The organism is Vampirovibrionales bacterium (assembly GCA_016712355.1).
GTDB lineage: Bacteria > Cyanobacteriota > Vampirovibrionia > Vampirovibrionales > Vampirovibrionaceae > JADJRF01.
The window spans coordinates 57,672-516,747 of record JADJRF010000005.1 but is presented as its reverse complement, the minus strand read 5'-3'; the positions used below and the strand labels follow the sequence as shown (position 1 = coordinate 516,747).

The following is a 459,076-nucleotide window of genomic DNA, read 5'->3' as shown; positions in this document are numbered from 1 at the left end:
CAGGAGGCGCGCTCGGCGAAAGCATTCAGGCGCGTAAGCCTTTGTGCGGTTAATTCCACGGCCCAGTCATGCTCGTCCGCCGCCAGCGACAAGCGGCGCAGCGACGCCAGCCCGCGGGCGACCCGTTTACGCGAGACGCGAAACTCGCCTTCGCCATCCATGATAAACAGCGTTGGGGCCGCTAACGCGTCCCAGAAGCGCAGATAATCGGGTTGCAGGAACGGATTCAAGGCCGGACTTTTTCTGGCAGACGGGGAGATGGCGTTGCGGCGTCGACCCGCCCAGATGTCGGCGGCGTCGAGTGAAGAGGCGTTGTTGTTGTCGTTGTTATCGGCGCGGACTCGGCTTGACTCGGCGGAGCCAGCAAGCGATCCGCGATAACGCGGGCGACGCGCTGATTATGCGCCGGACTGACGTGGCACCAGTCGATGTAGACGGGTCCTGTCTCGTCGAACATATCGCCGACGTAATAAACGCCTTCGGCTTCACGACCCGAGAAACGCTGCCGCGCAGCGGTATAAAGCGCGCGCATCGAGCGCACCCAGGTCGGCGAGGCGCCTTCAAACAACTGCGGCTCATACCCGCGCAATTGGCGGCGGTCCGAAAACAGATTCGGCTGCCAGAAGAAATAAACCTTGAAGCCATATTCGCGAGCCAGGGCCTTGGTTTGACGGATAAAGGCCTCGTAGTCGTCCAGCGTCATCTGGACGTTGCGCGCAATATGCGGAGCGATCTTCTGATCCCATGCGCCATCTGCCGAGTGAGACGACTGGGGCAGCAGCTTCATCAGCTTTTGAAGCTTGGCGTAGTTCGATTGCTCATACAAATCGCGCGCCGCGCTCGATAAGGTGACGCGTTGCGGCCGCACGCCCAACAGTTTATCGATGGCGTGGATATCGCGCGGAACCCCCGGCGAGTAAATCGAGACAAAGCCGTCATTGACGCCGTCATAAAAAACCACCACGTCTGGAATATCGCCGCGCGTCAGGCGCTCCTGAAGATACGCCAGCTCCTGAACGCTGGTGTAAGCGATATCGCCAAAGTTGTAGACGTCATAGCCGGGGCCCAGAATCTTCTGAAGTTGAGAGGGCATGGTGTCGGCATCCGGCACGCCTTCACCCCATGTGGTCGAGCCGCCCATCATAAAGACTTTTTGAGCGCTCGGCGCAGGGGATTTAATCGTACGGCGCACGCCGTGTTCATCTACGTTGACGTAATCACCTTTAAACGGCGTGACGCGCCACTCGTAATGCGGGCGGAATGCGTGAGTATTGGCCGCCGTGACGTTCTCGCGCGCAAAGGCGTATTTATTGGGCAGATGCTCGTAACCGGGAAATTCCACGCGTGGATCCCATTGACGATCGCCGAGGCGCGCCTGCTTGAGATCCCAGGCCCAGCCAATCAGAAAATGCCCCAGCACCAGCAACAACAGCGCCGCGCCGAGATTCGACGTGACGACCAGAAGCAGACTGCCGATTTTGTGCAGAAAGGCGCGTAATCCGGCCCGTTTGGGCGGTGGCGGGGGTGAGAGCGGCTGCGTCATAAGACACGGGATCCTTCTGTTTCATTATTATTGTCGTAGGGAGACGATAGCGAAAACAAGCGGCGGCGCCTAGTTTCTGGCGCCGAATGTCTCAGCGGATTTAAAACGCCGTCGTCTGATGCTCGTCAGCGCCTCGTTGCGTGGCGTCTGGGCCGAATGACGCGATAAGACGGGGACCAAAAAGATTGCAAGTGTAAAAACGAGTGGGAACAAAAAAAATGTTTCGCGTCTTGCCCAACAACAGGCGCTGATAGCGACCCTGTTTTTTATTTTGTGTTGAGAGGAGTTTTGATAATGATGGTACAAGGATTTTCTCGCTCCTTATTGAGCGCGGGTTGTTGCGTATTGTTATCGGCTGCGATTGCGGCCCCTGCCCTGGCATTTACCGATACGGCGTCTCACTGGGCGTCGCGCCCGATTGACCGCTTGAGTTCGCAAGGCGTTCTGGGCGGTTACCCGGATGGTTCTTTCCGTCCCCATGGCGGCATTACGCGCGCCGAATTCGCGGCTACCCTGGTAAAAGCCATGGGCCTGCCCGCCGGTTCGATGAACGGCGATGCGCCTTCTTTCCGCGATGTGCCGGCTTCCCACTGGGCGTATGGTTCTATTGAAGCCGTTCGCGCCAACGGACTCGTCAACGGCTATCCGGGCGGTGTGTTTATGCCTAACCGTAACATTAGCCGCGCCGAGTCGCTGGCCATTCTCGCGAACGCCGCGCGCCTGCCGATGACCCCCGCCGACGAAGCCGAGCGCGTGCTGCGCGCGTTCTCCGATAATAATCAGGTGCCCAACTGGGCGCGTCCGGCTGTGGCGTCTGCCATTAAGGCGGGTTTCCTCAGCCAGTTCCCCTACTCCAATCGCCTTTACCCGGAACAGGCGGCTTCTCGCGCCGAAGTGGCTGCGATGACCGACAGTTTCCGCGGTTCGCAACTGGCCCGTCAGAATCCGCAAGCCAGCCCTGCTAATTCGTCTGCGCCGCAGCAATCGGCCAATAATGGGACGAATGCGTCAAATGGCGCAAACGGCGCGACGTCGACCGCCTCGGGCGCAACGCTTCAGGGCCATATCGTCGTGGTTCCGCAAGGCAGCGAATTCACCGGCTCGGTTCAAACCCGTCTGACCTCTGAAACCGCGCGTGTCGGCGATCCCGTTACGCTGCGGCTCGATGGCCCGCTGATGGGACAAAACGGCGAAGTCGCCATTCCGCCCGGCAGCCAGATTAAAGGCACGGTGCGTCAGGTAGAAGCCGCCGGTCGCGCCGGTAAAAACGGCGCGCTGGATCTGGTCTTCGATCAGGCCGTGTTGCCGACCGGTCAAATGATTCCCCTGTATGCCCGCGTGTCGACGGAAGACGGCATGTTGCGCGGCGGCTCGACCAAAGGTCGCGTACTCAAAGCGGTCGGCAAGACGGCGGTTGGCGCCGGTCTGGGCGCGGCCCTCGGTACGGCGATGGGCCCCTTGTCCGGCGGTAAGGTCGGCAAAGGCGCCATCTACGGCACGGCCATTGGCGGCGGCTTGGGCGCAGCGACCGCTGTGGCTCAAAAAGGCGCAGAAGCGATTGTGGAGCCCGGCGAACAGCTGAAAATCAAGCTCCAGCAATCCGCAACGTTTACTCCCTAGTGATGGTCTAGGGTGTGAGAGCTTTTCTTTCAACCCGTTCGTACCATCTCTCCTAACCCTAACCCTTTTTAGGCCGGGCGCTAACTCCCCCGGCCTTTTTTTGTCTTGAATTCGGGGGCCATCGCCTGTGCGGGATCAGGCCGATTTGTCGGCGATCATGCCCGCATAGCGGACCATGCGCTGAGACAACCGCAGGAGTTCATCAATCGTCAGGCTGAGCATGACGCGCTGATTGCGGTCGTCTACCAGATCGGCCCGTCCGCTCTCGGGGTTATAGACGAAGCGATAAAGCACGCTGTTGTCCAACGAAAAATTCATGAGGCCGCGCAGCCTGGCGAAAAGCAGGACCTGCTCGCGCTCTTCTTCACTCAGGCCTTCTCCTTGCTCGTCCTCGTCCACGGAATACCGCGCCAGATCTTTGTGCGAGCCGATGGTTTCGTAGGCGCCGCGCTTTTTTTCAACGCGCGGCTTGTTGCGCGTCTCTCGGGCGGCTTCATGTGCGCCCAGCGAGGCGCTGAGCGGATCCGCATACGGATTGAGCATGGAAGGGCGGGCGACGCCATCAAAACTCATGAGCGATGAACCCCATTGCGGGCAAGGCTTGCAAAGGCGGCCAAACCCGTCGTATAAAAAATGCATTCACTGGTTTTACTATCGACAGGTTCCCGAAATTCTTGGATATTTCGGCGACCTTTTTCCCTTCTCTCTGGAGAACTTGATGCTTTCAGTGGATACGCCGCACGCCCTTCAGCTTTACCGCCTCGTGATTTCCCACCTCAGCGACGAGCCCGATGTGGCCATCGTCCAGAGCCGCCAGCCTGTTCCCGAAGAATGGCCGTTGATTCTGCAGGAAACCGCGACCTTGCGCGGACAGTTCCAGCATTTTCTGGTCAGCGACGGCAAGCGCGCCGTTCAGTGCGTCACGGCGGTCCCGGACCTGCAACGCAAGGTCATGAACATGGAAGCTGGCGCCATTATCCACCTGATCGGCGCGGAAGTGCGCTTCGATGACGCCACGCGCACCTATATTCTCGATGTTCAGGACACCTGCACGCTCAAGGAATTCGACACCCGCCTCAAGCAGCGCGAGCGCGAACAGGCCGAACGTCTGGCCTGGATGAAGGCTCAGGGCTATCTCGATGACGCCGCCGAACTGGGCGCGTCGTCCGCTTCTGCGCCTTCCTCCGTGAGTCTCTCGTCCTAAGCCGCGCCGGCATGACGTCTTCGCAGATGACTCCCGCCACTCAGGCGTTTTACTTCGGCACGTTCAACCCCGTTCATTGGGGGCATTTGCTGATTGCGCAAGCGGCGCTCAATCAGTTTGCGCTGGCGCGCGTCGTGTTTGTTCCCGCCGCCTGCTCGCCGTTTCGTCAGCAAGAGACCGATATGGCCAGCGGCGCTGACCGTCTTGCAATTCTGCGGCGCGCCATTGCGGATAATCCGGGCTTTGCGGTTGATTCGATCGAGATTGATCGTGACGGCGACGGGCCGTCGTATACCATCGACACGATTCGCGCGCTGCGCGCGCGCGATGCCTCTATTTTGACCTCAGATGGCCGACTGGCAGTCATCATTGGCAGCGATGCCCTTTCCCAGACGCCGCGCTGGCGGGATCCGCGCGCCTTAATGGCTGCTACGCTGTGGCTTCAGGCCCCTCGCCCCGAAACCCCGCCGGTTGAGGCTCTCGCATTCGAGGGGGAGCCTTTGCCGCTCGCCACGCGCCTGATTGACGCGCCCGCCAACGCATTGAGCGCCTCGCGCGTTCGCGCCGCGTTGCGCGCAGGCCAAAGCGCCCGCTACCTCACGCCTGACGCGGCCCTCGACCTCATCCACGAGCGTCGGCTATGGCAAAACCCTGAAAAACGCGCCTGAATTTATAAGGGGAAATCCTGTTCTAAGCTCGCGCTGGTCGCCACAGGTCATCTTGAGCAACCTCCCCAGAGGTTAGGAGAAACGGATTTTGTAATTCATAAACAGGCGGTGGTAAAAAGCGCCGAATCATGGGCCCAAAGAGATCGAGACGCGCTTGTCGACCCATTGATGGGGGAGTCGCTTTGGTAAATCTAATAAACTCCTTCGCTTCCTCGTGTGTTAAGACCAGCTGATGTGTGCCCCCTACTGAAGGAAGGCCCATTATTTTTATTCGTTCTGCGCCTATTTTTAGATCGACGCGGGGGCTTCTTTCTCTTGCGAGCATTCCCTGAACTTGGGCTGTATCCCCTTGCCAAGGCCTATCTTCTGCCGTCTGTAGAACTCTGACCCATGGCCCGTTAGGTTTTTGCTGAAAATACACCCCGCCAAACCGAGGCTGAACCGAAAGCGTCATACTCGCATCCTCCTGACTCGTCGCTGATGGCGAGCTTGCACGCCGCCAACACGCTTGCGCAACGCACGCCCCTGCGCTATCTCCGGCGCGCCATTGGCCGGAGCTCATCTCAAAGAGCGCGAATCACCCACCTACAATGCGAGGTAGCATATCACTGATCCATGCCAAATGGATAGGATTTCCCGGATTTGTTTACATGGGATATCGTCTGATATCGAAACGCCCGGCTATTCTTCCAGATTGATGCGCATCCAGCGCACCAGCGGCGCGATGTCGTTGGGGTTGTCGAAACCAAGTTGGGCGGCGAGCCAGGCGGGCGTGGGGCTTCCTTCGCGCCATAGACGCTGCAGGAACGCGCCGGCTTGCGGGTTCTGGTACCAGTCTTCGCCGCGAACATCGGGCGAGCCGAAGCGTCGGCAGAGCGTTTCGCGCAATTGCGCTTCGAGCGTCCAGGCGGTAAAGTAGTCGGCGACATAGAATCCCGCGTCCACATCGCGCGTCCAGCCTTCTGGCTCATAGCGAAATCCGGTTCCGCGCGTCAGGAGATCGGCATAGAGCGCATCGCGGCCGGCCAGCGGTAAATCGTTGGACGCATCGCCCGCAAACAGGACGAGTTCAAATTGAATCTTGCTGCTATAACGCCGCAGCATATACAAATCGTTCAGGGCTTGCCGTCGCACGGCTGTCAATGCCTGTTCGGGCGAGAGTCCGGCGGCATGATGCAGCCAGTGCCGGTTTAAAAACAGATTCTGAAACGCGTAGGCGTAGGTCTCGGTCACCGTGTTATTGCCCAGCAGCGCCATGGCGTAGCCCAGCGCGGGATTGGCGTAAGCAAAATGCAGCGCATGACCGGATTCGTGGAAAAACGCCGAATAATCGTCGAGACCGCCTTCCGGCTTGACGGACAGGTAAATTTCGCGCGCTACCCGCGCCGGATACACGTACGCCCGCGAGCGCTTGCCTTCGCGCTTGGCGATATCCAGCAGAATGACGCCTTCGGGCGTTTCGCCGCCGTCGCTTGCGCCGCCACGCTCCACGACGTCGGCCTCGTAGTGAGCGCGATCGGCAAAATCGACCGTCCGTGAGACGCGTGAAAAGGCCAGCCCCAGGCCGTCGAAGGTCGCAATCGCCAGCGGCGTCAAACGCGATTCAGGGAATTGGGCGTCAATGGCCTGAGTCTGCTCGGACTGTCCATGGAACACATACGCGATATCAGCGCGAACGGCCTGCGAAAACGGCTCGCCCACGCGGCTTTCGTAGAGCGCAGCGATGCGCGGGGCGTAAAGGTCCTCGGTCTGCGCAATGAGGTCTGCGCCCAAGGCCCCCAGCGCGGCCAGTTTGTGGCCGCTGGTGCGCGTGTAGAAGGCGATGAGATCGCCGTAGCCCAATGTGGCCAGTAGGCGATTGCCCGCATGAAACAACGCGACAAAGCGAGGCGCCAGCGTCTGACGGTGCGCGGCGCTCATGCGATCGTAAAGCGCGCGCCGTCTCGGGGCGTCCTCTATCTTCTTGAGCCACTCGCTGACGTCCTCATAGCGAAGCGATTCAATTTTTTCGTCGTTTTCGCGGGTGAGGTCGAGGTCTGCCACTTCGATGGACAGCGCGTTCTTGGCGTTTTCGTATGCGTCGCTCTGCTCGCTGAGCTGATTGCCGATGTAAAAATCCAGCGTGGCGAGAAACAACCGCTTGGCGCGTTCGTTGTCGGGGTCGGCGTCGTAGATGGCCTTGGCTTTGCGAAACGTCTCCTCGCGCGTGAGTTGCGGGTAACGTTCATAGATTTCCTTGGATTGATAGGTCTCGCTGAGCTTGGCGGTGGCGAACAGGTAATACGCGCGGGCGAATTCCAGGGTTGAGCGCTCAAAGTCCCCTTCGAGCGAATCGAGAAAAGCGGCGGAGTCAGCGGCTACAGGCATTGGATACGGCTCTCCTTGGCAACGAAAAAAGGCAACTTCAGGCGCGGGAATCCTCAGGTCACAAGTCGGCGCAGCGCCGACAGGCCCAGCTCGTAGCCCAGGGCCCCGAAGCCGAAAACAACGCCGCTGGCGTGCGGGCTGACGTAAGAATGGTGTCGAAAGGCCTCGCGCCGCGCGATATTCGATAAATGGACTTCCACAATCGGATGCGGGAAGGCTTCGAGCGCATCGCCCAGCGCGACGCTGGTATGGGTCAGGCCGCCCGGATTAATCAATAACCCGCGCCCCTCGTCCATCGCGGCGTGAATTGCGTCAATCAGCGCGCCTTCGTGGTTGCTTTGGACGATGCGCAGTTCCAGCCCCAGCGCGTCGGCCTCGCGCCTCAGCGACGCATTGATATCGTCCAGCGTCGTGGCGCCGTACACAGCGCGATCGCGTCGTCCCAACAGGTTAAGGTTGGGGCCGTGCAGGACGAGAATCAGCGGGCGGGCGGCGTCGGTCATGGGCGGGGCTCCGGGGGCGTGAATCTGACACAAAATCAAGCGGTATTGGCAGCGTATCGACCAGAAGAGGCGTTACCGGCGCCATGTCGCGCAGATGGCGGAGAGCGCGCCTGTGGCGGAGGTTTATTCGGGATTCATGCTCAAGAGAGCCTCGTCGGCTCTGGCGGCTTGGCTTTGACGCATCATTGCCTCGATAAAGCCATCCAGATCGCCGTCCATCACCCGTTGGGCGTCGCCTACTTCGTACTGGGTGCGGTGATCTTTGACCATTGTATACGGATGCAGCACATAAGAGCGGATCTGACTGCCGAAATCGATGCCCATGGCATGCCCGCGCAGGCGGGCCAGCTTGTCCTCATGCTCGGCGATGCGCAGGGCCAGGAGCTTGGAGAGCAACAGTTCCATGGCGATGTCGCGATTCTGAAGCTGGCTGCGCTCCTGCTGGCAGCGCACGACGATGCCGCTGGGCTTGTGCAGCAGTCTCACAGCGCTTTCCACCTTATTGACGTTCTGGCCGCCCGCGCCGCCGCTGCGCATGGTGTCCCACTCGACGTCTTCGGGCCGAACGACGATATCGGCCCTGGTCACGTCATTCAGGACGGGGCTGACTTCCACCGAGGCGAAACTGGTCTGACGCTTACCTGAGGCGTTAAATGGCGACATCCGCACGAGTCGATGCACGCCGCGCTCGGCGCTGGCGTAGCCGTAAGCGTATTTACCGCTCAGGCGAACCGTTGCGCCTTTAATGCCCGCCTCTTCGCCTTCTGAGGTATCAACGATCGTCGCGCGAAAGCCTTTGCTTTCCGCCCAGCGCAAGTACATGCGCAGTAGCATCTGGGCCCAGTCCTGGGCATCGGTCCCCCCTGCGCCAGCGCTGACGGTCAGGATCGCGTCGCAGGCGTCGTAATCGCCGCTGAGCAGATGCTGTAACTCCCATTGCGACACGGATTTCTCCAATGTCGTCAGGCCCGTTTCGATTTCGGGCAGCACGCTGGGGTCGTCGGCCTCTTCGCCCATCTCCAGCAGGACGGACAAATCGCTGTGTTGAGCATCCCAGTCCGCCAGACGCGAGACATTGGCCTTGAGGTCGGTTAGTTCCTGCATAACGGCTTGCGCCGCTTGCGGATCGTTCCAGAAGCCGTCTTCGAGGGTTTGACGCTCAAGGGCGTCAATGCGATCGCGTTGCGCCGGGCGGTCAAAGAAACCCCCTGGCCGCGTCCAATCGCGGCGCGAGCGATTCCAAACGTTTGGCGGCGTCGCCGAACACGGCGGGCCCTCCTGACAACAGTCTCAACAGATACCGATATTCTATCGCGAAAGGCTCGCGAACGCCGCGTCCAACTCCTGCGCTGACCTTGAAACATGTATATCCGTCTTATTTTACGACCTTAAGCGGGCTGAGTCTGTCCTGCATGAAAGCTTTAATTGCTCGTATTATGCTTTTAAATTCACGGAGAGAGAGCGCTTCTTCGCATGTACCTGAGTCGAAAGTGAGGCGACGATCCGGCACGCGGCTCTGGAACATCTGGCGACTTAAGTCAAACACATCGGCGATGACTACCATGGGGCTTTGACTGGTCGGCTTATCGAGTCGTATTTGGACCTGCCAGCGCCTATTTCTTAGGAGCGCCCCGCCTTCTGTTTCTACGGCTTCAGCCAATCGGGGATAAGTCACGGGATACTTGGATTTATCCGTGTCGCGCAGTTCAATTATGCCAAATCGAGGGGTGAGGGCTGGTGAGGGGATCATCTTTAAAGTGTCTCCAATTTTTAGAAATGAATATAGGGGAGAACTTTCGCGATTGACGAGACCGAAATTAGAAAGCTTAAGCCGCTTAGATAGATTTGGTCGCGAAAGGCGGTCCCTGTAGGGTCTGCGCGTCAGGCTGGTTCTGACGTCGGATTTCGATTTCCATGGGCGGGGCGCTTTTCAGCAGGGGCGAGAGCTTCTGTAAAACAGCGTCGGGCGTAATGCTGGAAAGCGTTCCACATTGCTGGAGAATCGCTGCGATAAGCGTCTTCCACCCAGGAGACGGATCGTGGGCCGGCCCGGCATGATTGCTTTTCAATATCAGGCTAAACGCCGGCTGGCGTTTTTCCCCTGCAAACGCCATAGTCTGCGTCAGGCGAAACCAGGGATCCTGCTCAGAGGGCTCGCTTACTTGTACGTGGTTGGCTGAAAACCGGATGCGCATGACCTGTACTCCAGAAATTTGGCAGGAAGAAAACTGCCGCAGCGGCGGACGCCATCAACAAGTCGCCTCAAGCGCGAAAATTGTCCCCCGATCCCTGCGATGCCCCTGCAACCATGAACCCCCTGTTTGTGCGCCGCGCTGGAAGCGCTATACTGGGGGGCGGCGCTACCCGCTTGCCATGATTCCGCGCAATCAGGATCCGATCCAATGGAGATTACTGCTGAAATTGTCGCCCATGTGGCCAATCTCGCCCGCCTTGAACTGACCGAGGCTGAAGCTCAGAAAATGCAGGCCGAGCTGTCGGGCATTATCCATTTCATCGAGCAGCTCGACGAGATGGACGTCAGCGGCGTCAATGCCGAGCTGGATTTCGGCTACGCGCCGACGCTGCGAGACGATACGGCGCAAAAGCGCTTTGAGCGCGAGACGCTGCTTGCCAACGCGCCCGAGGCCGAAGACGGCGCCTTTCGCGTGCCGCAAATTCTGGATGCGAGCGCAACAGGGGAATAACGATCGATGTCATCCACCAAGTACATTTTTATCACCGGCGGCGTTGTCAGCTCCCTGGGTAAAGGCATTGTCGGCGCCTCGCTGGGGCGGCTGCTGCGCGCACGGGGCTACAGCGTTTCCATTCAGAAATTTGATCCTTACATCAACGTCGATCCCGGCACGATGAGCCCTTTTCAGCACGGCGAAGTCTACGTCACCGACGACGGCGCCGAAACCGATCTCGATCTGGGACACTACGAGCGCTTTATCGACACCAGTCTGAGCCGTATTAACAACGTCACCTCGGGCAGCATCTATCTCAACGTCATCAACAAGGAACGGCGCGGCGATTACCTCGGCGCGACGGTGCAAACCATTCCCCATATTACCGATGAGATTAAAAACCGCATTCGCGAGGCGGCCACCTCGCTGAGCCCGGACTTTTTGATTTGTGAAATCGGCGGTACGGTCGGCGATATCGAGGGCCTGCCCTTTCTGGAAGCCATCCGCCAGTTTCGCTACGACGTGGGCTTTCGCAACACCGTCTGCATCCACGTCACGCTGATTCCTTATCTCAAAACCTCAGGCGAAATTAAGACCAAGCCGTCCCAGCACAGCGTCAACACCCTGCGCAGCATCGGGATTCAGCCTGATGTGCTGGTGTGCCGCACAGAACAGCCTCTGGGCAAGGGCGAACGGCTTAAGCTGGCGCAGTTTACCAACGTCGATCCGGAAGCCGTCATCGAAAATCGCGACCTGCAAACCATCTACGAAGTGCCGCTGGTGCTGGAGGCCGAAGGCCTGGCCCGTCAGGTGCTGACGCATCTGGGCATGGACGTGCGCGAGCCGGCGCTGGATGAATGGCGCGCCATGGTGGACGCGATCAAGCATCCCGAGCGGGTGGTGCGGGTGGCCCTGGCCGGCAAGTATACTGGCCTGAGCGACGCCTATCTCTCCGTTCTGGAAGCCTTGCGTCACGCTGCTGCCAGCGAACGCGCAGCGGTAGAAATCAAGTGGGTCAATAGCGAAGACTGCGAAACCGACGACGCGACCCGTCGCCTGCTACAGGATGTTGACGCCGTGGTGGTCCCCGGCGGATTCGGTTCGCGCGGTATTGAGGGCAAGATCAACGTCATTCGCTATGCGCGCGAGAATAATATCCCATTTTTGGGTCTATGTCTTGGCATGCAATGCGCGGTAATTGAATTCTCTCGAAACGTCGCCAATCTCAGCCATGCCCATAGTTCGGAATTCTCGCCCGATGAGCAGGAAATCGTCATCGATATCATGGATGACCAGCAGGGCTTGAAAGATAAGGGCGGCACGATGCGTCTGGGCCAGTATCCGTGCCATCTGCTGAAAAACTCCAAGGTCGCCCAGGCCTATCAGGCAGATGTGGCCATGGAGCGGCACCGCCATCGTTACGAGGTGAACAACGGCTATCGCGATATTCTGGCGCAGGCGGGTATGGTGTTCTGCGGCACGTCGCCGGATCGCACGCTGGTGGAAATGATTGAGCTGCCCTCGCATCCGTGGTTTGTGGCGTCTCAGTTCCATCCCGAGTTTAAGTCGCGTCCTAACCGCCCGCACCCGCTGTTTAAAGGCCTGATTGAAACGGCGCTGCGCCTGCGAAGCGAAGCGATTGGGCAAGCGCCAGCATCAGACACAACGCCCCCAAAGCCTTCGTCCCAGTCGCCGTCGGCTGATACGCTCGCTGCGCTGGGCTAATGCGCTTGCTGCGTCGTCACGCGCGTCGGCGTCTGCTGGGTTCTGCGGCGGCCATGCTGCTGATAGGGGCCGGGTTTTGCGCGTCTGCTCGCGCCGCAGGCGTCATTCAAATGGAAAACAACCTGCTGTTGCACGCCGATCGCGGCAAGCAGATGCTGACGTTCGAGCGTTGGGAAGAAGCCGCCGCTGAATTCAGGCTGGCCTTGCAACTCAACCCGTATTCGCCGATGGCGCCGGCGCTTTATCATAACCTGAGCGTTGCCTACCGCCGGATGCGTTCATTTTCGCTGGCGATTGCTTCCGCGCAGCGCGCGATCCTGTTGACGCCGATGTTTGAGCAGTATTATCGCGGTCTGATCGACGCGTATCAGGCCGCCGGCTTTCTGACGCTGGCGCAGGAGAAGCTGCGGCGGATTGTCGCCGTCAATGACCGCGACGCCGAGGCGTGGTATTTACTGGGTCTGGCCTGTCAGCGCAACGGCCGCCCCGATCAGGCCAAAGAAGCCTTTTCGCGCTTTGTCGCCCTGGCCCCCCACAGCCGACTGGCGGAAGCGCTGCGTGCAGGCGCTATCACGCCGCCCGGACGCTAGGCGTCTTTTCCAGAGCTTAGGATACCTTAAACCCTGCCTTTTGGCGGCGGGCTTGTTCGTTTTGAAGCTCGTCGTAGACGTAAGAGGGCGTCACCAGACGGCTGAGCGCGCTCTGGTAATGCACGGCTTCGCCGTGGAAATCGGTGCCGCCGGTGACGATCAGGCCGTATTGCTCGGCCAGCGAGCAGAGATACTCAATCGTCGCCGGTCGATGGCTGCGATGATACGCCTCCAGCCCCGCCAGACCGCAATCCATGAGTTCGACGGTCAGCGCATCCAGCCCCTGCAAGTCGCCGGGGTGCGCCACCACGGCAATGCCGCCCGCCTCGCTGATGGCCTCGACGGCTTCGTGCGGCGACGCCGTTTGCCGCGGGACGTAGGTCGGGCTGCGGCGATTGAGATAGCGCTGAAAAGCCTCGCTAATGGTCGGCGCAATACCTGCCGCCGTCAGCGCCTTGGCCAAATGCGGGCGCCCCAGGCAGCCTTGCGGGGAGGCCATTCCCAAGACATCCTCAAACGCCAGCGCAGATCCGGTTTGCGCGCGGATTCGATCCGTCATCCGCTCGATTTGCGTCAGTCGCGCCAGCCGGTGCCGCTCCAGCAGGGCCAGCAAGGGCGCGTGCGTCGGGTCCAGATAATAGCCCAGCACGTGGACTTCGCAATCGCCCTCTTGCCAGACGGTGTTAATTTCAATGCCCGGAATCAGTGTCAGGGACGCGCCTTCGGCCGCCGCGCGCGCCGGGGCCAGCGACGCCATGGTGTCGTGATCCGTAATGGCCATCGCCTCCAGTCCAAAGGCGATCGCTTCGCGGATAATCTCTTCCGCCGAAGAGGTTCCGTCGGAAAGGGTGGTATGCAGGTGAAGATCAATCATGCATGGCAAACGCGCGCATTCAGGGGGGACGAACACTCCCCATTGTAGCATTGGCGCGCCCCAGTCGCTAGCGACGGTTACCCACAAACGCGCAGAAAAAAAGACGACAACGGGTCGTGTCGTCCTGAGAAGAGAAGTAAGAGAAGATGTGAATTAGTCTGGTTTTCTATACCACAAACCTGCTCGCTCCGCAAGAAAAACCGGCTCGCCACAAGGGCGACGTCTGGCCCTATCGCAGGCGGCGACCGTCGCGCGGGTCGAACAGAAGCAAGCGATCGGTTTCTACCCAGAGGGTCAGCGGTTGATCGGCCGTCACGCAGGCGTCCGCCTCCAGACTGGCAACGCCCAGCGCCTCGGGCCGGTCAGCGAGCCGAAAATGAACTTGCTGACGAGCGCCCAGACGTTCAATAAGCTCAGGAATAACGCTCAGCGCCTGCCGCGCGCCATCTGACGAGGGGCGATCCTCGCACTGTTCTGGCCGAAAGCCTATTGTGACAGGGCCGTTTGGCAGCGTCATAAGACGGTCTGGCACGCGCAGTCGGGCCCCTGGCGATAGCGCGACCTCGCCTTCGGTGAGCTCGCCGTCAAAAAAGTTCATTTGCCCGATAAAACCCGCCACAAAGCGATTGGCAGGATCCTGATAGACCGCCATCGGCGCGCCTTCCTGCTGAATCACGCCTTCATTGAGGACCACGACGCGATCGCCCATGGTCATTGCTTCCACCTGATCGTGGGTAACGTACAGGGTAGTGGCTTCGAGCCGGCGGTGCAGGCGGATAATCTCGCTGCGCATGGACGCGCGCAGCTTGGCGTCGAGATTCGACAGCGGCTCATCCATTAAAAACACTTTTGGATCGCGCACAATAGCCCGGCCCAAAGCCACGCGTTGCCGTTGCCCGCCTGAAAGCGCGCGGGGCTTGCGTTGCAGCAGGCTTTCGAGATCCAGAATCCGGGCGGCTTCGCGAACCCGGCGATCGCGTTCAGCGCGCGGCGTTTTGCGCATTTTGAGGCCGAAAGCCATGTTGTCGTAAACGCTCATGTGCGGATAGAGGGCGTAATTCTGGAAGACCATGGCGATATCGCGGTCTTTGGGGGCCACGTCGTTGACGATGCGCTCGCCAATGCGGATGGTTCCGGCGGTGAGCTCTTCAAGCCCGGCGATTAACCGCAGGGCGGTGGTTTTGCCGCATCCGCTGGGTCCGACGAGCGCCACGAATTCGCGATCGCCCACCTGCAAGTCGATATCGCGCACGATAACGGCGTCATCAAACGCCTTGCGCACTTTCTCCAGAATCACTTGAGCCATGGCCGCTATTATCCCACAGCCGCGCGCGGGGGGAAGAGAAAGCCATTCGGGTCAGATCGCCAACGCGATTTGCTGGCCGTCCTCTTCTGTTGATAATCCTAATTTCGGAATCTTGAGTTTCTTTGAGATCGCGCTCACGTCTGCGGGGGCGCATTTTTTTAAAAGCCCTTGGGCTTCGGCTATGGTTCTAATCTCTATAAATTCTTTTAAGGGGGCAAAATAAACCCGTGTGGGTTTGCTTTGCCTGGCGAGTTCGAAAATATTGCCAATCGAGCCGGCGCTTTTACCATCCCATAGTACGAGCCCGTAATCGGCTATTCCTGCCATCGCTATATCTTTTTGAACGTAGAAATCCCGCCCCTTCAAATGGGAGGCGACCTCAACTCGCACGATTTCCCATCCGCCCAAATTATTCCGACAATGAGGGCCTGCGCAATAAACGGTCACGAGTTTGTAGCCCTCTTCCTTGAAGAAGGCTTGAAACGCTTTATCAGCACCGTTTGCGTCTCCTACAACGATACGGAGACGCTGCGCCGTTATGTTCTGAAGCCGTTGGCGTATCAACGGGTTAAGACGCGTAATGTGTCGGGATCCTGAGACAAAGACGGTTGTCATGGGCCCTATCTCCGCGTTTTTGTCATCGTGAGGGCAAAAACCCGATGAACGTTTGTATGTGCCTTTAAAAGGCTTGTCGCTACCGATAAAGTGCTCCCGGTTTGATACAAATCGTCCAGTAATAACGCTTTTTGTCCAGAAAAATCAAAGTCTCCCGCTAATTGTATGCTCTCCAGCAGGCATTTCTGTCTTTCGGCCGGGTCTTCAATGTCCTTTATTTGGGAATGCCCGCTATTGATTAACGCCTTCGTTACGGGTCGTTGACAGCGTCTTCCCAATTCTTGCGCGATTTCTTCGACCGCTTGGAAAGGCCGGGTTCTGGTGGCAGGACACGGAATAATCACGTTGACCGTATCCAGTCCGCCAATTCCGCGGATGAGCAGCTCCACAATTTCTCGCGCCACTTCGCGTCTGCCCTTATATTTTAACTGGTAAACCAGTTCCCCCATCGGCGTTCTTTGGGTTTCAAACATGTCGTGGCCATATTCATTTAGCCCTAAGTGAGCGCTGTTCACTGTATGAACATCGTAAGCGAAGCCTTTGTCCCATAAGCCTTCTAACGTAACGACCACATGATGCCTCCCACGGCTTACAAACCTGTATCATACTGCGCAAAGATGCCTCAATTGTAATGGCGGGCGATTTTGCGCAGGGCGCGGCGGGCGCGATCGGCGATGGCGCGTTCGGGGCGTTCGCGAGCTGCTTGCAACGCGACCATCGCCGCCGGATCGTTGACGCCGATTTCGCCCAACGCCCACGCGCAAAGCGCCACGACTTCCAGATTCGTCTCGCGTTGCACGGCGCTGGCCAATGCCGTAATCGCAGGCTCGTAAGAAATTTCGCCTAACTTCCAGGCTGCAATACAGCGCGCGTCATCTGCCGCGTCGCTTTCCAGCAGGGCGAGCAGCGCAGGACCCGCCTGAGCGCCAAATCGCCCCAAGGCTTCCGCCGCCGTGTGAAAGACCAGATGATCCGCATCGCCCAACGCCCGAATCAACGCGGGCGCGGTTTCCACCCGGCCCAGCGCCCCGAGCGCCCGCGCCGCGTAATGCCGCACCGTCGGATGCGGATCACCGAGCGCTTCGCCCAGCAATCGCCCGAATTCTTCGCCCAGCGCGCTGTCGCGCCCCAGCGTGCCCAGCGTCAGCGCCGCGCCGCTACGAACATCGGGATGATCGTCCGCGTCTTGCAAAATTGCTGTCAAGGTGTCGGCCGTAGGGCGCGAAAAGCCGTCTGACAGCAATTGCCACAGGGCGTCCAGTCGGGTTTGGGGCGTGGCGGATTTTTCCTTTAGAATATCAAGAGCGTGAGCATGCATCGGGCGTTGGCCTTGTGTTGCGCAACCTGTTTTCAGTTTAACGGATTAAACAATGAAAAAACAGCCCATGGCCGCTTTTGGCGACCTCTGGCGCGCGGCGATCGCCCTGACGCTCGTTTTTACCGCCCTGTTGCTTTGCATCCAGGGCGCACGCGCGCAGGACTTGCCGGTGCTGCGCCTGCGTGAATTCGATGCGGCGCAGTTTTCTCAGATAGAAGCCTCTCTCAAGGCCATGGGAAAGCCGTATTTTGTCATCGATGAAGATCAAATCGAAGGCCTTGGCGGCGGCGAGCCCGCGCCTTTGCTCGCCCCGCTGACCCCGGCTCTGTATCCACGCACGCTGGAAGCGCTGCTTAAGCGCGTGGCCGACGGCGGATCGCTGATTCTCATTGCCCCAACCTCGTATCCCGCGAAAAACGCCTTGTCGTTTCTGGCGCAACTAGGTTTTGCGCTCGACGGCGCCGCGATGGCCCCAGAACCCCTGTCTTTCCGCTGGATAATGCCGGTGAGCGAGCTGTCTGCTCAGACGCCTACGCTCAGCGAGTGGGGCCAAATCCCGGCCGGGACTTCGTTGCTGCAACTGGCCCCGCAAAGCGGCGAGCTGCGGATTGCCGCGCGCTGGAGCAATGGTCTGCCCGCGATTGCCACTCATGGGCGGGTGACTCTGCTCAACTGGCCGTGGGCCAAGTCGCTTGCGCCGCGCCAAAACGCTGCGATTCTGGCGCATCAGTTGGCGTTGCCCGCTACGCGCGCGCCTCAGGACAAATTGGCGTCCTCTGCGCCCGCCCCGCCACTGGCGATTGAAGTCGCATCAGCCCCGACCGTTGCTCCTCAGGCCTCGACGACCGTTTACGACGCCTCGCCGGTGTTGCTCGCCGCGAATCGTCCGCCCGCGTCCAAGTCCCCGGCCCCTAAAGCCGCTGTGAAAATTGCTCCGAAGTCTTCGCGAGCGCCCGCCTCCGGCAAGCATTCTTCCACGAAAGCCGGCGCAGCTAAAAAAGCCAGCGCAGCGGTTAAATCTCCTGCTTCTTCTCATGTAAAGCTTGTGCCAACGTCTTTGGCGCGTCCCGCTTCTTCCTCTTCTTCTGTGGCGTCGCCTGCTTCCTCTCCTGCGACGTCTTCTCCCGCATCTGCGGGGGGCGCGTCCGGGTCGCCTGCCGCTGTGTCAGCTCCGGCGGCGCAGGTTCCTTCCGCGCCAGCGCCTGCTGTAGGGAAAGCGGCCATGAAGTCTGCCAGCGACGACATGTTGCTGAATGATCAGGCAATGCTGGGCGCTCCAGGCGCGACGGGAGCCGAGGGCGCGCCTTCATCGGCTGTGCCGGCGTCCGCGCCGCCTCTGGAAAACGTTCGTAACGCGCGGTTGGCGCGTAAATGGGCGGACGTCGCCAATAGCCGAAAATGGCTCGATGATGCGCTGGAATCGTCGCTGGCAATGGATTTGGACTTGCCCGTGCGCCAGATTCAGGCGCAGATGGTCCAGGCGCGTTATCACGAGACGGCAGCCGCCTGGGCGGCGCGGCGCCAAGACCTGCCGCGTCAGGAATCCGAACTGGATCAGGCGCGTCGGCTGAACGCCCTGTCCCGCGTTATGGCCATGCCTTCTGCCCGCGTTGAGGCCCGCGCTATCTGGCTCGATCGCGGCATGATTGTGGAGACCCGTGGCCCGCAAGGCTTGCGGAAACTCATTGGCAAGCTGGCCGATGCGGGCATTAACGTGGTGTATCTGGAAACCTTTAACGCTGGTTACCCGCTGTATCCCAGCCAGATCCTGCCTCAGAATCCGCTGATCGAGAACTGGGATCCCCTCGCCGTGGCGCTGGAAGAAGCCCATAAACGCGGGATGGAGCTGCATGCGTGGGTCTGGTGCTTTGCGGTCGGCAATACGCGGCACAACGCGCTCATCGGCAAATCGCCCCAATATGCCGGCCCTGTGCTGGAAGAATCCGGCTTGATGGGTGAAACCCTTCGCATGGCCAACGGCTCGAATCTCCCGCCGCGCCAGACCGAATACTGGCTGAGTCCGGCCAGTCGCCGGGGCCGGGATTTCCTGCTGTCGGTCTATAAAGAGATTGTCACGCGCTACGCCGTCGACGGCGTGCAGTTGGATTACGTGCGCTATCCTTTTCAGCGCGTCTGGGAGCAGGCGGGCTACGAAGACGCCAGCCGCGTGCGCTTTGCCCAGGAGTCGGGCGTGTCGATTGATCGCCTCAATGACGCCTCGCTCAAGGCCTTCATCGCGTGGAAAACCCATCAGGTCAGCGCCTTTGTGGAAGAAGTCTCCCAGACGCTGCGCGCCATCCGTCCGGCTGTGAAACTTTCGGCGGCGGTCTTCCCGATGACTCGCCCCGAGCGGATTCTGGCGATTCAACAAGATTGGGAAACCTGGATCAACAACGGCTGGATCGACGCGCTGAATCCCATGATTTACACGTCTTCGCGCCGCCTGTTTGAGGACGCCGCAGCGCGCATCCTCAACGACGCGCGGCAAAAAGCCTTTGTGTATCCGGGCGTGGCCATTTTTCGGCTGGACGCCGACGAAATGCTGGGACATCTGGAGGCCATCCGCGAGCAGGGCGGCATGGGCAGCACGCTGTTTGCCTGTGCCCAACTGGACGCCGCCAAGCAGGAAGCCCTGCGTTTGGGGCCCTATAAGAGCCGCGACGCGATTCCCCCGCACCGAAACGCCTTGGGCGCCCTCAATGCCGAGATTTCTGGATTCTCGCGCTATTTCTCGCGCCTGCAAAACCCCTTGGTGGCCGCCTCGCTGTCGCCTGCGCAGGCCGATGGTCTGAATCAGACGCTGGCGACCCTCAGCGCTCTGGGCGAGCGGTTCGCCGGGACCGCGCCCGCGACGGGAGATCCCAGCCGCGCCGCTTACGCCCGCTCGCTGGAAACCCTTAACGAAGGCGTGCGTCGCTGGCAAACGCTGGAAGGGGCTAAACGACCCTATCGACTCGCGCTGTTTGAGGATATTCTCACGCGCATTAACGCGCTGAGCGCGCATCTGTCGCTGAATATTTCTCAAGCGGCGTCTCAGCCTGCCTCTCAGGACAGGGCGCAGGACGCTGCGCTGGCGCCGATTCAGCTTGCCCGGCCTTAGGACGGCGCTTGCGCGGCCACGGCTTTTAAAGCCATGAGCTGATCGCGAAAGGCGGCTGCCCGCTCGAATTCCAGCATCCGGGCGGCTTCTCGCATCTGATGCGTCAACTGCTCGATCAGATCCGGCAGGCGATCGCGGGCGACGGCTTGAGCTTCCTGCTTCAGCCGCTCGGCGGAGCGGGCTTCTTCGCGCTCGGCGGCCCCGGCCCCCATCAACGTCAGCAGATCGTTGGTGATGTCTTTCTGGATGGTGGTCGGCGTGATGCCGTGCGTCTCGTTATGGGCGATCTGGCGATCGCGCCGCCGCTGGGTCTCATCCAGCGCGCGTTGCATGCTGTCGGTGATGCGATCGGCGAACAACAGCACCTCGCCGCCGACGTTGCGCGCGGCGCGGCCAATGGTCTGAATCAGGCTGGATTCCGAGCGCAGGAAGCCTTCTTTGTCAGCGTCCATAATGGCGACCAGCGAGACTTCTGGCAGATCGAGGCCTTCGCGCAGCAGGTTAACGCCGATCAGGGCGTCGAAATTCCCCAGCCGCAGGTCCCGCAGGATTTCAATGCGCTCAATCGGCTTGATATCGCTGTGCAGGTAGCGTACGCGCACGTTCAGGGCCTCGAAATACTCGCAGAGGTCTTCCGCCATCCGCTTGGTGAGCGTGGTAATCAGCGCCCGCTCGTCACGCGCGGCCCGCGCCAGAATCTCCTCATGCAAGGCGTCGACCTGATGAGCCGTGGGCAGGATGCGCACCTGCGGATCGACCAGCCCCGTGGGGCGGATAATCTGCTCGGCGACTTGCGTAGAAGCTCCCAGCTCATAAGGCGACGGCGTCGCGGAGACAAAAACCCGCTGACCGATGCGCTCGCCGAACTCGTCGAAGGTCAGGGGCCGATTGTCACGGGCGCAGGGCAGGCGAAAGCCGTAATCGATAAGAGTATCCTTGCGCGAGCGGTCGCCGTGGGCCATACCGCGCAGTTGCGGCAGCGTCACGTGCGACTCGTCGATAAACAGCAGGAAGTCGTCAGGGAAATAATCCACCAGCGTGCGCGGCGGGCTGCCGGGCGGGCGGCGTTCAAAGATGCGGCTGTAATTCTCGATGCCAGGGCAATAGCCCAACTGACGGATGCTTTCGAGATCGCGCCGGGTGCGCTGCATCAGGCGTTGGGCTTCGACGAGTTTGCCCAGCTCGTGCAGCGCCCGCAGACGGTCGTCGAGTTCGCGTTCGATGGCGGCGCAGGCGTCCTGCACGTCTTCGCTGTTGGCGACGTAGTGCATGGCAGGATAAATCACGACTTCCGACGGCTCTTCGAGCGTCTGGCCGCTCACCACGTCCACCACCCGCAGGCGTTCGACCTCATCGCCGAACAGTTCGACGCGAATCAGGCGCTCTTCGTAAACGGGTTGGACCTCAATCACATCGCCGCGTACGCGGAACCGCGCCCGGCCGATTTCCAGATCGTTGCGCTCGTACTGGTTGCGCACCAGCGTCTTGAGAATCTCCTCGCGCTCGATGGTCTGCCCGACCGCCAGACGTAAGGCGGCGTTAAAATAGTTTTCTGGCAAGCCCAGGCCGTAGATACAACTGACGCTCGCCACCACAATCGTGTCACGGCGCTCAAAAAGGCTGCGCGTAGCCGAGTGGCGAAGACGGTCAATTTCGTCGTTGATGCTCGCGCTCTTCTCAATATACGTGTCGGTGCGCGGGATGTAGGCTTCCGGCTGGTAGTAATCGTAGTAGCTGATGAAGTATTCCACCGCATTACGGGGAAAGAACTGCTTCATCTCGTTATAGAGCTGGGCGGCGAGCGTCTTGTTATGAGACATAATCAGCGCCGGGCGATTCAGTTGGGCGATGACGCTTGCCATGGTGAACGTCTTGCCGGATCCCGTGACGCCTAGGAGCGTCTGGGCTTCGTGACCCAGCTCAATGCCTTCGATCAGCCGCGCAATCGCCTGAGGCTGATCGCCCGCTGGCGGAAATTCACTGACCAGTTGAAACGGCGCGTCTCGCATCTGCCTATCATGCCCTGAATGCGCCTGCGGTTTCAATCGAATGCCTGTATAATAAAGACCGGACGGCCTGCCTTGCGCGCTCGACCTGACGCGACCGCGCCGCGCCCGAATCCCCTTAGACACGCCAAGAGAGAGAGCCCCGCCGATGACCGCAACCGTGCTGCTGGTGGAAGACCACCAGATGACCCTGATGGGGCTGAAACTGCTGCTAGAGCGCGATGCGCATGTTCGCGTGGTGGGAGAGGCCTCTAATGGCGCTGATGCCGTTCGTCTGGCCAAGCAAACCCGCCCCGACGTGATTCTCATGGATATTGGCCTGCCGGAGATGGACGGCATCGAGGCCACCCAGCGCATTAAGGCGGATCAGCCCGCCACGCGCGTGATTATGCTGACCTCCAAGGACAACGAGCGCGACGTCTTTGCGGCGCTGGCCGCCGGGGCTGACGCCTACTGCATGAAGGGCATCTCGCCCGAGGCGCTGTCGATCGCCATTGGCGCCGTCCATGAAGGAACCGCCTGGCTTGATCCCGCAGTGGCGCGCATGGTATTGAGCCGCTTTAGCGGCGAATCGCCCGCTGCGCCGGGACAAACGCCGGTCGTCCCCATGTCCGGCGCCGCCCTGAACCCTGACTGCCCCCTCACCCCGCGTGAGATGGAAGTCCTCAAGCTGATTGTCGATGGCCTGTCCAACCCGGAAATCGCCGACGCGCTGGTGATCACCAAGGCGACGGCCAAGGCGCATGTGCATAGCATCTTACAGAAGCTGTGCGTCGATGATCGCACCCAGGCCGCCGTGCTGGCCATGCGCCAGGGGTTTGTGTGACGGTTTTAATGGGTAAACGCGCTGGGGCTTTCAGGAGAGGTTAGACCTGAATAGGCGGCAGCGAGTCCTCGAACTTCCTGGCCGTCTCGGCATCCTGATTGGCCCAGCGGTTGCGCTTGATCCAGCTCACATCGCCGATGCTGGCGCTTGCGTCTTTTGACTCTCTCATAGAGGCCGCCGCGGGCAACGCCGAGGACGCCTCGCTGGGCGCTTGCGAGAAGGCGTCAAATCCGCCGGGACGCGCAAGGCCGCCCGAAGACGCTTTGGGCGGCGGGCTTTGGGCGGCGCGCTCTTCCTCAATCAGAAGTTTCGGCTTGCCAAAGATCTTGTGCGAGAGCCATTCAAAGCCCGATTGGATGATGGATCCGAAAATCAAGGCAGCCCCCAGCTCAGTGACGGTCCCAACCAGTGACAGTCGCGCGAACTGGGTGAAGGGCAGGCGCAGGGTCGTTTTATTGGCCCAGGATCCCAGAATTTTGGCGGGCGCCATCGTCTTGTCGATGAGCATCCGTCCGATTTCCCATCCGAGGAAGTTGCCGACGATACCGCCCATAAAGTCGTGAGCGAAGGTTTTGACGCCTTCCCAGAGGCTTTCGGCCTTGCTGGCGTGAACCAACGCCGGACCAAAGCTCGTTAATCCCAGAAAAAGCGCTGCGATCGGATTAAAGCCTGCTCGCGCAAGACCCATGGTACTGCCGCTTGCCACGCGACGCAGGGTGTCGACCGAGCGAAGCATCGTGCGCCCCACCGGACCGAGTCCTTTTTTCAGGGCAGTCTGCTGCAGGTGATACTGCTTGGCGTAATTGGGCAGATGGGTGCTCTTGAGGTAGTCGAATCGCTTGAAAAAGGCGCCCAATTGCTTTCGCAGCGGCTCCTTCTTGGGAATGCCTTCCAGAAAGCTTTCGAGTTGATTGGCGCGCGTCATCGCGCTCATTTTGGCGAATGTCGCCGGGTCGACGCGTTTTTCCAGCGTGTTGACGATGGATTTGAGGATGCGGGCTTCTTCCTGCTCTGGCGGGAGTTGGTACAGGAGGCTTTGCACGGTCTGACACCACCCGGGAGAAGCGATCTGGTCGCTATGCTGAGTCAGCGGCGCAATCACCCGGTGTTGCAGCAGGTCGCTGAGGTGGCGAATCCCCCAGAAACGGTCGACTTTGCCGGCGACGCGCATCATTCTTTCATAGCCCAGGTTGGCGCCCGGATCCATGAGGTACTCCAGCCCTAGAGCCGCGCCTATTCCCATCGCCGGTGCGGCGGCGAAGTGCCATGGGGTCATGCCTTTCATCGGATTGATCGTATCCAGAAAATTCTCTTCCCCTGCCTTCAGAGGGCCTTCTGCTTCAGGTGTGGCGCCTGCGGCGGAGGGGCTCCAGGCGTCTTGCGGCGTGCTTTGGCTTGCGGCGCGCTGCATCTGGCTGATCAAGGCGGGATCAACAGCGGTGGGCGCGCTGGGGGGCTTTATCGAAGCAGGCGTCATCGCCGCGCTGGCCATGGCGGTCGGGAGCCGTCCGGGTGGCGGCGCGAGCGGCGGCGCCAGCGTCGGGGCGGCGGGCCAGCTCATCGGCCATCCCCCGGGGGCAGGCGCAAAGCCCCCCGGTATAAAGGCGTTTTGAGCGCCCTGACGATAATAGGATTCCATAGCTCCCACAAAAGACTCCCCGCCCAAAGACTTCTCGCCCCGAAAGGCCTCTGCCCATGGAAGGCTTGCTGGCGCGTCTTAACGGGTGCGCCAGCCTCTCAATCACAGCTCACTTGCATAAAACCCGCCTCGGGCGGTTTTGTGCGCGCATGCGTCTCGACGCGCCTGACGACGCCCAAAAAGCCCAAACGGGGTATACTGATCATCATATTGTCGTACAAGAGAGAGACGGGCGCTATGGCCATCACGCGAATCAGGACTGTCGCTGGATTGGCTGCGAAGTCGTCGCTGGCGTCGATCGCGGCATGCTTGAGCCTTTGCCTGAGCGGACTGGCGCTGCTTGGGCTCGCCGAGGCCGCTTCTGGCCAAGGGCCTCAGCAGGCTTCTCAACAATGGACGCAACTTCAGGCCGCCGACGCCCAGCAAGGCGCACTCTACGTCGATAGCGCCTCGGTGACGACCCGCCCCGACGGCTGGCGTCAATTCTGGCTCAAAAGCCTGCCCGCGCCGCCTCAGAAGAAGGGCAAAAAACGCGCCAGCGCGCCTCAAATGGGCGAAATCCGCCTGCGCCACGCTCTCGATTGCCAGACGCGCGAGATTATTCCGCCGCTGGAGATTCTCCAGTATCGCCCGGGCAGCCGCTCGCCCCAGCGCATTACGCAGGACGCCAGCAAGCTGATGATGACCCGGCGCGACGTGCTGGCCATGCCGTCGGGCGACAAGGTGTTTCAGGCCGTCTGTGGCGCGGGCTCGTCCGCCTCGCCCCCTGCTGCTGCGCCCAACGCTGACGCTGTTGCGCCGTAATGAATCGTGCGCGCGCGCAACGCGCAGAGACCTCCTTCACTTAAAGGGTTTTGCCTTGGCATTCGCCCCGCCCGGATTATAATTGGGGTAGACTGGCCACGTACGGGAGAGGCGGATGCACTGGCGCCGAACTGCAGCTGGGACGGACGAGGGTTTATGGCGACATCGAAGGAACGCAGGCCAAAAGGGGCGCGCTCATTGGGCGGCGACGAGTTTGACGCGCTGGAAGACGTGATGGAGCCCGGAGGGTATGGTCCGGCCATCGCCGAGGCCGATCCCGGCGATCCGGATGACGAAACCCCGCCCCCGCCGCCAGAGCCCAACGATGGCGACGATCGCGTGGAAATCGCCGAAGAGGAGGACGCCACCGCCGATGCCGGGCCTTCCGCCGCTGACGATTCCGTCAAGATGTACCTCCAGCAGATTGGCCGGGTCAAGCTGCTAAGCCCGGACGCTGAGCGCGATCTCGCCCGGCGCATCTCAGAAGGCGACGAAGAGGCCAAGGCTGCGCTGGTGCAGGCCAATTTGCGCCTGGTTGTCAGCATCGCCAAGAAGTATATCGGGCGCGGGCTGTCCTTTCTGGATCTGATTCAAGAGGGCAATCTGGGTCTGATTCGCGCCGCCGAGAAGTTTGACTACCGGCGCGGCTTCAAGTTTTCGACCTATGCCACCTGGTGGATTCAACAGGCCATTACGCGCGGCATTGCGGATAAGTCCCGAACGATTCGCCTGCCGGTGCACATGATTGAGACCATCGGCAAGCTCAAGAAGGTTACCCGCGAACTCACCCATGAGTTGGGCCGCACGCCGACCAAGGAAGAACTGGCTCAGCGTATGGATATCTCGCTGGGCAAGCTGCGTCTGGCTCTCAAGGCGACGCAATCGACCATCAGCCTCGAAGCGCCGCTTTATGCCAAGGACGATCATTCTAAAATCGGCGACCTGCTGGTTGATGACTCCAGCGAGTCGCCCGATCTGCGCGTCTCGCAAGAGAGCCTCATGCACGAGATCGAAAAAGTCCTGACTACGCTGCGTCCGCGGGAGAAAGACGTGCTGGAGCTTCGCTTTGGCCTGAAAGACGGCAACAAGCGCACGCTGGAAGAAATTGGCCAGTTGTTCGGCGTCTCGCGCGAACGCGTGCGCCAGATCGAGACCCGCGCCCTCAATAAGCTGCGCAAGATGTGCCGCAACAGCCGCGCCGTCAAAAGCCTCAAGAATTACCTGAATCAGTAGGCGCCAGGCGATCTCTCCTGAAAGCTGTCTTGTGGGGGCTGTCTTTTGTAGACGCGCGCCGCTTGCGCGTGTTTCCCCTACAATGACGGAACATCGCCCTTGTCTTGCGAGCGTTCCGATGACTGACGCCCTGATTCGTAATTTCTGCATTATCGCCCATATCGACCATGGCAAGTCCACGCTGGCCGATCGCCTGCTGGAAGCCACCGCCACGGTGGATAAACGCGTCATGAAGGCGCAATTTCTCGATACGCTGGAACTGGAGCAGGAGCGCGGCATCACCATCAAGCTGCAAGCCGCGCGCATGACGGCGACCTATCAAGGCCAGACCTACGCTCTGAATCTCATTGACACGCCCGGGCACGTGGATTTCAGCTATGAAGTCTCGCGCAGCCTTCAGGCCTGCGAAGGCGCGCTGCTGGTTGTCGATGCGTCGCAGGGCGTCGAAGCCCAGACGCTGGCCAACGTCTACATGGCGCTGGAGAATAACCTGGAAATTATCCCGGTTATTAACAAAATTGACCTGCCCGCCGCTGACCCTGAACGCGTGCGGCGCGAAATCGAGGAAGTCGTTGGCATTGACGCCTCTCAGGCCATTCTCGCCAGCGCCAAGACCGGCGAAGGCATTCAGGAAATTCTCGCCGCACTCATTGAACGCGTGCCGCCTCCCCTGATTCAGACCCAAAAACCCCTTCGAGCGCTGGTTTTTGACAGTTACTTCGATTCGTATCTGGGCGTCATCACCTATCTTCGGGTCGTGGATGGCGCATTACGCAAAGGCGACCGTATTCGCTTTATGGAAAACGGCCGCGTCTTCGACGTGACCGAGGTTGGCGTGATGAGCCCCTTTCGATCGGCCCGCCCAGAACTGCTCTCCGGCGAAGTGGGCTATATGGCGGCTTCTATTAAAGAGATGGGCTATTTTGTCGGCGATACGGTCACGACGGTGGAAGGCGGCTCGCATGACGCCCTGCCTGGCTACAAAAAAGCCGTCCCGATGGTGTTTTGCGGCATGTATCCCGTCGATAACGACGACTACGCCGATCTCAAGGAATCGCTCGAAAAGCTCAAGCTCAATGACGCCAGCATCGCCTTTGAGCCGGAAAGCTCTGAGGCGCTCGGCCATGGCTTTCGCTGCGGGTTTCTGGGCCTGCTCCACATGGAGATCGTCCAGGAGCGCCTGGAGCGTGAGTTTGGGATGTCGCTCATTACCACGGCGCCCAGCGTGGTCTATCACGTCCATACCACGCGCGGCGAGATGATTGAGGTGGACAATCCGGCCAAGCTCCCCGACCCGCAAAAGCGCGATTTTATTGAGGAGCCCTACGTCAAGCTGGATATTTTTGCGCCCCGCGAGTACGTCGGCAACCTGATGGATCTGGCTCAGGAGCGCCGAGGCGAGTTCATGGGCATGAACTACCTCGACGAGAAGCGCGTGACGCTGCATTATGAGCTGCCCCTCAACGAAATGATCACCGACTTCTATGATCAGCTCAAATCGCGCTCGAAGGGCTATGCTTCCATGGACTATCATTTTTCGGGCTACCGGCGCTCAAATCTGGTCAAACTCGATATTCTGGTGAGTGGCGAGCCTGTGGACGCCCTCAGCACCATCGTCCACCACGATAAGGCGCGCAACGTCGGGCATGCGCTGGCCGTTAAGCTCAAGGACATCATCCCGCGCCAATTGTTCGAGGTGCCGATTCAGGCGGCCATTGGGGGCAAGATTATCGCCCGCACGACGGTCAGCGCCATGCGCAAGAACGTGCTGGACAAGTGCTATGGCGGCGATATCAGCCGCAAGCGCAAGCTACTGGAGAAGCAGAAGGCCGGCAAGAAGCGCATGAAGTCCGTCGGTCGGGTGGAGATCCCGCAGGAGGCCTTTATGGCAGTGCTGAAGTTGTCGGACGGCCCAGGCGGCAACTAGTCGCGCGTCAGGGCTTGCCAACGTCGGCGACGGACGGTCATAATCGACGCATGAAGTCTGCTTGCCCTCATGACGCCGCAGCGCCAAATGCTCTGCCCGATGGTCGGACAGAAGCAGGCCTGTTACGGCGCGTGGGCGTGCTGATTGACAGCGAGGCCCGCGCCCTCGACGGCCGCTCGTTTACTTACTATGCGCCGCCGCATCTGGCGCAAGCGGCGCAAGTGGGCATGGCCGTGCTGGCGCCGTTCGGGCGTCAGGCCGCGCTGAATGGGCTGGTAATTGAGGTAGATCCGCCTCAAGAAAACGGACCGCCGCGCGCCTTGCGCGAGATTGAGGACGTCCTGTGTGACGAGCCCCTGTTTGATGCGGCGGATTTGGACTTCTGGCGCTGGATTGCCGCTTATTACGCCTCGCCGCTGGCCAGCGTCATCGCCTGCGCTCTGCCCGCCGGTCTGCTGCGCAAGATTCGCCGTGAGATTGCCCTGGTCCCGGACGCGGTTATCCCGGAGATGGCCCTGAGCGCCTTGAGCGCCCTCGATCCCGATGCGGCCGCTCTGCTGCGCTTTCTGCAAGCCCGCGACAAGGGCTTTACGCCGCGATATCTGGCTTCTTCGCTCAAATACTCGCCGACGCGACTGGCGCGCGCGCTTCATACGCTTGCCGGCCGCGGCTGGGCGTGCGCCCAAACCCGTATGACATCGGGTGTTGCGTCCTCGCGGCCCATTCAGCGGGTAACGCTTTACGAGCCGTCCGACCCCGGCGCGACGCTGGCGCCGGAGGCGGATTCTGCCCTGAAGGCTTTACAGGCGGCGGGCGGCGCGATGTGGAAGCGCGAGCTGCAAGCCGTCAGCGGCGTAAACGCTCGCGCGCTGGCGCTTCTGGTAAAGGCCGGGCGCGCCCGTATCGACGCCTTGCCGCCGATGGCCGCCCTCTGGCCGCCTGAGCCCGTCGATAGGGAGGATCGCAAAGAGACGCCGCTTACGTTGAATCGGGATCAGCGCGCTGCCGTGGAAACCGTGATGAGTTGCCCGCCGGACGCCCTTCCATGGCTTCTGTATGGGGTGACGGGTTCTGGCAAAACCGAGGTCTATCTGGAGTTGTGCGCCCGCACGCTGGCCGAAGGCCGCAGCGTGATGATTCTGGTTCCTGAGATTGCGCTGACGTCCCAGATTGCGCGGCGCTTCGTGCGGCGTTTTGGCTGGGATACCGTCACGCTGTGGCATAGCGATCTCGCTGAAGGCGAGCGCCTGCAAGCGTGGAATCAACTGCGGCGCGGCGAGCGGCGGGTGGTGATTGGCGCGCGCTCGGCGGCCTTTTTGCCGATGGCGTCGCTGGGGCTGGTGATTCTCGACGAGGCGCACGACGGCAGTTTCAAGCAGGAATCCCCCGCGCCGCGCTATCATGCGCTGACGCTGGCGCAGGAGCGCGCCCGCCGATGCGGCGCCCGGCTCATTCTGGGGAGCGCCACGCCTGATGTCGCTCATTACTGGCGAGCGTACAACGACGATCGCCTGTTGACGCTGCCTTCTCGGGCCGCCGGACGCGCCATGGCCCGCGCCACGCTGGTGGATATGCGCGTAGAGCCCTTGGCCCGAAAAGGCGGCGTCATCTCCCTGACCCTGCGCAACGCGCTGGAAGAGACGCTGGGGCGCGGCGAACAGGCGTTGGTGCTGATGAACCGGCGCGGCTTCCATACGCTGATCCAGTGCGGCGGCTGCGGGCACGTGTTTCAGTGCCCGTCATGCGCGGTGTCGCTGACGGCGCATGAGAATGGGCGCGTCACGCGTTGTCATCACTGCGGGTATCAGGGGCTTGCGCCGCAGTATTGCCCGCACTGCGCCAGCATGGCGGTGATTCAGCGTGGGGCCGGAACCCAGCGCGTGGCAGCCGAACTGGCGACGCTGTTACCGCAAGCCCGTATTTTGCGTCTCGATAGCGATGTCATGAGTCGGCGTCGCGAAGCCCAGTCGATTCTGGACGGTTTTGCCGCCGGTCAGGCCGACGTGCTGGTTGGCACGCAGATGGTCGCCAAAGGGCTGGATATCCCCAATGTCACGCTGGTGGGCGTGATTCAGGCCGACAGCGCTTTTTCCTTGCCCGATTATCGCGCCTCGGAGCGGGGATTTCAGCTCTTGACCCAAGTTGCCGGGCGGGCCGGACGCGGTGAGAAGCCCGGGATGGCTCTCTTGCAGACGCTGAACCCGGAGCATCCGGTCGTGCAACTGGCGCAGGCGCAAGACTACGACGCGTTTTTTGAGCATGAGCGCGTCATGCGGCAAGCCTATGGCTTTCCGCCTTTTTCCCAGCTGTTTCGGCTGATTGTCAGCGGCGAAGACGAAGCCGCAGTACAGCGCTTTGGCGTGGCGCTGGCGGCGAATCTTCAGGCGCGCGGATTGGCTGAGGCATCGCCCGAAGCCCCGGCCTCGTTACTGGGTCCTGCGCCCTGCGTCATTGCGCGGCTACAGGATCGCGCGCGTTATCACCTGCTGATCAAAAGTCGCGGCGGGCCAGCGTTTCACGAGCGACTCACGGCGTTTATCGCCGCCTGTCGTCCGCCCGCAGAGCTTCGCCTGTTGCTGGATGTGGACGCGCAATCGCTGCTCTAGCCGATCGGCTTCGGGCGTTTGGCAGACGCCCTCGCCGGACTGTTTGAAGCGTCTAGGGCGGGCTGCGGTCATGCAAATAGCGCGCAGGCGCGGCGTTGTCAGGGCCGCTTGCAGAAGACGCAGGCTTACCAGCGGTGCGATAGCGCCCGCTTTCGGGGTGCTCGCCGGGTTCGCTCACGAGCCATTCGGCCCATTCGAGCGCTTTGCGCGGGCGTAAAATTCGCCGGGCGTAACGCTGGCGCTGACGTCTGCTCATCTGCACAAACGTCTTCCAGCAGACGGCCTCCAGCGGCCAGAGGGACAGATCGCGCTCAATCATGGCCTGATGCCTGAGTAAAAAGGCCTTGCGCTTGATCCAGCGCCGTAAAACTCGTGTGGGGAACGCGGGCGAGCGCGGTTTGCCAAGAGCGGCCGCCCGGCGACGGGGGGCCGGAGGCGTAGCGGATGACCGAACGGGCGCGGCGCCGCGCGACGTTCTGGAACGCGCGGGCGTCTTGACTGCCTCTAGTAAGTCTTCAATCACGTCCGGTTTCGCGGGCGGGGCCTCGGTTGCCTGGCTGCGCAATAGCGCTTTCAGGCCGGGCAGACGCGCGGCGTAAGAGCAGCGGGCCCAGGTAGAGACGGCTTTCTGTTTCGCGTGAAACACGGCGCGGGTGAGATCTCGCATTAAGTCGCCGTCCTTCATGAACGTCATGAAAAACAGGGCGGGCCGAGAACGCACGAGCGGCAGCGTCACGAGAAATCGTCCTCCGAAAGTTAAATCTGTAAACAACCCCAACTGGACGTCGAGTACCACTATTAAAAATATACTATATATATCTGTGTTTGTCTAGCTTTTTAAATCTTGTAATTATTAAGATTTTCGTTGTCAGCGCGCGCGTTCTCGCCGGTCATGTGATGAGGCGCGCGCGATGGCGCCTTGAAATTCCGTCGCGTTCTGGGTAGAGTGGTTCCTCTTGACGTCCCCGGTGGAAGGAATGGTGGAACGCGTGAAAACTTACGACGCCCTGATAGTCTTACGCCCGTTTGTCGACGCCGATGGCGGCGATAACGTGCAAAAAATCGTGGATCGCCTGTTTAAAGGCATCGAACACAAGATGATTCGCCTGGAGCGACTGGGCCGCAAGCGGCTGGCGTATGAAATCAACCGGGTGAAAGACGGCTTTATCGTCACGTGCCTGGTCGAGATGGATCCGGCGTCGGTGGAAGTCTTCCGCCGTACGGCCACCCTGAGCGAAGACGTGCTGCGTCTGACGATCGTCAGCCTCGACGCCCTCGCCTTTAAAACCCTCACCACCCCGCGCCCTCCGCGGGATCACGAAGGACGCGATCGCGATCGCGGCCCTCGTGGCGATTCGCGCGGTCCTCGCGGAGAATTTCGCGGCCCCGGCGGCCCGATGGCCGGACGTCGCCCGCCCTTCTCGCAGCCTCAGGGACAGCAACAGCCGCAACCACAGCAGCCTCAGCAGGGCGATGCGCGCTAGTGAGCGCGTCTTGCTCGTTAGACGCAAGGAGTTGAACGCCGGTGTCGCTCGCTAAAATCCTCTTGTCGGGAATCGTTCTCAATGCGCCGGAAAAGCGCTATACCCCCAACGGCAACGCGGTGGTGACGTTTGACGTGTCCGTCAGCGCCCCAGCGCGCGGATCGTTTGCCCCGGAAGCGCCCTTTACGGTCAAAATCACCTGCTGGAACCGTCTGGCTGACGCCGCCGCCGAATCGCTCGCCCCGCAGCAAACGGTGCTGGTGGAAGGCAAGCTGCAAATGGACGCCGTGCAAGGTTCAGACGGCGCGCCCAAGAAGAATTTCGCCATTGAGGCCTCTGCGCTTAGCGTGGTCCATGGCGCCATTGAGGCATTGGCCCCGGCCTCGTCTTCTGACGCCAGCTCGGCCGCCTCGTCGTCGCGCCCGCGCCCCGCTACTGCCCCTGCCGCCGCCCCGGCTCCGCAGGCGTCGCGTGCGCCAGCCCCTGCTATTGCGGGCGCTGCTTCGCATCATCCGGCGTCGTCGGCTTCGTCGGGCTCCGCCTTCCCGCTGGAAGACGCTTTCAGCGAGGACGATATCCCGTTTTAACCCGTTCGTGTCGCACTGCACTCCCCCCAACTGCCGGAAACGAGGACCATGGCCAGAGACTTTAAATCCAAAAAGAAATCCTGCTTTTTCTCCGCGAACAATATCGAGTACATCGATTTCAAAGATGTCGGCATGTTGCGCCGCTTTCTGACCGATCGCGGCAAAATCCTGCCTCGGCGCATTACCGGGGTGAGCGCCTTCTATCAGCGCCGCCTGGCCAAAGCCGTCAAGCGCGCCCGGACCTCCGGTCTGCTGGCCGCTATTATTGAAGGCGCCTGACGCGCCGCGTTCGCGCATGCGCGCCTCGCTTCTAGACAATCCGCGCCGGTGGTGAGACGATAACGCCAACGGCGCGGTTGCCGTTTGTGTTTCAACATGCCGCGCGCCTGACGCGCGTCCCCACTGTGGATGTCTATGTCTGTGTCTGACCACCCGCCCGCGCCTTTGCCGCCGCTGCTTGCGGCGGTCGCTGAGTCCAATCCTGAGCGCGCCGCCGATTCGCTGATTCTGCTGGATACCGAGACCACGGGACTCGACCATAAGGTTGAGCGCCTGATTGAAGTCGCCGCCGTGCGCCTCGAAGCGGGCGAGGTGGTGGCTAGCTTCAGCGAGCTGATTAATCCCGGCGTACCAATTCGCCATTCCAGTTTCCAGATCCATGGCATCAGCGAAGAGATGATCGCCGATGCGCCCGGCGAAGACGTGGTGATTCCGCGTCTACTGGAATTTATGGGCGAGACGCCGTTTGCGGCCCACAACGCGATTTTTGACTACAGTTTTATCAACGCCGCGCATAAGCGTCTGTACAGCAAGTCGTGGAAAATTCGTCGCATCGACACGCTGGAACTCTATCGCTGCGTCTTCCCCGATGAACCCTCTCACGGGCTGTCGTCGCTGCTGGCGCGGTTTGGCTACAATCCTGAAGTCAAACACCGCGCGCTCGATGACGCCATGTGTCTGGCGCAAGTCTATCCGCGCCTGCGTCAATTGTATATTCAGCGCTATCAGTGGCAGTTTGCGCAATTGCCGCATGTGGAGTACCTGCTTGAGCGCTACTTGCGCATGCAGCGCGCTATCCAGATGATGCACTCTGAAATGAGCGACCTGAAGGAAATCTTCAAGCTGCACTTTACCGAAGGCGGCAAGCCGCTGACGGCGACCACCGGCGAAATGATGGTCTCCAACACGCGCCGCAGCTATGAGTATGATGACGCAGCCGTCTGGCCCTTGCTGTTTTCATCCGGCCTGGTGGAGCGCGGCTCGCGCCTGAATTCGCGCGCGCTCGACAAGCTGGTGGACAGCCAGTCGCTCGATGCCGACATCCGGGATCAGCTGCGCAGCGCGCGCTCGACAATTACCGAGACGCGCACCATTACGTTCATCAAGCCTTCGCCCAAGGCCGAAGAGCCGGTCGTCGACAAGGTTGAGGACGCCAGCGCTGAGGCTGAAGACGGCTCATCCGCAGGCGTTAGCGAGAACCCTGAATCCCCTTAAGCAGGCGCGCTCGTACGGCATCCGTCTGCCCGTAGCCGACCGAGGCCCCGTCCAGCGCCAGGCGCGAGACGCCGCCTTGCACGACGTACACCTGCGGCAGATCGCGCCCCGGAATCGTCAGGCCGAATGATTTGGCGCGCTTGGGCGCGGCCGGATCGTCGACGTCAATAATCGTGACGTTCATGCCGTTTTGCTGACCGATTTCCGAGACCAGCGGCGTGACGTCGCGGCAGGCGGCGCACCAGTTGGCCGTAAAGGCGACCAGTGATCCCCGCGCTTCCTGGGCTTCAGCCGTCATCAGGCCAGTGAACGCAATCAACGCGCCGACGACGAAGAATCCGGGCAGCAGCCATCCGCCCGCGCGTTTGGTTTCGACGGGATCTGAGGTGAGCGAGTCTGTCATGGCAGGTGAATCCTGTGGTTGAGGGAACACGGGGCGTGCGTGAAGACCGTAAGCCTGAGGACGAGCGGTCTTGCGCAAGGTTCCGAAGGGCCCAGGCCATGCCGCGCATGACGCCAAAGGGCGATGCATTGCGAGGCGCGCGCGCCTGAATGTCTGTCGAGGCATTTTATGCGGCGGCGTCTTTCGCGTCAATGAACGTCGGCGCATCAAATTTCGTAAAATTTTTTTGTCATATACTATTTCCCTCGTACAACTCGCTTGTTAGAATCTCCATCATTCCCGCAAAACCTGTATCCAAATCTAAATGCGAGCTTGAATCACACGGGTTTCAACGCAGCCCCCTCAGACGCCGCCGCTTCATCCGCAGGGCATTTGAAAAAAAGCATTTAGACTCAGCCGCCAGAGGCCCGGTTTGCGGGAAACGAGAGAAATCCTGTTCCTTCCCTCTTTTTCTCAGTCATAATTCTCCCAAAACACTACCAGATAACAGATAGAGAGCGTTTTCAAGAGATTAGAGTCATTCTATTGCCGGGCGCGCCAAGCCTTAGAAAACAGGCCGCGTGGTTGCCCATGAGTTAGAGTTGCTGCCACAAAGGGATTGCCACGTGATGTTTCCGCAGGTACAGTTACGCCGGCCCGCCGCGTCGTCTTCAAACGCGGCGCTGAAGCCCAAAAAAGCCGCTTCGCTGTTTGGCCTTGAAGCGCTGGTCGGCCCGGTCGACGAGGCTGAAAGCGCTGATTTGCTGGCCTCTTCGTCGCTGGAGCGCCAGACGACAGCCGCCGCGCAAGCGCTGGAAGACCTTGAAGAGAAATATAACGCGCTGGTTGAATCCATCGACGTCGAGAAGTTTAACCCGGCCTATATTAGCCGCTATATTAAGCGCGCAGAGACCCGTCGCGGCGCGCCGTACGCGGATCACGAGAAAAAACGCTTCCGCGAGATGGCCAAAAGCGGCAATCCGAACCTGATTCGCCTGCTGGCGCTGGAGTTGCGCATCGGGATCCCGAAAAAAATCGAGCGCGACGCCCTGGCCGCCATGGGCCGCCTGATGCTGCATCGCGATCAGGCCGCCGATTTGCGTGGCTTCCTCGATCAGCCCGATAAAGACCCCAACCTGCGCAACTGGGTGCAGACCATGCTGACGATGAACACTGTCGAGCAATGGATGGGCGCGCTGCAACGCTGGCGCGAATCGTGGGCGGGCCTGTGGCGTCGTCATCCGCGCGAAAAGGGCCGCGATAAGCGCCGTGACTTGCAAGCGACCTCGCAGGACGACGCGTCTCCAAACGCGTTGCCGAAAGCCGAAGGCGAGCCCGCGTCCTCGGACGCCAAAACGTCCGCGTCTGAGGTGACAACGCCTTAACGGCTGCGACGCTCGCAAAGACTGTCTGCCAGATTTGACATGTATGAAATGCCCGGATCGCGCCATCACGGTGGATTCGGGCATTTTTGCATGTTTTTGAAATTTCGGTGGCACAAAAATCCTCGCGACGGGTTTTATACCAGCAGGGAGTGATCCAGACGCCGTGACAAACAGGTCTGGATCGGGAAAAGAGCCGTTATCGAGGTTTTAAGTCTGCGCGAGCGCGCCGGACGCCGTTTTCTGAAGGGAAGCGCGCGTGACGCGTCCGCGGGTGAGGGAGTGAGACTACTCATGACGAATCAAGCCGTTCCGGGAATGCCGGTCTATAATGCTGCCGGTCAGGCCCTTTTTTCGCCCAGTGACCTGAGCCAATGGTATATGGGCGGCGCAATGGCGTACCTCTATTCGCCGATGTTTCAGCAGGCCTGGGCCTCCAGCGGTGGAGTCAATGCCGGTTATGGGGCCGCTGCGGGCGCTGGCGGCGCTGCGACAGGCGGCGTTACAGGCGGGATGGATCCGCTGTTTGGCGCGCTGGGTCTTGGCGGTATCGGCGCGATGGGCGGCTTTGGCGCGATGGGCGACCCGTACTACGCCATGACCGCTCCCGGCGGCGTGTCGCAACGTCCGGGCAGCTATATCGAGATGATGAGCCGCGATGCGCGCGGCGAGCTGTACGGCCCGTTCTCCAACCCGGATTTCCTGAAATTCGCCGCAGAGAAATACGACGGCGTCTTAAAAAATACCTTTGACTTCACGATGCCAAAGGACCGCCTGATTGGCCTGCTGGAGCGCTTCTACGGGGCGCAGGGACTCAGCCCGATGGCGCTGTACGCCCAATATCCCAAAGACAAAATCAGTCAGATGGCCGATCGCTTTATCGGCGATAACCAGAACAACTACCACGACGCCAACTGGGCGCCTGGCCTGAAGAGAACCTTTGCCGGGCTTGGGCTTGGTCTGGGCGCCGGCGCGGTTGTCGGCGCAATTGTGGGCCTGTCTACCCTGCCGGTGTCCCTTGTCCTGGGCGCCGTCGGCGGGGTTGCGCTCGGTCTGGCGAGCTACTACTTCGGCGGCACAGTCGGCTCTCGCAACGAATATACCGATGTGCGCGGCCTGAGTAAAGACGACTTCCAGATCGCGCTGGAGCGCTCGTCTGCTCGTCAGAAAGGCGCGCCGACGGATCTGTCGATTCGTGATCCGCGCTTCCTGAATTTCCTGGTGGATCATATTGAGCGCTATAACGACAGCTACGTGAGCTGGATGGATGGCGAAGCCATCAGCGCCAGCCAGATGAAAGAAGCCGCTGCCGCCTTTAATGCGCTTCACGGCCGCTCTGTCGGTAAAATCGACGTCAATAATCCGCGCTTTGACGAAGACTACAACATGTTGACGGTCGCTAATAACCGCCCGGGCTGGTATGACGCCACTGTGGAAAAAGCCGACATTCTCGCCGCGTTGAGAGCCAATAGTGGGGCGCAAGGCAATTACACGCCGGGCAATGGCGTGCGCTACTAGGCCAAATCGAACGGAATCAAGATTAAGAGAGAAGCAAGAGCGGACGCCCGCCCAAACGGCGAAAGGCCAGCGGCGCGTTCATCCTACCGGACCCATCACCACAACCTCCATTCCAACACCACCAACCTAACCACAACCCTCTTCCTGAGCGGAAGGGGGCTTTTTCTTTAGAGCGCGGCGCTCGGCGGCGGCGCGTCGGGGGCGATGCCCATCAACACGCGGTCCAGATCCGGTTCTTCGAGAATCCGCTGGGGATCGATGGGGGGCAGGCGATGTTCCTGCAACTGTGCGTCTGTCGTGAAGCGGTCCACAACGTGATCGACAAAGAGCACGCCTTCCAGATGATCATATTCATGCTGAATGGCGCGGCACAGCAGGCCGCCGCCTTCGACGGTCAGTTCGCGGCGGCGACCGTCCAGATCCATAAAGCGTACTGTGACGTTGGCATAGCGCTTCACATCGGTATACACGCCGGGAAAACTGAGACAGCCTTCCTTGCTGTAAATCGCGCCGCTGCGCCGCGCAAGGACAGGATTGATCATCACCATTTGCGGCAAAGGCGCATCATCGGTCGAGCAGTCCAGCACAAAGAGCTTCTTCAGCTCGCCGACTTGGGGGGCCGCTAGCCCCACGCCATTATTGGCGTACATCGTGTCGAACATGTCGGCGACCAGCCGCTTGATTTTGGCTGAAATCTTCTGCACGCGCTCAGTCGGCTGACGCAGGCGCGGGTCGCCATATTCCACAATTTTGAGAATCGCCACGGGTCCAGACCCTTTCCAGAGCGGCTACGCCCCATCCTCCGCGCGCCGGGCGCTGATATGGGCGGGGCTGGGGTATACTGACTACTAGGTATTATAGTCGATTCTACGGGCGGCGTGGACTTCCAGGCCGTAACGGGGCCGTCATGCCGTTTTCCGCGTTTTCTGTTCTGGCTGTGGCGTCTGTCCCGCCGCCGCCCGCGCACCCGGTCGATTTGCATCCGGCGCTGGCGGGGGTTCGCCAGATGCGGGAATTTCAGCCAAATCCATCGCTTCCTCACTTTCTGGATCGCTGGTTTCCGCAGTGGAAGGGCTGGATTGATGACGCTCTGGCGCGTCTGGGCGATGCGCTGACCTCCATGCTGAGTGAAATTGCGCGATGGTTCGGTAAAACGCTTACGTCGCCAGACACGCAAGCCCTCCATGCCGGGATTCTCACGGCGCTGAAAGGGATTTTTCTGACCATCGCTCTGACGGCCCTACTGATGGGGCTTGTTGTCGGGTTTTCGTGGGCGCGGCGTCGCTATCGCCGCTGGATGGCTGCGCGCGCGCCGCGATTGGCCTCAGGCAGCGAGACGGCTTACACAAGCGCGGCTGCGCACCGGCGAGAGGCTGCGCGTCTGGCCTCTCTGGGACAATTCGAGGCGGGCGTGCGCGAGCTGTATCTGGCCGCTGTGCGTCGACTCGATGAAGTCGGCTGGGCGCCGTACGATGCGAGCCGCACGCGTCTGGAGATTCTGCGCCGTCTGGCGGGCTGTGGCGGCGAGGCGCGCGGGGCGTCGGCGTCTTTTGCCGCTCTGAGCCGGACCTTTGAAGCGGCGCGTTTTGGCGCCCGGGTTCTCAACGCCGAGCGCTTTGACGAATGCCTTGCCCAGAGCGATGCGCTGGAGAAATCGCTCGAAAATACGCTGAAAACCGCCGCGCCCGTCGTCTTGACGCAAGGAGGCGCCTGATGCGTCACCCGCGCTTCTGGCTGTCGTTGACGCTGGTGATCGCAGCGCTGGCGCTGCTGTCGGGTCTTGCGCAACTCGCCAAGGGGCCGCCGCCGGGAGAAGGCGCGAAACAGGATGATCCTTCCGTCTTTAGCGCCCGTCCGCAAGGGGCTTTGGGCTGGCGCGAGGCCATGGCGCGAAGCGGGATGCCTGTGGGCGTGTGGCGTGACGATTTTCAGACGCTCCTGCGACAATCCGCAGAAGCCGGCAGCGATTTGTCTCGCATCGCCTTGGTGATTGTCGCCCCGTCCGGCAGCGCGTTTAGCGCTCCTCACGAACGGGACGCGTCTCGACAAGCGGTGCGCGAGGCGTCTTTTCGCCATCGCCTGATTCGCTGGATCGCCGAAGGGCACACGCTCATCTGGCTGGACAACTTCGCCTCGCTGGCGGATCGCCGCCTGCTGAAGGAAATGACCGGGCTGATCCCGCAACCTGTTGCGCTGGCGCGCGCGTCGCAGGGTACGTCTGACAAAACCGGCCACCAGATGAAACCGGATGCGGCGACGTTTCGACGCGAATTCACGCTATCGACGCCTGCCGATGCGCCTGCGGCCTTAACCCGTTTTGTCGCCGCGCCGGTCCGAACGCGCAGTGCGGCCCGCCTGCAACCGTCGCGTCAGAGCCGTATTCTGTTACGCGATGACGTAGGGCGCGCCGTCATGATGGAGACGCCGCTTGGCAAAGGGCGCGTGATTGTCGCCAGCGCCCCCGATCTGGTCAGCAACCGGTACCTGATGGACACGGGCGCCGATAACTTGCAGTTTATGGCCAATGTCCTGACCCGCGAGGGCAAGCCTGTCTGGATAAACGAGTATGTGCACGGCTATCAGCAAGCGCCCAACCTGCTGAGTTATTACATGCGCACGCCCCTTGCCGGTAGCGCGCGCCTCTTGCTCCTGCTCGCGCTCCTGGGCCTGTGGGCCGCTGCGCGTCCGTGGCGTCCCGTGCGAATGCCGGATGCGCGCGCGTCAGCCGCCGAACGGGCGTTCGCCGATTCGCTGGCCTGGCATTACCGTAAGACGCAATCGCCTGAGCTGGCGCTGGGACCTCAGATCCGCGCGCTTGCTCAGGTTCTGCGCGCGCGTTATCGTCTGGACATGCGCGCGCTCGAGGACGAGAATGCCATTATGGCGGTTTTCGATGCGTTAGCGCGTCCCGCCGCGCCGCGCCTGCTCGCGACGTTGCGCGCCATCGGGCCCGACTCGCCGCCCATGCCGGGCAAGACGCTGCTCGGATTGTCCCAGCAAATCAGCCGCCTACAGGAGACCCTTGACCATGGACCCCGCTTCCGCCGCGACGTCGCTTGAATCGCTGGGCCGTCGCCTGATAGAGGGCCTCTGCGGGCAGGTTTACGGCCAGCGCGAGGTGATTGAATCACTGGCTGTGGGGCTGATCTGCGGCGGGCACTTGTTGCTGGAAGGCCCGCCCGGCACCGCGAAAACCACGCTGGTCAAGCGCCTGTCAGAGTTGTCCGGCGCGGGGTTCCGTCGTATTCAGTTAACGCCGGACATGCTGCCTGCCGAAATCGTCGGCGCGAGCGTGTATGACCTCAATAGCCGCGCGTTTCGCTTTAGTCCCGGGCCCGTGTTCACCGATCTGCTGCTGGCCGACGAAATCAATCGCACGCCGCCTAAAACGCAATCCGCTCTGCTCGAAGCGATGGAAGAGCGTCAGGTCACCGTCGATGGCGAACGCCATGCGCTTTCTCCCCTGTTTACGGTGATGGCGACGCTCAATCCCATTGAATTTGAGGGGACGTATCCGCTGCCCGAGGCCCAGCTCGATCGCTTCATGATGAAGATCCGCATCGACTACCCGCCGATGGAAGCCGAGCGTCGCATGCTGGAATCCGCAGCAGGCCTTAACGAAGACGCCGCCGGGCGCTCCGCGTCAGGCGAGCCGCTCGCCGCGCAGACATCGCCCGAGGAGATCATGGCCTGTCGGCGCGCTCTAAGCGCGATTCGCGTCGATGGCCAGATCATGGACTATCTCTTGCAGATCTTACATGATACGCGTCGCAATCCGGCGCTGGATCTCGGATGCAGTCCGCGCGCCGCGCTGGCCCTGATGAGCGCCGCCCGCGCCTTTGCCGCCTTGTCCGGCGACGACTTTGTGACTCCCGATCACGTCAAGGTCGCCGCTCCTGCGGTGATGCGCCATCGCCTGATTTTAAGCGCGCAGGCCGAGCTTGACGGCCTTACCGCAGACGACATTGTGCGTCAAACCCTGGGGAAAATCCCTGCGCCCAAGTGAGCGCGCGGCGGCGTTAGGCTGTGAAAAAGCGGCCTGGACGAGAGTCTGTGATGGTGAAGGGAATGCCCTTAGGGCCTAAAGCGTCGACGCGTCTCATCGTGGAGCCGAGTTTTGTACTATAAGGTTTATTAGCGATTATTGTCACAGAGCCGCCTGATTGAAGAGCATCCGTTCTGGTCACGATATTGGTACCTTGTCTTATGACTTCTTCGATTACCTTTGGGTCAATTTTCAATTGGCGGCCTGCGACAACGGCGTCATCGCGAACAGCGCCGAAGCGGGCGGGGGGTATCATCATGGTCCATGGCTCCTGAAGGGTGGGGGCTAAAAAGACACGCGCTTTTTTTGAATAAACGCCCTGATACTGAAAAAATGCGCCTTGCGCAAGGACATCACTTCAGACGCGCATGGCTTGCGGTACAATAGACGCACGCCAGACTCACCCCATTGCAACCGCAGGAAACGCCCGCATGTACCGCAAGCTGCTGCCCCTGTTGAATCGCTTTGTGATGTTGCGCCAGGGCCCGCTGGGCCAGTGCTACGTCGGACGCCTGCTGAGCGTCGAGCCCGAGTCCGTTGAGATCGAGACCTATCATCCCGATGGGTCGCGCGCGGCCTGCTGGGTGATTCTGCTGGCCACGGTGACGGAATTTCTAAGCGACTCCAAACAACTGGATACGCTGGCCCTTCGCGTCAAATGGGCGAATTCTCCCGAACTGGCCGAACCGGCGGCGGATGCGCCCGTCGAACCCATGGCCTCAACGCCGCTTCCAGAATAAGCCCCTGCGCGGCGCAGGTTTTTATTGAGAATTATTCTCCATTGTTCCCTCAAAATACCGCGCCTAGAGGATTTTTAAAACGCCCTTCGGCTCTGCTGCACGGCCTGAGAGCGTTTTTTTGCAAATAAGCCGGGAGGAGGGCTTTCAAATCCGGGGGGGCTGATGTAGAATACCTCAAACTTGCACTCCCCTAGATGCTGAATCCCACCCGCGCATGCGGACGGACGCTGTGGCAGTGTTTTTGGGAAATCTCATAGAAACGCTTACATTGAGCCGGAGAAAGGAACGTCACGGATGGGTTTCGGATCGTTTGTCCTGATGCTGCACAGCCATCTGCCCTACTACCGCAAGGCAGGTATGTGGCCCTTCGGCGAAGAAAACCTCTACGAATGCATGGCGGAAACCTATCTGCCCCTGCTCAATATGCTGCAAGACCTGCTTGAAGAGGGCGTGAAGGCCAATATCACCGTGGGTATTACGCCCATTCTCGCTGAGCAGTTGGCGGATCCGCATCTGCAGGAAGGCTTTGTCCAGTATCTGTCCGTACGGCTGAAGGCGGCGCAAGAAGACTGCGCGCGCTATCCCAACCATTACACGCCGCATTCGCAGCATCTGGCGTTTCTCGCGAATTTCTACGTCGATTGGTATCAACAGAGTCTGGACGCCTTCGAAAAACGCTACGGCCGCGACGTCATCGGCGCGTTCCGCAAGCTGCAGGACGCGGGCGCCATTGACATCACTACCTCCGGCGCAACCCACGGCTTTACGCCTTTGCTGGGCGAAAAGGCCAGCGCCAATGCCCAGTTTAAAGTGGGCTCTGAAGCCTATAAGCGCCTGTTCGGGCGCGCCCCGCGCGGCTGCTGGCTGCCGGAATGCGCCTACATGCCTGCGCAACGCTATCTGGATCCCGTCACAGGCGAGCCCGTTGTGCGCCCTTCCACCGACGCCTACCTGTACGAGAACAACCTCAAGTACTTCTTTACCGAGTATCACGCCATTGAAGGCGCGAAAACCTCGGTCGAGCGGCGCGTCTTCGGGATTTACGGCAACATTGAGTATATTCCCGTCTCGCATATCAAGCCGACCGGGCTGAGTACCTATGACGCCTACTGGATGAAGGATTATCCGGTGGCGGTGATGGGGCGTAACGATCGCGCGAGTTTTCAGGTGTGGTCGGCGGCGCACGGCTATCCCGGCGACGGCCTCTACCGCGAGTTTCACAAGAAAGATGACATCTCCGGCCTGCACTATTGGCGTCTGACCGGCAAAGACTGCGATCTGGGCAACAAGATGCTCTATGATCCGGTGCTGGCCTTCCGTCAGGTGGAATCTCAGGCCGAGCACTTCGTCAATCTGTGCTATCACCTGCTCAAAGACAATTACGAGGCCACCCAAGAGCAAGGCCTGCTGATGGTGTCGTTTGATACCGAGTTGTTTGGTCACTGGTGGTTTGAAGGCGTGGCCTGGCTGAAAGCCGTCATCCGGCGTATGAACAAAGTCGAGGGCGTCGCCGTTCAGTCGGCGGGCGACTACATCGAGACGAATCCGCCGAAACAGGCCATCGTGCTGCCTGAAAGCACCTGGGGACAAGGCGGACACTACTGGGTGTGGCGTAACCCCAATACAGACTGGATGTGGCCGATTATTCACGATGCCGAAGCCCGCTATAAAGGCGTGGTGGATCGCTATCGCGACGGCGCCAACCCGTTGGAAACGCGCGTGCTGAATCAGGCCTTCCGTGAGCTGCTGTTGCTGGAAAGCAGCGACTGGCCATTTCTGGTCACGACGTTCCAGGCCAAGGACTACGCCGAAGAGCGCTTTCAGGAGCATGTCTCCAACTTCAACCGCCTCTGTTCCATGCTCAGCGAAGGGCAGGTGGACGAAGCCGAACTGCAACGGCAGGAAGAGAAAGACAATCCCTTTGCCGATATCGACTACCGCTGGTATGCCGAGCCGGTCAAGAGCTGTCAAATCACCGCCGATGCGATTAGCGCCAACGGATAACGCTTGCGGGCGCGGCCTTAGCGGCGCTTGACGCGGATGGCGACGCTTTCAAAGTCGGGCAAACCCTCAAAACTGCCGGACCTGCTGGCGTTTGACGCGGATGTGCTGGCCGAACGACCGGCAATCGCGTGGCTGGCCGGGATCGACGAAGTGGGGCGCGGCAGTTGCATGGGCCCTGTGGTGGCGGCTGCGGTGCTGGTCCCGCGCGCCATGGCGACTGCCGGGGACAAGCGCTGGGCGAGCGCGTCGGAACTGGCGGCGTTGGATGACTCCAAAAAACTTGCGCCGGACTGCCGCGAGCGTCTGAGCGGTATTCTGCGCGCGCAGACTATTTGGGGGGTGGGCGAAGCCAGCGTCGAAGAGATTGCGCGCCTGAACATTGCGCAAGCCTCCCTGCTGGCGGGCGCGCGCGCGCTGGCGGCGGCCATGGCGGCGATTACGCCTTCTCCACTGGCGGAGGAGGTGTGGGTGTTGATAGACGGGCGCATGCGTTTGCCCGACTGGCCGAAAGAGCGCCAGCAACCGGTGATTCAGGGCGACGGGCGCTCGTTTGCCATTGCGGCCGCCTCGGTCATCGCCAAGCAGGCGCGCGACGCATGGGCGATTCAGGCGGCTTGCGACTACCCGGTTTATGGCTGGGAGCGCAATATGGGCTATCCGACCCCGGCGCACAAGGCGGCATTACTGCGATACGGCCCGACGCCCCTGCACCGCCCGACGTACGAACCTGTCCGGCGCGCCATGGCCGTTTTACCATGTCGGCTTGATTGATTTGACCGGCCGTTGGCACGTGTCGGTCACGGTGGCCTCAGACGGTAACACGATGAATCCGGGGCCATCATTGGGTTGCAGGTGATGGCCGCCGCTGCTCGCGCTGCGAATGCTCCAATAATCGCCGCAATAGCGGATTTCTGCCTTGTTGAAAGGGCTTTTCTCAGCGCTAACCTCACCTAAGGCAAAACTGGAACGCGCGCGCTGAGCCGGCTTTTGGATAAAAACGCACTGCCCAGCTTCCAGGTGCGCGATGCTCTGTCGCGGATCGGCTCGACCGGTGTCGGGGGCGGTCGTGTTGGGAATGAGTATGTGGCATTGCCGGGCTGTTTCCATTAGCGGCGATCTCCTGCGGTTGGGGAGGACGTCGGTTTTGAGGCGCAGTACGCTGCATCGCGGGTGATGTCGAGCTGACCCAGCTCGGGCGCGCGAAGCGTTAGCGAGGACTCGGTGTCAGCGTGACGATACTGCACCGAGGCTAAATCCTTCTGATGGGCGTTGGTATTGGGATCCCATCTCGTCGCGGGCGAGGCGTTGCGGCTTTCTTCCTGCCATTGATCACACAGACGAATGGGCGTGGAGGACCCGCCAGGGTTTTTGATTTCGACTGTATAGATTGCCGGAAACGCGATTGCGTCGCTTGGACCAATCGGAGGTTTGATCGACTCTAATGTGATTTCAGGCCCATTGGGGTGCGCCTCTTTTAGCTTCTGGAGTATTTCTTCGCGGGCTTGCGATTGAATGGCGGCCTGTAGCGCCAGACGCTCTGTTTTTGCTTCAGAGGACAGGTGAACAGGCGCCGTGATCTGGATGGCGCGGACGTCCGATGGCGGGCCGCCTTCTTCTTGCAGCGCGCCGTTGCGTCCTGACAAGAAGACGTAAGACTTAATAGCGCCGCCTTGCGGCGTGATGATCCTTTCGGTTCCCATTCCCATAATCCCCCGATTTTTGAAACGGCTCTTGTGGTGGCGATGGTTTGTGAGGTCTCTGCGTGACAGGCCTCGCATTTTCAGGGCTTGCGGCCCGATTCGAATGAGACGCGTACCCGGCGGCCTCCCGCGCGCCCGTGAACCCCCGACGGCCCCTTGAGCGCCTCAGGCGCGCTATCAGCATGAAAACACTGACGTTGTTTTTTAAACGCTAGGATCTTAATTTTGAAACAAATCGTTACCGCAGCGCGCCGGCGGGTTGGCGGGCGCTGGATTCGGACTCGGCGAGGGCGGCGACTTCCTCAGGGCTCAAGGCGTCGGCCAGCGAGGCGTCGCCCTGATAGGCCTTTAACAGCTCGCGCTCAAAGAACGCCAGCGCCTGATCCTCGGTTTCCAGCCGCGCAACCTTGGTCTCACCTTTAAAGACGAAGTAATTGCCGCGCCCGCCCGCAATACCGATATCCGCATGGCCGCATTCGCCGGGGCCGTTGACGAAACATCCCATAACAGCGACAGTCAGCGCGCGCTCGCCGTATTGGCGGTCGTAACGGGCGATCATACCTTCTACGCGGCGCGTGAGGCCGTGTAAATCAATCTCGCAGCGGCCGCACGACGGGCAGCTGACCAGATTAGAGCCTTCCTGACGCAGGCCCAGACCGCGCAGCAGCTCGTGACCGGCGAAGACTTCTTCGATGGAATCGGCTGTTAATGAGATGCGCAGCGTGTCGCCAATACCATCCGCCAGCAGCATACCCAGCGCCAGAGCGCTTTTAACCAGTCCGCGCGCCGGCGTCCCTGCTTCGGTGACGCCCAGATGCAGCGCGTAAGGCGTTTGATGCGCCAGTCGGCGATACGCTTCTACGGTCTGCATCGGATCGCTGGATTTGACGGAGATCTTGATGGCGTCAAAATCCTCGTCTTCCAGCAAGCGGACGTTATAGAGGGCGCTTTCCACCAGTTGGGTGGTCACGTCGTCGGGATACTTGGCCTTGATGGGCTTTTCAACCGAGCCGCTGTTGACGCCAATGCGAATGGGCAACCCCCGTTCGCGCGCCTTGCAGACGACCTGGCGGATGAAATCGCGCCCGCCGATGTTGCCCGGATTGATACGCAGCCCATGAACCCCATGATCGGCGGCCAGCAAGGCCAGACGGTAATCGAAGTGAATATCGGCGATCACCGGGATCGGCGAGGCGGGGACAATGCGCGTGAGGGCGTCGGCGGCCTCGCGGTCGGGAACCGCCAGGCGAATGACATCGCAACCCGCATCCGCCAGCCGGCGAATCTGCGAGATGCTTTCGGCCACGTCACGGGTGTCATTGACCAGCATCGACTGGACTGAAATCGGCGCGTCGCCGCCAATGGCCAGAGGGCCGACGTAAATTTTGCGCGAAACGCGGCGCGCGCGCACCGGCGTCGGGGAGCTCATGACGAAACTCCTGAACCGCCTGCGCCTGCGGCGTCCCACTCGGTCGGCGAGTAGGTGGTGAGCGACAGGGCATGAATGGCGTGCGCCATTTCGTCGGCCAGCGCGCGATGCGTCAACCGGTGGCGATCCAGCGCGCCGACGCCCTCAAAACGCGACGAAACGATCGTCACGCCCAGATGGGCGCGACCGGCCGAGGCGGGGTGTCCGGCGTGTTCGGGGGTGTGGTCGATAATCTCAACCCGCGACGCGTCCAGGGCGTCGATGAGCTTGCGTTGCAGGGCGGTCAGATCCATCAGAAACGGCTCTCGCGTTAGGGATTGTGACGGGGCGGCAACCGAATGGGCCCGGAGGGGGCCGATTTAGGGGTCAGCGTGTCTACTATGCGTTAATTTGCGAGCTATTGTACCAACAAGCCGCCGGTCGCGCCATAAAAACGCCCAACGGGATGTCTTCCCGCTGGGCGCGTGTGATAGTCGGCAGAGTTTCAGTTTGTGAGTGAGGTTGATGGGTTAAAAGCGGCTGACGGGGCCTTTCGCCTTACCTTACATATTGAGATGCTCGTGCGAGCGGGTGGGTGAGAACAGGTCCATCATGAATTCCCAGGCGCGCTCGATAGGCGAGGCCGCCATGCGATAAAGCCGCCCGAGAAATCCGCCGCGATTATCCACCGGCTGAGTGTCGGCCGGTGGCATGGTGTGAACGAATTGATCAGATTCAAGCGGCGCAAACGGATTATGAGCCATGACCACAGGCGCGACTGCCCCCGCCCATGGCGGCGGGTTCGCATCCAGCCGGATGCCGCCCAAGTCCTGGGTATAAGGCGCAGCTGCGCTATGGCCGAAGCGAATCTCGCCCAAGCCATTGGAGCCAAACACAGGTCGCATGGCCAATCACCTCGCGATTGCCCGGCAGATCCCGTCTTCTCTTACGTAGGCGGTTCCGTCGTCTTCTGCCCCGACGCTGGGCCGGTTGCCGCGCAGGACGGGCAACAGGTGGCGTGGGGAATCTCTTTTCCCGATATTGTGATGTAAAAACTGGATTTAAATGCGGACAAACGCCTTGACGAGTCGCCTGAAATGGCGCTGGCGTCAGGGAACTACCGGGTCTTTACCCTAGCCTCATTGTAGCGTATCGCGCCGGATTTGTCTGCATTGCGTCGAAGGACGCCGGTGGCGAATCAATATCGCGGCCTCCTGCCCGCGCGCTTGTCTGCGCTTCTGTGATCGTCTCTGTACAATAGCAAAACGTCACATTTGTAACATTACGCCTCCTGACTACGCCCAACGGCTAGTCGTCTCTCCGCGCAATGGGGAGCATCTCGCGCAGATGCAGCAGGCGAGAGATTGAAAAGCCGCTACAATAAACAACAGGAGGGATCTCATGAGCCTGACGCCTGCCCCCAATGAGCCCATTCTGCCGCTGGCGGCCATTCAGCAAACCAAGAGCCGCATTCGCGAAATCCTGTATGGGGCCGATTTATATCGCTATAAAGGACGCGTCACCAAGCTGATGGGCCTGACGGTCGAGGCCAGCCTGCCCAAGCTTAAGATTGGCGACTTGTGCTTTATCGAAACCATCGACGGCGAACCAAAAGCCGCCGAAGTTGTCGCCTTTAAGGGCGATGTGGCGCAGATGTTGCTGCTCTACGACGGTAAAGGCATCTCACAAGGCAGTTGGGTGACCACTACCGGGCGGCCGATTCATGTGCCGGTGGGTAATTTTTTGCTGGGGCGGCTGGTCTCGCCGCTGTGCGAACCGCTTGACGGGCGTCCGCTGGATGCTTCGCTGGCCAATATCATTACTGTCGATGCGGAACCGCCTAACCCGATGGATCGTCCGGTCATCAAGCATAAATTTTCGACCGGGGTGCGGGCGATCGATTCGTTGCTGACCATGGGGGCAGGCCAGCGCATGGGTCTGTTCGCCGGGTCCGGGGTCGGCAAGTCCACGCTGATGGGCATGATTGCCCGTAACTCGGAATCCGACGTTAACGTGGTGGCGCTGATTGGCGAGCGGGGCCGTGAGGTGAAGGAATTTATCGAAAACAGCCTGGGCGAAGAAGGCCTCAAGCGCTCGGTGCTGGTGTGCGCCACCGGCGATCAGCCGCCCCTGATGCGGATGAAATGTCTGCAAACGGCCACCGCCATCGCCGAGTATTTTCGGGATCAGGGCAACAAGGTGTTCATGATGGCCGATACCGTTACCCGCGCCGCCATGTCAGGGCGTGAAGTGGGGCTGGCCATCGGCGAGCCGCCCACGATGAAAGGCTATCCGCCATCGATTTTCTCGTGGCTGCAAAAGGTGCTGGAGCGATCCGGGACGACTGAGCACGGCTCGATCACGGCGCTTTACACGGTTCTGGTGGAAGGCGATGATATTAACGACCCGGTGTGCGACACGGTGCGCGGCATTATCGACGGCCACATCATGCTGTCGCGTAAAATCGCTGGGATGAAACACTTTCCTGCTATCGATATTCTTAACAGCGTCAGCCGTCTGGCCAGCGAGATTTCAGATCCCGAGCACAAGGAAGCTGCGCGTAAAATGCAGACGCTGCTGTCGATTTATATGGACGCCAAAGACTTGATCGACGTCGGCGCCTACGAGCGCGGCCACAATACCAAGATCGATCTGGCGCTGGACCATATGGACGCCATCAATGGCTTTTTGCGGCAGTCGACCGATGAGCTGGTGGCCATTGACCAGACCATTGGCGAACTCAAGCGCCTGATGGCGGGCGTGGCGATCTGACGCTGGGCTTACGGCCTCCTACGGATTTTTGAGCGCCGCTTGCAGAGCGGGAGCGATGGCGAACAGGTCGCCGACAACGCCAAAATCCGCGATTTTGAAAATAGGCGCCTGTGGGTCGCGGTTAATAGCGACAATCACGCGACTGTCGCGCATCCCGGCCAGATGCTGTAAGGCCCCTGACACGCCCAGCGCCAGATACAGGCGCGGCCGCACGTTGACGCCGGTTTGACCGACCTGCTCGCGGTGCGGGCGCCAGCCCGCATCCACTACGGCGCGGGAAGCCCCGATAGCTGCGCCCAGCGCATCTGCCAGCGGTTCAACTACTTGGGCGAACTGCTCGGCCGATTGCAATCCCCGGCCTCCGCTGACGATTCGTTCGGCGCTCTGAAGGCTGGGACGCGCGCCGCTGACGCTTTCGCGCGCCAGCAATCGGGCGCTGGGCGCGGGGATGTCGTCGATCTCAAGCGCACAGGCGCGATGCCCGGCGGCGGCTGAAGCGTCCTGTGCCGAAGCAGGCTCAACTGAAGAAGAGGGCTCAAATGCGCCTGTGCGCGCCAAGACGAGCGTTGGCGCGACGTCTTGCGAGGAGAAGGCGTACTCTTGCCGATACGATTCGCCAAGACATGGCGTGGCTAAAATGGCCCCGCCGTCTGCCGTCGCCGTGACGTCGCTGACGTTGGCCAGCAGCCGGATGTTGGCAAGAATCGCCGCGCGCGTCAGAGCTTGCGCCCATAAGCCCTCATGCGCCGCCAGCGTCCAGCGCGGGGCGTGCTGGGCCAACAGGGGGGCAAGAGCTTTCGCCAGGCCCGCTGTGTGGAAAATCGCGTCCGGCGTTTGGCTTTGGGCGTCTCTTTCGGATGGGTCGGGGGAGACGCTGGGGGGCAGGGCAATGGTCAGGATGGCGCTGGCGCCCGCCTCGCCCAATTGCGTTGCAAGCGACTCAACGTCGGCGTCCGACGCTTGCGGCGGTCTCATGACGACTGCGACAATACTCTGAGAAGTCCCTGAGGCAAGCGTGCGCGCAGGCGTCATCAGGGTCAGCGCGGCGCGCGGGTCAAAGACATCGGCCATTACCCAGATTTTGTGGCGCGCAACGTCATCAGTGCCGGAAATCAACGGCTGTTTCCTCCCTGAAAAATTAGGCTACAGGATTTTTTCCGCCTTGAGAAACGCTTTAATGCGGGCGGCGGCCTCGTGCGGGTCCTCGCCAATAATTGTCACGCCGGGGGCTTTGGCTGCGCGCGCGCGCAGGGTCGCCTGAGGCAGTTGTGATGCCAAATCGGCGGGGTTCAGGCCCGCCTCTGAAGCGTTGATCAGGCGAATCGGCGTCTTGTTAGCGCGCATCACGCCCTTGATATTGGCTGTGCGCAGATCATGATCACCCTTGATGAAGGCCACGACCGCAGGCAGCGCTTGCTCCCAGGTTTCCAGCGCCCCGCGCGTCTGGCGCGTCAGGTGTGCGGAATTTTCCTGAGGGTTCAACGTCAGGGCTTTGCAGGCGTCCATAAAGCCAAAGTTGAGCGTCTGGGCGACCATCGCGGCGGTCACGCCCTGGGCGGCGTCCAACGACAGATTCCCGCACAGAATGAGCATGGTTTCGGGAGCGATGGCGGTGACGACAGCCGCCAGCGCGCGCGCGATGCCTGCGCTATCCGCTTGCGTCAAAGCGGGATCGCACAACAGGGTTACGTCATCAGCGCCGACTGCCAGGGTTTTTTTGAGCGTTTCGCGCGCGTTCTCAGCCCCGGCGGCAATCACTGACACGCGGGCTTTTGAGACGCCTTCGCCGTTTAATCCCAGCGAGTCTTTCATGCGCAAGGCCGCTTCCAGCGCGTACTCGTCATAAGGATTCAGCGCCCAGTCGACGCCGTCGACCGGCATACGTCCCGACGTCAGGCTCTCGGCGCGGAGCCGGGCCGGATCGACGACCGGCTTGACGAAAACGACGATGTGCATAGCGTGCTTCGCCTCGAGCTCTCTCGCTTACGCCCTTTACTTTAAGGGATTTTTACATCCCGCGCAAGACGGGCGTTTTGGGCATAATAGCGCCATGTTCTGCTATCTGCACGCGCCATTCTGTCGTTCGCGGTGTATTTACTGCGATTTCTACGTCACGCTGGATAAATACGCGGGCGAGTCAGGTCATACGGCCTTTATGGACGCTGCCTTGCATGAGCTGGCCTTGCGCGTTGCGTCCCTGTCGTCGCCGCTGACTTGCTGGGAGAGCTTGTATGCCGGAGGCGGTACGCCTTCTCTTTTAAAAGCCAGTCATTTCGACCGGCTGCTGGGGGCCATGCGCGCCTATGCGTCTTTTTCGGCGCGAGCCGAACTCACGCTGGAAATTAACCCGGATGCCCTGGGCGATGAGCCGCGTCGCTATCGCGAAGTGGGGTTTAATCGCGTCAGCGTGGGGGTTCAGAGCTTTGATGATGATTTGCTTCGGCGTTTGAGCCGTATCCATAGTGCCCAGCAGGCAAAAGACGTTATCGAGGCCTTGGCAGAATCAGGCTTTGACAATATTTCGCTGGACCTGATGTACGCCTTGCCGGGCCAAAGCCTGGATCAGTGGGCGCAGACGCTGGAGACGGCGACGACGCTGCCCGTCACGCACCTGTCTGCTTATGGGCTGAAGATAGAAGATGGGACGCCTCTGGCGCGATTGGCGCAGACGCCGCGTTACGCCGCGCCGGATGACGATCTCAGCGCTGAGATGTATGCCATTGCGGTCGATTTTTTACAGGCGCGTGGGTTTGCGCGTTATGAAATCAGCAATTTCGCGCGTCCCGGCTTTGAATCCGCCCATAACCGCAATTACTGGCGTCAAGGCGACTGGCTGGCGCTGGGCCCTGGCGCCTGCGGGTCGCTCGGCGAGACGCGTTACGAGACGGCGCGCGATCTGGCCCGTTGGCAAGCCGCGCCGCTAACAGGAGCGCTTCAGGCGATTACGCCTTCAGAAGCGCTGGAAAATGCCTTGATTTTTGGTTTGCGTATGGGTGAAGGCGTCTCATTGCCTGCGCTGGCCGAAAAATTTGGCGCGACTGCGCTTAAAACCGTGCTGGCGCGACTGGAGCCGCATCGCGCGCGCGGTTGGCTGCAAGAGTCAGACGGTCGCTTGACGCTGGCCCCGCAGGCCTTTGCGTTGAGCAATGCGATTCTGGCGGATATTTTGCCGAGCGATGATTGATTGCGCAATCACTGATAAACCGACTATCGGTCGGGATTGCGCGGACGATCGCTGAGTTTGATGCGCGCCTGAAGGGGTTTTCCGTTACGCAGGGTGTTCAGCGTAATGGTGTCGCCGGGATGGCAAGCCTCGATCGCTTCCATGAACCGTGAGGCGTTGTCGACCGGGCGCCCGTTCAGCGAGACAATTACGTCACCGCCCGTTAAAATACGTCGATCGCCGATTTTCACCGTGTCTCGCCCGCCCTTCAGCCCGGCTAAATCGGCGGGACTTCCGCGCCGGACGCTTTTAATCAGCAACCCTTTGCTGACTGTCAGATGCAATCGTCTGGCCAGCGTGGGCGTGAGCGCATCGGCTATCTTGACGCCCAGAAACGGCGGCTTGAATCGCCCGTAACGGCGTAAATCGCTGGCCACCCGCAGGGCGACGTTAATTGGAATCGCAAAATTCACGCCGTCGTTGCCGCCTGAGGCGCTGACGCCGGCGGTATTGACGCCAATCAGCCGCGCCTGCCCGTCGACGAGCGCGCCGCCTGAGTTGCCCGGATTAATGGCGACGTCGGTCTGAATAAAATTATTGAGCAATCTGCGATCAGACGGCGAGTTGGCCAGCCGGCGGTAGACGCTGCTGACGACGCCGGACGTAAAACTGTTGCGCAGGCCGTAGGGACTGCCCAGCGCGTAGACGGATTCGCCTTCTCGCACGCTGGCCGAATCGCGGATGGAAATGGGCGTGAGCCGTCTGTCGCCTTTGGTTGCCGCAATACTGAGCAGCGCGACGTCGTGGCTGAGGCTCTTGCCAATGAGTTTGGCGCCATAACGGGATCCGTCGTTCAGGGTGACCCAAAACTTCTGGCAGTATTTGCCCACCACGTGCGCGTTGGTCAGGATATCGCCGTTGGCGCTGAGGGTGATGCCCGATCCTTCGCCTTCGTACGGCAGGCCGAGCGCCGTATCGCATTTGACCTGAATATTGACCACCGAAGGGCTGACTTTGGCGAAAATCTGGGGAGGGCTCAGCGGACGGGGCGCTTCGCCGTCGCCGGGCGTTGCGCCTGGCGCGCTGGTCAGCGTCAGCGCGAGGAGCGCTCCCGCTGCGCAGAACGCGCGCTGGTTTCGTAAACCTTTTGACACGAGGGCTGACGCTTTCCGACGCTTTGGCGACAATAAGGGGGCGTCGCATGGTGACGGATCCATTCAGGTGTATTATGACGCTCGACTCTCCCTCGCCGATACCCTCCGCTCAGAGGATTCCGCCGCCCACAGGCGGGATTTTCAGGCGTGCCGCCGAGCGCGCGCGCGAATACGCCGAGCTGGTGAAATTTGAGCATACGGTATTCGCCCTGCCCTTTGCGCTGGCGGCGATGTTGCTGGCGGCTGCGCCGGGACGCTGGCCGTCTGCGTTGACGCTGACTTGGGTGTTGCTGGCGATGGCGGGCGGCCGCACGTTTGCGATGGCGGCCAACCGGCTGATTGATGCGCAATTCGACGCGCAGAATCCGAGAACGAGCGATCGCGCTATTCCCGCCGGGCGGGTGGCGCGCTGGGAGGCTTTTGCCTTAATTGGCGCCAGTCTGCTGGCATTTTTGATAGCCGTCTGGCAACTGCCTGAAATCTGCCAGCGTCTGGCGCCGCTCGCCTTGCTGATTCTGGCGGGATATTCGTACATGAAGCGCATTTCCAGCGCTGCGCATCTGGTGCTGGGGCTGGCGTTGGGCGCATCCGCTATCGGTGGCTGGCTGGCGGTGAGCGGCGAATGGTCATGGCTTGCGCTGACGTTTGGCGCTGCGGTGACTTTTTGGGTGGCGGGATTTGATATCATTTATGCCTGCCTCGATGAAGCCTTCGATCGTCGGGTCGGTCTTCATAGTCTGCCCGCCTGGCTGGGCGCCGCAACGGCGCTCAAACTGAGCGCGACTTTTCACGGACTATCACTCGCCTTAATGGCCGCGTTTGCCGCGCTGTATCCCCATACCGGCGCCGCTTTCTGGGCGGCGATTGCGTTGATGGGCGCGTTACTGGCGTATCAACATCGGCTGGTAGGTCCCGGACGTCTGGAACGCGTCAATGAAGCCTTTTTTGTCGTGAACGGGCGCATCAGCGCAGCCATTTTTCTGGCTGTTCTGCTCGATAAGCTGGGATTGGCCCGATAAGCGCCGGCTTGTCCGTAAGTAAGAAGGAAACGTCATGGCTGCCCCTCCTAACACGGTTCGACTGGTTTCGTGGAACGTCAACGGGTTTCGCGCTGTCGTCAAAAAAGGCTTCTGGGACTGGCTGGAGGCGGAACAGCCCGATATTGTGGGTCTTCAGGAAACCAAAATCAGCAGCGACCAGCTCACGTTGGATCTGGCGCAGCGCGAAGGCTATCATCTTTACTGGAGCCATGCGGAAAAGCGCGGCTACAGCGGCGTCGCCATCCTCAGTAAGCAGGAACCCCTGTCGGTGCGCGAAGGCCTGGGGATTCCGCAGTTTGACAGCGAAGGGCGCGTATTAATTGCGGAATATCCTGACTTTGTTTTCTACAACATTTACTATCCAAACGGTCAACGCGGCGAAGAGCGTCTGCGCTATAAACTGGCGTTCTACGACGCCTTTCTGGCCCATGCCGACGCTATGAGAGCGCAAGGCAAATCGCTGGTCATTGGCGGCGATTACAATACGGCGCATAAAGAAATCGATCTGGCCCGGCCCAAGGCCAACGAAACTGTCTCGGGCTTTTTGCCCATTGAACGCGCGTGGCTCGACAGGCTCGTGGCTCATGGCTACGTCGATACCTTTCGCGAACGCTGCGACGCGCCGCATCGCTACTCGTGGTGGAATATGCGCACCCGCGCGCGCGAGCGCAACGTGGGCTGGCGCATTGATTATTTCTTCGTCTCTGACGATGCGCGCGCGCGTATTGTCGAGGCGGAGATTCACGACCAGATTGAGGGCTCCGACCATTGTCCCATTTCCCTGACGCTGGCCTTGGCGGGCGATTCGCGATGAGCGCCTCGCTCCCCATTGACGACGCTGGCGCCGCGCGTTACGCTCGCTCGCAGAGTAATTCCTGAGACAATTGGCCCATGGCTGCCGCCCGCGTAAAACCCGCTCCGCCCTATGCCATTTCGCGCCTGAATCGGTGGGCGTTTCCGGCGTTTGGCGCCGCAATGCTCTTCGCCTTGGCTTTTATCAGCGCGGCCATTTTGCTGAATCACCTGCGCATCGCCGAAGAGGTTAATACGGCACCGACCCGGCGCATTCAGGATCTGGTCGCCTTGCTCACCCAGGCCGAAGCGCGTCAGGAAAGCCTCACGCGAGAGATTCAGCAACTGCGTGACCGCCTGGCGGCCCTCAATGAGCCGGCCAACGCTGACGCCTTGTCCATTCATTCGTCAGCGGCGCGTCCGCGCGACCGTGAATACCAGCAACTCCTGCGTCAGGCCGGTTTTACCGAGATGGAAGGTCCCGGCATCGTCGTCACCCTGAAGGAAGCCGCCCCCAGTTCGGACGCACTGGGTCGCGCTGTGGCGCAGAATCGTATTCAGAGCGATGACCTGCTCAAGCTCCTCAATGATCTGCGCGCGGCAGGGGCCCAAGCCATTTCGGTCAACGGCCAGCGGCTGGTGACGACATCGGCGGTGGTGAACGCCGGGCCTGCCATTTTGATCAATCAGACGCGAATCAGCAGTCCGATTGAGATTCACGCGCTGGGTAACCGTGAAGCCTTGCGCGGGGCGCTGGAAATTCGCGGCGGGACGTTGGAATATCTCAAATTTTTTGGGATTCAAGCCACGCTGCGTACGGAGCGGCGCCTGAAAACGCCGCCTTACGCGGCGGATGTCAGCGGGGTCTGATCTGTGGAATCGGGCGCGCGCATGCGCGCGGGAAATTAAAAATTATTAATATTTGCGGGCGGATGCGCAATTCCCTCCTTAAAAATGTTTTTATTTTTTAAGAAGTCGTTAACCCCTGCGTTAAGAGAGCGCCCCAAGAAGTCCGCGTCCCCCGCCAGAAAGCGAGAGTACGATTATGGGTTTTGCAGCAAGTCAAGCGCGATATCTGATCCTTACCGCCCGCAAGAGCGACCTGGAGTTGCAAGGCCAGTTTATCAACCAGGCCCGGATGCAGTTGGCGAACATCACCGGTTCGCTGTTCTCCATCAGCGCCAACCTGGAGCCCGAATCGCCGCAAGCGATGGCCCTGCAGGCCCGCATCGCGTCTATTCAGGCCATGGATAAGGCTTTGGAATTGCAGTTGCGTCGCGTCGACACCCAGCGCGATGCGGTGCAGACTGAAATCGACGCCGTTCGTAAGGTCATCGGGAAGAACATCGCCTCGACGTTTAAAACTTTCTCGTAATTCTGATACGCTGAAGCGTGTGAGAAAGCCTTTATCGTCGACGAAAGCGATGCGTTAACGTGCCCCGCCCCGTGACGACGTCTCCTACCGCGCGCGCGCTCGGCCAGCAGGGCGAGGACGCGGCCGCGCATTATCTGGAAAGCTGCGGTTATGAATTAATCGCCCGGAATTGGCGTTATGGCCGTTTGGGCGAGATTGATGCGGTTGCGCTCCTGTCGAGCGCCGCCGTGCTGGCGTTTGTAGAAGTGAAGACCCGCCGTGCAGCCTCTGCTGAAACGCCTTTTGACGCGGTGACGCCGCAAAAGCGCCGCACGTTGACGCGTCTGGCTCTGGCTTTTTTGGCGGAACATCCGCAATATCAGGCGTATTCGCTTCGTTTTGACGTGATTGCCGCGCTGGCCGAACGCGGCGGCCTCCGGCTGTATCATCTGCCCAACGCGTTTGAGGCGTTTGAGTTCGACTTGTAAGCGGTATGCCCCCCTAAAAGGGCTGAATCCGACGAGAAGGGGTCACCAGTGGGGTCGATTGCACGGGCTTTTCGGGTCGCTCGATTGCGCGCGACTGGCTTTCTTGCGCGATATGGCGCTTACGACGCGAGGCGCGACGCAGCCGTCGCATCATCCGAAGCGGCCACGAGGAGGGATCGGCCGGGGGCGCGGCGCGCTCTGGCTGCGGGCGACTGACAAAGGACGCCAGAGCAGCTTCTTCTGCAAAGAAAAACAGGGGCGGCGGCAACGCTGTTCGCCCGGGCTGGAACTGGTCGGCGCGCAGAATCGGAAGCGGAGGGGCCGCGGCAGCCGATTGCGAGGTGTCTGGCGATTGGGGCGGGGCGGCTATTCTTGCGATGACCCTGCCAACGGCCAAAACCCCCGGCTTGAGACGTCGCCAGAAGGGCAGGACGGTTTTACGATAGGCGCGCCGTAAGGCCAGCACCGGCAACAACAACAATAGCTGAGTGCTGTGCGCCCAGACGGTCGCCGTGCGATTAAAGGCACGCCAAAACTTGCCAAAGCCTTTCGCTGACACTGAAACCCGACTCCTTGCGCCCGATTGAACAGGCGTTTCAAGCGCCACACGTTTGCGCTAATGGAATTAAAAGCCTGTCAAGCGGATTATAACAAAACGCATGGAAAAGGGAATGCCTTTACGTCTATTTTATCCAACTGTTAAGAGCTGAAAACCCTTTTATAGAAAGGATATCCGCCGGATGTCTCAACGAAATCCCGGCCTTTGAGGTAAAATAAGCCCGGAGCGTCTGGGTATTACGGGCGCGCAACCAGACCCGCGCGTGCCATGCTCAATTGCCCAGTCCCCTGACCGTTCCCTTTGACCGCCTCCCCGCAAAGGATTCTTCCTGTGACGCCGCTAGACGCCGTTTCTCCCGCTGATTCTCAGGCCCCTTTGCTGCTGCGGGCTTTGGCGCGAGAACCTTTGGCGCGTCCGCCTGTGTGGTTGATGCGACAGGCCGGGCGTTATATGGATGAGTATCAGGCTATTCGCAGCCGGGTAGATTTTCTGACGCTTTGTAAGACGCCGGAACTGGCGGCAGAAGTATCGCTTCAGCCCCTGCGCGCCTTTGACGTCGATGCCGTGATTATGTTTTGCGACATCTTAATCCCGTGTGAAGCCATGGGCATGACCCTGCATTTTGGCGATGGCGGTCCGCGTTTTGAGACGCCTGTGCGCTCGGCGGCAGACGTAGCGCGATTAGCCATTCCCGATCCGCACGCCCGTATGGGATTTGTGGGCGATCTGCTGCGACTGCTGCGTCACGAACTGCGCCAGCAGCCCCAGACGGCGCTCATCGGTTTTGCAGGCGCGCCCTGGACACTGGCCGCCTACATGATTGAAGGCGGCGGCTCGCGGCATTTTATGCATCTGAAACAGATGCTCTATAACGAGCCGGCCGTGTTACGGCAACTGCTCGACAAGCTTAGCGAGACAATTATCGCCTATCTTGGCGCCCAAATCGAGGCGGGCGCCCAAGCCGTTCAGTTATTCGACACCTGGGCCGGGATTGTCGATGCGCCGACGTATCGCGCATTTATTCAACCGTCTGTCGCGCGTATTGTCGAGGCCATTGGCGACAAAGCGCCGGTGACGCTGTACGTCAACGGCTCGCCGCATCTGCTGGAAGCTATGGCGCAAACCGGGGTCGATTGCGTCAGCGTCGACTGGTTGACGCCGTTGAGCGACGCGCGGGCCCGGCTGGGACCGAATCTGGCGCTACAGGGGAATCTGGACCCTGTCGCCCTGCTGGCAGGTCCTGACGTGGTGCGCGGCCTGGCGCTGGAGTTATTGTCAGAAGGCGGCGCACGCGGCTTTATTGCCAATGTGGGCCATGGGCTGTTACCGCAAACGCCCCGAGAGAACGTCCGCCTGCTGGTCGACACCATTCGTGACAGCGCGCGGTTATTGGCCACAGGCGCAAGCCATGGCGTTTAATTCGCCGTCGGCTGCGCTGCTGCGCCGCTACGACGCCAGCGGGCCGCGTTATACGAGTTATCCGACTGCGCCGATGTGGACAGAGTCTTTTGACGCGGCGGACTTTGAGGCGCATATCCGCCAGAGCAACGCGCCGGATTCGCCGGATTATACCGGAACGCTGTCGCTATATACGCATTTGCCGTTTTGCGAGCATCGTTGCCTTTTTTGCAGTTGTAATGTCATCGTCACGCGCCAGCGCGATCAGGCTGAGCGCTATCTGGGTTACTTGTTTCGCGAGATCGACCAGCTGGCGGCGTTGATAGCGCCGGATCGACCGGTAGTTCAATTGCATTGGGGCGGCGGGACGCCGACGTATCTGTCGAGCGATCAAATGCGGCGCTTGTTTCAGCGAATCGCCAGCCGTTTTTCGCTGGCGCCTGAGGCGGAAATCAGTCTCGAAATCGATCCGTGCGTTACGACCTGTGAACAGCTCGATACGCTGCGCGAACTGGGCTTTAATCGCGTCAGTCTGGGCGTGCAGGATTTCAATCCGCAGACGCAGCAAGCCGTCGAGCGGATACAGACCGTCGACGAAACCGGCGCCCTGATATCGCATGCGCGCGCGCTGGGTTTTGGCGGGGTGAATATTGATTTAATCTACGGCTTGCCTCATCAGAGCGTGGACACCATGGATCGTACGCTCAGCGAAGTGCTGGCGTTGGCCCCTGATCGGCTGGCGCTGTATAACTTCGCGTATGTGCCCTGGATCAGCCCGCATCAGAACAAAATCCCGGTTGAAAGCCTGCCGTCGGGCGACGTGAAATTTGAGATTCTGGCGCACGCGGTCGCCCGGCTGACAGAGGCGGGCTATGAATCTATTGGCATGGATCATTTCGCCCGCCCGCAAGACGAACTTGCGGTGGCGCGGCGCGAAGGAACCCTGTCGCGCAATTTTATGGGCTATACCACCAAAGCTGGAGACGGCTGCGATCTCTACGGCATGGGCGTCAGTGCCATTAGCGGGTTGAGCGGGGCGTATGCGCAAAACGTTAAAAAACTGTCAGCATATTATGAGGCGGTCGACGCCGGGCGCCTGCCTGCGCATCGCGGGTGTCGACTCAGCGACGAAGACCGGCTGAGGCGTTGGACAATTAATCGGATTCTGTGTCTGGGGCGGCTGGATTTTGCTGAGATGGCCCGTCGCTTCAATGTTTCGGCGTCGATGCATTTCGCCGACGCGCTGGCCGCCTTGGCCCCGATGGCTGAGGACGGCCTGCTGCTGCTGGACTCGGATGGACTGACCCTGACGCCTTTGGGTCGCTTGTTCAGCCGCAATGTCGCCATGCCGTTTGACGCCTATTTGCGCGAACAGACCCTGAACGCGCAACGACCGACGTTCTCGAGGACGCTTTAGGCGATGGGCGCGCACGCTTCTCACGTCAACGTCCCGACGTCGCCGGCGCGACTAGGCGTGGTGTTGATGAATATGGGCGGGCCCGATGATCGCGCCAGCGTGCGGCCGTTTTTGCGTAATTTATTCAGCGACCCCGACATTATTCGGCTGCCGCTGAGCCGACTGCTGCAACCGGCCTTGGCCCGCTGGATTGTATGGCGACGCGGCGCGCTGGCCGAAGCCGCCTATGCGCGAATGGGGGGCGGATCGCCGCAGTTGCCGTTGACGCGCCTTCAGGCTGAGGCGCTGCAACAGGCGTTAGCGGCCAGCGGGCTGGATGCGCGCGTCTATGTCGCGATGCGCTACTGGCGCCCCTTCTCTGAGGAAGTCGTCCGGTTGATGGCGCAAGACGGCGTGACGCATCTGGCGGCGCTGTCGCTGTACCCGCATTTTTCTTACACGACGACGGGCTCCAGCGTTAAAGCCCTGCGCGCGGCGCTCGCTCAAAGTCCGTTAGCGCAGACCCCGCTTTCCATCATTGCCGGATACTGCCGACGTCCTGCTTATCTGGCGGCGCTGGCGGCGCGCATTCAGGAAGGATTACAGGCGTACGACTGGACGTGTCCGGCGGAAGCGGTCACGATTCTGTTTAGCGCGCACAGTCTGCCGGTTTCTCACGTTCGGCGCACGCGCGATCCGTACGCGACGCATCTCGATCGCTGTGCGCATCGGGTCATGAGAGATTATTTCCCGCGAAATCCCTGGACGATGGCCTATCAAAGCAAAGTCGGGCGCATGCCCTGGCTGGCCCCGTCCACGCTGGAGACGCTGAGTCAGGCGGCGGCGCGCGGAGCTGACAATATCCTGACAGTCCCAATCAGTTTTGTTTCGGATCACATCGAAACGCTGGTGGAGCTAGACGAAGAAGCGTTGCCGATGGCGCGCCGTCTGGGAGTGTCGCGCTGCGCCCGCGCGCCGGTGATGAATGCCCATGCCGATTTTATCGAACTGCTGGCCGCTCTGACGCGCGAGCGCGTGATGAACCGTTGGCGCGATGCGTTTTCCATGCCGGTTGTATCGACGCAAGGGCAATCGTGATGATGAGCCATTCTCCTGAGCCTCTTTCTGAGACGTTTTATGACGCGATCATTGTCGGCGGCGGCATTAGTGGGCTGACTGTCGCCTTCGGTCTGTCACAGACGGGCGCCCGGATTCGTCTGCTGGAGAGCGCTGCGCGCGTAGGCGGCGTAATCCAGTCGGCTCGGGAACAGGGGTTTCAAACCGAGGCCGGGCCCAATACGTTTTTGAAATCTGCCGATGCCATTCGAGGCCTTGCGCAAACGCTGGGATTGACGCCCTGCGGCGCATCGTCGCAAGCGAAAAACCGCTATATTTATCGGCATCAGCGCTTGCTCGCCCTCCCAACGTCGCTGGGCGCGTTTATTAAATCGCCTTTGCTGAGCCTGCAAGGCAAGGCGCGCCTGCTCTGCGAACCGGCTCAACCTGCGCGGCGAACGGGCGATGACGAAAGCGTGGCCAGCCTGATGCGCCGACGTCTGGGACCCGAAGCGCTGGCGGCGGTGATTAATCCTTTTTTGGCTGGCGTGTATGCGGGGGATCCCGAAACGCTGAGCGCGCAAGCGGTTTTCCCCAAGCTGGCGGCGTGGGAGCGTCAGTACGGCGGTTTTGTCAGCGGGGCGCTCGCTGCGAGATTTTCTCAGAAGAAACCGGCCTCGCCTTCTGCCGGACGCAAAGGCCAGGATCCTTCGGAATCTGCTCTCTATAGCTTTGAGGGCGGCATGGAGGCGCTTCCTAACGCGCTGGCCGCCGCGTTGCCCGCGCACGCCGTGCTAAGCGGGGCCGCCGTGATTGCGCTGGAATCGCTGCGACAGCCCCAGGCCGGTTATCGGCTCACGCTGGCGGATGGACGCTCGTTCGACGCGCGTTCGGTGATTCTGGCCACGCCCGCTGATACGGCGGGGCGTCTCTTGGGCGGGCTGTTACCGGCTGCGCCGAGAGATTTCCTCGCGTCGATTCCGTATGCGTCGGTCAGCGTGGCGCATCTGGGAGTGGAACGCGCGGCCATTCCGCATGCGCTCGACGGATTCGGATGTCTGATTCCGCGCGGGGAAGGCGTTCGCACGTTGGGCGCTATTTGGGCCAGCGCCCTGTTTCCCAACCGCGCCCCGCAAGATTACGCGCTTCTTAGCGCCTTTATCGGCGGGATGTGCGACCCTGAGCTGGCCGACTGGGACGATGCCATGCTGGCCAATGCCGCCTTGGCCGATATCTCAGGTGTTTTTCACTGTCCTCAGCCGCTTCGGCCTGTTTTTCAAACTATGACGCGCTGGCGGCGCGCTATTCCGCAAGCGGTGGTGGGTCATCCGGCGCGGGTGGAATCGCTGCGTCATTCGCTGGCAGCGCTTCCAGGCGTTTTTCTGGCGGGGAATTACCTGAACGGCGTCTCGGTCAACGATTGCGTCCGCGAAGCCCATCGCGTCGCCGCTCAGGCCCAAGCGTTTCTGCAATCTCACCCCGCAGCGAGCGCCGTTTTATGAGCCAATCGCGCGCCGGGTCTGAACCGTTCGCCCTGTCAATGGGCGGAGAACCCCTGTGGAGGCGAGCGGACTCGAACCGCCGACCCTCTGCATGCAAAGCAGATGCTCTACCAGCTGAGCTACGCCCCCACAACCGGGTGAACGCTCCCACTATACCCGCAACCGACGCCCGGCGCCAGAGGCTCTTCAGGTCGCAAAGCGTCTTTGTTCGGACAGGCGGCGCGCGATGACCCTTCTGGATATTTCGGCTCCCATCGACGGGCGTCTGGTTGTCTGGCCCGGCGATCCCCCCATTGAGGCGTATCGCGCGCTTGATATCGCCCGCGGCGACCCGGCTACCGTCAGCCGCTTGTCGTTGGGCTCGCATACGGGGACGCATGTAGACGCTCCTTGCCATTTTCTGCCTGACGGTCAGACGCTGGATGAGATGCCACTGTCGATTTTCGTTGGTCCGGCGCGCGTTTTCGAGATTGCGGATCCCTGCGCCATCACCGTTGAGGAGCTGGAGGCCTTCGACTGGGCGGGCGTGTCGCGCGCGCTCTTTAAAACGAAAAACAGCGCGCGTCCCTGGTTCCATGAACCTTTTCATGAAAATTTTGTCTATGTGTCTCTGGCGGCGGCAGATTTTCTCATCGCTCGCGGCGTTCGCCTGATTGGCGTTGACTATTTGTCAGTAGAAGCCTTCGACAGCGTGGGCGCGCCGTGTCATAAACGCTTGCTCGGCGCTGGCGTGGCGCTGCTGGAGGGTTTATACTTGGCGCAGGCCACAGCGGGCGACTACGACCTGACGTGCCTGCCGCTGGCGCTTGTCGGCGCCGACGGCGCACCGGCTCGGGCCATTCTGCGGCCCCTGTCTTCAATGGCGTAAGCGCGAGGAGGGATGTTGACCATGCTGGAATTACCGGGATTGCTCGAAATGCGGGAAACGGCTGCCGCGCGCCATGCGGCGCTTCTGGAGGCGTTGCGGCAAGAACAGGCGATCGCTGTTATTCGCGCCTATACGCCCGATGGCGCGCAATGGGCTGCGGAAATTCTCTTGGAGTGTGGGGTCAACGCCATTGAAATCACCTGCACCGTGCCCGACGCCGCGCTCGTGACGCAGAATCTGGCGGCGCAGTATCCTCAGGCGCTGTTCGGCGCCGGGACGTTACTGTCCATCGATCAGGCGCAGGCGATGCGAGAGGCGGGCGCGCGATTTTTCGTCTCGCCTGTTCTCGACGAGGCTCTGATTCGCTGGGCGCACGAGGCGGGCGTTGCGTACTTTCCGGCGGCCTTCACGCCGACCGAGATCATGCGCGCGTTTTCGCTGGGCGCGCCTGCGGTGAAGGTGTTCCCGGCGGCGCAAGCGGGCGGGGCGGCGTTTTTGAAGGCCCTGCATGAGCCCTTGGGCGAATTGCCCTTGATTCCGACCGGCGGCGTCACGCTGGAGGATTTTACTGAATATCTGGATCAAGGCGCGCTGACCGTCGGCCTGGGCGGCTGTCTGGCTCCTGTCCAGGCGATCGGCGAGCGTAATGAAGGGGAGTTACGAAAACGCGCTCAAACGTTGATTAGACGTCGAGATCGCTATCGTCAGCAATTGGCGCTCCCCAAACGATGACGCGTCGTAGCGCCGCTCGCCGCGCCATCGCTCCCGAGGCGGATGCTCTGCGGGTCGGTTGCGGCTGGAGTGAAGACGATACGAATCAGCCGTGGGTCTTAATTGAAGCGACGGCAGGCGATTCGCATCCCTGCTCGTCGCATCTGGAGGCGCTTTCAAAAGATGTCGAGCGCGGCGTGGTGACGACGGGCGGCTCGCCTGCGCATTACCGCTGTACGGATATCTGCGACGGCATTGCGCAGGGCTCTCCCGGCATGGATTATTCCCTGGCTTCTCGCGAAGTGATTGCCATGGCGTGCGAAATGCATGCTCAGGCGGGGCATTTTGACGGCGTGGCGTTTCTGCCAGGCGGTGATAAAGCGGTTCCGGCTCATTTAATCGCCGCCGTTCGTCTGGATCTGCCCGCCATTGTGGTTCCCGGCGGGGTGATGGATTCGGGCCCAGACGGCATGACGCTGGAAGGCGTGGGCGCGGCGGCAGCGCAACTGGCCCGTGGCGAGTTGGATGCGCCCGCGTTTCGCCGTCTTCAGATGTCTGTCTGTCCTTCTGCGGGCACATGCGCCTTTTTCGGGACGGGGGCGACCATGCAGTTGCTCTGCGAAGGCTTAGGCCTGGCACTGCCTGGCGCTGCGCTGATTCCTGCCCATCTCAACGCGCTGCGCCAGAACGCGCGTGAGGCGGGACGCCAGTTGATGGCCCTGATCGACGCGGGTCTGACGCCTCGGCGGATCGTCACCGATGCGGCGATTCATAATGCGTTGGCCTTACATGCGGCCTGCGGCGGCTCGACCAACGCCCTGTTGCATCTGGCGGCGCTGGCGCGTGAAGCGGGGCTGGCGTTCTCGTATGAGGCGGTCAATGCAATCAATCGCGAAGTGCCGTTTCTGCTCAACGTGAAGCCCTCAGGTCGTTTTAACGCGAATGTGCTGTGGAAGGCGGGCGGGGCTTACCGCGTGTTTCAGGAAATCCGCCCATGGCTGCGACTCGACGCGATGACGGTAACCGGCCGGACGCTGGGCGATAATCTGGACGCCTTGCAGGCGGCGGGATATTTCCAGGCGCAGGCGGCTTTGCTCGCCAATCATGGCTTGCGACCCGAAGAGGTGATTGCTTGTCGCGATGCGCCGCTGCGTCCGTGCGGCGGCTTGCTGGCCTTATTCGGTACGCTCGCGCCGGAGGGCGCGGTGATGAAAACCTCAGCGCTGCCGGAATCCATGCGACGCTTTGCCGGACGCGCGCGGGTTTTCGACGCTTCCGCCGATGCGTTGGCGGCCATTCACAGTGGCGCGATTCAGCCGGGCGACGCCGTGATTATCCGCTATGAGGGCCCGGCGGCCAGCGGTATGCCTGAACAATTCTACGTGACCGAGGCCATTGCGTCGCATCCGCGCCTGTGCGAAAGCGTGGCGCTGATGACCGACGGTCGCTTTTCGGGCGCGTCGCGCGGGCCGGTGATTGGTCATGTCGCGCCAGAAGCCATGCGCGGCGGACCGATCGCCCTGATTGAAGACGGCGACGGCGTGGCGTTTGATCGGGACGCCGGATCTTTGCATATAATAGGGGTAGGCAGTCTGGAGAGTTCGCATGAACGCGTCGCCCAAGCTCTGGCGCAACGACGCGCGCGATGGACGCCCCCGCCTGCGAGGCATCGCGGCGGCTTATTAGGCGCATACGCCCGGTGGGCGCTTTCGGCCCCGGAAGGAGGCGGATTATCGACATTCTGAGCATTGGCGAGGCCATGGTGGAATTTTCAAGCCGCGGAGAAATCCGCTACGCCGAGGAATTCTCCAAAGCTTACGCGGGCGACGCCCTGAATACGGCGGTGATGGCCAAGCGCCTCGGCTCCCATGTTGGTTTCCTGACCGGGCTGGCCGACGATCCGTTTGCTTTTGGCTTGCAGCAGCTGTTTTTGATGGAAGGGCTGGACACGCGCCCCTCGCGCAAGATTACAGGCGGTTTTACCGGGATGTATTTCATCGCCCAGGAAGAGAACGGGAATCGCGAGTTTCTTTACTACCGCAAGGGCAGCGCCGCCTCGATGATTGGCGAGCGCGATATCACCCCGCGTTTGTTCGAATCGCTCAAAATGGTCTACGCGACGGGGGTCACGCTGGGCTTATCGCCTTCGATGCGCCAGGCCGTCTACAAGGCATTTGCCATGGCCCGTGAGCGCAAGATCATGACAGTCTTCGACCCGAATTTCCGCAATCGCCTGTGGAAGAATCGCGCCGAGGCGTTTGACGCTATGGAAGGCCTGTTGCCTTACGTCGATGTCATCATGCCGACGGTGCCGGATGATACGCAGCCGACGATTGGCCTGCACCGGCTTGATCAGGTCGTGGAATACTTCTGGTACAAGGGCGTGCCGTTGGTGGTTGCCAAGGCGGGTGAGCAGGGCTGTTATCTGGGGTTTCGGCGTCAGATTGAGCACGTCCCCGCGCTTAAGATCGATCGCGTTGTAGACCCGACCGGCGCGGGCGACGCGTTTAATGGGGGGTTTCTGCACGGATTGGCCACGGGCCGCAGCTTGCTGGATTGCGCGCGACTGGGCATCACCGCCGCCGGTCTGAAGGTTCAGCGCGACGGAGCGTTAAAGTCGCTGCCCAACCGCGAGTCAGTGTATTCGCGGGCCTTTTCGATGAGCGCCAGTTAGGGCTTACCAGCGAGTGTCAGTTTAGGGCTTACCAGCCCATTTGCTGAAGCTTTTTCTGCACCTGTTGGCGCGTCTGCGCCAAAGCGCCGCTGTTGTCGATAACGAAATCTGCCTGTACGACCTTGCTGGGCAGCGGCAGTTGAATATTGATGCGCGCTTCGGCCTCTTCCCGGTTGAAGCCGCGATGGGTCATCAGCCGCACGATTTGCTGATCGCGCGTGGCCTTCACCACCCAGATCTCGTCGTACTCGTCTTCCAGGCCATATTCAAATAAGACAGGAATCACGGCGACGGCCAGTTTTTGATCGTTGTGTGACTCGAAAAAGCTTTGAATCTGCGGGGCGACCTTGGGATGAATCCATCCGGCCAGGCGTTGCAGCGAGGCGGTATCGGAGAAGACGCGGTTACCCAGTTTTTTGCGATCCACTTGCCCGTCGTCGCCAAAAACGTCTGCGCCGAAGGCGTCGCGGATATTGGCCTTGAGCTCTTCGTCGCGCTGGTAGACTTCGGCCGTCAGTTCGTCGGCGTCAATGACGGGAACGTTGTACGAATCCAGAATCTCGCGAACGACCGACTTGCCGCACGCGATGCCGCCGGTGAGCGAAATGCGTTTGACGGTGAGCGGCGCGGTCGCGGAAGCGGCGGGCTGGACGACGGGTTGGGTCATGGCGAAGGGAACTCCTTACAAGCGGCGCGTGTACCAGATGTACCACAACAAGGCCGTGACGCGCAAAACGCAAAACGTGCGCGCGTCGACCCGCCTTGCATTTCTTTTCGCTACAATAGCCCGCATGGACGATACGGCCTTTTGTTCGATTAGGCGCGCCCGCTGGACGTCGGCGCTGCGTGAGGCGTGCGCGTGGTGTCTGCCGCCGGATATGCCCGCCAATCAGACCGTTTTTCTGTGGATGACGGCTATTTTCGTAGCGTGTCTCATTATTGCCAATCTCATCGGCTCGCTGCTGTTTCGCGTGGCGACGCCGTGGGGGCCGACGGCGCTGTTGTCGGCGGGGATCATTCCGTTTCCGGTGACGTTTTTGTTAACCGACCTGCTCAACGAGTTTTTCGGGCGGCAGGCCGCGCGGCTGGTGACGATTATCGGCTTTGCGGTTTCGGTGCTGGTTTATGGCTGTCTTACGCTGGCGCGCGCGCTGCCTGTTGATCCGCGATCACCGCTGAGCGGGGCGGAATTCACCCATTTCTCCGGTCTGTACACCAGTATGATTGTCGCTTCGCTGGCGGCCTATCTGGTGGGGCAACTGCTCGATATCCAGATTTTCCATGTGTTTCGCGCCTGGACGCGGCATCGCTTTCTATGGCTGCGCGCGCAAGGCTCGACCGTAATTTCCCAGTTGTTTGATTCACTGATCGTCACCGCTGTCGCCTTCTGGGGGCAGCTTTCGATAGAGGCAATGGGCCAATTGGCCTTAAGCAACTACGTGTGGAAATTCGCCCTTGTCGCGCTGATTACGCCATTTCTCTATTTGGGCCACGCCTGGCTCAAGCGCCTCATTGGCTGGCAGGAAGTCTTGCTGGCGCGTCGAGAACCCGGGTATGGCGATCCGCACGAATAGAAGCGCTGCAAATAAATCGGTCTAGCGAACGTAAGGCTTTGACGCGCGCCCGTCCGGGAAGATGGTAATGCGGGTGCCATCGGGCAGGTCCACAAACGTAGAGAGATTGGGAAAAAACCGGAACACGATGCGGCGTCCGTCTTCCAGCTGATGCACCTGATAGCCGTGACGATCGTCATATATTTTGGCGCCCGACTGAATGCCGCCGGTCATGGCGAGGACGCGATTGAGACTTTTTCGCACGTCGGCATTCATGGCGACGTCCTGTTCGACGCTGGCGTAACTCATGATGATATCTCCCACGCTGGACTCTGATTGAAAACTGCCCCGTTTTGACGCATCTACTGATATAAAAACGAAACAGCCAGATTTGTTGCGTTATGAGCCGCTATTTGCCTACCTTTGTGACAAAAGCGCAGAAATAAAAGCCGTCTCGATGCAGAGGGACTGAAGAGCGAATAGGCGCTCGCGCGTATATTTCGTCAGAAGCGTTTTTCTACTGTAGCGGTTTTTCGGTCTGTTGATAAGGAGGATTTTTTCACTGCCCGTTTGGACAGTCCGGGGGTGCTCTCCTCACCCGGCGGGCGACGCCGTTTGGCGGATTGAAATGCGCAGGGTGTCGGCGTCACTTTTGCAAATGGCGGCAATCTCGCGGCCTTCTTGGCGAAAGCTCGCTGGCAGGCGTTGCGCCGATTCGGAGTCGGCCAAGACCCAGACTTCCAGAATTTCGCCTGCGTTGAGTTTCTCCAGTGCGAGCGAGGCTTTGACAAAATTGAGCGGGCATTTCTCTTGCCGGAGATCCAGCACGCGGGCGGGTATTTCAGGTGGCTGGGTCATGGCAGGGGTGTCTCGTTGCCGGGCGTCGCCTCGCGATCGCAGGGGCAGTCGGCGTTTAATCCTTCTCGGCGAGGACATGGGGACGGATCAAACGCTTGCCATGGCGTCAAAAAGCACTCGCGCTGCTGAATATAGCGCCAGCAGTAAGCCGCCATGGCGGCTTCTGAACGCTGAAATTCCTTGCCAAGGCAGCTTAAACACGTGGGGTCGTCGATGACGCCCACGGCGAAGTTCATCAGTTGGACGCGCTCACAAAATGGCGCGCCGCATAGCGGGCACGCGTAATCAAAAAAAGCGGCGTCTGCATTCAACGGCGAAACAGGCTTCTTTTAGCTGCAAAAGCCAGTTAATCGCGCGCGTGAGCGACGGCCTGACTTTCGCTTTCCCAGATATCCAACACGCGATCCATGCGCGTCAGTTCCATCAGGTGCGTGACCTGCGTATTCAGGCCAAACAGCGTGAGGTTGCCCCCATTCTTTTTGCAGGCCTTTAAAATAGAGATGAACACCGCAATGCCAAAACTGTCGAGCATTTGAACATTGGTTAAATTGAGGGTGACGTGCTGAACGCCTTCTTCCAGCAAACGCAGGACGTAGTTTTTGAGCACTTGGGTTTTGGGATATTCAAAGCGATCTTCTTTGATTTCGACGACGGCGCAACCATCGACGAGGCGATGTTCCAACTCCATGGGCGGCAGCCTGACCTTTCACACGACTTGCAATGCCCCGAAAAGGGGCGCTCTCACGACTCATCTTATCATAATCATCGCGCAGGAATGCGTCGTCCCTCATCCAGATGATTGCGTGGGGACGCGCGGCGATTACAGCGACAGCGTCAGGGTCATGAATTCAAAGTCGTCAAAATCAATCGGGTCGCTCAGCGGCAGCTGGTAGCCGGAGCGAATCTCCAGCAGGTTCATTCCGTTTGGGATGATCAGACCCGGCGGCGTCTGGAACGATTGCCCAGAGCCGTTGAGCGCCAGCTCGCCAATGACGCGGCCATTCAGTAAAATTTGCGCGGGACTGCTAGAGATACGTAAGCGGCTTTGTCCTGCCGCATGGGCGGCTTCGGTATCCAGCCCTAATACCGCGCCAATGCGCAGAATCGGCGCGCGCGACAGCGTGACGCCTGCGGTCGAGAAAGGCAGGCGGATGGCGGGTCCGCCCGCATCGAGGCGAAAGGCGCTGGCCCCCGCTGAACGCGTCGAATAACGATTATCGCCCAGATGGCGCCAGACGTTGTCGAGCGCCAGAACGCCCGAACTGGCGCTGAGCGTGGCTCTCAACGGCCCTTTTGCATTAATGCCGCTCTGCAGGGTCAAGCTTTCAGGAGAAAACCCGGTTTTGGCGATATTCAGAATAAAGCGTTGGCCTTGTGGGAGGCCGCTCAGAGAAAATCGCCCGTCGGCGCCGCTAACAGTCGAACGATTGAGGGCGGGAACGCTGACCACTGCCCCGCGAACCGGCGCGCCGGACTCGCGAGCCACGACGATCCCGCTGATGGTATCTGAGGCGTTGGCGTTGCGCGTTGGCGCCTCCAGAACGGCGTTTTGCTGAATGCCGCCGGAATAAACCCGAGAGGCAGCGCTGAACGCTAAAAGCGATAACGTGACCCCGAAGGCCGTGAGGCTGGCGAGTATCCGTAAGGTAAGTCGCAAGCGCATGACGCGAGTCTCCCGAAAAGTCGTTTTCCTGTTGGCAGGCATGCTTCCAATCGAAAGTATAGGGCGTTTCTTCGCCGATGCATTTCCTGATACAATAAAGACCATTGCGACGCTGTTGAATGCGTCCGTTTCGTTCGGGATAGCGATATTTGCGCGCTTGCCACAGCCGCCTGAGAGAGAGACCACCGCCGGATGGAAGACGTTGGAAAACGCGCAGGATCCCTGAGACATTCGCTTTTGCAGCCCGCTGAAACGTCGCGCCGCGTCGCGCCGCCTTTAATCAGTCCGGCGGGGGCGACCCCGCAAGCCGCCGCGCAATTGCTGGAAGAACGCGTCGGGGCGTTGGCTGGTCATATGGCCAAACAATGGCAAGAGCACGAACAGGCGCAGCGCAACGCAAACCGTATGTTCGATTCGCTGCTGGGCGAGCTGGAAATTCTGTGCGCGTGCTTTCGAAAATCGCTTGCGCCCGAGCAAATTCCGCATCAACGCGTCGAATCCCGGATCGACGCTGATCGCTCAGTCGGGATTTTGAATCTGCTGTGGCACACGGTCAGTTTTACGGCGCGCGGAAACGCCAAGCCTTTGGCGATGTACCGCCATGGACGGGACCCGGTATTTACCGGCCGCATAGTTGCCCTGCTCGGCGACTTTCATGAATTAACCCGACATGATCCGTTCCACGATTTTTCGGACTTACTGACGCATGAGATCGCCTCGCTGTATATTCCAGCGGACCCGCAAACGCCGACGGTCATGAGCATTCGACATCTCGGTGATGAGGAGCATTATTTTGCGCAACCAGAGGCCCCGCGTCTCTTTGTGTTGAAAATTGTGGAAATGCTGTGCGTGGGCGGTTATTTTCACGAAAAAGAATATTACTAATAAATAACATTGCTTAAAGCGCGTTTGTTGCTCAACCCGCGTGTTCTGCGAATCTTGGACAGTCTTCGGCGGGGATGCTACGATAGGGCGCGTTTCCACAACCATGCGGACGGGTGCTGTCGAATGCGAATTGCCGTAAAAAGAGCCGTCGCTGCGTACTGCGCGCTGCTGTGGCTTTGCGCCGTTGGCGGGTTTTCTGCCATGGCCCAGACCGAGCCCGTCTCGTCTAAACCGATCGTCCCGGAAATTCCGCTGGTCGTTCAGGCTCCTGTCCTCGTGGCCGACGCGCCAAAAGTCCTGATGGCGCCTGCGCGTCTGCGTGCGCAGATGCCGCTGGTGCAGTGGCGTCGACGCGAGTCGTTGAATCATCTGTATCAATTCGATGAAACAGCGCTCGTGGGGCGTACGCCCCTGATTCTGTTGCCGGGGCGCGCGGAAGAATTTCAACAGAATTCGTGGTGGAAGAAGTTCCGGCGCATGACGCGTGATAATAAGCCGTTTAACGCCCGCTACAAGCTTTACGCCTTTATCTATAATTCCAGCGACGAGTTGGCCGTGCAGGCGGCAGATTTTACGCGGGAAGCCAACGCCTATTTCTCGGATTTCCCGGTTCAGGGACGCGCAATGACCCTGATTTGCTACAGTTTGGGCGGGATGATTACGAGCGAAGCCATGCGCGATCCCTCCCTGCTTGCGCGCGTCGATCGCGTGTTTGCCATTGCCGTGCCGTTTCATGGGTCGCCCATGTTTGACCCTGAGTGGTTTACCAAATATCTGCGTCCGGGGAACCATTCGCCCATCCGTCGATTTTGGGATCGCAGCGCCTATCGGCTTTATCTTTTTGGCAAAAGTAACCTGAAAGACGGGCTTCGCTGGCAGAACTTTGACGGTTCCAAGCCCTTATACGGCAAGCCGGAGGTGTATGGGCACATGCTGGTCGGCGCCGCCGAGCCGTATCACCCACATCCCGTTACGGACGCTTTTAAACGCAAGCTGATTGTCTACGCCAGTTATCTGGAAAACCCCTATACAAATCCCGAAAAATACAAGAAAAAGGGCGTGACCCAAATCATTAAAATGCCCCTATATTTGCCGCGCGCGGTGGTAGGGTCGTTGCTGCCGATTTATGGCGTGTCGGTCCATTCGATTTTTTCATACATGAATATTCAGTTGGCGAATCTGCCGACTTATGACCCGGAGAATCCGCTGGGCAAAAACGAACGCTTGTATCGCTATAACGACGGCGTTTTTCCTTTAACGAGCATGTTATTTCTGCCGGCGCGCGCGCGGCCTTATCGAGAGAATTTTGAAGACATGCTTCCTTTGATGGATATTCGCTCGGCGCGCGTATTTGTGGGCATTGATCACGTTGAAATCGGCGAATACGCCCGCACGCGCCGACGCCTTATTACGTCCGATGCGCTCGATCCCAAGGCGGGCGCGCGTACGCCGCATCAATGGTTGATTCTGGACTTAATGCGCCCGGCGCTGTTTCCCGAGCAAAAAATGTCTTTGACCTCTCACCTGACGGCCGGAAAAGGTCCGTCAAAACGCGACTAGGGCGAGGCGGGAGACGGTGAGGCGGGCGGCGAAACCTCAGCGTCTTTTGCTGTCTCGGGCGCGCTGAGCGTCGGCGCCAGTTGCGCGATTGCGTCTTGCGCGTCTTGAATTGCCTGAGTGAGACGCGCTTGCTCGTCCGAAGACAAGTCTTTCTGCGTCAGGCGCGCGCGCGCTTCTTGTAGATAGACGCCATAGAGCCTGATGGCCTCTTGCTTGAAGCCCGCATCTGCGCACGATTGCGCCAGATAGCGGCGCATGTCGTCGCCGACTGGAATCAGGACGTCGGCCGCTCGGTACAACAGCGCTGTTTTGGCCAACGCGCTTTGCCTGACTTCGGGCGATGCGCCTTCTGCCTCAAGAAGTGACAAGCCAGCGTAATTAATGAGCGCGTCCGGCTTGAGGGCCTGACGATCCAGAGCGAGCGCGTCCTGAGCGCGACCCGAGATTTGATACGCATAGGCCAGCGCCTTTTGTGCGGCGAGATTCTCCGGGTTCAGTCGCAGCGTGCGCGTCAACGCGATAATCGCCTGAGGCGTCCGGTTCAGCTTCAGCAGACACACGGCGAGACGATACGCGGCGCGGTCATGCCCGGGCGCTAGCGTCTGGGCTCGCTCAAAGGCGTTGGCCGCCGCCTGCATTTCGCCGCCGAGTTCGCAACGCAGGCCATCCAGATAAACGAGTTCGGCTTGATCGGGCCAATATTCCAACGCTTGCTTTAAGAGCGCGTCGGCTTGCGCGCGCGAGGGGGCTCCGCCTGTGGAGAGGGTTTCTCGGATGAGCGTCTCCCAGGCTGCGTAAAATGCAGGCGATTGCGTGATCAGCGTTTGAAGGGCGGCCACGGCGTCTTCACGCTGCCCGGCGTCCAGTTGTAATTCGGCGTAAAGCAGGGCAGCAACAGGATCGCGCGGATTCTGCCTTCGAAAGGCCTGAATGGCCTCCAGCGCCGCGACGGTCTCGCCTTTTGCGCGCTGTCGCCAAACGGCTTTCAATGGGTCAGGCGCACCCCCAGTTGCGTTGGAGGCGAAATAACCGTCCAGCGAGAATAGGGGAGAGTGCCAAGCGGGCGCGGCAGAAGTTGAAGATGCGGCGGCGGGTGCGGGCTGATCAGACGCGCCAGGAACGCTCTGAGTGTTTTGCGCCTGCGGGGCGGCGGTATCGACTCCGATAGAAATCGTCCGCCCTGCATTGACGCGGATTTGCGGCATTCGCGCCAAGCGCGTTTCCAGCGCAATACGTACGTGCGGGCGGCCTTGTGGGCCGGGCCCCGGCAGCGATTCTTCCAGCGTGACGCGCTCCACGTCAGCGAACGTCTTGATAATAGCGGCGCGAATGGCGTCAAACCGCTCGCGTAGCGCAGGATCAAAGCGAGCGTCGTCGCCTTCCAGCACCAGTCGAAAGCGCCGATCGGGCAAACGATCCAGTGATAGGACAGGATCAAAGGCGCCGTCTTCAACGGTTAGTTCCAGGCGTTGCGTGGCGCTGTTGGCCAATATATCCACAATCCGGGCGGGCGCGTCGGCATAAGCGCTGGTTGAGAGCGCCCAAAATCCCAGCGCTGTAACCCACACGGCGGTGGTTGCCGTGGCTCGTCCCTCGCTTCCGCGCGCGCGCCTTAAGAGAGCACGCATCACCCTAGCTTCTCAGCTTGACGATATATTTGCGCACCACGTCCGCGTTTTGCGCCGTGGGCGACAAGCCCAGATACTGCTCCAAGTGCGTAATGGCTTTTTCTTTATCGCCCATTCGCGAATAGAGCAAGCCCAGATTATAATGCGCCGCTGCGAAGTCTGGTTTGAGCGTCAGCGCCTGCTCATAAGAAACCTGCGCCTTCGGAAGATTATTGGTGGCGTTATATAAATTCCCCAAATTAAACAACAAGTCCGTGTCATTGGGGTTGAGCGCCAAGGCGAGCATATAAACGCGTTCGGCCTGCTCCAGACGTCCGAGCTTTTTAAGCGTGGTGGCATAATTGTTCAGCACGCTGACGGGAATGGCCAGCGAGAAGGCCTGTTCAGCTTCTTGGAGTTTGTTCGCCATCAAATACGTTTTGCCTAGAAGATTATAAGCTTCCAGCTCATACGGATTAGCGCTGACGAAGGTTTCCAGTAGTCGAGTGGCTTCCATCGCGTTGCCGGCGGCCAATAAGCCGTTGGCGTATGCGCTGACGTAGCGCGCGTTATTCTTCTCCAGCGCGAAGGCCTCACGATACAGCACGGTCGCGTCCACGATCTGTCCGGCTTTCTCTTTTGAGAGCCCTTGTTGATAGAGCGACTCTGCGCGGGGCGAGCCAGGACTGGAAGCGGCCGCGATTGCAGGCGCAGGAGTCGAGGTCCCGGGTTTGGCGGCCATCGAAAGCCGCAGTGACTTGAGCGAGGCTTCAAGCGCTGTTTTTTCCTGCTGAACCTGCGTTAACTGTCGCGTCAGCGATGCGAGTTGTTCTGTTGCTGCCGGAGAAGGCGTCTGCGTTTGTTGCGCTTGCGAAAGGGCCTGTTGTGCGCTGGTTAATTCTGCTTTTAAAGCGGTTAAATCGCTGGCGAGTTGCGCCTCTCGTTCTGCCGCAGAAGCTTTCAGGGATTGATAGGCTTCAGAGGATTCAACCGGCGTCGGCGTCTGGGCATTGGCGGCTTTGAGTTGCGCTTGTAAATCCGCGATCGTGTTTTCCGCAGAAGCTTTCAGGGACTGATAGGCTTCGGATGTTTCAACCGGCGGCGGCGTTTGTGCGTTGGCGGCTTTGAGTTGCGCTTGTAAATCCGCGATCATGCGGTCCGCAGAAGCTTTCAGGGACTGATAGGCTTCAGAGGATTCAGCCGGGGGCGGCGTCTGGGCATTGGCGGCTTTGAGTTGCGCTTGTAAATCCGCGATCGTGTTTTCCGCAGAAGCTTTCAGGGACTGATAGGCTTCGGATGTTTCAACCGGGGGGGGCGTCTGGGCGTTGGCGGCCTTCAGTTGCGCTTGTAAATCCGCGATCGTGTTTTCCGCAGAAGCTTTCAGGGACTGATAGGCTTCAGAGGATTCAACCGGGGGGGGCGTCTGGGCGTTAGCGGCTTTGAGTTGGGCTTGTAGATCCGCGATCGTGCGGTCCGCAAAGGCTTTCAGGGACTGATAGGCTTCGGATGTTTCAACCGGGGGGGGCGTCTGGGCGTTAGCGGCTTTGAGTTGGGCTTGTAGATCCGCGATCGTGCGGTCCGCAGAAGCTTTCAGGGATTGATAGGCTTCAGAGGACTCAACCGGGGGCGGCGTCTGGGCGTTGGCGGCCTTGAGTTGGGCTTGTAGATCCGCGATCGTGCGGTCCGCAGAAGCTTTCAGGGACTGATAGGCTTCAGAGGATTCAACCGGGGGCGGCGTCTGGGCGTTAGCGGCTTTGAGTTGGGCTTGTAGATCCGCGATCGCGCGGTCCGCAGAGGCTTTCAGGGATTGATAGGCTTCAGAGGATTCAACCGGGGGCGGGGTTTGTGCGTTGGCGGCTTTGAGTTGCGCTTGTAAATCCGCGATCGTACGGTCCGCAGAAGCTTTCAGGGACTGATAGGCTTCAGAGGATTCAACCGGGGGCGGGGTTTGTGCGTTGGCGGCTTTGAGTTGCGCTTGTAAATCCGCGATCGTATTTTCCGCAGAAGCTTTCAGGGATTGATAGGCTTCAGAGGATTCAACCGGGGGCGGGGTTTGTGCGTTGGCGGCTTTCAGTTGGGCTTGTAGATCCGCGATCGTGCGGTCCGCAGAAGCTTTCAGGGACTGATAGGCTTCAGAGGATTCAGCTGGCGGCGGCGTCTGGGCGTTGGCGGCTTTGAGTTGGGCTTGTAAGGAGCTAATGGCCTGCTTTAAAACCTGACTTTCTGCTTGGGCGGCTTGCGTCTGCTCGCGAAGGGTGGTTAGTTGCTGCTGAGAGGCCGTAGTGAGGTCCCTTTTGGAGGACTTGGCGGCTGTATTCGCCAATTGAGATTCAAGTCTCTGGATCGCGCTTTGCTGCTGGGTGGTGTGTACCTGCGCAGCGTCGAGCTGTGATTTCAGTGCGTCTCGCTCGGCGTTAAGCGCGGCGATCTGGCTTTGCAGGGCTTGTGTTTGCTGCGAGAGTCTCTCGCCTTGAGTCGAGCGTGCGGCTTGCGCAGCGTCGAGCTGTGATTTCAGTGCGTCTCGCTCGGCGTTAAGCGCGGCGATCTGGCTTTGCAGGGCTTGTGTTTGTTGCGAGAGTCTCTCGCCTTGAGTCGAGCGTGCGGCTTGCGCAGCGTCGAGCTGTGATTTCAGCGTGTTGCGCTCGGCGTTAAGCGCGGCGATCTGGCTTTGCAGGGCTTGTGTTTGCTGCGAGAGCTTCTCGCCTTGAGTCGAGCGTGCGGCCTGCGCAGCGTCGAGCTGTGATTTCAGCGTGTCTCGCTCGGCGTTAAGCGCGGTGATCTGGCTTTGCAGGGCTTGTGTTTGCTGCGAGAGCTTCTCGCCTTGAGTCGAGCGTGCGGCTTGCGCAGCGTCGAGCTGTGATTTCAGCGTGTTGCGCTCGGCGTTAAGCGCGGCGATCTGGCTTTGCAGGGCTTGTGTTTGTTGCGAGAGTCTCTCGCCTTGAGTCGAGCGTGCGGCTTGCGCAGCGTCGAGCTGTGATTTCAGCGTGTTGCGCTCGGCGTTAAGCGCGGCGATCTGGCTTTGCAGGGCTTGTGTTTGCTGCGAGAGCTTCTCGCCTTGAGTCGAGCGTGCGGCCTGCGCAGCGTCGAGCTGTGATTTCAGCGTGTCTCGCTCGGCGTTAAGCGCGGTGATCTGGCTTTGCAGGGCTTGTGTTTGCTGCGAGAGCTTCTCGCCTTGAGTCGAGCGTGCGGCTTGCGCAGCGTCGAGCTGTGATTTCAGCGTGTTGCGCTCGGCGTTAAGCGCGGCGATCTGGCTTTGCAGGGCTTGTGTTTGCTGCGAGAGTCTCTCGCCTTGAGTCGAGCGTGCGGCCTGCGCAGCGTCGAGCTGTGATTTCAGTGCGTCTCGCTCGGCGTTAAGCGCGGCGATCTGGCTTTGCAGGGCTTGTGTTTGCTGCGAGAGCTTCTCGCCTTGAGTCGAGCGTGCGGCCTGCGCAGCGTCGAGCTGTGATTTCAGCGTGTCTCGCTCGGCGTTAAGCGCGGTGATCTGGCTTTGCAGGGCTTGTGTTTGCTGCGAGAGCTTCTCGCCTTGAGTCGAGCGTGCGGCTTGCGCAGCGTCGAGCTGTGATTTCAGCGTGTTGCGCTCGGCGTTAAGCGCGGCGATCTGGCTTTGCAGGGCTTGTGTTTGCTGCGAGAGCTTCTCGCCTTGAGTCGAGCGTGCGGCTTGCGCAGCGCCGAGCTGTGATTTCAGTGCGTCGCGCTCTTGTTGGGCGTCCGTCAGTCGGCGATCGAGTACGGCCAAGGTTTTTTTCATCTCTTCCGCGTCGAATGAAGACGCAGGAGCCGCCACCGGCTTGGCTTGAGCCCGCAAGGTCTGATTCTCAGCCTGCAGCCGCTGTACAGAGAGCGTCAGTTCGTTAATCCGACCCGTCAATGCCTCAACGTTGGCCTGACGAGCGCTTTCGCGGGCTTGGGCAAGCTGCCCCTGCAATTGTTGATAGCGGTAACTAATCGCCTGGAGCTGGCGGATCAATTCCTCGCTAGATGGCGCAACCGTCTCTGAGGACGCAAGGGGTTGGGGTGGGGCCTGAGCGTTGGCCAAAGGCATGACGCCCCCGAGACTGACGGACGCTGCCAGCGCAAGGGCGAAGGAACAGACCTGAGACGCTTGTAAAATACGCGCCCCCAGCCGCTTATGCCCGATAAAAAACAAAGCTCTCTCGTTTGGCGCCATGCCGAAAACGCCCATTCACCAACTAGATAAGGCTGTAAGCCTAATGTCTTGCGCGCAGGTGTTTGAAGGCCTTGACGCTCAGACTGAAAATCACTATACCACGATTCACGGCCTTGTTGCCCAGCGCATTTGCGACGTGAGAGATTAGCAGGGCGCCATCTGGGCAAGCTGATCCGGCGTCAAGGGGCGGGGGGCGCCAAGTTGACGGGCGTAAATCAGTGTTTTGGCCTGCGCCTCAATGAGCGTCATCCGCATAAAGGCCTCTTGTAAGGATGTCCCTACGGAAAACACCCCATGATTCGCCAGTAAAGCGCCGTGATGATCCTGTAGGCAATGCCCCAGCGCATCCGCCAAGGCTTGAGAGCCGGGCGGCTCAAAAGGCAGAAGGGGAATCGGCCCTAAGAGGGCGATCATCTCACTCAGAAAGGGCGTCTCCATCGATTCTCCCGCCACTGAGAAGGCAGTGGCGTACGTGGGATGCGCATGGACGATCGCGGAGATACGAGGGTTTGCCAGATATATCGCCCGATGGACTCGCCACTCAGAGGAAGGGCGCGGCGTGGCGACTTGGCCTTGTTCAGGCGCAGTCAGTGAGACCACGGTCACATCGCTTTCCTGTAGCGATTCAAAGCTGGCCCCGCTGGCGGTAATCCGCATGTCTGAGCCGCTTCGTTCGCTCACGTTGCCCGCGCAGCCATGCACCAAGCCTTGGGCATACAGCCTGCGACACGCCTCAGGGAGCGAAAAAAACGACGGCTCCGTCATTCGGGTGAAAAATCCTTCCTCGCGCTTACTGTAGCATTAAGAGCGCCTCAGCGTCACGCGGGGTCTTGCTGTTCTTGCGCCAATAAGGGCTTGAGGCGTTCCCAGATGGCCTCCATCCGCGTCGGGTTCGTGCGGCTCCAGTGTCCAATGAGGGCTTCAAAGGCGGTTGCTTGTCGATAGCTGGCTTGCTGCGAGCGACGTCCCACCGGAATGCTCAGGTTGCGAGCGCGTCGCGCAAATGCTAGCTCGGCGTCATCAAGGTGGGGCATGATCGATTCCAGGGCGCGGGCCTGGAATTCGCACCGGGCCAGGCGTGTCGTGCGGCGATGCAGGTCATCTGATAAGAGGGCATTGTCTGGAAATAATGTCTCCAGGAGCCATTGTCGAATCCTCAATTCGTAGACCGCGTCTCCCAGATAGGCCATCAGGCGGGGAGACGATTCGAGCCGCGGGTCAGCGGGTTCGGGGGTGGAGAGCGGGTGGTGTTCGGTCATGAGCGGGCCATCGAAAGAAGTCAGCAAACCCTCTATTCAGAGGTCATCGCGCAGGCGTCGATAGGCTACGCTGTGGAATGGAAGCGCGTCCCCCTGCGGGCGCCATCATACGACGTAAATCGGATGAAAAGAATGAGCGCCGCCTCTTTGACGCCTTTTGAAAAGCTGACTCAGCAGTTGGAACAACTGCCGTTATGGGTTAAGCAGGTAATTTACGCAGTTTTGAGGCAAGAGCTGGAGCGCGCCCTGTCGAGCGCCACGCTTACCGCCTATTCGCCTGCCGACACGCTGCAAATCTGGCGGCCAGAGCTGACTTCCCAATCACAGCAGCCCTCGGGGCAAGCCCCCGCAGCGCTGGTGAAAGTATTGCACTTTGCCCGCTACAAAAAAACGGTCATGGACATGGCCATTATGAATGGCTGGAGCCTGGAGCAGACGGCGATTCTGCTGCTGGACGCGCTGGACCGAAATCTTCTGCTGCCGCCAAAATCCGGGGTGATTATGGCGACGTTGACGTATCTGGGCGGTAAAATCCGCTTGGGGGAATATCTCGTTAAAATTGGTCGGCTCACCATCGAACAACTGGATCAGGCCCTGCGCACGCAGATGTATATTGATGAATCTCTGGGCGAACGCACGGGTATCGCCAATGTGCTGATTAATCTGGGCTATATCAATCGCCAGGACAGTGAAGGCATCCTGCTCTTGAAAGAAGAGAGCAAAAAAGTCATCCGGGCCGAAACGCTTCTGAATATGGGTGGCCAGGACGCCAATGAAGGCGCCTCGGTGGAAATGGATCGCCTGCGGACGCAGTTGAACCAAGCCTCTCAGCGCATTCAGCAATTGGAACTGCGTTGTCAGGAACTTCAGCAGGCGCAGGGCAGAAGATAAGCTCCGCTACCAGCGAATACGGACGCGAGTCGCGCTTGAGGCGATCGCCAGCGCGCCAAACATCACGACAATGACGCCGACGCTTGCGGCGTCGGACAGATCCAGATTGTCGCTGAACGATTGCAGCCACGAGGCGTCGCCCCATCCGGCGCCGAGAATCAGGCCAAGGCTCAGGCATCCGGCTGCGGTCAATATCCAGAGAATCAACAGGGGCATCCAGGGGCCTCTTTCGTCAAATATATAAAATATATAAAAATAAAACCAAAAAGGGCCTTGAAATTGCCTGCGCCCGGCCTTATCGCACCAGACGTCGTCCGGTCGATTCCGGCAGAATAAAATGATCCGGGATGAGCTCGATTTGGGCGCTCTGACCGCCTCCAGACCCGGCCGGGCGCAGGATTCGCGCCTGAACGCGCATCGCTCGCGGCCACTGGTTGGGATAGTCCTGTAGAAATCCGAAAACAGAAAAGGGCTGACTGGTCGCCAGCGCATCTTCTTGCGGGGCGAGCGCGGCCAGTGTCACGGTTTCTGTTCGGATGACGCGCCATCGCGCGGTGGCGGCCAGATAGTCGTAATCTGTCAGCAAGAGATCGGGATCCGCTAATAAATCGCCGATTTGTCCGCTCCAGCGAAATTCTACCCGGACGTTAAGCCAGGCGCGTTCGCTGGCGTTAACCAGATGGGCCTGCGCGCGAAAGCGCCATGGATGCGGGCCGCCTTGCGCGCGCCAGATGCTCAACGGGACATCAACGCTGCTTTGCGCATCCGCCGCCGCCGCTAACTCCTCCTGAATGGCCAGAGGTGCGGGGGCTCTGGCGTGTAAACGCCAGGTTTGCAGCTTGTCCAGAAACGCCGTTTCCGCGTCTTCTTTCATGACAAAGCCTACCGTGGCAATCGAAACGCTTGCGGCGGCGGGCGCGGCCTGGCGCGCCGTTTGCGGTGAGTTGCCAGAAGCTGCGCTTGTCGCCCCGCTGACAGCGGACGGCGGCAAGGCAGGGTCGCCGTCCGCCAGCGACAAGCCTGTGGTAATCGCCATCGCGATCAGAACAAAGCCTGGACAGCAGAGACGTAAGCCATTACGCAGACAGACGTTCATTTAGAATCCTCAGTCGCAAGGCGCGCCGCGATACGGACGACGCTGGCATGTCCAACTGTTATACCCGAATTGTAGGCGCAATTGCTTCTGGCGAAAAGGTCGCGGTCCATGCGCGATTGACTCTCACGACGCGCGTGGTAAATTATTGCCCACTGGCGGTTTTTATGAAACTGAATCGCCCATTAACCGGCAAAATTTCCTGCACTGAGAAACCCGACGACCCAATGCCTCGCTTGACGACCTCTCTGACGCCTGCGCCCATCGTCATTATGATGATGGAAAGCATGCGTATGGTCACTTGCGAGGATGCCGCCCCCACACCCGCGCGTTAAGATTCTTTTCCGTCCTATACGCGTCGCGACCGGCCTCCCGCAATTTCTGCAGGGCCGGTTTTTTAGTGGAATCAATGCACATGAACGACTTCGTAATTCCAAACCTCGCAGGCCGCCGCCAGCCCCTGGCGCCAGTCAACGCCGAGCGTGCGCGCTTTGGATCGGGCGTTTTTACCAAAACCGCGATGACGCAGTTCTGGGGAGATACGGCTGGCGTATGGGCGCCTAAAATGCCGACGGTGCGGAGTTGGCCGCAAGCCTTTGAAGAAACCTTTCTGGAATTCGTTGAAGATCTCGCGTTTTATTTTGGCCTGCCGGCGATGGGACATTATGGTCTGGGCAAGCTTTTTGCGCGGCGTGGCGGCGTGTCGTCAGAGGCTTGGCAGGAGGTCGGCGCGCATACGCGCGAACTCGAAGCCAAACTGGGGCGCGCGATTCCAAAAAGCCTGGTGGCGGCCAAGGCCGGGGCGCTGGCCGGGATGCTGGCCCTTGCGGGCGGCTTTGAATACCTGATTCAGCCGGTGCGTAATATGATCACCGCCAGAGTCTTCGGGGTCAAGAATTTCACGGCGGTGGCGGGTCTGGAGTCGGCGCGGAATTTTACCGCCCAAGACGAACAGGACCCGATTGAAAAAGGCCATCGTCGCTTGCGGCAAGTCGGCCTGACGACGGCCGGGCTCTTTGTGGCGGCGCTGGCGCTGCCGACGCTGGTCAAGCGCTCCGGCGCAATTGAGGCGGGCGTGCGAAAGCTATTGCGTTACGTCGACTTTGGGGGGCATTTCCATCCCGATTCCGGCAAGCTGGAGAACGTTTTTGATATTACCAAACCTTTGCTGGCGGCTTTGGTTACCACCGGCGTTATAAGCTATCTCGACGCCGCGCGCGATTCGCTGGAACGCAAAGAAACCGCCCTGCGTCTGGGAATCGTCGCCCCCTATCTTGTATTTGGGCAAGAGCTGATCGCCAACGCCGCCGCGTGGTTCGCGCAACGCCGCCCTCTGCCCGGCTCAGCCGATGGCGCCCGTATTGGCGATCGCGTGGCGTATCTCAATAAATCGTGGTCTCAGATGCTTCGGGATGCTGTAACGCCGACGCATTTTCTGAACCTGAATATGGTGCGTTCGGGCGAAGAAATCGCGCAGCAGTTGGAGCGATTGCAGGCATCTCCCAAAACAGCCCTGACGCCGACCCAAGTAGACGCGGTCCAACGCGGCTTTCAGCGTATCGCTCCCAACAAGTACATGTTCTCGGCTCTGGTGATGAGCATCGGCCTGAACCTCAGCGCTTACGCCGTCACGCGCATGCGTTTTAACCGGCGTCAGCAACAAAACGCATCTGTCAGCCGGACTTTTCCCCCAGCCTGGAGCCTCGGCGCTTCCGCGACAGTCCCCTATTATGGCCTTCGCCGCGCCAATACCTTTTCGCAGGCATTTGGGGCCGCCTCCGGCTGATGTCGCCTCAAAAGCAGGCCCGTCTCCCCACTGCTGGAGCGAGGCGCTGTCCCCTCTATTGTAACAATTTGTGTGCGAAGCCACTCGTCAATGACACAAAAACCCCTTGAGTGATCTTTATCCGCACACAGTCAACCAACTCGGACAGGGTTCTTAGAACGAAGAGGGTTATAGACGATGTCGATTTCTAGAATATTGGTCGCTGCTGGCGGTGAAGACGCCCTGAAAAACGGGATTAAAGGCTTTCGTAAAACGAAAACGCTGACCACGCTGCTCGAACCGGGAAAACATCCCAAAAGAGCCGCGAAAAAGCTGCTTGGGAAACAGCTCAAAAAAGGCGCGCACGCCTCTATCGAGATCGGCGATAAAACCATTTACGTGCGTCGTACCCAAAAAGGCAAAATCAAAGAAGCTACCGCCGATCAATTCAACCGCGCGCTGGAAGACGCCAATGGCTCGAAGCCTATTGTGACCGCTGATCTGGTTCGCGATAAGTTGGCCAAAAAGCTTGACGGCGTTAACGGCAAAGATTCCAACAGCGCCTTCAAGTCGTTTATCGACGCGGTCAATAGTAAGACTGCCTCATTGGGCGATTTGTTCAGACAGGCGAGCGCTGCTAAAGCCGGCGGCATTAAAGATAAATCCAAAAAAGAATTTGACAAGGCCTTCGGTCTGCTTGAAAAAGCATACGAAAATCAAAGCCCGCTGCAGTCGGCTACCGATAAGCTGCGCGCCATGGTGCAGTCAGAGCATGACCGCGCGGCGAAAAACGTCAAACCCGGCCAGAAAGCCCGCGCTCAAGCTGCTCTTGACGCTTTCGATCGCGGTGACTCTGCCACGATCAAGAGCACGACTAAGACGATATTTGAAAAGGGTCCCAAGACAGTAAAAGGCAAGGAGTTTGACAAGGCCCGCAAAGCCTATAAAGCGGCTGCTGAAGGCCATCCGGCTCCGGCTCCTGCAGCTTCTTCTTCTTCTTCTTCTTCTTCTTCGGCTAAAACGTCTTCCCAATCAGTCGTCGCAGATGAGATGCATGGCGGGTACGTCACAAGCAACCCGTATGCTGCGGCATCTCAAACATCCCAATCGAACGTTGCGGCTTCCAAAAATCCCTCTGTCTATGATGCTTACCTGCTGAGAAATCCCGGGTCAACGAAAGTAGCAACTGAACCTAATGGCTCATTAAATGCAGCGGTTAATGCGAGTCCTCCACAAAAATCTTTAAATCAAGAGATTACTGAAGAATTCGCAAAGCTTAGAAAAGGTAATGCGCAGGTGGGCGCTAGCTCATTAGACTAATTCTCTGTAAATGCTTTGACTCTTCCAAATAACCCTCTCCGGGCCGGGGATGCGTACGACAGCGCATCCCCGGATTTTTATTTAGAGGGCGGGGCGCAAGGGGGCCAGCGTTAATTCGCTGATGTGCGCCGACGCGGGTTGACGAAGGATATAACGCACGGCGTCGGCAATCGTGTCCGCGCAGAGCATGCCGTTGGGGTCCGGGGCATGATCCAGCTCCAGTGCGTCCCAGATGGGCGTATCCACCGCGCCGGGATAAATTCCGCAGACGCGAATGCCGTTGCGGCGCTGCTCGTCGGCGACGGCTTCGGTGACCGCCCGCAGGCCAAACTTGGACGCGTCATACACGGCCCAATACGGGAAGGCGGTCTTCCCGGCGATAGAATTAATATTGAGAATCACGCCGCTTTGCTGGGCGACCATCGCATGAGTCAGCGCCGCCTGCATCATGAAAATCGCGCCCTTCAAATTAATATCGAGCAGACGATGCACGTCCTCGGCGCTCACTTCTTGCAGCAGGCCGATTTTGCAGGCCACGCCCGCATTGTTGACCAGCACGTCCAGCCGCCCGAAGGCCTCAAGGGTTTCGCGTACCAGACGTTGGGCCTCGTCGGCGCGTGACACGTCGGCGACAAGGGCGCGCAAGGACGCGTCAGGATAACGGGCTCCCAGGGCGTGCGTCAGCGCCGAAAGCTTATCGGGCGAACGGCCGTTTAGCGCCAGATGAAAGCCATCTTCGGCGAGCGCGTGGGCGATGGCGCGCCCGATGCCGCTGCTTGCGCCGGTAATCAGCGCAACGGGAGCGGAGGTAGGAGATGAGGAGGAAGACATCGGAGGTTCCTTATGGGTGGGGGGTGCTGGGGGCGTGGCGAGGCCTTATTCTATCACTGCAACTGACGCAATTTAGGATGCAGCGCGTTGTTCTACATGACAGCGAAGACCGTTGCGGTCTTTGAACATATCTTTCTCGACCCCGCCTCCACCCTCTATTAAGGACATCACCTTCAGATGGCGCTTATATCGGACGCTAATCGCGCTCAGCCCTCTTTTCTCGGGCCGTCAACTCTTGCCAAACGACTGGAGTCAGCCACGGGAGGCTTTACGCTGGTTTATGAGCCCAGTACAACCAACTGTACCTTGAATGGGGTTGTGCTGAATCGTGAGAAGCGTCCTCACGTTTATGAACGGGATGTTTATCCGTCGCCGTTTGCGCTGTTCCTGTTTATACATGCGTTACTTCAGCAATGGCAGACGGAAGAGCCCTGGGTTGGGGCGCGTTCTCTTTATGAGCGGGCGCGTGGCGATGATAAAATGTCGTATCAGCAGATGACGCGGGTACATCAGTCGTTAAAGGAATTGAACACCCGTCTTGAAAGATGCTTGCTTCGCGTCGATTGTCGAGAGTCTCCCCAAAATCCCGACATTCGGGAATACCGTTTGGAAAAGATTAACACCGCCCGTTGAGAGGGGCTTCTAACGCGATCGCGATTGGCTGCGCGGATCGAGCGCGTCGCGTACGGCGTCGCCCAGCACGTTGAAGGCCAGCACGGCGATAAAAATCAGCAGGGCGGGCGCCAGCATCCAGGGGCTGTATAGCACGTTGGAGATGGTTTGCGCGTCTTTAAGCATATTGCCCCAACTCGCGTCGGGCTGCTGGATGCCCAGCCCCAGAAAACTCAGGCCCGATTCCATCAGAATGCTGTCCGGGACGGCAAGCGTGAGCGCTACAATCACAAAACTGGCTGTCTGCGGCAGGATATGGCGCAGAATAATCCGGCCGTGGCCTGCGCCCATCGCGCGGGCGGCTTCGACGAATTCCTGTTTACGTAAGCCCAGCGTCATCCCGCGAATAATGCGGCTGAATCCGGCCCAGCCAATGGCCGCCAGACAGGCCGCCACCATGGTAAAACGCTGCGTGCTTGATAAGCCGGACGGGATAATTGAAGCCAACGTAATCAGCAAATAAAGGGAGGGAATGCTCATAATCACTTCGGCCACGCGCATCATGGCCATATCGAGCCATCCGCCGAAATAACCCGACGCGCCGCCGTATAACAGGCCGATGGGAATCGAAATCAGCAGGCTGATAAAGCCGATGGTCAGCGAGATTTGCCCGCCATAGAGCAGCCGCGAGAAGTTATCGCGTCCGTTGACGTCGAGCCCTAACAGCGACAGTCGGGCCGGCGCATCAACGCCCATCAGCCGGTGTCCAATGGGGATGATCCCCCACAAGCGCGCAGAATCGCTTTTGGGAAGCAGTCGAATCGGATAACGTTCGCCCAGAACCGGCGCAAAGCGGTATTCCAGGGACTTGGCGTCAAAACGACGCTCCACCCGTAGGACGTAGGGCCACGTGATCGCGCCTGTGGCGTCCATGCAATACACGGGCGTCGGCGGCGCATTGGCCAGCGCGCGATCGCTCCATTGCTCGCCATAGGGCGCGATAAAATCGGCGAATGCTACGGCGGCGTAAAGCGCAATTAATACCAATAAGGCCCAAAATGCGGCGCGATCGCGAAAAACTGCTGGTAATCGTCTGCCGGGGGGGGCGGGTTTTGGAAACTTCATCATACGCTGGCCTCAATGCGTGGATCGGCCAGCTTGAGCAGAATATCCGCCAGCAGGTTGCCCAGCGCCAGCATTGCCGCCGACAGGATGAGAGAGGCCATCACCATATTGGCGTCGGTTTCCAGCGCCGCTTTGTACGTCAATTGGCCCAATCCGGGATAATTCAACACCATTTCGACGAGCAACGCGCCGCTTAGCAGCGAGGAGAATTCATAACCCAGCATCGTAATCATCGGGTTGATGGCCGTTCGCACGGCGTGACGATACACGACCCGCCCTTCCGGCAGGCCTTTGGCGCGGGCCAGGCGGACGTATTCGCTTTGCAGTACGTCCAGCAGATTGCCGCGCATCTGCCGTTGCAGGCCTGCAATGCCTCCAAACGTGAGAACGGCGACCGGCGCAATTAGGTGCGCGGCCAGATCGCCCAGCTTGTCCCAGAATCCCAGACGCGTGAAATTATCGCTGGTAATGCCGCCCAACGGCAGCCAGCCGGTCTTGACGATCCACACGCCCACAAGCAGGGCGACGACAAAGCGCGGGGCCGCCATGCCAACGGCTGAAATCAGCGTCAGGGCGCGATCGGCGAGGCTGCGCCAGCGCAAGGCCGCAAATACGCCCAAGGGCAATGCGATAAGCCAGGTCAGGAGAATTACCAGCGCATTAAGCAGCAGGGTGTTGCCTGCTCGCTGAGCCAGCAGCGTAGCGACATCTTCATTGTTAAAATTCTTGCCTAGATCTGGCTTGAAGAAGTCCAGCCAGCGGCCTTGCGCCAGCGCCAACGGCTCGAAGTGCAACAGACGTCCCAACCAGAGGCCGTACTGAATATGCAGGGGCTGGTCCAGCCCCAGGCGGCGGCGCTCGCGTTCGTAATCTTCTATTGTGAGCGCCGGGTTGCGTTTGAGCGAGGCGAGCGGATCAATAGGGTTCTTCAGCGCGATGACGTGGCGCTGACCGTCGATCCATGGGATCTCAACCACGCCGAAGTCAAAGCGCATTAAGGCGAAACCCAGAATCGAGACGGCCAGCAAGGTGGGAATCGCTGCCAGCAGGCGTTTCAAGATCACCAAAAAAAGCGGCATAAAACTCGCATCACTACAAAGCAGCCTGGATAAACGGCGGCGTTACCATAAGGCTCAGTCCGATGGCCGTTGTCTCCATTCTACCCGAAGCTGATGACGATGCCGGTTGTTATGCGGCAGGGGACGAAGCGACAGATTGTGATAAAGTAATGCCATTCAGCGCGCCAACGCTGGGCGCCATGCGCACGGAGACGCCCCCGCGTCTCTCGCGAGAGATTGTTTGAACAGGGAGCGTGCGCCAGCATTCCGGTTGTTCTGTCATCGCGCGCAACGCGTAAGGAGAAAGCCTGTGTTATGACGCCCGCCGCTACTTTACCGGATCGTTATGAGCGCATCCTGAAAAAGACGCTCAAAGATTTACAGGACGTCAAGTTTGCGCTGGACGCCTCGGCCATTGTGGCGATTTCCAACGTGCGCGGCGATATTATTTACGCCAATCCCAAGTTTTGCGAGATTTCAAAATACCCGCGCGAAGAACTTATCGGGCGTAATCATCGCATTCTCAAGTCCGGCTCGCATTCGGATGCTTTCTACGCCGACATGTGGCGCACCATTACCGCCGGTCGCGTCTGGCGCGGCGAGATCCAGAATCGCGCAAAAGATGGCGCACTGTATTGGGTGGACACCACGATTGTGCCGCTGCTTAAAGACAACGGCAAGCCGTATCGTTACGTCTCCATTCGCTACGAAATTACCAGCCGTAAGGCGATGGAAGCGGAAATTCATCAAATGAACGAAGCGCTGGAGCAGCGCGTTGCGCAACGAACCGCCGAGTTAAACCGCGCCAATCGCGAGTTGCGCGAAACCATCGAAAAGCTTCAGGAGAGCGAGCGCCTGCGTGAGACGTTCATTTCTGCGCTGACGCACGATTTGCGCACGCCGCTGGTGGCCCAGCAACGGGCCTTTGAGATTATGGATACCCACAAGTCACAACTTCCCGAACGATTGGCGGGTTTGTTCGAACGCCTGGAAAAGAGCAATGCGGGCTTGCTCGAGATGGTCGGCAAGCTGCTGGAGATTAATCAGTACGAAGCCGGCAAGATTCACTTGCGGATGGAGCCTGTGAATCTCGCCGAGCTGGCGGGCGAAAGTCTCAACGATGTGTCGTTACTGGCCGAGAGCAAAGGCATTACGCTGATTAATCGCCTTAAAAAATCGCTGCCGGATATTCCCGGCGATCGGCATCAGCTTAAGCGCGTCTTTATCAATTTAATTGGCAATGCGGTGGATCACGTACCGCCGGACAGTCGCGTGGAGCTGCGCGACGTCATTCATGACCATTACGTCGAGATCGAGTGTCGTGACAACGGACCGGGTATTGCGCCCGACGTGCTGCCGCATCTGTTCGACCGCTTTTTTGTCGTGCATCGCACGCGTAAAAAAATCGGCTCAGGCCTGGGGCTTTACATCTGCAAGATGATCATGGGCCTGCATAATGGTAAGATCCGGGTGGAGAGCGTAGTGGGCAAAGGAACGTCTTTCTTCTTGACGCTGCCTCGCTACCCCTCGCAACCTAAATACCCATCGCCTCACGCCATGAGGCACAAGGAGCCGCCTGCTAAAGGCGTCTAGCCTGCCCGATTCGCCCTGTAACCGGAAGGAAACGTCATGGCCGCTGATTCGCCCCGCCGCCTGAAGGCGCTTATCGCTGAAGACCACGAACTGGTGCGTTATGGTCTGGTGATGGCGCTGGAAGAGAGCCCCGGCGTCGAAATTGTCGGCGAGGCGGAAAATGGCCGCGACGCGCTGCGTCTGACCGACGATCTGCAACCCGATATTATCCTGATGGATATCGGCATGCCGGTGATGGATGGAATCACAGCCACCCACCTGATTAAACGCAAATATCCCAATATTAAGATCGTGATGCTCACCTCGCATAAAGACGAAGAGGAAGTCTTCGCCTCGCTGGCCGCCGGGGCGGACGCGTATTGCATGAAAGACATCAAAGTCGAGCGTCTCTGCCAGATTCTGGCCATGGTGCAGGAAGGCGCCGTGTGGCTGGATCCGGCTATTGCGAGTCTGGTGTTGGCTGCCATTCCTTCCGGGCGTCAAGCGGTGGCTGCGGCTGATGTCGCCCGTCCTTCCGCGCCTGCTTCCGGCGCGATGGGAGCCGGCGCTCCGCGTAAGCGTTATAACGCCGATCTTACCGAGCGCGAAATCGAAGTGCTGCAACTGATTGTGGAAGGCAAGAGCAACAAGGAGATCGCCCAGGCGCTGGAAGTGACCACGCACACCGCCAAGGCGCATGTGGGCAACATCATTCAGAAGCTTGCCGTGGACGACCGTACACAGGCCGCTGTGAAGGCCATCAAAGAAGGCTACTGCTAGCGCGGGACAATTTCTGGGCTTGAGCGCATTTATCATGCGAGTCGTCAGTGAACGTCCCGTGGGGATAGTGCATCATGACTCCTTTATCGATTCTGCCCACTCGATTCGGGACGGACGTTCTGTGCCAGCCGCTGCGTAGCGGAGTCACTTATCAGCCCGTGGCTCGGCGGCTTTGCGATTGCACGTACCTCTCTAAGATAATCGGCCTTGATGAGGCGCGCGCTCGCAAATCCCTCAACGAGAGTCAAATTGTTCTTGGAAAAGAAATTTCTCCTAATCTGTTTATAGCTTTGCGAATAGCGTTGGATTTTTCCAGAATTCTAGAACACGGCTATCTTTACAGGAACGATTGCAATGAGATGCGATTCGTCTCTGGCGATGATGCAGATAAATTATTGCTTACGCTAAATCTCTCTTACCAACAAAAATTGCATATTTTGTGGTATTCGTTCAGAATGCGTTTTCTTTAGGGCGTTATACGCGCTCGTCTGGAAGGTTGCTCATCGCGGCGAAATAATTGCGGCAAGCCCCGTCTAACGATTGAGGGGTCATTAAGGGCTCTGTTCTGGCGTAAGCGGCGGCATTAACGATCTGCTCCAGCAGATCGCGCGCCTGACACGCGCGATAAGGCCGTCGACCGCGATAATGCGCGGCCACCAGATGCTCAAAGGCGTCTTCGTTAAAAATAATGCCATAACGCGGCGCCATAAAACGCATGAGCGCTTTAAACGCGCTTTCTTCTGGATCCGCGACATGAATTTTATACGGAATCCGCCTTAAAAAGGCGTCGTCTACCAGTTGGGCGGGATCCAGATTGGTCGAAAAGATAATAAGTTCGTCAAAGGGGACCTCAATTTTTTTGCCATTGGGCAACGAAAGATAATCGACGCGTTTTTCAAGAGGTACAATCCAGCGGTTGAGTAATTCTTCGTGGGAAATGCGCTGTCGGCCAAAGTCATCAATTAAAAATACGCCACAGTTGGCTTTGAGCTGAAGCGGCGCTTCTGAAATTTTGAGAATGGGATTAAACTTTATTTCAAGCGATTCCATCGTTAATTCGCCGCCTACCATTACCACCGGCCGTTGCACCAGAACCCATCGTTGATCGTATGAAGGCAATAGCGATTCCGTTTGCGTTTCAATGGCCTGATGACATTGCGGATCGTAGAGTTTGATTAATTGTCCGTCGGTTAGAAGCGCTTTCGGGAGATAAATAACGTCCCCAAAACATCGACAAATCCGCTCAGCGATCGAGGTTTTTCCGTTGCCGGGAGCTCCGTATAAAAACAATCCGCGCCCCGAGTTGACGGCAGGGCCCAGGATCTCAAATACGCTGGAGGGCAACAATAAATCAGAGAAAGCTTGAAGCAGTTCGGCTTCTCCCGGCTGCTCATTTCGAATCGACTGCGCCTCAACGCTGGTCAGATAGGCGTCCATGGGAACAGGCGCGGGGCCTACGTAAGCTGAGTATTCCATGGCGACAAGGCCTTTTTCGCGACCCAGATCGGTCAGCGCATAGAGAAAATCCCCAACCCCGGTGGTGGATTTGTGTTCAACCAGAATCCTGTTTTTGAGATCTGCCAGAATTGGCTTTAATAAGCTGAAGGGCAGACATAGCGTAGACGCAACTGCGCGTCCGGACATTACGCCATTGGAGAAAAGCCATTTTAAAATTAAATCTTCGATCAGGATCTCATTGAGTCCGGTTTCCTGAAGCGTTTGAGGCGGGACCGGCTTGAAATCCCGCAGATGCGCTTCTTCACAGACCATGCTATCGGAGTCCTCGTTTGAAAAAGGCATTATCGTTAAGCTCCCCTCTGGGTTCTCAAGAACAAATTCTCAGGAAGTAGCGTTTGGCGTTGTTGTGTTGGCAGCGCGTTTGTCTTCCAGTATTTTCTGGATCCGTTCAGAAAGGGTTTCCATGCTAAGGGGTTTTCGTAAAACGTCTGTAAACCCGGCCTGTTCTGCGCTGGTAAGCGTTTTAAAATCGCTGGACGCCGTAATTAAAACAAATGATGGATTCGTGTCCGGGTTATAAAGCGGATTCCGGCGTCGAAACAACTCCTGAGACTTTTTGAACAGCTCAATCCCATCCATTTCGGGCATGTACAGGTCGGTTACGATGACGGCGATGGATTCATCTCGCTTAATCATGTCATAGGCCTCTTCGCCAGACGAGGCGGTTAAGACCGAAAGACCCTGCTGATTAAGCGTAGAGCTGATTAAAGATCGCATAAATCCAATGTCATCCACCACGAGAACTTTTTGAGAGCTACTTTCTGTTTGCGACCGCCCTTTCTGCTTTAGATAAATTTCCGTGAGTCGGCTTCTGAGGCGATCTGTATTAATAGGCTTAATCAGTAAGTCGTCAATTCCAAGCTTCTGCGCATCTTGTAATGTGGCGGCATCAATACTTTCCGCCAAAAGGATAAACGGCGGCAATGGCACGGCTCCTTCGTCGTTATAGCGTTCGATGGCCAGCCCTTGCCGAAAAAATTCCAACCCGTCCATATCGGAGAGGGCAATATTGGAAATAATCACCGAAATCGTAAAATCCTGTTTAAGATGATTGATTGCTTCTTGCGCCGAGCCTACGCGAAACAGGATATGGCCTGTGGAAGAGAGCACTTCTTCAATGGTTTTTCGAAAGCAATCGGCGCTTTCCACCAGCATAATCTTGAGGAATTTTTCTTCTTTGTTAACCAACGCTTTTCCGCTTTGAATATCATTCATGATATCGAGGAGCTCTTGCGGATCGAGAGGTTTTTGTAGCACGCTCAAAAAGCCCAGACGTTCCGCTTCTTCATAGACGCGTGCGTCGCTGACAGCCGTAAGCAATAAAAAAGGCGGCATTAAGACGACATTAAGCCCGCTATAACGTTTTAATTTCTGGCACTCTCGATAGACCTCAACGCCATTCATGTCCGGCATGAGGTAGTCGATGAGGACGGCCCCTAAATTACTTTCTCGATGAAGAATCTCCATTGCTTCTTCGCCGCATGAGGCGCACAGGACCTCATAACCCGCCTTTTGCAGAATTATTTTTGCTACATTGAGGCTGTAGCTGACGTCATCGGCAATCAGAACTTTCACGACGATAGCTTCCTTTTTTCAAGAAGTTCGCTTTGAAGCAATCTGTCCATCTGGATGCGGATCCACTTCACCGAGTCGGCGTCGATGCGCTCAGGGTCGTTTTGTGCGAGGCGCTGAATGTCTTCGATTCTTTTCAGAATGTCGCTTAAAGAATGGGCCTGCGCGATTGCATATAATTGCGTCAGCGTCTCTTGTAAAGTCTCCTTGTCGGGAGTCGCGGTGTCTGTTTCTGTCTTGATTATAGGAGGCATAGGCTGTGTGGGGGCGCGGTCAGGGAGACAAGAGCTTTGTCTGAAATGAGAGGTTAATCGGTGAAGCGCTTCTTGGAGGTCTGCTTTTTTAATAGGCTTTGCGATATAACCATCCATTCCGACCTGTAGGCATTTTTCTTGATCGCCTGTCATGGCATGGGCTGTCATGGCGACAATGGGCGTGTGTTTGCCGAGCGGTTTCTCCCATTCGCGAATGACGCGGGTCGCTTCGTATCCATCCATGTGCGGCATTTGGCAGTCCATTAAGATAATATCGTAGGTGAAATTTCGGGCCATTTCTACTGCTTCGAGCCCGTTTGCGGCGATCTCAACGGAATGTTCCAGTTTTCGCAACATGTATAAACTTACATTTTGGTTGATAAGATTATCTTCAACCAGTAGAATTTTTAAATTCCGAACGGCAGGTGTTTTATTTTCGGTGTTATGTTGATATTTTTGCGTGGGGAGATCGTACTGGGCATAATATGTCCCTGCGATTTCCGACGAGGCTGGGTACTGTTGGAAAACAATCATGGGTAATGATACCCAGAAGGTAGACCCCTGGTTGAGAACGCTTTCAACGCCAATCTCTCCGCCGATCAGGCTGACCAGCTGTTGACAGATGGCAAGCCCTAAGCCGCTTCCCGTCTTGCCTCGCGCAGATCCGGAATCCGCTTGAGTAAATTTGTCGAAAATACTTGCTTGTTCGTAAGGGCTGATGCCAATGCCGGTGTCTTGTACCCGAATATGCACCTGCGACTCAGGGTTGTGGCAAGAGTCACAATTGACGCTAATTACAACAGATCCTTCATCACTATATTTAATAGCATTATTAACCAGATTGTAAATCACTTGCCGGATACGGTTCATATCACTGACAAAATGATGTGGAACTGATTCTGGATAAAGCAGAGACAGAGAAAGGCCCTTTTTCTCAGAAAAAGGCGTCATCATCTCAATGACAGTTTCTAAGAGTTCTTTTAGGTTGAAGGGAACAAAATCCAGATAAACTTTACCGGCTTCTATCTTCGAAAAATCAAGAATATCATTAATCAGGTCGAGTAGAACTTCTCCAGACTTTCTTATGGAATCGGCATATTCGCGTTGTTCGTCTTCCAATGTCGTTTCACTCAACAATTCACTCATGCCAATAATGCCGTTAATCGGCGTTCGGATCTCATGGCTCATATTGGCGACGAACTCTGACTTTAGTCGGGACGCCTTTAACGCCTCATCTTTTGCGTTCTGTAAAGCTTCTTCAGCGGCTCTGCGCTCTGAGATATCTTTTAGAAAAACGCATGAGAGTTCTTTGGTGTCCAGATAAACCACGCTAATTTCTACGGTAATGCCTGTCTCGCAATCCCCTCTGAAAAGCGTTTTTTCAATTTTTGAGGATGTGAAACGTCTAAAATATCGTATAAAAGCTTTCCACTGACCCTGATTCATGTCCGGGAATAGGTCATATACGGATAACGCGCTCATCTCGTCGTGATTGCGTTTAAAAATCTGGCTTGCCTGAGTATTGGCGAAGCGAATATTGCCTGCGCGATTAATCCATAATACGGCGTCGTGGCTCTTCTCAATAGAGGTTTTCGCGATTCGGAGCTCTTCTTCGGTTCTTAAGCGGAGCTCGATATCGCGGAAACTGATGACAGCGCCAATAACCTCCTCTGTATCCATCACCGGCGTGACTTCGAATTCAATATGAAATTCGGATCCGTCTTTCCGGAAAAAAACTTCTTCACAGGTCTTTTGAGGCAATTTTTGGTGGAAGCAGGCCATGTATTTGCAAGTGTCGCCTGAAAAACTACATAAATCTGAAGGGCGTTTGTAATGTACAATATGATGAATAGGCTGCCCTACTGCCTCTTCAGGATCGCGAGCCAGCATGCGCGCCGCCGCGCGGTTCATGAAGAAAATATTGCCTTTTTTGTCGAGCCCAATAATTCCGTCCGACGCGGATTCCAGGATTTGACTCTTGCTTTTGAGCCTTTCGCTGAGACGGTTTTTTGAAAAATTAACAGCCAAGGAGTATAAGGTGATAAGATTCGTCGTTGTCAACGATGCAATCACGATAAAAAAATGGTCACTGTCGACCTGAAAAAGCTCGGATAATTGATCCGAATGGATTCCGTAGGGCCAAAAAATGATGCCGCATGTCAGTAAAAATACGCTAATAGCAGGTAAATAAATGATCCACTCGGCTTTCGCCGCCGAAAATGTCGCCCAAGGATGTATTGCTGAAGGCTCCTTCGCTCGTTGTCGAGCCCATCGCCCAGAGACGAAAGAGGAGTTGCTCAGTTTGTTTAATAGCTTTCTGGCGTACATTCGGACAGCGCCCTGCCTCCTTATGAATTGGATGCGTGTGGCAGGAAAGCGCCGCTACAGCCTTGTTGAGATGAGTTTAAGCGGCGCCGATAATGCGATCGACGGCTTCCAGCACCCGTTCTGGCTGAAACGGCTTTACAACGAAATCCTTTGCGCCGGTTTTAATGGCCTGAAGCACCATCGCTTGCTGGCCCATCGCAGAGCACATAATCACCTTCGCATTGGCGTCGAAGTTGAGAATTTCGCTAAGCGCTTCCAGGCCGTTTTTAACCGGCATGGTAATGTCCAGCGTCACGAGATCCGGGTTGAGATTTTTGTAGAAATCGACGGCTTCCTGGCCGTTGGTGGCCTCTCCTGCAACTTCATAGGCGCCCTGGCTGAGAATGTCCTTCAGCAGAGACCGCATAAAGGTTGCGTCATCAACAATTAAAATACGTTTCTTGCTCATTGTGATTCCAACTCCGTTCGTTATCGCATGATACGCGCTCTTGTTTATACGCCCAATCGCGTTAATAACGCTTGCTGAGACTCTTTGGTGAGGACAAAGCTAATGAAGCAATCGATGGTTTTTCCCATAATAATTAATTTATTTTTGATGAAAATGATACCGTTTACATCGATGCCATGATCTTTGCTGTCATGGAGATAGTCGTCTATTGCAATGGCGTTGGGCGGCTCCAGTTCGATGGCCAGGCCCAGCATATCTGCCAGCGCGCGAATGTAGTTTCCGCCGAGGATATTGGATACTTCGAATACGATGGAGGGGTCATGGGCGAATTTCTCGCCCCCCACGAGCGTGCAGATTTCCACTTGGCCGTCGCGCTTGATGCCCAGCCAGAAGAGGCCGTTCAGATCGCCGTGAATTTCGTGAATAACTGAAAAAATATCGTCCTTATCTACGCCCATACTTTTCAGGCAGTCTTTCACCGGACAAAGCGTGATTTCGGAAACTTCCATATCCACAGCTGAGTTGAGCATAATAGAGAGCGTGGTGGCGGCGTTTCCGCTTCCAATGTTGCCCATTTCCGCAAGGGCGTCCAGTTGTAGGGCGGTGTAGGACATGATTGCGTGATCCTCTGTTTGGGGCGAGATAAAGCATCGCTGTCGGGTCGGGCAAAGCGCTTCTTTTACTCTAGGGGTTGGCGCGCATAACGTGATCGTCTTAATTGATGATTTTAAGGTTTCAGTTGATAATAAGGACACTTCTCGATTTCGAATCGATCGAAGTCGTTACTGTATCCCATCAAGGTTTCAGAAGCGCCAATAATCAGAATCCCGTTGGGAGCCATGATCTTTGCGATTCGTTTGAATAGATCGATTTTAGCCGCCTGCGAAAAGTAGATTGCGACATTTCGCAGTAATACGATATCGACCTGATTCAGGTGGGTGAAAGGGTTCATGAGATTGAATTGCTCAAACCGCGCCATTTTCCGGACTTCGTCGGACAGGACGCACTTGGCGCCTGCATCGCGAAAATACCGGCTTTTGAGATCGGGCGCTAGCCCCCGAGACATGGCTAATGAATCGTATTCCCCGAGACGGGCGGTATCGAGCACGGTTGAGGAAATATCTGTTCCGTAAATTTGAAGTGCGTTGAGCAATGCCCGTCCTTTGCCCTGCCGTGCGCACTCGTGTGCCATCATGGCGACGGAGTAAGCCTCTTGGCCGGTCGAAGCCGCTGCGGACCAGACAAATACTCGCGTCCGTTTTCCGCTTTGTATTTCCTGGTCATACAGAGGAAAAAAATGATTTTTAAGCAGGTCAAAAGGTCGGCTATCTCGTAGCCACAAGGTTTCGTTGGTGGTCATTGCGTCGACAATTCTATTGCGAAGATCGCGCGCTCCCGGCGAAGACGCCTTGACGTACAGGTCACTGAAGCCCGTACAGTTGGCGTCTACCAGAATTTTAAGCAGGCGGCCTTCAATCAGGTACATCTTATTGTCTTCTACCGCAATGCCGGATTCCTTCTGGATGAGATCCCGAAGGAGAACGAATTCCGGATAATTTAATGAAAAGGCCATGAGATCGTCGTTCTTTCCGCTAGCGCTTCAGTATCAATGAGGTGATGCGATCGGCCATTGTGCCCAGCTCCACGTTTTCATCGCTCAAATGGGCTTCGTCTACGGCGCGCGGCATTCCATATACAACGCATGACGATTCGGTTTGGGAAAGGCAGTAACAGCCGGTTTTCTTGAGTTCCGCGACGCCCAGTTTTCCGTCGTAGCCCATTCCCGTCATAATAATGGCTAGGACCCGGGGCCCGTAAACAGGGCCAATCGATCGGAATAAAACGTCGACAGCCGGGCGACAGCTGTTCTCGGGAGGTTCCATCGAATAAGCGATATGAGGCGTTGGTTTGTTTGCCCGGTCCATATGATTAAAAATATGCATGTGTTTTCCGCCCGGCGCGATATAAACCGTGTTAGGCAAAGCGGGTTCTCCTTCTTCCGCTTCCTTTACGGTTAAAGAAGAAATTTTGTTGAGGCTGTCAGCCAGAGACGCCGTGAAGACTGGTGGCATATGCTGCACGACGAGAATCGGAACCCCTAAATTGCCGGGTAATTTGGGGATAACCTCATGTAACGCTTTGGGGCCGCCGGTCGAAACCCCGATGGCGACTACATCAATTCGCGTCGGCGGGTTGGAGCGTCTGGGTTGTTGTAATAGAGAGGGCGGCGTTAAAGCGGGCGGGCGTGTATTGGGCGAATAGCTGCTGCGTTGCTGGTTGGCGACAAAACACTTGAAAATGGGCGATAATTTATCTCTGAGTTTGGTGGTGTTGACGCTGATGTCGCTCGAATCCGGTTTTCGGACAAAATCAAGCGCGCCGGCTTCCAGGGCTTTAATAGTAACTTCGACGCTGGAGAGGTTAATGCCGCTGACCATGACGACGCCGATTCGGGGATAAAGGCGACGAATTTCCCGTAAGGTTGCAATGCCATCCATTCGCGGCATTTCGACGTCGAGCAACACCAGATCGATGGCGTTGGTTTTAAGCTTTTCCAAGGCTTCTACCCCGTCGTTTGCCGTGGTGACGACGACTGTCGCGGGAATATCGGCAATGACGTTTTTCAGGATCATGCGATACGTCAGGGTATCGTCCACAATCATGAGTTTGAGAGGTGAGCTCATGAAAACCTCTGGAAAACCTGTGGCGAAGTCGTAAAAAGAGTCTGGAATTATACGGTGACGAGAGGGCGTTGGTTACTCGGCGCGTCTTGTCCCTGCTGCGTGACTTCCCGAATCGTGAGTCGGGTGGAGTCATTCAGGTCTCGAATATCAGAGGTAATATGGTTGGCCCGCACCGCAGAATCGTTTGCGGATCGCGCCATTTCTGTGGACGCGAGATTCAACTCTTCCATATTGCGGGTTATCTGTAACATGCCTTGTGAGGAGTCAACGGCTCGGTCTGCTACCGATACGGCCAGAGACGCCGCTTCGACCACGTTTTGAGAAACGTCATTCGAGGCGCGAACCAGGCCCCCGACGTTGCGCGTAATTTCGTTAGTGGTGGCGGTTTGCTCTTCTACGGCGTTTGCAATGGTGTGATTAATCTGATTAATCTGGCTGATAATTTCGGTGATGTCCCCAATGGCGCTAATGGCTGAATTGGTATTTTTCTGCATCTGCTCGACCTGCGCGCGGATTTCCTCAGTGGCGCTAGAGGCCTGTTTGGCGAGTTCTTTTACCTCGTTGGCGACCACAGCGAAGCCTTTGCCCGCGTCTCCGGCGCTGGCGGCTTCAATTGTCGCGTTTAAGGCAAGCAAATTGGTCTGCGCTGAAATTCCTTTAATCAAATCCACGACGTTTACAATTTGCTTGGCGGATGCGCCTAATTCGTTCACTGTCGCTTTGGTTGCATCGGCGCGCTCAGAAGCCTGCGTTGTGATTTGAGACCCATGGGCCGCGCTTTTGGCGACTTCTGAAAGCGAGGCGGCCATTTCTTCCATGGCGGCGGCCACAGTGTTAATGTTGCTCGTCATTTCTTCGGTTGCGCCTACCACAGATTGCATATTTTTGGACATATGCCGCGCAGATTCGCCAACGACGTCGATATTCTGGGCGACTTTTTCGCTGGATGAAAACACTTCGCGAATATTGGAAGTCGATTCTTCGACAGCAGCCGCGACTGTGTTGACGTTGCCATTCAGGTCCGCAACTTCGCTGAGTGTGTTTTCCAGTGAGTCAATTACCCCATTCAACTTATTGGCGGACGTTTGCCGCACTGTATCGTTGTAAACGGTAATGGCGATTGCCATATCAAGGAAGGAGGCCTGTAAAATGGCGCGAATGGTTTTCGCGGCCTGAGCTGGCGTTTTGCTATATTCTTGCAGCGCTGCTTCGCAAAGACGATTGACGGCATAGCAATACGCCCCTACGTAATAACGCGGTTCAATGGCGCGCCGTTCGTGGACTTGACCGATTTGCGTGACGCGTTGAAAGTAATGGTCGTCAAAACGACCGGAGAATAACTGAAGCCAATGCTCTCCTTGCAGGCGTTTGGCCTGTTGAATACCGGCCTCGCCCCCGAATTTATGGCGCAGAACATCCCATTGGGTAATATGACCATAAAAGCCTTCCAACACGTCGCGAAGGTTTCTCTCCACGACGGGTAAAAAGCTCGCAAGCGCTGAGCGTGATTCCTGGTCGATGCCCAAAAATCGCAGTTGATCGTCGCTATTATAATTATGGGCCATGGGTGTAATCGCCTTTCTGTGGGGACTATGAGCGAGGGAAGACTATTTTTGTGAACGCTGTTTATCGTTGCATTTCCAGTACTTTGTCTACCGCCAGAATGCCCAGCAAACGCCCTTCGAGGGTCGTGACCCCGCTGAGATATTTTTTTTCAACATCGCCGACGTTCACGGGCGGCTCTGCAATGTCGTCTTCATTGATGCAGATAATTTCATCAATGCTGTCAACAAGAAGGCCGACATGATCACTGGTGGTTTTCAGGTCAGGCCGTTTCTCACGGGTGCGAATGGGCGCTAACTCGTTTTCTGTTTTAAGAATGAGGTTGCACGATTGCTCGGTGATTTCTGCGTTATGCTCGCTCAAGCGTTTCTGCAGATCGAGAATGGTGACAATCTGTCCGCGCAGGTTTAGCAGACCCCGAACAAAACAGGGCGCGTGCGGAACGGGCGTGGTGTCTAATTGACGGTTAATTTCCCGGACATAAAGCACTTCGACGCCAAATAACTGGTCTTTGAGTTTAAAGGTCGTAAAAGTTTTGGTCGCCATGACATGAATCCTTCCGCTAATTGTCGGTAATCAGGCTTAGACGCAGGCCAGTTCGGACTCCAGCACGATACCGGACCCCAATACCAGACTTTCAGGCTCAATAAAGACCGTCAGATGGCCGTTCACCAATGCGGCCCCAATCACGCCTTCGCATCGTCCGTCAAAGGCCTTTTGCATAGTTACTTCGACGGTCAGCGTATCCACAATTTCTGACGCGAGCAGGCCTACCATGCCTTGGCTCATTTTGGGAATGATCATGTAAACGTCTTCCCGATCGCGAGAGTCGATGGGCGCGACGGGTAGACAGCATTCCATCCGTAACAGGGGTAATCCCTTGCCTCGGTACGATAAGTATTCGCGGTTGCCAATATGCTCGATTTCCGCCAGGGTTACCTTCTCCAGGCGTAACACCGAGGCCAGCGGTACGGCGAAGATTTCGTCAGACGCATTTTTGAACAAAATAATTTCCATGCGCGTGACGTTGCCGCGATCCTGGCGCCGCCGCTCGTCGTTGGTGAGGAGTTCTTCCGATTTGGCGTCAGTAAACGAGAGTTTTCGATAGGCGGCGGTCCCGCCCACGTCCAGAATCATGGCTACTTTGCCGTCGCCCATGATCGTTGCGCCGCTAAAGCACTGGCAGTCCTTGAGATAGCCCGACAATGGTTTGACAACGATTTCTTCCAAATCGTGAATCGCATCGACGATCAAGCCGTACTGGCTGATGCCGACCTTCACCACGACGACATAGAAGTCCTGACCTTCTTGTGCTCGTCGCGATTCGCCCCGGTGAGAAAACTCACGTCCTGCGCTCAGGGCGGTTTCGACTGCTTCTGCCATGGGGTGTTGTTCCGGGTCGCGCTGACGGCGATCCAGAAGCGTTTCGCGACGATCGGGTTGCGCCGCTCCGGTTTGCGGGTCAGGATAGACGCGCTGGACGTTCAGCACATCCGATAAATAAACCAATGGTAGCAACTTGCCTCGTAAGCGCAGCACGGTGGCCCCGCCAATCCGCTCGATTTTTTGTGCGCGTTCATGAGACTTGATGAAAATTAATTCCACCAGATTGACCTGCGGCAAGGCCAGACGCTGATCGCCCACGGCAATAATCAGTGACGGGATAATGGCGAGCGTCAGCGGTAAGCGTAGCAATACGGAGGAGCCGGCCCCCAGTTCGGAATCCAGCGTAATGCTGCCGCCGAGCTTTTCAATATTGGTGCGCACGACGTCCATGCCGACGCCTCTGCCCGACAGATCCGTTACTTTCTCAGCCGTTGAGAGTCCGGGCAGGAAAATCAGATTGGTTTTCTCCTTGTCGGACATCCGATCAACATCGGCTTTGGCGATGGCGCCGCTGTCTACCGCTTTTTTCGCAATGCGCTCTGGATCGATGCCGCGCCCGTCATCTGAAACGCGGATATTGATCTGGCCGCCTTCATGAAACGCCTGTAAATAAATGCGTCCTGTCGCCTGCTTGCCTGCGCGCTCGCGCTCTTCGGGCGTCTCGACGCCATGATCGCAACAATTGCGGATCAAGTGCGTCAGTGGATCGGATAATGCCTCAATTAACGATTTGTCCAATTCAACATCTTCGCCGCTCATTTGCAGCGTAATGTCTTTATTGAGTTGTCGGGAAATATCGCGCACCACGCGGGGGAATTTCCCGAAAATGCTGCCCAGCGGCTGCATCCGCGTTTGCATAATATGCTCCTGCATATTGGTCGTCGTCAGATCCAGATTCTGAAGAATCATCTGAAGCCCCGCAATGCGGCTGGTCTCACTCTCCAGTCGGCGCATGAGCTGGTTGCGTAATAGCACCATTTCGCCAGCCTGATTCATCAGGTTGTTAAGCAGTTCGACTTTCACCCGGACCGTGTCCGTATTCACGGCCGATTTAAGGCTGGCGTCCAGCGCTGAAGACTCTGCTCGCGCGGCTTCGTCCTGCTCGCTTTCTGACTTGGGCGTGACGGCGGGACGCTTTTCTGGCGCGATTGGTTTCTGAGACGCTTCTTGAACGGGCGCCTCCTCCGTTTTTGGCGCCGATTTTTTAGAGGCGCTGCGCGCTTTGACCGGCTTTTCGGGCGCGGCTGGCGCCGATTCTTCCTCTCCGCGATTCAGCTCCGCTGTCCCTTCCAGCACTTCCATAAAGTCGAGCGTCTGAATCCGCGCTTGCGGGATGCTGATCTTCGTCGAGATCTCATCGGCGTCGAGTTCGCAGGCGTACAAGAAGTACAACGGTAAGGGGGCGTCCAGACAAGCGCTTTCCAGATCGGGGAAGGCGTTGATATCGAGCGCCGTATCCAGTACCAGGCCGATATCATCAAGTTGATCCATTAAGGAGAGAGGCGTCCGGTTCTGGGCGACGACGTCTTCATCCATCAAGGCGCGAACGCCGTAGAGGTTTTTGTTTTGCGCCAGCGCGTTTAAAATGGCCTGCCGATCAGGCGAGAACGGGAACGCGCTCATGGTTTTCAGCGGTTCGCCGGCTGCTGATTTCTTCGCGCTGCTTGTTTTTCGAAATTCTGTGCCTTGCAGCAGATTTTCAAGCGTTTCAATTTCTTCTTCGCAGTCGACGCTGTCACTGCTTTCAACATCCCCCATCATCTGATTCAGTTTATCGACGCCTGCCAGCAGCGCGTCTACCACGTCCGGTTCCGGGCTGACCTTCCCGTCGCGAATCAACATCAGGAGACTTTCCATCACATGCGACAGACTCTTGAGCGACTCAAAGCCAAAAAACCCGGCCCCCCCTTTGACGCTGTGAATGGCGCGAAAAATCCGATTAATCACTTCCGCGTCGGCGTGTTGGCCGTCTTTTTCCAGCGCCAGTAAATCCGGCTCGATTTCCGCCAGGTGCTCTTTCGTTTCGACGACAAAGCTTTGCAGAAAACTTTCGTCACTAAGCTTAACCATGAGCGACGACCTCCTGAATCTCGATGTATTGATTGAGTCCGCACAGGCGCGTCAAGCGCAAAATTTTGGAAGAAGACGCTTCTACGCGCAGTTTCAAGCCTTTTTTGACGCAGGTTTTATACAGGCCAACCAATAACTTGAGGCCCATCGAGTCCATCTGGTCGATTTGCGTCAGATCCAGTAAAACTTCTCCAGAGGTCTTGCTCTGCAAGGCTTTTTCAATTGCTTTCTGCTCGGCGTCTACAGTGGAAACGTGCCAATCCTGTTCCGGCGTCAGACGTAAGGTATCCTTGTTTTTACTTGTTTTCACCGCGGCGTCTCCTTTTTTCGCAATAGACTCAGCGAACATCCTCTTGGCCGGTTAGGGGGAGGGTGTCTTCATATTAAGAAATATTTCTGCGCCCCAGATCCTCCAGCTATAGGAAGTTCGCGCTGCGTCCGCCTAAAAGACGCCTCGTTGATGCTGCAAGCAAGCCGCTCTCACGCAGAACGTCACTTTTGACACGTGTCGCACGAAACAATACGTGAAGATGCCAGAGGGAATTTTAACGGCCAGCCGCATTTCAGGCGTCAATTCCCCTCTGGCGCAGGACCATGCCTCCCCATCTGGCTAATGGTCCTCTTCCTCATCGATTTCGTATAATAACACTTCTGCGGATTATACGTATTTGTTGCGTAATCTGCGCAGCGTCTTTGGATGGACGTTGCTTCGACGATAGAGAGCCTCTTGTGGCCCAGCGCCCGGAGAGAGTCCCCCAACAGCAAATTTTAATGCCAGGATCGCTTAAGAGAGAGTTATTGGCCCGTTCAGTCGCCGCATATAGAGAAAGGGAGTTAGCCTGATGGTCGTTGTCACTTTATTAACGCGCGTCAAGAAACGCAATGGCGATGTTGTCGCCTTTGATCCCAGGAAAATCACCGCCGCTTTGACCAAGGCGGGTCAGGCGAGCGGCGAAATGGATGCGGCCGCGGCAGAAAAGCTTGCGATTCGCGCGATGTCGATTCTTCAGACCATGTTTGAGCGCGAATTGCCCAGCGTCGAAGATATTCAGGATGTTGTAGAAGAAGTCTTGCTGGGCTCCCCGTATAAAAAAACCGCCAAAGCCTACATTCTGTATCGTGAGCAGCATACGCGGATGCGTGAGCTGATTTCGTCGGCCAACGTCGATTTAATGGATAATTATCTCGCCTGTCTGGATTGGCAGGTCAACGAAAACAGCAACATGGCCTACTCGCTTCAGGGGCTCAACAACTATATTGCCTCTGAGGTGAGTAAAACTTACTGGCTGAGTAAAATCTACCCGGCAGAGGTGCGGCAGGCCCATGAGGGCGGCGATCTCCACCTGCACGATTTAAACCAGCTCTCGGTGTATTGCGTTGGTTGGGATTTGAAAGACTTGCTGACGCAAGGCTTCACCGGGGTTTCTGGCAAAATGGAAAGCCGGCCGGCGCGCCATTTCAGAACGGCTTTAGGGCAAATCGTCAACTTCTTTTACACCTTACAGGGCGAGGCTGCCGGCGCGCAGGCTTTTGCTAACTTTGATACGTTTCTGGCCCCCTATATCCGCTATGACGGGCTCAGCTATGACGAGGTCAAGCAGGCCTTGCAGGAGTTCGTCTTTAACGTCAACGTGCCGACGCGCGTGGGCTTTCAGACGCCTTTTACCAATATCACGATGGACGTCAAATGCCCTTCCATGTACGCCAACGAGCCCGTGATTCGCGGGGGCGCGCCGCAGGAAGAGACATACGGCGAGTTTCAGGTTGAGATGGACATGCTCAATCAGGCGTTCATGGAAGTCATGATGGAAGGCGACGCCAAGGGCCGCGTCTTCACATTCCCGATTCCGACCTATAATATCGGTCGCGACTTCGATTGGGGCAATCCGCAACTGGAGCGCTTATGGGAGGTGACGGCCCGCTACGGGATTGCGTACTTCGCCAACTTCGTCAATTCCGAAATGTCGCCGGAAGACGCGCGATCCATGTGCTGTCGGCTGCGGCTCGATACCCGAACGCTGGATCGCCGCGGCGGCGGGCTTTTTGGAGCCAATCCGCTGACCGGCTCCATCGGGGTGGTAACGATTAATCTGCCGCGCATCGGCTACGTCAGTAAATCGCGTCAGGAGTTTTTCCAGCGGCTGGACGGATTGATGGAAATCGCCAAAAACAGCCTTGAAATTAAACGTAAAATGCTGGAGACCCTCACGGATAAAAATCTTTACCCATATACCAAGTTCTATCTGCGCGCTATTTCTCAACGCTTTGGTAAGTATTGGAACAATCACTTCTCCACGATCGGTCTGGTTGGCATGAACGAAGCGTGCCTGAACCTGCTGGGCGTGGGCATTGACGATGAATCCGGCAAGCGCTTTGCCGAAGACGTGCTGGATTATATGCGTGAGCGCATGCAGGCCTTCCAGGAAGAAACAGGTAATCTCTACAATCTGGAAGCGACGCCGGCGGAAGGCACGTCGTACCGCTTGGCGCGACTGGATCGCAAAAAATTCCCCAAGATTCGCTTTGCCAATACGGCGGCTGTGGCGCGCGGGGCGGAGCCCTTCTACACCAATTCGTCTCATGTGCCGGTGAATTACACCGAGGACATCTTCGAATTGCTGGACCATCAGGATGATTTGCAGGCCAAATATACTGGCGGCACTGTCGTCCATGTATTTGTCGGCGAAGAAATCCGTGAGACAGGCTCAGTTAAGGCCTTTGTCAAAAAGGTCTGCGAAAATTACCGCCTGCCTTACTTTACGATTTCGCCGACCTTCAGCGTTTGCCCTTCGCATGGATACCGTGCCGGGCAACATGCGCTGTGTCCGCAATGCGGGGCGACCTCAGAGGTCTACTCACGGGTCGTTGGCTATCTGCGGCCTGTCGAGCAATGGAATGTCGGCAAGCAAGCCGAATTCGAAATGCGAAAAACGTTTATGGTCGATGGGGCATCTTTTACGCCCGGCACGCTGTCAGACTTCGAAATCCCAAGCGAGCTGGACTGGGAACGCCGCGCCGTTGTGGCCTGAGGCGTGAGCGACTTCTCTCATCACCCCCCTCCCCCCGACGGGGGAGGGGCGGATATAATAATCGGGGGGCTCATTCGCGCCTCCCTCGTTGATTTTCCGGGTCGCGTCAGCGCCGTAGTGTTCACGCAGGGATGCAATTTTCGCTGTCCGTTCTGTCACAATCCGGCCTTGGCGCTGAGTCGTCAGAGCATAGACCCCGCCTTAACGTTGCAAAGCGTGTTGGCATTTTTGGAAAAGCGTCGCGGCAAGCTCGACGGCGTGGTGATTTGCGGCGGGGAACCCACCCTCCAACCGGGTCTGGGGCGTTTTATGGAAACCGTGCGCGCGATGGGCTATGCCCTCAAACTGGATACCAATGGCGCGCGTCCCGATGTTTTGGCCGATCTGCTGGGACGGGGACTGCTGGATTTTGTGGCGATGGACGTTAAAGCGCCCTTAGAAAATTACGCCGCAGCCGCAGGTCTGGCTCACGTGGACACGGAGGCGATCGCGCGCAGCATCGAGCTGATTCGCGCCAGTGGCGTGGCGCATGAGTTTCGCACCACGGTCGTTCAACCCTTGCATACGCCTGAAGATTTATACGCCATGGGACGCCTGACCCAGGGCGCCCAACGCTATGTCTTGCAACGCTTTAAGCCGGGCGACCTGGTGGATCCCGATTTTGCCCGCATCGCGCAGGGATTCCCCGAGCAAGCGCTCGCCGACGCCGCTGAAGCCATTACCGCAGCCGGAACGCCCTGCATGATACGTTAGCGCGCTGCGCCTCGCCGCCGTAAGCGTCTTGGGCTACAATAGAAAGATAACAGAGGAGATGTTGCGATGCGTTTGAAGGCTTGGTTCCTGCTTCTTTTGCCGATGATCGCGGCTGCTGTTTCGCCGCTGGCCCCCGCTCTCGCTCAGACGGCGCCCGCGTACACCGATGCCGGTCGCGTGCTGCAATCCGAGCAGCAAAACTGGCTGTGGCGTCAGCGGGCGCCGTGGGCGCAAGACCCGTTCTGGAGTCACAAAAATCCACCCTCGCAAGAGCCGTTGATTGAGTTTCATAATATGGATGTTGAGGGGCATGTGGTCACGCCTCAGCCCGCGGGCGCACGCGGAACGTCCCCCTAGACGGACTCAGGTTTGGGGCTGAGCCACTCCCAATCGATGCCGCCGTCTTTGCGGTCCATCAGACGGATACCGACGTCTTGCAGGTGTTGGCGAATGGCGTCGGACTGCGCCCAGTTTTTGGTAGCGCGCGCCTCTTGTCGATACGCGATGATCTGGGCCAGCGCTTGCGAAGCCGAGGGGTCGGGCGCAAGCCAGTCACCGCCCAATTCGCGAGCTATCAGCCGCAATGCATCGCGCGTCTCGGCGGAAAAACCACCCTCTGACGTCTCAGACCCCGCTTCTGACGTCAATGCCTGTTGCGCGTCAAAGCCCAAATGCGTCCAGATGGTCAGCGCCTCCAGAAATCGAGCGCGAATCGTCGGCAAATCGAATTGAAGTCCCTCAGGTTGGGCGGCGTCTGGCTGATTGGCCCGGTTTAGCGCAGTAATAGCCTCATCCAGCGTCGCAAGCGCTTGCGGCGTATTGAGATCGTCGCATAAGGCCGCGCCGAAGGCGTCTAGTAGCGAGGAACGCTCACGTTCAAAGCGCTCGCCAATAGGTTGTTCGGCAAGCGTTTGCGAACACAGGCCCAGCGTCTGGCAGGCAGAGCGCAAGGCGCGATGTATCTTAATCATCCGGTTGCGCGCCCCGTTCAGCGCCGTATCCGTGAAATCCACCGGCATGCGGTAATGGTTCGTCAGCAAAAAGTAGCGGATAGTATTGGTGTCATACTGGGTGAGCAACGTACGTACGGTCGCAAAATTGCCCAGGCTTTTTGACATCTTCTCGCCGCTGACGTTGACAAAGCCGTTGTGGAGCCACAGCCCCGCAAAAGGGGCGCAACCCGTCCAGGCTTCCGATTGGGCGATTTCATTTTCGTGATGGGGGAAAGTCAGATCGGCGCCGCCCGCGTGAATATCAATTTGAGCGCCAAATAATCGATGATTCATGGCCGAGCATTCCAGGTGCCATCCGGGGCGTCCGCGTCCCCATGGAGAGGGCCAGCCGTCGGGGTCATCGGCCGCAATGCCTTTCCAGAGCGCAAAATCCAGCGGCGATTCTTTATGGGGATTAAGTTCCACTCGCGCGCCCTGACGTAAATCGTCCAGCGGCTGCTTGCACAGCTTGCCGTAATCCGCTTTGGCCGCTGTCCGAAAATACACGGTTCCGTCTGGGGCGCAATACGCATATCCGGCGGCCAGTAAGGCCTCAACCCCCGCGATCATCTCTTCGATAAAGGCGGTTGCGCGCGGCTCTTCTGTTGGCGGCAAGACGTTGAGGGCGGCCATGTCCTCATGAAATCGCGCAATATAACGCTCGGCGAGCGCCTCAAACGGTTCTCCATTCTGGCGCGCGCGGGCGAGAATCTTGTCGTCCACATCGGTGACGTTGCGCGCGTAGCGAACGTCATATCCCAAAAACCGTAACGCCCTGAGCAAGACGTCCCATGTGACGTAGCAGCGCGCATGCCCCAGATGCGCATCATCATAAACCGTCGGCCCGCAAACGTAGAGGCGTACCTTGCCGGGCTCCAGCGGTTGTAGCGGGTCTTTCTGGCCGCTGAGCGTATTGGTAAAGCGGGGCGTCGCTACCGCCATGGGGATCTCCTGTTTCATGAGTCCGTCTATTGTAACAAGCGCATGACGCGCAAGGGCCATGTGGGGAGCAAAAACGCAACAATTGGTCTTGCGAGGTTTTCTGCCAAGAAGGTCGATTCGGCTTCCAGTTACGTTTGAAATCGCTCAATTAGCCTGCCAAAACGGCGCGCGCGCTTCCTCTTTTGGTCTCTTCTTGTCTCTTCCTATCTCTTTTATAAAAGGCTTCTATGCTCAATTCGCCTTATACTTTTCCACTGCCCGCCCCGCCGTCTGCGCCGTTTGCTTCTGGCAACGCCTACGGCTGGGCGCCCATGACGCCGCGCAGCGCGGCGCCGTCATGGGAAGGATGGTCGTATGGCGGCGGCATTTTGCCCGCGACTCAGAGCCTGGACGCTTTTTCTCCGGGAAGCGCCGCCAATCGTCAGCGCGCGGTTATTGTCAAAGAGCAGGGCAACGCCTATCGACGTGCGGGACAGCCTCGCGATGCGATTCGCGCTTACCTTCAGGCCATTGAGACGGATCCCGCTTATACCGACGCGTATTTCAACCTGGGTCAGACGTATCTTTCCGTGGGCGAACGCGCGCAGGCGATTGACGCTTTCCAGCGGCTGCTGGGCGTCGATCCGCGCGATTACGACGCCCGCGTCGTGATGGCCAATCAGTTGATGGCGACCGGTCGCCAGGAAGACGCGCAAGCCCAATACGAAAAGACCTTGGCGATGGCCCCGACCTTTGATCCGGCGGCGAGGCAACTGGCTTATCTCAAGCTGTTAAAAGGGGCTTCCTCTCAGCTCGACCCGCCCACGGCCATTAATGACGCTTTGCGCCGCATGGGCTTTGAGAGACTCGCCAAGGCGCGCGCGTTACTGACAGACTATTACGTTCGCAATAATCAGACGGCGCAACTGGAGGCGCTGGATCGGGCGCGGTTCGAGTTTGCCAGCACCCAGCAGATCCACAACGTGAATAACGTCGCCGAATACGACCATTTCGCCGGCCGCGTCATTCGTTTTTCGCCGGAAATGGCGTTTGCTCAACCCAACGTGCTGGCGGCATATCTGGCGCATGAACTTACCCATGCCGCCGATGACGACGCCCTGAGCTCGGTTTGCGAAGAGCAGGACGGGTACCGCGAACTGGCGGGCGTGTGGCGCGATTATAAGGGCGCGACCGTCGATCCGAATCTGGATCTGGCTTTGAAATACCTCAACGAGAGCCCGGAAACGCTCAATCAGAAGGTAAGCGCTTTGTATCTGTTACGCGACCCGTCCCTGAAAGCGACCTCTCCCGGCCACGGACAAGCGGTGTCAAAACCAGCTTCACCGGCTCCTGTGTCGATTCCCTCGTCGGCAGGCAGACGCGCCGTCTTGGCTTAAGGCGCGCGTCAAAGACAAAAAATCAATGTGGGAGAGCGTTTTTTTAGATTCGTTAAAAAAATGACCGCTACCCTCTTGAACTTTATGTGGATATATTCTATATTTAAACTATAAATCAATCTGCTGGGGGGCTCTTCTCTCAAGCTCATACGGTTCAAGTGGTTTTTTAACTTCTGAACGCGATCTTTGTCTGTGATTCTCTCGTTTTGAGAAGCCTGTAAAGCGCAATCGATAGGGTTGGTGATGTTGTAAGGACGTCGATGCGGGTTGCCGCGTCGCTTTCATTCTGACGGACGTGGTCATTTTCGAGTAAGGGAATGGCGCAATTGAGCGATCTTGAACGGTCTGTGATGCTCACAGGCCTTCGGCGTGATGCGTCGTTCGGTGTTGTGATAACGGCGAAACGTCAGCAGGATGTTATTCGCTCAGTGAGACTCAAAATAAAAAGGAGGCTGTTACCGTGTTGCGACGACTCCGGGTGGCCGAGGCCGCCCGTCAATACAAAGGCTGGACCATGCGACAACTGGCGGAACATCTATTTGTGGCGCATCAAACGGTTATGTACTGGAATCAGGGGCGCGTGTTTCCGCGGCTGACCAAAGCGGTCGAAATCTGTGAGACGCTGGGCTGCTCGCTGGATGACCTCACAGAATCCAGGCCGAGCGAGGGGCTTGAGGATGACGATTTTTTTAATGACGATTAGGAGCCGCTTAGCGTCATAATTTGTGTCACGTCTTCATCCTGAAGATACGTCGTTCCTGTGTTCAGGCTGTTTTGCGCGCGCGCCAGTTCGCGCCCTAAATAAGCGGCGTGATCCATGCGTGACAGCAGTTGACGGGCGACGGCTTCGAGATAAAGTCGTCGCGCGGTTTTGGCGCGCAGAATCAGGGTTTGACGTCCAGCGGGGTCGTAATGCCGCATTTGAATCCGATCGCCTGTCTGTTCAATGACGAAATAACCCGCTGGATCGCATCGCCAGGGCAGGGCGTCCTCTGCATCGTCCAGATCGATCGAAAGCGGGGCCGCGTCGGCGTCACTCGTTGCGTCAAATGGTTCGCAAGGCGGGTAAGAGGTCTTCAGGCATTTCAGGACGTCTTCTACAATGAGCGCATCGTCTGCGCAGTCCACGCGATCGATGACAGTTACGGCGTTTCGGAAATGGGCAATCGCGGGGGCGGAAAGATTCTTCAGCACGGGACGTTTGCCGGGCGCATTGCGAATGCGTCCGGCGTCATCGACGCCATGATCGCGCAATGCCACAAATGAGGCCCCGGGCAAATGTCCCACGCACTGACGGGCGTCCTCGCCGCACAGAATCAGCGCTCGCAGGGTGGGGCGCTCGACGCAGAATTGAATAATCTGCTCAATGCCGATATTTTCAGTTCGCAGCGGGGCGATCAACAGGTCCTGGAGTTCGTCGCGCGCGCGCAGGCGCTCGGCAAGCGCATCATCGGCCAGCGTACAAATGGCGACCGGATGCGGGTAATAAAAGGGCTCATCTGAAGAACAGGCGGACACGGCGAAGACTCCCAGAAAAACGAGTACCTATTATAACCTGCTTGAACTTCCAGAATTGCGTTGAAGCCCTGATTGCGCGCTGCCGTTATTGTTGGGAGCGATTTCAAAGCCACGCGCTTGCGCGCATTATTCTTGAAACCGTCGACCGTTCGGCGTAGACTAAAAGGTCATTGAGCCCATAGCGTCATGAGCGGAACGTTTCCCTGTAACGTTCCATAGAACCGATGTTCGACGATATTCGAGGTCTTTGCGAGGTCTGAAGGTCTTCATGAACCATCTGTTTCATCGCCTGAAGCGGCCCGTCCGCGTATCGCTCGTCTTGTTTACCCTGATAGCCGCTGTCATGACGGCCTCAGCAGAGCCCGCCGCGTGGCAGGCGATGCCTGTCAATGCGCGCGTCCAGACAGATGCCTCGACCACTCCTGCTCAAAGCGCAGCTTCAGACGACGCGCTTTCGTCTCCTGCAATCTCGCCGGTGACGCTCAGCGCCGCGCTTCTCAAGACGGAAACCATCGCAGTTTCGCTGGAATCAACGCTTAAGGCGGTGGAAGGGCAAAATCTCGCCATTCAGATTCAGCGCGAGGGCCAGCGAATTGATCAGGCGCGTTTCTATCAATCCCTGACCCAGTTTCTGCCCGATATTGACGGATTTTATAACTACCGTCGCTTTAAAGGCGTGATTCAGTTGTTTGGCAATCAGACGCTTAATATCTCCCAAACCACGCTTGAGCCTGGTTTGTCCGCCAGCGTCCGCGTCTGGCCCGGCGGCAAGACGCTTTTTGATGCGATGGCCGCCAGAAGACGCGTCAATGCCAGCGGTTCACTGGTGAAAGAGACGCATCAACAGCAATTGGCGCGCGCCGCTTCAGACTATTACACGCTGTTAGAGGCCCAGCTCAAACGGGATTTTGCGCAGAAAAGCCTTGAAGAATCCAAAGAGCAAACTGCTATCAGCCAGGCCCGTTTTGAGGCGGGACTCGGGACCCGATTGGAAGTGATGCAGGCGCAAACGGCGCAATCTCAGCGCTTACGTCAGCTCATTGAAGCCAATAACGCGATTGCGCTAGCCGAGCAGGCGTTGCTCAACCGTCTCAATATGGATATGGATGCGCATCTGGTCCCCACGATGACGGACGCCATAGCCCATCGTCTCGTCCCGGAATCCATCTCTCCAGAACGCCTTATTGAAAATGCTTTAAAGTCGCATCCCGCCTTGGCGCGTCTGCGTCAACAGCGTCTTGCCGTTAAGTGGCAAGGTCGAAGCGTTCTCTCAGAAGCAATTCCCTCGGTTGATTTATACGCCAACCTCAGCTATCGCGGTCCTTCCGCCGATGTCTTGGGTTTGACCCGTTTTGCGGGCTTTGGCGTGCAAACGGCGTTGGGCGACAAGTTGGGGCTGTCGATCCCCACGCGCTGGCTGGAGGCTCACCGCATCGTGAACCAGTTGGAGCTTCAGTCACAGCAAGCAGTTCGCGACATTGAAGCGCAAGTGGCGTCGGCTTTTCTGGATAGTCAAAGCGCGGCCAGCGCCATTGAGGCGGTACGCGAAGAAAAACGCGCCGCCGAAGAGAGCTATCGTCTTGCCGTAGGACGCTACAAGGCGGGCGTTGGCATTAACCTCGATGTCATTTCAGCGGAATCGGCGCTGAGCGATGCGCGGGCGCAATTGGTACAGGCCGTTTCCAATTTCAATCGCGCGCAAACGCGTCTGGTGGAAGCTGCCGGGCTCGCCTCACGGCAATCGCTCTTGGAAGGCCTCGCGGCGGACGCCCTGACGCCCGCCACTCACTAGCCCAGGAAGGAAATCAATACATGTCTCGCGGCGTTTTCTGGTTCTGGTTGATACTTGTCGTAATCACCGTAGCGGTGCTGGCGACCATCGCCTTTCGATTTCTCGGCGGCGGCGGCGGATTTGATCCGTCCAAGGTCCCTCAGCCCGTGCAAACGGCCCGCGTCTCGCCCCGTGCGTGGGATATTACCTATACGGCGCAAGGAAGCATTGAAGCCGACAACCGCGTGGATCTGAACGCCGAAACGCCGGGAACGGTCGCGCGCATTGCCTTTGTAGAGGGTCAGCCCATCGTCAAGGGTCAGCCCCTGATTTATCTGCGGGCGGACAAGCAGGCCGCGCAAAGCGCCGAGGCGCTGGCGGGCGCTCAGGCCGCGCAAACCGCAATTATAAGTCGCGATGCGGATTTGCGCGCATCGCGGGCGAATCTGGAGGCGGCGCGCGCCGCGTTCGCCTTATCGGAGTCAGAATTCAAGCGCTATGACGCGTTGCGCCGACAGGACTTTATATCGGATCTGGAGCTGGAACAGAAGCGCGCCGCTTACGACAGCCAGCGCGCGCGTTTTCAGGCGGCGCAAGACGATGTGTCCCGCGCACAGGCGCAAGTCTCCGAAACCCGTTCGCAGCAGGCTCAAGCGCGCGCGCGACTGGGCTATAACCGCGTATTGTCCTCTGAGACCATCGTGCGGGCTCCTTTTAGCGGGGTGGTGGGGCAAAAATACGTCGATTTGGGCGATTACGTCATGCTCACCGAAAAGCTCGCCACCGTGGTCGACAATCGCCGTATGAAAATTGCTTTTGACGCGCCGGAGCGCTTCTTGCCCTGGCTGAAAGAAGGCCGTCCCGTGGCTGTTACGGTCGGCGAGTCTTCTCAATCGCCTGCGCTCAGCGCGCGCGTGGCCTTCGTTTCGCCCACAGTCAACCCTGCCACCCACACAGTACTGATTAAAGCCGTTATTGAAGATGCCGGGGCCGCTGCGCTCCGCGACGGACAGTTCGCCCGCGCCCTGCTCACGCTCTATAACGAGCCCCAGGCGTTGGTGATTCCCGAACAGGCCGCCGTGCCGCAGGGCGAGAAATTTTTTGTCTATGTCGCCAAAGGCGATCGCGCCCAGTTTCGGGAAATCGCTCTGGGTGAGCGAAAGCCCGGCTGGGTCGAGGTGAAATCCGGTTTGCAGGCGGGCGAAGAGATTATTACCGAGGGCGTCGGCAAGCTGTTTGACGGCGCGTTGATTCGACGCATGGCCCCTGAGAATGCTGGCGCAGCGGCCTCTGCCTCGACTTCAGGAAGCGTGCGCTAATGTGGCTCTCTGAGATTTCGATTCGACGGCCGGTTCTGGCCATTGTGCTTTCAACGGTGCTGGTGCTGTTCGGGATTGTCGGTTTTTCGCGGCTTTCTGTTCGTGAGTACCCGGACATTGATCCGCCCGTGGTGTCCGTCAACACGTTTTACGCGGGCGCAAGCCCGGAAGTCATTGAAAACAGCGTCACCGAGCCGCTCGAAGAAGAAATCATCAGCATTGAGGGGATCAAGACGCTGGCCTCGCGCAGTGGCGAGGGCTTTAGCAATATCATCGTGGAATTTGAGCTTAACCGCGATATCAATGTGGCGGCTCAGGACGTGCGCGATCGCGTGTTCCGTGCGCGCGGACGCCTGCCCGATGGCATCGAAGAGCCGGTGATTTATAAACAGGATTCCGACGCGCAACCCATTGTGTGGCTGGTTCTCAGCGGCGATCGTTATAGCCAGCTGCAGCTCAGCGACTACGGTCGGCGCTTTATCCTCGATCAGCTTCAGACCTTGCCCGGCGTGGGCCGCGTGATTATCGGCGGCGAGCGCGAATATGCCATGCGCCTGTGGCTGGAACCCGCGGCCATGGCTTCTCGCGGCGTGACTGTAAGCGATATCCAAAAGGCCCTGAATGAACAAAGCGTCGAACTGCCGTCCGGGCGCATTGAAGGCCAGTATCGCGAATTTACGATTCGCACGATGGGCGAACTCAAGACGCCGGAAGCCTTTAACCGCCTGGTGCTGAAAACTATCGACGGCCAGCCGGTGTATCTGCGCGACATTGGCCGTGCGGAAATCGGCGCGCGTGACGACCGCTCGCTGTTGCGGATGAATGGCAAAACCGCCGTGGGCTTCGGCATCGTCAAGCAATCCAAGGCCAATACGCTGGACGTGGCCGACGCCGCCAAGGCGAAAATGGCGCTTATCTCCAAAACCCTGCCGTCTGGAATGACCATGGGCGTAGCGTACGATTCGTCGCGCTTTATTGCGCAATCGCTCAATGAGGTGAAAGAATCGCTGCTGTTATCGATCGTGCTGGTGGTTCTGGTTATTTACCTCTTTCTGGGCAGCTTTCGCTCGACGCTGATTCCGGCCATCGCGATTCCGGTGTCGTTGATGGCGACGTTCTTTGTCATGTACGCGCTGGGCTATTCGATCAATACGCTGACGCTGTTGGCGCTCACGCTAGCGATTGGCCTCGTGGTCGATGACGCTATCGTCGTCCTGGAAAACATCGTGCGCCATATCGAGGCGGGCGAGCCGCCGATGCTGGCCGCCGTGCGCGGCATTCGCGAGATTGCTTTCGCCGTCATCGCTACGACGCTGGTACTGGTGGCTATTTTCGTGCCGATTGCCTTTATGACAGGGGCGGTCGGTCGCCTGTTTTCCGAATTCGCGATTGCGCTGGCCGGATCGGTGCTGATCTCCGGCTTCGTTTCGCTGAGTCTGTCACCGATGATGTGCGCGCGCCTGTTAAAAAACAAGCACAGCGACACCGCCGCGCATCGCCTGACCCAAGGCTTTCGACGCGGAGTCGACCGCGCGCGCAGCGTGTATGCATCGGCCTTGTCGTGGGGGATGGATCGAAAAGGCCTGATTCTAGCTGGCGCGGGGGTGGCCATTGCGCTCACGGCCATTTGCTACCTGTTTATCCCAAAAGAATTCCTTCCAAAAGAAGACCGGGGTTTCATTCTCACGTTTATTAAAGCCCCCGAAGGCGCGACGCTGGCCTATACGGATCGCGCGGCGCGACAGGCCGAAGCCGTGTATCGCCGCACGCCGGAAGTCCTGCGCGCCACGACCGTTCTGGCTTTCGGTCGCGACACCATTGGCGCGGTCAACGAGGGTATTATGTTCATCACCCTCAAAGACAAGGAGCGCGGCGAGCGGCAGCGATCCAGCGATGCGATATTGCAGGAAATCATGCCGCAGATGATGAGCATTCCCGAAGCGTTCGTGTTCCCTATCACGCCGCCGTCCGGTCCTACCAGCGTGGGCGCGGACCCGATTCAACTGGTGATGCAGGGCTACGACTTGCAGGAACTGGCGCAAGCGTCGGCGAAAATGGAAGCGGCGGCCAAAAAAATCTTTGGGCTGTATAAGGTCGAAAGCAATCTCAAACTGAACAAGCCCGAACTGCGACTGGAAGTCGACCGCGAACGCGCCTCCTCTCTGGGCGTTTCGGTTCGTGATCTGTCGCAGACGCTTCAGGTCTTGATGGGCGGCCTGGATCTGTCTACTTTTGAGATCAATAAAAAGCGTTATAAAGTGATGGTTCAGGCCCCGAAAGACGCCAGAAGCCTGCCGCAACAGCTGGAAACCATCTATGTCAAAGGCCGTAACGACCAGCTCGTGCCGCTCATGAATGCTGTTACCGCGCAAGAAACCGTCGCGCCCAAAGATATTAACCATTACGGACGCCTGCGCGCCGCCACGCTGAGCGCGGGGCTGTTGCCGATTCCCGGCGTGTCGATGGGCGCCGTGATGGATAAGCTCGAAGCCGAAGCCCAGCGCATTTTGCCGCCCGGCATGAGCATTGCCTGGGCAGGCGAGAGCCGCGAAATGCGTCTGGCCAGCTCGGCCACCACGTTTGCCTTCGTACTGGCCATGCTGGTGGTGTTTCTGGTGCTGGCGGCGCAGTTTGAGAGCTTCCTCGACCCGCTGATCGTGATGCTGACAGTGCCGCTGGCCGTTAGCGGGGCGTTCATCACGTTATATTTATTCGGCGCCAGTTTTAACACCTACAGCCAGATTGGCATGATTTTGCTGGTCGGGCTCGTGACGAAAAACGGGATTCTGATTGTGGAATACGCCAATACGCTGCGCAAAACCAACCCGACTTACTCGGCGGCGCAAGCGGCGGCCGAAGCCTGCGCCATTCGGTTCCGGCCTATCGTCATGACGGCTGTCGCCACGATTTTCGGGGCTGCGCCTTTGGCGCTGGGCTTGGGCGCGGGCGCGCAAAGCCGACAATCGCTCGGACTGTCGGTGATCGGCGGGATGGCGCTGGCCACGTTCCTGACCCTGTTTGTGATCCCCGTCGCCTATGCCCTGCTTAAGCGTAAACCCCCTCTTCCAGAGGCGGCGTCGTTTGAGTAGGCGGCTGTTCGGCTTTCACGGGGGCTATTTGAGGTCGCCCGTATCCGCCTAACGTGCCGCACGCTTGCTGTACCCGCTGCGTTAAAGCGATTGCGGCCAGAGCGAGATCATCGAGAAAATCTGTGCGGGCCCCGCTAATAGTCTTCTGGGGGATATGGCCGGGTTTGGGTTCTATATAGTGAGGATCTTGCCCTGTAGCAATACCTAACGCAGCCGCGCGAAAAGGGGCCTCCTCTCGTCGAAGGCGGGCGGCTTGCACTTGAAAAGAGGTGCTATCAATCGTCCCTTGATGCCTCATGCGAATGGTCGCTAGAGGCGGTTGGCCCGGATCTCGAGAGAAATTCCACTCATAAGTAGGCTTTTCAAAGATCTGGGAAAGCTTCTTCCTCGGAATGGCATGCCCTCTCATCACCAGCGATTCCCGGTTCCCTTGGGCATCCTCGATTACAAGGGCGGCTTTGGTTGTCCCTCTTACGGGATCGATGTCTGTCAATTGCGCTTCCAGAAGCTTCCCGAAGCGGGACTGCGCCCCAAAAGATGGACCGGACACGGACATGGCTGTTCCTTCTTTCCTGCCTTGCTTCTTGCCTGATGATGAATCAATACGACGCGCCCGCGTCTGCTCGCGCATGCGAAGAGGCCGCGTTGTCGCTCCCTTAAGCCGCCACTCGATACCCGCCGTCCGCCGCTAAACCCCTATCAATGCTTAGCGCCCAAGACCGCACGAAAACGATTGACCTCTTCACGCTAGCACAAATCCCCCACAGCGCAAGAATGCTCTTTGAGTCAAGCGTTCTTTACAGCAGAAACGGCGGCTTCTTGTCTGAGGGCTCGCCAGACGGCGATGCGGGTATCTGGCCATCCAGCGACGCAAATAAGCCGCTCTTCTTGCGTTTCTTTTTTTCAGGTTTGAAGGCATCAGACTTGAGGCTCCCCGGCTTCATGCCACCCATTCCGGGCAGTTTGAAGCCGCCGGCGGGCGCTTTGCCAGATTTAACGGCGTCGCCCATTTGCGTCATCGCCTTCATGACTTGTTTCATTTGTTCAAATTGTTTGAGGAACTGACGAACCTCAGGTTCAGGCATCCCGCAGCCTTTGGCGATGCGTCGTACGCGGCCCTGGGCTGACAGTAGATCCGGGGTTTGGCGTTCGGCGGGCGTCATGCTGGCGATCATCGCGTCAATGCGCTTCATTTGTTGTTCGCCGCCTTGCGCCAATTGCTGGCGCATCGATTTATCCAGCCCGGGAATGGGCAGCATCCCCAGAATCTGATCAAACGACCCGAGCAGCTTCATCTGCTTCTGCAGATTGCGAAAATCCTCAAACGAGAAGGTCTGCTTGCGGAATTGCTTTTCAAGGCGCTTGGCGTCTTCGGCGTTGACGGCCTGCTGAGCCTTTTCCACCAGCGTGAGCACGTCGCCCATCCCCAGAATGCGGGTCGCCAGTCGATCCGGGTGGAAATCTTCCAGACCATCCGGCTTTTCGCTGACGCCAATCAGCTTGATGGGTTTGCCCGTGACGCTGGCAACCGATAGGGCTGCGCCGCCCCGCGCGTCGCCGTCCATTTTGGTCATGGCCAGACCGGTCAACGCCAGTTGGGCATTGAAGGTCTCTGCTACGGCGACGGCTTCCTGACCGGTCATCGCATCGACGACCAGTAGTTTTTCCGCCGGCTTGAAAACGCGCTCCAGCAGCAGCAGTTCCGCCATCATCGAAGCGTCCGCCTGTAGGCGACCGGCGGTGTCGATGATCACCGGCCGTAAGTCTTCGGCGCGCGCGCGGTCGATGCCGCTGCGTACGATCGCTTGTACATCCGTCGAGTCGTTCAGACTATGCGTCGGAATCCCAATCTGGGCGCCCAGCGTGACCAACTGATCGATTGCGGCCGGACGATACACGTCGGCGGCAATCAGCAAGGGGCGATGCCCTTCCCGGCGCAGCTTGAGCGCCAGCTTGGCTGCCGTCGTGGTTTTGCCTGAGCCTTGCAGGCCAAACAACATCATCAGCGGCGGATCGCCGGTCTGTATATCCAGCGGCTGACGTTCGCCGCCCAGCAGCGCCACCAGTTCGTCGTGGACAATCTTCACCAGTTGTTGCGACGGATTCAGGGTTTTTAGAACGGCCTCGCCTTCGGCGCGGTCTTTCACGCGCGACAGAAAGCTCTTGACCACGCGCAGGTTGACGTCAGCTTCCAACAGCGCGCGGCGGATTTCGCGCAGGGCGCTTTCCATATTTTCAGGCGTCAGGGTCTTCTCGCCGCGAAACGAATCGAAAACGCCCTGTAATCGTTCCGACAGCGCGTCAAACATGGGTTTTCCCCGCGGCTGGTTCGCGTCCTGCGCGCGCATCGCTGAACAGGGCTTCCACAAAGGCTTCCGCGTTAAAGGGCTGTAAATCGTCGATTTTTTCGCCCACGCCCACCCATTGCACCGGCAAGCCAAATTCGCGCGCCACGCTCAGGGCGACGCCGCCTTTGGAAGAGCCGTCGAGTTTGGTTAACACCACGCCGGTGAGCGTTACCGCTTCTTTAAAGGCTTCAGCCTGCCGTAGGGCGTTTTGCCCGGTCGTGGCGTCCAGAACCAGCAGGGCGCGCAAATCGCTGTCGGCAGGCCGCGCTTTTTCGATGACCGCTGCGATTTTGCGTAATTCTTCCATCAGATTGTATTTGTTTTGAAGCCGCCCCGCCGTGTCCAGAATCACGGCGTCGGCGCCGAGGCGCGTCGCCTCCTCAATTGCTTCAAAGACGACCGAGGCGGGGTCCGCTCCGTCGCGGCGCACCAGCTGGGCATGAGCGCGCTCGGCCCAGATGGCGAGCTGATTTTCTGCGGCGGCGCGAAACGTATCGCCTGCGCCAATCACCACGCGTTGCCCCGATTGCGTCAGACGATGCGCCAGCTTGCCGATAAACGTTGTTTTTCCGGCTCCATTGACGCCGGTGACCAGATAAATCGTCAGCGCAGCGGGGCGTAAAGCGCGATCAGCGCCCGATTCAAACGGCCGTAAAAGCGTGAGAAACGCTGTTTTAAGGTAATCGCGCAATTCGTCGTCATTTCGGGGCGATACTTCTTGACGGCGCAACGGCTCTAACAGCGCCAGCGTCGTTTCCAGGCCCACGTCGGCGCGCAGCAGGGTTTCTTCAATGGCGTCCAGCGCATCCTCGTCCAGCCCGCGGTCGGCGTCGATAAGCGTTTGGGCCCCGCCCCAGAGCGAGCGGCCTGTGGCGGCCAGCGCTTGTTTTAGGCGCGCAAAGGGCGATAACGCGGGGCTCGCCTCCTGCGGCGGCGCATCCAGAATCGGCGCTGTCACCTGTTCAGGCGACGACGCCTTGGGTTTCAGCCAGTTAAACATCCCCGCCGACGTCTCCGCCAAGAGGCGCCTCGGGCTCAGGCGTTTGTTGGGCCGCGGCCGGATCTTGCGCCAACTGGCCCAGCACGCCGTTAATAAAGCGATAACTGTCTGGCGTCGAAAATTCGCGCGCGAACTGCACGGCTTCGTCAATCGAAACGCCCGCGTCTACCCCGTCGATATAGCGCATTTCGGCCAGCGCCAGACGTAAAATATTACGGTCCATACGGGCCATGCGCGACACTTTCCATTCTTCGCTCGCCGCTTCCAGCGCAGCGTCGATTTCGTCGCGATGCGCGCAGGCGACGTCGATCAGTTGCGAGGCGTACGATCGGACCGATTCCGAGGCCGCATGGGCGGACAATTCCGGGATTCGCAGGGCTTCGCCCAGCATCCGCGCCGCCTGTAAGACGGATGTCAGATGATCGTACACAACACGCGTTGTGGGCAGCGCCACAGGCTCTGCTGGCGTCTCCAGCGACGTTTGCAGGTTATCGGGATGCTCCTGCTCCAGGCGCGCGATTTCATCGGCGGCGATGGCCAGAGCTTCAACCGCTTCGCGAATTTGGCCTTGCGCCTGATCGCTGAGCGCGCGGACAGCGTCCTGAATCAGATCCTGAATCGTCTCGCCCTCAGCGCAGTCCGCCGAGTCAGTCGCAGGCGCGGGCAGCGCGCCATGGCGCTCCCTCTGAAACAGGGCTAACAGAGCGAGTTCGCGGGCAACGTGACGGGCTTTCATGGGCGTATCGTAGCATAAACGACGCCTGTCGACAGCGCGCGTCGATGGACTTGCCCCTGTCTCCTCGCGTACGATAGAACAGAGTCGATTCTCAAGCCGTTATTGCATTGTCAAACTGGAGATAACGCCATGCGCCGCTCGCCGATTCAACGCCGTTCTTTCTGGCTTTTCGCGGGGGCCCTCCTGCTTCTGATTGCAGGGGGATGGGGCTTGGGAACGTTTGGCGCCTACTCCGCCGCCAAAAAAACCGTGACCAGCGCGCCGCCGCCCGTTGCGTCCTTTATCGCTTTTGGCGACTCAGGCTCCGGATTGTCGCCTCAGCGCCAGCTGGCCGCTCAGATGCTGGCTCAATACGTCCGCGCGCCCTTTACGACGGCGCTGGTTCTGGGCGATATCATTTATGAGACGGGCGATATCCGAAAATACGGCGCGGCGCGCTATCGAGACGTGTATGCGCCTCTCATGGACAAAGGCGTCCAGTTCCGGCCTGTCTTGGGCAATCACGACGTTTTGCTGGGCTTTAAGCCTGCGATGCTCACGTTTTACGGGATGCCAGGGCGTTATTATCAGTTTCGCCAAGGGCCGGTCGCCTTCTTTGCGATCGACACGAATATCACCCATGACGCGCTTCAGCGACAATGGCTCGACAAGGCGCTGGCCGCCAGCGATGCGCCATGGAAAGTCGTTTACGGCCATCATCCCCTGTACTCGTCGGGAGAGCATGGCGCCAGCGCCGATCTTCAGCGGTGGTTGCAGCCGGTGTTTCGTCAACATGGCGTTGCGCTGTACTTGTGCGGACACGATCACGATTACGAGCGTATGGGACCCATTGAAGGCGTGACGTATATTGTTTCAGGCGGCGGCGGCGCCTCGCTCCGAAAATTTTCCAATCGCCTTGCGCCTCAGTCGCAGGCGCGCGCGCGCGCCTACCACTTTTTGCGGGGAGAGGCGACGCCTCAGGCCTTAAGCGTCAGCGCGATCGGTCTGGATGGACAGGTCCTGGACGCGTTCACCTTGCGCGCCGCGCCTGTCGCCCTGCCAAAGCCAACTCACAAGCCGGCTGCGCCTAAAAAAGCAGTTGGCTCAGGCGCGAAATAAAGCCCAGCGCCCAGCATAACGCCACGCCCGCAAACGCGAACGGTGCCGCCAGCACGACGAGCGTTCGCTCCAGCGATAAACGAAAGGCGACGCCCACGGCCAGACAGAATAACAGGGCGCTCCACAGCCAGATGAACAGCCCTGCCAGTACGCCTACGCTGTCGCCGACGGCGCCGAGACCGTTTTTCAGTAAAACCAGCGGTCCCATCAACCACCAAGGCAGCGTCGACAGAGCCGACAGAATCAGAAATGCCCGAAGCCGGCTTTCTCCCGTAAAGGCATAGGCCAGCATCGACAAAATGCCGCCCATCGCGAGCCAAATCAACGCGCCAATCACTGTGTTCAACGGCACTTCCCACAGCAGGGCGCGCGGATTGCCGCCTTCCCATAAGGCGCCCACCACCGGCGCCATGGCCGACGTGAGCAGGATAAACGCGCCGCCTTCCAGTAAGAGCGCGTTGGTAGGGCGCTCGCTAATGCGCCGGTATTCTCGCACCGGATGAAACAGCCCGTTATAAAACGCGTCAAGCAGGGGGGCGTTAGAAGACGAGGACGCCGAAGATTCGCTCATCGCGCTTACTCCGCAATCCACAGCGGCTGGCCTGGATACCGCAAGCTCAGGGGGAGAGCCGCGCTCAGCGCGCCGAGGGCGTCGCCTCCCTGCGCCGCGCCTTCACGCTTGAGGCCGATCCAGTCGGCCAGCGTCCCGCGCCGGGAATATTCTTTGATGGGAAGCTTTTCGCTGTCCGGCAGATGAAAACGCGTCTGCGCCAAACGCGTTAACAGCGCCTGTGCGTCGCTGACGTCGCCGAGCGCGTCTACAAGGCCTGCTTTTTGGGCCTGGGCGCCAATCAAAACGCGACCATCGGCCACCGCGCGAATCGACGCTGCGCGCGCGCGCTTGACGGCATCATCGGACAGCGCCGCCGTGCGGCCTTCAATCACGGCGGTTAAAAACTGCTGATAGCTGGCGTCAATCAACGCTTGAATCAGGGCCCGCTCGTCGTCGGTCATCTCGCGGTAAGGGTTCAACAGATCTTTGTAGCGTCCGCTCTTGATGGTGTACGCCCTTACGCCCAGCTTATCCTGCATCAGGGTTTTGAAATTCAGCGTCGAGAGAATCACGCCGATCGAGCCGGTAAGGGTGCCGGGATTGGCCATGATCTTCGTGGCTCCGCAGGCGGCGTAATACCCGCCGCTGGCCGCCATATCGCCCATATACGCCACCACGGGCTTGCGTTCTGCCAGACGCCGTACGGCGCGATTCAGCTCCTGGCTCATGCCCACCGTGCCGCCGGGAGAATTAATGGCCAGCAAGACGCCTTTGACCGAATCATCTTCAAGCGCTTCCTCAAGCCCCTTGCGCGCGGTGACGGCGTTGGAATCGCCCTTGCTGAACAGGCCGTTATCTTCGGTCGACATGATAATCGGCCCGGACAGGTCAATCGCCATCAGCGAGGGCCCCTTGAGAGGAGAGAGCAATTGAGCGCCTTTATGGGCGTTCTTATCGCTGTTCAGGCCGCCTTGAGTGGCCAGACCGCCCTGAAGCGCTGTCAACAAGCCGATTAAAAGGGCCAGCAGGCACACACCCAGCAGTCCAAGCGAAATCCAGCGGGGAGAAGCGGTCATGGCGAGCGTCGATTCCTTTCAACGAGCGATTAATTGGACTCATTATAGCGCGGGCAAGCGTGCGTCATCCGGCAGGCGCACGAGAGGGGCTTTGCGCGGGCAATGTAACAAACGCGCTCATCCGCTTGCCTGGCGCCGTCTGCGCCTCTTATAGTCAGACAAGGCTTTTGGACAGGGAGACGTTCATGGTATCGAAAATCCTGACCGCGTCGCTCAATGGGATGGACGCCTTGCCCGTCACGGTCGAAGTCGATATGGCCGCCGGATTGCCGGGCCTGACGATTGTCGGGCTGCCGGATGCTGCTGTCAGCGAGTCGCGTGAGCGGATTAAGGCCGCGATTAAAAATAGCGGCTTCCCTTTTCCGCTTAAAAAAGTCGTGATGAATCTGGCGCCGGCGGACGTGCGCAAGGAAGGCGCGAGCTTCGATTTGCCGCTTGCCTTGGGGCTTCTGGCCGCCAGCGACGCCATTCAGGAAACCGATTTTCTGCGGCAGGCCTGTTTTGTGGGAGAGGTATCGCTGACAGGCGAGCTGCGCCGGATCAATGGGGCGCTGTCCATCGCGCTGATGGCGCGTCAACAGGGGTATCAAGCCCTCGTTTTGCCGGAAGACAATGTCCTGGAAGCCTCGCTGGTCGACGGTCTGGAGGTCTTCGGGCTGAGTCGGCTCAGCGAACTGCCGGTGTTTCTGACGCATCCGTATAGCTTTCTCAAACCTGTGGATCGCGATGCGTTGCGACGCCAGGCCTTAGAGGCCTCTCCGGCTGTGGCGATCGATATGGCTGATATCAAGGGACAGGAAAGCGCCAAGCGCGCGCTCGAAATTGCGGCGGCTGGCGGGCATAACATGCTGATGGTCGGCCCGCCGGGAAGCGGCAAGTCGATGATGGCCAAGGCATTCGCCGGAATTCTGCCGCCGCTGACGTTTGAAGAGATGCTGGAAGTCAGTCGCATTTACAGCGTCGCCGGGCAATTGACCCGCGATCGCGGCCTGATGCTCGAGCGCCCGTTTCGCAGTCCGCACCACACGGCCTCCATGGCCGGGATCACCGGCGGGGGCAGCCACCCCAAACCGGGGGAAATTACGCTGGCGCATCGCGGAGTGCTGTTTCTCGATGAATTTGTGGAGTTTCCGCGCAATGTGCTCGAAGTGCTGCGCCAGCCGCTGGAAGACGGCGTCATCACCATCAGCCGCGCGCAGCAGAACATGACGTTCCCGGCCCGGTTTTTATTGCTGGCTGCCATGAACCCCTGCCCTTGCGGATTCCTGGGTGATCCGGCGCGCGCCTGCGTCGATAGCGCCCAGCAGGTCCAGCGCTATTTCGGCAAGTTGTCGGGACCGCTTCTGGACCGGATCGATATTCATCTCGAAGCGCCGCGCCTCAGCGAGGCCGACCTGTTGCAATCCTCCGGCGCCCATGTTCGCGGCGAGACCTCCGCCGCCATTCGCGAACGGGTCAATCGCGCGCGCGCGATTCAGGCCCGGCGCTTTGAACACGCGGGGATTTTCTGCAATGCCGAGATGACGCCGGCTCATATCCAGTCGTATTGCCCGCTGGATGACGCCAGCGCTTCGCTGATGAAGCGCGCGCTCCAGCGCATGAATCTCAGCGCCCGCGCCTTCGACCGGATTCTGCGCCTGGCGCGAACGATCGCCGATTTGGCCGAAGCGCCAGACGTCTCATCGGGCCATATCGCCGAAGCGCTGCAATTTCGCGCGCTCGATCGTCTGTATCAGGCGCCGAAGCTGACCCCGCCGCCCGTCACGGCCTCGTCTTAGGCAGAGGCCTCTGCTGGAAGGCTGTTCCCGATCGTCAAGAATCCATTGTGATGAATACCCCACGCTTTCAGGCCTGCTTACAGGCCGCCCCCCCTCGACAAGCCGCCCTGTTTGAAGACTTACGGGCGCTGTGGCGCGCGCTGGAATCCTGCCTGCGCCGTGACTTTAACCGCACCTTGCCTTTTGCCGACTATCTGGTCGACCGCTGGGAGAAGGCGCAAACGCTGGGCTTTGGCGAAGGCAGCTCGATTTATGACAGCGCGCTGGTCCTGGGCGACGTTCGCGTGGGAGCCCATAGCTGGATCGGGCCCGGCGCGCTTCTCGATGGGTCCGGCGGCTTGAGTATCGGCTCGTATTGCTCCATTTCCGCTGGCGCGCAGATTTATTCCCACGATTCCGTCGCCTGGAGTCTGAGCGGCGGAGAATCTCCCATGGCGTATGCGCCCACGCGTATCGGCGATCGCTGCTATCTGGGCCCTAACGTCATTGTCGCCAAAGGCGTGACGATTGGCGACGGTTGCGTGATTGGAGCCAATAGTCTGGTGCTGCGCGATATTCCGCCCAACAGCAAGGCCTTCGGTTCGCCATGCCGCGTGGTGGGTCCTGCCGACGGCGAGAGGCCTTCTGGCTCCCCGGCCCCGTCAGACAATTAAATCGTCTTCCACTTTGAGAGAAACGGCGCCGGCTTCACGCACCACGACCGACACCTGAATCTCATGACGTCCCGGCGTCAGCGTCGCGCCCGGAATCTCGCAGCGCGCGACTGCGCCCATTCCGACCGCCAGCGGCGTTTCTTCGGTAATATCCACGGCCGCAATGACGCGATCGCCCAGACGAATCTGAAATTGCGACGGCTCAAATACGACGTCGTTCAGGCGAATTTGCGAGAAACGCGTCATATGGCCCGGCCCCAGCGCGTTTTTGAGATCAAACGATACGCCATCCGCCGTGGCGCGCAGGCTGCCGTTGACATACATGCGCTTCAGAATGAATTGCGGGACCAGAGTCATAATCAAAAACCCATCGCGTTTGCGCGAAAAACTGCGCGCTGCGCGCCATTACCGCCTAACCCGGATTCAACGCCCTTAGTCTACCCTAGACGCGGCATTTGGTAAACGCGCCCAGAGAGGTCAGGCGAACGGCGTTTAACGCCTCCCACGCCGGATTCAGCGGCAAAAAGGGGTCGGGGCGAATGACGTCCAGCGTGAGCGTATTGCCGCCCGTGGCCTTGAGGATGCCTTCCGGCAGAACAAACGGCGTGGTGCGGCGATACGGCGACCAGTCGCGGGCGATGAGCAGGCCATTGAGCGTAACGTTCACGCGCTCTGCGGGGAAATCGCCTAACGACAGGCCCAGCGGCTGATAAAGACTTTGGGGCCGGTCTAAGGCGAATTCGCAGCGAAAGCGCGCCGCAGGGCTGGCTTCGGGCGGCGCGACGCTGGCTGCCGCAGGCGACAGGCCCGGGCTGACGGCCACATCGTCGGTGATGTCGCGTCCGTTGACGTACAGCGACAGAAGCCCTTGAGCCGCGCTGGCGTCGTCGTGGTACCCCTTGGGCCGTCCCAGGCTGTCAATCCACAGCCAGAGCGTTTCTGGCGAGCCGGCGTCCGGGCGGTGATCGGCGGGGGCGACCTGGATGGTTTTCAAGGCGGGCGTTTCTTCTTCCAGCATGGGATCGCGCCAGAAATTCCCGCTGCCGACGCAGCGGCCATCGACAAACGCCGCCCACAGGTGACGCGCACTTAAAGCGATCGTGTGAATGCTCTCGCCCGGCGGCGCTTCGTATCGATACCACGCGCTTAGCGCGTCAAAGAGCCCATTGGCGTCAAAGTCGGCCCCGACCGATGAAACCGGCATCACGTAGTGCCCACTGTGACGCGATGGAGCCAAATTCTCCACCGTCCATGGCCCCAGCGTCGGCAGCGGGGCTAACGGCTGCGGCGCAGGCGGCGTCAAGCGGCTTAAGGCGGCGTTGGGCGCCAGCACGGTGATGGCCGCCGCCTGCCGCTCGGCCAAAATCCCGTAGCCGCCCTCGCAAAACCCTTCGTCCGGCCCAATGACCAGTCGCCCGGACGGCTCAGCCCATAGCCGATCGAGACGATCGCGGCCCAGCAGGCCCACGGTGAGAGTGTCCAATTGAATCCATGCCTCGCCGTCGGGGGCAAGCGCGTCATGTGTCAGCGTCAGGCGCGTAGACGCAGCGTCTGATTCTACTTTCACCGAGAATCCCGCAACATCTGGCGGCGTAAACGCGCGCGGCGCCGTCAAAATTACCTGAACAGGCCGATCCCCTCGCAGAATCAATGCCTGCGGCGATTGCCAGATCGCTTCGACCGACGCGCGTTGCAGCGTCCAGCCGCAAGCCAGCGTGACATCCATCGGCAGGATGACGCACTCATAGGGCAGCAGCGTTGCGCTCAACGCCTGTTCGATAGTGGCGCAGACGCTGTCCGCCGAAAAATTCCGCAGAAACAGCCAGCGCGCAGGCGGCTTTGCTGTCGTTGGGGCTGGGCTATCGTTCTGCTCTATGCTGCGCCGAATCGCCAGAACCAGTGAGGCGGGCGCGACTGCTACCGCGTCCGGGGTCTCGCGCTCTGTGGCGCTGAGATCGAAGCGTGACAAAAACACGTTCAGCGCCTTGGCTTCGTATAAACGCTCCGTGCTCAGACCCGCTTCTGCGATGGGCGCGGCGAAATCATACGTGGTTTCAACATGCGTACTGCCGAGCCCGTCCCAATTGCTTCCGCCGACTGCCAGATAATGGTTGAAAAGCGTTGCCCCCTGTGCTAACAAGCTTTTAACGCTCAGCGCCAGATGATCCCGTCCCAGTCTGGCGCGAATCGTGTCGGTCGAGGGCCCGCCGCGACCGCTGAACCAGCCCGCCTGTAATTCGGCGGCGAACAGGGGACGATGCGCGCAAAACGGCCGAAACGCCTCTTCGGCGCCGTCAATGACGCCAAACGTCTGCGGATTCAGGCGCCAGTCCGTCTCAAACGAGGTGACTGAGTAGTTATCAAAGGCGTAGATGTCGACCACGTCCTCGTAAAGGCCTGCGGCGTAAAGATCATTATGAAATAACGGGACCTGCGCGCCCAGGTCGCGCGACATGCGCGCGAGCGCCAGCAGATAGTCGGGTTCCATCTCTTCGGTGGCGTACTCGTTTTCAATCTGCATGAGAATCAGATTCTCACAGCGGGCGATCTTCGGCGTGATTTGGCCCCACCATTCGGCGACAGCATCCATATAAGGCTGTGACCATTTAAATTTCCCATCCGGCAGGCGATTTCTGGGAATCACATTGCGATCGGCCAGCAGCCAAGCCGGGAGCCCGCCGCCGCTCAGTTCGGCGTTAATATAGGGCCCCGGTCGGGCGATGACGTATAGACCCGCTTCGCAAGCCAGTTCCAACAGGCGATCTACGTCTCGAATGCCTGTAAAATCGTATGAGCCAGGGCGTTGGCTATGAAAAGCCCAGTTAAAATAAAGATCAACGGCGTTATACCCGCCCATCCGAAGGCGCGCCAGGCGATCCCGCCACAGGTCGACTGAAGGCAGCCGAAAATAGTGCATCGCGCCGCTGCGAATAAACGCGCGGCGGCCGTCAATCAGGAGGGAATAACGATCGAAAGCAATGGGCATACGAAAAACCGGCGGCGACGAATCGGCCCTGATGGGCCATGAAAAAGAAAAGAGCGCGGCCTTGCGCCCCGAGCGGAGCTTCCCCTATGATACCGCCAATATGGGATCCCGCGCGTACGCTGCGATAAGGGCGCGCGCCGTTTTTCCCGATCGCTGACCCTACAAGGATTTCTGTCGATGCGTCTGTTTCGCGTTTCTTTTACCCCTGTGGTCGCCGTCATGCTTGCGCTTGGCGCTGCGACGTCCGGGTATGCAACGTTGACGGCGGGCGTGCGCGCAGAGCCGACCCCTCCGGTAACGCTCACGGCGCCGATGACAGCGCCTGCCTCTCCTGTGACGCCGCAAGATCCGCCTGCGGCGACGCAAGATCCCATGGATCAGGCGCTGGCGCAAACCCTGACGCAGGATTTTCGCGAGCAGTTCGCTGCGGTCATCGCGTATGCGCGTCAGACGGCGCGCGCGCAGGGTCGCACCCGAAATGCCGTCGTGGTGCTGGATCTCGACGAAACGCTAATGGACATGCGCGCGTATTACCTGACGTATAAGCGTTACGACCCGGCGCTGTTCAACGCATGGGCGTTACGCGCCGACGCCCCCGCCATTGCCGAAACGCTGGCGTTTGTCCGCTGGTTAAACGCGCGCGGCATCCCGGTATATTTTGTCACTGGCCGCCGGGAGCATCTGCGCGCCGTGACGGTGAAAAATCTTGCGCGTTACGGCGGTCTTCGCTACGCGGGTTTGTTCATGAAGCCCGAAGCCTACGCCGATCCCTCTGCGGTGGCGTTCAAGTCAGGCGTTCGCCGCCGACTGGAGGCCGCCGGCAAGCGGGTGATTCTGTCCCTGGGCGATCAGGCCTCTGATCTGCGCGGCGGCCATGCGGGCGTCGGCATCAAGCTACCGAATCCGTTATATAGCATTCCGTAGGGCGATGACGCCTCACCCCACCCGGAGCTGATTCCCGAAGTGGGAACGCAGCGCGGCTTCCAGTGCGGCGCGATCGTCGGGGGCCCAGAAACGCTTGCCCGCGCGGAATTGAAACCCATCCGGGAAGCGGATGACCACGGGATTGGGCCCGGCGTTGGCCGTCAGCTGCCGGCGCAGGAAATCCACGTCTTCATAGCGCGGCGCGCTCATAAAGCTCAACTGCAGCGGGCGCACCGCCGCGATGGGCGAAGCGCTGTCCACCATCACGCTATAGCGATCGCCTTCATCGCCGCGAAACGACAACTTGCCGTGAATCATCACGCGCGCGCCGTCGCTCAGCCATTCGCCCACCTTGTCGAGCGTCTTTTGAAACGCGACAATCTCCACCGCGCCGGAAACATCTTCCAGCGTGGCGATGAGCATGGTTGTGCCTTTGCGGGTCAGCTTTTTCTGCGTCTTGGACAACAGGCCGCCGATGGACACTTCGCTTTGATCCGGCGCGTCTTTCAGCTCGATGATATCGTGAGAAACCAGTAGCGGCAGCAACTCCGCCAGAGAATCCAGTGGATGACTGGTGACGTAAAACCCGAGTAGCTCTTTTTCCGCCTGTTGAATCTCTTCCTGCGAAAACTCCTCGTCGCGCCCGCACAGGATCAAACCGCCCATGGCAGGCGACGCGGCGTCGCCCGTTGCGGGCGCGGCGGCCGCCATCAGGTCAAACAGGCTCGCCTGGCCGGTTTCCTGTTGCGACTGGATGCGCGCGGCAAATGCGGTCATGGTCTCGACGTTTTCCAGCAATTGCTTGCGCGAAAAGCCAAAGCAGGCCAGCGCTCCGCCGCGAATCAGCGATTCCAGCGTCTTGCGGTTGAGGGCCTTGGGATCCACGCGTCGCAAAAAGTCTTCCAACCCCGCAAACGGCGCGCGCGCGCGTTCGGCCAGAATCAAATCAACGACGCCCGCGCCGACGTTTTTCACCGTCGCCAGCCCAAAGCGGATGGATTCCCCGTCCGGCGTAAAATCAGCGCCGGAGCGCGTCACGTCCGGCGGCAGGACGCGAATGCCCATCCGTCGCGCCGTCAGCATATAATGCTGAACCTTGTCGAGGTCGCCGCTGACGCTCGATAGCAAGGCGGAGAGATATTCTACCGGGTAATGCGCCTTCAAAAAGGCGGTCTGATAGGCCACAAAGGCGTAGGCCGCCGAGTGCGAACGGTTAAAGCAGTAGGCGGCGAACTCGGTCATGGCGTCAAAGAGTTCGTTGGCGAGCGCTTTGGAGACGTTGCGCGCCACGCAGCCCTCGACAAAGCCGTCTCGCTCCTTGGCCATGACTTCGGCTTTTTTCTTCCCCATCGCCCGCCGCAGCAGGTCAGCGCGCCCCAGCGAGTAACCCGCCAGCGTCTGGGCGATCTGCATGATTTGTTCCTGATAGACGATCGTCCCGTAGGTGCTGTTGAGAATGGGTTCAAGATCCGGGTGCGGAAAGACAATCTCCTCGCGGCCGTGCTTGCGATCGACAAAGTGCTTGACCATGCCCGAATTCAGCGGGCCGGGCCGGAACAGGGCGACCAGCGCGTTGATGTCCTCAAACGTAGAGGGCTTTAAATCCCGCTCCAGCGCTTTCATCCCGGACGATTCGAGCTGAAACACGCCGTCCGTATCCCCGGCGCTGAGCATCGCATACACCTTCGGGTCGTCCAGCGGGATGCCGTCAATATCAATGCGGCGCCCATGAGCGGCTTCGACCAGCCGCAGCGTGTTGGCGATGATCGTCAGGTTGCGCAGGCCCAGAAAATCCATCTTCAGCAGGCCGAGCTTTTCCAGATCCCCCATGGTGTACTGGCAAATCACCTGACCGTCTTTGGATTTCTGCAGCGGCGCGATATCCGTCAGCGGATCCTTGGCGATGACGACGCCCGCAGCGTGCGTGCCTACGTTGCAGGCCGTGCCTTCAATCTTGAGCGCGAGATCCACCAGCGCTTTGACGTCCGCATTGGCGTCGACTTCCTTGCGAAGTTCCATGCCGTCTGCCAGCGCGTCTTTGAGCTTGGTCCCCGGCGTCGGCGGAATCATCTTGGCGAGGCGATCGCTTTCGGCAAAGGGGATGTCCGAGACGCGGGCGACGGCCTTCAGCGCGGCGCGCGCGGCCAGCGTGCCAAACGTCGCGATTTGACACACCCGCTCATCGCCGTAGAGCTGGCGGACGTATTGAATTACTTCTTCGCGGCGCTCAATGCAAAAATCGATGTCGATATCAGGCATCGAAACCCGCTCAGGGTTCAAAAATCGCTCAAAGAGCAGATTATGGGCCAGCGGATCCAGATTGGTAATGCCTAGGACGTAGGCAACAAGGCTTCCTGCCGCCGAACCCCGGCCCGGCCCTACCGGAATCCCGTTTTTACGCGCGAAGGCGATAAAATCCCACACAATCAAAAAATAAGCCGGAAATCCCATCTGGGCGATGACGCCCAACTCGTAGCGCAGGCGCTTGTCAACGGCGTCTCCCGCCTCCACGGCGCCGTATCGCTGGCGGGCGCACTCATAGGCAATGCGCTCCAGTTCGGCGTCGGCGGTTACGCCCTCAGGCAGCGGATAAGCGGGCAAAAGAGATTGCCCTTGCGGAATCTCCAGATCGCACTTGGCCGCGACCGCCAGCGTCGCATCCAGCGAACGTTCCACCCGCTCGCGATCCAGACGCTGAAACAAGGCGCCGAGTTCGTCCGCGTCCTTAATCGCGTACTCCGGGCCGTATACTTCCGTGCGATTGGAGTCGTGCAGCGTCTTGCCTTCCTGCATGCACAACAAGATGTTATGCACCTCGTGATCGCCTGCGCGCGAGAAGCGACTGTTATTGCTGATGACCGTTTCGACCCCCAGCTCGTCTGCGATTTGCAGGAGTTCCTGCGTCAGTCGCATTTCAGCTTCTTTGCCGTGGTCATGAAGTTCGATATAGAAATCGTCGCCAAAGAGGGCTTTCAGGCGACGGGCGGCTTCCAGCCCTTCGGCGGTTGCGCCTCGCAGCAGATGGCGCGCAATAGGCCCCGCCATATCCCCGCTCAAGGCGATGAGCCCTTCGCGATGGGCCTCGATCAGCTCCCAGTTCACGCGCGGCTTGTAATAAAAGCCTTCAAGCTGGCCGATGCTGACCAGTTTGACCAGATTGCGATACCCCGTGAAGTTTTTGCACAACAGCGGCAAGTGCGCCCACGGCTTGCGGCTGCTGCGATCGGTGATATCGCCCTCTACCACAAATAATTCGCAGCCAATCAGGGGCTTGACGCCAGCGTTCTTGGCCGCATTGTAGAACTCCAGCGCCCCGTACATCACGCCGCTATCGGTCAGCCCCATCGCGGGGAAGCCTTTTTCCTGGGCGATGGCGATGAGATCCGGGATTTTGCTGGCCCCTTCCAGCATACTGTAGTGGCTGTGGCTGGTCAGCGGCGCAAAGGGACGCGTCTGAGCCTGCCCCGGCGCGGCGGCATGGGGGGCGGATGATGAGACATCCTCAGGCGGCTGGTCCTCGTCGGGCGAATCCAGCGCGACGTCCGTCTCGAAAGCGACATCGAACGCGTCTGGCGGGCCGTCAAAAAACGGGTCTTGCGTCAGCGGAGGGGGGGGCGGGGTCGCGGACAATCGAAGATGTCCTTTCTCTATCGGCTCAATATCCGTCTCGATATCGTCTCAATGTGCGCTGATAAGTCGACTCCTTGATTGTGCCACGCGCGCCGACGCCCGGTAAAGCGACGGCGACGATTCTGTTAAGACAGCCTGCAGGAAAACGCCATCGCCCTGCAAACAGGGGATTTGCGCGCGAAAAGCCTCAAGCGCGCCGCGCGATGGTCGACAGCAAGCCATCGCCGCGCGCCGGTTTTATATCAGTAAGACGCGTAACTCCCCAATGGATTCTTCAGGATGACTTCTGCATGACGCAATCTCAGACGGATTCTCACGCGCTGGCTGCCTGCGTGCGCGAACTAGACGCCTTGTTGATGGCGCGCATCGATTTCGCCGCTGACGAAAGCGCGTCGCGCCGCGCCATGAGCGTGATGGAGCGTTTTCACGTCCTGACCGCAACCTGCAATGATGCCGCGCTGGTTGCCGCAGGTTGTCGTCTGTGCGCCGATCTGGCCGACAAGCTGGCGCAACGCCTGATGGATGCTCATCTGGCCGATGACGCCGCGATTGAAACGCTCGCCAGCGCCTTGCGTCGTCAACTGCAAAGCCGCTCTCAGCGGCATCGCCTGCTCGGTCGCCTCCAACGCGTGCGACAAGCAACCCAGGTTCAGGGAGAAGCGTCTGGACTGGGGGTTATCGCGTAATCGCTTCGGGGCGAGCCGCATCCGACGCCACGTCAACGCGCTGAACCGCGTCAATGGCCAGATGGCGCAACGGTAATTGCCGCGCCACGCGGGCAAACGCCTGCGGATCGCCTGTGACGGAAAACGTCACGCGCGCCGCCGTTTTCGCTTCTGTTTCGGCGTCTGTCCCTGTTTCGGCCCAGGAGGCAATGGCGTCGGCCATCGAATCCGCCGGATCCACCAGAGCGACGTCCGGCGGCAGCATATCGGCGATGATGTCGGCGACAAACGGATAATGCGTACAGCCTAAAATCACCGCGTCGGGGACAAATTCAATGACAGGTCGCAGCCACTGCGCCATGGCTTGCGCAAACGAGGCGTCCTTTGTCTGGCCCTTTTCGATGCAGTCGGCCAGGCCTTGAGCGGGCGCGTCAAGCGTTTCGACAGACGGATTCAGCCGATGCAGGACGCGCCGGTAAAGCCCCGTCTGGACTGTCGTGGGCGTGGCCAGCGTGGCGATGCGTTGATATCCGCGCGCGACTGCCGCTCGACATGCGGGTTCCGCCGGGCCTATCCAGCGCGGCCACGGGCCGCCTTTTTGCGGCAGGTCGCAAACGGAAAGAACGCCGGTGGACGAATTGCAGGCGAAGACCGCCAGTTTTGCGTCATGGGCATCCCGCGCCCAGCGCAGGTTGGCGGCAATCAGGGCGAGGAGCGCGTCGGGCGTTTTTTCGCCATAGGGCATATTGAACGTATCGCCCAGATAATGAAATGTCTGACGCGGGTAGCGCGCCGCCAGCGCGTCCAGCACGGACAAGCCCCCCACGCCGGAATCAAACACGGCGATGGGACGCGAAGCGCCTGCAGAAGGAATGCTGTTCACCAGTGGAGCTGCTCGGGTCAAGGCCATCAGCGCCATCATAGCAAACCCGCCGTGCGAAAGCCCTTTGAAATCGTCCCGGTCTGATTTGTTGTAATATAATGCCGCCAATGCAGCCGGATCAAATGCCGCTTTATTCGCCGCCGCGCGCGTCGACCCGGGTCGCCCCGTATGTCGCCGGTATTGAGTTTTCTGTCATTATTGCAGGCGCGTCCGCGCGTTTTGTCTCGAAACGTTGTCACCAGTTGAGTTGAAAGAAGTTGAGTTAAAAAAGGATGGTCCCCCGTGCTGAGCGCCCCTGTTGACTTCAATCTGCTGGACCCCACGCTGTGGTTTAGCCTGTTCACCTTGACTGTGCTGGAAATTGTCCTGGGGATTGATAACGTTATCTTTCTGTCTATCGTCTCCAGTCGACTGCCTGGGCCTCAACAGGCCCCGGCGCGCAACTGGGGTCTGGGGTTTGCGCTGGTCACCCGGCTGTTGTTTCTGGGCAGCGTGATCTGGCTGACGGCGCTGGCCAAGCCGTTTGCCGTCATTGGCGGTTTTGAGGTGTCGGTGCGCGATATCGTGCTGGCCTTCGGGGGGCTTTTCCTGCTGGTGAAAGCCACGCAGGAAATCTACCAGTCGGTGGAAGGCGAAGAGGGCGCTCATGCCATTAAGCCCAAAAATCAGTTCGCCATGGTGATTTTCCAGATTATTCTGCTGGATATCGTTTTCTCGTTCGATTCCATCTTTACGGCCGTGGGCCTGACCAATCAGTTTGCCGTGATGGCGATTGCGATCGCCATCAGCATTGTGGTGATGATGGCCGCCAGCGCCGGCGTCTCGCGCTTTGTACAGGCGCACCCTTCTGTGAAGATGCTGGCTTTGAGCTTCCTGCTGCTCATCGGCATGTCGCTAACCGCCGATGCGCTGCATTTTCATATTCCGCGCGAATATCTCTATTTCGCCGTGTCTTTCTCCATCTTCGTAGAAACCCTCAATATCGTGTCCGCCAAGCGGCGTCTCAAACGATCGCCCATTGCGCCTCAATAAGCGCGACTTGAGCCGAAGGTCTGTGACGGGCGTCATCGTAAGGCGTCGGCGTGCGGTATAATAAAAGTTCACATACCGGCGCGTCCCGCCTGCGTCCAAATACGATGATGGAGATGGATAGAGATGAGAAACGCCCTGACCGCAATTGCGCTGTCGCTGGCTGTGGGCCTGTGCCCCGCCTTGACCCCCATGGTCCGCGCCGACGGCAATCTGCCGCTTCGCCCGCTGGCCAATACGGGCGCCTATAGTTATTCCGCAACGCCGTATCAGGCTGCCAACTATAATTATGGCGGCGCGGGCGCCGCCGCGACGACGGCGTATTCGGCCTCCGGCTATTCGGCGTCTGGATATTCAGCGTCTTCGCCCTTGCGCGGGCGCGTCAGTACGCTGCCCAAGGGCTCGACCATGATCATCAAACTGGATCAGCCCCTCAGCTCGTTTTCCAGCAATCTGGGTGAATCCATCACCGGCACGCTGGAGAACAACGTGTTTGTGAACGACGCCATGGCGATTCCCGCTGGCAGCGAAGTCCTGGGGCAAGTCTCCAACGTCTCGCGCGCCGGACGACTGGGTAAGCATGGCGAAGTCGACGTGCGGTTTTTCAACGTGAAAACGCCGGACGGGGCTGTTATTCCCATCCAGGGTCATGTGGTCACCAAAGACAATACCGGCACGTTGCGCGGCAACACGTTTACCATGGACGTGATTAAGGGCGTTGGCGTGGCGGCAGGCGGAACGGCCATCGGCGCTGTCGCCGGGACCGCCGTTGGCGGGCTGCTCGGGGTGGCGGGAACAGGCGCTGCCATGGGCACAGGCGTCGGCGCGCTGGCCGGAATCGGCTATGCGGTTGTACGCCGGGGCAAAGACGTGGTGATTCCTTCCGGCTCGCGCCTCAGCATCAAGGTAGACGAGGACGTCTCGCTTAATTACTAGCGCCGGGTGCCATACAACAGCACTTCTTCCGGGAAATCCAGGGCTTCGTGCAATTCTTCAATGGTTTTGCCGAGAACCGGATGCCGTAGCTCGGCGTTGACCTCCAGCATGGGCACCAGCGCATAGGCGCGCAAATGCACGCGCGGATGCGGGATCGTGAGCGCAGGCGAGGCCATCGCCAGATCGCCGTAAAAGAGGATGTCGATATCCAGCGTGCGCGGGCCGTTGCGGTTGGCCGGATCGCGCTGGCGCAGCAAGCGCCGCTCAATCTCCTGACAGGCCGTGAGCAGGGCTACGGGCGAGAGCGATGTCTCAATGGCGACGGCGGCGTTAATAAACCACTCTTGATCGGCAAAGCCCACCGGTTCGGTCTCGTACAGGCTGGAGGCTTCCACAATGCCAATGCCGGGACAGTCCGCCAGCAGGGTTAGCGCCTGCTGCACGTAGCCGACGCGGTCGCCGAGATTGCTTCCCAAGCCGAGGTAAGCGATGGTCACCCGTTTGAATACTCCGTCCGTCGCTTTTACCGAACCGCGTCTGCCAGCGCTGCTGTGCGCTGGGTATTCTCTGTGAAAATTTCCGGCGATGCTGACGGGGCCGGGGGTGGGGTGACGCAATAGCCCATCAACGAAAAAGGAAAAGCCTTTTCGATGAACACGTTCACCAGTTGACCCGGTGACAGCGCGCCAAGAGGCTGTGGCGGGTCAAAATTCACGACCTTGTTGCCTTCCGTGCGCCCTGTCCATCGCTGCGCGTTGCGCTTGCTCGGTCCTTCCACCAGCACTTCGACCTGCTGACCTTCGAATTGCTGATTATTGGCCAGCGATTGGGCCGTGATCACGGTATTGAGCCGTTGCAGGCGATCCTGCTTTACTGCGTCCGAAATCACGCCTTCTCCGCGCGATTCCCAGATACCGGCCGGGGTCTGCGCGCGTGGCGAATACGCGGCGGTATTGGCCCCATCGAAGCGCGCGCGGGTAACGGCCTCGATGGTGCGTTCAAACTGGGCTTCGGTTTCGCCGGGGAAACCCACGATAAAATCGCCGGAAATCGCCGCATGCGGCAGACGCGCGCGAATGGCGTCCAGGCGCTCAAAATACTGGGCGGCGGTATAGCCGCGCTTCATCCGCGCCAGCACGTCGTCATCGCCCGACTGCATCGGTAAATGGAAGTACGCCATGACGCGCGGCAGATCGGCGACGGCCGCAATCAGCGCATCGTCCAGATCCAGCGGATGCGAAGTCATAAAGCGAATACGGGCCAGGCCCTCAATGGCGTGCAGGTCGTGCAGTAAATGCGCCAGATAATAGGCTTCTTGCGGGCGATCGCGTCCATAAGAATCCACGGTTTGCCCCAGCAGGGTGATTTCGCGATAGCCGAGCGCCGCCAAATCCCGCGCTTCAGCCAGAATCGACTCGCGCGGGCGGCTGATCTGGCGTCCGCGCGTATAGGGCACGACGCAATACGTACAGAAATAATCGCACCCTTCGATAATCGTCACCCAGGCCGATACGGCGCTTTGTCGCACGGGGGCGACGTCTTCCATCATGTCGTACGAACTGCGCGATTTTTGCCGGTCAACGGCCATTACGCGCTCTTCTCCGGCAAAGGCGCGGCGCACCAGCGCGGGCAGGTCGTGCAGATTCTGCGTGCCGACCACGATATCGACGCCGGGTGAGCGCGAAAAGGCGTTTTCGCCGGTTTGCTGGGCAACGCAGCCAGTCAGCGCGATTTTAAGGTCGGGGCGATGTTTCTTCAGCGTGTTCCAGTGGCCGAGATAGCTGTAGGCCTTGTCTTCGGCCTGAGCGCGAATCTGGCACGAATTCAGCACCACCAGATCCGCCTCGCGCGGATTTGCCGCCTGCCTAAAGCCTTCGCGCGCCAACAGGCCGAGCATCAGCTCGCTGTCATTGCGATTCATCTGGCATCCCAGCGTTTCGATAAAAACCGAGCGCATTGTCATAGGCCGACAGTACCGAAAAGGCGCGCGCGATTCAATCCGCGCCCCTGTTTGCGCCGGGTTACAACAACATACTCTTGGTCTGCACCAGCGATTTTTGCAGCCGGAAATACGGCAATACGACATGATAATCGACCAGCGGGTCGCGCGCGCCACTGACGACAATCGAGGCGTTGAAGCGCTGGGGCAGCAGCGTCAGATGATTCACAAACGACGGAATATCGACGACGCCCTGATCGAGGGGGCGCGCTTCAAGCGTTTTTCCGTCCGTATTGCCGATGCGCACATAGGCCGCGTGCTGTTGCAAGGCGTCCAGCCAGTCGAGAGCGGGCGCTTGCGAAAAAACGCTGGCTGCGCCTGCGTCAATACACAGGCGAAACCGCAGCGAATCGACCCGCGTGGCCAATTCCAGCAGTAATTCCGGGCTTTCTTCCATGACGTTGGCCATCAGCACCGTCAGCGGCGCATCGCCCAGATGCTGATCTATAATCTGCTTCCAGAAATCCGCGCACGCCTGTATCCACTTGGGGAAGACGCCGTTGGCGCGATACAGCGGCGAATACGGCGATTTAAAAATCAGGAATCGCGCCTGCAAGCGCTGGGCTACGGTGATCGCCTGGCAGACGCGCCGAAAATAGCACAGGGCGATTTCTGCGTCGGAACTCGCCGGGTTGACGTCGAGCAACGGCGCCGCCACTGCCAGCAGGCGTCCGGCCTCTGCGGCATGCGCGTTTTCTGCGTCGCGATGCGCCGATTCGTTTTGCGTCAGATACGCCGCCGCTTCGCACTCTGGAATTTCATAGCCCAGGCCGTGCGCCATGGCGGCCATACGCGCCGCAGAGGCGTCTTCTGAAGCGTTTGCCGCCATCAGGAGGCGATCAATCATGACAGGACGGAATCCATCGGTTTGCGGACATGGGTGCGACAGGGCGTGAATTTCCCTGTTGGGCGTATCGGCGCGCCGCCGAAAATCTTGAGAAATTGACAGTCCCATGCGTTCCATCTAAGATGACCATTCACGGCCAGCGCCCGCAAAACGCCCCCGAACCCGCGCTTTTGCGCCAGGCGAGGAGCCGCAGACTCCCTGATGCGTCCTTAGTTCAGTCGGTAGAACGTCGGTCTCCAAAACCGAATGTCGGGGGTTCGAGTCCTCCAGGGCGCGGTTTTGTTTCTTACTCCCGATAACGAGTTTCTTTCCTGTGAGCGCCATGGCCCCCTCGCCGCCTTCTCAGCAAGCCAAACCGCCTTCGTCGCCCAGCGCGACGCCTCGCGGCGGCGGACTTGTCGACGCGCTGAAGCAAATCCGTCTGGAAGCTGGCCGCATTACCTGGCCCACCCGCGCCCAAATCTGGGGCAACACCGTCGTCGTCGTCGTGATGGTCACGCTGGTCAGTTTAGGCATTCTCCTGGTGGATAACCTGTTTTTCGGCCTGATCTGGCTGCTGACCGACGCGCTCCCCAAGCAACTGATGCATTAAGCGACAAGAGAACCGCCCCCCTATGGATGCGATAGAAGCGATAGAAATGGACGCTATAGACCTCATGCCTGCTGATATGACCCCCGACCGCCTGCCCGATGAAGACGACGCCATGTCGCTGAGCGCCGCCGTGGCGGACGCTCCGCGCGATGTTCCCGAGAAGACCGGTTTCGCGGACGATCGGGCCGACGACGCCGAGCCTCTGCCTGCGGGTCAGGCCAGCGAGCTGGATGACGACGATGATCTGGACGAGGATCTGGAAGAAGAAGACGAGCTCGGCTATTCTCCTGCGCGCGCTGGCGCCTTCCCCGCCATTAAAGAGCAGACCGTTCAGCCGCTGGGCATGGGCTCTCTGCTGCCCGAAGAAGCTCCCGTTACCGGCACCGTGGGCCACGATGACGACGCCGATGACGCCGACGCCGTTCGGCCCGGCAAGGCCAAAAAACGCCGCTGGTATATCGTTCACACGTACTCCGGCCACGAAAACAAGGTCAAGGTCAATCTCGAGCGCCGCATCGAGTCGATGAACATGGGCCACAAGATTTTCCGCGTGGAAGTGCCCCAGAAAACCATCACCAAAATCAAGGACGGCAAACGTCAGGAGAAGGAAGAGCGCCTCTTCCCCGGCTACGTGCTGGTCGAAATGCTTCTCGATGACGATTCGTGGTACGTTGTGCGCCACACGCCGGGCGTCACCAAATTCGTCGGCAGCGAAAAAAAGCCGATCCCGGCCAAAGACTCCGAAATCAAGCGGATTCTCGTCCGCACCACGCCGACCACCGTCACCAAGGTCGAAATCGATCTCAAAGTAGGCGAAACCATCCGCATCATCAGCGGCCCATTTGCCGACTTCGAGGGCTCGGTCACCGAAGTGCAGCCCGGCGGCAAGCTCAAGGCGTCGGTGTCCATCTTCGGGCGCGAAACGCCGGTTGAACTTGTATTTAATCAGGTGCAGAAGATATAATATTGCCCCTGTAGCAGAAATGCGCGTCGTTTTTGTGAAATCCCTTTCCTTTAACCCCCTTTTTTAGAGGTACCTGTCCGTGGCAAAGAAAATCACCGGTAAAGTGAAACTCGAACTGGAAGCCGGCAAGGCCAATCCGGCGCCGCCTGTTGGTCCCGCGCTGGGTCAGCACGGCGTCAACATCATGGAATTCTGCAAGGCTTATAACGCCCAAACGGCGGACTTGGCCGGACAGGTTATCCCGGTTGAGATTGCCATCTACGAAGACCGTTCGTTTACCTTTGTGCTGAAGAAGCCGCCGGTGGCCTTTCTCATCAAGAAAACCCTGAATATTCCCAAAGGCGCGGCGACGCCGCATACCACTGTTCTGGGCACGCTGACCCAAGCCCAGGTCCGCGAGATTGCGCAAACCAAGATGGTCGATATGAACGTCAATGGCGACGTGGAAGCCGCCATGCGCATCGTCGCCGGGACGGCGCGCAGCATGGGCGTGAAGGTCGCCGCCGAGTAAGCGATTTCGTTTTTTCTCGCCTTTCTTCTTAAATTTGTTTCTCTTGTCCCTGTCTCTGCGTTACCCACCCCCGAATCGGCGGGAGAAGCGTTCGCGCTTTGCCAGACCGCCCAGGAGTTCATCATGCCCCGTACGCTTACCAAACGTCAAAAGCGCGCCCAGGAAGTCGTCGACGCCCTGACGGCCCCCATCGGCGCGAAACAGGCCGTGGACGCCCTTAAAAGCATCCTCAAAGCCGACAGCAAGTTCGATGAATCCGTCGAATGCCATATTCGCTTGGGGATCGACGTCAAACAGGCCGATCAGCAAGTCCGCAGCACCGTCGTACTGCCCGAAGGCACCGGTAAAACCGTGCGCGTGGCCGTTATCGCCAAAGGCGAAAAAGTAAAAGACGCGCTTGCCGCTGGCGCCGATATCGCCGGGGGCGAGGACCTCATCGATAAAATCCAGCAAGAAAACTTCTTCGAGTTTGATGTGCTGATCGCCACGCCCGATATCATGGGCGCGCTGGCCAAACTCGGCCGCACGCTGGGCCCCAAAGGCCTGATGCCCAACCCCAAAACCGGCACCGTGACCTTTGACGTCGCGCAAGCCGTCAAGGACAGCAAAGCGGGTAAAGTCGAGTTCCGCGCCGACAAGCAAGGCATCGTCCATGTGGCCATTGGCAAGGGTTCGTTCAGCGAACGGCAACTGCTCAATAACTTTTCGACGCTCTACGAAGCCATTCTGCGGCACCGTCCGTCGGCGGCCAAAGGGGCTTACGTCAAATCCGTGACGCTGAGTTCGACCATGGGCCCCGGCATCCGTATGGACGCCAACCGCCTGTCGCAAGAAATCAAAGAATATCTCGGAAACTAACGCGTCCGCTCATCACTGGCCCCCTGTCGGGCGTGCGCTCGAAAACGCGCGCGTTCTCTGAATCTTAGAAAACGCGGAAAACGCGATGGCCTTGGCGCGCTGGGGCTTTACGCCGCCAAGATCTTACGGCGACCCGGCGGCGAGCGGGGCGGTCGCTTCAAGGTAGGCCAGAATCCCTTCGGCGGCGCGGCGGCCTTCAAACACGGCGGTCACCACGAGATCCGAGCCGCGTACCATGTCGCCGCCCGCAAACACCTTGGGATTATACGTCTGAAAGGCATACCCCCCGTTGGGAGCGACGGCGGCGGCGCGCACGCGTCCGCGCGCATCGGTGGCAATGTCGTAGCGCTCAAACCAGTCCGGCGGATTGGGCGCAAAGCCGAAGGCGATCAGGACGCGATCCGCGAGAATCGTCTCCTCACTGCCGGGAATCGGCTGGGGTTTGCATCGTCCCTTGGCGTCGGGATTGCCCAGGACCGTGGTGACGACCTTGACCCCGCGCGCCCAGCCGTTGTCGTGGGTATCGATCGCCACCGGCTGGCGATTCCATAAAAACTGAACGCCTTCTTCGCGGGCGTTGGCGACCTCGCGTCGCGAGCCGGGCATATTGGCTTCATCGCGTCGATAGGCGCAGGTGACGCTGGCCGCCCCTTGCCGAAGGGCGGTGCGCGCGCAATCCATCGCCGTATCGCCGCCGCCCAGGATGACCACGCGCTGACCTCTCATGCTCAGGTCGTCGCCGCCTTCGCAATCGGGGTCCATCACGCGTTGGACGTTGGCAATTAGATACGGCAGCGCCTGATGCACGCCATGGGCGTTTTCGCCCTCAAAGCCGCCGGACACGAAGCGATACGTGCCCATGCCCAGAAACACGGCGTCATATTCGTTCAACAGCCGTTCAAACGGAACATCGCGCCCGATTTCCGTATTCAGGACAAAGGCGGCGCCCATGGCCTCCAATAACTGACGACGGCGCTTGATCACGTCTTTTTCCAGCTTGAACGGCGGAATCCCGTAAGTCAGCAGGCCGCCGATTTCGGGATATTTGTCGTAGATGACAGGACGCACGCCGTTTCGCGCCAGAATATCCGCGCACCCCAAGCCTGCGGGGCCTGCGCCGACGATCGCGACGCGGCGGGCCGTGCCGCTGACCGGTCTCACGTTGGGCCGCCAGCCCTGGCTCAGGGCCTCATCGGTAATATAACGCTCGACTGCGCCGATGGTGACGGCACCAAAGCCGTCGTTGAGGGTGCAGGCGCCTTCGCACAAGCGATCCTGCGGGCAGACCCGACCGCAGATTTCCGGCAGGGTGTTGGTTTCGTTCGACAGCTCGGCGGCCTCAAACAGATTGCCCTGTTCCACCAGCCGCAGCCACTGGGGAATATGGTTGGCCACCGGACATTGCCATTTACAGTACGGATTGCCGCAATCCAGACAGCGCCCCGCCTGCTGGGCGGCGCTGGCGGCGTCGAAGCAGCCGTAGATTTCGTTGAAATCGCGGATGCGTTCGCTGGCCGGGGCTTTGGCGGGCTCTGCGCGCGCGACGTCCAGAAACTGATAAACGTTGGGGGACATAAAACGCTTCTCCAGTAGGGAGGGGATAAACGGCTTCTGCTGCGCGCGCGGACGGGGCCTCAGGCGGCGATGCGCATCAGCCCCAGCAGGGTTTCCAGTTCGGCGGCCTTGGGCTTCACCAGCCAGAATTGCCCCAGCAGGCGGTAGAAGTGATCGAGCAGTTCGCGACCCCACGCGCTGCGGGTCTCGGCGACGAACTCGCGAATGAGCGACTGCAGGTGCGTGGCGTAGTCGTCCATATGCTCGGTATCGATCCGGTGAATGTCGACCAGCCCATGGTTATAGCAGTCGACAAACTCGTTTTCGGCGTCGTAGACGTAGGCGAAGCCGCCGGTCATCCCGGCGCCGAAGTTATAGCCGGTTTGGCCCAGCACCACGACCACCCCGCCGGTCATGTACTCGCAGCCATGATCGCCAACGCCTTCGACAATGGCCAGCGCGCCGGAATTCCGCACGCAGAAGCGCTCACCCGCCTGTCCTGCCGCGAACAGCTTGCCGCCGGTGGCGCCATACAGACAGGTGTTGCCGATAATGGGCGTTTGCTGGCTTTTAAAGGCGCTGCCTTCGGGCGGATACACCACAATTTTGCCGCCTGCCATGCCTTTGCCGACGTAATCGTTGGCGTCGCCTTCCAGAATCAGATTCAGACCGCCGGCGTTCCACGCGCCAAAACTCTGGCCGGCGGTTCCGCGCATGCGCACCGTCACCGGCGCGTCCTGCATGCCGGCGTTACCGTGACGTCGCGCGATTTCTCCCGACAGGCGCGCGCCAATCGAGCGATGCGTGTTGTTGATTTCATAGAAAAATTCGCCGCCGGTCTTGCGCTCCAGCGCATCGCGGGCGTCGCAGACCATTTGCTCGGCCAGTTCGGCCTTATCAAACGGCGGATTGCAGGCGACCATACAATGACGCGGCCGTCCTTCGAGATCGCGCGGAATCGTCAGCAATGGCGACAGATCCAGACGCCGCTGACGCTCGGTTTCGCCGGGCAGGCGCATCAACAGATCGCGCCGACCCACGAGATCTTCGAGCTGATGCGCGCCAAGTTGCGCCATCAGTTCGCGAATCTCCTGGGCGACAAAGCGGAAGTACGCCTCGACCATCTCGGGCAGGCCCTTGAAATGGCGGCCGCGCAACACCGGATTCTGCGTCGCCACGCCTGTTGCGCAGTTATTCAGATGGCAAATGCGCAGGAACTTGCAGCCCAGCGAAATCAGCGGAGCGGTTCCAAACCCGAACGATTCGGCGCCCAGTAGGGCGGCCTTGACGACGTCCAGACCGGTTTTTAGCCCGCCGTCGACTTGCAGGCGCACTTTGTCGCGCAGATCATTGGCCTGCAGGATTTGATGCGCTTCCGCCACGCCCAGTTCCCACGGCACGCCCGCATAACGCACAGAGGTCAGAGGGCTGGCGCCTGTGCCGCCGTCGTAACCCGAAATCGTGATTAAATCCGCATAGGTCTTGGCGACGCCTGCGGCGATCGTCCCGACGCCGGGCTCGGCCACCAGTTTGACCGACACCATCGCGCGCGGATTCACCTGCTTGAGATCGAAGATGAGTTGAGCCAGATCTTCAATCGAGTAGATGTCATGATGCGGCGGCGGCGAGATCAGCGGCGTGCCGGGCAGCGTATAGCGCAGCCGGGCGATGAGTTCATTGACCTTATGGCCGGGCAACTGTCCGCCTTCACCGGGCTTGGCGCCTTGCGCAATTTTAATCTGCAGGACGTCGGCGTTGACCAGATACGCCGGCGTGACCCCAAAGCGCCCCGAAGCGACCTGTTTGATTTTGGAGACCTTCTCGGTGCCAAAGCGCGTATCGTCTTCGCCGCCTTCGCCCGAATTGGACATCCCGCCCAGACGGTTCATGGCGATGGCGAGCGACTCATGGGCCTCCGGCGACAGCGAGCCCAGCGACATGGCCGCCGTATTAAAGCGCGGAAAAATCGCTTCGGCGGGCTCGACTTCATCGAGAGGAATCGGCGTCTGATCGCCGCGCAGCGTGAGCAAATCGCGCAGGCTCATCGGGGGGCGGCGGTTCACCAGGTCGGCGAAGCGTCTGTAATCCTCGGGCTCTTCGGTGCGCACGGCGCGTTGCAGGGCCATCACCACATCGGGGTTGAAGGCGTGATACTCGCTGCCGGGACGATATTTAATCAGGCCGCCGGCGCGAATGGGCGCGCCCAGACTCCAGGCTTCTTTGGCCAGTTGCCGCTGCTCGGCTTCGAGATCGTCAAAATTCGCTCCCTGCAAGCGGCTGACCACGCCGGGAAAGCACAGATCGATCACCTCGTCATGCAGGCCAATGGCTTCAAACAGGCGGGCGCCGCGGTAGCTGTTGATGGTGGAAATCCCCATTTTGGAGAGGATTTTATACAGGCCTTTCTGAATGCCCTGGCGGTAGTTTTTCATCAGGCCGACGGTGTTTTTCCACTGAATCTCTTTGCGCTGGGCCATGTGATACAGGGTTTGATAGGCCAGATACGGATAAATGGCCGTGGCGCCAAAGCCAATCAGGGCGGCGAAGTGATGGGGATCGCGCGCCGTGGCGGTTTCCACGATGATATTGGCGTCGCAGCGCAGGCCTTTTTCGCACAGGCGCGCATGCACCGCGCCCACGCCCAGCAGGGCATGGATCGGAATGCGATTGCGCGAGACCCGGCGATCGGTCAGGATTAAAATCACCTTGCCGTTGCGCACGGCGCGTTCGGCCTGATCGCAGACGGTTTCAATCGCGGCGCGAAGCGATCCACTGGTCGGGTAAGTTAAATCGATGGTTTCATAGGCGTAATGCGGGTCATCGAGCTGAAGCACGGCGCGGAACATGCTGCGCGACAGAATGGGGGAGCGAATATCGATGCGCGCCGCGTTTTCCGCCACTTCCGCAAACGGATTGCGCTCGCGGCCCAGAATCGTGCGCAGCGACATCACCATTTGCTCGCGAATCGGGTCGATCGGCGGATTGGTCACTTGCGCAAACTGTTGGCGGAAGTATTCATACAGCGGACGGATCTGGCGCGACAGCACCGGCGTGGGCGTGTCATCGCCCATCGAGGCGACGGTCTCCTGCCCGGTTTCGCCCAGCGGGCGCAGCACCTCGCTGCGCTCTTCCAGCGTCAGCAGAAACTGTTTTTGATACACCTGCCATTCATGATCAAAAATCGGGTCGCAGCCTGGCTCTTCTTCCTCAAAATTAGGCTCCAGCACGCGGACGTACTCATCGAGCCACTGCTTGTACGGATTCCGGTTTTTCAGGCGCGTGTTGACGTCTTCGGGCAATAACAGCTCACCGGTGGTCATATCGACGGCCATCATTTCGCCGGGGCGCAGGCGGCCTTTGGCCAGCACGTCACTGGGCGCGTAATCATACACGCCGATTTCTGAAGCGATGGTGATGTGGCGATCCCGCGTAATCACGTAACGCGCCGGGCGCAGACCGTTGCGGTCCATCGCGCAGGCGGCGTAGCGGCCATCGGTAATGACCAGACCCGCCGGACCATCCCACGGGTCCATGTGCAGCGAGTAATAGCTATAGAGCGAGCGCAGATCCGGGTCCATGGCTTCCATATTTTGCCAGGCGGGCGGGGCGAGAACGCGCGTCGCCAGAAACAGATCCATCCCGCCCACCACCAGCGCTTCGAGCATATTGTCCAGACTCATCGAGTCGGAGCCGTCCACGCTGACCAGCGGCAGCAACGAGGTCATATCGGGAATCAGGGGCGAGTCGTACTTGGTTTCGCGCGACACGGCCCAGTTGCGGTTGCCGCTCACCGTGTTGATTTCGCCGTTATGGGCCAGCATCCGGAACGGTTGGGCGAGCCGCCATTCCGGGAATGTGTTGGTCGAAAAGCGTTGATGATACAGGCACAGCGACGACACAAAGCGCTCATCGCGCAAATCCGGGTAGAAGACGGGCAGATTGGCGGGCATCACCATGCCTTTGTACGACACCGTGCGGCACGACAGACTGGTGACGTAAAACACCGAATCTTTAGGCGTAATGGCCTTTTTGGCGCGACGACGGGCAATATAGAGCAGCCTGTCGAAGGCGGGCTCATCCAGCGTCGGGGCCAGCGCCGCCGAGGGGGCGACAAAAATCTGAACAAACTGCGGCAGGGTTTTCAGCGCCTGTTCGCCGCAGGCGTCCGGCTCTACAGGCACCGGCCGTTCCCAGACGCATTCAAGTCCCTGTTCGCGCAATTCTTTTTTGAGGCGAGAGAGGGCATTGGAGGCCAGCAGTTTATCCGGATTCAAAAACAGGGCGCCCACGGCGAACATCGCCGGGAGGGTCACGCCGTCGGCTTCGGCCAGCGCGCGAAAAAACTGATCGGGAATGCGAAACAGCAAGCCGCAGCCATCGCCGGTTTTACCGTCGGGGGCGATTGCGCCGCGATGCGCCAGGCGCGTGAGCGAGGTAATAGCCGTTTGCACCAGCCAGTGCGAGGCCTGATTGTCCATCTGGGCGATGAGACCAAAGCCGCAGCTGGCTTTTTCAAACTCAGGGCGATACAAAGCGCCCCTGTCGGCGCAGGCGGGATTGCGCATCACGCATTCCTCTCAATTGGCGGCAAGAACGAATGAAGAGAACGTCGTAAACCGTCCCGAACTCGAAAAACCTCTCACCAGAGGGTCGGGTAACGACGGGCGGAGAGCGACGCGCGCGTCCCCATCTTCCAAATCGGCTGCGGGCGGGCCAACCCGCAAGACCCCGCCCATTATATCGCTATCGGCGTAGTTTTAAAAGTCCTGATTTTGCGCGCGCGCCGCCCGGATGTTACCCGCCGGCTTTTGATGGCGGACAGAGAAGTGGAGCGCCGCACGCCTTTCTTCCTGCTATACTGGTCGCGACATTGTCCTTCCCGAACCGGGGCGCCGGCGATACCGGCTGAGAGCGCTTTGCAGCAAGCGTAACCCGTTGAACTTGATCTGGGTCATACCAGCGAAAGGAGTTGCTCCGTGTCCTTGATTCCGTCTGCCGCTTTGCCCGGCGCCGTTCGACGCGCCGCAAAGCCGTTTTCAGGCCTGTCGAACTGGCGTCGCAAGCCGGTGGAAGACAAGCTTCTGTTGCTTGGCGGCCTGACCTATGTGCCTGCCGCGCTGCTGACCCCGGCGGTGACCAACGCGCATCTCAGGGCCAAAGGCGTTCCTGCCGCCGATCGCCGCCTGCTGACCCGTCAGGAAATAATCCGTCAGGGCGTCAGTTCCGCTATCTGGCTGGCGAGCTATTACGGGGCGCTGGCGCTGACCGGGCGGCTGCTGCCCAAGAACGCCGCGCGCTCGTTGTGGCAGTTCGCCGGATCGGTCGTGGCGGCCACGCTTGGCCATGGCGTGCTCCGTCCGGTGCTCACCAATGAATTGCTGGTCCGCGCCAGCTATGGCCCCCAGGCCCCGGCGCCTCTTTCGCGATCCCCTGTTGCGACATCGCCCGCGCTGTTTCCGCGCAGCGAGACGCTCAGGCCGGCGCCGACGGCGAGACCGCAGGCGGCTTTTTCAGCGCTGTCCACGCCCAGCCAATTGCAAATCCCGTCAGGCTGGCCCCCACCCCCAGCAGCGTGGCATACGGCCAGCCCGGCCATTGCGCCGGCATGGCGATAAGGCCGTATTGCGACAACGCGTTCAACGCCATCATCGCGCCGCCGGCGCCCATTGCCAGCAAGCCCGCGAGGCGCGGCGGATGTTTCAGATACAAAATGCCGACAATTGGCACAAACATCGCCGAAGCGTAAATATCGGCGGAAATCCATAAAATCTGGATGATATTCTGGAACTTCAGCGCCAGCGCGATGGCGGGCGCGCACACCAGCGCCGTTGACAGGCGGCTGGCCAGCAGCAATTCGCGCGTGGAAGCGTTGGGGCGTATAAAGCCCTGATAAATGTCGCGCGTCAGCGTGAGGCTGCCGACATTGAGAGACGAGTCCATCGTCGATGAAATCGCGGCCAGCACCCCGGCCAGCGCCAGTCCGCCCAGCAGCGGATGCGGCAGCTTCTGGGCCAGATCCATCAAGACGCGCTCGCTGTTGGGAATAATCTGCGCGCTGAGAATGCCGATGCTGGCGACCATGGCAAAGAGCCCGATCAGCAGCAAGGTCGCTCCCAGCGCGCCGCGAAAGGCGAGCCCCTCGTTTCGCGTGGCCGACATGCGCTGCCACATTTCGGGCGCAACGCTCCAGGCCATCACAAACGCGGCCGTCAGCGCCAGATGATACCCCCAGGGTCGTCCAAACTCCCCAAGGCCCGCCCACGTCACGGATCCCCCGAGCGCCGCGCCCGGATCGGGAGAAGCCCCCAGACAATAGGCCAGTAAAATGCCCAGGGCGAGGACAATCATCGCCATCTGCGCCATATCCGTGATGACCACCGTGAAGAAGCCGCCCATCATCACGTAACTGACCACCAGCGCCGAAAATATCAGCGTGGCGGCGGTCGGATCCAGCCCCAGCACGCTTTGGAAAAGCATCGAAGCGGCCACCAGTTGCGATCCGAGAAACGTGGACACGGCCATCAGAATCACCAGCGCCAGTCCCAGCCGTCCGACCCGTCCATAATGCCGCTCCACGGCTTCCGGCTGCGACAGCGATTCCTGTCGCGCCACGCGCCGCGAAAAGGCGAACGTAATTAACGCGCACGACAGCGCCGAAGGAATCGCCAGCTCCCAGGCCCCCGCCCAGCCCTTATGATGAAACAGCGTCATCGAGGCGATGGTCGAACCTGCGCCGAACCACGACGCGGCAAAACACAACGCCACCGGAAACGCGCCCAGCGAGCGCCCGGCCAGGAAAAAATCGCGCAGCGTCTCAATGCGGCGTCGAAAGCGGCGCGCCGTCCATAAAATGGCGGCGTAAAAAACGACAATAACGAGCAGCACGGACGCGGGCCGGCCTTATTTAATGAGCGCCTGAAGCGCCTTAAAGGGCGGACAGTTGGCCGTGCGCGTCCACTCAAACAAGGCCATTTCGCTGGTAAAGGGGATCGCCCCGGCTTGCGTCATGCGCCATAGCGCGGCTTTCAAGTTGCGTTTCTGGCGAGACGACACCGCGTCGTGCGCCAGAAAAACGGTCTTGCCCAGTTCTAACAGTTGCAACGTCGTCTGCGTGACGCAGATATGCGCCTCAATGCCGCAGACAATCACTTGGGAGCGTCCGCAGGCCTGCAACGCGTCGGTGAAGCCCGGCGCCTCCACGGCCCCGAAAGCGGTTTTTTCCAGCACGATGGCCCTGTCGGGTAAGGCGTCGCGCAAATCATGCACCGTGGCGCCCAGGCCTTGTGGGTACTGCTCGGTGACCATCACCGGCACGGATAAAATACGGGCCGCTTCCAGTAAAATACGGGTCTGTTTGAGAATGCGATCGCGATGCTCCATCAGCGGCAGCAGTTTTTCCTGCATATCGATGACGAGCAACGCGCTCTGCTCCAGTGAGAGCAGCGATGAGGGCATAACGGCGATACCTCCTGAAAGAGCGTCTGAAAGACGTGATTCTGAAAAGACGTGATTCTGAGAAGACATGATGATGACAGGCGCGGTCAAAAATAGCGCGGTCTTTAGAAAGCGCGCGCGCGCGTCGGTTGATACTCAGCGTCGGGGGAAGTCCCCATTATGGCGGATTTCCCTCCCGTCTGACAACACCGCTGCCGATACCGCTCTCACCTGCCTATTTCTCCCACGCACAGGCTACGGGCATCGGGTCGTGACAGTCCGCTTATTGATAAATCTTACCTGCATGAATCTTCCCTGCATGAATCTTCTCCGCACGCGTCGCCGCGCCGCGCCGCTGGAGGCGTCGCTTTGTCTGTGTCTGGGCGCGTCGCTTTGCGTTGCTCTGGGCGCCATGGCCCAGCAAGCGCCCGATCCCTCGCCCTCGCCCGCAGAACCCTCGCGTCAGGAGATCCAGGCGTTTTTCGAGTCCCAGCGGGCCAATTCAGCGCGTTCGCAGGCGTGGGCGCGGCAGTATCAGGGGCGCGTGATTCACTGGGAGGGCGTGGTGTATCATCTGCGCCGCCAGACGCGCTCGCATCGCGTGGAGATTCTGGTGCGCGCGCTGCCGCAGAGTTTTCTGTACGACACCATCGTCGCGCTGGAAGGCGATGCCGAGGCCTTGCGGCTCGATCCGCGCATCCGCCCCGGCGCGCGTATTCGCTTTTCGGGCAAATTGGCCCATGGACTCGACATTTGGGGCGTCAAGCAAGTCACCGTGGTGGCGCCGACTCCCGAGGCGATCCGTTGGGAAGGCCCGTCTTAAGCGAGCTTGGCGCGCCTAATTGGCTTTGTTTTTAATTGGATTTTTCAGCGTGATGACCACCATGTCTCGGCCATATTGAGCCGAATAGGCTTGACCAGACCTCTGCAAGCCTTCCAAATACCTCGCCACGTCCCCCTTGCCAGTTTCCTTGTTATAAAACGCTCTGGGAGGGCCGACTATTGCTCTGTAAGTAGTCGCATTATTAACCGTCACCTGTCCTGATCTCCTCACATGCGAGCGAGTCGCCACGCTCAAAGGGAATGCGAGCAGTATAGCAGATGAACGCCGATTTGCCTAATAACGGGGCGGGTTCAGGCTTGCAGGACCTTTTGCAGGCGCTCGAAGGCCCAGTCCAGCTCCTGCTGGGTAATGACCAGCGGCGGCGAGATGCGCAGGACGTTGTCATGGGTCTCTTTGCACAGAACGCCTTCGGCCTTGAGGGTTTCGCAGTAGGGGCGGACCTTGATGTCGAATTCCATGCCGATCATTAGCCCGCGACCGCGCACTTCGCGCAGATGCGGATTCTGAATCGTCCGCAGGCGCGCGATAAAGGCCTCGCCGAGTTCGGCGGCGCGCTGGGGTAGATTCTCCTCGCGCAGCACCTGCAACGACGCGCGCGCAACGGCGCAGCCCAGCGGATTGCCGCCAAACGTGCTGCCATGATCGCCGGGCTTGAAGACGCCGAGAATCTCGCGGCTCGACAGCACGGCGGAGACGGGATAAAACCCGCCGGAAAGCGCCTTGCCGATGACCACCGCATCCGGGCGCACGCCTTCGTATTCAAAGGCGAAGAGTTTGCCCGCGCGGCCCAGCCCGCACTGGATTTCATCGGCGATAAACAGCACATTGGCCTGTTGGCACAGCTCAGCGGCGGCTTTGAGGTAGCCTGCGGGCGGAATTTTAATGCCCGCCTCGCCCTGAATCGGCTCGACCAGAAACGCGCAGGTGTTGGGCGTGATGGCCTTGGCCAGCGCTTCGACGTCGCCGTAGGGAATCACGGTAAAGCCGGGCGTGTAGGGGCCAAACCCGTCGCGGTACTGCGGCTCGGTGGAAAAACTGATGATCGTGGTCGTGCGCCCGTGGAAATTATCTGCGCAGACAATAATTTCGGCCTTGTTCTCCGGGATGCCCTTGACCTTATAGCCCCACTTGCGCGCCATTTTGATGGCGGTTTCGCAGGCCTCGGCGCCCGAATTCATGGGCAGGGCCCATTCATAGCCGGTCAGGTCGGACAATTCGCGGTAGAACAACGGCAGCTGATCATTGCGAAACGCGCGCGAGGTCAGCGTCACGCGGCGCGCCTGCGCCAGAAACGCCTCCAGAATCTGCGGGTGACAATGGCCCTGATTGACGGCGGAATACGCGCTGAGGCAATCGAGATACCGGTTGCCTTCGACGTCGTACACCCAGCAGCCTTCGCCGCGTTCGATGACGATATCCAGCGGGTGGTAATTATGCGCCCCCCAGCGATCTTCCATCTCAATGAACGATTGGGTCCTGGCGGCGTGGGATTCACTCATGGGCGGACGTCTCCTGTCGACTCACAGCGGTAACGCAAGGGATGAAACGCTTGGGGCTGGCGGCAAACGCCCTGGATCTCTTCGAGCAGCGCCGGGCCGTTGGCGGCCAGAATATCAATGCGGCGCCGGGCGATGTCGAGCGCCTCCAGCGAAAAATCAGCGACCGCCCCGCCGGCGGCTTCAACCAGCAGGACGCCGGCGGCGACGTCCCAGGGCGAGAGACGCTGTTCCCAAAAGCCGTCGAGCCGTCCGGCGGCGACATAGGCCAGATCCAGAGCGGCGCTCCCGGCGCGACGCACGCCGTGGCAACGATTCATAAAGGCCAGAAACAAGCCCATATTATCCTGCGGCGACGATTGCAAATCGTACGGAAACCCGGTCGCCAGCAAGGCCCGCGACAGCGACGTCACGGCGCTGACGGCCAGCGGCCTTGTTTGCGGCTCTTCTGGCGTTAAGCCCGTCGCGGCGGCCCCACGCGTGAGCGTTGCGCCTTGCGCGCGCGCGGCCGTAAACAGCTCGTCTTTCATCGGGTCGTAGACAACGCCTGCCATCAGGCGGCCCGCCTCGGCGTAGGCGATTGAGACGGCAAAATGCGGAAACCCGTGCGCAAAATTCGTCGTGCCGTCCAGCGGATCGACAATCCAGACGCCATTGAGCGCAAGCGCCCCGGCACCCTCGCTGCCTTCTTCAAAGGTTTCTTCGGTAATCATGCGCGCGGCAGCCAGCGCCTGACGCGCCTCGCCCGCTTGCAGGCGCTCGCGAATCAGCGCGTCGCAGGCGAGATCGACTGACGTCACCAGATCCAGCGCCGTCGATTTCTCGGACACTGAGAACGCCTGCTGATACTGCGCGCGTTGAAGCGCCCCGGCGGCAAGAGCCGCCTCAATGGCAATGTGAAGGCGCTGCGTCGATGCGCAACAGACCGTGTCCATAAACGCCTGCCATGTCCTTTCTCGTGGAATCGCCTTCTGACACTAGCAACAGCCTGACCGAAAATCAATCGGCGGCTTGCGCGCTCTGGCGTGTATTATAATGAAGAAGACGCGCGCGCTGGCGTTATTTTCATTCAGCGCCGATGCGCGATTCTCAAAATCGCCTTCCGGGGATTTCCGGGATAGAGGAGCCGCCGTGTTCGGACCGTCGCAACCGGGCGCGAACCGATCGAGCCAGATTACCACCCTGCTGTACGGCCTGGATCAGGCCGCCGTCAGGCTGGGTTTATCCGAGACCGTTCTGGTGCGCCTGTCGCAATACTTCCGTACGCCGCAATCGGCTTACGAGGACGTGGGCAGCCTGTCTTTCAAGGGCGAGCTGCTGTTCAGCGACGCCGACCTGCTGTTTTTCTCGCGGGTGCGCGATCGCATCGTGATGGGCGACTCGCTGGAGACCATCAAGTCGCAGGTGCGTCGCGCCCCGGCCGATGCGCACGGTCTCAGCGAAGTTTCCCCCGCCCATGCCCCCTCGCAAGTCTCGCCGCGCCCGGTTTTTTCCGGGGCGTTTCCCTGGGCGGCTGCGGGCGAGGCGCTTGAACCTGCTCCTGCGCCGCTTCCCGCGCCCCCGCTGCGCGAGCTGGGACGACAATCGTTTGCGCGTTACAAGCAGACCCGCGCCCAAGGCGGTCGCGCTATTTTTGCGGCGATGGCCAATCGTCTCGGCGGCGCCGCGTCGGCAGACGGCAAACCGGCCGTTAAGAACGCCTCGCGCGTGTTTTCAGTCGGCGTGCTGACCGACACCCTGCGCGAGCTGTTTCCGAAAAAGCCGGTGACGGAAGACCCCATGGCCATGGGCGATCTGGGACTGGATCCGCGCTACGTGTACGCGCGCGGTCGCGTCTGGCCCCGTCAGCAATCGCCCAACGAAGCCTGTCACGATGCGGATTCAGATGGCCGCCCGCTGGGCTCGCCGTTGTCTGTGCGGCGTAAAGCGCCTGCGCTGGCCGCCTTAAGCGATCCATCCGGGTTGAGCGAACCGGCAGAAGCCTTGAAGCAGGCCGCCTTGCGCCTGCGCGAAAAAGCCCTGCGGCCTAAACCCTGAAGCGCGGGCCGCGAGCCTAACGCCGCTTTACGCGTCTAGCAGTTATCCAGACCACAGGCCTTGTCGGGGTCGGGCTTGGCTTTGCGCACAACGGTAATGCTTTCGGCGTCGACCCACGGGTCGCGCAAGGCCGCGCTAAACACATGGCCTTTGACGGAAATCACGTCGCCGGCTTCCAGATTCATCACCGATTCGCTTTTTTCGCGCGGATAAAACAGCTTGAGTTCCGACAGCGGAATTTTATGATGCGTAATGTCCGGTCGAATAATCAGCAGGCTGACGTACTGCTTGGAGGCGCGCATGGCGGGCTTGTAATCGAGCCCCAGGCTGGAAAAGCTGCTAAAGGCGCCTTCGAAGACGACGCGCTTGCTGACGTATTTTTCAGGATTCTGCGCCAGGTCCAGCGCCGTCACCGGCTGGTAGGCCTTATCAGGGATTGCTTTGGCGGCGGGCCTGTCTTTAACCGCAGGCCGAACTGCCAGCGAAGGCGCGGGCGCCATCAGCATCGCGCCGCTCAGGGCGCCAATGGTCACAAGCGCAGACAGCGCCGAAAGGCAGGATCGTTTCATGCGAGGCGGGTTCCTTCGAAATTAACGGGGCCGACATTAACAGGGGCGTCACAACGGCGAGCAATGCCTGAATGCGGCTATTCTACCGCGACGGACGTCCGGCGTCATATTCTTTCATCAGGGGCGCGGGCGCGCGAACGGGGCGTTTGGTTCTGGATCGCGCACGCGCAGGCGCAGCAGGCGCGATCGGGCTTGCGGTCATGACGCTGGCCGGGGGCGGGGGCGTCTTGGTCGGGGTCATCACTTTGCCTTCCACCGAGGCGTTGATGCGCAGGGCTTCGCCCATGCTGCGCGCAAGTTCGGCGGCGGTATTGGCCGTGTAATACTTGCCAAAGGTCGACAGCGCGATGCATCGCAACTGATTCCCGGCTTCCAGCCCTTGAAGGCCAAAGCCGACCACGTCAATCTTGACGTCCACGCCGCCGCGCGCCATGGCAACCGCCACCTGACACGGGTCCGCGCTACAGTTTTCCAGCCCGTCGCTGACCAGAATAATCCGCTTGCGCCCGCTCAGGCCCACGAAGTCCTCGGCCAGCGAGCGTTGCAGGGTGTAGGTAATCGGCGTCACCCCCACCGGCTGCACCGGAATAATCTGGTTGGCGATGGCGCTGCGGTTGCCCGCCGCAATGGGGGCCAGCACCTGCGTCGCGCGGCAGGCCGTAAACGAGTTCTGAGACGTCCCATACACCCGCAGCCCCACGTTGACGTTGGGCGGAAGCTGGCGCAACAGGCTCCAGAGGGTGCGTTTGGCCGCCATCATTTTGCTTTCGCCGTCGGCCAGCCGCTCGGTCATCGAGTACGACGCGTCGAGGATGATCATCACGTTTTCGCTTGCCGCGCTCGCCTCGCCTGTCAGGATCGCGTCCGCAGGCGGCGATTGCGCGTATGCCGGCGACGCTCCGCCCGCCGGGTCGAGCCGCGTCAGCGTCATCAGCGCCATAACGGCCATAAAAGCCATAGAAACGACTGGATGTCGTTCGATTCGCCCGAGCGCATTAAAATGTCTGAATCGCCTGAGCTCACTCATGGGGCGCTGGCGCCTCCCGTCTTGCTGGCAACTGCCTCAAGGGTATTCTATCGAGGGTATTGTACCGTGTGGCGCGCGCGGCTTGCGAAAAAAAGCAAAAAAAAATCTCTTGCTGAGGGGGTAAAGCGCAAGAGATATACGGATAGAGAGAGAGGCAGTATGAGAGATAGAGTTGATATGCTGTTGTGTGGTTGGATATTGGGATCGTATGGGGTTGAAAATCAGTTTGAACTTCTCCTCTACTAAATCCCCCTCAAAGATGCCAATTGCGTCAAACGTCGTAATTCTTTGCAAAACATTACAAATGCGCTATTCTGGCAGGCAGGGCGGTATTTCTTCGATAACCCTGCGACCCTTTTACGGACTCTTTCCCGGAACCTTTGCCCTGCGGAGGCGTCCTGCGACATAGCATCCTGCGAGCGAATTCACGAGCCCTGCCTGTTTAACAGCGATACCCAACCGGAGGAACGTACTGATGCGCGTTAATATCACCTTGAGAGCGCTGTCTGTGGCAGCGTTAATGGCCGCTTTCATTCTGCCGGCCGGCATGGTCTGGGCGGATCCGCCTTATTCCTATTATGACCGGGGCTATCCCTATGAGCGTCCCCTGCTGCATAACCCGATTATTCGCCAGTCGCTGATTGGCGCGGGCGTAGGAGCCGTTACCGGCGCCGTCAGCCGCGATGGCTCACTGGTGCGCAGCGCCGGCGTGGGGGCTGTCACGGGCGCCGCGACGGGCGCCATCGATTACACCGGCGTGCTGGACGGTCGTCCTATGGTGCGTCGCGCGGCCAAAGGCGCTGTCATCGGAACCGGCGCCAGCGCGGCGATGCGTCGCGACAAGCTGAAAGGCGCGGTCGTGGGGGCTGGCGCCGGGGCGGCGTATCACCTGATAAAAGGCCGTTATTACTAACGCGCCTGGGACTCGTCCTCTCTTGAACAGGAGGGCTTTCAGGCTGCCGCTTCGCCGCGTGCGTTGGGCGCGGGTTTGGGATATGATGCCCCGACTCTATGGACGTGATGCGCGGCGAGGGCGGCCCTGATGAAAACCTTTCTGTTAATTCTCATGAGCATTGGCATCGGCATTGCCGGTCAGTTTTGCCTCAAGCACGGGGTCATGGACAGTTCCGGGCGGATGGAGCTGGCCTCTGCCGGGCAAGCCGTCTCGCAGATTCTGATGGTGTTTCGCAACCCCTTCATCTGGTTCGGGCTGTCGCTGTACGCCGTCGGCGCCGTGATGTGGATGATGGTGCTGTCGCGCGCTGATATCAGTTACGCCTACCCGATGCTGGGCATTGCCTACGTGATTGCCGTGGCGCTGGCGTTTTTCGTTCGCCACGAGCCGGTAACGACTTTTCGATGGGCGGGCGTGCTTCTCATTGCCTGCGGCGTACTGCTGATCGGCGCTGAAAGCCATTTGCGAAGCTGGTGGTCGTCGCTGGTCGCTCCCAAAACGCTTTCTCAGGCAGATGTCGCCGCTGACGCGTCCGCGATGAACGCTCCGGCCCCATGACCTCGACCCCGGCGGCGGCGGATGGCTCGCAGGCCGACAGACGCGCCTGTCTGGAGCGACTGCGCGGCGGCGTCATCGTCTCGGTGCAGGCGCAATCCCATGAACCGTTCTACGCCGATGCGCCGTTTTGCGCGCTGGCGCAATCGGTCCTCGACGGCGGGGCCTTGGGCCTGCGGCTGGCGGGCGCGCGCCATATCGCTCTGATGCGCGCGGCGCACCCGGATCTGACGATCATTGGCCTGAGCAAACCCGACCCGATTCCCGCCGACGCGCGCGATCGCGTGTATATTACGCCCGGCTTTGCCGATGTCGCCGAGTTGGCCAGGGCCGGGGCCTCGATCGTGGCGCTGGATGCCACGGATCGCCCGCGCCCAGAGGGCGAAACCGTTTCAGATATTGTCGCGCGCGCGCGCCAGTGTTTTCCCGCGCTGGGCTTAATGGCCGATTGCGCCTGTATGGCAGACGTGAGGCGCGCAAACGTCCTGGGCTTCGACCTGATTTCTACCACGCTCAGCGGCTATACGAACGCCACGCAGGCGCGCGACAACGGCGCGCCGGATTTCGATCTGTTGCGCGAGGCCGTGGCCGCCGCCGGCGCGCCGGTTGCCTGCGAAGGTCGCCTGTGGGAGCCGTCGCAGGTGGCTGAGGCTTTTGCGCTGGGGGCCTGCTGCGTGGTCATCGGCTCTGCGCTCACGCGCCCGCATCTGGCCACGCGCCGTTTCGTGAACGCGTCGCCCCTCGGCGCCGTATAATATATCAGGCCAGAGGGCGCTTGCCGTCGCAGCCGCCTGTCAACGGAGGAGATACCATCCCGCATGAACGCGTCCTTCCCACCGCCCGGCGATTTAACGGAAAAACGCGCCCTGATTCTCGCAGCGCCGGATTTTGAAGATTCTGAACTGCTGTATCCGCGTCTGCGTCTAATCGAGGCGGGCGTGCAAACGCGCGTGGCCGGTCTGGGCGAACGTTCGTACCGGGGCAAACACGGCTTGCTCGTCGATGTGGACGCCAATGTGGAAGATGTCGTGGTCGGTCACTGGGATCTCGTCGTCATCCCCGGCGGATGGGCCCCGGATCGCCTGCGCATGAGCGAAACGGTCCTCAATATCGTGCGGCGCGCCGTTTCCGCCAATAATCATGTGGCGGCCATTTGCCATGGCGGCTGGGTGCTGGCCTCGGCAGGCGTGGCCCAGGACCGTATGGTCACCAGCTATCGCTCGATTAAAGATGACATGACCAATGCGGGCGGGCGCTGGGTGGACGAAGCCGTCGTCGTCGACGGTCCGCTGATTACCTCTCGCACCCCTGACGACTTGCCCGCCTTCTGCCGCGCGATGCTGGCCGCCCTGGCCGCGCCGCCTCTGTCATGAGCGCCTCTGCTGACCCGACGCTCTCGGTTCTGTTCGTGTGCACGGGCAATATCTGCCGATCGCCGTCGGCTGAAGGCGTGTTTCGCGCCTTACTGGTCAAGCGTCATCTCGATGGGCGGATTCGCGTCGATTCCGCCGCCACCGACGACTACCACGTGGGCTCTGCGCCCGATCCGCGCTCGGTGGAAGCCGCCGCGCGCCGGGGCTACGACTTGCGCGGCCAGCGCGCGCGTCTGGTAACGCCGGGCGATATCGAAGCCTTCGATTACATTCTGGCCATGGACAGCGGCCATCGCCGCCGTTTGCGCCAGATGGCTCCTGAGGCCTTACGTCCGCGCATCGGCATGTTTCTCGAATACGCCCCCGATCTGCGGCTAACCGACGTCCCGGATCCCTACTACGGCGGCGAAGCCGGATTCGAGCGCGTGCTGGATATGCTGGAGTCCGCTTCGGAAGGCTTTCTCGAGTACCTGCTCACCGCCTACCCCGACCGCCTGATCGCCCGCTGAATCCTGCCCGCTCGCTTTTGGCCCGGCTCTGGGCCGCTTTTCGTCCAAAAGAAAAAGCGTCTTTTTTCCCCAAAAAAGACGCAATTCAGAAGAGACGAGAGAAGAAGACTGTCTATGCGTCTCTGCGACGCGCAGAGACGAAAAATCGCGATGCGTTTGCGTTTAATCCCCCTAAAAACCCCCTGAAATCTGTGAATGCCAGACGAGCGCTTACGCCCGCTTGAGCAAGACCCCCACGGCGCGCACCGGCGCCAGAAACGTATCGCCAACCCCTTTGGCCAGCGTCAGCGCGCATTCGCGCAAGACGTCGCGGCTCTGAGCGGCCAGCGCGGCGTTTCCGCCGTTGGCGAAAATCCCGATGGCCAGGATCGACGTGAGAATGCCGACCAGTCCGACAACCACCGCCACCGGCCCGGCAATCAGGGCTTCGGTCAGACGGACGACCGTCCGGCGCGAGTGAGCGGGCGATTTGCAAACCGTCTGCGAGCGCTCGGCTTCCGCGCTTTGACGCGGCTGCGGCGTCGGGCGCGTCAGCGACGCCATCGGTTCGCCCATCAGCCGCCCGGCTTGGGCTTGCTGGCGTTCAATGAATGCGATGAGTTCGATTTCGGAGCCGCCATCATAACGACGGCGATCAAACTGAAGCGTCAAGACTTCCAAATTCACATGACGACGATTCGAATGACGTTCCATATCCCCGGTCCTCCTGAATACAACCCCTACCGCGTGACAATTCCCCGATAAGCGCTCACCGGGGCAAAGCCCCGTTGGGTGGCTGTGAGCGATTTGATTTTTGAGAGAGAGAGAATTTGAGAGAGAGACAGTGTGTGATGTGAGAGAGAGACGAGATGAGAAGTGCATTTACCTTGTGCTTGCATAAAAACAAACACGTGCGGCTTGATGTTAATACTTTACGAAAAATTAACATTTTGACCCGATCGCCGCACCCACGCGATTCTTAAGACAAGCTGAAGCCTGCCTGCGTTCCGCAATTCGCTCTATATACATGTTTTTATTTTTATGTGTCTGTTTTTTGTGGATGAGCGCAGGAGCGCTCGGGGGAAGCGTCACGTCAGGGGAAATTCGCTGTCATGCTTGCAAGCCGCGCAATGGGGCGCGCCGATGGGAGGAAACCGTCATGGGGTTAAGTTTTTTCAATCCGTGGAAGCCGATTAAGGATACCAACCGCGCCACGGGCATGGATATCCAGTTGCCGCGCCCGGAAAAAGGCATGAAGACCGATGCCCAACTGGCCGCCAAAGATGCCCGCAACAACGACGATGCCGCCCGCTACGACACGCCTGCGAGCGCCCGTTACTATGAGGACGCGCTGGCCGCTCGCAATCTTTCCAGCCCCGCTGCGCTGCCGGCGTCGTCGACGCAACTCTCTGCGCTGAGTCCGAGGGCCGGCGAAAACAAGGTCGGCGCGCCCAATAGCTGGCATGCGATCAAGGCCTTTCGCGGCATTACGTCAGAAAACGACGCCGCCAGGGAAATCCGGCTCGATACGGTGAGCGATCGCGCGCCTGCGCTCTCCTCGCCATCGACTTATGGCGCAGCCACGACGTACGATTCGCCCGGCCTGATGGACGATTCCCTGAGCAATCGCCCCGCCATGGCGCGGATGATGATGAGTATGATGCGCCTCTTAATCGGCGTCTTAATGACTGCCGCAGGCGGCGGCGCCATGTCCGGCCTGTCTGGCCTGTCCGGCCTGGGCGGAGGCGGTTACGGCGCCGGCATGGGCGACCCGTTTATGTCGATGGGCGGCCTGTCCGGCCTGTCTGGCATGGGCGGAGGCGGTTATGGCGCTGGCATGGGCGACCCGTTTATGTCGATGGGCGGCCTGTCCGGCCTGTCTGGCATGGGCGGAGGCGGTTATGGCGCCGGCATGGGCGATCCGTTTATGTCGATGGGCGGCCTGTCCGGCCTGTCCAGCATGAGCGGAGGCGCTTATGGCGCTGGCATGGGCGATCCGTTCATGTCGATGGGCGGCCTGTCCGGTCTGTCCAGCATGAGCGGAGGCGCTTATGGCGCTGGCATGGGCGATCCGTTTATGTCGATGGGCGGCCTGTCCGGCCTGTCCAGCTTGGGCGGATACGGCGCCGGCATGGGGGATCTCAGTGGCCTGATGGGGCTACCCTATGGACGGTTTTAAGCCGGATGACTCGGCAAAACGGCGCGCGCTTCTTAAAATTTAAGAAAGAATCCGCGTGAATCGCCCCAAACGGGCAATTTCCAAACGTCGGATGTTTTTAAGCCATAACCGACCCGCATTGCGCCCCCGCGTCTCACGCATCGCAGGGCGCCCACAGGAGGAAGCCAATGAGTCGAACCGCTGCGCCTCGTAAGTCCACTCTCTTGCTGCGTCCCAGCGATTTGGATCGCTTTCCGCTGGCTTTTGAGCGCCGCGCCGCCGAGGTCGCGCGTCTCGATCGTCTGTTGGCCGACACGCCCGCGTCGCCGCCGCCAGACGCGCCGCCCGCCACCGAATAAGGCGCGCGCCGTTCAGCCACGCGCATCAAATGTTCACAACCGGGTTTAATGCCATGAGTAGGGGTTGCCCGTGAGGGCAGGTTTAGGGGGATTCAGATTATGACAGCAGGGGTTTCAACCAACGCCGCCGCGCGCGCCAGCGCCACGCGACAGCCTCAAAAACCTCAGACAGAGGCTGAAAAAAAGATCGCAGGTCAACGCGCCTTTGTCGAAAAATGGATTCATGACGAAGTGACCAATCGCTGGCGTACCAGCAGTTTGGTCCCGGAAGGAAGGGGTAAAAACAAAGGCACGACGTCCTTTATGCCCACGCAAAGTCTGGGGTAAAACGTCGCGTTGCGCTCTCAGTCGCGCCTGTATTTAAGAAGCCGCGTTCAGGGCCAGATCCACAGGGAGATCGTTGACCAGACGCTCGATGTCGGCGAGCGAGGACACGTGCGTCATGCGCTCGCGCAGGCGGCTCGCGCCGGGAAATCCCTTGACGTACCACGTCAGATGCTTTCGCATTTCGCGCGCGCCGACCGCCTCGCCGTGGGCGGCGCAATGCAGGCGCGCATGGTCCAGACATGCCGCCAGACGCTCTTGCGGCGTGCGGGTGATTTGCGCTTCGCCGCTTCGCAGCGCGCGATCAATGTCACCAACGCGCCAGGGCGCGCCCAGAGCGGCGCGGCCAATCATCACGCCGTCAACGCCGTAGTCGCGCATCACGCGGCGGGCGTCGTCGGCGCTGGTAATGTCGCCGTTGGCGATGACAGGAATCCGCAAGCCGCGCTTCAGCTCGCCGAAGGCCTCCCAGCGACAGCCCGGCGCATAGCCCTGGCTGCGGGTGCGCGCGTGCAGCGTGACCATTTGCGCGCCAGCGGCCTCGCACATCTGCCCAAAGGCCAGATAATTCATCGATTGGGCGTCCCAGCCCAGGCGAAACTTGACCGTCACCGGCGTATCGAAATTCGCTACGAGCGCCGCTACCAGCGCAGAGGCCCGATCCGGGTCGCGCATCAGTGAGCAGCCTTCAAAATTCCCCGTGATTTTTTTGACCGGGCAGCCCATGTTTAAATCCAGCACGTCGGGGCGCTTGCTCACGACAATGGCTTCTGCTGCGCGCAGCAGCGCATCGACGTTGTTGGCGGCCAGTTGATACGCGATCGGCGGGTCATGCTCGGTTTTTGCCAGAATCCGGTCGTCGATGCGCCGCGAGTACACGATGCCGTTGGCGCTGATCATTTCGGTAAAAATCAGCGAATCCGGCGCCCAGTGGCGCGCCAGCGTGCGAAAGGCGGCGTCGGTCACCCCAGCCATCGGGGCCAACGCGACGCGGCTGGCGAGCGTCAGCGGGCCAATGCGCAGAGGGGCGGCGGCGTCGTTGCGCGAAAAATCAACAGGGGTCATCGGGCGCTCGTTTTAGGGTCGATCACGGGGTGAACGCGACACGGTCAGTCCCACAGAATCCCGTCCAGAATCCGGTGGGAATCGCGATTTTATCACGTCCGGCGCCCATGCGGCGATGGGACGGCGACGTTGTTGCTGCTATAATGCTCGCGCGTCGACGTCGGGAAATCCGGTGCAATTCCGGAGCTGTGCCGCAACTGTCAGTCGCCTGCGGAAGGGCCGCGCGCTTGCGCCCCCACCCCTTTCCGCCGCGTGATGAGTCAGAACGCCGCGCCGCCGCGCTTTCCTCTCTCTCTCTGTTTTCCCATTGCCCTGCATTGATTCTGCGCCCTCTGCTTGCGAGCACAAGAGACCGCCCTGCCCTTATGTCACTTTCTGCCTGCGTTCCCGCGCCTGCCTTCGCCCGATTTGAAGGCCCTGCGCGCGCGTTGTCCTCTGCTTCCGCTTCTTTTTCAGACCCGTCTTATTCGCCTGCGCCTTCTGACACGGAGCCGGATCAGGCCTTCGTCTCGGGCGATTTTATCCCGGTGCGCCGTGCGCTGGCCGCTTTTGGGCTGGGACTGGGCGCGACCCTGCTGGCCAGAAAACCCTTCCGCGCCGGATTTCAGCGCCTGTCGACGCTCTTCCCGCGCCCGGTGACCCCGTACAACAAGAGCCTGACGCTGCTGCTGTTTCAGAATCCGCTCGCCTCGCTGTCGATGCAGGCCATGGAAGCGCCGCGCTTTGTCGCGCCGCTGGCCCTCTACAGCGGCGCGACCGCTGCGGGCTATCTGGCCACCACGGCCGTTCAGGGCTATCAAGAGGCGTGGGTGCGCCGTCAGGAAACCGGCATCCGCGTGCGGCTGCTCTCTCGCCTGCAGGGAACCTTTGCGCAAAGTCTGCGCGACAAGCAGGCCTTTGACGATCGCCTGCTCGATGAGGCCAGAACGCGCCTTCGCGAGCTCTTAACGCGCAATCAGGCGCCGATCCCCCCTATTCTGCAGCCCGCTTCATGGGCGGAATCCTCCGACGCGCAGCGCCGCTCAGCCTATCAGCCCACCCATCGCCAATGGCCGATGCCCGGCGTGCGTTTTGGAAACAGCGTCAGTGAGACGCCGCCAGCGCGTCAACCCGTCGGGACGCTCGACGCCGCCTTTGCTCTTGCCGGCGCCCTTACCGGCGTGATTCTCCATGGGTTTCTCAACGCCGTCGAGCGTTTTCGCGCCGATCTGATCCGCTATGAGCGCACCGGCGAAGCTGGTCTGCAACCACACGCCGGGCTGGAACAACACGCCGCCGATCTCGAGAAACGCGCTCCCGCCGCCGCCCCGCTGCGCGCCATCGAAAAAACCCTCTCGCACACCGACGCCGCCGCGCTGGTGATGCTGGCGGATCGCCTGCAAAGCAAGTGGCTGGTGCTGGGCTACGGCGCGCTGGTGGGTATTGCCGCGCTTGGCAAGCTGGCGGTCGACGGTCTTCGCGAAATCCGTGTGACGCAAGCCAATGCGGCGACTGAGTACCGTTATCAGCGGGCCAACTGGCTGCAACTCGATCCGGGATATCACCGCATCGCCGAAACCGAAACCCTTAACCGGGATCTGCGCCTGTTGCAAGACGATCTGCCTTCGCTCAAGCGCGATCCCGCCCTGCTCAAGCAGCGCGTTCAGACGATTCTCGCCAATGTGGGTCGCAATTCGGCGCCGCCGTATTTCCCGATGACGCCGATGGTCGGCATCGTGCCGGCGCGCAGTTAAGCGCTCGCGTTAAATCCCGCTAAAAATTCTAGGATTTTCGTTATCGAGCCCGCCTCTCGGGGGCCGTTCCCGCCCCCGAACCCCCACCCTGTCTTGATTGGAGGGCTTTGCCCTCCAGACCCGTTTCTCATGAGCCGCGGCTCTGGGGGGTGTTTTCGTCCCAGAGCCCTTATCCTGTCTTGATTGGAGGGCTTTTCCCTCCAGGCCCGTTTCTCATGAGCCGCGGCTCTGGGGGGTATTTTCGCCCCAGAGCCCTTATCCTGTCTTGATTGGAGGGCTTTGCCCTCCAGACCCGTTTCTCATGAGCCGCGGCTCTGGGGGGTATTTTCGCCCCAGAGCCCTTATCCTGTCTTGATTGGAGGGCTTTGCCCTCCAGACCCGTTTCTCATGAGCCGCGGCTCTGGGGGGTGTTTTCGTCCCAGAGCCCTTATCCTGTCTTGATTGGAGGGCTTCGCCCTCCAGACCCGTTTCTCATGAGCCGCGCCTCTGGGGGGTGTTTTTGCCCCCGAACCCCCACCCTGTCTTGATCGGAGGGCTTTGCCCTCCAGATTCGTTTGGCCGCCTCTGCCTGCGTCGACGAAGGGCGCAGAAAATGCCGCTATTTTAGCCCCTGCGGCGCCGGTTTGCGCCAGGCGATCGCGCGGCGCTGGGCGGCGGCAATCTGCTTGGCCGACATATCGCGCACGATGGTCTTCAGCCAGCTTTCGGCCTCGGCGTTGCCGTTGCGCGAGGCCACGTCCAGCCAGGCGTAACCCTGCACGTAGTCCTGATCCACGCCTTGCCCCAGCAGATAGAACGTCCCCAGCGCCATCTGGGCGTAATCGTTGCCCTGCTCAGCGGCTTTGCGGTACCACTTGGCGGCATCCTCGTACTGGGGCGCGCCGCCGTCGAGGCCTTCTTCGTACATCAGGCCCAACTTGAGCTGCGCTTCGTCGTAGCCTTGGGCCGCGGCTTTTTGCGCGTAACGCACCGAGTCCTGAATGCTTTTCGTCACGCCCTCGCCAGATTCCAGCATCACCGAGGCGCGCAACTGCGCAATTGCCAGACCGCGATCCGCCGCCTGCTTAAAATACCGGAATGCTTCCGCTGCATTGGCCGCCATGCCGGATCCCGCCTGCGCAAGGGCTCCATAAGCGTATTGCGCCAGCGCAAACCCCTGATCCGCCGCCTTGCGGTACCACTGCGCGGCTTGCTGCGGATTTTTCTCCACGCCTTGGCCCGCTTCGTACAGCATGCCGACCTTGAGCTGGGCTTCGGGCATGCCGGTTTCGGCTGCGCGCAGATAGCGCCGGAACGCCTGAGCCGGGTCGCGCGTCACGCCCAGCCCTTTTTCCACCAGATAGGCGACGCTGAACAGCGCGTCCTGATGCCCCTGATCCGCCGCGCGCTGAAACCAGCGCATGGCCTCCTCGTAGCGTTTGCCTTTTTCGTAGGCGACGCCCAGCAGGTATTGAATCTCCGGGTCGCCGCGCGTGGCCCGCGGCAGCAGAAACGGCGCGACTTCCTGATAATGTCCGGCCAGCGCCTGTTGGGTGAGCTGGTTTTTGCGCGCCTCGCTCAGCGCTTGTGCGCCGACCGGCCCGGCGTTGAGGGCCATGAGGCTCGCCGCCAGCAGCAGCGCGCCCGAAAGTTGGATGAAAGCCCAGCGGTTACCCGTCACGCGCGTCAATCTCCCGCCCTTATTAAACGGTATTTTCAGCAGGGATGCAAGCGCGAGGCCGCGTGACCGCGTTCGTCGCCTCCCCGCGCCCCGAACATTCATCCAAGGCGCGGCGCGTCTGTCGATCCCCCGCCGAACGCGCAGAAAAGAGCGCAAGCGGGCGGGGTTATGGGGTTTGGGCCCTGCGGTTGGCCAATTGCTGGACGTAGCCCGAAAGACGTGTTTGAGCTTCGTATGCCTCAATAATAGGCGCGACCAACGCCGGTAGCGCCAAGGGACCATCGCTCTGCTGTAAGATCTGTAAGGTTTTGTCCACTTGACTGGAATAAGGGTCTGTTTCGCGAAAGCCCTTGATAACCTGCTCAACGCAATGCTGAAGAGAGCCCTGTTCTTGGGGCGTGAACGACAGAATGCCCTCTTTGATGAATTGAGACGCCCTCAGGATAAACTGCGCCAAACTATCGCAAGCGTGATTATTTCGCTCCAATGATAGAGGCGCGCTATTAACCGGGTCTTCCTTGCCCGGCTTGTTTCTTTGATTCCTGACGCGCTCTGCCAGAGCGCTTCTCAGGGAATTTACGCGCTCATTCTGCGCGGCTGTAAGCCCCATCCCGAACCGGGCGCATGCAGGGCGTGTGGAGGTGGAAAAACAAGTGGGCTTCATTGCAAAAACGCCAAGCGTCTAAATGGAATCGTGATTAGAAGGCGCAGGTCTTCCTGTTCCATGGAACGCTCTCCAGCGTCTGAATTGCGCAGCGTGTAACAAATGTTTGAAAATGCAATTTCCCGCAGGCGTGAGGCCCCAAACGCCCGCCGCGCCCTGAAAATTCATCCAAGGCGCGGCGCTTCTGTCGAACCCCCGCCGAGCGCCCCGCGCGGCTCGCTATTGAGCGCGCAGGACGCATCCCCAGCGGGTGGGGTTATTGGGGTTTAGCAGGGGAAATCGCTTCCTTGGCTCGCTTGCCACGCTTGGAAGCCTTCAGGATTTCCTCAAACGCCTTAGTAATTGGTTCTACTAAAACTGTAGGTATGGTTACGGCGTCAGCCTGTAGGCGCTTTAAAAGAGGGCGAATGCGGACGCCTTCGTCGGCTGTGGTTGAAACGTCTTCCGATTTAAGCCGCTTTAGAGTTTGGGCAATTTGCTTCTGAATGGTGAGGGCCTGCTCTATACTTGGCGATACTTGCGACCCATTCAAGAGCTTCGCCCCGCGAATAATGGCGCCGAACAAATCGGGAAAATAATTGTGAACCGTAGGAAGCGGTTTAATAATCTCGTTAACAAGCTGCTGTTGCTTGTGCCCTAGCAGTAAGCCATTTATTTTTACATTTTGATTGGGCTAAAACGCCATTCCAAAACGAGCGCTGGTAGTGCGCGAAAGCGGCCCGGACGTTGAAAAAGTAATAGCATTCATCGAAAAAACTCCATGAGTTGAGAGAAAATGGGAATATCTGCCGGAAGACTCAAACCCTTCCTGTTTCATCAAACCCATCCAGCGCGCGAATGGCTTTTTAATGAATCTTTACAAAAGGCTAGACAGCGCTTTGAAAATACGATATACTTTTTATATCTGATATGCGTTGTGACAAAATTTTCCAAGGGGGAACTGATCGATTATGTGGGCGCGTTCGCCTTCCTTTCGGTATGCGCCGTTTTTGATGGCGCTGCTGACGAATCTGGGGCTCTTCGGCGCCCTGATGGACGCGCTGTACGCAGATTCTCAGGAGAAAGTCCGCGCGTGGGCGAGTTATTTCAGTCGCTACTGCTTTCCGGTGCTGATGGACCGCCATATCCGCCAACAATCGGCCCAAAAGCCTGAGCCGGCGGACAAAGACACGGCCGAGGGCGCGCTGGCGCTGGTGAATCGTCTGCTGGCGATGCTGCAAGAGCCAAAAGACGCGACGCACCCGCCGAACCTGTCCGCCGGGCGCGCGGCGCGCGACATCGAAGCGGCCCTGTCCGGGCAGCGGCCTTGTGGACGCGGGTTTCCAGACGATCATGCCGACGACCGCTTCTTCAGCGCTCAGTGGGGCGATCCGCCTCCCAATCCGCGCGCCTCACGCGGAAAATCCCCGCACTTTCCGCGCCTGCGGCTGATTGAACTCTTGCAGCGCCAGCGAATTCTGCTCAGCAATCCGGCGTGGGGCATGCCCAATTACGCGGGCTGGTGGGACGACCCGGCGATTGCCCCTGAACGCCTCGACGATATCGCCCGCGCCTTGCAGCCGCGCTCAAAACCGACGCTGTTACCGGCCCTGATGCGCGCTGCAGGCCCAGAGCCGCCATCCGATCCGTCTGATCAGCCTGAAAAACCCTTGACCGAGCGCTTGTTTTCCATCAGCGATCGGGATCGCCGCCTCTTGCGGCAATTAAAGCCCGAACTGGGTAACCCGGCGCCGCGCCGTCAGGCCGAAGACGCCCGTCATCCGCCGTAAGGCCGGGCGCCGAGAGCCCCTTTTAATCCTCCAAAGGGACGCCCTGCGTCCCTATTGGCGCAGGCGCGCGCACAATTTCCCGGCCTATCTGGACAGCTCGCGATCAAAGACCACGGCGGCCACGACCACGCTGATCAACGCCATGGCGCAGAGCCCCAGCCACGACGCCCCATGAAAAACCCCGGTTATAAACGCGTGGCGCCCGCCTTCAAACAGGGCTGTGGTCGGCAGCCAGCGCACCAGCGGCTGGGCCCACTCAGGAAACGCGCTCGTCGGAAAAAACAGGCCGCCCAGATACAGCAGCGGCGTAATGACAATCGCCTGCGACTGCGCAATTTGATCCGGCTTGCGAAAGAACGTCCCGACCATCGTCCCAAAGCAGGTAAACAGAATCGAGCCCGGAAACAGATACGCCAGATATGCCCCCAGCGCGCCGACGCTCAGGGCGTAGGGGCTCAGCAGGTACAGGATCAGCGCCACCAACGCGCCTTTGGCCAGCGCCATCGTAAACGCGCCCAGAATCTCGCCGATGATAATGTCCACTGTGGCGATCGGCTTGATGCGGAACTCGTGAATCATGCGGTTGTGCCAGCGTCCCAGCCACAGATTCCAGGCGCCGATCTTGAAGGCTTCCAGCAGAATCGTCATCGTAATCAGGCCCGGCGTAATAAAGGCCATGTACGGCATGCCGTCCACGTTCTGAATCTGGCCGCGCAGCCCCATGCCGAACGCCAGATAGAACGACACCGGAATCGCAATCGTGGTCAGCGATTCCAGCACCCAGCTATCGGTCTCGATGGCCACGACCTTGCGAAAAATCGGCAGCGCCCCGCGCCGAAAATGCAAGCCGCTCATGCGCCTTCCCCCGTCAACGACGCCCCGGACGCCACCGCCAGAAAGACATCTTCCAGATCCGCCTCCAGCGCCCCCACGCGCAAGAGCGCATCAGGCTCAATGAGCGTCAGCAGGGCCGAGAGATCCGCGCTGTCGGCCAGCTTCATTTCCAGGCGATACGGATCGTCGCCGACGCACAGCGTCACCCGCATCCTTTCGCCGCCCGAGGCCCCGCCCGCGCCGGCATTCGCATTCAGCGCGGCATCGATGCGCGCCGCCAATGCGCGCGCCTGAGGCGTTCGCAGCAGGAGTTCATAGCGATTCAGGGGCGTCACGCGGCGTTTGAGGGCCTGCGGCGAGCCGCTCATAACCGCCCGGCCGCGATGCATCATCAGAATGCAATCGCTCAGGACGTCGGCCTCTTCCATGTAGTGGGTTGTCAGAATAATGGCCGTATTGTCGCGAATATCCGCAATCGTCTGCCAGAGCTGTCGGCGGGCGACCGGATCCAGCCCGGTGGTGGGCTCATCCAGAAATAACAGGCGCGGATGGTGAATTAACGCGCGAATCAAAGAAATACGCCGTTGCATCCCGCCAGAAAGCTCGTCGCATTTGGCATGGCGGCGGTCATATAAATCCACTTGGCGTAACAGGGCTTCAATGCGCGGCGTATACGTCTCGCGCGCCATGCCATGGAGTTCGGCGTGCAGCGCCAGATTCTGCCACACCGTAAAATACGTCTCAAAGTGATTGTCTTGTGAGACCACCCCAATTTGCGAGCGGATGGCCATGGCGTTTCGGCGGATGTCGTGTCCCAGAATGCGGGCGTCGCCTTCATCCGGGCGGGTCATTGTGGTGAGGATCTTCAGCAGCGTGGTTTTGCCGGCGCCGTTAGGGCCCAGCACGCAAAACACGGATCGGGCCGGGGCCTCAAACGACACGCCGTCCAGCGCCAACACGCCCTTATAGCGTTTGACCAGCCCGTGGGCTTCAATCGCCGGCGCTTCCGCCTGAGCGGATGGATCGGCAACGGCAGGCGAAACAGACATACGGCGGCGGGCGTCCTTTCCGGCGGCAAACGTCTTGCAGGCCGTCTCTCCAGTGTAGGCCCTTCGCCCGGCCGGGGCAAGGCAGGCGGCCTGTTCACAAAAACCGGGAATTTCAAGAGGTTTTGCGAGGTTGTTAAGATTTTGTTTATAATCTTTTGGCCTCTCTGGGCCTCATTCTGGCCATATATTCTAAAAACAGTTGTTTAAAATCCGTCAACAGTCGCGTTTTCAGGGGTTTTATGCTGATGTGGACAGGCTGAAGTAGATACCAAAAACGCCAAAAACCGCCGGATCCGCGACCCGAGCCCGGACGCTTTATCTGGACGCTGCGAGTCGTTTCTCCGGCAGAGACCCGGCGTCATACCGCCGCTTCATCACCGCAACGACTGTTTGCGCTTGCCATCGGCTTGCTAAGAGGGGAATTGAACCGTCTGAGCGCTTTCGCTCGACGTGTTTTAACCAGCACGATTCTAGAGGGGGAAACCATACCGAACCTGGCTTTTAGCCAGGTTTTTCTATTGGGCGGGCTTGCGCGGGCGGGGCCGTTGGGCTGGCGGGCGGCGCATTGCCCCCCGGCCCAAAATTTACTAAAGTGTTGAGAGGAATCGCCGATAGAGGGGTATCCCCCTTTTCACCCCAATCCCCCTCACCACGCGTATTGCGGCAATGCTGGCGCGAGAAGGAGACAGTATGCAAACGCCTCCGGGCATGCCTTCCTCGTATGACGCTCATGCGTCCGATTCGCCGTTTGACGCCGCCGCCCAGCGCCGCGATCCGCTCGAAGCCATCTACGCCCTCAACGTGGGGGACTTCCTGACCGAAGACTTCATGTCGGCCGACCTGCTCGATAAGATCGCCGACAGCGTGGGCTCGTGCCCCGACAAGCTCAGGCGCCAGCTCGACGAGATGATTCAAATCTACTCGCTCGAAAAAACCCTCGGCGTGATGGGCTTTCAACCCGACGAAAGCTTTGTCCTGTACGATTCCATTGCCTCCACTCTGGCGCGGATGTTTCAGGCTGACGCCTGCCATCTGTTCCAGATTACGCGACGCGAAAGCGGCGAAGAAGGCCTGAGCCTGACCGGCACCTCCAAAGACTTCACGGGCCCCGGCCGCTGGCAGGTCGGTCTGGAGTTGAAGCCCGACAGCCTGTTTCTCCCTGCATGGGAAGACGGACGCCCCATAACGCTGCTCAACGTGCAGGAAGACCCCCGCTGGGAGCCGATACCGCGTTTGGGGCAGGAAAACGTCCGGGCCCTGCTCGCCATGCCCATGACCGAGGCCGGAAAACGCTTGGGCTTGCTGACGCTGGAGCGTTACGAGGCGCATCCGTTCAGCTCCGAGCTGCTGTCGCTGGCCGATGCCACGGCCAAACTCTTTGTCGTGGCCATGCGCTTGCAGCAATTGTCAGCCCGCGCACAGGCAGAAATCCTGCAGGGCGCAGATCAGACCCGCCTCGATGAGCTGAGAAGCCTGCGCGCGCAAATGACCGAGAATATCGCGGATCTGGGCGCGCATCAGCAACGCTTTGTCGAGTGCCTCGGCGCTGCTATCGACGCGCGCTGCCGCTTTATGCGCGGCCATGCCCGCCAGGTCGCCGAAATCGCCCGCCGTATCGCGGAAACGATGGATTTGAACGAGAAAACCGTCGATCTGGCCTATTACGCCGGACTGTTGGGCGCGATCGGTAAGATGGAAATCCCGCGTCAGGTGCTGGTCAAAGAAGAAGGCCTCCAGCGCGAGGAATGGGAGGCCCTGCGCGGTCATCCCAACGTCGGCGCGTCTCTGCTGGCGCAGATTCACTTCCTGTCGGACGTTGTGCCGTACGTCACGTACCAGAATGCTCGCTGGGACGGCAGCGGCAGCCCCGCCGGACTCGCAGGCCGCGATATTCCGCTGGGATCCCGGATTCTGGCGGTGGCCGACGCCTATGCGGCCATGTCCGCCGACCGACCGTATCGCGGCGACGGCCTGGCCCACGAGGACGCGCTGCGCTTGCTGGCGCGCGAGGCGGGCGTTAAATGGGATCCCGCCGTGGTGCGGGCGCTGGCGGCCCTCCCGGCCCCGGATCGGTTATAAGCAGGCGGTCGCTTTGGGCCGCGTAATCGTCCAGGCGCGCCGCCCATAACGCTTGAAAGCGCGGGCATTGCGTGATACGCGCCTCAGGAATCCGCTCGGCTGTTGGCCACGCGGCTTCAAACGCTTGCGAAAAAGCTCTGGCAAATGCATCCAGCGGGATGCCGCCGGGTAAAAAGATGGTTCCCTGCTGAAGCAAGCCCCCAGCGCGCCGAAGCTGAGCGCTGCCCGAGATTTTACGGCCCGAGCCGTCCAGCAAATCTGTTTGCGTGCGGGTTTCAAAGCAGGCAGGCGAGCGCATATACGCGCCGCTGGGGCGATGGCCGGCGGGCGCTGTTGGGGCTGATTGGGATGTCTGAATCGCTTCTGCCGTCTGGGCCTTCACCCCCAGCGCTTCGAGCGCATGCGCTTCAATCCGGCAGAAAACCCGGTAACTGTCAGCGACGCTCAGGCGCAGGCAGGCCGGCGCATTGCTGATAACGCTGAAAGATGCGTCCCCGTCGTGTAGAATCGCCCGCCCGCCGGTGGGGCGGCGGGTCCATTGCAGTTCGCCCCGCGCCAGCCGTTGGGCAAAGCGCGCGCGCAAGGCGCTCACGTCTTTGACCGGCTGATGCGTCCCCAGCGACAGCGTCGGCTCTCGCCATGCGTAGGCCCGCGCCAGCGCCAGCGAGGGCCATAGCGATTGCTCGCGCGCCCAATCGAGCAGCGCATCATCGTAAGCCATGGCGCGCCAGCCGTCCCAGACGCCCGCGCCCAGCCAACAGGTCGCCCACGCCCCCTCGCGTCCAATCGCGGGGAGCGCACAGGCAGGGTCGTTAGTCGGCAAACAGATCCCGCGCCTGACGCCATGCCTCGCTCATCCGGGCGTCAAAGCGCTGGATGGCCGCCGGTTCGTTGGTAGACGCCTGGCAGGAGACGACAAAGGCATTCGGCGGTTGATCCCCCCACGCCAGAATCATCCGGTCGCCTTCCACATCCTGAAGGTGCGGAAGCCGCTGCTTCAATTCCTCGAACGTCGCAATGGATTCAATCATGTGAAGGCCTCAAATCGCGCGCCGCATCTTACGAAATCACGTTTCATCTCTCAGTTTAGCGGATGTTTCGGCAAATCGCGGCGTTGCTTTGAGACTATTTTACATTTTTTTATAATTCTGCGCCTCCTCGGCCTGGCGGAAATCCGATGCTCGCGTCCTTTTTTTCGCGTCTTTCCTAAGAAATCGCTTAAAGACGCGTCTTTGCAGGCGCTTGCGATGAAATCCTCCCAGACCGGTTGAAAAACAGCGCGCGCGCGATGGCGACGCCCCTTCTCCTGCGTCCCGCTCCGTCATCTTTTGATTGCGGATTGCGGCCATGGTCTGCTACGATAAGGCACTAGCTCATGTCTCAAGGGGTCTGTTTCCTGACTGCAGGGTCAGGCATCGGCGTATTGGCTGGCTGCGTTCCGCCGTAAACGGTATTCGGCGGCGCCAGAGAACGCCGAAGAAGGCTGATGAGAGCCGGCAGGGTCTTCTGGCATGCGGCTTGCTCCTGACGGGATGGGGCCAATATCCTCCCGGCGGGGCGTGATGGGGCGTGCAGCGCGCTTTCAAACGGGCGCTGGACGGGAGAAAGCTCAGGAAAGCGAGTGACGCGCGAATGGCGCAATCACTGAAGAAGCGCGAGCAGGTGGATAGCAGTAGCAGCGAGCGGTTGATCCGCTTTCTGGATGAAACGCGCCTGCACAAGAAAGACTTCGCCGAGATGATTGGCGTGACGCTCTCGTACGTCTATAGCCTGATTGACCATGAGATCCCTTTTTCCACGCGCTCAGTGACCATTGAGCGCATTGCCGTGGTGATGGGCGCGTCTCCCGAGTCTTACCCCGAATACCGCCTGCCGGAAGAACCCCGGCTGATGGATCCGGGCATTGAATTCCTGAAAGAGCGCCAAATCCGTTGCGGGCTGTCGAACGTGCAGTTCCTCAAGCGCTTTCCGCGCCAGAACCGCGTGGAAATTGTCGATATGTGGCGCGGGGCCCTGCCCTTTCCGATGGACTGGCTCAAGCTTTCGGCCATTGCCGCCACGCTGGAGCTTAATAAAGAAGACGTTTACCCCTACTGGCAGGCCCGCCTGCAACAGTATCTCACCGCCGGCGGCTTTGACCCCCTGTCCAATATCGGCCTGATGAACGCCATGTTCCAGGGCGCGCGGCATTATCTCAAGCTATAGCGCGATGCTGGCCGGGTATGCACAAAAGCGACGATTGTCGTTTTAATGCCGATAGGATCCCCTTTTGTGAAGGGGCTCTGGTGGGGGGCCGCCGCAGGTCGCATAACGACGTCTCAATGGCGGCAGAATTGATAGGGGGTTGCGTCAATGGATGCGAGCATGTGCCATACGGGAGTTTTTCAAACGCCTAACGATGCGCTCGCCAGCGCCGTGATTTCGAAAAACACCGGCGGGGCCCTGCGCGGCTATCCCTCCAGTCGAGAGCTGTCCTTCGACGAGGCCGGCGGTTGGCGAAAGACCGTCTACGCAGACGGCGCCATCGAGGTGCGCGAATCGCGCTTTAAAGACGGCCAGTGTGAGAGCGAGAACACGGTCACGCAGAACGGCGGCGCCGTCTTTCGCTTTAAGTCTCCCCGCTAGCGTCGCGGCGTTCGCGTCGCAAGGGGGGCGCCTGGCCCGCTTGCGCCCGCGCGCGGCCCCCCGTTGACGAACGGGCTGCTTTTGCGTTTTCATAGACGCTAGTCGGTGTCCATGTTCATCGAACGGATTCATGCGCAGTCCCGGCGCATCCGGTTTTTCGCGCCGGCCCTGTCTTTCGGGCGCAGGCCCGTCTTCGCCCCGTCTCTCGATGCTGCAACCTGTAGGAGCTGCCTCCCTTGCCAACGATTTCGCAACTGGTGAAAAAAGCCCGCCAGAAGGCTCACGCCAAAACCGCTTCGCCCGCCCTGCAAAGCAACCCGCAGAAACGCGGCGTCTGCACCCGCGTCTATACCACGACGCCTAAAAAACCGAATTCGGCGTTGCGCAAAGTCGCCCGCGTTCGCCTGACCAATGGCTATGAAGTCTCCACCTACATTCCGGGCATTGGCCATAACCTGCAAGAGCACTCCGTGATTCTCATTCGCGGCGGTCGGGTTAAGGATCTGCCCGGCGTGCGGTATCACACGATTCGCGGCGCGCTGGATCTTGCCGGCGCCAAAGGCCGGATGCAGGGCCGCAGCAAGTACGGCGCCAAGAAGGGCGCTGCCGCGCAAGCCGCCGCTGCCGGCAAAAAACGCAAATAAATAAGGAGTCTCCAGTCGCATGCCTCGTCGTAATCGCCCCCAACGCCGCCAGATCGCCCCAGACGCCGTCTACGCCGATCCCCAGGTCGCCAAGTTTATTAACCGCCTGATGCAGCGCGGCAAAAAGAGCGTCGCCGAGCGTATCTTCTACGACGCGCTGGAACGGCTCGACGGCAAGGCCAACGAGGCCCCGCTGGAAATTTTCCGCAAGGCCCTGGGCAAAGCCAAGCCGCTGGTGCGGGTCAAAGCGCGTCGCGTCGGCGGATCCACCTATCAGGTGCCGATGGAAGTGCGCGAAGAGGAAGGCGTGGCCATTGGTTCGCGCTGGCTCATCGAATACGCCAAGAAGCGCAACGGCAAATCAATGGCCGAGCGTCTGTCGGCTGAACTGCTCGAAACTTATCTCGGGTCGACCAGCGCCACGATGAAAAAACGCGATGAAGTCCACCGCATGGCCGAAGCCAACAAGGCTTTTGCCCACTACCGCTTCTAAGATTCGGCGCTTTCGACGAAACCCGGCTTTATCGCCGGGTTTGTCCGTTTTATGATACTGCGACCCCTCCCGGGTCACTTTCCCCGCTAGAAGTAACTTGTAAGGAATCCCCGCCGTGGCCAGAAAAACCCCCATCGAACGCTACCGCAACATTGGCATCGCCGCGCACATCGACGCCGGTAAGACGACGACCACTGAGCGGATTCTCTACTACACCGGCAAAGTCCACAAAATCGGCGAAGTCCACGAAGGCACCGCCGTCACCGACTGGATGGAGCAGGAGCGCGAGCGCGGCATCACCATCACCTCGGCTGCTATCACGGCCTACTGGGGCAAACACCAGATCAATATCATCGACACGCCCGGTCACGTGGATTTCACCATCGAAGTCGAGCGCTCGCTGCGCGTTCTCGACGGCGTGGTCGCTGTTTTCTGCGCGGTTGGCGGCGTTCAGTCGCAATCTGAGACGGTTTGGCGCCAGGCGACGCGCTATAACGTTCCGCGCATCGTCTTTGTCAACAAAATGGATCGCGTCGGCGCCAATTTCGAGCGCGTGGTCGATCAAATCCGCTCGCGCCTGCGCGCCAACGCCCACCCGATTCAACTGCCCATTGGCTCGGAAGACGGCTTCAAGGGCATTATCGATCTCGTGGAAATGAACGCCATCCAGTACGCCGATGACGTCGGCACGAAAATCGAATCGACGGAGATCCCCGCCGAGTATCTCGAACGCGCCCAAAAGGCGCACGAGTCGCTGGTCGAAGCCATCGTCGAGCATGACGATGACTTGATGGAGCGCTATCTGGGCGGCGAAACCATCGCGGTGGAAGACCTCAAGCGGGTTCTGCGAAAAGCCACGTGCGAAGTCAAAATCGTACCGGTCATCTGCGGCACGGCGTTCAAGAACAAGGGCGTTCAGCCGCTGCTCGACGCCGTGGTGGATTACCTGCCCTCTCCCATCGACGTGCCGTCCATCAAGGGCGTTAATCCTGACGGCAGCGAGGCGATTCGCCACAGCGACGATAAAGAGCCTTTCTCAGCGCTGGCCTTCAAGATTGCAACTGATCCCTTTGTTGGCCGACTCACGTTTTGCCGCTGCTATAGCGGGCGGATGGAAGGCGGCAGCTACGTCATCAACGCGACCAAGGGCAAAAAAGAGCGCGTCAGCCGTCTGCTGCAAATGGAAGCCAACGATCGCATTGAGATTCCCGAAGTCAATGCGGGCGATATCTTTGCTGTTGTGGGCTTGAAAGACACGACCACCGGCGATACGCTCTGCGTGGAAAGCGCGCCGGTAATCCTGGAGTCGATTTTTATTCCTGAGCCCGTTATTGAGGTTGCTGTAGAGCCCAAAACCAAGGCGGATCAAGAAAAACTCTCCAACTCGCTGGCAAAACTGGCGGAAGAAGATCCCACATTCCGCGTCCGCGTCGACCAGGAAACCGGCCAGACCGTCATTGCGGGGATGGGCGAGCTGCACCTGGAGATCATCGTGGACCGCCTGCTGCGCGAGTTTAAGGTGGATGCCAACGTCGGTAAGCCTCAGGTCGCCTACCGCGAATCCATCACCAAGCAGGTGGAAGTCGAAGGCAAGTACATTCGCCAGTCCGGCGGTCGTGGTCAGTACGGCCACGTCTGGATTCGCCTTGAGCCGCAGGACGAAGGCGCCGGGTTCTCCTTCGAAAACAAGATCGTCGGCGGCGTTGTGCCCCGCGAGTACGTGCCTGCGGTCCAGAAAGGGATCGAAGAGGCGCTGTTGGGCGGCGTTATCGCCGGTTACGAAGTCATCGACTTCAAGGCCACGCTGTTTGACGGCAGTTACCACGATGTTGACTCGAACGAATCGGCCTTTAAAATCGCCGGATCGATGGCCTTTAAAGAGGGCGTCCGCAAGGCCGCGCCGCAACTGCTTGAACCGGTCATGAAAGTCGAAATCGAAGTGCCCGAGAACTTCCTGGGTGATGTTATCGGCGATCTGTCGGGCCGCCGCGGGCGTATCGAAGGGATGGAAGCGCTGGAAGGCGCGGGCATCCAGAAAGTACGCGCCATGGTCCCGCTGTCGGAGATGTTTGGCTACGCCACCGATATCCGCAGCAAGACGCAGGGTCGCGGCACGTTCACGATGGAATTCTCGCGCTACGAGCCGATGCCCAACAATATTGCCGAACCGCTGATTGCCAAATTCAAGGGGCAGGCGGCGTCGGCGACCTAATCGCCCTCGGGCTGCAATTCTCTCTGGAAGCGGGCGCGATGCAAGTGGCGCCCGTTTCCGCGTCTGGGGATATTTCTGCGCGCTGAGATGTCGCAGGCCTTCCCGACGCCCCCGCTTGGCGGTATGATACAGCTCTGATGAGACTGAGACGCCTTCTTCGCCTGCCCCGCCCTTCTGCCGCTGCCGATGCCCGTGCGGTTGCGGCGTGGATCTCTCCTGCCGCCTGCGGCGCGCTGACGCTGGCGATGCTCCTGACGCTGGGCGTCAGCGGGTGCGGCGGGTCTCGTAAAGTGGAATTCTGGCAGGATCCCGACCCGATTCGCGCGCCATCGGCCCAACCGCCCATTGTCGGCGCGTTTCCGCCTACGACGACGCCTCCGCCCGCCGGCCCGAATCCGCCGCCGGACTTTAAGACGCCTGACTCTAAAATGCCCGCCGAGGGGGGGCTGACGTCTCCCTTGCAAACGCCCGGCGCGCCGCCGCCTGCGCCGGGCGAAATCGCCCCGCCTGCCGCAGATTCTCCCCCTTCGGGGCCATCATCGCCGCCGCAGACGTCCGGCGCGTCGTCTACGGCTGTCGTTGCGCCTGCGCGTCCGGCCTCCGGCGTGAATGCCCCTCGGGCGCCGTTTTCGCGCGTGCGCCCCGCGATCTCCGGCCAAACGCCGCGAAGCGCGGCCTCGCAGGCGCCTGCGCAGGTGTCGCCTCAGTCTGCGTCTCAAGTGCAGAGAAGCCCGATGCAGCCGCCGGTCCGCGCGACGATTCAAGCGCCGGTGACGATCCCCAGCGCTCCTCCCACGGCTTCTGGGGCTGCCGCCAGCGCGTTGAGAGCTCCCATTGCGCCGGGCGCGCCTGCGCCGTCCTCAGTCTTGCCGCCGGTATCGCGTCCTGAGGCGGTTATCACCCGTCCGGCGCAGCCGTCGCCGCAACGCCCTCCGCAAACAACCATGCCGCGCCCGCTGCCCTCTCCGCGAGGCGAAGCCCTGCCGGCGCCGCCCCGGCCCGTGATTGCGCCGCCCAAGCCCAGTTCGTCTGCGGCGTCGCCGGATACCCTGCCGCCGCCGCCGAAACCCGCCGAGCCTTAAGTAAAGCGCGCGCGGCGTGAGTAGACGCTTCATGCCCGCGTCCCGGCCTTGTGGGGGCGTGCGCCATGCGCCTTTTATGCTATTGTGTGAGGATCTTCGCGATTCGTTGAGAGGCAAGCCCCGGAGAAACCTGCGTCATGACCCTTTCGTCCCCGCCGCCTGCGGAACTGACCGCGGCCGCCCGTCAGGCCCTGAATGATTTAGCCGAACGCTACGGGGTGGAAACCGCTTACGTCAACATCTGGGGCGAGACCCACGAGGCGCCTCAAGCCACGCTTCAGGCGATTCTTGGCGCGTTTGGCGTGAAAACCGATTCTGAAAGCGATATCCGCGCCGCGCTGGCCGCCTGCCGCGAATCCGACTGGAGCCGGATGCTGGATCCGGTGCTGGTGACGCCGCTTGCGCAGTGGCCTGCGCCGATTATCATTCGCCTGCCGCAACATGCCACCGACGAAACCCTGCGCTGGAAACTCATTGAAGAAGACGGTCGCACGCATCACGGCGATTTTATGGCCAGCGATCTGGCGTATCACGCCGGGCACAGCGACGCCAACGGTCGGCGGATGGAAGCGTTTGAGTGGCGCCCGCCGGTGGCGCGTCTGGAGCCTGGCTATCATTTGCTGAGCGTCGAGCGCAGCGGTCTGCCGTCCTCAGAAATGGCGGTTATCGTCACCCCTGACGCCTGTTACCTGCCCGACGCCTTCGAGCGCCCCGCCCCTGCGCCGATGCGCCTGTGGGGTTTCGCCACGCAAGCCTACGCCCTGCGCTCGCAGCGCAATTGGGGCATCGGCGACTTCACCGACCTGAAAACCCTGATGAACTGGTGTGGCTCGCAAGGGGCTTCGATCATCGGGGTGAATCCGCTGCACGAGCTGTTTCCGCACCATGCGTCGCATATCAGCCCGTATTCGCCGTCGAGTCGCGCGTTTTTTAACACGCTGTATCTCGATGTCGAGGTCATTGCCGATTTTCAGGACTGTTCGCCTGCGCAGGAGACGGTCCGCGCGCCGGAGTTTCAGGCCCGCTTGCGTGCGCTGCGCGAGGCCGAGCTGGTGGATCACGCCGCCGTCGCAGAACTCAAGCGCCCGGTGATGGAGCGGCTGTATCGGCATTTTCGCGAACGGCATCTTGAGCCGAAAACCGCGCGCGGCCAGGCATTTTTAAGCTGGTGCGCGCAACAGGGCCCGTTCCTGGAAAAAATCTGCGTCTTTCAAACCCTGCAAGAGCATTTCTACTTAAAAGATCCCATGCTCTGGTCGTGGCAGCGCTGGCCCCGAGAGTATCAGAACGCGTCGAGTCCGGCGGTCAGCGAGTATGCGGCGGCCAATCGCGAGCGCGTCCAGTATTATCAATACCTGCAATGGCAGGCCGATTGCCAGTTGGCGGCTATTAAACAGGTCGCCCAGACGCATCAGATGCCCGGCGGTCTCTATATGGATCTGGCCGTCGGCAACGAAATCACCGGCGCGGAAGTCTGGCTCGATCAGGACCTCTATGAGCTGGGCATGGACGTGGGCGCGCCTCCCGACGAATGTAACCAGAAAGGCCAGAACTGGGGCCTGCCGCCCTATCATCCCGTGCGGCTGCGCGAGGTGGCGTATTACCCGTGGATTCGCGTCCTGCGCCAGAACATGCGTCATGCCGGGGCGCTGCGCCTCGATCACATCATGGGCCTGATGCGGCTGTTCTGGAGCCCCAAAGGCCAGGACGCCACCCATGGCGCTTACGTTCGCTATCCGTTCGAGGATCTGCTGGGGATTCTGGCGCTGGAGAGTCATCGCAACCAGTGCTTCGTCATTGGCGAAGACCTGGGGACCGTCCCGCCGCTGGTGGAAGCGCGTATGCGCCACTGGAAGATTCTGTCCTACAAGCTGCTGATTTTTGAGCGTCACGGCGAAGGCCGCTTCACCAGCCCGTCCGATTACGCCCCGCAGGCGCTGGCCGCCATCAGTACCCACGACTTGCCGACCATTGCCGGGTATTGGGAAGGCGAAGACATCCGCACCCGGTACCGCCTCGATCTCTTCCCCAGCGAGGAGTTTCATGCCCGCCAGCTTAAAGAACGCCTGCTGGAGCGCGCCGGATTGCTCGACGCCCTGACCTGCGAAGGCCTGCTGCCGCCTGAGCTGATGGGCTATTCGCTCGACCGCCTGCCCGAGAAGATGACTGAGCCGCTGATGCTGGCCATTCATGAATATCTCGCCAAAACCCGTTGCCATATTATGATGGCGCAACTGGAAGATGTGTTTCTTCAGCCCCTGCAGGCCAACTTGCCCGGCACGGTGGACCAGCATCCCAATTGGCGCCGCAAAATCAATGTGAATCTGGAAGACTGGGAGCAGTCATCGGCCATGACTGCCCTCTCGCGCGTCCTGTCGCGCTATATGGGGCCCTATCGCCCGTAGTCTCCATCGTTTAAAGGCGCTTGCCACCCGCCCCTTCTCTGGACCTTTTGGCGGGCCTTTTAGCGGGCGCGTCCTCGAACGAGGCGAGGGCGGCGGGCCATGACTTCATTTGTTCGCACGATCCCGCCACGGGCGAAACTCGCTTCAATAGAGTGAGACGTCCGCTGGCCTGCATCCGTGTGAGAAAGCGCATCGCTTTTCGGACGATAAAACGAGTGGCGTGGGAATGGAAGAGCGCACCATCGAAGCTGAAACCCTTGAGATTGACCTGCGTCAATTGGGCGCCCTGCTGGCGCGCAATCGCCGTCTGCTACTGGCCGGGGTGGGCGTCAGCCTGCTGCTGGGGCTTCTGATTGCGTTTCTGGCTTACCACGACAAGTACAAAGCCGAAGCGACGGTGATTCTCAATCCCATTGATATTCCCAATATTCTGACCAACTACCGCAATAGCAACAACTTTTTTCAGGGATTCTCGCCGCGCAGCAACCCGGAAAAGAATCAGGAAGAATTGCTGAAAAGCCGCAAGCTGGCAAGCAAAGTCTCGCTGGCCCTGCGCGAAGACGCGCGCCGGGGCGGAATCCGCCTGCGGGGGCCGCTGCCCAACGCCGAGAAGCTCACGCAAATGCTGGGCGTCAAGCAATCGCCCGCCTCTGATTTCATCCGCATCAGCGTCACGTCGCCTTATCGCGACGACGCCCCCGTGATTGCCCGCAAGTTTATTGAGGTCTACGAGCGCGAATCGCTTGATATCAGCCGCGAGCCGCTCCTGCAACAGAAGCAGACGCTGAGTGCGCAACGAAACGCCACGCGCGCGCAGCTCGACGCGCTCGAAACCCAGATTCGCCAGTATCAGGAAGCCAATAACATTGTGGATCTCGAAACGCGCAGCCGCGTGCTGGTCCAGAAACTCGAAGCGCTCAACAGCAGTTATAAAGACGTCACCGCGACGCTGGGAGAAAAACGGGCGGAAGCCGCGCGCCTGCAAGCGCAGCTCAAACTCGATGCGGTAAGCGGCCTGCGTTCGGTTGCCATCGGCCAGGATGCGCTGATGACCGACCTGCAAAGCCAGTTATACAAAGCGCAAAACGAATACGATCTGCAAGCCCTGACCTTCTCGCCCACCAACCCGGATATGCGCCGCCTGGGCGAGAAAATCGCCGTCCTCAAAGAACAGACGCGCGACGCCCGCATTCGCACCGTCGGTTTGAGCGGGGCGCGTATGAAAACGCCGATGGCCATCCACGACCCCATCCGCGCGGATTTGGTCAGCCGGCTGGCGGTTCGCGACGCCGAAGCCTCAGCCCTCAGCAGCAAGGCAGGTATTCTTGCTGAGCAGGAACGACAATCGCGCAGCGAGCTGGCCCAATTGCCGCGCACGCAACTGGAGTTCGCCAAGCTGCTGCTGCAAAAACGCAATCTGGAAGAAATCCTGACCCGCCTCGACGCCAAGCTGACCGAGGTGGATATTCAGTTTACGGGCCTGAGCGCCGTCATTCAGCGCGTCGATGACCCGGCGACGCCTGATTTTCCCGTTTTCCCGAGTCGTCTGCATATCCTGGCGCTGGTCACCCTGTTGGGCAGCGCGCTGTCGTGTGCGGCGATTCTGCTGGTGAAAAGTCGTCGCCAATGGGGCCTAAACGCGCGGGCTCTGGAGAACGCCGCCGGCGCCAGCGCGCTGTCGACCATTCCGTGGGTGTCGCAAGCCTACTGGGACCGCCTGCGCCAGCGTCATACGCTGGAAACGCTGGCCACGCCGTCTCATCAGCCGACAGTTAAAGCATATCAGCGCCTGGCGCTCAATCTCAAAGTCGATCGCCAGCAAACGGGCCGCAACGCGCTGGTACTGGCCGCGACTGAAGAGACGTCCGCCCAGTCGGTGGTTCTGGCCAACGTGGCCTACTGTCTGGCGCAAGGCGGACAACGCGTGGTGATGGTCGATGCGCGGCTGCAACACCCCGTCCTGCACGAGACGCTGGGCCATGCGCTCTGCTACGAGCAAGGTCTGAGCGAACTGGTCAACGATCTGGCTGAAGCCGCCCATCGCGATCCCGACGTCTCGCCTGAAACCCTCTGGCCGCTGATTGAGCGCGCGCTGACGCCGTCGGACATCCACCCGGACTTGTTGTATCTCAATGCGGGCGTGGCGCTGGAAAACACGTTTGCGTTTCTCAATTCGCCGGCGCTGGCCCTCTTGGCCAAAACGCTGAAATCGCGCTTTGACTGGGCGCTGTTTGACGCCGCCCCGCTGCTCAGCGGCCCTGACGCCTGCATTCTGCTCAATGCGACCGATGGCCTGCTGTTATTGGTGGAGCAACGCGCGCGTCAAGAGCAAATCGCCGCCGCCGCGCGGCAAGTGGCGCAAATTCATGGGGAAATCGTCGGCCTGGTCCTGCGCGAAGAAACGCGCTAATGAAAGGCGTATAACCCCTCAGATAGAAAGCTGGCGATCAGGCATGGCGAAACGCCGGCTCGCGCCGTTCCAGAAACGCGTTCAGTCCTTCGCGCGCATCGGCTGAGGCAAAGAGCAGGCTGAATAAATCGCGGTCGCTGGCCAGCGCAGCGCTGAGCGGGGCTTCAAAGGCCTGTCGCGCGGCGGCCTTCAGGGCCATCACCGCCGTCAGCGGCTGATGCGCAATCGCCTGGGCCAGCGCCTGAGCGCTCGTCAACGTCTCGGCATCCGGCGAGAGCTGACTGACCAGCCCCATCGCCAGCGCTTCTTGCGCGCTGAAGCGCCGTCCGCTTAACAGCAGCTCCATCGCTCGCGCCTTGCCTGCGGCCCGCATCAGACGTTGAATGCCGCCTGCGCCGGGAATCAGTCCCAGCGCAATCTCCGGCAACGCGAAGCGCGCCGTGTCGCTGGCGATGATGATATCGCACATCAATGCCAGCTCCAGTCCGCCGCCAAGCGCATAGCCCCGAACAGCCGCAATCACGGGTTTGCGCGTCTGCGAGACGCACTCCCACAAGGCGATTGGCGCGCGCTGAATCATCGACACCGGGGAGGCGCCCATCAGTTCAATAATATCGGCCCCGGCGGAAAAACAGCCCTCGTCGCCCGTCAACACGATGCAGCCGACGGCGGGCGCGTCATCGGCCTGACGCAGGGCGGCGGCGAGCTCGCCGATGAGTTCGTTGCTGAGCGCATTGCGCGCCTGGGGGCGGTTCAGGCGCACGGTAAGGACGCGATCCGCGCATTGCGCGTCGAGATTCTGATAGGCGGCTTCCGGCACCGGCTCTCTCCTTCTATAAATACAGATAGCGACACAGAACGCATGGCAGGCAACGGGCCTGACTCATCAAAACGCGCCTGACTCCGATGGAAACAGGCGCGTTTGAAAAAACTCTCCGCTGAAAATCCTAGCGCTTGGAGTATTGGCAGGCCTTGCGCGCGCGGTGCAGACCATACTTTTTGCGCTCTTTGCTGCGGGCGTCGCGGGTCATAAAGCCTTCGCTGCGCATAATGGTCTCGTAATCGGGGTTGATGGCCGACAGGGCGCGGGCCAGTCCCATGCGAACGGCGTCCGCCTGTCCGGCCTTGCCGCCGCCGTACACGTCGGCCAACACGTCATAGCGGCTTTCGACGCCTGCGGCCACCAGCGGCTGCATGACGGGCGCCTGCAGGGCCTTGCGGAACCCGAGGTATTCTTCCATCAGACGACCATTAATCAGCACGCGACCGCTGCCGGGCTTCACCCGAACGCGGGCGACGGCTTCCTTGCGCCGACCGGTGCCCCGGACGCCGACTTGCGGATATTGCGCTTTGCGTTCTGCCATTAGCGGGCGACCTCCAGATGCGGATACGGAACCGGTTGCTGAGCGGCATGCGGATGCTGCGACCCGGCGTAGATATTGAGCTTGCGTAACTGCTGACGGCCCAGCGTGGTGTGGGGCAGCATGCCGCGCACCGCGATTTCCAGCACGCGCTCAGGATGGGCGGCAAACATGTCTTTGTACTGCACCTGACGAAAACCGCCAGGGAAGCCGCTGTGGCGGCGATAGTATTTCTGCGTGGGCTTTTTGCCCGTCACGCGGATCTTGTCGGCGTTGATGACGACGACAAAATCGCCGGTATCGATGTTCGGCGTGAATTGGGCCTTGCGCTTGCCGCGCAGGATCAGGGCAATTTCAGTCGCCAGACGTCCCAGCGTCTGACCGTCGGCGTCGATTAACCACCAGGCGCGCTCGACTTCCAGGGGTTTTGCGGAAAAGGTTTTCATGGAGAGACAGACTCCTTGATCAAGGTTTCGCGTAGTCGGCGAACCAGGGGGTTGTGGGGAAAAAGGTCGTAATCGGGAGCGTAGGACACCGCCATCAGGGAAAGGCCTTCCGGGCGGGCGCAGGGAGCCAGTGAGGCGGCCCGCGTCCGGTCGGGCGCGCCGAGTAAATCGAGGAGAATATCGGGCGCGTACCGGTCGGCGTCCTCTGGACCGGCGCCGCCAATGGCGATAAGCAGTCCCATGAGGTTCCTCACCATTTTATACAGAAAACGCGCGGCGACAATATCAAAATTGATTAAATCCTCATTTTGCCAGACAGCAGCGTACGCCACGCGGCATTGATCGTCTTGCGTCAGCGATCCCGGCGCTTGAAAGCTGCCGAATGCGTGCGTCCCAACCAGATAGCGCGCGGCGGCGTCCATACGCGCGACATCCAGCGCGCGGCGCTCCAGACAGACGTTAAAGGGCGCGGTTGCCGATCGTTGGCGTCGATTGAGCAGCGTATAACGATACCAGCGCCACCGGGCCCGCGCGCGCGCATGAAAATCCATCCCGACGTTGAGAGCGACTTCGCGCACGCTGATATCTGCTGGCAGGTGGGCATTGAGAGCGTTTGCCAGATCGCGGATGCTCGACACCGCCTCGGCGGGCGCGCTCATGTGAGCGACTTGCCCCAGCGCGTGAACGCCGGCGTCCGTACGACCCGCCAGCGTAATGGCCCCTGTCAACGGCAGGTGAAGCGCCGCGCACGCGCGCCGCAGTTCGCCTTCAATTGTCGGATGCCGGTCGGCGTCGCGCCGCTGAAACTGACTGCCGTGATAGGCCGTCCCGTTGTATTCCAGCCAGCAGGCGTGGCGCTGAATCGTCACGTCCGCCTTATCCATGCGCAACGCATGTCATAGACGGGCGCTTTTCGTAGACGCAATCGCCGAAAAAATACCGACCGCAAAGCCGACGCCATCCGTCATACGCTCCAGCGGATTTAGTCGGTGAATTCAATCACCGCCATCGGCGCTGCGTCGCCGCGACGCGGGGGGGCTGGGATAATGCGCGTGTAGCCGCCCTGGCGATTGGCAAAGCGAGGGCCAACGGTTTTAAACAGACGCCGCAAGACCGTTTCCGGCATTTCTTTGCCGTTGCCTGAGGGGATCATCCGGCCCGTTTTTTGCGGGAAGATCAGACGCGCGGCTTGACGAATCGCGTGCAGATCGCCGCGCTTGGCAAGCGTCACGAGCTTGTCGGCCACTTCACGCAGCGCCTTGGCCCGCGGCATCGTGATGACGATTTGATCGTGGGTCAGCAGGCTGGTGGCCAAACTCCGCATCATGGCCCGGCGCTGATCGGCGGGACGTCCGAGCTTGTGAACGCGTTTGCGGTGTCTCATGGCGAGGATGATCCTTGTTTAAGCGTGAAATCGAAACCGTGAATAAAATACAAACAGGAAAAAAAGCGGCTTAGTGATACGACTCCATCTCCACGTCCACTGGACTGGGCTTGAGATCCAGTCCAAAGGCGCGCAGACGCTCAATCACTTCGTCGGACGACTTTTTGCCGAAGTTTTTAATGGCCAGCAGATCGGCTTCGGATTTTTGCAGCAACTCGGCGATGCTGTTGATATTGGCGCGCTTGAGGCAGTTGAAGGCGCGCACCGACAGTTCCAGATCCTCAATGGTGATGCTGGTAGACGATTCGCTGTCGCCGCGCGGCTTGTCGTCTTCGCGCGTCTGCGGGGCCAGCGTGGTGGGAATGCCCGACAGCGACGCGACCGGCAGCAAGTGCTCAATCAGGATATTGGCGGCCTGACTCAGACCGGTGCTCACGTCGAGACTGCCGTTTGACCAGATCTCAAGCACCAGCTTGTCGTAATCAGTGCGCTGGCCCACGCGGGTTTCTTCCACGTTGTAGGCCACGCGGCGAACGGGCATAAAGGCCGCATCGAGCATCAGCGTATCGACGGCCTTGTTCTTGCCGGCGAGATTCTGCTCGGCGGGCACGTAGCCGTTGCCGGTTTCACTGGTCAGATCGGCATGAAAGCCGCCGCCGTCGGCGACGGTGCAGATATGCCAATCCGGGTTGACGATGCGCACGTCGGCCGGCGCTTCAATATCGCCTGCCACCACCGGGCCGGGACGATCCACGTCGATGCGCAGATACTGCGGCTCAGGGCTGTCAGATTTCAGTACGACGCCCTTGAGGTTGAGCATCACGTCCAGCACGTCTTCGACGACGCCCGGAATCGCGGTGAACTCATGGGTAACGCCTTCGACGCGCACCGAAGTGATAGCCGCGCCCGACAGGCTCGACAACAGCACGCGGCGCAGCGAGTTGCCCAACGTCGTGCCATAACCGCGCTCCAGAGGCTCAATGACGAACTTGCCGTAAATCGATCCGTCCGAATCTGTGGTCGTGTTGACGCACTTAATATTGAGTTGATGCTCCATGGTGGCTCACAGACCTCCGCAAAAAAACCAATACTGATAAAACGGGGCGCGTCTAGCGCGAATAAAATTCAATAATCAGGTGCTCATTGAGCGTCGGGTCGATTTCCTCGCGCATGGGGACGGCGGCAAAGCGCACGGCCAGCGCGGCGGCGTCAACTTCCAGCCATGAGGGCGTGACCGGCGAGCGGCCTTCCTGCAACGAGCGGAACAACGCCTTGCTGCGCTCGCGCACGGTGATGATATCGCCGATTTTCATCTGGTAGGACGGCACGTTGACCTTGCGGCCGTTCACCAGAATATGGCAATGCGAGATCAGCTGACGCGATTGCGGACGCGACTGCGCCAGACCCGAGCGGTACAAAATGTTATCGAGCCGCGATTCGAGGCTTTGCAGCAACAGGGTGCCGGTGACGCCTTTTTTGCGCACCGCCTTTTTATAAGCCGTACGGAACGGCTTTTCGAGGATGCCGTAAATACGGCGCACTTTTTGCTTCTCTTTGAGCTGAACGGCGTATTCGGAGAGCTTTTTACGCGCCTGGCCGTGCTGGCCGGAGGGATAGGCGCGGCGCAGGTTTTCCGACTTGGGATACCCGTCCAGCGTACCGCCGGTATTGCGAGCCAGCTTGCGAATCGATTCTCTGTAGCGTGCCAAGACCTGAACTCCTTACTTAGCGGTTACACGCGGCGGCGCTTGGGTGGACGGCAGCCGTTGTGCGGAATGGGGGTGACATCTTTAATGAGGGTGATTTCCAGCCCCGTGACCTGAAGCGCGCGAATGGCCGTCTCGCGACCCGCGCCCGGCCCGCTGACGAAGACCTGCGCCGAGCGCATGCCTTGTTCCATCGAGCTTTTGGCGACGTTTTCGGCGGCCTGCTGGGCGGCGAACGGCGTGCCTTTGCGCGCGCCCTTAAAGCCGCTGGCTCCGGCGCTCGACCAGGCGATGACGTTGCCTTGCGGATCCGTCGAGCTGACGATCGTGTTATTGAACGTCGACTGGACGTAAACCACGCCCTGAACGACGTTTTTCTTTTCCTTGCGCTTTTTCGTTGCGCCGGCTTTCTGCTTGGCCATAAGAAACGCGATATCTCCAGCGGGTTAGGGGAAACTTGAAAGCGAACAGTCTGTCAGGCTCTTGAGGACTGAAACGTTCGGCCTTCTTCTACGGTCAGGCCTTTTTAGGCTTTCTTTTTCATGGGGGCGGCGCGGCGGCCGCGACGGGTGCGGGCGTTGGTTTTGGTGCGCTGGCCGCGAACCGGCAGCCCTTTGCGGTGCCGTTGCCCGCGATAGCAGTTAATCTCGATGAGGCGCTTAACGTTGAGGCCTTCCACGCGGCGCAGATCGCCTTCTACCTGATAGCGGGCCTCAATGGCTTCTTTCAGGGCGATGACTTCCGACTCGCTGAGCGCGTCGACGCGGGTGTCGGGATCGATGCGCGTGGCTTCGAGGATTTTCTTGCTGAGCGAAGGGCCGATGCCATAGATGTAGGGCAGGGCAAAGCGGATTTTCTTCCGCCGGGGGAGATCGACGCCGACCAGTCTTGCCATGGGGACTCCTGCTAGTGTCTTGTCTGAGAGAGGGGGCTATTACGAAAACGGGAGAGGGCGTGAGGCGCCAGGGACGCAGCGCCGGACGCAGCCGACGCAATCAACGCGAAGCAACACGCTAATGTAAAAACATCGCCGGATCAAGAGGATGCCCGCAGGCGCGGCAGGACGCCCGCCGGCGCGGCGCTTGAAAGGCTAGCCCTGACGCTGCTTGTGCTTGGGGTTTTTGCAGATAATGGCCACGCGGCCCCGGCGTCGAATGACTTTGCAATCCGGGCAACGTTTCTTAACGGACGTACGCACTTTCATGGACACGATTCCTTCGCGGAGGGTTGAGAGGGGAGAGTACGGGTAAAGAGCGGGAGAGGGCGCAGGCGCCGCGCGCGTCAGCCTTTCATCCGGTAGGTGATGCGTCCGCGCGTCAGGTCGTAGGGCGACAGCTCGATTTTTACTTTATCACCGGGAAGAATCCGAATAAAGTTCTTGCGGATTTTACCGGAAATATGCGCCAGAATTTCCATGCCGTTTTCCAGCTTCACGGTGAACGTGGCGTTGGGCAACGCCTCGTTGACGGTTCCTTCCATTTCGATGACGTCTCGAGCCATGAAAACCAGCTGGGTCAGACAGGAACGGGATCCGCGCATCGCGCCGGGCCTTTGGGGGCGACGTCGGGCGCGCAGGATCCCTTACGCCGGGGACGGTCGTAATCGGGTCAGGATTTCGGGGTCGGCCTCGGTGACGACTACTGTATGCTCAAAATGCGCTGATGGCAAGTGGTCGCAGGTCAGCACCGTCCACTTGTCGCCTGCGGTATAGACGTCATCGCCGCCCAGATTGAACATGGGCTCAATCGCCAGAATCGAGCCCGGTCGCAGCAACGGGCCGCGCTCACCGGTCCTGAAATTATGCACGAAGGGCTCTTCATGCAGCTGGCGCCCGACCGCATGGCCGCCGTAGTTGCGCACCAGGCCAAACCCGTACTTCAGGCACACGTCTTCCACCGCGCCCGAGACGTCTTCGAGGCAGCGCCCATCGCGCATTTGCTCGATGGCGGCCATCAGGCTTTCTTCAGTGGCGGCCAGCAGGCGTTGGCAGTCGGCGGAAATCGCGCCGACGCCTGCCGTATAGGCGGCATCTGCAATCATGCCTTTATAAGTCGCGCCGACGTCGATGCTGATGACGTCGCCTTCTTGCAGGCGGCGCTCGGCGTTGGGGATGCCGTGAACGACCTCATCGTTAATCGAGGTGCACAACGTCGCGGGAAACCCATGATAGCCCTTAAACGTCGGCAGCGCGCCGGATTTTCGAATGTGGGCTTCGGCGATAACGTCCAGATCCAGGGTCGAGACGCCGGGCTTAAGAGCTTCGCGCGTCAAGGCGTGGACTTCCGCCACGATTTGACCGGCCCGGCGCATCAGGCTGATTTCATGGCGGGATTTTCGATCGACGACGGCAAGCGGCATGGCAGGCGCCTTTCCTCATGTCATGGGGGGCTGTCGCCTTCATTGTAACCGGGAAGCCGTTCAGGGGAACCGCCCGAAATGGGTTTTTATCGCTGGCGCTTGCCGCGCGCTCGCGGCATCGGCTAGAGGCGTCCGACCCGCTGCTGGAGCAGCATCCCCGCTTCAGATTCCTTGAGCTGGCTGGGCGTCGGCGATTTCTGGTCGACTTTTTTCTGCAGTTCTTTCTCGATGACGCGCAGGACTTGCAGCGCAGCGGTCTTGCCGCCTTCCACGTAAGTCTGGCTGAGTCGCTCCAGATGCGCTTCTTCCGGCGGTTCGCTGGCGGCGCGGCAATGCCCGAGATAGGTCTTGACCAGGCTCATTAACTCCAGAATACTTGCTGCCATGTACTGGCGATCGTCAGGCGAGAGCAGCCCCATATACGTCAGGGCTTTATGCGCATGGGGGCTCTGATCATAAGCGCGTTTGCGGGTTTTTGCCTTGAAGTACGCCAGAATTCTTTCCGGGCCTAACGATTTAAAATTCTGAATCCGCTCTGACGCCTGAAATTCCTTGTCCGCCATCGCGACAATCGCCCGGCACACGATCTGCTGGAGCGATTCCGGCAAGAGGAGAATCGTCTCCACGGCGGAAGACAGGGCTGGAATCCGGTCGTACCAGCGGTGTCCTGTTTTGCTCGGCTTGTCCATATCACGCGCTCGCTGCTGGGGACGCGTCCTTCGCGCCTGAGAAGACTATCGACCGAAGGGCGCTGAACTTGAAAATGGCCCTTAAATCCGCTGGCGGCGTTGCGGGGTTCTTAAAAATCCGTCGTTTGGGCCTGCGATTTTGCCGTGGCTGCGTATACTCTCAAAACAGGAGGCGACTGGTACATGAACACACGCACGCTTTGGGGGATAATGCTGATTGCCACGGCGCTGTTATGGGCGTCGATCGCGCTCACGGCGCAGGCCGGGCCTTACGAGAAAGGCGCCGCGGCCTATCAAAAGGGCGATTACGTCCAGACGGCGCAGATTTTTGACAAGCTGCTGAAAAAATCGCCAGATAATCCGCGTTACGCCTATTATCTGGCCATCGCAAGCGCGCGTCTGGGGCGTATTGCCGAGGCCCGCGCGGCCTATGAAGCTGTCCTGCTCGCCGCGCCAGACGGTCCCGAAGCGGCGCTTGCGCAGGAAGGGCTTCGGTATCTGCCCGCGCTGGCCCTGCAAGTGGCCCAGGGCGACCGGAAAGATAATGCGCAAAGCGCGCAAAAATTTGAGGCGCAAAGCGATGCGCCGCTGGCGCCCGTCTTAAGAAGCGCGCCCCTGCAACCGGTCGCCGCTGCTGCTGCGACGACGGTCTCGCCGTCGGCCCCTGTGGCCTCTGCGGTCAATGCCGGCTCCCCGGCTGCCAGCGCGCAACAGGCCTCTCCGGCGCCGCCGACGGTTTCGACGCCGGTTCCGGCTGCGTCTGCGACCCCTGCCTGGACGCCGCAAGAGGCGATGGCGATGCAGATGTTGATGAGCTCGATGGGCGCCAATGCCATGGGCAATTCAATGGCGAATCCCAGCGGCGTCAATGCGATTCAGCCCTGGATGACGACCCCTCAGGCGATGCCGGGCGCCAATGGCCAGCCGCCCGCCGCTGCGCTCGATCCCGCCGCGCTCAACGCCATGATGATGAGCCAGATGATGGGCTCGATGGACATGATGGGCGGATCGCAGGACCCTAATCGCGACGAACGCTGAGCTTTTGGGGCTCGTTTTGGGCTCGATTATCGCCCGCCTGCGAGAAACTGCCGCGCGATATGCCCCGCAATAGCCGGATTTTCGCGGAGTCTTCGCAACGAGTACGCCCGCCAGTCGCGTCCAAAGGGAACGTATACGCGCAGCGGACGGCCTTCCGATAATAATTGGCGGCGTAAGGGCGGATCCACGCCATAAAGCATCTCAAACTCATAGCGATCCGGGCCCAGGCCGCGCGCGTCCAGACATTGGCAGGCTTCCCAGATCAGCCGTTCGTCGTGCGTGGCGATGGCCGTAAACGCCCCGCGATCCAGCATCTCGTTCAAGAGCCGCATGTAATTGCGGCGGATAATTTCGGGGTCCTGAAAAGCGATGGCGCGCGATTCGCGGTAAATGCCCTTGCAGAGCCGGAAATTCCCGGCGCGGGGGCCCTCGCTCACGCGGCGCACGTCGGCCAGCGATCGCCGCAGATAGGCCTGAATCGCCACGCCGACGTTGTCAAATTCTTCGCGCAGGCGCTCATACGCGCTCAGCGTCGCTTCGGTGCGCGTGGCGTCTTCCATATCGATTCGCACAAACGCGCCTGTGCGTCCGGCGTGAGTCAGCAGGCGCCGCGCGTTATTCAGGCATAAGTCTGCGTCTTGCGTCAGTCCCAGGGCTGACAGTTTGATGGCGATATGGCTGTTGAGCTGCTCATGCGCAATGCGGTCCAGCGCGGCGGCGTACTGATCGGCAATGGCGCGGGTCTGTCCCGCGTCGGTGACGTCTTCGCTGAGCAGATCAACGGTACAGCGGGCGCCTTCGGCGTTGAGCGCGCCAACGACGGCAGCCATGGCGTCGAGCGAGTCGCCTGCCACGTATTGCCTGGCGACCGGCCACAGCGCCCATGACGGGGCCAGCGGCAGGACCTGCGCCAGAAACGTTTGCCAGAGTGCGCTCATTAGTAGCCTTTTTATCGTCTTGTTATAGCCTTTCCCTCGCTATAAAGGCATTGTAGAGCGTCGTCGCCCCGGCGACAAACCCCCAAATGGCGGACGCCGACCGGGGGCGGCAAAACAGGAAGTTTTTCCTACCCGCGATGGGCAATCCGTCTCACGACGCGCGGGCGCGGACGCTGTTTAATCATGTCATTGAACGGCAACGGCGCGATCGCCGCCCCGTCTCGAGTTTTGTAACCCACCAGACCCTGAATACGCATGTTCTTTGGCCGACACCCGTGTCGGCCTTTTCTTTAAGCGCCCTTATAATAAAAGTCGGAGGCGTCGATTGGGCCGATGCGCGCGTTTTCGCTTTTTTCTCCCCAACATCGAGACGGGATCGCCTTGATGGCGGTCATAGCCATTGGCGCGGCGCTGGCGTATGTGGATCATCAGCTTGGGCTGCACACGATGCTGGTGGAAGTGGTGCATGCGCTGGTCGTGACGGGGCTTTTTATTGCGTGCCTGCGACTTCAACGCCGCACGCCGGAAATTTCGCAATTCGGCTGGCGGATGGCCGTGATTGGCTTAGGTCTGCTTGCCATGGGCAGTTGGGTCGATTTGCTGGACGACCCGCCGACGCTGGCGCTGTTCCAACTTCACGGCGTCCCGTTTGGGCGCAGTTGGGAGCAGGCCTTCCTCAAGAAGATCCTGGGGTATACCGTGGGCATCTCGCTGCTGGCGATTGGCTTGATTCAATGGGCCCCGTGGATGATCCGCACCCGTCGAAACGTTCACGACCTGAATCGCGAGCTCAGCCATTTGCTGATGTCGCTCGATGAGCGCGTAGAGGCCGAGCGACTGGCGCTGTCGCGCGAATTGCACGACGATCTGGCGCAGCGGCTGACGTTTTTGGGTTATCAGGCCCAATTTTGCCAGAAAACTATGGGCGATACGCCGGAACTCAAGCAAATCGGCCAGGATATTTCTGACGCGCTCAAGACCGTGCGGCGTCTGAGTCGCGATCTGCGGCCCGAGTCGCTCGACAGTCTGGGATTTTTACCGGCGCTGGAGCAGTTCATCGAAAAGCAGCGGCGTCTGAGCCCCGAGATGACCTTCACGCTGGATTGGCGTCCTTGCGAGCCGGGCGCGCTGGATAATCGCCTCGATGACCATGCGCGCCTGCACCTGTTTCGAATGATTCAGGAAGCGGTCCGCAATGCGGTCAAGCATAGCGGCGGCGCGCACATCGCGATTGCCTTGCGCCAAGCGGACGACGGCTTTTATTTGACGATCGCAGACGACGGCGCGGGTTTTCCGTGGCGCGAGCCGCCCTGCGATGACGCCTTGCTCGGCGATGGGCATCTGGGGCTGGTGGGCCTGCAGGAGCGTGCGCGCGAACTCGGGGCGAGCGTCCGTCTGTTGTCTGCCGAAACGGCGCTTGCCAGCGAACGCGGCGCGCGCGTCGAACTGCGATTGCCCAAAGGACCCTCTACCGCCGCAACAGGAAAATCCCATGGCTGAAACCGCAATCCCCTTACGCGTCTTACTTGCCGATGATCATCCGATTTTGCGCCAGGGGCTGAAACAACTGCTCTCGCTGACCCCCGGCGTCGTGGTGGCGGGCGAGGCGGGTAATGGACAAGAGGCCGTGGCGCAGGCCATGGCGCTCAAGCCGGATGTTATCCTGATGGACGCGGCCATGCCGCTGCTCAGCGGTTATGACGCCTCGCGCGCGATTTTGACGGCGTGGCCGCAGGCGAAAATTCTGGCCCTCACCAACGAGGACGACCCGCAAACCGCCCAGCGTTTTCTGGATATTGGCGTCCTGGGATTTTTGCTCAAAGACGCCGCGCTCGATGATCTGGCCGCCGCCATTCGCCAGGCCGCCGCTGGGCAAACGGTACCGCTGGCCCCAGAGATGGCCGCGCGAGTGGCCGCCCTGCGCGCCGCTGCGAAAGAGCGCGACGCCTTTACCCTCACCGCCCGCGAGCGCGAAGTGCTGGGGGCGCTGGCGCGCGGGCACTCCAATCAGCAGTTGGCCGATGTATTGTGCGTCAGCCCGAAGACCGTCCACAATCACTTGTATAGCATTTACAGTAAAATCGGCGTCGCCAGTCGCTCAGAAGCCATCGTCTGGGCCCTGCGCAACGGGTTTTAAACGGTCTCGGAAACCCGGGGGAGTCGCCGCGCCTTTCGTTATGGTATGACGGGTATAAGCCCGTTCGCCCGCTTCGCCGATCGCGTCCAGATAGCCACTATTAAGAGAGTCAGAAAACAGAAAGACTCAAAAGAGAAGCGATAAACAGAGAAGCGACATCCAGACGTTATTCACGTTATTCAAGAGCGACAAACGCTAAAAACATTAGAGGACGCATGCCATGACGCCCCCTTGCTTGCCGCAAACCATTTCGATTCTGGATCAACTGCGCCGCGATCACCGTCGCTGCGAGACGCTGATTGTCGAGCTGCGCGAGCTGGCGCCTGCTGCCCAGGCCGGAGATGCCGCGGCGCTGGAGGCCTTCGTCGATGGCTTTAACGCCCTGCGCGACACCCTGCGACTGCACTACCTGCGCGAAGAGCAGGGCCTGTTTCCCTTATTAAACCAGTATCGGACAATGGTCCTGCTTCAGGTGGAGCACGACGATATTGTCGCTCTGGAACTCGAGCTGGCGGAGTCTATTGAGACCGCCGCCGCTCAAAAATCGCTGCCCGCCTCAGTCATTGAGCAACTGGCGCGCTTTGACGAACGTCTCAGTTGCCATGTGCGCGAAGAAGAGAATGGCGTCTTTACCCTGGCCGAATCGGTTCTTGAGCCTGAAGAAAAGGCGCTGGCCGCGCGCAAATGCGAAGAACTGCTGGCCGAAGACGCCCAAGGCGAGCCGCTAATGCTGGAGCGCCCCCAGCCGGTGATGCAACTGCATCGCGATTCTCTGCTGGAGGCTCAGGAACGCCCGATTGTGTACTCGACGGCTTTTCAGGAAGAACAGGCCAGCGTTCAGCGCTTATGGCTGCAAGCCGGCGCGGCGCTGACGCGGCACTGGTCCGCCCAGTATCAGTATATTCTGCTGGTCAGCGGGGCGGTGACGATGACCACTGACGTCGAAACCCTGCCGTTGACGCCGGGTCAGAGCGCAACCATTTCGCCGCGCTTCGCCTTTTCGATGAAGGCCGAGCAGGACAGTCTTCTCATTGTGACCAAGGTATGGCCCCGGCCGCATTTTCGTCGGGCGCGTCGCTAAGGCTGCGATACAATAAGAACTCGACAAGAACGCGATGGGCCTATAGCTCAATGGTTAGAGCAGGGCGCTCATAACGCCTTGGCTGGGGGTTCAAATCCCTCTAGGCCCATTTTTAAATTCTGACGGCTTGTCGCGCGATAGGGGGGGGATGCGCGTCAGTATGAATTTTTGTTAAATTCACGCCTCTCGTGTGGGGCTTGAATTAGTAAAATTGAATGCAGGCGCTGATCTGTCGGCTTTGTTCCCGGTCGCTCAAAAATTGATAAATATTAACAATGCTAGGATTAATTCGAAATATATGTCATAACCAAAGGGAAGAAATACAGAAGAATCATAATCAGTTTGTCTTAAGCGTTTGAAGGGCTTTTTCTGAAGGGTTTTTTCTGAGGGTGTGGCGGCGGCGTCTGCCAGTGCTTCGCCTGTGTGTTCGCCATTCTTTATGTGGAGAGGGTTCTTCGTAGAAAGCCTGTTATTCATGATCTCTGTTCTTCAACCCGATAGCGGATGCCTAAACTCTTTCAGGGACTCAAAAAGAGGCGGGCCGATAGCCAGGTAGATAGGCAGGCAGGTAAAAAAATAGACAGGTAGATAGATAAAAAATAGACAGTAGGCTGTAGACAGGTAAAACAGATACAGATAAAAATAATATAACAGGTCAGCAAAAAATATCAGTTAGAAAGACATAGGAGGCAACCTCAATTATGACCATTCTCGCTATTATCATTGTCGGCGGTATTCTGGGCTGGTTGGCCAGCATCGTGATGCGGACGGATGCGCAACAGGGTATTTTCCTGAATATCGTCGTCGGCATCGTGGGCGCCATTCTGGCGGGCTTCGTCTTGACGCCTTTGCTGGGCGGCGCGCCGATTACCTCGGGTGCGTTTGATATTCGTTCGCTGCTCGTGTCGTTTGTCGGGGCCGTGCTCTTGTTGGGTCTCATCAATCTGATGCGTCGCGGCAGCGTTCGATAGCGCGTCGCGTACCCGTCGCGAGTCGTAATTTTCAAGAGGGTTGGGCGCATCTTGACTATGCGCCCTTCTCTCTTTCTCACTCTTTAGCGGGGCTATCCCTGGCCCTGTAAAACAATAGAGAAAATTGAGCAGTAGAGAAAATTGAAATAGAAATCAGATTGACAATAAAAGAGAGGCGATTCTCATGCCCAATTCTAAAAAATCCGTCGATACTGGCAATGGCGGCGAAACGCATCAACAAGCCCCGCGCGGCGATGAAGCGGCTATTTTAACCACTAATCACGGGCTGCCCATTGCAGATAACCAGAATTCATTACGCGCTGGCGAGCGCGGCCCCACGCTGCTGGAAGACTTTATTGTCCGCGAAAAGATCTTTCACTTTGACCACGAGCGTATCCCGGAGCGCATTGTGCATGCGCGCGGTTCAGGAGCGCACGGCTTTTTCGAGTGTACGCGGCCGATACCCGAGCTGACTCAGGCCTCGCTTTTCCAAACCAAAGGCGAGCGCGTGCCGGTGTTTGCGAGATTTTCGACGGTCGCAGGCGGCGCCGGATCGGTTGATACGCCGCGCGACGTGCGCGGATTCGCCGTTAAATTCTATACGCAGCAAGGCAATTGGGATCTGGTCGGTAATAACGTCCCGGTCTTTTTTATTCAGGACGCCATTAAGTTCCCGGATCTGGTTCATGCGGTCAAAATGGAGGCGGACCGGGGCTTTCCGCAGGCGGCGTCTGCGCACGATACGTTCTGGGATTTCATCTCGCTGATGCCAGAGTCGACCCATATGGTGACGTGGGCCATGTCGGATCGCACCATTCCGCGCAGCCTGCGCATGATGGAAGGCTTTGGCGTGCATACGTTTCGCTTCATCAATGCGCAAGGCGAGGCGCGCTTTGTCAAATTCCACTGGCGTCCCAAGCTGGGCGCGCAGTCCACGCTGTGGGACGAAGCCGTCAAGTTGGCCGGCGCCGACCCGGATTTTCATCGCCGTGACCTGTGGGAGTCCATCGACCAGGGCGATTTCCCGGAATGGGATCTCGGCGTGCAGATCTTTGACGAAGACTGGGCGGCCCAGCAGCCCTATGACGTTCTGGACGCCACCAAGCTGATTCCCGAAGAAGACATTCCGGTTGAGATCATTGGCCGCATGGTACTGGACCGCAATCCGGATAACTTCTTCGCCGAAGTCGAACAAGTGGCCTTTCTGCCCTCGAATCTGATCCCGGGGATTGATTTCTCCAATGATCCCTTGTTGCAGGGGCGCTTGTTTTCGTATCTCGACACGCAAAAATCGCGGCTGGGGACGACGAACTTCCATCAAATTCCCATTAACGCGCCCAAATGCCCGATGGCGAACTTCCAACGCGACGGCATGATGCAAACCCGCGTGCCGACCGGGCGCGCCAATTACGAGCCCAACAGCCTGGCAGAAGCGGGCGAAGAGGGCGGCCCGCGCGAAGTTGCAGCGGCAGGGTTTACGACCTATCCCGTCAATACTGAGCGCAACGAGCCAGATCAAAAGCTGCGCGTGCGCTCTGAGCGCTTTCGGGATCACTACAGTCAGGCGCGGATGTTCTATCGCTCACAAACCGAAATCGAGCAAAGCCATATTGCCAGCGCCTTTGTCTTTGAACTCTCGAAGGTGACGCTCCCCCATGTGCGCACGCGGATGCTCGGTAATCTGCGAAACGTGGATGAGACTCTGGCCAAGCGCGTCGCGGAGGGTCTGGCCCTGCCGCTGCCGCCGGCTTCCAGGCCAGCTCAGGACCCCATCGATCTGCCGCCTTCTCCTGCGCTCTCCATTGTCCAGAACATGAAAACCACGCTGAAGGGGCGCAAGGTCGGTATTCTGTGCGCCGACGGCTCTGACGGCGAGGCTATCGCGGCGATTCGGGCGGCTGTTAAAAAGGCCGGCGGCTGTAGCGCGCTGATTGCCCCCAAGGTCGGCGCCGTTCAGCTCACCACCGGCAGCGTGCCGGCGGATGCGCAACTAGCGGGCGCGCCCTCCTGTACCGTCGATGCGATTGCCGTGGCTTTGTCGAAAGACGCCGCAAATCGTCTGGCGCGCGATGCGGCGGCGGTTCAGTTTGTGATGGACGCCTTTGGCCATCTGAAGGCGATTGGTCATAACGAGGCGGCCCTGCCGTTGCTGGAGAAAGCGGGCGTCGAGCCCGATGACGGCGTGACGCCGCTTGATGACAGCTTCATCAAGGCGGCGGCGAAACGCTTCTGGGCGCGCGAACCAAAATTGCGCGATCTCGCCTGAGAGGCGCGTTAATTCACTGAAGCGCCCCGTTTCCGCGAGCCGCAGACGGGGCGTTTTATTTGAAAATATGCTGCAATTAAGGCGCGGTGCGGCCTCTCTCGTAAATATCGTTATAGAACAGGCTGCGGGTTTCATCGCCGCTGAGGGAGCGCGAAAACTGATGCCCAAATAAGGCGAGGCCCGCGAGCAGGGGAACGCTTTTCCAGCCCATGCCCACCAAAAAGCCCAAGCCTTTACGGACAAAGCCGAATCCGACGCTGCGCGCAAGCGAGCTGATGCCGCGCCCGATGCTTTGCAGCGCCTGCGTTTGCCAGATCGCGCGACCGCCTGCGGCGACCCAACGATGCGGCTTGAATCCGCCTGCGTATAACCCGCCTGCGGCCAGTCCCAGCAGCGGCAGGGTCAGCACCTCATTAAACAGGCCGTTCACCCTGACCATGGCCTGATTGAAATTGAGAAAGAGGTCCATCGGGCCGTTGGTCGTCAGGTAGTTATAACGCGACACGAGGCCTTCCATGCCCAAGCCGTTAAAGAGGCCGCGGTTTCGATGCATCAGCTCGTACGTATTACGCCATTCCAGCGCGTCAGATCGTACCTGCCATGCGCCAGAAATATCGTCGTAGCTGCCTTTCATCATCCATACGGCAAACCCCGTGGCGGCAAGGCCCATCGCGCGGGCGGGCGTTATGACAGACGTTGGAGTGATCATGGCGTTGTTAAATCCCCTTCTCTGGCATGCGGGAGTCCCCCTGACTCACGCAGAAGAGAGTCGCTTGATATTTCCTGTAAAACGACTGAAGGGGATTTTGTGCCAGTGAAACGTCTTAACGGGCCGCCGTTTGTAAATCGACCGAGGTAACGGCCGTGGTGGTCGCGCTTTGCGCAAATGGCCCTTCGGCATCGTTAAGGCTTTGCGTTTCCGAAGTAATCACGGCGCTGGTAATTTTCGGCGTCAGCACCGTCGGGCGCTCGGCTGAGGCGGCGCTCGGATTGGCGTCTCGCGAGGCCCACTGACAATTGGCTTTCTCCAGAATTGTTTCCACGCGTCGGGCCAGCGCTTTATAACGATGATGGCTCTGTTCGTAAGGCTCTACCTGGGTCAGATAGAGATATTTTTCGCGAGTCAGGGCATCTTCGGTCAAACTCGTATGAATCCACTGGCGATGGAACTGGAAGAACGATTCAAAGCTATGCACGATGGCGCTCATCGCCCCGAGAATCGCTGCCAGTTGGATGGGCGTGACTTTTACCGGCATCAGGGGCAGCAGAATAGTGGTCGTGGGCTCAAACACGCCAATCAGGGGAATCATCGCCGCCAGAATAATCGCCAATGACTTACACGTGGTGTAAAGCAGGTGGTTTTTAAGGCAAAGCCTCCGGTACTCTGAAATAGCGCTGTTAAGACGCTTGATTGCCACGTCTTCCGGCTGTAACGACTTCTCCATGACACGCCTGTCCTCTGTTCGCAAGGGTTTACGAACGTCAGCATAACGCGGGCGGCGGGGGGAGTGTCAAGAAATGTAACGGCTTTCTCGGTCAAACGAAGGAGAGCCGTCTCGTTAACCCTCTGCGGCGAAAGACGCCCAGAAGTCGTCTTGCGACAGCGTGCGCTGCTCGCCGCTGGCAAGAATTTTCAGCGTGAGCGTGTGGGCGGCGGCTTCCGCCTCGCCCAGAATCACGGCGAAGCGCGCGCCGCGCTTATCGGCCGCAGCGAGTTGCTTGCCAAAGCCTTTGCCGCTGAGATCCGTGTCGGCGGCAAAGCCGCGCGCGCGCAGCGTTTCGGCAATCCGCATGGCTTCCAGCGGGCGATCCGTCACCAGATAATAATCGAGCGCGGGGTCTGTGGGCAGCGCGTGTTGCGCGCACAGGCTGAGCAGGCGTTCCATACCCAGCGCCCAGCCGACGCCCGGCGTGGCGGGTCCGCCCAGTTCCTGCACCAGCGCGTCGTATCGTCCGCCGCCGCAAACCGTTCCCTGTGCGCCCAGTTGAGAAGAGACGATCTCAAAGACCGTCGCATTGTAATAATCGAGTCCGCGTACCAGGCGATGATTCACCTCATAGTGCGCGCCGAGGCTGTCCAGCCCGTTTAGCACGGCGTTGAAGTGCTCGCGGCTGGCATCGCTCTGCCACTGGCCAGCGAGATACGTCTCGATCGATGGGTCGGCGTACAGGGCCTGGCACGTCTCGGTTTTGCAGTCCAGCATCCGAAACGGGTTTGACGTATAGCGACGCTGACACGTCGGGCAGGTTTTGGACAGATGCGGGGCCAGACGCTCGCGAAATCCATGAAAAAAGGCTGTTCGCGAGGCTGCGTCGCCGATGTTATTCACGTGCAGCGTTAAATCGCCCAGGCCCAGCGTCTCAAACAGCGACAGGGCCAGGCGAATGACGGCCACATCCATGAAGGGGCCTGCATCGCCAAACACTTCCACGCCCGCCTGATGAAACTGCCGAAGGCGTCCGGCCTGCGGGCGCTCATGGCGAAACATGGGGCCGATGTAAAAGAGTTTCACCGGCTTGGGTTCGCGCGTCAGGCCCTGAATATACGCCCGCACGACGCCAGCAGTGCCTTCGGGGCGTAGCGTCAGCTGCTCGTCGCCTTTGGCGAAGCTGTACATTTCTTTATGCACAATGTCGGTTTCTTCGCCAACGCTGCGCGAAAATAACGCAGTCTCTTCCAGCAGCGGCGCGCGGATTTCCTGATAAGCGTTCTGCGCCATGCAACGACGAATGGCGTCTTCGAGCGCGCGCCAACGCGTGGTTTCGGGATCGGCAAGGGTGGGCAGCAGGTCTCGCATTCCGCGCAGACGTTGCGGGGTGGGACGCGCGGCGGCTTGTGAGGCGCAGGCGTTCGACGGATCGCGGGTCATCGCGGGCCGGGCTCCTCTCAGCCTTGGGCGAGAATCTGGGGGGGGGCTGCGTCGTCGAGATCCTGGGCCAGAGCGTCGGCCTGTGCCTTCAGCAGGCGCTCGACGCCGGTTTTGGCGTAGTCGAGCATGCGCTGAAGATCCTCGGGGCGGCAAGGCGCTTTCTCAGACGTCGCCTGTACCTCGATATACGCGCCGTCGCCATTCATCACGACATTGGCGTCGACTTCGGCCGTCACGTCTTCTTCGTAATTTAAGTCGAGGCGCGGATCGCCGTCGATGACGCCGACGCTGACCGCCGCCACAGGCGATATCAGCGGAATCTCGCCCAATTTGCCCGCGCGTTGCAAATGGCGCAAGGCGTCCATTAAGGCGACGTAGCCGCCGGTAATGGCTGCGACGCGCGTCCCGCCGTCGGCTTGCAGCACGTCGGCGTCAATGGTAATCGTCCGCTGACCCAGACGGCTGAGATCGATGCAGGCGCGCAATGAACGCCCAATCAGGCGCTGGATTTCCGCCGTCCTGCCGGACAGCTTGTAGCGCTCGCGATGGGTGCGCGTGTTGGTAGAGCCGGGCAGGAGAGAATATTCCGCCGTCAACCAGCCTGCCTGATCGTTGGGGCCGTGATAAACATGGCGCGGCACGCGTTCTTCGATGCTGGCGGTCGCCAATACGTGCGTATCGCCGTAACACATCAGCACAGAGCCCGCCGCATGGCGCGTATAGCGCCGGATGATGCGAATCGGACGCAGTTCGTCATTTTGTCGGCCATCGGCGCGGTCAGTCATGGCGGATAATCCTGTCAGTGCTTACAATCGGCGGGCGCGTACGCGACGTCCGCAGGCGATACGCCTTCTATCATCCCACAAACAAACTGGCGCAGTTTCTATTGCGCCGTCGGCATCTGCGGCAGGGCGTCCAGCGCGCGGCGCACTTCCTGAATGTCCTGCCAGGTGAGCCACTTGGGACTGCCTTTTTCTTTAGACGCGTAGCGCAGCAAATACGACGGATGAAAAACCGGCATCGCCACCGCGCCATGGAACGGCGTTGGCAGCCAGCGCCCGCGCAGGCGCGTAATGCCGCTCAAATTCAGCGCGCCTTTTAGCGCGGTAGCGCCAGCCAGCAGAATCAGGCGCGGCTGAATGAGATCAATCTGGGCTTGCAGATAAGGGCGACAGGCGGCCATTTCTTCCGGCAGCGGCGCGCGATTCTGCGGCGGGCGGCATTTGACGATGTTGCAGATGTAAATATCGCGATCGCGATCAATTGCCATCGAGGCCAGAATCCGATCCAGCAGTTGGCCGGCCTTGCCGACAAAGGGCAGGCCGGTTTCGTCTTCATGCTGACCGGGGCCTTCGCCAATCAACATCAGCGGCGCATGCGGATTACCGCGCGAAAAGACCGAGTGCGTCCGGCCTTGGCACAGGGCGCATTGCTGACACGTAGCCGCCTGACTGGCGATCGTTGCTAACGCCGCCTCGATCGCCTGCGGCGACTGGCGGGTTGGCGCCTGCGCATCGGCGGCGGGCAAGAGCGAGCTTTGCATGGCGGATTTCCCCCAAACGCGAACGGGCGCTGATTGCGGGAAATTTTACCACGGAGGGATTCACCCGGGCGAGAGGCTTACTGGGGAGCCTGATACACACGGTTATAAAACTGCGCTTTGGCAAAACGCTCAGGATGTTGAAATCGTTTGAGCGCGCTCAGCGTCTTGACGTTGACGCGCGCCGGGCGCGGATGGCCTGGAAACGTGGCGTCGCGCGCGATACGCTCGTCGCCAGCGACGCCGCTCAAAATCAACTCGACGTCCGGCGCCGCCAGGCGCGATTCACGAGAATGGGTCATGGAAACCATCTCCATTGGGGCGAGTCGGGGCTGGACGCTCGTTTGTTTCTGTCACCGGTTCTTGAAACCTGCAAAATGAAGGGGATGAACCGGGTATCGACGGATGCGCAGGGTTTCCGTATCCTCTGAATGGAGGAGACCGCGGCGTCAAAGGCCCCTTACAATCAGGGAAAGCGCTGCTTTGCTCGCCAAAACGGGCAAACAGGCGTCTGATGAATCCCCTTTCAAATAGGGTACAATTCCAACACCGCCGACGCCCTTTGGGCGTTTTGCCAGCCCGACATTTGCCCGTTTTCCACCTTGGAAAACCCATTGCGCCCCTCCGATTCAGAGGCTTTAGAGCAGCCCCCATGCCTACGACGCATCGAGACAAGGAACCGCCCCGCGTCAGCCCGTTGGCGTTGGACGATGTAGAAACCACGTTATCTGATCGCGCGACCCGACACGTCAAACGGCTAATGGCCGCCTTCTTGTCGCCCACCGGTCTGACCGTGCTCCTCGGCGCGCTGACGTTTCTGTCGCTGAGCTTTATTCTCGGCTTTGATTATCTGGCCGTCGAAAAAACCGTGGACAGCGGCGTGAGCAAGCGAACATTTTTTGCGCCCTATGCGCTGGAGGTGCTGGATCAGGCCGAAACGCGCCGCCAACAGGAGGCGGCCCAACTGAATGTCGAGGCGACCCCGGTCTTAATGCCGCGTCAAACCTTTGATCGCAGGATTCTGGAAAACAAGCGCAGCCTCCTGGAGCAACTCGGGCGCATTCGCGCCAATGGACGGCTGAAAACGCTTGCCAGTAAACGTCAGGCCTTCGATGGCATCGCGCAACTGGCCGAAAACCCTGAAGACGACGTGATCTTCAATGGCCTGTTTTATCAGCGGCTGAGCGATGACGACTGGTACCAACTGACCATGTCGATCGATTACACCATCGATCGTTTGCTCAAATCCGGTATTTCGCGCGACGCGTATTTTCAGGACCGCGATACGCTGATCACCCGCGCCATGCCGCCTTCGGCCAAACGCAGTCATGCCCAGATTGTGCGCCGACTCGTCTGGTCGATGATTATGCCGACAATTGTCGTTGATGATCAGGAAATGGCGCGCTTGCGTCGTGAAGCCGCCGATCACGTCAGCCCGGTGATGCATCGCTTTGCCAAGGGCGAGCGCATCGTCGCCAAGGGCGATCGATTGACGCCAGCGCAGGAGGCGGCGCTGGAAAAAATCGGAAAATCCGTCAAGGGCGTGAATTGGCCCGGCTTTTTGGGCGTCATGCTGCTGTGCGGCATGTTTACCGCGACCATCTGGACCTACATGCGCCAGTTTAACCGCAGCGAGTTCTTCCGCCCGGGGTATGGGCTGCTGGTGATGACCATGACAACCGCCTTTGCGGTGGTCTATGCGATGATCCAACGCTGGACGATGCAATCGGACGCTGCGGCATCGCCATATTTCTTCCCGCTGGCGACCTATGCGCTGACGCTGGCCATTTTCACGCATCCGCGTCTGGGCGCTTTTATGACGACCCTGCTGGTCTTCCTGATGGCGCTGACGCTGAAGACCGGCATGCCGACCATGATTGTCCTGCTCATCGGCAGTCTGGTCGGGATCTACACGCTGACCCGCAAGCTGAATTTCTGCGATCGAGGCCAATTAATGTGGGCGGGCCTGTATATTAGCCTGACCAATCTGGCGCTGATTCTGGCCGTGTCGTTGATTTTCGGGACGCCCAACCCCAGCGGCTGGACGTCGATCGCCTCAGACGCCGCCTGGGGCCTGGTCGGCGGCTTTCTGTCCGCCGCGCTGACCATCGGCATCCTGCCGTTTCTGGAATCGGGCTTTCGGCTGGTATCGCCCTATACCTTGCTGGAGCTGGGCAATCACGACAATCCGCTGCTCAAGCGCATGCAATACGAAGCGCCCGGAACGTTTCACCACAGCCTGATGGTGGCCAGCCTCTCCGAGGCTGCGGCTGAGACCATCGGCGCCAATGCGCTGCTGACGCGCGTGGGCAGTCTGTATCACGATATCGGCAAGATGAAGCGCCCGCTGTTTTTCATCGAGAATCAGGCGTACTTTGGCGCGGAAAACCCGCATGACAAGCTCACGCCGCGCCTCAGCAAGATGGTGATTACCGCGCACCCGCGCGATAGCCTCGAAATGGCGCGCCACCATCACTTGCCCGATATGCTGATGGACTTTATGACCGAGCATCACGGCACCATGCTGGCGGGATTCTTCTATAATCAGGCCTGCATTCAGGAAGGTAAAGAGAACGTCAGCAAGTCGCAGTTTCGCTACCCGGGCCCCAAGCCGCAATCGCGCGAAACCGCTATCGTAATGATGGCCGATGCCTGCGAATCCGCCGTGCGGGCTCTGAAGAATCCTACGGTGGGGCAAATTGAAGAGCGCATCGATAAAATTGTTCAGGCCCGCATTGATGATGGCCAGTTTGACAATTGCCCCATCACGTTCCGCGATATTCAACTGGTGAAAGAAACCTTTGTGCGCGTTCTTCGCGGGATTCAGCACCATCGTATTGAGTATCAGCAAACGGTGATTAAAGAACTCGGCAAGAAGCTGCCCGAAACGCCGTTGCCGCAAACGCCCAGTGACCTCACGCGCGGCGCGACGCTCAAAGCTGTCCCGCCTCCGGCTCCTTCGCCGGAAGACGAGTCGGGCAAAACGCAGCAGCAGGCCTGAGAGAGCGGGCTGTCCTGATGCAGAACGCCCCGCAGCCATCGCTGCTTTTATTGAGCGAAACGCAAGCCCCGCCTCTCATCGCCATCTTATTCTGGCAGGGTGCGCCCATGTCTTCGTCCCCGCCGCCCTGGTTTCGGGATTTTGTCGCGGGGTTTGCGGATTTTTGTCAGGATGCGATTGAGACGTTCATTGCGGCGGGTATTCCGCAGGCGTTGGACCTGCGAGCGAACGGCCAGCGCTGGGAAGCAGAGATTATTCTGGTGAATGACGCTGACATGGCCGAACTTAACGAGCAGTATCGCCAGAAAACCGGCGCGACCGATGTGCTGACCTTCAGCCTGTTTGCCGAATCGCCTCAGCGCGCGCAGTGGGCCCGCCTGCCGACGGCGCAACTGGGCAGCGTATTCTTGTCGTGGGAATGGGCGCTGGCGCATGTCGATGAAGAACCTGCGCATCGCGGCGATGCCGCACGTTTTTTGCGCGAGCGTCTGGCTCATGGCTTGTTGCACTTACTGGGGCGGCATCACGACAGCGAAGACGCCTATCAGCAAGTCGTCTCGCTTCAAAATCAAGCGCTGGCCCAGCACGACGCGCGTCGCTGAAACGCCCGTCGGCGTCTAGGCGTTCGTCACGCTTCCGGCTAGAATAAATGCTAGGGAGATCGTTTAAAAAAGGATCCCGTCGATGCCCCGCCCCGCCATCAACCCGGTTCTGACTGTTGCGCTGGCCGTGGCGTGGGCCCTGATGGCGAATGGCTTCGTGTCGGCGGCTGACAGAAGCGATGTTTCGGGCCCCATCGCGCGCGAGGCGTTTCAGAGCCCGCCTGAGCGTGCGCTGTCTCCGGCCGCCCTTGTCGACAGTCAGACAACGCCCGCTAAAACCCTCCCGCTGATTATTGGCAGGACGGTCGTCACCCGCGAATGGACCCGCGCTGAACGTCCGGCCTCAGGCGCCTCAGCCCAGCGCCGTCTGTCGAGACCCACGTCCGCTGCTGCCTTAATGGATCCCGCCGCCCCGCCGCTGCCGCACTATGCAGGGGGAGCGCCGCCGCTGACTTATACCATTTCTGGCGATCCGAGAGTGTATACGCTTGCCTCGCCCACAGACGAGGCGCGCGTCGTTGATCTGAAGGCGTTTCGCGCGACCGGCGCCGCCCCCGTCGAGCCGATGGCCATGGCGGCGGTCGTCGCTCCTGCCGCCGCTTCGAATGTCCAGACGCCGAATGCGCCGTCTGCAACTGCTGCCGGCTTGATGAGCCAGGCGGTTGCCGCCTATCAGGGCGGTAATGTCGCCCGCGCCTTGGCGCTGATTCAGCAGGCCGCGCAACAGGATCCCGAAAATCCCGCCATTCAGGCCGCTCAGGGTGAAGCGCTGATTCAGACCCGTAATTGGCCCGACGCGCTGCGCGCCTATGAGCGGGCCATGCGCCTGGCAGATATCCATGCCATGCGCGATCGCTACCTGAGTCGCTATGCGGTGGCGTTGTATCTGCAAGGCGATCGCCCGCAGGCCATCCAGCGATTGGCGTCGCTATTGCCGGCGGAGCCCGGCGCCCGACTGGGACCGGCGGCTTATGGCGCGTATCTGATTCTGGGCGCGTTACAGCAGCAGTCGGGTCGCCCGGAAAGCGCTGTTGCGCCCCTGGAGACCGCGACGCTGCTGAATCCCGCTTCCGCCGCCGCCCAGTACCAACTGGGGCTCGCGTATGAGCTGACTGGCCGTACGGCGCAAGCGCTTGAGCGGTATCAGCGCGCCAAGGCGCTGAATCCGGAATCGCCGGAAGTGACGCTGGCGCTGCAACGCTTGCAGGGCGCTTCATGACCTCTCTGCCGCCCCCCATCCTCACATTGGACGGCGTCGAGAAGTCCTTTGGCGGGCAACCTGCGCTGTGCGGATTTTCGCTCAGCGTGGCTCCCGGCGAAACCCTGGTGTTAATGGGCAGTTCCGGCTGCGGGAAAACCACGGCCCTGCGCTGCATCAATGCGCTGGAAGTCCCCGAGCGCGGCGACGTGCGATTTCGTGGCGCGCCAGTCCATGCCGAGGGAACGAATTTACAGCGTCTGCGCACCGAAATTGGCATGGTCTTTCAGCAATTTAATTTGTTTCCGCACATGACCGTGCTGGAGAATTTAACGCTGGGACCGACCCGCGTTACGAAAACGCCGCCTGAGACGGCGCGTGACACCGCGTATGCGCTCTTACGCCGCATCGGTTTGGCCGATCGCGCTCACTCTTACCCGGATCGCTTGTCGGGGGGGCAGCAACAGCGCGTGGCGATTGCGCGGGCGCTGGCGATGGCGCCGTCGCTGATTCTACTGGATGAACCGACCAGCGCGCTCGATCCGCGAATGGCAGGCGAAGTGCGCGCGATGATCGCCGATGTGGCCGCACAAGGCGTGACGCTTGTGCTCGCCTCGCATTCGGTGCGGCTGGCTGAGACCATTGCCACGCGCGTCGCGTTTGTTGATCGTGGACGCGTCATTGAACAGGGACCGCCGCAACAGATTTTAGTCGATCCCCAACAGGCTGCCACGCGCGCCTTTCTCGAAGGCGTGTCGTCATGAGCGCGCAGAAAGCGGGTGTGCATGTCGCGTCGTCGTAGATTCCGCGCCCGGACGTTCTGGCACAGTCTGCGCTATGCCGTGGCCGGGCTCGATTACGTAGTGCGGACACAACGGAATTTTCGGATTCACCTGGCGTTGGCGGCTTGCGTGGCCTTGGCGGGCGTGTTGACGAGGCTTTCGCCGATTGAATGGATGGGGGTTACGCTCGCCATCGGCCTGGTCTGGACGGCGGAAATCCTCAATACCGCCATTGAAGCGCTGGGCGATTTATACACCGAGGGCGAATTCAGCCTGATGGCTAAAATCGCCAAGGATGCCGCCGCCTCCGCCTGTCTGGTTTCTGCGCTGACCGCAGTTGTCGTTGGGGCGCTGGCCTTCGGGCCGCATCTGGCAGCATGGCTGCGCCTGTCGATTCCCTGACGCGTCCGCGGCCCGGCGCGCTTTGTGTAAAAATTATTTAATAAACCCTTCATTTTTGCGCCGCGCCGCCGATAGAAAAAGCAATGCGTGTCCCGTGGAGCCAACAAATAGGAATCAATGTGCGTGCCAAATAAGCGCTGGTATGATCAGGACCCCACCCTCTCGATGGCGATTAGCCTCTTACGGAACATCTCCAGCGCCGATCAGGCCAAAATTTGTAACACCGTCTTCCAGAATCTGGAGTCTCAGGGCGTTGTGCGCGAGTATCCGGCCCTGAAGCGCCGCCGCCCGCAGTGGTCGTTCCTCCAGAACCGCCGCGAGACCATGGATGACGCCTCCTGGTATATGCTGGAAACCCTTAAAGGCTTGTCGCGAGAATCGCAACTGGATGCCGCGCTGACGATTATCGAACTGACGTATCGCCTTGATGCAGGCGTGGGCGTCTACCTTGAAGATGCCGATCCCCGCGTCTGTTCGCTTCTCGAAGCGGCAGGGTAAGCCGTAAAAATCTAACAGGGCGCCTCGCCAGTGCTCGTCGTCAGACCCTTGCCCTGGAAGGCGTCAGGCAACAGGTCGCCCAACAGCGTTTGTCGTAGCGCGCCAGTAGCCCCGTCAGCGCTGATCACCAGCGTCTCGCCTGTCATGAATTCCGCCATGGTCTGGCGGCATGCGCCGCACGGGGTGACGGCCCCAAAGGATTCTTCCTGAGCCCAGACGGCAATAGCGCTGAATGTGCGCAGGCCCCGCGAGACGGCGCAGGCAATCGCGACGCGCTCGGCGCACAACGTCAGCCCGTAGCTGATGTTTTCGATATTGGCGCCCGCGATAATCTCTCCCTGATCTGTGAGAAGCGCTGCGCCGACGGCATAGCGGCTATAGGGCGCATAATGATGGGCTGCGGCCTCACGCGCGGCGTCTAATAGCGTGCGGGCTTGCGTGGCATCCAGCGGCGACATCGGCTCAGGAGGCTTTTTTGTGAGGCGCGCGCGGGGCTTGCGTCGCCAATTGGCGGCGAAGCGCGGTAATGGCGCCCTGCAACTGCGGATCGCGGCCAGCGCGCAGATCGTCAATCGTCAGGGGAATCGTAATATCGGGAGAAATGCCCTTGTGGTTGATATCCACCCCATTGGGCGTCAGGTATTTCGAGATGGTGATATTCAGGCCCGCGCCGCCCGACAGCGGCTCGATTTTCTGGACCAGTCCCTTGCCAAACGAGCGTTCGCCCACCAGCATCGCGCGATGATGATCTTGCAGGGCCCCGCTAAGAATCTCGCTGGCGCTGGCGCTGCCGCCGTCAATAAGAATCGCAAGCGGCGTCATGACGTCTTGCTCGCCGTCGTCACGCGCGCTTTCAACGCGTACGGGCCGGTGGCGACGGCCCACAATCGAGACAATCACGCCGTCTTTCAAAAACAAATCTGCAATGGAGACGGCGTTGGACAGCAAGCCGCCATAATTATGGCGTAAATCCAGAATCAGCGCCCGCTTGCCGCGTAATTGCTTTAGTGCGGCGCGCATCTCGTCGTCAGCCTTTTCGCTGATAAAGGAATTCAGGCGAATATAGCCGATGTCAGGATTCTGGGCAAGCGGCTTGATAAAGGCCGACTGAATCGAAACTTCGGCGCGGCGCAGGGTTTTGACGAGGGTTTTAACGCGCGAAGCGCCTTCGGGGCGTTGCAGGGTGAGGCGTACGGGCGTGCCTTGCGGCCCGCGAATGCGATCGGCGGCTTCTTCCAGCGTGATGGTACGCGCAGACACGCCGTCAATGGCGTCAATCACATCGCGCGCTTCCAGGCCGGCGGCGGCGGCGGGCCCATTGGGCAGAACGCCCATTACGGTCACGCGCCCCTCGCGCAAGGCGATCTGAATACCCACGCCAAACACGCGCGAGTCGATTTCCATGCTCTGATCGCTCATTTCGCGCGGCGGCAGAAACCGGGTGTAATCGTCGCCCAGCGTCGCCAACATGGCGTCAATGGCCACATACGCGTCGGCAGGCGCGCGTAAGGCGTCGTCATAGCGTGTGCGCCAGTGTTTCCAACGCTCCGGCGCCTGACCGTTGAACGTCGGATCCAGATAATCGCGCGTGACGGTACGCCAAGCCTCATGATAGGCGTCAAGCGCGCGTTGGCGTTCCTGCTCCTGCTGCGCGGACAATGACGGGGCGCCTGCGTCCACGTCTGAAGATTTCTCTGTCAGCGAGGCGCCGCAGCCTGTCAAAGCGCACAGCCCCAGCAATCCCAGCGCAGACAAGGCTGACTTCCATTGCCAGGGGCGAAACGACATCAACGTCTGCCTTTATCCCGCGCGCAGCGGGACTTAGCGATTGCCCATGTCATCGACGTTGGGCAGCTTGGGCGACGTGTTGGACAGAATAAACAGATCGATGATTTCCGACAGCTCGTTGGCTTTGCCCTGATAGTACTTGATATCGGACTCCAGCTTACGAATGACGGTTTTATACTCTTCGATTTTCTTGATATTGGCGCGCACCGCGTCGAGCATTTCTGACTGGGCGGATTGGGCTTCCGTCAGCACGTCTTCCATTGAAATGCCCATGGCTTCCATGGTCAGACGGATGATTTGCGCCCCAGTCTGCTTGGTCACGCCATCGGGCAGGTCGTTGACCAGGCGGATCAGCGTGCGCACGTTGTTGCTGAATTCCGTATCGACGTCGAGCCCCAGATCGTGGGAGTCCGGGTGCAGGGCGGGCATTTTATCAAAGCCCATGGCGGCCGGGGTCATGGTGGCGGCGCTGGGCGCAGCGCTGGCGCGTTCGGGTTCGTCATGGCTGGCGCCTGCCCCGCTGGCGCTTCCCATCATGGGGGGTCTGGACAGATCTTTGTAACCGGATAAATCTTGCATGCTTCCTCCCGCAACTCGTTGCGCATTTGACCATACTGCCCGGCGTTCCGTCTGATTGACGACGCCTTTTTCGGGGCCTGCCTGTGAAATCCGCCGGGAACGGCTGCGCCGATGCAGGCGCGGCATCAAGCCCGATACGGCATTTTGGATCAGGACTTGAGAAAATTCAAGCCCCGAATCCTGCGCATCAGCGGCATGACGCGAACATCAAACCTCTGGCATCGACCCCATTCGGGGCTCTTGCCTGCGTTCGCTTTCATGAGCCTTTCGTTTATAATCGCAGACGATCCGCTCGCAGTCGTGGGGCTGCGTGGCAAAGAGATTTACGTCAGGATTCACTTCAGGCAGGTCAGATTTCTCAGAGAGGCGACGCGCGATTGTGACCCGTCATGGCGCTTTAACCCTGATTGCCGGGGCCCGGGTTCTCAAACCGGACGGCCGGTTCTATGAGGAGACCGTCATCCTTGAAGGCGCGCGCATTCTGGCTCTGGAAGCCGAGACGCCGGGCGCGCTGCTGCTCAATCATGACGACGTAGAGGTGATTAACGCCGAAGGCGCGCTGCTCACCCCTGGCTTAATCGATCTGCATATTAACGGCGCGTTTGGCTGCGATTTTAACGCGGCCCCCATTGCTGAGATTCAGAGGGCGTTGCGTCTGCTGGCCGCGCGCGGCGTGACCTCCGTTGCGCCGACGGTCATTACGGCGGCGACCATGGACATGCTGACGGCCATCAACACGCTGGAAGAGACGATTCATCAGGCCCGGCCCGATTTATGCCGCATGATCGCCATCCACGTGGAAGGCCCCTATATTTCCGCGCGCTACCGCGGCGCGCACCCGGCGGAGGACATTCCTGAATCCATCGGTATCGAAGAACTGCGCGCCTTCACGTCGCCGCATGTGCGGATCATGACGCTGGCCCCCGAGCGCGATCCCCAGGGCCTTAAAATCCAGTACCTGACGGAAAAAGGCGTTCGCGTCAACGCGGGCCACACCAACGCCGGCAGTGACGAGATCACGCGCGCCGTCTCGCAGGGGGTGAGCGGGGTCACCCATCTGTATAACGCCATGCGTCCCTTCCATCACCGCGATCCCGGCGTGATTGGCGCAACGCTGGCTATCCCGCAGCTTTATGCCGAAATCATCGCTGACGGCGTGCATGTGCATCCGACCGCGCTGCAGGCGGCGGTGCGCGCCAAAGGACTCAATCGCATCATGCTGGTGTCCGACGCCATGGCGCTGGCGGGTTTGCCGGAAGGCTCTCAATGCGTCTTTGCGGGCCAGACCGTGACGCTGCGCCGTGGAGAAGCCCGCAACGAGGAAGGCAATCTGGCGGGGGCGGCGTTTCTACTGGACGATTGTATTCGTCGTCTGGTGAAGAGTCGGACGCTGGGCTTTGAGCAGGCGCTCACCATGGCCAGCGCCACGCCCGCAGAATATTTGGGCCGCTCAGAGGACTTGGGCCGCATTGCTCCCGGGTGTCTGGCTGATCTCGTTCTCTGGGACGCGGCCACGCTGACGGCCAAAGCGACCTGGGTAGATGGCAAGCTGGTCTATGAAGCCGACGCCGCCCTGAATCGAGGCCTGTCGCGCGCCGCCCTGTCGTAATCGCAGGCTTAGGGGGGGCGAATTCCGAGGGGCGTTTGACGTTCTATTCGACCGTGACGCTTTTGGCGAGGTTGCGGGGCTGATCCACGTCTTTGCCCAGATATTCGGCCATATAGTACGCCAGCAGTTGGAGCGGGACCGTCATGATCAGCGGCGACAGCAGCTCGTCGGTTTGAGGCATTGCCACGATAGATTCAAATGTTTGCGCCGCCTTGTTGCTGTCCAGCGTTGCGCTGGTAAAGGCGATCACATGGGCGTCGCGCGCCTTGGCTTCCTGGCAGTTGGAAATCATCTTCTCCAGTAGCGGACCTTGCGTCACCACAGCGAAAATCGGCAGTGAATCATCAAGCATCGCGATGGGCCCATGCTTCAATTCGCTGGCGGAATAGCCTTCGGCGTGAATATAGCTGATTTCCTTGAGTTTGAGCGCGCCTTCCAGCGCCACGGGAAAGTTAATGCCGCGCGCAATGAACAGCGCGTTTCGCGTCGAGCAAAAATGCCGCGCAATCGCCTGAATTGGCTCCGGGGCGCTGAGCGCTGATTCTATTTGCGCCGGAATGCGCAGTAACCCGGCCTTGAGATCGCTCAGTCGCTGGGGATCTGCGCTTTGGCGCAATTCGGCCATCGCCAGCCCGAGCAGGTACAGGGCGATGATCTGGGCGGTGAAGCTCTTGGTGGCGCAAACGCTGACTTCTACCCCCGCGCGCACGGGCACGGCCAAATCCGATTCGCGCCCCAAGGTGGAGTCTTCGCGGTTGGTGATGGTTAAGACGCGCGCGCCCAGCCGCGCCGCTTGTCGGGTTGCCTGTAGCGTGTCGGCGGTTTCGCCGGATTGCGAGATGGCGACCAGCAGGGTGTTTTCGTCGACAATCGGGTTGCGGTAACGATACTCGCCCGCCGATTCCACCTCGACGGGAATGCGGACCAGATCTTCAATGAAATACTTGCCTACCAGCCCGGCGTTATACGACGTGCCGCAGCCGACAATCACCAGTCGAGACGTTTTCTTCAGCAGCGCTTCAAGCTGCTCGACGGCAGGAGAATCTTCCGATTCCAGGGGCAGCAGCCGAATCGGATGGTGGGGATCCAGCAGGCGTCCGCTGAGTGAATTGCGCACGACGTCAGGCTGTTCATGAATCTCCTTGAGCATGAAGTGCTTGAAGCCCTTTTTGTCGATTTGCAGCGGGCCCATATTCACGGTTTCCAGCTCCGGGGTCAGCGCGCCGCCGTCAAGATCGCACAGGTGAATGCCGTCGGGTCCGACGTCGACGATCTCCTGATCGCGTAAAAACAGGATGCGCTGGGTGTGCGGCGCAATGGCGACCGCATCGCTGGCGATGACGTATTCGCGCTCGTCGCTGCGCCCTTTGTCTACAAAAGCCTCGCCCACCACCAGCGGCGCATGATGACGCACGGCGAACAGGCGCGCCGGAAAGCGCTTGTGAATAATGCTCAGCGCATAGGCGCCCTCGACGCGTTGCAGCGTCTCGCGGATAATCGCGCGAAAGTCGTCGACCGTCTCGCACGGCATCTCGCTGGCCAGTTGCTCCAGCAGTTGAACGACGCATTCGGTATCGGTATCCGACACAAACGAACGGCCTTTGGCTTGCAGCGCCTGCTTAATCTCGTAGTAATTCTCGATAATGCCGTTGTGAACCAGCGCGATTTCCTGCTGATCGCCCATATGCGGATGCGCATTGATATCGTTGGCTGCGCCGTGCGTCGCCCAGCGGATATGGCCGATGCCGACATGCAGTCCGCTGGCGTTTCCGGCCGTCATGGCAGGCGTTAGCGTCTGGGCGAGCAATTGCTCCAGATTCATCAGCTTGCCCGCCGCCTTATACACATGAAACGCATTCTGCGGATCCAGAAACGCCACGCCCGCCGAATCATACCCGCGATACTCCAGCGTGCGCAGGCTTTCAATCATGATCGGAATAACCGAGCGCTTGCCCAGATAGCCAACGATTCCACACATGGCGATGTCGCTCCTCGCGCGGTTGATACAGGCCGTTTACAGCCCTGCGCCTGAATAACAGGCGGACGAACAAGGGCCTATCATGGCCAAAAAACCAGCCGATAGCAAGACGCGGCCCGCGAGTGAAGCGGGCCGCGTCGATTGCGACGTTATAAAGTGAGAGTGAGCGAGAGAAAAGCCGGGGCGTCGCCTGAGAGCATCGCCTGTGCGTTGCTTATGCGCGGAGCTGGCGTCTACCCACCGGTTGCGCGGTTGGCGACATGGGCTGAACCTGAGACCACGGCATGCCGCTCGCGGTTGACGCGCCTCCTGAAGACCAAGCAGCCGGAGCGGTTTCAAACAGGCCGGTGAACATGGGGTCTTTTGCCGGTTGCGGCGCGCCCAAGGCCAGAGACGCAATGCCGTCAAACGTCCGGTTTGTCCAGTTGGCGACGCGATCGGCCAGGCTGGGTTTGCCCGAAGCGTCGTTGGCAGCTTTTTTCTCTTCTTTAGCTTGAGCTTTTCGGAGTTTGGTCTCCTCTTTGCGCGCGCGATCCTGTTCGACAAGCTGCTCGACGCGCTGGCGAGAGCTTTCTGCGGTTTGTTGCGCGACGCCGTCATAGTATTGTGCGGCGCTGGCTGCTTTATCAGCGGTCGACTGCACGGTCTGGGTAGCGGAGTCGGCGGCTTGCTCTGCGCTGTACAGAGCGGCTTCCTGTTCAGAGGCGGTTTTGGCGCGCGTCGCGTTTTCCAGCGAATACGCCATGCGGTCTGAGGCGTTTGCAACCGCCGCTTCGCCGTCTGCGACAATGGCGTCAATGCTTTGCGTCGCATTGGCCATTACTTTTTGAACCGCCGCCTCGCCGCTGCTGACGGCGTTTTGAACGGCCGCATTCGAGCCGCTCGCGTTCGAGGCCGGCGCGCTAATGGCGCTAACTGCGGTCGACTGGCTGGTTTGAATACTGGCGGTGGAGGCCGTGGCCGCTGAACTGGCGGGCGCTGCTGCCGCTTCCTGCGCGGTGCGCGTCACGGTTTCGCGGCTGGCGGTATTGACGTTGGCGCGCGGATCGGTCAGCGACGCAGAAGACGTGGTGACGGAAGTCGGTTTCGGCGCCGGATTGGAGGGCGCTTCCGCCGCCTTGACGGTTTGCTCGGCCACGACCGGGGCTTTGGACGGCTTGAGATCTTTTGGGCTGTCTGCTGCTTTGGCGGCGGCTTCTTTCTGAGCCTTTTCAATTTCTTCTGCACGTTTTTGTTCGAGCTTGGCGGCTTCCTGTTTTTGTTTTTCGAGTTCGGCGGTTTGTTTTTCCTCGTCTTTTTTCTGCTGCGCCGCTGCGGTAGCCGCTTGTTTCGCGTCGACCTTGTCGGCTTCTTTTTTGTCTGTTTCTTTCTGGTCCGCTTCTTTGTTATCGGCCTGTTTAGCTTTGGCGGCTTCGGCTCTCTGCTTTGCCTCCTCATAGCTTACTTCGCCCGGATTGTCCGGGTTGCTGGGCGTTTTTTCTGCGCTATCGACGCTATCGGCAGGCTTCTCTGCTGCGGTTTTAGAGGGCTCGGCCCCGTTTTTCTTCTTGGCGGCTTGCTCAATAGCTTCGGTCGCGGGGGTGGGCGCGGCTTTTTTGACAATGCCCGGCGCGTTTTCGGAATTGCCCGCTAAATGCTGCCCTGCGATGAAGTTCACTTTTGCGGCGTTGCCGGTCTTTTTGACGCTGTCTTGCGTCTTGGCTTCCTGTTCGGCTTGGGCGGCCTTTCTCTCGGCCATGATTTCCCTGAAGCCCTTCTGGCCGCTATCTCCCGTAGATTCTGCGCTTGCGGCTGCGCTGGACGCCTCAGCGTCAGCGGCGCCGCTTTTCTTGTCAGAGGAAGCGACGGGAATCGTCATCAAATTTGGAAATTTAAGGGACACGTCGCCCATGGCTGGTCACCTTCAAGATTTCTCTTCCCTGAACGATACCTGGGGTTAATTACTCAGCATGAAACGGATCTGACTCAGAAGAATATCAGTCTTCAAATAAATAAAAACAACTGTTGTTCTCGAATTGATATCCGCAAGCAAAAATTAAGAAATTGGCAACGCTCAGAATGGGCGGGCGTTTCTCCGATTTTGCCTCAGAAGCCCGCATATCTGGCGCATATCCGCAGGCGCCATGCCGTATCCGGCTGTTTGCGGGTTCTCCCTTCCCAAAGAGCTGCTCAGGCCAGGGCGGGGCCAGGCTGCTTGCAATCGATGCCTTTCTGGTACAATGCAGGCTCCTTTCGTTTTCTCAATCCCAGCTGGAGTTATCGATACCATGGCCAAAAAAGGCAAAGGCAAGGGCGTGACCCACATCCGCCTTAAAAGCACGGAATCCGGGCACGAGTACCACTCGCGCAAAAACAAGCAAAAGCATCCGGGACGTCTTGAACTGCGCAAATACGACCCCATTGCGGGCCGTCATGTGCTGTATCGCGAAGAGAAAAAATAGCGCGTCTCGTCAGTCCGCAGGTTGCGCAGCCGCTTGGCGCTGCAGTTATTAAACTGGTTTTATGGCCACAGATCCCGGGAGATTCATCGATCGACAATGGAACGAACTTTTATTGCGTTGAAACCGGATGCCGTGCAGCGCGGGCTGATCGGCGAGATTATCCAGCGCTTTGAGCGCAAGGGCTTTCAGTTGATTGGCCTGAAGATGATGCAGGTGAGCCGCGAGCGCGCCGAGCAGCATTATGGCGAGCATCGCGAGAAGCCTTTTTTCGGCGGCCTGGTCGCGTTTATTACCAGCGGCCCGATTGTCGCCATGGCGTGGCAAGGGGCGAACGTGGTGGCGGCCGCGCGGACGATGATGGGGGCGACGCATCCCAAGGATGCTGCTCCTGGCACGATTCGCGGCGATTTTTCCGTCGATTTGGGCCGTAACGTGATTCATGGTTCTGACAGCGTCGCGAGCGCCGAGCGCGAACTGGCCCTGTTCTTTTCCCCCGACGAATTGCAGACGTGGGAGCGTGGCGGTGAGCGTTGGCGTTATGAACAGCCCGAGAAAACCGAGGCGTGCGCGCGCTAAGGGGCTCGTTTTCGCTTCTTATCAGGCTTGTAAGCGTTTGCAGGAGAGCGGCGGCAGGTGATGACCCGAGGGTTTTCCTCGTTGAAGGCCGATGCCTTCAGCGAGTCCGTGATTCGCGAGATGAGCCGTCTGGCGAGCGCTCATGGCGCGATTAATCTCGCTCAGGGCTTTCCCGACTTTCCGTGTCCCGAAGAACTGAAACGCGCGGCGGCTCAGGCCCTTTACGAAGACGTCAATCAGTATGCCGTGACCTGGGGGGCGGCGGATTTTCGCGAGGCCATCGCGGCCCATTACCGTCCCCGACTGGGGATGCCCATCGATCCGCACACCGAGCTGACCGTCACGTGCGGCGCGACCGAGGCGATGGCGGCGGCCATGATTGCCACTGTTAATCCGGGCGATGAGGTCATCGTGTTTGAACCGTATTACGAAAACTACGGCCCCGACGCGATTCTGTGCGGGGCGATTCCGCGCTTTGTCACGCTGCATGCGCCCGACTGGCATTTCGACCCGACCGCGCTCAAGGCCGCCTTTAACGATCGGACGCGCGCCATTGTCATTAACACCCCCAATAACCCCACGGGTAAAGTCTTTACGCGCGAAGAACTCGCGCTCATCGCCGAATGCTGCCAACAGTGGGGCGTGTTGTGCATCACAGATGAAATCTATGAATATATTCTGTACGACGGCGCCGAGCATGTGTCCATGCGCAGCTTGCCGGGGATGGCGCCGCTGACGATTGCCATCAACGCGCTGTCGAAAACCTATAGCGTGACCGGTTGGCGCGTGGGCTGGCTGCTGGCCGACGCCCCGACGACGGCGGCGATCCGCAAGGTTCACGATTTTCTAACGGTTGGCGCGCCCGCGCCCCTGCAACGCGCAGGCGTGACGGCGTTGTCGCTGCCGCCCTCCTATTTTGATCAGCTGGCCAGCGACTATAACGCCAAGCGTAATGCCATGATGGCGATTCTGGACGATGTGGGCATCCCGTACTTCCGGCCTCAGGGTGCGTATTACCTGTTTGCCGATATCGCCTCGCTGGGGTTTTCGGATGATATCGCTTTCGCCCGCCATCTTGTGGAAAGCGTTGGCGTGGCGGTGGTGCCGGGCTCCAGCTTTTTCCACCATAAGCCGGATGGCGCCCGTTACGTGCGTTTTTGTTTCAGCAAAACGCCTCAAACGCTGACCGCTGCGCATCAGCGCCTGCGGTCATGGGCGCAGGGCATGGCCTGACGCCGCCCCCTCTGCCCCGTTTTCGTGCGGGCTGGTATGATAGAGCGTATGAGCGCCGACAAATCACAGCCATTTTACGCCTCTTGGTGGTTCGATTGGGTTTTTATCGGCCTGTGCTTCATCGCGGGCTGGTTCTTATGGGACCATATCAGCCAGCACTGGATTGAAAATGCGCCGCTGAGCAATCGATTTCTGGAGCTGGCGCGTTCGCTGGCCTCGGGCGATGGCTATACGTTAACCCATGGCGGCATCCACGGGCCTTACCTGCAAACGCCGCCGTTTTATCCCGCCTTACTGGCGCTGGTAATGACGCTGGTGGGCGCTGTCAGCGGACCGGAACTCTCGGATGCCTTCCTGGCCCTCAATCTGTCGTTATATCTCCTGTCGATTGTCCTGACGTTCGCGTTTTTGAGTCGGCGCATTAAAAAGCCGTATTGCTTCTATATTACGGCCCTCTACGCGCTGTCTCCTCTCACGCTGTCGGCGGCGCAAAGCATGACGCCTGCCATGACCTATCTCATCTGTTCGTTGATGGCGCTGGTTTTCATTGATCGGTATTTTGTTGATCGCAAGGTCGCGATTGCGCGCTGGCCGTTGGTGTGGACCTGCCTGTGGGTGGTCGCGGCGCTGGCAACCAAGAATCTGGGCTTGGCCCTGTTAGGCGCCTTTGTGTGGATGGCGCTGACGAAGCTGGAGTTCAAGCAAGCCGCCACGGTCGTTGCCATCATCGCGCTGATTATGAGCCCCTGGCTGACGCGCAATATGCTTTACAGCAGCAATGATGCGCTGACCACCGTGGAGGTTCAAGGCGTCGAAGATCCCGAAAGCCGCCGGGCGATGCTCAGCCCCTTGCGCTCCTCTCTGGGCTTTGGACGTCAGCTCTGGCAAAATGCAGATGCGCTCAGCGCCGACATCACTGATGCGACGCTGGGAACCGTTCGATTTGAGTATGTGGCCGGGCCACTGCTTCGCGAGACGGGCTTTTCTGACCTGCGCTTTCGCTATGCCCAAGTGAGCTGGATTCGCTGGGGCGTGGCCTTGCTGGCCCTTACGGGACTGGGATTCAGTCTTTATCAGTTCTCTGGCGTCACTGGCATCTATGCGATTTTGTTTATTCTGACGTCTCTGACCCTGCCGTTGGAGAGCAGCCTGTCAGTCGCGCCGGTGCTGCCCTTGCTGTTGTTTTTTCTGTATACCGGCCTGCTGTGGCTGGCGCACGGCTTGGAGAAGATTCTGCAAACGCGTATGGCGCATATCGCGTTCCCCGTGTTAACCGCTCTGATTGCCATCAATAGCCTCGATGGCCATTTGCAGGCGTTTGCCCGCGATAGCGGCGCTGCAACCGCCTTGGGGATGCAAGCGGTCGATGAAGACCAGGCGGTCAGCTTGTCGCCGAAAAATCGTTACTCGCGCGCCATTCGCTGGTTGCGCGCAAACACGACGCAAGATGTCAGGCTGGTGGCGCAATCTGCCGAAGAGATTGAGCGCTATAGCGGCCGCCGGGCGCGCCCTCCGATTAATACGGAGTCCACCGAAGACCTGGCGCAGGAGTTGCTGCAACGGGCCGATTACATCGTTGAAGATCGTAGAAGCGCCGACGCCGGGGCCAGCGCTCTCAGCCCCGCCATTCAGCAGATTTCGCCGCGCCTGAGACTGGCATTTAACGATCGCCGCGCCGACCTGCGCATCTGGCAAGTGACCGCGCGCCCCTGATTCGCCTTGCTTAGAGGCGCACAGCGTCCGCCATGGTCCGAATGTACGCTTGAAGGTCGGCCTGCCAATGGTCCGGGCGCTCTACCATAGATTCGCGCGCGCGTTGGATCACCGCAGAGCCGGTAATCACGCCATCCGCCCCGAGCGCCGTCATTTGCCGCACATCCGCAGGCGTGGAAATCCCGAAGCCGATGCAGGCGGGCAACGAAGATTTTGCCTTGACCCGTTGCGCCAATGCTTGTAACGCCGTGTCATAGCGCGCTTCAACGCCTGTTACGCCCAGACGGGAAACGATATACAGAAATCCGCCCGCCATGGGCAACAAGGCATCCAGCCGCGCATCATCGGTCAACGGCGAAACAATAAAGGCCAGGGACAACCCATGCGCATTAATCGCCGGAGCCAGCTCGCCTGCGGTCTCTGGCGGTAGATCGGGAACCAGAATCGCATCCACGCCTGCGGCTGCCGCATCAGCGCAAAATCGGTCGGCGCCCCGCGCCAGAATCATGTTGTAATACGCCATCAAGCCAATGGGGACTTGCTTATCCTGAGCGCGAACTTCTGCAATCAGGGCGAAGGCGTCGTCAACGCGGGCGCCTGCCGCCAGCGCTTCGGTGGCGGCTTGCTGCAACACCGGTCCGTCCGCCATCGGGTCGCTAAAGGGCAGCCCCAACTCCAGAGCGTCCGCTCCTCCGGCCATCAGCGCCTCCAGAATCTGGCGTGAGGTCTCAACCGTAGGCCAGCCCAGCAGGGTGAACGGGATAAAGGCGGCGCGCCCCTCCTGGGCAAGTTGGCCGAAACGATGCGCGTAGCGATCCGTCGTGGCGGGCGCAGACGTCATGGGCGCCTACGGCTCTGAACGTTGCGAGAGCAGAAAAACCCGCGCATAGGGGTCTGCTTTGCCGAGTTGGGCAATCGCGTGACGCGACAGACCCATGGCAGGCTCTGCGAAGAGGCCCAGTAACAGCGTTGCCGCAGCGCAGATTGCCAGCGTCATCGCCATGGCGAAGGCCGAAGCCGGTTGTCGCACGCCGCGCGACAGACGCTCCACCGGCGAAGACGGCGGCGCGATTGTCATCAGGCGAATGACGTTGAGATAGTAATACAGCGAGATCGTGCTGTTGAGCAGTGCGAACAGAATCAGCCAGAGCGCAGGACCCCCGGTAAGCGCCACCGCCTGAAACAGGAAAAACTTGGAGAAAAAGCCCGCCATAATCGGAATCCCGGCCAGCGATAACAGAAAAATGCTCATCGCTGCCGTCAGCCATGGCTTTTTACGGCCCAATCCGGCGTAATCGGCAAGAGCGTCGCTCCCTGTTTCGTTCTCAAAGCGAATGGCGGCGGCGAAGGCCCCCAGATTCATAAATGCGTAGGTCAACAGGTAAAACAACGTCGCGGGAAGCGCCGCCGTCGCGCCTGCGGCCGCAAGCGCCAAGCCCAGCAGCAGGTAGCCCACATGCGCAATCGTACTGTAGGCCAACATGCGCTTCATGGAGCGTTGCCGCAGCGCCGCCAGATTGCCCCACGTCATCGAAACCATCGCCACCAGCGCCAGCGCGAAAAACAGGGGCGCGTGCGCGTGTCCCTGAAAAGCCGGCATCGGGGCCAGAATCAGCGACACGATGCGAATCGCGGCGGCGAAGGCAGCCAGCTTCGAGATCACCGACAAATAGGCCGTGACCGGCGTCGGCGCGCCTTCGTATACGTCCGGCGTCCATTGGTGAAACGGCGCGGCGGAAAGTTTAAACAGGAGGCCCGCTAAAATCAGCGCCCCCATCGCCGGGGCGATGGCCAGCAGGGGCAGTGGCTTGGCCGATGCGCTCAACGCGGTAATGAGGCCTGCAAAATCCGTGTGGCCGCCGCTCAGGCCATACAGGAGCGAAAAGCCGAACAGCAGACAGGCCGATGCCCCGCCGCCATACAGCAGAAACTTAAGACCGGCCTCGGCGCTGCGGGCGTCATTGCGCGCAAATCCCGCCAGCAGAAACGAAGAAATGCCCAGCGTTTCCAGCGCAACGAAGAACATCACCAGATCGTGGGCCATGGTCAGCAACAGCGCGCCGACGGTTCCGCACAGCAGCAGCGCAAAAAACTCGCCGGATGCCGCCGCAAGGCGTCTTTCCAGATAGCGCCCCGACATCAGAATTACCAGAAACGTGGATAGCAGAATCGTCCATCGCATCAGCGATCCCATTAAATCCACGCGCAACTGCTCGCTCGCCACGGGGATATTCACCGGATCCGTCAATAAAAGCCCCTGCGGGTTCATATGCGTCAGGACAAACAGGGCGCTCATCGCCACACAGGCGACAAAAGAGCCGATTAAGGCCGTGGGCCAAATCTCGCGCCGCAGCGATTCCTGACGGCTTGCGGCAAACAGTAGCAACAAGCCTGCTGTCAACAACAGCAACAATTCCGGCGTGAGCAACAGGAGGTTTTGACGCAGCAAGGTCGCCCCGAGCGGACTATCGAACAGGGCCGCCAGCAGCGCGGGAGGGGATGCGGTCATGGGGCGTTCGTCTCCTGAGGCAAGGGGGAATGAGCAACTGAAGGAAGCTGTGAAGCAGAAACAGTCGAAGAAGAAACGGCGGCGTCCGCCATCGTCACCGGCGCATCAGGCGCCTGAGCGCCGATGATCTGGCGATGGGTCGGCATAAACGCAAAGCGCTCAGCCATCGCCGTGACATCCGGCTCAAAATGACGCGTTAACCATTGCGGGAAGAGTCCGTATAGCAGGACAAACGCGCTCAATGCGCCTAATACGAACGTTTCACTCAGCGTCGCGTCCGTAAGGCCCGTCCAGCGTTCTTTAAGAGGGCCAAAGAAGACGCGTTGCAGCATCCACAGCATATAAGCCGCGCCCAGAATCACGCCGATCGCCGCCAACGCAGTGGCAATCTGCATCGTCCAAACCAAATTCGGACCGGAAGCCGTTGCCCACGCGACGGTAAACGCCCGCGACAGAAACGCGCCGTAAAATACGAGGGTTTCGCTGGCGAAATTCACCAGCAGGGGCAGCCCTAGGCTCGCCAGCGACATAAACATAAAATAATAGAACAATGCCGGAACCTGCTTGCCCAAGCCGCCGTAATCGGCGATTGCCCGCGTGTGCGTGCGCACGTACAGCGTGCCGACGCACATAAACAAAGCGGCGCTGACCAGGCCATGGGCAAACATCACAAATACAGCGCCATTGAACCCGGCGGCATTCATGGCGGCCAGACCCAGCAAGACGAATCCCATATGACTGACGCTGCTATAGGCCACCAGCTTCTTTAAATCTTTCTGAACCATGGCGACGCCAGCGGCATAGACGATATTAATCACCGCCAGCAGCGCGATCCACGGCGAAAACTGGTGCGCCGCTCCCGGCAGAAATTCCCAGCAGAAACGCAGCATCCCGTAAGCGCCCATTTTGAGCAGGACGCCCGCCAGCAGCATGCTCACCGGCGTTGGCGCCTCTACATGGGCGTCTGGAAGCCAGGTATGCAGCGGAACCACCGGTAATTTCACCGCAAACGCGATAAAAAAGCCGGCAAATACGAGCAATTGCGCGCCGGACGCCAGGAAGGGAATCGACGCCTTGACGCTTTCAAACAGAAACAGATTCTCTGGATTCAGGCCGATGGCGCGCCCGTGGACGTACAGGCCTAAAATAGCGGCGACCAGAAAGATAGAGCCGAACAGCGTATACAGCACGAACTTGGTGGCGGCGTAGTCCTTGCGCGGGCCGCCCCAGATGGCGATTAGCAGGTACATCGGGATCAGCTCAAGCTCGTAGAACAAAAAGAAGCAGAACAAATCCCGCGCCAGAAACACGCCCAGAATGGCGCTGGTCAGCGTGAATAACATGGCGTAATAAAGCTTCAGGCGTTTATGGATGCTGGAAACGCTCGCCACGCAGGCCAACGCGACCAGCAGCGTTGTCAGTGTGACCATCGTCATCGACAAACCGTCGGCTCCAACGGCAAAATGGATGCCCAGACCGGGTAACCAGCGCCATGTTTCTGCAGGCGGCAGCGCTGGCGCATTCCAGGCAATCATCGAGTACAGAAACAGCAACGCGGACGCGCCGATGCCAAAAACGTGCAAGTTGCGACCGCCGTCGGCAGACGGTTTGATGAAGGGAATAATGGCCGCAAACGCCAGCGGCAGAAAAATCAGCGTCGCGTAATAAGGGATGGTCATAGGACGCGCGGAACTCCTTTATCGCCAGGCGAGCAGAACAACGACCAGCGCCGTCATGCCGAGAAACAACAGGGTAAGATAGGCTTGCGCGCGGCCGGTTTGCAGATATCGCAGCGCGCCGCCTGCGCCCATTGTCGAGCGCCCGGTCAGATTCACTGCCCCGTCAACGATGTGTCGATCAAACGCGGCGCTTGCGTTGGCAATAGCCAGGTAAGCGCGTTGCGCCAGCCAGTTATAGGCTTCATCGAAGTACCATTTGCGGGCAAATAACGTGTAAACAGGCGACAAGGCGGAGCGAATGGCGTGCGGGACATGCGTCCACGGCTTCCAGTAGAAGGCGGCGGCCAGCGCAGCGCCCGCCAAAGCCACCAGCGACGACAGCCAGCCAATCTGCTCATGCGAAAATCCCCCGTGATGCGACAGACCGCTGACGGGAATCGCCGGTTGGATCAGCGAGGCAAACGACGGAATATCGCCCGCCTGACCGGATAACAGATAGCCGATGAGCAACGACGGCGCGGCCAGTACGACCAGCGGCAGGACCATTGAAGGCGACTCGTGATGCACATGCGCCTCGCCGCGATAGGCGCCGAGAAACGTCATAAAGAACGTGCGGAACATATAAAACGCCGTCACGCCCGCCGTGGCGGTTAAAATCCAGAAAATGGGCGCAGAGTATGCTTGCGCCCCCGCCAGAATCATATCTTTTGACCAGAACCCACTGGTGAGAAGCAGGCCGGAAATCGAAACCGTTCCGATCAAATACGTCCAGCCGGTAATGGGGAGTTTCTTAAGTAAGCCGCCCATCCGACGCATATCCTGCTCATTTTCGCAGGCATGAATCACGCTGCCAGAACCTAAAAACAACATGGCTTTAAAGAAAGCGTGGGTAAACAAATGGAACAGGCCTGCCGCAAATGCGCCGCAGCCCATGGCCGCCATCATAAAACCCAGTTGCGAGCAGGTCGAATACGCCAGCGCCTTTTTGATATCGGTTTGTGTCAGCGCAATCGTGGCCGCCAGAACGGCTGTGATCACCCCAATGATAGCGACCGCGCTCATGGCCTGCGGCGAAAGCTGAAACACAGGATACAGCCGCGCCACGAGATAAACGCCGGCGGCGACCATCGTTGCCGCGTGAATCAGCGCGCTAATGGGCGTTGGGCCTTCCATCGCGTCCGGCAGCCACGTATGCAGCGGAACCTGGGCGCTTTTCGCCATCGGCCCCATAAACAACAGCAGGGCAATCAGGGTCAGGGGAATCGCTGACAGGAACGCCGGGTGCTGCGCGACCAGCGCATTGATGCCGCTAAACGATAACATGGCATTGCCCGGCGCGGCGATCTGCCACTCCACCCACCAGTGCCAGGTGAAAAACAGAAAGGTCAGAATCCCCAGCAACAGGCCGAAGTCGCCGACCCGGTTCATGAGAAAGGCTTTGACCGCAGCGCCCGCCGCCGCCGGTCGCGTGAACCAGAAGCCAATCAGCAGATAGCTCGACACGCCGACCAATTCCCAGAAAATATACATCTGGACCAGATTTGTACTGAGCACCAGCCCCAGCATCGAGAAGTTAAACAGGGCCAGATAGCCGTAGAAACGCGCGTACCCGTCATCATGACGCATGTAGCCGTGCGTATAAATCTGAATCAGCAGGCTGATAAACGTGACGACCAGCAGCATCATGACCGAGAGGGGATCGATCAGATAGCCGACTGAAATCGTGAAAAAGCCAGCCTGGAGCCAGGGCGCGTTGATCTCAACGGTCTGAAGCGCGCCGCTGAGCAATTGCGCGACCAGCGGCAGGGTATGCAACAATCCCAGCGTGGTGGCGAGAATCGTGGCTCCCATTGCCCCTGCGCGCGCCGCCGCCCGAATCCGGGGCGAGGCAGACGTCGCAAACAGGCCCCCAATCAGGGCAATTGCCAGAAACGCCGCGAGCGGATAGACGGGGATAAGCCATGGACGCTGCGTGAACCACAGAGCGAGGGTTTCCAGAGACACCGGCGGAGTTCCTTTAGTTGAAACGAAATCGTTAGGAGGTAAGTCCGACTACCCTTTGAGGGTCGTAAACGCATCCATATCCACGGTTTTACGCTGGCGAAACAGCGCCAGAATCAGCGCGAGACCGACGGCGGCCTCAGCGGCGGAAACCGTCAGGATAAAGATCGCAAAGACATGGCCATTGAGCAGCGCGGCGCCATTAAGCTGCGGCGCCAGGAAATTATTCAGCGCCACCAGATTAATATTCACCGAATTGAGCATCAGTTCCAGCGACATCAGCGCTCGAATGGCGTTGCGACTGGTGAGCAGACCGGCCAGCCCGATGGCGAACAACGTGGCGGCCAACGCCAGATAATGCGTCAGGGTAATGGGGCCGAACAGGGCGGCGAACGATTCAGGCGCAGGCGTCATCACGAGATTCCTTTAACGGAGGAGGCGACGGCGGCGGGGTCCTTATGGTGAAATGTCGCGCGATTGAACGCGGGCGCGGCGTCCTGGGCCAGCGGCGCATTTCCAATGGCGAATTTGACGCCAGCGGCCTGGGCGGCCTTCACCTCATTTAACGTCTTCTTGGCAATCACAATCGCCCCGACCATGGCCGCCAGCAGCAGAACCGAGGCGATCTCAAAAGGCAGCGCATAGCGCGTCATCAGCAGTTCGCCCAACATGGCGGTGCTGCCCTCGCTCTGAAAGCGCGCGATGACCTCGGCAGACATTGCGCCGGTGGTAAACGAGAAGCGCGCGGCGGGTAACAGCAACCCCAATAAGGCGCCTGCGGTCAAAAATCCCAGCGCGCTGCGCCACAGAACCCGTTTGGCCGCATCAGGCGCGTCGACAATTGCTCGATCCCCGGTACACATCACGCCAAACAACAGCACGATGGTTAAGCCGACGGCATATACCAGCACTTGAGCCACTGCCAGAAAATCCGCGTTGTTTAACACAAAAAGCCCTGCCACGCCCATAAAAGCGGCGATTAAAAACAGGGCCGCCATGACCACGCTGCGATGGAACACGACGCCGAGCGCGCCTGCCACGGCAATCGCGGCGAAGATCCAGAAAATCAGACTTTCAACGAGTAACATAGAGGGCGAGGCCCCTTTCCCTTGCCGTCAACCAGCTTAATCGACCGTGGGCGTCAATCCATGCGTGCGACGCCATTCGTCCGATTGCGCGCCATCCAGCGTGAGGTCGAACTTATCCAGCGTCAGCGCCTCGCGCGAGTAATCCGCCAGCTCGAAATCCGGCAGCATCTTAATGCAATCGACCGGACAGACCTCGGTGCAGTTCCCACAAAAGATACAACGACCCATATCAATGGTAAAGCGGTCAATCACCGGCTTCTTGGCGGCGTCGCGATGCATCTCGATTTGAATCAAATCCACGCAGGGGCACACGCGCGCGCACGCCTTGCACCCAATGCACAGGTCCGCGCCGTCCGATTTGGTCAGCAGGCAGAGCCGCCCATGGAAGCGCCCGCTTAATTCGGGCATTGCTTCTGGATATTCCAGCGTGACGGGCTGACGGCCGAAGTGCTTGAGCACCGTTGCCAACCCCCGGCCGATTTCCAGCATGCCGCCGAATAACGGGGCTTGGGGCGCTTGAGGAGGGAGAGGCGAACTCATGAGCGGGCGATCCTCGCATTAAGACGACGGGAAAACGCGCGCGCCGAGGCGACGTAAAAACCGCCGATTCCGACGATGAGCGTCAGGAGCCATGCCAGCGCCATCGGCCAGTTGGCTGCTGCTTGTGCGCCCCAGGCCGCCAGAGAAGACGCAGGCGGCGCCCAGAAGCGCTGCAACGCAACCACAAACACATTAATCAGCGCCAGCGGAATCAGGAACTTCCAGCTAAAGCCCATCAGTTGATCGGGCTTGAGACGCGGCAACGTTCCGCGTATCCACATCGCAAAGAAGATAAAGCCGTAGGTTTTCAGAATAAACCAGAACGCCATCTCCAGTTGGATCAGCAGGCCGCCCAGACTCGGCATGCGGGTCGCTTCGGCCACCCACTGCGCCAGCCCGACGCTTTGCGCCAGGGTCGGCCCAAAGGTCATGTCTCCCCACTGAACGCCCGCCAGCGGCGAAAGATAGCCGCCCGCGAAAAACACCACGGCCAGCGCGCTCATCACAAACAGGGCGGCGTATTCGGCCAGAAAGTACATGGCGAATTTCATGCCGCTGTACTCGGTGTTATAACCGCTGACCAGCTCGCTTTCCGCTTCCGGGAGATCGAACGGAATCCGGTTGACCTCGGCCAGAGAAGCGATCAGAAAAATCAGGAAGGAAACCGGCGTGAGATACAGGCCAAACCAGCCGATCGCGCCCAGCGGCCCTTGCTGGGCCTCGACAATCCCGCGTAAATTCATCGTCCCGGCAAAGAGACAGACGGCCAGAGCGGCCATAATCAGCGGGATTTCGTAACTAATGGCCTGAGCCGCGCTGCGGACCCCGCCCAGTAACGAGTATTTGTTATCGCTGGCCCAGCCCGCCAGTACGACGGCAACGGTGGTAATGGACGAAATGGCGAACAACAGCAGCGCGCCGGTCGGCAGCGAAACGCCCCAGAGGTAATCGGTAAACGGAATCAGCGCAAACAGCGGAAACACCGGAAACAGAAACAGCGCTGGCGCCAGCGTAAACAAGACCTTATTCTGGCCCGGCGTCATAATGTCTTCTTTAAACAGCAGCTTGACGCCATCGGCCAGAGTTTGCAGCAGGCCGGCCGGCCCGACGCGATTGGGACCCTTGCGCTGCGTCAGCCATGCTAGTGCCTTGCGCTCCATCAGCACCATAAAGATAACCGCCGCCTGCGCGAGCGTGGCAATGGCGCCATACACCAGAAATGCCCATACCAGCAGCATAATCGCCTGGACCCCGTCTTGCGAAACGTCGACCCCAACGCGCTGATGCAGGTCGACAAACCAGGCGGGCAATTGAAATGGCGTGGACGCGGGCGTTAATGGGCTCATCTAGCGATCCACCTCCGGTAAAATAACGTCCAGACTGCCAAAAATGGCCATCAAGTCAGGATACAAATTGCCCACCATCATCGAAGGCAGGATGGACAGGTTCGAAAACGAGGCCCCTCGCCATTTCACGCGATACGCTTTGGGCGAACCGTCGCTGATTAAATAACAGCCCAGCATCCCGCGAGGCGATTCCACTTGCGCAAACGCTTCTCCCGCAGGCGGTTTCCACGTCAGCAGGTTGATTTTAGCGCCCTGAAAACGGCTGTCGAAATCCAGCTCCGGCGCGGGAATGGCCGCTTGCGCCACATCATCGGGGCTGGGCGTTTGTTCGGCTTTTTTCGCCAGCGCGACGCGCTTTTTGGCGGCGTCAACCGTATCGGCGATCGCTTGATATTCGGCGCGCAGCGCGTTGATTTGCGCCGTGTCGCCGCCCGGAATCTGATCCAGCGCCTGATGCACGATGCGCAGTGATTCGCGCATTTCGCCCATCCGCACGACGTAACGCGCGTACACGTCGCCGACCGTCTGCGTCGGGACGTCGAAGTCGACTTCGTCGTAGCAGCAATACGGATTGGTCTTGCGGAGATCTTGCGCCACGCCGGACGCCCGCAGCGAAGGACCGGTCACGCCGTAAGCCAGCAGCGTCGGCTTGTCCACAATACCCACGCCCACGCAGCGGTCCAGAATAATCGGATTCTTATTGACGATGGCCTCGTATTCGTCAAAACGATGCGGCAATTCATTAATGACGCGGCGCACTTCATCGAGCCAGCCGGGCGGCGCATCCTGATTCAGACCGCCGAAGCGGTAGTAGTTATACATCATGCGCGCGCCGGTAATGCTCTCCAACAGAGAGAAAATTTTCTCACGATCGCGAAACGCATAGAAAAACGGGCTGCTTGCCCCCAAATCGAGCAAAAATGTCCCGAACCACAGCAAATGAGAGGTAATCCGGTTTAATTCCATGGTGATCATGCGCAGGTACTGCACGCGGCGTGGAACGGAAAGCCCCGCCAGGCGCTCCAGCGCCGTGACATAGACGTAATGATCATAAAAAGAAGAGAGATACTCGACGCGATCAATCGTCGGCTGATACTGAAAATAAGAGCGGGTTTCGGCCATTTTCTCCTTGCTGCGGTGCAAGTAGCCGATGACCGGCTCCATGGCCTTGACGACTTCGCCGTCAAGCGTCGTCACCAGGCGCAGTACGCCGTGGGTGCTGGGATGCTGGGGCCCGATATTGACGACCATATCTTCGGTCGCGCCGTCTTGTGACGGCTGAAAGGTCTCCAGAATGCCTTGCGGTAATGCGGTCGTCATGAAAAAAAGCGCTTTCGTAACACCATTAGCGGTGATTCCATACCAGACGGGGATCGTTTTCCACGTAGTCCTTGCGCAGCGGATGCCCAATCCAGTCGGCTGGCATCAGAATGCGGCGCAAATCCGGGTGCCCTTCGTACACAATGCCCATCAAGTCGTAGCTCTCGCGCTCGTGCCAGTCGGCGGCCGGCCACACCGGGGTCAGGCTGTCAACGCGATCGGCGTCATCCGCGCGTGTTCTGAGGCACAGGGTGTCATGCGTGTCGAGTGAATATAAATGGGCAAGCGATTCGCGGTAGTCGCTGCGATCGACGCCGCTGACGCTCAGCAGCAAGTCGAACTGACAAACGTCTCGCAGAAACGTTGCGACCGCCAGCAGCGCATCGGCGCGGACGTCCAGCATCTCAACCCCGCAGGCGTCGAGCGCTGACGATTCCACCGGGAATCCCGCGTCGGCCAGACGGGCGGCATAAGAGGCGCTGATGGACAGGGCGTCGGCGTCGGGCGCGTTCATGAGATCTCCCGCTTCATAATATACTCCTGCGGCGCGCGCTCATGACGGAATTTAACATTCCCACGGACCCGACGCCCGTCGCGCCGAAGCGCATCGGCGTCATAGGCCTCGGTTTGTACGCCCCAGCGAATATGCTCTTCGTATCCCTGCAACGGCAGCAGAACGTCGCCCGGGCCAATCGCTACGCGGGGATGGTGATCGCGCGCACGTTCGCGCCGATCGGCCAGCGACTCGTCGCGGATTTTCTTTTGCAGCAGAATCAGCGCATCGAGCAGGGCTTCGGGGCGAGGCGGACAGCCGGGAACGTACACGTCCACCGGGATCAACCGATCCACGCCGCGCACCACCGAATACGCGTCATTTTCGTACATGCCGCCAGTGACGGTGCAGGCGCCCATGGCGATCACGTATTTGGGCTCTGGCATCTGCATATACAGCTTGACCAGCGCCGGCGCCATCTTATGCGTAATCGTGCCTGCCGTAATAATGAGATCCGCCTGTCGCGGCGTGGCGCGAAACACTTCCGATCCAAAACGGGAAATATCAAAGCTGGAGGCCGTCGACGACATCATCTCGATGCCGCAGCACGAAGTTGCAAACACCAGCGGCCAGACCGCATTGGAGCGCGCCCAGTTATAAACGGCGTCAACCGTCGTTGTCAGTACGCCAGCGCCTTCCAGCATTTGCTGAAGCGCGACCAAGGCGCGGTTTTGCGAGGATTCATCCGGTGCCAGCATGTAGCTGCCTCTCGTTCAGGCGTGCGACCGCCCGGTTATTGCCAACGCAGGGCGTCTTTTTTCCAGGCGTAGGCCAGACCTATTAACAAAATGCCGATGAAGATGCCCATCGTGAGCAGGCTCACGGGTCCGAGCGCGCCCAGCGCCATGGCCCACGGAAACAGAAAGACGGTTTCAATATCAAATAAAATAAACAGAAGGGCGAAGAGATAAAACTTTAAGTCGAAGCGCAGGCGCGCATCCCCAAACGGATCCATGCCCGATTCATACGTGGTTTCTTTCAGGCGCGACGGCGCTTTGAACATCACCACCTGGGCCAATGCGAGCAGGGCAAACGGAAGCGCGGCGGCAAACGCCAATAGCGCAAACAACAACGGGAATCCGGTGAGATGAAAGTGCGTCGAGACGACGGGATCCGCAAGCGGCGTCATAAACGGTGGTGTCTCCTTACCCTGCGCCAGATTCGTATTAAACGCAAAAGATTGGCAGGGGTCAATTGAAGGCCATCGCGTTAATGCGATCCGATTAAGCGTTTCGATTCATATCAGATAGGCGGGTGGGGCGTTATTATAATAACGCTAACGTTAACGTTAATCAAATGCGCTCTTTTCTGCGCTCTTTTCAACATGTCCCTTATTGGGCGCTCTTTTCACACCCCTTTGCGCTTACTTCTTTCCTATAATAAAGTCCCGCGGATCATAAAGGCTTTCGCGGTGTCGGCGTATCGGGCCGCTGGGTCCCTCTCAGTATGATGTTGTGGATGTGATCGAGGAGGCGTACATGACTTCTCTTATAAGTCCTCTTTTGAACCCCGTTTTGAATTCGCTGGTACCCAAGTCCGCCGCAAAAGCGTCGCTTGCGCTGGCCGCCTGCGTCTGGCTTTCGCTGGGGAGCGTCGGCGTATGGGGCGCTGCCAGCGATCCGGCGCTCATCAAGGCGGATCGTCTTGCGCAACAGGGGCAGGGTCGCGCCGCGCGCGCTATCTATCAAGCGTTTCTGGCGGCGCATCCTGCCGATTACGACGCCTTAATGGCCATGGGGCGTCTCGCTGATCGACAGGGTGATTTTTCTCTGGCGCGGGCGACGTTTCAAAAACTCCTGCGCCTGTATCCCGGCGATCGCGCCGCGACGCTGGGTATGGCGCGAACCTTGTCGCGTCGCGCCACCGCTCTCGGCAAACCGGATCTGTCTCTGGCGCCGCTGATTAACGAATACTTTCAACAGGCGGCCCTCGTAAACCCCGACGATCCGCAATTGCTGACCTATCGCGGCGAATGGGCTTTGGCGCAAGAGTCGATGGCTTCGGCCAGCCGGGATCTTCAGCGCGCCGTCGTCGTGGATCCGGCCTCTGCTGAAGCATGGCGGGCGCTGGCGCGGTATTTTCTGAAAACGTCGCAGTACCCCGCCGCGCGAGACGCGGGCTTGCGCGCGATGGATCTCGATCCCAACGAGAGCGACGGCTATTTTATGATGGCCCAATTACTCGCCGCCGCCCAGAAGCCGGATCAGGCTCTGGCTTACGCGCAGAAGTCTCAGGCCCTCGATATGGGCGTCAACCCTCAGCGAACGCTGTTGATTGCCCAGTTGTTGGAGACCCTGGGTCGTCCTGAAGAGGCGATCGGGGCCTTAGAGCGCCTGTCGCAGGAGGCGCCTGCTTACGATGAGGCGACGCTGAAGCTCGCCTGGCTGCGGGCGGCGGCGAATCATCCCGAGGAGGCGGCCCAGGACTATCGCCGCCTGTTTCGCCAGAATCCCGCTCGCGAAGAAGAAGTCTGGGCGTCTATTCGCCGCCTGGTCCATGAGCGTCAGCTGGAAGCCGCCTTGCTGCAACTGGCCCCTTTCTACTGGCTTGAAGCCCCTCAGCAACGCGAGGCTTTTCATGTCGCCGCTTCGGCGCTGACGCAAGAACGTGAAATGGCCCCCAATAGCGCGGCGCTGGCCCGCCAGTGGCTGATGCGTCTGGACGCGCGCTTCTTGCAGGGGACGCTTTCTGTCGCCGATCCGCTGCTGGCGCTGGATCGACTGAAACTCTCACTGGTCGCCGACCCTTCGCTTGCCAGGGCCGAGGCGACGTTGACGACGATTCTGGGCCAGACCGCTGAAACCTCTGAGACGGCGCTGAGCGCAAATCAAGCGCTGGCGGCGGGGGAAGCGTTTTTCTTACTGCAGCGGTACCGCGAAGCGCGCCAACAGTTTGACGCGATCGACGGTCTTGATGCCGTGGGGTTTATTCGCGCTGTCGATCGTCTGGAGTCGCTGGGGGCAATAGGCTCTGCGCGTTCACTGGCGGATCGCGCGCTGACGCTGACGCCTTCGCCTGCTTTGAGCGATTCGAAGGATCGCTTGTCCCAGCGCCAGCAACGCGCCATCGCGCTGATTCAGGACGGGAACAGTTTCTTTCGTGAAAAACGCTATGCTGAGGCCCGCGACGCCTATCGTCAGGCCCAGACGTTTTCGCCCGACTGGGAAACGCCGCCGCTTCGACTGGCGGACGCTTACGAGATGCTGAAAGATCCGGCGCGCGCGTACCAATCGTATCGTCTGGCCGTGGCTATGACGCCCGAATTACTGGATTCCAAGGGATTCGCGAAAAAATATCGGCGTCTGTCCCGCCGTTTTGGCGGAGTGGAACCCGCTCAAACGCCCCCGGTAAAGCTTCCGGCGCGTTAGAAACGCGTCCACTCGACGCGATTGCCGCGAATCACCTGTACGGCCTTGCCCGGGCCTTTGGGCGCAATCATCATCAACGACGTCGGGTCGCTGGCCACTTCCGGGCCGCCCGCGCCTTGGGCTGGCACGGGAGCCGGGCCGTTCATCGGATTAATCGCCGTTAGCGGCTGCGGCCCTTCTCGCCAGCGTCCACCCGCAATACGGCTTCCCCCGCGCGCTTCCAGCGATGCGAGAAACTCCGTCGGATTCACAAATCCATTGGGCTGGCGCACTTCAAAGTGCAAGTGAGGGCCGGTCGAGCGTCCCGTCGAGCCGACCAGCGCAATGGGATCTCCTGCGACAAGGGGCTGTCCCGCCTGAACCAGCGTTGCCATTGCGTGCCCGTACAGCGTGTAAAGCGACTCCGTATGCCGTACGACTACCACATTGCCGTAGCCCTGATAAGGCCCGGCGTACGCCACCACGCCCTCCATCGGAACATAAATGGGCGTGCCGGCCTCGGCGGCGATATCGAGTCCGGCATGAAAACGCGATTGCCCCGTGATGGGATCCTGACGCCAGCCAAAAGGAGAGGAAATTCGTCCGTTAGGAACGGGCGAATATCCCGTGCCTGATGGCGAAACCCCTTGCGCGAGCGCTCCGGCGCTCAGAAAACACGCGCCGAGCAAGCCGGATATCAAGGCGTAGAAGGCCTTGCGGCAAAACGTTTCTGACGCAGATTGCACTGACCAATCGCTCACAATGCGCATATCGCCCTTGTCCTGGCGCTTTCGCTCGACATTTCACCTGGTCGCCGATACAGGACATTGTGGCCGATGCCGCCGCGCGAGTCCCCCCCTACATGATGGAACTCATAAAAAATGCGCCTCAGCCGCTGGCCTGCTGTTTTATTTTTCTCTCTCTCTCTCTCTCTCTCTCTCTCTCTCTCTCTCTCTCTTACGCGTTCTGATTCTGAAAGCGATTGGCCAATTGCCCGCAGGCGGCGGCAATATCCACGCCGCGCTCCAGGCGCACCGTGACCTTTTTGCCCGATTGTCCGACCAGACGAGCAAAGGCGTCAATCGCGCGACGCGAAGGGCGTTGATAGCGGCTCTGTGGCCCGGTGGGGTTGTACGGGATTAGGTTGACGTTGCATTTAAGTCCATCGAGCAGTCCCGCCAGCCGCTGCGCTTGGGCAGGCGAGTCATTGACGCCGGCCAACATGACGTATTCAATCGTCAGGCGTCGCCCGGTTTGTGAAACATACGCCCGTAAAGCGCCCATCAGCTTTTCCAGCGGCCATTTGCGGTTAATCGGCACCAGTTCGTCGCGCAGGGCGTTGTCGGGCGCATGGAGCGAAACTGCCAGCACGAGTTGCCACTGACGCTCGGCCAGTTCCAGAATTTGAGGCGCGACGCCCGACGTCGAGAGGGTAATGTGCCGCATGCCTACCTCTGCCGAACGATTCAGCAGCTCGATGGCTGCAACTGTTGCGTCAAAGTTGAGCAGCGGCTCGCCTTGCCCCATCAGGACGACGTTGCGCACTTCCTGCCCGGCGTCGCGCTGGACGGCCAGATACTGATCGACAATTTCGCCGGGCGTGAGCTGGCGCGAAAATCCCAACGCGCCCGTGGCGCAAAAACTGCATCCCACGGCGCAGCCCGCCTGCGTGCTGAGGCAGGCGCTCAGACTGTCGCGGTCCTCAAAGCGCATCAGCACGGATTCCACCGTTTTACCGTCCGCCAGCCGAAACAGATATTTGACAGTCCCGTCACTGCTGGTCTGCTTGTCGGCGAGCGTCACGCAGCCCACGGTATACGCTTGCGCCAGACGCGAGCGGAAACCTTTGGCCAGATTACTCATTTCCTCAAAGCCGCGGGCGTTTTTGACGTAGAGCCAATGATGCAATTGATCGGCCCGAAAGGCCGGCTCGCCCAGCGATGTCGCCAGCGCGCGCAACGCCTGGGGCGTCATCCCTACCAAGGGGGTTTTGACGTCCTGGCTCACGGGCGGATCGGCGGTCAACATGAGAAAAGGCGCTCCATCAGGAAATCGTCGTTATTATAGCGGTTTCAGGCGAACAAAAAAAAAGAGGCAGGGGGAATTGCCTCTTGACAGTGATGTTAAGGGATAGGTTAGCGGTAAAGCGTCAACGCTCACGCGTTCGAATGCGAAGAACGCTGAAAATCTCGAAACGTCGGGTCGCGATCTCACAGCAGATGCGGGGCCAGTACGATGGCCAGGGCCAAGGCGGCTCTCAGCGCCATCGGCCAACGTGAACGGCGGCCTTGAATCACGCGCAGCGATGGGCGGCCCGCCTGGGATCGCGCGCGCCGCTTCGTGACGACGTTTTGAGGCGCAAGGCGCAAATTCCCAGCGCGAGGACGTTCAAACAGAGCGGCAGAATATTCAATGGCAGCGGCCATGGGTAATTTCTCCCAAGGTTACAGGGTGGGACACAAGCTTATGGAATTGCAGTGAAACCGGGCGGCGCAGGCAATCAGGTCACGTGACGAATCACGGCCTCGACTTTGCCCTGAACCTGTACGTCAGTGGCGTAAATCGGCCCCATGGCGGCGTTTGCCGGTTGCAGGCGCACGCGTTCGGGTTCGCGATAAATACGTTTGAGCGTCGTCGACTCGCCTTCGACCAGCGCCACGACGACGTCGCCATCGCGCACGGCAGCTTTGGGGTTAATAATTACCATATCGCCATCCAGAATATGATCTTCAATCATGCTGTCGCCGCGCACGCGCAGGGCGTAACAACCGATGGGGCAGAGGTCTTCACTCAGGTTCAGGGTTTCCACCGAATCGGTGACCGTCTGCAACGGCTGACCAGCGGCGATAGCTCCCAGAATCGGCAGCTTGCCGGGGCTCTCTATCACATCGGGGTTAATGCAAATGGCGCGCTTTTCAGCGGCGTTCCAGTGGATAAAGCCTTTCTTTTTAAGGGCCGTCACATGGTGGTGAATGGTCGAGGTGGAACTCACGCCGCACAAGCGGCAGAGTTGCTGAATCGAGGGCGGATAACCGTTTTCGCGGATAAAAGACGAAAGCGCATCGAGCACTTGCCGTTGTTTGGGAGGAAGGGTTTCCCGTTCGGCGGTCATGACGCCTGGTCTCCTGTCTTGAAGCGCTCTCGAAAGGACGTTCGTCGAATGTTTAGGCTATCGAAATTAAATTCGATGATTTGACTATACCATCGCTTTTCGGGAAATCAAGTCCCGAATTTCTCAATCCAGAAAAAATGCCTCAGGGTCAGGGTTTTATCGATTCCGGATCGCTGTTTTGGGTAAAAGCGTCTTTTTCGTCGAGGCGTCTTGTAACGCAATCGCGCTTGCGGTATCTTATGCCCGAACGTGAAACGCTTGCGCCTGACGCGAACGGTAACGTTTATCACGCTGAATCGTTTCTCTCCGCGAAGGCGGCCTTCGATATCCTTCTCTCAAAGTGTTTCAGAGCTTGTTTCTTGTCTTGTTCCGTCTGAGAATCCGTCAGAGAGACTGGTTTTTCAGGACGCAGCGCGCAAAAATCCACGGTAATAAAGCGCTGCCAGAGAGCTTCTCCGTTCTTTCCTCAATCGTCACCAATTGGAAGGGCATTGACCGATGACCAATACCGAAACCGTCAACCACTTCTCGTGGACGATCGGCGGGCCGCAAGGCACCGGCGTCGATTCGTCCGCTATTCTGTTCGTGCGCGCCTGCGCGCTGGCCGGGCTGTACTGCTACGGCAAGCGCGAGTACGAATCCACTATTAAAGGCGGCCACAGTTATACCAACGTCCGCGTGAGCGAAACCTTTATCAATTCGCACGTAGACCCTATCCACCTGTTTACCGCCTACGAAAAGACGGCCCCGCTGGTGCATGCGCCCGCGATCACGCCCGGCGGCGCGCTGATTTACGACCCCAAAGTCACGGATCCTGCGCAATTGGGCTTGCAAAATGGCGTGTCGGCCATCGCAATCCCTTACGATGAACTCCTCAACGAATTGGCGGCGGAACTCAATCAGCCGCTGGCCAAAGTGATGATCATGAAAAACACCCTGGCCGTCGGCGCCTCGCTGGCCATGGTGAAATTCGATCCTCAATACGTCGAAGCCGCGCTGAAAGGCATCTTTACGGATCGCAAGGCCGCGCTGGTGCCCATGAACATGCGCGCCGTTGAAAAAGGCTACGAAGCGATTGAAAAGCTCGGCGTGGCCGCGAACTTCCCGTATCGCCTGGAGGCTCGCCCCGACAATCCAGAACGCCTCGTGATGAGCGGCACCTCCGCCGTTGCGTTGGGTAAAGTCAAAGCGGGCTGCAAATTCCAGACCTATTACCCGATTACGCCCGCCAGCGACGAGAGCGTCTATCTGGAGTCGATCGCTGCCGAATTCGGTATGAACGTGGTGCAGTGCGAAGATGAAATCGCGTCGGCCTGTATGGCGGTTGGCGCTGCGCTGACCGGCGTGCGCGCTGCGACATCGACTTCCTGCCCCGGCTTTGGCCTGATGGCTGAAGGCATCGGCTGGGCTTCAATGAATGAAGTGCCGGTGGTCATTGTCGACTACCAGCGCGGAACGCCCGCAACCGGTCTGCCCACGCGCCATGAGCAAGCCGACCTGTTGTTTACGGCCTTTATTTCTCACGGGACCCCGCAGCGGATCGTCGTGGCCCCCGGTACGATGGCGGAATACTTTGAAGACGCCTTCAACGCCTTCAACTACGCCGAACAGTACCAGATGCCCGTCCTGATGCTGACCGATAAGTGTCTGGCCAACAACACCATGACGATTCACCCGTTTGACGAGTCTAAACTCGTCATTAATCGCGGCAAGCTGGTGAGCGACGAAGAGCTGGCCCGCCTGTCCCAGCAGCCGGAGTATCAGGGCGTCTTCAAGCGTTACGCCTTCAGCGAAGATGGCGTCTCGCCGCGCAGCTTCGTTGGTCAGGAACACGGTATTCACTGGAACGCCGGCGACGAGCACAGCGAAATCGGCCATATCTGGGAAGACCCTGAAAACCGCATCAAAATGATGCAAAAGCGCCAGAAAAAGCTGGAAACGGCGCTCAAGGGCATTCCTCAAGACAAGCAGTTCAAGCTGTACGGCCCGGAAAACGCCGAATGCACGGTGGTTGTCTGGGGCTCGACGCTGGGACCGCTGCTGGACGCGCTGCCGATTCTCAACAGCGACGGCCTGTCGGTTAATGTTCTGCAATTGCGCCTGATGGTGCCTTTCCCCGTGGACGGCGTCAGTCAGATCCTCAACCGCGCCAAAATCAAGGTCGGTTTCGAGATGAACAACACCGGTCAGCTCGCCAAGCTGATCCGTATGGAAACGGGCATCGCGATGGATCACATGATCCTCAAATATACGGGACGCCCGGTCTCGGAAACCGAAGCCGTGGCTGCGGTGCGAGACGTGATGAAACAGCAAGTGAAAGAGGTGGTGCTGCACTATGGCTACTAATGTTCAAAACAAACCCCTGACCGCGCGCGATTACAAGTCGGATCTGCTGTCCGACTGGTGTCCCGGCTGCGGCGATTTCGGGATTGTCGCCGCGTTGCAAGGCGCGCTGGCTGAGCTTCAGATTCCGCAGCACCGCGTGGCGGTGGTCGGCGGCGTCGGCTGCTCCAGCAAGTCGCCCCACCTGATGCAAACCTACGGCATCCACACCCTGCACGGCCGCCCTGTGCCCTTCGCCCTGGGCGTGGCCCTTGCCAACCCGGATCTCACTGTCGTGGTGACCGGCGGCGACGGCGACGGTTACGGCATCGGCTCGGGTCACTTCATGAACGCCGGTCGGCGCAACGTGGATATGACCTATCTCGTCTACAACAATGAGGTCTACGGTCTGACCAAAGGCCAGGCCTCTCCCACGTTGGCCTATGGACAGCAAACCAAATCGCTGCCCGTGCCCAACGTCCAGGAGCGCGTTGACCCGCTGTCGCTGGCGATTTGCTCGGGCTACACGTTTGTGGCGCGCAGCTACGCCTACAACAAAAAGCACCTGACGGAGACCATCAAGCGCGCCATCCAGCACCCTGGCATGGCCATTGTGGATATCCTGCAACCGTGCCCCACGTATAACGACCTGCATACCAAAGAATGGTATGACCAGTCGATCGGCGTCGGCGCCACGCAAACCCCGCGCGTGTACGATATCGAAGCCGAAGGGTACTGCGGCAAGGTGAACAACCCCAAAGACGCTGCGGAATGGGAGCGCAAGGAAATCGCCGCGCTCACCAAAATCCGCACGCCCGAAGACCGCATCGCTGTGGGCGTGTATTGGGAAGTCATTAAGCCCACGTTCATGGAGCGCCTCTATCCGCTCAATCCGCAGCTGAAAGAGCGCGCCGTGTGCCTGGCCCCGCTGGCCGACAATGCCGGCAAACCGCTGGCCAATCTCGGTAACGTCTACGAAGAGTTCCGCGTCTCCTAGGCGCGAGACCCTCGGTTCTCTCTACACGTTTAAAAGCCCTTCGTTGCAAGACGGGGGGCTTTTACGATCCGGGATGCCAAACGAGCGAGACGGCGAAGACGAAAAAAAACCACGAGCGGTTTGGCTCGTGGCATAAGGTGTGTCCAGTGGAGATAATAGTAGGTAGTTACAGGAGGGTTTGAGAAGAGTCTTCGGGCGCAATCGTCGGGCATAACGCCAAATGCGACGCTGCGGATGCCGGACGCCGGCGCTGACGACAGGCTTGCGTCAATGCGCTGCGGTAGCACATCTGAAGGTAGCCGTACTCGTCATCATTGAGCAGTTTGCTGGCTTCATTCAACAGACGAAGCGCCTGACGATGCCGCCGGATTTGAATCAACAGACTCAACTTCTGGTCCAGCAACGGGGCCAGTAAGTAATCGTGCGCCCGACCGATGAGCGACAGGGCCAGATCACAGCACTGTAAGGCTTCACGCGGTTTTCCCAGCGCGTCCAGAACGCCCGCTTTTGACGCATAAGCCTCAGGACGGTCCGGATGCGCCTCAATGGCCTGATTCAGCAGCCGCAAGGCCGCCGCATCATCGTTAAGACAGAACAGGATGTCGGCCTTCAACACCAGCGCGCGCTCATTGCGCGGCGAAAGAGCCAGCGTTTTATCAATCATCGCCAGTGCCGCTTCATAATCGCCCTCAAAGGCGAACAAGTCGCCTGCCGAGCGCAGATAGCGTTCTGCGGAGAAATCAAACACGCGGGCCAACAACTTCAGGTGTTTCACAACGCCCATTCCTTTCGCCCCGGCGACGCCCATTTAATCGACGCGCCGGACCGGCTTTTACGCATGCGGCTTTGCAGCATGCAAACGCTCTCTCTATCAATGCGCCTTTGAGTTGCTATCAACGGCAGGCGCTCTCTGGAACTCTATCCTTTGAACCTGCGCTTATCCTACCAAATCCCCAGACGCTTCTGTGGCTCCCCACCATTCGTCACTCCCGGGAAAGCGGGCGCGAAGGGAAGAATTTAATCAACAAACCCCATAATAACCGTTTTGTATAGTCTTCAAGGTTCATCGTTCATCAAATCGTTGTGGCGTCTGGCGAAATGCCCCTGCAATATTTTGTTACATGAGCCCTCGCTTGGCGCGTATTCGGGCCGTTGCGCCATTGCAACCGGCGGGTCTTGCTGAACCTGCGCGGCTGACGGATAATAGGCGCGCTCGTTTATTCCCGCGCTTGCGGGTGGATGCGCTCGCCCATCGTTCCCGGTCACAGGATAACGCCCGTGAGTCATCACTATCTGCTTGAAATCGGCACGGAAGAATTGCCGCCCGCCTTCATGGAAACCGCGCCTCAGGAGCTGGCGGCGCAGGTTGAAGCGGCGCTGGCCCAGCATGCGCTCGACTTTGAACGCGTCTGGACAACGGTCACGCCGCGCCGCCTGATTCTCAGGATAGATGGATTACACGACACCCAGAACAGCGTGGAAGAGGCCGTTAAAGGCCCGCCCACGCGCATCGCCTTTGACGCCGACGGCAACCCCACGCGCGCCGCCGAGGCCTTTGCCGCAAAGCAGGGCGTGACGATGAACGAGCTTCAGCGCGAGATGTTCGCGGGCGAAGAATGTCTTGCGACCACCGTGTTTAAGGGGGGGCGTCCCACCCGCGAACTGCTGGCGGAGATCCTGCCGCCGCTGGTGTTGGGCCTGTCCGGGCCGCGCTTTATGCGTTGGGGCGATTACGACGTGCGCTTCGCCCGTCCCATCCGCTGGATTGTCTCGCTGTGGGATGATGCCGTTTCGCCGCTGGCGATTGGTCCTGTGCAGGCGGATCGCCTTTCGCGCGCGTCTCGCATGCTCGGCGACGTCGCGTTGTCCATTCCTTCTGCCGCAGCGTATGAAGACGTCCTGGCCACAGAGGGTCAGATATGCGTGAATCAGGACGCCCGGCGCGAGCGCATCGCCGCGTTGCTGGCGGAATCCGCTCAGGCCCAAGGTGGCGCCTTGCCCGAAGGCCCCGAATATGACGCTTTAATGCAAACGGTCGCCACGCTGGTAGAATCGCCGAGCATTGTCGCCGGAAGCTTCGACGAGGCCTTTCTCGCTATTCCCAAACCCGTGATTACCACCGTGATGGCCTCTCATCAAAAGTATTTCCCGATCGAGCGCGCCGATGGCGAGCTGATGGCGCGCTTTCTGGCGGTTTCTAACGGTCGCCCCCAAGCCGCTGATAACATTCGCGCTGGCAACGAACGCGTGCTCAAGGCCCGCTTGCAAGACGCCCGCTTCTTCTACGAAGACGACCTCAAGCGCCCGCTGGAAGATCGCCTGAACGATCTCAAAGGCGTGACCTTCCAGAAGGGTATGGGCTCGCTGCTCGATAAAACGCATCGTCTGGTCGAGCTGAGCGCCAGTCTGGCCCAGGATCTTGGATACGATGCGGCTTCGATGGCTCTCGTCAAGCGAGCGGCGTTATTATCGAAAACGGATTTGGCGACCTCCATGGTCTTCGAGTTCACCGAGCTTCAGGGTGAGATGGGCGCGCGTTATGCGGCCTTGCAAGGCGAAGATCCGCTGGTGTCGCAAGCGTTGAGCGAGCAGTATCTGCCGCGCTTTCATGGCGATGCGGTGGCTGTGTCGCCGATGGGCGTTCCGCTGAGCGTGGCGGATAAAATCGACACGATGACAGCGGTCTTTAGCCGCGAAAAGGTGAAGATGCCCACGGGATCGCGTGATCCGCTGGGACTGCGCCGCATGGCCAACGGCCTGATTCTCACATTGCTGTATAACGGGCATTCGCTGGATTTACTCGCCTGCGTCGAGCGCGCCTTTGGCCTGCTGAACCGCCAGTTGCCGCAAGAGAACGCGGGCCTGACCGAGACGCTGAATCGCTTTGACCAGTTTTTGTCCCAGCGCTTGCGCGGGATTCTGCTCGATCGCGGTTATCGTTATGACCTTATTGACGCGGTAGCCGACGCCGCGCCTCCGCTGCAGAATCTGCCGCTGGCGCTGGCCCGCCTGGACCGGCTGACGCATCTGCTGAAAGACGAACCCGCGCTGACGGCCCTGCTGGAGCCCGCCAATCGCATCAGCCGCATTCTGGGCGCTGCGTATCAGCCGCAAGCCACCCTCGATCAGGTGAATCCCAAAGCCTTTTCGTGCGTTGAAGAGTCGGCCCTCTATGAAGTGGCCCGACAGATTGCCGCCGACGACGACGCCCGGCAGGGCGACGATGACGCGCTGGCCACGTCGCTGCAAACGCTGGCCCCGGCCGTCGATCGCTTTTTCGAGAAGGCCCTGGTTAACGACCCCGATCCCACCGTACGCGCCAATCGCCTGACGCTGCTCAGCGCGTTGAATCGCTATTATCTGCGATTGGCCGCCTTCTCCCGGATCGTGATGGCGCAAGACACCCCTGTTGCGGCGGTTCTTGCTGAATAGGCTGAAACCGACGAGAGAGACGCCCTTCAAAACAAAGGAAAGGCTTTGAGACGAGACTTTGAACTGCCTGTCGACGTCCCGAGAAAGTCGGAGATTGTCCAGCGCCGAATGATCGGCATGGTGACGCTGACCGTGCTGGGCGTCATTGTGTTTGCGCTGTTCCTGCTGGCAGTGAATCTGGGACTGGTGCTGGCCAACGGCGCGTCGTCGCTGCCGGATATCAAGGTGCTGGAAACCTACCAGCCCAATCAGAGCACGCTGATTTTCGATCGCAACAACTCGCTCATCGCCAATATCCATGGCGATGAAGATCGTGTGGTGGTCAAGCTGCGCGACATCTCGCCCAATATCCAGCACGCCGTGATGGCCATTGAAGACAACCGCTTCTATCAGCACAACGGCGTCGATGTGCGCGGCACGTTGCGCGCGATGACGACCAACCTGCGCGGCGGCGACGTGCAAGGCGGCAGTACGGTGACCCAGCAGCTCGTTAAAAACCTCTTTTTAACGCCCGATCGCACGTATAGCCGCAAGCTGGCCGAAGCGCTGCTGGCGATGCGGGTCGAGAAGTTCTACAGCAAGAACAAAATCATGGAGATGTACCTCAATCAGGTGTATTGGGGTAATCAGGCCTATGGCATCGAGAAGGCCGCCCGCCGGTATTTCCGCAAAGCGGCTGCGGATCTCGATATCGCCGAATCGGCTTTGCTGGCCGGGCTGCTCAAGGCGCCCGAAGGCCTCTCGCCGTTTGCTTACCCGGAAGCCGCCAAGCGTCGCCAGCTCGAAGTGCTCGATAAAATGGTGGAATATGGCTATATCACCCTTGAGCAGCGTGATACGGCGGCCCGTGAGACTATCCGGCTTAATAGCCAGCGGCCAAAGCCGTCGAAACACCCGTATTACGTCACCTACGTCATTCAGGAGCTTGAAAAAGACTACGGTGAGGATGTCGTGCGGCGCGGCGGTCTGCGCGTCTTCACGGCGCTGGACCCGCAGGTGCAGGGCGCCGCAGAAAAGGCGCTCACTGAGCATGTCAAGTCACTCTCGCGCGGCACGCACGTCAGCAACGGGGCGCTGGTGTGCATCGACGTTGCTTCGGCAGAAATCCCGGCCATTGTCGGCGGGGTGGATTTCGACAAAAGCCAGTTTAACAATGCGACCCAGGCCCGACGCGCCGCAGGGTCGCAGTTCAAACCCTTTGTGTATCTCACCGGCTTTCGTCTGGGGCTGATTACGCCCGAGACGCCGATCTCAGACCGTCCGGTCAGCTTTAACACGGGCTATGGCGTGTGGCGTCCCAAAAACTGGGACGGGCGCTTTATGGGGGCGATGAACATTCGCCGGGCGCTGACGCTGTCGCGCAATACGCCCACAGTGCAAATCGGGATGCAGGTGGGCATCGATGAAGTCATCTCCACCGCGCGACTGGCGGGGATTACGTCTCCCATCGACGCTAATTTCTCCAGCCTGCTGGGCTCTTCCGGTATGGCGCCGATTGAAATGGCCACGGCTTTCAGCACGTTTGCGCGCGGCGGCATCCGTATGACGCCGAGCGCCATTCGCCGCGTCGAGAATGTTCAGGGCAAGGCGCTGTATATCGATAAACCCGCTGCGCAGCAGGTATTCGACCCCAATGCCGTCGCCATGCTCAACTCGATTCTGGTGGATGCCGTTGAGAAGGGCACGGGCAAGAGCGCCATTCTCGAAAACCGCCAGGTCGCAGGAAAAACCGGCACGACCGATCAGGTCCGCGACATCTGGTTTACCGGCTACACGCCCGACATGGTCGCCACAGTCTGGATGGGCAACGAGCGCTACGTCCCCCTGAATGGCGTCTTCAGCTCCAACGCCGCCAAAGTATGGCACGCTTTTGCGCAGGAATATTACCGGGCGCGAACCATTGTCGCCACGGAGTTCCCCCAGCCGCATGCCGGATCGCTGGTGAAGCGTCGCGACATGGTGCTGAATCTCAACCCGCCGCGCCCGCGTCCGGTGGTGACGCCGCCGCTGCCAGAACTCGATGCCGATCCCCAAGCCGCCGACCGCGCCGAAAACGTGTATCGCACCTTCGAAAATCGCTATGCGCCCGGTTCTCAGCCCCCCGGCGCTCGCAAGCCCGAGCTGATCGGCCCGCCGATTCCCGGCGGCGGCCCTGTCCCCGCCCAGCCCGAGCCGCCGGCGCGCGCCGACGCCAACGATTAGCGACGACCTTCACGCGCGGCGCTTGAAGCGCGTCTTTCCCCCGATATAATAGGCCCATGATGCCTCCTTCTTGCGATTCCCTCACCTACGAATCCCGTTTTCGCGAACCGCTGGCGCAGGTGGAGGCGGCCTTAACGCGCTATTTGCAGCCGCAAGAGCCTATCGCCTTTAACGGCGTCGCCATTCCCGGACCGCAACGCCTGTGGGAAGCAATGCGCTATGCCGCGCTGGCTCCCGGCAAACGAATCCGCCCCACGCTGACGCTGGAAACCTGCCTCGCCTGTGGCGGCGCTTACGCAGACGCCCTGCCCACGGCCTGCGCCATCGAAATGGTCCATGCGCAAAGCCTGGTGCACGACGATTTGCCATGTATGGACAACGACGATCTCCGACGGGGACAGCCCACGGTGCATCGCGCCTTCGATGAAGCCACGGCGGTGCTGGCAGGCGACGCCCTATTGGCGATGGCTTTTGGCGTCATGACGCGTCATACGCCTCTCAACGCGCGGGTTACCCCGGAAATCCTTGTCGCGCTGGCGGCCGATCTGTCAGACGTCAGCAGCGTTTGCGGTCTGGTGAATGGCCAATATGCCGATATTTACTACGAAAACCGAGAGTTTGACGCCCATGCGCTGGAGTACATCCACACGTACAAGACCGGCGCGCTGTTTCGATTCGCCGCCCGCAGCGGCGCGCGACTGGCCGCGGGCGATGACGCCCTGATTACGCGCTTCAGCCGATTTGGCGAGTGTCTCGGGCTGGCGTTTCAAATCGTCGATGATATTCTCGACGTTGAGTCGTCTGCTCAGGCGATGGGCAAGACGGTCGGCAAGGATGCCGCCCAGCGCAAGGCCACGTATCCTGCGCTATACGGCGTCTCAGCCTCTCGCCAGAAAGCCGCCGCGCTGATGGACGAGGCCCACGCCCTGCTCAATGCCGCCCCTATCGCCGATGTTCAGCCGCTGATAGCCTTGGCGACGTTTATGGTTGAGAGAATCCACTGATATGACCCTTCTGAACCATCCCCCCATTGCCGGAACCGGGCTCGAAGTGATGCTCGCCGCCTTTGTGGCGACCATTACGGCCCAGTTCTTCAAGATTTTGTGGTACCAGCTCACCCACGGGCGGATGAATTTTCGCATTTTCTTTCACACGGGCGGAATGCCGAGCAGCCACAGCGCCTGTATGACGGCGCTGGCGCTAAGCGTCGGTCTGGTGGAGGGCTTTTCTTCCACGCTGTTCGCTGTGGCGCTGGGTTTGGCGATGGTGGTGATGTACGACGCGGCGGGCGTGCGTCGTGCGGCCGGCCAGATGGCGGGCATTCTCAACAAGATGACCGACGACTTATACCAGAGCCGTCCCGGCTTTATTCCCGGCCGTTTACGCGAACTGCTGGGCCACACGCCGATGGAAGTGCTCGTCGGCGGCTTCTGGGGCGCATCTGTCGCCTACGCTTTTCATATTCGGCTGTAGGAGGGCGCTTCAGCCGAGAGCGCACGGCTCAAAGGCCTGAAAGAAAAGCCCATCCTGAATGATTTGATAAATCGCCCGCTTGACGTTATCGGGCGTGATCTCTTGGATGAAAACGTTCTTGTCGCGGGAATTGATCCCATACACCTTTTGCCCGCTTTCAACGGCTCTCAGCCCCTCCGGCGGTAACGCAGGTTTTCCCAACGCCGGATGATCCAGCCTGATAAGCTCCTGCGCGTTTTGAACGGTAAAGAACGTTGCAATATAAGGGCGACCGCGAGAAAGCTCAACAGTCACATCGACATTCAGGTTGTCAGGGTCTCGGTCGCCTAGGTCGGGAATGTGGAACGCGCGCAACTCAGAAGTCGCTAACTTTCCCTGATAATGATCGATGGGAAACGCGAGAAGCTGGGCGTGAGAAGAAAAGCGGGCGTGCATCTGAAAGGTCCATACTCATTGGTGCGTGAAACGACCCTGAATAACACCATCAAAACAAAGCCCTGACTAAATGTGTCTTAACTCGGGTAGTAAGGCCTGAGAAGAGCGATGACCTGTTTTTGTTTGCCCTTAGGCATCATCGCGAGGACGTCATAAGTTTTCTCTCCCGTGCGGGTGAGAAAGACTCGTGCGCCGCAGACATGACGCAACTCAAAAACCCCTTTAAGATTTTCTATTTTATCAGCGCCTGCGGCGAGGATAGCGCCCTGTTCGAAATGCTCCAGCATGGCCTTAATCTCATTTCTGTAGCTCTTATAAGCCTCTTCGGATATTTTTCTGATTTTCGGGCATCTATAGTTAAACGTGAGCGTATTGATCTTGGGAAGAATAGACGGGTTAGGCAATTCCGCAGAATCGCTCGCTTTTTCAATAGGTCGGCTGGCTGTTGCAGCCCTCGTTTTTGCTAGTTTCTCCTGAAGGGGCTTTTCTTTTCCCCATACCCATGTAAGAAATTCGCTGCCTGCCTTCTTCAGCGCATTCGCTTTCTTGTTGACGATCCCGCCTGCAGCAGCAGACCCTACCATCATGGCGGTGTCGAGCATGCCGCCGTTCACGTCGCGCTCGCGCCAAACGCGCTCAACTTCTTGACCCGCCTCAGCAAAGGCGGTTGGCGGATAGAAGCTTGCTAACACCGGCGCGGCGACGTCGTCCCAGAGGGAGACCTGTGGCCCGGAAGGCGCTGGCGCAGGGCTCTGATTCGGCGAATAGAGCGGCGGTACGTCGCAACCGGGACCACTCCAGCCATTTTTGCATGCGCCGACAGGCAAGGCGCTTGGCTTATGCGCAACAGTTGACTTGGAAACAGAGGGCATCGGTCCCATAGTGCAGTTATAACCCCCGGCGACTTTTTAGTGGCTTTCATGATTTTAAAAACAGTTAATCGTGTTTTGATGCGAGCCTTTCGAAAGACTTAAGCTTCTTGCGCGGGATGCTACAATAGAAAGCGACCGTCCGCTTCGCGGCGCGCGTCGGGTCGGCGTTTCCACAGCGCCGCAGCCGGGCTGAAACCATACATGAGAACAGGCTAAAACAGGATAGAGAAACGCCCTCGCTGGACTGTCACCCCGCCGCCTTCCGACTTCCGTCATCCCTCTCTGGCCCCTGCGCCTCTCTGCTAAGGAGCGCTCTGACATGCGTCACCCTCTTGTTTCCGCTGTTGCGCCCGTTCTCCTGACGGGCCTGTGTCTCGCCGCGTGGCTGGGCGCGGGCGCTCTGGCCCAGACGCAAACGTCGGATACGGCCGCCCCTGCGCCGACGTTGTCGCTGCTTAAAAGCGTCGAGATTGATCTGAGCGGATACCTGGAAGCCAAAAGCCTCCCGTCGCAGTTCGTCGCGGCGAACGACGTGGTGAGCGCCATCGACGCCTCGCGAAACATCGCCCTGCATATGGAGCTGATTCGCCGCGCGGCGCAGCAACTCTCGCCGGAAGAGCGCATCGCCTTGCTGGCGGCTCTGGAAGCCCGTCACAAAGAGATTCCAGACGATGTCTTTCGCTTTTTTGATTCCGGCTACGGCGAAGTGCTGCTCGATGGCAACAAAACCGGGCTGTTTTTCCTGCGAAAAGCCAATGATCAACTCAAAAACCAGTTCACGAGCCTGGCCTACGCCATGGCGCAGGCGGAAATCGAGTTGAATCAAGAACATGGCGCGCCCGATCAGCTCACGCCGCGCAAACAGGATGTGGCCTATAAGCTTACTGACGCCGTAAACCGCGACGCAGAGGCGCATATGCCTGGATTCTGGCCTGCGTTTCGCGCCGTTATCGACCGACTGCGCCCTATTGCTGCCTATACCGACTACGCGCAAACCGACTTTACCCAGAACTATCTTCCTTACGGGGTGCTGCCTTCCCCTATTGATCCCGCGCAAGACGGCGAGGACGCTGAAGCGTCTCCTTCCGGCATTGCGGGCGAGGCGTCCAATCTGGATCCGGAGCCGGCCTGCGTCTACCCGGCGCTGAGCGCGCCGCTGGATTTCTCGCGGCTGTTTCGCTCGCTGACGCTGCCGCTGGATGGTCACGGACAGACGATGACGGCGCACTTCTTCCTCGCCGATGTCGAGCATCGCTACCGCGCCGTGATTCTCGACGAGGCCGGGCGCCCGCTGGTCGATTTCCAGACGACAGCCGCCCCCTATATCTTTGAAGACCTCGACGAGGACGGCGCGCCTGAGATTGTCATTCGCCAGATGGCCCAGAACCCGGCCGCTCCGCTGACGGTGTATCGTTACAACAAGTGCGTCTTTCAGGCCGATGAAGCCATTTCGGCGCTGTTTCGCTAACGGCTGCGGCGCGTGAGCGATCGGTTTTCTTCATAAAAACTTCATCTGCCGGAGGCTGGCATGTCCCAAAACAATGCTTATAATCAAAAACACAATGTTAGGATTTAGTTACGGGCTCAAGGTTCCCGGCGAGCGGTCGATACGTTTGTCGCCCCACCATTACGAGGGAGAGGTTCATCATGAAAGACGTTAACAACCCCAACCCCTTTATCCAGTTTGGCAAAACGGCCCCGGTCGGCGACGACGCCAGGCGTAAACCTGCCGCCGGCGCTTCAGACGCGCCTCCGGCGGCAGAGCCGTATACGCCGCAGACCAATTTTCAGGATCCGTCCGTTGTGTTCGACGCGATGGCGGGCGCGTCGAAAGCCGCGCAGCAACGCATCGTGGAAGAACGCGTGGCCCGTGGACTTGCCGGCCTCCCCTCGCCCGAGACCATGGCCCGCTTCGGGGCGCAGGTCAAAGCAGAGTTCCCCGGCGTGAACGATTTGAACGTGGCGCTGATCGCCAGTGACGTGGCTGTCAACCTGGGGCTGGGCGTGCCGGTCATTAAGACGACGTAACGCCTCGCGTATTGCGATTAGACATACTCAATTCAGGGGCCTTGCAGAGGGCCCCTGAATGCGTAGGGGCGCGGCGATTGGCGTTGCGATGCCTGCGTTGCCATGGCCCGCGCGCGCCGCGAATTGAAAAGATTGCTTTACGGAAGTGGCCATGTTGAGTATGATGAATTCTAATCAGACCCCCGCGCTGTCCCGGCAGACTCTGGGACGACTGGTTCAGGGCAGCCAGCGACGCTGGATGACGGACGTTTTTAGGGTTGCGGCTTTTCAGGTTGACTGCGACCGTCATCTTTGAAGCGCGCCGTTTTCTCCTGTCGGACCTTCCCCTTTTCCTGTCTCCCCTCTCGTGGCTTGCCGGCAGGCGCTTCCATTCTCCTATACTGTAAACCCAAAGAGGATTCAGGGCATTGACGCCAAAGACATCCGCCTCTGAATTGGATCCTTCCTCCGCGCAATCGGGAAAATCTCCCGGACGAGGCGAGAAGATTCTGATTGTTGACGACGAAGCCAGTATTCGACGCATTCTGGAAACGCGCTTTAAAATGATGGGCTACGAAATCGCCACCGCCGGCGATGGTGAGGAAGCCCTCGATATCTTTGGCAAGTTTGGCCCGGATATCGTCGTACTCGATATCATGATGCCCAAAATGGACGGCTACGGCGTCACCAAAGAGATTCGCAAGCAGAGCGACACGCCGATCATCATCTTGACGGCGCTGGGCGATGTGGCCGAGCGTATTACGGGCCTGGAGCTGGGCGCAGACGATTACGTCGTCAAGCCTTTCAGCCCCAAGGAACTGGAAGCGCGCGTCAAGGCGATTCTGCGCCGCACGTACAACAAGAATGGCGCGCCATCGAGCAAGGACGAGAAAAACGTCATTGTCATCGGGGCCATCAAAATCGACAAGAGCAAGCGCCAGGTCTTCAAAAAGAACGAGCGCGTGCGCCTGACCGGCATGGAATTCAGCCTGCTGGAGCTGTTGGTGAGCAATTCGGGCCGTCCCTATTCGCGCGGCGAGATTCTGCAGCACGTGTGGTCCTACCCGCCGGATCATCGCATTGATACGCGCGTGGTCGATGTTCACATCAGCCGCCTGCGGGCCAAGCTGGAAAACGATATCAGCAACCCCGAACTCATTCTGACGGCGCGCGGTATCGGCTATATGTTTCAGAAAATCGACTAACGGCGGACGTTTGCTGATGATGGTCGGCTCTGTTCCTCGCTGGGCGCTTTCCATGGTCATCGTGGGCGGCCTGCTGGGCTTTGGCGCAGGACTCCTCAGCGGGTGCCGCGATGCGCAAGCCCCGGATGCGCAAGGCTACCGCGAAGACGAGCGCGCGCTCCTGCAAATCGCCGCTGAGAACCTCGTGGAGCTGGAAATCAAGAAAGACTACGCCACGCTCTACGATCAGTACGCCAGCAAGGCTTTTAAACAGCGCGTCCCGGCCCGCTATTTCCTCAAGCTGACCAACTGCGTTGAGACGCATCTGGGCGCTTTTCTCAGCTATGACCGCAAGTCGCTGCGCTTCAAGCGCGAACGCGTTGGGGCCGCGACGCGCGATGCGCTGAATCTGCGGGTCTTTCGCGACAATGGGCTGCTGGCAGAACAATTCGTCTTCACGCCGGAAGGCTTGTCGTACAAGATAGACGCCTTTCGCTGGCTGTCGCAGCGCGCCGAGTTTCTGGACTGCGTGAGTCGCTTGAGCCAGACGTTCGACGTGTCGGATGTGTCCAGCATGTCCGATGGCTCGCCTCAAGAGGCCTCCCCGAATGACGATGAGGCTGCGCCTGCGACGACGACCGCCGCGTCATCGAGCGCGACTGCTGGCAGCGCTTCTGGCGCCGCTTCAAATCCTGTTACCCCTGCGTCTGAGAAGTCCTCCTCTGCCCCGGCCGCTCCCCCCAGCGCGCCTGCGGCGACATCGCCTGCGACGCCAGAATCCCCCAGCGCGGCCAAGCCTCGGCCTTAAACGGGTTGATGAACCCCAAAACGCCTCGGATGAGACCCGACACGGCTATTCGCCTTCTGCGCCCCCGGCGGCGGCAGAAACTCTTCTGGCTGACGCGATTTCTCCAGCACGAACCACGCCACTGCAAAGCGTTTGAGCGCGTCGCGGTATTCGCTCACATGACGCCCGTCGCGCAACATCGTGCGGGTCAAGGCGCTTTCGGCGTCCTGGACGGTTTCTAGCAGCGATTCAATGGGCGGGATGTTCATAGACAACAGACTCACCTGGGTCGCAGACCGGAGGGCGTCGATGGCTCTCTGCCCCCATTATGCAATGCGCAAGGGAAGAGGGGATTCCTCTATTAGAGGGACATGCGTCGCTGGCATGTCTATCCTATCTCTATTATATATAAAACCGGGCGTTTTTGACAAATTGCGCGGGTGGGCCGGGTTTTGTCGGTTTTTTGGGGGGGCGGGCGAGGCGTTCATCCGCGTTCGCTTTTCGGGCTGGGGGTGAGGACAGAAAACGTCGGCGCCGGATGCGTCTGGCAAATTGCGCGCCAGTAACGATCTTCCGGGAAGAAAGCCGATAGTTCGGCCTCGTTTAAGCCTTCTCGGCCGCCTGTCGCGAAGCCTTCCGGCGGAAAGAATCCCGCCATGCAAGAGCCGCTGCCGCACAAGAGCGGACGGCGCAGCCCCAGTGCGCCTAATTTGACGGCGATTTCCTCGATGGCGGGCAAATCGGCCTGTAAAACGTCTTCAAAATCGTTCCGCGCCCACGCCGTCGGGTCCTGGCTGTGGGTCAGCGCGTGCAGCAAGGGGGTTGGGTCGTGGACGGCATAACCGCCGCGTTGGCGCGCCCGCGCGTAGGCCAGCGCTGTTGGCATCGCCAAATCGCGCGGCTGAACCAGCAGCATGCGATGCCCGTCGCCTGGAGCCGCAAGGGGATGAATGCGATCGCCGCGCTCATCCGCCCAGGCTGTGCCGCCCGTCAGCATAAACGGCGCGTCGGCCCCAAGCGAGCGGGCCATGGACTGCAAGGCGGCCAAGTCGTGCGGGCGATCGCATAGCAGATTCAGCGCATGAAGGGTCGCGGCGGCGTCGGCGCTGCCCCCGCCCAGCCCGGCCGCCATCGGAATCCGTTTTTCCAGATGGACGCGCAGGCCAAAGGGCGTTCGCGCGGTGGCTTGCCAAAACGCCTGCGCTGCGCGGACAATGAGGTTCTGCGTTGGGTCGGCGTCTATCTCGGCCTGCAATGCCGGATGGTCGCAGGTCAAATGCACTGTCGAATCGCCGCTGGCGTCGGCTTCAAACGTCAGCTGATCGGCCAGCGACAGGCTTTGCAGGACGGTAAGGATCTCATGATACCCATCGTCGCGCAGCCCCCGAATATTGAGGAAGAGATTGATCTTGGCGGGAGCCGCCAGCGTGAACGCGCGTGACGAAGGCTCTGCCGTCCGATGGCTTTGGGGCGTCATGGCGCGCGCCGCTCATCCAGAAAGGCGGCCATATCGGCGTAAGCCGCCAGCGAAACGGCTTCGGGGCGAAGCGCGCTGAGATCGCCATAGGCGTCCTTCAGGGCGGCGAAGGCGTCGGCGAGCGTAGGCGCGCCCACATGGGCGGCCAAGGCGTTGCGCAGCGTTTTACGCCGCTGGCCGAAGGCGGCGCGGACCAGCCGGGCATAGGTTTTTAGTTGTTTTGGCGCGATCAGCCCATGGGGGCGGGGCCGTAGGGTGACGACTTTCGAGCGGACCTTCGGCGGCGGATAAAAGGATGCCGGGCCCAGGGCCAGCGTCTCTTCGCATTGCCACCAGGGCGCAAGCATCAATCCCAGCGCGCCATAGGCCTTGCAGCCGGGCTGGGCGGTGAGGCGGTCGGCGACTTCGGCTTGCAGCATCAGCGTCAGTTGCGACAAAGACCGGCGCAGCGGGAAATCCGGGTCGTCGACGTCGCCGCAGACCCGAAACAGCAGGGGTGTGGCGATGTTATACGGCAGATTGCCCGTGATAACCAGTCGCGGGCGTTCTGGAATCGGGGCGCAGGCGCTCAGAAAGTCAAAGGCCAGCGCGTCCGCCGTCACCAGCGTAAACGCCGGATGATCCGCAAACTTGCGGCGCAACAAGGCGCTCCAGCGCGAATCAATTTCCACGGCCAGCGTCTGCGCGCCGGTTGCCAACAGGCGCTCGGTGAGAAATCCGCTGCCAGGACCGATCTCAATGACGCGGTCATCAGGCGTGAGCGCCAGAGCTTGCGTAATCTGCGTCAGCGCGCCGGGGTCAATCAAAAAATGCTGGCCCAGACGCTTCTTGAGCCGTAGTCGCTGGGCTTCGGCCAGGAGAGGATTCATCGCGCGCGCGCCGGATAGACAGAACCCATGGAGACGCAAGCCGTTCGGCCAGCGGGAAATGTGCAGAGGACCAGAAAAGCCGCCCGCCGCCCGGCGACGCCGGACGTCCGCTCGCTGCCTCCAGCCTGAGGACGACGCCACCCGCAGGGTCGGAGGTAATGCTGCTCCGTTCCCGGCCTGACATGGTTCGTCCGTCTTGCGTCGGCATCGCCGGGTTCAAGCGGCGACAGCGAAAATACGGGCCGTTTCGGGCCATCCAGACGGCGACCGTCCCGTAAACGGGAACGGCTGCGGCTGACGCTTACCTTAGCACAAACCCTGCGGCCTAAGCGCCCGTTTTACGCCGACCGGCGCGTTGTGCGGCGGCGAGCGCTTCAATTTGTCCGATGCTCTCTCGTACGCTGGCGTTTTCCAGCGCTTTCTCGCCGACTTTGGCCACGCGCCCAGAAAACCGAATCGTGATTTGCCGCTGTCCCAGAAAGCGCGCGATTTCCAGCGATGCAGGCTGTCCGTCGGCAGAGCCCGCCACCTGGAGAATCTCCGCCGCGCCCAGCGGATTGCCCATTGAGGGGCGGATAAAGCTGTAGCACGATTGAATGGCCCCCAGCCGCAGGCCGTCGGCCAGAGCGCGCAAGGGCGCAAGCAGGGCGTCAAATCCGCGAATCACGCGCTCGAAGGCGATGCGAAACAGGCGGGCGATGGTTTGCTCGGCAGGATTAACTGTCGCGTCCGGAGCCGCGGCGGGCAGCGCCAGATCGCGCCCGTCCAGCGCGCGGGGTTTCTGCCCGGCGATCTGGACCGTTACCTGCCAGCGTAAGAGGCGTCGAGGCGTTTCCGGCTCGCCCTGCTCGCGGCTAGGCGCTTCTCGGCGAGACGCCTTGAGCTCCACGCGGGCCTCAGCGTCTTCAGCGACGAAGGTTTCTTCTACGACGTCGGCCTGCTCGCGTCGGCGACTGTGACGCCAGTCCAGACGCCGAGTAACGCTTAGCGACAGAAATCGCTGAAGGGTCTGCGTCAGCGCGCCGGGCGGCGGCGGCGAAACGGGTCCTGCTACTACGGGAGCGTGCGTCAGCGGGGAGACGCGGGGCGCTGACACGGCGGAAAATACGGGAGACATACTCATCACAGCGGGTCTTTCATGTGGACTCATACAACGCCGTCATCGTATGTAAAAAAATGTAACAGGCGCTCCTCCGAATAGAGGATATGCGCCGCAGGCCAAGGAATGGCTGCCAATGGCAAGGGCCCGGAGCGACGCTTCGGGCCAACGCGAATCAACATCAACTTTCGCGGGAGGAAAAAAAGGGGGGCGCTCAGCGGGTGAGCTTTCACGCCCCCGTCTACGGTTGGAAAAATGAGTGGGGGTAGAGATTAGGGTTGTTGTATTTACTGGAGGAGTTTCAGGGCCAGACTGGGCGCCTGGTTGGCCTGGGCCAATACGGTCAGGGCCGACTGTTGCAGGATTTGGTTCCGGGCCATTGTCGCGCTCTCTGCGGCCACATCGACGTTACGAATGCGCGATTCAGCGGATTGCAGGTTCTCAATGCTGATTTGGAGGTTTTCCTGCGCGCTGCTGAGCTGGTTTACGACAGAACCCAGTAGACCCCGGCGGGAATTGACCGTGTCGATAGCCGCGTCAACAGCGCCTAACGTGGCTTGCGAGTTGGCGATGTTGTCGACCAGCAGGTTGTTAACGGCCAGAGACGTGGCGTTTACCGCGTTAAACGCGCCAGTCGCGCCGATATCGATCGTATCATTGGCGGAAATGTTGTTGGGACCGACCTGTAAGGTGAAGTTGCCCAGCGAATTGGCCGTGCCATTCAGCAGGAAGACCCCGTTGAACTGGGTGGCGTTGGCGATACGGGTAATATCAGCGGCGCGGGCATCGAGTTCCTGTTTGATGGCGACGCGCTGTCCGGCCGAATACGTGCTGTTGGCGGCCTGAACGGCCAGTTCGCGCATCCGTTGCAGGTTTTCGGTCAGGACGCTCATGGCGCCGTCTGCGATGTTCAGGACGTTGACGCCGTCCTGCACGTTGTCCAGCGCTTTTTGAGAGCCGCGAATCTGCGTTCTCAGGCGCTCGGACACTTGTAAGCCTGCGGCGTCGTCTCCGGCCCGGTTAATCCGGTAGCCTGACGACAGTTTTTCCAGTGATTTGGCGAGCGCGTTGGTATTGGCTCCCAAATTACGCTGGGCGTTGAGCGACATGGTGTTGGTATTAATGATTAAAGGCATGACGAAACCCTCCTGTTTGCCGACTCTGCCTGTTAGCGAAGGCGCGAGCCGAGTCCAGTAGATACTGACTCATTTTTCCCCAGCGCAGCAGCTATCGCGGCTTGTGACAGGCCGTGTCGCGCAGGCTGGCGTATTGGTTTTCTTTCTACGGTTTTGAGGAGACGCGCCGGTGGCGGGCTGCCCGATTTCCAACCGTGGAAAAGGGCCGCTGGCGCTTCAGGCGCGGTTAGCGTTTGATGCCTGTCGTATCGAAGGTCCAGACCGAATCCTTGAGGATTGGGTCAAAATCTCCCCCCGAGGGAGGAGAAGGGCGCGCTTCTAAAAAGGTCCAATAGCCTCTTGCCATTTGCTTTTCGAGTGGAATTCGCTCCCGGGGGATGCGGCGAGAATGGAGGGCCTCGGGAGGAGTTCGCGCGCAGGAGAAGACGCGTCTCGCTCTGCGCCGGATGGGGGAAGGGGCCCGGCCTTGTGAGCCGGACCCCTGGTGGAGAGTGTCGTAATGATGAAGAACAGTGTCTTACTTGATGAGCTGCAAGGCCAACGATGGCGCCTGGTTGGCTTGCGACAGAATCGCGGCGGCGGATTGTTGCAGGATCTGGTTTCGGACCATATCCGAACTTTCCGAGGCCACATCCACGTTGCGGATGCGTGATTCCGAAGCGGCCAGGTTCTCGATGCCGACCTCCAGGTTTTGAGACGCCGACTCCAGCTGGTTGACCACGGAGCCGATGGTGCCGCGCCGTTGCGATACGGTTACGATAGCAGCGTCGATCGACGTGATGGCAGCCACGGCGTTGGCGATGTTGGTGACGTTGACCGCGTTGACCGACAGGTCGGTGGCGCGAGAAGCGGCGAACGAGCCGCTGCTGCCCACGTCAATCGTGTCGTTGGCGGCGACGTTGTTGGCGCCGACCTGCAACGTGAAGTTACCCGCGCCGTTGGCGGATCCGTTGAGCAGGAAGACCCCGTTGAACTTCGTCGCGTTGGCGATACGGGTGATATCATTGGCGCGAGAAGTCAGCTCGGCGTTAATCGCGGTGCGTTGGTTGGCGTCATAGGTGCTGTTAGCGCCTTGAACCGCCAGTTCACGCATCCGCTGCAAGTTGTCGGTAATAACGCCCAGCGCGCCATCGGCGATGTTCAGAACGTTGATGCCATCTTGCACGTTGTCCAGCGCTTTTTTGGAGCCGCGAACCTGGGAACGCAGGTTTTCCGACACTTGCAAGCCGGCAGCGTCGTCTGCGCCCCGGTTGATGCGGAATCCTGACGAGAGTTTCTCCAACGACTTGGACAGGGCGGTGTTATTGACCGACAGGTTGCGTTGGGCGTTCATCGCCATGGTGTTGGTATTAATGACGAGTGGCATATCGAAATCTCCTTTTTCGGTCGCCTGCTAAAGTAGGGGGTGTGAGGGTTCGAAGCGCCATGGCGCCTGCCGCTTGCGAGCGCATCCTGCGTTCACGACAGCGGGGCATACCACAGGCTCCGCCGAAAAACCTGAGGACGGGCATCGCGCGTCAGCCTGTCATTGAAAATTCCCGGCCTGGCGGCAGGGCTGTCGGGGCTGAGGCGCAAGACCGCTCACGCGGCTTTTGCGGAGTGGGTGAGGGTAAACAGTGAGAGATGACTGTTAGTAGGGGACTGGATGATGCGGTTATGGGGTTGTAAACGGTTTGTACGACGCGGGGCCGGGCGCACACTCGGGCGAAACGCGCTGCGAGAGCTTAAAATCCGGCTTGAAATCTGGGCGGGAAAATAGGACTGGGCAAATCTGGCACAGAAAATCTGACCTGCGGAATCTGAGAGAGCAAATCTACACGGGAAATCTGATAAAAAAGGAGGGAGAAGCTCCTGCGGCCTTTCACGCAGCCAGGAGGGGCGGCGCGCGACAGGCGAAACGCTAACAACAGGAGCTTCTCTGGAGAAAGAGGAGATGAGGGACTGGGGCGCCCCCCATCCAGTTGAGGTCTCGCTAACAAGGGTCCTATCGGGAGTCTAGGCCAACTCCTTGAGACGCGCCCCGAAATCTCCTCTGGCTGGAGGAGGTCCGCGCTCGCCCAGAATAGTCCAAAACCGCCCGAAAGCGCTTATTTTGCGTGGCTTTGGGACGATGCTGCTCCCCGTCGCTCTTCCCCTCTTTTTGGCCTAAAAGCGGCTCCTGCTTCTAGAGGAGGCGTGGGCGAGACGGGCTCGTCTAGCTGTTGGGGGCGTCGTCGCTGACCACTCGTCCGTTGAACCGACCCATGGCCGCCTGGGCCCCATCGGTCATCAGGCACGCCAGCGCGTCTACGGCCACCTCGCACACCTGATGCGCCAGCGCCGTTTCCTCCGTGTCAAAGGCGGCCAGCACGTGATGCCGCAGTCCCGCGCCTCCCATCATCGGCGGGCCGATGCCCAGGCGCAGACGGGCGAACCTCTCGTCGCCGCCCAGCTCCTGGATAATCGACTTGAGGCCGTTATGCCCCCCGGCGCTGCCTTCGGCGCGAATGCGCAAGCGGCCCAGCGGCAGAGCCACATCGTCCGAGATGACGATTAGACGCTCTCGACTGAGCTTGTAATAGGTCAGCAGCTTGCGAACGCTGACGCCCGAGGCGTTCATGAAGGTCATCGGCTCGATCAGCAAGACAGGGGCGCTGCCATGCCCCAGTGGCGCGCGCGCTTCAGCCACGGCGGCCTGAAATCTGGCGTTGACCTTCAGCGTCGCGCCCCAGCGGCGGCAACAGGCTGCAATCGTCCAGAAGCCGATATTGTGACGCGTGCGTTCGTATTGCGGGCCGGGATTGCCAAGGCCGACCACGATCCACGTATGGGGATCCATCTAAGCGGGCTCTTCCAAATTGTTACGCTCATTTTACAAGGGCGCATCAAAATTCAAATTATTGTTTTTATATTAATAACGAATAGCGGGATGCGTCATGCAATGGGACGCATCTTGGGGAACGAGCGCGTAGCATTGGAATGGAATCGTTTGCGAGGATTCGGCGCCGTGGAGAGCACGCCTTGACGATGGACGGGTATTGGATGGGTGTCCTGACGACGGGCTTTTTGGGGCTGGTCGCCCTTCTGCTGGCCTTGGCGGCGGTTACGGCGCTGGGATTGACGCTGGCGATGCGGCTGCGTCCCTTATGGGGCGAACGGGGCCCCTTGAATTTCGGTGATTCCCGCGCAGCGTCTCGATCCCCGTCCGCAAACCCTTGGCAGAGCTTATATCCTTACTGGTCGGCGGCGCAGGCGACCTTGCCATCGGGGCCGCCTTTGCCGGTGAGCGCCATGGCGGCGGGCGGCGCCTCGTATCAAGGCGCCATGCGCGAAGTGACCGTACTGTGCTGTGATATTCGCGGCTATACGGCGATGGTATCGCAGTATCCACCGCACTGGATTGTCGAGCAGCTTAATGAATTCCTCAGCGGAATGACGGGCGCGATTTTCCAGCATCAGGGCCGTCTTGACAAGTACATGGGCGACGGCCTGCTGGCGTATTTCGAGCCCGCCGACGGCACAGTGGCTTCCAGCGCGGTCAACGCCGCCACGGCTGCGCTCAGGATGATGGATGAACTGGCGCGCCTCAACCAGCAATGGCGTCAGCGCGGGCTGCCAGCCATGGAGATCGGCGTCGGTCTGCACTGTGGGCCGGTCTATATTGGCAGCGTTGGCTCGCATATGCGCATGGACGTGACGATACTCGGCGACGCGGTGAACGTCGCCTCGCGACTGGAGGCGCTCAACAAGCGCTTTGGCACGCGCATCGTCGTCAGCGATCCAATTCGCCAGTGGATTCAGGGGGCGTTTCGCCTGCGGGCGCTGGGTAAAGTCGCGATTCGCGGCAAAAGCCAGCCCGAAAGCGTCTTTGCGCTTACAGGGGTTTTGGACGCATCGGCCCGGCGCGACTGCGCGCAAGCGATTTAGAGCGGCGAAGCGTTATTACAGGCCCGCTCGAATGAATGACGGCTTGGGGCGGACTCCTGTCATGGAGATGGCGTCGATCCCGCTCAGGCGGCATGGCGTCGCTTGGGGCTGAGGCGCCGCTAGCGGGCCCGCACTGCGTCGCCGCGCGATAGCGCCCGATCTCAGGATGCCCGTTGGGAGGGCTCACGAGCCACTCGGCCCATTCGAGCGCGTCGCGCACGCGCAAAATGCGTCGGACATGGCGTTGTCGCTGGATCCGGCTCATGTGCCCAAACGCTGTCCCACAGACGACATTCTGCGGGCCGGTAGAGAGATCGCGTTCGGTCATGGCTGTGCGCCGCAGCAGAAAAGTCCTGGGTTTAAGACAGCGCGGTTTGCCGGGCGCCGCCGCGCGACGACGCGCAGGCCTGGGAGCATCCGGCGCCGGGTCTGGCGCGGCTTCTTTTGAGTGTGTTGAGCGCCGCTCGGACGCTTTGAAAATATCGACTAATCCCTGAATCCCCTCCGGCTCTGCAAGATCGTCGGGAGGGGCAGGATTCTCCTGAAGATCCGGCTGGGGGATCGGGTTTTGCCAGAGCGAGGTTATTTCGGGCAGGCGCGCAGCGGAGAACCAGCGGGCCCGTGCGCGGACGGCTTTCTGTTGCGCATGAAACACGGCGCGGGTGAATTCGCGCATCAGCTCGCCGTTTTTCATCAACCTCATGAAAAACAGAGCCGATCGCGAACGCGTGAGCGCCAAAGACACGTCGTAAAGCCTCCACACAGAATCAAACGCACGAGAAAACCACTGAATCGCACGCGCGCAAATCGCGCTATTTAAACTATACTCCATATATCTTTATTTGTCTAGTGATTTAATCTTACAATTATTAAGATTTTGGCCGTTTGGGGAGATTTTTTTCAGGCAGGCCCTCTTTTGGGCGGAATCTTCTTTTGTCTCAATCGGTGGGGGCGCGACGAGGGCGTAGGCGGGGCGTCTGGACAGGACCTTTCCTGAAGGTTCGCGGGGTGGGTCTCGCGCTATAATGGCGACACGGCGGCAGGCGCGGCGGACTCCCCCTGAATCCTCTATATACAGGGCCGGGGGAACCCGCTGGGCGTTTTGCCAGTCTCAGGTTTTACCATCAAGACCCCAGCCCACCCACCGTAACCGGGAGTTTGAACGGATGCGCGCGCGTTTTTGGAGCCAGCCCTCATGGGGGCTTCGGGCCCTGCGGGGACCCATCATCCCAATAGCCGCAATGGCGGCAATCGCCGCGCTGATGCCCCTCCTCTGGCTGAGCGCTCCCGTCCGGCAGGCGCACGGGGGGCTCTGGGGCGCGCTGCCTGTCGACTCTCGGGCCGTGGCGGCGACGCCTGCGGCGTTTGGCTTTTCACCGCAGCGCTACGAGAGCGCGTTGACCTATGGCATGGGCGTTTACTTCGCCCCGCCGCGATTGACGCTGTATGCCGCGCCCAGCGACGACGCGCCGCCGATCGACGTGATTCGCTGGACGCCGGACAGTCGCAGCTTGCAGGCGTTTTCGGAAGCCCGCAATCAGCCTGTTGCGGCCAGCGCGATGTTTCTGTGCTATTACCCCCAACTGCGCCTGGCCGCCATGGCGACGCTGTCGGAAAACGGCGATGGCTGGGCGGAAGTCGTCGCCGATCAGCGCACGGGCAAGACGGCCTGGGTGAAACTGCGCGAACGTCTGACGGAGGAGGCCGAGCGCGACGCCTGGCCGCGTCATCTGGGGCAATTGCAAACCTGGCTCGATTTTGTGCGCTATAACGGGGTGGCGTCGGGCGTTTACTGGCTGAACGGCGTCTCGCCGTATGACCGTTCCCCGCGCATGCGGCCCGAAGACGGGGCCAAGCTGCTGCCGATTCAGGTTGTGCGCAAGCTGAACGTTAAATTCGCGCGCGGCAACTGGCTGCTGGTGGAAGTGATGGATTTTGACCGCACCACGCCCATCGGCTGGGTGCGCTGGCGCGATGAATCGGGGCGGCTGATGGCGTTTCCGAATTTTTCGGGGCAATCGTCGTCGGTGCTGCTGGGCGGCTTCTAAGGCGCCGAACGCTTGAGCCCCTGCGGCCTTTGCATTACGCTGGAGGCCCACGCGCGGGCTTGATAACGCCTGCGTCAGGACAAGACCCGCGCTAATAGCGCGCGCGTTACAACCGGACCTTCGCTGAATGGCCTTTACGCTGCTGAAAACCGATATCGGCATTTATCGCCGGATGCTGGGCTATCTGGGCCCCTTCCGCAAGCGCTTTATTCTGGCGATGCTCGCCTCGCTGCCGGTGGCGGGCGTGCAAGGCCTGCTGGCGTGGATGGTCGGGCCGTTTACCGACAAGCTGCTGACCCAGCAGGATTTCACGATGCTGTACGCGGTGCCGGCCTTCCTGATTGGCGTGACCATCGCGCAAGGCGTCTGTCAGTACATCAACGAGTACAACACCTCGTATATCGGGCAATCCGTGACCCAGACGATGCGCGCCGACCTGTTTCGCAAGCTGGCGACCATGGACTTGGGCTATCTCAAGCGGCACACGCTGTCAGACTTGCTGACGCGCTATTGTATTGACCCGGCGCAGTTGCAGCAGGCGATTAATGATAATCTTCAGGATCTGATCGTTAAAATCGCGACGATTATCGGGCTGGCGTGTGTTCTATTCTGGCTCAACTGGCAGTACGCCATTCTTTCGCTGGTGATTCTCTCGCTGATGACGCTGCCCATCAGCATCATCTCGCGCAAGATCCGGCGCATGGATCACGTGACGCGCGCAATTACGTCGCGCCTGTTTGTGACCTTCAGCGAATCGGTGCGCGGTTACCGCGTGATCAAGGCCTACGGGCTCGATGGCTATCAATTGAAGCGCTACGAGCGGCATCTGCGCGATTATTTTTCGGCGGCCATGCGCATCGTCAAGGCCGGGATTATTCTGAAGCCCGCCATGCAGATTATTTCGGCCTGCGGCATCGGGCTGGTGCTGGCGCTGGGCGTCTCGCACATCCAGAATGGCACGCTGACCCCCGGCGGCCTTACGTCGTTTATTGTCTCGCTGGGCCTGCTGATTTCGCCGATTAAGACGGTGGGTTCCGCCATCAGCAAGATGCAGCGGATTATGGCCCCTGCCGAGCGCGTCTTCGAGAAGATGGATCTGGATTCCGCCATCGCGGATGCGCCCGACGCCGTTTCGCCAGAGCCGTTTGAGACCCTGCGTTACGAAAACGTCCATTTCGAGTACGAGGCCGCAAAGCCGGTGCTGAACGACATCAGCTTTACCGTGCGCGCGGGCGAGACCGTGGCCTTTGTCGGCGGCAGCGGCGGCGGCAAAACCACGATGATGGATCTGATTCCGCGCTTTATTGACCCGACGGCCGGCCGGGTCCTGTTGAATGAGCGCGATCTGCGCGATCTCTCGCTGGCCGGTCTGCGCCAGACGATGGCCATCGTCTCGCAGGATGCGATTCTCTTTGACGGCACGATTCGCGAGAATATCGCCATCGGTCGCCTGTCGGCCTCTGACGCCGAGATTCGCGACGCCATGGCGATGGCCTATCTCAGCGAGTGGGTCGACAGTTTGGAGCTCGGCTGGGACGCCCCGGTGGGCGAAGACGGCTGCCTGCTGTCCGGCGGTCAGAAGCAGCGGGTGACCATTGCGCGGGCCTTTCTCAAGAACGCCCCGATTCTCATTCTCGATGAAGCCACCAGCGCGCTCGACAACGAATCTGAGGCCATTGTGCAGCAGGCGCTGGCCAACCTGCTCAGCGGGCGCACGGTGCTGGTGATTGCGCATCGCCTGTCGACCATTCGCCATGCCGATCGCATTCTGGTGGTGGAGAAGGGCCGCATTATCGAAACCGGGTCGCACGAGGCGCTGCTGGCGCAGAATGGCGCGTATCACCGGCTGTATCACTTGCAGTTTCGCGATCGCGCCGAAACCGCCGTCTCTAACTCATAGCCGCGTTTTGTACTTGATGGCCATATACCGGTTGAGCAGGGCTTCGTCCAGCCGGGCGGGTTCGGCGTCCACCACGGCGGCGCGCGTTCGTCTCGACAAATCGGCGTAAGCGCGCTGGCGCAATTGGGCCAGATCCAGCGCGACGGATTTTTCGTACAACCCCTGCAACGTCTCCGGGTATTGCTCTGCCTGACGGGACAGGGCGGGATCCTGAAACGAAACCGCCAGCAGCAGATGCCGCTTCGAGAACGCCTGTAAGCCTCGCGCCAAACTGTGCGAAGCCAGCGGGTCCACCAGATCGACAAACGCCACGACCAGAGAGCGCCGCCGCAATTGCTTGGCGGCCTTGAGCATCACGCCTTCGTAGTCGGGCTCCTGCGCCGTGGGTTGCAAGGCGTGCAGGGCGTCGAGCATCCGATTGAAATGGGCGCGCCCGCCCGCGATCGGCGATCGGTGGGTGACGCGTTGATCAAAGGCGATGACGCCGACGCGATCGCCGTGATCAATGGCCACGCCAGCCAGCGAGAGTGCGGCGGTCAGCGCCCAGTCGAAGCGGGTGAGGTCGTTTGCCAAAGGCGCATTCATGGTACGCCCGGCATCGAGCAGAATCAGGATGGGTTGATCCGCCTCAGGCCGCCAGACCTGCGTTACCGGCGCATCCATCCGCGCGGTGGCGCGCCAGGCGACGTGACGCAGATCGTCGCCCGCAACATACGGTCGCAGGGCTGAGAATTCTGTGCCTTGAAGGCCAAGACGCCGACTGCGAAAGTCACCGCCTTCGCCAGAGACCGAGAACCGCACGCGCAGTTGCGCAATGCGCTTGAGATCGGGATACGCTTTGACGACATCGCGGCGCGCCGCGCGCTGTTGAATCCATAGCAGCCCCAGACGGCTGCGGTAGCGAAGCCGGATCGGCTCAAACGTGAAGCTGCCGCGTCGTAACGGCGAGACTTCATACTCAATGGTTTCGCGCTGTCGCGGGGCCAGCGTCCGCGCATAGGCGGGAAACTGAGACCCCGCCGTGAATCCGGACGGTGACGCGCTTCGCCAGCGCATCGCGGTTGGAATGGGGTCGATGAGTTCCACGCGCAGCGCGTCGTCAGAATTGTTGTACAGCGTAATCAACGCAGGGTTGGGCTGATTCATCGACAGGCGTTCGGGCAGCACGCGCCGCGCGTCGATCTCGGCCGGGCCTGCGCTGAAGAGAAAGCGATCCGCTAGCAGCAGCAGAATCAGCGTGAGGGCTGCCAGTTCGATCAACGTGAGCGCGCCGGACCAGAGGAATCCAGTCGGGGTGAGCGCAAGCAGCGTCACCAAGGCCATGGCGAGCCGTCGAGAAGGGGTCGCCTGGCCGCGAAACGCCAACAATGCGCCGGTAATCAACAGCGCAATCGGCAGCAAGGCCGCTTCTAGCGGGAGCTGCGACGGCGACGCCATTTAATAGCGCCGTCTGCGCGGCTTGCGAACCGATTTTGGAATGAATCGCCGCAGCGGCTCCGCCACCCAGCGCGCGCCCAGCGTGCGGGAAATGACGAAATGCTCTTGCGGGGTTCCGACGTAGGTCAGCCACGACAGGTAGGCGCCAATCATCGCGTCCAGCACCGAAATGGGCGACAGGTTGCCGGGGATTTCCGCGATGTTGAGACGCTCTTTAATCATCCCCTGAAGGGCTCGGCAGCCGCGCGGCGTGCGGGTGCGAAAGGGGATAAACAGTTCCAGTCGGTTCTTGGCCTGATAATTGAAGTACAGCATCACCGTAAAGCCGCGCCGTACCAGTTCGTCGTACAGGGCCCACGCGCGCGCGCCCCAGCGGTCGGTAAATTCCCCGCTATGCGGACGATACAGGCGCAGGGGAAACATGCGGATTTCTTCCTGTCGCCATTCGCCTTGAATCGACAGGCTTTTGGGCATATCCAGCGACACGACGACATTGCGCGACGGGCCCAGGCTTTCCAGAATGCAGAGGATCTGGGTATTGGTATTTACTTTGTCGAGGCGCACGAGCCCGCGGGCGCGATCAACCACGGCCACGCCGGTTTCCAGCCCTTCATTTGGGGCCAGATCAACGCCTGCGAAGAGCCATTTATCCCCCATGTCGGGATAATCGGCGGCATCCAGCGGCTGATGGCGGTAATCGCGCGGAGAGGAGGACACGCGGGAGGGGATCCTTTCGATCGCGGCAGCTTGCGCGGGGTAAGACAGCCTCTAGCATCTTACCACTGTCACGCGCGTCGGGCCCAAGGTTGGTCCGATGGTTTGCGACGCTATCTCTTGCTACGGCGTCGCTATGATCCGCAAATCGACGGTGCGGCCAAGGACGTGCCGTCAATCTGCGGATTCACGCGTTTCAGTCTGCCGTCGCTGTCTTCGGTGAACATAAACTTCAAGGAATCGTCGACATAGGTCTTTTCGGGCGGCAGTTCGCCGACGCGCTTTCTCACGTCGGTGTAAAGGAATAAAGGATCCGGGCGTTGAAGCAGATCTGAGACGCGATACAGCTTGGTATCCTGCTTGGGAGAATGCAGAATGCCGGCTTTATTGGGCTTCATGCTGAAGGGATCTTCGAACACACGACTGGGCCCTTTATCGTTGGGCGGCGACGAAATGGGAATGTCTTTACCGGGTCTTTTTCCGATAAAGTCCTCGCCAAAAGGCGGCCATTGGGCAAGTTTTTCTTTGGGAATATCCACACGGCCATTCCCTGTCACGCTGACTCCCTCGGGTAGATACGCTACTTCATACTGGCCGCGACGATAGACGTCGGCGCCGGGGGAAGACGAATCCAGCGGCTTTCCGGTCTTGTCGGTCGCGCCTACGCGGATGACGTTGGGGGCGTCTGTGAGGAGGTAGGCATTGAATCCCTCGCCATCAATGTTGTTGGCATCTCCCCGGTTTGCCGTGGCGAGGGTGACCGTTACAGACCGCCCGCCATTAATATAAGGGGTTCCCGTGGCGCCCGCCAGCTTTTTTGCCGCTCTGTCGAATTCAACGGTGTCTTTGATTTTAGGCGCCAATTTCTCATAAGGTTTCGGCTGGTAATTCTCCAGGTCATGAATGTCGTAAAGCTTGTTAAGCGCACTCATGGCTTGGCGGCGATGCGTGAGGTTGTTGATGTCAAAATTGGGAATTTTCGTAAGCTCTTCAAGGTCTTCTTTAGAAATTTCGTGGCCGGAAGAGATGTTAATCATGTCCACCGGCGGAAGGCTATCGGGGCCGGTTTTTGCAGACACGATACTGTCAACGAGTTGCGGGAAGGTGTTTTTCTGTACAGGCGCTGTCGAAGGCCAGAAACTCTTTATGGGGGAGGGCGGCACATATTGACGATGATAGTCGATGGTCCGAGCCCCGCTTTGCTTCCGGGCAAAGTACCCAACGAATTCACCATGAGAAATCTGATCTTGCTGGATAGGCGACGTCAGAGATACCGAATTAACCGGATTCAGGACGGTTTGAGGATCACTTACACGGCCCGGCGCTTTAAAATCATCGAGAACTACCGTAACTCGGTTACGGCGGGCGCAAAGCTCATTAATCTGCGCTTGCATGGCAGGCGATGGCTGCCGTATTGAAACCCCTTGCCCCATCGAGAACACCCCTTGCGTGAAAATCAGTTAATTTCTTTAAATTTATAAAAACTAAAATTTGCGGCTTTGTGATATCGTTTACAGACGATTTATCTTTTTTTAGTAAAGTGAGAGGCGGGCCCGCGTCGGATCGCGCGGCTGATGTGGTTTGAATGTGAGTAAAGGACGCGGCTCTTGCTGAAAGCTGGTATTGTGGGGCTGCCCAATGTGGGCAAATCAACCCTGTTTAACGCGCTGACCGCCTCGTATCAGGCCGAAAGCGCCAACTACCCGTTTTGCACCATTGAGCCCAACGTCGGGGTGGTGGCCGTGCCCGATGCGCGGCTCGCGCAACTCGAAGCGATCGTCAATCGCGTCGGCGCTTGCCAGAAGGTCACGCCTGCGGCCTTTGAGTTTGTCGATATCGCCGGACTGGTGCGCGGCGCCAGCAAAGGCGAAGGGCTGGGGAACCAGTTTCTCGCCAATATTCGGGAAGTGGACGCCATTGTCCATGTGGTGCGCTGCTTTGAGGACGCCAACGTGACCCACGTCGATGGGGCGGTGGACCCGGCGCGCGACGTGGAGACGATTTTTCTGGAACTGTGTCTGGCCGATGCCGCGTCGCTGGAAAAACGGCTCGATAAGCTGCGCAAGCAGGCCAAGCAGAAAGACAAGCAGGCTATGGCCGAGTGCGAGCTGTTTACCAAGATCCAGCCGGTCATTGACAACGGCGAGCCGGTTGATCCGGCGACGCTCTCGCCTGAAGAACGTATCCTGTTGCGGCAATCGCAATTGCTCAGCGTCAAGCCGGTGATTCTGGCGGCCAACGTCAGCGAAAGCGATCTGCGCCAACCGCAGGGGAATCCGCATTTTTGCGCGCTGGCGGCGATGGCCGGGCGCCTTGGACAGCATATTGTCCCCATCAGCGCGCAAATCGAAGCTGAACTGGTGGCCTTGCCCGCCGCCGAACGGGACGATTATCTGACAAGTCTGGGCGTCAGCGCCGACGGTTCGGGCGTGAATCAGCTGATTCGCGCGGCCTATGACACCCTGGGGCTGATGACTTACTTTACCGCCGGGGTCAAGGAAGTGCGCGCCTGGCCGTTTGAGGCCGGGATGACGGCCCCTCAGTGCGCCGGGATTATTCATACCGATTTTGAACGCGGCTTTATTCGCGCCGAGGTCACGGCCTTTGACGATTACATCGCCGTTGGCGGCGAAAAACCCGCCAAAGAGAAAGGTCTGACGCGCCTGGAAGGCAAAGACTACCTGATGCGCGATGGTGACGTCGTGTTTTTCCGCTTCAATGTCTGAACGCCCTGCGCCTGCGCGGGATTGTGATCGTCACGCCTTGCAAACAACCCAAAGGAGTTATGAACGGATGATGCTCTCTTTCAAAACGTCGCCCTTCTGCTCGCAATCGCCCAGGCTTCGGGCGCTGATGCTGCTGTTAACGCTGTGTGCGCTGGTTGTGCTGCCCTGCGGCGCGCTTGCGGGCGAGATTACGGGCAAGGTGGTGGCCGTGTTCCATGAGAAGGTTCAGCGCCCGGTCTCTGTTCAGAATCCTGCCAGAGAATGGGTCGACAAACTCTCGGTGACTGTCGCCGATTGTCATGCGGGCAATCGCCTGACGACGCTGCAATATCCGCTGGCCGCCGTCAGCGAGGCGGAGGCGACGGGCTTTCATTTTCGTCATCTGGCCATGGCGGCGCGCGCCATCGAGCAGCAAAACCCTTTTATGAGCAGCGTCAGCGGTCACGTCACGCTGACATTTGACGAGGCGACGCGCACGGTGCAAAAAACCGAGTTCTGGGGGTATAACTGGGCCTGCGGGCGCAATCTGGACACCGGCGCGAGCGCGCCGCCTGCCTCTGCACCGCCCCCGTCGTCCGCCGCCCCGCCTGGATTTAACCCCATGAACATGATCAATCCTCTCAAGCGGCTGGGCTTCTAGCCGCATCCGCCTTCAGAACCGCATGGGAACCCCTGAATTTGCCAAGGAGACCTTTTTCATGATGAATCACACTGCCTTACGCCTTGCGTTGAGCTTGCTGATGAGCGCCTCGCTGGCCGCCATGGCGCTTGCCCAGGCGCCGCCCGCCGCCGCCCCGCCGAAAACCGTAGCCGGAAAGGTTGTGAAAGTCGCGCACCAGAAGGTGAAAGTCGGCGCACAATGGCTGGATCAAATCAGCGTGACGGTTGACGCCTGCGCCACGCCCGCTCAGCAGGCGACAGTGGTCTACAGCCCGGCGACAGTCAGCGACCGTACGGCTTTGGGCCATCTGTTTGAAGAAAATCTACAATCGGCCCTGTCGCCGGATATGAAGCAGCAGCAAATGCCCAATGGCTACGCGCTGTTCTGGGTGGATGCCAATAATATCGTGCAACGCACGGGCATTCTGGGATCCAAGGTCGATTGTAACGCCGTTCCCTCGTTGATTCAGCAATTCAACTAGCCGGCGACGTCCGGCGGCGGTTGTGATGGCAATGGGTGATGCGTGAATCGGCGTAAATCCCGCTTCAGGCGGATGTCCTGCGTCGCCAGATGAAAACGCCCCTGCTCGCTGAGAATCCGGTGGTGGCGCTCCAGTGCGGCGGGGTCTGCGTCGATGCGCCGGTTCTGCGGTGATGCTGCTCGCGCCTCTGGGCTTGGCGTGGACAGACCTGCCATGACGGCAAGTAGCTCATTCAACGGGGTTTCGGTGGGTAAGCCGTAGCGTTCGGCGGCTTCAGGCGGGTTAAAGCCAGGCGGCAACTGGTATAACGCGCGAATGGAGGCAACATCGCGTGGCGACAGCGTGTCGACGCCATACTGGTGCGGCACGTACAGAATATCGCCCGGCGCGTCGCTATGCCCAATGAGCCCCAGCGCATGGCCGACTTCGTGCAGAATCGTATGATGCGCCTCGCGGATGTCGTTATACGCCTGATGAAGACGGCCATCTGAGATGCCAATGCTGATTTCAGCCGAGTAAATCAGGTGATGGGCGTTGACAAGATATTCGCAATGTCCCAGCGAACGGCGATCCACGCGTCGCCAGCGCACGTCGATCTGAGAGTCGCGCGCCTCCTGAACGCGGGTAAACGCGATGCGCCCGCCGCTGGCCTCTCGCCAGGCGTTGAAGGCCTCTAGCGCCAACTGCTCGTAGCGCTGCGCCTGTCGGCGCTTGTCGCTTTCATACCACTGAAAAGGCGCAATATACAACCGCAACGGCATGGCTTTGTCCGGCCAGCGGACGGTGCGGCCGTTTTTAAGGCACGCGTGCAGGTAGGCGTCTAGGGTCATCGCGCTTTCGCCCCGCGTTATGACCCGCCAGGAAGGCCAGGGCGATCAAAAAACCGGTTCAGTTCTTCGGCGCGAATGGTGTGCGCGATGGGCCGCCCGTGCGGGCAGGTCCACGGCAGGCGGCAGGCCAGCCAGCGCTCGATAATGCGCGTCATGGCCTCGCGCGAGAGCGTATCGCCTGCGCGAACCGAGCTGTGGCAAGCCATGGTCGCCATCAGCAAGTCGCGATCTATCACGGGCTCGCCGGTTTCTTCCAGATGGGCGAGCAGGGCCTCCAGCGCGACGAGCGGATCAAGGCGCTCGGCATCCAGCGCCGGGACGCCGCGCACCCGCACGCCGCCGGGCTCTGCCTCATCCAGCAGGAAGACGTAACCCAGCGACGCCAACGCGTCCTGATGCTCGCCCAAGAGCGCCCGGCGCGTGGGGCTCATTGGCAAGACGATATCCAGCAGCCGTCCCTGACTCTGGGCGGCCTCCGGGAGCGTCTGGCGCTTGAAGGCCTCAAAGGCCGCGCGCTCGCAGGCAATGTGCTGATCGACGACCATCAGCCCTTGGGGGGTTTCCAGCAGGATGTACGTGTTAAAGAGCTGCCCAATCACATGAAACGGCGCCTCGTCGTCGCGCGCCGCCGCTGGCGAGGTCAGCCCTTCCGCCCCGGCGGCAGCCTCCAGAGGACGATAAAGCCCCGAATGCGAGAGTGCTGAAGGGGAGCTTCCTGAATGCGAGACGCCTGAATGCGAAAATCCGAAAGCGCCCTGTCGAAACGTCCCGTCTGAGCCTGACGGCGACAATCCCGCGTTACCCGCGCCTCTTGCCCAGAGCGAGTCGGGCGCTTGAGATGGCGCGCCCGCCGCAGGCGTCAGCGCGCCGTTGGGAGAGTCGCCCAGCAGCGCGCTGACGCCTGCCTCTTCCAGGGCGCGGGCCACGCCATGGCGCACGAAGGAGAAAATCACGTTGGGTTGCGCATAACGCACTTCGCGCTTGGCTGGATGCACATTAACGTCGACGTCTGATAACGGCAGGGTCAGGAAAATCGCCCCGTACGGAAAGCGCCCGCTCGGCGCCAGCGACGCATAGGCCGATTCAATCGCTTTTGAGAGTACGCCGCAGCGCACGATGCGCCCGTTGACATACGTCAGCAGCCACCGTCGGGCGCTCTTGAGATGCGTCGGCGGCGAAATGAAGCCGCTAAGCTGAAGGCCCAGCGCGTCGTCTTCAAACGCGATGGGCAATAAGGCCTGCGCGTCCTCTCCCAGTGAGAGGGCCTCGCGCAGGGCGTCGCGCAGATCGCCTTCGCCGCGCGTAGAAAGCGTCTGGCGGTCGTTGACGGTGAGCGTAAAGCGCACGCGGGGGTTAGCGATGGCCAGCGCCTCGATCAACTCTTCGATAGCAGCCAGCTCTGAACCCGGCTTTTTAAGAAACTTGAGGCGTGCGGGGGCGTTATAAAACAGATCGCTGATCTCCATCACGGTTCCCGGCGCGCAGCCAGCGTCTTCGAGGCGCGCGACGGGGTCTGAACCGCTGATGCGTACCCTGCAGCCCACGGGGCTGTCGCTACGGCGGGTTTCGCAAACCACGCGCGCCACGGCGGCGATGCTGGCCAGCGCCTCGCCGCGAAATCCGAGGGTCTCGATGTGCGTCAGATCATCGTCGTCACTGAGTTTGCTGGTCGCATGGTTGAGAAACGCCCGTTGGGCGTCGTCGGGGGTCATGCCGCCCCCGTTGTCGGCCACGCGCAGGGTGCGCCCTCCGGCGCCGGCGACGATATCAATGCGCGTCGCGCCGGCGTCCAGCGCGTTTTCGACGAGTTCCTTGACGACCGATGCAGGTCGTTCGACGACTTCGCCAGCGGCGATACGGTTGACCAGCGCTTCGGGTAAGACGCGAATCCGCGCGGCGGAGGCGGCGGGGCTGGCGAGGCTCATGGCGGCGGACTCCTTTTTCTCTTCTTCTTTCTTCTTAATGCTTCTTCTTTTTAGTTTTTCTTATTTTCTCTGCGTATTTGTTTTCTATAGTTTCTCTTCGTCTCTGAGGATGCGGGGGCAGGCGCGATTTCCGTCATTATAGCAGGGGCCGCCCGCCGAACAGGTGGCGTTCGGCACGCCTGCGTACTATAATGGCGCGCATGATCGTCTCTTGAGGACGCCTGCCGCTATGACGCCCGCCCTTTCGCCCCCGTCTTCCTCCCCTGCTTGTTCTGATAAGGAATCTGCGATGGACGCCGCCGAGATTGCCGCCACCGACAGTCAGGACGTCGTGCTGCCGCCGCTGTCCAGCGTCGAGATCATGGCGGTGATTCCGCACCGCTTTCCGCTGCTGCTGATCGATCGCGTGACGCGCCATATTCAGGGTAAGCGGATCGAAGGCTACAAGAATCTCACCATCAACGACGCGTTTTTCCAGGGGCATTTCCCCGGACGCCCGATTATGCCCGGCGTGCTGCAACTGGAGGCGCTTGCCCAGCTCGGCGGCGTGCTGATTCAGCATCTGCCGCAATGCAAGGGCAAGCTGGCCGTGTTTTCCGGCATCGACAACGTGCGTTTTCGGCGCATGGTCACGCCCGGCGATCGATTGGACTTAATGTGTGAAGTGATCAAATTACGCCCGCCGATTGGCCGCTCATTCTGTCGCGCCAGCGTCGATGGACAGGTGACGGTCGAAGGCGAGCTGATGTTCTCGTTAATTGAGCCCTAACGCAACGCTTAAGCCGCCAATCAGGATACCTTCCGCCGATGACCACCCCGATTGTTGACTCGACTGACTCCGCTCCCGCCGCTTCTGCTGCAAGCGCACCGACCGTTATTCACCCGACGGCGGTGGTGGACCCTGCCGCGCAACTTGGCAATGGCGTTATTGTTGGTCCGTATTCGGTTATTGGCCCGGACGTCAGTGTCGGCGACGGCACGCGTCTGGCTTCCAGCGTGATTCTGGAGCCGGGGACGGCGATTGGTCAAAACTGCCATATCGGCGTTGGCGCCGTCATCGGCGGCCTGCCGCAAGATTTAAACTTCAAGGGTGAGCCCAGCGGCGTGCTCATCGGCGATAACGTTACGGTGCGTGAATACGTCACCATCAACCGCGCCACCGGCGAAGGTCAGCTCACCCGCGTGGACGACGGCGCCTTCCTGATGGCCTACGCCCACCTGGCCCACAACTGCCATGTCGGCCGCGAGGCGATTCTCGCCAATGCCGCGCAGTTGGGCGGTTACGTAACGGTCGGCGAATACGCCTTTGTCAGCGCCACGACGGTGGTGCATCAGTTCGTCCGCATTGGCCGCCTCTCGATGGTTGGCGGCGCGAGCGGCACGCGACAAGACGTCCCGCCGTTTGCTATGACCGACGGCCGTCCGGTGACGATTATCGGCATCAACAAAGTCGGGCTGCGGCGGCGTGGCTTCTCGGCCCAGGCGCGCCAGTCCGTGCGTCGCGCCTATCACTGGCTATGGTACTCGCCGCTGAATATTTCTGATGCAATTGCGCGTTTGCGCGAAGAGATGCCCGGAGAGCCTCTGGTAGAAGAGCTCATTGAGTTTGTGCAGACGTCCAAGCGCGGGATTCACCGTCCTGTCGGCGGTCCGCCCGTTCAGGTCGCTGAAAACTGGGATGATGCCGTCTGCGAAACCGGCGCCCTGGCCCCCTCCGCTCAGGGTTAACCCAAACGAGCCTGCCTCGCGTTGAAATTTGAATTAGCCCTGTCGAAACGCTAATCTGCCGGAGTTTTTGAAAGGTTTCTTATAGAAAATCTGGCAATTACGCGGGGTACAAGCTCTTTCCCTGTTCGTTTGAAGCTCTCCCATTTCGCACACATCCTGGAATAAGCCTCGACGTTATTCCAACTTAGTTGCGGAAACTGGAATAAAGGGGCCGGTTATTCCAACTTCCCTTCTGATCTTAAAATCAGATTGCCGATATGCCGAGATAGATTCATGACAGATAAGACCGCGAAAACATTTCTCAATCGAATTGGCCGGCGCATTAAAACTTCTGCGGCGGGAGAGTCTGTTCTTGCCTATTTGCCGCCTCCCTTGCCTCCTGATCCACCTTTGAATCTCACCCACCTGCTGCTCCTGCACGAAAGGGCGATTCAAGCTCTGGGACGTTTGGACGGGGTTGCCGAAATACTGCCCGATAAGGCGCTATTCCTCTACCAATACGTTCGCAAAGAGGCGTTACTGTCCTCTCAAATTGAAGGCACGCAGTCTTCTTTCTCTGATCTTCTCCTTCACGAACTGGCAGAGGTTCCTGGCGTTCCCCTAGATGATGTTAGCGAAGTTTCGGCCTACATTGCCGCCATAGACCATGGATTGAAAAGACTGGGAGAAGGCTTCCCTTTGTCTTTAAGGCTGTTGCGGGAAATTCACGGCATTCTGTTGGCCACAGGACGAGGGAAGGACAAACTACCGGGAGAGTTTCGGCAGAGCCAAAACTGGATTGGGGGTTCACGTCCTGGCAATGCCTTGTTCGTGCCGCCGCCCGCAGATCACCTGATGGATTGTCTGGATGCATTTGAAAAATTTTTGCACGAAACCGACAGCGGGCTTCCTACCCTCCTCAAAGCCGGATTGGCCCACGTGCAGTTTGAGACGATCCACCCCTTTCTGGACGGCAACGGTCGGCTTGGACGATTGATGATTACCCTGCTCCTGTGCCATGCGGGGCTTATGAAGCAGCCTATCTTCTACCTGAGCCTGTATTTCAAAGCGCATCGCGCAACCTACTATCAGTTGCTCGACGAGGTGCGAATGAACGGCGTATGGGAGACTTGGCTTGAGTTTTTCCTTGAGGGAGTAATTGAGACCGCTACGGAAGCTCAAGCCACTGCAAAGCGAATTCTCGCTCTTGTGCAGGAGGATGGGCAACGCACTATCGCCCTCGGGCGGGGGGCGCGCAATGCCCACCGAGTGTTGGATTTATTACAAGAGCACCCTATCTTAACCATACAATGGGTCTCTGATAAGCTGGGTATCACGCATACCACAGCCGCTGCCGCCTTTCAGAACCTGATGACGCTGGGTATTGTAGAAGAAATTACCGGCCGTCGACGCTCGCGGTTATTTGCGTATCGGGAATACCTTGAAATACTGAGCGAGGGCGCAGACCCACTTTAGAGAAAGTTGTATTGTTTGAAGCGCGTCCAGAAATAATATGAGGTCCGAAGAAATCAGCCTTCTGATGCGTCTCAGCGAAAGAATTTCCAGGGAGGGACCAGCCAAGCGCGGAATGCTCTTTGGCTCTCACTCCAAAACCCGCTAAAAGCAAAACTCGGAGACTATATATTCCAACACGAGCCCATCTGTAATTGCTCGGGAGGGGACAGCCCTATCAAGCGCTTACGGACTTGCTGGTTTGGATGAGTCCTGATAATTACCCGCTTATTGGCCCATAGGGATCGCTTTCCTGAGGTCTTAGGGCAAAAGCTCCTAAACCTGTTTAATAGTAGGTATTTCCGGCATTGAAATCAAAAAACCACCAGACGCGGAAAGTCTGATGGTTTTTGGTGGAGGATAGGAGATTCGAACTCCTGACCTTCTCAATGCCATTGAGACGCGCTACCAACTGCGCTAATCCCCCGAAGGAGAAAGTGATCGCCCCAGAGGGCGATTCCCTTAGGTATACCCGGAATCCGCGTGAAAATCAATCGCCTGCGCCCGGCTCGCCTCGCGCCGGGGTCGGCTTCTGGTGAAACGCCTGATGCGCCTGATTCGCGCGCTCAAACCACGTGGCCATGGCGGGCTGGGTCAGTAACGGGTCGGCCTCATCGCACAATTGTCGAAACAGACCCAGAATGTCGCGCAGATTATCGCTGTTGAGGTCGAACACGTCGCGCCACAGGCCGTAAGGACTGGCGGCCAGCCGCAGTTGATCATCAAGCCCCGCCCCATGTAATCCCAGCAATTGGCCCGGCTGATTACGATTCAGCAAGTTGGCCAGCAGCACGGCATATAACTGAGGAAAATGGCTGACAAAGGCCATGGCGCGATCGTGCCGCTCAGGATCGACTTCCTGAATCATCGCGCCAAGGCCGTCGCGCAACAGGCGGCGAAGGGGGGCCAAGCGCTGTTTGTGGTCCTCGGCGGCTTCCTGATCCTCAGAAATCGGAGAAACCGGGCACAGCGCCCACGGTTTATGATGAAACAGCAGCGGCGTCGCGCGCCGGACGCCGGAGAATTCTTTGCCCGCCAACGGGTGCCCGCCTATAAAGCGCGCGCCCAGCAACTCGGCGCCGCGCGCGCAAATGGCCCGCTTGCAACTGCCTGCGTCGCTGACCAGCACGCCCGACTCGGGAATCGAAGGCGCAATGGTCTCCAGCAGCGTGAGACTCTGGCGCAAGTGCGCCGACAGTATTACCAGATGGTCCGGCGCAAAGGTGGTCGGCGGGGTGAGCGATGTGTGGTGCGCGACGTCGTGTCGCAAGAGGTATTGCAGCGTGTCGGGGCAGTTGTCGACAGCGCGCAGCGTCATGGCGGGGTAGGCCTGACGGCAGGCCATCAGAATGGATCCTCCGATGAGGCCGCAGCCGATAACGGTTAAATGGGAGAACGGCGCGCGAGCGCCAGCGGGAGTGTCCACGGCAGCCTCAAACAGAAACACAGCGGAAACAGAGCGGTCGAAACGGCGGGGTAGGTCCTCAGCCCCGCGTCGTTATCATACCTGAGAGACAGCGCCTGCGCGCGGGGCAAATCCTCCAGACAGGCGATAGTCCTTTGGAGGGAAGAAATGGTAAAAATGGATTGCAAGGGACGCCAACGCGATGGTTGAATCGCACGGCGGGCTCGATGCAGAGGGATTATTTAAATTTATAAGCATTCAAATTCACAAGCCAAGGTAAAAGCGAACAGACAACCCGAAGGCCCAATGCCTTCGGTTTTTTTTAGGCGATGAAATTGCCCGTCGGCCTCTGACGCCGTCGCCGTCTGGGCGGGACTTGCCCTTTTCTGCAAGCGTCAGTATCATCGACAGCAGAGCCCTCTGTCTATCCGGTTGCGCATGCCGGGCTTTTCTGGCGACGATTCATCCATTCGCACGACTGCGACGGCAGGGAGTTCTGGTATTCTGAAGACTTCTGGTGGTTTGGACGTCCCGAGAGCGGGATTTTTTCGACAGAGAGAGTTAGAGCGAGCGGTTATGCGAAGCCCACGTCATTCCCATAGTGCGCCTTCCTCGACGGCGGCCGTGGCGTCGAAAGCGCTTTTTGCGCGCGCGCCGATCGGATTTTACTTGATGCTGGCCTGGATGCTGACAGCGTTTCTGGCGCTGGCAGTGGTTCTTGGCGTCAGCAAGATGCGCGCCTCGGACGCGGCGCATCATCGACAAATTGTCTCCGCCCGCGCCGATCAGCGGCTCGTAGAAAACCGTGACGCGTTTACGCTGTTATCGCTGGAAGAGCCGACGGCTTCGGCAGGCGCGACGACCGCTGTTACCGTTAAAACAACCTCTCTGGAGCCTGATTTCTACGACGAGGCCGACGCGGCGTCGGTGGGCCGTTCAGACCCGTTTTCGCCGTTGGTTTCGCCGCCGGGGGCCGAAGCGGTGGAGTCGGGCGATGTGGTGCGCGATCCGTATCAGGACGTGTCATTTACGGGCGTGGTGCGCAATAAAACCGACGCCGTGGCGATTCTTAAAATCCGAAGCGCCAGTGGCGCCGGCTCTACATTGATTCGACGTCCGGGAGCAGCCTTTGATCTGAATGGAACCCGCGTGGTCGTGAAGCGAATTGAATCCGGACGCGTCTGGCTGCAAGGCCCCGACGGCCTTCGCGCGCTGAATCTGGAGATGTTCGTGGATCGCATCAATACGGCGACGCAAGAAGACAATGTGTCCAAAGATGCGTTCGACAAGCTGGCCGAGCCCGATGATAAAGCGGTCCCCGGCGGCGATGCGACAGGCGGCAAGAAAAAACAGCCGGCGGCGTCCGAGGATAGCTGATTCGATGGCGCGTACCGGTGGATGGAGAATGGAGACAGCGGCAATGGCGAATTTCAGGGTTCTGGCGGGACGGCGATTCATCGGCGCGATGCTGGCGGCAAGCTTACTATTGAGCGCCTGCGGCCCCGCCGCGATTGCGGGCGCGCAAGCCTTCGGCGATTCAATGAGCCATGGTCAGGGCATGACGATGGCCCATCTGGTCACCGTTCCTGGCGGTCATAAGCTGGTGACGGTAGAAGCCGCTGACGCCAATGTGCGCGAACTGCTACGCGATATGGCTCGCCAGGGCGGCTTCAACCTGATTCTCGACGAGTCCGTGAAAGGGACCGTGACGCTGGAACTGCATCAAGTGGCGATTAATCAGGCGTTGAGCGCTATCGCCTCGCTGGCGGCGCTGGAAATCCTGCCGCGTAGCGATCATATCTTTCTGGCCATCGCTCGCAAGTCGGCGGTGGACAAAGGCCTCAATCGCCGCCTGACGCGCATGATTCCCGTGAAATTCGGCAATGCGGCGCAGATTGCGGCAATGCTCAATACGTCGTTGTTTGCTATCGAGAACGCCGAGCTGGCTCAGTTGGGCGGCGGCGGATCAGGCGGCGCGTCGGTTGGTCTGGGCGGCGGCGGCGCAACGGCGTGCGCGTTTCAAAAGGTCAAAGCCGATTCTCGCACCAACAGTTTGCTGATTGTCGGCTCGCAACGCGAGCTGGATCTGGCGCAGGCCGCAGCCGATCAGATCGATCGCCCGCGCGAGTCGCGCACGTTTTACCTGAGTTACGCCAACGCCCTTGATGTGGCGACGCAACTCACCAGCAGTATCTTTAACGACGGCACGGCCGGCTTTATTTTTCAGAACGGTGGCGGCGGCGGCGGCGGCGCGGGCGGCGCTTCTGGCGGCGGCGCGGGCGCTTCAGTGACCGGCGGCGCGGGCGCCGCGGCAGGCGGGGCGCAAGGCCCTCTGGATGTCCCCAGCTCGTTGCGCGTGCAGTCCGAAAAAGTGTCGGAAGGCACGGGCGTCAATAATCTGGCGGGCGGCGGCACCGGATCGTCGTCGTTCTCGCAGGAACTGGTGTTGCGCGGCACGGTGAAAACCACCGAGATGGCTCAAATATCGCCTCTGGGGCCGCTGGTGATTCCCGATACGCGGCTCAATGCCGTCACGGTGATGGGCACGCCCGAGCAAATCGATATCGCTGAACGGATGATTCCTGTCTTTGACGCGGAACCGCCACAGGTCTCGATTGACGTCTCGATGGTCGAAATTACCCATCAAGGCCTCAAAGAACTGGGCGCTCGCATTGGGGTTGCTGACGGCAAGCTCCAGACGGGCTTTAATAACCAGCCCTTGCCGGGCCTTAAACCCATCAGCGGCATCATTACTCCGGGTGGAACCGGTCTGGTGGGTCTGCCGACCAACGATCTGACCGATACCGCCAACCGCGCGCGTTCCGGCATTATTTATTCTACCAATCCGTTGGTGAAAAAGAGCGATTATCTGTTTCAGTTGAATGCGCTGGTGAACAATCGCCGGGCGAAGATTCTCGCCAATCCGACGATTGTCGCCGCCCACGATACCGAAGCGGTGGTCAGCATCGTCGATGAGATTATTCGTCGCGTCAACGTGACGGTCGACGGCCAGACGGGCACCACCACAGTCGAAACCGAAATGGGCGAAGCGGGCGTCGTGCTCGATATCCTGCCCAAAATCGGCGAAGACGGCACGGTCTCGATGCGCATTCGTCCCTCGGTGACCACGATACGCTCGATTCTCACCGATGCGCAGGGCAATATCACGACCCTGCTGACCAAGCGCGATATTCTGGCGCAACTGGTGCGGATTAAAGACGGTCAGACCCTGGTGCTGGGCGGTCTGGTGCAGGAAGCGCGCACCAACCGTCAGGACAAGCTCCCTCTCGTAGGCGACTTGCCGATTGTCGGCGCGTTGTTCCGGGCGGCTCAGAACGACACGTCTCGCAGTGAGATTGTCTTGCTGCTGACCCCGCATATTCTCAACAAAACCCGCACCACCCCGACGCATACGCTGGATCCGCTCTCGTCGCAAGCGACGGGCGCGCCCTAGCGTTTTCCCCGACTGTAACCGGCTAAGGAGACCCTTTCTCATGTTGACCCGTCCGATGACGCGGAACCATCGACGCCCGTTGGCGGCGCTTGTAGCGGTCCTGCTGGCTTCTTCGTTCCTGCTGGGCCCGGGCGGCGGCCTGTCCTTTGCGGCCTCCAAGGCCCTGACCGGCGAACTCAACATCTCCGTGACGCCGGCGCAGATGGATCAGCCGGTCGCCATCAGGGGCGGTCGTCAGGTGGTCAATCTGTCGTTTCGCGATGTCGCCGTGGGAGACGCCTTGCGCGCGCTGGGCCGAAAAGGCGGCTTTAACGTCATCATTAACGATTCGGTCAAAGGCTCAGTCAGCGTCGACTTAATGGGCGTAACGGTTCAGGAAGCGCTTGAGGCGATTAAAACCCAGAGCGACCTGTCGTTTGAAACGCGCGGCGGCGATACCTTAATGGTCACGTCTGCGGATTCTGTCCGCGGACAGGAATTGCAGCGCACGCATTCTGAAGTCATGACGCTGCGTTACGCCAACGCCTCGGTACTTGCCAATATCCTCAATAACTCGGTGTTCGCCCCATCGAGCCGCGAGCAGATTTCGGGCAATACGGGCGGTCAGATCTTCAAGAAAATCACGCCGGATTTTCGTACCAATTCGCTGATTGTTGTGGGTACGGAGTCGGATCTGGCGATTGCGCGCGATTATATTCATGCGCTGGACACCCCGCGCGAAAACCGGACGTGGCGCCTCAGTCATGCGGATGCCGTTGATGTGGCGACCATGCTCATGTCGGGCCTGTTCAACGAGGGCTCTCCGACGTTCCTGATGCAGGCGGGCGGTTCCGGCGGCGGGGGCGGTGGTGGCGCTGGCGCTGGCGGAGCGGCTGTAGGCGGCGTGCAGCAGGTGGGACAGTTGCCCAGCGCCCTGCGGATTCGCACCGAAGAAATTAAAGAAGGCGATGGCGCGTCTAAATCCAATAACACGGCGGGTTCGGGAAACCTGAGCAGCGGGGCGGTTGTCGATGCGCTCACGCTGCGCAGCATCATCAAAACCGATCAAAACGCCAGTATCTCGCCCAATGGCGTCATTCTGATTCCCGACAGTCGCCTCAACACGCTGACGCTGTTTGGCACGGCGCGCCAGGTCGAACTGGCCGACCGGATGATCGCCACGCTGGATCGCCCGGCGCCGCAGCTGGTGATTGAAACCTCCATGATTGAATTGTCTGAGCAGGCCGCCAAGGAACTCACCTTTAATTCATCCATCATGCACCGGGGCGTTGATTTCAGCATCAACAATCCGTCTGTTTCTGGCGGACCGGGTCTGGTCAGAGTGGGCGGCGGGCTGCCGTTTGCCTCTATCGGCGTGCCGTCGGACACGAACAATCCCTTCTCGTCGCTGTTTCGGTACTCGACGTCTCATGCCCAGGTCAACCGCGATTTCTATTACCAGTTGAATGCCATGGTGCGTAATCAGCGCGCCAAAATCCTGGCCAATCCGTCTATCCTGACGGTCAGCGATCAGGAAGCCCTTATCAGCATCGTCGATGAAGTGATTAAAAGCGTGACGGTAACGTTTGACGCCTTCAGCAACAGCCCGCTGGGTTCAGAAACCAATATCGGCGACGTTGGCCTGGTGCTGAACCTGCTGCCCAAGGTCGGCCCCAACGGCGCGATTTCCATGCGCATTCGCCCGACGCTGTCGACGGTCGCTAACGTGGTGACCGACGTGCGCGGCAATACCGTGACGCTGCTGTCCAAGCGCGAAGCGCTGGCGCAGAACGTGGTGTTGAAGGACGGCGAGACCTTCGTGCTGGGCGGCCTGATTCAGGACTCTCAAACCGGGGAAGTGAATAAAATCCCGGGTCTGGGCGATCTCCCAATTGTTGGCGCGCTGGCCCGCTCATCGGTGCGTAACAAAAACCGCTCGGAGTTACTGATTCTCATCACGCCGCATATCGTCAACGATGACGGCGCGCAACTGGCCAATCAGCCCGGCGGCGCCAAGGCCGCCCCTGTCTCCGGCGCTCAGGATTATCTGCCGCCGCTGAGACCGACCGCTCCGCTGTCGTCTGACGGGTTAGCGCCGGTCCGCGAGCAGTCGGCTATTCAGCCCATCAGCCAGCGGCTTCGGCCGATGACGGTCCGTCCCGCCAAGGGCGCGTCTTCCATGCAGCTCACCCCGCGTGACATGAAGAACGTCGACACCAGCGATGAGGCTATTCAACGCATTATTCGCCAATACGCTCCGCAGTTTGACCCCAAACGCGATCTGTAATACAACAGAGGTCCCTCTGGAAGGGGTCCGGATGGTGAGGAAGCCGCCTTGAAAGCGGTCGCCCCGTGAGGGGTTGCAGGTTCGAATCCTGTCCCTTCCGTAGTTTTTGGAGTCAACCGAAAGGCAGCCTGTGTCATGAGCGATCGTATTTCTAAAGAAACCCGGCTGGATGTGGCCAAATCTATCGTCGCCAACTATGTTCGCGGCGATAATTGCCAGCTGTCGCCGGACGAGGTCTGCGCATTCCTCGAAAAAGTGTTTCACAAGGTGAACGAACTGCTCCCCTCCGACGATCAGCGCAAAGTCGGCCTGTCCTGAGCTTTTTGGCCCGTCGCTTGACCTAAGTCAATTCCCTTGGCGCGCGTTGTCTGGTATGCTGGTCCAGACGCTTGATACCAGTATGTTAACAATGCCATGGGACGGCCGTTTTGGCTGAAAAACCGCCGTGAAATAGCGGTCGTCACAATCGCTTCTGATGGCTTGAGTTTCTCGGCTGCGTTTTTTGAAGGTCTGCGGGCTGTGCTGTCTTTCTCCCGTTTGTCTCAACGGCTGCAAACGTGGCTGGATTATTTCCTGCCGCCGCCTGCGTGGCGTCTGCCGGTTCTAGCGACGATCGGCGTGCTGCTGGGTCTACTGGCGCTGGCGGCGCATCTGGCGAATTTTACGTCGTATCTGTCCGACGATCCGGCGGTGTGCATTAACTGCCATATTATGAATCCGCAGTACGCGACCTGGCAGCGCGGCAGTCATGGGCGCGTGGCGGTCTGCAACGATTGCCATGTGCCGCACGATAGCCTCATCAAGAAGTATTTTTTCAAGGGCAAGGACGGCAGCCGTCATGCCTTCATGTATACCTTCCGGCTCGAGCCCCAGGTGATTCGCATGCATGAAGACGGGGCCCGCGTGGTTCAGGAGAATTGCATCCGCTGCCATGCGCCGTTATTTTCGGGGCTGGATAAAACCAAGGCCGCAGGCGATCGCTCGTTGCGGATGCACGATACCGAGCGCCTCTGCTGGAGTTGTCATCGCGAGACGCCGCACGGACGCGCCAGCAGCCTGTCGGCGACGCCTAACGTCAAAACGCCGGGTCTGAGTCGGCCGGTTCCCGCATGGGTCGACGCGTTCCTGCGTCGTCAGCGGGATCAGGCCGATATGAACGCCGCGGCGCCCTCTTTATCGTATCGAGAGAAAAATTTGCAAGGAGAGACTGCCCATGATGCGCCTTAGCAAGCTCAGTCAACTGGTCGCCGAACGTCCGTGGGTGGGGTGGGCGCTGTTTGGCGCCACCATTGCGCTGACGTTTCTCGTCGGTCTGTTCGGCGCCTCGATTATGGAGCGGCGCCAGGAGAGTATTCTGGTGCAGCAGACCCGTCCGCTGCCCGATTGGGAGCCGCGCAACGAGGTCTGGGGGCAGTATTATCCGCGCGAATTTGAAACTTACGTCAAAACCAAAGAAACCGATTTCGCCAGTAAACATGCGGGTTCTAAAGAAGTCGACATCCTGAAGCACACGCCGCAACTGGCGGTCTTATGGGCCGGCTACGCCTTCTCCAAGGATTACAAGCAGGCGCGCGGCCATTACTGGGCTATTCAGGATATTCGCAACACGCTGCGCACCAATCAGCCGCAGCCGGGCACCTGCTGGACGTGCAAAAGCACGGATGTCCCCCGCCTGATGAAAGAAATGGGCCCGGAAAAGTTTTATCACAGCACGTGGAAAGATCTGGGCTCGCAGGTGGTCAATCCCATCGGCTGCCAGGACTGCCACGACCCGAAAACCATGAATCTGCGAATCACGCGCCCTGCCCTGATTGAAGCCTGGCAGCGCCGAGGCGGCGATATCCGGCAAGCCACGCATCAGGAGATGCGCTCGCTGGTTTGCGCCCAATGCCACGTGGAGTATTACTTCAAGGGCAAGGGCAAATATCTGACGTTCCCGTGGGATAAAGGGTTTTCCGCCGAGGATATGGAGCGCTATTACGATCAGATTGATGTCAAGCATGTCGACTGGGTGCATAAACTTAGCCGCGCGCCGATGCTCAAGGCGCAACACCCCGATTTTGAGCTGTATATGACGGGCATCCACGCGCAGCGCGGCGTCTCGTGCGCCGATTGCCACATGCCGTATCGCAGCGAGGGCGGCGTGAAATTCACCGACCACCAGATTGCCAGCCCCCTGCGCAATATCGCTAACTCCTGCGGCGTGTGCCACCGCGAAAGCGAGGCCACGCTGATGAAAAACGTCTACGACCGTCAGGATAAAATCACCGAACTGCGTAAACTGGCTGAAGAAAGCCTGACGCGCGCGCATATCGAAGCCAAAGCCGCCTGGGACGCCGGGGCGACCGAAGCCGAAATGAAGCCGTCCCTGTTGCTCATTCGTCAGGCGCAATGGCGCTGGGATTGGGTCGCTGCGGCCAATGCCGTGGGTTTCCACTCCCCGCTGGAAGCCGCGCGCGTGCTGGGCAATTCGATTGCCAAGGCCGAAGGCGCTCGCCGCGAGATTCGTAGCGTGTTGGTCGCCCATGGCCGCCCGCAGCCGGTAGCGATGCCGGATCTGTCCACGCTGGAGAAGGCGCAGGCCTATATCGGGCTGGATATGAAGCAACTGCACGCCGAGAAGGCAGCCTTCCTGAAAACCGTCGCCCCGCAGTGGGATCATGACGCCGCCGCGCGTCAGGCGGGTTACGCATCGCCGCCGCAGTCGGCTGATGGCAAGGCGGCCTCGTATGCCCCTTCCACCGCCCCTTCTACTTCCCCTGCCCTCGCCCCTAACGCGAAGCGGCATCCCTGATGACGGCGCCTTCGCCTCGACGCGATAATTTCTGGCTGCCGCCGTATGGCTATGCGCAGGCGGCAGCGCTTGCCGCAGGCGTCTGGTCGGCGGGAACCCTGCTGCAGACGATGAAGGGTTCTGCGCCGCCTTTGAACTGGCCGTGGAACGCCGTGACGCTGGGGGCATTCGTGTTGGCGCTGACGCTGAGCTATCGCGTCGTACGCAAGACGGCTCTGGGCGAATGGGTGACGAGCGTGCCCTTTGCCCTGTGCGTCTTCGGCGCGTTGATGGCCATGGCTGTTGTCGGCGGCGTTGTTCCCCAGACGCCGGATGTGGCGCTTCCGGCGTTACTGAAAGGCTGGGGATGGCATCAAATGTTCCAGTCGTGGCCCTTTGCGCTGATGACGCTGCTGCTGCTGGCGTGCCTGGGCTGGACGATTCTTAAGAACTTCTCGTGGCGAAGCCGCCGTTGGATGGCAACTTCACTGAGCCATCTGGGCGTGTGGGTGACGATTGCTGCTGCGCTGTTCGGGGCGGGAGACCTTCGGCGTCTGGATATGGCGTTGCCCGAGGGGCAGGCCTCGCATGTGGGCGCTGATAGCGCCGGGCGCGTTTTTCCGCTGCCGTTTGAGGCGTATCTTCAGGCGTTTGAACTCGACGAGTACCCGCCCACGGCCCTATGGCTATCCGCAGCAAGCGGCGAGCCGCTGGCGGGGCAATCGCGCGCGGGCGAAGCGATTGCGCCTGGAGCGACGTTCTCGATCGCGTATCAGGGCGCGCGGTATCAGGCGATGCTGGGCCCGGTTCGCGCCCATGGCCGCTGGGCGCGCGATGTGCGATCAGGCCAATTGACGTTTATTGCCAGCGATCGCCCCTCAGACGCTCCGGCGGCGTATGCGACGCTGGTCAAAACCATGGAGGCGACGTCCCGCGAGCCTCAGAAGCCAAACGCAGCGCCTGGCATTCGTTCGGGCTGGATTACCCGAGGTGGGGCGACGAGCCTGCCGCAGGTGCTGACCCTTGACGGCGTGGGGCTCGCCATGGCGGAGGCGCGTCCCAAGCGTTACGCCTCTCGCCTGATTGTGCGCGAGTCGCCGGCCGCTGCGCCGCGCGCTGCCCGCGTCGAGGTGAATCATCCGCTGTCGATTAACGGCTGGCGGCTGTATCAAAAGAGCTACGAGCAGCCGCTGGGCATGGGGCAATCCATCAGCGTGCTGGAAGCCATTCGCGATCCGTGGCTGCCGGTGGTTTACGCCGGGCTGGTTCTTATGCTGGCCGGGGCCGCGCTGGCTTTAATGCGAGGGTCTGACGATGCCGCATGATCTCTGGCGGACGCTGCCCGCGCTGACGGCGCTGTTAGCGGCAATCTGGGGCGCGGGTCTGTGGTTATTCCATAGCGAGCGGCCTCAGCGCGCGCGATGGGGGCTTGCGCTGAATGGCGCAGGCGTTGCCTTGCTCGGCGTATGGATCATCGCCCTGTGGACGTCGATGGATCGTCCTCCCTTGCGGACGCTGGGTGAAACGCGCCTGATGTACGCCCTGATGCTGCCGCTCATTGCGATTTTTCTGAGTCGTCAATGGCGTTTACGCTGGCCAATGCTTTATGCGGTGGCGCTGTCGCTGCTGTTTCTTGTCATCACAGCCCTTCACCCCGAAACGCTGGATAAAACCCTGATGCCTGCGCTGCAAAGCGTCTGGTTTATTCCGCATGTGACGGTCTATTTGCTGGCGTACGCCTTCCTGACTCTGGGCAGCGTGGTTTGTCTGCCTCGTTTTGCCCGAAACGACGACGCGCTGAGACGCTCTGACGAGGCGATTGGCGTTGGGTTTGCGCTGTTAACGCTTGGCCTGTTATTCGGGGCGTTTTGGGCCAAAGAAGCATGGGGGCATTACTGGACGTGGGATCCCAAAGAGACCTGGGCGTTTTTAACGTGGGCCGCTTATCTGACGCATCTGCACCTGCGTGCGCGATACGCCGGGAATCTGACTCTGGCGCGCCGCTTTTTGGCGGGGGCCTTTCTTGCTCTGCTGCTGTGCTGGTTTGGGGTGAATTATCTGCCTTCTGCGCGCCAAAGCGTGCATACGTATTCGCAGCCGTAACTTTTTAAGAAGATCGCGCCGTTTTGCCCGCGCCAGCGGCAATGGCTCCGTGATAGACTGAGGGCTTGGCGTTTTGTTGACCGACGCCGTGGGTGTCTGCGCGATTTGTTACAGTTGCGACATTATTTTTATCAATTAAACAATTTTTAAGCGCGCGGCGTTTTTGTTCTCATGAAAAGTATATATCATTTGCATCAGATCCATGCTGGGTTCTAGGCCCGTTTTGAATCCTTCCAGTTTTACCGCCAATACCGAAAGGAACCGACCTATGCGCCGTCCCTTCCGTCCCGTCCTCAAATACTCCGTGACCACCGGCCTTCTGGCTGCGTCGTTCTTCGTCTCAAACGCCAGTTTGCAGGCGTTTGCGGCCCCTGGCGACACCAACTCCTGGAATAACGGGCAAATCGTGCAAGGCGGCACGTATTACAACACGGCGGATAGCAAAACGACCTTCGTCAACACGGGATCCGGCGGCCTGTGGGTGAAAGCCGACACGACGGTGCGCGGCCTCGAAGTCAATGCCAATGGCGGACTGTCCGGTAACGGCGGGACCATGCTCTTTTCTGCGCCCGGCAGCGTGGTGCGCATCGATGGGACCATCGACGTCAGCGCCCTGATGGGCAAGGGCGGTTATGCGGGCAATGGCGGACGCGTTTTTATTGATTCCGCCATGCTGTATCAGAATGGCGCCATTTACGCCAATGGCCGCAACGGCGGCTCTATTAGCATTAACACCGGCTCTGCCGTCTTTGCGCCCAATTCTATTACGGAGGCGAAGGGGCTTGATGGCGTGGGCGGCCGTATCACGGTGCGCGCGGGCGACTTGGTGGATATTCAGCGCTCGGCGGTGCTGGACGCCTCGGGTAAGGTCATGGGCGCGCTGGAAAGCGGCCTGATTGACGTCGAAGGCGCGATGGTCAACGTCGACGGTCTTGTAAAGGCCAACGGCCTGAGCGCCTCTGCTGAAGGCGGCGTGATTCGCCTGGTGGCGCAAGGCAACGCCGATAACTGTTTTGAATGTACGCTCGATAGCGTGCGCGCTTTCTCGACCACGCAAGCCGGCCTGCCGTTGGCCGAAGACGTCTTCAGCCAGAGTGAAGCCAATGCCCTCATCGCGCGCCGCGACGCCCTGATGAATGGCGCCCTCGCCCATGATGGCGATGTGCGCGTCAGCGTTACCGGGCAAATCATTGCTAACGGCGGCGCGGGCGACAGCGCTTCGGTTGCGGGAGGCAAAGGCGGCGCGATTCTGGTTTCGGCTGTCAATGACATTCATCATGACGGCGTGATGCGCGCCAATGGCGCGGACGGCTTCGATAGTCCCGTCGTGAGCTTTGAAGTTCCCGGCGTCGGCGGCGACGGCGGTCTGATTACGCTGAACGCGTTGGGCGATATTCTGTCTTCGGGTCGCGTGGAAGCCAATGGCGGCGCGGGCGGCGATGCGCTCGTTCCCGTTACGCTGGCAGATGCCGATAACGTGGTGATGCCCACTGCATTGGGCGATGCTCAAGGCACGCTTGCCAATGTCTCGGCCCGTGACGGCGCCGCTGGCGGTCAGGGCGGCGTGGTCACCGTCGCGGCAGGCGAGACCATTCGTAACTCAGGCGCCATTGAGGCCATCGGCGGCGCGGGCGGCGCCGGGGCTAGCGCTTCCGCTACAGATATGGCCAGCGGCTCCGGCCTGCAACTGGCCAGCGCCGAAGCCCTGGGCGGCGACGGCGGCGCGGGCGGTCAAGGCGGTTTGATTGTTTTCAGCGGCGCAGCGAATCCCGTGGGCGGCGGCTCGGTGAGCGCCAACGGCGGCGCTGGCGGTCTGGGCGGTTCTGCCACGGCCCTCGCCAATGCCCTTAGCACGACGGCAGACGCGGGCGCCATCGCCAAAGCCGTTGCTGGTGAAGGCGGCCTTGGCGGCGCGTCAGGCGCGGTTGTGGCCCCGAATCCCGCCTCGTTTGAAGCGTCTCAGATTTACAGCGCCCACGACGGGGTTGCGGGCCACGCAGGCGACGCCACTGCAAACGCCTATGCCCAAGGGGTGAATCAGGCCGTCGCGACGTCGTTCGCCGCCACGGGCGATTTTGCCCACGCCACGGCCAACGCTGGCGCCGAAGCCCTCCGCTCGGCGAGCGCCAATGCCGTGACCCAGGCGGGCGATTTCAGCGAGACGCTCACCACGGCCAACGCCAAGACCACGGCTGACGCCTCTGGCTGCCAAGGCGCTGTTGCCAAGGCTGATACCACGCTGGGAGACGTCTCCATCGGTCGCGTGACGGCGAACGCTTTCTCTGAAAAAACCGACGCTGTCGCCCAGGCGACCGGCGCGGCGGGCCTGTTCTCGACCATCAACGCCACGGCCAACGCTGACGGCGAAGACTGGGTTCACGCCAAAACGTTTGTCAATGTGTGCAACGGCGGAACCGCCACGGCGACTTCCAACGCCAAACAGCATGGCAACGTCGCTATCGATCCGCTGGCGGAAGCCAATGCCATCGCCGGACAGTTTGGCACGGCCATTGCGATTGCCAATGCTGATGGCAACTGGCTGAGTCAGGCGTTTGCCAACGCTTCCACGACGCTTGCCGGTCATTCCAGCGCCACGGCCAATGCCAAATCATTGATCGATCGCGCTGATGCTACGGCCAATGCGGTGAGCGGCGATTTCGGAACGGCCGACGCCATTAGCCGCGCCGAATCCATCAACCGCGACAAGTCCGCCAATGCGCTGAGTTCAGCGAAAACCGGTCTGGCGGGCGTTTCTAACGCTCAGGCCGATGCCATCGTGACCCGCGGTTGGAGTAAGGTCGCCAATGCGACGGCGAACGCCCTCAGCGGCGACTACGGCGTGTCCAACGCTCGCGCCAAAGCGGATTCCGCTACCCAGTGGGGCGACGCCGCCAAATCCTATGCCACGGCTAATGCCGAAACGGGCGCCAAGGGTTCTGCCAGCGCCCATGCGGACGCCATTACCACCGGCCGTCTGGCGAAAGCTCTGTCTAAAGCCGTCTATGCGGCAGAAGGCTCTGCGACCGCTGCGTCTCGCGCCAATTCTTTAGAGAATTCGACTGCTGACGCGCTGGCCCAAAGCGTGCACCGTCTGGAAACCGGCGCAGGCCTGAAACTCGCTAACGCCGCTCTGGATCAGACGCCCGTGGGCGCGCTGGCTCCGGTGGCCCCGATTGCGCCTACGGCTCCTTCTGCCACGCCGGTGAATCAAGCGATCCTGCAAACCCAGGGCGATGAGCTGATTCTTCATGACGGCGTCGCCATTCTGTTGAGCGCAGACCCGCACGCCAATCCGGCGCTGACGGATCGCCTTGCCAACGCGGTGGTTCGCGATATCCATCATCTGGCCGGCGGCGCGACGTCAGTTGCGAGCGATGCCGGGCATCTGGTCGTCACCGACATTTCCGGTTCGGCTCTGTCGCTGGATAATGCAGGCCATAGCGCCCTGCGTACGCTGACGGTTGCCAGCAAAGGCGCGCTTGCTACGGCGGCTCCGTTGTCGGTTGTGGATGCGGTGAGCCTGGCTTCCAACGCAGCATTGACGGTTGATCACGCCATCGTCACGACCGGCGCCAATCCCGGCGCGGTTCTGCTGGCGGCGGGCGGCGATCTTATCGTCAACGCCCCGGTTGCCACCAATCCGGCGGCTTTCCACGGCGGCGCGATTCTGGCCAAAGCAGGCGCGAATCTCGTCAATAACGCGTCGATCGCCGTTGATGCGCAAGACAGCGCAGGCCGTATCGAACTGATCGCCGATGGCAATCTCATCAACAACGGCTTGATCTCCGCTACGGGCAACGATCAGGGCGGCGAAATTCTGGCCGCTGCAGGTCAGTACGCCATCAATGCCGCCAACGCCCGGATTCAGGCCAATGCGGTTTACGGCAGCGCCGGGTATGCGCGTCTTCACGCCGATAACGTTGCGGTCAACTTCGGCGCAATCGAAGCGCGCGGCGGGCATCGCGGTGGACGCGTCCTGCTGACGGCGGGCGACAGCGATCAATCCAACAACGCTCGCGGCGCCAACGTTCCCGGACTCGGCAGCGCGCCTCTGTTCGGCTTCAGCGACACCGCGCTGACGCCCGGCGTGACCACGCTGCTCACCAGCATCGATCCGACGATGGCCGAGTCGGCGATCAATATCGGCAGCATGAATGTGCAGGGATGCGGCGATAGCTGCGACGGGCGCATTTACATCGCCGGCAATAACCAGTTCGGCGTCGCGGACGGCTCTTTCCTCAATGGCGTTGAAGTCGACGTCGCCGGGATTCTCGCCGATCCTAATCCGCCGCAGGCCCTGCAAACCACGATGCGTCATATCCAGGACAATGGCGGTCACGCCTATCTCGTGACGGGCCAGCAAATCCTCGACAGCCGCGGCCGTACGCGCACCGCAGTTGAGACCGTCGCCTGTGATGCGGGCCCAAACAACGACGAGCCCGACGTGAATCCCAACGATCCGTCGCATCAGGGGTCTGAATTCCCGGATGACTTCACCCTGCCGCGTCCGCCGATCGCCACGCCGCGCGCCCGGGCCTACGATTACGACCTGCTGGGTCTGTTCCAGGAGGAACGTCCGTTGCCCCCGCCGCCGGAATACCGCATGATCCTTCGCCTTAACCGCGTCGAGATGTTCATGAGCTCGCAATACCTGCCCGTGACTGAAGAGATCCTTGCGATGGCGTTGGGCGAGTACCACCGTCACCGCCACGCGGGCGACACGACCGAGGAAGCCTACCGTCACGTCAAACTCTACCTGACGGAAGCGGGCGTCGATGTGGACGTGGCCAGAGCGATCGCGCAAGGCGTCGCCGACGGCAAGGTTCGGGCCAGCGCGCCGGTGCTGCACGTGTTGCAGGCAATGGCCGAGACCCCGAAAAACGCGCCCCAGCCGATGAACGACTTGCAGCAGTAATCGCTGAGGGCTTTGCAAATGACGACGACGCGCTTCCAGTTCTCGGGAGCGCGTCGCGTTGTCGCCACCGGCTTATCTGGATTTTTCGCCGCTTTTACGTACACTCGCACTAAGCGTCTCTATCGGCGCCGGCTGCAACATCTGGATGCTGCCCGCAACGCGATTCATCCGACCGGATAAGGGGGTTGTTTGTCGCATGATGCCATCGTCGCCTTTTCAAATTCAGTGGCCGCAACCCGATGTGTCTGGCATGCCGCCTGAGATTTCGCTTGCGGCGGTTCGCCAGCGAATGAGCGCGCTGGCCGCCGTCGGCTGGCGACGTCTGGCCCCGGAATGCGATGATGTGCTGAATATGCTGTGCGAGCATACCCCGGCCACGCAATGGACGCTGGGCTGGGGGCCCGGCGATCAGCGCCTGTATCTGCTGTTATGGCGAAAAGACGCTTGGCGCGCCCAAAAACGCTGGTCGCTGTGGGTCGATGGGGCGTATCATTTTGAATGGGCCGATGTCTGGCACTCGCGCGAAAGTCGTCTGTGCCGCGACCTGATGGAAGGCCCTCGCGCGCGAAACATCAGCGCGAGCGATTTGCTGCGGCCGCTTTCCAGGCAAACTGCCTCGTTGGGCGGGCATGCGTTCTATGCGCTCGAAAAATGCCTGCTGGCGCATCCCTTTTTATGGAACGGCCTGAAAGACGCCCTGTTCGATTGTCTCAGCGAAACCCCTCGCGTTGAAGACGCATCGGCGGCGGTGGGATTTCTGTTTGATCTGACCCCCTTGCAACGTCTCGAAAGCGTATTGCCGCTTTTGTCGCTGATGATTCGGGTGATGAAGGTTAATCCGCTGGTCTGTGATGCGGATCGCGCGCGCTTTGACGCCATTCGCCAACGCCTGCTGGCAGAGCATTGCGCTCTGGGTCGCTCGCTCGCCCCGGCGCTGCGCCCTGCGTGGGAGCAGTCTTCTCGCCGTCTGCACTATCTCTTGCCTGTTGCCGCTCGCTGGGCCTCGCCCACGCCGGAGTCGCTGGCTTCTTAAGCCCTAGCCTTTGGCAGGTTTTGCATCAGCGGCTTTCTGGGCCGGATCGTCCAGAAATGCGGGCGTATACGTATGCCAACTGGCCAGCACGTTTTTGGCGGCCGTCGCCAGAATGCCTTCCATGCGGTTGCTGGCCGCCAGATTCTGAACGAGCGTCTTCATTTCATCCGTTGGTTCGTAAAAGCCGCCGGATTCAATCACGGTGAGCGCAGCATTGGCGACTATCCCGTCGGGATCCTGCAACATGTTGATAAGAATGGCCCCAATTTTATCGCGCAAGGGATGGCCGGGCTTGGTGAGATCGGCATGAGAGGTCATAAACTTGATGAAAGACGTTGAGATCCCCTGCCGTTGGCTTGGCTCTGAAGCGTTTTCGGACTGTAGGCTCTGGGCGATGCCGTTTAATTGGGTATCGAGATTGGCGAGCGTGGCGGCGTCGTCTCCGCCTGGCGGACTGGGTTTGGGAGGCGCGGCTTCTGGGGGCGGAGCGGAATCGCGCGCCAGCGGATTGGCCGCCGGCATGACGGCGGGCGGCGGCGTCATGGCAGACGGCGGCGCCGGCGGATGAATGCCGTACAGATACGGGGCTGCCATCCACGGCGGCGGAATTTCTGGCAGGGGGCCGTTGATATTGCCTCCCGCCGACGGCGCCGAAAACGACGCGTACGCGTTGGGGGGAAGCGAACCCCCCGCCGGGTAGGCCGAAGGCCAGCCCGCCACCGGTCGCGGACGAATGACAGCCGACGGCCCGCCGGGCATCGGCTGGCTGGGCACCAGAATATCCACCGGCCCTTGAATGGCGGTCGGCGCAACGGGCGGCATCGTTATCGCCGGGAAAGGCGATCCTTGCGACGCGCTCTCATTGACGCCAATCGGCAGAGCAACCCTGTCCATTCCGGCGATGTTTCCCTCCCCGCTCAAGTGCGGCGTTGCGTCTAATGATACGCTCTCAGTGGCATTAAACCCGTTTGGCGCGATTTGTTGCCATGCCGCGCGCGCAGCTCCCTCAGACGGGGGAGGCGGCGGCGCGACGTTTGTCAGACAACGGAAGGCGACGGCCCGCGTCAGCTGCCATCTCCTGTTACGTATATAACAATTATTGACTTGCGATGGGTTTTATTGTCATGGAATGGTTGGTATCCCGACGCCCATTACAAACCCCGAGGGACGGAAAAAATGGCGTCCAGCTTCTCTGGCAACGCCCATCAGCAGTTTTCGCCGTTTCCCGACGCGCCTGCCGTCGAGGCGACTGCCATGCCAGATTCAACTAAAAGTCCGTCCGGTAAGGCCCTGTCATCGTTTCTGGTGGCAGACGCTGCCGCGATGCCGTTCGACCTCTTGCAGGAAGAAGTCCGCTGCGCGCGCCTGTTTAATCTCGACCTGCCTGAGCCCCTGGATCAGGCGATTCAAGCTTTGCTGGCGGCCATGGCGTCTTTCACGCGCAGCCAGGTCAATTGCATTCTGTGGTTTAACGCCGTCAGCGGGCATTACATCTGTCTCAACGATTTAATCACCCCGGGCGCCCGGCCTCGCGAACTGCGTCAGGTGACGACCCAGGCAATGGAAGATCTCGCCCAGGCCGCTCCTGTGTCACATGCGTATCTGTTTGACGGCGACCGGTTAACCGGGTTGGCGATCATTGCCGCCCCGACGCACGAAAGCGCTGAAGCCACCCTGTGGCGCGAACTCGCGCTGGAGCTGATGGCGCCTTATCTGGCCGTCAAGCTTGCCAGCCTGATGTCGCGTCGGCAAGATCGCCTGCTGGCGTCCGTGCGCGAAAAGGCCCTGCGCGCCGCCCAGCGTCTGATGACGGCGGTGGACGTTGAAAGCGTTCTGGCCAGCGCGCTGATGGCTTGTTGCGACTCGTTAGGGTTTAGCGTGGGGCAATACGTTCGTTTCGAGCGTGGTGGCGCGTCTGCCGACAGCGCGACGATTTCGCCCGAAGTCCTCATGGAATACAGCCAGGGCCAAATTCGCAGTTACTTGCATGCGGGACTTAAGAGTAAACGCCGTCGACTCAAAGAGTTGCCTGCGCTGTTGAGCCTGCTGTCGGCCGATGCCAGGCCGGGCGGCTATCTCTATCTCTCAGGCGAGCAACTCGCCGATCGCGCCACTCAAGAGATGCTCGGCTTGCGCCGTTTACGGCAATTGCGGGTGACGGGTGCCGCGCTGTTGCCGATTTTAGACCCGGATCCCGTCTCTGGCCAGTCCAGCGAGGGAATTCAGGGCGTACTGACGCTGTATCGCACCGACGAGCGCGCGCCGTCGCCGGAGTTGATTCGCACTGCCGTTGAAATCGCTGCGATGACGGGTCTGGCATTGAGTCGCGCGCATGTGCTGGAAAAGGCGCTGGAGCTTGCGACCACCGACGAGCTGACGTCGCTGGCCAATCGCCGGGGCTTCTACGATCGATTTGAATCCGAGCTGGAGCGCGCGCGGCGTCAGCAGTCGCCTCTGTGCGCGGCCATGATCGATGTCGATTACTTCAAGCGTCTGAATGACGCTTACGGGCATCTCAATGGCGATATCGCACTGCGAACGCTGGCGGGTAAAATCCGCGCCAGTCTTCGTAAAAGCGACATGGTTTGCCGCTTCGGCGGAGAAGAGTTCGCTGTTCTGCTCCCAGATACCGGCTTTGCCGCCGCGCTTGACCTGATGGAGCGCTTACGCCGGGAAATTGAAGACACGGCCATTGTCGGCGTCGATAATGAGGCGATTCATGCGACCGTGAGCATCGGCGTGGCGCAGGCCAGCACAGCCAAAGGACTGGGACGGCCCGTGCGGGAACTCATCTCAGAAGCGCTCTCTGCGGCGGATGAGCAATTGTACCGCGCTAAAAATGCAGGCAGAAACCGCGTCTGCCCGTCTGATACGGTTCATGAAGAGGCTGCAGGCGGCGCGTCCGGTTAAGCGATTCGGTCGCTGGTTTTGTGGCGCCTGCCTGATATATAATTAAACTCCGAGTAAGCGTCGTTTGAAATTCTGGTAGAGATTGAGTCCAGTATGCTTTTACGGAGTCAGTTGATGATATCGATTGCTCAGCGAGCCGCAGGCACGATGATCTGGACCTTTGCGGGCGCGTTGCTGTTGGCCTTGTCCCCCGGCATGAGCGCTTCTTGCGCCGCTGCCGACAATACCGTGACCGTCACTAAATCCAGCACGGAATTGCGTCAGGTGACGGCGCGATACGCCATTAACGCGCCGCCCTCGTTTGTCTGGCAAACCATTACCAGCTATCCGCAATTGCCGTCTTTTATTCCTGCGTACCGGCGCTGTCGGGTTCTGAGTTCGCAGGGGGCGCAAAAAACGCTGGATGTCCACATGCAAACCTCGCGCCTGCTGCCTCCTTTTCGCTATCAGGTACGGGTCAACGAGAATCCAAAGGCGATGAATCTCTCGCTGAAGCGAATCTCGGGCGATTTCGCGGCGCTTAATGGGCAGTACAAGCTTCTTCCCGTCGATAACGGCGAGAGAACCCTGTTGATTTATCACTTGAGTATTGATCCCGGCCTGGCGCTGCCCGGCGCCAACGGGATGATTAAATCAAACGTTGAGCGTGAATTATCCGCCGTGCGCGCTCATGCCGAACAGGCCCATCGCAAGAGTATGATTGGCGCCAATTAAGGCGTCTGCCGCTCAGTTTTCGGAAAACGCCGGGCAATAAGACGTTCTACTGGGGTGTCCCCCAGCAAATGTCGTTCGACAATCTCGCCGACATCTTGCGGCGTCACGCCGTAATACCAGATGCCGTCGGGATACACCAGAACGGCGGGCCCTACGCCGCATAAGCCCACCGAGGCGCATGCGCTGACCAGAATATCGCCCTGAAGCGATCCGCGTTTGCCGTAGAGGCGTCCGCAGGCGGCTAACGCCTCGTAAAACGCCGTCAGCGTGAGCGCGCCGTCGCGTTCGGCGCACGATGCGCCAGTGCAGACCAGGACATGACGCGTCAGGCGCGCGCCGCAGACCGGCGCTTTCAAGAGCAGTTGCGCGACGTCCATGGGCAAGAGCCTCGTAAATTGACGGCTTTCGGGATCGGATGAAATTTATTATAATGGCAGACGTGTTCAGACCATGCGTTCAGGCGTTTCAATAGTGCTGGAATAATTAAGGAAGGGCGACACCAATGACGACGGCGACAGCATCAGCGGCATTTTATCAGGATGAGGCCATTGGCGACGCGTTGGGTAAAATCCCCAGCGGCCTGTTTATTATCACGGCGGAATCCGCCGGGGCGCGGGTAGGCATGCTGGCTTCGTGGGTCCAGCAAACCGGTTTTCATCCGCCCACGGTCATGGTTGCCGTGCATCCTGAGCGTGAACTGTATCAACTGATTCGTAAGACGGGCCGTTTTACGGTTAACGTACTGGCCCAGGGCAGCACTGAGCTTCTGAAGACGTTCTCGCGCTACAATCCCCAGGCATTCGATCGCGTGAGCGCGTATGGCACCGATTGCGGTCTGGTGTTGCGCGAGGCGCTTTCCGCCATGGATTGCGTTGTGAAATCCACCGTCGACAGCGGCGGCGATCACCTCACGCTGATTGCGGAAGTCGTGCGCGGTCATCAGGCGCAGGCGGGTCGCGAGCCGGCCTTGCATCTGCGATCGAACGGCTTTAGTTACTGATCGCGCTTTCGCGGCCAAACGATGCAGCCAATTGGGTGAGTATCCCTGTTCGTCTGAGCAAGTCGGTGGCGTATCTGCCGGTGCGCGCCACGCCGGGCAGTCGGCGTGAAGGTCTGGGCCCATATCGCCCGGATGCGCCATGGCTGGCTGTGCGCGTCAGCGCTCCGCCGCAAGACGGGAAGGCGAACGAGGCTATTTTCGCCTTGCTGGCCAAGGCGCTCGATCTTCCTGTTTCGCATCTGCGCGTAACGCGCGGCCAGAGCAGCCGCCTTAAAACCATTGCCATCGCCTGCGATGATCCCGAGAACGCGTTGAAACGGCTGGCGCAGGCGCTTGATTGCTCGCCGCAAATCGCCTTTACGGTCGACCGGCTATCCACAGACGAATAAAGCGCGTAATGTAATCGCGATCGTCGCTGTCCAGGGCGCGGCGCATCGTCAGCAGGGCGGCGCCGTTTTCGTCGATCAGGACATAGGCAGGCGCGCTGGCGACGCCCCAACGGGTCATCAACGCGCGGACGGCGGGAAGCGATGTGTCCAGTTCGACCACATCGCCGCGGGCGCCCAGCGCCTTACGGGCTTGTTTGAGCATATCTTGCGCATCGTCGCAGGGCGAGCAGAGTTTGCGATGAAAAGCCGCCAGTCGCAAGCCGCGTTGCGGCGGAATCCCCAGGGCGGCAACATCCTGGGCCGACAATGGATCCAGAACAGGCGCCTGTCCGCTCAGCTCCAGCGCGACGGCTCGCAGTAATCCGCTTTGGACGACGGCGTCATCCATGCGAAAAAAGAGCGCTCCGTCTCGATCGTAGAAATAATACGACGGCGTCGTGCGAATGCCGAACGCTTCGGTGAGCGCGTGCGCGCCGGGGTCATCCACATCAATGCGTGTAATGCTCAGGCGGCCAAGCGTTTGCTTTTCCAGCGCCTGAAGCTGCGGCTCCAATTGCTTGCAAGCGCTGCACCACGTTGCGTAGAACTCGACCAGTGCGGGAAGTCCCTTCTGGCGAATCGCCTGCGGCGCCTGAACGGGAATTCTCGCTCGGCTCGCCCCGTCTGCGGGCGCGCCGACGCTTCCCGTCAGCGATGCTAAGACCAATGCCAACGCGAGCAACCCTTGAAAAATACGTAATTTTCTCACGCCGTTATCATAGCATCGCACGGCGGGGCTTTTCTATTTGATGCGCTGTCTGTACCTGACGCTTGCGCGCTCAGGCCATGACGTTCAGCGTATTACCGGTGGTCGTTTGCTGGCGCTGCTCTTTTGCCTGCGCCGTGGCGAGCATCGAGCGAAGCGTCGCGTAATTGGCGTTAGTGGAATCCATGCCGTTCAAGGCTTCTTCCACTTCGGCCACGGTCGCGCTGGATCCTTTGGCAATGACCTCGCTGACAGTCGTATTCGTGTTTGCCGCCGCCCCGGGCGGTTTGCCATGGGGGCCATGGCCCCGCTTGCCGCGCCCTTTAAACAGTCCGGCGGCTTTGGCTTGCTGGCGGTCTTCATTAAGTTTGCTGCGAGAGGCTTGTAGTTCGGGATCGCCGGAAGCGTCAACGGCTTTCTGAATAGCGGATTGTACAGCGCTGCGCTTTTCTTCTTCTGTTGCAGTGGGTGGTAGTCCGGCAAGCGCCTGCTTGCGGATCTCTCCTAACTTTAACCCGTCTTTCCTGGCGAGACTCTGGAATGCGGCGCGATCCGTCTGGAGCTGATTCATTGAGATTGTCATGAACGATCATCTCCTTGTCGAGCCTCCAAACGCTTGGCTGTCGCGCCATGGCGTCAGCGTCGCATGGTGGCCCTTAATTAAATAAAAACAAAAATAAAGCGGCGCTTGCGCCTTCATGGCGTCGCGCGCTGGCTGGAAAGATTAAGATTATCGAAATCAGGCGATCAGAGGCGACTCAGCGCCGATTCTCACGATTCTTGCTTTCAAGCTCGCGCCGGAAGCACTCGTTAACGAGCAGGCGTTCCTGTGTGGGCGTTAATTCGAGGAACTCCACAGCAGTGATGTACCGATCGTCGCTGGTGGCGAAGCGATTCGGGTTGACGGCTTGATAGACCACCCGCCCGATGAGCGTAATATCGCCAGATTGTAGCGCTAAGCGCAGCCGTAACTCGTAGCCTTTTCCGAACGGCTGGGGTGAGGCAAAACGCACGCCGCCGCCGCTGAGATCGTGCGTCTTACCGCGAATCGCCGCACTTTTGGGCAGATGCGTTTGCGAATCAAGCAACTCGGCCTGGATGGGGATCATGGTGGCCACGCGCGCGTGGCGTCGCCGCTGGATGATTTCGCGCTGGGTCTCATTGGAAATCTTGAGCCAGTAGCCTTGCAGGCGTCCTTCCTGATAGCGGTGCAGCGCGGGATATAAAATGGCGCGTCCCTGCGGACTGTCGGCCACCATACCCACCACGGCGCCCGGTTGCAGAAAGGCGCGAATAATCTGGTCTTGACGCGCGGGGGCCGGGTCAATCAAGGCCAAGTCCTGCTGCGGATCCCAGTCTTTGACGTAGCTGGGAAAGACCAGCTCTTCTTCGTCCGCGCCGTCGCTCAACCAGACGGTGACTTCCAGTTTCTGGCCTATTTTGATGATATCGCCCAAAGATGCCCCCATACTCTCGTCAGCCTCCGCGTAACAGCCAGAACCACACGATCAGCCCGACGGCCAGCAAGGCGGCGCCGCCGTACAGAAGCGTCATCATTAAGCGTCCGACGCGTAAGGCGTTGCGGGTGGGCTCGCCTGGCGGTCGCTTGCCGACGCTGGCAAAGCGGAAGGCGACCAGATAATTGGCCGAGGTTTCCCATAACGGCCCTGCGCCGCAGCGGGCTTGCAGCGTCTGGCACAGGGTCTCAAGCGCTTGGAAAGAATCCAGCCGCTTGTATTCGCGGTGACCTTGCAGAAACGTCATGACGGTAGGCGAGGCGATGAGCAGGGCGTCGTTGGCCTCGATCGGCAAAAAATGCGCCGGTCCCAGATGATACGTCAGCGCCTGTCCGCGACGATACAGGGTGACCTCCTCGTCGGCAGATTCGTTCAGGCTGTAGCAGCGCTCTTCGTTGAGCAGAAAGATTTTACATGCGTCAATCGCCTGGCGGCTGTCAGGATGCGCGCGCCGCATCTGATCCAGATGCGACTGTAAGATCAGGCGTAGCGCAAAGGGCTGTAGCGAGTGGAGCATCGCGGGATTCTGCCGCAAGACCTTTCGCATCAGGCCGCGAAACAGACGCGTCACGTCGGTGTCGGCTCGCAGCGCTACAAATAACAGAATCCGCCGACTTGGGCACGTAGACAGGGGGCGCAGGCGACGGCGATTCTCCAGATCATACGCCAACACCGCCGCCTGCTGGCGAAAACAGACGAATTCCACCATCACCTGCGGTTTTCGGATAAAACGATCAAGAATCGAAAACGACAACCCCGCGCTCCCCGCAGATACAAGCTGACGACGCCTTGCCAGTGTAGGGCAAAGACGTCCGCCATCCCAGTAAAAAACGAGAGGGCACGCGGCCTTATATCTGTGTTTTTATTTATATATAAATTATAAAATAATCCCCCTGAAAGGACGCCCCGCCCATGACGCCGCCTGCTGATTCTGCGCCTCGCTTCTCACGTCGCCTGTTTAGGGCCGCGCGGTGGGCTCTGGCCTTGATGACGATTCACTGGGTTGGCTATAGCGTTTCTATGGGGCTGTACCTGTTGATTTTCAATCCAGGCGTTATTGCGCAGACCCTGTTGTCGTCTCAGTCGGCTGTGCTGGCGGCGAGCCGTCAGGCGTCTGTGAATGCCGCGGGCGCGCCTTGGGTCCAGCAGTCTCCCCTCATGGCGGCGTTGGCGAGCGCGGGGGCCGCGTATTCGATTGGACGCCTGTATCCTGTTGTGGGCGAACCGGTTGCGTTGTTTCTCGGCGCGGCTTCAGGGTTTCGGCAAGGCCAGTCATCAACGCCTGCGGCCTCGCCGTCAAACTGAGACAAGGCAATAAAAAAGGATCCGATTCACCGGATCCTCGCTGTCCAAAAAATTAAATTTACGGGACAGTGATAGGGGGGCTATGCAAACAGGTTAAAGCCAGTATCAGAGTGGACCTGCACGGGTAGAACCAGTATGGCGGGATTCTCCAAAAATCTATCTATCTCGGGCTTTTCAATAGAGGCCTTCCGTTGGTTTGCGCCAAAGTGAGGCGAGACCACCGGACGTTCCGCAACGGCGCGCCCGAAAAAAGGCGTGGTGCGAACAGAGAATGCGACGGGTCTGGAGGAGGTCAGCGTAGTCATGGTCCTGTATCTCTTGTTGGGGCATCTTGTCTTGAGTCGCTTAAAGTGCTATGTGTACTAGCGACACTAAGCTTCGATGTGTGTATTATGTACACTAACCGGCCACGCGTCAACAAAAAACTAGCGGGTATATTAAGAACCGTAACAAAACGTGTCGGGCTTTTGGCTTTTATTTTCAGGCTGTCAGGGCGTTTTGGACGCATGTGAGCCGGCTCATATTTACAAACGGGGCTCGAATCGATATAAGCTGGATACCCCGTCAGGCGTGGTTGCCAGAAGCGTGAACTCGCCGCCGTAGCGCTGAAGCAGCAGCGATCCCGCCGGGTCGAGTTTGCTCACGCGGCCATAGTTCAAACCGCGCGTCTTGACCACGGCGGCGCGATTGAGAATCACATGCGTTACGCCGCGCGCAATCAGCAGGCGTCGCAGCGTCTCGGCCTTGTGGCTGAACAACGCGGTAAGCATCTCGGGCGTATAGGGTCCTTTAGGGAGTTTGTCCGCGGGCAGTTGAACAAACGCGTCCAGAATCTGCGTAGGCGACTGCAGCGCGTAAATATAGCTGTCGTCCAGATTGTCGCTCCAGAGTCGCATGGGCTTAGACGCTGGGGCGAGAATGGCTGTCATGCCCGCCTGCGAGATCCAGGGCGGTATCAGAGGGCGAAACGTAAGAAGGGATGTCGTATTGGAAAGCCATAACGTCAAGGCGAGCGCGCCCGCGCCCCATGGCATCGCCCGTGAACGTGACAGAGCCCATGGGCCCAGAAGCGCGCTGAGCGCGATGGGCACAATCACAATTAACAAACGTGGATAATGATCGTGATAACTCGACAGGGCCAGCAGCGCCAGATAAAACGTCAGATACAGCCCCGCGACAGAATAACGTGCGCGGCGCGCTGCCTGAATCCCTTGCCAAAGCAATGTGATAAATGCCGCAACGCTGGCCAGCGTCAACGCCACGGGGGGGATTGTCGGCGCGTCCAATGCGGGCGCAAAGGCGCGAGCGCCACTGACGAGCAGCTCGCCTATGCCATCGCGGTAGAGCGCCCACAGGCTGTATTCGGTTTTCAAGTCCATTGCCAGCGTCTGGGCGTAAGATTCCTGAAAGGTCCGCGCCAGAAAAGCGCCGATTGCAAAGACAGGCGCGGGATGGCTCGCCGTATAAAACCACCACGGCAGGCAGATTGCGCCGCTGAGCCCCGCAAACGCTACGCCCGTTTTCCAAGAAAAACGCAAGCCCAGCCAGATGCTCATCGCGGCGATTAACGAGATGCCCACGCTGCGGGTATAGAAGGCGGCTGTGCAGGTGAGCGCCAGGATCGCCAGACGCAGGGGTGTCAGTGTTATGGGCGCGTCGTGGCGCGTCCAGCGGTGCGCCAGCAGGAGCGCGATCATCGAGAGCGTAAGATACAAGGGCTCGCTCATTAGGGAGGCGCTGGTTTGGAGCCAGTAACCGTTGCTGGCCATGGCCGCGCTCAGCGCCAGACACAAGATCAGGGGAAGGCGTCCGACCTGTCGACTCCATGCGGCGCACAAGCCAATGGCGATCGCCGACAGAGCGAGATTGCCACCTTGAAGCCAGCGGGTGGCGCTGTCCGCCGTCGGCGCAAGCGTCAACAGTCCGGCTATAAGCGCCGGAAATAGGGGTGGATATTTGACCAGCGGCGGCGCGCCAATCGCGTCGATGACGGCGTAGCCTTGTCCGTGCGCCAGCGCGCGTGCGGCGCTTAGATAGACGCCATCATCGTATAGGAAGCCCACGGGCGGCAGGCGCAGCCATTGGCCGATCAGTCCCCACGCCAGCATCAGCAGCGCGATGACGGCGCCACCTGCGAACCCTTGCGCAATCGGGCTTTTCAGCCATGCGCGCATAAGCGCTCCTTTGGGTGCGGAGCTCTTTGGAGGCTCCCGTTTTCTCATCATAACTGGAGGACGCGTTCAGAGGGTTCTAATCTCCCGCGCTTCCTCTGTTTGTATCAGTATGCTTGGGGTTAAGCGTTCGTTTTCGCTGGTTTCAAGTGCGTCGTCGTCGACATGCGCAATTTATATCCGGACTCGTTTTTTTAAAGCAATCAGATTTGTTTCGTATTGAGACCCTCATTATAGGAGATATTCCATGCTCTCGATTTCTGCTGAAGCGGCTGTTAGAAGCGCCCTCTTTGCAGCGCGTCACCGCCTGCGTTATCCTCCTCTAGCTGCTGCTCGTCTTGTCGAAGCGCACCCCGATACGTTTTCGCCGTCCGCTGCTCCCGCAGTCGCCAATCTTTTGGAATCGCAACGCACTCAGACGCCTCTGCAGGCTTTGTCTAAACCGCAGGTCGATGAATTTGTAAAGAGCGTAATGTCAGTTGGCAGCAACTCGGCGGGCTAACGAAGATTCAGGACGATATTGGCGGGGCGGGCGTACAGTTCGCGTAAAGTCGCCACGTCGCGCGTAGAAGGCGTCACGGGCGTTTCGGTCGTCAGCGGCGCCGTGTGCATCAGATCGGCGGCGTCGGGGCTGACGCCTTTCAGGCCGAGCGCGTGGCCAAATTCATAGGCTGCCAGATTCCGTATCCGCAGGGCGGCGGCTTCGGGTGAGAGGCCTTCGACAGGTTTGAGGCCCAGCACGATTCTGGATTCGTCGGCGATGGCCTGTAACTTGCGCATCTCCCGATACTGGATGCCGGCGGCGACCGCTTGGGGGGCCAGGGCAAAATAGCCTGGGGCGAACATCGAGGCCATGTTGATCATCTGCGCGGCCCGGCTGGCTTTTGGCGGCTCGTAGCGCTTGATGGGATTATCATCGAGAAATTTGGGGTCGCTGAAGCGATCGTGATAGACGTCTTCCCACGAAATACGGATGTCGGCTGCGTCGGCGTTCGCCACGCGAATAAAGCTGACAAATCCGTGAGTCGCCGTCTTCCAGACGCTTAATCCGTCGAGAATCGCCTGCTCGAAGGCTGGCGTATAAAGCGCATTATCTTTGGGAGCTTCAATGCTGATTTTTAGCGGGAAACGCCCCCAGCGAACCACGCGGCCGTCTGTCGTTCTGAAAATTTCATCGAGATACGTCCCGGCAGTATTCTGTATGGTTGGCTGAACCAGATCGGGCAAGCTGGCGGAAAACGTCTGGCCGCCGCCCAGAGCGTTGACGAACGCCCGATCGATGCGCGTGTTGACAGGCCCTTTCTGCGGTTTTCCGTACAGGGCGGTTTCCACCTTCTCGAGGCGCGAAGCAAGAGGAGCCTCCGCTGCGATGGGCAGAGCGAGCGTCTTTTCCAGAGCCGCCAATCGCTGCGAAAGCGACCAGCTTTCGGAGCCGACGGGGGCCGTGAGTGTCGCGCCCCTGGTTTTGGGCGCGCCGACGATAGCGCTGAGCTCAGAGTCGGATTCTGGTTTCCCTGCGGCAATTTTGGCAGCTTTTTCTGAGATTTCTGGAGAGGAGTCGGTGGCGCGGGCCTTGGCGAGGGCTTCTTCGCGCTTGCCGGGGTCATCGACCGTCAGGCGGGCAAGCCCGAGGTAGCCATTGGCCAGAGACTTCTGGATAACGTCAGCCTGCGGGTCAAGGCGATGCGCTTCTTCCCATAGGGGAATCGCTTCGGCATAGCGTTCGTCCTGCGCCCGGGTCATGGCTTCGCGATGCAGCGCGGAGGCGAGCAGGCGCGGATACGCGGTTTCCGACGGGTCGAGGGCGATGGCTTGTTGAATCAACGCGCGAATCTGGGCGAGGTCTGGCTGGGGGGCGTCGCGTAAGGCCGCCGCCTGATAGTAAAAGCTGGCGGCTTTGGCTTTCTGCGGCGCGTCTTCGTCCGGCGTCAACGCGCGCGACTTGTCAAACAAAGCGTTCGCTTCGGTATAACGCTTGTCCTGCTGGCGCGCCATGCCCAGATTGAAATATAAAACGGCCAGATTATGGCGTAGTTTCTCGTCGTGTGGGGCTTTCGCCACGACTTGTTCGTAGAGCGCGATGGCCGTTTCCGTCTGGTTGGCGTTGGCTGCGGTATTCGCGCGATTGACCAGCGCCTGGAGCGTTTCCGCCGCATGGGCGCCTATCCAGCAGTGCAGGGCAAGACACAGCGCAAGCGGCGTCGCGTAAAACCGGGAACGGGGGGCGAGCGTCATTAGAAGCGTCCTCTGCCAGAGTGGGGCGGATAATGAGCAGTTTATCCTGTCGACGCGCCTGCTTCAACCGTCGTTTTAAAGCGTGAACTCCATATTGCGCCCGATTACGCCTTCTTGTGCGACGGGCTCTAGCGCTCTTGTTATAATGAGGGCCGTCAACTCCTGAGAGGATCTGTGCCTGCCATGTCCGCTGAAAAGTCGCCCCTGCAAATCGAAGCCTATCGCCCGCAAGAAATAGAACCGCGCTGGCAAAGCCATTGGGAGACCAGCGGCCAGTATAAAACCTGCGTTCGCGACGATGCGCGACCCAAGTATTACGCGTTGTCGATGTTTCCTTATCCCTCAGGCCGCCTCCACATGGGGCATGTGCGCAACTACGCCATTACGGATGTCATTGCCCGCGTCAAAAAAATGCAGGGCTTTAACGTCCTGCACCCGATGGGATATGACAGCTTCGGTCTGCCGGCGGAAAACGCCGCCATTCAGCACGGGATCCCGCCTGCCAGGTGGACGATGGACAACATCGCCTACATGACGACCCAACTCAAGGCCCTCGGGTTGATGTACGACTGGGATCGCGCCGTCTATACCTGCCGATCCGACTATTACCGCTGGACGCAATGGCTGTTTCTGTATCTGTATAAACATGGACTCGCCTATAAAAAAGAAGCCCCGGTTAACTGGTGCGACGACTGCGCCACGGTGCTGGCCAATGAGCAGGTAATCGACGGTCAATGCTGGCGTCACGGCTCGCCAGTGGTTAAAAAGAACCTGAACCAGTGGTTTTTCAAGATTACTGATTACGCTGAGCGTCTGCTCGACAACCTGCCGCAACTCACAGGCTGGCCGGAAAAGGTCACGCTGATGCAGCGTAACTGGATTGGCCGGTCTACTGGCGCCGAGCTGCGCTTTGCGCTGGAATCCCCGACGGCGGACGGGCAAACGCATATCGCTGTTTTTACCACGCGGCCCGATACTGCTTTTGGCGTCACGTACATGGTGCTGGCTCCCGAGCATCCGCTGGTCGACGCGCTGACCACGCCCGAAAACCGCGACGCGGTCGACGCCTACCGGGCCGAGGCTCGCAACAAGACGGAAATCGAACGCACGGCGGCCGATCGCGAGAAAACGGGCGTACCGCTGGGCGCCTTCTGCGTGAATCCTTTTAATGGCGAAAAAATTCCCGTCTGGATTGCTGACTACGCATTGGCCGATTACGGCTCCGGCGCGGTGATGGCGGTTCCTGCGCATGACGAGCGCGATTGGGCCTTTGCCAGTCGCTTTAACCTGCCGGTTCGCCAGGTCATTACGCGCCCCAGCGCAGTGGGCGCGCCGCTCCAGGAGGCGTATACCGAAAGCGGGGTCCTGATTGACTGCGACGGCTTCAGCGCCATGGACAGCGAATCCGCCAAAGAGGCGATGACCCGTTTCGCTCAGGAAAAAGGCTTCGGTGAGGCGCGCGTGCAATATCGCCTGCGCGACTGGCTGATCTCACGACAGCGCTACTGGGGCGCGCCGATTCCTGTGGTGTATTGCGAGGCCTGCGGTCCGCGTCCTGTTGCCGAGTGCGATCTGCCGGTCACTTTGCCCGAGGACGTGGACTTCTCGATCAAAGGCCGCTCGCCGCTGGAAAGTTCGCCCACTTTTCTGCAAACGATCTGCCCGGATTGCGGCAAACCCGCCCGCCGCGAGACGGACACGATGGATACCTTCGTGTGCAGTTCGTGGTACTACCTGCGCTTTCTGGATCCGCATAACGATCAGCGTCCATTCGATCCGGCTGTGATTCGCCACTGGATGCCGGTCGATCAGTATGTCGGCGGCGTCGAGCATGCGATTCTGCACCTGCTGTACTCGCGTTTTCTGATGATGGCCCTGCGCGACGGCGGCTGGACCTCTCACGACGAGCCCTTCGCCCACTTGCTGACTCAAGGCATGGTGTTGAAAGATGGCGCCAAAATGAGCAAGTCGAAAGGCAACATCGTCGACCCCGACGATATCCTGCGCGAGTATGGCGCCGACACGGCCCGCTTTTTTATCCTCAGCGACTCGCCCCCGCAAGCCGACTTCGACTGGAAAGATTCGGCGGTGGAAGGCTGTTTCAAGTTTCTAATGCGCGTGTGGCGGCTGGTTCTGGATCATAAGTCGCATATTGCGCTGGCTGCAGACGGCGCCGCTTCTGGTATTGTCTATGAATCGCTGAGTGGCGACGCCCGGCGGCTGTATCAGCGCGCCAATCAGACAATTGACGGCGTGACGCGCGATCTGGGCGAGTCCTTCCAGTTCAACACGATGATCAGTAAAATTCGCGAGCTGGCCGCCGCTATGGGGAAATACGTGAAAGAAGGCCTTTCGTCGTCTGCGGCGCCCGACCCGGTGCTGAGCCATGCGACCCGCGTCCTGTTGCTCATGTTGGCCCCCATCACCCCGCATTTGGCTGAAGAACTCTGGCATCGTCTGGGCGCCGAAGGCTCGGTTCATACACACCCGTGGCCTGTTGCCGACGTGGCCGCCTTGCAAGCCGACCAGGTGGAAGTGGCGCTGCAAATCAACGGTAAGGTGCGCGATCGCGTGACGATAACGCCCGGTCTTTCTCGCGACGAGTTGGAGTGTCTGGCGCTGGCCAGCGATAAAATCCAGTCGTTTCTCGGCGGCAAGACGCCGGGTAAAATCATTATCGTGCCAGACAAGCTGGTGAATCTGGTCGTTTCGATCGTATGATGACAGGGCGTTGCGCGCGACGCGCCCCAAATGGCATGCGCCGGTAGCTCAGTTGGATAGAGTTCCTGGCTTCGAACCAGGCGGTCGGGGGTTCGAGTCCCTCCCGGCGTGCCACTTTGGGGACAGTTCGCGGAATGGACGCTTGCGCCGGGGCGCTTGTTCGGGCATTTGGAGAAAAAGTCGATCCACCGGTCAATCGCCTTTCGGGACGCCGCCGGTATAATGGGGGCATGGTTGACATGTTTAAATTCCTCAAAACCCGTCTGACGCCCGGCGCGCGCGCGCTTCATGTTGCGCCGATGTTCAGCGTGGCGCTTGACGACTACAAGGCGACCGGGGAACGCGATGCTATTCTGGCCTCCTCCGGCATGGGAAAATCCTACCTGACGGGCGTGCTAATGGAAGAGACGCTCGAAAACGGCGGCCTGCTGTGCGTCATCGATCCGGAGGGTGAGCACTTCACTCTGGCCGAGCGCTACCCGACCATGATTGTCGGCGGCGAGCACGGCAATCTACCGCTGGAAGAAGAAGCCATGGATCTCTACGTCGAGACCATGCTGACCGCAGGGCTGTCCTGCGTCTTTGACCTCAGCGAGTACCTTGACGACGAGCAACAGCATCTGTACGGCCTGATTGCTGACGCCCTGTTTGTCGCTGAGCAGAAGCACCGGCGAAAAATTCGCATCGTGGTTGAAGAAGCCCAGATTTATGCGCCTCAACGCACGGTCGGCGGGGCCGCCGCTTCTAAACGCGGTAAAAAAATGCTGATGGATCCGCTGGTTGCTAGCCAGAAGATCGCCAAACGCGGTCGAAAACGCGCTATCGACAGCTTGTGGGCGACGCAGCGGCCTGCGAGCATCAGCAAGGATATTCTGAGCCAGTGTAATCGTTTCTGGTTTGGCGGCATTACGTCCGAGCAGGATTACAAGGCGATTCGCCCTTTTCTTAACGAGGCGGGCGTCTCGTACGCGGAAATCAAATCGCTGCATCCGGGCGAGTTCTTCTTTTTCAGTAAGGGTAAAACCCACAAGATCAAAGTTCGCAAGCGCCACTGTCGCCATGCGGGCGCAACGCCCGAAGCGGGAATGACTTTCAGCGCCACGGTCAACAGCTCGCTTGAAAAAGCCCTCTCGTCGCTGGCTGAGGCCGTCGCCCATCGCGCCGTCGAGCGCCAGAAGGAAGAATCCACGATTTCGCTGCTGCGCGCTGAAATCCGAGAGCTTCGTTCCGAAAACGACAAGCTTCGACAGGAAATCGAACAGGAAAAGCTCGCCACCAAGGTGATCGATCGCTTGGGCCGCTCGCCTACCGCTTTGCCGACCACACCGGCTCGTCGCCGCCGTAAGAGCGAGCCTGCGCAAGACGACGATCTCCAAACGCTGACCGATACCATTGAAGCCCGCGCGGTCCACCTGTTCCCCGCTCCATGAGCGCTTTGGGGCGTGAACCGGGTGGGTTGTTTCCGCCTATAGACGATTACGCTGGCGATGCGTTGTCCGTTGGCGATGGTCATACGGTATGGGTGGCGCAAGCCGGGAATCCTGACGGCGCGCCGGTGTTGTTTTTGCATGGCGGACCGGGCTCGGGATGCTCGCCGAGTCATCGCCGCTTGTTTGATCCGCGCCATTACCGCGTCATTTTGCCCGATCAACGCGGCGCCGGGCGTAGTACGCCGCATGCGTCTCTCCACGAAAATACCACCTGGAAGCTCATCGCCGATCTGGAAACCGTACGCGAGCGTCTGGGAATTGCGCGCTGGATGGTTTTTGGCGGATCATGGGGCAGTACGCTTGCGCTGGCCTATGCGCAGACGCACCCCGAGCGCGTCAGCGGCCTGATTCTCCGAGGGATTTTTCTGTGTCGCGAGGCGGAAATCCGCTGGTTTTATCAGCCCGGGGGCTGCTCATGGATTTTTCCCGATGAATGGGCGCGTTACGAGGCGGTGATTCCGTCTCATGATCGCGGCGACATGGTGGCGGCCTATTATCGCCGTCTGACGCATGCCGATCCCGAGATTCAATTGGCGGCGGCGCGCGCATGGAGCGGCTGGGAACACGCGACCTGCAAACTGCTGAAACCCTCAACACCCTTGGATGATGCGACGGCGCTGGCGATGGCCCGCATTGAGTGCCATTACTTCGTCAATCAGTCCTTTTTCCCAGAGCCGGATTATCTTCTGCGAAATGTGGATCGTATTCGCCACCTGCCTACGTGGATTATTCACGGACGTTACGATGTGGTCTGTCCGTTTCAGAATGCATGGGATCTGCATCAGGCCTTGCCGCAGGCGCATTTTGCGCCGATTGCGGATGCGGGCCACGCCTACGACGAGCCTGGTATTCTGGCGGCGCTAATCGCCGCCACTGAAGCGGCGAAAGCGATTTCTTAACGGCGAGCGATTACGCCCGCGCGTCTGCAAGCGACTTATTGGCGAGGTACCAGGCGACGGTTTCGCGTAGACCGCTTTGCAGCCGCGTGGTCGGCTCCCATCCCAGTTTATCTCGCAGGCGCGAGATATCCAGCACTTTGCGCGCCGCTCCATTTGGCTGGCTCGTATCCCATAAAATATCGCCATCGTAGCCAACGGCGTCGGCGGTGAGTTCAGCCAGTTCTCGAATCGTGGTGCCCACGCCGACCCCGATATTGATAGGCGTCGGGTCGTGCGGCAGGGCGACTGCGCGCGCGATGGCTTCGGCGGCGTCCTTGACAAAGAGGAACTCGCGGATGGGCGAGCCGTCGCCCCATAAGGTCACGCTGGGAGCGTGATTAGCTTTGGCGTCGGCGAATTTCTTAATCAGGGCCGAGGCCACATGTGAGCGGTATTCGGTAAACACGTCGTGCGGGCCATACAGATTGGTGAGAATCAAATGATTCGACGCGATGCCGTGTTGCTTGTAGTAGGCCTTTTGCGCGACGAGTTGCAGTTTTTTGGTGAAACCATAGGCCTCAACGGAATCGTGCAGCGCTCCTGCCCAGAAATCATCCTCTTTAAGATCGCCTTGCAGGTAACCGGGATACGCGCAGGCGGAGCCGATGGGCAGAATCTTGCCGATCTGGTGTTGACGGGCCAGTTCAAAGGCGTTGAGGGCCATCTGGCAGTTTTTGAAGAAGATCGTCGCGGGTTCGGCCTGATTAATGCCGATGCCGCCGTAATAAGCGGCCGAATGAATGAGAACGTCGATCGCGCCATGCGCCTCGAGATAGGCGTCGCATCCTGCGCCGGTTTCGAGGTTGAATTCAGCGCTGCGAGGGGCCAGCGTCGCATAACCCTTGGCCGAGAGCGCCTCGACCAGATGTCGCCCGAGAAAGCCCGAGCCGCCGGTGACCAGAACGGTTGTCATGAGGGGGATGCCTCTTCGTTGATGGAATATGTTTTTGCCGAGGGTCCGCGTCGACGCAGAATGGAGGTTGGGGTGGTCCGCACATCGAGCAGCGCCAACAAATGGCGGATAATGCGATTTTTCTCGCGCAGTTCTGAGCGGAGTAGCTCCAGCTCTTGTTGATGTGTCGGCGCAAGGGTGGCGTCCCCCTCAATAGGGCCGGTTTGCGCCATCGAGAGTCGGCGTATCCGAATGGTGGTTTCGTGACTCTCTTTTTGCTGTGCGTAAGAACGAATAACGGAAAGGGGAATCTGATAATAGGCCCTGCCATCTATTCTTGTCTTACGGTAATTCAGCCGTTTGACCATACAGTGGAAGCCTCCCACCGAAATCCCAAGCAGCTCCATTGATTCGCAGGGGCGTACGTTGCGGTAGTCTTCGGCGGCATCGTTTTCCATCGGAAATTTCCTCTTGGCAGACGGTCGATCAGGCGTTGCGCCACTCGTTGGTAATGCGGATGTGGCGTAGCACGCGAATCAGTTCCTTCAGGCCTTCGTCAATGCCAACGCGCGTTTTAAAGCCAAGTTGCCCGATTTTCTCGTAACTGACCGCGTAATCGCGCTTGTCGAAGTCTTCGCCAACGTCCGCTTCGTGCAGATAGAATTCCAGCATATCTTTCAGCATGACGGCGATATCGCGCTTGGTGAAGTTCATGGCGTCGTCGCCGATGTTATAGGCCTGGCCCGACATCTTGTCGTAGTTGTCGAGGGTGAAAAGATAGCTCTCGGCAGCGTCCTTCACATGCAGAAAGGTCCGGCGGAAATGGCCTTCGTACAATACGATCTGGCGATTATGCAGGGCTTGATAGACGAAATCATTGATCAGCAGATCGAGCCGCAGGCGCGGCGATGTTCCAAAGACGGTTGCAAAGCGCAGCGCGACACCGCCTTTCTCCAGGCAAAGCGTTTCGGCTTGCGACTTGGTAGAGCCGTACAGCGTTAGCGGCGCAATGGGGGTTTCTTCGGTGCAGACGCCGTCTACTTTACCGTAGGTCGAGCCGGTGGAGGCGAAAATAATTCGCTGGCCGCCCTGAAGCTGACTCGTCAGATTGCGCGTGCCTTCTACGTTAATGCTGACAGCGCGCGCGGGATCGGCGGCGCAGGCCGGGTAGCCGACAATAGCAGCCAGGTGGATCACGAGATCGCAGCCAGCCATCGCCTTACCGACGGCTTCGCGATCGCGAATATCCCCGCTGATAATATCCAGATACGGATCCGTTGCGAAGTGCAGGATGGGTTTGATACCCCACATGAAGTTATCGAACAGCGTGACCTTATGGCCTTGTTTGAGAAGCATCGGGATTAATAACGAGCCTTTGTATCCTGCGCCGCCCGTCACCAGAATTTTCATTGCGAGGGGTTCCTTTTAGGGGTTCGCTGCATCGACGCGATCCGCGTCCAGAAATGAATCCCCCCTATTGTAGGGAGGCGGCGCATCGGCGGGATCCCTCCGGTGGAGGATTTCTCGCGTGAGAAGGCGCCCGCGCTATAATGACGCTCTGTCGCGTTAAGCCCACGGACGCCGCCGATTCGTATTTTTCGCAAGCATTGGCCCCGGTTTCGGCCCTATCTGCCAGAAACAGCGATGGGGTTGGTCTTTTTGCTGGTTTTTAATGCGGTGGGCATGGCGATTCCCGTTCGCATCCAAGTGGCGATTGATGGTCTGGCGGGCATGACGCCGCACGCGCTGGGGTTTGCCTTGGCCCAGATTCTCGCGTTGGGAGCGGTGTTGTTCTGTACGCGTCTGGTGTCGCGCGTTTTTCTGGTGGGGGTGGGGCGGCGGCTCGAATGCGACTTTCGCGCGGCGATGTTTGAGCGTCTGCTCTCTCTGCCGGCGTCTTACCATCAGACGCATCCGCCCGGTGAGCTGCTATCGCGCGTAAGCAACGATGCGCAGGCCTTGCGCTTTCTTACCGGCGGCGGGGTAATGATGGGCTTTAATACGTTGTTCGCCTACGCCATGGCGTTGCCGACGATGTGGGGATATAGCCCGCGTTTGACGGTGCTGGCGTTGTCGTTGTTCCCGTTGGCTGTTTTGTTGATGAGCGGCGTCAATCGGCGCGTCAAAACGTATTACGCAGAGACGCAGTCCCATCTGGCGCAGATTAGCGCGGTGGCCCAGGAAAATTTCAGCGCCATGGCGGTTATTCAGACCTACGCAAAAGAAACGGTTGAGGATCGTCGCTTTCAGCGCGTCTGCCGGGCGTATCTCAAGGCGTTTCAGGACTTGATTCGCGCGCGAGTATGGCTGACCCTCATCATGGCCATGGTCAGCAGCGTCGGGGTGCTGGCCGTTCTGACTCAGGGCGGGTGGGAGACCATCGCCGGGCGAATGAGCGGGGGCGCCTTTCTGGCCTTCTTGCTGTTGCTGGAGCGCTTGTCGTTCCCCACGGCGGCGATGGGCTGGGTGATTACGATTTTTCAGCAAGGCGCGGCGGCCATGGAGCGTATGGACGCGATTCTGTCAGCGTCTGCGCCGTCGCATGGGCGGGCGACGAGACCCTATGAGAGTCCATTTCCGCACGGGCCTCTGGAGATTCGCCGACTGACGTTCTCGTATCATAATCCGTATGACGAATCGGCGCAGGCGGCGGGCAAGCGCGATTCGCGGCCCGTATTGCAGGACGTGTCGTTGTGCGTCGAGCCCGGCGAAACCATCGCCGTCGTAGGCCCGCTGGGCTCAGGTAAGTCGACCCTGCTGCAATTAATTGCGGGACGATATCCCATCGAAGACGGCGCGATTCGTATCGGCGGGCGCGACATCAATCAGGACGGACCGGCGCGCGAGCGCTTGCGTCAGGCCGTGATGCTGATGCCGCAGCGGAGCTTTCTCTTTTCTTCCGATATCGCGCATAATATTGCATACGCTCAACCCGACGCAATTGACAGCGACGGGGAAGGCTCTGTTGTTCGGGCGGCTCGTATTGCGGCTATCGATGCCGAGATAAAAGCGATGCCGCTTGCGTATCGCACCATCGTCGGCGAGCGCGGCCTGACGCTCTCTGGCGGCCAGCGCCAACGACTGGCGCTGGCGCGCAGCTTAATGACGCCCTCTCGAATTCTGCTGCTGGACGATCCATTCGCCAATGTCGACGCGCATACCGAGGCTGACATTATCGATGCGCTGATCGCGCAACGCGTCTTTGCGGATAAAATCACGCTGATCGCTACGCATCGCCTGTCGATTGCGCCGCGCGTCTCGCGCGTCGCACTGATGGACGCCGGTCGCCTCTTGGCGCTCGCCCCCCATGCGCAATTACTCGAAGAGCAACCGTTGTATCGCGCCCTGCATCGTCTTGCGCGGCTCGAAAGCGAGCTGTCCGAGGTCTGGCGCGATGCGCCTGCGGACGAAAGCGGCGAGGAGGAAGCCTCATGAGCGCCTCTTCGAACAAGTCCGCCTCTTCCTCTAAAAATACGTCGGCGCTCGCCTCGTTTCTGGAAGAAAGCGTCGCCCGACCCAAGACGTTGTGGCAGGACGCGCGCCTGTTGGCCGAACTCTGGCCGTATGCGCGCCCGCATCAAGGTCTCTTGTGGCTGTCGGCGGGTTTGCTGATTCCAGTCACGCTGAGCCAAATCGCACTGCCCTTGCTGGTTCGCCGCGCCATCGATGGACCGATTGCGCATGGCGACGGCTGGGGGCTGACGCAGGTGGCGGCCATTTATGCGGGCGTGATGGCGCTGCACTACGTCTGCCGCTATTGGCTGATGTCTGTCTCGCAAAATGCGGGCCAGTTAATTGTGTATCATTTAAGAACGGCGTTATACCGGCATTTGCAAACGCTGTCGCCGCGCTTTTACCAAAAAACGCCCATTGGGCGCCTGGTAACGCGCGTTACGGGCGATGTTGAGAATCTTAGCGAGATGTTCGCTTCCGGCGGGCTGACCATTCTGCTGGATGCGGCCATGATTGTCGGCGTTCTGGCGGCAATTTTCTGGCAACATGCCCTGCTGGCCGCCGTGGTGACAGGCATGCTTGTCGTGATCATGGCGGTAATGGAGTGGTTGCGGCGCAAGGCGCGCGGGGCCTATGAGCGTATTCGGCATCAAATGGGCGCGCTCAACGGCTTTATGCAGGAAAACTTCGCTGGCGTAGAGGTCACGCAAATCTGTCGGCGTGAAGCGCGTAATGTGCGCGATTTTCAGGGGCTGAACGCGGAAAATCTTGCGGCGAATTTGCAATCGGTTCGCTACGACTTTGCTTTGTCGGCGTCTGTTGAGTTTCTGACGATTGCGACGCAAGCGCTGATTCTGGCGACCGGGGCGCTGGCGCTCAGCGGGATGATTATCGCGCAACCGCCGATTACTTTGGGGCTGCTGGCTGCGTTCTTTCTCTATGCGCAGATGGTATTCGAGCCGGTGGAAGATCTGGCCGAAAAATATACGCTGATTCAATCGGGCCTCGCCTCGCTAGCGCGTCTGACGCCATTGTTTCGCGAGCACTCGGATCTGTTGCCCTCTTCGCAAGGCGTTTTGGCGACTTCCCCCACAAGCCTCCCGTCACAAGCGTCCTTCGAATTGCGGGCAGCGCTGAGCGTTGCTTTCGAGGGCGTCACGTTTGGATATTCGGCGGATCGTCCCGTGCTGCGCGATGTCTCGTTTAGGGTGGCGGCGGGTGAAACAGTCGCCATCATCGGGCCGACGGGCGCCGGTAAAAGCACGATTATCAAGCTGCTGAACCGGTTCTACGATCCACAGGCCGGACGTATTCTGTTGGGCGATGACGATGTTCGCCAATTGCCGTTGCGCGCCCTTCGCCAACGAATTGGCGTAATTCAGCAAGACGATCAGCTGTTTTCTCGCTCCATTGCCGAAAATCTTACCCTCGACCCAATTGAGGCAGAGGATCCCGCTATGGAAGCTGCGCTTTGGCGGGCGCTGGAGACGGTTTCTGCGGCGGACTGGGTGCGCGCATTGCCTCAGGGCTTACAGACACGGCTGAGTGAACGTGGATCCAACCTGTCGGCGGGCGAGCGTCAACTGCTGTTATTTGCCCGCGCACTGACGCATGATCCGCCCGTGCTGGCGCTGGACGAAGCGACTTCTTCTATTGATTCGCGTTCAGAGCAACGGCTTCAGCAGGCCATGAACGCTTTACAGCGAGGTCGTACGACGCTGACCATCGCGCATCGCCTTTCCACGATTCGGCAAGCTGACCGGATCTTGGTGATTGCAGACGGATGCGTGGCTGAAGAGGGCGGCCATGAGGCGCTTTTGGCGCAAGACGGCCTGTATGCGCGTTATTATGCGTATCATTGCGCGCTTGAAGTTGTCCGTTAAGACGTCTCAAGTCTCGGCTTTGATCGCCGCTGGCGGCCGACGCTCTCAAGAGGTAGAATAAGCCATAATGACCATGGCAGTCTGAAGGGGTTTATGTCGCGGATTCTGTTTTTGCCCACCGGCCAATCAATCGAAATTGACGGCGTTGCCACCCTCCGCGACGCTGCACACGCCTTGGGCGTCGAGGTCCACGACCGTTGCGGCGGTATGGGCGCATGCTGTAATTGCATCATCGAGATTGTCGCTGGCGCAGAGCATCTCAATGCCAAGACGCATCTGGAAGAGCCGGTGTTTTATCTGGGACCGAACGAACGGCTTTCGTGTCAGTGCCGTCCCACAGGCGATATCACGGTGCGCCCCCGCGAAATGCCTGCGGATTTCGGCCCGTTAGGTCCGTGAAGAGCCTCCCCTTAACGGGCCGCGATCTGACCTTGGAAATCATCGCGCAGATTGCCGATCCGCTCTGCTCAATTGAGACGTCTTTGACCGATGACGCTCTGCAAGGCGTTCTGGCGTCCCGAGCTGTCATAGATGCGATTCTGGAGCGGGGAGAAGCAGCCTATGGCGTGAATACCGGCTTCGGCGCCTTAAGCGACGTTCGCATCGCCCCGCAAGATGTCGACGCGTTGCAATTGAATCTGCTCCGAAGCCATGCGGCAGGGGCCGGACCTTTGTTAGAGGCGCGCGTCGTACGCGCAATGCTGCTGTTGCGCGCCAATACCCTTGCCCAAGGCTATAGCGGCGTGCGGCCAGAGGTGATTACGCAATTGCTGGCGTTACTCAATCGACGGGTTCATCCCGCTGTGCCCTCTCAGGGGTCTTTGGGCGCAAGCGGCGATCTCGCGCCTTTGGCCCACCTGGCGTTACCGTTGATAGGAGAAGGCTGGGTATTGGATTCCTCGGGAGGTCGGCCGATTCCGGCCGCAGACGCATTAGCGGCGGCGGGGCTGACGCCTTTGACGCTTAAGGCGAAGGAAGGGCTGGCGTTGCTGAATGGCACGCAAATGATGACGGCGCTAGGATCCCTCACGCTCTTGCAGGCCGAGCGTCTTGCCCTCACCGCAGAAATAGCCGCCGCAATGACGGTTGAGGCGGTTCGCGGCAGCGTTCGGCCTTTTGACGCGCGGGTCGCTGAACTGCGTCCGCATCCGGGTCATGCGCGATCGGCGGCAGTTATGCGGCGCCTGCTCGCCCACAGCGAGATTATGGCGTCTCATCGCGACTGCGCGAAAGTACAGGATCCTTATTCGCTGCGCTGCATTCCACAGGTGCATGGCGCCGTGTGGGATGCGCTGGCTGCCGCGCGGCGTACGCTGGAAATCGAGGCTAACGCCGTTACGGACAATCCGCTGGTATTTCCTGATGGCGATGTCGTCTCTCAGGGTAATTTTCACGGAGAACCGGTCGCTATGGCCCTCGACGCGATGGCCGTGGCGCTGGCCGAACTGGGCAGTATCGCCGAACGCCGCATCGACAAGTTAATGAATCCGGTTTTCAGTGGTCTCCCTGCTTTTTTGACGGGTCACTCCTCTCATCCAGGGCTGAACTCCGGCATGATGATCGTCCACTACGCCGCTGCTTCGCTGGCGTCCGAAAATAAGACGCTGGCGCATCCGGCGTGCGTGGATTCGATCCCGACGTCCAACGATAAGGAAGATCATGTCAGCATGGGCGCGCTGGCCGCCCGTAAGGCGGCTCAAATTCTGGAAAACGTCCGTTGGATTGTGGCCGCCGAATTGCTGTGCGCCGCGCAAGGGCTGGAATTCCGAAAGGGCGCGATGCCGGGCAAAGGCGTTTGGGCGGCGTATCAGGCAATTCGCGCGGTTATTCCGCCGTTAGAAGCGGATCGAAGCTGTGCAGACGATGTGCGACGCGTGGCGCAGGGCATTGCCGATGACCAATGGCTGGGCGCCGTCGAAGCCGTGACGGGGCCTTTGTGACACCATTTTTATTTCTGGGCGAAAGGCCCTAGGCCCATCATGCGCAGGAAGCTGGTTTTCATTAATTCGGTTAAAAACAGGGGATTATTGCGCGCCATATTTTGAACCGTCCGCGGCATGGATAGCCAAGGGAGCATATCGGTGACAGGTTCTTCCGCCGATTTTCTGGGAATAGTTTCTATTTAAGCTCTGGGGCGTACTCGCGTCTGTTTATGGCGCGAAGGATTAATTCTCTGCCAATGATCGTTTTGCATGGCGCATAGGTGGTGTTAATAGTAAAGAATTGTCTTTTATATCCTCGGTATAAACCCGTGCCGCGTCAGGCGGGACGCCCGCGATAAAGTTTCCGGTTTGGACTTTCAGTTGAATGCAACGATCGGTATAATAATGAAATCTATCGAAGGAGAAGCGGCGCATTGAGGGGACGCGAAGGCCGCTAATGATCCTTACCACCTAGAATCCTTAGCGATGTAGCGATGTGATGGATTGGTTTTGCCGTGCGCTCGTTCAGGAGGGGACCATGAAAAAATGCAGGGGATTACGTCGCCGCTGTCCTTAGTTTTCTGCGACGTTTATATTCTCGTTGCTTGAGGTTATTGCGGGGCGCGTAAGGCTCTTGAAGAGCTCTATGCGCTCAGCGACAGCCGTTTAACCGGCTACTTTCCGGTTGGGGAGGACGGGGGACCCTCCCCTTTTTCTTAGGCGGCGAAGTTAATGAGCGGTGTGCGACGGGTCCGGCCCTTTCGCCAGCGATGCGCAATCACGAAAGAATTCCCCAATCCACTGCCAAAGCGCCCGGAAAAACCGTGTGATGGATGAAGGTGGCGCCGCCTTAGGCGCATGTTCCCGTTTGGGGGGCAGGTGGACGTGAGAAGCGTGCCCGCCTGTACAATCTGAGCCGTCCGGCAGACGATGGCCAAATAAAGGCGTTGGAGAGACGATTCTACCCGAAGACGGCGGGACTCTCATGAGTGCGCGTTTCCCAATTTAAACTGGTCATGCGCCCACGAGGCCATGACGCCGACAAAATCACTGATTTCTTCCATACACAACAGATGCGCTCCGCCGCACCGACTGCACACCACAGCTTCTGCGCCGACGACCTGTCCTGCGGCGGTATCGCCGCTTAATCGGCCGATAGCGCTGCGATACCACTGGGACTGGATGACCCCTCGCAGTCCCAGAACGCCTGCCACGGTAGAGGCAATACCCAGCGCTGTTTTTGGAATCCATCGTGGTATGTCGCTTTGACGTTCATCGAGGGCGGCGTCGACCTGTTCGCTCGCCCATTGCGTAACCTGTACCAGTGCAGGGACGCCTAGGGCCAACAGCGGAAAATGCTTCCAACCTTTTTTCTGCAAACCTTGGGAGATAAACGTCAACGCAGTAACGGTTTCTAGTCCCTGAAGCCAGGCGGGGGGCTTGGCGTCGAAGGCCGCATTGAATTTGTCGGTAGCGATCACGCCCAGCGCCATTTTGGCCCAGTCTTCCACGCGCGTGGAAACCAGCTCAAAAGCCGACGGGCGCGGCGGAATCCGGTTCAGCATTAGCCCTAGCATAATGAGCCCTACCCCTTGCGCGAACGCGGCCACTGGGGCGGGGGTATGGCGTTGATGGCTGCCGGCGTTGGCATCAACGGCGCGGGGCCGCGCTGGCGAAGCGAAAGTCTGAAAATACCGCGCGTGATGAGCCCCACCGCCGTTTGCAGGAAGCGGCGATAAAACGCTTGCAGCCGTTAGGCCGGGGGCTCCATAGGGCGGCGTCCCGAACAACGCTACGGGATAGCTGGCAGCGGTCATCAGTCAATCAAAGGGGTTATGGTGGACGAAATAAAGCTCTTGCAATAATATTGCATTAACAGGATACGCTTGCTCATTACCTTGCGTCAAGCGCCTCTTGTTGAGGCTGTCACATAAGGCAGGAAGGCCGCCGCCATGTCTGGATACGCGCCGCTGGCGCTTGAAACGCTTAAACAAAAGGGGTTTCGCTTAACGCGGGCTCGCCGGCTGGTGATTGAGACGCTGGATATGGCTCGCGAACCGCTCTCGCCTTACGAAATTGCCGAGCGACTGGTCCAGCGTGGCGAAAAAGTGGATACGGTCAGCGTGTATCGGATTCTGGAGCGTCTGGAAGAGAGCCACTTGATCCATCGCCTTATGGGCAGTGGCAAAGCGCTTAAATGCGCGATTGATGACGCAGCGCCCGCTCATCACGACTCATCTGGCTGCCATCATCTCTTGATCTGCCAAGGCTGTCATTCGGTTGAAGAAGTCGCCTGTCCCGGCGTGGATGCGGTTTCGGCCTCGGCGGCACGCCTGAATCGCTTTCGGGTGCGTGCGCACCAGATGGAGTTTTTGGGGTTGTGCGCCCAGTGCCAATAACCAGTTAAGAGCGTTGTAAACGCTCGGTTAGCGCCGCATACGCCAAACGGAAATCTGACTCGGGCCATAAATGCAGGTTTCCTTGAAAGCCCAGTGTCCAGTTCTTTTCGGGCCACTTGCGCAGGTAGGCGAGTTGCTCCCGGATTTCGCGGACAGGGAGAAAGCCACTTTCAGAAGGCGCGATAAGCGTGGGCTTAATGTGAAAACGGTATGGATAGACTTCTGGTTTGCCGTTTTTTACTGAGGAACACGTCCAAACCTGCGTTTCATCCTCAAACATTTCCGATTGCACGCTCACGCCGCCTGCCAGAACCATCAATCCGGTGAGGTAGTACAATACGCCATCGCCCGGACGGATTTGCGCCGCCTTTTTGCGGTGCGTCGATTTGATTCCCAGCAGATTAAATCCTCGGGCGCGGGAAATCTCAAAATTCTCCCGCGAGCCGACCGTCAGCCAATACTGTGGCTCAGGGGATTCAAGATTGCTCATCGGCGCGCCAATTCTGCTTCTAAAGGCCAGAAATCTTTGGCGAGAGGCTGAACGCCTTCGACGACGCCACTCAACGCGCAGCCGGAAGCGCTCTCGAAGCCCCGATGGCTATAAAGCGTCAGACCGCTCAGGATTTTAGGATAGAAATACGTGGATTTTTGCGGCATGAGTTCGCCTGCCGCACAAATCCGTTGCACATGTCGAACAGAGGGCGCATGTAGGTAAAAAGCCGCAACCGCGTCGCCCTGGGCCGTCATGTCGCGTACGGAAGCTTCGCTACGATCAAACCAGAGGATTTTGTCGGCCTTTAAGGTCGGCGCATCACTCTGAAAATAACCTTCTATGACGATTTTATCCAGAATTGCCGCGTCAAAATCGCGCATCACGGCGGGCAAATCGCCCAAACCGTCTGTGGATTTCAGACGCAGGGTCCACCTCGGAGCCCCGCCCTGGCCTTCATATAGAATCGTTTGCGGGTCGCTGTCAAACGCCTCTGGGGGCAGGCAATCGAAGGTCTGAGATAAAGCCGCTTCCAGCCGTTCTCGTGACCAGCCCTGCGGCCAGCGGGTCAGCGCGCGATGGGTCGGGAAGACGAGCAGGCCTGGGTCGTCCATATTGGCGAAAAATGCCATGACGTAATCGCTGAGCAAGGTTCCGGGCGCCGGTTCCTGTCCCTGGAGGGCTTTAATTCGTTCGCGCGCCTCGCGTTGTAGCGTGAGAGCGGTTTTATACCGGTGATGACCATCGGCGATGAGCAGGGTTTTGTCTTCAAAATGCCGTTGAATCGCCGTCAGCGTCTCTGTATCGTCGACCGAGCGGAGGCGGTGGCAGACGCCATCTTCATCGGTTGCGCTGAGCCAATCGGCCCCTTGGGCGGCGGACGCGTCAAACAGTTCGCGCTCGATAAAGCGTTGCGGATCGCCGTAAATCATAAAAATCTGGCTGAGATTCGCGCCGGTGGTTTTAGAAAGCGTAATGCGATCGCTGACATACTTGTCAATTGTCCGTTCATGCGGAAGCACTTGCCGTTCTTCTGGAGGAGTAAGGCGTAAGAGGGCGATCATACCCTTTCTCTCTACCGGCGCCTCATATCCGGCAGGCGTCCATTTCTGAGAGTAGGCCAGGAGGCAAGGCTTTGTGTCTGCGGTGAGAATACCTTCGCGTTGCCATTGTCGTAAAAACCCGTCAGCGCGAGTATAAGGATTATTGTCGCAAGTATCGCCGGATTCTTTTCGATTGAGAATCAACCGGACCACGTTGGCGGGATGGCGATCGTACAGCCGCGCTTGATGCGCAGGTTCAATGACGTCATAGGGCGGCGCCGTGACATCGCTGAGAGAGTCGCCTGCGGTCAACGCGTAACGTAGACCGCGAAATGGGAAAATCTGAACCATAAAGCCTCCGTTAGATAAGCGCTGTCCGTATAGCGCTCATTTTACGATAAACACCCTTCCTAAAAATCCAAGCCGCCCTGCGGAGTTGATTCGCAGGGCGGCAGACGATTTGGATAGGATTCAGGTTTATTTTTTGGCGCTTTGCGACGTGGCGGCCTTTTTAGCGGCTGTCGCGCCGGGGACGGCTTTCCAGTTAGCGGCCATGATCATTTTATAGGCTTTCAGGGCCGTGTCTTCGATTTCGCCCAGTTCGTCGGCCTGCACGATGAGGTCGCGCAGGGGCAGCAGGGCGCGCGCGTCTTTAAGCAGACCCAGCGCGGCTGCGGCGCCAGCCCGGACGAGATCGTTTTCGCTGCTGTTTTCCAGCACCTTGATCAAGGCGGGAACGGCGCGCGAATCGTTTAGCTTGCCCAGCGATTGCACCGCGTAGATACGCACGTTGACCCATTCGTCGGTCAGCATCTCAATGAGCGGCTCAACAGCGGTGGCGTCGCCGAGTTCGCCCAAAGCGCGCGTGGCGTCGCAACGCACGTTGACCTTCTCATGTTTAAGACTGCGCAGTAACGGGCCCACGGCGATTTTACCAATTTCAACGAGGGCGTCCGCCGCTGTCATACAGACCTGGCTGTTGCCGTCGCTGAGAGCTTCCACCAACGGCAGCACCACTTCTTCGCCGCCAAGACGACCCAAGGCGCGCGCGGCGCGAACGCGGACGTCAACGTTACGGTCATCGCGAAGCGATTCAATCAGTGGTTCGGTGGCGGCGGGATCGCCCAGCTCGCCCAAGGCGCGCGCGGCGTACAGACGAACCGAGCCGTTTTTATCATGGCGCAGCACTTCGATTAACGGATCGACCGCCGTCATGTCCCCCATTTCTCCCAGGACGCGGGCGGCGTTGTAGCGAACTTTCTCCGATGGGCTGTTTAGAAGCTCTTCGAGTAACTCTTCGAATGTTTTCGCAGCAGGCGATTTTTTAACGCCAGTTTTGCTTACCATATAAAACAGATCCTCCCGAAATAATCACCGTAAGCATTGCTTGAATCGTCACCCCAGCGACGACGCTTTTGATGATGGCTCCGACCGCCGGTGAATCAGCATTCCCCGTAACGGCATTCGTCCCAAAACACGCTCATTGGCATAAAAAGCCATTTGCTCAAAAAGTTGCGGGGGAAGAACACCGGTGTAACAATACTGTTACCTTTGGGGACTCTCGCAAGGGGCGGTCGGACAAGGAATTGGATTAGGGTGACTTGTACACTATCTTACCAATTTTCTCCGCTTTCGTACAGAAAAACTTTAGATTTTTCTCAAGGCCGCCGCTTGTCGGAGTTTGACGCGCGCGACAAGAGATTACAATGCTTCATAATTGCGGGCCCATTCTCCCGAGGGATTAGGCTAAGTGGCGGATTGTCGGCGGGGGGCGTTATTCGTTACAGTAAGAAAGTGGCATAAGGTTTATTCAGAATGCGCAGGCGCTGCCGACCAGACGCCTGCGTCAGAAGATTTTTTCAGGACGTGCGCAATTGAGCGACGTCAGGCGTTTTTACTTTTAAATCCGTATGCTGCGGCGCTCTGTGCGCCGTGCGCCCCATCCTCGCCCCGTTATGGGGAACTGCATGGAGGTGTCCCGATGATGAAACGTACTTCTTACGGCGTCTTGCCCGTCGCGCTGATGTTGGCGACGTTTTGTTCTGCGCAAGCCGCCCCTGCCCATTTCCGGTTATCTGGAGGCCCTCAGAGCGATATTCAAAATATTCTATCTGTTTTGGGCCCGGTGAATCTGCGTCAGTTGGACCGGTTGTCAAAGCCCCTATTCGATGATTTTTTTACGCAAAAAGACCGCGTGTATCGACAGCCGTCTTCACGGCCGTCTCTCCGCAAGCGCTGACGAACGACAAAGCCCTTAAGCCAAAACGCCTTTTTGAGAGGCCCCGGCGCGTTGACGCTGGTTTTTTAAAGCGCGATTTATATTGCGTGTCACTTCTTGCGCGCGTTTCGCTTCCTGTGCGTCAGTCGAGGCGGGTGCGCCCGTCTCATGCAACTTCCCGCTCTGGGTGGCGGCTACGGCTATTTGATGCGTCGTAACGGCCCCAAGGCCCGACAGGGCATCCATAGCAGACTCCTCTTTAACTGATCCCCAGCCGAATCGCTCGCGATGGAGCGTTCGGCAGGGTGTGAGCAGATTACAAAATCAACCTGAAAAATTGGAATTTAGTGAAACAAAATGAAATAAAAATAGATGACATGTCCTCCGTTCTGGACCGTAAAGCGGCTTAAAGCGAAGGTTTGTTATTATCATAGCATTTTTAAAAAGCCCTGAGAAGCCTGCCGTTGCAAGACATACCTGCTCGTGAGAGGGATGCCTTGCAGGGCGAGTTTTGGATTGGGACGATTGTCGAGGAGCGAGCCGGAGTGTCTCGCTCGTTGACACGCGCTCTTCTCTGTGGGATGACATCGCAAGGCGCAATAAGGCGCTGGATCCTTATTTTTCGATTTTTATTGCCTGTGTTTATTCCCTCTGCTCCAAGTGACTTGTTTGATACCGCGCAGCAGGCGAATCCCCCCATCTCCGGGTCCCCCTAAGTGTAACACCTAAGTGTAACAATTGAGTCGCCCTCGCGGCGACGCAGCCAGAGGTCAGCCGATCATGAACCCCAGACGCCAAGCTTTATTGCAAGCCCTGCGCCAACGTCGCGCCGTCAAAGTGATTGCGGGTATCGCTAACTTTGATCGCCTGCACGTCCAGCGCGTGACGCAGGCGGCGACCATTGCCCGCGCCACCGCCGTTGACGTGGCCGCTCGCCCGGACATCGTCAGCGCTGTACGCGCGATGACGGATCTGCCGGTCTTTGTCTCGTGTATTCGCCCCGATGCCCTCATAGAAGCTGCGGCCCATGGGGCTGATGTTCTGGAAATTGGAAACTATGACGCCCTTTACGAAGAAGGCCTGTTTCTGACGCCGGAAGAAGTGCTGAACATCGCCCGTAAAACTCTGGCCGGGGTTGATTCGCAGGATGTAATGACTTGTGTGACCATTCCGGGGCACTTGTCGCTGGATACTCAGCTCTCTTTGGCCGAACGTCTCGCCGCAATGGGCGTTGATATGCTTCAGACAGAAGGCGCGGCACGCGTCGTTTCCGCCCAGCCCACAATGAAAGCGCTGAGCGCTGAAGAAAAATTTGAAATCACCCTGAATAACGCCCGCATCTTGGCGTCTCACGTCTCGACGCCGGTAATGGCCGCTAGCGGTATCGATCTCGACAACGTGCGCCGCGCGCTGGAGTCAGGCGCTGCTGCGGTTGGCGTGGGTCGCGCCGTGAGCGCTTTGCCGACCATGGATGCCATGGTAGAGCGTATCGAGCGGATGATGCTGGAAGTGGGTCGTTGTGCCCATGCGCCCTTTCTTTCGCCTTACGCTGCCAGCGCTCGGGCCTGACAGGTTTTATCCCCGCGCCGCAGAGACGTTTTAAAGCAAATCCCCTCCCTCTGGGCGTGTTGTTTTGGGTCGGTGGGCGCCGGTCCGTACCGCTTTTGATCAGAAAAGAGTGACACGCCGCGCGTCATCAGGGGAACCTCTGAGCGGGTTGGGCGTCGTCAGGACAAGAGTAGCTCGCGCAAGCGAGTGGCGCTCTATTCGGCACGTATCATTCTTATATATAGAAGACGGCCCTACAAGAGGTCGTTTCCCCTTTTGGGGGACGGTATTTCTCCTTTGCCTTTAATCAGGAGTTCGCTCATGCGTCATTCTTTTCGGTCGGCTGCTGTTGTATCCCTGCTGATCGCCCCTTTCTTGTTGGGCGCCATGACACATCAGTGTGGTGCTCAGCCGCAGTCGGCTTCTATTGTGGAAGCGGTTCGTAGCGGCGCTGACGTCTCTCTGTCCGGGGAAACTGTCGATTCGATTACGGCGGGTCGTGATGTCCACTTGAAAGACGTCACCGTTCGGGGAATGACTACAGCTGGCCGAACGGTACGCGCCGAAAATAGCGTATTAAGCGCTCCGCTTACGGCTGGACGCGACGTGTCACTGGTGCGATGCCCCGAGGCGCGCGATGTGACGGCGGGACAAACCCTCTTGATGGAAGCTGTTCAGGCGGATGGCTCCTTGCGCGCAGGACGTTCGGTCGTCTTGCGTCAAAGCGCCGTACAAGGCGACGTCACGGCCGGAGATTATATTGATGCCAACGACTCTCGTATAACAGGCGTCTTGCGGATTGGCGGAACCACGCCTACCCGCCTGGAGAACTCAGAAGTGGGCGATATTCGCGTCAGCGTACCGTTCGACAGGTCGGATATAACCACGGGCGGCGGCGTGTTCATCGGGTCTGGCGTGGTGGTCTCGTCGAATGCGACCGTTCAGGCGGGTAACGGACAAACCACTATCCACATCAGCGAGGGCGGTCTTTCCAGCGTTAACGGTTATACGGTTAAGGGCGCGTCCGGCAAAACTACGGTATTAACGCCTGATGGCGCGGTCTATATCAATGGAAAGCGCATTGGCGCCGAGGGCCCCGCTACCTACGACCAATACCGCGCCCGGACGCAAAAAGCGCCGCTCGTCCAGGGGCCTGGCTGGCCGACTCCGACAGGCGCAGGCGGCGACTCTCAGGTTAAATCCCATGGCAAGGCCAGCGGTTCAGGTGAGAAAAACGCCCCTGAACAACGCATTGAGCTGTTGTCGGGCACGCGCGTTTCCGGCGTTATTGTATTTGAAGGCGGTAACGGCGTGGTCGTCGTTTATCCGGGCGCCAAACTGGCTCAATCTCCCGAGGGTGCGCGCGTGATCCGCGTTCCTATTCCCTAGGCCTCACGACACGGCATGGTCGTCCGCGTCTCCTGCTGCGTTGGAACTCGCTGGAACATCTTATTCTCTTTTATAAGATCCCCCGTCTGGCGCAAGCTCATGTGAGAAGCCATCGCAGGAGAGCGCTTCTGGACGTCTTGTTTGAATATGATTGGGGATGCATGAGACGCGAGCGTTTATAACGCAGTGTAAATAGTATGCATATATTTTCTTAAAAGTTTATAGACCCAAAAAACGGTTATCTTTACATTTGTTCGTGAAATGTCGGCATCAAGGATGCTTTTGAGGAGGTCGTCATGATGCCCTGACGGGCACGTGAACCATTGCGAGGGGGTGGCTGGAGCGGCACGTCAATGGCGCATGCGTAACGTAACATTTGTAAAGCCCGCCTCGGCCAAGCGTTTCAAACGCTTCATTAATTTTTTCGCCATAAAATAAATTAAGCTGTTATTTTTAACTTTTGGTATCTTCTGAAATCCATGCTGGACAAACGATCCTGTATTCCCGTAAGGTGAGCATCACTTAACAATTCCAGTTGAGTGACGGACAAATCACTCTTTCGTTAAGCCAAGTTGGTGAAACGGGCGTGGTTTGGCACGAAGAAGATGAAACTCTGGTCTCCCGACCATCAGGTCGCAGGAGTGCCGGGGCTTTGCTTGATAGTGTGCGTTTTTTCTGGTGCGTTTGCCTTGCTTGATAAAAGCGATAGTGTCAGGAGAGACGTTGTCCGCCAAGGCGGCGAGAGTCCCTTGATTGTCCTCGGCCTATATGCGGTCGGACCAACATGTTTATAGTCGTAATTCGTTAATCTGTGTGTTGAAAGAAAAGGAACCCCTCAAGATGAACAAGAAGCTCCTCACCCTGGCGCTGTCCATCTCGTTGGTGGGTACCGTTGCAATGGGCAATTCGTTTGCCCAGCAAATCGGCAACCCCAACAGCGACAACTCCAGCAGCGATAACTCCCTCAGCGACGTCGGTAACAACAACAACGCTGACAACTCGACCAACGTCGATGTCCAAGCCAGCGACCTGTTGAACGACAAATCGCAGAACGATTCGCAAAACAACAACCAAGCCGATTCCCAAAACGACAATTCGCTGGATAACGTTGGCAACAACAACAGCGACAACTCCACGGAAACCGAGCTTGACGTTGACGCCAGCGACATCGGCAACGACAAATCGCAAAACGATTCGCAAAACAACAACCAAGCCGATTCCCAGAACGACAATTCGCTGGATAACGTTGGCAACAACAACAGCGACAACTCCACCAACACGGAAGTTGACGTTCAAGCCAGCGACATCGGCAACGACAAATCGCAAAACGATTCGCAAAACGACAACTCGCTGGACAACGTTGGCAACAACAACAGCGACAACTCCACCAAAACGAAAGTTGACGTTGACGCCAGCGATATCGGCAACGACAAATCGCAAAACGATTCGCAAAACGACAACTCGACTACGACGACCACGACCCAATCCGACTTCCAAAACGACAAGTCGACCAATGACAGCAACAACAGCCTGGATGTTCAGGCCAGCGACATTGGCAACGATAAATCCAACAACCAGTCGGATTTCCAAAACGACAAGTCGACCAACCTGTCGGATATCGGCAACGACAAATCGCAAAACGATTCGCAAAACGACAACTCGACCAACGTCGATGTTCAAGCCAGCGACATCGCCAACGATAAGTCGGTGAACGATAGCTACAACAGCGACTTCGGCAACGACAAATCCAACAACCAATCCGACTTCCAGAACGACAAATCGGTTGCCAGCCACAACTCGCTGACCGACGTCGGTAATGACAAGTCGCAAAACGCCGACCAGAGCTTCAACACTCTGACCGACGTGGGCAACGATAAGTCTGTCAATGCCAGCTACAACACGCTGAGCGACATGCTGAACGACAAATCTGTCAACGACAGCTACAACGACTTCAGCACGACGCAAAGCGGCTTCATCAACGTCGATGACGGCGCTTCCAGCGTTATCAACGGCAACGTGGCCACCGATCACTCCAACATCCTCGATGGCGACGTGACCTTCAACGGCGGCGGCGTCCCCGGTAACGGCGTGGTCAACACCGGCACGGTGTCCGACTCCGTTCTGGGTCAGTCGAGCCTGCAAGCGGTTGACACCGGCGTTGCCATCAACGGCGCGTCTTCGGGCAACCTCTCCAACAGCTCGAACATCAACGCCTCGGGCAGCACGACGATCATCGGCGGCAGCTACAACCCCGCCCCGTAGTCGTCTACTCAATCCCGAAACCCTTTTCCCGGATCCCCACCTTCACCGGTGAGGGATCCGGGATTCCCCCTAGCCTTATTCCGTTCACCCGCAACGCGCGGACGTCCTTTTTCAGTCTTGTCGATGTTTATGTAAGAGAGCGCAACTACTCATGATGAAGAAGATGCACACATCGCCTTTTGACCGCCGTTTTCTCGCCAGTCTGGTCGCCTTATTGATGGCCGCCGCCAGCTGCGGAACAATCGCTTACGCCGATGGCGAAGCCACGACCACATCGACGCCAGGCTCGACGACCGTGAACACGGGGATCACCAATGGCAGTATTCTCGGCTCTAATAACTTGCAGGCCACTCAAACCGGCGTAGCTCTTAACGGCGCAAACAACGGCAACCTGAGCAATAACGCCAACTATAACGTTGGCGGCAGTAACACGCTTAATTCTAATCCTGTGCTGTACTCGCCTAACACCTCGGGCGGCGGCTCCGGCGGTAACTCAGCGCTGGTGTTGCCTCGTAACCCCTTGGCCCTGCCTAATGCGAATCTGGGACGCTCGAACTTCGGCCTTCAGTTTGGCGTGCAGAATAACCCCGGCATGGCCGCCCTGACCGGTAGCCAAAATGCCTTGGGATGGTTCTTGCAAGGCGGCGTGACGATTCCTTTTGGTAAGATTCCAGATGTACTGGCCAACGCCAATACGACCCAACTCGACGCCCGTCGCGAGCGCGCCCGTGAAAGCGATCGCCGCGTATTCGGCGACCTCTTGCCCCAAGGCCGCGTGCAGGCCGTTAAAACCTCGGTGGAAGGGCAAATCGTCCCTCAGCGGCTGAATGCGTATAACTTCAGCACGCTACCAGCGGGTAAAATTGATCTTGGCTCCTCTTCTATCTCCTCCCTGTCTGGGACGCCTGCCGTCGCAGCGCCGCAGCCTAAGCTCCTGGCGCTGGAACCCGGCGATGTGTTCGCCCGTCCGATGGACGCCGGAGACAAGATTGGCGTAGTGGAAGTGGGTCGTGAATATCCCTATTTGGGCCACCTTACCAACGAAAAATTGGGCGCTGGCTGGGTGAAGCTGCTGATGCCCAACGGGCAGGAAGGCTGGACGCGTACGCCGTTTGAATATCTGAAGTTCGATTACACGCAAATTGATAAACTGGCCGTCGAGACGACAGGCCATCGCAAAACGGCGTCCTCCAAATAGTTTCTATGGTCCTACACCATTTCCTCCTGATAATTTTGCTTTTGATCCTGTCGCTTGCGCATCCCTATGCGCAAGCGGCTTGGTCTTTTTCGTTTACCGCTCCTGATCAAGGCGCTGCGGCCTTGGGCTTTAAGGATCTGCGTTGGGGCGGCTCGTCGATGGCTGACGTCAAGCGCATTATCGGCATGCCGGATGAAGTTCTTAGCGGCGAGCAAATGTATCCGGTGATTAATAACTTTGTCTACTACGACGAAGGCGGATCCGGGGCATCGACGATCTTCGTTTTTGAGAACGGTCTGTTGGTGGGACTTCATTACCGTTCGGCCGAAAATCAGCTGGTGGATATTACCTATTTTTTACAGAATAATGGGGACTACGCAATGAATAATCCGCTGCGGGCGGGTTATATGGGTTACTTCCCCGATTTTGGATTCTATCAGATGCCCTATGGCAGACGCTTCTAGGCAATATCGCTCCCCTGCTACTTGCAGAACCCTGTTAGCATTCATTCTGGCCGGGACGCTGGCCTTTGTGAGCGTGCCGATATGGGCGCTTGAGACGGATGCCGGGGTTGAGATTGTCGAGCATACGCGTGCGGCGCAAGGCTATATGCAAGCGCGCCAATGGGATTTCGCCGCGCTCGAATGGCGTAAGGCTTTGGCGCTCAATCCTAAAAGTATTGTCGCCATTACAGGCCTGGCTGACGCTATGAAGCAGGCGGGCTTTATCGATGACGCCATTGCTGCACTGTCGGCGGCGCGCACCTCGATTCAGGATGTAACGCTTGATCTGGCCCTTGCTGACGCCTACATGGCTAAGCCTGACGCACGGGCCGCTGGGCAACTGTATCGCGACGTCCTCAAGGGATATCGCTTTAACCTGAGGGCGTTTGAGGGACTTGCCAAAGTTGCGGCGACCCTGCCGGAAGATGAGCGCAAGGCTGTTGAGCAGGCACTGGCTAAACGCGCTGGCGAAGCGCGCTTGAAAGGCAAAGCGGCGCTAAATGCCCAGGCCTACCAAAATGCGGTTCGTTACTATGAAGTGGCCGCTATGCGCGATGCTGACTTGAAAACGCGTAATGATTTTGCGCTTGCCCTCTTGCTGGCTGGGCAAAACGGGCGCGCGCGCGAAGTGTTTGAGTCGCTGAAAACAGGCCGTGACCCGAGCTGGCTCGTTTATTCCAATGCCGCTATCGTTAATTTGAGCTTGGGTAAGGCGTATTTGGCGCAGCGCGATATGGAAACGGCCATTGGTCTTTGCGTCGATCCGCTTAAGAAGGCCGAACTCTACAACAATCTGGGCTTTGTTTATGAAAACGCTCTAAAGGCGACCGAAGCGAAGTTTGCCTATATGCGCGCGCTCGAACTCAATCCCAAGCTGACGCGCGCAAAACTGAATCTGGTTTATGCCCATCAAAAGCTGATGGAGTATGAGGATGCCATCGCCTTATGCCGATCCCTCACGCGTCAGGAACGGCGTAATGCGGTTTTCTGGAATGAGCTGGGTTACGCCTATGAACTGGCGCATGACAATCGTCAGGCCTTAGCCGCTTATCAGCGCGCCACGCAGCTTAATCCCAATCTGGAAAAGGCTTACCTTAACTTGGGCATGTTGTATAAGAAAATGCAAAAGCCCAAGCTCGCCAGTCGCACGTTTCAGCGGATGATGGGCGTCAAGTTTTCGCAGATTGAGCAAGCCAAGGGCGATGCCGCCAAGGCTGCGCCGTCTGCCCCTGCTAATCGCCGCTCCAGCGTGATGGATTTCGTGAGTCTGTACTTTTTGGGCTGAGGCTCAGGTGATGCTTTTTACCGGTGTGTTCGTCAATGCGTTTTCTCTCGTTCGCCTTTGCAACGCGCGCGCCGCGAGGTCTGGGCTGCTAATGGGGGCTGCCATCTTCGTTTTACTGATGGCGCCGTCGATGGCGGAAGACGCTGGCGATCTTGAGCGCAGTCTGGAAACGCTTGAATTACAAAATCTAGGCCGCTCGACTCCACAAGCGCCCTTAGGCGATCGGCTCAACGCGTTGGAAGTCAAATTGGGCCAGGCTCCCAAGCCCGGCGGCTCGGTGGATTATCGTGTGGCGCAGTTGTATGCGGCGCATCAGGCTCAGGTAAGCGATCAGGCAAAGCGCCTGGCCGTACAAGCCTATAATCGAGGCGTTGACGCCGAGGCGGCGCGGCGTACAGATGAAGCGATTACTGCGTATCGTGAGGCCCTGCGCTATAATCCCGGGCTGATTCAAGCGGCTAACAATCTGGGCGGCGCGCTGGAAGCCAAAAAGGAGTACGAGGCGGCTCTGGCAGTGTACAGACAAGCCATCGCATGGTCGCCAGCCGAACCCCTGCTCTACCGTAATCTGGGTGTCGCGTGCGAAAACGTGGGGCGTGTAGAAGAAGCCCTCAAAGCATACGAAACCTATCTTAAACTCTCGCCTAATCCCGATCCGCCAATTCGCGCCATTGTCGATAACTACCGCAAAAATCGAGCTCTGGGCCTTGCCAGCGCCGACTATTATACGGCGCTGGACGTGCGCGATGAGGGCCGTCATGTGTTTTGGGGAAAGCCCGGCGAGCCCGTCCGTTTTTATGTGGAAATCACGGCGCCGCAACTGGCGCAGTTCGTTCCCCTGATTCATGAAGGGATGCGCAGTTGGGAGCAGGCTACTAGCGGGCGCATTCGCTTTGCGGAAGTCGGCGACCCGATGCAGGCAAATCTCATTGTGCGGATGATTCGCGGCCCCATGGCGCATCCCACTATGGAAGTAGGTCATACGGAGTTTACCGTCAACTCGCGTCCATGGGAGCGTGAAGAGCGCTCGCGGACGGTCACGATTACGCTCAAGCTGGGTGATGCGCATGACGACGCCTTGCCTTGGGCGGATCGACAGGAAAGCGCTCGGCGCTTCGCCCTGCACGAGTTGGGCCATGCGATTGGCCTCTGGGGACACAGTCCTGATCCGGGTGACGTCATGTATACCCATCCCATTGTTTCTCAATTGTCGGCCCGCGATATCGCGACCATTCGCAAGGTGTATGCCTTGCCCGCCGGTAAAGCTTCAGGAGAACCGTTTCAATGAGCGTTATAGCTGTTCCGATGTCACTGTGTGGCATGAGTCGTCCGGTATTTTCTTCGGCGCGTCGGCCCGCGTTCGGACGTCTCGACCTTGCGTCGCGTGGGGCAGAACAGACTTCCCAAGCCTTGACGCCACAGCAGGAAAAGAGTCGACGTCGAGTACGCGCGCTGGCGGAGTCCGTACATGCGCTCGTTCGGCTAGGCGCTGTTGCGGTATTTTTGGTGTTTGCGCCGATGTCTCTTCTGTCGTCAAACGGTAAAAGCCAGCCTCCACACGTTCAGAGGTCGTCGGTTCCGACTCGCCCTCCTGCCTCATCTAAGGGCTTCTCGCCGTCTGCACCGCGCTCTGAAAATCCATCTCCCAATAAAAAAACGCCGCGTTTGGATATCGTTTGATAGGAGCCTCGATCTGCTGGCGCTCACTCGCCGCCCTAAGAACGAATGGTATTCCTGACCCGAGCGCTCCCAACAGGGTAAAATAGGCATCAGCGACGCCCTGTCGGTTGTTCAACTAATGAAAAGGGCTTCTTAAGAAACTTGGCCGAGAGCCGGGCAAACCCGAACACAGGATATTGTCATGATTTTTTCAACTCGCTTTTTGCTCTCTTGCCTGTTGGCGGCTGTTTGCGTTCTTCTTTTTGCGGCAACGCCGACGCGAGCCATGACGCGTCTGGACGCAGCGGGTGTCAGTAAGGCCTTGCGTTACGGCATGAGTCAAAGCGGCATGGGGTTGATGTCATTATTGGGCGGCAACTGGCTGGAGGCAGCCGATGGAACCCTGCTGAATATCTACACGCCATACATGCTCCTGGCCGCCAAGGCCGCGCGAGGTGGGTACCCCAATAATCCAGGCGAGGATGATGTCCGGCATGCCAGAAAACGGTATGCGGGACTGATTTCAAGCATTCAGAGCGTACGCGATCCTGTGACTGTCAAGTTTTCCGTTGCGTTGACCGGCGAGAGCGCCGGTTTCGCTTCTGGGTTAAAGGCGCGCATTGAAGGGGCAGGCCGTGGACGCGCCTTTCAACTGCGCCCGACGCGTCAGATTCAGCAGAAAACTGCAGTGGCGGTCCCCAACGTCAAAATTCGACCATTTGAAGCCATTAATGCCTACTATTTCTCGTTTGAAGACTTGATGAACATGGACGAGTTTCGGCTGATTCTCGAAGACCCGCGCGCGCCGCAGAGTGAGCCCATCGTGTTTCGCGTGCGGACGGATCGCATAGAATAACTGTCGCCGACGCTTTTGATACAATAACCGTCAACGGATAGCGTCAGAGAGTCGCGCGTATGCGGCGCGACACGGCAGATGGATATTATTTTTTCCATTATTATTCCTACCTGCAACCGGCCTGAGCAGTTGCTGGGGCTCTTGGCGCGCCTGCGCGAACAGCGCGACGCCCCGCCCTTTGAGGTGATAGTGGTCGACGATAGTTCGCCTCATGATCTCAAGCCGCGTATCGAATCTTTGCCGCCGGGCTCGCCACCGATCGCGTATCTCGCCTGTACGCAGGAAGGCCCTGGAGAGGCGCGAAACCTTGGCGCTGGGGTGGCGCGTGGCGAGTATCTTGTTTTTCTGGATGATGACTGCGCTGTCAGCCCCGACTGGCTCTCAGAACTTGCCGCCGTGGTCGCTCGATCGACCGCCGACATCTATTATGGGCCAATTCAATCTAAATTACCCGCGATTGAGCCTTTCCTGCATACGGTGGTTATGGAAGACGATCCGTATCGCAGTACCCAAGCGGCTTTTCGTAAGACGTTATTTCATGAGTTGGGCGGTTTTGACCCCAAGCTGTCCCATTGGTCAGAAGGTTGGGATCTCGTGAGCCGAGCGCGGCGACATGGCGCGCAGGTTCAATATCTGCCTGGGTGGGCTTGTTGGCACCAAGCCTTGCGAGTCTCGCCAAAATATGGGCAGTTGGGTCGCTTCTGGCAAACCATGACGCGGATGCGATATCTGTTGTGTCAGCATCCAGAGTCCGCCGACGCTTATCAGCATCTGGCAGGGTATTGTCGCTTGGGTTTCTGGCAAACGATACTGCGCGCGGCCGCGTTTCCGCTGGCGTTGGCCGTCATGTCGCCGATTCGTGCTTTGCTGGCCTTTTTGTTGCTGAATCTGATTTTTGACGCGTTACGCCTGGCTCGCATCCAGGCCCGTCTTTTGCGCTGGAAAATTACGTTAAGCGTATCCGAGGCGGTGTCATATCTGCTTTTGAACTGGAGCGCCGATCTGGAAAAGGCGATTTTGCGCGTGGCATTGCTTGTTTGCCGATTGCGCCAAATGGTCGGCGCGCGCTCAGACGACGCTTGGGCGCCGCAGACGGCTGAGCGTTAAGATAGATAGAAGAATAGACCACATGCGCATTTAAAAATAACGCGGGAAGCCTTTCAGCGTCCCGCGTTAAGAGTCTTGAAAGCCTTTTTAAGCGGCTCTTTCGCTTAATTGCGGCGACTGCCAACCAGACGAAAAACCCAATAGGCGAGCTGAATCAGCGAGTAGAGGGCGACTGCCACGTAAGTAAAGGCAGCGGCGGTCAGCACTTTTTTGGCGCCGGGCAATTCGTCAGTGGTAACGTAGCGGCCATCCGACAGAATCTTGATGGCCCGCATGCTGGCGTTGATTTCCACTGGCAAAGTCACAATATGAAAGGCGACCGAGGCCGAGAATAACAGAACGCCCAGCCAGGCAAGTCCCCACGCCCAGCCTGGCATCGCGTGGCTCACGGCGCCCATGCCGAGTGAAACCATCAATAACAAAGGCCCTAATTGGCTGCCCAGATTCACGACAGGGACCATGGCTGCGCGTAAGACAACCGGGTAGTAACCGGTCGCGTGTTGTAGCGCATGACCGACTTCGTGGGCCGCGATGGCTACGCCTGCGATGGATCTGCCATGATAGTTATCCGTTGACAGCCGTACGGCGTGCGCGCCCGGATCGTAGTGATCGCTGAGCTGGCCCGCGACTTCTTCCACGATTACGTTCGTTACGCCGTTCTCGCGCAAAATGCGCTCGGCGACCTGTGCGCCAGTTTCGCCCCGGCTGGCGGGAACCTGTGAGTAACGATTGTAGGCGCTCTTCACCCAAATCTGAGGGAGAAACGTCAGGGCCAATCCGACGAGCATAATCAGCATGTAACCGGGGTCGTGGAAAAACATGGCGTCGTCCAATCTCCTCTAAGTGTTGTCGAAAAGTAAGCGGTGACGATGGCGCTATTGTACCGAATGCGCGCCCGAATGACATACCCCCCAGTCGTGCGCCTAAAGGCGGTTCTCTCTCGGAACACCATACCTGAGAATCCGCCGCCGCTTGGGCTAGCGTCTGCAGCGATGACCTGGACTACCCAAAAGAAAAACTCCTCAGGTAGGATTCGAACCTACAACCCTGCGGTTAACAGCCGCATGCTCTACCGTTGAGCTACTGAGGAATAGAGCGTCACCCACAGGGGGCTACAAAAATGTGTTACCGAGTATAGAGCAGTCGCTTGGCAAAAGTAAACCCATTATGCGTAAAACCCTTCAAACAACCGGGCGTATATGGCGCGTTCGCGTCGAGAGTCGCTTGACCCCTTGGCGAGAGGGGGCTACAATACCTCTCAAATATTTGAGAATCTTTCTCATTAATGATGTTGCGATCTTTGAGTCGCACCCCATTTCCCATACAGGACATTCTGATGACGCGCCTGAATTTATATCAGGGGCGTCTTTTTCTGTCGCGGGGAGTCTCGCGGTGCGTACGTCTGAACGTCTGAGGACACGAACTTACGTCGGCTGGATGATATAAAGTTTCCTGCGGTTTGGTCGAAGGCTTCTTTGCCTCTACAAAATTTGCATCGCAGGCCCTTTTTCTGGTGACGGCCATGCGGGCGCCGCCGGCGTTAGGCGGGTTATTATCAAGCCTTGGGGATGTTATGACGCTCAGCGACCACACCCGACATTCGCATGCCGCGTTCGCCGACGGACAACGCCTCGATGAGGAGACTTCCTCGTCGCAAGCCCTTTCTGCCCGGGATTTCCTGAAGCTCGCCAACCGTCATTACAATAGCTATCTGGCGCGAGCCCAGCGCCCGGATCTGGAATCCGCCATTCGGCACTATCGTCGCGCGCTTGAAGCCGAGCCTAATTTGCCTGAAGCTTATGTTCGGCTTGCGTCGGCCTTGTGGGAAAATGGTGATATCAGCCAGGAACAGGCGTTGCATTACGGCGAGCTCGCCCTGACGTATAACCCAAAAAATGCCGAAGCCAAGCTGTTTTTGGGTCATTTTTGCAAGAAAACCGGGCGTACGGAACGCGCACGTCAGTGGTTTCGTGACGCCATCGCCCTCAGGCCCTTGCAATTGCCGAAAGCGCGTCTGGCTTTGGGCAGCCTGTTGATTCATGAAGCCGCGGCCTCTCGTCAGCCGTCGCTGATGCGACTACGGGGTGTGGGCGAGGGACTGGCGCAGTTTATGGCAGGGCTGGCGCTGTTGCCGCTCGATGGCGACGTGCGCGCTCAAATGCGCGACGCGCTGATTCAGGATATCGAAGTTCAGACGCTGCTGGTATGCGGTAGGACGCTGCAAGCCTTCCGTATGGGCCTGTTCTCCTCGTGGGCTTACGAATGGGGTTCACAGCGCTATCCCGGCGAACCCATTTTCTGGACGCTCCTGGGAGGCTATTACGAGTCGGTTCATCACCCGGATGCCGCTATTTATTGTCTGACGCGGGCCGTTGAACTGGCCCCTGAGTCGGCGGATCTCAATAAACGCCTCGGCATGGCCTATGCCCATCGCCAAGACGCCCCGCAGGCGGCCCTGCGACTTGAAAAGGCGCTCGCGCTGGATCCTCAGGACGGCGAGACGCGCGCACAATTGGGGCGCGTTTATATCGAGACTCAAGACTACATGCGGGCGCTTTATTACCTTAAGGAATGCGCCTCGCGGCAACCTAAAAACCCTTACATACACAGTAATATGGCCTATGCGCTGTTCAAACTCAACGATTATGACGGCGCGGTGCAGGAATATCGGCTTGCCATCAGCCATGGCGATGACCCGGTGTGGATGTCAACGGTCGCCCAAACGGTAGGCACGATTTATTATCAGGCGCATCAGGATATTGAGGCTGCCGTAGAAGTATTCGAGTTGGCGCGCGAACTGGACCCCGATAATCTCGATGCCATGCTGATGCTGGCCGAGCTGTATTATGAGCAGGGGAACTTTCAGGGCGCAATGGCGTTATACGCCGAACTGCTGCAGGAAGACCCGAATAATGCCGATTATGAGAACTATATTGGCTATCTGCTGTGGCAGCTCGATCGCAACGATGAAGCCGCTGACGCGTATCGTCGAGCCTTGGCTCTGGCGCCGGAGAATGCCGTGGCCGTTAATAATCTGGGCGTGATTTATCTCGATGAATATTACAATGGGGCAGAAGCCCTCACCCTGTTTACCCGCGCGTTGGCGTTGAAGCCAGATTACACGCTGGCGGCTTTCAATCTGGGACGCGCTCAGGAATTGCTAGGCCAGACGTCCGAGGCGGCGCGCGCTTATAGCCATGCGCTGTCTCTCAATGCGAGCGTTCCAGAGCTGACAGACGCCGAAATTCTCGAGCGGATTGATCAGTTATTTCAAGCGTAAGTGCGCTTTATGCGATCTGTTTTTTAAAGCGGGCGATGCAGAGCGCCAGTAGCCCAGACGATAGCGCAACCAGCGCTAACAACGGCTGCCAGAGTTCCAGCAGGCCAATACCCTTGATTACGACCCCGCGAATGATATCAAGATAATAGGTTAGCGGCAGCGAGTAACTAAACGCCTTAATCACCCACGGCATCGGCTCCAGGGGGAAGACAAAGCCGCTGATGAGCAGGCTGGGCAGCAGCAAAGCCAGCGTTAATTGCACTGCCTGTACCTGTGAGCGGCAGGTGGTGGAAATCAACAGGCCGATGGCGAGCGACGTCACGATAAAGATAATCGACGCCAGAATCAGAAACCAGAAACTACCCGAGATGCTGATATGAAAAAACCACACCATGACGCCCAGTGTCAGCATCATGTCGAGAAGACCAATGACGGCGTAAGGGATCACCTTGCCAATCATCAGATCCGCCACGCGAATAGGCGTCGACATTAATTGCTCCAGCGTGCCGTTTTCACGCTCTCGGACAATCGCGAAACTTGTAAACAGAATCGTCATCATGTGCATAATAATGGCGAGAATGCCCGGAATCAGAAAATAAGACGATTGCAGGTCAGGGTTATACAGAATTTTGGATCGCGGTTGAATCACGGCGGCTGATAGTCCGCCCGACTCGCTGCGCGCAAGACTGCCGCTGACAATCGATTGTGCATTCATAAGTTGGCGCGTGTGTCGCTCAATCACTAGTAGCGCTGAGGCATGAATACTTTTGGCGATGTTGGCGTGAGTACCGTCGACGGTAATATCTACTTGCGCAGGGCCAGATCCGCTCATCAGCCTCGAAGAATAATCCGGCGGGATGGTGACGCCGATGCGGAACTTGCCTTGGCGAATCTTGCGGTTCAATGCGTCTTCTGAGCTGACGTAGTTCGCATCATCAATCTCAAAATAAGGGCTGTTGTTGAATGCTTTGAGCAATTCAAATGAACCGTTGCGCTTGTCGTAATTACAGACGACCATGGGCACGTGCCGGAGCTCTTTCGAGATGGCCAGCCCTGTTACCAGCAATTGCATAATGGGCAGCGTAATAATAAAGGCGACCAGATAGGGGTCGCGCATAAGCTGAATCAGTTCTTTGCGAAACACTGAGCGAATGCCAGCCAGCGTGATTCGCGAACGCGCGCGCGTTGTCATCCTTCCAGCCCCTCCCATCCGACCTTGACGGTACTGGCGCGATTGCGGCGCATGTCTTCGTCATAGCGGACGTTGGCCTGGGTCAGCGTCACGAAGACGTCTTCCAGCGACGGTTCAATGGCGCGAATATGGCGAACATCCACGGAACGGGCGCGCAAGTCACGCTGGAGACGCTCAATGTCCATATCGGCAGGCGTTGTGACGTGCAAGGCCTGGCCAAAAATGGTCACTTCATGAACATAATCGAGCGCTTTGACCAGATTAAACGAACCCACCAGTGGACGGCAAACGACTTCAAAACGTTGATTGCCCTGACCCACTACTTCGCGCACTTGTTTGAGTTCATCAGGCCCGCCGCTGACGATTAAGCGGGAGTTATAGATATAGCCGACGCTGCTGCAGCGCTCGGCTTCATCCATGTAATGGGTGGTCACAAAGAGTGTCACGCCCGAACTCGCCAATGAAAAGAGCAGGTCCCAGAGCTCGCGCCGCGCGACAGGATCCATTGATGCAGTGGGCTCGTCCAGAAAAATGATATCGGGCTCGTGGACTAGAGCGCAGCAGAGCGCAAGACGCTGCTTCCAGCCACCGGAGAGCTGTTTGCCCAGATATTTTCGGTAAGCGCCGATGCCTACCAGTTCAATCACTGCGCGTTTGCGGGCCGCTCCGGCGCGTCCGACGACGCCATATAGCTGGCCGTAGAAATCCAGGTTTTCTTCGACGGTCAGATCTTCATACAGGCTAAACCGTTGCGGCATATAACCGATGCGTGCGCGTACCTGCTCGGGGTCCTGGTCCACGTCAATGCCCGCCACTTCGGCGCGCCCGGAACTCGGCGCGAGCAAACCGCAAAGCATCTTAATGGTGGTGGACTTGCCCGATCCATTGGGGCCGAGAAACCCAAAAATTTCGCCGCGCGCTATCGACAGGTTTAACCGATTGACGGCGACCTTCTCACCAAAGCGGCGGATTAAGTCCTCGGTTATAATCGCCGGCGGCGGCGGGGTGAGGGCGCTCATAGCGCAAGCGGCCTTCTGGGCACGGCTAACGCGTCGCCGTGAGTTTGATTTTAACTTTCATGCCGGGGTATAGGGACCATTGTCCGCTGCGGTCCATCGCATTAAGGCGGACCTTGACCCGAAAGGCGGACTGTTCGCCGCTGTTACTTTGCTCGCCGGATGGGACAAAGGCGCTTTGAGGATTCACGTAGGCGATTGCGCCATCGAATTTTGTACGCTTATCGTAGGCGGAGGTGATGGCAACGATGCGTTGACCGGCGCGTGCCATATACAGCTTGTTTTCCGGTACATAGATATCTGACCACAAGTCAGTGTAATCAATAATTGATACAACCGGCACACCCGGCAGGGCCAGATCACCCGGCGCTCGATCCAGAATCGTGACCTGTCCGCTAATTTTGGCGTGCATTTCCATCTCGGAAAGCTGTGCTTTTAATGCGGCTAACTGGCTTTTGGCCTGATCGACCGTAGAGAGCGCAATGGTCAGTTCTTCCCTGTTGGCGCCCTTGAGCAATTTTTGATAATTGGCGCGGGAGGCGTCGACGCGCGCGCGCGCAATATTAAGCTGATCGCGTCGTGCGCCGCCGCTGGCCTGTTGATACCCCTGTCGAGCGGCTTTGACGGCGCTATTAGCGGCTTCGAACTGGGCGCTGATCTCGTTGAATTTCTGCTGTGAAATAATGCCCTCGCTAAGCATTTGTGGCGCGTTCTGTTTGGCGGCAAGCGCTTTGTCATAATCCACCTGAGCGGCCTGGAGCGCAGCTTGAGCCTTGGCGCTTTCGATGCCGCCGGTTTTAGAAATCAACGACAGATTGTCTTCTGATTGCTGTACTTGCGAATAGGCTTGGCGGATATCGGTGGCGTCTGCGCCTTGGCTAATCATTTGCGCGCGGGCTTGCGTCTGTGTGAGATCTGCTTGCGCCTGCGCGATCTTGGCGAGTAATTCCGAGTTGTCAAATGTCAGCAGCGTTTGGCCCTTGGTGACGCGATCTCCTTCGCGTACCAGAACGGTCTTGATACGTCCGCCAAAGCGCGAGGCGTCTTTCATCTCGCGCGCCTGCACGAGTCCTGTTACCGTGAGGCTTTCTTTTTCGGGAAGAATAACCAGCGCCCCGACCAGCGCAATGCAAGCGATTGCGAGCAAGACGAGCGAGAAGATAAGTTTCATCGGCGTGACGCGACTCCGCCCAACAAATGCAAGGGGCTTATCATATCAGAAATACCCAATAAACGGCATTAGGGGCCGCTCGTCGCCCGAATCCCGCAGACCGGCGAGTATGGACAGTGGCGGTCTGGACAAGACGGCGGTAAGGGGAATGCGCGCGCATCAGTCATGGCTTGCGCCGTGTCGCGCAACAGGCATCGCGCCGCCTCATGGGCGTCCTGGTCATAGGGGATCTCCATCACGCGAATACGATCTTTTACTTCGACGTAGAGAAAGCCTATTTCTTCGGGCCTAAAAGAGGCGTCAAGTCCTAACTCTCGCTTGGCTTCGCAGACGGCGTATCGATAGGCAATGGTCTGCCAGTCGGCGTGTGGCTCGCGAGGGGCGGCTGTGCCCGTTTTCCAGTCAATAACCCAGATGCGGCCTGTTTGCGGATCTTTCGAAATACGGTCAATGCGGCCCGTTAGCCAGGACCTGGGCGTTGTTGCCAGCGGAGTCAGAAATCCCCATTCACTGGCAATCGCGGGCCATTGGCTGGCGGGATGCGCCATTAACAGACGCCATGCGCGCTGAACACCTGGGCTCGCCGCTGCCACGAGCGCTTCGCAATCAAAACCGCGCGCCTGATAATCCATAAGTTTATGAACATCCTGTCCGAGCGCAAAATTGCGCTGATCAGACGGCCAACGCAAGGCCTGAACCACATCAAGCTCAAACTTGCGCCGACATCGACGCCATGTCTTGAAGTGATTAACGGACCATTGACGCACCGCTCGCGTGGGCAGGGCAATGCGGTCCGTGAGAGACAGATCCGAAAGGGCGCTCATCATACGATCTACTATACCGTTCGGACGACTCGGCGCAAAACGGCTTGCCATGCCGCGCGTCTGTCCGTCATAATACGGGCGAAAGCAGTGTCTAACAGATAAGTTGCGGTATGGATTTGAGGGAAGCTGACATGGCGGTGAGCCGAACGTATCGCGCAGGCGAGAAAATTATTGCCGAAGGCACGTTTGGCCGCGAGACGTTTCGCGTTTCTAAAGGACAGGTTGTCGTCTGCAAGGAAACCGATGAGGCCACCCCTTTTATCCTGAGTGAAGTGACAGAGGGCGAAGTTTTTGGCGAAATGTATATGTTTGATCAGGCCGGATTCCGATCCGCTACTGCCATCGCCAAAACTGATGTTGAATTGTTGATTATTTCCCGAGAAGAAATCGAGAGCGAGCTTGCGCAGACGCCTCAGATTGTTCGCGACATTCTGTATTCGCTGAACAAGCGTTTGGAAACCACGACTGCCGCCTTCTCGGTTTTCAGCGCGACGCGTACCCGCTGGGAAAAGAACATGAAGCGCACGGTGCTGATTCTACTATCTGCACTGGCTATCATGCAGGCTGTTCTGCTGATTAAGACGTTTACGCCGTAGGCGCCTGCAATGACGTTCGCGCCATTTCAAAAACGCGATCGAACATCGGCTCGCTCAGGCGTCCTGTAAACGTATTTTGCTGGCTGGGGTGATACGAAGCAATGAGTCGTCGGCCGCCATCATCATGGAACTGAATCGTAAGCCCATGGCCAAAGGCGGGCTTGGGGACAGGCGCCTGGAGCAATTTCCATGCGGTGTCATAGGCCACGCGTCCTAGCGCGACGATTGTGCGCACCTGGCGCAACGCTGCCCACTCTCGGGCGAGATACGACGCGCAGGCATGAATTTCATCTGGCGAAGGCTTATTTTGTGGCGGCGCGCACCGTATGGCAGCGCTCACCCAACAATCTGTGAGTTTCAGGCCGTCGTCACGATGGGTGGACTCCGCTTGGTTCGCGAAGCCGGCCTTCCATAGCGCGCGATAGAGCCATTCTCCGCTGCGATCGCCCGTAAATATCCGTCCCGTGCGATTAGCGCCGTGCGCGGCTGGAGCCAGGCCAATGATGAGTAGGCGCGCGTGCGGATCGCCAAAGCCGGGCACGGGTTTTCCCCAGTATGTTTGCGTCGCGAACTGGCGACGCTTGTCTTGCGCCACCTGCTCGCGCCACGCTACCAGACGCGGGCATCGCGCGCAGGCGATAATTTCAGAGGTAAGCTGGACGAGCTCAGCTTCTGAAGAAGCGGATTCAGACGCGCTCCTCATAGAGGACTCCCTGTGACAACAGGCTCTTAGAACTGCGATTCTACCCGTTTAAGGGATGGATTGACACCTGTTAGCGGATGCCTTGTAATAAGAAGAGACTGGTGGTTTGTTGCGGGTGTAACTCAGTTGGTAGAGTATCTGCCTTCCAACTATGTTGCCATTAGGCAAGACCCTGAAGGGAAGAAACCTTAAAACCCAGTATTGACAGGAGTTTCCACTAACAAGTCATGATCATTATAGACCCGCTTAAACATTCGTCAAGAGGTGGACTCCTCAGTTTCTCCCCAGTTATCATGGAAGACGTATTCGGATGCGGAGGTAGCTCAATTGGTAGAGCTTCTGCCTTCCAAGCAGAAGGTTGCGGGTTCGAGCCCCGTCCTCCGCTCCATTTCTTTAAAAAGTGAAGTAAAGGCCAACTCCTCACTTTAAAGAAAAAAACAGAGAAAAGCCCCTCACAGAGAGGCTTTTCTGATTTCTGACACTCCTCAGTTTAATCGCAATAGTCTATACGTTGGGTTGGCAACACCCTTGTACATTATGCCTTGCTACCCGAAGGCCATTTAAAACCGCCAGAATCTCGGAAGCTTCGTGATAGATGACGGCCCCAGCAACGCTTAAAAGACCCATCAAGGCCGCTGGAATCATCACTGCCAGCAGGACGAGTGAGAAAACAATATTCTGTGTGCCAATCCGGCGAGATTTTTGGCCAAGGGAGATGGCATAAACCACTTTACTCAGGTCATCCCCCATCAAAGCCGTATCTGCCGCTTCAATAGCTGCATCAGTTCCAGCAGTACCCATTGCTATTCCCACCGTCGCTCTGGCTAGAGCAGGCGCATCGTTAATTCCATCTCCCACCATTGCTACCGGGCCATACTTGCTCTCCAACTCTTCAACGGCTTTGATCTTGTCTTCTGGTTTCAAGTCCGCCCGCACGTCATCAATGCCCAATTGTTTGGCAATAGCCTGAGCAGCCAGGGCGTTGTCACCCGTCAACATGGCAACCTTCACTCCCATCTTGTGAAGCCGTTGGATGACTGCTTGCGATTCCGCCCGAACCTGATCCTGGATACCGATAATCCCGATAATTTTCTCTTGGGTTCCCACCAGAACCACAGTCTTCCCTGCATTTTCCAGGACTTCCACTTGATGATTGGGTTTTAATCCCAATTCTTCAAAGAGCTTGGGCTTACCGATGTAAAACACATCCTGGCCAATTTGCCCGTGAACCCCAGCCCCGGTAAGAGAGCGGAAATTGGTAACATCAACGGCTTCAACAGCCATAGCCTTGGCTTTTTCCACGACGGCTTTGGCCAGCGGATGGGTGGAATATTTTTCCAGACTGTAAGCAATCTGAAGAAGCTGTGCTTCATCACCTTCCAGTACAACCACATCTGATACCTGGGGCTTTCCTTGGGTCAACGTCCCGGTCTTGTCAAAGGCCACGGCTTTTAGCTTGCCCAGATTCTCCAGATGCATACCGCCTTTAATCAAAACGCCATGCTTTCCAGCCACACCAATACCAGTGGCAATGGCAACAGGGGTAGACATAACCAAAGCACAGGGGGCAGCAGCCACTAGCAATACCACGGCTTTAGTAGCCCAGAATTGAAAGGATGCACCTAGCAAGGGGGGAATGATCAACAGCAGAATGGCTACCACTAGAACGGCAGGGGTGTACTTCTGCCCAAAGGCGTCAATGAATAGCTGGGATTTCCCTTTTTGTTCCCTCGCCTCTTCCACCATGTGAACCATCTTGGAAAGCGTATTGTTCTGGTAATCTGTGGTCGCTTGTATTTCCAGAACACCATCATAATTGATGGTTGCCGTAAAGACCTTTGCTCCTGTTTCTTTTTCAACCGGCACAGACTCTCCCGTTACTGGTGATTCGTTGATGCTGGATCGGCCTTGAAGAATAAGACCGTCCGTTGGGATTGATTCGCCCGGTTTGACGATAAATACATCTCCAATCTTCAGACTTTCGGCAGGCACCATGACTTCATTGCCATCTTGCCGAATACGGGCTTCCTTGGGAGCCAAGTCCAGCAGCTTTCGGATCGAAGCGCGTGTTTTGGCAAAGGTATATTCCTCCAAGCCTTCGGCGGCTCCATACAGCACCACTAGAAAGGCCGCTTCATCCCACATATTTAACGCGACTGCTCCGATAGTGGCAGCCATCATCAAAATCTCAATGCCGATTTCCCGGCACTCGAATAACTCCTCAATGCCTTCCCGCGCCCAGTGATAACCTCCCACTAAAATAGCAATGCCAAATAAAACTTTTTCAACAGTAGGGGAGATTGTTTCCGTGTGAGCCAAAGCGTAGGCAATACCAGTTAAAAGCGTTGCTAAAAGGGTATTTCGCAAAACAGGATGGTTAAACCACCGACCTTCAAAGCCTTCTTTACCAGTTACATCATGTCCCATAAACATCCTCTTCCTTTTCGCTGAGCCAACTGTAAATAACGGGTAAAACAACCAACGTCAGTAACGTGGAGGTAATCAATCCCCCAATGACCACTGTAGCCAAGGGCTTTTGTACTTCTGCCCCGGAGCCGGTGGAAAGGGCCATTGGCATAAAGCCCAGGGTGGCTACCAAAGCAGTCATCAACACGGGGCGCAAACGGGTTTCAGTGCCTTCCCGGATCGCCGTCAGCAAGTCTTTTCCTTCGACTCGAAGCTGGTTGATATAAGAAACTAAAACCAGCCCGTTCAGCACAGCGACGCCAAACAGGGCGATGAACCCAATGCAAGCCGGGACATTAAGATACATTCCCCGTACCCAGAGGGCAATGACCCCGCCAATGAGGGCGAAGGGGACATTGAGCATGACCAGTAAGGCATGTTTGTAGGAGGAAAACGTAGCCATCAACAGGAAGAAGATAATCAGGATGGACAAGGGGACTACCAGCATCAGCTTGTTCATCGCCCGTTGCTGGTTCTCAAACTGCCCACCCCATTCAATGTAATATCCTGGCGGGAGCTTGACGGCCTTTTCGATTTTTTCCTGGCCTTCTTTCACGAAAGACCCAATATCTCGTCCCCGGACATTGGATTGGACAATGATTCGCCGTTGGCCAAATTCCCGGTTCACGACTTCCAAACCCTGTCCAATTTCTACCTTTGCAACCTGGGCCAAAGGAATTCTAGGGCCATTGGCTGTTTCAATCAACAGACGTTCAATCGCTTCCGGTTCAATGGAACTGCCTTCAGGGAATTTGACTCGAAGAGTAAACCGCTTTTTCCCATCCAGCACTTCTGACACCGGCGTTCCCAAAATCGCTGTTTCCACCAATATCCGAATATCAGCAATGTTGACCCCATACCGGGCCATCTTCTGACGATCCGGTGTAATCAACAACTGGCCGCTCCCAGACAGTTTTTCAACTTGTAAATCAGCAACGCCTTTAACTGTCCGAACCACTTTTTCAATCTCACTCGCTTTAGCCATCAGGATGTTGATGTCATCGCCAAATAGCTTAACGGCAATATCGGAGCGCACCCCGGAGACCAATTCATCCACCCGCATGGCAATGGGCTGGGTAAAGTTGAAACTGGTTCCCGGTATATTCTGATTGAGCCGCTCCGACAGTTCCTCAACGATATTCTCCTTGGTGCGTCCCCAAGACCACTGATTTTTGGGTTTGAGCATGACATAGACATCGGTTTGATACACACCCATTGGGTCAGTTGCCAAGTCTGGCCGTCCAGTTTTAGAAACAACAGTGACGACTTCCGGTACTTGCTTGACCACTTTCTCAATGCGAGTGCTGACGACCGTTGCTTCATTCAATGAAATGCTGGGGATATTCCGTACTTCAATAATCAAATCCCCTTCATCCAATTCCGGTACAAATTCAGTACCCATAAACGGGAGTGAAGCCATCGTAAGAACAAACAGAATAACCGCAATGCCAACCGTCTTTTGTCGGTTGTTCAAAGCTTTATCCAACAGTTTCAAATAAGGTTCACGAACCGCCTTGATAACAAAGCTTTCTTTTTCCGTCACCTTCCCTTTGAGAAAGAAACTGCACAAAACCGGAACCAGGGTCATTGCCGTGATGAGAGACCCCAACAGAGCGAAGCAGACAGTGAACACCATCGGGGAGAACATCTTGTACTCCATCCCCTCCAGGGCCAGGATGGGCATATAAACCACGGTGATGATTAAAATCCCGAACAGAATAGGTCGGGCCATTTCCTTTAAAGAATCTTGAATAACCTCAAACGTTGACGACTTGGGGTTATCCGGGTGAGAGAGCTTTCGTACCGTGTTTTCCACCATCACGATAGAACCATCCACAATCATCCCGAAGTCGATGGCCCCCAAGCTCATAATGTTGGCGCTGAGGCCCAAGGCTTTCATTCCCATAAACGAAAACATCATGGAAATAGGAATGACGGATGCCACAATCAAAGCTGCCCGAAGATTGCCCAGCATCACCAGCAACACCACGATGACCAGCATGCCGCCCTCTATCAAGTTGGTTTCGACGGTCTTGATGGTTTGCTCTACCAACTGGGTCTGGTCATAAAAAGCGTGAAGATGAATCCCTTCCGGGAGACCCTTCTTGATTTCCGCCATCTTCTCTTTGACTCGTTCAATCACCTCACGGCTGTTTTCTCCCTTGAGCATCATCACAATGCCGGTAACAACTTCTCCCATGCCGTCCTTGGTGACAGCCCCTTGGCGAAGGGCTTTCCCGTATTCCAGCCGGGCCACCTGATTGATAGGGATCGGCGCTTCTCCCTGTTTTTTAATCAGAATATTGCCGATATCTTCCAGGCTATTGATGCGCCCCAAGCCCCGAACAATGTATTGCTCCGAATGGTGTTCAATAATCCCGCCGCTAAAATTATCGTTGTTATTTTTAAGCGCCTCAAATACATCATTCATCGTTAAGCCGAACTGCATCAGCTTTTCCGGGAAGACCGTCACCTGATATTCCTGGGTAAAGCCACCCCAGGTATTGATTTCATTGACACCCGGCACGGTGCGAAGCTGATACTTGATTTCCCAATCATGCAGTGTCTTCAAGTCTGTTGCTGAATAGCCGTGACCTTCCACCACATACTGATAAATTTCACCCATCCCGGTGGTGATTGGCCCCAGTTCCGGGTTGATATTGTCCGGCAAGCGGGACTTGGCGCTTTGCAGTCGTTCGTTTACTAACTGTCTTGCAAAATAAGTATCCACATTGTCTTCAAAGACTACCGTGACGACGGACAGCCCAAACTTGGAAATAGAGCGAACCTCTGCCACTTTTGGGAGACCATTCATAATGGATTCAATAGGAACCGTCACCAATTGTTCCGCTTCAACCGGAGCCATTCCAGGCGCTTCGGTCAGAACCTGAACTTGATTGTTGGTGAGATCGGGAAAGGCATCGATGGGCAGATTTTTAAAGGAAATCACGCCGCCAAGAATGCACAGGAAAAAGACAATGCAGATTAAAAGCCGTTGTTTAATGAGGCTTGAGAGAAAGTTTTCCATCGGTTATTCCTCTTCCGCAAACTGGCTTTTCAGCATCTCGGCTTTCAGAGTAAAGCTGCCTTTTCCAACAACCTTATCACCGGCTGCAAGACCGCTTTCCACCAAGTAGCCGCCAGCCACCTTGTCACCCAGTTCCACCGTTCGTTTCTGGAATTTGCCTTCTCCTTTAACCAGAAACACAAAGGTTTCCTTGCCGTAGGTTTGAACAGCCGCTTCCGGTATAAATGCTTGCGGTTCGTGAGCTTCCGTTTGAATAACGGCCTGTCCCAACAAACCCGGCTTTAAGATAAGGCCAGGGTTGTCCAGGAAGACTCTGGCAACAAACGTTTGGCTGGTTTCCGAAGCGGCGGGTTGCAGGTAATTGATAACCCCGGAGAATGTCTTTCCAGGGATGGCATCACTGGTAAACGTGACTTTCTGAGCCAGTTTCACCCGTTCGATGTCCTTGGGGTATAGGGTAATATCCAACCAGACTTGATTTAAATCCGCCACTTCATATAAGGTTTCTTCGGGATTAACCATATCCCCGGCCACCACATTCTTTTTAGTGACAATGCCGGAGCGGGGACTTGTCAAAGCACTGCTACTGTTAATTCGTTCCGAATGGACGTTTCCTAAACGGCTGCCATAAGCACCCAATAACGCTTTGGCTTCGGACTTGATATGAACGGCATGCTCTTGCAATCCTTCCATCTCCGATTGCGCCAATTGGTAATCCGCCTCCGCTTGAATATAGTCTTTACGAGGGCTGATTCCTTCTTCGAGCAATTTCTTTTCACGATCCAGATTCTTTTTGGCCAGCCCCAGTCTGGTTCTGGCTTGCCGGGCATCCACCTCGTTCTGGTGAAGCTGGTGAATAAATTCGGCATTCACCTTGGCGACTTCCACATTTTGGAGTATCGCCACCACTTGGCCTTGTTTCACCACATCGCCCAGCAACACCCGATCTTCTACCACGCGACCGGGAATCGGCGGGTTGATATGAAACACTCGGTTTTCGTTGGCACGGATTTCCGCAACACTTCCAAGCTGACCGCTGGCCGCTTTCTCTGTCACGGTCAGGGTTTGAATCGAGGCATTTTTAACGGCATCGGCACTGATTTCGATTACATCGGACAAATGCCCTTCCGCTTCTTCCTTCTTTTCTGACGCACATCCACTCAATCCAACGATAGTAGCCATCATCACTAGAAGCAATATTTGTTTTTTCATAATCCTGTCCCTACCGCTCTTTCCAAATCACTGATCGCATTTTGCAAGTCCATCATCGCCTGAAGATACCCTAGCCGTGTATTTGTATACGCTTTCTGGGCAAGCAGGGGAATCAAAATGGAAGACTTGCCCTCTTCAAAACTTCGCCTGGATTTTTCCGCAACGGTCTGGGCTTTGGGGAACAGTTCCGTTTCGTACCGCATCACCCGATCCTGGTTGGCATAAAAGGCGTTATAGGCATTGGTAACTTCCAGCGTAATTTTATTTTTGAGGACGATTTGCTCTTGCTGTAATTGCGCCTGTTCTGCCAGAGCTTTTTGAATCGGCCCTTGCTGACGATTCCAGACAGGCAATTCCATTGTTCCGATAATAAAAGCGCCGAACGCCTTTCCTCCCTCATCTCCACCACCCGGAATCACAATATCCGGGCCTGCCGTCAACGAAAGGTTGGGAATGCGATTGACCTTGGCCAGGGAAAGTTGTCTCTCAGTTACTGCCATTTGCCGCTCGTTCTGCAACATTTCCGGTCGATGGGACAAAGCCGTTTCAATGAGTTTATCCAGGCTAAAATCTGTTTTAGCGACACTGGCTTGAAGCGTCCCATCTGATGATTTTGTAAGTGATGGGGCAGGGGTTTCCAATAACGTTGGGTATAAGGTTGGGGGAGACAATGCCACCGAAGTATCCAAGGGCTGGTTTAAGAGTGAGTTTAAGTGATTTCTTGCTTCCACCCTTTGATTGACCAGAGTTTGCAGGTCATTTTTAGCATTGACGACGGAAATATCCGCCTGCAATACATCCAGTTGGGAAACATCTCCGGCCTGTTCCTGCTTTTGGGAAACAGACAATAACTTCTCTGTACCGGATAAAATCTCCTCAAGGGCTTTCTGCTGTTCCTGGGTCAAATACAGACGAGTATAGGCTCTTCTGACGTTGGCTCTGAGTTCCAACCATGCCTGATCAATCTCGCTTTGAACCACGGTCAATTGGGCTTTGGCCACGGCAATTCTTTTGCGCCGCTTGCCGCCCAGTTCAATAGTTTGCTCAATCCCGGCTCGATAAGTATCTTCGGCAATCCCATTGTCAGAAACAACCATCGGGTTGGGACGGGCACCCGCTGTTTTAATTTCGGCATCGCTCACCCCTAGTCTGGCTTTGGCTGCCTTCAATTGGGGATTGTTTTGGATGGCGGTGTCAATGGCTTGCTCCAGCGTCAACGATTCTGCAAAAGCTGGAATTGCCAAAAAATAGATGATTAAGACTGTTGATAATAGACGTGAAAACACACGAATAACCTCCTTCTGTGATTTTTAAAAAAGATCACAGGGAGGTTAAATCAACAGGACAATCGTGCGGCGAGCTTTTAAAACCGGATCAAGAATTGGTGGTGGTTGAGGGAGTTGCCCTTCGGTGGCTGTTTCCAGAAATAAACTGGGATAGACTTCCCATGACGCCGCAAGATAAATGGGTTTGAGATCCAATGAAAGACTGGCTTGCTCTGATGAAACAGACTCCGTAGCCTGGAACATCAAAGGAATATCGGTACATTTCCCACAATGTGTTTGATTTGCCAGTGTTTCTTGACGGTTGTGAGAATTATCAATTTGCAGGGGTTTATCACTGCAATCGCTTCTACCCACTTCGATGGCAACATGGCCATCGGCTCCATAGCACATTACCAGGCCACTTTGAGCGCCAAGCCCTCCCAAAAACAGGAGAAGCAGTAGGAACAGGCTGAATAAGCGATTGTAACTAAACATCCCCCCATTATATCAATGAAAACAGCACAGCACTACATCCACGTATCCTGCTTGGGTTTATGACCCATCACATGATCCATAAAATTTTCCAAGGCATCCTTGAGACGACGTTCCTTCTCGTCGGCAATGGCCATATCTACATCGCGGGCCATCTGCTCGACCCAGTAGGCGACGGCCATTGCCAGGACATCCAAGCGGTCATACTCGGCCAAGGCTCCCCGCTCCTTGGTAATCCGGGTCATCTGGTAGAACAACTGGTATCTGAGAGCTTGTTCTGACGGCAGGCTCTGGGTGGATTGGTAGTCCTGCTCAATGAGTCGGCGATCCACAATGAGCCGATGTTGGTTCAAGACTGGCTCCAGCGTGTCGATAATCCGCTTTTCCTTCTGGACGCTGTGCTTGACCTCTTCCATCGTGACTGGATGCACCTTGGCCATCACCGGCTTCAGAAGTTGCGTGAACATACCGTCCCCAAAGTTGGACTCGATCAGCACCCGGTTGACCTTCTGCCGCTTGGCAATTTCTGCTAGCTTGCCAAGCGTCTCATCGGTATAGCCACCCAGAAAGCCCCCGGATTCCAGCAAGAACAACTGGCCGTTGAGGATTTTGACCACGGCATAGGCGGTTTCGGAACTGCCCCGGCCTGACGGGTCAATGGCCATAACCGATCCCGTATAGGGAATCCACTGACCCTGAATCGCCATTGGCCGGTGATATTTGTCCCCACCCAGGCCCACGTTGGGAAGCTCGTTGATGATGAGTTCCGGTGAACTGGCCCAAATGACTTTCTCCGGGGCTAGTTCCACGTTGCAGTCAATGACCACCAGATCATTGAGCTTGAGTGGGTAGCGTTCAGCATCCGATAGGCGTGTGTTGAGCATGAACTGCAACTGGAAACCGGAACGCCCGTAAGAATTCTCCCGTTCCAGCAAGTCAAAATCCGAGAAGCGTTTGGGATCAGTGGGACTTCCCACTAGGAACTCATCGGATTCCAGCGCCTTGAGAATCTTGGGAGAGAGCTTATCCCCGTAATACTTAACCAACTCATTACCAGGATACCGGGCAGGCCAGATCCGAAGCGTGTAACCACGTTCCGGCAAGATGTTGTACAAGCTCATCTCAGTCTGGGGTGTTCCCAGATAGATAACGATCCCGTTGGGCTTGAGAATAGCATCGAATTCCTTGACGGCTTCGGCCAGCTTCTCCCTCATCATCTGAGTTGCAGAGTTGTTTGGCACCTCAACGTCATCCACCACAATGAGATCGGCTCGTGAGCCAGCGAGTTGGCCGGTAATCCCCACCGATTTGACCGAAGGTGCCAAGTCAGCCGTGGCCGGGCCGACATCAAAACTTACCTTGGAGTTACGCTGATCTCCTCTGGGCTTCAAATGCTCCAGTTCGGGCATGTCCATAATGAGGCGCATGGCAAAAGTGGTGAAGTTGTCGGCATGAAACTTGGATGCCGAAACTACCAGAATCTTGAGTTGCGGGTTGAGGTAAAGCGCCCAGCAAACAAAGGCCACCGTAATCCAGCTTTTCCCTACCCCTCGGAATGCTTCGATGATGGCCCGGCGTGGGCCGCGTTTCTTGTAAATCTGTTGTAGCCAGTGAGCAATGTCGTATTGAATGGGCGTTGGTTCAGGCAGCCCCAGAAATTTCCAGACGACAAACAAAAAGACCCGAAAATCCAGTAACGGGTCTCGACTGTTTTTTTGCATTGGCTCTAGTGATCGTCAACCGGATCGTCATCATCGCCAAAGTGAGGTAGCCTATCCACCAATGCTTCTAGGGTACTGGGCTTGGGACGCTTGGAGGCCATATCGTGATCCCGGAGAAACTGGCGAATGACTGCTCTGTCACTGGCTTTGACTTTCCCGGATTTCACCAGGGCCAATAAGTCCTCCAGAAACAGGCCATAGAGGGCATCCATCTTTTCTTCTTCCATCAGTGACCCCCTTTGAAGAATCCCACGGCGGTCGCCACCACACTGGCCACCACGGCGGAAGCACCGAGAAACCATGAATGGTGGTGTTCCAGTTTTCCGATGCGATCATCGTGATCGTCCAGTTGATTCGCCATCAGGGTCTGGTTGGAAAGAATCGCATCCACTTTCCCTTCCAGGCGTCCCAGATGAAGAAAAATCGTCTCGTTATCTTTCATGGTTTATCCTCATCGTTGGTTTTAGCCAGGATCAATCCACGTTGCTTTCAACTTAATACTGTCAATAGACACTGTGGCGCTTGGAGCGCCCATATTGGCAATCTGAAGCGCGATCCCAAATGTTTCTGTATCAATCCATTGATTTGAAGCTAATCTAAAGTAGCTCTGAGTGAAGTCGAGTTCCCATGCTATTGTCTGCTCACTGGTTGAAAGCTCGAAAGTAACAGACCCATCATCTGAAAATAGTAAGTTAGCGTAGTTCCCTAATTCGTCCCCTGGCCCATCAGTCATAGGCGTTATAACAATAGAGTAAAGCTGTTGTACCGTTGTTTTAGCGGTGATTTCTATATTCAGTTTGCAAATCGCCGAAACTACTGACGCCTGATTTGGCACACCAAGCTCAAAGTCTGATACCTTTAGCCAATAAGAAATATCATTTGTTCCAAGAACGACAGTAGCATAGCTGTTATCTTCCGCTGTTACGTTGCCAGGATTTGTCCAGTTTACTGTACCGACTTGCCCAATATCGTCATTCTCCGGCAGTTCATCGATAGTGCCGGTAGTGCTGCCAAGAACGAAACTGCCAGCTTCTTCATGAAAACCAAGACCCGTATAATGAACCGTTTCCCATTTTGAAAGGCTGGAATTATATCGGAATGAGACTTCAAAAATTATTCCGGCTTCCGGCGATTGCTGCAAGTCTGACAAGCTGCTAGGTTCTGTCATGGTAAAAGGTTGGGTATTATAACTGTAGGTATTAAGATCAAGCCTTTTAATACCGAAGATAGCATTCCAGGCTAAATTTCTACCGCCTGTAGCATCTTGTTGAATCCGGTAAGTGATTAATTGACCGTTTGTTGGATTGCTGGGAGCCGCCATTGTTGCGTCATGCGCCAGTGATAGGGTAAATACGTCTCCCGTTGAAGCATCTGTATTAACCGTGGTGCCGGAAGTCAGCGCCACTACTCTGGGAGTGATTTGCTTGTTGCTCAGGGTTTGCGTGTCTGTTGTGCCTACAATCGCACCCGATGGCGCAGCAACGCTCGACAGAACCCCCGTGCCGGTGGTTACTTTGACAATGCCTGTAGAAAGCGCAGACAACGCCTGTTCATTGGATAGGCCGCTACTGGATGTCTGGGTGATGTAGGTGGCGTCCGTTGGCGCACCACCACCCCCACCACCGCCGGTTGCGCTTAACGTCCCACTATCCAAAGACAATCCGGTTCCCAGGGTAATTTCTTCCATATCCCCGGAACCCGCCGTTGAACGTCCCAATAGACGTTGAGATGTAATATTCTGAACCTTGCCGAATGTCACAGAATCATTATCAATATCGGAAGTGCCGACCGTGTTCTTGGTGGCAAGCGATCCAAGACCCGTCACGCTGGTTGAAGGGATATTTCCAAATCCCAGTGTCGTCCCCGAACGTCTCAGGATACCGCCATCACTTCCCGCCGTAATATCCGCCGGATCTCCAGTTGAATTGGCGGAACGGCCAATCACGGAAAGACCGGTCGAATCTCTCAGCTTGGTATCGGAGACACTGTTATCTTTTAGGTCAAAGGTAATGGTGTTGCCCGCGTCATTATAAGTAGCGTCGATGGTAGCCGTATCGGAAAGTATTCCACCCACTGCATCCTGAGCCATTTCATCGGTGTATTGGGGAACGGTAGAATTGATGGTGACCGATCCGGCCCCGTGGGAAATGCTGATCCCCGTTCCAGCCGTAAGCGTTTTATATTCCAAGCCACCGGCAGCATTATTCACGCCCAAGATTTGATTGGCCGTCCCGATGGAAGTCAGACCCGTTCCACCATTGGCCGTTGAAACAGGGATGCTTAATGACAATGTAAAGGGGCTTCCTACTGTAAGGGATAAACCAGTACCAATGAGGATCTCTTCCACATCGCCTGCGCCTGCCGTGGAACGCCCCAATAAACGGCTTGACGTGACATTCTGCATCTTCGCAAAAGTCACGGCATCATTATCAATGTCCGATGTTCCTACCGTATTCTTGGCTGCTAAAGCGCCAAGTCCTGTCACGCTGCTTGAAGGGATACTTCCAAATCCCAGTGTCGTCCCGGAACGTCTCAGGACACCGCCATCACTTCCCGCCGTAATATCCGCCGGATCTCCAGTTGAATTGGCGGAACGGCCAATCACGGAAAGACCGGTCGAATCTCTCAACTTGGCATCGGAGACACTGTTATCTTTCAGGTCAAGTGTAATGGCGTTGCCAGCGTCATTATAGGTAGCGTCGATGGTGGCCGTGTCGGAAAGAATACCGCCCACGGCGTCCTGAGCCATTTCATCAGTGTATTGGGTAATCGTGGAATTGAATGTAATCGATCCTGTCCCGTTGGAAATACCGATACCGGAACCGGCGGTTAAAGTTTTGTATTCCAACCCGTTGGCGGCGTTATTCACCCCTAGCATTTGATTAGCCGTCCCGATAGAGGTTAAGCCAGTACCTCCATGAGCAGAAGAGACCGGAACGCTTAAAGACAATGTGTAAGGGTTTCCCGCACCGCCATCATTCCCCGTCAAACCAGTGCCAGGCGTCAGCATCCGTTCAGAGGTTAAACTGGCATTGGAGGAAAGCGTTAAATACGTTGCGTCTTTTGGGGCAAAACCACCCGTGAGGTTATCCACATACAGCTTGTTGACAGCATCTTGATTGTTGATAGCCGTGGCAAGATTAACAATTCTCTTGTTCTGGGCGTCGTAAACATTGCTGCTATTCAGAACCAGTTGGTTGCCCTGAATATCATACAATTCCTGCATAATGTAGAAGTTTTGCAGGGCTGACTTGTCTAAATCCCCTTCACTTAAGAGGGAGCCATCTTGGAAGTCCACCAGCCTCGCAGTGTTGGGGGTTATCCGCCGGACATCAACAATGAGTCCAGCGGTTGGAATGGTGGATGTTTTTACGGTGGAAGAGGTTGGGAAAGTAATTCCACTATCCAGGACACCGTTGACTTTGACTTGAATGTGGCTTGTGCTGATGTATGGAAACGTAATGTTAAACGTGTCCGTTGCTCCATCCGCCGTGTATTGCACGAAGGATAGAGGCATTAAGTTCTCCTTTTATTGCCCGAATTGAAAGATGGGGGCGTAAGTATCTGGGCTGGCATCGCTGGAGGAGCCGGTGTCACCTTGTAGAAGCTGTTGTAAGTCATCCTGAGTCTGAACCTTGGGAATGGTTTTCTTGATCTCCAAAACTCTCGCCAAGCCATCACCGTTAGGATTCTTGAAGCCTTCGAGGAACAATTGCTCCATTGCGGCATCCCGATATCTGGCCACCTCGTTACGCAGCATAAAGACCTTGCCGCCTTGGCCCTGGAATTCATGGGAAGTAAAGGGATCGGAAGCTGCCTGATAATCCTTGGAACGAATCGCTTCCTTAAGCGTATCGGTGAGTGTTTTTCCTTCCATGTCTTCCCGGAAGTACAACAAACCCACTTCACCCATCAATTCATTCAGGCGTTCATACGCGGTCTTTCCGTCCTTGCTTTTGAACTGGCTGAGAAAGCGCCGATCCCGGTTGGAGACCGTATCCACTTGCCCGCCCAGTTGAGACAGTTTCAACACTTCCACATCCACCTCGTCCATATCGGATTTGGTGTACAGGCTCAAAATCGGTGTCAGCGAAGGCTTACCCCGGAAGTCATATTGCACTGGTACATTCTCGGAAAGAAACGGCGTCCGGTTCCGCATGGCATCCACAAAGCTCCGGGCATCCCGATACATGGGGTCTTGTATTTCCCGCACGGCTTTTCCCAGTGAGGGTACAAAACTTCCCGCCAGATCGTTGGTGAATTTCTCTACCGAATCCAGATCGCCATACGCCATCCCACCAATCAAATCCATTGTGTCGATTAAGCCCGTCAAATATTTCCGGCTGGTCAGGTTGCTGGTGATACTGCCCACCAGCTTGCTGTAAAACTCTTGGCTATCACCACGGGCACCGGCTTGTTGAGCTTCCATAAAATCGGCAACCACCGTGAAATACGTTGAATACGGTTCAAACCGGGCCAATTCAAAATACCGGTATCCGCCGGGAGATTGGGCATCCGGGATGCGAATGGAATAGGGTTTCCATCCCGCTTTTTTGAGCTGGTCTCTGATCTGCGGATTGGTTGGCCCGGAACCGGTGATATGGCCTTGGGAAACCAATCCCGCCGCTGTCGCCAGAAACATGGAACCGGTGACCATTTCCCCAATGCGACGGGCTTGCCTTAATCCTCCGGCCTGGAGGTCTTGTCTTACCTGTCGATTGAGAATCACGTTGACGCCCGGAACGTGGTTCAACACATCCTCAATGAGATTGGCCGGGGTTCGGATAAAGGGAGAAATATTCTGCATGGCAAAACCGAAAACTCCATCTGATTCCGAGCCTTTCTTGAGCAGTATGCCCACCTTTCCGAAAATCGTGTCATCTGTCATCGCCTTGGAGAAGTTGGAATCCGTAGCATACGCAAAGACCCGGCGCCCAATTTCATCTTCTTTGATTAAGGCACCGTTCTGGCTGAAATATTTCTGAAAGCTGGATTCGACAAACTGGGAAAGTTCCTTGCTGCCGGGAGCTAAGCCTTGAGATAAACCTTGTTCGGTGAGTTCCGAATACAGCATGCCCCGACCATTTAAGTTCAAGAAAAATTCATCCGCCCCATTCAGCAAGGTGGTAGGAACATCGATCACCGCTCCTAACGTCCGCAAACCGGTACTCCAGACCAGGGAGGTGAGTTTACCAGTGTCGCCCTCCTGAATGGCTTGGTTGATTCGTTCACTACTGGCTTTCAGGTCTTCCAACGTTGAAAACTTCAAAGCGTCTTGGGCATTGGTTACCACATTTTCAGCCTTGTCCAACTCGGCAAAGACATCCAATTGAGAGAATTCCCCGCCCCGGAATACGCCTCGCCGGTTCTTGATGGCTGATCCGGCCATCCTCCAACTGTCCGCCATTGAACCCCAAATACCACGGTAGAGGCTCAAGCCTTGCCGAATGGATTCTTTCCCTGATTCCAGCCCTTTGGCCGATTGAATCAATCCGCCCAGAATATATTCCGATGGGGCCAGCCCAGTCTTGATCAGGTTGGAGGTGATGTTCACCATCTGGGTCACTGGCCCGGAGAGCATCGCATTGATCCGAACCCGTGTAATGGTATCCAAACTCAGTTGAAGCACTTTACTTTTGGCGTAGATATTCTTGGCATTCTGGATAGCCTCGGCTAGTTCCAGTGGACTCATGCCCTGGTTTTGGAGAATTTCCGCCGCATCTTTCGCAAAAGAGCTTCGGATTTTCCGGGCATTTAAACTCCTACCCAATTCGGTGCCAACCAGACTGTCTGCTGGAACAATCCGGTAAGCTGCTTCCTGGAGTTGTTCCAGTTGCCCCACCGCATCATCATCCAGATTCTTGACCAACGGAGCCAAGCGATCCGCTTCCTGTGCAATCGCGTTTAACACGTTGGAGACCACCACGCCCCGGATGCCTGCTTCCCGAATGGTTTCCGCATCCTTGAGCAAGGTCTGCGTCAGGCTTTCTTTGGAAACATCTTTAATGTCGGCCAAACTGGAAATCGTTTCACTGAATTTCTTTTCAGCCTCTTCAATGGTTTCCGGGTGGGAGATTACCTTGTCGTTATCCCGAATGGCTTGAACCATGTGATCCACCAATGCTTCCACCTTATCGGCACTCTGGAAAGCGGTCGGATCGAGATAGGGGTTCAGGTTTATTTTGGTGGGATCGCCGCCCTCTTCCAGAATTCGGTTAAATTCCTTGCCGTAAGCCTCGGCCTTTACGGTATCAATCGGAGGGGTGTAGGTATTGATCGGCTTGCCTGATTCATCGAGAAGAGGGGCTAAGCTGGGTTCTACAATTTTGCCTTCCACTTTGGTTGTGACTTTTTTAGGAAAGAGCATGTCGAGTTCGGCATCAATGGAATCACTATTTTTTGCCAGTTCCTCGGCGGCTCCCGCGTCACCCTTGGTTCCACGAAGCCACCGAAGCCGTTTCAATTGCTTCAGCGCGGTGAATAGTCCATCGGTTGCTACACCGAGACCCATCCCTTCCACCACGTTCTTGAACCGGCCTTCGGCTTCGGAGTCTTCCGGTTTGGCCTGAAGATACTCACTAACAGGGTTTCTGAGGGCCGGGTTTTCCTGAACCAGATTGGAGAGGCGCTGCTCATGAGCATCAAAGGAAAAGAAATCGGCCAAGCCACCCTGTACCGCTGCCCGTGTAATATCCCATGCCTTCTTCCCTTTACTGGCCCAGCCTGCCATTTTCAAGAACTTTCCGGCTCCGACAAACCCACCCACAAAACGGGCAATGGGTTCCAGCACTTTGCCGGTGGTGGTACTGGGTTCATACGGCACGTATTCCTTATCCGGCAGGTCGCCGCCAAAGCGATTGGTGACCCAATCCGCCGCGCCGTATAGCCCCTCAATGGTTTCTCCTACCGAATTCACGGCCCCCATGCCGACTGCTTCCGGGATGCCAATGGTGACATCCAGCGCCGCACCACCGAGATCAAACCCTTCTTCCTCAGAAGGCTCAGGTTCAGGGGTTACTATTTCTGGCACTTCTACGGAAGTTTCGGTGGGTGTTTCAGCAGCTTTAGCCGGTTGCTCCGTAATTCCTTCTTCTTCCAAGATCGACTGAAGCTCTGGACTGAATTCATTCGGCATTACTATTTAATCCTCTTTTGAATGGCCTGGATGGCTTGCTGTTTTCGTTGTGGTGTGAGAGTAGAACGGTTGATTTCCTGAATCATTTGCTTGCCTCGTTCCGGCGTAAGCGAGGTATTTTGAGAGGGGTTTTGTGTCCCACTTTGGGGACTCGCTCCAAACTGTTTATCCAATCTGGGAAAGAGCTTGTTCCAGAGGTAGTCATTGAGTTCATCCCGCGAAGGCGAGAGATTCTTCTTCTCTTGCTCTCGTATCCAGGAATCAATAGATCGCCGGACTTCGGTTTCCACTTGGACATTCCGGCTCTTTGTCCGTTCGGCCCGATTCGCGGCAAAGCTGGACAGGTTGAGTTTGTATTTGTCGATGGCGTTCTGTACGGCGGTTTCGGTCAGTTCTTTTTTCAACTGGGATAATCCCGAATCCCGCAATTCCCGATCCCGGTTGATGTTCACGGTTTGCCCATATTGCCGGTATTCATCATCAGTAATGTCATTGTTGAGAAAGGCCCGATTCACTTTCCCGATATCGGTGCCGCCGCCATACACGTAATTCCCCACATCTGCCGTACCACCCCTGCCTTGAGGGATGGGGTTTCTGCGTTGTTCTTGAAGTTTCCGCTGAACTTGCAGGATTTCCAGGAATTCATCCGCCATCTGTTTCTCATTGAAGTCCTTGCGATACTTGGACAAATCCTGCCAGGGATCGCCATGCAAGTTATCAAAGATTTCTACTTGCGCTTTTCTCAGGAATTCTTTCCGGTCTCGTTCTTCCAATGCGTCTTCTCGTTGAACATCGGTGAATCGTTCACTGTTAATGGCTCTTCTGGCATCATTGAGTTTCCCTTTGATATCGGCGATATCACTGAGCTTGGCTTTGTCCCTGGTGGTCACGTAGCGGGCCAGATCCAGAATCTTCGGATTCTTGGCTTCTGAGGCCACCGCAATGATGGAGTCAGCCAGAATGGCGTTCATTTCGGTGCCGCTACCGCCGGTCATCTGGATGGCCTTTTTCGCCTCGTTGGATAAGTCATCCGCCCATTGCTGGTAAAGCGCGTCCCGATCTTTCTGGAACATTTCCAGTTTTTGGTTTCCATCCAGTGTTTCTATTTCACCGATGGCAAGCGCACGATCTACCAAAGTTGTTTGCAAGGCTTCTCTAAATCCGTTCAGCTTGGTGGTCGCCAGACTGCTGAAAGCGTTCTTGGCGTTTTCAATCACCTGCTTTTGTCGATAGTTGATATGCTCATTGAGCAAAGCATCACGGGTTTTCTGAGCCTGGGGAAAGAAATCTTCCGCAAAGGCCCGCGTATGATACTTGCTCTGAATGCTTTCAAACGCCTTGTTCAATCGCTCTTCAAAGAAGGTGTCAAAGTCAGCCGGGTTATCGCTGTCTCGAACCGGGTTATTGGCCCACTCGGTGCGAACCGCCTGATCAAACTCCAACGCCTTTTGGCCGAGTTGCGCTTTGTCAAAGTAGATCCGAAGCCAGGGATTAGACGATTGGAACAACTGGAGTTGCTTTGATAAGCGTTCCCGCTCAATGGGAGCAAGATTGGGATCACTCAGTTTCTTGCGAACGGATTGGATGGAAGAGTTCCAATCAGACTGGTTTTGAAGAGCCAGTTGCCCAGCCATTGTTTCAGCTTCAACTTTTTGCTTTTCGGTAACCTGCTTATCCCGATTGGCGATAAATCGATCTAAGCCGGGTTGAATTGCCTGAAGGGATTCCGCCAGTTGGAGCAAACTGTTAGTTTTGGGGGGCGGTGCGACCGTTTGTTCTTGTGGATGATAATACGTGTCCACGGGCCGGGCTTGCGGCTGCAATCCCTGGGGCTGAATCTCCCCAGTGATCTGAACTCGTTTGGCCATTGCTACCAGCCGTCCTTGTACCGTTTGTATTTATCGGAGAGATCCGAACCACGGGAGGCCACATCACTCACAATCTGAAGCGCCGACCCCAACAAGTTGGGACGCACCACCGGTTCAGGCAGGTAGGGGCGAACCGAAGCAATGCGGCCCTGGGCTTCCGCCTGTAACCCTTTCATATCCTCTTGGGACTGGAACCTGGAAAAGTCCCGGTTGCGCCGGACGCTTTCGTTAAAGACATCCTCCTGTCGGTAAAAATCCCGAAGTAAGTTGTCTACGGACAACCCTGATACACCAGCTTCGCCGGTGGCTACCCGCGTGGTGGCCCTGGCCTGTGCGGCGTCCAACCGCGTTTGCTGAATTTCCTGGGAGGATTTCTCATCTTCCTGCTGCTGCCGTAGGTTCAGTTGCTGGGCTTGCCGAAGATAGCTTTCCTGGGCCAACCGGGCATTTTCAAGAATCTCCTGGTTCCGGGCCTGGGCCAATTGGGCTTGATAGGATGCCTGGGCATTTGCCTGTTGCGATTGACCGACGTATGAGGCAATCCCGGTAGCGGCGCTGGTAACAATCGCTAATCCACCCAGCGCCAAAGAAATGGTTGCCGGTTCACACATCGTCAGTTTTAATCCTCACAAATTCAAGGAAAGGACGTTGTTCAATGCCCAATGCCTCATGGCGTTTGATAATCGTAAAGCCGCACCACTGGAGCCATCGGATATGGACGGTGTTCCGCTCATCCACCACATTCCAGAGGAGGTCATATCGCCGGTGCATGGCTTCAATCCATTGGCGGGATTCCTTGGCGAATTGCCGTCGATGTTTCATGATTTTTGGGGAACATAGCATCCAGACTACGCCCACACAAGGATTCTTCCCGGCAGGCACGGCCCCAAACATCCCTAGAATCGAGCCATTTTCATCCATCACGGTGGTGGGTAAGTCTGAGAATTGAATTCCGTGACTCAGGGATATCATTGGTTCATGCCCACTCATGGCCCTGATTTCCGCTTCGTCTTCTGGTCTCAAGTCCTGGGCAAGAGCCATCGCCTCTTCCAGCGTGGCAGGCTTGAGATAAGCGGTCATACTTTTTGGCTCCTTCTGTTATAAAGGGCTTCCCACTCGACACTCAGGAGATGACAAGGGAGAAACGTGTCATTGATCACTTCAATGATGACTTGATCATTTTTGGATTGGACGAGGAATGTGAACTCCCCATCTGCCAATGGAACTGATCCAATGGTGTTGTTCCCGGCTCCCAAAATCGTCCCGGTAAATTTGTAGAGGAAGGTATCCCGGAACTTCGGGGTAACGGACACCGAAAAGAAGCCAGAGTCTTCAAATACCAGCGTCCATGCTCGCATCTGAAGCCGTCCCGATACCAAGGCGGATTGGCTGCCATTCTGCGAACTTTCTCTCAAGAACTGGTGACTGAAGGTATAACGCAATTCATATTGCTGCCCGATAAACACGTCTTCCAGGTCATACTTACCCTGAACTTTCACGGTGCTGCCGGTTTGTTCAATCACCGGGATCAGCATGCCTTCTTTCAGCCCAACGGTGCTGTCCCTCGTCACCACTTGCATCACCCCAGAAACGGCGTAAGGCAGTGTCCAGGTGGTTATATCCAATCCTGCATTATAGGAAACGGAAACACCGGGAGTATTGTTCTGAAGACGGCGATCCAGATGTGTCACGTAGGTTGAATTGGTATCCACCTGTTTGGGAGCTACCGTCATCCTTTCCAGATAAACGCCATCCGTCCGCTGGGTTACGATATAGAGGAGGGATTCAATAAAGTCGATATTGAGGATGGTGCAATTCCCAAACGTCCAACGGCTCCAAGCTGATTGCAGTTTTTCATTGCCTCGCCAATAGTATTTGTAGGCATAAACCTCATTAGGCGTATTGGGACTGAGGGTACAAAGCAAATCTTCATTGGTGGTGACAGACAGCTTGCTGACATCCTTGGGAATATATTTTGGGATGTGTGCCGTGATATCGGCGGCATCATTGGTCTCATTCTGATCCGACACAAAGTATTCCCGGATCTGGGTAAAGCTGCCGTTATTAACAGCAAAGAAGACGTTCTTTCCAGCCCCAACGGGCTTGGCGATCCGAGAGTTTTCAAAGACTGTTTTCTGAGTAATGGAAACCGTCTTGGATGAGAGAATATCCCCGCCTTTTAAAATGAACTGGGTTTGATCCGAAAAGAGCAATAAGTCCTCATCAAAAGGAATCGCATGGCGCAAGATAGAGACTTTGTTGCTGGAAGCGGCCACATCCACCGGATCGCTATCGAGTAAGGTGGTCACGGTTTCCGGGAAGAATTCAAAGAATTCTCCGGCACGGCTGAAAATCACACTTTCGTCAGACAGGAAGCCCAGGCGGTTCTTGAACAGGAAAATGTCATTAATCATGCTGCCCACAAAGGATGGATTGGGGGCGGATTCTTCATCACCCACAATGCGCTTTCCCCAGGTGGCTTGTTGAAAAACAAATGTCCCGTCGGATTGCCGGATCAAAGTGTGTGGCATTAGGGCCGGATTAAGTTCCCAGTTGATATCCGGCTTCACCGTTTCCAGCCAGACGCCGGTTCCGAAGTTACTGCCTGCATCACTGGGTTCAAAGGTCACAAAGTAATTATCAAAACTGGAACTTTGATCGCCGGTAATCTCGATCACAAAGTCCCTGGGGGCCACCGTGGGTAAATCGGTAAAGCGTTGGATTTTTTCCTTGGCAGATTTCAACGCATTACCCGCATTACTATCCTCGGTGTCTAGGGTAAAGGCAGTGCCATCGTTTTTCTTGATTTGAACGGTCGATTGAACCCTCGTTACCGTCCACCCTGCTCCCAGATTGGTGGTCAGTTGGGTTGCTAGCTGTGTTGCAATATATTCAGTTTGGATGTTGGTAGTGGTCGTGGCATGACTGGCTTTTTGAACGCCATCTACAAAAACCTTGTAGTTACTACTGACATTCGCCTGTTTAACAAAGACCAATCCGGCACTGCCATATTTCGGAGACTTATTACTGGTAAAGGCAACTGTTTTGGTGAGATTCCCCACAAAGGTGTAATCCGCAATGGTGACGGCTCGGAAGCTAGTAGAGGGCACGGCAGCGTCGAGGTAGGCCGTGCCGTTGGGAAAAGTTACCGTCTTTTGAACACCAGCCAGATCATAAACTTTTAAATCCTCATCGGTGATGATAACGACATACCGCTCGGCGCTATCCCGGTTGATGGTATGGATAAAGGCACTTCCCACCTGAAGGCTGTTGAGCTTTGCAACAAACTCTAGTGGCGGACGTTTTTTCAAGCCCTCCACCACTGAGGAGTATCCGTTGATCTGCTCCTCGCATTGGGATGGTAGACGAATCGGGGCAGGTTGTTGAGAGACCCCGTTAATCAGGTTCGGGATCGATCCACTGACCAGCGGCATGGCTTACCACCTATCCAGAGGCCGGTAGGCATCGTAGTGGTCAAAGATGGTGTAATCGCCCGTGTCCCCTTCAGCATCTTTCAGATCAGCCAATGCTTTTTGTTCATCGACTGCCGTAAAACCATGCAGAACCTCCGACCCCACCATGCGATCCTGGAAAATCCGGGCAGCACGGATGACAATAAATTGCCGGGCGGTTTGTGGAATTTCCTCAAAGGACAATAGGAAAACGATTTCCGCCTTAACGGTTTTGTCAAACTTGAAGGTATGATCTTTCCGGTTGTAGAGCCGGAGGCCCCGCTGAACCACGTCGAGTTCGGGGTACTGATCGGCATCCACCCGCACCATGTTGGTAGCCAGAGTGATTTCCTGATTGATATCCGGCACCAGGGGATACTCTTTCTCACTGTTGAAGTGCCAGCCTACGGTTTGGACTTCTCTGGAAACTTGGCTCAAAATCGCCTTGGCCTGGATGACATCCACCGTAGCCGCGCCGGTCAGCGTATTGATTGGTGCTTCTCCAATTACCGAAAGCATCACGTTCACCGCTTCCAGTTCCGTCAGAAGCGGTGGTGTGGTCGTCATCGGTCAACCTCCATTTCAAAAAAACAGGAGGCTACCGGAAAACCGGTAACCTCCTGTGGGAGCATCAGAGAGAGCATTAGGCGTCTGTTCGGGTGATGCCCATGAAGGCACCACTCATCAGGGCGTTTATGTTCGGGCCAGTTGCACCGGCCAGGGTTGCCCGAATCTTGGAACCGTTGTCTACGAAGATCCGGTAATTTCTCATACCGGCTGCCGTGAAAGTATCCAAGGGGGCATAGTTGGTGCCATCCAGCGCCACTTCAATGGTGACAGTGCCGCCACCGAAAGTCCCGTAAACAGCAATACCGAAAGCATTGCCATCGACCTTGGCGCTTAGAATTACCGCTGTCCCGGAACCGTTGGAGGCTTGAGCGGATAAAAGTGCAGTAGTCATCGTCATTCCTCCTTACGCTTTGGCCAGTTCAACGGCGCACTCAGGACGCAAGATCCCGTGGCCGATGGCGTACTTGGCCACCATCAAGGTGCCTTGACGGCGGATGTCATACGCTGACTCAACAGCCAGATCCAGGAGCTTGACCGTACCCACTGCCGATTTGTGCATCACCAGGGCAATGGAATTGGTGAAGTCTCCGTGGTAGGTGTTGTTGGTTCCGGCTTCCCCGGACGCGATGTTGGTGGTCGGATAGTTGTTGGTTTTAACCAGCATCACGTTGGAGACCTTGAGGATCTTCCCTTCCGCATACACACCCATCCCGCCCCAGTCTTTGTTGTAGAGTTTGGTGTTTTGGGCAAGCAATGAGTAGTGTTTCGGTTTCAGGAAACAGTAACGGTCTTCTTCCGGGATGTCCTTTTCGTCCATCGCTTGCGCGGCGGCGAAAATCCCGGAAATCAGCGTTTCGGCATCCACATCGAAGTTGGCGTTGACCAACCGTGAACCGCCAAAGCCACCGGTAACCGTTGAAGAAGCGCGGGCTGCCAGGATACCGATTTGCAGCAACTGCTTATCGGCTTTTCGGGCCAGCGCCCGGCCTTGTTCAGACGAGTAGATCGACCGGACATCATAGTGGTTTTTAGCTTCATCGATGTTGGCGATGAAGGTGTCCGATGCCAGCAGGTCATCGATGTTGATGATCCGCTCAGCGTGGACAACCCGCTGTGAGCCAGTCAACTCGTTCCCCGGCGTATGATAGGCCGCATCGGTTTTCCAGGTCGCCGGGAACTGGGCCGATTTGCCGTGAGGAATGGTTCGCACGATGTGCTTGTCCATCATCACGTTGGTCTCTTCAAAGGCGGTCAAGACCTCCCCTGCATAGACCTTGAGAAAAAGCGCATCCGTTGCGCCAGCTTGGTTTATCTGACCAAGCCTTGAGGGAGTTGCATTAGACATAGCCAAAATCTCCGTTTTGTTCGGTGGGATATTGGCCACATCACCGGTTGCACTGTGTTCCGCCGGTTGTTCCCCGCAGGGAGCCAAGCAAGACAAAGGCCCCGTGATTGCTCACAGGGCCTTCTCGTGGCGGGTGGTGTAGCGCGTCAGCCCCTTAAAAAAGGGCACTGGCTCTTACTGTATTAGGATAGAGACTCGTGATAACCTTGATAATCGAGTCGATCTAATATCAAGGTCTAGTATGCAAACTAATTCTTTTGATCGTGAAACATTATTAAAAATAGTTCCTTCAGAAGAGGTGCTATATAAGGAATATTCATTCCAAGAGTACGTTCATTTTTGTATTGAGCTTGAAGAAGAGATTACAAGTACAGAACATGAATTACGGCAGCACTATGAAACAAGCCAACTATTTCGACGTGACATTGAGAAATGGCCTAGAAGTTATCATGATTTTCGGAAATATTTTTTTATTGAAATGAAGCCTCTGCGATTCCTATTGCAAGGAGCCTTTCAGAACAGTGAATACCAAGAAGTAAAATTTGAGAAAAATGATAAAAGTTACGATGCCGTTATAAAAAATGGTCATGGCCTTATCAAAATTGAATTTACGTCCGCAGTAGATCATCAATTAAACCAATTGGCAATGGAAGCTTTAGCCCAAGACCCAGTGGTATTTGTGTCTTTAAATGCAACAGAACTACCTAAGTATCAGGGAACAAAACGAAACAGAAAATTTTTGAAACGGGATAATCTTATAGCAACCGATGTTATGGAATCATGGGATAAACATTACCGTTTGATTATGGAAGCAATCCAACGAAAATCTCATGAAAAATGGCGAGGGGTTGTATTAGGAGTTGTTTTTGATGATCTAATGCCGTCTTTAGGTACAGAATATGATCAAGAAGAGTTTATAAAATATGTCGTACTACCGCTTCAGCGGGAGTTATCCCCAGATTCTTGGAGCTATTTTAGAGAGATTTACTTGATTGGAATGCACGGTTTATTTATTTACAAGCTAAATGGTGGAGCCGGAGGGAGTTGAACCCTCGTTTCCTTCGATACCAGCAAAGTGGTCTACCGTAAGGCGTTCCCAGCGGCCCCGAAACTTTTAAAAGATGCTCGACCGCCCCAGCTTATCGATAACATCCTGACGGTAAGCCGGATCGTTTTTGTATTTGGGATCTTTCATGGCGCTGACCAGTTCCGCAGTGGAGCGGAAGACGGCTGTAGCATCCCCGGTGGCAACGCCTTTGACCAGTCTGGGTTCATTGCCTTCGGAAGTCGTATATCGAGACATCATGCCTTGGACACTCAACTTGGCTTGTTCCAGGTTGCCACTATTGACACTGGTGTTGAACGCATTGATTTCATCGGTGGATAAATTCTTGGCAGCCCATTGGATCATCTCGGTGTAACCATGTTGGCCTCCGGCAATGTCGAAGACTTCGCTTTGATATTGAACCGCTAAGGCCTCTTGTCCCCGGATATAGCCATCGACGTATTCCCGGCTAACTCCGGCCTTGGCCAGTTTCTCGTAACTGTCATCACTGAGTTGGCCAGATTGATCGTATTCTGCCGATAAATCGGTCATGTTTAGTCCGGCATTTTCTACAAGCTTATTGACCGCATCATCCGCTTTCGGAGCATCGGTTTTCGTTTCGTCAGTTTTTGCAGTTTCTGCCGTTTGAGCTTTATGAGTAAACTGTTTTTCCAGTTCCCCATAAGCTTTGGCCAGGTCTTCCGGTGAATTGAATTTTTCCGGCAGCCAGGATGGGCGTTCTTCGGCTCTAACTTCCGAGCTGGTACTTTCCGCTGTTGCCGTTTCAATATCCGGTATCACTTCAACCGGTGCATCCGGCCCAGTAGGTTGACTCTTGATTTCAATGCGTTCCATATTGGTTGCATCTCCTATTGGTTAAAAATCTATTCTTTGGGTGCCGTCAGGCATCAGGGTGACGACAGGATCACGTTTCCGGTTGGACGCCAGAACGGCGTTAGCCTCGGCAACGACTGTTCTCTGGATGGACATCACGTTTTCAGGTTCTAAGATCGATGCCTCATCGGAAACGACGGTTGTATTCACCTCACTGGGTGGATTGCTTTGGGGGCTGTTGAGGGACATTGGATACTCCTTTCTGAACGACACCGCCAACCTGCCGGACGACTTCCGGCCCAAACTGGCTAAGCATGGTTTGCTGTTGGGCAGCTTGTTGCGCCGCCGCGATTTCTTCTTTGGTCTTAATCAGACCCTTGGTATCAATTCCGATAGCGGTGGCCCGGCGGGCAATGTAGTCATCAAGGTTCATGTATTGGGCCAATATCTCCGGCCCCAGCGTGTTGGCCAATCCAGTGATAAAGACATCGAGTTTATTCAGGTCATGCCCCCGTCCCAGCGCCTCTAGGCCAGTGATAATCATCGGTTTAATCGAATCCCTGGGCAGAGACGGGAGCTTTTTGACCTTTTCCATCTGGTGGATTTTCCGCCGCACATACGGCAACTGAAATTCCTGGGCCAGAATGGAATACAGTCCACCCAATGCGTCTTCAAGTTCACGCGCCATGAAGCGGACTTCTTCAGCAGTGACCCTTTCGGCATTGCGCTGGATAGAGGAGTTTAGAAGAAAGGCATAACTAAGCCTTTCCTCAATGCGTCCCATCTGTTCATACGCAATACGGAAATCGTTAAACTTTTGCAGTTGGAGAACGGTGACATCTTCGGCATTGCCTTCCCGGATAGCACCGTTCGGTGATTCTGCCAATGTCTTGGCACGGGTAGTCCCGTTGGGATTGATCAGGAACAAGACTTTGGCCGCAGCAGCGGAACCTTCTACAATGGCACGGGACAAGCCTTCCAAAGATTTAAGATCGCCAAGGTATTCCTCGACATACCCACGCCCGTAATCCTCGCCATCAATACGGTTTCCACGAAGCGCAATAAACGGACAACGATCCAATGGATACGTTCCCTTGGATTCGGGAATCACGATTCCTTTGACTTCCTGGGAAATTGTCCATTGTTTGTCCGTCCGCTTGATCCATGTGTAGAGATTGACGGTCTTTTCAGAACTGTCCATCCGATCCGTAATCAGTTTCCGAATATTGTCAGGTAAGGCCACTGGAGCCAGGGTTTCATGAATGACGATTTCCAGAACGTGTCCCATCGGGTCACGCTGGACTACATAGCGATCCAGGTGAAAGACCCGCATGCCATCGTCACGGGACATATCCATCAGGACATTCCCGGCAACAAGCAAATGCTTGAGGACTTCAAAAACGGCCACCCGGTCTGCCGAGGTTTCAATCTCTGTCATCACGGCCTGTTCAATACGGGACAGACCGGATTCCAATTCAGTCTTCAGGGCCGGGTCTGTATTCTGGAGTTGGCCCAGGGTGAAGTCATCGATTTTTAAACGAAAGAAAGGGCTGTTTGGCGGTAACAACGCCAAGAGCAGTTTGGACGCAAGGTTATTAACCCCTCGTGCGCCGACACCTTGAAACGGGGTTTCCAGGCGCATTGTATCGGTCTGACCAGAAGGGGGAATCAGGCTGGGAATAGTGAGTTTTGAAACTTCTCTCGCCCGTTCCAGGTAGACACTCCGTTTTGGCTCAAGCTCACGATAGCGGGCTTCAGCAGACCCAACGGATTCAATATTCATAATGGCTATCGTTAATTCGGAATATTGATGCCAGTGGCGGAACCAGGAATGGAGAGATCAATACGAAGAGTGCGCGTCCCGGATCGGCGGGCGTTTCTGTCATCCTTACGCTTGCGGTTAGGATCATTAAGTACCGGTGCTTCCGGGGTGGGTTCAGGCGGTGGAGGAGGCGGTGGTAATTCCGGTGCCTTGACCGGCTGGATCTTGGGAACTTTAGGCTTTGAACTACACATCAGAGTGGCCCCTCCAGAATGTTTTCGGTCTGTCGCTTATACATCTCATTGAGGAAGCGAACCACGCGACGTTCCCCGGCTTTGAGCCAAACCTCTCGATCTGACCATTCCATTTCAGGATACCGCTCTGGGTATCGTTGGTTCAGTTCATCGAGGAGTAGCTTGGGGATCAATGGAAAATTATTTTCTTGCATCGCTTTTCCTCCTACAGGGCAACTTATATCAGCATCTGAAATAGGTGGCCCTGTAGGAAAAGCCAAAAAAGCATGAATACAGAAGTTAATTTAGAGATAAGATAGCTTTTCCACTGCATGCTCTTGAACTAAAACAGAACTCCGCGAAGCAAAAACAGCGCACCCACGGTCACCGCTTTTACAAAGCAACACCCAGCGAAAATGACCGGGGAAATAATTGACAGAGATTTGTGAAAGCCTATATCGTGGTATGAAACCCGCTCCGCCCCCCCATAGCCCCCATGAACGCTAGCCCAATAGGAAACACTATGCTCTCTAGGCTAGACGCCTTGTTCCTGAAACCCTTATCCCTAAAGCCTTTACAGGATCGATAGTCCTAAGCCCTAACTAACAATTCCTCACTTTCTCCTCACTAACAGACTGAATCAAGCTATTGATAGCCTGGATCACCCTGCTTTTTTATTTCACTTGCCTTTCCCTTATCTATTGTTTGATCTATTTTTGCTACAAGTCTCTACAGACAAGGGTTTTAGACGTTTAAACATTAAAGGAAATGGGCATAATGCCGATATACAGGGTAACAGACGGTATCAGGCTAATCATGGAGTAGCGATCCTATGATGAGAGATGTTTATATCTGTATCCCACTGGTGGGAGAAATTTATCTTGAGCGGCGATGTTCAACACGGGGATCACCTTTTTGGGTGACGGCCCAATACAAAGGGCAATGGTTATTTTGTATCGGTTGGTTATGCGGTGGAATTGCTTTTTGTAGCTCTCAAAAACATCGTTGTTGAAAAAAATATTTTACATGAGGGGTTGACGAAAATCATTTTATCGGTTTTCATGAGTTTAACAAAGTTATAGACTTAAACATTGATAAGTCCAGAAATGGGCTTTTTGTTTCTCAAAGACTATAACAAAGTTAAACACTAAAACAATGTTAATCGATAGGAGTAGCACCATGACAACTAAGCCAAAACGCGATCTCTATCAGGAGATCACCGACAAGATCATTGTCTCCCTGGAACAAGGGGTACGGCCCTGGAAATGCCCTTGGGATCAAGCCCGGTACGGTGGCCATGCAGGCTTGCCGCATAACGCCAAAATGAACCGTTGCTATAGCGGGATCAACGTTCCGATCCTTTGGATGACAAAAGAGGAAAAGGGATACGGTTCTAACGGCTGGTTGACCTACAAACAGGCTTCAGAAATGGGGGGATCGGTCAAAAAAGGCGAAAAATCCACCTCGGTAGTTTACTGGAATTTTACCGACGTGGCCGATCCCAAAGAAGGCGATCCCAACAATGTGAAGCGCATTCCATTTCTGAAATGCTTTAACGTGTTCAACGTTGAACAGTGCGAAGGCATTGAAATTCAAAAACCGGATATCAAAACTCCTGAACAGGCATGGGAGGATATCCAACGCATTGAGGGGATCATCCAAGCCAATAAGGTTGATCTTCGCTTTGAAGCGGCAGGCGTTCGGGCTTGCTATTCCCCCTCATTCGATTTCATCAACATGCCCAAAAAGGAACGGTTCAAAACCGGCGGGGATTACTATTGCACCTTGTTCCATGAAATGACGCACTGGACGGGCCATCATTCCCGGCTTGAGCGGGAATTTAAGGGACGCTTTGGGGATGAGTCATACGCCTTTGAGGAACTGATCGCAGAAATGGGATCGGCGTTCCTGTTTGCCGATCTGGGGCTTGAAGGCAACGTTCAACATGATTCCTACATTGCGTCATGGTTGCGGGTTCTGAAGAACGACAAAAAGGCGATATTCAAAGCCGCTACCGAGGCCAGCAAGGCCCATCAATTCATTCTCAAAGCCGCCGGGGAACTAGATAAACCGGAAGCATTGGAGGAGGCCGCCTAGCGGCTCCCTCCCTTCAGTCTCCAGCATCGGGGATTGAAGGGAGGGAAACCCCTCCTGTTGAGTCAATGAAAAAAGGAGTAACAAACAATGGGTTATACGCATTACTGGAAAAGTGAAAACCTAAACGAAAAGAAATTCATTCAAGCCATCAAGCACATGCGTTTGGTGGTGGAACGGGAAAAGAAAACCCTGGAGATTCCCAAAAAGAAATCAAAGGATTCTCTCTTATTCAATGGCCTTGGGGAGGATGCCCATGAGGATTTCTTTCTGGCCTTAAACCTGAATTTCAATTTCTGTAAGACAGCCCGGAAGCCCTACGATATGGCGGTTGTGGCCTGCCTCTGTATCCTAGAGCATTTTTGCCCGGATGCTGGCGTTAGCAGTGACGGCCACCCGGATGAATGGCTAGACGGCTTGCAACTGGCACGGGAAGCAACCGGGATTGAAGCCATGAAGCTTCCTAAAAAAGTGCTTGGCTTGGATATGTTCTATGACTGGTTCCAAGCCCAGTACAAAAAAGACAAGGTGCTTGAAAAGGCATTGTCTGAACGGTGCATGTCCCTCTAGTCGAAACCCGCTTTATGCGGGTCTGGCGGGGATAGGCTACCGCTACTGATGAGACAGCCTGATAACAAGAGGAGTAACAACCGTGTATGTCATAGAAACCCATGTCAACGAAACAAGAAACCATTACATATCGGAGCCGTTCCATACCGAAACATTTACGGACAATATCGGGGAACTGTTCAAGTTCCTTCAAAGGGAATATGGCCGGTGCGTTTCCAAAATGTACCGGGATTTGAAAGACGGCTCCACTGTCATTGTGGGATGGGTGTTTTCCAAACAGCGGCAATATGAAGACTGCAAGGACACCTATCAACACACCGTGTGGGTAGAACTGGCAAAGTCTGTCACCCGCATTCCCGAACGTTATGAAGTCAACCCGATTTATTTGGAGGAGTAACAACCATGCCTGTAACTTATGAAGCCGATACTTATTACCGTTTCAGCCCCTTTGTCAAAAACTGGATCGCTACCAGTGGGGTCATGAATTTCTGTGAACAGCACCGGTGCTTTTGGGTACTGGATGCCGTAGCCTCGTATGTTCCCACGCTAGCCAAGCGCAAAGGGATTGATTACTTCCTGATCATCACCGTGGAGGTCAACCCAGACAAAACGGCGCTTTTCACTATGAAGCAGGAAATCAGGGACGCCCTGGCCGAAGGGGAGGAGGTCTTGATCCGGCAGGTCATCGACTATACCGATCTCAAGGAAAACCTGAAATTCTGGGCCATCAATGAAAGCCCTGGAGACTATGATCCTAAAAACCAAACGGTCATATTATTACCGGAGGAGTATTAAAGCGTTCCTTCTCCCAGGGAGTTTAGAGACTCCCTGCTTTGAGGGAATTTTTCCCTTTCTCAAGATGTCAGAAAGTGTTAAACTTTGTAAGACAGTTAAACAAAGTTGGAAGATGAACCTGCTATGTATAAACCTGAAATTTCCAAGATGATCAAGTGTTTCGAGGTTTTAATCGAGGACTTGTCGCCCAAAATATCCTTATTCGATACCCTGATTTTCCTGCATATCTGCCTAAAGGAAGAGTACCCTTTAACGGAACTGGGCAATGAGCTTGGGTTGGACACTGTTGATACTTCCCGCAAAGTCAGCGCATTAGGAGACCGACGCTTTGCCGGTGGCAAGGCGAATGAGGGGTATAACGTGGTCTATACTGAAGCGGATACTATCAACCGCGCCTATAAAAATGCCCTATTGACGGCCAAAGGGAAAGAAATCCAAGAGCAATTACTGAAAATCCTTAAGGGGCAAGAGCAGGTCAAACCTCCAGGCAAGGCAAAAAAGTAGGCTTTAATAGCTAATTCCCCCATTTCAGGGGGCGGTTTACCATTCACGGATTCTGGGTATAGTGCTGATATAATATCATTTTCTGACATCGTTTATGGAGGGCCTTTTGACCATGCCGGAACCAGAGATTAACAAGCTGATCCAGAGCCTGGAAGCGCTTTCCAAGGAACTATCCCCCAAGGTTTCTTTGGAACAGGCCATCTTATACCTGTTGGTCTGTACCAAGGAAGACTACCCCCTGACTGAACTGGGGGAACGCATGGACTGGAATGCTTTGAAAACGTCCCGGCAGGTCAACACGCTGGCCGCTGAACGATACGACGGCAGAGAATATCATCAAGGGTATGAAGTGCTTTACACCCAGGAAGACCCGGAAAGCCGCATCTTCAAGAATGTCTTTTTGACGCACAAGGGGAAAGAGCTTAAAGAGACGATTTTGGGCATTTTACGGGAAAAATCAGTCAAAAAAGGCTGAAACACAATAAAATAAGCACTTTCAGCCTGTAAATAGGTTTAAAACGCTGTCATAACGGGTAGAACCCGGTTAGAGAGGTTTTTCGGCGAGAAGCCGCTCTCTGACCGGGCTATGCCCGTTTTTTTGCTCTCAACTATATCAGATTCTGATAATGATTCAGCTTCTGAAATAGGTTGCGCTATTGGGCACAAGAACGGCTTGCCCCGGTGACGGTTAGCAACCCCCCAAGCGATCAAGAAGGGAGCAACACCATGAAAGCACAATACGCAAACGCCAAAGAAGATCAGCAACTCAACCTGGAAACCGAGATGCTGGGCATGACAGTGACACGCTACCGCAATCAACGTTCCAAGGCGGCGGAAAGCCAACTGGAAACATCCACCAAGGCAGGACTCCATTTATTGAAAGGAGCCATTGATCCGATGGTGGAAGCCATCGAAGCCTATTACAAAACGATCTGTTCCAATAAAGGCCCCAAGCCAATCGCCTATCGGCACATGACTCTGTTAGAGCCGGAAGTCATTGCCTTTCTCACAGCAAAGTCACTCCTCAACAGTGTGACCCGGCGGCAAAGCCTCACCCATGCTGCTTTCCATGTCGGTCAACTCATTGAGGATGAGGCCCGCTTCCGTTTCTATGACACCGAGAAGGCGGACTATTACAACGCGGTGTATAACCGAGTCAAAGTGAAATCCTCGTATGAATACAAGCGCACGGTGCTAGTGCATTCCATGAGCAAAGCGGGTTTGACGTGGGAAGCCTGGACAACGGCAGACAAAGTACAACTGGGCAAGTCGCTCATCGATCTGTTCAGTCAGGCCACGGGTTTGGTGGAAAGTATCGAGGTACGGAGCGGCAAAAAAAAGACCCAATATTTTGTTACCGCCACACCCAAAACCCTGACCTGGTTGGATATTGAAAATACCCGCTGCGAACTCCTGGCTCCCACCTATTTCCCGATGGTGGTGGAACCCAGAGATTGGACAACGCCCTTTGACGGCGGCTATACCGGGGCGATGGCAGGGCGGTTGCAACTGGTCAAAACATATAACGGCGCGTATCTCGATGAATTGCGTAATGTGGAAATGCCGCTGGTGTATGAAGCCATCAATCGGATTCAGAAAACGGCCTGGAAAATTAACCAACCCGTGTTGGAAGTCCTGGAAACTGTTTGGGAAACCAATCTTGAAATCGGGGACTTGCCATGCCAGGATGATCGAAAGCCTCGTGTCTGTCCCTTTCCGGTAGAACTGAAACCCAAGGCCATGACACTGGAGCAACAGGCGGTCTTCAAAGACTGGAAACGTGAAGCGGCCAGTATCTATGACGCCAATGTCATCAACCGTTCCAAACGGTTATTGGTCAGCAAGGTGATTTATCTCGCCAATAAATTCCGGGAAGAATCGCGCATTTACTTTCCGCACTGCCTGGATTTTCGGGGCCGGGTGTATGCGGTGCCTCACTTCTTGAACCCACAAGGCCCGGACGTGGCGAAAGCCCTCTTGACCTTTGCCGAAGGGAAACCCATTGGCAATGAAACGGCGGCTAACTGGCTGGCCATTCATGGGGCCAATGTGTATGGATATGACAAGGTGAGCTTGGAAGAGCGCGTCCGCTTTATCGATACCTTGAAGCCCACCATCCTGGCTATTGCTGAGAGTCCCTTTGAACATACCGAATGGACTCAAGCCGACAAACCTTGGCAGTTTCTGGCCTTTTGCTTTGAGTGGGCCGGATATCTCCGAGAAGGTTATGGCTTTGTCTCTCATCTCCCGGTATCGCTCGACGGCAGTTGTAACGGCTTGCAGCACTTTTCAGCCATGCTCCGGGATGAAACCGGTGGGCTAGCCGTCAACCTGATTCCATCCGAACAGCCCCAGGATATTTATCAACGGGTGGCGGATGTGACTGCTGCAAAACTGGCCGGGATTCTTGAATATCCCCATGACAAAAGTGATCTAGCCGAAACCTGGTTGTCATTGGGCATTACTCGAACCATGACCAAGCGCCCTGTCATGATCCTCCCTTACGGTGGCACCCGTCATGCCTGCCGCCAATACATTGAAGATGAACTTCGCCAACTGCTGAAAGATCGGGACAACCCGTTTCAGCAAGGCGAACGGGATCGGATTTTTGAAGCATCCGATTTTCTGGCTGGTATTGTCTGGGACAGTATTGGCGAAGTGGTCATTGCTGCCCGCAATGTCATGGACTGGCTCCGAAAAGCGGCATCATTGGCTGCCAAAGAAGGCTTGCCGGTGAACTGGATGACACCCTCCGGTTTCCATGTCCAACAGGCTTACCGGGATGTCCGTTCACGTCGCATCAAAACAAAACTGGCCGGAAACCTGATTCGCAACGTGTACCTCACCATCCAGGAACACCTTGATAGCATCGACAAGCGCCGTCAATCCAATGGGATCAGCCCCAACTTTGTCCATTCAATGGACGCGGCGGCTTTGCACCTCTATGTGAATCTGGCTAGTGAATATGGGATTCAAGCCTTTTCACTGGTGCATGACAGCTACGGAACACTTGCGGCGGATACGGAGGTCTCGGCCTGCTGTATCCGGGAAGTGTTTGTTCGGATGTACCAGGACGATGTGTTGTCCAACTTCCGAACGGAACTCTTGGAACTCTTGTCAGAGAAAAATGCTGAAAAACTCCCGCCGGTGCCCCCCAAAGGCACCCTGGATCTGGAGATGGTGAAGCAAAGCGCGTTTTTCTTTGCCTAACACTATCAGATTCTGATAATGATTCAGCTTCTGAAACAGGTTGCCCTTTAGAGAGATAAAAAACAGAAACGGAGGCCCTTATGAACTCACCTGTGATCAAAAACTGGCTCGAATTGCCGGATGCAATTCTTCTTCCCCTGGAAGAGATCATCATCGGGCATGAACCCCAGCTTCAACCTTTAGCCGTTCCCTGTTTGTGGGACTTGCGGACTAGGTAACGGGCCATGTCTACAACACAACCCAAGCCCAAGCATCCGCAGATCACGACGCCGGTGGGGGTGGCTCGATATCCTTTTCTGCTTCGGCCTCATACCCGCTTTGACCCGGATGGAGAATACCGGGTGACGTTGATCATCCCCAAGGCGGAAGCCCAGGAACTGATCGACATCATTGACGAAGCACTGAAAGCGTCGCTGGAAAAAGCCCTGGCGGACAATCCGGCCAAAGCGGACAAAGTGCATCCGGCCCAGCCCCCTTACGCCCTCGTTACCAATGAAGCGGGTGAAGAGACCGGCCACGTTCGATTCAACTTTAAAGCCAAGGCCAAGATTAAACCGCGCAACGGGGCTGAACCATTTCATATCAAGCTGGCCATTTTTGACGCCAAGGGACAAGCCGTTTCGCCGGATGTACGCATCGGCACCGGCACTCGGATGAAAATATGTGCCGAGGTTGTCCCCTATTTTACGGACTTGGTAGGCGCAGGCGTCAAGCTGCGTTTGAAGGCAGTTCAGATTGTGGATCTGGTGGAGTACAACGGCCCCACCGCCAGCCAATTCGGCTTCGGTATGGAAGACGGCTATGACAGCACCGTTACCCCGGATGAAGATGAAGCGCCGGATGATTCCGACTTTTAACCAAAGCTTTGAACAGAGGATTCAACAGGAACTGGCGGCTAAAAAGGCCGCTTTTTTATTGGAGCCGTTTGCCGTTCCCTACCAACCAAAACGCCGTTATGTCCCGGACATCGTACTTTCCAACGGGATCATTGTTGAACTCAAGGGTGAATTTACTTCAACGGATCGTAAGAAACACCGGTTAATTCAGGCCCAATATCCAGAGCTGGATATCCGCTTTGTGTTTGCTGATCCAAATCGATTGATCGGAAACAAATCCAGCACCACGTATGCCCATTGGTGTGAGCTTTTCGGATTTCGCTATGCCGCACTGCATATCCCCGGCTCTTGGCTCCAAGAGCCATATAAACGTTTGCCCCAATTTAAAAAGGACTAATTGCCATGCAACGACAACGCACCGATTTTATTGTCATTCATTGTTCGGCAACGCCTGCCTCAATGGATATCGGGGCCAAGGAAATCGACCGCTGGCACCGGGCCAAGGGCTGGTTCAAGATTGGCTATCACTTTGTCATTCGGCGTGACGGCACCATAGAACATGGCCGGGAACTGAATGAAATCGGCGCACATGCCTACGGTGTGAATGACCGAAGCATTGGTATTTGCGTGGTGGGCGGTGTTGCCAAAGACGGCAAGACCACAGAGGAAAACTATACGGCAGCCCAATGGGTCACGCTCGAAAAGCTGGTCACTGAACTCGAAGACCAGTTCCCTCAAGCCAAAACAGTCGGCCATCGGGATGTCACTCCAGGTCGGGATTGCCCTTGCTTTGATGTGGCCACCTGGAACCGAAACCGCACTCAGAATTCACCGGAAGCCATTGAGAAAGCGGCGGCCCAGCGCCCCTTGGTTTACTCGGTGTTGCGTGAAGGAGCCAAGGGGCCTTTGGTCAAAACCCTGCAAGCCAAGTTAAACCGCTTTTCCAAAATTGACGTAGATGGCGTTTTCGGCCCCCAGACTCGGCGGGCCGTTCAGTCTTTTCAGCAACACCACAAGTTAATGGATGACGGCATTGTCGGCCCAAAAACATGGACGACTTTGCTGCGATACGACTGAGGGGGAAACAATGAAAATAATCTTGATTCACGGGATTGGTAATTACAATCCCGGATGGTCGGCTGAGATGAAAGCCGCGCAAATTCTGGGTGTGCCCAAAAGTGACATCATCGAATTCAACTATGAAGACCTGATGGAAGACAACTGGGCCAATAAAATCCTGGTACTGGCTGCACGATTAGCAGCATCTTATTATGCAACGCCGGTAGCGGGCTTTGCCGCCAATTATATTCAGGACTATGCGGACGATATTCTGATGTACTTTGTGGTTCCTGGTATCCGCAAAAAGATTATGAATCGTTTCGTCAATACCTTGCAGGAAAATCCAAAAGCCCTTGTCATTGGTTTCAGCCTGGGAAGCATTGTGGCGTATGAAACCATTAAAAATTTTCCAAAAGCGAGTAAACCAACGCTGATTACTATCGGTTCGGCACTCGGTTCACCCCCCTTAAAAGCCCTGGTCAGGCAATTTCTGAAAGTACCGGATAAGTCGCGGCCTAATGTTAAAAACTGGTACAACGTCTACAGCACGGTGGATGTCCTGAGCGGAAAAATTACAGACCTTGGCTGCAATTCCAAAGACCAATTCAAAGCAAAATCCATGCACAAGATGAGCACGTATCTCAAACACGTCAAACGCTTATTGCCACAATTCTTTTAACCCCAACACCACACTGTTACTCCTAGCCTATTCCGCCCGGCAGTGGTCTCCCTTTCCGCTGCCGGGTATTTTTATTTTGGCTATGATGAAACAGATTGAGGATACCAGCGTTTTTGAATCCAAAATGCCACATTGACCAAGCCGATAAGAGCAGGGACTTCAACCAAGGGGCCAATAACCGCCGCAAAAGCAGCCCCGGAATGAATACCGAATACGCCAACCGCAACAGCGATGGCCAACTCAAAATTGTTTCCTGCTGCCGTGAAAGACAACGACGCGGACTTAGAATAATCGGCTCCCAGCTTGTAAGCCATCCAGAATGTCACCAGGAACATAACGACAAAATAAATCAAGAGCGGAATGGCGATTTGAACCACATCTAACGGGATCTGGACGATCAGATTTCCTTTGAGGCTGAACATGACCACAATGGTAAACAGCAAGGCAATCAGTGTTATCGGGCTAATTCTGGGAATAAAGCGCTCTTGATACCAAGCCTTGCCCTTCGCCTTTACCAAAGTAAAGCGAGTGATCATTCCGGCAATAAAGGGAATGCCCAGGTAGATAAAAACACTTTCAGCGATTTGTCCCATACTGATATCTACCAATGCCCCATCCAAGCCAATTTTGGGTGGAAGCCAAGTGATAAAGAACCACGCATACACGCTGTAAAATAGCACCTGGAAAACACTATTCAAGGCCACCAGCCCAGCAGCATATTCGGGATCACCCTTGGCCAAGTCATTCCAGACAATCACCATTGCAATGCACCGGGCAAGACCAATCATAATCAGGCCCACCATATATTCCGGCTGGTTTGATAGGAATGTGATAGCCAACAAAAACATCAGAATAGGGCCAATGACCCAGTTTTGAATAAGCGATACGCTTAGGATTTTCCAATCTTTGAAGACCCTGCCTAACTCTTCATATTTCACCTTAGCCAAAGGCGGATACATCATCAGAATTAACCCAATGGCAATGGGAATATTGGTGGTTCCAACTTGGAATTGATTCCAAAAGCTTTCCACATTGGGGGAGATTACCCCGATGCCGACACCCAAGGCCATTGCCGAAAATATCCAGAGGGTCAGATATCGATCCAGAAAAGATAACCGGCAAATTGGAGCATCATTCATCGGGGCAAATTCCTCAGCTTTTAGGCGCAACAACTGGTTTCGGCAGGAGCGCAACAAGCACTCTCACTGCCGGTAGAAGAGCTATATAGGGTCTCTCCTTCATCATCGGTACGAACCCAGAATTCCCACTCGTTTCTATCCGGGTCTTGTAACCAGAATTTGTTGGCAACCGCATAGCAGCACGTCACGTTTTCCTCTTCCAGATGAGGTAGAATACCGGCGGTCTTTACCCGTTCTTTCCATGTGCTTAAGGTCTCTTGGTCAAAGAGTTCGATACCAAAATGCTGATCAAAATCAAAGGCGGGATCTTTGCCGGTGTAATCAGAACGAAGTACCAGGGCCAAATGCAACGCCGGGCTTTCCAGCCGGAAATTGGCATAGTCGGACTTTTGCTTACTGGGTTTAACATCAAAGAGCTTGCTGTAAAACGCAATGGATTGTTCTAAGTCCGATACTGGAATATTGATATGGACGCGACTGTTCATCATTTAACCATTCCTTTCTTTGTTGCCTAGATTCAGGCTTTGGGGCAGGGTTTCAACAAACTTTCGGATGTCATCCCGAACCCGACGGTAAATGTTCAAGGCATCTTCCCCAGATAATCCTTTGGCCAGCTTGGGAGGATCATCAAATCCTTGATGAACCACCTTGGTTTTGCCCGGAAATAATGGACAACTCTCGCTGGCACTATCACAGACAGTAACTACCGAATCAAAGGGAATATCCTTCAGTTCATCCACATGCTTGGATTGATGGCCGGAAATATCAACCCCGGCCTCACGCATGACTTGAACGGCAGACGGGTTTAAACCATGAGTTTCAATACCGGCGGAATAGACATCCAGTACATCCCCTTTAAGGTGCCGTGCCCAACCTTCAGCCATTTGGCTTCGGCAGGAGTTTCCGGTACAGAGAAATAAGATTTTCAATTTATTGTCTAACATCTTCCTGCCTGCACTTTGCATAATTCTTCCGGGTCGAGTTTCATGACCTGTTTTAGTTTTTTGGCATCGGTTTTGATCTTGGGTTCGCCTGATAGGGATTCAAAAATCCACTGGCAAGCCGCGCAAACTTCCGAAGGCGCATCACCGCAAGCCAGCGAGTAATATACCCAGCGACCTTTTTTCTCGGAATCAATCAAACGGGCCTGATGCAGGATAGAGAGGTGTTTACTCACCGTCGAAGGGGCCAGTTCTAGCACTTCAATAATCTGGCAAACGCACAAGTCTTGATCTTGAAGCAAACACAAGATGCGAACCCGGTTCTCTTCAGCCAGAGCTTTAACGACATTCATGAATTCGCGCAAGGGTTAAACCTCATTACTTTAATTCGCCATATATCGAATTATTATCCATCTTTTTGGATTTGTAAAGTCCTACCCTGAAAACCAACAGGAGTCTTGCCATGCGTCATCCTTATAACGCTAAGACACCTGAAAACCGCCCCTATGTCATCCATTTCTGCAAGAACAAAGCCTGTAACCGGGCATTCCTTGACATAGACCGCCACAATGCCAAAGAACCGCCCCGCTCACGTTATTGCCCGGACTGCCGGGCGCAAGGGTTGGGGAAACGTTCAAAAAAGAAAAAGACGCTACTAGCCTGACATGCGCTACATCTTTGATGTGGAGACGGATGGCTTCCTGGAAACCTATACCACCATCCACTGTCTCGTCCTGCTGGACATAGACACGCAAGCCATTCACAGTTTCGGCCCGTTTCAAATCGAAGCGGGCCTTTCTCTATTGCAGGAAGCGGATCTCATCGTTGGTCACAACATCATCAAGTTTGACCTGCCGGTGATTCAGAAGCTCTATCCCGCTTTCCAACCCAAGGGCACCATCCGGGACACCCTGGTAATGAGCCGCCTGATCTACGCCAACCTCAAGGATCGGGATTTTTCCTATCGCCACAAGCGCCCGGATTTTCCCACCAAGATGATTGGCAAGCATGCCTTGGAAGCTTGGGGGCATCGTCTGGATACCCAAAAAGACAGTTTTCGGGGGCCGTGGGAGCAATGGTCTGAGGAGATGCAACGGTATTGCGAACAAGACGTTCGGGTGACCTACCGGCTCTGGCAGAAGCTGGAATCAAAGCGGTACAGCGAACAGGCCATTAAACTGGAGCATGACTTTGCTCATATTCTCTTCAAACAGGAACAGCATGGCTTTTGTTTCGATATCCAGGCGGCGGAAAAACTGTATGCCAAGCTTCGTCAAAAACGGGACGAGTTGGTCGAAGAACTACAACAATGCTTCCCACCTTGGGAAGAGCATATTCCATTCGTTCCAAAGACCAACAACTCCAAATTCGGGTATCAAAAAGGTGTCCTGACCAACAAAATCAAGCGGACGGCCTTCAATCCCAACAGCCGGGATCAGATTGCCTTCCGTCTGCAAGTCCAACGGGACTGGGTGCCCCGTGAATACACCGAGGACGGCAAGCCCAAGATTGATGAAGCCATTCTGGATAGTCTTGACTGGCCCGAAGCCAAGTTGCTCTCCGAGTATCTGATGATCCAGAACCGGATCGCACAACTGGCCGAAGGCCCCCAAGCCTGGCTCAAGAAACAGCAAAGCGGTTGGATTCATGGCGAGGTTATCACCAACGGGGCCGTGACAGGCCGTTGTACCCACAAGAACCCGAACATGGCCCAAGTCCCTGCCAAGGGAATTCCCTACGGTGAGGAATGCCGGAGCCTGTTCACTGTGCCTCCTGGATTCAAGTTAGTCGGCGTGGATGCCAGTGGCCTGGAGCTTCGTTGCTTGGGGCATTATCTGGCCCGGTACGACAAGGGGGGCTTTGCCAAGGAAGTAGCGGAAGGCGATATTCACTGGCGCAATGCCAAAAGCCTGGGGCTGGTGGCTGCCAGTACGGTCTTTAACAAAAACTTGCCTCATCACAACTGGATTCGCAACATTGTCGCCAAGCGGTTCATCTACGCCTTTCTGTATGGGGCTGGAGATGCCCGCATCGGGGCAATTATGAGCAAGGGGGCTGATATTGGCAAACGCCTCAAGACCAAGTTTCTGAGAAAGACACCGGCACTTCGCCGCCTGAAAGAAGAGATTACCGAAAAGGTTCAGACCAAGGGCACCCTCAAGGGCCTGGATGGTCGCCTGCTGCATGTGCGCTCCCAGCATGCGGCGCTCAATACCCTGCTGCAATCGGCGGGCGCTCTGATCGTCAAGCAAGGCACGGTTTTCCTGCACGAGGAGTTGACCAGCCGGGGCTATGTCTGGGGCCGGGACTGGGCGCAGGTAGCGCATATTCACGACGAGATTCAGTTACAAATCAAAGAGGAATTTGCGGATGAAATCGGAAAAATCGCCGTCCGGTGCTTCGAGCGTGCCGGAGAACACTTCAACCTCCGGTGCCCCATCACCGGGGAATACCGGATCGGGAAAACCTGGGCGCAAACACACTGAAGACCGGAATTTCAAACGGCACCTGTTACGCGCCAAGCTGATTGCTGAAAAAGGTGGCATCTGTGAACGGTGCCAACGGGCCTTCCATCCCCAAGTGATGGTATTTCATCACCGAAGCGCCGAAGACAAGCAATTACCTCTCAATGCCGCTGTTTTGACGGATATGACCTGGGACAAGATATTGGCCGAGGCCAAACGCTGCCACCTCCTGTGCAGCAACTGCCACAAGGAAGTTCATGCCTATAAAGACCTTCGATTTCTCGACATTGAAGAGGGTGGAACGCAATACCCATGAGCGAAGGACTCAAGTATGACACTGGCAAGGTTCCCCTGGAATTGTTGCCTCCTGAAGCCTTGACTGAGATCGCCAAAGTCCTAGCCTTCGGGGCAGAGAAATACGGACGCCACAACTGGCGCAAAGGCATGGCTTGGTCTCGGCTGTTAGGAGCTATCCTCCGCCATCTGTTTGCTTGGATGCAAGGCGAAGATAAAGACCCGGAATCCGGCCTGAGCCACCTAGCTCACGCTGGGTGCGACATCCTGTTTCTCTTGACCTATGAACTCAATGCCCTTGGGACTGATGACCGATACAAAGGAAACTAATAGAGCTTCCTGCAACTATGTTGTAATTTGAACAGGAATACCTATACTCACCGCAACCGGCGTATAAATATCGACTTCCTGCTGGGGTGTTTCGAGTGAAATAATCAAAGAATACCGTGCCGTTTTATTCCATTTTTCAAGATAAGCTCGTTCTCTCCACCACCCAATAACGGGATAGATTCCAACCAAGTTGCATTCACTAATTTGAGCCGCAGTTCCTCGCCAGATATCCGAATGAATAGAACCTTTGTCCCTGGCTCTACTTCCGATCAGCCAACGTTGGCTTCCACTGGTGGTTTCCGGCGTTTCCCCCTCTTCTCTTGCAGCCACATTTAATCGGCGGACAAACTCATCTTTATTCTCTTCAGGCGTTTTTAAGTCAAATCGCAAACCAAAAGAAGGATATCGATATTTATCCTTCCAGCCTATTTCCCCTGGCCCAGGCTCAATAAAGTATGACAGCGTAATCCTAAGTTGTACTGGCGTTTCACCAGGAATACTTCTTAAAGCATCTTTCGGCCAAGGCAGCTCATAAAGGTGCATATCTTTGGTTCTATAACGGCTGGATTCAGTTTCATGCCGATCAAACGGCTGGATTGTTTGTTGTGCAATCAACGTAAGAAAATTCGTTGAGCAAGACAGTGCTTTTCGCATGTCTGGAACCCCGTACCCGGCAATTCTAATAAGGTTAGCGTACTCAGTCTTGGTATTATTTATGACATACCGGTCAAATAATGGCTGGGGCCAGTTAGCTGAATGGACTAACAATGCTCGAACAGTCTCAGGCCAAGCACCAGGATATTCCGTTTGAATCTGTGCAGCCAACCATGATGCCTGAGCGGCTGCCGCACTTGTGGCGTAAATAATATCAAACTGCCTCTCTGTATGCTGATGCGAAGTTGAAAGAAGAGACAAATCATCCATAACCGTACAAAAGCCTGTAGCGTCTTGGGCTAAGTTTCCACCCTCCATAATGATTTCCGGCTTGACGGGCCACTTGGATGTTTCCCACGATAACGACGTTGTGCTAAATGGTGACAAATCCCCTTGTCGCGCAATGGAAGTATATTGATTTCTTTCAGCAGAATTGATTACCGTTTTTTCCGTATAAGCTCCAACAGTTAAGGCGTTCCAGGACTGTCCTGGATCATGAACTGCATTCGTCTCGTTGCTATTGGGATAATTTCTCCAATCAACATCAGATTGTATGTTGCCTGAAGAAAGTACAAATAAGCGGCGATAGTCATCCTCTGCCCCAGATGAAACCTCGTCAATCGCAGCAGACCATGACGAAGGCCGTCCTTTGTCACGATCATCCTCAGATGTAACGGCAAGACAGGCAATTCTTGAAATATCAGGGGTGTTAATCTCCGGCAAGCTAATAGCCTGTTGGGTCAAAAGGCCATAAAGCTGTTTATCGTTATCATTTCCGGGCCTTGGTAATAATTTGGAAGATTCGACTTTATGACGGATAGAAACCGTTTCCCTGCTTTCCAAAGCACTTTGAAGATTTCCGTATATTGCCAAACCAGCCATCAAGGTTCCATGACCGTCTTGGCTAGAGTCGGATGTCCCCCAACTCGCATTAACGGTGTAGCAATCTTCATCGCTGATAACCGGTTCCAAAAGAGGATGGCCGTTATTAACGCCGGTATCGATAAGACAAACGGACACAGAGGGATTGGCCTCTACATTTAAGCGTGAGAGCAAATCCGTTGTCCATCGCGTTTGATCCGTATTGGAAAGCTCCATCCAGAAGCGGGCGGTTTCTTTTGCCAGACGAAATTCAGCGATGTTAGAGCTTGCTGCAATTAGCTCAACAAGGTTTTGATAGTGGGCCTTTATAAGGACAACGGCTCTTTCTGGAAAACGAAGCTCTCCATCACGGTATTCAATACCAAGTTGGCCGCAAAGTTCCCGGAATTCGTCCAAAGGTTCGGCGTTTGTTCGCAACCATACCTCACACCATACCGGCTCTCTTTGTGGCATAAGATCGGGGAGATCCTGCCAAAAAGCCTCAACCAGAGCCAACCTGATATCTTCAATACTATTAACCAAGTTTGCATTTTTTGGCTGGTTTGTTGTCTCTGAAAGTGGGCCGGTCAAATATGCCTGAATTTTATTCAAAAAATGTGATTCTTTACCCGCAGGAATATAAACCGTTGCTGAGAAAATTTCTTCTGAATTTGGAGGTTTGACTTTTTTAACGTTTAACAGCCTGATTCCAGAGTTTCTTGCTTCTAAACTTTTTGTCACAAGGTCATAGCCAGACTGACCAACGAACTCTATATACACCCCATCTTTTGTCGGCAATGATGCCGCTGTTCTGGTTTCGCTGTTTTCTCTTGCTCTTGTCCAGGCATCTTCAAGCTGTCTTTGCAGACGTGTCCCATGCTCTTCTCTGTTGGGTCTGCTAGGAATGTTAGAGCTTCCACGGGCTTGAGGTGCCCTGTAATTGAAGTTTTCTATCCCCCCGTGAACGAAGAGATGCGGAAATTGAGTAGTGGCCATTACCTATTCCTTCGATTTTTTCCCATAGGCAGAAAGCCGATCTCTTAAGCAAGCAAGTAAAAGAGGCTTTGTGACTTTCGTTTTGTCGCTCAAAATGGTTTCCTTGATGGCATCCTGACAAGCCAGAGTAATTTCAGAATGGCTAAGTCCGTTTACTTCCTGAGTCAATACGGAAATGTTGAAATTACCTTTGAATGAGCCTAATTGATTTTCAATTAAACGTCCCGCTTCTTCTTGGGAGGGCAGTTTGTAATGAAGGACATCATCAAATCGCCTGAAAAGAGCTTGATCTAATGAAGCAGGGTTATTGGTAGCAGAAATAACAAAACTGTCCGATTTATCCTGTTCGATGAATTGCAAGAAGGAATTTAAGACTCTTCTCATTTCACCCACTTCGTTATCATTCGTGCGTTCTGCCCCAATAGCATCAAACTCATCAAACAAATAAACACCTTTATGCTCTTTAATTGTGTCAAATATCTGCCTGAGTTTGCTACTGGTTTCACCCATAAATTTTGTAACGAGCTTGTCCATCTGGATTGTATAAAATGGCAGATGAAGCTCAGACGCAATAATCGAAGCAGTCATCGTTTTTCCAGTACCAGGAGGCCCCGCGATTAGAATTTTTCTTCTATGATCCAAGCCATGTTTTTTTAGTTTTTCCTGCTCTCTGTATTCCTTTAAGATTCTTTCTATTTTTTGCTTAACCGGCTTTTCAATAATTAAATCGGCTAACCTGTTATTAGTACTTTCAGGAGTAACTAATTCGGTAACATCTTTTTTGAAAGGAATAACTCGGAGAGAGCTTTCCTTAGACTTGTCAATGATAGATTTAATATCCCGTGCAAGTGCCGAATGCCCTTGACGTGCTTCATGGGCAGCAACCTGAAACGCAAGGGTGACAAACCGTTCAGCATCCTGCTCAAAATGGGATTTAATCAGTGCTTTTAACTGATCTGCGGTAGCCATAGTAGTACCTCCGCATTAAGACTTATCATCTAGTATATATCCTTTCATGCTGTTATTCTCAGTCACTGAATGAAACTGAGCCAAAAACGCTCAATTTGCTTTGACAACATTTTCATTCCTCGATAACTGTGAATAAGCCGATGCTAACCCTTGAAGCGTTCTATTAGAAGCAAGATCATCGTCTGGCAGGAGTAAGTAACGCCAAGGCTTCTTGCCAGCCTCTCGACCAGCCTCGCTGGCGTGCTCACACCATCTGATAGCTGCTTCAGCCTTTAACTGAACATCCTGATCCTTAAGCTCGTTTCTGGCTTTTACTTCACAGATTAGCTTTTCCGTGTCCGTTTCCACCACAAAGTCAGGCCAATAGGGCTGGCCGTTTTTCCACTCAATACGGAACTGACCAGAAGCCGGTTTCATCCAACGCATAACTGTCGTATCGTCATCGAGAATGACAGCAAACTGCCGCTCGGAGTCGGAATCAAATTTCTGAAGAGGATAACAACAACGCTGAAACCCAGTGAATACCATCCGGCGAATATCAGATTTGTTACGGACAGGTTCCCGGAATGACCTCGGCTCCTCCCCATCCTGTAGGTTGAAGGCATTCGGTCTCAACAGAGTAAATCCCCGGCTAACTTTTACCTCATAATCCGTCGGGCTTTCCCACAGATTTTCCAGCATCTGGGCATAGATAAAGTCTGCCAACTGACGTTGATGGTTTAACACCACATTTTCAACGTCTGCTGCCTTGGGTAAATATGCCCGGATATGCCCAACCATTTCCCCCGTCAGCTTATAGAGCAAGTCTGCGTTGTCATCATAGTCAATCTCATCATGCTCGACCAGATGGGAAACCAAATAGTCTTCCAAGCGGTCTTCCCGTACAGCCGGGCCACCCCGTCGAAGGGTTGAGCGGGTATCTGATACTAGATTGTGCATCACGATGTTATCGCTCACCGGTTGAGGCCGGATTGTATCCAGGTTTTTCAAGTCAAACTCGTGAAAACCAAAGGTGACTTGCTCTGTAGGAAGAAGAACGATTTCAGGAATCTCTATGGTTTGTTCCACCACGGTCTGAGTTACGGCCTCTACCACACTTAGAATGTCCGGTTTTTCAATAACGCCTTCGATGGTTTGCTGTGCTGGAGCTAGAGCCTCCTCGACCTCCTTGGCGATCTGCGCCTGAATCTCAGGCTTTTTCAACTCTTCAATACCCTTTAGCTTTTCATATCGCCGAATAACTTCTAGTGTGACAGAAGCCGTCTTACGCTTTTCGGGTGTATCGAAAATAGATTTTGAAGGAGACTTCTTCCCATCAACCTCAATTGCCTCTTGCCCAGGAGTGGCCTCATCGCCCGTTAGCATTGTTTCAAGCAAAGAGGGGACTTCCAGCAACTTTGGTTTTCCCAAAGGAACGTCGCCATTTTCACCGATAATAATGGCCTTACGGATGATGGAATCCGCATCTTTGGCTCGGTCAATCACTTCCTGGAAGCGTTCATGAGCAATGACGGTCAGGCGATCTACAGCTTCAACGCCGGTACGCTTCCCGTAAGGCAAACGTAGACCGCGACCAATTGTTTGCTCCGTCAGAATTTCCGACGCCGATGTCCGTAATGGAACGATAGTATAGAGATTCGTTACGTCCCAACCTTCTTTCAGCTTGTTGACGTGGATAACGATCTCCGTATTGGGATCGTGCTCAACTTTTACTAAACGCTCCATATTTTCGTCCGATTCTTCACCCCGTAGGTTGGAATGGACTTCAATGACCTTGCCCTTATATCGCCCCTCGAAGAAGGCATTGGATTCGATCATGGCTTTCAGTGCGCTGGCATGAGTCGTATCTTGTGCCACAACCAGCATGAAAGGATGAACCAGTGGTTTATCATTCTGACGAGCATAAATGTCCAATTCGATTTTAACGTGCTCGTGGTGGTGGATACCATCTTCTAGCTTGATTTGCTCCAATTCTTCCTGGTTGTAATCGGCAGGTTTGAAATTCTCCCGTGTGGCAACGGCGGGTTCCTTCACACAAGGGTCTCTATCATTAAGAGCTTCTGACAATGTATAGCTGTATATCACGTTTTTGAATGGTTCTGGCTTTGCGCCGGTGGTCTTGGGCGTGGCAGTCAGTTCCAGGCCAAGAATAGCCTTTAGCTCACTGATTGCCTTAGCTCCGGCAGAGCCACGATAGCGGTGAGCTTCGTCCATCAACAGCACTAGATCCGGTAGACCGGCCAAGTAATCAAAATAACTTTCGCCGATATACTCTTGCAGGCGCTTGATACGAGGCGTGTTACTTTTGGCGGCACCCGGCTTGTTTTCTGCCTTGTTGATTTTATCGACGTTGAAAATGTTGATGAAACACTGGTCTCCCAAGGATAGAACCTGTTGTGTCCTCTGTTGCGCTGCCGGATCAATCCGTGTGGCCAAACCAGAATCGTAGTTGTCACCCGTGATAATAATGGGCCGAGTGATAGCAAACTCCGTGATGCCTCGGAAGACGTACTTTGGGCTTTCTGGAGAGAAATCACCAATCAACTTCTCATAGATAGTCTTGTTCGGAGCCAACACGAAAAAGTGGCGACTACGATTAGTGAGATACAGATAGCTGATGAAAGCTCCCATGAGCCGGGTTTTACCCACACCGGTTGCCAAAGCAAAGCATAGGGACGGAAAGTCTCGCTCGAAGTCGGTTACAGAGGGATAAGCAGTCTGGATAATCTCCAGAGCTTGCGCCGTTTCGGTCTCGCTCAGATTCACTTGTTCCAAGACATCAGCCAAAATTTCCAGTGATTGTCGTTGCGGTGAGCGTAAGCTTAGACGGGCGCTGATCGTATTGACTTCTCGGTTCACTTAGCAGGCCCTCCAGCAACCGACAATAACGAAAGTTGCTCTTGTCCCAGTTCCAATTCAGGCTTGGGAGCCGGTTGAAGGTTGGCTATATTCAGGCTGTAGTCATCCTTATCCCACTCGCATTTATCCAACACTGACTTGGGAATCTTTTTGATGGTCAGGTTGTCAAAAGAATCGGTATTGGCCTTGAATGCCTTGCAGTAAATCATCAATGAGCGTTCATCCCCTACCTCTTCTGAGAGGGCACGTAACTGATCGTGCGTCAGGTTTGCCGTAGTGACATAGATAAAATCCTGTTCGCTGGAATAACCATGCATCCAGTAATGCGTTTCGCTTGGAGCATAAGTAAAGCCAGCCAGCTTGCAAACAGCTTCAGCCAGCATTTCTGGTTTATATTCCTTATTGATAATCCAATTGCCCCATGCATCTTGTTGTAATAGGGATGGAGCAAGTCGGTAGTACCGGAAACCACCACCACCCTGCCATCCTACAGTCTGACTAATGCCACCCTGGTCAGTGCCGTCAACAACCTTTTGTAGACGCGGGATAATATGAGTATGGCAATGCTCACCCAACTCAACCATAATCCAGCGACGCCCCATCTTATGAGCTACGGCACCTGTTGTTCCAGAACCAGCAAAGGAATCAAGAACCAGATCATTTGGATTTGTAGCAAGTTGTATTATTCTCTGCAAAAGCCTTTCGGGCTTAGGTGTCGCAAAAATATCATTTTGGTTAAACTCTTTAACCTCTCTTTTGGCTTCTTGATTATCACCAACCTCTGTTCTGAGCCAGATAGACATGGGAACAATTCCTGCTTGTACCTCGTTGAGAAATCGTTTAATTCTTGGAACATTATTCCCATCTCTCCCAAACCAAAGCCGATTTTCAGCCAAAAGCTCTGTGTATCTTTGTGGTGAAGCACCCCAACACCGTCCCTGTGTTGGCATAAGCTTTCTCCCCGATGGAGTAGTAAGTTCATAAATGTTTTCTGAAAAACCTGTTCTCGCAAATTGTGCACCCCTTTGTCCGCCAGTGAGACTAATAGTAAAATCTCCAGAACTCCATAGACCTCTCGGATCATTATCTGGGTTGCTATACCTTGCATCTGCTTCTTCTGTTCGCGGTAAAAGATTAGGCTTCCACACTAACTTATTTTTTGCATACACAATAATGTGATCATGGCTATCAGATATTCCAAAAGCATTTGCCTGAGGAGATGATTTCTTTTGCCACACCACGTTTGCAACGAAATTGGAACGACCAAAGACCTCATCAACCATTACCCTAAAATAATGAGCTTCGTTATCATCCAATGTGACCCATAAAGACCCGTCTTCAGAGAGTAAGCTGTGAATTAATTCCAGTCGATTACGCATCAGACTGAGCCAAAGACTGTGCTCAATCCCGTCATCGTAATGCGAAAAGGCGCTGCCCGTATTGTAAGGTGGATCGATAAAAACGCATTTCACTTTGCCAGTAAATTCTTGCTCCAAAGCTTTCAAAGCAAGCAGGTTGTCCCCGAAAATTAGACGGTTATCAAAAATATCATCTTCTGTTACCCGGTGTTCAGCATGGTAGCTTTTCTCTCTGTCTTCCAGAAGAATTCGTGGCTCTAGCTTTGGCCGTTGGTCTTTACCAATCCATGTTAATTCTAATTTCTGCTTCTTACTCATAAAGCTTGTTTCCGTTCTGCGCGTTCACGCTGATAGTTGTAAGAATCCAGGAGAAATTCACATAGACAAAATGCGGCATTCACAGCCAGCTTGGCATGGTGCCGTGCCGGATTATACCGCCGGGCATGACGATCACTGGCTTTATTCGCCAGTTCATAAAGACCTGAAATCTGGCTTTTCAACCCCTGGAGGATATTTTTCAGGTAACTTTCCAGATTCTCCCCCTTGGGGTTCAGGTTCAAAGGTTCAGAAACCAGCTTGTAGAGTTCCCGAATATCCCCTTCATCCCGCCTATAAGAGGTCTGGGTTTGTTTCAGAAGTTCTTTCAGGAAGCCTTCCACCAATGTATAGGCGCTGGTAATGGCACCGGCACAATCTCCTGCGTCAATTTTGGTTCTCGCTTTTTCAATATGTTCGGTGATGTATTCCTTATCAAGGCTTATCAACGATATCGTGTGTAAGGTAGGCATATTCAAGGACTCTACCTCATAATAATCCTCGTATTCTGCCTCGTTACCATTCATTCGGATATAGCGTTTCTTTAAGGAAACCTGAAATCCATCGCGTCTCAAAAACCCGTCGAGATAAACAGCGGCTGCCTCAGTATCAAAATCCTGAGTCCAGAAGTCCAGTGCTTGGTTAATGATTAACCGTATATTGTCCGTGCCATTTAACTGACGGAGCTTCTCTAACGTGTAGTTATAACGAGACAAGTCGGCTTCTGTTGAGATAAGCCCTGTTACGCCAAAATCATAGAGAAAATTCCGAATTTCCTTCATTCCCCGATAGGGAGATAAAGCCTTCTGTTTATCAGGTATCGTGTCTCCTGAAATGATGTAGGCTAGGGCATTGCGGGAATTTGCTGAAATATTCATCAATGCAATTCCCATCGGATTATGAAAAGCGGTTCTAATTGGGGAGTCAGGCGCAGACTGGCTTCAATGCGGTCAAGCAAAGACTGTTGCTCCCGCTCGATCTCTTCCTGTTTCTCATAAAATTCCATCGACAGTTTTCGTCGATCTCCTTGCAGCTTCTTCACATGGCGTTGCTGCTGAACTTTTTCATCCAGCGTAGCGCAAGTCCGAACGGCCTTTTGTGCCTGACGGATTTCTTTACCCATTGTCCTAATCTCGGCTTCGTAGCTTTCAATCACATCATCCGCCCAGGCTTCCAGCTTCTCGCTTTCCTCCTCGAACAATTGACGGTTTTGTACCTCGGCCTCGGTTGTTCGTGCCGCAACAAGCCGAGCCTGTATCTCCTCTAATTCGGCGGTAGGTATTCCATCCAGGCTACCGCTTCCTTGGTTTGCCGGGAGATTCAATAGACGGCTACAACTCTCTGTCTCCAGAGCCTGACCGTCATCTGTCAAAGCAGTAAGTACCAAATGTTCTGTACGGGTGACTTCACTCCCCAATGTTAGTTTGGTTACGTTCAACCATCCAGCCTTACCCCGTAGAGGCCGTAGATCACTCAGTTGTCCGTTGCCATCAAAACCTTCATAGGAAAACCGAAGAGTAACTGGCGGTAATTTCCGTACCTTGGCCCGGTTCAGTAATTCTTCAGCAAATTCCCCTTCTTTGATACGGTAGAAATGCCAGCCATGCTCATCGGCTTCCGGCCATTCGATGCTGTAAGTTTCGCCCTGATACACGAAACGCTTGGTGTTGAGGAACTCTGCATCAGGTAATTCCGCCCGTGTGAAACGCATCAGGCTTTCTTCATAGGCGCTTAGACGTGAAGCGGTATCCTCATTACGCCAACGTAACTTGTCCACCACGCTGCTATCCACACTAGCCAGCAAGGCCCTTCTGGCTTGTTCGTCCATCTGTTCGATCTCGTCACGCTTTTTAGCCTGTAACTCATCGAAAGCTTGCTCGATATCGGCCTCTGTCCGGCAGTTTTGATAAATGGAAAAAATGCGTTGCTCGATATCAACGCCGCGCTCGATTTCGCCCAGCACCTCATCGGAGGCACCAAACACACCCTCGAAGAGGTGGAATTTTTCGGCCAACAATTGGTAAACCCGTTGATCTGCACGATTCCGAGTATTTACAAAATTGACCACGCAGACATCCTGTTTTTGACCATAACGATGGCATCGGCCAATTCGTTGTTCGACCCGTTGCGGGTTCCAGGGCAGGTCGTAGTTGATCACCAGGGAGCAGAATTGTAGGTTTATGCCCTCAGCCCCGGATTCGGTGGCAAGCAGGATGGTGGCGTTATCTCGGAAAGCTTCGACAACAGCTTGTTTCATATCCGCCGTCTTGGAACCAGTGGCGATCTCTGTGCCCTTGTGCTTTTCCAGCCATGCTCGATAAATCGCCTGACTGTCCGGGTCTGAGTTGGAACCGTTCATCATAACGATTTGCCCGTCATAGCCCTGTTCAGTTAGCAGTGTTTTCAGATAATCCTGGGTTCGTCTGGATTCGGTGAAAATCACAGCTTTACGCTGTCCACCACGCTTCTCGACTTCTCCCAAAGCAGCGGGTAGAGTCTTGAGAAGGGCATCCGCCTTGGCGTTATTTTTAATCGCCATCGCCAAAGCTTGCATATCCTTTAAGTCTTGGATCTCCTTGGTCAGCTTCTCCTTATCAACCGAGACATCATGATCGTCTGTATCAATTTCCAATTCATCTACCGTGTCATCTAACGCCTCATAATCGTCAACGGTAGAGACATCAACTGCTAATGAACGCTCTAAGCGATCAACCATCCGGCGTAGGGTCTCAGCAATAGCAATGGAAGAAGACGCCAGGATCTTTCGGATAACGAGCGCGACCAAGTGGCGTCCATTTTCACCGATAGCCTTGGTGTCCGTGCGCTGAAGATAGGCTGAAACTTCATCGTAAAGGCGTTGTTCTTCATTGGAGGGGGTAAAGTCCTCCGTCAACGGATAGCGATTGGTGAACGGTATCAATCCCGCTTCCTGAACCTGCTTACGCAAGGTACGTTTACAGATCATCTCCAAGCGTTTTTTCAGAACAGGAAAATTCTGCCGTCCGCTACGGGCACCAACATACTGAACCTTGAAAGCGTCTTCGCTCCCAAAGAAATGTTGATCGATGACAGACACCAATCCGTAAAGCTCCATCAGAGAATTTTGTAATGGCGTGGCCGTCAGCAAAATTTTGTTCTTGTCTAGGAAAGTCTCCCGTAGCGTTCGGGCACGTTGTGCGCCATCTTTTTTATAGACATTTCTCAGCTTGTGAGCTTCGTCGAAGACAATCAAATCCCACTTAATGGATTTCAGATCATCAGCCTTTCTGGCTGCAAACTCATACGAAGTGATAACGATTGCATCGGTTCGATCAAACGGAGCAATGCGGCCAGCTTTTTTCTCAGCGTTGAAACGACCGGCATCCAGAACAACGGAAGGGAGGCTGAATTTCTCCAGCAACTCTTGATTCCACTGCTTGCGTAGAGAAGCCGGAGCGATCAATAGAATATGTCGCTTACGTTGTGCCCAATATTCTGAAATGACCAGAGCCGCCTCGATTGTTTTACCCAGGCCGACTTCATCCGCCAAAAGTACACCCTTTGAAACCGGTGAATGGAGGGCAAATAGAGCAGCCTCCACTTGGTGCGGGTTCATATCGACCCGTGCGCTCTTGATAGTCCTAGAAATCGTATCCTCTATATTCCCCTCCAGCGTGAGCAAGTGAGCCAGATACTGGCTCTGGTAGGGAGTATAAGCCGCTATCGAAGGTTCCGGCGTTTGTGCTGTTCCTGTAGCCGTCATGCCTTGGTTCTCCGGTTCTGTGTCGAATGATGCTCCAAAAACTCCCGCATTGCCTTCCTGATCAGCCAAGCAGCCGAAAGTTGCTCCTCTTCCGCCATCACTTCAAATTCTGCGTAGACATCCTTCTCTAGGTTGAAGGTTACACGCACCAAATTTTCGTTCTTACGACGATTTGACATATATAGTAGAGCCTCTCTGTACCGGCTGTATCCGATGCAGCATTATGATAGCTCGAACACATCGAACAGAACAGTTACCGCTTTATTGTTAAGAAGTCATAACAACAGCCTTTTCCAAGATTTCCAGACCGGCCTTTAGACCGGTCTTTTGTATGAAAAAACCAAGCCATAAGAGGGTTATCGTATGTTCAACTTCAAGAAACATCACGACTACCTGGAGCAATGGCAGAGAGCGATGGCGACCGGCTTGATGACCGGTCGTCCTTTTAGTGAGGAAACCCGAAAGAGCTACGTGTCCTACGTGACTAAGTTCCTGGACATCTATGGCAAGGTCTCCTATGAAAACCTGAGTGACCACCTCGGTTCCATGCCTGTCCACCAGTTCTGCAAGAAGAACCAGATCCACCAAGCTGTTATCAGCTTTTCCAAGGTTCTGATTGCCGAAAAGGCTTTGCCCTCATCGTTTTTGGACAAGGCCAGGAAGATCAAGCCGAGGCGGCACATCCCGCCCAAACGCCTTACCGTGAAACCGGAAGACCTGGTTCCCCTGATTAAGTGCTGTAAGAACCCCCTGGATCGCCTGATAATAATCCTTCTGGCATCCACTGGACTCCGAGTATCTGAAGCCTGTTCACTCATGGTGGGGGACGTTGACTTTGAGTCCAGAAAAATCCACGTCCGAAAGGGAAAATGGGGTAAGGAAAGACGGGTCGGGATTACAGATGGGCTGATCATCGCCTTGCAAGAATACTTGCAACAGTGGCGAAAAGGGGTTGCTCCCAAGTCATCTCCACTGCTTTTGAATGGCTCAGGGCGGCCTCTGAAACGCAATGGGCTTTACAGGCGGCTTAAAAAATTAGAGCGTAGGGTTGATGTTGAAATCACTCCCCACGCTCTAAGACGGGCCTTTGTCACGATTAACGTGGCAAACGGTATTCCTTTGGTTTACCTTCAAATCGCTTGCGGCCATTCAGACATCACGACAACCCGATCCTATTGCCAGACAACGGAGGATGAGGTTATCGAGGCCATGAACACTCGCTTTACCAACTTTTCATCATATTAGCGACCTCCTGTTGGGTCGTGGTGTCATAGATTTCCAGGGTAATCGAGGGTTTGGAATGTCCCAGCGCCAGTTGAACCGACTTCACACTGCGGCCCTTTTGCAGGTTGAACGTTCCAAAAGAGCGACGAAAGGCATGAGGCGTGATTTTAGTCTTGTCTAGTCCGGCATTCTTGGCCATCCGCTTGACTCTGGCATGCAAACCGTTATGAACCATTTGCTGATCGAGATTGTCCAGAAAGAGGAGTTCCCCAATCTCTTTAGGGGAATGCTTCAGATACTTGGCAAAGGCGGCACAGGCTACCCGGTTCAACCCCAGTAACCGTTGCTTGTGACCTTTTGCCTTGGGAATGAATAGTTCCCGTTTTTCGAGATTCAGATGTTCTACCTTGATGGCACAAAACTCGCTGGCCCTCATTCCGGTATGGAACAGGATATGCAGAATTACCCGGTCTGTCAGTGAGCTATATCCTTTGAGAATCATTACCCGATAGTCTTCGTAAGCAACCCGGAGGCGTTTCGGGGTTGGATTGCCCTGGGGTCTTAGGTCTTTCCCGGTTAGTTTCTCAAAGTTCCGCTCATCCAAGGCATCTTCACTGAACAGATACCTAGTGAAGGAGTTTAAAGCCCGATACTGTTGGACTTTATTGGAGGTTCTATCCTGGAACGTCTTGAGATGTGTTTTTACGTCCTGATAGCTCAATGCCGGGTAGGACTGTAAATATTTCTTAACCCTTGGGACATAGTTCTCAATGGTATGTTCAGTGCAAGACCCCTTCATCCCAGGAATCATGCCGTTTTCCATTGCCTCAATCCATCCGGGGACAAAGGGTGTATGGTCATCTATCTGTTTTTTTACCGTATCCGAAAGTGATTTCTGGCTTTCCAGGAACATGATGACGGCATGAGTCGGTATTTTATAGGTTGTCTTGGTGCCATAGGGAATCTCTTCAGCCATAATCAGGCGTTTTTGGCATAAATCCACAATTGTTTTTTTGTCATTCCCCAAAATTTCAGCAACCTGCCTAACTGATAGATAGTGGAGAGAAAGATCCCTTATTTTCCCCAGAATCTGGTCAATATCGCCTAGACACTTGACTTTGGGGGTATTAGAAGGACTCCCCAGTTTTTTCACCGTTCGGGAAGACCTCCTCCCTACTTTCTCCCCACTTTGGTCAAAAATCTGTATTTTTTCCTCATTTTTGCTTATCATTTTGTTGGGTCTCCTATGTTTTACTAAACACGGAAACCCCTTGTCTTTATTGAGTTTTCAGGTTCAGAAAGCTGGAGATGCTTGCTAATTGCACCGAAGCTTCCAAGCAGACTGTCGAGGGTTCGAGTCCCTTCGCCCGCTCTTTCCCAAACCTTATATAAAGGTTTCGCTTCGGCTGGGAATACTTTGAGGGACTTCAAGCCGATCTGCTGCGCCAAGGATCAAAGTCCTGATTATGCCGAAACGGCTTGTTGAGCGTCTTGTACGAGCGCTTCTATATGTCCCAGAACAGTTGAAACAGGCGTCTGCAGACAAATAGGGCGCTCACATGCTTCTTCCCGCGTAATACACAGACAGGGCCTGCAGGTTAACTCGTCTCGGGCGGCTATCCTGAACGGGACTGGAGAATCGCTGGGATGGGGAAGAAATCGCTTTTCGCTGGTCATCCCGAAAATAGCGACCATGGGCAGCCCGGCATAGAGCGCAAGATGCATCGCAAACGAATCGCAACCTGCAAAAACGTCGCAGGTTTGCATTAGTGCGGCTAAATCGGCGACCGAGGTGACTTGTCCAAATAGATTGATGAAACGCTCGCGCGCAACGTCTGGGTAAGCGGTGAGCGCTTGTTCAATGCGCGCGACCTCTTCACGGTCATCGGGTCCGCCGGTTAAGCAGACGCTGCCACGCGGATAGCGCTTGAGAAATTGTCGGATGAATTCTGCCCAATGCTCAGGAGGCCATGATTTCGGCCAATTCTGAGTCTTGCTGCCCGCGCTTGTGCCGGGATGAATCAGCAGTCGGGGAGAGTATCCCGCCTGTGGCGAGCGAACAAACGTAGGAATACAGGCTTGGGGGGCGTGGCGAAATGCCTTGACGCCGTCCGCTGGCGGCGTAGCTCCCATACGCGCGAACAAGGTTTGCGCCAATTCATAGAAGACGTCGCACAGGTAGACGTTCTGCTCGTCCAGTCGGTTTTGCAGCGGCGCGTTTAGCGCGAGGCGTCGCAACCAATTGCGTGAGCATCCAATACGATGCGGGATTCCAGAAAACGCCATGGCCAATGAGAGCGCCTTGGCAGGCAACTCGAATTCGTAGTTCACCAGTAACGCATCAAGTCGCGCGCTGGTGAGGAGACGCCATAGAGAGAGCGCTGTTTGGCGGCGAGGCGCGTCGATGAAGACGACTTCATCCAGACCTGTTAACACCGCTTGGACGGTCTCGTAACGACGGGTTGTAAAAAGGGTTAAATGTGCTTTGGGGAATACCGCACGCACCGCCCGAATAACGGGCGAAAATAGAAAATGGTCGCCCAGCCAGCCTGTATGAATAAAGCCGATCCGCTGAGGGCCTGTCTCGATGCGGGTTTCCGCGTCGCTGTGTCGGCGGACGGCTTGTTTTTGTATCAGTTGATGTGCGAATTGCATCATGATAATAAATTAACGCGACCGGGACCTGTGAATTGCCCCAGACCGGCCGCAATGAACGTCGCGCGCGATTCAAATGGATAGGGGAGGCTCTCGGCGGCTGCGGCCGTTACGATAGGAAGAATGCCCGAGAAGTGAGCCACGGTAATCGCCTGATGGCCGTTAAAAACCTGATGATCAACGCAGTGCGCGCGGTCGCCCGATGCGCGGGCCTTGAAATTTCTCGCGCGCTTCCGCTGGACATCGAGCCTGAGGCGATCGCCCTCCTTCGACAAGCCAAGCCTTATACCATGACCTCCATGGTTAGCCTGTATAGCCTGTATCAGGCGGTCGGTTACGTGGTTCGAAACGCGATTCCCGGCGCACTGGTCGAATGCGGCGTATGGCGCGGGGGCAGCGCAATGGCCATGGCGCTGACGTTGCTACGGCTTGGCATTCGCGATCGGGACTTATATCTGTTTGATACGTTTGAGGGGATGACGGAACCCGGCGAGCAGGACGTTTCTAAAACCGGAGAATCCGCTTATCGCCATTGGCAAGCGCGTCAGCGGCACGATGGCGTTAATGAATGGTGCCTTGCGTCTCTGGAAGACGTTCGGCGTACGATGGCAGCAAGCGGTTACCCGATCGAGCGGATTCATCTGATTCGCGGTCGGGTGGAAGAGACGCTTCCGTCCCAAGCGCCTGAGCAAATCGCCCTCCTTCGGCTCGATACCGACTGGTATGAGTCGACGCGTCACGAACTGATGCATTTATACCCGCGCCTCTCCGGCGGTGGCGCGCTGATTATCGACGATTACGGTGAATGGCGCGGCGCGCGTCAGGCGGTAGATGAGTATTTGCAAGCGCAAAACGCTCCCTTACTGCTGCACCGCATCGATCATACCGGACGCATCGCCCTTAAGCCGCTTGGTGTTGCGCGCACTCAGGAGACCGCCTGTCATGCCTGAAACGACCGAAACGTTAAACGAAGAGATTTTGAGTCGTAGTCGACAAGTTGAAAAAGATCTGTACGTGGCGCGACAGCTTCAACAAAGCTTGTTGCCGCCGGAACTCACGCCGACGCCACCGGAGTTGCGCGCTGCGCTGGAGGCGGCCGGGCTGGATTTCCAGATCAGCAAGTGTCACTACCAGAGCGAGCGCTTTCGCGTCTCAGGGCTTTACGTACCCTGTGATTCGCTGGGCGGGGATTTCTACGACTTTATGAAGTTTGCGGACAGCGATATTGGCGTTACAGTCGCCGATGTGTCGGGCCATGGCGTGCCTGCTGCCTTTATTACGGCGATCTTCAAGGCCAGCTTTTACCGGATGATTCATGGCGCTCAAACGCCAGGCGATTTGCTCTATCAGCTAAACAACGAACTGTCCGGCATTATTAAAACCGGCGATTATATTACCGGCGTCTATGCGCGGGTGGATGAGGCCAATGGCGCGCTCACCTATAGCGGCGCCGGTCATCCATATCCCTTTGTCTATCGCGCGGCGACAGGCGCTATCGAGCGCTTGTCTGAGAACGGTCCCCCTTTGGTGTGGTTCCGGGATATGGAATACCCGGTGGGCCGCATTACGATGGCCCCCGGTGATAAGACGCTGATTTTCTCAGACGGTTTATCTGAGATGAAAAACGCCAAGCGGGAATTGTTTGGCGAAGAGGCGCTCGAAGCCCTCTTTCTTGAACACGCCTCCAAGCCGTCGAGTCTACTCCTCGATTCGATGCTGATGGCGTTGTCCGACTTCACCGAAGGCCATCCGCTGGAAGACGACTTGAGCGTGGCCCTGATCGAAGCGATCTAAACGCGTTTCAGCTTCCCTGCTGGGCGCGTTGCAACTGAAAAGCCAGGGCATACAGCTGAATCTGTTTGATCATTGCGGCAAGGCCGTTGGCGCGCTGCATGGAGATATGACGACTCATTTCGATGCGCTCGATAAACGTAGGTCGGGTCGCCAGAATCGTTTCGGGCGTCTGATCCGAGTAAATGCGTAGCAATAAGGCGACCAGACCGCGCACAATCAGGGCGTCACTATCGGCGATCAGTTGTATGTAACCCTGATCGCTCAGCGTTACATGCATCCAGACCTGCGACTGACAGCCGCGGACCAGATGATTGTCATCGTGAAGCGTCTGCGGGAAGGCGGGGAGGCGTCGTCCGAGCTCAATAAGATGACGGTAACGGGCATCCCACGATTCCAGCGCGCTGAATTCGGCCACAATGGCCTCTTGCAGCGCATCGGTGGGAAGAGAAGCATCGGCGGGGGGGGCGGGCATGGGGGCGAGCAGGCTCATGATAACGGCGTTCCGGTTGAGGTAGGCGGCGGAGCGTCGCCGCGACAGACGGCAATCGCTTGAGTTAACGCGTCAGCGAAGCGATGAATTTCCTCTTCGGTATTATAAAACGCAAAGGAGGCGCGCGCTGAAGCAGCCGCGTCAAACGCCTTCATGACGGGCTGAGCGCAGTGATGTCCTGTGCGAATTGCGATGCCTTCCAAATCAAGTAGCGTACCCAGATCCAACGCGTGCGCGCCGTCTACGACAAACGAAATCAGGCTGGCTTTCATCCGCGCCTCGCCCAGAATCCGAAGGCCTTCGATGGCGCAAAGCCTCTCCGTAGCAACTCTCAACAGGCGATGTTCGTAAGCGGCGATTGCGTCGAGTCCCTGCCTCTGCACATACTCAATAGCAGCGGCCAATCCAACCAGTTGGGCAATCGGCGGCGTACCTGCCTCGAATCGGCGGGGAGGCTCTGCGAACGTGACGCGTTCAAACGAAACAGTTTCGATCATATCGCCGCCGGTGCGATACGGAATCATGGCGTCTTGGAGGCTGCGGCGGGCGTAAAGAATCCCTACGCCAGTGGGGCCGTAAATCTTATGCCCGGAAAAGGCGTAAAAATCGCAGTCGAGCGCCTGAACGTCAACCCGCAAATGGGGCGCCGCCTGCGCGCCATCCACCAATACGACGGCCCCGGCGGCGTGGGCGAGCTCCACGAGCCGACGTACAGGATTAATCGTCCCTAATGTGTTGGAGACATGGGCGACAGCAACAATCTTGACCTGACCTTCGGCCAGCAAGGCTTCGTACGCATCCAGCATTAATTCGCCGCGCGCATTCATCGGAATAACCCGCAATTGGGCGCCAGTACGCTCGCAAAGCTGCTGCCATGGCACGATATTGGCATGATGCTCCATGGCGGAGGCCAGAATTATGTCGCCTTTTTCGAGATGCGCCATGCCGTAGCTCCAGGCGGCCAGATTAATAGAATCGGTCGCGCCGCTGGTTATCAGGATTTCATCCGACTCGCGGGCATTCAGAAAGCGCGCGATCGTCTCGCGAGAGTGCTGATAGGCGTCCGTGGCTCCTTCGCTGAGCGCATAGACGCCTCGGCGAACCGTGCCGTACTCGTGTGCGTAAAAATAGCTGATGCGATCAATGACCGCTTGCGGTTTGTGCGTTGTCGCCCCGTTGTCGAGGTAAGCCAAGGGCTTGCCATAAAACGTGCGACTGAGAATCGGAAAATCCGCGCGGATTTTCGCAATATCTAGCGCTGGCGTGCCGGAGCACGTTTTTTCAAGAGTATCATTCATACATTTAGCATCCGTGAGCCGATTGAGAGGCGGGACAAATCTCGCACTCGGTAAAGCAGCTCAAAGGACTGTTTTGGTGGTCGAGATTACGCAGAATCAAGCGTTCCAGATATTGCCGAATGGCGGGATCGGCGACGCTTTGCGCGATATCCTCGGCGAAGCCGAAAGTCAGCAGGCACTGCGCCACAGCAGATGGCAAGCCCCGGCTGGTCAGGTAAAACAGCTCATCGGGCTCTAGCTGCCCAACGGTTGCCCCATGCGCACACTTGACGTCATCGGCGTCGATACGTAGTTGCGGGCGGGCATAGGCGACAGCCTCTTCGCTCAAAAGCAGGTTTTTATTCAGTTGGGTGGCGTCCGTTCCAACGGCATCGCGGCTGACGACAATTATGCCGTCAAAATCGGCCCGAGACTGCTCGTCGAGAATACCTTTAAACGTTTGCGCGCTGGAAGCGTTGGGCGTTTCATGAATCACCACCGCGCGCTGATGCGATTGGGTCTGCCCTCGCAGGGTATTCAAGCCGTGTAACGCCAGGTGGGCGTTTTCGCCCGTCAGCCGAACCGTAAGCGCATGTCGGGCAATATGGCCGCCAAATGTGGCGCACGTAAGAGACAGATGCGCCTTCTGATCCAGACGGGCGCGCGTCGCCAGAAATCCAGCGCCGTTTTCGCCATCAACCTGGGCAATCACCAGATTCAGTCGACTCTCTTCGGCGCAAAGACAATCGAGTCCCGTATTGGCCCAGTAAGGCGTTGCATCCTCGCCGACCGTTTGTACTAAAATCGTCGCCTGCGACCGTGCGCCCATTGATACAAAAGCCCGCTGAGCGCTTAATTGCGGATGCTCAGCAGAGCCCGATTGGCTAAACAACAATTGCAGAGGACGGGCGAGCGTTACGCCTTCAGGCAGAATCACCAGCGCAGCGTCACGGCTGTGAATGGCGTTCAGCAAGGCGAAAGCATCATCTTCCTGCGAGACTCCGGCAAGAAACGATTGCGGCAGATCCTTATTGATCGCATCAGGCCATTGCTCAGGGGCGCGCAAAAACGCCTGTAACGTTGTCAGAACGAGGCCGGGCGCGGCTTCGTCTATGTCCGCTTGAGAAGAGGAAAGGCGGGGGCAGAACGCGCCATTGACGAAGGCCAGTCGAAGAGGAGCGGCTTCTGGCAAGAGATGACCAGCTGAAGTGAGCTGGTCGAATGCCCGGGCTTCGTTTTCCACGGATAAAGCGCGCGCAGGCGTAAAAGATGTTTGCTGAAGGGTCCGCAAATCCACGTATTTCCAGGCGTCATCACGACGAGACGGCGCGCCCACTTCTGAAAAACGCGCTTGAGCCTGTTGACGTCGCTCTGTCAGCCAGGCCGGTTCGACGATTTCGCCCGTACAGCCCTTCTCTGTCGACGTTTCCTCGCTCAAGGCGTCAGACGGTCGCAGCAGCCAGGTGAGCGCGGTGGGCTCCAGGCCCTCGAAGGCTTGCGCGCTCATGCGACCGCCTCATGCGATTTCTCTAATAGCCAGTCGTATCCGCGATCTTCCAGCTCCAGAGCCAGTTCCTTGCGACCTGATTTGATAATACGGCCGTCTGCCAGCACGTGGACGTAATCCGGGCGAATATAATCGAGCAGCCGCTGGTAGTGCGTGACCAGAATCAGCGCCTTGTCCGGCGTCATCAGGCGGTTGACCCCATTGGCGACAATGCGCAGCGCATCGATATCCAGCCCGGAATCGGTTTCATCAAGTAGTCCGAGCATGGGATCCAGCGCCGCCATTTGCAGAATTTCGTTGCGCTTTTTTTCGCCGCCTGAAAATCCGGCGTTAACGGCGCGATTAAGAAACTCTTCGTCCATTTCCACCAGTTTGGCTTTGTCCTGTAAAAAGGCGGAAAATGCGACTTCATCGAGAGGGTCTTCTCCGTGATGGGCGCGTTTGGCATTAACAGCCAGTCTTAGGAAGCTGGCATTATTGACGCCGGGTATTTCTACCGGATACTGAAACGCCAGAAAAATCCCGCGCCGTGCGCGCTCGTCGGGCGTCCATTGCGAGACGTCTTCACCATTGAACAGAATTGCTCCCTGCGTGATGCTAAAGGCTGGATGCCCTACGATAACTTTGGCCAGCGTGCTTTTACCCGAGCCGTTAGGGCCCATAATGGCATGGATTTCGCCCTTTTTAACGGTGAGGTTGACGCCTTTTAGAATAGGGGCGTCGTTGATGCTGGCGTGCAGGTCGCGAATTTCAATCACGGAGAAGCTCCATTTAGGGTTACAGAGAAATCGTTTCGTTCGTCATGCGGAATTAACCCACCGAGTTTTCCAGCTTGAGGCCGAGCAGTCGGCGGGCTTCTTCGGCGAACTCGCCGGGCAATTCGTTAAAGACGTCTCGACAAAAACCATTAATAATAGCGCTGACGGCTTCTTCTGCGCCGATGCCGCGTTGTTGGAAATAAAAAAGCTGCTCTTCGCTGATTTTGGATGTGGACGCCTCATGTTCGATGTGCGCCGTAGGCGCGGCCGCCTCAATCAGCGGAAACGTATTGGCCGAGCACAGGGCGCCAATCAGCATGGAGTCGCATTGCGTGTAGTTGCGAGCGTTGTGGGCATTCTTTTTAACCACCACAGCGCCGCGATAGCTATTGCGCGAGCGCCCGGCAGAAATTCCCTTGGAGATGATTCGGCTGCGCGTGTTGGCGCCCAGATGAATCATCTTGGTTCCCGTGTCTGCCTGTTGGAAGTGATTGGTGAGCGCAATGGAATAAAACTCGCCCACAGAGTCGTCGCCCGCCAGAATGCAACTCGGATATTTCCAGGTAATGGCCGAACCTGTTTCTACCTGCGTCCACGAGATGCGCGCACGCTCGCCAGCGCATTTACCGCGTTTGGTGACAAAGTTATAAATACCGCCTTCGCCTGTTTTGGGGTCGCCAGCATACCAGTTTTGAACGGTCGAATATTTGATATCGGCGTCGCTCAACGCGACAAGTTCGACCACGGCGGCATGAAGCTGGTTGCGCGAAAATTGCGGCGCGGTACAACCTTCCAGATAACTGACGCTGGCGCCCTCTTCGCAGATAATCAGCGTGCGTTCGAATTGACCGCTTTCGGCGGTATTAATCCGAAAATACGTAGAAAGTTCCATCGGACAGCGCGTGTTTTTTGGAACGAAGACAAACGATCCGTCTGTAAAAACCGCAGCATTGAGCGCCGCGTAATAATTGTCCGTATGGGGGACCACAGAGCCCAGATATTGACGGATTAAATCCGGATGCTCCTGGACGGCTTCAGAAATAGAGCAAAAAATTACGCCATGTTTGGCGAGATCGCGCTTAAACGTGGTGGCAACCGACACGCTGTCAAACACCGCGTCCACGGCCACCGGTACGCCAGTCAACTTTTTTTGCTCTGACAGGGGAATGCCTAGCTTTTCAAACGTGCGCAGCAATTCCGGGTCAATCTCGTCGAGGGATTCCTTTTTTTGCGGCGTCTGTTTGGGGGCCGAATAATAACTGATATCCTGAAAATCAATAGGAGGATAGGCCACTTCTCCCCATTGCGGCGGCGTCATTTTTTGCCAGGCGGCAAACGCCTTCAGTCTAAAATCCAGCATAAAGGCGGGTTCGTTCTTCTTGGCGGAGATGCCGCGAATAACGGATTCGTTCAGCCCCTTAGGGAAAATATCCGCCTCAATGTCGGTGGTAAAACCGTATTGATAGGCCTGGTCGGTCAGGATATCCATCGTACTCATTAGGAAAAAAGACTCCTGTAGAGGAGGGCCTCAGGCCTTACTGTGGCGTTTTATTGGGGTGAGGGGTTTAGGCTGTTATATTATGCGACAAAGGCCGCAGGGATAAAAGAGCAGTGAATTTAACTCCAATGGATGGGCTGAAGCTCACATCCTTCATGGCACGTGTCTGCTTTTTCAGCGCAGCACGGATCGCACTGGGCGGACAGCACTTTAAGGCGATGATCCAGTTCGCTGCGAATTTCTTGCAGCGCCGTCAGCTTGGCCTCGACCATTGCCTTTTGGGCGGCCACGTTGCGCCGCGTATTCTGAATGCGTTCGCCTTTTTCAAGGGTTTCAATCCGCGAATACGGACCTAGAATCACCAGAATCTGTTCAAGCGAATAATTGAGGCTTTGGAAAGTCTGAATCGCCTGAAGCCGCTTAATCGAGCGCGCGTCATAAAGCCTGTACTTCCCCGAGGTGCGGCCGACTGGAGCAATGAGATCCATTTCTTCGTAATAGCGCAGCGTACGCACCGTCACGTCACACAACTTGGCCAATTCGCCAATAGTAAAAAGCTCTTCACCGGCGGTATGGGCGCGATCCGGCGCAGCGGCTGCGTGCAAGGCATGCGGGGCCATAAAAACATCTGGCGAATTGACGCTGGATTGGCTGGCCGTACTCATCGTAGGAAACCTCGCGGGTTGGCTTGTTCAGGACGGAGAAAGACGGGCGCCGAAAACTGGCGAGTCTCAGTTCGTATTAAAACGTTGTAAAAAGTGAAGATTAAGTAATAAGTAAAAAGAAACAGAAAAGCTCTTTTTTAGTAGATCTCTGGCAGGCTCTCTGGAGTCTGTATTGTCTATCCTAGCTTACCCTAACGTTAACGTCAATGTATGGGAATTATCGGGAATACGCCTTCACGCTTCTGTTGTCTTGGGCAAAGAGGTCTGTGAGATAAGCGCTTGAGAGAGCTGACTCAAGCGTAGGTTATTGCTAAAAATTAACATAACTGACCGCACGGGTTTCATGTGCGTCGCGCATCACCTACACTGGAGGGCCATTGTGTCGCCGAAAGCACGCCCTTGAATGACTGAACGCCTTTATAATCCCTTGGTGACGTTTCTTGCGCCGTGTTACAACTATGGCCGCTATCTGGAGACGTGCGTTGCGTCGATGCTGACGCAGACCTACCGCCGCTTCGAGGTGCTGATTCTCGACGACTGCTCGACGGATAATACCCGGCAAGTGTCACTGGACTTGGCGTGTCGCGATACGCGCGTGCGATATTACCGACAAAAGGCCAATGTCGGGCATCTGGCCAACTACAATAGCGGATTGGATCAGGCGTCCGGTCAGCTTATCTGGCTGATTTCCGCCGATGATTGTCTGGCTTCGCCCACGGCGCTAGCGGATCTGGTAGCGCCGTTCGCCGAATACGACGACATCGCCTACGCCTTCTGCCGGGCGCAAATTATGGACGAGAAGGGCCGTCCCCAAGAGCAGACCTTGCCCCGTCACGATGCAGCGGGGTTGCCTGCGACGCCACAGCCCATTAACGGACAAGACTTTTTTATCCAGTTGATTCAGGGAAATGGCGTCGCGTCGCCGGCTGTGATTGCCCGGAAATCTTGTTATGAGCGCTACGGCAAGTTCCATCCGGCGTTGACGCATAGCGGGGATTGGTATAACTGGCTGGCTTTCGCGTTGCGAGGCCATGTGTTTTTCGATCCGGCGGCCAAGGTGTATTACCGCAAACATGCTAGTAATATGCACCGCACATACGACGTGCCCGCCCACGCGAGAGATAATACGCTTCTGTGTTACGAAGAAATTGAAAAATTATTGGTCTCAGAGGCCATGCCGGGTCGCTTGCGCTGGGCTGCGCGACTGGCAAAAATCCGCTATCGGCGTCGGCAAGGATTGCCGTTGACCGCAGCCGAAAGTGCGCTGCGCGTCTCCGCGAAGATTCTAGAGCCGTTCTTCTAGAGCCAGAATGCGCTGAGAATACCCTCATTAGGATCTCTGGAAGAAACGATCTAGGTGGTGTCGACATTCACACTTCCCCTAATTAGGAATCCGTGATCTACTATCCTTGTTGGTTATGCGAGGATAGAGAGATGGAATTAACGGATGAGCAGTGGGAGAAAATCAAGGACGCCCTGCCGGGGAAGGCCGGTGATCCGGGCAGAACGGCGTCGGACAATCGTTTGTTTGTGGAGGCCGTCTATTGGGTGGGCAGAAACGGAGGCCGCTGGCGGTCTTTACCACCGGAGTTCGGTAAATGGTATAGCGTGCACAAGCGTTTCTTACGCTGGGCTGAAAAGGGTGTATGGCAGATGATTTTCAATACACTGGCAGCAGATGCGGACACCGAATGGCTCATGATTGATTCCACCATTATCCGGGCGCACCAATGCGCGGCAGGGGCAAAAAAAGCGCTGGTCCCCAAGCGTTAGGGAGAAGCCGGGGAGGCTTTTCCACCAAGATTCATGCCACATGCGATAGTCACGGAAACCCGCTGCGCTTTATCCTGACTCCCGGCCAAGCATCTGACCACACACAAGCGCACGCTTTGCTCGCGGATCTTCCGGCAGAAGAGGCTATTCTGGCTGACAAAGGGTATGATTCGGATGCTTTGGCAGACTCAATCTCAGAAATTGGAGTGCAGCGTGTGATTCCGCCCACAAAAAACCGGAAAGAACAAAGAGAATACGATACCCATCTCTACAAAGAGCGCAACCAAATTGAGCGTCTGTTCAACAAGCTTAAAAACTTTCGACGTGTCGCTACCCGCTATGACAAGCTGGATATAGCCTTTTTGAGCTTTATTCACCTAGCCGCTATCTACCTCTGGCTAAAATGAATGTCGACACTGCCTAGCTCTTCCTGAACTCTTAAATCCGCCACCTGCGCCTCACACAGGAGTTTTGCCCGAGAGAGGGCCAGGCGGATTTCAATATCAATGGTACTGTCTTTCTGGATTTCAGCCAAATAAACGGCGGCCGCCTGGACATGGGCGAGGGGCGCCTTTTTCAGGACTTCTTCCAGTTCCTGGATTTTTTTCGATAACTGAGGGTCTTGAGTGTTCCCCATGGCAATGCGTTCCAGCTCCATCGCGATCTTTAATGCCGGGTTGGCCTCTGGAGAGGTGGCGTCTTGCTGGGCGAAGCGCACGTTCTTATAAGACGACTGGCGCAAGACGGAAGTCTGATTGAAAGAAATCGGCACAGAAAACGCGTCCTCATCGCAATGCCGCGGCCTGCTTCTTAAACGCGTCTCAAGACGCATTTGTGCGTAAGCGACTTAATGCGGGTTACCCCGAAGCGTCGGCTTTAGGGATAGCAACATGAGGCGTATCGCCTTGAGCGCGCTTCAATACGCCCTGCAAACTGCCGTCGCCTTCCAAGCGTCATCCGATCAAAGCATTCTGGGCCTGAAACGCCGTAGCGGCGCGCGGCGACAGACAAATCTTCCTCATCGACCCTATCGCGTCTCATGGCCTGATGATTCACTTGGCCGTCCTCTACCAGCGCGATAGCTGGAACATCCAGACTATTCCGGAAGGCCGGGGTCCGCTCGATCGCGGAGCCCCAGAGCATCAACGTGCAGACGCTGCCAATGGACGAGCAGAAACCGCCTTCGCTTGGAGTCAGGCCAATATTGGCCGCATCCGAAATCAGTAGCAGAACCGCCAGATCTTGCGGGCCGAGTTCGCCAAAAATACGACGGCCCGCCAGTTTGAGCCCGATGATAATTAACCAGTAAAAGACAGTGGTTTGAAGCGCCGTGATTCCCATTGCTTTTTAGGCAGCGGGTTCGAGAATAGTCGGGTCACTTGCCATTGAAACTCCCCTTCGCGCGCCCGCTTCTGGAGATTAATCGCAGAGAGAACAACTCCCCGGCGCATCCCCTTCCGGCGGCGCGGTCAAGGCCATGGGCTGGTGGGCGCGGCTTTTGTCTCGATAGGCCGTCAGCCCTTTAAGAACGCCTGTGTCATACGCCTGGCGGTAGGCCTGTGCAACGTCTTCGAGAGAAGCCTCCTGCGGAAAATTAATGGTTTTAGAAACAGCGTTATCCGTATAGGCCTGAAATGCCGATTGCATACGGATATGCCACTCAGGGGCAATGTCGTGGGCTGTCACAAATACGCGGCGCACGTCGTCGGGTATCTCTGTCATGGCAGCGATAGAACCTGTCTGCGAAATGGCGTCCATAAGACCATCTCGCCAGAAGCCGCGTTCGCGGGCGATGCTCTCGAACAGTGGATGCGATTCGTTCAGACGGGCGCCTTCCAGAACCTGACGGACAAAGGCAATCGAAAACAACGGCTCAATGCCGCCCGATGCGCCCGCAATCACGCTGATGGTCCCGGTGGGGGCGATACACGTGACGGTCGCGTTGCGCAGACCGTGGGCGATGATGTCCGCTTCCAGCGCTCGCCAGTCTTCCGCGCGAATGCGTTCGCTGGCCGCGCGCCGACTTGTCAGCCAGCCAGCAACTGCGTAACGGCTCTGACTAAAATGGGAGAACGCGCCGCGCTCGCGAGCGAAATCCATGGAGGCGCGCTTGGCATGAAAATCAATCCACGCGGCGACTTCTCGCGCTAATGAGACAGCGGCGTCGCTGTTATAAGGCAATCCCCGCGCCAGCAGTAAATCCGCCCAGCCCATGACGCCCAAGCCAATCTTGCGGTTGGCGAGCGCCATCGCTTCCGTCTGTGGCAGCGGAAAACGATTGACGGTAATGACATTATCCAGAAACCGCGTCGCAAGACGCGTGACGCGGGCGAGTCCGTCCCAGTCCACTTGGCCGTCGCGCGTCAGCATGCGCCCCAGATGAATCGATCCTAAGTTGCAGGCCTCATAGGGCAGTAAGGGGACTTCGCCACACGGGTTGGTGGCCTCGATAGGCCCTAGCGCAGGCGTTGGCTGATCCGCATTGATGCGGTCAATAAACAGCACTCCCGGCTCACCATTCTGCCAGGCGGCGCGGGTAATTTGCTCGAATAATGCGCGCGCGGCAACAGTTTTGATCGTCTCGCCCGTAGTGGGATGCCGCAAATCGAACGGCGCGTCCTGCCTAACAGCGTCCATAAACGCATCGGTGACGCCAACAGAGATATTAAAGTTCGTCAGCCGGGCGGCGTCCTGCTTACAGGCGATAAAGGCTTCAATATCCGGATGATCGACGTTTAAGACGCCCATGTTCGCCCCGCGACGCGTCCCGCCTTGTTTGATGGCGTCTGTTGCGGCGTTATAAACGGCCATAAACGATACCGGTCCCGACGAGACGCCCATGGTCGAGCGCACGCGGTCGCCGCTTGGCCGCAGGCGTGAAAACGAAAACCCCGTCCCCCCGCCGCTTTGATGAATCAGCGCCGCGTGTTTCAGGGTTTCAAAAATCGCATCGAGCTGGTCTTCTACCGGCAGGACATAGCAGGCCGACAGTTGGCCGAGCGGGCGGGCGGCGTTCATCAGCGCCGGGCTGTTGGGCAGGAATCTTAATTCTGAGAGCAGGGCGTAAAACGCGTCGCTCAAAGCGGCGACCGCTTGCGGCGAGCCCCCGTGAGCGGCCTCGCCCTGGGCAATTGTCTGGGCGACGCGTCGAAAGAGTTGGGGCGGCGTTTCCAGCGCATCGCCGCGCTCGTCGCGCGCCAGATAGCGGGCGTTAAGCACGGCAAGAGCGTTCGGCGTCAGTGGCGCGTCGTTCGTCATGCGGCCATTATGCGCGCGATTGCGACGTGTCGCAAGGCGGGCGTATTATTTGATTTTTCGTGCGGCTGCGCGGACTTTATCAGGAGCGTTACGAACCGCATCATCAAGAAACAATCGATTGGTAGAGGTTACGGTACGCCCATCGAACGTAAGGTCTTGTGTGTCTGCGAGTTTGGACTGGTAGTTAACAGAGCGCGGATCCATTTCCAGTTTGAATTTCTTCGCATTTTCCTTTCCATCAATAAACCCGTCACGGTTAAGGTCATAGGCTCTGAAATAGTTTTTGGCCAACCCGGTAGGATGCGGCTCATTTGATTTCGTGAATAACCGGGTCAGTTCAGTTTTAGAGAGTTTTCCGTCCCGTTGCTTTGCTGGCGTGTTCACCAATGCTTCCGTTTCCGAAAGATCCGCTTGCGCGCGTTTGTTAAGGTACGTTTTACCCTCCTGTGAGTACGGATCGAGCGTCTTTGGGATGACTTCGATAGTTTTACCTGCCGCTGTTCCACTTGACGCTTCTTGGGCTACCTGATCGGCGCTTTTTGCCGGATCTTTGGCGTCCGCATGGATAACGTCTGCCGGTTTTGTAGGAAGTGGAACGCCCGTGGGCTCTGGGAGTGCGGCTAGGTCAGCAACAGCCTTCTCAGAGAGAAATACTGAAGGATCTTCTGCGGACGCGCGGGCTGATTCCGGAACTGTGGAAGCGGGGATGCTTCCCTGCTTGGCGGCGTTCGGCGTTTCTGATGGCGAAGAAGTCGTCTTCGTGGCTTCTGAATTTGTAAGATTCAGCGTTCTGCCCACATAAATCCGGTTAAGGTTTTGATTCGGATTGAATGCTTTGAGATCTTGTAAGGTGAGGCCGTTGGCCGCAGCGATGTCATATGCCGTTTGGCCTGCCCGAATAGTGTGCTTGGTAGGCGCCGTCGCTGAATGTTGATCAAATTGTCTGCGTTCTGCTTGAATGGATTTTACGACCGAACCATATTTGGCGCGCATTTCCTTGCGGGCTTGTGTAAATCTGGGGGTTGCTTTGTTCGACGATTTGGGGGCAGGTTGTTTGGTATCCAGAGAAGGGGTAGGCGGCGTTGCTCCATTACTCTTCTCGCTATCTTTCGCTTGATTGGCGGTTTCAGTGGTGTCGGCTGCAGCCTTAAAGGCTTTAAAATTAGACGGTTTGGGCAGATTCGGATTTCTGCCAGCTTTAAGAGCATCGGAGTGTTGTGACGGCGTGGCGTTGATAATCTGGGCGACAAACTCCTCGCGATTTGCAGGCAGATTAAGAGTCTCCTTCGTATAAAGAGGGAATCGATCTTTGATCGCCTCATCGGTATTAACGGACTGAGTTTTGAAGATCTGAGAGACGAATTCTGCGCGAGTGGCAGGCAGATGAACATCCGACCAAGGGAAACGGGCTTTAAGTTGCTCATCAAGCGAACTTGCTGGCTTCGGCGCTTCTTGGCGAGGACCCGTTGGTTGTGAATGGCCATTGATATTAATCGTCGTCATATCCCCATTACCCCCTGAACCATTTCTACCCCTGAACCCCTAAACTTGTTGGCATAAAACCCGGCTCGCGAAGTTTTGTGCTATTAAAATATAAAAACATTATAAATGAGACCAGTGGGCCTCTGGATCCAAAGCGTTACATTGTTGAGATTTTGCACAGAGTCGCGTATGCTATATACTATATGTGCAATTGTTCAAACAGACCCCGGAGGAGGCGAGCGCTTCAATGGCCAGAGTCCTGATTTCCATGAAAGACGAGTTCCTCAAGCGCATTGACGAACTTGCCGAGGAAGAGCAGCGCTCGCGCAGCGAATTGATTCGCGAGGCTTTGCGCCATTACATCCGCCGTCGGATCACGACCGGGACCAGCGCCAAATCCGAGCAGGAAGCCCAAACGCTGGAATCCCTTCTGGAGTAGGCGTCCGGGCTTGTGCTAATGGCGGGGCGTTATTTGCCCATCATCTTGTGCATATCGAAGATCGGCAGATAAAGGCCCAGCAGGACGAAGAGCAGAATCGCCCCTAAGACGACCGTCATGGCGGGCTGGATTAGTTTGGTCATGTTGTCGATGGCTTCGTCGACCTCTCGGTCGAGTAGGTCGGAGGCCTTGTACAGCATGCCTTCAAGGTTTCCGGTCTCTTCGCCGATGGCGATCATTTTTACGACCATAAAGGGCATGACGCCGCCCTGCTCCAGCGGCCTCGCCAGCGTGCCGCCGACCAGGATGCTTTCTCGGGCCTTGTCAAGCGTCAAACGCACGATGGTATTATCAATCGTGCCCGCCCCTGTGCCGATAGCCTCGGTCAACGAGACGCCGGAGGCTTGTAGGGTCGCCAGCGTCCTGACAAACGAGCTGCTATAAGACTTGTTGAGCAGATCGCCAAAAACCGGCAACGTCAGCACCCATTGATCCACCAAGGGCTTGCCCATTTTGGAGTTGCGGAAGAAGTTAAACCAGAAGAACAGCGCGACTCCGGCAATAATTAGCGCCCACCAGAAGGCAACCAGAAAGTTGCTCGCCATCATCAGAATCTGGGTGGGCAGTGGCAGTTCGCCGCCATGGCTGGAGAAGAACGAGGCGAATTGCGGCACGACCCAGATCAGCAACCCCAGCGTGACGGCGAAGATAATCAGGGCGGTGATGACGGGCACTACCATTGCGCCCTTTACTTTGCCTTTAATCGCCATCTCTTTATCCAGCAGAATCGCCAGACGTTTGCAGATTTCATCGAGGTTGCCCGATACTTCGCCTGCGCGGATCATATTGACGTAGAGCTTATTGAAGATAGCGGGATACCGGTTGATAGCCGCGCTGAAAGAGTCTCCCGAGATGACGTCGGTCCGTATTTTTCGCAGTGAGTTTTGCATGGTCTTGTTGCTGGTTTGCTGTTCCAGTAGAAACAGGCCTTCAATTAGGGGGATGCCCGCATCCAGAAGCGTATAGAGCTGCTGCGTAAAAATGGTCGTGTCGCGCAGGCTCGGGTTGGTGAGGCTGCTTAACAGCGGAATTCTCCCCATTAACTGCCCCATGCCGCCATGGTCGGCGTCTTCTTCCAGCTTGGTGGGAATCTGGCCTTGACCGCGAATCATCTCTTTCGCCGCGCGCAGATTCAGCGCCTCCAGCTTGCCTTCAATCGACTTGCTGGTACTGGGGTCAATGGCGATATAGGTGTAAATGGGCATGGGGAGCTTCCTCCTGTTTCGCGGCGGCGCGCCGAGGGTTATCCTTCCAGTTCGAGGCCCAGAACGCGGGTGACTTCTTCTACGCTGGTGAGTCCAGCAAGAATTTTACGTTTGCCGTCCATGGCCAGGGTGTACATGCCTTGTCGCACGGCGGCGTCCTGAATGGCGAAGGTCGACTCGTTGCGATCCACCATTTCCTGAATCTCGCGAGACAGGCGCATGATCTCGTACAAGCCCATACGGCCTGAGTAACCAGTGTGGTTGCAGGTGTCGCAGCCGGCTCCTTTGTAGAGGGTGACCTCTTCGAGAGCGTCGACCATTCCAAGGATTTCCAGTTCTTCCGGCGTGGCCGGATACGCGGTTTTGCAGTGCTTGCAGATACGACGCACCAGCCGCTGCGCCAGAATGCCGATGACGGCTGAACTGACCAGATAGCTGGGGGCTCCCATTTCCAGCAGCCGCGTGACCGTTTTGGCGGCGCTGTTGGTGTGAAGCGTGCTAAAAACCAAGTGCCCCGTCAACGCCGCGTGAATCGCGGATTCCAGCGTTTCTTCGTCGCGAATTTCGCCCACCAGAATAACGTCGGGATCTTGACGCAGAATCGCCCTCAGGGCTGATGCAAAGGTCATGCCGGCCTTGCTGTTGATCGGCGTCTGGTTGATGCCGGTCAGCGGGTATTCAATCGGGTCCTCAATGGTGGTGATGTTAATTTCCGGGTTGTTGATATCGCGCAGGCAAGAGTACAACGTGGTGGTTTTTCCGGAGCCTGTAGGGCCCGTTACGAGAATAATGCCGTTGGGCGCCTTGATCATCCGGAAAATGGCCCGCGATTCTTCTTCGCTCAACCCAAGCGTGCCGATCCCCCCGGTGGTGGCTGTGGCTTTCAGAATCCGGATACAGATCTTTTCGCCGAACTGCACAGGCAGCGTATTGACCCGCATGTCGATTTCCTGGGTCCCTGTTTTAATCTTCATCCTGCCATCCTGCGGGCGGCGACGTTCGGCGATATCCATACCGCTGGCGACTTTCACGCGTGAAATTACGGCGCTGGCCATCTTCTTGGGGATGCTCTTGGATTCGTGCAGAATCCCGTCAATGCGATAGCGCACCAGTAGGCGTTCTTTTTGAGGCTCGATGTGAACGTCGGACGCGCCGGTTTCAATTGCTTCCAGCAGCACGGAGTTGACCAGCATGACGACGGGCGCGTCTTCGGCAGCCATCTCCGCTTCCAGCTCCGAGGTGACGCCGCTGTCCTCGTAGATGCTGTCACTCTTCAGTAGATCTTCTTCGATCTTTTTTATGGCGTCATCGCCAGAGACGTTATGACGGTAATACTTATCGAGGACCGCCACCATTTCTTTGTGCGTGGAGACCTTCGGGCTGGGTCGAAAGCCCGTTAACAGCGCGATTTCATCAAGTACCCGCAGGTTGTCGGGCCGCGCCATCACCACTTCCATGCGTTTGAACTTGAGATCCACGCGCAGGGGAATAACCATAAAGCGTTTGATGAAATCGTCCGGCAGCAGCTTCATGACGTCCGGTTGCAGCGTCACGTCTGCCAAATCAGCGTATTCAAAGCCATGAAGCTTGGCCAGACACTGGCCGAGTTTCTTTTCGTCGATGTAGCCCAGTTTGACCATCGTGGTGCCGATGGGCGTTTTGGTCGCCTGGGATTCCGAGAGCGCCCGTTGCAACTGCTGATCGGTAATATAGCCTTCTTCAATAAGAATATCGCCGATGCGCTTGCGCGGCGCATTGGCGCTGGGAGAGGCGCTCTGCTGGGGGTTAAGCGCGCGTAAAGCTTCTAGCACTTGCGGCGACGGTGACGCGGATCTTGTTTCCCCGGCGGGTGGAAAACTCCCTAACGACGAGGTCCCGGATAAATCCGGGAGCGCTTCTCCCAGTGGGTACTGGGCTTGTGATGACGCGTGGGGGAGGGGATTCACGGCGGTCTTCCGGCGCGTCGGCGGCTTGCTCGCAGGATTGATGCCGACGGATGGCTCCTCAGCCTCCCTGCGACCTTCAAACGAGAGGGGCTCAAAACAGGCTCGCTCGGGGGAATGCGTCGAAGGGGGGCGTTCTTTCTATCGGCTATCGCGTACAATTCTTTAACCGGTCTCGTTCGCCAAGGGGATTTGTGATCCGTCGCTGCCGAAAATCCGTGCATCGCTTCATTCAGCGCGCGCTGGGGCATTTGGCGATGCCGTCGGCTCAACGGCAGGCCGAAACCGCGATTCTGCTTGAGTGTGCGGGCCTGTCTTTCGAAGATGTTTTCAAAGACCCGGACGCTTCGATTCACCCCGAACGTTGGGCAACAGTGCGCGAGCTGTTACGACGTCGTCTGCGCGATCGTGTTCCAGTGCAGTATCTGGCCGGAAAAGCCGGATTTTATGGCCTGACCCTTAACGTTACGCCCGATACGCTCATCCCGCGCCCAGAGACGGAATTGCTCGTCGAAGCCGCGTTGGGTTTTTTGCAGACGCGGCGCGGCGTCAGCGCGTGTGATATTGGCGTGGGCTCCGGCGCGATTATTCTGGCGCTGGCGGATCGCCTGCGGGAGAGACCAGACCTCGCCTTTTTCGCCAGCGACGTCTGTCCCCGCGCGCTGGCGGTCGCTCGCCACAATGCGCGCGCGCTCTCTCTGACTGAGCGCATTACCTTCGCCGAGGGAGATTTACTCTCGCCGTTTGCTGGTTGGCGCTTCGACCTGATTGTCAGTAATCCGCCCTATATCGATCCTGCGCTCAAACCGACGCTCGCCGATGAAGTCACTGCGCATGAGCCGTCGCTGGCTCTCTTCGCGTCTGAGGATGGGTATGACCTTTACGGTCGTCTCTTGGCTCAGGCCCCGGGTTTTTTAACGCGCGGGGGTGCGCTCATGATAGAGCTGGGGGACGGAATGCGCGACGGCGTTCTCTCTCTGGCCCGCCGCCATGGATTTGGTCAGACGGCTTGCTTAAAAGACTTGTCAGGACACGATCGCGTCCTGTCGCTCGGCGTCGACGACAAGGACTGAACGTTGCCGTTAACGGGAAGCTTGGACGCTGAATGATTGACTGTGACTCAGTGTAAAAATGACGCGAAGCCCCTTGATCGGGTTTTGGCAAACGCCTTTCGCCAAGTGTGATGGCGCATTGTAGTACGTTTTTTCCTTGTGTGAAAGCGATTCCCTGTTAGAATCATCCCAATCGCTCGCAAGGACAGGGTTCTTTCCCGGCGTGGGATGGGATTTACCGGATTCTGAAGCCTTTTCAGATTTTACCTCTTGTTTGAAAGGTGGTGTCGCCGCTTCTCCAGAACAGGGTGCAGCTTAAGCTGCGGATTAACTGGCTTTTGGTACGAATCAGATGCCCAAAGACACAAAAATAGAGAGTATTTAAATTTTTTAAGAGGGAGTCGGCCATGGCGCAAGCGTTTTCTGCTTCCAGCGCGTCGGCAAAGCGTTCACGGATTCGTCCGCGCCCGCTTTCCGCGAGCGCCATGGCCTTTAATGCAGCCGAATTGTCTCGCGGCCAGGCGCTGTTATTAATTCAGGACGCCGCTTACGCATTGCCGCTATCTGGGGACATCCAGCGGCTCATTTCGATCTTTCAGGTTGGGGGCGAAGAGTTGAGCGAGTTGGGCGTGCCGTATGAAACCCTCAAGGCGATGGAGCGGCGACACCCGCTGGCGTTTTCTTTAACGCGGGCATTTTAATAGGCGCTCATCAGGTCCGTTCACGCGCTAAATGGCCGAGTGCGCCGTCTGCGGCAAGTCGGCCAGTCGGGGATCCTGCGGTTCAGGGGGCCGGGTTTCCCCTGCTGGAGAGGCTATTCGGGCGACGTGTTCTAAAGGGCTCGCCAATGACCCAGTGAAGGCGCGCTGCGACGCGTCGAGCTGTGCCATCAAAGGTTTTGGGAATTCAAGCCGTAGCGCTAGCGCCAAGCGCTTTTCGCCGTGGGGGCCCACGCTCCATTCCAGCCCGCTGCCGCTGCCAATCGCCAAGTACAGCATTATGGCGCTAAACAGGCCAACCAGCTGAACAAATCGGGTCATCATGCGCATAAGCGTCAGGCTCCCTTTCGGCCGCAAATTCGCGGCGGCGTCTGTTCCTGATCATGAGTTTAGATGAGCGCAACGTCTTTCGTCTCCTCCAATCAGGGGAATCCGTCCTGAAAGATCCCCTGCGTGGAGGAATTCCCCACTGGGCAGCGGATCGCAGCGGCGTAAGGCAATTTTGATTTAAATATTGTTTTTATATTTAATAAGATTATAAAATCCCGTCTTTGGCCTGTTTTGAATTTGAAGGAGATGCGTATGAGTCCTTCCGTCCATTCTGCGGCGCATGCGGGCGGCCCTCCGGGGTTGGCGCGTAAGGGAAAAATCCCGCCGGGTATTCAGAAAAATCTCGAGAAGCTACCCGACGGCCACCCGATTAAAGCGTTGGCTGAAGCCTTAAAAGCCAAGGAAGAAGAAGCTGCCAAGTCGTCGTCCAGCGCATCGACCCCTTCAGGCAGCGCGTCTTCCTCCGCTACAGTGGAAGCGTCGGTCTCTGTGAGCGGCTCCACGCTCGATACGATGGCCTAAAATGTCCTGAAAAAGTGGACGCTTGAACAAAATGTGCACTTCTTTGTCAGTCAGGGCGGGCTTTTAGCTCGCCCTGACTGCGCTTATTCAGGGTGCATGAGAGGCGCGCGCGTGTGACCCGTTTGCGTTTCAAAAGATTTTCGAAAAAAGTTGATATTCTTTAAAAGACAGATATTCTCTCAGTACGGCAGGGACGCCAACGTCTCTCCGCCGAAGGAAGCCAGTCACACGCCGGGGCAAGAGCATCGAGTCAAGGGAGAGACGAATGCTGGACGCCATTATTGGGGTTTTGTCGCACAGTATCGCTCAGTTACGCGATCAGACCCGCGCATTTATCGGGTGCCCCCATCCGCGGGCGTCGCACGCCGAAGGCAAATGCATCTGTCCTGACTGCGGCGATACCGTCATCCGCCAGTGGGTGACGCTGCGCTGTTCCCAATGTAACGTTCGTCGCCCCAGTAAAGCCGTTTTTAACACGGTCCTGCCTGCTCAGGCGCACTGCACGCGCTGCGGCTGCGCTGACACCACGATGGAAGAACTCGATAATCCGCCTTTCTATATGATGCAATACGCCGTTCTCCTCACGTTCCGTGAGACCGATTATCTGCGCCGCGCCCGTCGTCTCGATAGCGCTCGCGCCTGGGTGTCTCCTCCTGTTGTCCATGCCGACGCCGCACCCCCCAAGCGGCTTCTCCAACTATCGCGGGCCTGCGGATAAGGCCTGACCTTCAAGCGTTACTCCGATATCTCTGCAACGCAACACTATCGTCTTCACCTATATTCTCTTTCCTCCTCCCCCTAATTCATTGCGCGCGTCCCCTCAAGGGACGCTTTTTCTTTTGGCGCGCATGGCGTTCGGGTTCAATGTGGGCCAAAATTGCTATTTTTGTAGCGGTTGTAAGGGCCGGAACGTAAAGTCCCGCACCCGCCTCCAGAAAGATCGTGGCGATAATAGATATATCGAGCGGATTTCAGCCGCTTAACCGTCTTGCAATGTAGTAATACTGCCGATCTTCCCCCCTTTACAAGCATGAGGTTTTTCGTTATAACACTTTCGAACTTAAGGTTTCCGCTTTAAGGCTCGGCTCTGTTTGAGAGTCGAATATCATGTCAGAGAAGTTCAATAGGAGTGACTATTATGAAAATTGCTGCCAAGCCCTTCATCCCTGCAAAGCCTAAAACGCCTGCCGCTCCCACCCAGCCTGGGAAATAACTTTTACGGTTTCACAAAGCCCCTTGGAGATCCTCCAAGGGGCTTTGCATTTGGGATCTCGGGCGTCTCATGGATTGAAAAACAATGACGTTTACGTTATGGTTTTAATGTCCTAACAGGAGAGCCCGCCATGATTGATTTGCCCGTCTTGTCCGAAACCACCTCGCTCGTGACCCTTACCGACGCCGCAATCGCCAAGCTGAAGAGCGTATTGGAGTCTCAGCCCGACGCAGCTGGCATTCGTCTGGGCGTGGTCGGCGGCGGGTGCGCAGGACTGCAATACCGTATGGAGCCCTGCGATCTTCAGGCGGCAGACGATCAAATGTTTGAGATCGCTGGCATTCGCTTCTTCGTCGACCCGAAGTCTTCGCTTTATCTGTCAGGCGTGCGCATCGATTTTAGCCGCGATCTGCTCGACGGCGGATTCAAATTTTCTAACCCCAACGCCAAAGACGCCTGCGGCTGCGGGACGTCTTTTAGTATCTGATTAATCTTCGTTGCTCTCGCCTCATCTCGAGACCGGCTTAATCTTTTAGTATTCGTCGATAGGAGCGCCCTTGCCATGACCGCCACCGCCGTAGATCCCGAAAAAGTCAAACAGGTGTTGGAAACCGTCCGTCCGTATCTTCAAGCCGACGGCGGCGACGTAGAATTTGTCGATGTGACCGAGCAAGGCGTCGTCCGTTTGCGCCTGCAAGGGGCATGCGGCTCATGCCCCAGCTCTACGTATACCCTTAAAATGGGTATCGAAGAGCAATTGCGCCAGCATGTTCCCGGCGTCACGGAAGTCATTGCCATTTAGCCGGATCGGCAGCCTGTCGCTTATCCTGCGCTTCACAAGACCTTTTGCCCGCGTGACGGCATCTATATGTAGCTGTCTTGCGGCTTGGTTGCGATGCCCCTGCATTGCGTTTCACTTTGGCTTCAGTCAGAATGCCCCGCATGACCGAGCTTGTTTTAGACTCATTGGCCGAAATCGCCGTTACTGCGTCGCCGCCCGAGCGGGCGGTCTCTTTCCATACGCTGGGCTGTAAGACCAACCAGTTGGAAACCTCTGCTCTGGCCAATGCGTTTCGCGCGCGCGGTTGGCGCGTGACTTCTTTTGATGAACCCGCTTCTGTCGCCGTCATTAATACATGTACTGTTACCGAACGCGCGGACGCCGACTCGCGCCGCGCCATCCGACGCGCCAGACTGGCCAATCCGGAGGCGCGTATCGTCGTGACGGGGTGCTATGCGCAAGTCGCGCCGCAGGCCGTCAGCCAGTTGCCCGGCGTGGATTACGTCATTGGCAATAATCTTAAAGATCGTCTGCTCGATATTCTGGAAACCGTCCCGCGCGGTGACACGCCTGTGACGCAAGTCGGCGATATCGATAAAAGCCGGATGATGGCGGGAGCTGCGGCCTGTGATGTCGATCGCACCCGCGCCAGTCTGAAAATCCAGGACGGTTGCGACTTTAAGTGCGCCTATTGCATTATTTGGGAAGCGCGCGGTAAAAGCCGCAGCCTGAGCGTGGCCGACATTCTGGCGCAATTGCAGGAACTGGAAGCGTTCGGCTATCGAGAAGTGGTCTTGACCGGCATCAATATTGGACAATATGAAGACCTCGATGCGGGGCTTGATCTGGTTGGTTTGTTGTCACGTCTTGTCGAGGCCGCAGGGTCTGCGCGCCTGCGTCTCACGTCGCTGGATCCGGTCGAAGTCAGCGATGGGCTGATTGAGACGATTGCCCGCAGTAACGGACGAATCTGTCCACACCTTCACCTGTCGGCGCAAAGCTTGTGCGATGACGTCTTGAAGGCGATGGGTCGACGTCATCGCGCGTCTGACGTGATTGTCGCTTGTCAGACGATTGCAAGCCAATTGCCGGACGCCGGACTCGGCGCCGATATTATCGTGGGATTCCCCGGTGAAACCGAGGCGATGTTTGCGCAAACCGCCGCCTTGATTGAATCGCTGCCGTGGACGTATCTTCATGTCTTTCGGTATTCCCGGCGGCCCGGCACCCCGGCTGCTGACTGGGGCGATCAGCTCCCAGAGTCGGTGAAAACCGCGCGCGCCGAGCATTTGCGCTCGATTATCGACGCCAAAAATCGCCGATTCCGTCATCGCTTGATAGGCAAGACGTTTCCAGCGCTAATAGAAGAGTCCGGTCGTTGCGGCATGACCGATCGCTACGTCAAAATTTCCCTCACGCCTCAGACGCCCGCCCATGAGCCGAACGCGTTGATTTCAGCGCGTGTCGAGAGCGTCGAGGACGATATTACGTGGGCGACGCCGGTGATGCTATATTAGACAGATTAAACAAAAGAAAAATCCTGTAACAAGAAGTTACAGGGTGGGACATAGGCTGGGTTGAAACTTTTGGCGTCTGCGAAAAGCTGAAAACGCCTAATCCAATAAAAACGATTCGTGTCCTTAAATTGCCTCGCGTAAGGGACGAATCGTGAAGTCAGGAGGCTGCTTCTGCGGGAGCGGGCGCGCGGTAATAGCCGCGAAACAGCGTCCACGCGCCGCAAAGGCTTGTCAGCGTTGAAATCAAAAACCAGTACAGCCCAAACGCCATCGCGGCGTGCGCTGAAACGCCGACTTTCATGAGGAGCCACTGATACGCGCCTTCACGAACGCCGATGCCGTTAAAGAACAATGGAGTGACGCTGACCAGCGTCACAATGCCATAGACGGCCGTCAGATAAAGCGGTTGGACCGTAATCCCCAACGCATGAGCGATCATCAGCTGAATGCCAATCATCATGCCTTGTACCGCCAACGACAGCGCGACAGATTTTGCCAGTAACGGGAAATCGCGCCAATAGGGCTGCGCCTGCGCCAACAAGCCCAGCTTGGGAATGCGCTCCGCCCAGCGGGAAATCGGCGCGATCAGCAATGCCACATATCCGCCCCCCATGAGTGCGCACAGCAATAAAATGCTTTGGCGCAGCCATGCCGGAATCGGCGCAGCGTCAGGCGTCAGGCACAGCGCGCCTGTCAGCAGCAAGAGCGCCGCCATCCCGACCCCTCGCTCTGCCAAAAGGGTCAAGAGCGCTTCACGCTTGCGCCGGTTTTGGGCTTTGGCCAGATAGTAAACCCGACTGACGTCCCCGCCAATGGAACCGGGTAAAAACAGATTGAAATACATCCCCAGCATGTAAAAATCAAAAAATTGACGCAGTGGCAGATGAAATTCCAGCCGTCTGGCTAAAAACTGCCAGCGATAAGAGCTGAGCCACTGGCTGAGCAAATAAATCGCGACGCCGAGCGGGATATACGCCAAGTTGGACGACGACAGCTCGCCGATGGTTTTCTGGATGCCCGCGTAATACAGGGCAATGCCCAGCAGCACGATACTGAGAACGATTTTAATAGCGGTTTTGACAGACGTACGGGCCATTGTCAGCGAACGGCGATCTCTGCCAATCGTGCGGGGTTGGCCGTGTCAGCGCCGTCGATGACTTCTTTCACCTTGTAAATAGGCTTTCGTTGCGATTCAAAGTACGTGCGCACCTGAATTTCCGCAATCAGACCAGTGCTGATAAGCTGAATGCCCGTCAATACCAGCATGGCGCCCATTAATAGCATCGGGCGCGCGCCAATGTCATGGCCAAATAAGAGCTTTTCAGCGAAAAGGACGCCCAGCGCTAACGCTCCCAGAAACAGCAGTACCAGCCCCGCGCGTCCAAACAGGTGAATGGGGCGCGTGAAAAAGCGCTTCATGAGCACGACCGTTAATAAATCGAGCAACACTTTAAAGGTGCGAGACAGGCCGTACTTGCTGGTTCCGTGCGCACGTTCACGGTGGTGAACCGGCACTTCCTTAATCACGGCCCCGTCAATGCTGGCCAGCGCCGGAATAAAACGGTGCATCTCGCCGTAGAGCGGCACGTCCTTGGCGATTTCAGAGCGATAGACCTTCAAAGAGCAACCGTTGTCGTGAATCATCACCCCGGTGACTTTAGCGATCAGCCAGTTGGCGATGGCCGACGGCAGTTTTCGCGTCAGAGCGCGGTCTTTCCGATGTTTACGCCATCCACTGATGATGTCCAAATCCTCGGTTTCCATCATCTCAATTAGCGCTGGCGCATCGGCCGGGTCATTCTGCAAATCACCATCCAGCGTGACGATATAGCGCCCTTTGGCATGCGCAAAGCCTGCAGCGGTGGCCGCGGTCTGCCCGTAATTCCGTTTGAGAACGGCTACTCGCAACATGGGAAAGCTATCGGCAAGCCGCCGGAGTTTTTCCACGGTGCGATCGCGCGACCCGTCATCCACCAGAACCATTTCAAACGGTCGATTCAGTTTGAGCCCGGCCTCGTACAGCTCTTGAATCAGCGGAACGACGTTCTCTTCTTCGTTATAAACCGGTACGATAAATGAGACGTCAATGGCATGGGGCTTGGTCACGGCTTTTCGGCTCCTGTCGGGCTCAGAGAAAGCAACACGTAAATGGGCGTTTGCGAAACGATGCTCAGACGCGCGTCAGGCGGAATCAGGGGCATAAGAGAAGGGGTTAAGCTACGTTTTGTAATGAGATAGAGCGCGCCCTGGGGTGAGGCGTCCGCCGCCTGACGGTAAAGCGACTTTAGTTTAGCATAATCGTCTTTACCGATTTGCGGAATGGCGCGCCGCCCGTAAAACGTCAGGCTGGGTCGGGTAATTTCAAAACTGGCGAGGGGGCGAGAGCCCACATGCGCCAAAAATCCGAGCATGGCCCCTTGTGTCGCCTGATTAACGGCAGGAATCACGGATGCAATCGCCAAAACCGTTGTCAGCGCCATACCTAGCGCCAGAGAGGCGTGCGATTGCCAAGGACGTCGCCGCAACATCCATACGAGCGAGAGCGCTGCGCTTGCCGTTAGCGTGAGGGCCATGGCTACGGCGAACGGATCACGCGCCAGCGAGGACATGGTATCGGCCATCTTGGGCAACAGGCGGTTCGGCCACAGAATAAACGCGGCGCTGAGCGCTCCTAGTAACAGCGTCAGCGTCGCCGCACTCGTCAGAGACGCGCGACGTCGAGCCTCCAGCGCGAGCGGCCACCCCATCGTCGTCACGATCGCAAGCGCCGGAAACATCGGCAAAATATACGTCAGCAGTTTAGTACTCGCCATGCTGAAGAACGCAAGCGTCCCGCCCGCCCACAGGCTGGCGAATAGCGCTAAGCGACGTTCCGAAGCGTTGAGCGAATGCCGCTCCTGCGCTAAGGCGACGATCGTCACCGGTAAAAACAGGCTCCATGGCAAAAAGCCAATTGCCAGGACAGGCAGATAAAAATGCCAGGGTTGGGGATGATAAGCGACGCTGCCCGTATAGCGCGAAAAATTATGCTGATAGAGCGCTCGTAAAAACGTCTCGCCATTTTGTTGCGTTGCTGCAACGTACCACGGCGCCGCGATCAGGAGCGCCGCGCCTGCGCCAGCCCACAGCCAGGCGCTGCGCAAGATGGCCATCGTCTGTCGCGTGATCAGGCAATAAAGCAGCGTAATGGCTCCCGGCAGCGCTAGCGCGACCGGCCCTTTTGCCAGTAATCCCAAGCCTGCGCAAGCGCCTGCGGCTAACAGCCAGCGACGATTCCGCTCAACGCCGAGAAAAGCGAAGCCCAACGTCGCCGCCAGGCAAAGCGTCAGGGTCATATCCGTAATGGACATGCGCGCCAGCGCGATGAATTCCAGACTGCTGGCCAGCGTCAGAGCTGCTCCCAACGCAACCCGACGAGAAGAGAAGCGAGCTACCAGCGCATAAACGCCCGCAACGGAGAGTGTCGCGCAAAGCGCGCTAATCAGGCGCGCGGCGAATTCACTAATGCCCAGCGCCTGATAACTCATCGCGACGAGCCAATAAAAAAGCGGCGGCTTGTCGAAGCGAACAATGCCGTTGAAATACGGCGTAATCCAGTCGTTGCGAACGAGCATTTGCCGGGCGGCTTCCGCGTAGCGCGGTTCGTCGACGTCGAACAGGGGATACGCGCCGAGCCCATAAAAAAAGCAGGCGAAGCAAGCCAGCAACAAGACTACAGGCACTACCCAAGGGGCCCATTCCGCGCGAGCGGCGGGTGCAGGAGTGGGCAGGACAGGTGGCGAAGGAGCAAGCGTCATCGCACCATTGTATGATCTTTCACCGCGCTTGTAAAAATACGGGTCACGAGAAGCGTCTTGCGCTTAGGCGCAACGAGAAATTGCGCCCAGCAGGCGCTCAGCGGCGACATCTTTGACGCGACCCGGCGCAGCCTTCAGACGTGTGATGGCGACAGCTTCTTCATCAGCGGGATCGTCATACCAGCGGTTATGAAGCCCGTCATAATCGAATACGCCCGCCTGAAGCGGTCCCGTCATTTCGTCGAGCAGTGCCGAAAGTTCTTCTAGCGCTTCACAACGCAAACGCTGCGGACTTAAATGCAACAACTGCATGGCGAACGCCAAGCGCGGATAAGCGTCGTACCATCGACAGCGCCGCATCAAGCGCCACCCGCCAAAGCCCAAAACGGCTTCATCGCGTTCAACAAACCCAGACTCTCTCTATACTTTATGCCTGACGCCCTTACATCTGGCCGATTAAATCGGGGGCGCAACGTCAGCTCAGGAATCAAATTTTAAAAACGGCCAACGTTCATCCGGTTGAATTAACAGATAATGTAACATTTATTAGTAAATCGGGCAAGCTGTTTATGGAAAATCCTCAGCGTGCGCTGACCGGGGTTTGTTGATGCCCCGCAGGCTGGGCGGGCTGAAGACCGAGTTTTTCCAAGAGGCGGGCATCCTGATCTGCTTCGACGTTGGGGGTTGTGAGCAGTGCCTCCCCCGCAAAAATCGAGTTTGCCCCCGCCAGGAAACACAAGGCTTGCGCTTCGTCGGAAAGCTGAGCGCGGCCTGCGGAGAGACGTACTTTGCACCCCGGCAGAAAAATCCGGGTGGTCGCGACTGTGCGCACCAGATCGATGGGATCCACCGGCGGCTGATCCGCGAGCGGGGTGCCTGCAATCGGGGTGAGGCAGTTAATAGGAACGGATTCGGGGGGATGAGGCAAGTGGCACAGCGTCTCGATAAACTCAATGCGTTGCTCGACGCTCTCGCCAAGCCCTAAAATCCCGCCGCAGCAAATCTGAAGCCCCGCATCGCCCACGTGGCCCAGCGTCTCAATTCGATCGGCCATCGTGCGCGTGGTAACGACATTGGCATAGTGGCTGGGCGCCGTGTCGATGTTGTGGTTATAAGCCGTGAGACCCGCGTCTTTTAAGGCGCGCGCCTGTTCGGCGTTTAACATGCCTAGCGTCACGCATGCTTCCATGCCTTCGTCTGCAACGGCGCGAACCAGCGCCAGCACCTTCGGAAAATCCCGCGTTGGCGGCGTGCGCCAGGCGGCTCCCATGCAAAATCGACTTGACCCGCGTGATTTTGCCGCGCGCGCCTGCTCTCGAATTTCTTCTTCGCTGGGCAGTCCGCTGATGGCGACGCCTGTGTCGTAGCGCGCGCTTTGCGAACAATAGCCGCAATCTTCTCCGCAATTGCCCGATTTGATATTAGAAAGCGTCGCCAACTGAATCACGTTACGCGGGTGATGGGCGCGATGAACCTCTTGGGCCTGGAAAAGCAAATCCAGAAACGGTTGGCGATAGCAGGCATCAATGTCGGCAATCGTGGGGGGGGCGAGCGTCATGGGTCAAATCATTCCCTTTAGGCGCGACGTTGCGCGGCTTGTTCCTACAGGCGACAGCTTGGGCATATAATACCAGCAAGGCGCATTTGGCGCGACGCGGCTCATAACGAGAGATTTCCATGCTGTTACCGCAAATTCAACCCATGGGGCCGATGCGCCGCTGGTACGATCAGGATCCGGGATGCGCGCGACTCTTGCTGCTGCTCGATAAAATGTCGCAACCAGACTTGCGTCAGGCCGCCATACGCCTGCTCGCGAATTTCACCGAAAAAGTCCTGGCCAAAATGACGGATACTGGCAAATACGCCTTGCACTCCATCGGCCTGCCCGCGCTGCGAGAGAAATATATGACGCGTCGGTTTATGCGCCGCGCTTACGATCATCAAGACGACTTGCGCGAAATTTACGGACTGCTTTATCGATTACCTACCCCGGGTCTTGCGGCGCTGGGGTTTAACCTCAGCGATGCCTTCGAGTTATTGACGATTTATTCATACGCCTGTGAGCAATTATTTGCCGAGCCTGACCCGGAAGAGGTACTCAACCTGGTACAGCGTAGCTTGCACGACGGACTGGGCGTCGGTAGAGATACGCTCATTGAGTATATTGGTAAAAATATGTTCTCAGACGCCGCCGCCAAGGTGCAGCAAGCGTAAGACCGTTTTAATGCGCGGAGCTCTATAGGTCTTCGTTCATGCGCGCCTACCAAAAAACCGACCTGCTCGCTCAATCACGATCATGCCGGTTTACACGCCATATTAAAAAGTACCAACTGACAGACCGGGGCCAAGACTGTACTTGGAGGGATTGAGCGTCACACTCTTGCAGGACGAGCCGCAAAAAGCGAAACCGCTTACCCTGTTTCGGAATTACACCGAATCTGTCGCCATCGTAACGCTTACGCGATACAGCAGCGGCCTGAAAGGCGTCTGGTCACTGCACGCAGTTTTCTTGCGAAAACGCGCTAAAGCAGAACCCTCGATGCATCCACTGGAGCACACATTACCAAGACGAATGTCGTGGGAATGCAGTCTCTCGCACCGTATACCTCTGGCAAGACCTGTCATGAACGAGACGTTCATCAGGGAGATCTGCCAACCGCTTCCCGTGGGGCGGCTTAGACGCAAGCGTCATCGGCCATCGCAGAGGAGGAGCGGCTCAGAGCGCCAACCCGTCAGCTGGTGTAAGTATCATAATTATCGATTGCTGCGTACGCTATCGTAGGTGAAGCGATGTTGAGTAACGATCTGTTGACTTTCGGGAATGCCATAGCAGGCGTGCGTCTTAGAGATTGAATATGCGCCCGCAATGGATATCACAACATTAAATAAACCCAAAAACAGGTCTGCGAAGGACAATTGGGCATTTTTAAGTGTTTTTATTCTGTAAGAAATGAACGGGGTCTGAATGTCAATGTAGGGGGAATGCGATGAACGTCACGATGTCAAATCAAGCGACTGGCAGAAAATTTGCCTTTCAGGGAAATGAAATGACGGCGACCAATAAAGCAGGTCGCCAGGCCGATTTTCAACGCGTCGGCAAAGGAGAATGGGAAAACGTCGATAATGGCAATCATCTTACGCTGGACAAAACGCGCGACGGCCTGAAAGGCAATCCTATGTTCAGGATTACCCGTCCTGATGAAACGCAGGCGGCCAGCGGTCAATTGAATATAATGGCGTAAAAGCCTGACTCATTATTATAAAAACGCAGGCAAGAACCACTCAAATGCGACGCCGCGCGCACGCTTAGTCAATGCGCGCGGCAATCGCCTGAATGCCTTGAACCGTCTCGTCAAACGGCGCATTATCGTGAATGCCCTGGCGCAGGAGGCGGTCAATATCGTCTTTGAGCGAGACCGCGCAATCAATTTTGGCGCTGGCCCCTTTGACGTACGCGCCAATATTAATCAGATCTTCTGCCTTTCGGTAGGTAGACAGCAGGTCTTTGAGACGTCCGGCCGCTTTCTGATGGTCTTTTTCGGCAATCTGCACCATTAGACGGCTGACGGAGCCTAGCACGTCAACCGCAGGGAAATGGTTCTGCTCAGCCAGTTCGCGCGTCAGCAAAATATGGCCGTCGAGCAAGCCGCGAACCGTATCGGAAACAGGCTCATTAAAGTCATCGCCTTCGACAAGCACGGTGTAAAGGCCCGTAATCGAACCGCTCTCCGAGCAACCGGCGCGCTCTAACAGCTTGGGCATGAAGGCGAAAACGCTGGGCGTATAGCCGCGACTGGTCGGAGGCTCGCCAACCGCCAGGCCGACTTCTCGCAAGGCCATGGCCACCCGCGTGAGCGAATCCATCATCAGCAGAACGTTTTTGCCGGTTTCCCGAAAATACTCTGCAATGGCTGTTGCCACCAAGGCGGCTTTGATTTTTAGCAGCGCAGGTTGTTCTGAAGTGGCGACAATTACCACGGACCGCTTGAGTCCTTCCGGGCCTAAGCAATTGTCGATAAAGTCGCGCACCTCGCGGCCCCGCTCGCCGATGAGCGCAATCACGCTGAGGTCGGCTTCGCTGTTACGCGCGATCATCCCAAGGGTTGTACTCTTGCCGACTCCAGAGCCGGAAAAAATGCCGATACGCTGCCCCCTGCCGATGGTCGTAAAGCCGTCAATGGCGCGAATGCCCATGGCCAGACGCTCATCAATATCTTTTCGGCGTAACGGGTGTGGCGGCGTTCCCGTCACCGAGGCGCGATGGTGCTGCGGCAGCGGAAAACGGTCATCCAGCGGATTCCCCAACCCGTCGAGAATGCGCCCCAGCAATTGCGGTCCAAGAGCAGCCTGAAACGGCGCGCCGGTATTGAGGACGCGCGCGCCCGGCGACAGGCTTTCCATCTCGCCATACGGCATCAGTAAAACGCGGCCCTCGCGGAATCCCACCACTTCGCACGGCAATACGGGCTGAGTCGCATTGTCCGTAAGAATATCGCATCGATCGCCCAAGCGCGCTCGTGGGCCGCACGATTCGATAATCAGCCCGATCACCTTCTCCACCCGTCCAACGGGCGTATACGGACTGGTTTTCTCTAGAAGGGCGGACCATTCATGCATTTTCGTTCGCCTCGGCCCTGGCGGCGTCTGACGACTGCCTGACGCTGTCGCTTTCGGGGAGGCTGAGCGTGGGCGTAATCGCCTCAATATACCGTTGTACTTGATTTTGGGGGCTGATATCGAAGCCTCCCTCCTCATTCAAGGCGTAAATTTCTTCGCGCGCGAGCATGGGATCGCCTTCTAGCGTCAAACGGTTTAATCCCTCCAATGATTGGATTACCGCCTCGCCATGTCCGCGAAGTTCTCGCAAGGTGTCACGATTCATCACAACGCGAACACGCCCGCTGACGTCCAGTTCGTGAATCGCCTGTTGGATGAGTGCAACAAGCTGTTCAGGGCGTGCGCTCAGCGCGTCGCCGACCACGCGTTTACCAACCGCCTCCAGGATGAGGGCTGCCTGAGGGATAAAGCCTTCCAGAACGGTTTTTTGCGCGTGATAGGCTCCTGTCATTAATGTTTGGGCGCTATGGAGCAGCTCGCAGGTTTGTTCTTCCGCTTGCTGAAGTCCTTCTGAGAGTCCTTTCTGGAATCCTGCCTTCTCGCCGTCGTCATGCGCTTGCTGAAGCGTGGCGTCTCGGCGGGATTCTGCGTCCTGCTGTATGCCCTGAGCGGTTTCATGGGCTTTCGCTATCAGGTCTGCGGCTTGTTGGCGCGCTTTTTGCACCACTAATTGCGCTTCACGTTCTGCTTGAAGGATGCGCTCTTCTGTGACGCGTTCCAGCGTCTGTTCAATTTCGCGTCCACGGTCGTCTGCGCCCGCAATCTGTTTTGCTGCGCCGATGGCGATTTGGCGTTGATCGATTTTAGCCATTGGCGTGTCGCTCCTGCGGATCTGGCCCAAGGGGGCGTTCCCCCCCCTTGGATCCCCCCCCTGAAGATTTTCCCGGTTGGGGCTTCGCCCCAAACCCCGTTAATCGTCCTTCTGGGAAATTTTCTGCCAAATAGAGCAGCCAATCGGGCTTGGGGGCGGAGCCCCCAAGATCAAAAGGCTCAGGGGGGAGGGTCTTGGGAGGGGGGAACGCCCTCCCAAGGCCAGATCGCCGCCTTAAATCCTTTTGGGTTTTGGTCCCAAATCCCGTTAAGAGTCCGGCAAGAATATTTTTCGTTGGGACGAATCGCTGTTCGGGGCTGGGGGCATCGCCCCCCCAAAAAACAGAAAGCTCAGGGGGGAGGGTCTTGGGAGGGGGGAACGCCCTCCCAAGGCCAGATCGCCGCCTTAAATCCTTTTGGGTTTTGGTCCCAAACCCCGTTAAGAGTCCGGCAAGAATATTTTTCGTTGGGATGAATCGCCGTTCGGGGGTGGGGGCATCGCCCCCCCAAAAAACAGAAAGCTTAGGGGGGAGGGCCTTGGGAGGGGGGAACGCCCTCCCAAGGCCAGATTCTAGCCTTAAATCCGCAGAATTAGGCGATATACTCATCCTCATCGCCCCCGCGATTGACGGTGATCTCGCCGGCAGCTTCCAATGCTCGAATAACGCCGACAATATAAGTCTGCTTCTCGGACACGTCGCGCGCGCGGACCGGGCCCATGTATTCCATATCGTCGGTGAGCATCGCAGACGCGCGCTCGGACATATTTCGGAGGATTTTTTGCTTGACGTCTTCGTTGGAGCCTTTGAGTGAGAGTGCTAGATCTTTGGTCTCCACTTCGCGCAACACGCGCTGAATAGAGCGATCGTCGAGATGAATAATATCCTCGAAGACGAACATGAGTTCGCGAACGCGCTCGGCTGTTTCGGGGTCGCGCATTTCCAGATTGTCGAGAATGGCTTTCTCGGTGGCGCGATCCGAGCGGTTGAGAATCTCGGCGAGCGATTCGACGCCACCCGCGAGGCTGAAGTCCGCCGACACGACAGACGAGAATTTACTCTCCAGAATGCGCTCGACTTCGCGCAGAACTTCGGGGTTGGTACGGTCCATATCGGCGATGCGCGTGGCCACGTTGGCCTGCATCTCGGGAGGTAAATCGCCCATGATCGCGGCGGCGCGATCGGGCTTGAGATAGGCCAGCACCAGCGCAACCAGTTGTGGATTCTCGTTCTGAAAAGAGGTCGCTAATTGAGCGGGATCGGCGTTGTTGAAAAAATCAAAGGGATTGGTTTGCAGCGTTGCGACCAGACGCTCCAGAATTTTATCAGCCTGAGAGGGGCCGTAGGCAGCTTCTAACACAGTTCGGGCGTAGGTGACGCCGCCTGTCGCCAAATATCCACTGGCCTGAAACAGGGCGTAAAATTCATTGAGTACCTGATTCAGCAGCTCTGGCGAGAGCTTGTTCATGGAGGCAATTTCCAGCGCCAGATGTTCCACTTCGGTTTCTTCAGAGATGTTTTTCATAATCTCTGAGGCGGTTTTGGGGCCAAGCGCAATCAGCAGCGCCGCAACTTTTTGGGAGTTGCTCATGGTGCTCAGTGAGAGTTCGTGGAGGGCGCTTTCTGCCATGGCGGTTGGGCTTGCTTCCTTCTGAAAAGGGAAATATGACGAGGGAAAATCAGCGGGCGTCTACATGTCTTTCATATACGTGACCAGCAGGCGCGCGGCTTCGACCGGATCTTTCTCAACGGCGCCGTTAATCGATTCGCGCATCAATTCCATTTCCGGGTCGAGCTTGGCTTCCAGAATGGGAACCGGCGTGCTTTCAATCATGGCCTCTTGCGGCTCGAAGAAGGGGTAGGGTTCTTCCTCCTGCTCGACGAGTTCTCCTTCGGCGGGCTGTTTAATCAGCAGGTAGAAGACGACCAGCGCGACGACGACCATCAGGCCAATCACGATAATAGTCGCCAGATGCAGCCAGAAGGCTTTTTCCTGATCCTGTTTGATGGTGTCGTTAAGGTCTTTTTCTTTATCCGTCAGCGGTTGGGAGAACTGGAATCCCTTAATGTCAATGGAATCGCCCCGAGCCAGGTCCACACCGGCGGCGTTGGCGACCAGATCTCGGATTTCTTCGGTTTCTTGTGCGGTCAGCACTTTGTTCAGGACAACGGCTACTGTGAGCCGATCAATGGCCCCGGGAGCGTAGACGACGGTCTTATCTTCCTTGGAGATTTCGTAATTGGTCGTTGATTTGTTGAATTTGTACAGATTGTCTTTGTTTTCCTTCTGTTCGTCCTCTTGCGATGGATAGCTGGGCGCTGCGTTGGATTCGACGCCCGGTTCGCCGCCGGCGGCTTTCTTCTTGCCGTTGGCATACTCTTCAGTTTGTTTTTGGGTGCTAATGGCTACCCCCGTAGGGGTCTCGCTATCGCCCCCTGCGGGAATAATCCGGTGAATATTGGTTTGCGCCTGATCGAAATTCAAAATCGCGCTGACGGCGACGACGACGTTATCTTTGCCGACTACAGGCGCGAGCATTTTTAAGACTTTTTTGGCCGTTTCGTCTTCGTATTGCTTGCGTCGGGTTTCGCCGGTGGAGATAATCCCGCTGGGGCTGTTGGCGCCTTCCAACGTGTTGCCCGCGTTGTCGGCGATGGCGACGTTTTCTGGCTTGAGGCCGGGCACGGCGTGCGATACCAGATTTTTAATGGTTTTGACCTGTTCTTCGCGCAGACGAAATCCGGGTTCCACCATGAGCATGACCGAGGCTGTGGGCGGTTCTTCGTCATCGGCAAACAGCGCGTGATCGGGTTGCGAGATGATGACTTGAGCGTTTTTAATGCCGCTAATCGATTTCAATACCGCAATGATCGTATTGGCGTTGAGCTTTTTAATCCATTCTTTTTGTACTTCGCCCGATACGACCGGAGGGATCTGCGTCAAATTGACGGTTTTCTCGCTGGTCAGCTCACCGGCGGTTTCCAGAATCAGGGCGTTTTTCTCGCCGCGAGGCGCCAGAATCGTCGTACCGTCGGCGGCGACTTTAAAAGGCTTTTTCTGTTCTTTGAGCTTGGCGGCGATGGCGGCGGCGTCTTCCAGACTCAGGTTCGAGTACAGCACCTCGTAGTCGTCTTGCGCGGTCTGAAACAGAAAAAAGCTCGACAACATCAGGGCCAGAATCATCGTGCCCGCAAGGATTTTTTGCGTCAGGCTGAGCGCGTTCCAACGGTCCGTGAATGCGCTGGCGAAGCCCTTGACCCGCTTAGCGACCATGGCTTACACCTGCATCCGGCTCAGTTCCTGATACGCGCCCACCAGCTTATTGCGAATCTGCGTTGCCAGTTGCAGCGAGAGATCCGCTTTTTCCACGGAGGTAATGACTTGGTGGAGTTCAATATCCCCGCCTGCGGCGTAGGTTTGAACAGCCTCGCCGGCCATCTCCTGGGTCTGGGAGATTTTATTCAGCTCAGATTTGAGCAAATCGCCAAAGCTATTTAGCGCCGACTCGGTTTGGGCATCGTCCCCCACGCCCGGGCGCGCGATTTTAAGGGGGTTGAGCTGTTGAATCGTCAGCTGCAGATCGGTTCCGCCGCTCAATGCATCCACGTGTCCACACTCCTGAACTCTCGTTAAAACGCCGCGTCTCTCTAAGTTCAGTGTAACGACGGCGGGCAGGTTTTTCCTCGTTCAGGCGGGGGAGATTCCCCTCCCACATGAGCGCGGGAAGCGATCGATTTTGCCTCAAACGTTTAGATTTTTAGAGAAAGGGCCTGAAATTAAAGGGGGGATCAAATTGAAAGCCCGTCTGCCCACAGTAGAGGCCACAAGAGTCGAGAAAATTTCTTACACTACTCCTCGCGATACACTGACGAAACAGGCAAGCGGGTGCGTGTGCGGAACATCTGCGCGACATCGGCGGCTTCTTGAGGCGTCAGCGTGCGCAGCGCGCGACTCGCCACCGACGACTCGCCATGATTGCCGCGCGATTCCAGCGTCCATGAGAGCGGGTACGGACGCTTGGGCGTGTTTAGTTGGATCTCGTCGGGCTGAATCCGTGCGGCTATGTCTGCCATGGCTTCGGCTTCCGATAAATTCCCGGGCATCAGCATGCATTGCAGGCAGAGCTTGCCCGTATACGACTGCCGAAGGGCGATCGCGCCCTCAACAACGCCTGCCAGCGAAACGCCTGCAACAGGACGATTCATGCGCTGAAAAACCGCTTCGCTTGCCGCATCAAGCTTGACGGACACAATATCAGCTTCTTTCAGGTCTGCGCAAACGGCGGGGTCGTGTAGCATGGTGCCGTTGGTCAGGACCATCACCGGTTTCTGGCTGTACTCTTTCACAAAACGAATCACTTCGGCCAGATTCAGGGCCAGTGTTGGCTCGCCGCTGCCGCTGAACGTCACAATGTCCGCCTCTCGCCAGTCGCTGTGCCGAAAATCGCGCTCAACCCGTGCGGTTTCGACATAAATTGCCCGCTCGCGCGTTTTCTGCTGAATCTCCCCGAGTTGGCAATAGATGCAATTAAACGAGCAAATCGATGTTTGCAGCAACAGATCAACGCCCAGCGAGCGTCCCGCGCGCCACGACACGACGGGGCCGTAAACGCTGGACGCTGCGATCTGAGAAGGCTCAGGCGAGCAGGCGTCAGCAGGGGGAATTGTGCTCATCAGAATCCGCTTCTCCGAGTAGGAATGGCATGGCCATTATCGGCGAAGTCGCAGCGCATTCCAACACGCTGACGACTGTATCGCCGTAGATCCATGCCTGCGACTCTTGCCAGCCTTCGGCTGTCGGGGCGGGATCGCGTCGGCGACGTTCCGCCAGCGTGAGGCCGCCGGGGACCAGCCAGGCGTATTCTACCAGCAGTCCCAGCGTTTCTTGCCAGTGTTCGTACCCATACGGCGGATCCAGATAGAGGATATCGAAAGGCGCTGCCGCTGATTCGCGTAATAGGCGCAACGCGTCGCCGGTTCTCACTTTCAGGCGATTGGCGTCAAGGGCCAGTCGCCGCGCGTTTTCCTCAATCAGGCGGCTTGCGTGGCGGTCTCGTTCAAATAACAGCGCATACGTCGCCCCGCGGCTTAGCGCCTCAAAACTCATCGCGCCGGAACCGGCAAAGACGTCCAGAATGCGCGCGCCGGGCAGATGCGATGTCAGCTTCGCCATCACGCTCTGGCGCACGCGCGCCGTGGTGGGGCGGGTTTTTCGCCCCGGCGGCGCTGTCAGCTGGCGACGATTCCATTCGCCGCCGGTCAGACGAATCATCGCCTTAAAACAATCCCGGCATCAGCTTGGCAAAGGGGAATCCCAAACCTTCAAGCGCGAGGAAAAGCCCCGCTACCAAAAATACAACCCCGCTGACTGCGCTCATTATGGGCCCCACGCGACCTAAAACGGCTTTATGCTTGATTAATCCGGTAAACATCCCGACAATTAGCAAGAGGGTGCCTTGCCCGACGGCATAAGCGAACAGGCTCAACGCGCCGACGACGATGCTTTTGGAATTGCTGATCAGGCTCAACACCCCTGCCAGAAAGGGCGTGCCGCAGGGAGACGAGGCCAGCCCGAATGCCACGCCCAGCCCTACGGGCGCGGCATAACGCATCCAGCCGGATTTATCATGCCCGGCTTGTGGCAGTTTACGTACAAACGAGGGCATCGGCAGCCGGATAACGTCCAGCAGCTTGAGCCCCATTACAATGGCGATGGATCCCGCAAACAGGTACCAGCCGCCGCCAATCCAACTGCCGAAGGTAATGCCCGCGAGACTGCTTATAACCCCCAGCGCGGTCATCACAATGGCCAGGCCCACGATGTACAGCATCACCTGAATGAACACATCCGCCCGCGTGGACGTATCAGCATAGCCGCCCATATAGCCGACCATAATCGGAATCATGCCAATGCAGCAAGGCAAAAGCGTACTGGCTACCCCGCCCAGATACGACAGCGCAACAACGGTGAGCGAGGGCGCTTGCAGGGCGTCATGAAAGAGCGCTTCAAGCACGGCCCTTGCCCGGATGTTGTTCAAGGGCCTGCAATTCGCTTTCCAGTTTTCGCGCCGCTGGAACGCCTGTTATCACGTTGCGAACCGTTCCGTCTGGGGCGATAAAAACCATCAGCGGCACGACGCTGGGTTTAAAGGCTTCAAATACTTGTGGATATTGTTGTTGATCGCCGCGAATATCCAGATGAATGGCATAAATCTTCTTGTGGGGGCTCAGGGCCTCCTCCAGAATGGGCTTCAGCCGCTGGCAGTCAATGCAGTATTCCGAACCGAAAGCCAGGAGAATGGGCCGACCCTTGGCTTCCGGGAACAAGGCCAGCGTCTCAGTGGACGCAACTGGGCGAATACCCTCAAACGTTTTATTCTGGGTGGCGGCCTCGGCTTGAGACGCGTCCTGGCCCTTCGGCAAGAAGGGAGACCAGTGCAGATACCCCAAAAACAAGCCCATCGCCAGAACAATCAGCCCCAGCAAGATTAAAATTTGCGATTTAGCGCGGGTCTTCATTGGCGAGAAACCCTCCTTTTATTGGCGTTTCGATGCTCTGCAGTGTACCCGATGCTGTTGCGACAAGACAAGGCGCTCGTTGGCGCGTTAATGAAAAAAGTTCGCAACAAAGACGATTTCAGGCAGTTTTCGTCTTCTCTCCGGCTCTGTCGTTATGATACAATACATAATCCCTTTCAGGGAGCGGATATCAACGACGCGTTGCGTTTCAAATTCAAATAGGGACAGGCGCTTTTAAAATGCGTGTAAAGGCTTCTTTCGGCAGCGTGTTCGGC

419 protein-coding genes, 9 tRNA genes, 2 other RNA genes, 2 pseudogenes and 2 riboswitches (1 of these 434 running past the window's edge) are annotated in these 459,076 nt (G+C 57.8%); of the genes and pseudogenes, 199 read left to right on the top strand and 233 right to left on the bottom strand.

Features of this window, described 5'->3' with window-relative positions:
• On the bottom strand, positions 1-230 hold the beginning of the coding sequence (locus IPK79_03825; protein MBK8189558.1) for a GNAT family N-acetyltransferase. Its footprint begins 718 nt before the window's first position; only the first 230 of its 948 coding nucleotides appear in the window; it begins with the start codon at positions 228-230; the stop codon falls past the left edge of the window.
• Positions 227-1,543, bottom strand: a complete 1,317-nt coding sequence (locus IPK79_03820) for a hypothetical protein (protein ID MBK8189557.1) — start codon at positions 1,541-1,543, stop codon at positions 227-229. The genes IPK79_03825 and IPK79_03820 overlap by 4 nt, the downstream gene beginning before the upstream one ends.
• Positions 1,544-1,837: 294 nt before the next feature.
• Here IPK79_03820 and IPK79_03815 point away from each other — a divergent pair, with 294 nt between their 5' ends.
• Complete coding sequence (locus tag IPK79_03815; GenBank protein ID MBK8189556.1) at positions 1,838-3,163, top strand: S-layer homology domain-containing protein; 1,326 nt, start codon at positions 1,838-1,840, stop codon at positions 3,161-3,163.
• A 135-nt stretch (positions 3,164-3,298) separates the two neighbouring features.
• Here the strand turns inward: IPK79_03815 and IPK79_03810 are convergent, their stop codons facing one another.
• On the bottom strand, positions 3,299-3,736 hold the full coding sequence (locus IPK79_03810; protein MBK8189555.1) for a hypothetical protein: 438 nt from the start codon (positions 3,734-3,736) through the stop codon (positions 3,299-3,301).
• A gap of 145 nt (positions 3,737-3,881) precedes the next feature.
• On the opposite strand from IPK79_03810, the gene IPK79_03805 reads away from it, so the two are divergent.
• Positions 3,882-4,367, top strand: a complete 486-nt coding sequence (locus IPK79_03805; GenBank protein MBK8189554.1) for a hypothetical protein — start codon at positions 3,882-3,884, stop codon at positions 4,365-4,367.
• Positions 4,368-4,378: 11 nt separating this feature from the next.
• Complete coding sequence (nadD, locus tag IPK79_03800) at positions 4,379-5,035, top strand: nicotinate (nicotinamide) nucleotide adenylyltransferase (protein ID MBK8189553.1); 657 nt, start codon at positions 4,379-4,381, stop codon at positions 5,033-5,035.
• A gap of 681 nt (positions 5,036-5,716) precedes the next feature.
• Here nadD and IPK79_03795 read toward each other — a convergent pair.
• The 5 genes from IPK79_03795 to IPK79_03775 all read right to left on the bottom strand — a co-directional run bounded on the left by IPK79_03795 (position 5,717) and on the right by IPK79_03775 (position 10,100).
• Positions 5,717-7,402, bottom strand: a complete 1,686-nt coding sequence (locus tag IPK79_03795) for a hypothetical protein (protein ID MBK8189552.1) — start codon at positions 7,400-7,402, stop codon at positions 5,717-5,719.
• Positions 7,403-7,455: 53 nt separating this feature from the next.
• Entirely contained in the window at positions 7,456-7,905 is a 450-nt protein-coding gene (gene aroQ / locus IPK79_03790) for a type II 3-dehydroquinate dehydratase (protein MBK8189551.1), read from the bottom strand.
• 123 nt (positions 7,906-8,028) lie between these two features.
• Positions 8,029-9,078: a peptide chain release factor 2 gene (gene prfB, locus IPK79_03785; GenBank protein ID MBK8189550.1), complete on the bottom strand. Its 1,050-nt coding sequence runs from the start codon at positions 9,076-9,078 to the stop codon at positions 8,029-8,031.
• Positions 9,079-9,280: 202 nt separating this feature from the next.
• Positions 9,281-9,655: a hypothetical protein gene (locus tag IPK79_03780; protein MBK8189549.1), complete on the bottom strand. Its 375-nt coding sequence runs from the start codon at positions 9,653-9,655 to the stop codon at positions 9,281-9,283.
• Positions 9,656-9,740: 85 nt separating this feature from the next.
• Positions 9,741-10,100 carry a hypothetical protein gene (locus IPK79_03775; protein ID MBK8189548.1) on the bottom strand — a complete coding sequence of 120 codons (360 nt, stop codon included), beginning with the start codon at positions 10,098-10,100 and terminating at the stop codon, positions 9,741-9,743.
• A gap of 207 nt (positions 10,101-10,307) precedes the next feature.
• Between IPK79_03775 and gatC the strand changes: the two genes are divergently transcribed.
• From gatC to IPK79_03760, 3 genes are read left to right on the top strand one after another with little or no spacing between them, the layout of a single operon-like run.
• Complete coding sequence (gene gatC, locus IPK79_03770; protein MBK8189547.1) at positions 10,308-10,610, top strand: Asp-tRNA(Asn)/Glu-tRNA(Gln) amidotransferase subunit GatC; 303 nt, start codon at positions 10,308-10,310, stop codon at positions 10,608-10,610.
• Between the two features lie 6 nt (positions 10,611-10,616).
• On the top strand, positions 10,617-12,317 hold the full coding sequence (locus IPK79_03765) for a CTP synthase (GenBank protein MBK8189546.1): 1,701 nt from the start codon (positions 10,617-10,619) through the stop codon (positions 12,315-12,317).
• Positions 12,317-12,907 (top strand): tetratricopeptide repeat protein, encoded by a 591-nt coding sequence (locus tag IPK79_03760; protein ID MBK8189545.1) that lies wholly within the window; start codon positions 12,317-12,319, stop codon positions 12,905-12,907. The genes IPK79_03765 and IPK79_03760 overlap by 1 nt, the downstream gene beginning before the upstream one ends.
• A gap of 16 nt (positions 12,908-12,923) precedes the next feature.
• On the opposite strand, the gene IPK79_03755 is transcribed toward IPK79_03760, so the two are convergent.
• The 5 genes from IPK79_03755 to IPK79_03735 all read right to left on the bottom strand — a co-directional run bounded on the left by IPK79_03755 (position 12,924) and on the right by IPK79_03735 (position 17,020).
• Positions 12,924-13,781 (bottom strand): PHP domain-containing protein, encoded by an 858-nt coding sequence (locus tag IPK79_03755; protein ID MBK8189544.1) that lies wholly within the window; start codon positions 13,779-13,781, stop codon positions 12,924-12,926.
• Positions 13,782-14,010: 229 nt separating this feature from the next.
• Positions 14,011-15,087 carry a sn-glycerol-3-phosphate ABC transporter ATP-binding protein UgpC gene (ugpC, locus tag IPK79_03750; protein ID MBK8189543.1) on the bottom strand — a complete coding sequence of 359 codons (1,077 nt, stop codon included), beginning with the start codon at positions 15,085-15,087 and terminating at the stop codon, positions 14,011-14,013.
• Positions 15,088-15,138: 51 nt separating this feature from the next.
• Entirely contained in the window at positions 15,139-15,702 is a 564-nt protein-coding gene (locus IPK79_03745; GenBank protein ID MBK8189542.1) for a hypothetical protein, read from the bottom strand.
• A gap of 5 nt (positions 15,703-15,707) precedes the next feature.
• Positions 15,708-16,274 carry a ComF family protein gene (locus IPK79_03740; protein ID MBK8189541.1) on the bottom strand — a complete coding sequence of 189 codons (567 nt, stop codon included), beginning with the start codon at positions 16,272-16,274 and terminating at the stop codon, positions 15,708-15,710.
• A 50-nt stretch (positions 16,275-16,324) separates the two neighbouring features.
• Complete coding sequence (locus tag IPK79_03735; GenBank protein MBK8189540.1) at positions 16,325-17,020, bottom strand: HEAT repeat domain-containing protein; 696 nt, start codon at positions 17,018-17,020, stop codon at positions 16,325-16,327.
• Between the two features lie 52 nt (positions 17,021-17,072).
• On the opposite strand from IPK79_03735, the gene IPK79_03730 reads away from it, so the two are divergent.
• Complete coding sequence (locus IPK79_03730; GenBank protein MBK8189539.1) at positions 17,073-20,120, top strand: family 10 glycosylhydrolase; 3,048 nt, start codon at positions 17,073-17,075, stop codon at positions 20,118-20,120.
• Here IPK79_03730 and uvrB read toward each other — a convergent pair.
• Positions 20,117-22,129: an excinuclease ABC subunit UvrB gene (gene uvrB, locus IPK79_03725; GenBank protein ID MBK8189538.1), complete on the bottom strand. Its 2,013-nt coding sequence runs from the start codon at positions 22,127-22,129 to the stop codon at positions 20,117-20,119. The two genes, IPK79_03730 and uvrB, sit on opposite strands and share 4 nt — an antisense overlap.
• Before the next feature lie 145 nt (positions 22,130-22,274).
• On the opposite strand from uvrB, the gene IPK79_03720 reads away from it, so the two are divergent.
• Positions 22,275-22,952, top strand: a complete 678-nt coding sequence (locus IPK79_03720) for a response regulator transcription factor (GenBank protein MBK8189537.1) — start codon at positions 22,275-22,277, stop codon at positions 22,950-22,952.
• Positions 22,953-22,992: 40 nt separating this feature from the next.
• Here the strand turns inward: IPK79_03720 and IPK79_03715 are convergent, their stop codons facing one another.
• Complete coding sequence (locus IPK79_03715) at positions 22,993-24,591, bottom strand: hypothetical protein (protein MBK8189536.1); 1,599 nt, start codon at positions 24,589-24,591, stop codon at positions 22,993-22,995.
• A 237-nt stretch (positions 24,592-24,828) separates the two neighbouring features.
• Between IPK79_03715 and IPK79_03710 the strand changes: the two genes are divergently transcribed.
• The 4 genes from IPK79_03710 to priA all read left to right on the top strand — a co-directional run bounded on the left by IPK79_03710 (position 24,829) and on the right by priA (position 31,161).
• Entirely contained in the window at positions 24,829-25,395 is a 567-nt protein-coding gene (locus IPK79_03710; GenBank protein MBK8189535.1) for a hypothetical protein, read from the top strand.
• Between the two features lie 234 nt (positions 25,396-25,629).
• Positions 25,630-26,628: a sigma-70 family RNA polymerase sigma factor gene (locus IPK79_03705; GenBank protein ID MBK8189534.1), complete on the top strand. Its 999-nt coding sequence runs from the start codon at positions 25,630-25,632 to the stop codon at positions 26,626-26,628.
• Positions 26,629-26,746: 118 nt separating this feature from the next.
• On the top strand, positions 26,747-28,555 hold the full coding sequence (gene lepA / locus IPK79_03700; GenBank protein ID MBK8189533.1) for an elongation factor 4: 1,809 nt from the start codon (positions 26,747-26,749) through the stop codon (positions 28,553-28,555).
• A gap of 50 nt (positions 28,556-28,605) precedes the next feature.
• The gene (gene priA / locus IPK79_03695; GenBank protein ID MBK8189532.1) at positions 28,606-31,161 is read left to right on the top strand and encodes a primosomal protein N'; all 2,556 of its coding nucleotides are present in this window, start codon (positions 28,606-28,608) and stop codon (positions 31,159-31,161) included.
• Positions 31,162-31,213: 52 nt separating this feature from the next.
• On the opposite strand, the gene IPK79_03690 is transcribed toward priA, so the two are convergent.
• The gene (locus IPK79_03690; GenBank protein ID MBK8189531.1) at positions 31,214-31,897 is read right to left on the bottom strand and encodes a hypothetical protein; all 684 of its coding nucleotides are present in this window, start codon (positions 31,895-31,897) and stop codon (positions 31,214-31,216) included.
• A 220-nt stretch (positions 31,898-32,117) separates the two neighbouring features.
• On the opposite strand from IPK79_03690, the gene rpsF reads away from it, so the two are divergent.
• The 4 genes from rpsF (at position 32,118) to IPK79_03670 (ending at position 34,726) form a co-directional block, all read left to right on the top strand.
• Positions 32,118-32,645, top strand: coding sequence for a 30S ribosomal protein S6 (rpsF, locus tag IPK79_03685; GenBank protein MBK8189530.1), 528 nt, complete (start codon positions 32,118-32,120; stop codon positions 32,643-32,645).
• A gap of 41 nt (positions 32,646-32,686) precedes the next feature.
• The gene (locus IPK79_03680; GenBank protein ID MBK8189529.1) at positions 32,687-33,232 is read left to right on the top strand and encodes a single-stranded DNA-binding protein; all 546 of its coding nucleotides are present in this window, start codon (positions 32,687-32,689) and stop codon (positions 33,230-33,232) included.
• A gap of 48 nt (positions 33,233-33,280) precedes the next feature.
• On the top strand, positions 33,281-33,511 hold the full coding sequence (locus IPK79_03675; GenBank protein ID MBK8189528.1) for a 30S ribosomal protein S18: 231 nt from the start codon (positions 33,281-33,283) through the stop codon (positions 33,509-33,511).
• 135 nt (positions 33,512-33,646) lie between these two features.
• A complete protein-coding gene (locus IPK79_03670) occupies positions 33,647-34,726 on the top strand; it encodes a 3'-5' exonuclease (protein MBK8189527.1) in 1,080 nt (359 codons plus the stop codon).
• Here the strand turns inward: IPK79_03670 and IPK79_03665 are convergent.
• Positions 34,701-35,129 carry a thioredoxin family protein gene (locus IPK79_03665; GenBank protein MBK8189526.1) on the bottom strand — a complete coding sequence of 143 codons (429 nt, stop codon included), beginning with the start codon at positions 35,127-35,129 and terminating at the stop codon, positions 34,701-34,703. The genes IPK79_03670 and IPK79_03665 overlap by 26 nt on opposite strands.
• Positions 35,130-35,737: 608 nt before the next feature.
• Here IPK79_03665 and IPK79_03660 point away from each other — a divergent pair.
• Both IPK79_03660 and IPK79_03655 read left to right on the top strand, forming a co-directional pair.
• Positions 35,738-36,493 (top strand): hypothetical protein, encoded by a 756-nt coding sequence (locus IPK79_03660; protein ID MBK8189525.1) that lies wholly within the window; start codon positions 35,738-35,740, stop codon positions 36,491-36,493.
• A 291-nt stretch (positions 36,494-36,784) separates the two neighbouring features.
• Complete coding sequence (locus tag IPK79_03655) at positions 36,785-38,008, top strand: hypothetical protein (protein MBK8189524.1); 1,224 nt, start codon at positions 36,785-36,787, stop codon at positions 38,006-38,008.
• Positions 38,009-38,175: 167 nt separating this feature from the next.
• Here IPK79_03655 and def read toward each other — a convergent pair whose 3' ends face one another.
• Positions 38,176-38,772 (bottom strand): peptide deformylase, encoded by a 597-nt coding sequence (def, locus tag IPK79_03650; protein MBK8189523.1) that lies wholly within the window; start codon positions 38,770-38,772, stop codon positions 38,176-38,178.
• 143 nt (positions 38,773-38,915) lie between these two features.
• On the opposite strand from def, the gene IPK79_03645 reads away from it, so the two are divergent.
• The 3 genes from IPK79_03645 to IPK79_03635 are packed head-to-tail and all read left to right on the top strand — an operon-like array spanning position 38,916 to position 42,014.
• Positions 38,916-39,722 carry a DUF4129 domain-containing protein gene (locus tag IPK79_03645; protein MBK8189522.1) on the top strand — a complete coding sequence of 269 codons (807 nt, stop codon included), beginning with the start codon at positions 38,916-38,918 and terminating at the stop codon, positions 39,720-39,722.
• On the top strand, positions 39,722-41,068 hold the full coding sequence (locus IPK79_03640) for a hypothetical protein (protein MBK8189521.1): 1,347 nt from the start codon (positions 39,722-39,724) through the stop codon (positions 41,066-41,068). Before IPK79_03645 ends, IPK79_03640 begins: the two co-directional genes overlap by 1 nt.
• Complete coding sequence (locus IPK79_03635; protein MBK8189520.1) at positions 41,037-42,014, top strand: MoxR family ATPase; 978 nt, start codon at positions 41,037-41,039, stop codon at positions 42,012-42,014. Before IPK79_03640 ends, IPK79_03635 begins: the two co-directional genes overlap by 32 nt.
• A 13-nt stretch (positions 42,015-42,027) precedes the next feature.
• Here the strand turns inward: IPK79_03635 and IPK79_03630 are convergent, their stop codons facing one another.
• Positions 42,028-42,312, bottom strand: coding sequence for a hypothetical protein (locus IPK79_03630; GenBank protein MBK8189519.1), 285 nt, complete (start codon positions 42,310-42,312; stop codon positions 42,028-42,030).
• Between the two features lie 172 nt (positions 42,313-42,484).
• Between IPK79_03630 and IPK79_03625 the strand changes: the two genes are divergently transcribed.
• From IPK79_03625 to IPK79_03615, 3 genes are all read left to right on the top strand, one after another.
• Positions 42,485-42,793, top strand: a complete 309-nt coding sequence (locus tag IPK79_03625; GenBank protein ID MBK8189518.1) for a hypothetical protein — start codon at positions 42,485-42,487, stop codon at positions 42,791-42,793.
• Between the two features lie 294 nt (positions 42,794-43,087).
• On the top strand, positions 43,088-44,797 hold the full coding sequence (locus tag IPK79_03620; protein ID MBK8189517.1) for a DUF1957 domain-containing protein: 1,710 nt from the start codon (positions 43,088-43,090) through the stop codon (positions 44,795-44,797).
• A gap of 36 nt (positions 44,798-44,833) precedes the next feature.
• Complete coding sequence (locus IPK79_03615) at positions 44,834-45,568, top strand: ribonuclease HII (GenBank protein MBK8189516.1); 735 nt, start codon at positions 44,834-44,836, stop codon at positions 45,566-45,568.
• On the opposite strand, the gene IPK79_03610 is transcribed toward IPK79_03615, so the two are convergent.
• The 5 genes from IPK79_03610 to IPK79_03590 form a co-directional block, all read right to left on the bottom strand.
• Entirely contained in the window at positions 45,548-45,904 is a 357-nt protein-coding gene (locus IPK79_03610; GenBank protein MBK8189515.1) for a hypothetical protein, read from the bottom strand. The two genes, IPK79_03615 and IPK79_03610, sit on opposite strands and share 21 nt — an antisense overlap.
• Positions 45,904-46,497 (bottom strand): hypothetical protein, encoded by a 594-nt coding sequence (locus IPK79_03605; protein MBK8189514.1) that lies wholly within the window; start codon positions 46,495-46,497, stop codon positions 45,904-45,906. Before IPK79_03605 ends, IPK79_03610 begins: the two co-directional genes overlap by 1 nt.
• 238 nt (positions 46,498-46,735) lie before the next feature.
• Positions 46,736-47,926 carry a flavodoxin-dependent (E)-4-hydroxy-3-methylbut-2-enyl-diphosphate synthase gene (gene ispG, locus IPK79_03600; GenBank protein MBK8189513.1) on the bottom strand — a complete coding sequence of 397 codons (1,191 nt, stop codon included), beginning with the start codon at positions 47,924-47,926 and terminating at the stop codon, positions 46,736-46,738.
• Complete coding sequence (locus IPK79_03595; protein ID MBK8189512.1) at positions 47,923-48,219, bottom strand: BolA family transcriptional regulator; 297 nt, start codon at positions 48,217-48,219, stop codon at positions 47,923-47,925. Before IPK79_03595 ends, ispG begins: the two co-directional genes overlap by 4 nt.
• Before the next feature lie 249 nt (positions 48,220-48,468).
• The gene (locus tag IPK79_03590; GenBank protein ID MBK8189511.1) at positions 48,469-48,810 is read right to left on the bottom strand and encodes a hypothetical protein; all 342 of its coding nucleotides are present in this window, start codon (positions 48,808-48,810) and stop codon (positions 48,469-48,471) included.
• 496 nt (positions 48,811-49,306) lie between these two features.
• On the opposite strand from IPK79_03590, the gene IPK79_03585 reads away from it, so the two are divergent.
• Positions 49,307-50,677 carry a FliI/YscN family ATPase gene (locus IPK79_03585; protein MBK8189510.1) on the top strand — a complete coding sequence of 457 codons (1,371 nt, stop codon included), beginning with the start codon at positions 49,307-49,309 and terminating at the stop codon, positions 50,675-50,677.
• 18 nt (positions 50,678-50,695) lie between these two features.
• Here the strand turns inward: IPK79_03585 and IPK79_03580 are convergent, their stop codons facing one another.
• Positions 50,696-51,652, bottom strand: coding sequence for an electron transfer flavoprotein subunit alpha/FixB family protein (locus tag IPK79_03580; GenBank protein ID MBK8189509.1), 957 nt, complete (start codon positions 51,650-51,652; stop codon positions 50,696-50,698).
• 168 nt (positions 51,653-51,820) lie between these two features.
• Positions 51,821-52,633, bottom strand: coding sequence for an electron transfer flavoprotein subunit beta/FixA family protein (locus tag IPK79_03575; GenBank protein MBK8189508.1), 813 nt, complete (start codon positions 52,631-52,633; stop codon positions 51,821-51,823).
• A 94-nt stretch (positions 52,634-52,727) separates the two neighbouring features.
• Here IPK79_03575 and hemW point away from each other — a divergent pair, with 94 nt between their 5' ends.
• On the top strand, positions 52,728-53,861 hold the full coding sequence (gene hemW / locus IPK79_03570; GenBank protein MBK8189507.1) for a radical SAM family heme chaperone HemW: 1,134 nt from the start codon (positions 52,728-52,730) through the stop codon (positions 53,859-53,861).
• A 23-nt stretch (positions 53,862-53,884) separates the two neighbouring features.
• Here hemW and IPK79_03565 read toward each other — a convergent pair whose 3' ends face one another.
• Positions 53,885-54,994, bottom strand: a complete 1,110-nt coding sequence (locus tag IPK79_03565; GenBank protein ID MBK8189506.1) for a trypsin-like peptidase domain-containing protein — start codon at positions 54,992-54,994, stop codon at positions 53,885-53,887.
• 74 nt (positions 54,995-55,068) lie between these two features.
• Between IPK79_03565 and IPK79_03560 the strand changes: the two genes are divergently transcribed.
• The 5 genes from IPK79_03560 (at position 55,069) to IPK79_03540 (ending at position 58,668) form a co-directional block, all read left to right on the top strand.
• Positions 55,069-56,013 carry a UbiA family prenyltransferase gene (locus IPK79_03560; protein MBK8189505.1) on the top strand — a complete coding sequence of 315 codons (945 nt, stop codon included), beginning with the start codon at positions 55,069-55,071 and terminating at the stop codon, positions 56,011-56,013.
• 34 nt (positions 56,014-56,047) lie between these two features.
• Positions 56,048-56,848 (top strand): exodeoxyribonuclease III, encoded by an 801-nt coding sequence (gene xth / locus IPK79_03555; protein MBK8189504.1) that lies wholly within the window; start codon positions 56,048-56,050, stop codon positions 56,846-56,848.
• 77 nt (positions 56,849-56,925) lie between these two features.
• Positions 56,926-57,696: a DUF881 domain-containing protein gene (locus tag IPK79_03550; protein ID MBK8189503.1), complete on the top strand. Its 771-nt coding sequence runs from the start codon at positions 56,926-56,928 to the stop codon at positions 57,694-57,696.
• A 175-nt stretch (positions 57,697-57,871) separates the two neighbouring features.
• Positions 57,872-58,201 carry a hypothetical protein gene (locus IPK79_03545; protein MBK8189502.1) on the top strand — a complete coding sequence of 110 codons (330 nt, stop codon included), beginning with the start codon at positions 57,872-57,874 and terminating at the stop codon, positions 58,199-58,201.
• Positions 58,202-58,260: 59 nt separating this feature from the next.
• Entirely contained in the window at positions 58,261-58,668 is a 408-nt protein-coding gene (locus tag IPK79_03540) for a YraN family protein (protein ID MBK8189501.1), read from the top strand.
• A gap of 13 nt (positions 58,669-58,681) precedes the next feature.
• Here the strand turns inward: IPK79_03540 and IPK79_03535 are convergent, their stop codons facing one another.
• Positions 58,682-59,227, bottom strand: coding sequence for a hypothetical protein (locus IPK79_03535; GenBank protein MBK8189500.1), 546 nt, complete (start codon positions 59,225-59,227; stop codon positions 58,682-58,684).
• A gap of 375 nt (positions 59,228-59,602) precedes the next feature.
• Between IPK79_03535 and hemE the strand changes: the two genes are divergently transcribed.
• From hemE to hemG, 4 genes are read left to right on the top strand one after another with little or no spacing between them, the layout of a single operon-like run.
• The gene (gene hemE / locus IPK79_03530; GenBank protein MBK8189499.1) at positions 59,603-60,646 is read left to right on the top strand and encodes a uroporphyrinogen decarboxylase; all 1,044 of its coding nucleotides are present in this window, start codon (positions 59,603-59,605) and stop codon (positions 60,644-60,646) included.
• Positions 60,636-62,042 (top strand): oxygen-independent coproporphyrinogen III oxidase, encoded by a 1,407-nt coding sequence (gene hemN, locus IPK79_03525; GenBank protein MBK8189498.1) that lies wholly within the window; start codon positions 60,636-60,638, stop codon positions 62,040-62,042. Before hemE ends, hemN begins: the two co-directional genes overlap by 11 nt.
• 3 nt (positions 62,043-62,045) lie before the next feature.
• Positions 62,046-63,119, top strand: coding sequence for a ferrochelatase (gene hemH / locus IPK79_03520; GenBank protein MBK8189497.1), 1,074 nt, complete (start codon positions 62,046-62,048; stop codon positions 63,117-63,119).
• Complete coding sequence (gene hemG, locus IPK79_03515; protein ID MBK8189496.1) at positions 63,119-64,579, top strand: protoporphyrinogen oxidase; 1,461 nt, start codon at positions 63,119-63,121, stop codon at positions 64,577-64,579. Before hemH ends, hemG begins: the two co-directional genes overlap by 1 nt.
• A 56-nt stretch (positions 64,580-64,635) precedes the next feature.
• Here hemG and IPK79_03510 read toward each other — a convergent pair.
• Positions 64,636-64,708 (bottom strand) — tRNA-Ala (locus tag IPK79_03510).
• 97 nt (positions 64,709-64,805) lie between these two features.
• Here IPK79_03510 and IPK79_03505 point away from each other — a divergent pair.
• From IPK79_03505 to IPK79_03490, 4 genes are read left to right on the top strand one after another with little or no spacing between them, the layout of a single operon-like run.
• Entirely contained in the window at positions 64,806-65,447 is a 642-nt protein-coding gene (locus IPK79_03505) for a cyclase family protein (protein ID MBK8189495.1), read from the top strand.
• A 21-nt stretch (positions 65,448-65,468) separates the two neighbouring features.
• The gene (locus tag IPK79_03500) at positions 65,469-66,179 is read left to right on the top strand and encodes a bifunctional 4-hydroxy-2-oxoglutarate aldolase/2-dehydro-3-deoxy-phosphogluconate aldolase (protein MBK8189494.1); all 711 of its coding nucleotides are present in this window, start codon (positions 65,469-65,471) and stop codon (positions 66,177-66,179) included.
• The gene (locus IPK79_03495) at positions 66,176-67,903 is read left to right on the top strand and encodes a dihydroxy-acid dehydratase (GenBank protein ID MBK8189493.1); all 1,728 of its coding nucleotides are present in this window, start codon (positions 66,176-66,178) and stop codon (positions 67,901-67,903) included. Before IPK79_03500 ends, IPK79_03495 begins: the two co-directional genes overlap by 4 nt.
• On the top strand, positions 67,858-68,832 hold the full coding sequence (locus IPK79_03490) for a sugar kinase (protein ID MBK8189492.1): 975 nt from the start codon (positions 67,858-67,860) through the stop codon (positions 68,830-68,832). The genes IPK79_03495 and IPK79_03490 overlap by 46 nt, the downstream gene beginning before the upstream one ends.
• 28 nt (positions 68,833-68,860) lie before the next feature.
• Here IPK79_03490 and IPK79_03485 read toward each other — a convergent pair whose 3' ends face one another.
• Positions 68,861-69,499 (bottom strand): dephospho-CoA kinase, encoded by a 639-nt coding sequence (locus tag IPK79_03485; GenBank protein ID MBK8189491.1) that lies wholly within the window; start codon positions 69,497-69,499, stop codon positions 68,861-68,863.
• On the opposite strand from IPK79_03485, the gene IPK79_03480 reads away from it, so the two are divergent.
• Positions 69,498-70,406, top strand: coding sequence for a queuosine precursor transporter (locus tag IPK79_03480; GenBank protein ID MBK8189490.1), 909 nt, complete (start codon positions 69,498-69,500; stop codon positions 70,404-70,406). The genes IPK79_03485 and IPK79_03480 overlap by 2 nt on opposite strands.
• Before the next feature lie 21 nt (positions 70,407-70,427).
• On the opposite strand, the gene IPK79_03475 is transcribed toward IPK79_03480, so the two are convergent.
• From IPK79_03475 to IPK79_03455, 5 genes are all read right to left on the bottom strand, one after another.
• Positions 70,428-70,694, bottom strand: a complete 267-nt coding sequence (locus IPK79_03475; GenBank protein ID MBK8189489.1) for a hypothetical protein — start codon at positions 70,692-70,694, stop codon at positions 70,428-70,430.
• 285 nt (positions 70,695-70,979) lie between these two features.
• A complete protein-coding gene (locus tag IPK79_03470) occupies positions 70,980-71,243 on the bottom strand; it encodes a sulfurtransferase TusA family protein (protein MBK8189488.1) in 264 nt (87 codons plus the stop codon).
• Positions 71,240-71,479 (bottom strand): hypothetical protein, encoded by a 240-nt coding sequence (locus tag IPK79_03465; protein MBK8189487.1) that lies wholly within the window; start codon positions 71,477-71,479, stop codon positions 71,240-71,242. The genes IPK79_03470 and IPK79_03465 overlap by 4 nt, the downstream gene beginning before the upstream one ends.
• 110 nt (positions 71,480-71,589) lie before the next feature.
• On the bottom strand, positions 71,590-71,931 hold the full coding sequence (locus IPK79_03460) for an STAS domain-containing protein (protein MBK8189486.1): 342 nt from the start codon (positions 71,929-71,931) through the stop codon (positions 71,590-71,592).
• A 132-nt stretch (positions 71,932-72,063) separates the two neighbouring features.
• Positions 72,064-72,906: a carboxypeptidase regulatory-like domain-containing protein gene (locus tag IPK79_03455; protein ID MBK8189485.1), complete on the bottom strand. Its 843-nt coding sequence runs from the start codon at positions 72,904-72,906 to the stop codon at positions 72,064-72,066.
• Positions 72,907-73,098: 192 nt separating this feature from the next.
• On the opposite strand from IPK79_03455, the gene IPK79_03450 reads away from it, so the two are divergent.
• Together IPK79_03450 and IPK79_03445 are read left to right on the top strand one after the other, a co-directional pair.
• Positions 73,099-73,791 (top strand): hypothetical protein, encoded by a 693-nt coding sequence (locus IPK79_03450; protein MBK8189484.1) that lies wholly within the window; start codon positions 73,099-73,101, stop codon positions 73,789-73,791.
• A 123-nt stretch (positions 73,792-73,914) separates the two neighbouring features.
• Entirely contained in the window at positions 73,915-75,351 is a 1,437-nt protein-coding gene (locus IPK79_03445) for a hypothetical protein (GenBank protein MBK8189483.1), read from the top strand.
• On the opposite strand, the gene IPK79_03440 is transcribed toward IPK79_03445, so the two are convergent.
• The 4 genes from IPK79_03440 to IPK79_03425 all read right to left on the bottom strand — a co-directional run bounded on the left by IPK79_03440 (position 75,348) and on the right by IPK79_03425 (position 82,385).
• On the bottom strand, positions 75,348-76,979 hold the full coding sequence (locus tag IPK79_03440; GenBank protein MBK8189482.1) for a tetratricopeptide repeat protein: 1,632 nt from the start codon (positions 76,977-76,979) through the stop codon (positions 75,348-75,350). The two genes, IPK79_03445 and IPK79_03440, sit on opposite strands and share 4 nt — an antisense overlap.
• Before the next feature lie 4 nt (positions 76,980-76,983).
• On the bottom strand, positions 76,984-81,000 hold the full coding sequence (locus IPK79_03435) for a tetratricopeptide repeat protein (GenBank protein ID MBK8189481.1): 4,017 nt from the start codon (positions 80,998-81,000) through the stop codon (positions 76,984-76,986).
• A 270-nt stretch (positions 81,001-81,270) separates the two neighbouring features.
• The gene (locus tag IPK79_03430) at positions 81,271-81,891 is read right to left on the bottom strand and encodes a class II aldolase/adducin family protein (protein MBK8189480.1); all 621 of its coding nucleotides are present in this window, start codon (positions 81,889-81,891) and stop codon (positions 81,271-81,273) included.
• Positions 81,892-81,944: 53 nt separating this feature from the next.
• Positions 81,945-82,385 carry a ribonuclease III gene (locus IPK79_03425; GenBank protein MBK8189479.1) on the bottom strand — a complete coding sequence of 147 codons (441 nt, stop codon included), beginning with the start codon at positions 82,383-82,385 and terminating at the stop codon, positions 81,945-81,947.
• Between the two features lie 132 nt (positions 82,386-82,517).
• Here IPK79_03425 and IPK79_03420 point away from each other — a divergent pair, with 132 nt between their 5' ends.
• Positions 82,518-83,276 carry a hypothetical protein gene (locus tag IPK79_03420; GenBank protein MBK8189478.1) on the top strand — a complete coding sequence of 253 codons (759 nt, stop codon included), beginning with the start codon at positions 82,518-82,520 and terminating at the stop codon, positions 83,274-83,276.
• 6 nt (positions 83,277-83,282) lie between these two features.
• Here IPK79_03420 and IPK79_03415 read toward each other — a convergent pair whose 3' ends face one another.
• Entirely contained in the window at positions 83,283-83,492 is a 210-nt protein-coding gene (locus IPK79_03415; protein ID MBK8189477.1) for a hypothetical protein, read from the bottom strand.
• A gap of 79 nt (positions 83,493-83,571) precedes the next feature.
• Positions 83,572-84,372, bottom strand: coding sequence for a hypothetical protein (locus IPK79_03410; protein MBK8189476.1), 801 nt, complete (start codon positions 84,370-84,372; stop codon positions 83,572-83,574).
• A gap of 47 nt (positions 84,373-84,419) precedes the next feature.
• Between IPK79_03410 and IPK79_03405 the strand changes: the two genes are divergently transcribed.
• The 3 genes from IPK79_03405 (at position 84,420) to IPK79_03395 (ending at position 87,454) form a co-directional block, all read left to right on the top strand.
• Complete coding sequence (locus IPK79_03405; protein ID MBK8189475.1) at positions 84,420-84,704, top strand: hypothetical protein; 285 nt, start codon at positions 84,420-84,422, stop codon at positions 84,702-84,704.
• A gap of 80 nt (positions 84,705-84,784) precedes the next feature.
• Positions 84,785-86,155, top strand: a complete 1,371-nt coding sequence (locus tag IPK79_03400) for a hypothetical protein (protein ID MBK8189474.1) — start codon at positions 84,785-84,787, stop codon at positions 86,153-86,155.
• Between the two features lie 177 nt (positions 86,156-86,332).
• Positions 86,333-87,454, top strand: a complete 1,122-nt coding sequence (locus IPK79_03395; protein ID MBK8189473.1) for a hypothetical protein — start codon at positions 86,333-86,335, stop codon at positions 87,452-87,454.
• 81 nt (positions 87,455-87,535) lie between these two features.
• On the opposite strand, the gene IPK79_03390 is transcribed toward IPK79_03395, so the two are convergent.
• Positions 87,536-88,285: an SDR family NAD(P)-dependent oxidoreductase gene (locus IPK79_03390; protein MBK8189472.1), complete on the bottom strand. Its 750-nt coding sequence runs from the start codon at positions 88,283-88,285 to the stop codon at positions 87,536-87,538.
• A 177-nt stretch (positions 88,286-88,462) separates the two neighbouring features.
• Here IPK79_03390 and IPK79_03385 point away from each other — a divergent pair, with 177 nt between their 5' ends.
• Positions 88,463-88,918: a hypothetical protein gene (locus tag IPK79_03385; GenBank protein MBK8189471.1), complete on the top strand. Its 456-nt coding sequence runs from the start codon at positions 88,463-88,465 to the stop codon at positions 88,916-88,918.
• A 9-nt stretch (positions 88,919-88,927) separates the two neighbouring features.
• Here IPK79_03385 and IPK79_03380 read toward each other — a convergent pair whose 3' ends face one another.
• On the bottom strand, positions 88,928-90,022 hold the full coding sequence (locus IPK79_03380; GenBank protein MBK8189470.1) for an ABC transporter permease: 1,095 nt from the start codon (positions 90,020-90,022) through the stop codon (positions 88,928-88,930).
• A complete protein-coding gene (locus IPK79_03375) occupies positions 90,022-91,101 on the bottom strand; it encodes an ABC transporter permease (protein ID MBK8189469.1) in 1,080 nt (359 codons plus the stop codon). The genes IPK79_03380 and IPK79_03375 overlap by 1 nt, the downstream gene beginning before the upstream one ends.
• Before the next feature lie 294 nt (positions 91,102-91,395).
• Here IPK79_03375 and IPK79_03370 point away from each other — a divergent pair, with 294 nt between their 5' ends.
• The 3 genes from IPK79_03370 (at position 91,396) to IPK79_03360 (ending at position 93,902) form a co-directional block, all read left to right on the top strand.
• Positions 91,396-92,673 (top strand): PAS domain-containing sensor histidine kinase, encoded by a 1,278-nt coding sequence (locus IPK79_03370; protein ID MBK8189468.1) that lies wholly within the window; start codon positions 91,396-91,398, stop codon positions 92,671-92,673.
• A 60-nt stretch (positions 92,674-92,733) separates the two neighbouring features.
• Positions 92,734-93,432 carry a response regulator transcription factor gene (locus IPK79_03365; protein MBK8189467.1) on the top strand — a complete coding sequence of 233 codons (699 nt, stop codon included), beginning with the start codon at positions 92,734-92,736 and terminating at the stop codon, positions 93,430-93,432.
• 74 nt (positions 93,433-93,506) lie between these two features.
• Positions 93,507-93,902 (top strand): hypothetical protein, encoded by a 396-nt coding sequence (locus IPK79_03360; GenBank protein ID MBK8189466.1) that lies wholly within the window; start codon positions 93,507-93,509, stop codon positions 93,900-93,902.
• A 4-nt stretch (positions 93,903-93,906) separates the two neighbouring features.
• Here the strand turns inward: IPK79_03360 and IPK79_03355 are convergent, their stop codons facing one another.
• From IPK79_03355 to IPK79_03305, 11 genes are all read right to left on the bottom strand, one after another.
• Positions 93,907-95,232 carry an AAA family ATPase gene (locus tag IPK79_03355; protein MBK8189465.1) on the bottom strand — a complete coding sequence of 442 codons (1,326 nt, stop codon included), beginning with the start codon at positions 95,230-95,232 and terminating at the stop codon, positions 93,907-93,909.
• A gap of 39 nt (positions 95,233-95,271) precedes the next feature.
• The gene (locus IPK79_03350) at positions 95,272-96,525 is read right to left on the bottom strand and encodes a response regulator (GenBank protein ID MBK8189464.1); all 1,254 of its coding nucleotides are present in this window, start codon (positions 96,523-96,525) and stop codon (positions 95,272-95,274) included.
• On the bottom strand, positions 96,522-99,104 hold the full coding sequence (locus tag IPK79_03345; GenBank protein ID MBK8189463.1) for a response regulator: 2,583 nt from the start codon (positions 99,102-99,104) through the stop codon (positions 96,522-96,524). Before IPK79_03345 ends, IPK79_03350 begins: the two co-directional genes overlap by 4 nt.
• A gap of 76 nt (positions 99,105-99,180) precedes the next feature.
• Positions 99,181-99,552, bottom strand: coding sequence for a response regulator (locus IPK79_03340; protein MBK8189462.1), 372 nt, complete (start codon positions 99,550-99,552; stop codon positions 99,181-99,183).
• 44 nt (positions 99,553-99,596) lie between these two features.
• Complete coding sequence (locus tag IPK79_03335; GenBank protein MBK8189461.1) at positions 99,597-100,166, bottom strand: chemotaxis protein CheC; 570 nt, start codon at positions 100,164-100,166, stop codon at positions 99,597-99,599.
• A gap of 113 nt (positions 100,167-100,279) precedes the next feature.
• A complete protein-coding gene (locus IPK79_03330; GenBank protein ID MBK8189460.1) occupies positions 100,280-101,125 on the bottom strand; it encodes a protein-glutamate O-methyltransferase CheR in 846 nt (281 codons plus the stop codon).
• Positions 101,126-101,144: 19 nt separating this feature from the next.
• Positions 101,145-102,236 carry a chemotaxis response regulator protein-glutamate methylesterase gene (locus IPK79_03325; GenBank protein MBK8189459.1) on the bottom strand — a complete coding sequence of 364 codons (1,092 nt, stop codon included), beginning with the start codon at positions 102,234-102,236 and terminating at the stop codon, positions 101,145-101,147.
• 47 nt (positions 102,237-102,283) lie between these two features.
• Positions 102,284-103,801, bottom strand: coding sequence for a globin-coupled sensor protein (locus tag IPK79_03320; protein MBK8189458.1), 1,518 nt, complete (start codon positions 103,799-103,801; stop codon positions 102,284-102,286).
• Positions 103,802-103,862: 61 nt separating this feature from the next.
• Positions 103,863-104,345 carry a chemotaxis protein CheW gene (locus tag IPK79_03315; protein MBK8189457.1) on the bottom strand — a complete coding sequence of 161 codons (483 nt, stop codon included), beginning with the start codon at positions 104,343-104,345 and terminating at the stop codon, positions 103,863-103,865.
• 36 nt (positions 104,346-104,381) lie between these two features.
• The gene (locus IPK79_03310) at positions 104,382-107,255 is read right to left on the bottom strand and encodes a chemotaxis protein CheA (protein MBK8189456.1); all 2,874 of its coding nucleotides are present in this window, start codon (positions 107,253-107,255) and stop codon (positions 104,382-104,384) included.
• Positions 107,248-107,565, bottom strand: a complete 318-nt coding sequence (locus IPK79_03305; protein MBK8189455.1) for an STAS domain-containing protein — start codon at positions 107,563-107,565, stop codon at positions 107,248-107,250. Before IPK79_03305 ends, IPK79_03310 begins: the two co-directional genes overlap by 8 nt.
• A 532-nt stretch (positions 107,566-108,097) precedes the next feature.
• Between IPK79_03305 and IPK79_03300 the strand changes: the two genes are divergently transcribed.
• From IPK79_03300 to IPK79_03290, 3 genes are all read left to right on the top strand, one after another.
• Positions 108,098-110,284, top strand: coding sequence for a ribonucleoside triphosphate reductase (locus IPK79_03300; GenBank protein MBK8189454.1), 2,187 nt, complete (start codon positions 108,098-108,100; stop codon positions 110,282-110,284).
• 3 nt (positions 110,285-110,287) lie between these two features.
• On the top strand, positions 110,288-111,037 hold the full coding sequence (locus tag IPK79_03295; GenBank protein MBK8189453.1) for an anaerobic ribonucleoside-triphosphate reductase activating protein: 750 nt from the start codon (positions 110,288-110,290) through the stop codon (positions 111,035-111,037).
• Between the two features lie 66 nt (positions 111,038-111,103).
• Entirely contained in the window at positions 111,104-111,394 is a 291-nt protein-coding gene (locus tag IPK79_03290) for a hypothetical protein (GenBank protein MBK8189452.1), read from the top strand.
• Here the strand turns inward: IPK79_03290 and IPK79_03285 are convergent.
• Entirely contained in the window at positions 111,391-112,971 is a 1,581-nt protein-coding gene (locus tag IPK79_03285; protein ID MBK8189451.1) for a cysteine--tRNA ligase, read from the bottom strand. The two genes, IPK79_03290 and IPK79_03285, sit on opposite strands and share 4 nt — an antisense overlap.
• A 227-nt stretch (positions 112,972-113,198) precedes the next feature.
• Here IPK79_03285 and IPK79_03280 point away from each other — a divergent pair, with 227 nt between their 5' ends.
• Together IPK79_03280 and IPK79_03275 are read left to right on the top strand one after the other, a co-directional pair.
• Positions 113,199-114,347: a tetratricopeptide repeat protein gene (locus tag IPK79_03280; protein ID MBK8189450.1), complete on the top strand. Its 1,149-nt coding sequence runs from the start codon at positions 113,199-113,201 to the stop codon at positions 114,345-114,347.
• Between the two features lie 460 nt (positions 114,348-114,807).
• A complete protein-coding gene (locus tag IPK79_03275; protein ID MBK8189449.1) occupies positions 114,808-115,050 on the top strand; it encodes a helix-turn-helix transcriptional regulator in 243 nt (80 codons plus the stop codon).
• On the opposite strand, the gene IPK79_03270 is transcribed toward IPK79_03275, so the two are convergent.
• Positions 115,047-115,865 (bottom strand): DUF4346 domain-containing protein, encoded by an 819-nt coding sequence (locus tag IPK79_03270; GenBank protein MBK8189448.1) that lies wholly within the window; start codon positions 115,863-115,865, stop codon positions 115,047-115,049. The two genes, IPK79_03275 and IPK79_03270, sit on opposite strands and share 4 nt — an antisense overlap.
• A gap of 268 nt (positions 115,866-116,133) precedes the next feature.
• On the opposite strand from IPK79_03270, the gene IPK79_03265 reads away from it, so the two are divergent.
• Genes IPK79_03265 through IPK79_03255 form a run of 3 tightly spaced genes read left to right on the top strand, consistent with a single transcriptional unit; the run spans position 116,134 to position 122,044 of the window.
• Positions 116,134-117,657, top strand: coding sequence for a TolC family protein (locus IPK79_03265; GenBank protein ID MBK8189447.1), 1,524 nt, complete (start codon positions 116,134-116,136; stop codon positions 117,655-117,657).
• Positions 117,658-117,677: 20 nt separating this feature from the next.
• Positions 117,678-118,955 carry an efflux RND transporter periplasmic adaptor subunit gene (locus tag IPK79_03260; GenBank protein ID MBK8189446.1) on the top strand — a complete coding sequence of 426 codons (1,278 nt, stop codon included), beginning with the start codon at positions 117,678-117,680 and terminating at the stop codon, positions 118,953-118,955.
• A complete protein-coding gene (locus tag IPK79_03255; GenBank protein MBK8189445.1) occupies positions 118,955-122,044 on the top strand; it encodes an efflux RND transporter permease subunit in 3,090 nt (1,029 codons plus the stop codon). The genes IPK79_03260 and IPK79_03255 overlap by 1 nt, the downstream gene beginning before the upstream one ends.
• Here IPK79_03255 and IPK79_03250 read toward each other — a convergent pair.
• The 4 genes from IPK79_03250 to nusB form a co-directional block, all read right to left on the bottom strand.
• Positions 122,001-122,675 carry a hypothetical protein gene (locus tag IPK79_03250; protein ID MBK8189444.1) on the bottom strand — a complete coding sequence of 225 codons (675 nt, stop codon included), beginning with the start codon at positions 122,673-122,675 and terminating at the stop codon, positions 122,001-122,003. The genes IPK79_03255 and IPK79_03250 overlap by 44 nt on opposite strands.
• 166 nt (positions 122,676-122,841) lie before the next feature.
• The gene (ffh, locus tag IPK79_03245) at positions 122,842-124,353 is read right to left on the bottom strand and encodes a signal recognition particle protein (GenBank protein ID MBK8189443.1); all 1,512 of its coding nucleotides are present in this window, start codon (positions 124,351-124,353) and stop codon (positions 122,842-122,844) included.
• On the bottom strand, positions 124,346-125,392 hold the full coding sequence (gene ftsY, locus IPK79_03240) for a signal recognition particle-docking protein FtsY (protein ID MBK8189442.1): 1,047 nt from the start codon (positions 125,390-125,392) through the stop codon (positions 124,346-124,348). Before ftsY ends, ffh begins: the two co-directional genes overlap by 8 nt.
• Entirely contained in the window at positions 125,385-126,128 is a 744-nt protein-coding gene (gene nusB / locus IPK79_03235; protein MBK8189441.1) for a transcription antitermination factor NusB, read from the bottom strand. The genes ftsY and nusB overlap by 8 nt, the downstream gene beginning before the upstream one ends.
• A 210-nt stretch (positions 126,129-126,338) precedes the next feature.
• Here nusB and IPK79_03230 point away from each other — a divergent pair, with 210 nt between their 5' ends.
• On the top strand, positions 126,339-127,226 hold the full coding sequence (locus IPK79_03230) for a metallophosphoesterase (GenBank protein MBK8189440.1): 888 nt from the start codon (positions 126,339-126,341) through the stop codon (positions 127,224-127,226).
• On the opposite strand, the gene IPK79_03225 is transcribed toward IPK79_03230, so the two are convergent.
• Together IPK79_03225 and sppA are read right to left on the bottom strand one after the other, a co-directional pair.
• Positions 127,195-127,797: a YIP1 family protein gene (locus IPK79_03225; protein ID MBK8189439.1), complete on the bottom strand. Its 603-nt coding sequence runs from the start codon at positions 127,795-127,797 to the stop codon at positions 127,195-127,197. The genes IPK79_03230 and IPK79_03225 overlap by 32 nt on opposite strands.
• Positions 127,798-127,802: 5 nt before the next feature.
• Positions 127,803-128,855 carry a signal peptide peptidase SppA gene (gene sppA, locus IPK79_03220; protein ID MBK8189438.1) on the bottom strand — a complete coding sequence of 351 codons (1,053 nt, stop codon included), beginning with the start codon at positions 128,853-128,855 and terminating at the stop codon, positions 127,803-127,805.
• 185 nt (positions 128,856-129,040) lie between these two features.
• On the opposite strand from sppA, the gene IPK79_03215 reads away from it, so the two are divergent.
• Positions 129,041-130,633, top strand: a complete 1,593-nt coding sequence (locus IPK79_03215) for a YifB family Mg chelatase-like AAA ATPase (GenBank protein MBK8189437.1) — start codon at positions 129,041-129,043, stop codon at positions 130,631-130,633.
• Between the two features lie 50 nt (positions 130,634-130,683).
• Positions 130,684-131,286: an acyltransferase gene (locus tag IPK79_03210; GenBank protein MBK8189436.1), complete on the top strand. Its 603-nt coding sequence runs from the start codon at positions 130,684-130,686 to the stop codon at positions 131,284-131,286.
• Here IPK79_03210 and IPK79_03205 read toward each other — a convergent pair.
• Positions 131,275-131,643 carry a hypothetical protein gene (locus IPK79_03205; GenBank protein MBK8189435.1) on the bottom strand — a complete coding sequence of 123 codons (369 nt, stop codon included), beginning with the start codon at positions 131,641-131,643 and terminating at the stop codon, positions 131,275-131,277. The two genes, IPK79_03210 and IPK79_03205, sit on opposite strands and share 12 nt — an antisense overlap.
• Positions 131,644-131,728: 85 nt before the next feature.
• Positions 131,729-134,272 carry a beta-galactosidase gene (locus IPK79_03200; GenBank protein ID MBK8189434.1) on the bottom strand — a complete coding sequence of 848 codons (2,544 nt, stop codon included), beginning with the start codon at positions 134,270-134,272 and terminating at the stop codon, positions 131,729-131,731.
• Positions 134,273-134,449: 177 nt separating this feature from the next.
• Between IPK79_03200 and IPK79_03195 the strand changes: the two genes are divergently transcribed.
• Complete coding sequence (locus IPK79_03195) at positions 134,450-135,196, top strand: hypothetical protein (GenBank protein ID MBK8189433.1); 747 nt, start codon at positions 134,450-134,452, stop codon at positions 135,194-135,196.
• Positions 135,197-135,208: 12 nt separating this feature from the next.
• Here IPK79_03195 and dnaE read toward each other — a convergent pair whose 3' ends face one another.
• On the bottom strand, positions 135,209-138,826 hold the full coding sequence (gene dnaE, locus IPK79_03190; protein ID MBK8189432.1) for a DNA polymerase III subunit alpha: 3,618 nt from the start codon (positions 138,824-138,826) through the stop codon (positions 135,209-135,211).
• Between the two features lie 290 nt (positions 138,827-139,116).
• On the opposite strand from dnaE, the gene IPK79_03185 reads away from it, so the two are divergent.
• Positions 139,117-139,512, top strand: coding sequence for a hypothetical protein (locus tag IPK79_03185; protein MBK8189431.1), 396 nt, complete (start codon positions 139,117-139,119; stop codon positions 139,510-139,512).
• Here IPK79_03185 and murI read toward each other — a convergent pair.
• Complete coding sequence (gene murI / locus IPK79_03180; protein MBK8189430.1) at positions 139,502-140,401, bottom strand: glutamate racemase; 900 nt, start codon at positions 140,399-140,401, stop codon at positions 139,502-139,504. The genes IPK79_03185 and murI overlap by 11 nt on opposite strands.
• A 258-nt stretch (positions 140,402-140,659) precedes the next feature.
• Here murI and IPK79_03175 point away from each other — a divergent pair, with 258 nt between their 5' ends.
• Both IPK79_03175 and IPK79_03170 read left to right on the top strand, forming a co-directional pair.
• Positions 140,660-141,406, top strand: coding sequence for a TerC family protein (locus tag IPK79_03175; GenBank protein MBK8189429.1), 747 nt, complete (start codon positions 140,660-140,662; stop codon positions 141,404-141,406).
• Between the two features lie 123 nt (positions 141,407-141,529).
• Positions 141,530-142,339, top strand: a complete 810-nt coding sequence (locus IPK79_03170) for a hypothetical protein (GenBank protein MBK8189428.1) — start codon at positions 141,530-141,532, stop codon at positions 142,337-142,339.
• On the opposite strand, the gene folK is transcribed toward IPK79_03170, so the two are convergent.
• From folK to IPK79_03155, 3 genes are read right to left on the bottom strand one after another with little or no spacing between them, the layout of a single operon-like run.
• On the bottom strand, positions 142,336-142,836 hold the full coding sequence (folK, locus tag IPK79_03165) for a 2-amino-4-hydroxy-6-hydroxymethyldihydropteridine diphosphokinase (GenBank protein ID MBK8189427.1): 501 nt from the start codon (positions 142,834-142,836) through the stop codon (positions 142,336-142,338). The genes IPK79_03170 and folK overlap by 4 nt on opposite strands.
• Before the next feature lie 26 nt (positions 142,837-142,862).
• On the bottom strand, positions 142,863-144,302 hold the full coding sequence (gene miaB / locus IPK79_03160) for a tRNA (N6-isopentenyl adenosine(37)-C2)-methylthiotransferase MiaB (GenBank protein MBK8189426.1): 1,440 nt from the start codon (positions 144,300-144,302) through the stop codon (positions 142,863-142,865).
• A 58-nt stretch (positions 144,303-144,360) separates the two neighbouring features.
• The gene (locus IPK79_03155) at positions 144,361-145,293 is read right to left on the bottom strand and encodes a hypothetical protein (protein ID MBK8189425.1); all 933 of its coding nucleotides are present in this window, start codon (positions 145,291-145,293) and stop codon (positions 144,361-144,363) included.
• A 95-nt stretch (positions 145,294-145,388) separates the two neighbouring features.
• On the opposite strand from IPK79_03155, the gene IPK79_03150 reads away from it, so the two are divergent.
• The 5 genes from IPK79_03150 (at position 145,389) to rplA (ending at position 148,110) form a co-directional block, all read left to right on the top strand.
• Positions 145,389-145,461 (top strand) — tRNA-Trp (locus IPK79_03150).
• 37 nt (positions 145,462-145,498) lie between these two features.
• Complete coding sequence (secE, locus tag IPK79_03145) at positions 145,499-145,777, top strand: preprotein translocase subunit SecE (GenBank protein ID MBK8189424.1); 279 nt, start codon at positions 145,499-145,501, stop codon at positions 145,775-145,777.
• Positions 145,778-146,120: 343 nt separating this feature from the next.
• The gene (gene nusG, locus IPK79_03140; protein ID MBK8189423.1) at positions 146,121-146,741 is read left to right on the top strand and encodes a transcription termination/antitermination protein NusG; all 621 of its coding nucleotides are present in this window, start codon (positions 146,121-146,123) and stop codon (positions 146,739-146,741) included.
• A gap of 73 nt (positions 146,742-146,814) precedes the next feature.
• Positions 146,815-147,252, top strand: coding sequence for a 50S ribosomal protein L11 (rplK, locus tag IPK79_03135; GenBank protein MBK8189422.1), 438 nt, complete (start codon positions 146,815-146,817; stop codon positions 147,250-147,252).
• Between the two features lie 123 nt (positions 147,253-147,375).
• On the top strand, positions 147,376-148,110 hold the full coding sequence (gene rplA / locus IPK79_03130; GenBank protein ID MBK8189421.1) for a 50S ribosomal protein L1: 735 nt from the start codon (positions 147,376-147,378) through the stop codon (positions 148,108-148,110).
• A 123-nt stretch (positions 148,111-148,233) separates the two neighbouring features.
• Here rplA and IPK79_03125 read toward each other — a convergent pair whose 3' ends face one another.
• The 4 genes from IPK79_03125 to IPK79_03110 all read right to left on the bottom strand — a co-directional run bounded on the left by IPK79_03125 (position 148,234) and on the right by IPK79_03110 (position 157,119).
• Positions 148,234-149,685 (bottom strand): FAD-dependent oxidoreductase, encoded by a 1,452-nt coding sequence (locus IPK79_03125; GenBank protein MBK8189420.1) that lies wholly within the window; start codon positions 149,683-149,685, stop codon positions 148,234-148,236.
• 59 nt (positions 149,686-149,744) lie between these two features.
• Complete coding sequence (gene gltB / locus IPK79_03120) at positions 149,745-154,229, bottom strand: glutamate synthase large subunit (protein MBK8189419.1); 4,485 nt, start codon at positions 154,227-154,229, stop codon at positions 149,745-149,747.
• Positions 154,230-154,539: 310 nt separating this feature from the next.
• Positions 154,540-154,649: riboswitch (TPP riboswitch) on the top strand.
• Between the two features lie 487 nt (positions 154,650-155,136).
• On the bottom strand, positions 155,137-156,549 hold the full coding sequence (locus IPK79_03115; protein MBK8189418.1) for a sodium:solute symporter family protein: 1,413 nt from the start codon (positions 156,547-156,549) through the stop codon (positions 155,137-155,139).
• Between the two features lie 15 nt (positions 156,550-156,564).
• The gene (locus IPK79_03110; protein ID MBK8189417.1) at positions 156,565-157,119 is read right to left on the bottom strand and encodes a hydrolase; all 555 of its coding nucleotides are present in this window, start codon (positions 157,117-157,119) and stop codon (positions 156,565-156,567) included.
• Between the two features lie 298 nt (positions 157,120-157,417).
• Here IPK79_03110 and IPK79_03105 point away from each other — a divergent pair, with 298 nt between their 5' ends.
• On the top strand, positions 157,418-157,921 hold the full coding sequence (locus IPK79_03105; GenBank protein MBK8189416.1) for a hypothetical protein: 504 nt from the start codon (positions 157,418-157,420) through the stop codon (positions 157,919-157,921).
• Between the two features lie 15 nt (positions 157,922-157,936).
• Here IPK79_03105 and IPK79_03100 read toward each other — a convergent pair whose 3' ends face one another.
• The 3 genes from IPK79_03100 to IPK79_03090 all read right to left on the bottom strand — a co-directional run bounded on the left by IPK79_03100 (position 157,937) and on the right by IPK79_03090 (position 160,373).
• On the bottom strand, positions 157,937-158,134 hold the full coding sequence (locus tag IPK79_03100) for a hypothetical protein (protein MBK8189415.1): 198 nt from the start codon (positions 158,132-158,134) through the stop codon (positions 157,937-157,939).
• A 98-nt stretch (positions 158,135-158,232) separates the two neighbouring features.
• Positions 158,233-159,441: an ornithine--oxo-acid transaminase gene (rocD, locus tag IPK79_03095; protein ID MBK8189414.1), complete on the bottom strand. Its 1,209-nt coding sequence runs from the start codon at positions 159,439-159,441 to the stop codon at positions 158,233-158,235.
• Positions 159,438-160,373 (bottom strand): inositol monophosphatase, encoded by a 936-nt coding sequence (locus IPK79_03090; GenBank protein MBK8189413.1) that lies wholly within the window; start codon positions 160,371-160,373, stop codon positions 159,438-159,440. Before IPK79_03090 ends, rocD begins: the two co-directional genes overlap by 4 nt.
• Before the next feature lie 100 nt (positions 160,374-160,473).
• On the opposite strand from IPK79_03090, the gene IPK79_03085 reads away from it, so the two are divergent.
• A complete protein-coding gene (locus tag IPK79_03085) occupies positions 160,474-161,475 on the top strand; it encodes a hypothetical protein (protein ID MBK8189412.1) in 1,002 nt (333 codons plus the stop codon).
• A gap of 35 nt (positions 161,476-161,510) precedes the next feature.
• Here the strand turns inward: IPK79_03085 and IPK79_03080 are convergent, their stop codons facing one another.
• Positions 161,511-162,044, bottom strand: coding sequence for a hypothetical protein (locus IPK79_03080; GenBank protein MBK8189411.1), 534 nt, complete (start codon positions 162,042-162,044; stop codon positions 161,511-161,513).
• A gap of 82 nt (positions 162,045-162,126) precedes the next feature.
• Positions 162,127-163,002, bottom strand: a complete 876-nt coding sequence (locus IPK79_03075; GenBank protein ID MBK8189410.1) for a VWA domain-containing protein — start codon at positions 163,000-163,002, stop codon at positions 162,127-162,129.
• A 544-nt stretch (positions 163,003-163,546) separates the two neighbouring features.
• Between IPK79_03075 and IPK79_03070 the strand changes: the two genes are divergently transcribed.
• The 5 genes from IPK79_03070 (at position 163,547) to IPK79_03050 (ending at position 166,463) form a co-directional block, all read left to right on the top strand.
• Complete coding sequence (locus IPK79_03070; GenBank protein MBK8189409.1) at positions 163,547-163,984, top strand: hypothetical protein; 438 nt, start codon at positions 163,547-163,549, stop codon at positions 163,982-163,984.
• A gap of 129 nt (positions 163,985-164,113) precedes the next feature.
• The gene (locus tag IPK79_03065; protein ID MBK8189408.1) at positions 164,114-164,584 is read left to right on the top strand and encodes a hypothetical protein; all 471 of its coding nucleotides are present in this window, start codon (positions 164,114-164,116) and stop codon (positions 164,582-164,584) included.
• Positions 164,581-165,336, top strand: a complete 756-nt coding sequence (locus tag IPK79_03060) for a putative N-acetylmannosamine-6-phosphate 2-epimerase (protein ID MBK8189407.1) — start codon at positions 164,581-164,583, stop codon at positions 165,334-165,336. The genes IPK79_03065 and IPK79_03060 overlap by 4 nt, the downstream gene beginning before the upstream one ends.
• Before the next feature lie 63 nt (positions 165,337-165,399).
• Positions 165,400-165,954 carry a type 1 glutamine amidotransferase gene (locus IPK79_03055; protein MBK8189406.1) on the top strand — a complete coding sequence of 185 codons (555 nt, stop codon included), beginning with the start codon at positions 165,400-165,402 and terminating at the stop codon, positions 165,952-165,954.
• A complete protein-coding gene (locus IPK79_03050) occupies positions 165,951-166,463 on the top strand; it encodes a low molecular weight phosphotyrosine protein phosphatase (GenBank protein ID MBK8189405.1) in 513 nt (170 codons plus the stop codon). The genes IPK79_03055 and IPK79_03050 overlap by 4 nt, the downstream gene beginning before the upstream one ends.
• Before the next feature lie 210 nt (positions 166,464-166,673).
• Here IPK79_03050 and IPK79_03045 read toward each other — a convergent pair whose 3' ends face one another.
• Positions 166,674-167,156, bottom strand: coding sequence for a hypothetical protein (locus IPK79_03045; GenBank protein ID MBK8189404.1), 483 nt, complete (start codon positions 167,154-167,156; stop codon positions 166,674-166,676).
• A 445-nt stretch (positions 167,157-167,601) separates the two neighbouring features.
• Between IPK79_03045 and IPK79_03040 the strand changes: the two genes are divergently transcribed.
• From IPK79_03040 to IPK79_03030, 3 genes are all read left to right on the top strand, one after another.
• On the top strand, positions 167,602-168,621 hold the full coding sequence (locus IPK79_03040; GenBank protein MBK8189403.1) for a hypothetical protein: 1,020 nt from the start codon (positions 167,602-167,604) through the stop codon (positions 168,619-168,621).
• A 167-nt stretch (positions 168,622-168,788) separates the two neighbouring features.
• Positions 168,789-168,959 (top strand): hypothetical protein, encoded by a 171-nt coding sequence (locus tag IPK79_03035; GenBank protein ID MBK8189402.1) that lies wholly within the window; start codon positions 168,789-168,791, stop codon positions 168,957-168,959.
• Between the two features lie 99 nt (positions 168,960-169,058).
• The gene (locus IPK79_03030; protein ID MBK8189401.1) at positions 169,059-169,286 is read left to right on the top strand and encodes a hypothetical protein; all 228 of its coding nucleotides are present in this window, start codon (positions 169,059-169,061) and stop codon (positions 169,284-169,286) included.
• Between the two features lie 33 nt (positions 169,287-169,319).
• Here the strand turns inward: IPK79_03030 and dusB are convergent, their stop codons facing one another.
• On the bottom strand, positions 169,320-170,348 hold the full coding sequence (dusB, locus tag IPK79_03025; protein ID MBK8189400.1) for a tRNA dihydrouridine synthase DusB: 1,029 nt from the start codon (positions 170,346-170,348) through the stop codon (positions 169,320-169,322).
• Positions 170,349-170,452: 104 nt separating this feature from the next.
• Positions 170,453-170,641: riboswitch (cobalamin riboswitch) on the top strand.
• Positions 170,642-170,713: 72 nt separating this feature from the next.
• Here dusB and IPK79_03020 point away from each other — a divergent pair.
• Positions 170,714-172,081: a hypothetical protein gene (locus IPK79_03020; GenBank protein ID MBK8189399.1), complete on the top strand. Its 1,368-nt coding sequence runs from the start codon at positions 170,714-170,716 to the stop codon at positions 172,079-172,081.
• 598 nt (positions 172,082-172,679) lie between these two features.
• On the opposite strand, the gene IPK79_03015 is transcribed toward IPK79_03020, so the two are convergent.
• The 3 genes from IPK79_03015 to IPK79_03005 all read right to left on the bottom strand — a co-directional run bounded on the left by IPK79_03015 (position 172,680) and on the right by IPK79_03005 (position 174,970).
• Positions 172,680-173,741 carry an SEL1-like repeat protein gene (locus tag IPK79_03015; GenBank protein ID MBK8189398.1) on the bottom strand — a complete coding sequence of 354 codons (1,062 nt, stop codon included), beginning with the start codon at positions 173,739-173,741 and terminating at the stop codon, positions 172,680-172,682.
• 166 nt (positions 173,742-173,907) lie between these two features.
• A complete protein-coding gene (locus tag IPK79_03010; protein MBK8189397.1) occupies positions 173,908-174,198 on the bottom strand; it encodes a hypothetical protein in 291 nt (96 codons plus the stop codon).
• 463 nt (positions 174,199-174,661) lie between these two features.
• Positions 174,662-174,970, bottom strand: a complete 309-nt coding sequence (locus IPK79_03005) for a hypothetical protein (protein MBK8189396.1) — start codon at positions 174,968-174,970, stop codon at positions 174,662-174,664.
• A gap of 385 nt (positions 174,971-175,355) precedes the next feature.
• Here IPK79_03005 and IPK79_03000 point away from each other — a divergent pair, with 385 nt between their 5' ends.
• Positions 175,356-176,174 (top strand): hypothetical protein, encoded by an 819-nt coding sequence (locus tag IPK79_03000; GenBank protein MBK8189395.1) that lies wholly within the window; start codon positions 175,356-175,358, stop codon positions 176,172-176,174.
• 84 nt (positions 176,175-176,258) lie between these two features.
• Here IPK79_03000 and IPK79_02995 read toward each other — a convergent pair whose 3' ends face one another.
• On the bottom strand, positions 176,259-177,029 hold the full coding sequence (locus IPK79_02995; GenBank protein MBK8189394.1) for an ABC transporter permease: 771 nt from the start codon (positions 177,027-177,029) through the stop codon (positions 176,259-176,261).
• Complete coding sequence (locus tag IPK79_02990; protein ID MBK8189393.1) at positions 177,026-178,057, bottom strand: ABC transporter ATP-binding protein; 1,032 nt, start codon at positions 178,055-178,057, stop codon at positions 177,026-177,028. The genes IPK79_02995 and IPK79_02990 overlap by 4 nt, the downstream gene beginning before the upstream one ends.
• A gap of 690 nt (positions 178,058-178,747) precedes the next feature.
• On the opposite strand from IPK79_02990, the gene IPK79_02985 reads away from it, so the two are divergent.
• Positions 178,748-180,136, top strand: coding sequence for an HD domain-containing protein (locus IPK79_02985; protein MBK8189392.1), 1,389 nt, complete (start codon positions 178,748-178,750; stop codon positions 180,134-180,136).
• Here IPK79_02985 and IPK79_02980 read toward each other — a convergent pair.
• A complete protein-coding gene (locus IPK79_02980; protein ID MBK8189391.1) occupies positions 180,075-180,959 on the bottom strand; it encodes a hypothetical protein in 885 nt (294 codons plus the stop codon). The genes IPK79_02985 and IPK79_02980 overlap by 62 nt on opposite strands.
• On the bottom strand, positions 180,949-181,167 hold the full coding sequence (locus IPK79_02975) for a hypothetical protein (protein ID MBK8189390.1): 219 nt from the start codon (positions 181,165-181,167) through the stop codon (positions 180,949-180,951). The genes IPK79_02980 and IPK79_02975 overlap by 11 nt, the downstream gene beginning before the upstream one ends.
• Positions 181,168-181,768: 601 nt before the next feature.
• Here IPK79_02975 and IPK79_02970 point away from each other — a divergent pair.
• The 8 genes from IPK79_02970 (at position 181,769) to IPK79_02935 (ending at position 192,007) form a co-directional block, all read left to right on the top strand.
• Positions 181,769-182,341 carry a hypothetical protein gene (locus IPK79_02970; protein MBK8189389.1) on the top strand — a complete coding sequence of 191 codons (573 nt, stop codon included), beginning with the start codon at positions 181,769-181,771 and terminating at the stop codon, positions 182,339-182,341.
• Positions 182,342-182,488: 147 nt separating this feature from the next.
• Positions 182,489-182,761, top strand: a complete 273-nt coding sequence (locus tag IPK79_02965) for a hypothetical protein (GenBank protein ID MBK8189388.1) — start codon at positions 182,489-182,491, stop codon at positions 182,759-182,761.
• Positions 182,762-182,997: 236 nt separating this feature from the next.
• Positions 182,998-183,405, top strand: a complete 408-nt coding sequence (locus IPK79_02960) for a 30S ribosomal protein S12 (protein ID MBK8189387.1) — start codon at positions 182,998-183,000, stop codon at positions 183,403-183,405.
• Positions 183,406-183,424: 19 nt separating this feature from the next.
• Positions 183,425-183,898, top strand: coding sequence for a 30S ribosomal protein S7 (rpsG, locus tag IPK79_02955; protein ID MBK8189386.1), 474 nt, complete (start codon positions 183,425-183,427; stop codon positions 183,896-183,898).
• A 115-nt stretch (positions 183,899-184,013) separates the two neighbouring features.
• Positions 184,014-186,110: an elongation factor G gene (fusA, locus tag IPK79_02950; GenBank protein MBK8189385.1), complete on the top strand. Its 2,097-nt coding sequence runs from the start codon at positions 184,014-184,016 to the stop codon at positions 186,108-186,110.
• A 137-nt stretch (positions 186,111-186,247) separates the two neighbouring features.
• Positions 186,248-187,192 carry a hypothetical protein gene (locus tag IPK79_02945; GenBank protein ID MBK8189384.1) on the top strand — a complete coding sequence of 315 codons (945 nt, stop codon included), beginning with the start codon at positions 186,248-186,250 and terminating at the stop codon, positions 187,190-187,192.
• Positions 187,193-187,329: 137 nt separating this feature from the next.
• Positions 187,330-189,597: a 4-alpha-glucanotransferase gene (gene malQ, locus IPK79_02940; GenBank protein MBK8189383.1), complete on the top strand. Its 2,268-nt coding sequence runs from the start codon at positions 187,330-187,332 to the stop codon at positions 189,595-189,597.
• A gap of 226 nt (positions 189,598-189,823) precedes the next feature.
• Positions 189,824-192,007, top strand: a complete 2,184-nt coding sequence (locus tag IPK79_02935) for a hypothetical protein (protein MBK8189382.1) — start codon at positions 189,824-189,826, stop codon at positions 192,005-192,007.
• Between the two features lie 37 nt (positions 192,008-192,044).
• Here IPK79_02935 and IPK79_02930 read toward each other — a convergent pair whose 3' ends face one another.
• The 13 genes from IPK79_02930 to IPK79_02870 all read right to left on the bottom strand — a co-directional run bounded on the left by IPK79_02930 (position 192,045) and on the right by IPK79_02870 (position 199,951).
• On the bottom strand, positions 192,045-192,827 hold the full coding sequence (locus IPK79_02930; protein ID MBK8189381.1) for an enoyl-CoA hydratase/isomerase family protein: 783 nt from the start codon (positions 192,825-192,827) through the stop codon (positions 192,045-192,047).
• A 127-nt stretch (positions 192,828-192,954) separates the two neighbouring features.
• Complete coding sequence (rpsI, locus tag IPK79_02925) at positions 192,955-193,371, bottom strand: 30S ribosomal protein S9 (protein ID MBK8189380.1); 417 nt, start codon at positions 193,369-193,371, stop codon at positions 192,955-192,957.
• Positions 193,371-193,814, bottom strand: coding sequence for a 50S ribosomal protein L13 (gene rplM / locus IPK79_02920; GenBank protein ID MBK8189379.1), 444 nt, complete (start codon positions 193,812-193,814; stop codon positions 193,371-193,373). Before rplM ends, rpsI begins: the two co-directional genes overlap by 1 nt.
• A complete protein-coding gene (truA, locus tag IPK79_02915) occupies positions 193,811-194,698 on the bottom strand; it encodes a tRNA pseudouridine(38-40) synthase TruA (protein MBK8189378.1) in 888 nt (295 codons plus the stop codon). The genes rplM and truA overlap by 4 nt, the downstream gene beginning before the upstream one ends.
• A gap of 98 nt (positions 194,699-194,796) precedes the next feature.
• A complete protein-coding gene (gene rplQ, locus IPK79_02910; GenBank protein ID MBK8189377.1) occupies positions 194,797-195,198 on the bottom strand; it encodes a 50S ribosomal protein L17 in 402 nt (133 codons plus the stop codon).
• 70 nt (positions 195,199-195,268) lie between these two features.
• Positions 195,269-196,255, bottom strand: a complete 987-nt coding sequence (locus tag IPK79_02905) for a DNA-directed RNA polymerase subunit alpha (GenBank protein ID MBK8189376.1) — start codon at positions 196,253-196,255, stop codon at positions 195,269-195,271.
• Positions 196,256-196,307: 52 nt separating this feature from the next.
• Entirely contained in the window at positions 196,308-196,907 is a 600-nt protein-coding gene (gene rpsD / locus IPK79_02900; GenBank protein ID MBK8189375.1) for a 30S ribosomal protein S4, read from the bottom strand.
• A gap of 23 nt (positions 196,908-196,930) precedes the next feature.
• Positions 196,931-197,326, bottom strand: a complete 396-nt coding sequence (gene rpsK / locus IPK79_02895) for a 30S ribosomal protein S11 (GenBank protein MBK8189374.1) — start codon at positions 197,324-197,326, stop codon at positions 196,931-196,933.
• Between the two features lie 104 nt (positions 197,327-197,430).
• Complete coding sequence (gene rpsM, locus IPK79_02890; protein ID MBK8189373.1) at positions 197,431-197,799, bottom strand: 30S ribosomal protein S13; 369 nt, start codon at positions 197,797-197,799, stop codon at positions 197,431-197,433.
• Between the two features lie 195 nt (positions 197,800-197,994).
• Positions 197,995-198,108: a 50S ribosomal protein L36 gene (rpmJ, locus tag IPK79_02885; GenBank protein MBK8189372.1), complete on the bottom strand. Its 114-nt coding sequence runs from the start codon at positions 198,106-198,108 to the stop codon at positions 197,995-197,997.
• A 77-nt stretch (positions 198,109-198,185) separates the two neighbouring features.
• Entirely contained in the window at positions 198,186-198,404 is a 219-nt protein-coding gene (infA, locus tag IPK79_02880) for a translation initiation factor IF-1 (protein MBK8189371.1), read from the bottom strand.
• Between the two features lie 81 nt (positions 198,405-198,485).
• Positions 198,486-199,262, bottom strand: a complete 777-nt coding sequence (map, locus tag IPK79_02875) for a type I methionyl aminopeptidase (GenBank protein ID MBK8189370.1) — start codon at positions 199,260-199,262, stop codon at positions 198,486-198,488.
• 122 nt (positions 199,263-199,384) lie between these two features.
• A complete protein-coding gene (locus tag IPK79_02870) occupies positions 199,385-199,951 on the bottom strand; it encodes a hypothetical protein (GenBank protein MBK8189369.1) in 567 nt (188 codons plus the stop codon).
• 183 nt (positions 199,952-200,134) lie between these two features.
• Between IPK79_02870 and IPK79_02865 the strand changes: the two genes are divergently transcribed.
• The gene (locus tag IPK79_02865) at positions 200,135-200,989 is read left to right on the top strand and encodes a tetratricopeptide repeat protein (protein ID MBK8189368.1); all 855 of its coding nucleotides are present in this window, start codon (positions 200,135-200,137) and stop codon (positions 200,987-200,989) included.
• 26 nt (positions 200,990-201,015) lie between these two features.
• On the opposite strand, the gene IPK79_02860 is transcribed toward IPK79_02865, so the two are convergent.
• On the bottom strand, positions 201,016-201,927 hold the full coding sequence (locus tag IPK79_02860) for a proline dehydrogenase family protein (protein MBK8189367.1): 912 nt from the start codon (positions 201,925-201,927) through the stop codon (positions 201,016-201,018).
• A 384-nt stretch (positions 201,928-202,311) separates the two neighbouring features.
• Here IPK79_02860 and IPK79_02855 point away from each other — a divergent pair, with 384 nt between their 5' ends.
• From IPK79_02855 to IPK79_02830, 6 genes are all read left to right on the top strand, one after another.
• Positions 202,312-203,427 carry a sensor histidine kinase gene (locus IPK79_02855; GenBank protein ID MBK8189366.1) on the top strand — a complete coding sequence of 372 codons (1,116 nt, stop codon included), beginning with the start codon at positions 202,312-202,314 and terminating at the stop codon, positions 203,425-203,427.
• Entirely contained in the window at positions 203,420-204,064 is a 645-nt protein-coding gene (locus tag IPK79_02850; protein ID MBK8189365.1) for a response regulator transcription factor, read from the top strand. The genes IPK79_02855 and IPK79_02850 overlap by 8 nt, the downstream gene beginning before the upstream one ends.
• Before the next feature lie 220 nt (positions 204,065-204,284).
• On the top strand, positions 204,285-205,145 hold the full coding sequence (locus IPK79_02845; GenBank protein ID MBK8189364.1) for a hemerythrin domain-containing protein: 861 nt from the start codon (positions 204,285-204,287) through the stop codon (positions 205,143-205,145).
• Between the two features lie 36 nt (positions 205,146-205,181).
• Positions 205,182-205,254: transfer RNA gene (locus IPK79_02840), tRNA-Ile, on the top strand.
• Positions 205,255-205,846: 592 nt separating this feature from the next.
• Positions 205,847-206,116, top strand: a complete 270-nt coding sequence (locus IPK79_02835) for a GlsB/YeaQ/YmgE family stress response membrane protein (protein ID MBK8189363.1) — start codon at positions 205,847-205,849, stop codon at positions 206,114-206,116.
• Positions 206,117-206,300: 184 nt separating this feature from the next.
• A complete protein-coding gene (locus tag IPK79_02830) occupies positions 206,301-208,382 on the top strand; it encodes a catalase (protein MBK8189362.1) in 2,082 nt (693 codons plus the stop codon).
• A gap of 76 nt (positions 208,383-208,458) precedes the next feature.
• On the opposite strand, the gene IPK79_02825 is transcribed toward IPK79_02830, so the two are convergent.
• The 6 genes from IPK79_02825 to IPK79_02800 all read right to left on the bottom strand — a co-directional run bounded on the left by IPK79_02825 (position 208,459) and on the right by IPK79_02800 (position 213,094).
• On the bottom strand, positions 208,459-209,091 hold the full coding sequence (locus IPK79_02825) for a hypothetical protein (GenBank protein ID MBK8189361.1): 633 nt from the start codon (positions 209,089-209,091) through the stop codon (positions 208,459-208,461).
• A gap of 115 nt (positions 209,092-209,206) precedes the next feature.
• The gene (locus tag IPK79_02820) at positions 209,207-209,827 is read right to left on the bottom strand and encodes a DUF4231 domain-containing protein (GenBank protein ID MBK8189360.1); all 621 of its coding nucleotides are present in this window, start codon (positions 209,825-209,827) and stop codon (positions 209,207-209,209) included.
• A 114-nt stretch (positions 209,828-209,941) separates the two neighbouring features.
• The gene (locus IPK79_02815) at positions 209,942-211,180 is read right to left on the bottom strand and encodes a histidine--tRNA ligase (GenBank protein ID MBK8189359.1); all 1,239 of its coding nucleotides are present in this window, start codon (positions 211,178-211,180) and stop codon (positions 209,942-209,944) included.
• Positions 211,181-211,269: 89 nt separating this feature from the next.
• The gene (rph, locus tag IPK79_02810) at positions 211,270-212,037 is read right to left on the bottom strand and encodes a ribonuclease PH (protein ID MBK8189358.1); all 768 of its coding nucleotides are present in this window, start codon (positions 212,035-212,037) and stop codon (positions 211,270-211,272) included.
• 98 nt (positions 212,038-212,135) lie between these two features.
• Positions 212,136-212,795 (bottom strand): uracil-DNA glycosylase, encoded by a 660-nt coding sequence (locus IPK79_02805; protein ID MBK8189357.1) that lies wholly within the window; start codon positions 212,793-212,795, stop codon positions 212,136-212,138.
• A gap of 77 nt (positions 212,796-212,872) precedes the next feature.
• On the bottom strand, positions 212,873-213,094 hold the full coding sequence (locus tag IPK79_02800; protein MBK8189356.1) for a hypothetical protein: 222 nt from the start codon (positions 213,092-213,094) through the stop codon (positions 212,873-212,875).
• A 350-nt stretch (positions 213,095-213,444) separates the two neighbouring features.
• Between IPK79_02800 and IPK79_02795 the strand changes: the two genes are divergently transcribed.
• From IPK79_02795 to IPK79_02770, 6 genes are all read left to right on the top strand, one after another.
• Positions 213,445-215,793, top strand: a complete 2,349-nt coding sequence (locus tag IPK79_02795; GenBank protein MBK8189355.1) for an HDIG domain-containing protein — start codon at positions 213,445-213,447, stop codon at positions 215,791-215,793.
• A 17-nt stretch (positions 215,794-215,810) separates the two neighbouring features.
• A complete protein-coding gene (gene ybeY / locus IPK79_02790; protein MBK8189354.1) occupies positions 215,811-216,395 on the top strand; it encodes an rRNA maturation RNase YbeY in 585 nt (194 codons plus the stop codon).
• 82 nt (positions 216,396-216,477) lie between these two features.
• On the top strand, positions 216,478-217,614 hold the full coding sequence (locus IPK79_02785) for a tetratricopeptide repeat protein (protein ID MBK8189353.1): 1,137 nt from the start codon (positions 216,478-216,480) through the stop codon (positions 217,612-217,614).
• Positions 217,611-218,357, top strand: a complete 747-nt coding sequence (locus IPK79_02780; protein MBK8189352.1) for an amino acid ABC transporter ATP-binding protein — start codon at positions 217,611-217,613, stop codon at positions 218,355-218,357. The genes IPK79_02785 and IPK79_02780 overlap by 4 nt, the downstream gene beginning before the upstream one ends.
• A gap of 21 nt (positions 218,358-218,378) precedes the next feature.
• Positions 218,379-218,777 carry a diacylglycerol kinase family protein gene (locus IPK79_02775; GenBank protein MBK8189351.1) on the top strand — a complete coding sequence of 133 codons (399 nt, stop codon included), beginning with the start codon at positions 218,379-218,381 and terminating at the stop codon, positions 218,775-218,777.
• Positions 218,778-218,900: 123 nt separating this feature from the next.
• Positions 218,901-219,275, top strand: a complete 375-nt coding sequence (locus tag IPK79_02770; protein ID MBK8189350.1) for a hypothetical protein — start codon at positions 218,901-218,903, stop codon at positions 219,273-219,275.
• An 11-nt stretch (positions 219,276-219,286) separates the two neighbouring features.
• Here IPK79_02770 and IPK79_02765 read toward each other — a convergent pair whose 3' ends face one another.
• Genes IPK79_02765 through IPK79_02755 form a run of 3 tightly spaced genes read right to left on the bottom strand, consistent with a single transcriptional unit; the run spans position 219,287 to position 221,642 of the window.
• A complete protein-coding gene (locus tag IPK79_02765) occupies positions 219,287-219,733 on the bottom strand; it encodes a cytidine deaminase (protein ID MBK8189349.1) in 447 nt (148 codons plus the stop codon).
• A 4-nt stretch (positions 219,734-219,737) separates the two neighbouring features.
• Positions 219,738-221,063, bottom strand: a complete 1,326-nt coding sequence (locus IPK79_02760; protein MBK8189348.1) for a S41 family peptidase — start codon at positions 221,061-221,063, stop codon at positions 219,738-219,740.
• Positions 221,064-221,096: 33 nt separating this feature from the next.
• On the bottom strand, positions 221,097-221,642 hold the full coding sequence (locus IPK79_02755) for a hypothetical protein (GenBank protein ID MBK8189347.1): 546 nt from the start codon (positions 221,640-221,642) through the stop codon (positions 221,097-221,099).
• A gap of 379 nt (positions 221,643-222,021) precedes the next feature.
• Here IPK79_02755 and nagA point away from each other — a divergent pair, with 379 nt between their 5' ends.
• A complete protein-coding gene (nagA, locus tag IPK79_02750) occupies positions 222,022-223,251 on the top strand; it encodes an N-acetylglucosamine-6-phosphate deacetylase (GenBank protein MBK8189346.1) in 1,230 nt (409 codons plus the stop codon).
• Between the two features lie 43 nt (positions 223,252-223,294).
• On the opposite strand, the gene glmS is transcribed toward nagA, so the two are convergent.
• Positions 223,295-225,229, bottom strand: coding sequence for a glutamine--fructose-6-phosphate transaminase (isomerizing) (gene glmS / locus IPK79_02745; protein MBK8189345.1), 1,935 nt, complete (start codon positions 225,227-225,229; stop codon positions 223,295-223,297).
• A 214-nt stretch (positions 225,230-225,443) separates the two neighbouring features.
• A complete protein-coding gene (locus IPK79_02740; GenBank protein MBK8189344.1) occupies positions 225,444-227,120 on the bottom strand; it encodes a hypothetical protein in 1,677 nt (558 codons plus the stop codon).
• 376 nt (positions 227,121-227,496) lie between these two features.
• Between IPK79_02740 and rpmG the strand changes: the two genes are divergently transcribed.
• From rpmG to IPK79_02720, 4 genes are all read left to right on the top strand, one after another.
• Positions 227,497-227,670, top strand: a complete 174-nt coding sequence (rpmG, locus tag IPK79_02735; protein MBK8189343.1) for a 50S ribosomal protein L33 — start codon at positions 227,497-227,499, stop codon at positions 227,668-227,670.
• A gap of 96 nt (positions 227,671-227,766) precedes the next feature.
• Positions 227,767-228,246 (top strand): nucleoside-diphosphate kinase, encoded by a 480-nt coding sequence (gene ndk, locus IPK79_02730; protein ID MBK8189342.1) that lies wholly within the window; start codon positions 227,767-227,769, stop codon positions 228,244-228,246.
• Between the two features lie 60 nt (positions 228,247-228,306).
• Positions 228,307-229,479, top strand: coding sequence for an aminotransferase class I/II-fold pyridoxal phosphate-dependent enzyme (locus IPK79_02725; GenBank protein MBK8189341.1), 1,173 nt, complete (start codon positions 228,307-228,309; stop codon positions 229,477-229,479).
• Positions 229,480-229,527: 48 nt separating this feature from the next.
• Positions 229,528-231,192, top strand: a complete 1,665-nt coding sequence (locus IPK79_02720; protein MBK8189340.1) for a hypothetical protein — start codon at positions 229,528-229,530, stop codon at positions 231,190-231,192.
• A 10-nt stretch (positions 231,193-231,202) separates the two neighbouring features.
• Here IPK79_02720 and trpA read toward each other — a convergent pair whose 3' ends face one another.
• From trpA to ndhC, 12 genes are all read right to left on the bottom strand, one after another.
• The gene (trpA, locus tag IPK79_02715; protein ID MBK8189339.1) at positions 231,203-232,033 is read right to left on the bottom strand and encodes a tryptophan synthase subunit alpha; all 831 of its coding nucleotides are present in this window, start codon (positions 232,031-232,033) and stop codon (positions 231,203-231,205) included.
• A gap of 6 nt (positions 232,034-232,039) precedes the next feature.
• Positions 232,040-233,701: an NADH-quinone oxidoreductase subunit NuoN gene (gene nuoN, locus IPK79_02710; GenBank protein ID MBK8189338.1), complete on the bottom strand. Its 1,662-nt coding sequence runs from the start codon at positions 233,699-233,701 to the stop codon at positions 232,040-232,042.
• Positions 233,698-235,380 carry a NuoM family protein gene (locus tag IPK79_02705; GenBank protein ID MBK8189337.1) on the bottom strand — a complete coding sequence of 561 codons (1,683 nt, stop codon included), beginning with the start codon at positions 235,378-235,380 and terminating at the stop codon, positions 233,698-233,700. Before IPK79_02705 ends, nuoN begins: the two co-directional genes overlap by 4 nt.
• Before the next feature lie 18 nt (positions 235,381-235,398).
• On the bottom strand, positions 235,399-237,384 hold the full coding sequence (gene nuoL, locus IPK79_02700; protein ID MBK8189336.1) for an NADH-quinone oxidoreductase subunit L: 1,986 nt from the start codon (positions 237,382-237,384) through the stop codon (positions 235,399-235,401).
• 48 nt (positions 237,385-237,432) lie between these two features.
• A complete protein-coding gene (gene nuoK / locus IPK79_02695; GenBank protein ID MBK8189335.1) occupies positions 237,433-237,753 on the bottom strand; it encodes an NADH-quinone oxidoreductase subunit NuoK in 321 nt (106 codons plus the stop codon).
• Positions 237,754-237,794: 41 nt separating this feature from the next.
• Complete coding sequence (locus IPK79_02690; protein ID MBK8189334.1) at positions 237,795-238,469, bottom strand: NADH-quinone oxidoreductase subunit J; 675 nt, start codon at positions 238,467-238,469, stop codon at positions 237,795-237,797.
• A 36-nt stretch (positions 238,470-238,505) separates the two neighbouring features.
• On the bottom strand, positions 238,506-239,009 hold the full coding sequence (locus IPK79_02685) for an NADH-quinone oxidoreductase subunit I (GenBank protein MBK8189333.1): 504 nt from the start codon (positions 239,007-239,009) through the stop codon (positions 238,506-238,508).
• Entirely contained in the window at positions 239,006-240,247 is a 1,242-nt protein-coding gene (nuoH, locus tag IPK79_02680) for an NADH-quinone oxidoreductase subunit NuoH (GenBank protein ID MBK8189332.1), read from the bottom strand. The genes IPK79_02685 and nuoH overlap by 4 nt, the downstream gene beginning before the upstream one ends.
• A gap of 108 nt (positions 240,248-240,355) precedes the next feature.
• A complete protein-coding gene (locus tag IPK79_02675) occupies positions 240,356-241,675 on the bottom strand; it encodes an NADH-quinone oxidoreductase subunit D (GenBank protein MBK8189331.1) in 1,320 nt (439 codons plus the stop codon).
• Between the two features lie 25 nt (positions 241,676-241,700).
• Positions 241,701-242,189, bottom strand: a complete 489-nt coding sequence (locus tag IPK79_02670) for an NADH-quinone oxidoreductase subunit C (GenBank protein MBK8189330.1) — start codon at positions 242,187-242,189, stop codon at positions 241,701-241,703.
• On the bottom strand, positions 242,186-242,926 hold the full coding sequence (locus IPK79_02665) for an NADH-quinone oxidoreductase subunit B (GenBank protein ID MBK8189329.1): 741 nt from the start codon (positions 242,924-242,926) through the stop codon (positions 242,186-242,188). Before IPK79_02665 ends, IPK79_02670 begins: the two co-directional genes overlap by 4 nt.
• A gap of 35 nt (positions 242,927-242,961) precedes the next feature.
• Positions 242,962-243,357, bottom strand: coding sequence for an NADH-quinone oxidoreductase subunit A (ndhC, locus tag IPK79_02660; protein ID MBK8189328.1), 396 nt, complete (start codon positions 243,355-243,357; stop codon positions 242,962-242,964).
• Positions 243,358-243,706: 349 nt separating this feature from the next.
• Between ndhC and IPK79_02655 the strand changes: the two genes are divergently transcribed.
• Positions 243,707-245,596: a tetratricopeptide repeat protein gene (locus IPK79_02655; GenBank protein MBK8189327.1), complete on the top strand. Its 1,890-nt coding sequence runs from the start codon at positions 243,707-243,709 to the stop codon at positions 245,594-245,596.
• On the opposite strand, the gene IPK79_02650 is transcribed toward IPK79_02655, so the two are convergent.
• From IPK79_02650 to lexA, 4 genes are all read right to left on the bottom strand, one after another.
• Complete coding sequence (locus IPK79_02650; protein ID MBK8189326.1) at positions 245,593-246,345, bottom strand: M23 family metallopeptidase; 753 nt, start codon at positions 246,343-246,345, stop codon at positions 245,593-245,595. The two genes, IPK79_02655 and IPK79_02650, sit on opposite strands and share 4 nt — an antisense overlap.
• Positions 246,346-246,532: 187 nt before the next feature.
• Positions 246,533-247,603 carry a 23S rRNA (adenine(2503)-C(2))-methyltransferase RlmN gene (rlmN, locus tag IPK79_02645; protein MBK8189325.1) on the bottom strand — a complete coding sequence of 357 codons (1,071 nt, stop codon included), beginning with the start codon at positions 247,601-247,603 and terminating at the stop codon, positions 246,533-246,535.
• A gap of 182 nt (positions 247,604-247,785) precedes the next feature.
• Entirely contained in the window at positions 247,786-248,001 is a 216-nt protein-coding gene (locus tag IPK79_02640; protein ID MBK8189324.1) for a hypothetical protein, read from the bottom strand.
• A gap of 74 nt (positions 248,002-248,075) precedes the next feature.
• Positions 248,076-248,687, bottom strand: a complete 612-nt coding sequence (gene lexA / locus IPK79_02635; GenBank protein MBK8189323.1) for a repressor LexA — start codon at positions 248,685-248,687, stop codon at positions 248,076-248,078.
• Between the two features lie 498 nt (positions 248,688-249,185).
• Here lexA and IPK79_02630 point away from each other — a divergent pair, with 498 nt between their 5' ends.
• Both IPK79_02630 and IPK79_02625 read left to right on the top strand, forming a co-directional pair.
• A complete protein-coding gene (locus IPK79_02630; protein MBK8189322.1) occupies positions 249,186-251,033 on the top strand; it encodes a 2-oxoacid:acceptor oxidoreductase subunit alpha in 1,848 nt (615 codons plus the stop codon).
• Positions 251,023-252,006: a 2-oxoacid:ferredoxin oxidoreductase subunit beta gene (locus tag IPK79_02625; protein MBK8189321.1), complete on the top strand. Its 984-nt coding sequence runs from the start codon at positions 251,023-251,025 to the stop codon at positions 252,004-252,006. The genes IPK79_02630 and IPK79_02625 overlap by 11 nt, the downstream gene beginning before the upstream one ends.
• A gap of 166 nt (positions 252,007-252,172) precedes the next feature.
• Here IPK79_02625 and IPK79_02620 read toward each other — a convergent pair whose 3' ends face one another.
• The gene (locus IPK79_02620; GenBank protein MBK8189320.1) at positions 252,173-252,790 is read right to left on the bottom strand and encodes a tetratricopeptide repeat protein; all 618 of its coding nucleotides are present in this window, start codon (positions 252,788-252,790) and stop codon (positions 252,173-252,175) included.
• Between the two features lie 494 nt (positions 252,791-253,284).
• Here IPK79_02620 and IPK79_02615 point away from each other — a divergent pair, with 494 nt between their 5' ends.
• The 4 genes from IPK79_02615 to IPK79_02600 all read left to right on the top strand — a co-directional run bounded on the left by IPK79_02615 (position 253,285) and on the right by IPK79_02600 (position 259,113).
• Positions 253,285-255,438, top strand: a complete 2,154-nt coding sequence (locus IPK79_02615) for a glycine--tRNA ligase subunit beta (protein ID MBK8189319.1) — start codon at positions 253,285-253,287, stop codon at positions 255,436-255,438.
• Positions 255,439-255,546: 108 nt separating this feature from the next.
• Positions 255,547-257,640, top strand: coding sequence for a PBP1A family penicillin-binding protein (locus tag IPK79_02610; protein MBK8189318.1), 2,094 nt, complete (start codon positions 255,547-255,549; stop codon positions 257,638-257,640).
• A 56-nt stretch (positions 257,641-257,696) separates the two neighbouring features.
• Entirely contained in the window at positions 257,697-258,644 is a 948-nt protein-coding gene (locus IPK79_02605) for a polyprenyl synthetase family protein (protein ID MBK8189317.1), read from the top strand.
• A gap of 1 nt (position 258,645) precedes the next feature.
• Positions 258,646-259,113, top strand: a complete 468-nt coding sequence (locus tag IPK79_02600) for a divergent PAP2 family protein (protein ID MBK8189316.1) — start codon at positions 258,646-258,648, stop codon at positions 259,111-259,113.
• A 9-nt stretch (positions 259,114-259,122) separates the two neighbouring features.
• Here the strand turns inward: IPK79_02600 and IPK79_02595 are convergent, their stop codons facing one another.
• Positions 259,123-259,548 (bottom strand): hypothetical protein, encoded by a 426-nt coding sequence (locus IPK79_02595; GenBank protein MBK8189315.1) that lies wholly within the window; start codon positions 259,546-259,548, stop codon positions 259,123-259,125.
• A gap of 77 nt (positions 259,549-259,625) precedes the next feature.
• Positions 259,626-260,429: a hypothetical protein gene (locus tag IPK79_02590; GenBank protein ID MBK8189314.1), complete on the bottom strand. Its 804-nt coding sequence runs from the start codon at positions 260,427-260,429 to the stop codon at positions 259,626-259,628.
• A 310-nt stretch (positions 260,430-260,739) separates the two neighbouring features.
• On the opposite strand from IPK79_02590, the gene IPK79_02585 reads away from it, so the two are divergent.
• The 4 genes and pseudogenes from IPK79_02585 to IPK79_02570 all read left to right on the top strand — a co-directional run bounded on the left by IPK79_02585 (position 260,740) and on the right by IPK79_02570 (position 264,419).
• Positions 260,740-261,888, top strand: a complete 1,149-nt coding sequence (locus IPK79_02585) for a hypothetical protein (protein ID MBK8189313.1) — start codon at positions 260,740-260,742, stop codon at positions 261,886-261,888.
• Between the two features lie 179 nt (positions 261,889-262,067).
• Positions 262,068-262,448, top strand: coding sequence for a hypothetical protein (locus tag IPK79_02580; protein MBK8189312.1), 381 nt, complete (start codon positions 262,068-262,070; stop codon positions 262,446-262,448).
• Between the two features lie 479 nt (positions 262,449-262,927).
• Positions 262,928-263,632: pseudogene (locus IPK79_02575) on the top strand (response regulator transcription factor).
• Between the two features lie 16 nt (positions 263,633-263,648).
• The gene (locus tag IPK79_02570; GenBank protein ID MBK8189311.1) at positions 263,649-264,419 is read left to right on the top strand and encodes a hypothetical protein; all 771 of its coding nucleotides are present in this window, start codon (positions 263,649-263,651) and stop codon (positions 264,417-264,419) included.
• On the opposite strand, the gene IPK79_02565 is transcribed toward IPK79_02570, so the two are convergent.
• From IPK79_02565 to IPK79_02530, 8 genes are all read right to left on the bottom strand, one after another.
• The gene (locus tag IPK79_02565) at positions 264,416-264,667 is read right to left on the bottom strand and encodes a hypothetical protein (GenBank protein ID MBK8189310.1); all 252 of its coding nucleotides are present in this window, start codon (positions 264,665-264,667) and stop codon (positions 264,416-264,418) included. The two genes, IPK79_02570 and IPK79_02565, sit on opposite strands and share 4 nt — an antisense overlap.
• A 215-nt stretch (positions 264,668-264,882) precedes the next feature.
• The gene (ispE, locus tag IPK79_02560) at positions 264,883-265,875 is read right to left on the bottom strand and encodes a 4-(cytidine 5'-diphospho)-2-C-methyl-D-erythritol kinase (GenBank protein ID MBK8189309.1); all 993 of its coding nucleotides are present in this window, start codon (positions 265,873-265,875) and stop codon (positions 264,883-264,885) included.
• On the bottom strand, positions 265,872-266,744 hold the full coding sequence (gene rsmA, locus IPK79_02555; protein ID MBK8189308.1) for a ribosomal RNA small subunit methyltransferase A: 873 nt from the start codon (positions 266,742-266,744) through the stop codon (positions 265,872-265,874). Before rsmA ends, ispE begins: the two co-directional genes overlap by 4 nt.
• A gap of 123 nt (positions 266,745-266,867) precedes the next feature.
• Positions 266,868-266,959, bottom strand: an RNA gene (gene ffs, locus IPK79_02550) — signal recognition particle sRNA small type.
• Positions 266,960-267,069: 110 nt separating this feature from the next.
• Positions 267,070-267,867 carry a hypothetical protein gene (locus tag IPK79_02545; GenBank protein MBK8189307.1) on the bottom strand — a complete coding sequence of 266 codons (798 nt, stop codon included), beginning with the start codon at positions 267,865-267,867 and terminating at the stop codon, positions 267,070-267,072.
• Positions 267,868-268,130: 263 nt separating this feature from the next.
• A complete protein-coding gene (locus IPK79_02540) occupies positions 268,131-268,979 on the bottom strand; it encodes a flagellin FliC (GenBank protein MBK8189306.1) in 849 nt (282 codons plus the stop codon).
• A 517-nt stretch (positions 268,980-269,496) separates the two neighbouring features.
• The gene (locus tag IPK79_02535; protein ID MBK8189305.1) at positions 269,497-270,345 is read right to left on the bottom strand and encodes a flagellin; all 849 of its coding nucleotides are present in this window, start codon (positions 270,343-270,345) and stop codon (positions 269,497-269,499) included.
• A gap of 828 nt (positions 270,346-271,173) precedes the next feature.
• Entirely contained in the window at positions 271,174-271,797 is a 624-nt protein-coding gene (locus tag IPK79_02530; GenBank protein ID MBK8189304.1) for an aminoacyl-tRNA hydrolase, read from the bottom strand.
• A 203-nt stretch (positions 271,798-272,000) separates the two neighbouring features.
• On the opposite strand from IPK79_02530, the gene IPK79_02525 reads away from it, so the two are divergent.
• On the top strand, positions 272,001-272,885 hold the full coding sequence (locus tag IPK79_02525; protein ID MBK8189303.1) for an adenylate/guanylate cyclase domain-containing protein: 885 nt from the start codon (positions 272,001-272,003) through the stop codon (positions 272,883-272,885).
• Here the strand turns inward: IPK79_02525 and IPK79_02520 are convergent.
• The gene (locus tag IPK79_02520) at positions 272,833-273,579 is read right to left on the bottom strand and encodes a hypothetical protein (protein MBK8189302.1); all 747 of its coding nucleotides are present in this window, start codon (positions 273,577-273,579) and stop codon (positions 272,833-272,835) included. The genes IPK79_02525 and IPK79_02520 overlap by 53 nt on opposite strands.
• 472 nt (positions 273,580-274,051) lie before the next feature.
• Here IPK79_02520 and IPK79_02515 point away from each other — a divergent pair, with 472 nt between their 5' ends.
• Together IPK79_02515 and IPK79_02510 are read left to right on the top strand one after the other, a co-directional pair.
• The gene (locus IPK79_02515; protein ID MBK8189301.1) at positions 274,052-274,933 is read left to right on the top strand and encodes a hypothetical protein; all 882 of its coding nucleotides are present in this window, start codon (positions 274,052-274,054) and stop codon (positions 274,931-274,933) included.
• A 127-nt stretch (positions 274,934-275,060) separates the two neighbouring features.
• Positions 275,061-276,833, top strand: coding sequence for an ATP-binding cassette domain-containing protein (locus IPK79_02510; GenBank protein ID MBK8189300.1), 1,773 nt, complete (start codon positions 275,061-275,063; stop codon positions 276,831-276,833).
• Here IPK79_02510 and IPK79_02505 read toward each other — a convergent pair.
• From IPK79_02505 to IPK79_02495, 3 genes are all read right to left on the bottom strand, one after another.
• Positions 276,828-278,270 carry a DUF58 domain-containing protein gene (locus IPK79_02505; GenBank protein MBK8189299.1) on the bottom strand — a complete coding sequence of 481 codons (1,443 nt, stop codon included), beginning with the start codon at positions 278,268-278,270 and terminating at the stop codon, positions 276,828-276,830. The two genes, IPK79_02510 and IPK79_02505, sit on opposite strands and share 6 nt — an antisense overlap.
• Positions 278,271-278,987 (bottom strand): hypothetical protein, encoded by a 717-nt coding sequence (locus tag IPK79_02500; protein MBK8189298.1) that lies wholly within the window; start codon positions 278,985-278,987, stop codon positions 278,271-278,273.
• 131 nt (positions 278,988-279,118) lie between these two features.
• Positions 279,119-280,417 carry a hypothetical protein gene (locus tag IPK79_02495; GenBank protein ID MBK8189297.1) on the bottom strand — a complete coding sequence of 433 codons (1,299 nt, stop codon included), beginning with the start codon at positions 280,415-280,417 and terminating at the stop codon, positions 279,119-279,121.
• 174 nt (positions 280,418-280,591) lie between these two features.
• Here IPK79_02495 and ychF point away from each other — a divergent pair, with 174 nt between their 5' ends.
• The 3 genes from ychF (at position 280,592) to IPK79_02480 (ending at position 282,852) form a co-directional block, all read left to right on the top strand.
• Positions 280,592-281,710: a redox-regulated ATPase YchF gene (gene ychF, locus IPK79_02490; protein MBK8189296.1), complete on the top strand. Its 1,119-nt coding sequence runs from the start codon at positions 280,592-280,594 to the stop codon at positions 281,708-281,710.
• Positions 281,711-281,777: 67 nt separating this feature from the next.
• Entirely contained in the window at positions 281,778-282,350 is a 573-nt protein-coding gene (locus IPK79_02485) for a hypothetical protein (GenBank protein MBK8189295.1), read from the top strand.
• Positions 282,351-282,408: 58 nt separating this feature from the next.
• The gene (locus IPK79_02480; GenBank protein MBK8189294.1) at positions 282,409-282,852 is read left to right on the top strand and encodes a hypothetical protein; all 444 of its coding nucleotides are present in this window, start codon (positions 282,409-282,411) and stop codon (positions 282,850-282,852) included.
• Here IPK79_02480 and IPK79_02475 read toward each other — a convergent pair.
• On the bottom strand, positions 282,849-283,682 hold the full coding sequence (locus tag IPK79_02475; protein MBK8189293.1) for a matrixin family metalloprotease: 834 nt from the start codon (positions 283,680-283,682) through the stop codon (positions 282,849-282,851). The two genes, IPK79_02480 and IPK79_02475, sit on opposite strands and share 4 nt — an antisense overlap.
• 17 nt (positions 283,683-283,699) lie before the next feature.
• Entirely contained in the window at positions 283,700-285,607 is a 1,908-nt protein-coding gene (mutL, locus tag IPK79_02470; protein MBK8189292.1) for a DNA mismatch repair endonuclease MutL, read from the bottom strand.
• Positions 285,608-285,896: 289 nt separating this feature from the next.
• Here mutL and fabZ point away from each other — a divergent pair, with 289 nt between their 5' ends.
• From fabZ to IPK79_02455, 3 genes are all read left to right on the top strand, one after another.
• Positions 285,897-286,376, top strand: coding sequence for a 3-hydroxyacyl-ACP dehydratase FabZ (gene fabZ, locus IPK79_02465; GenBank protein MBK8189291.1), 480 nt, complete (start codon positions 285,897-285,899; stop codon positions 286,374-286,376).
• Between the two features lie 38 nt (positions 286,377-286,414).
• A complete protein-coding gene (lpxA, locus tag IPK79_02460) occupies positions 286,415-287,335 on the top strand; it encodes an acyl-ACP--UDP-N-acetylglucosamine O-acyltransferase (protein MBK8189290.1) in 921 nt (306 codons plus the stop codon).
• 273 nt (positions 287,336-287,608) lie between these two features.
• Positions 287,609-288,790 carry a Fic family protein gene (locus tag IPK79_02455; protein ID MBK8189289.1) on the top strand — a complete coding sequence of 394 codons (1,182 nt, stop codon included), beginning with the start codon at positions 287,609-287,611 and terminating at the stop codon, positions 288,788-288,790.
• Between the two features lie 387 nt (positions 288,791-289,177).
• On the opposite strand, the gene IPK79_02450 is transcribed toward IPK79_02455, so the two are convergent.
• Together IPK79_02450 and IPK79_02445 are read right to left on the bottom strand one after the other, a co-directional pair.
• Positions 289,178-289,253, bottom strand: a tRNA-Ala gene (locus IPK79_02450).
• A 63-nt stretch (positions 289,254-289,316) separates the two neighbouring features.
• Positions 289,317-290,252 (bottom strand): prephenate dehydrogenase/arogenate dehydrogenase family protein, encoded by a 936-nt coding sequence (locus IPK79_02445; protein ID MBK8189288.1) that lies wholly within the window; start codon positions 290,250-290,252, stop codon positions 289,317-289,319.
• A 555-nt stretch (positions 290,253-290,807) separates the two neighbouring features.
• Here IPK79_02445 and IPK79_02440 point away from each other — a divergent pair.
• The 12 genes from IPK79_02440 to IPK79_02385 all read left to right on the top strand — a co-directional run bounded on the left by IPK79_02440 (position 290,808) and on the right by IPK79_02385 (position 306,775).
• A complete protein-coding gene (locus tag IPK79_02440; protein ID MBK8189287.1) occupies positions 290,808-291,608 on the top strand; it encodes a hypothetical protein in 801 nt (266 codons plus the stop codon).
• Between the two features lie 43 nt (positions 291,609-291,651).
• A complete protein-coding gene (locus tag IPK79_02435; GenBank protein ID MBK8189286.1) occupies positions 291,652-293,685 on the top strand; it encodes a hypothetical protein in 2,034 nt (677 codons plus the stop codon).
• A gap of 40 nt (positions 293,686-293,725) precedes the next feature.
• The gene (locus IPK79_02430; GenBank protein MBK8189285.1) at positions 293,726-295,951 is read left to right on the top strand and encodes a type II secretion system protein GspD; all 2,226 of its coding nucleotides are present in this window, start codon (positions 293,726-293,728) and stop codon (positions 295,949-295,951) included.
• An 18-nt stretch (positions 295,952-295,969) separates the two neighbouring features.
• Positions 295,970-296,051 (top strand) — tRNA-Ser (locus IPK79_02425).
• A gap of 35 nt (positions 296,052-296,086) precedes the next feature.
• The gene (locus IPK79_02420; GenBank protein MBK8189284.1) at positions 296,087-296,269 is read left to right on the top strand and encodes a hypothetical protein; all 183 of its coding nucleotides are present in this window, start codon (positions 296,087-296,089) and stop codon (positions 296,267-296,269) included.
• 96 nt (positions 296,270-296,365) lie between these two features.
• The gene (nrfH, locus tag IPK79_02415) at positions 296,366-297,178 is read left to right on the top strand and encodes a cytochrome c nitrite reductase small subunit (GenBank protein ID MBK8189283.1); all 813 of its coding nucleotides are present in this window, start codon (positions 296,366-296,368) and stop codon (positions 297,176-297,178) included.
• Positions 297,168-298,745 carry an ammonia-forming cytochrome c nitrite reductase gene (gene nrfA / locus IPK79_02410; GenBank protein ID MBK8189282.1) on the top strand — a complete coding sequence of 526 codons (1,578 nt, stop codon included), beginning with the start codon at positions 297,168-297,170 and terminating at the stop codon, positions 298,743-298,745. The genes nrfH and nrfA overlap by 11 nt, the downstream gene beginning before the upstream one ends.
• Positions 298,745-300,049 (top strand): cytochrome c biogenesis protein ResB, encoded by a 1,305-nt coding sequence (locus tag IPK79_02405; protein ID MBK8189281.1) that lies wholly within the window; start codon positions 298,745-298,747, stop codon positions 300,047-300,049. Before nrfA ends, IPK79_02405 begins: the two co-directional genes overlap by 1 nt.
• A complete protein-coding gene (ccsA, locus tag IPK79_02400) occupies positions 300,039-300,827 on the top strand; it encodes a cytochrome c biogenesis protein CcsA (protein ID MBK8189280.1) in 789 nt (262 codons plus the stop codon). Before IPK79_02405 ends, ccsA begins: the two co-directional genes overlap by 11 nt.
• A gap of 268 nt (positions 300,828-301,095) precedes the next feature.
• Positions 301,096-305,742: a hypothetical protein gene (locus tag IPK79_02395; protein ID MBK8189279.1), complete on the top strand. Its 4,647-nt coding sequence runs from the start codon at positions 301,096-301,098 to the stop codon at positions 305,740-305,742.
• Between the two features lie 18 nt (positions 305,743-305,760).
• On the top strand, positions 305,761-305,922 hold the full coding sequence (locus IPK79_02390) for a hypothetical protein (GenBank protein ID MBK8189278.1): 162 nt from the start codon (positions 305,761-305,763) through the stop codon (positions 305,920-305,922).
• Between the two features lie 16 nt (positions 305,923-305,938).
• A complete protein-coding gene (locus tag IPK79_02385; GenBank protein ID MBK8189277.1) occupies positions 305,939-306,775 on the top strand; it encodes a hypothetical protein in 837 nt (278 codons plus the stop codon).
• Positions 306,776-306,778: 3 nt separating this feature from the next.
• Here the strand turns inward: IPK79_02385 and IPK79_02380 are convergent, their stop codons facing one another.
• Positions 306,779-307,669: a hypothetical protein gene (locus tag IPK79_02380; protein MBK8189276.1), complete on the bottom strand. Its 891-nt coding sequence runs from the start codon at positions 307,667-307,669 to the stop codon at positions 306,779-306,781.
• A 282-nt stretch (positions 307,670-307,951) separates the two neighbouring features.
• Here IPK79_02380 and IPK79_02375 point away from each other — a divergent pair, with 282 nt between their 5' ends.
• Positions 307,952-309,685, top strand: a complete 1,734-nt coding sequence (locus IPK79_02375; GenBank protein ID MBK8189275.1) for a GGDEF domain-containing protein — start codon at positions 307,952-307,954, stop codon at positions 309,683-309,685.
• A 114-nt stretch (positions 309,686-309,799) separates the two neighbouring features.
• Positions 309,800-310,399, top strand: coding sequence for an SRPBCC family protein (locus IPK79_02370; GenBank protein ID MBK8189274.1), 600 nt, complete (start codon positions 309,800-309,802; stop codon positions 310,397-310,399).
• Here the strand turns inward: IPK79_02370 and IPK79_02365 are convergent.
• Positions 310,396-310,776 carry a (2Fe-2S) ferredoxin domain-containing protein gene (locus tag IPK79_02365; GenBank protein ID MBK8189273.1) on the bottom strand — a complete coding sequence of 127 codons (381 nt, stop codon included), beginning with the start codon at positions 310,774-310,776 and terminating at the stop codon, positions 310,396-310,398. The two genes, IPK79_02370 and IPK79_02365, sit on opposite strands and share 4 nt — an antisense overlap.
• A gap of 125 nt (positions 310,777-310,901) precedes the next feature.
• Between IPK79_02365 and IPK79_02360 the strand changes: the two genes are divergently transcribed.
• Positions 310,902-311,399 carry a flavin reductase family protein gene (locus tag IPK79_02360; GenBank protein ID MBK8189272.1) on the top strand — a complete coding sequence of 166 codons (498 nt, stop codon included), beginning with the start codon at positions 310,902-310,904 and terminating at the stop codon, positions 311,397-311,399.
• A gap of 65 nt (positions 311,400-311,464) precedes the next feature.
• Positions 311,465-311,788 (top strand): DUF167 domain-containing protein, encoded by a 324-nt coding sequence (locus tag IPK79_02355; GenBank protein MBK8189271.1) that lies wholly within the window; start codon positions 311,465-311,467, stop codon positions 311,786-311,788.
• Here IPK79_02355 and IPK79_02350 read toward each other — a convergent pair.
• The 4 genes from IPK79_02350 to IPK79_02335 all read right to left on the bottom strand — a co-directional run bounded on the left by IPK79_02350 (position 311,757) and on the right by IPK79_02335 (position 314,804).
• A complete protein-coding gene (locus IPK79_02350) occupies positions 311,757-312,500 on the bottom strand; it encodes a thioredoxin family protein (GenBank protein ID MBK8189270.1) in 744 nt (247 codons plus the stop codon). The genes IPK79_02355 and IPK79_02350 overlap by 32 nt on opposite strands.
• Positions 312,501-312,606: 106 nt before the next feature.
• A complete protein-coding gene (locus tag IPK79_02345) occupies positions 312,607-313,116 on the bottom strand; it encodes a hypothetical protein (GenBank protein ID MBK8189269.1) in 510 nt (169 codons plus the stop codon).
• A 175-nt stretch (positions 313,117-313,291) separates the two neighbouring features.
• Positions 313,292-314,002, bottom strand: a complete 711-nt coding sequence (locus tag IPK79_02340; GenBank protein ID MBK8189268.1) for a PilZ domain-containing protein — start codon at positions 314,000-314,002, stop codon at positions 313,292-313,294.
• Positions 314,003-314,009: 7 nt separating this feature from the next.
• Complete coding sequence (locus IPK79_02335) at positions 314,010-314,804, bottom strand: hypothetical protein (GenBank protein ID MBK8189267.1); 795 nt, start codon at positions 314,802-314,804, stop codon at positions 314,010-314,012.
• Between the two features lie 158 nt (positions 314,805-314,962).
• Here IPK79_02335 and IPK79_02330 point away from each other — a divergent pair, with 158 nt between their 5' ends.
• Positions 314,963-315,355, top strand: coding sequence for a hypothetical protein (locus IPK79_02330; GenBank protein MBK8189266.1), 393 nt, complete (start codon positions 314,963-314,965; stop codon positions 315,353-315,355).
• An 80-nt stretch (positions 315,356-315,435) separates the two neighbouring features.
• Here IPK79_02330 and IPK79_02325 read toward each other — a convergent pair whose 3' ends face one another.
• Complete coding sequence (locus tag IPK79_02325; GenBank protein MBK8189265.1) at positions 315,436-315,660, bottom strand: hypothetical protein; 225 nt, start codon at positions 315,658-315,660, stop codon at positions 315,436-315,438.
• 219 nt (positions 315,661-315,879) lie between these two features.
• The gene (locus IPK79_02320; GenBank protein MBK8189264.1) at positions 315,880-317,529 is read right to left on the bottom strand and encodes a hypothetical protein; all 1,650 of its coding nucleotides are present in this window, start codon (positions 317,527-317,529) and stop codon (positions 315,880-315,882) included.
• 244 nt (positions 317,530-317,773) lie between these two features.
• Between IPK79_02320 and IPK79_02315 the strand changes: the two genes are divergently transcribed.
• Positions 317,774-318,028 carry a hypothetical protein gene (locus tag IPK79_02315; GenBank protein MBK8189263.1) on the top strand — a complete coding sequence of 85 codons (255 nt, stop codon included), beginning with the start codon at positions 317,774-317,776 and terminating at the stop codon, positions 318,026-318,028.
• Here the strand turns inward: IPK79_02315 and IPK79_02310 are convergent.
• On the bottom strand, positions 318,025-319,761 hold the full coding sequence (locus IPK79_02310) for a matrixin family metalloprotease (GenBank protein ID MBK8189262.1): 1,737 nt from the start codon (positions 319,759-319,761) through the stop codon (positions 318,025-318,027). The genes IPK79_02315 and IPK79_02310 overlap by 4 nt on opposite strands.
• Positions 319,762-319,944: 183 nt before the next feature.
• Here IPK79_02310 and IPK79_02305 point away from each other — a divergent pair, with 183 nt between their 5' ends.
• The 4 genes from IPK79_02305 (at position 319,945) to pip (ending at position 324,871) form a co-directional block, all read left to right on the top strand.
• On the top strand, positions 319,945-322,482 hold the full coding sequence (locus IPK79_02305) for a leucine--tRNA ligase (GenBank protein MBK8189261.1): 2,538 nt from the start codon (positions 319,945-319,947) through the stop codon (positions 322,480-322,482).
• A 37-nt stretch (positions 322,483-322,519) separates the two neighbouring features.
• A tRNA-Arg gene (locus tag IPK79_02300) sits at positions 322,520-322,596 on the top strand.
• Between the two features lie 116 nt (positions 322,597-322,712).
• Positions 322,713-323,912 carry a DUF87 domain-containing protein gene (locus IPK79_02295; protein ID MBK8189260.1) on the top strand — a complete coding sequence of 400 codons (1,200 nt, stop codon included), beginning with the start codon at positions 322,713-322,715 and terminating at the stop codon, positions 323,910-323,912.
• Positions 323,909-324,871 (top strand): prolyl aminopeptidase, encoded by a 963-nt coding sequence (gene pip, locus IPK79_02290; protein MBK8189259.1) that lies wholly within the window; start codon positions 323,909-323,911, stop codon positions 324,869-324,871. Before IPK79_02295 ends, pip begins: the two co-directional genes overlap by 4 nt.
• Positions 324,872-324,881: 10 nt before the next feature.
• Here pip and IPK79_02285 read toward each other — a convergent pair whose 3' ends face one another.
• Genes IPK79_02285 through IPK79_02275 form a run of 3 tightly spaced genes read right to left on the bottom strand, consistent with a single transcriptional unit; the run spans position 324,882 to position 327,212 of the window.
• Complete coding sequence (locus IPK79_02285) at positions 324,882-325,823, bottom strand: NAD-dependent epimerase/dehydratase family protein (GenBank protein MBK8189258.1); 942 nt, start codon at positions 325,821-325,823, stop codon at positions 324,882-324,884.
• Complete coding sequence (locus IPK79_02280; GenBank protein MBK8189257.1) at positions 325,820-326,260, bottom strand: hypothetical protein; 441 nt, start codon at positions 326,258-326,260, stop codon at positions 325,820-325,822. Before IPK79_02280 ends, IPK79_02285 begins: the two co-directional genes overlap by 4 nt.
• 28 nt (positions 326,261-326,288) lie before the next feature.
• The gene (locus IPK79_02275) at positions 326,289-327,212 is read right to left on the bottom strand and encodes an SDR family oxidoreductase (GenBank protein MBK8189256.1); all 924 of its coding nucleotides are present in this window, start codon (positions 327,210-327,212) and stop codon (positions 326,289-326,291) included.
• Positions 327,213-327,461: 249 nt separating this feature from the next.
• On the opposite strand from IPK79_02275, the gene IPK79_02270 reads away from it, so the two are divergent.
• From IPK79_02270 to hutH, 4 genes are all read left to right on the top strand, one after another.
• Complete coding sequence (locus IPK79_02270) at positions 327,462-329,237, top strand: ABC transporter ATP-binding protein (protein ID MBK8189255.1); 1,776 nt, start codon at positions 327,462-327,464, stop codon at positions 329,235-329,237.
• The gene (locus tag IPK79_02265; GenBank protein ID MBK8189254.1) at positions 329,234-331,138 is read left to right on the top strand and encodes an ABC transporter ATP-binding protein; all 1,905 of its coding nucleotides are present in this window, start codon (positions 329,234-329,236) and stop codon (positions 331,136-331,138) included. Before IPK79_02270 ends, IPK79_02265 begins: the two co-directional genes overlap by 4 nt.
• 93 nt (positions 331,139-331,231) lie before the next feature.
• On the top strand, positions 331,232-331,537 hold the full coding sequence (locus IPK79_02260) for a (2Fe-2S)-binding protein (GenBank protein ID MBK8189253.1): 306 nt from the start codon (positions 331,232-331,234) through the stop codon (positions 331,535-331,537).
• Complete coding sequence (gene hutH, locus IPK79_02255) at positions 331,534-333,078, top strand: histidine ammonia-lyase (protein ID MBK8189252.1); 1,545 nt, start codon at positions 331,534-331,536, stop codon at positions 333,076-333,078. The genes IPK79_02260 and hutH overlap by 4 nt, the downstream gene beginning before the upstream one ends.
• Positions 333,079-334,043: 965 nt before the next feature.
• On the opposite strand, the gene IPK79_02250 is transcribed toward hutH, so the two are convergent.
• Positions 334,044-334,877, bottom strand: coding sequence for a hypothetical protein (locus IPK79_02250; protein ID MBK8189251.1), 834 nt, complete (start codon positions 334,875-334,877; stop codon positions 334,044-334,046).
• Positions 334,878-335,012: 135 nt separating this feature from the next.
• Here IPK79_02250 and IPK79_02245 point away from each other — a divergent pair, with 135 nt between their 5' ends.
• Entirely contained in the window at positions 335,013-335,459 is a 447-nt protein-coding gene (locus tag IPK79_02245; GenBank protein MBK8189250.1) for a transcriptional repressor, read from the top strand.
• Positions 335,460-335,463: 4 nt separating this feature from the next.
• On the opposite strand, the gene IPK79_02240 is transcribed toward IPK79_02245, so the two are convergent.
• The 3 genes from IPK79_02240 to IPK79_02230 form a co-directional block, all read right to left on the bottom strand.
• Entirely contained in the window at positions 335,464-335,949 is a 486-nt protein-coding gene (locus IPK79_02240; GenBank protein ID MBK8189249.1) for an EVE domain-containing protein, read from the bottom strand.
• On the bottom strand, positions 335,946-337,343 hold the full coding sequence (locus IPK79_02235; protein ID MBK8189248.1) for a DUF1015 domain-containing protein: 1,398 nt from the start codon (positions 337,341-337,343) through the stop codon (positions 335,946-335,948). Before IPK79_02235 ends, IPK79_02240 begins: the two co-directional genes overlap by 4 nt.
• Positions 337,344-337,469: 126 nt before the next feature.
• The gene (locus IPK79_02230; protein ID MBK8189247.1) at positions 337,470-338,339 is read right to left on the bottom strand and encodes a HEAT repeat domain-containing protein; all 870 of its coding nucleotides are present in this window, start codon (positions 338,337-338,339) and stop codon (positions 337,470-337,472) included.
• A gap of 634 nt (positions 338,340-338,973) precedes the next feature.
• Here IPK79_02230 and IPK79_02225 point away from each other — a divergent pair.
• Positions 338,974-339,231 carry a hypothetical protein gene (locus IPK79_02225; protein MBK8189246.1) on the top strand — a complete coding sequence of 86 codons (258 nt, stop codon included), beginning with the start codon at positions 338,974-338,976 and terminating at the stop codon, positions 339,229-339,231.
• 15 nt (positions 339,232-339,246) lie between these two features.
• On the opposite strand, the gene IPK79_02220 is transcribed toward IPK79_02225, so the two are convergent.
• Positions 339,247-339,456, bottom strand: a complete 210-nt coding sequence (locus IPK79_02220; protein MBK8189245.1) for a hypothetical protein — start codon at positions 339,454-339,456, stop codon at positions 339,247-339,249.
• Between the two features lie 534 nt (positions 339,457-339,990).
• On the opposite strand from IPK79_02220, the gene IPK79_02215 reads away from it, so the two are divergent.
• The 9 genes from IPK79_02215 to IPK79_02175 all read left to right on the top strand — a co-directional run bounded on the left by IPK79_02215 (position 339,991) and on the right by IPK79_02175 (position 351,017).
• Positions 339,991-340,779: a DUF561 domain-containing protein gene (locus IPK79_02215; protein MBK8189244.1), complete on the top strand. Its 789-nt coding sequence runs from the start codon at positions 339,991-339,993 to the stop codon at positions 340,777-340,779.
• Positions 340,780-341,079: 300 nt separating this feature from the next.
• Positions 341,080-342,147: a hypothetical protein gene (locus tag IPK79_02210; protein ID MBK8189243.1), complete on the top strand. Its 1,068-nt coding sequence runs from the start codon at positions 341,080-341,082 to the stop codon at positions 342,145-342,147.
• Positions 342,148-342,987: 840 nt separating this feature from the next.
• Positions 342,988-344,409: a hypothetical protein gene (locus tag IPK79_02205; protein ID MBK8189242.1), complete on the top strand. Its 1,422-nt coding sequence runs from the start codon at positions 342,988-342,990 to the stop codon at positions 344,407-344,409.
• Between the two features lie 151 nt (positions 344,410-344,560).
• Positions 344,561-345,607, top strand: a complete 1,047-nt coding sequence (locus tag IPK79_02200) for a hypothetical protein (GenBank protein ID MBK8189241.1) — start codon at positions 344,561-344,563, stop codon at positions 345,605-345,607.
• A 41-nt stretch (positions 345,608-345,648) separates the two neighbouring features.
• Positions 345,649-346,071, top strand: a complete 423-nt coding sequence (locus IPK79_02195) for a hypothetical protein (GenBank protein ID MBK8189240.1) — start codon at positions 345,649-345,651, stop codon at positions 346,069-346,071.
• Positions 346,055-347,395, top strand: coding sequence for a tetratricopeptide repeat protein (locus IPK79_02190; protein ID MBK8189239.1), 1,341 nt, complete (start codon positions 346,055-346,057; stop codon positions 347,393-347,395). Before IPK79_02195 ends, IPK79_02190 begins: the two co-directional genes overlap by 17 nt.
• Positions 347,396-347,486: 91 nt before the next feature.
• Positions 347,487-348,683, top strand: coding sequence for a tetratricopeptide repeat protein (locus IPK79_02185; protein ID MBK8189238.1), 1,197 nt, complete (start codon positions 347,487-347,489; stop codon positions 348,681-348,683).
• A gap of 573 nt (positions 348,684-349,256) precedes the next feature.
• A complete protein-coding gene (locus IPK79_02180) occupies positions 349,257-349,910 on the top strand; it encodes a hypothetical protein (protein ID MBK8189237.1) in 654 nt (217 codons plus the stop codon).
• Positions 349,911-349,988: 78 nt separating this feature from the next.
• A complete protein-coding gene (locus IPK79_02175) occupies positions 349,989-351,017 on the top strand; it encodes a glycosyltransferase family 2 protein (protein ID MBK8189236.1) in 1,029 nt (342 codons plus the stop codon).
• 104 nt (positions 351,018-351,121) lie between these two features.
• Here the strand turns inward: IPK79_02175 and IPK79_02170 are convergent, their stop codons facing one another.
• Both IPK79_02170 and IPK79_02165 read right to left on the bottom strand, forming a co-directional pair.
• On the bottom strand, positions 351,122-351,838 hold the full coding sequence (locus tag IPK79_02170) for a zinc metallopeptidase (GenBank protein MBK8189235.1): 717 nt from the start codon (positions 351,836-351,838) through the stop codon (positions 351,122-351,124).
• A gap of 197 nt (positions 351,839-352,035) precedes the next feature.
• Positions 352,036-352,107 (bottom strand) — tRNA-Asn (locus tag IPK79_02165).
• Positions 352,108-352,476: 369 nt separating this feature from the next.
• Here IPK79_02165 and IPK79_02160 point away from each other — a divergent pair.
• The gene (locus tag IPK79_02160) at positions 352,477-354,297 is read left to right on the top strand and encodes a tetratricopeptide repeat protein (protein ID MBK8189234.1); all 1,821 of its coding nucleotides are present in this window, start codon (positions 352,477-352,479) and stop codon (positions 354,295-354,297) included.
• Between the two features lie 7 nt (positions 354,298-354,304).
• On the opposite strand, the gene IPK79_02155 is transcribed toward IPK79_02160, so the two are convergent.
• The 4 genes from IPK79_02155 to IPK79_02140 form a co-directional block, all read right to left on the bottom strand.
• The gene (locus IPK79_02155; GenBank protein ID MBK8189233.1) at positions 354,305-355,489 is read right to left on the bottom strand and encodes an ABC transporter permease; all 1,185 of its coding nucleotides are present in this window, start codon (positions 355,487-355,489) and stop codon (positions 354,305-354,307) included.
• A complete protein-coding gene (locus IPK79_02150) occupies positions 355,486-356,508 on the bottom strand; it encodes an ABC transporter ATP-binding protein (GenBank protein MBK8189232.1) in 1,023 nt (340 codons plus the stop codon). The genes IPK79_02155 and IPK79_02150 overlap by 4 nt, the downstream gene beginning before the upstream one ends.
• A 25-nt stretch (positions 356,509-356,533) precedes the next feature.
• The gene (locus tag IPK79_02145; protein ID MBK8189231.1) at positions 356,534-357,676 is read right to left on the bottom strand and encodes an efflux RND transporter periplasmic adaptor subunit; all 1,143 of its coding nucleotides are present in this window, start codon (positions 357,674-357,676) and stop codon (positions 356,534-356,536) included.
• Between the two features lie 68 nt (positions 357,677-357,744).
• Entirely contained in the window at positions 357,745-358,503 is a 759-nt protein-coding gene (locus tag IPK79_02140; GenBank protein MBK8189230.1) for a PD-(D/E)XK nuclease family protein, read from the bottom strand.
• A 128-nt stretch (positions 358,504-358,631) separates the two neighbouring features.
• Here IPK79_02140 and IPK79_02135 point away from each other — a divergent pair, with 128 nt between their 5' ends.
• A complete protein-coding gene (locus tag IPK79_02135; GenBank protein MBK8189229.1) occupies positions 358,632-359,096 on the top strand; it encodes a cyclic nucleotide-binding domain-containing protein in 465 nt (154 codons plus the stop codon).
• On the opposite strand, the gene IPK79_02130 is transcribed toward IPK79_02135, so the two are convergent.
• Positions 359,086-359,799: a uracil-DNA glycosylase gene (locus tag IPK79_02130; GenBank protein MBK8189228.1), complete on the bottom strand. Its 714-nt coding sequence runs from the start codon at positions 359,797-359,799 to the stop codon at positions 359,086-359,088. The genes IPK79_02135 and IPK79_02130 overlap by 11 nt on opposite strands.
• A gap of 312 nt (positions 359,800-360,111) precedes the next feature.
• Here IPK79_02130 and IPK79_02125 point away from each other — a divergent pair.
• Positions 360,112-360,187: transfer RNA gene (locus tag IPK79_02125), tRNA-Gly, on the top strand.
• A gap of 116 nt (positions 360,188-360,303) precedes the next feature.
• Here IPK79_02125 and cadA read toward each other — a convergent pair.
• The 17 genes from cadA to IPK79_02040 form a co-directional block, all read right to left on the bottom strand.
• Positions 360,304-362,226, bottom strand: a complete 1,923-nt coding sequence (gene cadA, locus IPK79_02120; GenBank protein MBK8189227.1) for a cadmium-translocating P-type ATPase — start codon at positions 362,224-362,226, stop codon at positions 360,304-360,306.
• Entirely contained in the window at positions 362,216-365,293 is a 3,078-nt protein-coding gene (locus IPK79_02115; GenBank protein MBK8189226.1) for an efflux RND transporter permease subunit, read from the bottom strand. Before IPK79_02115 ends, cadA begins: the two co-directional genes overlap by 11 nt.
• Positions 365,294-365,296: 3 nt before the next feature.
• Positions 365,297-366,505, bottom strand: coding sequence for an efflux RND transporter periplasmic adaptor subunit (locus IPK79_02110; GenBank protein MBK8189225.1), 1,209 nt, complete (start codon positions 366,503-366,505; stop codon positions 365,297-365,299).
• Positions 366,502-367,791 carry a TolC family protein gene (locus IPK79_02105; protein MBK8189224.1) on the bottom strand — a complete coding sequence of 430 codons (1,290 nt, stop codon included), beginning with the start codon at positions 367,789-367,791 and terminating at the stop codon, positions 366,502-366,504. Before IPK79_02105 ends, IPK79_02110 begins: the two co-directional genes overlap by 4 nt.
• A 45-nt stretch (positions 367,792-367,836) precedes the next feature.
• Positions 367,837-368,265, bottom strand: coding sequence for a hypothetical protein (locus tag IPK79_02100; GenBank protein MBK8189223.1), 429 nt, complete (start codon positions 368,263-368,265; stop codon positions 367,837-367,839).
• 32 nt (positions 368,266-368,297) lie between these two features.
• Entirely contained in the window at positions 368,298-369,983 is a 1,686-nt protein-coding gene (gene terL / locus IPK79_02095; GenBank protein ID MBK8189222.1) for a phage terminase large subunit, read from the bottom strand.
• 5 nt (positions 369,984-369,988) lie between these two features.
• Positions 369,989-370,195, bottom strand: coding sequence for a hypothetical protein (locus IPK79_02090; GenBank protein MBK8189221.1), 207 nt, complete (start codon positions 370,193-370,195; stop codon positions 369,989-369,991).
• A 14-nt stretch (positions 370,196-370,209) separates the two neighbouring features.
• Entirely contained in the window at positions 370,210-370,425 is a 216-nt protein-coding gene (locus tag IPK79_02085; GenBank protein MBK8189220.1) for a hypothetical protein, read from the bottom strand.
• Between the two features lie 21 nt (positions 370,426-370,446).
• Positions 370,447-373,500, bottom strand: coding sequence for a hypothetical protein (locus IPK79_02080; GenBank protein ID MBK8189219.1), 3,054 nt, complete (start codon positions 373,498-373,500; stop codon positions 370,447-370,449).
• A 12-nt stretch (positions 373,501-373,512) separates the two neighbouring features.
• Positions 373,513-377,118: a hypothetical protein gene (locus IPK79_02075; protein ID MBK8189218.1), complete on the bottom strand. Its 3,606-nt coding sequence runs from the start codon at positions 377,116-377,118 to the stop codon at positions 373,513-373,515.
• Between the two features lie 2 nt (positions 377,119-377,120).
• Positions 377,121-378,986 carry a hypothetical protein gene (locus tag IPK79_02070; GenBank protein ID MBK8189217.1) on the bottom strand — a complete coding sequence of 622 codons (1,866 nt, stop codon included), beginning with the start codon at positions 378,984-378,986 and terminating at the stop codon, positions 377,121-377,123.
• Positions 378,987-378,988: 2 nt separating this feature from the next.
• Positions 378,989-379,597, bottom strand: a complete 609-nt coding sequence (locus IPK79_02065; GenBank protein ID MBK8189216.1) for a hypothetical protein — start codon at positions 379,595-379,597, stop codon at positions 378,989-378,991.
• The gene (locus IPK79_02060) at positions 379,590-380,066 is read right to left on the bottom strand and encodes a DUF2833 domain-containing protein (protein ID MBK8189215.1); all 477 of its coding nucleotides are present in this window, start codon (positions 380,064-380,066) and stop codon (positions 379,590-379,592) included. The genes IPK79_02065 and IPK79_02060 overlap by 8 nt, the downstream gene beginning before the upstream one ends.
• Positions 380,063-382,420: a hypothetical protein gene (locus tag IPK79_02055; protein MBK8189214.1), complete on the bottom strand. Its 2,358-nt coding sequence runs from the start codon at positions 382,418-382,420 to the stop codon at positions 380,063-380,065. The genes IPK79_02060 and IPK79_02055 overlap by 4 nt, the downstream gene beginning before the upstream one ends.
• A 3-nt stretch (positions 382,421-382,423) precedes the next feature.
• Entirely contained in the window at positions 382,424-383,005 is a 582-nt protein-coding gene (locus tag IPK79_02050) for a hypothetical protein (GenBank protein ID MBK8189213.1), read from the bottom strand.
• Positions 383,006-383,081: 76 nt separating this feature from the next.
• Positions 383,082-383,399 (bottom strand): hypothetical protein, encoded by a 318-nt coding sequence (locus IPK79_02045; GenBank protein MBK8189212.1) that lies wholly within the window; start codon positions 383,397-383,399, stop codon positions 383,082-383,084.
• A 12-nt stretch (positions 383,400-383,411) separates the two neighbouring features.
• Positions 383,412-384,353 carry a capsid protein gene (locus IPK79_02040; protein MBK8189211.1) on the bottom strand — a complete coding sequence of 314 codons (942 nt, stop codon included), beginning with the start codon at positions 384,351-384,353 and terminating at the stop codon, positions 383,412-383,414.
• 241 nt (positions 384,354-384,594) lie between these two features.
• Between IPK79_02040 and IPK79_02035 the strand changes: the two genes are divergently transcribed.
• The gene (locus tag IPK79_02035) at positions 384,595-385,401 is read left to right on the top strand and encodes a hypothetical protein (GenBank protein ID MBK8189210.1); all 807 of its coding nucleotides are present in this window, start codon (positions 384,595-384,597) and stop codon (positions 385,399-385,401) included.
• On the opposite strand, the gene IPK79_02030 is transcribed toward IPK79_02035, so the two are convergent.
• The 4 genes from IPK79_02030 to IPK79_02015 all read right to left on the bottom strand — a co-directional run bounded on the left by IPK79_02030 (position 385,380) and on the right by IPK79_02015 (position 388,442).
• Positions 385,380-385,460: transfer RNA gene (locus IPK79_02030), tRNA-Thr, on the bottom strand. The genes IPK79_02035 and IPK79_02030 overlap by 22 nt on opposite strands.
• Positions 385,461-385,467: 7 nt before the next feature.
• Positions 385,468-386,253 carry a hypothetical protein gene (locus tag IPK79_02025; protein ID MBK8189209.1) on the bottom strand — a complete coding sequence of 262 codons (786 nt, stop codon included), beginning with the start codon at positions 386,251-386,253 and terminating at the stop codon, positions 385,468-385,470.
• Positions 386,254-386,443: 190 nt separating this feature from the next.
• Positions 386,444-388,015, bottom strand: coding sequence for a phage tail protein (locus IPK79_02020; protein MBK8189208.1), 1,572 nt, complete (start codon positions 388,013-388,015; stop codon positions 386,444-386,446).
• A 232-nt stretch (positions 388,016-388,247) separates the two neighbouring features.
• Entirely contained in the window at positions 388,248-388,442 is a 195-nt protein-coding gene (locus IPK79_02015) for a hypothetical protein (protein ID MBK8189207.1), read from the bottom strand.
• Between the two features lie 964 nt (positions 388,443-389,406).
• Here IPK79_02015 and IPK79_02010 point away from each other — a divergent pair.
• The 12 genes from IPK79_02010 to IPK79_01955 all read left to right on the top strand — a co-directional run bounded on the left by IPK79_02010 (position 389,407) and on the right by IPK79_01955 (position 397,974).
• On the top strand, positions 389,407-390,324 hold the full coding sequence (locus IPK79_02010) for a DUF1738 domain-containing protein (GenBank protein MBK8189206.1): 918 nt from the start codon (positions 389,407-389,409) through the stop codon (positions 390,322-390,324).
• Between the two features lie 87 nt (positions 390,325-390,411).
• A complete protein-coding gene (locus tag IPK79_02005; GenBank protein ID MBK8189205.1) occupies positions 390,412-390,891 on the top strand; it encodes a hypothetical protein in 480 nt (159 codons plus the stop codon).
• Positions 390,890-390,954: hammerhead ribozyme type II (locus IPK79_02000), an RNA gene on the top strand. The genes IPK79_02005 and IPK79_02000 overlap by 2 nt, the downstream gene beginning before the upstream one ends.
• Before the next feature lie 19 nt (positions 390,955-390,973).
• On the top strand, positions 390,974-391,288 hold the full coding sequence (locus IPK79_01995; protein MBK8189204.1) for a hypothetical protein: 315 nt from the start codon (positions 390,974-390,976) through the stop codon (positions 391,286-391,288).
• A 5-nt stretch (positions 391,289-391,293) separates the two neighbouring features.
• Positions 391,294-391,686, top strand: coding sequence for a hypothetical protein (locus tag IPK79_01990; GenBank protein MBK8189203.1), 393 nt, complete (start codon positions 391,294-391,296; stop codon positions 391,684-391,686).
• A 123-nt stretch (positions 391,687-391,809) separates the two neighbouring features.
• Entirely contained in the window at positions 391,810-392,190 is a 381-nt protein-coding gene (locus tag IPK79_01985; GenBank protein MBK8189202.1) for a hypothetical protein, read from the top strand.
• A 106-nt stretch (positions 392,191-392,296) separates the two neighbouring features.
• A complete protein-coding gene (locus IPK79_01980; GenBank protein ID MBK8189201.1) occupies positions 392,297-392,665 on the top strand; it encodes a hypothetical protein in 369 nt (122 codons plus the stop codon).
• Between the two features lie 251 nt (positions 392,666-392,916).
• The gene (locus IPK79_01975; GenBank protein ID MBK8189200.1) at positions 392,917-395,400 is read left to right on the top strand and encodes a hypothetical protein; all 2,484 of its coding nucleotides are present in this window, start codon (positions 392,917-392,919) and stop codon (positions 395,398-395,400) included.
• 224 nt (positions 395,401-395,624) lie between these two features.
• Positions 395,625-396,257, top strand: a complete 633-nt coding sequence (locus tag IPK79_01970) for a hypothetical protein (GenBank protein MBK8189199.1) — start codon at positions 395,625-395,627, stop codon at positions 396,255-396,257.
• Positions 396,241-396,633: an endodeoxyribonuclease gene (locus tag IPK79_01965; protein ID MBK8189198.1), complete on the top strand. Its 393-nt coding sequence runs from the start codon at positions 396,241-396,243 to the stop codon at positions 396,631-396,633. The genes IPK79_01970 and IPK79_01965 overlap by 17 nt, the downstream gene beginning before the upstream one ends.
• A 5-nt stretch (positions 396,634-396,638) precedes the next feature.
• Positions 396,639-397,313, top strand: a complete 675-nt coding sequence (locus IPK79_01960; protein ID MBK8189197.1) for a peptidoglycan-binding domain-containing protein — start codon at positions 396,639-396,641, stop codon at positions 397,311-397,313.
• A gap of 10 nt (positions 397,314-397,323) precedes the next feature.
• Entirely contained in the window at positions 397,324-397,974 is a 651-nt protein-coding gene (locus tag IPK79_01955; GenBank protein ID MBK8189196.1) for a hypothetical protein, read from the top strand.
• A gap of 80 nt (positions 397,975-398,054) precedes the next feature.
• On the opposite strand, the gene arsB is transcribed toward IPK79_01955, so the two are convergent.
• From arsB to IPK79_01935, 4 genes are read right to left on the bottom strand one after another with little or no spacing between them, the layout of a single operon-like run.
• Positions 398,055-399,098: an ACR3 family arsenite efflux transporter gene (gene arsB, locus IPK79_01950; protein ID MBK8189195.1), complete on the bottom strand. Its 1,044-nt coding sequence runs from the start codon at positions 399,096-399,098 to the stop codon at positions 398,055-398,057.
• 35 nt (positions 399,099-399,133) lie between these two features.
• Entirely contained in the window at positions 399,134-399,601 is a 468-nt protein-coding gene (locus IPK79_01945; protein ID MBK8189194.1) for a VOC family protein, read from the bottom strand.
• Positions 399,602-400,057 (bottom strand): arsenate reductase ArsC, encoded by a 456-nt coding sequence (locus IPK79_01940; GenBank protein MBK8189193.1) that lies wholly within the window; start codon positions 400,055-400,057, stop codon positions 399,602-399,604.
• Entirely contained in the window at positions 400,051-400,419 is a 369-nt protein-coding gene (locus IPK79_01935; GenBank protein ID MBK8189192.1) for a winged helix-turn-helix transcriptional regulator, read from the bottom strand. The genes IPK79_01940 and IPK79_01935 overlap by 7 nt, the downstream gene beginning before the upstream one ends.
• A gap of 300 nt (positions 400,420-400,719) precedes the next feature.
• Between IPK79_01935 and IPK79_01930 the strand changes: the two genes are divergently transcribed.
• Both IPK79_01930 and IPK79_01925 read left to right on the top strand, forming a co-directional pair.
• A complete protein-coding gene (locus IPK79_01930; GenBank protein MBK8189191.1) occupies positions 400,720-402,540 on the top strand; it encodes a DNA polymerase in 1,821 nt (606 codons plus the stop codon).
• 291 nt (positions 402,541-402,831) lie between these two features.
• Positions 402,832-403,143, top strand: a complete 312-nt coding sequence (locus tag IPK79_01925; GenBank protein ID MBK8189190.1) for a hypothetical protein — start codon at positions 402,832-402,834, stop codon at positions 403,141-403,143.
• Positions 403,144-403,158: 15 nt separating this feature from the next.
• Here IPK79_01925 and IPK79_01920 read toward each other — a convergent pair whose 3' ends face one another.
• The 7 genes from IPK79_01920 to IPK79_01890 form a co-directional block, all read right to left on the bottom strand.
• The gene (locus IPK79_01920; protein MBK8189189.1) at positions 403,159-405,654 is read right to left on the bottom strand and encodes a S8 family peptidase; all 2,496 of its coding nucleotides are present in this window, start codon (positions 405,652-405,654) and stop codon (positions 403,159-403,161) included.
• 3 nt (positions 405,655-405,657) lie between these two features.
• The gene (locus IPK79_01915) at positions 405,658-406,623 is read right to left on the bottom strand and encodes an ATP-binding protein (protein MBK8189188.1); all 966 of its coding nucleotides are present in this window, start codon (positions 406,621-406,623) and stop codon (positions 405,658-405,660) included.
• Between the two features lie 90 nt (positions 406,624-406,713).
• A complete protein-coding gene (locus IPK79_01910) occupies positions 406,714-409,482 on the bottom strand; it encodes a DEAD/DEAH box helicase family protein (protein MBK8189187.1) in 2,769 nt (922 codons plus the stop codon).
• The gene (locus tag IPK79_01905) at positions 409,479-411,158 is read right to left on the bottom strand and encodes a site-specific DNA-methyltransferase (GenBank protein MBK8189186.1); all 1,680 of its coding nucleotides are present in this window, start codon (positions 411,156-411,158) and stop codon (positions 409,479-409,481) included. The genes IPK79_01910 and IPK79_01905 overlap by 4 nt, the downstream gene beginning before the upstream one ends.
• Positions 411,155-411,814: an abortive infection family protein gene (locus IPK79_01900; GenBank protein MBK8189185.1), complete on the bottom strand. Its 660-nt coding sequence runs from the start codon at positions 411,812-411,814 to the stop codon at positions 411,155-411,157. The genes IPK79_01905 and IPK79_01900 overlap by 4 nt, the downstream gene beginning before the upstream one ends.
• A 218-nt stretch (positions 411,815-412,032) precedes the next feature.
• On the bottom strand, positions 412,033-414,897 hold the full coding sequence (locus IPK79_01895; GenBank protein ID MBK8189184.1) for a DEAD/DEAH box helicase family protein: 2,865 nt from the start codon (positions 414,895-414,897) through the stop codon (positions 412,033-412,035).
• Positions 414,894-415,076, bottom strand: coding sequence for a ribbon-helix-helix protein, CopG family (locus IPK79_01890; protein ID MBK8189183.1), 183 nt, complete (start codon positions 415,074-415,076; stop codon positions 414,894-414,896). Before IPK79_01890 ends, IPK79_01895 begins: the two co-directional genes overlap by 4 nt.
• 184 nt (positions 415,077-415,260) lie before the next feature.
• Between IPK79_01890 and IPK79_01885 the strand changes: the two genes are divergently transcribed.
• A complete protein-coding gene (locus tag IPK79_01885) occupies positions 415,261-416,142 on the top strand; it encodes a tyrosine-type recombinase/integrase (protein MBK8189182.1) in 882 nt (293 codons plus the stop codon).
• Here the strand turns inward: IPK79_01885 and IPK79_01880 are convergent.
• On the bottom strand, positions 416,120-417,352 hold the full coding sequence (locus tag IPK79_01880) for a tyrosine-type recombinase/integrase (protein ID MBK8189181.1): 1,233 nt from the start codon (positions 417,350-417,352) through the stop codon (positions 416,120-416,122). The genes IPK79_01885 and IPK79_01880 overlap by 23 nt on opposite strands.
• A gap of 233 nt (positions 417,353-417,585) precedes the next feature.
• Complete coding sequence (locus tag IPK79_01875) at positions 417,586-418,779, bottom strand: glycosyltransferase family 9 protein (protein MBK8189180.1); 1,194 nt, start codon at positions 418,777-418,779, stop codon at positions 417,586-417,588.
• A 152-nt stretch (positions 418,780-418,931) separates the two neighbouring features.
• Here IPK79_01875 and IPK79_01870 point away from each other — a divergent pair, with 152 nt between their 5' ends.
• Both IPK79_01870 and IPK79_01865 read left to right on the top strand, forming a co-directional pair.
• Positions 418,932-419,726, top strand: coding sequence for a class I SAM-dependent methyltransferase (locus IPK79_01870; GenBank protein MBK8189179.1), 795 nt, complete (start codon positions 418,932-418,934; stop codon positions 419,724-419,726).
• Positions 419,719-420,570, top strand: coding sequence for a serine/threonine-protein phosphatase (locus tag IPK79_01865; protein MBK8189178.1), 852 nt, complete (start codon positions 419,719-419,721; stop codon positions 420,568-420,570). The genes IPK79_01870 and IPK79_01865 overlap by 8 nt, the downstream gene beginning before the upstream one ends.
• Before the next feature lie 7 nt (positions 420,571-420,577).
• Here the strand turns inward: IPK79_01865 and IPK79_01860 are convergent, their stop codons facing one another.
• From IPK79_01860 to IPK79_01835, 6 genes are all read right to left on the bottom strand, one after another.
• Positions 420,578-421,042 (bottom strand): SufE family protein, encoded by a 465-nt coding sequence (locus IPK79_01860; GenBank protein ID MBK8189177.1) that lies wholly within the window; start codon positions 421,040-421,042, stop codon positions 420,578-420,580.
• Between the two features lie 14 nt (positions 421,043-421,056).
• Entirely contained in the window at positions 421,057-422,358 is a 1,302-nt protein-coding gene (gene sufS, locus IPK79_01855) for a SufS family cysteine desulfurase (GenBank protein MBK8189176.1), read from the bottom strand.
• A gap of 4 nt (positions 422,359-422,362) precedes the next feature.
• Complete coding sequence (locus tag IPK79_01850) at positions 422,363-423,844, bottom strand: SufD family Fe-S cluster assembly protein (protein ID MBK8189175.1); 1,482 nt, start codon at positions 423,842-423,844, stop codon at positions 422,363-422,365.
• Entirely contained in the window at positions 423,841-424,602 is a 762-nt protein-coding gene (gene sufC, locus IPK79_01845) for a Fe-S cluster assembly ATPase SufC (GenBank protein MBK8189174.1), read from the bottom strand. The genes IPK79_01850 and sufC overlap by 4 nt, the downstream gene beginning before the upstream one ends.
• A 52-nt stretch (positions 424,603-424,654) precedes the next feature.
• Entirely contained in the window at positions 424,655-426,100 is a 1,446-nt protein-coding gene (sufB, locus tag IPK79_01840; GenBank protein MBK8189173.1) for a Fe-S cluster assembly protein SufB, read from the bottom strand.
• A 119-nt stretch (positions 426,101-426,219) separates the two neighbouring features.
• On the bottom strand, positions 426,220-426,765 hold the full coding sequence (locus IPK79_01835; GenBank protein MBK8189172.1) for a MerR family transcriptional regulator: 546 nt from the start codon (positions 426,763-426,765) through the stop codon (positions 426,220-426,222).
• Positions 426,766-427,168: 403 nt separating this feature from the next.
• Between IPK79_01835 and IPK79_01830 the strand changes: the two genes are divergently transcribed.
• Positions 427,169-428,068, top strand: a complete 900-nt coding sequence (locus IPK79_01830; GenBank protein MBK8189171.1) for a glycosyltransferase family 2 protein — start codon at positions 427,169-427,171, stop codon at positions 428,066-428,068.
• A gap of 131 nt (positions 428,069-428,199) precedes the next feature.
• Positions 428,200-428,945, top strand: a pseudogene (locus IPK79_01825) (IS5 family transposase).
• Here the strand turns inward: IPK79_01825 and IPK79_01820 are convergent.
• From IPK79_01820 to IPK79_01805, 4 genes are all read right to left on the bottom strand, one after another.
• Positions 428,927-429,310, bottom strand: coding sequence for a hypothetical protein (locus IPK79_01820; GenBank protein MBK8189170.1), 384 nt, complete (start codon positions 429,308-429,310; stop codon positions 428,927-428,929). The pseudogene IPK79_01825 and the gene IPK79_01820 overlap by 19 nt on opposite strands.
• 104 nt (positions 429,311-429,414) lie before the next feature.
• Positions 429,415-429,879: a hypothetical protein gene (locus IPK79_01815; GenBank protein MBK8189169.1), complete on the bottom strand. Its 465-nt coding sequence runs from the start codon at positions 429,877-429,879 to the stop codon at positions 429,415-429,417.
• A gap of 78 nt (positions 429,880-429,957) precedes the next feature.
• Positions 429,958-431,796: an adenosylcobalamin-dependent ribonucleoside-diphosphate reductase gene (locus tag IPK79_01810; GenBank protein MBK8189168.1), complete on the bottom strand. Its 1,839-nt coding sequence runs from the start codon at positions 431,794-431,796 to the stop codon at positions 429,958-429,960.
• Positions 431,797-431,841: 45 nt separating this feature from the next.
• Positions 431,842-433,299 (bottom strand): LysM peptidoglycan-binding domain-containing protein, encoded by a 1,458-nt coding sequence (locus IPK79_01805; GenBank protein MBK8189167.1) that lies wholly within the window; start codon positions 433,297-433,299, stop codon positions 431,842-431,844.
• 226 nt (positions 433,300-433,525) lie between these two features.
• On the opposite strand from IPK79_01805, the gene IPK79_01800 reads away from it, so the two are divergent.
• Positions 433,526-433,717, top strand: coding sequence for a ribbon-helix-helix protein, CopG family (locus IPK79_01800; protein ID MBK8189166.1), 192 nt, complete (start codon positions 433,526-433,528; stop codon positions 433,715-433,717).
• Between the two features lie 29 nt (positions 433,718-433,746).
• Here the strand turns inward: IPK79_01800 and IPK79_01795 are convergent, their stop codons facing one another.
• Both IPK79_01795 and IPK79_01790 read right to left on the bottom strand, forming a co-directional pair.
• Positions 433,747-434,982, bottom strand: coding sequence for a type II secretion system F family protein (locus IPK79_01795; protein MBK8189165.1), 1,236 nt, complete (start codon positions 434,980-434,982; stop codon positions 433,747-433,749).
• A 38-nt stretch (positions 434,983-435,020) separates the two neighbouring features.
• On the bottom strand, positions 435,021-436,928 hold the full coding sequence (locus tag IPK79_01790) for a type II/IV secretion system protein (GenBank protein ID MBK8189164.1): 1,908 nt from the start codon (positions 436,926-436,928) through the stop codon (positions 435,021-435,023).
• A gap of 191 nt (positions 436,929-437,119) precedes the next feature.
• On the opposite strand from IPK79_01790, the gene prmC reads away from it, so the two are divergent.
• Both prmC and IPK79_01780 read left to right on the top strand, forming a co-directional pair.
• The gene (prmC, locus tag IPK79_01785) at positions 437,120-437,998 is read left to right on the top strand and encodes a peptide chain release factor N(5)-glutamine methyltransferase (GenBank protein MBK8189163.1); all 879 of its coding nucleotides are present in this window, start codon (positions 437,120-437,122) and stop codon (positions 437,996-437,998) included.
• A gap of 386 nt (positions 437,999-438,384) precedes the next feature.
• Positions 438,385-438,678, top strand: a complete 294-nt coding sequence (locus IPK79_01780; GenBank protein MBK8189162.1) for a hypothetical protein — start codon at positions 438,385-438,387, stop codon at positions 438,676-438,678.
• Positions 438,679-438,705: 27 nt separating this feature from the next.
• Here IPK79_01780 and IPK79_01775 read toward each other — a convergent pair whose 3' ends face one another.
• Positions 438,706-439,026, bottom strand: a complete 321-nt coding sequence (locus tag IPK79_01775; GenBank protein ID MBK8189161.1) for a hypothetical protein — start codon at positions 439,024-439,026, stop codon at positions 438,706-438,708.
• Between the two features lie 252 nt (positions 439,027-439,278).
• On the opposite strand from IPK79_01775, the gene IPK79_01770 reads away from it, so the two are divergent.
• From IPK79_01770 to mtaB, 5 genes are all read left to right on the top strand, one after another.
• Positions 439,279-439,548, top strand: coding sequence for a hypothetical protein (locus IPK79_01770; protein ID MBK8189160.1), 270 nt, complete (start codon positions 439,279-439,281; stop codon positions 439,546-439,548).
• A 265-nt stretch (positions 439,549-439,813) separates the two neighbouring features.
• Entirely contained in the window at positions 439,814-440,266 is a 453-nt protein-coding gene (locus IPK79_01765; GenBank protein ID MBK8189159.1) for a hypothetical protein, read from the top strand.
• Positions 440,267-440,891: 625 nt separating this feature from the next.
• The gene (locus tag IPK79_01760; GenBank protein MBK8189158.1) at positions 440,892-441,248 is read left to right on the top strand and encodes an iron-sulfur cluster assembly accessory protein; all 357 of its coding nucleotides are present in this window, start codon (positions 440,892-440,894) and stop codon (positions 441,246-441,248) included.
• Positions 441,249-441,323: 75 nt separating this feature from the next.
• A complete protein-coding gene (locus tag IPK79_01755; GenBank protein ID MBK8189157.1) occupies positions 441,324-441,563 on the top strand; it encodes a NifU family protein in 240 nt (79 codons plus the stop codon).
• A gap of 140 nt (positions 441,564-441,703) precedes the next feature.
• On the top strand, positions 441,704-443,059 hold the full coding sequence (gene mtaB, locus IPK79_01750; GenBank protein MBK8189156.1) for a tRNA (N(6)-L-threonylcarbamoyladenosine(37)-C(2))-methylthiotransferase MtaB: 1,356 nt from the start codon (positions 441,704-441,706) through the stop codon (positions 443,057-443,059).
• A gap of 157 nt (positions 443,060-443,216) precedes the next feature.
• On the opposite strand, the gene IPK79_01745 is transcribed toward mtaB, so the two are convergent.
• From IPK79_01745 to bioB, 5 genes are all read right to left on the bottom strand, one after another.
• Positions 443,217-444,155, bottom strand: coding sequence for a flippase-like domain-containing protein (locus IPK79_01745; protein MBK8189155.1), 939 nt, complete (start codon positions 444,153-444,155; stop codon positions 443,217-443,219).
• 2 nt (positions 444,156-444,157) lie between these two features.
• Positions 444,158-445,147, bottom strand: a complete 990-nt coding sequence (locus tag IPK79_01740; protein MBK8189154.1) for a glycosyltransferase family 2 protein — start codon at positions 445,145-445,147, stop codon at positions 444,158-444,160.
• A 14-nt stretch (positions 445,148-445,161) separates the two neighbouring features.
• Positions 445,162-446,856 (bottom strand): glycosyltransferase family 39 protein, encoded by a 1,695-nt coding sequence (locus IPK79_01735; protein MBK8189153.1) that lies wholly within the window; start codon positions 446,854-446,856, stop codon positions 445,162-445,164.
• A 63-nt stretch (positions 446,857-446,919) separates the two neighbouring features.
• Positions 446,920-447,216, bottom strand: coding sequence for a hypothetical protein (locus IPK79_01730; protein ID MBK8189152.1), 297 nt, complete (start codon positions 447,214-447,216; stop codon positions 446,920-446,922).
• 220 nt (positions 447,217-447,436) lie between these two features.
• Complete coding sequence (bioB, locus tag IPK79_01725; GenBank protein MBK8189151.1) at positions 447,437-448,414, bottom strand: biotin synthase BioB; 978 nt, start codon at positions 448,412-448,414, stop codon at positions 447,437-447,439.
• 119 nt (positions 448,415-448,533) lie between these two features.
• On the opposite strand from bioB, the gene IPK79_01720 reads away from it, so the two are divergent.
• Together IPK79_01720 and IPK79_01715 are read left to right on the top strand one after the other, a co-directional pair.
• On the top strand, positions 448,534-449,070 hold the full coding sequence (locus tag IPK79_01720; protein ID MBK8189150.1) for a hypothetical protein: 537 nt from the start codon (positions 448,534-448,536) through the stop codon (positions 449,068-449,070).
• Between the two features lie 833 nt (positions 449,071-449,903).
• The gene (locus IPK79_01715; GenBank protein MBK8189149.1) at positions 449,904-450,098 is read left to right on the top strand and encodes a hypothetical protein; all 195 of its coding nucleotides are present in this window, start codon (positions 449,904-449,906) and stop codon (positions 450,096-450,098) included.
• Positions 450,099-450,162: 64 nt separating this feature from the next.
• On the opposite strand, the gene IPK79_01710 is transcribed toward IPK79_01715, so the two are convergent.
• The 9 genes from IPK79_01710 to IPK79_01670 form a co-directional block, all read right to left on the bottom strand.
• Positions 450,163-451,473, bottom strand: a complete 1,311-nt coding sequence (locus tag IPK79_01710; GenBank protein ID MBK8189148.1) for a FliI/YscN family ATPase — start codon at positions 451,471-451,473, stop codon at positions 450,163-450,165.
• Positions 451,466-452,284 (bottom strand): hypothetical protein, encoded by an 819-nt coding sequence (locus IPK79_01705; protein ID MBK8189147.1) that lies wholly within the window; start codon positions 452,282-452,284, stop codon positions 451,466-451,468. Before IPK79_01705 ends, IPK79_01710 begins: the two co-directional genes overlap by 8 nt.
• A gap of 590 nt (positions 452,285-452,874) precedes the next feature.
• Entirely contained in the window at positions 452,875-453,912 is a 1,038-nt protein-coding gene (gene fliG / locus IPK79_01700; protein ID MBK8189146.1) for a flagellar motor switch protein FliG, read from the bottom strand.
• 60 nt (positions 453,913-453,972) lie between these two features.
• A complete protein-coding gene (gene fliF / locus IPK79_01695; GenBank protein ID MBK8189145.1) occupies positions 453,973-455,556 on the bottom strand; it encodes a flagellar M-ring protein FliF in 1,584 nt (527 codons plus the stop codon).
• A 3-nt stretch (positions 455,557-455,559) separates the two neighbouring features.
• Positions 455,560-455,889 (bottom strand): flagellar hook-basal body complex protein FliE, encoded by a 330-nt coding sequence (fliE, locus tag IPK79_01690; GenBank protein MBK8189144.1) that lies wholly within the window; start codon positions 455,887-455,889, stop codon positions 455,560-455,562.
• 242 nt (positions 455,890-456,131) lie between these two features.
• Entirely contained in the window at positions 456,132-456,956 is an 825-nt protein-coding gene (locus IPK79_01685; protein MBK8189143.1) for a radical SAM protein, read from the bottom strand.
• Positions 456,934-457,554, bottom strand: a complete 621-nt coding sequence (rsmD, locus tag IPK79_01680) for a 16S rRNA (guanine(966)-N(2))-methyltransferase RsmD (GenBank protein ID MBK8189142.1) — start codon at positions 457,552-457,554, stop codon at positions 456,934-456,936. The genes IPK79_01685 and rsmD overlap by 23 nt, the downstream gene beginning before the upstream one ends.
• A gap of 4 nt (positions 457,555-457,558) precedes the next feature.
• Complete coding sequence (locus IPK79_01675) at positions 457,559-458,320, bottom strand: hypothetical protein (protein ID MBK8189141.1); 762 nt, start codon at positions 458,318-458,320, stop codon at positions 457,559-457,561.
• Positions 458,289-458,801, bottom strand: coding sequence for a thioredoxin family protein (locus IPK79_01670; GenBank protein ID MBK8189140.1), 513 nt, complete (start codon positions 458,799-458,801; stop codon positions 458,289-458,291). The genes IPK79_01675 and IPK79_01670 overlap by 32 nt, the downstream gene beginning before the upstream one ends.
• Positions 458,802-459,076 lie beyond the last annotated feature (275 nt).

What these genes read in the sequence shown, in the direction of transcription:
- IPK79_03820 (MBK8189557.1), bottom strand. Translation starts at nt 1,543, where the DNA reads ATGACGCAGCCGCTCTCACCCCCGCCACCGCCCAAACGGGCCGGATTA.
- IPK79_03815 (MBK8189556.1), top strand. Translation starts at nt 1,838, where the DNA reads ATGATGGTACAAGGATTTTCTCGCTCCTTATTGAGCGCGGGTTGTTGC.
- IPK79_03810 (MBK8189555.1), bottom strand. Translation starts at nt 3,736, where the DNA reads ATGAGTTTTGATGGCGTCGCCCGCCCTTCCATGCTCAATCCGTATGCG.
- IPK79_03805 (MBK8189554.1), top strand. Translation starts at nt 3,882, where the DNA reads ATGCTTTCAGTGGATACGCCGCACGCCCTTCAGCTTTACCGCCTCGTG.
- nadD (MBK8189553.1), top strand. Translation starts at nt 4,379, where the DNA reads ATGACGTCTTCGCAGATGACTCCCGCCACTCAGGCGTTTTACTTCGGC.
- IPK79_03795 (MBK8189552.1), bottom strand. Translation starts at nt 7,402, where the DNA reads ATGCCTGTAGCCGCTGACTCCGCCGCTTTTCTCGATTCGCTCGAAGGG.
- aroQ (MBK8189551.1), bottom strand. Translation starts at nt 7,905, where the DNA reads ATGACCGACGCCGCCCGCCCGCTGATTCTCGTCCTGCACGGCCCCAAC.
- IPK79_03780 (MBK8189549.1), bottom strand. Translation starts at nt 9,655, where the DNA reads ATGATCCCCTCACCAGCCCTCACCCCTCGATTTGGCATAATTGAACTG.
- IPK79_03775 (MBK8189548.1), bottom strand. Translation starts at nt 10,100, where the DNA reads ATGCGCATCCGGTTTTCAGCCAACCACGTACAAGTAAGCGAGCCCTCT.
- gatC (MBK8189547.1), top strand. Translation starts at nt 10,308, where the DNA reads ATGGAGATTACTGCTGAAATTGTCGCCCATGTGGCCAATCTCGCCCGC.
- IPK79_03765 (MBK8189546.1), top strand. Translation starts at nt 10,617, where the DNA reads ATGTCATCCACCAAGTACATTTTTATCACCGGCGGCGTTGTCAGCTCC.
- IPK79_03760 (MBK8189545.1), top strand. Translation starts at nt 12,317, where the DNA reads ATGCGCTTGCTGCGTCGTCACGCGCGTCGGCGTCTGCTGGGTTCTGCG.
- IPK79_03755 (MBK8189544.1), bottom strand. Translation starts at nt 13,781, where the DNA reads ATGATTGATCTTCACCTGCATACCACCCTTTCCGACGGAACCTCTTCG.
- ugpC (MBK8189543.1), bottom strand. Translation starts at nt 15,087, where the DNA reads ATGGCTCAAGTGATTCTGGAGAAAGTGCGCAAGGCGTTTGATGACGCC.
- IPK79_03745 (MBK8189542.1), bottom strand. Translation starts at nt 15,702, where the DNA reads ATGACAACCGTCTTTGTCTCAGGATCCCGACACATTACGCGTCTTAAC.
- IPK79_03735 (MBK8189540.1), bottom strand. Translation starts at nt 17,020, where the DNA reads ATGCATGCTCACGCTCTTGATATTCTAAAGGAAAAATCCGCCACGCCC.
- IPK79_03730 (MBK8189539.1), top strand. Translation starts at nt 17,073, where the DNA reads ATGAAAAAACAGCCCATGGCCGCTTTTGGCGACCTCTGGCGCGCGGCG.
- uvrB (MBK8189538.1), bottom strand. Translation starts at nt 22,129, where the DNA reads ATGCGAGACGCGCCGTTTCAACTGGTCAGTGAATTTCCGCCAGCGGGC.
- IPK79_03720 (MBK8189537.1), top strand. Translation starts at nt 22,275, where the DNA reads ATGACCGCAACCGTGCTGCTGGTGGAAGACCACCAGATGACCCTGATG.
- IPK79_03715 (MBK8189536.1), bottom strand. Translation starts at nt 24,591, where the DNA reads ATGGAATCCTATTATCGTCAGGGCGCTCAAAACGCCTTTATACCGGGG.
- IPK79_03710 (MBK8189535.1), top strand. Translation starts at nt 24,829, where the DNA reads ATGGCCATCACGCGAATCAGGACTGTCGCTGGATTGGCTGCGAAGTCG.
- IPK79_03705 (MBK8189534.1), top strand. Translation starts at nt 25,630, where the DNA reads ATGGAGCCCGGAGGGTATGGTCCGGCCATCGCCGAGGCCGATCCCGGC.
- lepA (MBK8189533.1), top strand. Translation starts at nt 26,747, where the DNA reads ATGACTGACGCCCTGATTCGTAATTTCTGCATTATCGCCCATATCGAC.
- priA (MBK8189532.1), top strand. Translation starts at nt 28,606, where the DNA reads ATGAAGTCTGCTTGCCCTCATGACGCCGCAGCGCCAAATGCTCTGCCC.
- IPK79_03675 (MBK8189528.1), top strand. Translation starts at nt 33,281, where the DNA reads ATGGCCAGAGACTTTAAATCCAAAAAGAAATCCTGCTTTTTCTCCGCG.
- IPK79_03670 (MBK8189527.1), top strand. Translation starts at nt 33,647, where the DNA reads ATGTCTGTGTCTGACCACCCGCCCGCGCCTTTGCCGCCGCTGCTTGCG.
- IPK79_03665 (MBK8189526.1), bottom strand. Translation starts at nt 35,129, where the DNA reads ATGACAGACTCGCTCACCTCAGATCCCGTCGAAACCAAACGCGCGGGC.
- IPK79_03660 (MBK8189525.1), top strand. Translation starts at nt 35,738, where the DNA reads ATGTTTCCGCAGGTACAGTTACGCCGGCCCGCCGCGTCGTCTTCAAAC.
- IPK79_03655 (MBK8189524.1), top strand. Translation starts at nt 36,785, where the DNA reads ATGACGAATCAAGCCGTTCCGGGAATGCCGGTCTATAATGCTGCCGGT.
- IPK79_03645 (MBK8189522.1), top strand. Translation starts at nt 38,916, where the DNA reads ATGCCGTTTTCCGCGTTTTCTGTTCTGGCTGTGGCGTCTGTCCCGCCG.
- IPK79_03640 (MBK8189521.1), top strand. Translation starts at nt 39,722, where the DNA reads ATGCGTCACCCGCGCTTCTGGCTGTCGTTGACGCTGGTGATCGCAGCG.
- IPK79_03635 (MBK8189520.1), top strand. Translation starts at nt 41,037, where the DNA reads ATGGACCCCGCTTCCGCCGCGACGTCGCTTGAATCGCTGGGCCGTCGC.
- IPK79_03630 (MBK8189519.1), bottom strand. Translation starts at nt 42,312, where the DNA reads ATGATGATACCCCCCGCCCGCTTCGGCGCTGTTCGCGATGACGCCGTT.
- IPK79_03625 (MBK8189518.1), top strand. Translation starts at nt 42,485, where the DNA reads ATGTACCGCAAGCTGCTGCCCCTGTTGAATCGCTTTGTGATGTTGCGC.
- IPK79_03620 (MBK8189517.1), top strand. Translation starts at nt 43,088, where the DNA reads ATGGGTTTCGGATCGTTTGTCCTGATGCTGCACAGCCATCTGCCCTAC.
- IPK79_03615 (MBK8189516.1), top strand. Translation starts at nt 44,834, where the DNA reads ATGGCGACGCTTTCAAAGTCGGGCAAACCCTCAAAACTGCCGGACCTG.
- IPK79_03610 (MBK8189515.1), bottom strand. Translation starts at nt 45,904, where the DNA reads ATGGAAACAGCCCGGCAATGCCACATACTCATTCCCAACACGACCGCC.
- IPK79_03605 (MBK8189514.1), bottom strand. Translation starts at nt 46,497, where the DNA reads ATGGGAACCGAAAGGATCATCACGCCGCAAGGCGGCGCTATTAAGTCT.
- ispG (MBK8189513.1), bottom strand. Translation starts at nt 47,926, where the DNA reads ATGAGCTCCCCGACGCCGGTGCGCGCGCGCCGCGTTTCGCGCAAAATT.
- IPK79_03595 (MBK8189512.1), bottom strand. Translation starts at nt 48,219, where the DNA reads ATGGATCTGACCGCCCTGCAACGCAAGCTCATCGACGCCCTGGACGCG.
- IPK79_03590 (MBK8189511.1), bottom strand. Translation starts at nt 48,810, where the DNA reads ATGCGACCTGTGTTTGGCTCCAATGGCTTGGGCGAGATTCGCTTCGGC.
- IPK79_03585 (MBK8189510.1), top strand. Translation starts at nt 49,307, where the DNA reads ATGAGCCTGACGCCTGCCCCCAATGAGCCCATTCTGCCGCTGGCGGCC.
- IPK79_03580 (MBK8189509.1), bottom strand. Translation starts at nt 51,652, where the DNA reads ATGAGACCGCCGCAAGCGTCGGACGCCGACGTTGAGTCGCTTGCAACG.
- IPK79_03575 (MBK8189508.1), bottom strand. Translation starts at nt 52,633, where the DNA reads ATGCACATCGTCGTTTTCGTCAAGCCGGTCGTCGATCCGGCCCGGCTC.
- hemW (MBK8189507.1), top strand. Translation starts at nt 52,728, where the DNA reads ATGTTCTGCTATCTGCACGCGCCATTCTGTCGTTCGCGGTGTATTTAC.
- IPK79_03560 (MBK8189505.1), top strand. Translation starts at nt 55,069, where the DNA reads ATGACGCTCGACTCTCCCTCGCCGATACCCTCCGCTCAGAGGATTCCG.
- xth (MBK8189504.1), top strand. Translation starts at nt 56,048, where the DNA reads ATGGCTGCCCCTCCTAACACGGTTCGACTGGTTTCGTGGAACGTCAAC.
- IPK79_03550 (MBK8189503.1), top strand. Translation starts at nt 56,926, where the DNA reads ATGGCTGCCGCCCGCGTAAAACCCGCTCCGCCCTATGCCATTTCGCGC.
- IPK79_03545 (MBK8189502.1), top strand. Translation starts at nt 57,872, where the DNA reads ATGGGTTTTGCAGCAAGTCAAGCGCGATATCTGATCCTTACCGCCCGC.
- hemN (MBK8189498.1), top strand. Translation starts at nt 60,636, where the DNA reads ATGGCGTTTAATTCGCCGTCGGCTGCGCTGCTGCGCCGCTACGACGCC.
- hemH (MBK8189497.1), top strand. Translation starts at nt 62,046, where the DNA reads ATGGGCGCGCACGCTTCTCACGTCAACGTCCCGACGTCGCCGGCGCGA.
- hemG (MBK8189496.1), top strand. Translation starts at nt 63,119, where the DNA reads ATGATGAGCCATTCTCCTGAGCCTCTTTCTGAGACGTTTTATGACGCG.
- IPK79_03505 (MBK8189495.1), top strand. Translation starts at nt 64,806, where the DNA reads ATGACCCTTCTGGATATTTCGGCTCCCATCGACGGGCGTCTGGTTGTC.
- IPK79_03500 (MBK8189494.1), top strand. Translation starts at nt 65,469, where the DNA reads ATGCTGGAATTACCGGGATTGCTCGAAATGCGGGAAACGGCTGCCGCG.
- IPK79_03495 (MBK8189493.1), top strand. Translation starts at nt 66,176, where the DNA reads ATGACGCGTCGTAGCGCCGCTCGCCGCGCCATCGCTCCCGAGGCGGAT.
- IPK79_03480 (MBK8189490.1), top strand. Translation starts at nt 69,498, where the DNA reads ATGGCGAAGGGAACTCCTTACAAGCGGCGCGTGTACCAGATGTACCAC.
- IPK79_03485 (MBK8189491.1), bottom strand. Translation starts at nt 69,499, where the DNA reads ATGACCCAACCCGTCGTCCAGCCCGCCGCTTCCGCGACCGCGCCGCTC.
- IPK79_03475 (MBK8189489.1), bottom strand. Translation starts at nt 70,694, where the DNA reads ATGAGTTACGCCAGCGTCGAACAGGACGTCGCCATGAATGCCGACGTG.
- IPK79_03470 (MBK8189488.1), bottom strand. Translation starts at nt 71,243, where the DNA reads ATGACCCAGCCACCTGAAATACCCGCCCGCGTGCTGGATCTCCGGCAA.
- IPK79_03465 (MBK8189487.1), bottom strand. Translation starts at nt 71,479, where the DNA reads ATGAACTTCGCCGTGGGCGTCATCGACGACCCCACGTGTTTAAGCTGC.
- IPK79_03460 (MBK8189486.1), bottom strand. Translation starts at nt 71,931, where the DNA reads ATGGAGTTGGAACATCGCCTCGTCGATGGTTGCGCCGTCGTCGAAATC.
- IPK79_03455 (MBK8189485.1), bottom strand. Translation starts at nt 72,906, where the DNA reads ATGCGCTTGCGACTTACCTTACGGATACTCGCCAGCCTCACGGCCTTC.
- IPK79_03450 (MBK8189484.1), top strand. Translation starts at nt 73,099, where the DNA reads ATGGAAGACGTTGGAAAACGCGCAGGATCCCTGAGACATTCGCTTTTG.
- IPK79_03445 (MBK8189483.1), top strand. Translation starts at nt 73,915, where the DNA reads ATGCGAATTGCCGTAAAAAGAGCCGTCGCTGCGTACTGCGCGCTGCTG.
- IPK79_03440 (MBK8189482.1), bottom strand. Translation starts at nt 76,979, where the DNA reads ATGCGTGCTCTCTTAAGGCGCGCGCGCGGAAGCGAGGGACGAGCCACG.
- IPK79_03435 (MBK8189481.1), bottom strand. Translation starts at nt 81,000, where the DNA reads ATGCCTTTGGCCAACGCTCAGGCCCCACCCCAACCCCTTGCGTCCTCA.
- IPK79_03430 (MBK8189480.1), bottom strand. Translation starts at nt 81,891, where the DNA reads ATGACGGAGCCGTCGTTTTTTTCGCTCCCTGAGGCGTGTCGCAGGCTG.
- IPK79_03425 (MBK8189479.1), bottom strand. Translation starts at nt 82,385, where the DNA reads ATGACCGAACACCACCCGCTCTCCACCCCCGAACCCGCTGACCCGCGG.
- IPK79_03420 (MBK8189478.1), top strand. Translation starts at nt 82,518, where the DNA reads ATGAGCGCCGCCTCTTTGACGCCTTTTGAAAAGCTGACTCAGCAGTTG.
- IPK79_03415 (MBK8189477.1), bottom strand. Translation starts at nt 83,492, where the DNA reads ATGCCCCTGTTGATTCTCTGGATATTGACCGCAGCCGGATGCCTGAGC.
- IPK79_03410 (MBK8189476.1), bottom strand. Translation starts at nt 84,372, where the DNA reads ATGAACGTCTGTCTGCGTAATGGCTTACGTCTCTGCTGTCCAGGCTTT.
- IPK79_03405 (MBK8189475.1), top strand. Translation starts at nt 84,420, where the DNA reads ATGTCCAACTGTTATACCCGAATTGTAGGCGCAATTGCTTCTGGCGAA.
- IPK79_03400 (MBK8189474.1), top strand. Translation starts at nt 84,785, where the DNA reads ATGAACGACTTCGTAATTCCAAACCTCGCAGGCCGCCGCCAGCCCCTG.
- IPK79_03395 (MBK8189473.1), top strand. Translation starts at nt 86,333, where the DNA reads ATGTCGATTTCTAGAATATTGGTCGCTGCTGGCGGTGAAGACGCCCTG.
- IPK79_03390 (MBK8189472.1), bottom strand. Translation starts at nt 88,285, where the DNA reads ATGTCTTCCTCCTCATCTCCTACCTCCGCTCCCGTTGCGCTGATTACC.
- IPK79_03385 (MBK8189471.1), top strand. Translation starts at nt 88,463, where the DNA reads ATGGCGCTTATATCGGACGCTAATCGCGCTCAGCCCTCTTTTCTCGGG.
- IPK79_03380 (MBK8189470.1), bottom strand. Translation starts at nt 90,022, where the DNA reads ATGAAGTTTCCAAAACCCGCCCCCCCCGGCAGACGATTACCAGCAGTT.
- IPK79_03375 (MBK8189469.1), bottom strand. Translation starts at nt 91,101, where the DNA reads ATGCCGCTTTTTTTGGTGATCTTGAAACGCCTGCTGGCAGCGATTCCC.
- IPK79_03370 (MBK8189468.1), top strand. Translation starts at nt 91,396, where the DNA reads ATGACGCCCGCCGCTACTTTACCGGATCGTTATGAGCGCATCCTGAAA.
- IPK79_03360 (MBK8189466.1), top strand. Translation starts at nt 93,507, where the DNA reads ATGACTCCTTTATCGATTCTGCCCACTCGATTCGGGACGGACGTTCTG.
- IPK79_03355 (MBK8189465.1), bottom strand. Translation starts at nt 95,232, where the DNA reads ATGCCTTTTTCAAACGAGGACTCCGATAGCATGGTCTGTGAAGAAGCG.
- IPK79_03345 (MBK8189463.1), bottom strand. Translation starts at nt 99,104, where the DNA reads ATGTACGCCAGAAAGCTATTAAACAAACTGAGCAACTCCTCTTTCGTC.
- IPK79_03340 (MBK8189462.1), bottom strand. Translation starts at nt 99,552, where the DNA reads ATGAGCAAGAAACGTATTTTAATTGTTGATGACGCAACCTTTATGCGG.
- IPK79_03335 (MBK8189461.1), bottom strand. Translation starts at nt 100,166, where the DNA reads ATGTCCTACACCGCCCTACAACTGGACGCCCTTGCGGAAATGGGCAAC.
- IPK79_03330 (MBK8189460.1), bottom strand. Translation starts at nt 101,125, where the DNA reads ATGGCCTTTTCATTAAATTATCCGGAATTCGTTCTCCTTCGGGATCTC.
- IPK79_03325 (MBK8189459.1), bottom strand. Translation starts at nt 102,236, where the DNA reads ATGAGCTCACCTCTCAAACTCATGATTGTGGACGATACCCTGACGTAT.
- IPK79_03320 (MBK8189458.1), bottom strand. Translation starts at nt 103,801, where the DNA reads ATGGCCCATAATTATAATAGCGACGATCAACTGCGATTTTTGGGCATC.
- IPK79_03315 (MBK8189457.1), bottom strand. Translation starts at nt 104,345, where the DNA reads ATGGCGACCAAAACTTTTACGACCTTTAAACTCAAAGACCAGTTATTT.
- IPK79_03310 (MBK8189456.1), bottom strand. Translation starts at nt 107,255, where the DNA reads ATGGTTAAGCTTAGTGACGAAAGTTTTCTGCAAAGCTTTGTCGTCGAA.
- IPK79_03300 (MBK8189454.1), top strand. Translation starts at nt 108,098, where the DNA reads ATGGTCGTTGTCACTTTATTAACGCGCGTCAAGAAACGCAATGGCGAT.
- IPK79_03290 (MBK8189452.1), top strand. Translation starts at nt 111,104, where the DNA reads ATGCGTTTGAAGGCTTGGTTCCTGCTTCTTTTGCCGATGATCGCGGCT.
- IPK79_03285 (MBK8189451.1), bottom strand. Translation starts at nt 112,971, where the DNA reads ATGGCGGTAGCGACGCCCCGCTTTACCAATACGCTCAGCGGCCAGAAA.
- IPK79_03280 (MBK8189450.1), top strand. Translation starts at nt 113,199, where the DNA reads ATGCTCAATTCGCCTTATACTTTTCCACTGCCCGCCCCGCCGTCTGCG.
- IPK79_03265 (MBK8189447.1), top strand. Translation starts at nt 116,134, where the DNA reads ATGAACCATCTGTTTCATCGCCTGAAGCGGCCCGTCCGCGTATCGCTC.
- IPK79_03260 (MBK8189446.1), top strand. Translation starts at nt 117,678, where the DNA reads ATGTCTCGCGGCGTTTTCTGGTTCTGGTTGATACTTGTCGTAATCACC.
- IPK79_03255 (MBK8189445.1), top strand. Translation starts at nt 118,955, where the DNA reads ATGTGGCTCTCTGAGATTTCGATTCGACGGCCGGTTCTGGCCATTGTG.
- IPK79_03250 (MBK8189444.1), bottom strand. Translation starts at nt 122,675, where the DNA reads ATGCGCGAGCAGACGCGGGCGCGTCGTATTGATTCATCATCAGGCAAG.
- ffh (MBK8189443.1), bottom strand. Translation starts at nt 124,353, where the DNA reads ATGTTTGACGCGCTGTCGGAACGATTACAGGGCGTTTTCGATTCGTTT.
- ftsY (MBK8189442.1), bottom strand. Translation starts at nt 125,392, where the DNA reads ATGTTTAACTGGCTGAAACCCAAGGCGTCGTCGCCTGAACAGGTGACA.
- nusB (MBK8189441.1), bottom strand. Translation starts at nt 126,128, where the DNA reads ATGAAAGCCCGTCACGTTGCCCGCGAACTCGCTCTGTTAGCCCTGTTT.
- IPK79_03225 (MBK8189439.1), bottom strand. Translation starts at nt 127,797, where the DNA reads ATGAGCGAATCTTCGGCGTCCTCGTCTTCTAACGCCCCCCTGCTTGAC.
- sppA (MBK8189438.1), bottom strand. Translation starts at nt 128,855, where the DNA reads ATGACCGCTTCTCCCCGCTGGATTTCGCTTGGACTGCTGGGTGTGTGC.
- IPK79_03215 (MBK8189437.1), top strand. Translation starts at nt 129,041, where the DNA reads ATGGTATCGAAAATCCTGACCGCGTCGCTCAATGGGATGGACGCCTTG.
- IPK79_03210 (MBK8189436.1), top strand. Translation starts at nt 130,684, where the DNA reads ATGAATACCCCACGCTTTCAGGCCTGCTTACAGGCCGCCCCCCCTCGA.
- IPK79_03205 (MBK8189435.1), bottom strand. Translation starts at nt 131,643, where the DNA reads ATGACTCTGGTCCCGCAATTCATTCTGAAGCGCATGTATGTCAACGGC.
- IPK79_03200 (MBK8189434.1), bottom strand. Translation starts at nt 134,272, where the DNA reads ATGCCCATTGCTTTCGATCGTTATTCCCTCCTGATTGACGGCCGCCGC.
- IPK79_03195 (MBK8189433.1), top strand. Translation starts at nt 134,450, where the DNA reads ATGCGTCTGTTTCGCGTTTCTTTTACCCCTGTGGTCGCCGTCATGCTT.
- IPK79_03185 (MBK8189431.1), top strand. Translation starts at nt 139,117, where the DNA reads ATGACGCAATCTCAGACGGATTCTCACGCGCTGGCTGCCTGCGTGCGC.
- murI (MBK8189430.1), bottom strand. Translation starts at nt 140,401, where the DNA reads ATGGCCTTGACCCGAGCAGCTCCACTGGTGAACAGCATTCCTTCTGCA.
- IPK79_03170 (MBK8189428.1), top strand. Translation starts at nt 141,530, where the DNA reads ATGAGAAACGCCCTGACCGCAATTGCGCTGTCGCTGGCTGTGGGCCTG.
- miaB (MBK8189426.1), bottom strand. Translation starts at nt 144,302, where the DNA reads ATGACAATGCGCTCGGTTTTTATCGAAACGCTGGGATGCCAGATGAAT.
- IPK79_03155 (MBK8189425.1), bottom strand. Translation starts at nt 145,293, where the DNA reads ATGGGACTGTCAATTTCTCAAGATTTTCGGCGGCGCGCCGATACGCCC.
- nusG (MBK8189423.1), top strand. Translation starts at nt 146,121, where the DNA reads ATGGGCTCTCTGCTGCCCGAAGAAGCTCCCGTTACCGGCACCGTGGGC.
- rplA (MBK8189421.1), top strand. Translation starts at nt 147,376, where the DNA reads ATGCCCCGTACGCTTACCAAACGTCAAAAGCGCGCCCAGGAAGTCGTC.
- IPK79_03125 (MBK8189420.1), bottom strand. Translation starts at nt 149,685, where the DNA reads ATGTCCCCCAACGTTTATCAGTTTCTGGACGTCGCGCGCGCAGAGCCC.
- gltB (MBK8189419.1), bottom strand. Translation starts at nt 154,229, where the DNA reads ATGCGCAATCCCGCCTGCGCCGACAGGGGCGCTTTGTATCGCCCTGAG.
- IPK79_03110 (MBK8189417.1), bottom strand. Translation starts at nt 157,119, where the DNA reads ATGCCCTCATCGCTGCTCTCACTGGAGCAGAGCGCGTTGCTCGTCATC.
- IPK79_03105 (MBK8189416.1), top strand. Translation starts at nt 157,418, where the DNA reads ATGAATCTTCTCCGCACGCGTCGCCGCGCCGCGCCGCTGGAGGCGTCG.
- rocD (MBK8189414.1), bottom strand. Translation starts at nt 159,441, where the DNA reads ATGAGTGAATCCCACGCCGCCAGGACCCAATCGTTCATTGAGATGGAA.
- IPK79_03090 (MBK8189413.1), bottom strand. Translation starts at nt 160,373, where the DNA reads ATGGACACGGTCTGTTGCGCATCGACGCAGCGCCTTCACATTGCCATT.
- IPK79_03085 (MBK8189412.1), top strand. Translation starts at nt 160,474, where the DNA reads ATGAAGAAGACGCGCGCGCTGGCGTTATTTTCATTCAGCGCCGATGCG.
- IPK79_03080 (MBK8189411.1), bottom strand. Translation starts at nt 162,044, where the DNA reads ATGAAACGATCCTGCCTTTCGGCGCTGTCTGCGCTTGTGACCATTGGC.
- IPK79_03075 (MBK8189410.1), bottom strand. Translation starts at nt 163,002, where the DNA reads ATGGCTTTTATGGCCGTTATGGCGCTGATGACGCTGACGCGGCTCGAC.
- IPK79_03070 (MBK8189409.1), top strand. Translation starts at nt 163,547, where the DNA reads ATGCGCGTTAATATCACCTTGAGAGCGCTGTCTGTGGCAGCGTTAATG.
- IPK79_03065 (MBK8189408.1), top strand. Translation starts at nt 164,114, where the DNA reads ATGAAAACCTTTCTGTTAATTCTCATGAGCATTGGCATCGGCATTGCC.
- IPK79_03060 (MBK8189407.1), top strand. Translation starts at nt 164,581, where the DNA reads ATGACCTCGACCCCGGCGGCGGCGGATGGCTCGCAGGCCGACAGACGC.
- IPK79_03055 (MBK8189406.1), top strand. Translation starts at nt 165,400, where the DNA reads ATGAACGCGTCCTTCCCACCGCCCGGCGATTTAACGGAAAAACGCGCC.
- IPK79_03050 (MBK8189405.1), top strand. Translation starts at nt 165,951, where the DNA reads ATGAGCGCCTCTGCTGACCCGACGCTCTCGGTTCTGTTCGTGTGCACG.
- IPK79_03045 (MBK8189404.1), bottom strand. Translation starts at nt 167,156, where the DNA reads ATGGAACGTCATTCGAATCGTCGTCATGTGAATTTGGAAGTCTTGACG.
- IPK79_03040 (MBK8189403.1), top strand. Translation starts at nt 167,602, where the DNA reads ATGGGGTTAAGTTTTTTCAATCCGTGGAAGCCGATTAAGGATACCAAC.
- IPK79_03035 (MBK8189402.1), top strand. Translation starts at nt 168,789, where the DNA reads ATGAGTCGAACCGCTGCGCCTCGTAAGTCCACTCTCTTGCTGCGTCCC.
- IPK79_03030 (MBK8189401.1), top strand. Translation starts at nt 169,059, where the DNA reads ATGACAGCAGGGGTTTCAACCAACGCCGCCGCGCGCGCCAGCGCCACG.
- dusB (MBK8189400.1), bottom strand. Translation starts at nt 170,348, where the DNA reads ATGACCCCTGTTGATTTTTCGCGCAACGACGCCGCCGCCCCTCTGCGC.
- IPK79_03020 (MBK8189399.1), top strand. Translation starts at nt 170,714, where the DNA reads ATGTCACTTTCTGCCTGCGTTCCCGCGCCTGCCTTCGCCCGATTTGAA.
- IPK79_03000 (MBK8189395.1), top strand. Translation starts at nt 175,356, where the DNA reads ATGTGGGCGCGTTCGCCTTCCTTTCGGTATGCGCCGTTTTTGATGGCG.
- IPK79_02995 (MBK8189394.1), bottom strand. Translation starts at nt 177,029, where the DNA reads ATGAGCGGCTTGCATTTTCGGCGCGGGGCGCTGCCGATTTTTCGCAAG.
- IPK79_02990 (MBK8189393.1), bottom strand. Translation starts at nt 178,057, where the DNA reads ATGTCTGTTTCGCCTGCCGTTGCCGATCCATCCGCTCAGGCGGAAGCG.
- IPK79_02985 (MBK8189392.1), top strand. Translation starts at nt 178,748, where the DNA reads ATGCAAACGCCTCCGGGCATGCCTTCCTCGTATGACGCTCATGCGTCC.
- IPK79_02975 (MBK8189390.1), bottom strand. Translation starts at nt 181,167, where the DNA reads ATGATTGAATCCATTGCGACGTTCGAGGAATTGAAGCAGCGGCTTCCG.
- IPK79_02970 (MBK8189389.1), top strand. Translation starts at nt 181,769, where the DNA reads ATGGCGCAATCACTGAAGAAGCGCGAGCAGGTGGATAGCAGTAGCAGC.
- IPK79_02965 (MBK8189388.1), top strand. Translation starts at nt 182,489, where the DNA reads ATGGATGCGAGCATGTGCCATACGGGAGTTTTTCAAACGCCTAACGAT.
- rpsG (MBK8189386.1), top strand. Translation starts at nt 183,425, where the DNA reads ATGCCTCGTCGTAATCGCCCCCAACGCCGCCAGATCGCCCCAGACGCC.
- IPK79_02945 (MBK8189384.1), top strand. Translation starts at nt 186,248, where the DNA reads ATGAGACTGAGACGCCTTCTTCGCCTGCCCCGCCCTTCTGCCGCTGCC.
- malQ (MBK8189383.1), top strand. Translation starts at nt 187,330, where the DNA reads ATGACCCTTTCGTCCCCGCCGCCTGCGGAACTGACCGCGGCCGCCCGT.
- IPK79_02935 (MBK8189382.1), top strand. Translation starts at nt 189,824, where the DNA reads ATGGAAGAGCGCACCATCGAAGCTGAAACCCTTGAGATTGACCTGCGT.
- rpsI (MBK8189380.1), bottom strand. Translation starts at nt 193,371, where the DNA reads ATGGCAGAACGCAAAGCGCAATATCCGCAAGTCGGCGTCCGGGGCACC.
- rplM (MBK8189379.1), bottom strand. Translation starts at nt 193,814, where the DNA reads ATGAAAACCTTTTCCGCAAAACCCCTGGAAGTCGAGCGCGCCTGGTGG.
- truA (MBK8189378.1), bottom strand. Translation starts at nt 194,698, where the DNA reads ATGGATAAGGCGGACGTGACGATTCAGCGCCACGCCTGCTGGCTGGAA.
- rplQ (MBK8189377.1), bottom strand. Translation starts at nt 195,198, where the DNA reads ATGAGACACCGCAAACGCGTTCACAAGCTCGGACGTCCCGCCGATCAG.
- IPK79_02905 (MBK8189376.1), bottom strand. Translation starts at nt 196,255, where the DNA reads ATGGAGCATCAACTCAATATTAAGTGCGTCAACACGACCACAGATTCG.
- rpsK (MBK8189374.1), bottom strand. Translation starts at nt 197,326, where the DNA reads ATGGCCAAGCAGAAAGCCGGCGCAACGAAAAAGCGCAAGGAAAAGAAA.
- rpsM (MBK8189373.1), bottom strand. Translation starts at nt 197,799, where the DNA reads ATGGCAAGACTGGTCGGCGTCGATCTCCCCCGGCGGAAGAAAATCCGC.
- rpmJ (MBK8189372.1), bottom strand. Translation starts at nt 198,108, where the DNA reads ATGAAAGTGCGTACGTCCGTTAAGAAACGTTGCCCGGATTGCAAAGTC.
- infA (MBK8189371.1), bottom strand. Translation starts at nt 198,404, where the DNA reads ATGGCTCGAGACGTCATCGAAATGGAAGGAACCGTCAACGAGGCGTTG.
- map (MBK8189370.1), bottom strand. Translation starts at nt 199,262, where the DNA reads ATGCCGCTTGCCGTCGTCGATCGAAAATCCCGCCATGAAATCAGCCTG.
- IPK79_02870 (MBK8189369.1), bottom strand. Translation starts at nt 199,951, where the DNA reads ATGGACAAGCCGAGCAAAACAGGACACCGCTGGTACGACCGGATTCCA.
- IPK79_02865 (MBK8189368.1), top strand. Translation starts at nt 200,135, where the DNA reads ATGAACACACGCACGCTTTGGGGGATAATGCTGATTGCCACGGCGCTG.
- IPK79_02860 (MBK8189367.1), bottom strand. Translation starts at nt 201,927, where the DNA reads ATGAGCGCACTCTGGCAAACGTTTCTGGCGCAGGTCCTGCCGCTGGCC.
- IPK79_02855 (MBK8189366.1), top strand. Translation starts at nt 202,312, where the DNA reads ATGGCGGTCATAGCCATTGGCGCGGCGCTGGCGTATGTGGATCATCAG.
- IPK79_02850 (MBK8189365.1), top strand. Translation starts at nt 203,420, where the DNA reads ATGGCTGAAACCGCAATCCCCTTACGCGTCTTACTTGCCGATGATCAT.
- IPK79_02845 (MBK8189364.1), top strand. Translation starts at nt 204,285, where the DNA reads ATGACGCCCCCTTGCTTGCCGCAAACCATTTCGATTCTGGATCAACTG.
- IPK79_02835 (MBK8189363.1), top strand. Translation starts at nt 205,847, where the DNA reads ATGACCATTCTCGCTATTATCATTGTCGGCGGTATTCTGGGCTGGTTG.
- IPK79_02830 (MBK8189362.1), top strand. Translation starts at nt 206,301, where the DNA reads ATGCCCAATTCTAAAAAATCCGTCGATACTGGCAATGGCGGCGAAACG.
- IPK79_02825 (MBK8189361.1), bottom strand. Translation starts at nt 209,091, where the DNA reads ATGATCACTCCAACGTCTGTCATAACGCCCGCCCGCGCGATGGGCCTT.
- IPK79_02820 (MBK8189360.1), bottom strand. Translation starts at nt 209,827, where the DNA reads ATGGAGAAGTCGTTACAGCCGGAAGACGTGGCAATCAAGCGTCTTAAC.
- IPK79_02815 (MBK8189359.1), bottom strand. Translation starts at nt 211,180, where the DNA reads ATGCGAGACCTGCTGCCCACCCTTGCCGATCCCGAAACCACGCGTTGG.
- rph (MBK8189358.1), bottom strand. Translation starts at nt 212,037, where the DNA reads ATGACTGACCGCGCCGATGGCCGACAAAATGACGAACTGCGTCCGATT.
- IPK79_02805 (MBK8189357.1), bottom strand. Translation starts at nt 212,795, where the DNA reads ATGCAAAGCTCGCTCTTGCCCGCCGCCGATGCGCAGGCGCCAACCCGC.
- IPK79_02800 (MBK8189356.1), bottom strand. Translation starts at nt 213,094, where the DNA reads ATGACCCATTCTCGTGAATCGCGCCTGGCGGCGCCGGACGTCGAGTTG.
- IPK79_02795 (MBK8189355.1), top strand. Translation starts at nt 213,445, where the DNA reads ATGCCTACGACGCATCGAGACAAGGAACCGCCCCGCGTCAGCCCGTTG.
- ybeY (MBK8189354.1), top strand. Translation starts at nt 215,811, where the DNA reads ATGCAGAACGCCCCGCAGCCATCGCTGCTTTTATTGAGCGAAACGCAA.
- IPK79_02785 (MBK8189353.1), top strand. Translation starts at nt 216,478, where the DNA reads ATGCCCCGCCCCGCCATCAACCCGGTTCTGACTGTTGCGCTGGCCGTG.
- IPK79_02780 (MBK8189352.1), top strand. Translation starts at nt 217,611, where the DNA reads ATGACCTCTCTGCCGCCCCCCATCCTCACATTGGACGGCGTCGAGAAG.
- IPK79_02775 (MBK8189351.1), top strand. Translation starts at nt 218,379, where the DNA reads ATGTCGCGTCGTCGTAGATTCCGCGCCCGGACGTTCTGGCACAGTCTG.
- IPK79_02765 (MBK8189349.1), bottom strand. Translation starts at nt 219,733, where the DNA reads ATGTCGCCGCTGGATGCCACGCAAGCCCGCACGCTATTAGACGCCGCG.
- IPK79_02760 (MBK8189348.1), bottom strand. Translation starts at nt 221,063, where the DNA reads ATGTCGTTTCGCCCCTGGCAATGGAAGTCAGCCTTGTCTGCGCTGGGA.
- IPK79_02755 (MBK8189347.1), bottom strand. Translation starts at nt 221,642, where the DNA reads ATGCAAGATTTATCCGGTTACAAAGATCTGTCCAGACCCCCCATGATG.
- glmS (MBK8189345.1), bottom strand. Translation starts at nt 225,229, where the DNA reads ATGTGTGGAATCGTTGGCTATCTGGGCAAGCGCTCGGTTATTCCGATC.
- IPK79_02740 (MBK8189344.1), bottom strand. Translation starts at nt 227,120, where the DNA reads ATGGGCGACGTGTCCCTTAAATTTCCAAATTTGATGACGATTCCCGTC.
- rpmG (MBK8189343.1), top strand. Translation starts at nt 227,497, where the DNA reads ATGGCCAAAAAAGGCAAAGGCAAGGGCGTGACCCACATCCGCCTTAAA.
- ndk (MBK8189342.1), top strand. Translation starts at nt 227,767, where the DNA reads ATGGAACGAACTTTTATTGCGTTGAAACCGGATGCCGTGCAGCGCGGG.
- IPK79_02725 (MBK8189341.1), top strand. Translation starts at nt 228,307, where the DNA reads ATGACCCGAGGGTTTTCCTCGTTGAAGGCCGATGCCTTCAGCGAGTCC.
- IPK79_02720 (MBK8189340.1), top strand. Translation starts at nt 229,528, where the DNA reads ATGAGCGCCGACAAATCACAGCCATTTTACGCCTCTTGGTGGTTCGAT.
- trpA (MBK8189339.1), bottom strand. Translation starts at nt 232,033, where the DNA reads ATGACGTCTGCGCCCGCCACGACGGATCGCTACGCGCATCGTTTCGGC.
- nuoN (MBK8189338.1), bottom strand. Translation starts at nt 233,701, where the DNA reads ATGACCGCATCCCCTCCCGCGCTGCTGGCGGCCCTGTTCGATAGTCCG.
- IPK79_02705 (MBK8189337.1), bottom strand. Translation starts at nt 235,380, where the DNA reads ATGACCATCCCTTATTACGCGACGCTGATTTTTCTGCCGCTGGCGTTT.
- IPK79_02690 (MBK8189334.1), bottom strand. Translation starts at nt 238,469, where the DNA reads ATGTTACTCGTTGAAAGTCTGATTTTCTGGATCTTCGCCGCGATTGCC.
- IPK79_02685 (MBK8189333.1), bottom strand. Translation starts at nt 239,009, where the DNA reads ATGAGTTCGCCTCTCCCTCCTCAAGCGCCCCAAGCCCCGTTATTCGGC.
- nuoH (MBK8189332.1), bottom strand. Translation starts at nt 240,247, where the DNA reads ATGCTGCTGGTATGGGCATTTCTGGTGTATGGCGCCATTGCCACGCTC.
- IPK79_02675 (MBK8189331.1), bottom strand. Translation starts at nt 241,675, where the DNA reads ATGACGACCGCATTACCGCAAGGCATTCTGGAGACCTTTCAGCCGTCA.
- IPK79_02670 (MBK8189330.1), bottom strand. Translation starts at nt 242,189, where the DNA reads ATGAACGCGCCCGACGCCGACGCCCTGTCCATCAGCGCCTCTTATGCC.
- IPK79_02665 (MBK8189329.1), bottom strand. Translation starts at nt 242,926, where the DNA reads ATGCTGGCACCGGATGAATCCTCGCAAAACCGCGCCTTGGTCGCGCTT.
- ndhC (MBK8189328.1), bottom strand. Translation starts at nt 243,357, where the DNA reads ATGACGCCGCTTGCGGATCCCGTCGTCTCGACGCACTTTCATCTCACC.
- IPK79_02655 (MBK8189327.1), top strand. Translation starts at nt 243,707, where the DNA reads ATGACTTCTCTTATAAGTCCTCTTTTGAACCCCGTTTTGAATTCGCTG.
- IPK79_02650 (MBK8189326.1), bottom strand. Translation starts at nt 246,345, where the DNA reads ATGCGCATTGTGAGCGATTGGTCAGTGCAATCTGCGTCAGAAACGTTT.
- rlmN (MBK8189325.1), bottom strand. Translation starts at nt 247,603, where the DNA reads ATGTTGACCGCCGATCCGCCCGTGAGCCAGGACGTCAAAACCCCCTTG.
- IPK79_02640 (MBK8189324.1), bottom strand. Translation starts at nt 248,001, where the DNA reads ATGGCCGCTGCCATTGAATATTCTGCCGCTCTGTTTGAACGTCCTCGC.
- lexA (MBK8189323.1), bottom strand. Translation starts at nt 248,687, where the DNA reads ATGACCGCCGAACGGGAAACCCTTCCTCCCAAACAACGGCAAGTGCTC.
- IPK79_02630 (MBK8189322.1), top strand. Translation starts at nt 249,186, where the DNA reads ATGACCAATACCGAAACCGTCAACCACTTCTCGTGGACGATCGGCGGG.
- IPK79_02625 (MBK8189321.1), top strand. Translation starts at nt 251,023, where the DNA reads ATGGCTACTAATGTTCAAAACAAACCCCTGACCGCGCGCGATTACAAG.
- IPK79_02620 (MBK8189320.1), bottom strand. Translation starts at nt 252,790, where the DNA reads ATGGGCGTTGTGAAACACCTGAAGTTGTTGGCCCGCGTGTTTGATTTC.
- IPK79_02610 (MBK8189318.1), top strand. Translation starts at nt 255,547, where the DNA reads ATGATCGGCATGGTGACGCTGACCGTGCTGGGCGTCATTGTGTTTGCG.
- IPK79_02605 (MBK8189317.1), top strand. Translation starts at nt 257,697, where the DNA reads ATGATGCCTCCTTCTTGCGATTCCCTCACCTACGAATCCCGTTTTCGC.
- IPK79_02600 (MBK8189316.1), top strand. Translation starts at nt 258,646, where the DNA reads ATGACCCTTCTGAACCATCCCCCCATTGCCGGAACCGGGCTCGAAGTG.
- IPK79_02595 (MBK8189315.1), bottom strand. Translation starts at nt 259,548, where the DNA reads ATGCACGCCCGCTTTTCTTCTCACGCCCAGCTTCTCGCGTTTCCCATC.
- IPK79_02590 (MBK8189314.1), bottom strand. Translation starts at nt 260,429, where the DNA reads ATGGGACCGATGCCCTCTGTTTCCAAGTCAACTGTTGCGCATAAGCCA.
- IPK79_02585 (MBK8189313.1), top strand. Translation starts at nt 260,740, where the DNA reads ATGCGTCACCCTCTTGTTTCCGCTGTTGCGCCCGTTCTCCTGACGGGC.
- IPK79_02580 (MBK8189312.1), top strand. Translation starts at nt 262,068, where the DNA reads ATGAAAGACGTTAACAACCCCAACCCCTTTATCCAGTTTGGCAAAACG.
- IPK79_02570 (MBK8189311.1), top strand. Translation starts at nt 263,649, where the DNA reads ATGATGGTCGGCTCTGTTCCTCGCTGGGCGCTTTCCATGGTCATCGTG.
- IPK79_02565 (MBK8189310.1), bottom strand. Translation starts at nt 264,667, where the DNA reads ATGAACATCCCGCCCATTGAATCGCTGCTAGAAACCGTCCAGGACGCC.
- ispE (MBK8189309.1), bottom strand. Translation starts at nt 265,875, where the DNA reads ATGACGCCCCAAAGCCATCGGACGGCAGAGCCTTCGTCACGCGCGTTC.
- rsmA (MBK8189308.1), bottom strand. Translation starts at nt 266,744, where the DNA reads ATGAATCCTCTCCTGGCCGAAGCCCAGCGACTACGGCTCAAGAAGCGT.
- IPK79_02545 (MBK8189307.1), bottom strand. Translation starts at nt 267,867, where the DNA reads ATGAGTATGTCTCCCGTATTTTCCGCCGTGTCAGCGCCCCGCGTCTCC.
- IPK79_02540 (MBK8189306.1), bottom strand. Translation starts at nt 268,979, where the DNA reads ATGCCTTTAATCATTAATACCAACACCATGTCGCTCAACGCCCAGCGT.
- IPK79_02535 (MBK8189305.1), bottom strand. Translation starts at nt 270,345, where the DNA reads ATGCCACTCGTCATTAATACCAACACCATGGCGATGAACGCCCAACGC.
- IPK79_02530 (MBK8189304.1), bottom strand. Translation starts at nt 271,797, where the DNA reads ATGGATCCCCATACGTGGATCGTGGTCGGCCTTGGCAATCCCGGCCCG.
- IPK79_02525 (MBK8189303.1), top strand. Translation starts at nt 272,001, where the DNA reads ATGGGTGTCCTGACGACGGGCTTTTTGGGGCTGGTCGCCCTTCTGCTG.
- IPK79_02520 (MBK8189302.1), bottom strand. Translation starts at nt 273,579, where the DNA reads ATGAAAAACGGCGAGCTGATGCGCGAATTCACCCGCGCCGTGTTTCAT.
- IPK79_02515 (MBK8189301.1), top strand. Translation starts at nt 274,052, where the DNA reads ATGCGCGCGCGTTTTTGGAGCCAGCCCTCATGGGGGCTTCGGGCCCTG.
- IPK79_02510 (MBK8189300.1), top strand. Translation starts at nt 275,061, where the DNA reads ATGGCCTTTACGCTGCTGAAAACCGATATCGGCATTTATCGCCGGATG.
- IPK79_02505 (MBK8189299.1), bottom strand. Translation starts at nt 278,270, where the DNA reads ATGGCGTCGCCGTCGCAGCTCCCGCTAGAAGCGGCCTTGCTGCCGATT.
- IPK79_02495 (MBK8189297.1), bottom strand. Translation starts at nt 280,417, where the DNA reads ATGGGGCAAGGGGTTTCAATACGGCAGCCATCGCCTGCCATGCAAGCG.
- IPK79_02485 (MBK8189295.1), top strand. Translation starts at nt 281,778, where the DNA reads ATGATGCTCTCTTTCAAAACGTCGCCCTTCTGCTCGCAATCGCCCAGG.
- IPK79_02480 (MBK8189294.1), top strand. Translation starts at nt 282,409, where the DNA reads ATGATGAATCACACTGCCTTACGCCTTGCGTTGAGCTTGCTGATGAGC.
- IPK79_02475 (MBK8189293.1), bottom strand. Translation starts at nt 283,682, where the DNA reads ATGACCCTAGACGCCTACCTGCACGCGTGCCTTAAAAACGGCCGCACC.
- mutL (MBK8189292.1), bottom strand. Translation starts at nt 285,607, where the DNA reads ATGAGCCTCGCCAGCCCCGCCGCCTCCGCCGCGCGGATTCGCGTCTTA.
- fabZ (MBK8189291.1), top strand. Translation starts at nt 285,897, where the DNA reads ATGGACGCCGCCGAGATTGCCGCCACCGACAGTCAGGACGTCGTGCTG.
- lpxA (MBK8189290.1), top strand. Translation starts at nt 286,415, where the DNA reads ATGACCACCCCGATTGTTGACTCGACTGACTCCGCTCCCGCCGCTTCT.
- IPK79_02455 (MBK8189289.1), top strand. Translation starts at nt 287,609, where the DNA reads ATGACAGATAAGACCGCGAAAACATTTCTCAATCGAATTGGCCGGCGC.
- IPK79_02440 (MBK8189287.1), top strand. Translation starts at nt 290,808, where the DNA reads ATGCGAAGCCCACGTCATTCCCATAGTGCGCCTTCCTCGACGGCGGCC.
- IPK79_02435 (MBK8189286.1), top strand. Translation starts at nt 291,652, where the DNA reads ATGGCGAATTTCAGGGTTCTGGCGGGACGGCGATTCATCGGCGCGATG.
- IPK79_02430 (MBK8189285.1), top strand. Translation starts at nt 293,726, where the DNA reads ATGTTGACCCGTCCGATGACGCGGAACCATCGACGCCCGTTGGCGGCG.
- IPK79_02420 (MBK8189284.1), top strand. Translation starts at nt 296,087, where the DNA reads ATGAGCGATCGTATTTCTAAAGAAACCCGGCTGGATGTGGCCAAATCT.
- nrfH (MBK8189283.1), top strand. Translation starts at nt 296,366, where the DNA reads ATGGGACGGCCGTTTTGGCTGAAAAACCGCCGTGAAATAGCGGTCGTC.
- nrfA (MBK8189282.1), top strand. Translation starts at nt 297,168, where the DNA reads ATGCGCCTTAGCAAGCTCAGTCAACTGGTCGCCGAACGTCCGTGGGTG.
- IPK79_02405 (MBK8189281.1), top strand. Translation starts at nt 298,745, where the DNA reads ATGACGGCGCCTTCGCCTCGACGCGATAATTTCTGGCTGCCGCCGTAT.
- ccsA (MBK8189280.1), top strand. Translation starts at nt 300,039, where the DNA reads ATGCCGCATGATCTCTGGCGGACGCTGCCCGCGCTGACGGCGCTGTTA.
- IPK79_02395 (MBK8189279.1), top strand. Translation starts at nt 301,096, where the DNA reads ATGCGCCGTCCCTTCCGTCCCGTCCTCAAATACTCCGTGACCACCGGC.
- IPK79_02390 (MBK8189278.1), top strand. Translation starts at nt 305,761, where the DNA reads ATGACGACGACGCGCTTCCAGTTCTCGGGAGCGCGTCGCGTTGTCGCC.
- IPK79_02385 (MBK8189277.1), top strand. Translation starts at nt 305,939, where the DNA reads ATGATGCCATCGTCGCCTTTTCAAATTCAGTGGCCGCAACCCGATGTG.
- IPK79_02380 (MBK8189276.1), bottom strand. Translation starts at nt 307,669, where the DNA reads ATGGACAGGGTTGCTCTGCCGATTGGCGTCAATGAGAGCGCGTCGCAA.
- IPK79_02375 (MBK8189275.1), top strand. Translation starts at nt 307,952, where the DNA reads ATGGCGTCCAGCTTCTCTGGCAACGCCCATCAGCAGTTTTCGCCGTTT.
- IPK79_02370 (MBK8189274.1), top strand. Translation starts at nt 309,800, where the DNA reads ATGATATCGATTGCTCAGCGAGCCGCAGGCACGATGATCTGGACCTTT.
- IPK79_02365 (MBK8189273.1), bottom strand. Translation starts at nt 310,776, where the DNA reads ATGGACGTCGCGCAACTGCTCTTGAAAGCGCCGGTCTGCGGCGCGCGC.
- IPK79_02360 (MBK8189272.1), top strand. Translation starts at nt 310,902, where the DNA reads ATGACGACGGCGACAGCATCAGCGGCATTTTATCAGGATGAGGCCATT.
- IPK79_02345 (MBK8189269.1), bottom strand. Translation starts at nt 313,116, where the DNA reads ATGACAATCTCAATGAATCAGCTCCAGACGGATCGCGCCGCATTCCAG.
- IPK79_02340 (MBK8189268.1), bottom strand. Translation starts at nt 314,002, where the DNA reads ATGGGGGCATCTTTGGGCGATATCATCAAAATAGGCCAGAAACTGGAA.
- IPK79_02330 (MBK8189266.1), top strand. Translation starts at nt 314,963, where the DNA reads ATGACGCCGCCTGCTGATTCTGCGCCTCGCTTCTCACGTCGCCTGTTT.
- IPK79_02325 (MBK8189265.1), bottom strand. Translation starts at nt 315,660, where the DNA reads ATGACTACGCTGACCTCCTCCAGACCCGTCGCATTCTCTGTTCGCACC.
- IPK79_02320 (MBK8189264.1), bottom strand. Translation starts at nt 317,529, where the DNA reads ATGCGCGCATGGCTGAAAAGCCCGATTGCGCAAGGGTTCGCAGGTGGC.
- IPK79_02315 (MBK8189263.1), top strand. Translation starts at nt 317,774, where the DNA reads ATGCTCTCGATTTCTGCTGAAGCGGCTGTTAGAAGCGCCCTCTTTGCA.
- IPK79_02310 (MBK8189262.1), bottom strand. Translation starts at nt 319,761, where the DNA reads ATGACGCTCGCCCCCCGTTCCCGGTTTTACGCGACGCCGCTTGCGCTG.
- IPK79_02305 (MBK8189261.1), top strand. Translation starts at nt 319,945, where the DNA reads ATGTCCGCTGAAAAGTCGCCCCTGCAAATCGAAGCCTATCGCCCGCAA.
- IPK79_02295 (MBK8189260.1), top strand. Translation starts at nt 322,713, where the DNA reads ATGGTTGACATGTTTAAATTCCTCAAAACCCGTCTGACGCCCGGCGCG.
- pip (MBK8189259.1), top strand. Translation starts at nt 323,909, where the DNA reads ATGAGCGCTTTGGGGCGTGAACCGGGTGGGTTGTTTCCGCCTATAGAC.
- IPK79_02285 (MBK8189258.1), bottom strand. Translation starts at nt 325,823, where the DNA reads ATGACAACCGTTCTGGTCACCGGCGGCTCGGGCTTTCTCGGGCGACAT.
- IPK79_02280 (MBK8189257.1), bottom strand. Translation starts at nt 326,260, where the DNA reads ATGGAAAACGATGCCGCCGAAGACTACCGCAACGTACGCCCCTGCGAA.
- IPK79_02275 (MBK8189256.1), bottom strand. Translation starts at nt 327,212, where the DNA reads ATGAAAATTCTGGTGACGGGCGGCGCAGGATACAAAGGCTCGTTATTA.
- IPK79_02265 (MBK8189254.1), top strand. Translation starts at nt 329,234, where the DNA reads ATGAGCGCCTCTTCGAACAAGTCCGCCTCTTCCTCTAAAAATACGTCG.
- IPK79_02260 (MBK8189253.1), top strand. Translation starts at nt 331,232, where the DNA reads ATGTCGCGGATTCTGTTTTTGCCCACCGGCCAATCAATCGAAATTGAC.
- IPK79_02250 (MBK8189251.1), bottom strand. Translation starts at nt 334,877, where the DNA reads ATGACCGCTGCCAGCTATCCCGTAGCGTTGTTCGGGACGCCGCCCTAT.
- IPK79_02245 (MBK8189250.1), top strand. Translation starts at nt 335,013, where the DNA reads ATGTCTGGATACGCGCCGCTGGCGCTTGAAACGCTTAAACAAAAGGGG.
- IPK79_02240 (MBK8189249.1), bottom strand. Translation starts at nt 335,949, where the DNA reads ATGAGCAATCTTGAATCCCCTGAGCCACAGTATTGGCTGACGGTCGGC.
- IPK79_02235 (MBK8189248.1), bottom strand. Translation starts at nt 337,343, where the DNA reads ATGGTTCAGATTTTCCCATTTCGCGGTCTACGTTACGCGTTGACCGCA.
- IPK79_02230 (MBK8189247.1), bottom strand. Translation starts at nt 338,339, where the DNA reads ATGGTAAGCAAAACTGGCGTTAAAAAATCGCCTGCTGCGAAAACATTC.
- IPK79_02225 (MBK8189246.1), top strand. Translation starts at nt 338,974, where the DNA reads ATGATGAAACGTACTTCTTACGGCGTCTTGCCCGTCGCGCTGATGTTG.
- IPK79_02220 (MBK8189245.1), bottom strand. Translation starts at nt 339,456, where the DNA reads ATGGATGCCCTGTCGGGCCTTGGGGCCGTTACGACGCATCAAATAGCC.
- IPK79_02215 (MBK8189244.1), top strand. Translation starts at nt 339,991, where the DNA reads ATGAACCCCAGACGCCAAGCTTTATTGCAAGCCCTGCGCCAACGTCGC.
- IPK79_02210 (MBK8189243.1), top strand. Translation starts at nt 341,080, where the DNA reads ATGCGTCATTCTTTTCGGTCGGCTGCTGTTGTATCCCTGCTGATCGCC.
- IPK79_02205 (MBK8189242.1), top strand. Translation starts at nt 342,988, where the DNA reads ATGAACAAGAAGCTCCTCACCCTGGCGCTGTCCATCTCGTTGGTGGGT.
- IPK79_02200 (MBK8189241.1), top strand. Translation starts at nt 344,561, where the DNA reads ATGATGAAGAAGATGCACACATCGCCTTTTGACCGCCGTTTTCTCGCC.
- IPK79_02190 (MBK8189239.1), top strand. Translation starts at nt 346,055, where the DNA reads ATGGCAGACGCTTCTAGGCAATATCGCTCCCCTGCTACTTGCAGAACC.
- IPK79_02185 (MBK8189238.1), top strand. Translation starts at nt 347,487, where the DNA reads ATGGGGGCTGCCATCTTCGTTTTACTGATGGCGCCGTCGATGGCGGAA.
- IPK79_02180 (MBK8189237.1), top strand. Translation starts at nt 349,257, where the DNA reads ATGATTTTTTCAACTCGCTTTTTGCTCTCTTGCCTGTTGGCGGCTGTT.
- IPK79_02175 (MBK8189236.1), top strand. Translation starts at nt 349,989, where the DNA reads ATGGATATTATTTTTTCCATTATTATTCCTACCTGCAACCGGCCTGAG.
- IPK79_02170 (MBK8189235.1), bottom strand. Translation starts at nt 351,838, where the DNA reads ATGTTTTTCCACGACCCCGGTTACATGCTGATTATGCTCGTCGGATTG.
- IPK79_02155 (MBK8189233.1), bottom strand. Translation starts at nt 355,489, where the DNA reads ATGACAACGCGCGCGCGTTCGCGAATCACGCTGGCTGGCATTCGCTCA.
- IPK79_02150 (MBK8189232.1), bottom strand. Translation starts at nt 356,508, where the DNA reads ATGAGCGCCCTCACCCCGCCGCCGCCGGCGATTATAACCGAGGACTTA.
- IPK79_02145 (MBK8189231.1), bottom strand. Translation starts at nt 357,676, where the DNA reads ATGAAACTTATCTTCTCGCTCGTCTTGCTCGCAATCGCTTGCATTGCG.
- IPK79_02140 (MBK8189230.1), bottom strand. Translation starts at nt 358,503, where the DNA reads ATGATGAGCGCCCTTTCGGATCTGTCTCTCACGGACCGCATTGCCCTG.
- IPK79_02135 (MBK8189229.1), top strand. Translation starts at nt 358,632, where the DNA reads ATGGCGGTGAGCCGAACGTATCGCGCAGGCGAGAAAATTATTGCCGAA.
- IPK79_02130 (MBK8189228.1), bottom strand. Translation starts at nt 359,799, where the DNA reads ATGAGGAGCGCGTCTGAATCCGCTTCTTCAGAAGCTGAGCTCGTCCAG.
- cadA (MBK8189227.1), bottom strand. Translation starts at nt 362,226, where the DNA reads ATGGGACATGATGTAACTGGTAAAGAAGGCTTTGAAGGTCGGTGGTTT.
- IPK79_02115 (MBK8189226.1), bottom strand. Translation starts at nt 365,293, where the DNA reads ATGGAAAACTTTCTCTCAAGCCTCATTAAACAACGGCTTTTAATCTGC.
- IPK79_02110 (MBK8189225.1), bottom strand. Translation starts at nt 366,505, where the DNA reads ATGAAAAAACAAATATTGCTTCTAGTGATGATGGCTACTATCGTTGGA.
- IPK79_02100 (MBK8189223.1), bottom strand. Translation starts at nt 368,265, where the DNA reads ATGTTTAGTTACAATCGCTTATTCAGCCTGTTCCTACTGCTTCTCCTG.
- terL (MBK8189222.1), bottom strand. Translation starts at nt 369,983, where the DNA reads ATGCAAAAAAACAGTCGAGACCCGTTACTGGATTTTCGGGTCTTTTTG.
- IPK79_02090 (MBK8189221.1), bottom strand. Translation starts at nt 370,195, where the DNA reads ATGGATGCCCTCTATGGCCTGTTTCTGGAGGACTTATTGGCCCTGGTG.
- IPK79_02085 (MBK8189220.1), bottom strand. Translation starts at nt 370,425, where the DNA reads ATGAAAGATAACGAGACGATTTTTCTTCATCTGGGACGCCTGGAAGGG.
- IPK79_02080 (MBK8189219.1), bottom strand. Translation starts at nt 373,500, where the DNA reads ATGCCTCTATCCTTCGTGCAATACACGGCGGATGGAGCAACGGACACG.
- IPK79_02075 (MBK8189218.1), bottom strand. Translation starts at nt 377,118, where the DNA reads ATGCCGAATGAATTCAGTCCAGAGCTTCAGTCGATCTTGGAAGAAGAA.
- IPK79_02070 (MBK8189217.1), bottom strand. Translation starts at nt 378,986, where the DNA reads ATGGCCAAACGAGTTCAGATCACTGGGGAGATTCAGCCCCAGGGATTG.
- IPK79_02065 (MBK8189216.1), bottom strand. Translation starts at nt 379,597, where the DNA reads ATGTGTGAACCGGCAACCATTTCTTTGGCGCTGGGTGGATTAGCGATT.
- IPK79_02060 (MBK8189215.1), bottom strand. Translation starts at nt 380,066, where the DNA reads ATGACCGCTTATCTCAAGCCTGCCACGCTGGAAGAGGCGATGGCTCTT.
- IPK79_02055 (MBK8189214.1), bottom strand. Translation starts at nt 382,420, where the DNA reads ATGCCGCTGGTCAGTGGATCGATCCCGAACCTGATTAACGGGGTCTCT.
- IPK79_02050 (MBK8189213.1), bottom strand. Translation starts at nt 383,005, where the DNA reads ATGACGACCACACCACCGCTTCTGACGGAACTGGAAGCGGTGAACGTG.
- IPK79_02045 (MBK8189212.1), bottom strand. Translation starts at nt 383,399, where the DNA reads ATGACTACTGCACTTTTATCCGCTCAAGCCTCCAACGGTTCCGGGACA.
- IPK79_02040 (MBK8189211.1), bottom strand. Translation starts at nt 384,353, where the DNA reads ATGTCTAATGCAACTCCCTCAAGGCTTGGTCAGATAAACCAAGCTGGC.
- IPK79_02035 (MBK8189210.1), top strand. Translation starts at nt 384,595, where the DNA reads ATGCAAACTAATTCTTTTGATCGTGAAACATTATTAAAAATAGTTCCT.
- IPK79_02025 (MBK8189209.1), bottom strand. Translation starts at nt 386,253, where the DNA reads ATGGAACGCATTGAAATCAAGAGTCAACCTACTGGGCCGGATGCACCG.
- IPK79_02020 (MBK8189208.1), bottom strand. Translation starts at nt 388,015, where the DNA reads ATGAATATTGAATCCGTTGGGTCTGCTGAAGCCCGCTATCGTGAGCTT.
- IPK79_02015 (MBK8189207.1), bottom strand. Translation starts at nt 388,442, where the DNA reads ATGCAAGAAAATAATTTTCCATTGATCCCCAAGCTACTCCTCGATGAA.
- IPK79_02010 (MBK8189206.1), top strand. Translation starts at nt 389,407, where the DNA reads ATGACAACTAAGCCAAAACGCGATCTCTATCAGGAGATCACCGACAAG.
- IPK79_02005 (MBK8189205.1), top strand. Translation starts at nt 390,412, where the DNA reads ATGGGTTATACGCATTACTGGAAAAGTGAAAACCTAAACGAAAAGAAA.
- IPK79_01990 (MBK8189203.1), top strand. Translation starts at nt 391,294, where the DNA reads ATGCCTGTAACTTATGAAGCCGATACTTATTACCGTTTCAGCCCCTTT.
- IPK79_01985 (MBK8189202.1), top strand. Translation starts at nt 391,810, where the DNA reads ATGTATAAACCTGAAATTTCCAAGATGATCAAGTGTTTCGAGGTTTTA.
- IPK79_01975 (MBK8189200.1), top strand. Translation starts at nt 392,917, where the DNA reads ATGAAAGCACAATACGCAAACGCCAAAGAAGATCAGCAACTCAACCTG.
- IPK79_01970 (MBK8189199.1), top strand. Translation starts at nt 395,625, where the DNA reads ATGTCTACAACACAACCCAAGCCCAAGCATCCGCAGATCACGACGCCG.
- IPK79_01965 (MBK8189198.1), top strand. Translation starts at nt 396,241, where the DNA reads ATGATTCCGACTTTTAACCAAAGCTTTGAACAGAGGATTCAACAGGAA.
- IPK79_01960 (MBK8189197.1), top strand. Translation starts at nt 396,639, where the DNA reads ATGCAACGACAACGCACCGATTTTATTGTCATTCATTGTTCGGCAACG.
- IPK79_01955 (MBK8189196.1), top strand. Translation starts at nt 397,324, where the DNA reads ATGAAAATAATCTTGATTCACGGGATTGGTAATTACAATCCCGGATGG.
- IPK79_01945 (MBK8189194.1), bottom strand. Translation starts at nt 399,601, where the DNA reads ATGATGAACAGTCGCGTCCATATCAATATTCCAGTATCGGACTTAGAA.
- IPK79_01940 (MBK8189193.1), bottom strand. Translation starts at nt 400,057, where the DNA reads ATGTTAGACAATAAATTGAAAATCTTATTTCTCTGTACCGGAAACTCC.
- IPK79_01930 (MBK8189191.1), top strand. Translation starts at nt 400,720, where the DNA reads ATGCGCTACATCTTTGATGTGGAGACGGATGGCTTCCTGGAAACCTAT.
- IPK79_01925 (MBK8189190.1), top strand. Translation starts at nt 402,832, where the DNA reads ATGAGCGAAGGACTCAAGTATGACACTGGCAAGGTTCCCCTGGAATTG.
- IPK79_01920 (MBK8189189.1), bottom strand. Translation starts at nt 405,654, where the DNA reads ATGGCCACTACTCAATTTCCGCATCTCTTCGTTCACGGGGGGATAGAA.
- IPK79_01915 (MBK8189188.1), bottom strand. Translation starts at nt 406,623, where the DNA reads ATGGCTACCGCAGATCAGTTAAAAGCACTGATTAAATCCCATTTTGAG.
- IPK79_01905 (MBK8189186.1), bottom strand. Translation starts at nt 411,158, where the DNA reads ATGAGTAAGAAGCAGAAATTAGAATTAACATGGATTGGTAAAGACCAA.
- IPK79_01895 (MBK8189184.1), bottom strand. Translation starts at nt 414,897, where the DNA reads ATGACGGCTACAGGAACAGCACAAACGCCGGAACCTTCGATAGCGGCT.
- IPK79_01890 (MBK8189183.1), bottom strand. Translation starts at nt 415,076, where the DNA reads ATGTCAAATCGTCGTAAGAACGAAAATTTGGTGCGTGTAACCTTCAAC.
- IPK79_01885 (MBK8189182.1), top strand. Translation starts at nt 415,261, where the DNA reads ATGTTCAACTTCAAGAAACATCACGACTACCTGGAGCAATGGCAGAGA.
- IPK79_01880 (MBK8189181.1), bottom strand. Translation starts at nt 417,352, where the DNA reads ATGATAAGCAAAAATGAGGAAAAAATACAGATTTTTGACCAAAGTGGG.
- IPK79_01875 (MBK8189180.1), bottom strand. Translation starts at nt 418,779, where the DNA reads ATGATGCAATTCGCACATCAACTGATACAAAAACAAGCCGTCCGCCGA.
- IPK79_01870 (MBK8189179.1), top strand. Translation starts at nt 418,932, where the DNA reads ATGGCCGTTAAAAACCTGATGATCAACGCAGTGCGCGCGGTCGCCCGA.
- IPK79_01865 (MBK8189178.1), top strand. Translation starts at nt 419,719, where the DNA reads ATGCCTGAAACGACCGAAACGTTAAACGAAGAGATTTTGAGTCGTAGT.
- IPK79_01860 (MBK8189177.1), bottom strand. Translation starts at nt 421,042, where the DNA reads ATGCCCGCCCCCCCCGCCGATGCTTCTCTTCCCACCGATGCGCTGCAA.
- sufS (MBK8189176.1), bottom strand. Translation starts at nt 422,358, where the DNA reads ATGAATGATACTCTTGAAAAAACGTGCTCCGGCACGCCAGCGCTAGAT.
- IPK79_01850 (MBK8189175.1), bottom strand. Translation starts at nt 423,844, where the DNA reads ATGAGCGCGCAAGCCTTCGAGGGCCTGGAGCCCACCGCGCTCACCTGG.
- sufB (MBK8189173.1), bottom strand. Translation starts at nt 426,100, where the DNA reads ATGAGTACGATGGATATCCTGACCGACCAGGCCTATCAATACGGTTTT.
- IPK79_01835 (MBK8189172.1), bottom strand. Translation starts at nt 426,765, where the DNA reads ATGAGTACGGCCAGCCAATCCAGCGTCAATTCGCCAGATGTTTTTATG.
- IPK79_01830 (MBK8189171.1), top strand. Translation starts at nt 427,169, where the DNA reads ATGACTGAACGCCTTTATAATCCCTTGGTGACGTTTCTTGCGCCGTGT.
- IPK79_01815 (MBK8189169.1), bottom strand. Translation starts at nt 429,879, where the DNA reads ATGGGAATCACGGCGCTTCAAACCACTGTCTTTTACTGGTTAATTATC.
- IPK79_01810 (MBK8189168.1), bottom strand. Translation starts at nt 431,796, where the DNA reads ATGACGAACGACGCGCCACTGACGCCGAACGCTCTTGCCGTGCTTAAC.
- IPK79_01805 (MBK8189167.1), bottom strand. Translation starts at nt 433,299, where the DNA reads ATGACGACGATTAATATCAATGGCCATTCACAACCAACGGGTCCTCGC.
- IPK79_01800 (MBK8189166.1), top strand. Translation starts at nt 433,526, where the DNA reads ATGGCCAGAGTCCTGATTTCCATGAAAGACGAGTTCCTCAAGCGCATT.
- IPK79_01795 (MBK8189165.1), bottom strand. Translation starts at nt 434,982, where the DNA reads ATGCCCATTTACACCTATATCGCCATTGACCCCAGTACCAGCAAGTCG.
- IPK79_01780 (MBK8189162.1), top strand. Translation starts at nt 438,385, where the DNA reads ATGGCGCAAGCGTTTTCTGCTTCCAGCGCGTCGGCAAAGCGTTCACGG.
- IPK79_01775 (MBK8189161.1), bottom strand. Translation starts at nt 439,026, where the DNA reads ATGCGCATGATGACCCGATTTGTTCAGCTGGTTGGCCTGTTTAGCGCC.
- IPK79_01770 (MBK8189160.1), top strand. Translation starts at nt 439,279, where the DNA reads ATGAGTCCTTCCGTCCATTCTGCGGCGCATGCGGGCGGCCCTCCGGGG.
- IPK79_01765 (MBK8189159.1), top strand. Translation starts at nt 439,814, where the DNA reads ATGCTGGACGCCATTATTGGGGTTTTGTCGCACAGTATCGCTCAGTTA.
- IPK79_01760 (MBK8189158.1), top strand. Translation starts at nt 440,892, where the DNA reads ATGATTGATTTGCCCGTCTTGTCCGAAACCACCTCGCTCGTGACCCTT.
- IPK79_01755 (MBK8189157.1), top strand. Translation starts at nt 441,324, where the DNA reads ATGACCGCCACCGCCGTAGATCCCGAAAAAGTCAAACAGGTGTTGGAA.
- mtaB (MBK8189156.1), top strand. Translation starts at nt 441,704, where the DNA reads ATGACCGAGCTTGTTTTAGACTCATTGGCCGAAATCGCCGTTACTGCG.
- IPK79_01745 (MBK8189155.1), bottom strand. Translation starts at nt 444,155, where the DNA reads ATGGCCCGTACGTCTGTCAAAACCGCTATTAAAATCGTTCTCAGTATC.
- IPK79_01735 (MBK8189153.1), bottom strand. Translation starts at nt 446,856, where the DNA reads ATGACGCTTGCTCCTTCGCCACCTGTCCTGCCCACTCCTGCACCCGCC.
- IPK79_01730 (MBK8189152.1), bottom strand. Translation starts at nt 447,216, where the DNA reads ATGCGGCGCTGTCGATGGTACGACGCTTATCCGCGCTTGGCGTTCGCC.
- bioB (MBK8189151.1), bottom strand. Translation starts at nt 448,414, where the DNA reads ATGACGCTCGCCCCCCCCACGATTGCCGACATTGATGCCTGCTATCGC.
- IPK79_01720 (MBK8189150.1), top strand. Translation starts at nt 448,534, where the DNA reads ATGCTGTTACCGCAAATTCAACCCATGGGGCCGATGCGCCGCTGGTAC.
- IPK79_01715 (MBK8189149.1), top strand. Translation starts at nt 449,904, where the DNA reads ATGACGGCGACCAATAAAGCAGGTCGCCAGGCCGATTTTCAACGCGTC.
- IPK79_01710 (MBK8189148.1), bottom strand. Translation starts at nt 451,473, where the DNA reads ATGCATGAATGGTCCGCCCTTCTAGAGAAAACCAGTCCGTATACGCCC.
- IPK79_01705 (MBK8189147.1), bottom strand. Translation starts at nt 452,284, where the DNA reads ATGGCTAAAATCGATCAACGCCAAATCGCCATCGGCGCAGCAAAACAG.
- fliG (MBK8189146.1), bottom strand. Translation starts at nt 453,912, where the DNA reads ATGGCAGAAAGCGCCCTCCACGAACTCTCACTGAGCACCATGAGCAAC.
- fliF (MBK8189145.1), bottom strand. Translation starts at nt 455,556, where the DNA reads ATGGTCGCTAAGCGGGTCAAGGGCTTCGCCAGCGCATTCACGGACCGT.
- IPK79_01685 (MBK8189143.1), bottom strand. Translation starts at nt 456,956, where the DNA reads ATGAGCACAATTCCCCCTGCTGACGCCTGCTCGCCTGAGCCTTCTCAG.
- rsmD (MBK8189142.1), bottom strand. Translation starts at nt 457,554, where the DNA reads ATGATTCGTCTGACCGGCGGCGAATGGAATCGTCGCCAGCTGACAGCG.
- IPK79_01670 (MBK8189140.1), bottom strand. Translation starts at nt 458,801, where the DNA reads ATGAAGACCCGCGCTAAATCGCAAATTTTAATCTTGCTGGGGCTGATT.